This window comes from Rathayibacter sp. PhB151 (assembly GCF_004366415.1).
GTDB classification, from domain to species: domain Bacteria; phylum Actinomycetota; class Actinomycetes; order Actinomycetales; family Microbacteriaceae; genus Rathayibacter; species Rathayibacter festucae.
In genome coordinates this window covers 785563-1246935 of sequence record NZ_SOEN01000006.1, presented here as the reverse complement: position 1 = coordinate 1246935, position 461373 = coordinate 785563, and the positions used below count along the sequence as shown (strand labels likewise).

The following is a 461373-nucleotide window of genomic DNA, read 5'->3' as shown; positions in this document are numbered from 1 at the left end:
ACCCTCACCCGTCCTGCTCCGGACCGTGCCCGAAAGGCTCCCCCATGGATCTCCCCGCCGCTCTGCAGAACGGACTGGCCGCGGTCATCGCGTTCGTCCCGCTCGCGCTGCTGTTCCTGCTCATCCTCATCGTCGGCCTGATCGTCGCCAAGCTCATCGAGAAGGGCCTCTCGCGCCTGCTCACCAAGGTCGGCTTCGACCGCGCCGTCGAGCGCGGCGGCATCAAGAAGGCGCTCGCGAACTCGACGCTGGACGCCTCCGACATCGTGTCGAAGATCATCTACTACACGCTCGTGCTCTTCGTCCTGCAGTTCGCCTTCGGGGTCTTCGGCCCCAACCCGGTCAGCGACCTGCTGCAGGGCATCATCGGCTTCCTGCCGAAGATCATCGTGGCGATCATCATCGTCGTCCTCGCCGCCGCGATCGCCGCGGGCGCCAAGGGCCTGATCCAGAACACCCTGGGCGGTCTCTCCTACGGCAAGGCCCTCGGGAACATCGTCGCGGTGTTCATCCTCTTCCTCGGGGTCACCGCGGCCCTGAACCAGATCGAGGTCGCGACGACGGTCACCACGCCGATCCTGATCGCGGTCCTCGCGATCATCGCGGGCGTCATCATCGTCGGCGCCGGCGGCGGCCTGATCAAGCCGATGCAGCAGCGCTGGGAGGCGATCCTTACGAAGGCCGAGGAGGAGGCGCCGAAGATCCAGCAGGAGGCGCAGAACGCCCCCTCCGTCACCGAGCAGGCGAAGCGCGCCGCCGATCAGGCGAAGCAGGCCGCCCCGGCGACCACCGCGCGCCGCCCTCGCTAGGCGCACGACCGCACCACCCGCATCACCCGCGGCCGGCTCCGCTCGCTCCGAGCAGGGCCGGCCGCGTCCGCAGCAGATCGAGGGGACCGCATGAGCGCGACACCGACCGAGCCGACCGCGTCCGAGCCGACCGCGTCCGAGCCGGCGCCGACCGCCGAGGTGGTCCTGCACGAGGAGCGCCTCCTCGTCGGCACGCGCAGGCACGTCACCGAGCGCGTCCGGGTCAGCCGGGTCGTCGTGACCGAGCAGCGCACGATCACGGTCGAGGTCCGCCGCGAGGAGCTGCGCGTCACCCGCGAGCCGATCGCCGACGGCCCGGCGCTGCCCGACGCGATCGCGGCGGCCCCGCAGGAGCCGATCGTCGTGATCCTGCACGAGGAGCGCATCGCCCTCACCCGGACCGTCGTCCCCGTCGAGCGCGTGACGGTGCGGGTCGAGTCCGTCGCCGGCGCCCGCGACGTCACCGCGTCGCTGCGCCACGACGTCGCCGACGTCGAGTCGGCGACGGCGCGGGAGCAGGAGAGCCCCGACCTGTTCTGATGTCGGCCCCCGCCGCTACGGTCGAGCGATGACCCCGTCCCACCCCGCATCCCCGGTCCCCGCTGTCTCCGCCGAGGAGTGGGCCGAGCTCCGCGAGCGCGTCCGCCGGACCCGCTGGTCGCCGGAGTGGCCGGTCGAGGGCTGGTCGGCGGGGACCGACCAGGCCGAGCTGCGGCGGCTGGCCCGGCGCTGGGCGGAGGAGTTCGACTGGCCGGCGCAGGAGCGGCGGATGCGCGCGCTGCCGTGGGCGCAGGCCGACCTCGACGGGACGCCCGTGGCCTACCTCCGCTTCGAGGCGGAGACGTTCGAGGCGGAGACGTTCGAGGCGGAGACCTTCGAGGCGGAGACGCCCAGTCGCCTGCCGATCGTCCTGACGAACGGCTGGCCCAGCACCGCGCTCGAGCTGGTGGCGCTCGCCGAGCGGCTCGCCTCGCCGTCGCGGTTCGGCGGCGACCCGGCCGAGGCGGCCACCGTCGTCGTCCCCGCGCTGCCCGGGTTCCCCTTCTCGCCGCAGCGGCCGGGGCTGGACGAGCAGACCCACGAGCTCTGGCACCGGCTGATGACCGAGGAGCTCGGCTTCGCCCGCTACGCCGCGCACGGCGGCGACCTGGGCGCGGGGATCACCTCGCGGCTGGCCGAGAGCCACCCGGAGGCGGTGGCGGGGATCCATCTGCTCGCCGTCGCGTCGCCGCAGCACGTGGAGGACGACTCCCTCACCGCCGAGGAGCGCGAGCACGTCGAGGAGCAGCGCACCTGGTTCGCGGACGAGGGCGCCTACGAGCACCAGCAGCAGACGCGGCCGCTCACCCTCGCGCCCGCGCTGTCGGATTCGCCGGTCGGCCTGCTCGCCTGGATCCTGGAGAAGCACCGGGCCTGGAGCGACTGCGGCGGCGACGTCGCGACCCGCTTCGACGACGACTACCTGCTCACCCTCGCGTCGCTCTACTGGTTCACCGACTCGATCTCCACGTCGCTCCGGCCCTACTGGGAGTATGCGACCGGGCGGACGGCGCGGGTGGGCCGGGTCGAGGTGCCGACTGCGCTCGCCGTCTTCCCCTTCGATCTGACGCACCCGCCGCGCAGCTGGGCCGAGCGCAGCTACGACGTCGTCCGGTACACGCCGATGCCCCGCGGCGGCCACTTCGCGCCGCACGAGGAGCCGGACCTGCTCGCCGCCGACATCCGCGCGCTGCTGGCGCTGGTGCAGTAGCGAAGAGACACCCTCCCTTGCGGCCGCCCCCGCTCCGCGCGTACCGTCGACGCGTACCTCGTCGCGAGCCGCGACGTCGGGGCGGCCACCTCACCGGCCGGCCGATCGGCTCGCGGACACGGGGGCTCCCCGCAGGAAAGACGGTCTCGTGCGCACCAGCACCGGTACTGCGTCCACGACGCAGCAGCTGCCCTCGCACTGACGACCCCTGCTCCCGCCCCTGAACCGGGCGGACGCGCGCTCCCGCCTCGGCGGAGGGCGGTGGTCGTCGTGCGCCGACGCGACCACCGGGAGCACCGTGCCCTCCACTTCACCGACCCCTCCGTCCCTCGTCCTCACCGACTGCTCGTTCGCCTGGCCGGACGGCTCGATCGTCCTCGACCACGTGACCGCCGCGTTCGGCCGCGGCCGCACCGCGCTCGTCGGAGCCAACGGCGCCGGCAAGTCCACACTCGTGCGGCTCGTCGCCGGCGAGCTCGCGCCGACGGGCGGGACCGTCACCGCGACCGGCGCGGTCGACCTGCTGCCGCAGCGCCTGCCGCGCGGCGCCGACGACACCGTCGCCGATCTGCTCGGGATCCGCGGCCGGCTCGACGCGCTGCACGCGATCCTGGCCGGCGACGCCGGGGCGGACCGCTTCGAGGCGCTCGCCGACGACTGGGACGTCGAGGCCCGGGCCGTCGCCGCGCTGGGCACTGCCGGGCTCGACCTCGACGCCGCCGATCTGCTCCGCCCCGTCTCGATGCTCTCCGGCGGGCAGGCGGTCCTCGCGGCCGTGACGGGGGTGGCGCTGCGCGGCCGGCCGATCGCGGTGCTCGACGAGCCGACGAACGACCTGGACCGCCGCTCCCGGCAGCTGCTGCTCGCGCTGGTCGACGGCTGGCGCGGCACCCTCGTCGTCGTCAGTCACGACCGGGAGCTTCTCGAGCACGTCGACGAGATCGCGGAGCTGCGCGACGGCGACCTGCGCACCTCGGCGGGCACGTTCTCGGACTTCGAGGAGCGGCTGGCCGTCGAGCGCGCGGCGGTCGAGCGCGACGTCCGGGCGGCCGAGCAGGTGCTGCGCGCCGAGAAGCGGCAGCGAATCGAGGCGCAGACGACGATCGCCCGCCGCGCAAAGGCGGGCGAGAAGTCGGGGCGGTCGATGCCGAAGATCGTCGCGGACTACCGTCGAGGCCGTGCGGAGGGGACCGCCGGGCGGCTCCGCTCCGGCCACGCGGAGGCCGAGGCGCGCGCGAAGGAGCGGGTCGACGAGGCGTCCGGGCGGCGCCGCGACGACGACGCGGTGCGGCTCGACCTGCCCGACCCGGGCGTGCCCGCGACCCGGCGGCTCGCCGAGCTGACCGTCCGCGGCCGGACCACGGTGCTCCAGGGCCCGGAGCGCCTCGGTCTGATCGGCGCCAACGGCACCGGCAAGACCCTGCTGCTCGAGCGGCTCGTCGGTGCGGAGCCGGCCCGCCCGCATCCCGTGCTCGCCACGGACGCGCGGGCGCTCACCGACCGCATCGGCTACCTCGCCCAGCACCGCGAGGACATGCTCGACGACGACCGCACCGTGCTCGAGCACGTCGCCCGGGCCGCGCCGGACCTGCCGATCCCGGCCCTGCGCGACGCCCTCGCGCGGCTGCTCCTGCGCGGCGCGATCGTCGACCGGCCCGCGTCGACGCTCTCGGGCGGGGAGCGCTTCCGGGTGGCGCTCGCCGGGGTGGTCCTCGCGCGCCCGTTGCCGCAGCTGCTCGTGCTCGACGAGCCGACGAACGACCTCGACCTGGCGACGGCCGACCACCTGGTCGAGGTGCTGCGGGCCTGGCGCGGGGGACTGCTCGTCGTCAGCCACGACGACGCGTTCCTCGATCGGCTGGAGCTGGACGGGCGGGTGGTGCTGGACGGGCCGGGGACGGTGGACGCGCCGTGAGCTCAGTCGGAGGGGGTGCCGAGGTCGAGCGCCGCGACGACCCCGGCGACCCGGGCGCGCGCCGGTGCGTCGAGGCCGCGGATCGGGCGGGGCAGGCAGTCCGGGGCGGCGAGGCCGAGCTGCTCGGCGATCGCGGCGATCACCCGGTAGCTGCCGCCGTGCTCGGCGAAGAGGTCCCAGAGCGGCTGCAGCCGGGCGGCCTCGGCCTCGGCGGCGGCGCGGTCGCCGGACTGCGCGGCGCGCGCGATCGTCAGCGCGGGGCCGGGGAGCGTGCCGCCGATCACCGAGTACCAGGCGTCGCAGCCGGCGAGCAGGCCGCGGGCGGCGGACGCGTCGCCGGAGACGCCGATCGTGACGCCCGCGGGAACCTGCGCTCGGATCGCGGCCACCCGCTCGGCCGCGGCGGCCGGATCGGCGGGGACGCCGGGGATCTTGATCGAGGCGACCCGGGGCAGGCCGGCGATCGCTCCGTACAGATCGTCGGTCATCGTGACGTGCGTGGTGCCGGGATTGTCGTAGACGACGAGCGGCACGGAGAGCTGTGCGGTGACGTCCTCGTAGAGCCCGAGGACGTCGTCGTCCGTCAGCGGCTGATAGCTGACCGGAGCGAGGAGCACCGCCGCGGCGCCCGCCTCCTGCGCGTCCTCGGCGAGGGCGAGCACCTGCGAGGTCCGCAGCGCGCTGATCCCGACGACGACCGGCACCCCGCCCGCGTGCCGCACCGCGAGCGCGGCGACCCGGCGGCGCTCCTCCCGGTCGAGGTAGGCGGCGGAGCCGGTCGAGCCGAGCGCCCCGATCGAGTCGACGCCGGCCGCGGCGAGGCGCTCGACGAGCGCGGCGAAGGCCGGCTCGTCGACGGTGTCGTCGCGGAGCGGGGTGAGCGGGAAGGCGCTGAGTCCGGTGAGCACGGTGATCCGTCCGAGGGGTCGTCGCGGGAGGGGGCCCGGCCAGTGTGCGTCGAGCGGGCGGGCGCCCGCGACTCCAGAAGCGCGGGCGGCCGCTGGTCCACGGCGGCGCCCGAGCGGCGGGTAGCCGCCGGGGGCGGCGTATCGAGCGGCGAAACCGCTTCGCGTCTCGGTGGTGGGGGAAAGGACGCGGCGGTGCCGCACCCATGCTGGTCGAGTGGCCCGCAGGGCGTATCGAGACCCGCCGTCGTCAGTAGGGCGTGTCTGCAGACTCGTCCTTCTTGCGCTGGTGGATCCCGATACGCCCCGCTCCACGGGCTCTTCGATCAGCGTGACGCGACTCCAGCGCCGCACAACATCAGCTGAGACGGGGTGGCGTCCGCTGACAGAGGAGGCCCACCAGTCTCAGCTGATGTTGTGCGCCACCCACCGCAGCAAGCCGGTCGAGCAATCCCGTAGGGGCGTCTCGAGACCCACCACCGTCAGCAGGGCGGGTCTGCAAACAGAGTTCTGGCGGTGGTGGATCTCGGTACGCCCGCTGCGCGGGCTGCTCGATCAGCATGAACGGCCCGCTCGATCGGCATCGTGAGAGGCCTTGCATCGTGAGCAGGCTTCGTCTCCGCCGCCTTGCTGATCTGCGCGGACTGCCGCGCCAGCACCTCACTCTCTCCGTCGAGGCGGAATAGAATAAAATAAATAAGATTCGGAGATCGCGATGGCGGAGACAGCGCCCAGCCCGTTCACCCCGGGCTACGGGAAGAAGCCTGCCGTCTTCGGCGGTCACGGGGAAGCGCTCACGGAGCTCCGTGCCGTCTTCGAGACCTTGGACTTCGGCGAGAACCACTCCGTCCTGGTCTCGGGACTGCGCGGCGCCGGCAAGACCTCCTTCCTGACCACCCTCCAGGACGACGCTCGCGCCGCCGGGTGGCTGGTGATCAGCGAGGACGCCAGTGCCGGTCTCCTCGACCGGGTGATGGACTCCACGATCCCCGCCCTGATCAACGACATGGCCCCGGGCAGCCGCGCACGACTGACCTCGCTCGGGCTGTGGGAGTTCAGCGCCGAGATCGAGTACGTCGACCGGCACCGCAGCGTGAAGCCTCAGCTGCGGTACGACCTCGTCGCGCTGTCCTCCGCACTGGGCGGGGAGGGCGGCATCCTGATCACCATCGACGAGGTCTCCTCCGGCAAGGTCCGCCTGCGGGAGCTGAGCCGATTCGCGCTGCAGGTCTCGCACGCGCTTCAGGACGGTGCGCAGATCATGGTCGTCTTCGCCGGGGTGAAGGTCGGCCTCGACGCACTCCTCGCCGAGGAGCACACCACCTTCCTCCGGCGTTCCCGGGAGGTCGAGTTCGAGCGGCTGTCCGCGCCGGAGACCAGTCGAGTCTTCACGGAGACCGCCGGCCTCGGCGGTCGGAGGATCGACGAGGAGGCGCTCGCCGTGCTCGTCTCCCTCTCGCAGGGCTATCCGTACCTGGTGCAGCTGGCCGGCGACTACGCCTGGCGGAACCGCTCCACTGCACCCACGATCAGCCTCGCCGACGCCACCGTCGCGCAGGACAGGGCCATCAAGGCGGTCGAGAGTCGAGTCATCAGCCGCGTCTACGGCGATCTCTCCGATGTCGATCAGAAGTTCCTCGACGCGATGGCCGAGGACGACGACCGCACGAAGATCGCCGACATCGCGAAGCGCATGGACGTCTCCGACGCGTACGTCCAGGTCTACAAGAAGCGCCTCATCGACAGCGGCTACGTCCATGCCGCGGGTCGCGGCCATGTGCAGTTCTCTCTTCCCTATCTCGGCGCCTACATCCGCCGCAGACTCGCCGCTGAGGCCAGCGATGACGCCGGCGACGGCGGCTGGGACGCCTACCCGGCGCCGGATCTGCCTTCCTAGGCCGCGGACTCCGCGGAGGCGACGAGGCGGAGTCCGCCGTCACCCGCCGGCCCTGCGCCGCCGAAGCCCGGTGAACGCGGAGGCGTCGGGCGCTGTCGGTAGATTCGGTCGCGCCGGTGTCGATCGACGCGGGCAGCCCCTCACCCTCAGGAGCCCGGGATGACCGCCCCCACCGTCCTCTTCGTCTGCATCCACAACGCCGGCCGCTCGCAGATGGCCGCCGGCTACCTGCGCGAGCTCTCGGGCGGAGCCGTGCAGGTGCGCTCCGGCGGCTCCGAGCCGGGCGAGAGCATCAACCCTGTCGCGGTCGCGGCGATGGCGGAGGAGGGCATCGACATCTCGCAGGCCGTACCGCAGCTGATGACGACCGAGCAGGTGCAGGCCTCGGACGTCGTGATTACCATGGGCTGCGGCGACGTCTGCCCGGTCTTCCCCGGCAAGCGCTACGAGGACTGGGACCTCGCCGACCCCAAGGGCCGCCCCCTCGAGGAGGTCCGCCCGATCCGCGACGACATCCGCGCCCGCGTGCAGGCGCTGGTGGCGGAGCTGCTGCCCACGACGCCTGCGGAGTAGCGGCCTCGCATGCTGGTCGAGTAGGCGCCGGAGGCGGCGTATCGAGCGGCGAAGCCGCTTCGCGTCTCGGTGGTGGGGGAGAGGACGCGGCTGCGCCGCCTCATGCTGGTCGAGTAGCCCCGCAGGGGCGTATCGAGCCCTGCCACCACCAGCAGGGTGGGTCTGCTGACTCGCGTTCTGACGGTGGTGGATCTCGATACGCCGCGCTCCGCGGGCTACTCGATCAGCATGGGTGGGGTCCGCTCCGCGGCTGCGCGATCAGCGTGGATCGTCGAACGGACCCGTGAGGGGCCTCGCGCCCCGAGCGGGCCCCGATTCGAGTCCACTCGCGGGCCGACACATGCTGGTCGAGCAGGCGCCGGAGGCGGCGTATCGAGACCCGGCGTGCTGGGGACGGTGGATCTCGATACGCCCGCTGCGCGGGCTACTCGATCAGCATGGGAGGGCGGGCTACTCGATCAGCATGCGGGGCGGGGCCGGCTCCGGGCGGTGGACGCCGCGGGGGCGGTAGCCGAGGGTGTCGGAGCCGCCGAGGAGGTCGGCGAGGTACCAGAGGACGGCGAGCCACATCTCGGTGCCCTGGAGGCCGGCGTCGGCGGCGTGCAGGCGGAAGGCGAAGCCGCGGCCGGGGCGCCACTGGCCGAGGACGTCCGCGAGCAGGGTCCGCGCCAGGGGCTCGACCTCGGGGGCGCGGTAGCCGCTGCCGCGGGTGAGCCAGAGCGGGTGGACGAGGTCGAGGGCGGCGCAGGCGTCGACGCGCTCGGGCCGGAACCAGCGGTCGTCGCGGGCGTGCCGGAGGACGGTGTCGCGGACGGCGTCGGGGTAGGGGAGCGGGCGGCCGTCCTGCACGAAGGTGCCGCGGGTCGCGCGGTAGGAGCCGTTCACGAGCAGGAGCAGTCCGCGCCCGGCCGAGGCCTCGCCCCACATGCCGCTGCGAGGATCGGCGCGGGTGAGCAGCCAGCCGTAGAGCGCCTCCTCGAGGCCGACCGGGACGGGATCGCCGCGGCGGCGCGTCCAGTGCAGCGCGGTGCCGAGGGCGTCGACGTGGTGGCCGGCGTTCCACGGGTCGTCGCGCCAGCGCAGCCCGTCGAGCCGCGCGACCAGGCCCTCCGGGGTCTCCTCGGTCACGGCGGTCAGCGGCTGCGCGAACTCCGACCCGAGCAGGTCGAGCGCGTAGCCCGCACTGAGCACGCGGTACGCGGCCTCCGGATCGGTCCAGAGGTCCCTCCCCGGGACCGGCAGCCCGCGGAGCCGCGCGACGACCGCGGCGGGATCGACTCCGGGAGGCGGCGTGCCGAGCAGGAGGTCGGCGAGCTCGACCGCGTCGCCGAGCGCGCGGTCGCTCGGGGCGGCGCCCGGCCGGTCGCGGAAGGCGGGCCCGTCGTGGAGTGCAGGCCCGTCGTGGGAGGCAGGCCCGTCGTGGAGCGCAGGCCCGTCCTGAGGTACCGTCCCGTCGTCCACGAGCGCATCGCGCAGGATCCCCTCGATCTCCTCCCGGGCGCGGTCCGCCAGGCGCGCGGCGTCCGAGACCTCCGCGGCGACGGGCGGGACCCGCCAGCGCAGCCGCCGCCCGGGGTTGCCGCCGACGACCGCACCGGGTGCCACGTCCTTCGTCACGACCGCGCCGGCGGCGAGCACCGCGTGGTCGCCCACCGTCACGCCGTCGAGCACGACCACGTGCGAGCCGATCCAGACGTCGTCGCCGATGCGGATGCCGCGCGAGCTCAGCGGCTGGCGGAACACCTCGGTGCCGGGCTCCATCGAGTGGTTGAAGCCGAGGATCGACGTGTGCGCGCCGACCCGCACAGCCGAGCCGAGGACGACGCTCCCGCGCACCACCGTGTAGGGGTTGAGCGAGCAGTCGGCGCCGATCTCGACGTCGCCCGTCAGGTACGCGCCGGCGGCGAGATACGAGCGGTCGCCCAGCACGAGGCGCTCGGGGTCGACCGCGGCCGACTCCGCGACGAAGCATTCCGCGCCGATCGTCCAGCCGGGGTGCGCGGCCAGCAGCTCGCGCTGCAGGTCGAGCTGGCGGGACCGCTGCTCCGGTGAGGCCTCGGCCCAGAACGACCACGGCGAGTGCTCGTGGCGGTCGATCACCGCGCGCCGTCCGGCTGCCCGTCCGCCGGTCGCCCGGGAGCCGCCGTCGAGGCGCGGACGATCAGGCTCGGGTTGAGCTGCACGCGGTGCACGGGCCGCTCGGGGTCCTCGATCCGCTGGACGAGCAGCCGGACCGCGGCCTCGCCGACGCCGGCGCGCGGCGGGCTCACGGCGGTCAGCGCGGGGGTGAACAGCTGGGCGACCTCGTCGTCGTAGGCGATCACCGAGAGGTCGCCGGGCACGGAGATGCCGCGGTTGAGCGCGAGGTCGACGAAGGCCATCGCCTCGGGGTCGGAGTGCACGAGCAGGGCGGTCACGCCGGTCTCGAGGGCCGTCTCGAGGGCCGCGTTGACGACCTCTGAGAAGTCGGCGCTGCCGCGGTCGGGGAGCGTCTCCTCGAAGTGGTCGGCGGGGGTGAGGCCGAGCGCCTCGCAGGCCGAGAGCCAGCCCGCGGCGATCTTGCGCGAGGTGGGCGAGTTCCGCGACAGGATCAGGCCGACCTTGCGGTGCCCGAGCTCGGCGAGGTGGCGGGCGGCGAGCACGGCGCCGAGTGCGTGGTCGGTGGTGACCGACTCGGCGGGCGTGCCCTCGGGCTCGAGGACGGCGTCGCGCTCGACCAGGACCGACGGGACCCCGCAGTCGGCGAGCCAGCGGAGGACGTCGCCCGAGTGCTCGGTGTCGGTGTTGGGAGCAACGATCAGCCCGCGCACGTCGCCGGAGCGCAGCAGGCGCTCGAGCACGGGGCGCTCGTCCTGCAGCTCGTAGGAGGCACCGCGCAGGACGACGTCGTAGCCGAGGCTGCGGCCGGTCGCCTCCATCGCGTGCAGCACGCCGGGCCAGTAGTAGTTGAGCGAGGGGACCAGGACGGCGATCGAGCCGAGCTTGACCTCCTCCGGCTCCGGGGCGGGGGCCGTGTGGCCGGCCGACCCGGAGAGCACGACCGCGCCGCCGTGCACGCGGCTGAGCAGCCCCTCGCGCTCCATCTGCACCAGGTCGCGACGGAGCGTGACCGTCGCCACGCCGAGCGCCTCGGTGAGCTGGGAGATGCGGACGGCGCCGTCGACGCCGAGGGCCGCGAGGATGTGCGCCCGCCGCTCGGCGGCGAGGGGTGGGGACTGGGTCTGGTCGCTCATCGTTGCTCTCCGATCGGTGGGTCCAGGTCTATCGCGATCCGCAGCTCCCTGCGCGCGGTGGCGTCGATCTCCAGGAGCGTCAGCCGCTCGCCCCAGACGCTCGAGAGCATCGGATCGTCCAGCTCGCGGACGACGGTGCGGTGCTCGCAGGCCGGGTCCCAGGCGATCCGGAGCGGCCGAGCGCCGCCGAGCGGGCGGACCCGGGCGGCTCCGCGCTCGGTCACGACGTCTCCCGCGAGGAGCAGGCGGATCGCGGTGCCGGGCTCATCGTCCTGATCGTCCCACGGGGCGAGGTCCCAGCGGTCCTCGAGGACGACCCTTGCGGACGGGCGGTCGAGGGAGACGGTGCGGCGCCAGGAGCGCAGGCCCGTCCCGGGGTAGGCGGCCGCGAGCTCCGCGGAGAACGCGGCGGACGCGTCGCTCAGCTCGACCGAGACGTCCGCCGCGGCAGCCTCCCGCCCGGGCGGCTGCCCGCGGCCGCGGACGACGGGCAGGTTGTGCCACTCGCTCCGCATCGTCCAGATGCCGTAGCGCTCCGGGCCGAAGGTGGCGGCGGTGTAGGTGGGGCGGCCGGCGTCGACGACGACCGGCACGCCGTCGCTCGCCACCTGGAACGCGCCGACGTCGTTGTGGTTGTGGTGCTCCGCGTTGTGGCCGCCCTTGGCGACGAGCGTGAGGCCGGCCGGCGATCCCTCGACGGTGCGGGCCAGGAGGACCTGCACGGACTCGAGCCAGACCTCGCGGGGGAGTGGCGGGAGCGCCGCGGGGGCGGAGGTCCAGAGCGGGTCCGTCGCCCCGCGCAGCAGGCGGCCGAGCCCCTCCTTCTCGGCGGCGGCGGGCTCGCCGGGGGCGCGCTGCGCGGCGGCGTGCGCCATTGCGGCGGCGTCGCCGACCCGGCGGCCGGTCCGGTGCACCGCGTGCCAGGGCTGGTCGCGCGACTGCAGGGCCTGGCCGTCGGCGTGCGCGACGTACCAGTCGCCGCCGAGGTGCGAGCGGTGCGGGAAGGCGACGGTGGCGCGCAGGGCGGGCACGGCCGAGGCGTCCCAGGCGCCGCCGGTCGCGTGCGCCAGGACGTCGAGCGCCTCGAGGGCGCGGCAGGCGCCGTTCCACCAGTAGGCGTAGCCCTCGTCGATCGCGCCGTCCTCGGGGAGCACGGCGACGTAGCGGTCCAGGGCGGCGACGGCGCGGGTGACGACGGCGGCGCGCTCGTCCTCCTCGCCCGGAGCGTCGAGCAGGCGCAGGGCAGCGACCAGCACGTTGCCGGTGATCCAGGGGTTCCAGTTGTGCACGTCGCCGTCGAGGCCCAGCCAGTGCCAGTCGTCGCGGGCGAGGAACGGGGCGAGCACGCGCTCGCGGGTCTCGCGGCGGATCCTGCGGCGCAGCCCCGGATAGCGGTCGTCGAGGCGCTCGCCGAGGACGTGGTCGAGCCAGGCGAGCTGGCCGGCGACCTCGCCGGCGCCGAGGTCGAGGAAGGGGTCGGCGACGTCGGCGAGCACCGAGCCGTGCCGGCGCAGCGCGTCGTCGTGGGCCGGCCAGCACCAGGAGCTCTGCTCGCAGAGCAGCTGCACGCCGTCGGCGACTTGGTCGAGCCAGGCGTCGCCCTCAGGTGCGCCGCTCGTGCTCGCGGCCAGCAGCACCGCGCGGCTCAGGCGCCGCTGCCGCTCGAACGCGCGCTGCTCCCAGGCGTCCCGGTTCCCGTCGCGGTGCACGCGCACGGCCTGGCTGGCGAGCGGCTGCGGCCACGGCGCGAGCAGGTCGGCGGCGGCGCGCTCGGCGACCGCGGCCAGCGTCGGCGCATCGGCCGCGGCCCAGGCCTCCCGGTCGGCGGCGGTCGGCACCGGCAGCGACTGCTCGGGAGAGAGGAGCACCCCGCGCGCCGAGAGCGGACGGTCGGGCGAGAACGCGGCCGCGAGCGGGCCGCGGAAGGACTCGATCACGCCCGGCGACGATGCCGGGGCGGGGTGCTGGGGCATGCAACTGATCATAATCAATCATTTTGCTTCAACCAAATCCTTGAGGTGATCGATTTCCGTATGTATAGTCCTGTTCTGTTCAGTGCCGCTCACGTCAGCGTGGGCCGCTCACGTCAGCGTGGGAGAGAGCGCGGACATCACGATTCAAAGGAGAACCGCCGTGGACGAGGGGAACCTCCGCGCCGACTGGACGCGCGAGCACTGGCTCGCCGTCGCGGACGCGCTCCTCGCCGCGGTGGCCCCGTACGCCAGCGCCGGCCACGGCCGGATCACCCTCCCCGGCGCCGAGGGCGGCTACGGCCGCGCGGTCGACGGCCTCGAGGGCTTCGCCCGCACCTTCCTGCTCGCCGGCTTCCGCATCGCCGGAGCGCGCGGCGAGGGCGTCGACGACCTGATCGACTTCTACCGCCGCGGCGTCGAGACCGGTGTCGACCCCGACGCGGAGGACCGCTGGGTGCGGATCGACGAGCACGCGCAGGCCAAGGTCGAGGCGGCGTCGATCGCGCTGGTTCTCGACCTCACGCGGCCCTGGATCTGGGACCGCCTCGACGCGCGGACCCAGCAGCGCGTCGTCGACTACCTCGCCCCCGTCGTCGGCGACGACAGCTACCCGCAGACCAACTGGGTCTGGTTCCGCCTGGTCGTCGAGACCTTCCTCCGCTCGGTCGGCGGCCCGTGGTCCGCGCAGGACGTCGCCGCGGACCTCGCCCGGCACGACTCCTTCGTCCGCGAGGACGGCTGGCTCGCCGACGGCGCGGAGCGCGCCTTCGACCACTACGTCGGCTGGGCCCTGCACGTGTACCCGGTGCTGTGGGCGCGGATGTCCGGCGCGGCCGAGCTGGCCGCCCCGCGCGCCGCCGCCGACGTCGCCCGGCTCGACCGCTACCTCTCCGACGCCCTCGCGCTGGTCGGCGGCGACGGCTCCCCGCTGCTGCAGGGCCGCAGCCTGATCTACCGCTTCGCCGCCGCCGCGCCGTTCTGGGCCGGCGTGATCGCCGAGGTGCCCTCGCACTCCCCGGGCCGGCTCCGCCGCGCCGCGAGCGCGATCGTCGGGCACTTCGCCGAGAACGGCGCTCCGGACGAGGACGGCCTGCTCTCGATGGGCTGGCACGACCCGTGGCGCGAGCTCGCGCAGTCCTACTCCGGCCCCGGCTCGCCGTACTGGGCGGTCAAGGGCATGCTCGGCATCCTGCTCCCGGCCGAGCACCCGGTCTGGACCGCGGCCTCCGAGCCGCTCCCGGCCGCCCTGCTCCCGATCGAGCAGGGCGACGACCTCCGCGCGATCGTCTCGCCCGGCTGGATCGTCTCGGGCACGCACGCCGACGGCATCGTCCGCGTCGTCAACCACGGCACCGACAAGGCGCTGCCCGGTGCGACGACCGGCGACTCCCCGCTCTACGCCCGCCTGGGCTACTCCACCGCCACCGCGCCGCTGCTCGACGAGCGCGGCTGGGCGGAGGCGCTCGAGCAGAGCGTCGCGCTGGTCGACGCCGACGGCGACGCGACCCACCGCACCGGCATGACGCTGACCGAGGTGCGCCTGGACGCGGACGGCCGGGTCGGCGTGGCCGGCTCGAGCTGGGACGCGCACTGGATCACTCCGGAGCGCAGCAGCCACCGCCACGGCGAGGGCCTGCGCGGAGCCGTCCGCGTCGCCGGCCGGATCAGCGTGCACTCGCTGGTGCGCGGCCCGTGGGAGCTGCGCCTCGTCCGGATCGACGAGCTCGCCGAGGGCGTGCGGCCGGAGGAGATCGGCCTGCGGATCGGCGGCTGGGCAATCGCCGGCGCCGAGATCGCCGCGGCCACGAGCGCCGCGACGGCCACCGCCTCGAACGGCACCCTCACCAGCACGCTGACCTCCCTCACCCCCGGCGCCGTCCCCGAGGTCGTCGCCCGCGACGGCGCGAGCCCGCTCGGCCCCGCGGTCGGCGTGCCGACGCTCACCCTCCCGGCGGAGGTCGACGCCCTCGTCGTCGCGCTGGTCGGCCTCACCGCCGACGAAACGGCAACAGCGGAGGCCCCCGTCGCGGGCCCCGCCGCCGTGGTCGTCGCCCCCGACGGCGACGCCCTGTCCGTGACGGCGACCTGGCCCGACGGCCTCGTCACCGAGCACCGACTCCCAGATTCCGGACGCGCCGCTCGGCAGCTCCGGTACCCGAGGACCCGAGGTGGAGTCCCGGACGCAGATGCAAAGGAGCAGCACGCATGAAGAGAAGATTCGCCGCAGCCGGAGTGGCCCTGGTCGCCGCCCTGTCCCTCACCGCCTGCTCGGGCGGCGGTGGCGGTGACGCCCCCGCGGCCGACGGCCCGATCACGCTCAGCCTCTCCGGCTGGAGCCTGAGCACGACGCCGGAGTTCCAGGCGCTCGCCGACGCGTTCCACGAGAAGGACCCCGACGTCACGATCGAGGTCAAGGAGTACGACGCGACCAACTACGACACCCTGATGACCGCGGACCTCGCGGCCGGCAGCGGTCCGGACATCGTCACGCAGAAGAACGTCAAGAACGTCGTCACCTACCAGGCCGGCGGCCAGCTCCTCGACGTCTCCGACATCGAGCTGCCCGACGACCTCGGCGGCGTGGAGGCCTACCAGGTCGACGACAAGCAGTGGGCGGCGCCCTACCGCCAGGACTCCTGGGTCCTCTTCTACAACAAGGCCCTCTTCGACCAGGCCGGCGTCGCCTACCCCGACGGCTCCTGGACCTGGGACGACTACGAGGCCACCGCCGAGCAGCTGACCACCGCGCTCGCCGCGGCCGGCAGCAGCGCCGTCGGCACCTACGAGCACAGCTGGCAGTCGACGGTGCAGGGCTTCGCGAGCGCGCAGACCCCGGACATCGACATCCTCGACGCCGACTACGGCTACCTCGAGCCCTACTACGAGCGCGCCCTCGCGCTCCAGGACGCGGGCGCGCAGGCGGAGTACAACACCGTCGTCGCGAACAAGCTCACCTACCAGGCCGAGTTCGGCAAGCAGAACGCCGCGATGATGCCGATGGGCACCTGGTTCGTCGCGTCGCTGATCGCCCAGCAGGCGTCCGGCGACTCGGACACCTTCGACTGGGGCTTCGCACCGATCCCGCAGTTCGACGAGTCGACGACCGGCATGGACCAGACCCCCGTGACCTTCGGAGACCCGACCGGCTTCGGCATCAACGCCGGCATCGACTCGGGCAAGCAGGCCGCGGCGAAGGAGTTCCTCGAGTTCGCGTCGAGCGAGGAGGGCGCGGAGGTCGTCGCCTCCCTCGGCATCACCCCCGCCCTGACCAGCGACGCGGTCGCCGAGACCTACTTCGCGGTCGACAGCGCGCCGACCGACGAGGTCTCGAAGTTCGCCTGGTCCACGCACGACACCAAGCCGGAGAACCCGACCTCGGCCAAGACGGCCGCCGTCCAGAACGTGCTCCTCGACCTGCACACCGCGGTCATGTCGGGCTCGACGAGCCTCGACGACGCCGTGAAGAGCGCCGAGGACCGCGTGAAGAACGAAGTCGGCACGAACTGACTCCCCGCGGTGGCCGGTCCCGCGCGGGCCGGCCACCGCCCCCTCTTCTCCCCCCCCTCGGACCCTGGAGGTCTCATGACGACCCTCGCCGCCGCGGACGCCGGCCCGTCGACTCCGCCGACGCCGTCGCCCCTGCCGCCCCGACGACGACGCTCCGCGTACGCCGTCCGGAACATGCTGATCGGCTGGACCTTCATCCTCCCGAACTTCCTGGGCTTCGCCGCGCTCACGCTCGTGCCGGTGATCACCCTCTTCTACATGTCGATGACCGACTGGAACGTCTTCGGCCAGGCGAACTGGGTCGGCATCGCGAACTTCCAGCGCCTGATCGGCGACGCGAGCTTCCGCATCGCGCTGCTGAACACGCTCTACTACGCGGCGCTGCACATCCCGCTGACGCTCGTCGTCTCGCTCGGGCTCGCGCTGCTGCTCAACAACAAGCTCCGCGGCGTCGCGTTCTTCCGCACCGCGGCGTTCTTCCCCTACATCACCTCGATCGTCGCGATCGCCGTGGTCTGGAACCTGCTCTTCAGCCCGGAGTACGGCCCGATCAACCAGCTGCTCGGCCTGATCGGCATCTCCGACCCGCCCGGCTGGCTGACCTCGTCCGAGTGGGCGATGCCCGCGGTCGTGATCATCAGCACCTGGCGGGACATGGGCTACTACATGATCCTGTTCCTCGCCGGACTGCAGACCGTGCCGCGCGAGCTGCACGAGGCCGCCCGCGTCGACGGCGCCTCGGTCTGGCAGCGCTTCGTGAACGTGACGATCCCGTGCCTGCGGCCGACCACCTTCTTCGTGACGGTGATGCTCACCATCAACTCGTTCAAGATCTTCGACCTGATCCTCGTGATGACGCAGGGCGGTCCGGGCCAGGCGACGCTCGTGCTCTCGCAGTTCATCTACCAGAAGGGCTTCCAGGAGAACCAGTTCGGCTACGCGTCGGCGGTCTCGGTCGTGCTCTTCCTGCTCTGCATCCTCGTGACGCTCGTCCAGTTCTTCCTCAACCGAAGGAGCGAGTCCCGATGACCGGACTTCTCATCCCCGACGGCGCTCCCACCGTCGTCGGCGTGAACGAGCCGCTTTCCCCGCGCCGCAAGGAGGCCGGGCGCACCCCGGCCCGCCGGGTCGGCCGCGTCCTCGGCTACGCGGTGATGATCATCGCCGCCGCGGCGCTGCTGCTGCCGTTCTTCTGGATGATCATGAGCTCGGTGAAGACGCCGAACGACGTGTTCTCCGTGCCGGTGAAGTGGTTCCCGGAGACCTTCGTCTGGAGCAACTACGTCGAGATCTGGACCCAGTCCGGCATGCTCACCTGGATCCGCAACACACTGCTGCTCGCGGTCGTCGTCACGATCCTGCAGGTGGTCACCGGCTCGTTCGCGGCCTACGGCTTCTCGCGGATGCGCTTCCCCGGCCGCGACGTGCTGTTCCTGGTCTACATCGGCACGATCGCCGTGCCGTGGCAGTCGTACATGATCCCGCAGTTCATCCTGCTGTCGAACCTCAAGGTCTCGAACACCCTCTGGGCGATCATCCTGATCCAGGCCTTCGGCGCCTTCGGCGTGTTCCTGATGAAGCAGTTCTACGAGACCATCCCCGAGGAGCTCTCCGAGGCCGCGCGCATCGACGGCCTGAGCGAGTACGGCATCTGGGCGCGCATCATGGTGCCGCTGTCGATCCCCGCGATCGCGAGCCTCACGCTGCTCACCTTCGTCGCCACCTGGAACGACTACCTCGGACCGCTGATCTACCTGCGGAACCCGGACCTCTGGACGATCCAGCTGGGGCTGCAGAGCTTCGTCAGCACCCTCTACGACGCCAACTACGCGCTGCTGTTCGCCGGCCTCGTGATCTCGGTGGTCCCGATCGCCGTGATCTTCCTCCTCGGGCAGAAGTACTTCGTCGAGGGCATCGCGACCAGCGGACTGAAGGGCTGATCGTGCGCCGCATCCCGAACGGCCTCTACGCCTCGCTCTTCGGCGTCGCCTACCTGATCCTGGTGACGAACGTGCTGCTCCTGGTCGCCTGCCTGCCGCTCGTGCTGCTGCTGGTGACGACGGATCCGGTGCTCTCCTGGCCGCTGCTCGCGGTGGCGCTGCCGCTCTGCGCGCCGGCGCTGATGGGCGCGGCCGCGGTCTTCTCGGCGCACTCGCGCGGCGAGACGGCGGTCGTGCGGACGTTCTGGCGGGCGTGGCGCGCGAGCTGGCGCCGCCCCGTACGGCTGCTGGCCGCCGCCACCGCGGTCGTCGTCCTGGTGCTCGTCGACGTGCGGTTCCTCGCGCCGACGCAGATCGGCGTGGTCGTCATCCCGTTCCTCGCGGTCATCGCCCTGCTCGTGGTCGGCTGCGTCCCGGTGGCGCTCGTCGCCCTCGCGGAGGCGGGCACCTCGACGCTCCGGCAGGCCGTGAAGGCGGCGGTGTTCCTCGCCGCCCGCCGCTGGCACCTGTCGGTGGTCTCGCTGCTGGTGCTCGCGTTCCAGGCGTACCTCTTCACCGCCTCGCCCGCGCTCGCCCTCGGCGTCTCGGCCGCTCCCGCCCTCTACCTGGTCTGGGCGAACGCCCGGTTCACCCTCCGCCCCGCGCTCGCCGCCGACCAGCCGGTCGCGGCCTGACCTCCCACGAAGGACTCTCCCCATGACGACCACTCCACCCACCACGGGGAGGACGACCACCGAGCAGGCCGTGGCGGACGCCCTCGAGGTCGTCCGCCGGATGATCGGGGCCTTCGGCTCCACCTACCCCGACGACACGACCACGGACGGCCGCTACCCGATCCGCCCCGCGGCGCAGGGCTTCGCGGCCGGCGCCAACCGCGGCTGGACGACGAGCTTCTGGCCGGGCATGCAGTGGATCGCCTGGGAGGCGACCGGCGAGGACGTCTTCCTCGACGCCGCCCGCGGCCACCTGCAGGACTTCGCCCGCCGCGTGCGGGAGGGCGAGGACCTGGAGACCCACGACCTCGGCTTCCTCTACACGCTCTCCTGCGTCGCGCCCTTCCGGCTGCTCGGCGACGAGCTCGGCCGCACCGCGGCGCTCGAGGCCGCCGAGCACCTGATGACGCGGTTCCTGCCGACGGCCGGCATCGTGCAGGCCTGGGGCGACCTCCGCGACCCGAAGCAGCGCGGCCGCACGATCATCGACTCACTGATGAACATGCCGCTGCTGACCTGGGCCGGCGAGCAGACCGGCGACCCGCGCTACGCCGAGGCCGTCGCGCGCCACATCGAGGCGCTGCGGGTGAACATCCTCCGCCCCGACTCGTCGACTTTCCACACCTTCTACTGGGACGCCGAGACCGGCGAGCCGCTGCGCGGCGGCACCGAGCAGGGCGCGTTCGACGACTCCTGCTGGGCGCGCGGGCAGGCCTGGGGCGTCTACGGCTTCGCGATGGGCTTCCGCGTGCTCGGCGACGTCGCGCTGCTCGAGGCGTCGCGGGCCTGCGCCGATTACTTCCTCGCGCACCTGCCGCGCGACCTCGTGCCCTACTGGGACCTCGTCTACGCCGAGGGCAGCGATGCGCCCCGGGACAGCTCGGCGGCGGCGATCGCGGTCTGCGGACTGCTCGAGCTGGCCCTGGTCGAGACCGACGCCGAGTGCGCCGCGCGCTGGCGCGACGCCGCGCACCGGATCCTCGCGGCGCTGATCCGGGAGTGCGCTCCCGAGAGCCCTGAGGCCGCGGACACCGTCCTGCTGCACAGCGTCTACGACCTGCCGAAGAACGTGGGTGTCGACGAGGGCACGCTCTGGGGCGACTACTTCTACCTGGAGGCGCTGATGCGCGTCTCGCGACCGGAATGGCGGCCCTACTGGTGAGACTCGTCCGATTCGAGACCGCCGAGGGCGCCCGCACCGGAGTCGTGCTCGACGGCGACCGCGTGCTCGACCTGGGCACCGCGACCGTCACGGAGCTGCTCGCCGATCGCGCGCTGCTGACCGCGGCCCGGGCGGTGGGCACCTCGACGGTGCCGCTCGACTCCCTCCGCCTGCTGCCGCCGGTCGTGCCGGGGAAGATCCTCTGCATCGGCTACAACTACCGCGGGCACGTGCCCGCCGGCGGCGAGGACCGGCCGGTGCCGACGACCCCCGACGTGTTCGTCAAGACGCCGAACACCCTCGGCGCCCCGGGCGACCCGGTGACGCTGCCGCTGACGGCGACCGACGTCGACTACGAGGGCGAGATCGCGCTCGTCATCGGCCGCGGCGGGCGGGACATCCCGCTCGAGGAGGCGGCCTCGCACATCGCCGGCTACACCGTGATCAACGACGTCTCCGAGCGCACCTGGCAGGGCCGCTCGAGCCAGTGGACCCTCGGCAAGTGCTCCGACGGCTTCGCCCCGCTCGGCCCGTGGCTCGTGACGCCCGACGAGATCGCGGACACCGGCGACCTCCGCGTCGAGGTGATCCGCGACGGCGTCGTCACCGTCTCGCAGAGCACCGCCGACCTGGTCTTCAGCATGGCGGCGCTCGTCCACCACCTCAGCGAGGGGATGACCCTCGAGCCGGGCGACGTGATCGCCACCGGCAGCCCGCAGAAGCTGCCGGAGGCGCTCGCGGCGCACCGCCCGCTGGCCGACGGCGACGCGGTGACGATCCGCGTCGACGGGATCGGCTCCCTCACCACGACCTTCCGAAAGGGACGACCATGACACCCGCCGTGCCCACCCCCGCCGCCCCCGCCCGCGCCGCCTTCACCCCCGCCGCCTTCACGCTCGACGCCTTCCGCCTCGACGGCCGCGTCGCCGCCGTCACCGGGACCAGCCGGGGCATCGGCCGCGGCGCCGCGCTGGCGCTCGCCGGGGCCGGTGCCGACATCGCGCTGATCGACCGGGGCGACGCGAGCGAGACCGCCGAGCTGATCCGCGGGCTGGGCCGCCGGGCGCACCTGATCCGCCGCGACTTCGCGACCGCGACTCCCGAGGAGCTGCACTCCGCGATCGACGAGGTCGTCGCCGAGCTCGGCCGGATCGACGTGCTGGTCAACAACGCCGGCACGATCAAGCGCACCCCTGCGGCCGAGCACAGCGCCGCCGACTGGGACGAGGTGCTGAAGGTGAACCTCGACTCGGTCTTCCACCTCACCCAGGCGGCCGGCCGGCGGATGATCGCGCAGGGCTCGGGGCGGATCATCACCGTCGCCTCGATGCTGTCCTTCCAGGGCGGGATCACCGTGCCCGGCTACACCGCGTCGAAGCACGCGGTCGCGGGGCTGACCAAGGCGTTCGCCAACGAGTGGGCCGCCTCCGGAGTGACCGTCAACGCGATCGCTCCCGGCTACCTCGCCACCGACAACACCGCGGCGATCCGCGCCGACGAGGCCCGCGAGGCGTCGATCGTCGCGCGCATCCCGGCCGGCCGCTGGGGCACGCCCGCCGATCTGCAGGGCGCCTTCGTGTTCCTCGCCTCGGACGCCGCCGCCTACGTCACGGGGACGATCCTCCCCGTCGACGGCGGCTGGCTCGTGCGCTGACGCCGACCGGCTCCCCGAACCCACCCGACCAGAACCGACCCGACAGGAGTCTCCCCATGGAGCAGCGCTACGCCACCAACCCCTCGCAGATCCCCGGCATGACCACCGAGGACCTGCGCCGGGAGTACCTCGTTCCGGAGGTGTTCGTCGCCGGCGAGATCCGGCTGGTCTACACGCACCACGACCGCATCGTGCTCGGCGGCGCCGTCCCCGCGGGACAGCGGCTCGAGCTGACCGGCTACGAGGAGATCCGCAGCGAGACGTTCCTCGAGCACCGCGAGCTCGGGATCGTCAACGTCGGCGGCACCGGCACGGTGACCGCGGACGGCGAGACGTACACGCTGGTCTCGGGCGCGTGCCTGTACCTGGGCCGCGGGATCGAGGCGGTGGCGTTCGAGGACGCCGACGCCGGCTCGGGTGACTCCGGCGCGCAGTTCTACCTCTTCTCGGCCCCCGCGCACACGAGCTACCCCTCGGTCCTGGTCGCGCCCGGCGAGGGTACCGTCCGCGAGCTCGGCGAGCAGGCGACGAGCAACCGCCGCACCCTCAACCAGTACATCCACGAGAACGGCGTGCGCAGCTGCCAGATCGTCATGGGCGTGACGACCCTGCACGAGGGCTCGATGTGGAACACCATGCCCGCGCACACCCACGACCGCCGCACCGAGTGCTACCTCTACTTCGACCTGCCCGAGGACGCGCGCGTCATCCACCTGCTCGGGGAGCGCCAGGAGACCCGGCACCTCGTCGTCGCCGACCGCCAGGCGATCCTCTCGCCGAGCTGGTCGCTGCACTCCGGCGTCGGCACCGCCGCCTACTCCTTCGTCTGGGCGATGGCGGGCGAGAACCAGGCGTTCGACGACATGGATGCGGCGCCGGTGAAGGACCTGGCGTGACGTCCGGATCCGCTGCCGGCGGCGTGCTGCTGGCCATGGGGGAGACCATGGCCGTGCTGGTGCCCTGCGGCGGCTCGGTCGCCGACGCGGACGACTTCCTCGTCGACGCGGGCGGCGCGGAGTCGAACGTGCTCGCGCACGCGGCGGCGCTCGGCGTCCCGGTGCGCTGGCACAGCCGGCTCGGCGCCGACGCGCTCGGCGAGCGGGTGCTGCGGCAGCTCGCGGCGCGGCGGATCGACGTCTCGCGCGTCGTCCGCGACCCCGGGCATCCCACCGGCGTCTACGTGAAGGACCCCGGGCGCGGAGTCTCGTACTACCGGGCGGGCTCGGCCGCGGCGTACCTCGACACCGCCGACGCCGACGCCGCTCCGTTCGACGACGTGGCGCTGCTGCACCTGTCCGGGATCACCGCAGCGCTCTCGGAGCCGGCCGACCGCTTCCTCCGTCGCGCCGCCCTCCGCGCCCGCGAGCTCGGCATCCCGGTGAGCCTCGACGTCAACTACCGCGCCGCGCTCTGGAGCGTCGCCGATGCCGCGCCGGTGCTCGCCGAGTTGGTCCGGCTGGCCGACGTGGTCTTCGTCGGCCGCGACGAGGCGGAGACCCTGTGGGGCACCCGCACCGCCGAGGACGTCCGCGCGCTGTTCCCGGACGTCGCCGAGCTGGTCGTCAAGGACGGCCACATCGGCGCGACGGTGTTCTGCGCTGATGCCGGGTCCGACACTGCCGGCTGGGTCTTCGAGCCGTCGCACGAGGTGGAGGTGCTCGACGCGGTCGGCGCGGGCGACGCCTTCGCCGGCGGCTACCTGGCCGCCCTGCTCCAGGGCGCCGACCCCGGAGCACGCCTTCGCCGCGGCCACGACCGCGCCGCCCTCACCCTCGCCGTGGCGGGCGACTCCCTCGACGAGAGAACGGCACGACGATGACTGCGTTCACCACTGCGACGACCACCACCACGACCACCCCCACCCCCACCGCGAGCCCCTTCGACGAGGTGTTCGCGGGTGCCCCGCTGATGGCGATCCTGCGCGGGATGGGCGTGGAGCGCTCGATCGCCCTCGCGACGACCGCCTGGGACCTCGGCATCGACTCGGTCGAGGTGCCGCTGCAGACGCCGGAGGACGAGGTCGCGCTCCGCGAGGTCGCGCGCCTGGGCGCCGAGCGCGGCAAGACCGTCGGAGCGGGCACCATCGTCCGCCCGGAGCAGGTCGCGCTCGCCCGCGAGGCCGGTGCCGGCTATCTCGTCTCGCCGGGCCTCGACCAGCGCATCCTCGCCGCCGCCGGTGCCGTCGACCTCCCGCTGCTGCCCGGAGTCGCGACGCCGTCGGAGGTGCAGCTCGCCGCCTCGCTCGGCCTCACCTGGCTGAAGGCCTTCCCCGCGACCTGGCTCGGCGCCGGCTGGTTCAAGCACATCCGCGGCCCCTTCCCCGGCATCCGCTTCGTCGCGACCGGCGGCCTCGACGCCGCCAACGTCTCCGACTTCCTCGACGCCGGCGTCCGCGTCGCCGCCGTCGGCTCCGCCCTCGAGGACCCGGCCCAGCTCGACCGCCTCGGCGCCCTGCTCGCCGCCGCCCGCGCCTGAGCGCCGCCCTGCCTGACCCCTGCCCCGCCGGACCGCCGGGCTGTCGGTTCCCCTGCATGCTGATCGAGCAGCCCACGGTGCGGGCCCTCCATGCTGATCGAGTAGCCCGCCTCGCGGGCGTATCGAGATCCACCGTCTGCCGGGCCCGGGTCTCGATACGCGCTGCGCGCTACTCGACCAGCATGATGGCGGTCCGCGGCCCGCATGCGTGATGCCCGGCCAGGCCGCAAGGCGCGCACGCAGGCTGATCGAGTAGCCCGCAGCGCGGGCACAGCATGCTGATCGAGTAGCCCGCTATGCGGGCGTATCGAGATCCACCACCGTCAGAACGGTGCGGGCACGTTGTCGAACCGGGGCCCCGGCGGCCGGTCCGGTGGCCGCCCGGGCAGAGGCGGTGGCCGGTTGCTGATCCGCCGGCCGGTCGGGCTCGTCCACTCGATGGTCCCGTGGTCGTCGATCCGGTCGTAGCTCCACTGCTCTCCGTGCCGGACGTGGTGGTGGGACGTGCAGAGCATGACGAGGTTCTCGAGGGAGGTCTCGCCGCCGTTGCGCCACTCGAGGGTGTGGTCGGCCTCGGCTGTGGAGGCCGTGCGGGTGCAGCCGGGGAAGCGGCAGGTCTGATCGCGGAGTTGGAGGTGCAGGCGCATCTGCGCGGGTGGGACGCGCCAGGTGCGGCCGACGGACACGACGGCGCCGGTGTCCTGATCGGTGAGGACGCGGGTGAAGGAGGCCGCCGTGCGGATCAGCTCGCGAGCGACGTCGGCGGGGACCGGTCCGTAGCCGTCGAGGTCCGCGGGCGCGTCGTCGAGACCCGCGGCGGTGGACGCGGCGAGGGTGAGGCGCACCTCCGCGCGGACGCCGGGGACGAAGGTCGGGTCCGGCCGGTTCTCGGAATCGGGGGTCGTGCCGGCGATGTCGCCGTCGCAGAGCAGATCGACGGCGGCGTCGGCGCTGAGTTGCTGAAGGGTGCGGGGGTCGCCGTCGTCGCGGAGGGTGCGGGCGATGCGCCGCAACCGGTCGTAGGCGCCGGAGACGACCGGTGCAGGAGCGTGAAGGCAGAGCGTCGCCATCCCGTCGACGTCCGGGGTGACCCAGACGGCGCGGTCCTCCCGGGCGCGCGCGTGCCGCTCGGTGAGGGGCTGCTCGTGCAGCTCCTCGCGCCAGCGGCTGAGGGCGCGGCGCAGCTGCGTCGTCGTCATCGTGAGGGCGGCGTCGGCGGCGCGCTCGTCGAGCGCCTCTCGGGACGCCTCCGGGAGACTGCTGGCCGTCCTGCAGATGACTTCGCCCGCATCCCACAGGATCCGGCCGTCGCGCAGCAGCGCGCGGGTGAGGGGCAGGTGCTCCATCAGCATCTGCGCGGTCTCGAGGCGGCGTGAGACCTCCCGCTCGGAGACGCCGAACGTGGTCGCGAGCTCGGCTCGGATGGAGCGCTCGACGAGGTCGCGGGTCTCACTGCGGGATGTTCCGCGCGCGAACGCCTCGGGGACGCTGAGCGCCAGCCGATAGCCGCGGTTCATCCGTTCCGCCGCCCTCAGGCGCGTCGGGGAGGCGGCGCGCTCGGCGGCCGCGGCGTCGTGGAAGCAGTCGCGCACCTTCGCGAGTGCTGCCGCATCCTCATCTTCTGACATACGAGTATTGAATCAGGGACCACCGACATCGGGGCGGGGGCAGAGGCCGATCGGGGAGAGCGCAGGCGGATCGGGGGCTGGGGAGGAGGCTTGCTCCCGGATGTCGCGGCGCGGGTGGGTCTCGATACGCCGCCGGAGGCGGCTACTCGACCAGCATGAATCGACCTGCGGCTTGCGCGACCAGCAGGGAGTGCCCTGCGGGCTGCGCGACCGGCATGAGGCGGTCGGCCAGGCACCCTGGCCGCGGACTGCGCCCCCCCATGCTGATCGAGTAGCCCGCGCAGCGGGCGTATGGAGATCCACCCGGGCCGAGACCGGAGCCGGCAGACCACCGAGCGGGCGGTGGTGGGTCTCGACACGCCCTTCGGGCTACTCGACCAGCATGGGCAGCCACTGCGGGGCTACTCGACCAGCAATCTGCGGGCATCTCCCGCGAGCAGATCCGGGGTCAGCGGCGGCGGCGCAGCAGGGCGTCGAGCGAGAGGCGGCCGGCGCCGGTCAGCGCGAGCGCCACCGCGCCGGCGGCCAGCACCAGGACGAACTCGATGCCGCCGGTGGCCGCGAAGAAGCCGCCCGGCAGGTGGACGACGACGAGCGCGACGAGCGCCGTGATAGCGAGGCCGGCGGCCGCGATCCGGGTCAGCAGGCCGACGATGATCGCAGCGCCGCCGAGCAGCTCTGTGAAGGCGGCGACCGGGGCGAGGACGGCCGCGAACGGGATCCCCATCGCTCCGAAGCCCTCGGTCGTCGCCGCGAGGCCGTCGACGGCGATCTTCTGCCAGCCGTGCGCGAGGAAGACGGCGCCCAGCGCGAGGCGGAGGACGAGCAAACCAGCGGACGCCCCCGGCAGCGCGCCGCGGCGGGTCGTGGACGAGGTGGTCGGGTGGTCGAGCGTGGTGGTCATGGCGTGCCTTCCGGTCGGAGCGGATCTCGAGGGGGAGTGCCGCACGCCGTCGTGCTCGTGCTCGACCGTAGGCGCGACCGCCGCCCGCACGGGCGTCGTGGAGTGGACACTGAGAACTCGCACAGGCTCACCCCAGGCGGCACCGCCCGCACACGCCGGAGCCGGCGCCGCCCTCCTCACGAAGGCGACGCCGGCTCCCGCACCGGTCCTCAGCAGCTCGCGGCCGGGTACTCCTCGCTCTGCTCGCGCGTCACGTCCTCGCCGTCGACGGTGCCCGTCACGGTCAGGTCGACCGCGTCGGCCGGCACCGTCTTCGCCCGGGTGGTGAAGGAGTGGAACACGCTCTTCCCCGGAGCGACGGCGGTGAACGCCTTCTCGCCGTAGGCCGTCGTCATCGTGATCCCCACCGGCACGTCGGCCGTGTTGACCGCGGTGACGCCCAGCTGCACCTTGCCCGCGACGCACCGGCTCTGCACCGTCACGTCCAGGTCCGGCAGCGCCGGGGCGGCGGGGGCGACCGTCGCCACTCCGAGCCACGAGATCACCGGCTTCTCGCCGCCCGCGCCCTCGTTCGTCACCCGGTACTCCACCGTGGTCGGCGCCGCGAGGGTGAAGGTCAGCGCCCCGGTCAGCGGCGTGCTCGTGCCCGACAGCGGGATGTTGCCCTTGGCCAGCTCCACGCCCCCGGCCGAGACGGTGTGGTTCATCGTCCGGCTGAGGTTCCACCACTCGGTGAACCCGCCCGTCAGCGTGTACGTCCCGGCGGCCAGCGGCAGTCGGTAGATCAGCTGCGTCGTGTCCTGGTAGAGGCCGGTCGAGAACTTGTCGTTCACGTCCGTCCCGGTCTTCACCTTCATGCCCTCGGGCGCGAAGCCCCACTGGTCGGCGGCGGTCGAGGCCCGGTCCGACACGGCGTTGAGCAGCGACGGGACGGCCGCCTGCACCGCGCCGTACTGCGGCGAGGAGGTCGCCGCGGTGCCGGAGTCGATGTAGTAGACGAGCCCCTCGGGCACGACCTCGTAGCGCGCGGTCACCTTCGCGCCGTTCGCGAGCGTCCCGCGCAGGGTCACCGGCGCGTAGTCGGTGCGGGTCTGCGACGCGGAGTCCGCGTCCCAGGTGACGCCGGTCGAGGCACCGTCGACCGTCACGGTGGTCGGCAGCGCGGCGCTCGCGGTGAGCGCGCCCTGGTAGCCGAGGTCGCGGGTCACGCTCTTGACGTAGACGAGGGCGAGCCGTGCGTTGTAGCCGCTCGTCCCGTCGGTTCCGAAGGACACGTCCACGACGCCCGGCGCCGCGAGGGTCACCTGCTGGCGGATCGGCGTCGCCGCCCCGGTCGAGACCGCGGTGGCGCGCTTCGTCGTGCCGGGCGCGGTCACGGTCGAGACGACGTTGGTGGTCAGGCCGGCTCGCGGCGCCTGCACGGCGACGACGTCGTAGGTGCCGGCGGGCAGGGTGAGGTGCGTCACGACGGGCTTGCCGAAGTCGGCCGGCACGTACGAGGAGCTCCAGTCCGCGGGGTTGCCGGGCGCGACCGCGCCGGTCGACGTGGTCGAGTACCCCCACGTGCTCCCCGCGGAGACGCCGTCCCACTTCCGGTCGGCGGCGTCGTTGAGGACGCCCGGCTGGCTCGCCTTCACGGCTGCGAAGGCGGATCCGGCTGCCGAGCCACTCGACCCCGAGTCCACGAAGTAGCGCAGGTCGGCCGGAGTGACGAGCAGCGGCACCGAGAAGCGCTGGAAGACGCCGGTCGAGGCGACCTTCTCGCTGGTCCGGCCGGTCAGCCGCACCGTGCCGAGCTCGGCCGTCCCCGCGAGGGCCTGCGCGGCTCCCGCGTCCCAGGTCACGGCGCGCTCGGCGCCCTCGAGGGTCAGGGTCCTCGGCAGTCCGGCGGAGGCGGTCCCGGCGATCAGGCCGAGGTCGCGGACATCGGTGCTCACGCCCTCGGGCACGAGCTCCGCGGCGGTCCGGCTGAGGCGCGCCACCAGAGCGGCGGCGCCCTCCGCGTCGAGGCCGTAGCCGGCCGGGTCGGCCAGCGCGGATCGGGCGGAACCCACGACGCTCGCGAACGGGGCCCAGGAGGAGGCGCTCCACTCCGCCTCGACGAAGGACTCGGCCGTCGCCAGCGCCGCCGCGAGGGCGGCCGTGTCGACCGCCGACGAGTCCGCGTTCGCGACGACCACGCCGACCGCATCCACGTTCAGGACGCCGTCGTTCGCCGTCTCCAGCACCACCGTGTGCGCGCCGTCCGCGAGACCGCGGAGCTGGAACGCCGTGCGCTCGCTGCCCGCGGCCCAGGTCGGCGCGTTCGTCGCCACCCGGACGCCGTCCACGGTGACGTTCAGCGTCGCCGCCCCGGTGTTGCTGCCGAGGACGTCGAGTCCGGTCCCGGTGAAGGAGTAGGTCAGCGCCGCGCCCTTCCCGGTGCTCTTCGACGCCGTGCGCTGCCATTCGAACATGCCCTGGCCGTTGACGTGCGTCCACTGCTCGTCGAACTCCAGCACCGGAGTGCTGCTGTCGCTCCAGCTGGTCTGGTGCATGCCGTCGACGACGGTGGAGTAGTAGGGAGTGAAGCCGGGCACCTGCTCGACGACGAGGTCGTCGAACTGCGTGAAGGTGAAGGCCGAGCCGAGCTGCACGCGCCCCGCGGCCTGCGGCGCCGGGTCGGTGTACGCGGCGACCTGCACGCCGTTGAGGGAGGCGGTGTAGCGGTCGCCCGCCACCTGCACGGCGATCCGGTTCCACACTCCGGTGCCGGTGCGGAACGCCGTGCCGGGGGTGGCGGAGGCGGTGCCGGACGCGACGGAGGTGCCGTAGCGCAGCAGGCTCCAGGCGCCGGTCGCGTCGACCCGCAGCTCGGCCGCGGAGACGTTCTGGCCGTTGGGCGTCCCGCCCTGCTCGCGGGCGCCGAGAGTCGCGTACGGGGTGCCGCCGTTCTCGAAGAGCACGTCGACCGAGGCGCGGTAGTTCGCCCAGCGGTAGTCGCCGATCGTCGTCTTCGGGTCGCCGCCGTTCCAGGCCGAGCCGTTCATGCCCGGGCCGACCTGCTGGCGCAGCACGCGGTCGCGCGCGGCGTCGCCGGTGGCCACGGACTCGAAGGCGCCGTTGGTGTCGTTCGTGTAGCGCGGGATCGCGCCGTCGTCCTCCGGCTGGACGCCGGGGGTGCCGGCGGGCTTCGGCTTCGCGCCGCGGCTGTCGAGGAACGACTCGCCGGAGTCGCTCAGCGCGCCGGTCGCCGGGTCGTAGGAGCGGATGTCCGCGGCCTCGGCGTAGTCGAAGTCGTCCGCGTAGAGGACGGAGTCGGTGGTGACGCCGTTCTTGTCACCGCTCGCGTCGGTATCGAGCACGTCGCGGCCGCCGTCGGCGTCGGTGTACTCGGGCGCTGTCGGCAGGGTCGAGCCGTAGCCCTCGCGCGGGGTGAGGACACCGCCGGCGCTCGCCGCGTGGTCGAGCGTCGTCGCGGTCGCCGTCGACCAGGGCTTCACCGTCACCGTGTAGACGCCGTCCACGGCGGACAGCTCCGACACGGGCACGACGTAGTTCGCGTCGTAGGCCTCACCGGCGTCGGCCGCGCGGGTCTCCCAGACCTCCATCGTGCGGTCGTCGCCCAGGTCGAGGTCCTCCGCGGAGATCGCGTAGGTCTTCTCGAACGGGCTGTCGTTGACGATCACCGTGGAGAAGTCCGAGCCGTCGGGCGCGGCGAGCGTCGTGTACGACACCGCCCCCGTCGAGGCTCCGCTGGGCGGGTTGCCTCCGCCGAGCGCGCTGCCGGAGGCCTGCGGGATGCCGCGCCAGACGCCGGCGGTGTTGTCCTCGTTCTCCCAGCCGAGCTGCGCGAACTGCGTGTACTGCTCGACCGCGGCCAGGCCGCCGTCGTAGTAGAGCCAGCCCGACCAGGGGTCGCGAGCGCTGACCAGCTCCTTCGAGGAGTACTGGAAGCCGTCGTAGAACGAGCCGATCGCCGGCTGGAAGATGTTCAGGGTCCGGAGCGACTTCGCGAAGCCGGAGGTGACCCAGTTGCTCATCTCGAGCGCGCTGTTGGTGCCGCCGAACTCCGTCCCGGTGCCGCCCTGGCCGTCGGGATTGGTGTTGTTCGGGCGGTCGGCGGAGTTGGAGAAGGTCGCCTGGCCCTCGGAGTTCCAGATCTCCTTGTCGTAGGTCTGCGCGAACTTCTTGAGGTTCCCGTTCGCGTCGTCCGAGGTGGCGTAGTGGAAGCCGACGACGTCGACGGCGTCGCGGAGCGACGGGTCGGTGGTCGAGTTCAGCTGGTCGCCGAAGGAGGTCGGGGGAGTGCCGACCGTGTCCGCCGCGACCGTGCGGATCGCGCGGTAGCGCTCGCCCTCGTCCGCCGAGGCGAAGCCGTTGCTCGGGTCCTGCGCGCTCGCGCCCTCGTAGCCCTTGGTGTCGGTGCGGAGCCAGGTGGAGAACTTCTTGTAGAGCGCGGCGTTCGGGCTCGTGGTCTCGTTGGTGTCCGGGTTGATCGAGTCGACCATGATCCCGTACTCGCGCTCCGCCGCCAGGACGGTGTTCTTGAACCAGATGTACTGGTCCTCGTCGCTGGTCACCCAGGTGGGGCGGCTCCAGCGCAGGATGCTGACGTGCACGTCGCCCTCGGCGACCTTCTGCGCGTCCGCCGCCAGCTGGAAGCCGGGCTCGCGCTGCACGTTCGGGTACTCGTCGCGCGAGCGCATCGTCGCGACGTTCGGCCCGGTCGAGGTGTTGCGGTCGTTGCCCATCTCGATCTTGATGGTGGTCATGATCGGGTGCTCGCCGCCGAAGAGCGTCTCGATCAGCTCCCAGTACTTCTCGGGGTGCTGCGACTTGTAGTCGAGCAGCAGCGCGCTGGTCGAGTTCGCGGAGAGGATGCCGAAGCCCTTGAAGGTCAGCGCGTTCACGCTCTCCGCCGCCGCCGCGACGTCGGCCGCGGTGACGGTGACGGCCTGCACGTCCGACGGCGCGGCCTGGGCGGCCGGCACCTGGGCGAGCCCCGCGGCGAGCAGGGCGCCGAGCGCGGTCGCCGCGACGAGGGTCCGTCCCCTCCCCTCCTTCCTGCGGTGCGGCCTGCTGGGCGAGGGGGGCTCGGGCTGCGAGCCTCGAGCGTGCCGGGGAGAGCGGTTGAGCATGAGTGCGCCTCGTCGTCGAGTCGAATGGGATGAGCGATCCGCCAACTCCGATCATTTCAGAACATGCGGAGAGCGATCGCTGTGGTCACCGTATCCGAGCGGTTTCGCGGACGCAACGGCTCGAAGCGGCTCGCGAGCAGGGTCTTTCCTCCTGGAGCGACCACGGGATAGTCTGCTCGGCAGCGCGGAACGCTCATCCTCCATGATCGATAATGATTGAATGGGAGGGGCGGGATGCGCGATGACGAGTCGGCGACGAGGCCGGCCGGAGAACGGAGAACCCCCGCTATGACCACCCGCTCCACACGGATCCGACCCCTTCTCACCCGCGGCGCCGCCGGTCTCGCCGGTGGCCTGCTCCTGCTCGGCGTCGCCGGCACCGCCTTCGCCGACGAGCAGCAGGGCGCCGACGACGTCGACGTGAACGTGCAGATCGCGCCGCTGACCACGCCCGGCTCGCTCTCGATGACGGTCGCGAGCGACTCGACCGCGCTGACCGAGAACGGCTCGACGGGTGTGGTCCGCCAGTTCACCGGCACCCTGCCGACCGTGACGGTGACCGACACTCGCGATCCGGCCGACATCCCGGCCGGTGCCGGCTGGTACGTGCTCGGAACCGCCAGTGACTTCACCTCGTCGACCGGCGACACCATCGGCGCGGAGAACCTCGGCTGGGCGCCGAATCTGATCGACGGCGGCGATTCCGGCCTCGTCGCCGAGGGCGACGTCGTCGACACCGCCATCGACGGCGGCCCGGACGGCGTCGGCCTCGTCGACCAGGAGCTCCTCGCCATCACCAACGACTCCGCCGGAGTCGCCGAGGAGGGCTCCTGGACCGCCAACGCGGCCCTGACGCTCAAGACGCCGACCACCGTCGACGCCGGCGACTACAGCTCCACCCTCACCCTCTCCCTCTTCGAGTAGGCCCCGTCATGCTGGTCGAGTAGCCGCCTGCGGCGGCGTATCGAGACCCGGCGTCACCAGAAGGGTGGGTCTGCAGACTCATCATCTGGCGCCGGTGGATCTCGATACGCCCGCTCCGCGGCCTACTCGATCAACATGAATCGGACCCGCTCTGCGGCCTACCCGATCAGCATGCTCCGGACTCGCCGTGCGGGAGGTCCCGCGCCCGGAACATGCTGGTCGAGTAGCCGCCCCCGGCGGCGTATCGAGACCCACCCACCGGACGACGCCGGATCTCGATACGCCCACTGCGCGGCCTACTCGATCAGCATGCGGAGGACCCGCTGCGCGGGCTGCCCTGCTGTTCATGCTGGTCGAGTAGCCGCCGCAGGCGGCGTATCGAGACCCCCCCTTCAGCCCAACCGCGCGGCCAGCGTCGAGAGGTCGTCGAGCTCGAGATCGAAGCCGTCCCCCTCCGCCGGGCGCTCGGCGCCGGGCCGCGCGACGTACGCCGTGCGGAAGCCGTGCTCGCGCGCGGCGCGGAGGTCCCACGGATGCGCGGCGACGAACAGCGTCCGGTCGGGCCGGACGCCGAGCGCATCGATCGCGTACTCGTAGGCCGCGGGCGCCGGCTTGAAGGTCTGCACGGCCCCGGTCGACAGCGCGAGGTCCCAGCTGATGCCGTTGCGGTTCGCGAGCCGGGCGAGAGCGTCGAGATCGGCGTTGCTGACGCCGGCCACGATCCTGTCCCGGCGGAGCGCCGCGGTCGCCGCCGCGACGTCCGGCCAGGCCGGGTAGGAGTCCTCCAGCGCTGCCGCCTCCACCAGCGCGTCGGGCGTCACCGTCCCGCCGGAGCTCAGGATCGCGTCGCGCGCCGCGTCGACGACGAGCTGCCGATAGCGCCGCCACGGAGCGCGTCCGGCGACGACTTCGCCCATCCGCTCGTCGAGCAGCCCCGCCCAGCGCCGGTGCAGGGCCGCCGGATCGCCGAGCCCTGCCGAGGCGGAGAGGCGCTCTGCGGCGCTCGCCCACACCGAGTCCTCGTCCACGAGCGTCCCGACGACGTCGAAGACGACGGCCTCGATGCGGCTGGCGGGGAGCGTGTCGGCAGGCATGACGCCAGTCGACCAGACCCGGCCGACGGTCGGCAAGCGCCCGACCGCCGGAGGAGTGCCCGGCGTCCTCGCATCGCACCGAGCATCAGCGAACGTGGCGTTTATGTTACGCTCGGCCGATGGTGAACCAGTTCTGGCGAGACCTGCAGACCGATCTGAACGACCCCGAGTTCGCGCGTGCCTCCGCGGCGGAGTCGATCCGGGTGGCCACGCTCGACGCGGTCGTGAACCAGCTCGACGATCTCCGGGAGACCGCGCACCTGTCCAAGGCCGCGCTCGCGCGAGCGATCGGCGCCGACCCGTCGGTCGTCCGCCGGCTCTTCTCGTCCTCGTCCGCGAATCCCACGCTCGGCACCCTCGCCGAGGTCGCGGCGGCACTGGGGATGAAGGTGGCGCTCGTGCCGATGGAGGCGGAGGAGCGGCAGCGGATCACCGAGCCCCTGCTGGCCTCGACGCGATGACGTCAGATCACCGACCGCACCACGCGCACATGCTGGTCGAGTAACCGCCGCAGACGGCGTATCGAGACCCACCTTCCTGAACCCGATGCGCCCGGTCCGCGGCCTCCTCGACCAGCACGAATCCTCGAGTGGACCCGCGACGGGCGTCGAGTCCCGAACAGGACCCTGCGCGCGTCCACTCGGCGGGGCCGGCTCGCGCGAGTGGACGCGCGTCGGGCGCTGCGCCCAGGCCGGAGCCCGGTCCGGGTCCACTCGCGCGCCCGCCTCATGCTGGTCGAGTAGCCGCCGGCGGCGGCGTATCGAGACCCGGCGTGCTGGGGACGGTGGATCTCGATACGCCCGCGATGCGGGCTACTCGATCAGCATGCAGAGGTCCCGCTGCGCGGGCTACTCGATCAGCATGAAGGGGCAGCTCGATCGGCAGGGGGTCGATGGGGCCGGCGGGTGCGGTGCCCGCGAGCGTTCGGTATCGTGGCGCGCTCCGAGACCCGGGGGGCATCGTGAACCGTCCGCACGTCACCGCAGGAGCCGCCGGGGTCCTCCTGCTCGCGCTCGCCGGCTGCACGCCGCCCGCGCCGGAGGCGGTCGGCGGCGGGCTCGACCTCGCCGTGTCCGCGGTGTGCGAGGCCGGCGCGGATCCGCAGTGCGTCGCGGTCGGCGGTCAGGACGTGCTCGTCGACCCGGCGGCGTTCACCCGGGCGGGTGTCGCCTCGGTCGAGGTGTCCGGCACCGGCGACGCCCGGACCGTCGACGTGCGCTTCGACGAGGACGGCGCCGAGCTCTTCCGGGACGCGACGGCGGAGGCGGCCGGCGCCGGCCCGGACGCGCGGGTTCTGCTGCGCGCCGGCGACGTGGTCGTCTCGGCCGTGGCGGTGATGCAGGCGATCGAGGGCGACTCGATGCAGATCCTCCCGGGCGACGAGGACGCGCAGGAGCTCGCCGATCGCATCCGCGCGGGCTGACCCGAGCGGTCAGGACGCCGGCGGCTCCTCCACGCCGAGCTGCACCGCCAGCTCCATGCAGCGCACGCGGGCGGGGGAGAAGTCGTAGGGCAGGCTCCGGATGACGTCCGCCGCGCTCCGGGCACGCGCATCGGCCGCGGGGGCGGGCGTCTCGGCGTCCTCGGGCGGGTGCCGCTCGTCCCAGGCCTCGGCGAGGGCGTCGTCCTCCTCCAGCTGGCCGGAATCCGCGCAGACGCGCAGCAGCTCCGTCTCGAAGGCGTGCCGCTCGGCCGCCACCTGCGCGACCCGGGGATCGCCGACAGCGACGGTATCGTCCAGGGCCTCCTCGGCGGCGTCGACGCGGTCGGACGCGGCGCGCAGGTCGGGGTGCGCGGCGAGAGCGGCGAAGCGGCCTGCCTGGATGGCGGCGCCGAGCGGGCCGAACACCCGCTCGGTGACCAGCAGGACGTCCAGGTCGTCCTGGCGCAGCGAGCCCTCGGGTGCGCCCTCCAGGCGGCCGGACACGAGGTCGTCGAGCAGGCCCAGCCGGCTGCCGAGCGTGCGCATGCGCTGCACCGACGCCCGCTGCCGCTGCAGCTCGGCCTCCTGCGCGGCGAGGGTCTCCTCCAGCCGGGCGAGGACGGCGGCGACCTCCTCCTCGTCGTCCGCGGGCTCCGTCGCGGAGCCGGCGAAGGCGTCGCGGATGTCGTCGAGGGCGATCCCGGCGTCGGCCGTCCGGCGGATCCAGAGCAGCCGGACGATCTCCGCGTGCCCGTACCGTCGGCGCCTGTCGCCGCCCCGCTCCCGCTCGGGAAGCAGGCCGATCTGGTGGTAGTGCCGGATCGTCCGGGGCGTGATGCCGACGAACGCCGCGGCGTCGCCGATCAGGACCTCACGGGGCGGGGTCGGGAACGAGAGCATGGCTGGCCTTCCGGGTCGGGTCGGGACGTGCTTCGAGCAGACCACATGACGCTGCGGCAGGAGCAAATCGCGGTGTGTCCGGGCGCCGGTGGATCTCGATACGCCCGCGGAGCGGGCTACTCGATCAGCATGTGGGGGCCCGCAGGGCGGGCTGCTCGATCAGCATGTGGGGGCCGCAGGTCGGGCTGCTCGATCGGCAGGCAAGGGGAGACGGCGTGCAGAGCATGCTGGTCGAGTAGCCGCCGCAGGCGGCGTATCGAGACCCGCCCCTCCGGGAGGCGTGCCTCTCTCCACGCCCGCTGCGGTCAGGCGCGCGGGTGCGGGGCCGCGGTGCTCTCGCGGAGGACGAGCTCCGGGAGCTCGGAGGAGAAGGCGGCGCCCGTGCGGCCCTCCATCGCGGGCAGGAGCAGGCCGAAGCCGCGGCGGCCGAGGCCGGCGAAGTCCTGGCGGACCGTCGTCAGGGCCGGCGTCCACATCCGGGCGAGCGGGTGGTCGTCGAAGCCGACGACGCTGATGTCCTCGGGGACGCGCAGCCCGGCCTCGGTGATGCCCTTGATCACTCCCATCGCGATCTCGTCGTTGCCGCAGAAGACGGCGGTGACGGTCGGGTCCTCGACCAGTCGCGCGGCGAGCAGCCGCCCGGACTCGGGCTCCCAGGTCGCCTCGAGCGGAGTCGGGGCGGTGGCCACTCCCGCGGCCTTCAGCGCACGGCGCCAGCCGGTCGTGCGGCCGTCCTCGCGCCGCGACGGCGGGATGCGGATGTGGTGCACCGTCGCGTGCCCCAGCTCGAGCAGGTGCTCGGTCAGCGCCTGGGCCGCGCGGAGCTCGTCGAGCACCGCCTGCGGCCGCCGCCCGCGGACCCCCGAGAGCGCGACGACCGGCACGGTCTCCGGGATCGCCGCGAGCACGGCCACGCCGGGCGGATCGAACTTGAGGACGACGATCCCGTCGGGGCTCTGGTCGAGCACCGAGGAGAGCGCCCGCTCGACGTGCTCCGGGTCCGCCGACTCGACGACGGTGATGGTGACGGTCCAGCCGCCGGCGCGCGCCTCCTCCTCGATGCCGCGGATCGCCTCGGCGTAGCCGTACTGCGAGGTGTTGCCGGCGACGACGGCGATGGTGCGCGAGCGCCGGGTGACGAGGTTCCGGGCGACGGCGCTGGGCCGGTAGTTGAGCTCCGCGATGGCGGCGAGCACCCGCTCGCGCTTGTCGGGGGCGACCCGCGCGGCACCGGTCAGCACCCGCGACACGGTCGGCACCGAGACGCCGGCGAGGCGGGCGACGTCGGCGATGACCGGGGCCCTCGTCGACCTGTCGCGCGTCACGCCGTCCCGCTTCCGTCCTCGACCGTCCTGCAAGTGCCCGGCGAGCCACGACGGAGCGAGGGCGACCGGCTCGGTGCCGCGGGCTCCGGCGGTGGTCACTTCACCGCGCCGCTCGTGATGCCGGAGATGATCTTGCGCTGAGCGAAGACGAACACCAGGAGCAGGGGCAGGCTCATCAGGATGATATAGGAGAAGATCAGATGCCAGTTCTGCAGGTAGAGCCCGGCGCTGGCCACCTGGTAGAGGTTCAGCGGCAGGGTGTCGAGCCGGCCGCCGACCACGAAGAGCGCGTAGAAGACGTCGTTCCAGATGTAGAGGCAGATCAGGATCGTCGCGGTCGCGAGCACCGGCATCAGCAGCGGCAGGATGATCGTGAAGAACACCCGGATCGGCCGCGCGCCGTCGACGCGGGCCGCCTCCTCCAGCTCCGCGGGGATGGTGCGGACGAAGCCGGTGACGAAGAAGATCACGGTCGAGAGGTACATCCCCATGTACACGCCGACCATGCCGACGGCGGTGCCGGCGAGCCCGAGCTGGCGCAGCAGCAGCACCACGGTGACCACGGCGGGCGGCAGGACGATGCCGCTGATGGCGAGGGCGTAGACGACGGCCATGCCGCGGCCGGTGCGGCGGCCGAGGATCCAGGCGGCCATCGAGCCGAGCACGAGCACGCCGAGCACCGCGGGCACCATCACGAGGACGCTGCCGAGGAACGCGGGGACCATGCGGCCGTCGGTGAAGACGGTCGCGAAGTTCTCGAGCAGCTGCCACTGCGAGGGCGCGGCGAGGTTCGGGTTCAGCGCCTCGGCCTGGGTCTTGCCCGCGGTGCTGATGATCAGCCAGAACGGCACGCCGAGCAGCAGGGCGACGGCGGCGAGGGCGGCGATCGGCTGCAGCAGCGGGCGGCGGGAGCGGCGGACCCGCGACTCCGGGGCGGCGGGAGTGGACGTGACCGGTCGCTCGATGACGGTGCTCACAGGACGTCCTCTCGACGGCGCAAGGTGCGGATGACGGGGAAGGCGAGGACGGCGACGGTGACGAAGAGGATCAGGCTCATCGTGGTCGCCTGGGCGAACAGGCCCTGGCCGAAGGTGCGGAAGATGAAGATGTTGAGCAGCTCGGTCGTGCCGCCGGGGCCGCCCTCGGTGGTGGCCTGGACGATGTCGAAGCCGTTCATCGAGCCGAGCAGCGCGGTGGCGACGTTGAAGGTCAGCGCCGGCGCGATCAGCGGGAAGCGGATGTCGCGGAAGGTCTGCCACCAGGAGGAGCCGTCCAGGCGCGCGGCCTCGAGCACGTCGCCGGAGATCGTCTTGAGTCCAGCCAGGTAGATCAGCATCGAGAGGCCCATCCACTTCCAGGAGTGGATCAGCGCGACGACGACGATCGTCCAGGTGGTGTCGCCGAGCCAGGCGATCGAGACCGGCTGCCCGGAGACGAAGGAGAGGATGCCGTTCAGCGCGCCGTCCGGCTTGAGCAGCGCCTGGAAGACGTAGCCGACCGCGAGGGCGGACATGATCACCGGGATGAAGAACATCACCCGGGCGAAGCGGTTGACCCGGGTGTCCTTCTCCAGCAGCAGCGCGAGGATCAGGCCGAAGACGTTCTGGAAGACCGCGACGAGCACCGCGTAGACCAGCGTCACCCGCAGCGCCTGGATCAGCGTGCCGCTCTGGAAGAGGTCGACGAAGTTCGCGACGCCGACGAAGCCGATGGCGGCCTTGAAGCTGGACCAGTCGGTGAAGGCGTAGACGAAGTTGAACACCGTCGGCACGAAGAAGAAGACGACAAGGACCAGCAGGGCCGGCACGAGGAAGACCAGCGGGTGGTCGGAGCGGCGTCCGCTCGGCATGCCGCCGGTCTTCACGGCGCGGGCGAGGACCCGGGGTGGCGCGGCGGCTCGGGTGGTGGACACGCGGGGCACTGCCTTTCGAGAGAGGGGGTCGTGCGCGGGAGGGTCCGGGGCCCGCCGTCGTGGCCGGGCCCCGGTGTCGAGCGGCTAGAAGCCGGTGGCGCCCTGCGCCTTCGCGAGCTGCGCGAACTGGTCCTGCGTCGCCTGCGCGACCTGCTCCGGGGTCTTGGTGCCCTGGATCATGTCGGCGAGGTAGATGTACAGGTCGGGGTTCGCGATGGCCTGCGCCTGCATCGAGCCGACCGAGTCGCCGACGGAGTCGCTGACCGAGACGAGGGCGGTGGGCACGGTGTCGGGCGTGGTGACCGAGGGCTGGAGCGAGATGGTGTCCTGCGCGGTGACGAAGTCCGAGTAGCCGTCGCCGAGCCAGTAGGAGAGGAGCTGGCGCGAGGCCGCCTCCTTCTTCTCGTCTCCGGTGGCGAAGGCGACGAGCGCGTTCGACTGGTCCGGGATGAAGGTGCCGACGTTGCCCGAGGGCGAGATCGGGAAGAAGCCGATCGTGTCGTTGAGCGTCGCGGTGTCGGACAGCGACTGCAGCTGGCCGAAGAACGAGTTGACCTGGACGACCATCGCGGCGTCGCCGGCGAGGAGGGCCGCGCCCTGGTCCTCGAAGGTCGCGGTCTTGATGTCCTCGTTGAACAGGCCCTCGTCGATCAGACCCTTGTAGGTGTCGATCGTGCCCTGGATGGTCGGGTCGGTGAACTTCTCCTCGCCCGAGTTGACGCGGTCCCAGAGGCCGTCCTTCGCGGCGTCGGCGAGCTGCACCTGCACCCACCACTGGGTGGCCCAGCGGTCGGCGCCCATCTCGAAGAACGGGGTGACGCCCTTGTCCTTCAGCTGCCGGCCGAGCTCGACGAACGAGTCCCAGTCGGTCGGCGTCTCGGTGATGCCGTTCGCCTCGAAGACCTTCTTGTTGTAGTAGACGCCCTCGACCGCGGGCGTGGTCACCAGCGCGGCGTAGCGGGTGTCGTCGAGCAGGCCGGTGATGTCCTTCAGCGAGGGGTCGACGTCCTCGAGCCAGGGCGCTCCGTCGAGGCTCTGCAGGTTCGTCGAGGCGTTCAGCGCGGTGAGCTGCGAGGCGGTGGGCTGCCAGAAGGCGAGGTCGGGCTTGTCGCCGGTGGCGACCTTGGTCTGCACGCCCTGCTCGTAGGGGTCCGGGATGGTCTCGACGTCGACGCTGGCGCCGGTGAGCTCCTCGAAGCCCTCGATGACCGACTCCGGGACGGTGTTGGAGTTCTGCGCGGCCCAGATGGTGAGGTCGGTGCCGGACAGGTCGGCGTCCTGGGCGGGCCAGGAGGCGGGGGCGGCGTCGCCGCCCGCGGTGCCGCCGCCGGCCCCGGGGTCGCTGCAGCCGGCGAGGAGCAGGGCGGAGGCCGCCGTGAGGACGGCCGCGCTGAGGAGTGACTTCTTCATCGAAATACTCGAGCTTTCTGTGAGGGGAGAGGGTGTGCCGGGACGGGTGGATCCGGCAGGGGTCAGGTGGTGCGGAGGGACAGGCGGAAGGTGCGGGCGGAGGGACCGGAGCCGGTGGGCCGGACGGTGAGGCGGGCGGTGCTGGGCTCCCACTCGACGGGCCAGGCCGTCAGCGCGACCGGGAACACGACCGAGACGTCGACGTCCTGCCCGCGCAGCTCCGGGACGTACAGCACGACGTCGTCGCTGCCGCTGCGGCGCCAGACCGAGACCAGGTGCTCGTCCTCGGTCCGCAGCGCCAGGGCGACCGCGTCGTCCGTCCAGCCCGGCAGCCCGAGCGGCCAGCGCGGGAGGGACGCCGCGATCGGAGCGCGGAGCCGCTTCGCCGCGGCGACGGCCTCGTGCACCAGGGCGAGCTGCGGGTCGGACATCCGGTTGAGGTAGCCCGACAGGTAGAACCGGCCGAGGAGCCCGGTGACCAGGCAGAACGCGATCTCCTCGTCGTCCATGTCGGCCTGCGGGTACGCCCAGCTGGCGGCCTGCTCCGGGAGGAGCATCATCGGCGCGGCGGTCGCGATCGGCGGGTAGCGGCGGAAGTCCTGCTGGTCGGAGGTCGACTGCATCTGCAGGCGGGACATCACGGCCCAGTCCTGCCGCATCGCGCCCGAGGAGCAGCTCTCGATCACCAGGGTCGGGTGCCGGTCGAGCACACCGTCGAGCCAGGCGAGGTAGGCGCGGTTGTGGCCGAGCAGGCCCGCGCCGATCGAGTCGGCGTCGCGGTCGGTGCCGGGGCCGGCGTCGATGTTGTAGTCGAGCTTGAAGAAGCCGATGCCGAAGTCGGCGATCAGGCGGTCGACGGTCGCGTCGAGGTGCGCGCGCGCCGCGGGGTGGCGCAGGTCGAGGTGGAACCGCTCGTGCTCCTCGATCCGCGCGCCGGCCCGCTGCAGGAACGCGTCGTCCGGCAGCTCGCCGGCGAGGGGGCTGTCCACGCCGATGACCTCGGGCTCCAGCCACAGCCCCGGGACCAGGCCGCGGGCGCGGATCCGCTCGATCACCTCGCAGAGGCCGTCCGGGAAGCGGACGGTGGACGGCTGCCAGGCGCCGACGCTGCTCCACCAGCCGCCGGCGACCCCGCTGTCGTCGTACCAGCCGGCGTCGATGCAGAAGATCTCGGCGCCTGCGGCGGCCGCGGCGTCGATCAGCGGCAGCAGCTTCGCGGTGGTCGGGTCGCCGTCGAGGGTGTTCATGTAGTCGTTGAAGACGACGGGCATCGCCGCGTTGTCCGGGTGCGCGCGGCGCCGGGCCCGGCGGCTGAGGGTGAGCGCGTCCGCGGCGGCCGTCGTGTCGGCGCCGACGGCGACCGTGACGGGGACGGAGCGGAACTCCTCGCCCGGCTCGAGCACGCAGAGCCAGCCGTGGTCGAGGTCCGTCGGGCCGGAGAGGGCGATCGAGCCGCCGTCGATGTCCTCGCCGACCTCCCAGCGCCAGGCGCCGTTGTGCTCGATCTGCCAGAGGAGGGCGGCGTCGGGGGCGTGGAGGCCGGCGACCGGGAGCTGCTCTCCGGTGGACCAGCTGCCGGTCGAGACCGCGCCGACCGCGCCGCGCGGGTCGTGCTCGGTGATGTCCTCGCGGAGGGTGACCAGGCCGGCGTCGCGCAGCGGCGTGCTGCTCCAGCGGCCCTCGCCGAGCCAGTCGTTCCGGCCGCGCAGCAGGGACCAGCGGGCGAAGGACTCCTTGCCGGTGGTCGCCGCGGTGCCGGCGGTGGCGCCCGGGTCGCAGCTCCAGGAGGCGACGGACCGCAGCACCTGGCGCTCGGTCGCCCGGACGACGACCTCGGAGGTGACGGCGGCGACGCCGGGCACCCTCCGGAGCACGGCGGTCGCGACCAGTCCCGGCGCCTCGGCCGTGACCTCCAGCACGTCGAGGCCGTCGACGACGCTCTCGCGGTGCGAGACGTAGCGCAGTGCGGCGCCGAGCTGCGAGTGGGTCAGCCGGCTGCTCGCCGGGGCGTGACCGGCGGCGACGGTGGTGATCTCGAAGAACGGAGCGGCGTGCGTCGCCCGGAGCGCGACTCCGCGGGCCGTCAGCGCCACCAGTCGGAACGGAGCATCGGCGTCGCAGGCGAACGTCAGCTGGAGGGCCTCGGGGTCTCCCCAGGTCAGGTCGTTCGGCACAGGGGCTCCTCGTCGTCGTGGAGTGGGAAGGGCTCGCTCCCGGTGGAAGCTCGACTGATACTGATACCGATTTCAGTTGAGCGCAAGGGCGAGATGAAACCGTTATCGCCGAGGACGACGGAGATGCGATACCGATTTCAGGATTCTCTGGCTCGCAGGGTCTGAAATCGCTATCGTGCTGGCAGCGGCGCCTCGCCGTCCCCTCCCACAGGAAGAGCATTCGATGATGAAAGCCTCCAGAGCACTGGCCTGCGCCGCCGCGATCGGCGTCGCCCTCAGCGGACTCGGCCTCGTCGCGGTCGCCGCCCCCGCGAGCGCGGCGGGCAGCTCCGAGACCCTCGCCGTGGACTTCTCGCGGTCCACCGGCGATTTCCGCGGCGGTGCCACCGGCACCCTCTACGGCTTCGGCGACGAAGGAGCGCCCACGCAGGCGCTCATCGACGGAGCGCACATCACCAACACCTCGCAGAAGGCGCCGTTCGGCACCCAGCACCCGAGCGGCGACGCCCTCAAGGTCGAGGACGGCTTCTTCGCCAAGTACGGCGAGGACATGTACATCTACACGCAGGACTACTACCCCGACTGGGCCTACAACGGCGGTCAGCGCCCGGGCGACACCCGCACCTACGACCAGGCGACCGGCACGTACACGAGCACTCCGAACGGAGTGTGGGACTACCTCGAGATCGTCGAGTTCGTCACCGAGGCGGTCGCCACGAAGTCGGATCGCCCGCAGGACTACGTGCACATTCCCTTCAACGAGCCGGACGGCGGCAACTGGTACAACGACTGGGGCGCGCTGAAGGACACGTTCCTCGCCGACTGGAAGGCCTCCTACGACGTCATCCAGAAGGTCTACGCCCGCCACGGCCTGGGCACCGCGCGCGTCGGCGGACCCGGCGACGCCTCCTATCACGCCGATCGCACCGCGGACTTCCTCGACCACGCGAAGTCCACCGGCACCCTCCCGCAGGTGATGATCTGGCACGAGCTCGGCATCGACAATCTCGCCACCTTCCGCTCGCACCTGGAGGACTACCGCGCCCTCGAGGACGCCCGCGGGATCGCCGATATCCCGATCAACATCACCGAGTACGGGATGCTGCGCGACATGGGCACGCCCGGCCAGCTGATCCAGTGGCTCGCGATGTTCGAGGACGAGAAGGTCGACGCGCAGGTCGCCTACTGGAACTACGCCGGCAACCTCTCCGACAACAGCGCCCGCCCCAACGCGGCGAACGCCGGCTGGTGGATGTTCAAGTGGTACGGCGACCTCGACGGCTCGAAGACCGTCGCGGTCACGCCCCCGAAGCTGAACACCGCCGACACCCTGCAGGGCATCGGCGCGGTCGACGCGGTGAACAAGCGCGCGACCGTCCTCTACGGCGGCTCGGGCTCGCAGAACGTCGCCCTCGACCTCCACGGGCTCGACCCGGCCGTCTTCGGCTCGACCGTGGACGTCGAGGTCCGCGAGGCGACCCTCTCCGGCGCCCAGGGCGTGCACGGCACGCCGCGCGTGATCGCCGCCGTCGACGGAGCGGCCCTCGCCGCCGGCTCGCTCGACCTGGCGATCCCGAGCTACGACCGCTACGCGGCCTACCAGGTGGTCATCACTCCCGCCCAGGACCGCGCCGTCAGCACCACCGCGAGCTGGCAGACCAGCATCGAGGCCGAGAACACGGCGCTCACCGGCGCCCAGGCCTACACGCAGAACCCCACCGACGGCGGCGGCTGGAAGTTCCTCGCCTCCGGCGGGCGCGACGTCGGATCGTTCAACAACGCCTCCTCGAAGGCCGACTGGACCGTCACCGTCCCGCGCACCGGCAGCTACCGCTTCCAGGTGATCGGATCGACGCCCGGCGTCCCCGGGCGCCACGCCCTCTTCGTCGACGGCGCGAAGAACCGGCTCGTGCAGTACACCGCCGACCTCGCTCTGACGAACACGCAGAAGTGGCAGTACCGTGGCAGCGCCGAGGTGACCGTCGAGCTGACCGCCGGCGAGCACACCCTCTCGCTGCGCGCCAGCGAGAACGGCACGACCGTCCTCCCGAACGCCGACATCACGCTCGACAAATTCCTCCTCACCGACGTCACCGACGGCGAGAGGACCGTGTACCCGGCCTCGACCCTGCGCTACGCGGGAGGAGCGAAGGTCGTCTACGACGCGGCGGGTGCGCGCGGCTTCGCGAGCATCGCCGGCCAGCAGCGCGCCGACGTCTACGCGAACGCGTGGAAGACCGGCTACTACGACGTCGCGCTCGACTACCGCACGAGCGGAGCGTCGAGCATCGACGTGTCCGTCAACGGCCGCACGGTCAGCACCGTCAGCTCCGGATCGGCCGGACTCTGGTCCTCGACCACCCGACTGCACCTCGTCGAGGGCATCAACGAGATCGAGCTGCGCTCCGCCGCCGGCGTGCTGCTCAGCACCGTGACGACGACCCGCGCCGCCGACTCCGACTCCGCCGCGACGACGATCGAGGCCGAAAACGCGACGAAGACAGGTGCGGCGGCGAACGCCTCGCTCGCCGCGAGCACCGGCTCCAACGTGTCGGGCGGGCAGTACGTGGGCTTCGTCGGCAACGGCGCGGCCAACACCCTCGAGATCGCGCGGGCCGCGGGCTTCGACACCGCCGGCGCCTACGACCTCTCGGTGACCTACTCCAACGCCGAGCTCAGCGGCCGCCACGACTACAACCCGCAGGTCGTCGACCGCCGGATCGACGTGACGGAGAAGGGGGTCGCCGGCACCGTCGGCAGCGCCTACTTCCGCTACACGATCTCGTGGGACAGCTTCTGGGAGCGCACCATTCCCCTGACCCTGACCACCGGGACCGCGCCGATCGTCCTCGGGAACGCCACGGCGTACGCCCCGAACATCGACAAGGTCACCATCGCGCCCGTCGCCGTCGGCACGCCCACCACGGTGTCGCTCGCGCCGGCGCTGCCGACGACCGTCACCGCGTCGAGCCGCTGCGTCGCCGGCAAGATCGTCCTGACCGTCAGCGCCCGCAACGACGCGACGGTCCCGGCCGACCTGAAGGTCGAGACCAGCCACGGCACGAAGTCGTTCCCGAAGGTCGCGCCGGGCAAGTCCGCCAGCGCCGCCTTCACCGTCCGCGCGACGAGCATGCCGGCCGGAACGGCGACGGTGACCAGCACCGCCACGGTCGGCGGCACCCCCGCGACGACCACGACGACCGCCCCGTACCCGGCGGCGACCTGCTGAGGCCCCGCTGCGCGACCAGCAAGCGGAGGGCCGCTGCGCGGGCTGTGTCGCTGTCCATGCTGGTCGAGTAGCCGCCGCAGGCGGCGTATCGAGACCCGCCCTGCTGGCGACGGTGGATCTCGATACGCCCGCTGCGCGGGCTACTCGATCAGCATGTTCTGCGCGGGCTGCTCGATCAGCGTGAGCTGGGCGGGTAGCCCGATCTGTGCCGTTCCATGCTGGTCGAGTAGCCGCCGAAGGCGGCGTATCGAGACCCACCCTGCTGGAGACGGTGGATCTCGATACGCCCACTCCGCGGGCTACTCGATCAGCATGTGCGCGCTACGAGGTGTAACCCGCCTGGATGGTGTCGAGGACCTGGTCGGTGCTCGAGCCGTCGATCCAGTCGACCATGCCCTTGAAGAAGCTGTCGGAGCCGACGGCCTTGGGCATCAGGTCGGAGGCGTCGAAGCGGAACGTGGTGCCCGGGTCCTGCAGGATCGAGATGGAGCTGCGCAGCAGGTCGCTGCTCGCGTTCGCCGGGTCGAGGCCGGTGTTCGCCGAGATGACGCCGCCGAGCTTCACGCGGCTGTTCGCCCAGTCGGCGCTGGCCAGGTACTCCTGCACCTTCGCGGTGTCCGCGTCGTCCGCGAACGCGGCGACGAACTCGCCGCCACCGGTGACGGCCTGGTCGTCGTCCGCGGAGATCGGCGGGGTGAGGAACGCCCAGACGTCGCCGTCCTCGGCCACGGTCGCGTCCGCTCCGGTGAGGAAGCCCTCGAAGAAGGACGCCTGGTGGGTCAGCGCGCAGGAGCCGTTCGCGATGTTCTGCGCGACGTCGCCGAAGGCGGTCGAGTTGATCGAGGAGACGTCGCCGTAGCCCGCGTTCACGAGCGTCGGGTCGAGCAGGATCGAGCCGACCGAGTCGAACGCGGCCTTGATCTTCGGGTCGGTGAACGGGGTGTCGCCCGCGACCCACGAGTCGTAGACGTCCGGACCGGACTCGCGGAGCACCGCGTCCTCGATCCAGTCCGTGCCCGGCCAGCCCGACGCGGCGTCGGAGGCGAAGCCCGCGCACCAGGACGGCCCGCCCGACTTCTCGGCGATGGTCTTGCCCAGCGCCTCCATCTCGTCCCAGGTCGTCGGGACCGAGACGCCCCACTCGGCGAACTTCGCCGGCGAGTACCAGACGTAGCCCTTCACGCTCGCCATCAGCGGCGCGCCGTACTGGGTGCCGTCGACCTGGCCGTACTTCTGCCAGTCCTCCGACCAGTTCTGCTTCACGTTCGCCAGAGCGCCCTCGGGCAGCTCCTTCACCTTGCCCGAGGCGACGGTGTCGGCGAGCAGTCCCGGCTGCGGGAAGATCGCGAGGTCGGGGACGTCGCCGCCCTGCACCTTGATGCCGATCTGCTGCTCGAAGCCCTTGTCGCCGGTGTACTTGATGTCGATGCCGGACTCCTTCTCCCAGTCCGCCCAGGACTGCTCGAGCAGGGTCGCCTCGTCGCCGTTGATGGTGCCGTAGACGGTGACGGAGCCGTCGCCCGCGGCGCCGCCGGAGCTCGCGCCACCGCCGGCGTTCGGGTCGTTGGGGTCGCTGCTGCTGGAGCAGCCCGCGAGGGCGATTCCGGCGGCCGCGAGTACGGCGACCGGAAGGGTGAGACGACGGTGCAGGGATGACCGCATGGTTCCTCCTCGTTGAGTGATGGAGCGACGAGGGGGGAGTGGCCCCCCAGCTGCGTCTGCCCAGAGTACGTCGTGAGAGAGCGCTCTCTCGGTAACGATCCGGCGTCGGATCGGCGACGAGCGGCCTGGGACGTCCCCGCCCCGGTCACGTCGACATCGGAAGTCCGGCGCCGCACAGCGCATTACCACGAATCGTTGCCCAATCGACCCCCTGGCGCGTTCTGCTTCCGGTACCGTCGTCCTGCTCGGCATTCCCGGTCCACCCGCCCGGCGTCCCCCTCTTCCCCGATCCTGGCGGGGGAGCTGCAGGACCCTCGCGGACCCGGGCTCGGCCCGTCCCCGGACGCGCCCCGTCGCCGGCTCCCGCGTACCCGACGCGGGAACGACCCCCGAAAGGCGTCCCCGATGGACCCCGCCCCCGCTCCGCGCACCCCCCTGACGCCGCGCACGCCCCTGACGCCGCGGCTCCTCCCGCCGACCCGCCGGGGCCGCCTCCGCGCGTCGCTCCTCGCGATCGCCGCCGCCGCAGCCCTCGTCGTGGTCGGTCTCGTCGTGCCCACCGCGAGCGCCGACACCGCGTGCGCGCCCGGGCAGAACGCGATCGTCTGCGAGAACGCGAAGCCCGGCACCGACCCCTCGGTCTGGGACATCTCCGGAGCCGGCGACCCGTCGATCCAGGGCTACTCCACCGACATCAGCGTGAACGTCGGGCAGCGGGTCGACTTCAAGATCGACACCGACGCCGCGGCCTACTCGATCGACGTCTACCGCACCGGCTGGTACGCCGGGAAGGGCGCCCGCCTGATCACCTCGGTGACCCCGAGCGCGGCCCTCCCGCAGGTCCAGCCGGAGTGCCTCTCCGACGTCACCACCGAGCTCTACGACTGCGGCACGTGGGCCGTCTCGGCGGGCTGGGACGTGCCGAGCACCGCCGTCTCCGGCGTCTACGTCGCCCTGCTCACCCGCGCCGACACGGGTGGCCGGAGCCAGATCACCTTCGTCGTGCGCGACACCGCCAGCACCTCGGCGGTGCTCTTCCAGACCTCCGACCCCACCTGGCAGGCCTACAACACCTACGGCGGCTCGAACTTCTACAGCGGCGGCGCCAACGGCCGCGCCTACAAGCTCAGCTACAACCGCCCCGTCACCACCCGCGGCGACAACCAGGGCCGCGACTTCTACTTCGCCAACGAGTTCCCGCTGGTGCGCTTCCTCGAGCGCAACGGCTACGACGTCAGCTACTTCAGCGGCGTCGACACCGACCGCTTCGGCTCGGCGCTGAAGCAGCACCGCAGCTTCCTCTCGGTCGGCCACGACGAGTACTGGTCCGGCGCCCAGCGCGCGAACGTCACCGCCGCGCGCGACGCCGGCGTGAACCTGCAGTTCCTCTCCGGCAACGAGAACTACTGGCGTACCCGCTACGAGCCCTCGCCGACCGCGGGCGGCCAGGACTACCGCACCGTCGTCACCTACAAGGAGACCTGGGCGAACGCCAAGACCGACCCGTCGCCCGAGTCCACCGGCACCTGGCGCGACCCGCGCTTCGCGTCGGTGGCGAACGGCGGCGGCCGGCCCGAGAACTCCCTCGCGGGCACGCTCTACATGGTGAACTACTCCGATCTGCCGGTGACGGTCAGCGCCGCGGAGGGGAAGCTGCGGCTCTGGCGCAACACCTCGCTCACCGGCCTCGCCAGCGGGAGCAGCGCCGCGCTGGCCCCGCACACCATCGGCTACGAGTCCAACGAGGACGTCGACAACGGCTCGCGTCCGCCCGGCCTGATCCGCCTCTCGACGACGACCGGCGCCGTCCCCGAGTACCTGCAGGACTTCGGCACCACCGTCGCTGCGGGCACCACCCGGCACAACCTCACCCTCTACAAGGCGGCGAGCGGCGCGCTCGTCTTCTCGGCCGGCTCCGTGCAGTGGACCTGGGGCCTCGACCAGCAGCACGACGGCAACGGAGCCGCCGCGGACGTGCGGATGCAGCAGGCGCAGGTGAACCTCTTCGCCGACATGGGCGTGCAGCCCACCACGCTGATGAGCGGCCTGGTCGCCGCGACGAAGAGCACCGACACCGCGGGCCCGACCGTCGCGGTCTCGAACCCCTCCGGCGCCACCAGCAAGGCCAACGGCAGCACGGTCTCGGTCTCGGGCACCGCGTCCGACGCCGCGGGCAAGGTCGCCGGCGTCGAGGTCTCGACCGACGGCGCCACCTGGCACCCGGCGACCGGCACGACGTCCTGGTCGTACAGCTACGTGCAGCACGGCGCCGGCACCGGCTCGATCCGGGTGCGCGCCGTCGACGACAGCGCCAACATCGGAGCCGTCACCAGCCGCGCCGTCACCATCACCGGCACCGCCACCGTGTTCGGCGCCGAGGTGCCGAAGACCGCGGACTCCGGCGACGTCGATCCGGCCACCCTCGGCCTGCGCTTCACCCCCAGCGCCGACGGCTTCATCCAGGGCGTCCGCTTCTACAAGAGCGCGGCCAACACCGGCCCGCACACCGGCACCCTCTGGAGTGTCGACGGCCGGCAGCTGGCCACCGTCGCCTTCGCGAACGAGACGGCGAGCGGCTGGCAGACCGCCACGTTCGGCGCGCCCGTCGCCGTCACCGCCGGCACCACCTACGTCGTCTCGTACACGACCTCGACCGGCCACTACTCGTCCGCCGACTGGTTCTGGTCGAGCACCGGCTACGCCGCCGCCCCGCTGACGGTCGCCGGCGGCTTCGGAGCGACGCCCGCCGGGGTCTACAGCACCACCGGCGGCTTCCCGGCCGACAGCTACCGTGCGAACAACTACTTCGTCGACGCCGTCTACAGCACGGTCGACGCCACGCCGCTGAGCGTCGGCTCGCAGGCGCCGCTGGCCGGCTCCTCGAGCGTCGCGCCGTCGACGAAGGTCTCGGCCGTCTTCTCGAAGGCGGTGACGGCGAGCACGGTCGTGATGACGCTGAAGACCGCCGCCGGCGCGAGCGTCGCGGGCAGCACCGCGTACAACGCCACCACCCGCACCGCCACCTTCACGCCCACCGCCCCGCTCGCCGCGTCGACCGGGTACACCGCGACCCTCGCCGGCACCGCGACCGGCGGCGGCACCGTCACCTCGGGCGGCAGCTGGACCTTCACCACCCAGGCCCCCGACACCGTCGCGGGAGCCTGCCCCTGCCGGCTCTTCGACGACTCGACGACCCCCGGCATCGCGCAGGTCGCCGAGGGCACCCCGGTCACCCTGGGCGTGCGCTTCGCGCCGCTCGTGAACGGCACCGTCACCTCGCTCCGCTTCTACAAGGGCCCCGGCAACACCGGCACCCACGTCGGCACGCTCTCGAACGCCGACACCGGCGCCGAGATCGGCCGGGCGACCTTCACCGCCGAGAGCACGGCCGGCTGGCAGCAGGTGACATTCGCCACCCCGGTGGCCGTGACCGGCGGCACCGACTACGTCGCCGCCTACACGACGACCACCGGCAACTACTCCGCCACGATCAACGGCTTCGGCTCCGGATCCACGCGCGGCCCGCTCGTCACCGCGAGCGACTCCGGCGCCTACACCTACTCCGGCGGCTTCGCGGGGCAGCGCTCGACCACGAACTACCTGGTCGACGTCTCGTTCACGCCGTCGGCGGCGCCCACGCCGACCCCGACGCCCACGCCGGTCACCCCGTCCGGCACGCGCCTGTTCGCCGACGCGACGCCCGCGACCGCCTCCGCCGAGGACTCGTCCTCGGTCGAGGTCGGGATGTCCTTCACCGCGTCGACCGCGGGCAGCGCCACCGGCATCGCCTTCTACAAGGGCTCCCGCAACACCGGCACTCACGTCGGCTCGCTGTGGGACGCCTCCGGCACGCGGATCGCGCAGGTGACCTTCACCGGCGAGACGGCGACCGGCTGGCAGAGCGCCGCCTTCGCGACACCGGTCGAGCTCGTGCCGGGCGCGCGCTACACGGTGTCGTACCTCGCGCCGGCGGGCTACTACGCCGCCACGGGAGCCGGGCTCGCCTCGCCGGTCACCAACGGCGCGCTGACCTCGGCCTCCGGCGACAACGGCGTCTACCGCTACGGTTCCGGCGGAGTCATGCCGTCGTCGTCGTACAACTCCACGAACTACTTCGTGGACGTGTACTTCCAGGCGAAGGGGTAGGTGTCGCGGCGACGCGGAGGGCCTCGTCACGACGCCACCGTGGGAGAACGCGGGGTAAAGTAGGGGTAACGATGCTTCCGAGGAGGGTGCGATGCCCACTGCAGTGACGACAGGTCAGCACGCGAGAACCGCACGGATGGACGTGCACGAGGTCGCTGCCGTGCTCGTTCAGGGTCTGGGGCCGACGCTCATTGCGGCGATGACCGGCTCGAAGGACCGGAAACTGCCCAGCAAGTGGGCCAAGCCCGACGGTCCGCGGCCCTCAGCGGACTTCACGCGCCGGCTGCAACTCGGCCACCGCGTCTGGGTCGCCCTGTCCGAGTCGGAGTCGGAGCACGTCGCGCGCCAGTGGTTCCTCGGCGGCAACCCTGTGCTCCACGAGGACACGCCGATCACCGCCATTCGCGAGGACCGGGGCAGCGCGGTCATCGAGGCTGTCGAGTCGTTCATCCGCGGCGATCCGGACGTCTGACGACCGTGTCGACAGCGCGAACCTGCTCAGAGACCGGTCTGCGTCTGCTCCCTGACGCCGGCGAGCAGACGTTCCGCGTCGCAAAGCCGAAGTACGGCCCGCTCTCCGCGCCTCTGCGCACCGGTCGCTCCGCACGTCGGCGGTGGGGCCGCTACGACTCGTACGGCCGGACTCTGTACCTCGCCAGTGACGAGGAGACCGCATTCGCGGAGGTGCTGTCGGTGTTCAAGCGCCGACTCGGCGCGGCCGACCCTGTCGAGAAGGACGCTGCGGCCCTCGGTCTCACTCGTGAGGAGTTCCTCGAGATCGCGGCGGCGGAGTGGCAGGAGTCGTCGTGCATGGGCATCGGCGCCGTCCCGCGCCAGTGGCGGACCGAGCGCAGGATGTTCCGGGTCGAGACGGCAGGAAGCGGCACCTGGATCGATGTCGAGCATCCTGATTCGATCGCCGCGATCGAGCCTCGTGTCGAGGGGGTGCTCGCCCGCCACGGCATCCGGGCTCTGACGACCGCGGTCCTTCGCGGCGGCGACCGCATCGTGACGACGGCCATCGCCCTGAGCCTCCGCCGCATCACCGTCGACGACGGGTCCGTCCCCCGGGGGATCCACTTCGGCAGCAAGTGGGGCGGCGGCTGGTGCCGAGCCGTCTGGCTCCCCGGCGACGAGGACGAGTGGAGCACCGATCTGAGGAGCCTCAGCGGCGAGGACATCCTCGCCACCGACGAGCACCTCATCCGCGCCTCAGAGCGATTCAGGGTCAGGGTGTTCTGACTCGGGTCCTCCACGGCGACGGGCGGCGGGTTCGCGTCGCCGGTCACGAACGGCGCGCTGACCACGGCTTCCGGGGCGAACGGCGTCCCTCGGTACGACTCGGAGCGTCATGCCGTCGGGCGGAGGTAGTCGTCGAGCGCGCGGCAAACATTGACGCTGAGCTCGACGTCCTCCCCTGCAGCGCGGGCGGCGAGCCGAGCATCGAGATCCTGAGAAAGCCGCACCTGGCGCGTGACGGAGGGGCCGCCGCCGGCCCGTCCTTCGAGTCCGGGCCGTCCCCGTCCGATCGCCTCGCTGAGCGCGTCGGCGCCGATGAGGGACTCCAGCAGCTCGGTCGCGTTCTCGGCCGCTGCCGCTCCCTCGAAGACCTCGCCGTCAGCGGCGGGCTCGTACCGTCCGGCTTCGATCCGCTTCGCCCAGGCGGAGTAGGCGCGCTGCTCGTCGTCGCTCACCGGTCCGCCGATCAGCGGGTTCGTCTGTGGGGTGCTGTTCATGTCGGGTTCCTCCGTTCCTCGGTGGTCTCTCGTGCTCGCTCGAGAGTCGAGCGACGCAGGGGTACTGGGCAGTTCTGCTCTCTCAGGACGGCCCGACCACGCTCTCCACCTATGAAGACCGGACCGGGGAACCGGTGACCGACGGCGTCCCTCTCGAGGCCCTGTCCGAGCCCGAACGGCGGCCACGGCGGCTCACGGACCGCGGCATCGCTGACGCGGAGCCCGGACCGCCGTCGAAGCGCCCCGCGGACCGACGCGAAGAGCGAGCCTGCTGAGGAGCACCCCATCAGATCGCGGTCGGCTGGTCCTTCCCTTTCTGTCACCGTCTCGGTGATTGTGGAGCGGCCCCGACTGTGAAGACAATGAGCAGCTTCTCAACCGGGCGATGTGGGCTGCTACTCTTCCGCCCTCCCGAGCGATGTCGCGGTCCTTGTCACATCCTCGATTGGTCACCGGTGCTGCTCAAGTCCTCCTCCCTCGCCCGCATTGCGATGCTCCTCCTCGTGGCGCTCGTGCTCACCGCTTTGCCGGCAGCCCCAGCTGCCGCGGCGACGGCGTTCACGAGTGCACCGGTTCCCACGGTCACCGGGACCACGACCGTGGGCTCAACGCTGACCGCTGTCACGGGCACGTGGGCCCCCGCGCCGACGTTGGCGTATCAGTGGAAGCGCGGCACCACGACGATCTCGGGTGCGACCGCCGCCACCTACAAGCCCGTCACTGCGGACGTCGGCGCGACCCTCACCGTCACCGTCACCGGAACGAAGACCGGGTACACCACGACCTCGAGAACGTCGGCACGGACCGCAGCGATTAGGGCAGCAGCTGCGTTCACGGCGGCGCCGGTTCCCCGGGTCACCGGGACCGCGACCGTGGGGTCCACCTTGACGGCAAGCACGGGTACGTGGAGCCCCGTGCCGACGTTCGCGTATCAGTGGAAGCGCGGCACCACGACGATCAGCGGCGCGACCGCGTCCACCTACAAGCCCGTCACCGCGGATGTCGGCGCGACCCTGACGGTCACCGTCACGGGCAGCAAGGCCGGGTACGTCACCACGACGAAGACGTCTGTCGCGACCGCGGCGATCAAGGCTGCTCCGGCGACCGCGTTCTCGGCCGCGTCGGCGCCGACGATCACGGGCACGACGACGGTGGGGTCGACTTTGACGGCGAAACCGGGGACGTGGAATCCCGTGCCGACGTTCGCGTATCAGTGGAAGCGGGGGACGACTGTGATCAGCGGGGCGACAGCCTCCACCTATAAGCCTGTTGCCGCTGACGTCGGCGCGACCCTCACGGTCACGGTCACGGGCAGCAAGGCCGGCTATGTCGCCACCTCGAAGACGTCTGTTGCGACCGCGGCGATCAAGGCTGCTCCCGCGATCGCGTTCGCGGCCGCGCCGGTTCCTACGATCACGGGGACGGCGACGGTCGGGGCGACCCTGACCGCTGCGACGGGCACCTGGAATCCGGTCCCGACGTTCACCTACCAGTGGAAGCGCGGGACGACTGTGATCAGCGGGGCGACAGCCTCCACGTATAAGCCTGTTGCCGCTGACGTCGGCGCGACCCTCACGGTCACGGTCACGGGCAGCAAGGCCGGCTATGTCGCCACCTCGAAGACGTCTGTTGCGACCGCGGCGATCAAGGCTGCTCCCGCGACCGCCTTCACGGCAGCACCAATCCCGACGATCACGGGCACGACGACGGTCGGTTTGAAGCTGACGGCGGTGCCTGGTGCCTGGAATCCTGTGCCGGCGAGCTATGACTATCAGTGGAAGCGTGCCGGCGTGGTCATCAGCGGTGCAGTAGCGAAGACCTACTCCCTGGTCGCCGCTGACGCCGGGAAGACCGTCACCGTGACCGTGAGCGGTACGAAAACCGGCTACATCACCACCTCGAAAACGTCCGCCGCGACCGCCGCGATCAAGAGCGCAGCAGCGGTCGCTTTCACGGCCGCCCCCACTCCGACGATCACCGGCACGACGACGGTCGGGTCCACACTGACCGCAGTGCCCGGCACATGGAACCCGGTCCCGGATACCTTCGCCTACCAATGGAAGCGCGGCACAGTCGCGATACCCGGCGCAACGGGTGGGGACTACACCCTCATCACCGCGGACTCCGGCGCCACCCTCACCGTTACTGTCACCGGCACCAAGACCGGCAACACGACCACCTCGAAAACGTCCGCAGCCACCGCCGCAATCTTGTCCACGCCGACCGCGACGCCGACCGCGACGCCGACCGCGACGCCGACGCCGACCGCTACGCCAACGCCGACCGCTTCGCCGACGCCGACGCCGACATCTACGCCGACGCAGACATCCACGCCCACGCCGGTTGAGTTTGTTACGGCACCAATACCAACTGTCGCCGGCAAGCGAACGGTCGGATCGACACTGACCGTTTCTCCAAAGACATGGAATCCGACGCCGGTCTTTTCTTATCAATGGAACCGCAACGGGCAGCCGATCCCCAATGCGACTGCCGCGAGATATATGCTCACAGCGGCCGATTCTGGGCAATTTATTACTGCGTCGGTCATAGGTACCAAAGCAGGCTACGTTCCGACCACCAAGACGAGCGCCAACTTCGCAGTCTGGCGAGGAACGCCTCTACCGACTCGCATTTCGACCAATACAACGTGGAGATACGTCCCCGGAACGGTCTATGTGCTCGACAGCTCTGACGTAATCATTGAACGAAGCGCGGTTTTGACAATCGAACCCGGCGTCATCATAAAATCATTTTACTCAACCTTCTTAATTGAGGGCTCAGTGATTGCGCATGGAAGCAGTGCGCTACCAATCACGTTCACTTCCGTCGAGAATGATGGCATCGGCGGAGATACGAACAATGACGGACCTTCGTCGCAATCCGACCAAGGGTGGGGGAGTTTTGTTGTGGGTTCACCAACCATGACAACTGAACTCGTTGGCTCCGTGGACTTCAATTACGTCCATAATATCGACGCAATGGGCCACTCGGCAGATGATCCGAAACTGTTCCGTCTCACAAATTCTATTTGGTCGATGGGGACCAGGATCTATCGATCCGAGAAGCCATATGCGGCCCTCAGCCGGATTGAGCTATCTAATAACCTCATCCAACACGGCCAGCTCAATTTGGTGTCGGCCTCCATCGACCCCTCGGCGATCCCAATGAAGGTCACGAGCAATCGGTTTGACTACAGCGACGGCCGGTATGACGAATACGGGGGAGCGGCGATGACCATCTTCGATAATCAATTGCGGCCAGAGAACTTTGCATTTAACAAAGTTGAATCGACGCCTTCTAATGGCATACTTCTCGAGGGTATTCTAGTGAAAGACTGGATCGTTCCAGATGCAACTCTCGCAAAATATGGAATCGGTGACGACGGGCTGACTATTGCACCAGGAGTCACTATGACCCTCGTACAAAACAGCATCATCAAGGTAGAGGGAAATGAACTACGCATTCGCGGCAAACTGATTGCCACGGGAACGGCTGCGGCACCGGTCACATTCACCTCTTGGAGGGACCACTCGAACGCGGCGGGCGACAATTTCAATCTGGGCAGCCGCAGCACTCCTTATCCTGGCTCCTGGCAAGGACTGCATGTATACCCCAACGGCGAAGCTCGCCTAGAGAACGTCATAATAAAGTTCGCTTCGGCGGCCATTTCTGTGGACTACTCTGGCGCCGCTGAGTGGAGAGGTGGGGCAGTCGTCAACAGCACTAAGGGGGCCGTCAGTGCCGGATACCTGAACGCCACAGATATTGATTGGGGCAGTCCCTCTGGCCCCGCCCCATATGGCACCGGCGTCCCAGTAGAGGGTGACGGGTTGAACGTCATCCCGTGGGCCGGGTATGCCTCTCCTGAGCACGGAACGGCGGAACCGCCGCAAGCGTGGGACGATCGATCTGCCTGTGCGCCAGTCGTCTTCTTTGGCCTCAGGGGATCGGGCCAGGAGCCGCAGGGCGAAGCGCTTACACGGGCTTCGGAAAAGCTTCGGCAGCCGCTTGCCCAAACGTTCGATGCTGCGGCCGATAGGGCAGCAAACATTGCTCTGTTTGGCACGGAAATTCAGGGAGTCTTCGAGGAATACGAAGCGGCGCGGGGAGCAAAGATCAAGCCAATCGGAGTTGCCTATCAAGCCTTGCCGAGCCCTGAGGGTGCTAATATTGTAAATACCGACTACCTGGACAGATATTCAGGGTCCATATATGATGGTGTGAGCAAACTTCAATCTCGGATCACACAGGAAATATCCAAGTGCCCTAACGCCAAATTCATATTCTCAGGTTTCTCGCAAGGGGCGCTCTCTGTCCACCAGTTCTTCACCACCGAACCCGATTATTTAGATGGTAAAATTCTTGGTGTGGCTTTACTAGCCGATCCCGGCCGCGTTGGCGGCGCTAAAGAGGACACCTACGCCTACGCTTGGAACGAACCGGAGGTGAACCCTTCCGAGGGCATTTGGTCTGTTACTGCGCCAGAGACAGCGAAGGCCATACCGGACAAATACATTCCTTTCGTCGTTTCGATGTGTCACGTTCTCGACCGAGTTTGTTCTTGGAGATGGATGTCAAGTACCGACTGGCACTCGTATCCGCGCTCAGATCAATTTTTCCTCGCGACAAAACTGCTTGAAAAGACAGGCAAGTAAATCGCGGCATGCGTGTCTCAAGCGGCGGCGGCGCCGCGGGTGAGCCGATCACGCCGCGGGAGTCGTCGGCGCGGGCAAGTCGACCGGCTTCCGCGATGAGGCGCAGCGCCTCTCCAGTCGGCGCAGGTACCGGCACGTTCTCCAGGGTCACCGTGTCCTTCCAGTCCTCGACCAACGCAGCTCGCCCACAGGAGACGGCGGCGGGGTCGGGCGGTTCGTCCGGGTGATCCTCGATCGCTTCGTGGGTCTCGTCGTCGATGAGGTCGTCGCGGTGCGCGCGCGTTACGCGGTCGAAGGAACGGAGCCGCCTGCACGTTCAGTCCTCACCACGGCTGGCCCGGTTAGGTCGTCAGCGTTTCTCGGGTGTTGCCTTCCCACAAGAACGGACTCCGGCGCAGGCGAAGGAGCTGGCTGGGGCGTCGACATCTCTCAACTTGAGAAGATGCTGGAGCAGGCTCGCGCTGGCGTTCCTTGGGTGGCGGTGACTGGCGGCGACGACCCCTAGAAGCGTCTCGAGGAGCCCGAGGTCGGCAGCCGAGCGCCGGACGGCATCTGCTAGGACGCCCGCGACCAGGCTGCCGTCCTGGCGGTCGATGAGGAGATCGGCGACTGTGAGCTTGTCCGTCGTCGTCGGCGGCCCGGAGCGGACTATCACCTCACCGGAAGTGAAGCGGCGGCTCCGGTATCGGATGTCGAGGCGCTGCGACTGTCGGGGACAGGCGTTGCGAACCCGATCGGGTCGGGTTGCAGGTCCCCGGACCCATGAAGGAACGCCGCGGTCCTCCCCGCGACGACCGCCACCGGATCCCTCGACCCGACCCGACCCGTTCGGCTGCGGTGCGCGTCGGGTTTGTGCTGAGCCGCGCGGCGCGGAGGTCGTCGAAGTCTCCGGGCGCGCTTCCCGCGTCCCGGAACACGCCGTGGAAGAGCTGCTCCAGAAGGCCTCTCCTGGGCGACATGTGAGCTGCAGGGGACTCACGCCAGGCCGCTTGGGCGGTAGTCAGGATGCTCCCCTGTCAAGCGGACACCGGTGATAAAGATCCATCTCAGTTGCGCGGAGCAGCAGGAGTCGGCGCGCGTTCGCAGAGCGGTCACCCGGGCCGCCCGCCGCTGTCAGCCCCCGCCCCGGAGCGCGTCGCATGATGGCGGGATGTTCATCCCGACCCGAGCCGCCGGTCTCGAGGCGCTCGACGACTTCGTCGCGCGCGCCGGCTCCGCCTACACGCGCGAGCGCAATCACGACCACGGACCGTCCCGGAGCAACGTCTCCGGGCTCTCCCCGTACCTCCGCCACCGGCTCGTCACCGAGCGGGAGGTCGTCGCCGCGGTCCTCGCCCGCCACACGCTGACCGCCGCGGAGAAGTTCGTCCAGGAGGTGCTCTGGCGCACCTACTGGAAGGGCTGGCTCGAGCAGAACCCCGAGGTGTGGCGCCGCTACCGCCGCGAGGTGCGCGACTTCGAGGGGCACCTCCCGACCGGCTACGCCGACGCGATCGAGGGCCGGAGCGGCATCGACGCGATGGACGCCTGGGTGCAGGAGCTCGTCGAGACCGGGTACCTCCACAATCACACGCGCATGTGGTTCGCGAGCATCTGGGTCTTCACGCTCGGCCTGCCCTGGCAGCTCGGCGCCGACTTCTTCTACCGGCACCTGCTCGACGGCGACGCCGCCTCCAACACCCTGTCCTGGCGCTGGGTGGCCGGCCTGCAGACCCCGGGCAAGACGTACCTCGCGACCGCGTCCAACATCGCCAAGTACACCGAGGGGCGCTTCTCGCCGCAGGGCCTCGCCGGCTCGGCGCCCGCGCTCAGCGAGGAGCATTTCCCGCCCCGCACGCCGATCGAGCCGGACGACGTCGTCGGCACCCTCGGCACCCGCCCCGGCCTCCTGCTGCACGAGGAGGACCTCGACGCGGCGAGCCTCCTCGCCGAGCAGCCCGGGCTGGCGGAGCGGCTGATCGCGACCGCGGTCTTCGCCGACCCGGGGGAGCGCTCACCGTTCGCGGTCTCCGAGGCGGTGCAGGACTTCACGGCCGCGGCGATCGCGGACGCCGCGGAGCACACGCCGGACAAGGGCGGTCGGCCGGCGCGGGTGCTGGCCGATGCTCTCCCTGCGACGGTGGTCGAGTGGGCGGCGTCCGAGCGGCTCGACACCGTGGTGGTCCCGTACGCGCCGGTCGGTCCCGTGCAGGAGCGGCTGGACGCGCTCCGCTCGGCCCTCGCCCAGGAGGGCATCGCGCTCGTCACCGTGCGCCGCCGCTGGGACGGCACCGCCTGGCCCTCGGCCTCCCGCGGATTCTTCGCCTTCAAGAAGCGAATCCCGACGCTGGTCCGCGGGCTGGACGAGCCGGAGGACGCGGTCCGGCTGTTCTGAGCGGCGGGGGAGGCGCCCGGGTGCCGACCCTGCTGCGCTCACCATGCCTCGAATCTAGGCCATCGGTCCGCGGGCGGATCGGCCGCCGCAGCGTCCGGTGAGCATCGCGAGCGCAGGCGTCGCAGGGCGGGCTCCGTCAGTTCGGAAGGGCCGTCTCGATCGCCCCGAGTTCGGTCGCCGAGAGGGGCGGTGCGTCGAGGGCCGCCACGTTCTGCTCCAGCTGCTGCACGCTCGAGGCGCCGATGATCGCCGAGGTGACAGCGGAGGAGCGCAGCACCCAGTTCAGGGCGAGCTGGGCGATGCTCTGGCCGCGCCCGTCCGCGATCTCCTTCAGGCCTTGGATCAGCCGCTGGTAGTCGCCCTCGAGGGCTCCGGGCTTGAGGAACTGCCCGACCGCGGCGCGAGAGTCCGGCGGGATCTCGCCGGAGAGGTAGCGGTCGGTGAGCAGGCCCTGCTCCAGCGGGGAGAAGACGATGGCGCCGATGCCCTCCCGCTCGACGAGGTCGAGCAGGCCCGACTCCTCGGGCCGGCGGTCGAGCATCGAGTAGCGGGGCTGGTGGATCAGCAGCGGCACCCCGTGCGCGGCGAGCGCGTCGCGGGCGGCGATCGTCTGCTCGGGCGAGTAGTTCGAGACACCCGCGTAGAGGGCCTTGCCCTGCTGGATCGCACTCGCCAGCGCGCCCATCGTCTCCTCGATCGGGGTCTCCGGGTCGGGGCGGTGCGAGTAGAAGACGTCGACGTACTCGACGCCGAGCCGGCCGAGGCTCTGGTCGAGCGAGGACAGCAGGTACTTGCGCGAGCCGTGATCGCCGTAGGGGCCGGGCCACATGTCGTAGCCGGCCTTCGTGGAGAGGACCAGCTCGTCGCGGTACGGGCGCAGGTCCTCCGCGAGGATCCGGCCGAACGCCGTCTCGGCGGAGCCGTAGGGCGGGCCGTAGTTGTTGGCGAGGTCGAAGTGGGTGATCCCGAGGTCGAAGGCGCGGCGGACGATCGCGCGCTGGGTCTCGATCGGCTTCGTCTCGCCGAAGTTGTGCCACAGGCCCAGTGAGAGGGCGGGCAGCTTCAGGCCGCTGCGGCCGGAGCGGTGGTAGGTCATCCGGTCGTAGCGGGTGTCGGCGGGGTGGTGGGTCATGGCGTGTCTCCAGAGAGCGGTGATGTGGTCGGCGTCGTGTCTTCAGGGCGGAACCGTCGGGGACGGTGGGTCTCGATACGCCCCTGCGGGGCTACTCGACCAGCATGTGGGGCCTGCGGGGCTGCTCGGCCGGCAGGAAGGGCCGGCGGGCGGCGTGGGCGGAGGCGGCGAGTGCGTGCGGTCCGCCCGCGACCTTCGTGACGACACGCGCTCCGGGATCCACGCCGAGGAAGTTCTGCAGGGTGTCGGGATCGAGCAGGCTCGGGACGGTGTCGTCGGTGCGGACGGGGGCGTGGCTGTCGCTGAACGCGGGGCCGAGCGTCGTCGCCGTGTCGCTCACTCCCGAGACGCCGAGCATCGCCAGGCTGCCGGCGTCTCGCGCCGCCCGCGCGTGCTCGAGCGGACCGTCGAGACGGTGGGTCTCGAGGTAGGAGCGGCCCCAGTTGATCGCGGTGCCGAAGCCGTGGCGGGCGGCGAGCTCGAGCTCGGTCGGCAGGTCGAGGAAGCCCTTCGCCGGGTCCGGTCCCTCGAAGGAGTCGCAGTGCTCGATCACGAACTGCACGCCGTGCGCGTCCCAGCCGGCGATCTCGGCGAGACTCCGCGAGAACGCCGCGCGAGCGGCGTCCGCCGTCGCACGCGTCATCCGCGGCGCCGAGTGGAGCAGCACCGCGTCGACGACCGCGCGACGCTCGCTCTCGTTCACCGATACTGCGGCAGCGACGGCCCGTCGCACCAGCGCGACCGCCGCGCCCCGGGGCTCCTCGACCGGATCCGCCAGCCCGACCCCGCGCTCGAGCACCGCCGGCAGCAGGGTGAGCACGTGCGTCCCCCCGCGGCGCAGCAGCCGCAGCAGCTCCGCCTCGTCGGGCACGAAGGCGCTGCCGAACGGGATCTCGAACCCCGAGCACCCGGTGACGAGCGCGATCCGCTCGTGGAAGGCGTCGAAGGCGACGGCGTCGCGTCGCGCGTGCTCCGGCAGCGACGGGTACGCCCCGACGAGCATCTAGCGGGCGCCGTCGACCCGCGCCGCCCCGGGGAGGCGGAGGTCGCGGATGTAGGCGGCGAGCTCCAGCAGCGGTGCGCCCTCGTGCGCGCCGATGCCCTCGGGCTTCCAGCGGCTGATCGGCTCGATCGCCAGACGCGAGCTGTGCCGGAGGTAGTACTTCGCCGAGGTGGGATAGCGCGAGTTGATCGTGTGCTCGGCGACCGTCAGCAGGCGCTGCACGGCGACGGCCGTCTCGGCGGGCTCGTCGTCGTAGTGCTCGCAGAGCCAGGCCACGTGCTCCGGGTAGATGTTCGCGGCGTAGCCGCTGAGGCCCGCGGCACCCGCGCGGAGCGAGTCGGTGAGGGAGGAGATCTGCGCGTTGTAGAGCTTCAGGCGGGTGCCCGCGATCGCGGCGAGTCGCTCCTGCATGGTCTCGAGCGAGTGCGAGGTGTCCTTGTAGAAGACGAAGCGGCCGGTCCCGGCCATCCAGGCGACGTTCTCGGTCGAGGGCAGGCGCTTGAACGGCACCGGGCACTCGTAGATCCCGAAGTCGACCCCCGGCACGGTGTCGAGGATGTGCTGCACCGTCGCGCGCCACTCCTCCTCGGTGGTGGTGAGCCCGCCGACCAGCGAGGAGATCAGCACGACCGCGTCGACCCCGGTCGCGGCCATCGCGGCGGCGGACGCGGCCTGCTCCTCCGGGGTGCCCGAGGAGACCGAGGAGGCGACCACCGGGACGCGGCCGGCGGAGCGGGCGACGACCCGCGTCGCGAGGGCGAGGCGCTCCTCCTCGGTGAGGTCGTACATCTCGCTGGAGAGCGCGACGGTGAAGATGCCGGCGGCGCCGTTGTCGATCAGCCAGTCCGTGAGGGCGTCGACCTGCTCGAAGTCGAGCGAGCGGTCCTCGCGGAACGGGGTGAGCATGACGGGCCAGCCGCCGTCGGGGAGGGTGCTGCCGGTCGCCGTCGGGGCGGTGGCGGTCTCGGTGGTGGTCATGTCGATCCTTCGGTGTGAGAGAGGTGGTCGGCGCGGAGAAGCGGTCGGCGAGGTCGGCGGAACCGGGCGGTCAGCCCTTGAGCGATCCGCTGACGAGGTCGAGGCGCCAGTAGCGCTGCAGGAAGAGGAAGAGCGCGATCAGCGGGATGGTCGAGACGAGGCAGCCCATGATCACGACGTTGTAGGTGTTGGGCTGGTCGTTGCCCTGGTTCATCAGCGAGTAGAAGCCGACCGTCAGCGGGAACATGTCGGTGCGCGAGAGCATGATGAAGGGGAGCAGGAAGTTGTTCCAGATGCCGACGAAGTGCAGCAGGAACACGGTGATCAGCCCCGGCACCATCGGGTAGACGGCGATCCGCGAGAAGATCCGCCACTCGCTCGCCCCGTCGATCCGCCCGGCCTCGAGCATCTCGGTGGGCACCACCGCGGTGGCGTAGATGCGGCAGAGGTAGATGCTGAACGGGCTGATCATGCAGGGCAGCAGCACCGACCAGTAGGTGCCGGCGATCCCGACGGAGGAGAGCAGCAGGTACTGCGGGATCGCGAGGATGACCCCGGGGATGAGCACTCCGATCAGCAGGAAGTTGAAGACGAGCTTCTTCCCGCGGAAGGAGTACTTCGCGAGGCCGTAGCCGGCGAGAGCGGAGACCGCGGTGCCGAGCAGCCCGCCGCCGCCGGCGAAGATCAGGCTGTTCAGGCACCAGGACCAGAACGCGCCGTTGCCGACCCCGAGCAGCAGGCCGAAGTTCTCCTGGAACCCGCCGGTGAAGCTCGGCCAGAGCGAGAACGTGGTGAACAGCTCGCCCGAGCGCTTGGTCGCGGCCGTGAAGAGCCAGAAGACGGGCAGGAGGCAGTAGACGGCCCCGACGAGCAGGACCGCGGTGGGCCAGAACGCGGCCCGCGGCCGGGTGACCGTGGGGCCCCGGCGGCGGGAGCGGACCGACTGCGCGGCCCGGCGCGGATCCTCGAGGACGGGCGGGAGCTTCGTGAGGGTGTCGGTCATGATCAGTCTTCTCCGAAGGCGCGCGACTGCAGGAACCGCAGCAGGCCGAGCGAGGCGATGAGGGTGAGGAGGGTGACCACGACCGAGGTCGCCGAAGCGGAGAACAGGTCGTTGGTCACGAAGGCGTCGCGGTAGATCAGCATCATCGGCACCCAGTCCGAGCCGATCACCGTGGTGAGCGTCACGAGCGTGTTCGGCTCCGAGAAGACCTGCAGTGCGCCGATGACGGAGAAGAGCCCGGTCATGATCACTCCCGGCACGATCAGCGGCAGCTTGATGCGCAGCGCGAGCTGGCGCTCGGAGCAGCCGTCGATGCGGGCGGCGTCGTAGATCTCGGACGGCAGACCGCGCAGCGAGGTGTAGAGGATCACCATGTTGAAGCCGACCGAGCCCCAGATCGCGATGTTCGCGACCGAGAGGAACACCGAGTCCGGTCCGAGGAAGACCGGAGCGGGCAGCCCCAGAGCGGTCGCCGCGTCGACGAAGGGGCTGACGCCCGGGAGGTAGAGGAACCCCCACATCAGCGCGGCGATCACGCCCGGGACCGAGTAGGGCACGAAGATCGCGATCCGCGAGAACCGGCCGAAGCGGGTGGACAGGTTGTCGAGCAGGAGCGCGAACACCAGCGCGAGGATCATCGTCACCGGGACCGAGAGCAGCGCATAGGTCAGCATCCGGCCGAAGCCGGCCCAGAGCGCGGGATCCGCGAGGGTGCGCGCGTAGTTGTCGAAGCCGACGAACGTCTCCTTCTTCACGCCCAGCCCGCTGCCGCTGACGGTGTTGCCGCGGAAGCTGAGCCAGACCGTGTAGAGCAGCGGGAGGGCGAGGAGAGCGACGGCGAGCAGGACCGCGGGGGCGACGAAGAACCAGGGTGCCGCGCGCGGGGCGAGGGTCGAGGGGCGCCCGGTCCGGGGCGCGGCGGTGGTCGTCACGGGAGCCTCACTGCCCGGCGACGTCGTAGCCGGACTTCTCGAGGTCCGCGACGGTCGCCTCCTGCACGCTCGCGAGGGCCTCCGCGAAGCTGCCCTTCTCGTTGACGGCGGCGCTGAAGGCGTTGTTGAAGGCGTCGTAGGCGACCGAGACGTTCGGCCCCCAGGTCACCGAGGCCGTCATCTGGTCGATCTCGTCGGCGGTGGCGTAGAAGTCGGTCTGCTCGGGCAGCAGCGCCGGGGCCTGCTGCAGCTCGGGCAGCTCGCGGCCGGAGAGCGCGGCGGGCCAGATGCTGGCGTACTCGATGTACGCCTCGAGGGCCTCGGTCGAGGTGTTCAGCCAGAGCGCGAACTCGCGCGCCTGCTCCGGGTGGTCGGAGCCGGTGGTCACGATCGTGCCGCTGCCGCCCAGGACTCCCGAGCTCGGGTCGGACGGGGTCCACTGCGGGATCGGCACCGCGGCCCACTTGCCGATCGTGTCGGGCGCGTTGTTCTGCAGCAGCGGGGGAGTCCAGACCGCGCCGAGCCAGCTGGCCAGCGTGCCGTCGGCGAGCGCGGCCTGCCACTCCGGAGTGAAGGTCTTGAAGGTCGCGAGGCTGCCGTCGTCGACCAGGCCCTGCCAGTAGTCGGCGACCTTCTGCGAGGCGGGGTCGTCGATCGCGACCGTCCAGGTGCCGTCCTCCTGGCTCCACCACTCGGCGCCGGCCTGCTGGCTGAGCCCGGCGAACAGCTGCGCGTCGTTCGCGGGGAAGGTCGCGAGGTACTTCGTTGGGTCCGCGGCGTGCAGGGCCCGGGCGGCGTCGGCGTACTCGTCCCAGGTGGTCGGGACGGCCAGGCCGTTGGCCTCGAAGATGTCGGTGCGGTAGTAGAGGAACATCGGCGCGGTGCCCTGCGGGACGGCGTAGTTCACGTCGTCGAACGTCGTCAGCTCCCAGGCGGGGCCGGCCGTCTCCGCCTCCCGGTCGCCCATGATCGAGGTGACGTCGGAGGCGATCTCGCTCGTGATCAGGTTCGGCAGGTTCTCGTAGGTGGTGTTCGAGAGGTCCGGCAGGGTGCCGGCCTGCTTCGCCGCGCTGAGCTTCGCGACGATCTCCGCGCCGCCGGTCGAGGTGTTGACCTCCACCTGGATGTCGGGGTTCGCCTGGTTCCAGACGTCGACGATCTTCTCGATGTTGGGGGCCCACGACCAGTACTCGAGGGTGACGGGGCCGTCGGCGTCGCCTGTCGCGGCCGGGCTGGTCGCGCCGGTGCAGCCCGCCAGGAGGGCGGCGGCGGCGAGGGCGGTCACGGCCGCGAGCGGCCTGCGGAACTTCGTCGTTCTCATCGGTGTCTTCATCCCTGCGTGAATCCTCTGCTGCTCTGCAGAAGGCGCGTCGCGTCGTGGATCCGGGTTTCGTTACCGGTAACGAACTGTGCAACAGGATCACCGTAGAGCGCCGTCCGCGACTCCGCAAGGATTAATCGTTACCGGTCACGATTCGGGGATCGAAGGGTCAGCGGTCGAGGTTCCGCGGGCTCGCGGATCCCTCAGGCGGGAGGGGCGGTCGACGCGCGCACGACGAGCTCCGGCGCCGGGTAGTCGACGGCGCCCGCCCGGTCGGACTCCTCGACCAGGGCGATCAGCGCCAGCGCGGAGGCGCGGCCCATCGCCGTGAAGTCCTGGCGGACGGTCGTCAGCGGCGGGTGGAAGAACTCCGCCTCGGCGATGTCGTCGAAGCCGACGACGCTGACGTCCTCGGGGATCCGCCGGCCGTTGTCGTGCAGCCAGAGCAGCAGCCCGAGCGCCATCCGGTCGTTCGCCGCGACGACCGCCGTGACGCCGGCCTCCGCGAAGAGCTGCGGAGCGGCCGCGTAGCCGGAGCGGGAGGACCAGTCGCCGTGCACGAGCGGACGGGTGGGCAGCGCCGCCTCGGCCATGCACTGCTGGTAGGTGCGCGCGCGGTCCTGCGCGGAGATCCAGCGCTCGGGGCCGGCGAGGTGCGCGATGCGCTGGTGGCCGAGCTCCAGCAGGTGCGAGACGGCGAGCCGCGTGCCGACCACCGACGAGCCGTCCGTCCGCTCGCCGCCGCGGTCGATGTGGATCGGGATCGGCAGGTCGAGCGTGCGCAGCGCCGCATCGACCTCGTCGGTGGGTGCCGTGGCGAGGATGCCCTCCAGGTCCCGGCTGCCGAGCGCGTCCAGAGCGTCGGCGAGCTCGACGTCGTCCGAGGTGTCGAGGCTGATGATGTCCAGCGAGTAGCCTGCCCGGCGGGCGGCGTCGCTCGCCCCCTGCATCGTCTTGCCCGGACCGGTCCCGGACAGCTCGTGCACCAGTGCCCCGAGCCGGTGCGTGCGCCGGGTGGCGAGCGAGCGGGCGGTGGCGTTGGTCCGGTAGTTCAGCGTCCGCAGCGCCTCCTCGACCCGGACCCGGTTCGCCGGACGGATGCCGCCGGTCCCCGTCAGGAACCGCGACACCGTCTGATGCGAGACCCCCGCCGCCCGGGCGACGTCGTAGATGGTCGCCGCGCGCTGCTGCCTGTCGGCCATGCTCGTCCCCCCGCCACCTGATCCCGTGTTAGCGGTAACGATAGGGCAGTGGCCGCCCGGAGGCGGGGAGGAGGACGGGCTGGGCCGAGCCGAGAGCCGCTGAAGCAGGGCTCCTGGTGCGTCCGTCGCGGTCCCTGCTGAAAGCGAGTGTGCAGACCAGCCCCGCAGACGACGGTGGGCCTTGCTCGAGACGCCCGCACACTTGCTGGTCGAGTAGCGCCGGAGGCACGTATCGAGACCCACCCACCCCAGCGACGTCGGTCGGGGTCAGGACCCGCTGAGCGCCTCCTCCTCCGCCGCCACGTCCTTCTGCACCGCGAACTGCGTCCGGTGCAGCTCCTCGTAGCGGCCGGCCGCGGCCAGCAGCTCCTCGTGCGTGCCGCGCTCGACGATCGTGCCGTCCTCGATCACGAGGATGAGGTCGGCGCTGCGGATGGTGGAGAGGCGGTGGGCGATCACCATCGCGGTCCGGCCCTCGAGGGCCTCGCTGAGCGCCGCCTGCACCGCGGCCTCCGAGGTGGAGTCGAGCGCGGCCGTCGCCTCGTCGAGGATGACGACGCGCGGCTGCGCGAGCAGCAGCCGCGCGATGGTCAGCCGCTGGCGCTCGCCGCCGGAGAGGCGGTAGCCGCGCTCGCCGACCAGTGTGTCCAGCTGGTCGGGCAGCGAGCGGATGAGCGGCTCGAGCCGCGCGCGGCGGAGGGCGTCCCACACCTCGTCGTCGGTCGCCTCCGGCCGGGCGAGGCGCAGGTTGGACAGGATCGTCTCGTGGAAGAGGTGGCCGTCCTGGGTCACCATTCCCAGGGTGTGCCGCATCGAGGCGAAGGTGACGTCGCGGACGTCGGTGCCGGCCAGGCGCACGGCGCCGCTGTCGACGTCGTAGAGGCGCGAGAGCAGCTGCGCGATCGTCGACTTGCCGGCGCCGGACGTGCCGACGAGCGCGACGGTCTGCCCCGGCTCGATCCGGAAGGACAGGCCGTGCAGCACCTCCTCGCCGCCGCGGGTGTCGAGGACGGCGACCTCCTCCAGGGAGGCGAGCGACACCTTGTCCGCGGACGGATAGGCGAAGCGGACGTCGTCGAACTCGACGGACACCGGGCCCTCGGGGACGGTGCCCGCGTCGGGCTTCTCCTGGATGAGCGGCTGGAGGTCGAGCACCTCGAAGACCCGCTCGAAGCTGACGACCGCGCTCATGATCTCGACGCGCGCGTTCGCGAGGCTGGTCAGCGGCGCGTAGAGGCGGGTGAGCAGGAGAGCCAGGGTGACGACCGCGCCGGTGTCGAGCTGCCCGCCGAGGGCGAGGACGCCGCCGAGCCCGTAGACGAGCGCGAGGGCGAGCGCGGAGACGAGGGTCAGCGCGGTGACGAAGACGAGCTGCAGCATCGCCGTCCGGACCCCGATGTCGCGGACGCGGGCGGCCCGGACACGGAACTCCTCGGCCTCCTCATCGGGCCGGCCGAACAGCTTCACCAGGGTGGCGCCGGGCGCCGAGAAGCGCTCGGTCATCTGCGTGCTCATCGCGGAGTTGTGGTCGGCGGCCTCGCGGCGGAGTGCGGCGAGACGGCTGCCCATCCGGCGCGCGGGGATGAGGAAGATCGGCAGCATGATCACCGCGAGGACGGTGACCAGCCAGGACGTGCTGAGCATGACGATCAGGGTGAGGACCAGCGCCACGACGTTCGTGACCACGCCGGAGAGCGTGCCGCTGAAGGCCTGCTGCGCGCCGATCACGTCGTTGTTGAGCCGGCTGACGAGGGCGCCCGTGCGGGTGCGAGTGAAGAACGCGATCGGCATCTTCTGCACGTGGTTGAAGACGGCGGTGCGGAGGTCGAGGATGACGCCCTCGCCGATCCGCGCCGAGTACCAGCGCGTGACGAGCGAGACGCCGGCGTCGGCCACGGCCACGAGGGCGATGACCACGGCGAGCTGCACGATCGTGCCGACGGCGCCCCGGGCGACGATGGTGTCGACCACCCGCCCGGCGAGCACCGGCGTCGCGACGGCGAGGAACGCCCCGACGACGCTGAGGCCGATGAAGAGGAGGAGGCGGGCGCGGTAGGGGACCGCGAAGGTCATGATGCGGCGCACGGACTCGCGGGAGATGCCGTGCTTGCCGCTCTGGGCGGAGGAGATCCGGTAGAGGGAGCTCCAGGCGACGCCTTCCATGCTCATGTGGTGGTCCTTTGGTGGGGGCGGGGTGTGAGGGCGGGGTGCTCGAGCTCTAGCTGTCCGGTCGGCTGTCGCTGGTGTGCCGCGGATGGCGACACAGGCAGCGAGGCAGGCGGAAGTGATGCTGGCGACAGGGAGATCGGGCAACACGCTGTTGCCCAATTGCCGTGGGGCCACATCACCGTGCTGCTCGAAAAGCTCACCGATCGGGACAACCGTGAATGGTACGCCGCACACGCGGTCACCAACGGCTGTACGAGAAGCACCCTTGAGAACCACATCAAGACGCACGAGCACCAGTGCTTCGGTGCAGCCTCCACGAACCTCGATCATCTTCTCGAGCCGACAGCCTCAGATCTCGCCCAGCAGATGACGAAAGACCCGTACATCTTCGACTTCCTCGCCGTCGAGCCCGGCTATGCGGAACGGGAGATCGAGCAGGCACTCGTCGATCGCATCGTCGACACCTTCGGAGAACACGGCCGCGGCTTCAGCTTCGTCGGCCGGCAAGTGCCGTTCGACGTCGACGGCGACGAGTTTTTCGTCGACCTCCTCTTCTTCCACATCGAGCAGCTGCGCTACGTCGTCGTGGAGCTGAAAATGGGCAAGTTCAAGCCTGAATATGTCGGCCAACTCGGCTTCTACGTAGAAGTCGTGGAGAACCATCTTCGCCGTGCGGCGCACGCTCCCACTGTCGGCCTGCTGCTCTGCACCGACAAGAACGATCGCGTCGTGCGGTACGCGCTCGCGAGCAGTACGCATCCCATCGCGATCGCCAGCTACGACCTCCTCTCTCCCGAGGACCAGGCGGCGCTGCCGTCCGAGGCCGACCTGGACCGCGCCATCAGCCAGCGCTGAAGAAGTTTTCGATCGGCAGGCTTGAGCCCTGGGCGAGCAGCGAAGGTGAAAGCGACAACCGTGCGGCTGTAGCCCGCCAAGCGGTAAGACCGCTTTGTGCTGAAGCCTCCCGGTGCCCCATTCCAGGGCGAGCACCGCTTCGCGGTGTCCTCCGGAATAAGCGGCGGCAACGCGCTCGCGCACGCCCTCCTCGGGATCGCGCTGCCCTCCAGCTACCACGCCGACGCTCTCGGCGCGCTGGTTGAGGCGAACCTCGCGAAGGCCCGGCTGGTCGCGCTGGCCGTCGTCCTCGCAGGACAGGGGGCGAACACGAGCAAGGAGTCGTGGCGCCGCGGCGACGAGCGCGCCGCCGCTCACTTCTGCCAGCTCGCGACCTGGGGATACGCACTCTCCCCGGTCAAGCAGGTCGTCACCGGCGACACCACCGCAGCCGACGCCGCAGACCTCAGCTAGCCCGCTCCGCGGGGACCGGCAGCTGCCGGTCCCCGCACCCTCCACTTCGACTAGGTAGAAAGGCCCACCATGAGCACCACCACGACTCCCGCCGTCGACGTCGACGTGTGGGGACACAACCCGGCGCTGCGCGACGCGCAAGCCGCCGTCGACGCCACCGCCTCCGCGACCAGGCCGCGACTGCCGCGGCCGCACGCGCGCTGATCGTCGCCGCGGCCGCGCACGGCTGGCCCACCGCGCACGCCCTCGTGTTCAAGTTGGAGACGACCGGCCCCATCGCCCGAGTCTGGGGACTCTGGCTAGTCCGCGACGCCGACCGGACCGTGCTCCGAGCGTGGGACGACGACCCCGACCCGATGACGGACGAGTCCGAGGAAGAGGTGGTCGCCCTCGACCTCATCAGCAACCGCCGCGCGACCCAGGACTACACCGACTTCGGAAAGCCCATCGGCTCCACCGTGTTCATACTCCAGACGCTCGCGCTCTGAGCGCGTGCGCGGGGCCGACCCAAACCGGGCCGGCCCGCACGAGGGGGAGAACCCCCTCGACCCCCCCCCGATCACGCGCGCGGAACGGCCACACGCGCTCGAGCGGTGATCAACGGCGGGGACGCCTCTTGTACGTCTTCCCTGCGCGAATGTTCCGGTTCTCGATCACACCCACGACCGCCAACCCCACTGCGACGGCGAGGATCAGCGCCCAGCCGAAGACGTTGAACCCACTCGCCGGTGAATGCCGCATAGGTCTGCTCGCCGGCGATCGCGAAGAACATCACCCGACGCCCCGAACCACACGATGGCGTTCGCGAACAACGCGGTTCGCGCCAGAGGAGTGCGGGGAGCGGTCATACCGTCAGCGTCCCACGACTGACGGAGGGCTGTCTCCCCTCCCTCTAAGCTCCGGGCATGGTCTCGCCACTCGTCCACAAGATCGTCAACAAGCGCGAGCGCGACATCCACCTCATGCAACGCACCCTCTTCACCGACGCCGACGAACGGATCACCTCGCAGCCCGGGCTCACCGACGCCCAGCTGCACGAGCTCGCTCACGCTCGCGCACGGCAACTCCCACGCCTCAAGGGACGATCCCTGACCAACCGGCGCGCCGAGGTATCCGTCCTCATGGACCGCGGACCCGCCGCGGAACTCGAACCCGATTTCGGTGCCGACCCGACGCTTTCACTGGTCAGCGTGTCCGTGAAGGGCCTCAATCTCCTCGTCGGCAACTCGGAGATCCTCGAACCCGACGAGTAGACCGCCTGGGCGCAAGCCGTCCTGGGGGAGCAGTGGGCGACGCGCCTCTACGCAGTCGGCGCGCTGTCGGGCAGCAACGACAGGCGACTCTCCACGTTCTACTTCTACGTCTTCACCGACCGAGACGGCCACGCCGTCGACAAGCCGGAACGGCGGAGCCTTCCGCTCGAACAGGTCGCCACGCAGAGCTGTCGTCGACCGGGCGCGCATCCATCTAGTGGGCGAGCTCGTGACCCTCCTGAATGGGAACGACGATACGGTCGCGCGGCGAGACCTCGTAATCGTCGACGGCTGGCCACCTTCGAATCGCCTCTGGTGCGGCGGGTGAGTCTTCGACCGTGCGGAGGAGGCGGAGGATCGCCAGGCCGACGGCAATTTCGGGTATCTTCCAACAGAAGCAATTGCTGAAACCAGAGGGGCAGTCGTCCAGTGCACATTTCAAAACTGAGTTTGGTCAACTACCGAAATTTTGCCGCTACGACCCTGGAATTCAACGCCGGGGTAAATACCGTAATTGGTGAAAATGGCGCTGGTAAGAGCAACCTCTTCCGGGCAGTACGTCTGCTACTAGACGCCAATATGCTCGCCTCCGCTTACCGTCTCAACGAGGAGGATTTCCATCGCCCCCTCGGCGAGTGGCGGGGGCACTGGATCATCATCGGCTTGGAATTCGAGCAGGTCAGTGAGGATGAGTCGATCCAGGCCTTGTTCTTGCACGGCGTTGGCGTCGCGCACCACGCCTCTGTCGAAAGCGCAACTTACAATCTGATTTTCCGACCTCGTCATGACATTAGGGTCGCACTGTCGCAGTTACCTGCAGGCGACACGGCAGGTTTGACGGCTGTACGCAAAACAATGACAGTCGCAGACTATGAAGTAATCTTCACGGGTCGCAGTACGGGCGACTTCACCGACCCGCAGTTCTACAGAGCAGTAGTTGGTGACTTCGACAAGGTCATTTTTCCTACAAAGCTAGATCATGCGGAGATCGGGACCACGCTACCGAAGCAACTGTCCGTCGCGAAGGAAATTTCCTTTTCCTTCGTCCCCGCTCTTCGCGACGTGGTTCGAGATTTTCAGGAAAACCGCCCGAATCCCCTGCGCAATCTGCTGAGAGCCAAAAGCGGTGAAATTGACTTGGTCGCCTTTCAGGAAATTGTCGACAAGGTCGTGGACCTCAATCAATCTATTGAGGAATGGCCCGACGTCGGCGAGGTGACTGCCGATATCCGACAGACGATTCGCGAGACTGTCGGTAATGCCTACTCGCCCTCATCTTTGAGAATCCGATCGGATCTGCCTTCTGATGCCGATCGACTTTTTCAATCCTTAAAGTTGTTTGTCGGAGAGGATGGCGAGGTCTACGAGGGGGGCATAGATCAGCTGAGCTTGGGTGGCGCGAATCTTATCTTTCTGACTCTGAAGCTGCTCGAATTTCAATACTCGCAAACGAGACAGCCGATCGCAAATTTCCTTCTCATTGAGGAGCCCGAAGCTCACATTCATACCCACATCCAAAAGACCCTATTTGAACGCCTGAACTACGACGCGACGCAAATCATATACTCCACGCACTCCACTCAAATCTCCGAAGTGAGCCATGTTCAGAACATGAACATTCTCGGTCGCCACTTAGGCGTTGTAGAGGCCTTCCAGCCCGCGAAGGGACTGGACGCCAAGCTAGTGCGGAATATTCAGAGGTATCTCGACGCCGTTCGGAGCAACCTACTTTTTGCCCGCAGTGTCGTATTGGTTGAAGGAGACGCCGAGGAGATTCTTATTCCGGCGATGGTCAAGAAGCTCTTGGGGGTTGGGCTTGACGAACTGGGAATAAGCTTGGTCAACATTCGAAGCACGGGTTTCGAGAATGTTGCGTCGCTGTTTCACGACAATCGGATTCGGAAACGTTGCGCAATCATCACGGACCTAGACGCCGCAATCGAGGCGCCTCAAGCGGGGGATCAAGACGCTACCAGAGTCGCCAGGCACGAGCACATGGCTCGGTCCGCCAAGAGCGGCGCCGAACGGAAGACACGGCTGGAGACCTTTACAAACGGAAATCAGTGGCTTGGCGTCTTCTTTGCGCCGCACACTTTCGAGGTCGAGCTTGTAGCAAGTGGAAATCGCGACGTCGTCGTGGGCCTCGTCGATGACATCTGGTCGAAGCAGACGAATCGAGACCTCGCGGAGGCGGGGCTTCGCTCTGAGGCGCTGGCATACTTTGGGAAAGTCGTTTTGCACATGGCTGAGCGTGAGGGAAAGGGGTGGTTTGCGGTGCGTGTGGCTTCGGAGATTACGCCTCATATCGTACTTCCTAATTACATTCTCGAAGCGATTCGATTCGTTCATCCCGAACTCTCAAATGAAAATTGGTGCAATATTCTTGCGTATCGCCTTCGCATTATGGTCGGTGAACGCCTATGCACGGAGGCTGACCGCGAACAGTTCGCTCGCACGCTGGAGGAGTTCCGCGCAGGCGACAAGTCCCTGAAAGAGCTTGCAGCGCAGGCGGCGGTTCAATTTCCTGACGATGAGATCAATCAATTTCTTGAAATGTACGTCGCGTGACGGACTGGTCACAGGAGGTCCTGAACTCCGAACAACTTGCGGCAATCGAAGAACCCGGAAGCGTCGTGCTCGTTGCTTGTCCCGGGAGCGGGAAGACGAGAACCTTGACCTACAAGGTGGCCGAGGAGCTTGCCAAGCTTGAATCTGAGCGTCAGTTCGTCGTCGCCATCACGTACACCCATCGTGCCGCGGAGGAGATTGAGGAACGCGTCGCTCAACTCGGGGTTGACACGCAGCAGCTCTGGATTGGCACAATACACGCCTTCTGCCTTGAATGGATCATCCGGCCGTATGCGATCTATCATCCGAGACTGCGAGATGGCTATCATGTTATTAATTCACATGAAGCCGAGCAAATCATCGCAGATCTATGTTCTAGTTCCTTGCCCCGAATCACCCACTTCGACTGCGGCTATCACTTCACGACGTCCGAACGGGTTCTTCAGGAACCGAAGGCCTGGAAACATGCAGCCATCAACGCTGTTCTTGATCGCTACGTTGTCGAGCTTGAAAATCGGCAGGAGGTGGATTTTGAGCACATCCTTCTGTACGCGTCGGACCTGATCCAGTCTCGACCAGAAATCAGTAAGCTTCTCTCTCGTATTTTCACGTTCGTCGCAGTCGATGAGTACCAAGACACCCGCGAGATCCAATACGCGATAGTTGGATCGATTTTGCGCGCCGGTGCCGGTGCTGTGCGAGCACTGTTTGTCGGTGACCCAAACCAAGCAATTTTTGGCTCGCTTGGTGGATACGCAATTGACCCGATCAAGTATTCGACGCAGACCGGACTCACTTTCCGAACGATGGAACTGTCGAGGAACTATAGATCGTCTGCACGTATAATCGACTATTTTGGTCATTTCAAGGTAGCTGGCAGTCCCATCGAAGCGGCGTCGTCGGCGGCCGACTATCCCAGTGAAATTACGTTCGATGATTCACTGAAGCGGAGTGATCTCGAGGACGAAATCGTGCGACTCATTCGCCACAGTGTCGATGACCTTGGCGTCCCCACCTATGAGATCTGCGTCATCGCTCCCTGGTGGGCGCATCTTGCTGCTCTTACACGGTCGCTCGTGGCAGCACTTCCCGAATACAATTTTGACGGGCCCGGTCTAACGCCGTTTTCTCGAGATCACGATAACTTCTGGTACAAGCTAGCCCGCATCGGGCTGACGCAGGCGTCACCGACAATGTTCGTATCGAGGCTTCGATGGGCTCGGGAAATCCTCAACGATTTGAATGCAGTAGCGCTCTCGACAGGAGATCTCGACGCGCGCTCGTTGCTCCGGCTGTCTAATGGCATCCATCTAGACGAGACCGACGGCCTAGACTACTTGCGCACCTATTTCGACCGAGTCTTTGCGTTTCTTCGGATCGACTTCTCTTTGGTGCCAGCTCTCGCGGGTCAGCACATTGCATTCTTTCGCGAATCGCGGGCCCGTATCGAGCGGCTCAAAAGGGATGGTACCCCGTTCGCGACGGACATTGAAGTATTTAGAAAAGTTTTCCGCCCAAGGTCAGGGATTACCGTCTCTACCATTCACGGCATCAAGGGCGCGGAGTTTGACACCGTGATCGCCTTCGCTCTTATGGATGGAATGGTCCCGCACTTTAATGACGCTGATCAACTCGACGGGGCAAAACGACTTCTGTACGTGATTGGATCCAGGGCTCGGAAGAACCTTCACCTAATTGCTGAACGTGGACGTAGGCGCGGTGGAAATTGGGGTGACTACACCACCTCAGTTCCCCTCAAGAATCTCGCGTATGAGTACGACAACGGATAAGCCCCAGGCGACGTGAGTAGTCGAGCGACCGTCTGAACGCGGCAATTGTTAACTTGCGGGGTTGCTACCTCTACAAGAAGTACTGAATAGGTGTATAGGTAAGGCTGACGTTTTTCTCAAATTCCTAGGAAGCTGGGCGGCTTGGTGGTTGGCGCACGCGACTTTAGGCGCTGCGTGACGGCGCGAAGCCGTCAGCCTCACAACTATCGCGCGGTGCCCCGGGACGCCGATCGTCCAGCGATCCGTTGTGAGACGGCTATTGTCTGTTAGCTGCTTCATAAAGCATTAGCTTTCTGAGACAGCCCATCGAGAGCCGTTGCAAGGGCAGCGCAGCCGGAACGATGAAGGTCCCATTGTCTCGACATCTTGTCTCGTAGTATTTCGTCTCAGGCGGGTGCTCGGAGGGACTTTCCGAGTCGGACTTGGCTCGTGAGGCTTCTCGGCTATACGCGTGTGAGTAGGTCGAGTCAGGAGGCGCAGTGGCAGGTCGATGCGTTCGTCGCGGCCGGCGTGCAGAAGCGGGACGTGTTCGCGGACCTGACGTCCGGCAGCAAGACTGCGGTCGAGCGTCCCGGGATGAAGAGGCTCCTCGAGTACGTCGAGGACGGGGACACTGTTGTCGTCTGGCGAGTCGACCGTCTCGGCCGGTCATTGATTGACGCGCTCAACACGGTGAACCTGTTATGGGAGCGTGGGGTGCAGGTGTGGTCGATCCCAGATGGGATTGATTCGTCGACGTCGACGGGCCGGCTGATGCTGAACATGCTCGCTACGCTCGCGGAGTGCGAGCGAGAGCTCATCGTCGAGCGAGTCAATGCCGGCATTGCCGCCGCACGTGCAAGCGGAACGCGCTTCGGTAGCCCTCTGTCAGGTCCGGCGGTAATTGCGGACAAGCTCGCGAACGCCGCGGACGCGCGAGCGCGTGGTCGCACTCCTGAGGATGCTGCTCGTCTCGTCGGGTGGAGTCGTGCGTCGCTCTATCGTCACCAGGCGGACGCCCCTCGCCGTGCAGCCGCGGGAGGGCAGGCAGCGTCCCGGTAGGGGATCGAATAGCTGCCACCCTCCGCGCAGACTGGGCGAATGACGTCGGTAGAACTACTCAATGCGCGCCCGCGCGACGACGCGCAGATGGAGGCGCTGTTCAGCTTGGGGTGGCCGGCGTTCACCCCCTCTTCCTTCTTCTTGCGTTGCGCTCTGGTAAGGAACGGCTCGCCGGCACCCCTCACTCGTTCCACTTCGCCACACCATCCTTAATCACTCGATGGTCATGACTGTCACCCTGCTCGACGCGCACTGGCGACGTTCAACGAACCGAGGAACTCTGCGAACTTGTCCTCCGAAGGAGCGCGGAAGCCGACGAAACCCCTCCTGCCGTACGGGGCGAGCACGATCACACCGCTCTTGACGCGGATCTCGACTGCACGACGAATGAAGAACCGCTCCGACAGTGCGATGATCCCCACCGCTTCCACGTCCCGCCATTCAAGCAATGGCAACCGACGGACTTCAGGGCCGACGATGCTCAGAGTGTCGCTTTCCACAAGCGCCAGGGGATAGCTGCCGAGTGAGAAGTTCCTGTCCTTGCTCCTGACGCAGCCGAGCAGGGCCGGATGGTGAACGACGATGAAGGCTGACGTTGCGTTCTGAGCCTCGGCCTGCGCACGTCGATCCTCAGCGCGCCGAGCGGCTGACCGCGTCGCCGCAGCACCGGCTGCACCGCCCAGCGCTACCAGCCCGAGAATCCAGCTGGTGATGACGAGACCGTTCTCACGGGACGCGCCCAGTGCCGCCTGAAGGGCGACGAAGCCCACCGCGAGCACGAGCAAAAGCAGCCGCACGCGGAAGAGGGGAGGGGGCGGCCCCTGAGGAGACGGTGTCACGATGACCGACGAGCCTCTCTGCGCCGCTGTCTCGCTGTTCGCCCGTCCAGCAAGGGCTCGCCGGCCTTCCGAAGCACGATGCCGGTTCTGTCGTCGACCATGGGCAGGTGCTGCCGGCCGATGCGGAGAGCGGTGTAACCAGCTCGTTCCTCATCCTCGGCACTCGGCGGCAGACCGAAGGATGCGATCAACGTCCATGCGCCCATCAAGAGGAGACCTGCGAGGGGGTACATGACGATCACCCGCTCGGTACCGGAGAAGGCGAGGAGCGCGATGAACATGCACCCGAGGAAGAATGCGATGCCGATCATCGCGAATATCGTGTGACGAAGACGGCTTTGGGAGGACCATCCTCGAAGCAGGTCGACCTTCTCCGGACTTTCGCTCTCGGGCATCTGCACGTCCTGGTGAATCGAGTGCACGACTGCCGGTCGTGCCTAACTGGTCGAAAGACTGGGCCTTCTGCCTCGGACTGTCGTAACAGCGTCCGTCATGACTGCGGACAATCGAGCGGTACGCGGCGCCGGAAGAGGACCGTCTCTGAAGGGGTGTGTAACGGCAGAGGCAGGTGCCGATGATCCGGAGGAGTGGACTGCGCTTGCCCTCCGAGAGTGCTCGATCCGAGCGAGGTAGGCGACGGCGGCGCGGCAAGTGGCGCGCCACACGCCATCGGCTGTCGCCGTGGGTCTTCCCCGAGCCCCCCGGGGAGCGCAGGCGTTCAGATCGAGTCGATCCCCCGGAGGAGCGGGGTCTCGTCGTCAGCCCTGGACGACCGACGGCGACCAGGCGTGCTCGAGGAAGAGCTCCGGGTCGCCCGAGCCGTCGGCCGGGATCGACCAGACGTCGGTGTCGCCGGCCGCGCCCTCACGCGGCATCCCGTAGAGGAGGGTGTCGTCATTCAGCCACACCACCTGATCATCCACACTCCGCTCCTCCGGCATCACCGTCTCCACCCCCGACGCGAGATCCAGCACCGCGATCCGCCAGTCCGGCACCCCGTCCCCGACGTCCTTCTTGTACGCCACCCGCGACTCGTCCGGCGAGAGCGAGGGGCACTCGGCAGTGTCGTGGATCGCCGTCATCGTCCGCGCCGACATGCTCCCGCGCACCAGCCACGTCCGCGACCCCGACGCCGCGGTCGCGTAGAAGGTGTCTCCGTCGTCCGCGAAGGTGACCCCCCACAGGTTCCGGTCCGCAGCCGTCAGTGGCGCCCCCGCGACGCTCAGCGCGAAGGACTCCAGATCCCCCGGATCCGGCACCGCCGGGTCGAGCGAGCGGATGACGGTCTGTGTCGAGAACGTGGTCGGCGCATACGAGTGCCCGGTGACGAACGCTGTGGTGCTGAGCATCCCGTCGCCGATGCGGGCGCGGCTGGGGATGCCGGGCAGCGGCCACGTCTGCAGGGTCTCGCCGTCGGCGCCGGTCAGGACGGCCTCGAAGGTGGTCAGCACGCCGCGGTCGGTGCGCAGGCAGAGCTCCATCGACGCGGTCGCGGCGACGCGGTCGCAAGCGCGGTCGGTGAGGGTGCGCGCGGCTCCCGGGTCGGCCAGCGGGACGGAGGCGACCAGCCCGTAGCCCTGGCCGCTCGCGGTGTTGCGGAAGACGATCCGGTCGCCGTCCGCGGGGGCGCCGGTCGAGACGGCCACGGCGGAGTCGGCGGAGGCGCGCGCCTGGTACCGCGCCCAGGCGCCGGCCCCATACACAGCGGCGCCGCCGAGGAGGGCGACGGCGGCCACCACCGCGATGATCCAGCGCGCGCGGTCCGAAAGACGGCGGGACGAGTCCGTCATCCCTTCTTCTCCGCGAAGCGCTCGCGCAGCAGCAGCGCCGCGAGGGGGAGCGCCGCCGCGAGGCCGACGGCGACGGCGATCATCGCGCCCTCCCGGCCGAGCCACAGCCACAGCGCTCCGAAGCCGACCGACGCGAACAGCCGCGCGACCGCGACGACCGTCTGGGCCGCGGCGATCCCGCTCGCCCGGATCTCGGCGGGAACGCTAGCCCCGGCGACGGCCGCGAGCACGCCGTCGGTCGCGGCGTAGAACGCGCCGAGCAGCAGCAGGCAGGCGATGGTCACCGCGAGCCCGGAGGCGGGCGACGCGGCGAGCACGTAGACGGCGAGCAGGAGCACGTGGCCGGCGGCGAACATCCGCCTGCGGCCCCAGCGGTCGGCGAGACGGCCGAACGGGATCGCGAGGGCGAGGTAGGCGGCGTTCGTCCCGACGTACAGCAGCGGGAACCACTGCGCCGCGAAGCCGCTGCGGTTCTGCAGCACCAGGTACACGAAGCCGTCGCCGACCGTGAGCAGCCCGAGCAGGCCGGCGGCGAGCAGGAGGCGGCGCGGACGCCGGTCCCAGAGGCGGCGCCACGGCAGCTTCGTTCGCGCCGCGCCGCCGGCGATGCGCGTCCGCACGTCCGGCACGAACAGCAGCAGCACCACCACGCCGAGCGTCGCGAACGCGGCCGACAGCACGAAGACCGTGGAGTAGCCGTCCGGCACGAGCAGCAGCACGACGAAGGCCAGGAGCGGCCCGATCGTCGCGCCGACGGTGTCGAGCATCCGGTGCACGCCGAACGAGCGGGCGAGCGACGCGGGCTCGGACGAGGCGGAGATCATCGCGTCGCGGGGCGCCGTGCGGATGCCCTTGCCGAGGCGGTCGACGGTGACGACCGCGGTCAGCGCGGCCGGGCCGCTTCCGGCCAGCAGGCCCAGGCGCGCGAGCATCGACAGGCCGTAGCCGGCGAGGGCGACGAGCTTGGGGCGGTCGGTGCGGTCGGCGGTCCAGCCGGCGCCGATCCGGACGAACGCGCTGACGCCCTGGTAGAGGCCGTCGAGGAAGCCGTACGCGAGCGTCGACATCCCCAGCGCGGCGGTGATGTAGAAGGGGAGGATCGCGGCGGTCGACTCTGAGGAGATGTCGGTGAAGAGGCTGACGATGCCGAGGGCGATGACGGCGGGGGCGACGCGCGACGGGCCGGTGCTGCGCGCGGGCTGCTCCGCGGCGCCCTCGGGTCGGTCGGACAGGGAGATGTACACGTCTAGCCGCCGCTCGGGTGCAGGACGGCGATCAGCGAGTAGCTCATCCGCGGGGTGCCGGTCGGCGTGACGGAGAGGCTCACGCTGTCCTCGCCCGCGGTGAAGACCATCGCGGCGCCGTCGGCGGGCGCGTCGACGGCGGCGGAGGTGAAGCCCTGCGCGGCCAGCGAGCGGCGGTAGCTCTCGACGATCTGCTCGGCGTCGAGGGCGACGGTCGCGGTGAGGCCCGAGCGCAGCGCGTCGCCGGCGGGCTCGACCGAGCTCGACGCGACGATCGAGTCGGGCAGCGGGGCGACGACGGCGGAGGGGTAGCCGGCGACCAGCGCGCGGGTGGCGCTCGCGGCGGCGGGCAGGGGGAGGGAGACGAGGGCGGCGCGCGGGGTGGAGTCGGGCAGGCCGGTGTCGACGGGGGCGGGGCCGGAGACCTCGAGCGGGGCGGAGGGGTCGGCGACGGCGGCGGGGTTCGACGGGTCCTGCGGGGTCACGGTGGCGGCGGAGGACGCGCCGGGGGTGGCGGAGACGCCGGGGGAGGAGGTGGTGCCGGAGGAGGAGTTGGTGCCGGAGGAGGGTGCGCCGGGGGAGGCGGTGCCCGCGGAGCCGGTCGCGCCCGCGCTGATCCGGCTGCCGTCGCCGGGGCCGCCGGCTGTCGCGTCGAGCACGAAAGCCCCCGCGACCAGCACTAGGGCGACCGCTCCGGCCCCTACCAGCAGGCGTCGTCGAGCGTCCAAGGGGTCTCCGGATCCGGGCGCACCGACGATCGTGGCCGGCCAGGATCCGTCCATCCGCGTTCGGGTCGCGTCTCGCGAACATTAGCCCTCGCGGGGCCGGACTGCACCTGTCGATACGGTGGGCGGATGAGATCGGGGCGGGCGGCGATCGCGGGCGTCGTGCTGCTCGGGCTGCTGACCGGCTGCGCGCCGGGGCCGACGGCGGGCGTCGACGAGCAGATCCTCGCCGCGGAGGAGCTCGGCGACGGCGCGGTGGGTGCCGCGGAGTCGCTGCATCCGGTGGTGATCGGCGCGGACCTCCGGGTGTCGGTGCGCGGCGGCAAGCCCTCGGTGAGCCGCGAGGACGAGCGCTGGGTGGAGCTGTTCCTGCGCCTGGTGCCGCAGGGGGCGGGGCCCGAGGCGAGCCGGGAGATCCAGGAGGCGATCGGCGGCGAGCTGCTCGCCGACGGCTGGGTGCCGGACGAGCTGACGCAGGACGCCGCGGAGACCGGCGAGGGCGCCGAGCTGTGGTTCACCCGGCCGGGCGCCGAGGGCACGGCGACCTGGGACGGCGACTCCCCGGGCGACTGGCACGTCTCCGTCTGGGACCGACTCGAGTACGTGCAGATCGACGTCCAGAGCCCGTTCGCCCTGACGACGGACACCCAGTACGCCACCACCGACGCCGTCGAGGCCCGCCACCCGGAGTGGCGGAGCCCGGACGGCGTGCTGCCGTGACCAGGTGCTGACCGAGTGGCCGTCCCATGCTGATCGAGTAGCCCGCTCCGCGGGCGTATCGCGATCCACCGTTCTCCCGCGGTCCGGCCGTCAGGTCAGGCGCTCCGTCAGGTGCACGGCGACGTCGTCGCCGAGGTCCTTGCCGAGCTTCTTGCGGAGCTTGGCGCTGATCGAGAGCATGTGGCCGCCGGCGCCGGTGGGCATCAGGCCGGCGGTGAGCGGCTCGCCATCGACGGTCGCGACGACCTTCACGGCCTTGCCGGTGCCGAACAGCGCGACGGAGTCCGGCACCTCCACGCACGACCAGAGGTCGCCCTTCACGGTGACGCCGATCGGCGCGGTGAAGGCGACGTCGATCGGGCCGACGGCGTTCATGCCGGGACCGCAGCTGCTCGGCTCGGGAGTTCGGCTGCGCAGGTCTCGTCGTGGTCGGGCATCGTCGTCCTCCGGGTGTCGTCGGTGCGGCAACCCAACCACAGGAGGCGTCAGCTCGTCAGCCGTCCGATCCGCTCCGCCCGCGGGCTACTCGATCAAACGGGAGGGAAGCCCGACGACCCGGCTGGCCGCGAGCCGCGAAGTCCCCTTCTCCGCTGGTCGAGCAGTCCCCTTCCTTGCTGGTCGAGTAGCCCCGAAGGGGCGTATCGAGACCCAGCCCACCAGTGCAGTGCCTCCTCCACAGCCCAGGTTCAGCCCCCAATCGTCTCGCTGCCCTCCACGAGCCGGCCCCAGTGTCGGTGGTCCCTGATTCAATACTCGTATGACGAAGTTCGGATCGACGGAAGAGGCACTGGCGCACCTGCGCAGGCTCAGCGCCCGCGCCGCCGCGAACGCCCGCGCCGCGGCCCAGCGCCGTCTCACCGAGGCCGACGACCTCTACGACTTCCACCGCACGGCCCTCGCCCACCAAGAGATCTTCGCCCGCGGCACGACCCCGAGCGAGACCCGCGACCTCGTCGAGCGCTCCATCCGCGCCGAACTCGCCGTCGCGGAAGGCCTGCCCGAGCAGGTGATCGCGCGGCGTCTCGAGAACGCGCAGCTGCTGATCGAGCACCTTCCGCTGACCCGGGCGCTGCTCGCGCAGGCGCGACTGCACTGGGAGGAAGGCGAGGCGATCTGCGCGACCGCCGGAAGCCTCCCCGAAGCCTCCCGCGCCGCTCTCGACGAGCGTGCCGCCGAAGCGGCGCCGTCGATGACGCTCACACAGCTGCGCCGCGCTCTCCGCCGCTGGCGGGAGGAGCTGCACGAGGACCCTCTCGCTCAGCGGCACGCCCGCGCCCGCGAGGACCGCGCCGCCTGGGTCACCCCCGACATCGACGGAATGGCCACGCTCTGCATCTACGGCCCCGCACCCGCCGTGGTGGGCGCGCACGAACGGCTGCGCCGCATCGCCCGCACGCTCCGCGACGAGGGCGACCCCCGCACCCTGCAGCAGCTCAGCGCCGACGCCGCGATCGACTTGCTCTGCGACGGCGACATCGCCGGGACCACGCCGAACGCCGAGCACCGGCCGGATCCGACCTTCGTCCCCGGCGTCCGCGCCGAAGTGCGGCTCACCCTCGCCGCCTCCACCGCGGTCGGCCTCGACGAGGCACCCGCGGACCTCGACGGCTACGGACCCGTCCCCGCACCGATCGCCCGTGAGCTCCTCCGCACCGCGGCCTCCTTCACCCGGGTCCTCACCGACTCCGACACCGGCGCTGTCGTCTCGGTCGGACGCACCCAGCGCCTCCCGCCGCAGCGGATGCGCCTTCACCTGCAGCTGCGCGATCAGACCTGCCGCTTCCCCGGCTGCACCCGCCCCGCCTCGACGGCCGAGGCCGACCACTCGCTCGAGTGGCGCAACGGCGGCGAGACCTCGCTCGAGAACCTCGTCATGCTCTGCACCTCGCATCACCACGTCCGACACGGCGAGCAGTGGAGCTACGACCGGGTCGACGACCGCGGGACGCTCGTGTGGACGAGCCCGACCGGCCGGCGGATCAGCAACCGACCGCCGCCCTTGCCTGGGAGGCCGCCCGACCCGCCACCGAGGCCGCGCTTCGACACTGTTCCCGCACCGTTCTGACGGTGGTGGATCTCGACACGCCCGCGATACGGGCTGCGCGGTCAGCGTGGAGTGCCCGCTCCGCGGGCTGCGCGGTCAGCGTGGAGTGCTCGCTCCGCGGGCTGCGCGGTCAGCATGGAGCGCCGATCCTCTCCCGCGCGCCTGTTCATGCTGGTCGAGTAGCGCGCAGCGCGTATCGAGACCCGGCGTGAGCAGCCGCGCCTCCACCGAGGTGCTGGCGACGTGGATCTCGATACGCCCGCGAGGCGGGCTCCTCGATCAGCATGCAGTGACCGCTCCGCGGGCTACTCGGTCTGCATGATGTGCCCGCTCCGCGGGCTGCGCGATCAGGCACCGGCCGTCTACTGCTCATGACCGCCCTCTCCGTCGGGCTGCTCGCCCTGCGCGCCGGCCGACCGCTTCCGGCGGGACGACCGCGGACTCCTCCGGCTCACGCGCCTCGTCCTCCCGGCGGCTCAGCCAGCCGGGTCCGTCCCGGCGCAGCCGCTCGACGTCCGGGCTCGGCAGGCCGGATGCGCGCCGCCGCCGCCGGACGAGACCGATCTGCTTGACGACGCCCACGACGACTCCGGTGCCGAAGAACGGCAGCCCGATCCCCGCCACCAGCCACAGCGGAGCGTGCCGGCGGCCCCCGCCGACGACCGCGGCCGGGTCCCAGCCCACGTCCGCGGCGAGCACGACGATCATCGCCACGAACACGCCGCTGAGCACGGCCAGCGTCCACGGCCGGGCGAGGAGCAGCGCCTGCGCGCGCTCCGACACCCTCGGCTTCGCCATTCCGCGAGCCTAGGTGCCGGGCTGCCGCGCCGGCGATGCCGTCGGGTGGTACCTCTGGACACGATCTCGGCCGTGCGGGAAGCTGGGGGTGATCGTGAGACCCGGCCCCCGTCTCGTCCGACTCTCGGGCGATCGCGCGCACGCGCCGCTCGAGAGGTGGAATCCGCCCTCCGGTCTCATGACCCGCCACAGACCGGTTGCGTCGCCTGGATTCCGCGGGGCAGGGTCGGGCCCGGCCTCGCCCCCTCCCCCGGGCGCCGCCTACGACCTCGGACTCGCGCGCCACGCGCCTGGGGGGAGCGGGTCGAGGTGGAGGCTCGAGGTGCCGGCCCGGTCGGCGCTCGTCCGCTCGAACTCGACGGTCCGCGCCGGGTCGATCCCGGCCGGCGTGTCGATGACGTAGCTCGCGAGGACGAGGCTCTCTCTGCAGCCGATCCCCTCCGGATCCGACTGCAGCCTCGTCTCGACGCGCAAGCGGTCCGGAGCGAGTACCTCCAGCAGGACCGGCTCGTTCAGGCACTGCCCGCTCCCTCCGGTGGTGATCACGAACGAGCGGCCGTCGTCCCGCCACTGGATCGGCAGCGCCGTCGTCGGATCCTCGATGGGGCCCCAGTAGCCGTGGCGGTAGGTCGCGCCGTCCGGTGAGAACGTCGGGTCGACGGCGGGTGCGGAGGCGGCCGGGGTCGCCGCGGACCACACCTCGGCGTAGTCCGCGAGCACCCACAGCCCGACGCCGAGCGCGACGATCGACGCCACGATGCGCAGAGCCTTCCTCTTTCCGCGATGAGAAGGGGGACGTCGCATCGGGTGACGAGGAGGAGTCATCGGGCTCGGACCCGTCGCCAGAACTCGGCCTCCCAGGCGGCGGGGTCCTGGTCGTAGTCGTCCGCGTACGCCCGGTACCGGTCGTACGCACGGCGTGCGCGTGCTTCGTTCCACTCCCGGATCGCGACGTCGTTGAGGAGCTGCCCGCCGAAGTGCACGATCTCGTCGCGGTATCCGCCCATCGCGTCCAGCATCCAGTCGCTGTGGTCGGCGGCCGGCGCTCGGGTGCGCAGGTAGTCGGCCCATCGTGCGTCGAGCTGGGCTCGATGCGGATCCACCGGGCGGTCGGGGGAGGGGTTCTGCTCCATGACCGGAACCCTACGACTCGTCCCGGAGTCGCCCCGAAGGCTGACGCATTCGGATGAGACGAAAGCGGTGCGGCGGACGTTACCGAGTGAGAGTGTTCAGAGGGGGGACTGATGACGGCATCGACTCGGGACGACGAGGTGCTCGCGCGCGTGGAGGAGCGCCTCGACGCGCGGATCACCAGGGCGACGAAGGTCGCCCGGTACCGGCGCACCCTCGGTGTGCTCGCGGGAATCGGGGTGGTCGCCGCGGGTGTCGGGGCCGGGATCAGCACCTTCGAGGCCGCCACGCCGGGCTCGGTCCGCGACGGGACGGCCTGCTACCGGACGGCTGATCTGAATCAGCGGGACCTCGCCCTGGTCTTCGTCGTCGAGGGGCTGCCCGAGGACATCCCGGAGCGCGTCTCCGCCGTGACCTCGATGTGCGGGACGGACGAGTCGGTGAGCGCCGTCTGCGTCCGCCCCGACGGTCTCGCCGCCGTGTTCCCGACGGCGCGCGACGAGCCCGACGCCGAGTGGTGCGCCCGTCTGGGCCTCGACGCTCTCGAGTCGCGATGACCGGCGAGAGCGCCGCCGCGGACGACGTCGCCCTGCTGAGCGAGTTGGCGGGAGGCTCCCGTGACGCGTTCGGCGTGCTCTACCGCCGTCACGCGCTGGCCGTCTACCGCTACGCCGTCGCGCGCCTGCGAAGCGAGGAGGACGCGGAGGACGTGCTGCAGAGCGTCTTCTTCGCGCTCTGGCGGAAGCGCGCGAGCACGCACTTCGTCGGCACCTCGGCCCTGCCGTGGCTGCTCGTCGCCACGCGGCTGGAGTGCAACAACGTCCTGCGCGCCGCGATCCGCCAGGTCGCCCGCGAGCAGCCCGACGCCTACGTCGGCACCGCGTTCTCCGCCGAGCGCCTCGTCGAGGCCCGTCTCGTGCTCGAGGACGTCACCCGGGCCGTCTCGCGGCTGCCCGAGATCGACCAGCAGATCTTCCGGCTCTGCCTGGTCGAGGACCTCTCCTACGCCGACGCGGCCGCGCAGCTCGACGTGCAGGTCGGCTCGGTCCGCAACCGGCTGTCACGGCTGCGCCGGCTGCTCGGCAGCCGCGTCGAGGTCGGCTGACTCCCCGGTGCGCTCAGTGGGTCAGCTCTTCGAGCCGGTCAGCGCGAGCGTGCCGCCGAGGCCGATCATCATCACGCCGCCGGTGCCGGTGAGGGTCGACATCCGCTTCGGGGACGACGCGAACCACGAGCGCGCGGTGCCCGCGGCCAGGGCCCAGACGCTGTCGCAGATCAGCGCGAGGGCCTGGAAGGTGAAGCCGAGCAGCAGCAGCTGCGCCCAGACGGGGCCGGCGGCCGGATCCACGAACTGGGGGAGGACGGCGACGAAGAAGGCGACCGTCTTCGGGTTCGTGAGTTCGACGACGAAGCCCTGGCGGAGGAGGGTCCACGACGACGCCGGGGCGGTGGCGGCCGTGCCGGCGTGCGCGTGGCGGTGGCGGATCGCCTGCACGCCGAGCCACACCAGGTACACGGCTCCTGCGAGCTTGAGGACGGTGAAGGCGACGACCGAGGCTGCGACGACGGCGCCCACCCCGAAGGCCACGGCGAGGATGGCCGGCATGATCCCGAGCGCGTTCCCGAGCAGACTCAGCACCCCTGCCCGGCGGCCGTAGGCGATCGACCGGCTGATCGTGAAGAGGACGCTCGGCCCGGGGATCACGATCAGGGCCACCGACGCGAGCGCGAACGCCAGGAAGTGCTCGGGGGAGATCATGCCGGAACAGTAGCGCCGCGCCGTCCCGAACGGGGATCGGCCGCGTCAGTCCTCGCCGAGGTCGTCGCCCGGCTCGACGTCCGCCAGCCGGAAGGGGCCCTCGTGGAGCGGGCCGCGGCTCCACATCGCGACCGTGGCCCAGCCGAGGTCGGCGTGGGCGACGCTCCCCTCGGGGATGCTGCGGGTGAACAGGGCGTAGTCGACGCCGTCGAGGGGGAGCGCGGTGACGTCCCAGGCGTCCCGGTCGCGGGCCAGAGCCTGGGCTCGTTCCTCCGTCGCCCTCATTGCGGCGCGCGCCTCGTGCGTCGGCAGGCCGATGGGCAGCACGTCCAGGAGCAGTGAGCCGACGGCCAGGCTCGCGGTCGCGACCGAGTCCGTCACTGTCCCGTGGACGGAGCCCCGAGGTCCCAGCCGGGTGCCGGTGCGCCGCATCGTGCGGATCGTGACGCGGTGCTCCGGCGTTCCCCGGTCGACGGCGATCAGCACCTCGTCGAGCGGACCGTCGTCGGTGCGGCCCAGGCCCGTGACCGTCCACGGCTCCGAGGTCGGCGGAAGGAGAGTCAGCATCCTGCCATCCAACTCGGCGGCCGTCGTCCTGCCAAGGCCGTGGCGCGCATCGAGGACCCGTCGCGGAGAGTGCAGGTCCGCAGGTCCCCTGTGGGGGCGTACTCCGGCTCGTGAATTGCGCTCGGGCTCGCTGGAAATGCGCGGATCGACGTGCCGGAGGGCGGATCGCGTGCCCGAGGTGGTGGCGGGTGTGCTCCGGCTCGTGAATTGCGCTCGGGCTCGCTGGAAATGCGCGGATCGACGTGCCGGAGGGTGGATCGCGTGCCCGAGGTGGTGGCGGGTGTGCTTCGGCTCGTGGAGTGCGCTCGGGCTCGTGGGATTCGGTCGGATCGACGTGCCGGAGGGTGGATCGCGTGCCCGAGGTGGTGGCGGTTGTGCTTCGGCTCGTGGAGTGCGCTCGGGCTCGTGGGATTCGGTCGGATCGACGTGCCGGAGGGCGGATCGCGTGCCCGAGGTAGTGGGCGGGTGCGCTCCGGCTCGTGTAATGCGCTCGGGCTCGCTCAAAACGCCTGGAACGACGAGCCGGAGGGGATTCCACGAGCCGGAGGTGCGCCGCCGGGAGCGCCGTCGCGTCAGCCCCGCTCGACCAGCGCCCGCAGTGCGTCGCGGACGAAGCGGGCGCCGGCCACTCCGCCGTAGTGCGCGGCGAAGCGCTCGTCGGCGACGTACATCTCGCCGAGGCCGAGCAGGTACTCGTCGCTCGGCGCGCCGGACGCGTCGCGGGGCGTGCCCGGCACGTCGGCGAGCCATGCGCGCTGCCGCTCGGCGAGCGCGAGCGCCTCCTCGCCGGCCGGGTCCGCGCCGCTCGCCGCCGCGGCGGTCCAGGCGCCGGCGAGGTCCGCCTGCCGCCGGAGCCACTGCTCCCGCTCCTCCGCGGTCATCGAGCGCCACCAGCGGTCGCCGTCGGCGTAGGCCGGCGCGCCCCAGCGGCGCTCCACCTCCTCGCGGTGCTCCGCGTGGTCGAACCCGTCGAACATCTCCTCGGCCATCGGCCCGTTCCCTTCTCTCATCGCCGCGACGGTCCCGGCGACCGCGCGGATGCGGCGGTCGAGCCGCCGCCGCTCCTCCCGCAGCACGTCGAGGTGCCGCTCGAGGGCGACCGCCGGCTCGGTGTCGCGGCGCAGGATCCGCCCGATCTCGGACAGCCCGACACCGAGGTCGCGCAGCAGCAGGATCCGCTGCAGCGTCACCAGCGCGGCCGCGTCGTAGTAGCGGTACCCGTTCGCGCCCAGCCTGCTCGGCGGCAGCAGCCCTTCGGCGCCGTAGTGCCGCAGCGTCCGGCTGGTCGTGCCGGCCAGCCGCGCCAAATCCTGCGCGGACCACTCCTGCTCCGGCCCTTCGTGCTCCACCGCGTCCTCCGTTCCCGCCTCCCGGGCGGATCCCGGTGCGATGGAAGCGACGCTACGGGTTGACGTCGCGTCAGAGTCAAGCGCGTCCCGGATCGATCGCAGCGCCCTCCGACCAGGACCCTCAGGCGCGGGGGCGGGCGTCGGCGGGCAGCGCCCGGTACTCCTGCCAGGCGGCGAGGAGCCCGGCGCGGTCGCGGTCCGGGTGCTCGGCGTGCCACGCGCGGGTGAAGCGGTCGAGCTCGAACTGCGGATCGATCGGCCGCGGCTCGCTCGCTCGCGAGGCGTGCCAGAAGGCGACGGCGTCGGCGAGTGTTCCCGCCGGCCGCGAGATGCCGGCGCATCGCGGCGTCGAAGCGGAACGACGGTCCGACCTGCTCGAGGAACCAGGCGCGGAGGTGCTGGAGGCGAGAGGCCCGCGGCCTACGGTGGAGGCGTGACCGTCCGCCGTCCCCTCAGCCCACTGTTCTGGGCCCTCGCGCAGATCGGGTCGCGGGTCCGCGTCGGAGCGCCCCGCGGTCTCCCGGAGCCGAGCACCCGGCTGCCCGCCCCGACCGGCCTGCGGATCCCGACCCGCCACGGCGTCGTCCGCGCGGTGGTGCAGCGTCCCGCCGGCGACGACCCGGACGCTCCGGTCGTGCTGCAGCTGCACGGCGGCGGCTTCGTCAACCGCTACCCCGAGCAGGACCTGCACATCGCGCGGGCGCTGGCCGATCGGCTCGGTGCCGTCGTGGTGCTGCCGGACTACGACACCGGGCCGCGCGTGCAGTATCCGGTCGCCGAGGAGGAGGCCTGCGACATCGCCCGCTGGCTCCAGGCGGAGACCGGCGCCGGATGGTCCGGGGACCGGCTCCTGCTCGGCGGCGTCAGCGCCGGGGCGAAGCTCGCGATCAACATCTGCCAGCAGCTGCACGCCGCGTCGCTGCCGGGTCCGCTGGCCGTCGCGCTCGTCGTCCCGGTGACGGACGTGATCCGGACGGACCGGACGTCGGGCGTCCGTCGTCCGGCGATCAGCCCGTTCGTGCAGCGCTTCGTCGGCTGGGCGTACTTCCCGGACGTCCCGCGCCAGCGGGAGCCTCTCGCGTCGCCGTCCCGGGACCTCGCGCTGCCTGCGGCGATGCCGCCGACGCTCGTGCTGACCGGAGGGGACGACACGCTCGCCCCCGAGGGCGCCGAGCTCGCCGCGCGGCTCCGGAGCGGGGGCGTGCGCACGGAGCACCACGTCTTCGTCGGCTCGGACCACGATCTCCTCGCCGGGCGCGATCGGGCCGTGGTCATCGAGGCGCTCGACCGGATCACCGGCTTCTTCGCCGCGGAGCTGAGGCGTCCTGGTCCCGACGGCATCACCGCCGGGTGAGGCCGCTGCGTTCTCCCTCGCCCCGGTGACCCCCGGCTCGATCGCGGGCGACGCCACCCCGACACTCACCCCGCGATCGAGGGCCACCTCGACTCCCCGGTCGCTGCCCGATCTCCCCGTCCGGTGGAGGGGGGTCCGCCCGCTGTTCACCCAGCGGCTCTACTCTCCCGACCGTGGCGATGACGAGAACCGTGCCCGTCCGGTCCCAGCGGCGGCGGTCGATCCTGCTGGCCGTGCTCGCGGTGGCGGTCGGTGTCCTGCTGATGAGCCATGCGGCGGTGCAGGGGATCGGCGCGGCGAACTTCTGGGCGCCCTGCTGGTCCGAGGGGTTCGAGAGCGCGGCGTGCGACTTCCTGCAGTACGAGGCGCCGTCGCCGGCGTGGCACCTGCCGTACTGGGTGTGGTTCGTGGAGGTGCTGCTCGCGCTCGTCGTGATCGTCGCCGCCGTCGCAGCGGGGCGACGCCTCGGCACCGCCGGCCTCGCGCTCGTCGCGGTGCTGGCGTCGAGTGCGCTGATCGACTCCGCCTTCACCCCGATGATCAACGGCGGCCACACCTCGGCGGACGACCCGCCGGGCTTCGGGCTGATCGGCGCCGCCTTCCTCGCCGTCGCGGGAGCGCTGATGCTCCGCGTCGCGACCCCGTACCGCCGACCGCTCCGCTGACGCGGCGGAAAGGCGAAGGCCTGTCCGCTGTCAGGGCTCGCGTGCGTCAGCGGCGGCGAGGGCCTGCCGAAGGACCCTCAACGCCTTCGGTCCCACTCCATGGAGGGTCGCGACGTGGTCGAGGCCCACTTGCCGCAGGTCGCCCAGGTCGCGCACGCCCGCTTCCTCGAGCGCTCGTGCGGCCGGGCCGCCGATGGCGGGCAGCCGCGGGGAGGGTTCCATGACGTCGACTCTACGAATCGAACGGCCGTTCCGTAGGCGTCATCGGGCTGGGGTCGGGCGCATGGAGCGACGGTCCAATCCTCTCCTGCGACTCGCCGTTCGGCTGGCGGCCGAGCTCGTCCGCGTCCTGAGCGCGGTGCGGGCCGGAGCCCGCGGGATCCTGGGTGAGGCGCTGGCCGGCGTCCGCCTCAACGGCTCGTTCGCCGTCGGCTGAGGGGACGAGGCGAGCGACGTCGACTTCCTCGTCGTCGCCGCTCGATGGCTGACGTCGGATGAGGAGAACCGGATCAGGCGACTCCACGCCGCGCTCCCCGACCGCGCCGTGCGGTGGGCGTCCCGTTTCGAGCGCAGCTGGGCCGGCGTCCAGGCGCTGCGCGACCCCGTCTGCGCACACGAGCCGTGGTTGTACGACATCGACGGCCGCGACATGGAGCACTCCCGTCGCGACGACACGTGGAACGGCCGCTGGACGCTGTGCGAAACCGGCATGGCCCTGGCCGGCAGGAGTGCCGCTGCGTTCGTTCCGCCGGCGGCTCGCGGCCTGATCCGGACCGAGGCGGTCGAGCGGGCCGCCGCGAAGGCCACCTGGATCCGAGCGGACCCGGCAGCGCTTTTCGACGGTTGGGCCCAGCCCTACGTCGTCCTCACGCTCTGCCGGCTCCTCTGGTCGGCGACCACCGGCACCTTTACCGGCAAGAGCGACGCCGCCGCGTGAGCGTTGCGCGGACCGGCGCTGGAGCGGTTCTGCCGTTCCCGGGGGATGGCCGAATGCTTCGCGGCTCGTCCCGGCCCACTCCCGGGAACTGTCGGGGATGTGCGCATCGGAAAAAGCGCCGGCATTTCTCGTATCGACGATTTGGCAGGAGCGTGGTCAGAGGCGGACGGCCGCCTCGCTCTCCCACTTGATGCTCTCGAGTGCGGGGTACATGTGGCGGTGACTGATGGTGAGTTCGTCGAGCAGCTTCCTCCGTAGCTCTCCCTTCCATTCCGCAGGAATACGGATCGTCCACGCGTACGCCGGCCAGGTCGGGCGGTCCGGAAGGGTTCTGTTCCCCTTTGCGACGGAGTCGCCGTCGTGCTCTGCCGGAGCATCAGGCGCTGCCGAGGAAGTGGTTTCCCGCTCTGTCATCTTTCGAGCTCTGATCTTGTACCTCTTGGGGAAGCCGATGTTCAGCATGCTGACCGCTTGGATCTCCTCGACGTTCAAGCGCGTCTTCCCTATCCATAATCCGTTCTCCCCGTAATCGCGTCGCAGCCCGCCCACCAGGAACACGCCGTTCTGAGCGAACATCCGAGGGTCGAGCGCGCCACCCTCGATGACGTTCACGGCTCGAGTCCAGCTGCTGTCACCGTTTTTCTCGCCGCGAGGGAACCGAGCCCACGGCAATTCGGTCTCGTTCACGTCGAGCGAAGCCGATCCTCCCTCGACGACATGAACGACGAAGAGCCTCCCATCGGTCCGATCACGGTCCTCCGTGGCGAAGAAGAGCGCCTCCATGGGAGTGCGTGAGACATCGAGGAGTCGGGTGGGGGCGTGGTGGTGCTGCAGGAGCTGTTGCAGTTGCAGCTGGTCCAGGCCCCTGCCGATCCCCATCGCCGTGACGCGGTCGCGGATACGGGTTTCGGCCTCGATCAGTGACGACTCCGAAAGGCTCGCCGTCACATCTGCTCTGAGTGCTCGGTGCAGCGACGTGGAGAGGCCGTACGCCTCGTCCGACTGCCCTCGGAACAGCAGAGTGCTGGCGGTGAGTTTGCGCAGTTTTGTGTCCTCTCCCACTTCGGAGTTCTGCTCCTGGACGAGAAGTGTCCACAGGTCATCGAGCGACTGGATCCGAAGGCGCTTGTTCAATTCGCGCTCCGTGAAGAATGCCGATGTACTGAATCCCGATCGTGTCATGTGAACCCCTGTTCCTCTGCCCTGCAGAGTGATTGCATGGCAAGCGTTATCCTTGCATTCCGTGCGCATCGCCCGAAGTCGACGAGGTAGTTCTACCTCTTTCCCGACCGGCGGTCCGTCGCCACGCGAATCGGCATCGTCCCGCGCGCTCGCACAGCGCAATGAATCAGGAGGGGACGCCATGACGCATCAACTGTCCTTCCTGCTCGCCGCCTACTTCGGGACGGCCGTCCTCGCACGCCGACGCTGCACTCGCGGACCTGACGTGCGACAGCTGTCGGGGCCGTGCCCACGGAAGCCGGTCGACTCGGCAGTCGGCGCCCTGAGAATCCGAGCCCACGGAACGCGAGGGTCGCTTCGTACAGTGGAGGCATGAGTGTGATGAAGGAGACGGGCACCGCACGACGGACCGGACGCGGGTGGACACGGGCGTCGCTCGTGCTGGGCGTTCTCGCCGTCGTGTCGTACGCGATCGGATACCTGGCGGTGGCTCACCTGTGGCGGGGCGATCCCCTGGTGATCGGGATCGCGACGACGCTGCAGTACGTCCTCCCGCTGGCCGGCGTCGTCGTCGGTCACGTGGCGCGACGACGCGAGGGCCCTCGCCGCGAGTCGACGGTGGGGCTGGTGCTGTCCTACCTCCTGCTGGCCGTCGCGGTGGTGCCGGTCGTCATCGGGTCGTTCGGGCTGCTGGCGCGCTGAGGCGAGCCTGCGCACTTCGGTCGACGTCGGGTCTGCGGCGTCCGACCTCCCCGGGCGCCCGCAGCCGACGCGCGGCCCTGCGTGCTGGTCGAGGAGCCGCGCAGCGGCGTCTCGAGTTCCACGCCGGTCGAGTACCCGCGCAGCGGCGCTACGCCGTGCGGATGCGCTCTTCGCGCGAGGAGTCGTCAGCCCGTCTGAGGGCGTTTCCGGAGGGTTCGTGAAGGCTGAACTGCAGTGACTGTCCGGGTCCCTCATGGCGGCCGTCCATGGATCCTGTGAAGAGGATGCTTCGCGCCATCGCGGGTGCCGGGCATCCCGCGGCTGCGGCTCGGTGCCTCCACTGACCGGGTCGCCACTGGTACCAGCAGGCCGGGCATCACCCTTCTAGGGAAGCGGGCGGGTCAGCGCTCGCGCAGCGTCGACGACGGCCGAGTGCGTCACGTCGAGTTCCTGCACCTCGCGCAGTTCGACCGGTGCAGCGTCCCCGGGCGCCTGCCAGAGCATGAGGTTGGTCCACGTCGGACGATGGAACGACCACCAGCTCACGCCGTCCCACTTCCGGGAGCCGTCGGCCTCGCGTTCGGCGAACACCTCCGCCGCTTTCCCGCGGGTGTGCGCGCCGTTGCGGATCACCACCTGACTCGGACGCATCCCCAGCTGCTGCAGCCGGGAGGCGTCGTCGAAGTCGCTCAGAGACACGTCGTCCGGCGCGGAGAACACTGCCAGCGCACGGCGGAGTCCTGTGGCGAGGTGGTCGAACATCGCACCCGTCCACACCGGGTAGCCGCCGAATGTCTCTCCGATCGCGCCCTCGGGCGAGCGCGCAAGGTACCAGGCGCCGTAGAGGCGATCGTTGTCCCACCGGCCCGCTCCCTGCGGTCGATGGAGGTAGGTCGGGTGTCCCGGGCTTCCCGGGCCGGCGGCGGCGTCGTACAGGAAGACCCGGTAGAGCAGCATCAGGCGAAGACGCCGGACGCCTCGGCGTCGAGCGCCTCGATCACCCGCTGAGAACCCTCGAGTCGCAGCACGTCGATCGGACGAGCGCCGTCGAGGAAGGCGTTCTGGCCCGTCAGCCACGGGGCGACCATGCTCGGGGCCCACAGCAGCTTCACCCGCGCGATGACGTAGTCGAGCTCGACGATGGCTCGTGCGTTGACAGGGTTCGGCCGCTCGAGGCCCTTGATCCACTGCGACGGCTGCGACTTGTTCACCTCGAGCATCTTCGCCAGGACGGTCTGGCCGCCGACGGCATCGGCGATCGTCGCTGCGCGCGCTCCGAGCTCGAACGCCCCCGCCCCACCGACCGTCCGCCCTGCCTGCGTGACGGCGAGAGCCTTCCCTGCGGCGGCAGTGCGCGAGTCCGCGGTGCTCCTCCGGGAGCGGACGGCCTTGCTCGACGACGTGACCATGCTCCGATTCTACGCCCAACTCTGCAGTTGGGCGGCGGGTCGTCCGTGCCTGTCGCGCCCTGCGCGGTCGCGCTCCGGCGGGAGGGCCGGCGCCTCGCTCCGCCGGCGAGGGGAGTCGTGCGGGAGCGGCTGTCGTCGCCGAAGGGCCGGTGCAGCCCTTCGGATACGATCGACCACCGTGCCTCGCCGTTCTCCCGCCGCCCTCAGCGCGAGCATCCGCGCGGCGGGGGAGCGGCTGTTCCGGGAGCGCGGCTACTCGCGGGTCACCGTCCGCGAGATCGCCGCGGAGGCGCAGGTGGATCCCGCCGTCGTCGTCCGCCGGTTCGGGTCGAAGGAGGCGCTGTTCCTCGACGTGATGCAGGTGAGCATCCAGGACCGCCCGGAGCTGGACGTGCCGCTGCGGGACTTCGGGCGCAGCTTCGTCGCCTCCCTGCTCGCGGACGAGCGCGACACGCAGGCCGTCTTCCTCGCGCTGGTGCGCGGGGGGAGCGAGCCCGCGATCGGCGCCCGGCTGCACGCCGTGCACGAGGAGGCGTTCGTGGCTCCGCTGCGGGCCCGCATGACGGGGCCGGACGCGGACCTGCGCGCACGGCTGGCCGCGGCGCTCGTCGGCGGACTGCTGCACTCGATGTGGGTGGTCGGCGACGAGGTGCTCCTCGCCACCGACCACGAGCAGATCGTCGAGCGCTACGGCGACGCGCTGCAGGGCCTGCTCACTCCCGCGGACCGGTCCGGCCCGCCGGCGTCCGCCTGACTACTGCACGGACCAGCCGCCGTCGCTGGGCAGGATCGCCCCGTTGATGTTCACGCCGTCGTCGCTGAGCAGGAAGGTGATCGACGCCGCCAGCTGCTCCGCCGACGCGACGGAGGGGATCGCGCTCTGGAACGGGGCGAGCCGGGCGCTGCCGGCCTCGGAGACGTTCGGCGGGAAGGGGATGCCGGTGGCGACGCCGCCGGGCGCGACGGCGTTCACACGGATCCCGCTGCCCGCGTACATGAACGCGGCGCTCCTAGTGAGACCGACGACGCCGTGCTTGGAGACCGTGTAGGCGTTGCCGGACGCGTTGCCGCGCAGGCCCGCCTCGGAGGCGACGTTGACGATCGATCCGGCTGCGGCCGCGAGCATCGCGGGGAGCACGGCTCGGGAGAGCTTGAAGCCGCCGGTGAGGTTGATGGCGATCACCCGGTCCCACACCGCGTCCGACGTCTCGTGGGCGGGGGAGAAGTCGTCGTTGATCCCCGCGATGTTGGCGAGGCCGTCGATCCGCTCGCCGGCCGCCGCGACGATCGCGTCGATGTCGTCCTGCTTCGTGATGTCGCCGGCGACGGGCACGATCTCGGCGTCCGGCAGCGAGGCCGCGAACTCCTGGAGCCGCTCGGCCGAGATGTCCACGGCGACGACCCGGCCGCCCTCGCGAGCGATGCGGGAGGCGGTGGCGCGGCCGATCCCGGACGCCGCGCCGGTGACGATCACGGTCCTCCCGGCGAAGCGCCCGGGGGTGACGCTCTCGCGCCAGCCCGTGCTCTCTACGGCCTCGGGCACGACGCCGCCGTTCGCCCGCAGCACCAGATCGTCGACGACGCTCTGCGGGAGCTGCCCCTGACTCAGCGCGACCAGCTGCTGCAGCGGCAGCGAGCGCACCGGCGCCAGCTTCGCCTCGTCGAAGCCGCCGGCGGCGCCGCCGAGCACGTCGCGGATGAGCGCGGAGCCTTCGGGGTGGTTCAGCCATTCCCCGATCGAGCTCTGGGCGGTGAGTGGGGCGGTCGTGGACATGCGTCCTCCTTCAGGGTGGTCGAGCAGTGAAGTCAACTTAGTTGACTTCACGCGTCCCGTGCCACGTCTCCGAGGAGACGGAGAAAGGCGAGTGCGCTCCAGTCGGGCGTCATGTCGGGTGCTCGCCCGACGGGCTGCGCGCCACAGCTAGGCGCTGATCCCCCAGAAAGCCGCTAAAGGTACTAATCTGGAGGCGAAATTAGTAGGTTTAGCGGATTTCTGGAGCTTGATGAGATCGTTCGAGGACCTCGACACCTTCATCGGCTCGGTGCCCTTCGACGTCGTCACCTCGCTGCGGGTGGTCGATACCGGCCGGGGAAGCGAGGCGCTGTTCCGCGACAAGCTTCCCGCGCTGCTCACGTCGCTCGCCGCGAGAGCCAGAGTCGCCAGCATCGAAGCGTCTTCCGCCATCGAAGGCGTCGTCGTAGCGGATAAGGCTCGAGCTGCCGCCATCCTCTCCGGAGACGTCCACGGTCTGCGGGATCGCAGCGAGCAAGAGCTCGCCGGCTACCGCGAAGCGCTCGACTACCTGTACCAGGAGTCGTGGCGCCCGCTGAACATCGGCCTGCTGCTGCACCTGCACCGCCTGCTTTTCCGTTACACCGACGTACCCGGCGGCGGATTCAAGTCCTCCGCGAACCTCGTCGTCGATCGCCACCCCGACGGCAGCACGACGACACGTTTCACGCCTGTCGCTCCGTCCGAGACGCCGTACTACCTCGACGAGCTCATCGCCCGCTACAGCGGGGCGATCGCTGCTGATCGGCACCACCCCGTCCTGGTGATCGGCCTGTTCGTCCTCGACCTGCTCACCATCCACCCCTTCCTCGACGGCAACGGCCGCATCAGCAGGGCCGTCACGAACGCCCTGCTGCAGGACGTCGGCTACGACGTCACTCGATACGTCTCGTTCGAGGACCGGATCGCACGGACCGCCGACGCCTACTACGCCGGTCTCCTGTCCTCGACCCACGACTGGCACGCGGGTCGGCACGACCCCTGGCCGTGGCTGCGCTACTTCGTCGCCGTCCTGAACGACTCCTACGACCGGTTCGACGAGATCACTGCCGCGAACCGGTCCACGGGAAGCAAGCAGGACCGCGTCCGCGACTACGTGACGAATCACGCCGCTTCCACGTTCCGAATCGCCGACATCCGCACCGCCCTCCCCGGCGTCAGTGATCAGACCATCCGCCTCACCCTCGACCAGCTCCGCGTCGCCGGCGTCGTGAGGTCCGACGGGGCCGGACGCACCGCCACCTGGACCCGACTCCACGGTGCCGCGACCTGATCGGAGGAGCATGACCGCGCCGGGCCCCGCCGTGGGCCCGCATCTGGTTCCATGGACGTGCGCGTGCGTCCGTCCGGTCGCGCTGCTCCTCCCGTGAAAGGTCGTCGGATCCGTGGTCTCCCAGGTCGTGCTCGTGGACGATCTCACCGGTGCGCCCATCGCCGCCGGGCGCGGCGGGACGGTGTCCTTCTCCGTCGGGGACGACGCGTACGAGATCGACCTGTCGGCGGCGAACATCGGGCACCTGCACCGGGCGCTCGCGCCGTTCGTGGACGCGGCCCGGCCGCTGTCCGAGGCGCCGGCCCGCTCCCGGGTGACCTCGATCGCCGCGAGCGCCGGGCGCAAGAGCCCCGAGATGCTCGCCGCGATCCGGCACTGGGCGCGGCGGCACGGCTACGAGGTCCCGCGCTCCGGCCGGGTGCCCGCGGACGTGCAGGCCGCGTACGACGCGGCGCACTGATCCGGACGACCCCGGTCGCCTTCGCGGCCGCGAGGGGCCGTCTGGTGCTGATCGAGTAGCCCGCACCGCGGGCGTATGAAGATCCGCCCGCGGGAGGACGGGGCCCTCAGCGCTCGCGGCCGTCGATCTCCTGATCGCCGAGGTGGGCGCTGTAGAACTCGGACTGCTGCCGCATGAGCTCCCGCATCGACACTCCGGGGCCGACGCCGTAGACGGTCCCGACGAAGTCGAGCCCGCGCTGGATCGCCCAGATCTCGTCGTGGCGCTCCGGCGGGAGGATCGTCGCCGGCGTGCCCACCGCGACCCAGCCGATCGGCACGACGGAGCCGGGCTCGAGGACGGTGTTCACCTGCACGACCGCGTTGATCCGGACCTCGGCGCCGGCGCCGATGCGGCTGCCGGGGAAGAGGGAGGCGCCCGTGGCGATGAACGCCTCGTCCTCGACGGTGCTGCCGTTCACGTGCGCGTGCGGGCCGATCATGACGGCCGCCCCGATGCTCACCGGGTGGCCCGCCCGGGCGCGGATCAGAGCGTTCTCCATCACGATCGTGTCCTCGCCGACGACGATCTCGCCGTCCTCCGCCGAGAGCACCGCTCCGTGGAGCACGCGAGCGCCCGGCCCGAGGCGGACGGCGCCGACGATCACGGCGGACGACGCGACCGACGCGGTCGGATGGATCACGGGCTCGCGGTCCCGATGGCTGGTGAGCATGCGCTCGCTCCTCGTCTCGCCGAGCGCCAACCGCTCGGCCCGCTCACGACGGTATCCCCGCCCGGGCGCCTTCCGGTCCTCGGCGGACGGTGCCGCGGGGCGCTCGTCGCGCGCACCCCCGTGTCAGGTGTACGGTCGTCGCATCTGAGGTAAAAGGCAGGCCGCGCCGGTCTGCAGGCGCACGCGGCATCGAGAGATCCGCCACTTCTTCCCTGTGAAGGAGTGCGCCCATGGTGCTCGACACCCCCCGATCCGCCCCGCGGGACGCGGCTCCCCGCCGCCTGCGCGACGCCTGGATCGCCCTCGCCGGCCTCTCGGCCGTCTTCCTCTTCGAGATGCTCGACAACTCGGTCCTGAACGTCGCCCTGCCGACGCTCGGCCGCGAGCTGCACGCGTCGACGGCCGGCCTGCAGTGGGTGACCGGTGCCTACTCGGTCGCGTTCGGCGGGCTCATGCTCCTCTTCGGCGCGGTCGCCGACCGCTTCGGTCGCCGCAGGGTGATGCTCGCCGGCCTGGTGCTGCTCGCCGCCGCGAGCCTGGCGACCGCGGCCGTGACGACGACGGAGCAGCTCATCGCCGTCCGGGCCGTGATGGGGATCGCGGCGGCGATGACCACCCCCGGGTCGATGGCGCTCGCCTTCCGCCTGTTCGGGACCGACGACCTCCGGGTCCGGGCGCTGACCGTCGTCTCGACCGCCGGGCTCGTCGGCCTCGCGGTCGGCCCCACCGCCGGTGGTCTCGTGCTGGCGGTCGCGCCGTGGCAGGTGCTCCTGCTGGCGAACGTGCCGATCGCGGTGCTCGCGCTGATCGGCATCCGCCTGGGCGTGCCCGACGATGCCCCGGACGACCTGCACCGCGACCCGATCGACGTCGTCGGCGCGCTGCTCGGCACGGTGACGATCGCGGCCGCCCTCGTCGCGCCGACGCTGTTCGTCGGCACCGGATCCACGGGCACCGACGGCGCCGGGACCGGGACCGGACCGTGGGCGCCGTGGGCAGTCGTGGCGACGGCGGTCCTCGCGGGAGCCGGCTTCGTGCTCCGCCAGCGCACCGCCCGGCACCCGCTGCTGGACCTGCGCCTCGTGGTGCTGCCGCTCGTCTCCAGCGGACTGGCGTTCAAGGCCGCGACCGGTCTCGCCGTCGGCGGGCTCTCCTACCTGGTCACAATCCAGCTGCAGCTCGCCTGGGGCTGGAGCCCGGCCGCCGCGGCGCTCGGCCTGCTCCCGCAGGTCGTGGTCCTCCTCGCCGGCGGTCGCTTCGTCGGCCCCTTCGTCACGCGCGTCGGCCTCGAGCGCGCCGCCGCGATGAGCGCGGGCGCCGTGGTCGCCGGGCTCGCGGTGTTCGGGCTGCTCGGCCGCCTCGGCTACGGCTGGGTGCTGGTCGCCCTCGTGCTCGTCGCGGCGGGGATGCGCGTGGTCGGCGTCGTCGCCGGGACGAACGTGCTCCGCGGGCTCCCGGCCGAGCGCACGTCCGTCGGCGCGGCCCTCGTGGACACGGCGAGCGAGCTCGCGACCGCGGTCGGCATCGCCGCCGGCGGCACGATCCTCAGCGCGCTCGTCGCCGGCAGCATCACGAGCGCCCGGGCGACGGCGGCCGGGGCCGAGCAGCTCTCCGGCGCGGTCGGCGTCGCCGGGCTCGTCCTGGCCGGCCTCGCCGCCGCGCTCGTCGCGCTCGGTGTCCTCCGGGCGCGCACCTCGCCGTCGGAGCGGTGACGTCGATGCCGAGCACGACGCCGACCGGCACTCCCCGTGGAGCGCCGGCCGGCGTCGGTGCCGTTCCTGACCGGTCGGGTCAGCGCTGGACGAGCGGGATCGCGATGTCGGTGACGTCCGCGCCGATCGTGCCGAGGCGGGTGGCCGTGCCGTTGAGCACGCCCACCTCGTAGAGCGAGCCGTTCACCGCGGCCAGGCCGATCGAGCCGATCGAGCCGCCGTTGCGCAGGACGGAGTAGATGTCGAAGCCGGTGACACCCGCGGCGTCGACGCCGAGCTTCCCGGTCGGCGCCAGCGTGCCGGCGTTGGCGGGGGACTGGATCGCGATCTGGTCGAGCGCCGTGTCGAGGACGAAGAGGGTCGTCGCCGTGTTCGGGTCGAGATCGTTGTTCGTGTACGCGGCCCCGTTGACGCCAGTGGCGACGGCGGGCGCGGCGTAGCTGAGCGCGCCGTCGGCCACGGTCGCGGCACCCGGGGTGGCGAACGGCTGGCGGAGGTTCTGGCCGGTGTCGCTGATCACGCGGAGGGCGTTGGCGGCCGGGTTGAAGTCGACGCCGAAGGCGGTGCCGCTCAGCGCGACGGTGAGGCGGGTGACCGGGGTGGCCACGCCGGTGGTCGCGTCGATGGAGTAGACGCCGGCGCTCGCCGCGGTGTTGCCGACGCCGTAGAGCTTGCCGTCCTGGACGCGGTAGTCGATGCCGACGAGCGCGGTGTCGCCACCGGTCAGACCGGTGACGGCGACGGTGCCGGAGACCGTGCCGGGCTTGAGGGGGTTGAACTGCACGAGCGTCGTGCCCTCGTCGGCGAGACCGACGACGCGCAGCTGGGCGGCCACCGAGCGGGCGGCGCTGACCAGGGCGCTGCTGGCATCGCTGGTCGCGGCGGCGGGAGCGACAGCGCTCGCGCCGGCCAGCACGGGGGCGACGGCCATCACGCTCGCGACGGCGACAGCGGTGATGCCGACTTTCAAGGTCCTGCTCATCATGAACTCCTCGAGACTTCCGGTCGCCGCAGATCGGCGACTCGAAGAGGGGTACTGCGCGGAGCGCGTGAGCGTTCATCCGCGCCGCGAGATTCTTCGCGGAACGGTGTGCGGGAGGTCGGGTCGCGGGCCGGAGGGCGCGCTCGGGCTCGCGGAACGGGCCCGGGCTCGCTGGCTTCGCGCGGAACGGCCTGCCGGAGGTCGAATCACGTGCCGGAGGTGGCGGCAGGCGCGCTCGGGCTCGCGGAACGGGCCCGGGCTCGCTGGCTTCGCGCGGAACGGCGTGCCGGAGGTCGAATCGCGTGCCGGAGGTGGCGGCAGACGTGCTTGGGCTCGTGGAACGGGCCTGGGCTCGCTTGATTCGCGTGGGATGGCGAGCCGGGGTTCGGATCGCGTGCCGGAGGTGGCGGCAGGCGCGCTCGGGCTCCCGGAACGGGCCCGGGCTCGCTGGATTCGCGTGGGATGGCGAGCCAGAGGTCGAATTGCGTGCCGGAGGTGGTGGCGGGCGTGCTTCGGGTCGCGGGACAGGCCTGGGCTCGCCGGAATCGCTCGGGTGAATGCATGCTGATCGAGTAGGCCGCGGAGCGGGCGTATCGAGATCCACCAGCGCCGGAAGTCGAGTCTGCAGACCGCCCTGTTGATCACGGCGGGTCTCGATGCGCCCCTGCGGGGCTACTCGACCAGCATGACGCGGAGCCGCCGGCGTGCGGCGGGCTCTGCGATCGTCAGTCGGACGGCGCGTCGGCCTTGTAGACCTTCCGGAAGGCGTCCTTGCGGGCGATCCTGCCGCCGCGGAACTCGTAGATGTCGCAGCCGCGGGTGACCTGGGGCTCGCCGTCGGGGCCGGTCCCGGTGAAGGACCAGGTGGCCGCGCCGCGCGTGCCGGCGATGAGGGGCTCCCCCTCCTCGTGCCGCTCCTGGCCGGTGTCGAAGGCGAGCATCAGCGCGAAGCCCTCGCGGACCTGCTCCTTCCCGGTCCAGGTCCGGCCGGGCTCGGGACCGACGGACGCGCCGTAGACGCAGTCGTCGGTGACGTGGTTCATCAGCTCCTCGAGGTCGTGGCGGGACCAGGCGTCGCTGAACGCCGCCAGCACCTCGGGCGTCATCTCGCTCGTGGGGTGATCGGTCGACAGGGAATCGCTCATCGGTGAACTCCGGTCCTTCGAGTCGTGGACCGTCGTCGGTCGCTCTGCGACAGTGGCAGGGTCCGGGGCGAGGAGGCAACGTCCTCTAGCGGTCATGTCCGGAATCGGACGATCGGCGGTCGGCGAGGGGCGGTCGTCCTCCGGCGGGCCGGTGACGCGGAGACCGCGGCGCGATCACTGCAGGACGAGTCCGACCAGCGGGGGCAGGACCAGCGTCGCCAGGCCCACGAGGACGCCGTGCGCCCCGACGCCCAGGGCGATCGCGGCGAGGATCCGCGGGCGTCCCTGCTGGACCACGCCGGCGACGCCGAGCCCGGTGGTGGCGGCGGCGAGGAGCAGCTGAACGAGGGCGATGCCCGTGAACAGCGCGCCGATGCTCGTCGCGTCGATGCCGTTGCCGTAGGCGAGCACCGGTATCGCGGTGGTGACCCCGGCGAGCAGGATCTGCGTCAGCGTCTGGAGGACCGCGAGCAGGAAGCCGATCAGCCCGACCGTGTTGCGAGGACGACCCGGCGCGTCAGTGCGTGTCATCGTCGAAGCGTAGGGCGGAGCGGGCCCACGGGTCGATCCCCGAGGGCGAGGGCTGGTGCTCCCGGCCGCAGTCCCCCGATGCGGCCGAGAGCACCTCGGCACCGACGTCCGTGTCGGTCCGCCCCGCGGCGTCGCCGGAGCCCCCACTCCTCGACCGCCCCTCCACAGTAGGTTTCCGGCGCGTTATTCGCCATCTGTCGTTTTGCGTCAGCGGGCCACTACCGCTCCTCCCTTCGTGCCCGCACACTGGGAGGAGGCTCGCGGAGAGCCGGCACGGTGAAGCGGCCTCCGGCGGGGCCGTGCTGCGAAGGAGCGTCCGATGATCGTGCGAGGTCCGCGATGAAGCCCGGTCGTGCGTGCGCTCTCGGCGGGGTGGCCGTCCTCCTCGCCGTCGGGATCGCGGGCTGCACGGCGCCAAGTCTGGACGGCGCTGCTCCGGAGGGCACCGCTCCGGACGGCACCGCTGCCGGCGGCACCGCGTCCGCCGGCCCCGTTCCGAGCGGCACCGCGAGCGCGACGACCACGCCCTCGGCGGTCGCCGAGGAGTGCGCGCTCGCCGCCACGTCCACCTTCGAGGTGCAGGACACGGTGACGGTGATCGTGGAGCTGACCGACGCGGGCACCGGCACCTGCGTGCTGCAGGGCACTCCGGAGGTGACCTTCCTCGACGACGCCGGCTCCCCGGTGGACACCGTGGTCCAGGCGAGTTCCGGCGAGCAGTTCTCGGGGGAGCCGGTCACGGTCGAGCCGGGCGGGCACGCCTACCTCACGTTCCTCACCGACACCACCGGCTCGTGCCCGCCGACGGCCGCGACCGTCATGGTGCTCGCGGTCCCCGGCGCTCCGGGCACCACGCAGGTCGATCTCGGCTCGACGTCCTTCTGCCCGACCGCGGTCGACCTCCCGCCGCTGTCCTACCCCGTGACGCTGCAGCCCACGACGCTGGCCTGACCGCCGCCCGCGGCCGGCGTCAGACCGCGGCGAGGACCGCGCGGGCCGTCACCGCGTCGGTGACCAGCGCGTTGATCAGGGAGCCGCGGACCGCGCCGAGGATGCTCGGGGCCTTGTCGACGCCGACGGCGACGCCGACCGCGTGGGGGAGGGCGGCGAGGTCGGCGCGGGAGACGCGGACCATGCGCTCGCTGCCGGGGAACTCGACGGCCGAGCCGTCGGCGCGGAAGAAGTTGAGGCAGACGTCGCCGGCGGCCTCGTCGAAGAGGTGCCGGTCGCTGGGGAGGCCGGAGGAGAGCTCGTGGCGGGTGGCGGTCGGGGCGCCGATGCCGAGGAGGGCGCCCTTGGCGCTGCTCCAGAGGTCCATCACCTGGAGGAACGCGGGGTCGGCCTCGAGGCCGGAGCGCATCGCCGGGCTGGGCAGGGCCTGCGCGAAGAGGAAGCTGGAGCGGGCGCCGGTCGCGGCGGCGGCCATCCGGGTGATCTCGTTGGTCTGGAACCAGGACTGCGGCTCGGCCTGGCCGCCGACGGCGGGGACGATCGTCACTCCGGGCAGCGGCGGCAGCATCCCCGAGCTGGCCAGGTCGTGCACGGTGCGGCCGAGCGACATCAGCAGGGCGTCGCCGACGCCGAGCTGCATGTCGGCGAGGGCGGCGGCGACCGGGACGGCGAGGTCGCGGCCGAGGGTGGCCGCGTGCGTCACGGGGGCGAGGTGCACGGCGTTCAGGCCGAGTGCCTCGCGGAGGGCGTCGGCGAGGCCGGTGTTCTCGTCGACGAAGGGGTCGATCACGCTGATCTGGACGAGGCCCAGGCGCCGGGCCTCGGCGATGAGGCGGCTGACCGTCGGCCGCGAGACGTCGAGCCGCGCGGCGATCTCGACCTGCGTCGCGTCCTCGAGGTAGTACATCCGCGCCGCCTGGTAGACGACGTCGAGGGGGAACCTGACGGTGTCGGAGCGCCGGGGGGCGCTGGGCGGCGGAGTCACGTGCGTCATTGTGCCCTCTTCCTCGGCGTCGTGCAGGTCCCCTCCCCCTCCGCGAGATGCCACTTGTGAGCGCGACACGCCGTGGAAGGCGTACGCAAGTGGCATCTCGCGGAGAGGGGAGAGACGGGCGGGTTACTCGGAGAGGGTGAAGGGCGCCGTCATCTTGTCGACGTTGTCCTTCGTGATGAGGATGCAGTCGAAGGCCTGCTTCTCCTCCGAGGCGCCGGTCTCGCCTGTGCGAATGAAGGAGTCGGCCTGCTGGACGGCCTCCTTCGCGAAGGTCGCGACGGGCTGGAGCACGGTGTACTGCAGCTCGCCGGCCTTGATGGCGTCGACCGCGTCGGGCGAGCCGTCGAAGCCGCCGACCTTGACCTGCTCGAGCTTGCCGGCCTCCTTCAGCGCCGCGATCGCGCCGAGCGCCATCTCGTCGTTGCCGGAGATGACGCCGGTGACGTCCGGGTTGGCCTGCAGGATCGACTGCATCTTGTCGTGGCCCTCGGTCCGGTTCCAGTTGCCGACCTGGTTCGCGACCTCGACGAGGCCGGGGTACTGCGAGATCACGGTCGCGTAGCCGTTGGAGCGGGTCTGCGCGTTGTTGTCGGAGGGGGATCCGAACAGCTCCGCATAGTTCGCGGTGTCGCCGACGTCGGCCACCCACTGCTGCGCGCCGAGGGCCGCGCCCTGGGCGTTGTTGGAGACGAGCTGCGCCTTCGCGAGGCCGGTCTCGTTGATCTCGGCGTTGACCAGGATCACGGGGATGCCCGCCGCGTCGGCCTTCTTCACGGCGCCGACCGAGCCGGAGGCGTTGGCCGGGTCGAGGATGATCGCGACCGACTTGTTGGTGATCGCGGTGTCGATCAGGGTGCTCTCGGTGTTGGTGTCGCCCTTCGAGGCGCCCACGTTGGCCGTGTAGCCGAGCGCCTCGGCCTCGGCCGACGCGACGTCGCCCTCGGTCTGCCAGTAGGGGTTGGCCGGGTCGTTGACGATGATCGAGATGAGGCCGCCCTCGGAGGCGCCGGGGGTGCCGGCGGCCTCTCCCGCGGTCCCCGCGTCGGAGGAGCATCCGGACAGGACGAGGGTGAGCCCCGCGCCCGCGGCGAGCACCGTTGCCAGCTTGCGGTTCATTGGTCTGTTCCTTTCACTGTGGTCCGATCGGCGGTGGCCGACCGAGGTCTTCTCTCGGGAGGCCGGCCTAGGCGGCCTGAGCACCCGATGTCTGGGGGACGGGCGCCGGAGCGCCCGCGTCGGAGGTGGGCCGCGGGCCGGAGCCGCCGCCGCCCTTGCGCGGCTTGCCGCGGTACTGCACCGCGTTCAGCAGGACCGCGAAGACGATCACCGCGCCGGTGAAGACGGTCTGCCAGTACGACGAGACGCCGATGATGACGAGGCCGTCGGAGAGGAAGCCGATGACGAACGCGCCGAGCAGCGTGCCGCGGACGGTGCCGACTCCGCCGGTGAGGGCCGCGCCGCCGATGACGACGGCGGCGATCGCGGTGAGCTCGTAGGAGCTGCCGGCGGTGGGGCTGGCGCTGGTGAGCTCGGAGGAGAGGATCAGCCCGGCGATCGAGGCGAACAGGCCCGAGAGCACGTAGACGCGGACCTTGACCCGCTTCACCGGCACGCCGGAGAGCTCCGAGGCGCGCTCGTTGCCGCCCGAGGCGTAGAGCCAGCGGCCGAACACCGTGCGGTTGAGCAGGAGGCTGACCACGATCGCGACGACGATCATGATCACGACGCCGATCGGCAGGCCGAGCAGCCGGTTGAAGCCGAGCCAGTCGAAGCCGGTGTTGCCGAGCTCGGGCTGCCCCGCGAGGTCGTTGTAGGTGAGGCCGTTGGTCATCAGCAGCCCGACGCCGCGGACGACGTAGAGCATGCCGAGGGTCGCGACGAACGGGGCGACCTTGAACCGCGCGACCAGGATCCCGTTGATCAGGCCGATCAGCGCGCCGGCCGCGCAGGAGAGCACGACCACGACCCAGAGCGCGGGGTAGAGGGTGCTCCCGCCGATCGGCACGCCCTGCATCAGGAAGCCGGCGATCACTCCCGAGAAGCCCAGCGTCGAGCCGACCGAGAGGTCGATGCCGCCGTTGAGGATGACCAGCAGCATGCCGATCGCGAGGATCGCGTAGACCGCCACGTGCGAGGACATCGTGAGGATGTTGCCGACGGTGAAGTAGTTGGGCGAGAGGATCGAGAACACGACGATGATCGCGATCAGCGCGAAGAACGCGCGCCCCTGCAGCAGCAGGCGGCCGAGGTCGAAACCGTCCTTGAAGAGCGCGGGGCGTCGCTGCCCGGTCGCGGTGGAGGTCATTGAGGGCTTCCGTTCCGTAGTGGTCACGAGATCACGGCCTCACCGGAGGCGGCCATGATGTCTTCTTTGGAGACGTCCGAGCCGAACTCGGCCGCGATCCGGCCTCGGCTCAGCACGATGATGCGGTGGGCGATGCTGAGGCACTCGCCGACCTCGGAGGTCGTGTAGACGACGGCCAGGCCGTCGCGGGCGCGCTCGGAGAGCAGTCGGAAGACCTCGGCCTTGGCGCCGATGTCGATGCCGCGGCTGGGCTCGTCGAGCAGGATCACGTCCGGCCGCGTGGCCAGCATCTTGCCGATGACGACCTTCTGCTGGTTGCCGCCGGAGAGCGAGCCGATCATCGCCTCGCCGCCCGCCGTCTTCACGTGCACGGTGCGGATCGAGTCGGTGACGAGGTCGACCTCGCGGCGGGGGGAGAGGAACAGCCCCTTCACGAAGGAGCCGATGCTCGCGAGCGAGAGGTTCCGGCCGACGGTCATGGTCTGCACCAGGCCGTCGCGCTGGCGGTCCTCGGGGACGAGGCCGAGGCCCGCGCCGATCCGCTCGGCGATCGACATCCCAGCCAGGTCGCGGCCGCTCTTCGAGATCGTGCCGGCGGTGACGGCGGTGCGGCCGGCGATCGCCTCGAGCAGCTCGGTGCGGCCGGCGCCCATCAGCCCGTAGAGGCAGACGATCTCGCCCTCGCGGACGTCGAGGTCGATGCGGTCGACCACGTCGCGGCCGGGGATCGACGGATCCGCGACGCTCACGCCGCGCACCGAGAGGGCGACGTCGCCGAACGGGTAGCCGGTGGGCGGCGAGCCGAGGTCGAAGCCCTCGCCGACCATGGCGCGGACGACCCAGGCGAGGTCGATGTCGGCGGCGACGGCGGTCGCGGTGACCGAGCCGTCGCGGAGGACGACGGCGTGGTCGGTGATCTCCAGCGCCTCCTCCAGGTGGTGCGAGATGTAGACGATGGAGACGCCGCGGGCGGTGAGGTCGTGGATGACGGTGAAGAGCACCTCGACCTCGGCGGCGCTGAGCGCGCTGGTCGGCTCGTCCATGATCAGGATCCGCGCGTCGACGGAGAGCGCGCGGGCGATCTCGATCAGCTGCTGCTGGCCGAGTCGCAGATCGGCGACGAGGGTCAGCGGGTCGATGTCCTCGCCGAGCTCCTCCAGCACCGCGCGGGCCTGGCGCGTTTCCTCGGCGTAGTCGACGCCGGACGGGCCGGTGATCTCGCGGCCGAGGAAGATGTTGTCGCGCACCGAGAGGTTCGGGGCGAGGCTCAGCTCCTGGTGGATGATCGAGACGCCGTGCTCGCGGGCGTCGACGGTGTCCTCGAAGGCGACCGCGGTGCCGTTCAGCACGATCTCGCCCGAGGTGGGCTGCTCGACGCCGGACAGGATCTTCATCAGCGTCGACTTGCCGGCGCCGTTCTCGCCGAAGAGCGTGGTGACCTGGCCGCGGTGCACCGAGAAGCCGACGCCCTTGAGCGCGCGGGTGGCGCCGTAGGTCTTGACCACGTCGACGGCCTCGAGGACGACCTCGCCGATGCCGGCGACCGGGGCCGCGGCGGTGCTCACTGGACCACCAGCTCGGACGGCGTGACGAGCCAGCCGGCCGGGTTGATCAGCTGGAACGCGCCGGTGACCTGGATCGTCTTCCCCTCGAGCGCGGTGGTGTCGACCGCGCCGAGCACGGTGGTCTTCAGCTGCTCGTTGAGGGCGCTCGCCGCGTCCTGGTAGTCGATCTGGTTGGTGAACTGGCCGAACTCGACGGTGCCGGTGGCGTCGCGGAGGTCGGTGCTGTTGATCGCGGGGCCGGTCTGCACGCGGATCAGGACGTCGCCGGGGACGCCCTCGACGGTCACGGGGTAGATGCCGTTCTGGCCGGCCCCGACGGTGCCGGTGAAGGTGGTGGCGAACTCGGGGCCGGTGCCGCCGGGGACGCCGTACTCGGTCGCGGCGCCCGCGCTGTCGGCGGCGATCGCGGTGGCGAGGGTGGCGGCGTCGACCGCGCGGTCGGCGATGCCCTCCTGGATGACGGGGAAGTTCTCGGCGGCCCAGGACTCGGCCGAGAACTCGGCGGGTCCGGCGCCCAGGTCGGAGTCGGCGCCGACGACCTTGGTGCTGAACGCCATCGCGGCGAGGACGACCACGACGACCGCGGCGAGGATCAGGCGCTTCCGGGAGGCGCCGATCGGGGGCCTGCTCGTGGTGGGAGGGAGTGCACGCGTCATCGCGGTGTCCGTTCGCTGGTCGGGAGTGCTGGTCGTGGTGGTGCTCGTGACGGCGTCCCCCGGGGGCGGCTCCGTCGCTGCGGGAGGTGGGCGAACCCGCCTCCGGAGAAGAAATTATGTTCAACACAGAATTTCCGCAAGGGCCGCGACGGAATTGGCGGCAGATCGGCCACGTCCCGCGGAGAACAGAAATTCTGTTCTTGACAAGTGTTCTGGACGGGGTAGGTTCGGGAAGGCCGCGACGAAGCGGTCCCGCGAACCCCTCGGAGGCTTCCCATGACCATCACCACTCCTTCCCCGCAGACGGCCCCGCAGTCGCGGCACTCCGACGGCTCCGACGTGCCCGAGTCCATGCGCGCCGTCGTCGTGCACGGCCCGGAGGACTACCGCCTCGAGACCGTGCCCGTGCCGGTCCCCGCGGCCGGCGAGCTGCTGCTGCGCGTCGACGCGGTCGGCGTCTGCGCGAGCGACCTGAAGTGCTACCACGGCGCCGCCAAGTTCTGGGGCGACGAGAACCGCCCCGCCTGGGCCGAGCGCGACCGCATCGCGGGCCACGAGTTCGTCGGCACCGTCGTGGCCGGCGACGACGCGGCGCTCGCCAAGCGCGGCGTCGCGCTCGGCGACCGCATCGCCTGCGAGCAGATCGTCCCGTGCTGGGAGTGCCGCTACTGCCTGATGGGCGCCTACTGGATGTGCGGACCGCACGACATGTTCGGCTTCAAGGGCTTCGACGGCGCGATGGCCGAGTACGTGCTGGTCCCGACCCGCGCGCTCACCCACCCCGTCAGCCGCGATCTCGCTCCGCAGGTCGCCGCGTTCAGCGAGCCGCTGTCCTGCGCCATGCACGCGGTCGAGCGCGGCAGCATCCAGTTCGACGACGTCGTCGTCATCGCGGGCGCCGGCCCGATCGGCCTCGGCGCGATCGCGGGCACCCGCCAGAAGAACCCGAAGATGGTCATCGCGCTCGACATGAGCGACGAGAAGCTCGCGCTCGCCACCAAGGCCGGCGCCGACCTCGTCATCAACATCACGAAGCAGGACGCGGTCGCCGTCGTCAAGGAGCTCACCGGCGGCTACGGCGCCGACGTCTACATCGAGGCCACCGGTCACCCGTCCGCGGTCTCGCAGGGCCTCAACATCCTGCGCAAGCTCGGCACCTACGTCGAGTACTCCGTCTTCGGCTCGAACGCCTCGGTCGACTGGTCGATCATCAGCGACGACAAGGAGCTCAACGTCCTCGGCGCCCACCTCGGCCCGAACTGCTGGCCGGCCGCGATCAAGCTGCTCGAGAGCGGCGTCCTGCCGATGGACGAGATCTGCACGCACCAGTTCCCGCTCGAGCAGTTCCAGGAGGCGCTCGACCTCGTCGCCGACAGCCAGGGCGGCTCGGTCAAGGTCTCGATCGTGCCGTCGCTGACCGAGGCGGTCGTCGCGGCCGACGCCCGGAGCTGACGGCATGACGACGATCTACGACGACCCCGACGAGTTCGCCGAGGACCAGCTCGCCGGCTTCCTCTCCCTCTACGCGGACCGTCTGCGCGGCGTGCCCGGCGGAGTGGTCGCGCACCGCACCGCCGGCGCGCAGCCGCAGGTGGCGGTCGTCATCGGCGGCGGCTCCGGGCACTACCCGGCGTTCAGCGGCACGGTGGGCCCGGGCCTCGCGACCGGGGCGGTGGTGGGCAACATCTTCACCTCGCCCTCGGCCGCGCAGGCCTACTCGGTGGCGAAGGCGGCCGATCAGGGCCGCGGAGTGGTGTTCAGCTTCGGCAACTACGCCGGCGACACGATGAACTTCGGCATCGCGGCCGAGCGGCTGCGCAAGGAGGGGATCGACACCCGGATCGTCGTCGTCACGGACGACATCGCCTCGGCGGAGGAGATCGGGAAGCGCCGCGGGATCGCGGGCGACTTCCCGGTGTTCAAGGCGATGGGAGCGGCGGCGGCCGAGGGCCTGTCCCTCGACGAGGTCGAGCGGATCGGGAACGCGAGCAACGCGGCGACCCGCACGCTCGGCGTCGCGTTCTCGGGCTGCACGATGCCCGGCGCCGCCGAGCCGCTGTTCAGCGTGCCGGAGGGGCACCTGGGCCTCGGCCTCGGGATCCACGGCGAGCCCGGCATCCAGGACATCGAGCTGCTGCGCGCGGCGGAGCTGGCGGATCTGCTCGTCGACCGGCTGCTGGCGGACGTTCCCGAGGGTGCGGGGGTGGAGGGCGGCACGACGCGCGTCGCGCCGATCCTGAACGGGCTCGGCACCACGAAGTACGAGGAGCTCTTCCTGCTCTGGCGCCACGTCGCGCGCCGGCTGGAGGAGGCCGGGTTGCAGACGGTCGAGCCGGAGGTCGGCGAGCTGGTCACCAGCCTCGACATGGGCGGCGTCTCGCTGACGCTGCAGTGGCTCGACGACGAGCTCGAGCGCTACTGGCGCGCCGACGCCTACACGCCGGCCTACCGCCGGGTCGCGGCGCCGGTCGCGGCGCTGCTCGCTCCCTCGGGCGAGGACGCCTCGGTGGGGGAGGAGGAGTCCGCTCCTTCCGCCACCGATGCGGCGGTCGCGCTGGGCGGGACGGTCCGCGCGGCGCTCGCCCGGATGCACGAGCTGCTGCGGCGCGAGGAGGAGACCCTCGGGCGGATCGACGCGGTGGCGGGCGACGGCGATCACGGCCGCGGAATGCTCAAGGGCATCGGCGCGGCGACCCGGCGTCTCGACCGGATCGAGGAGCGCGCGGGCGGCGCCTGGCTGCTGTCCCGCGCCGGGCAGTCCTGGGCGGAGCAGGCCGGCGGCACCTCCGGGGTGCTCTGGGGTGCGGCGCTCGAGGCGCTCGGCGCCTCGCTGACCGACGGGCGCGAGGAGTACTCGGCGGCGGACGTCGTGGCCGGGGTCGACGCCTTCGCGGAGTCGATCGTGGATCTCGGGCGCGCGAGCGAGGGCGACAAGACGATGCTCGACGCGCTGCTGCCGTTCGCCCGCGTGCTGCGCGAGCGGGTGGCGGGCGGCTCGTCGCTGGTCGAGGCATGGCGGGAGGCGGCGGGCGTCGCCGTCGAGCGCGCCGCGGCGACCGCGGACCTGCGGCCGAAGGTCGGCCGCGCACGACCCCTGGCCGAGAAGAGCCTGGGCACACCGGATGCGGGCGCGACCTCGATGGGGATGATCCTGACCGCGGTCGGCGACGTTCTCGCGGAGCGCGCCGGTGCGGAAGCCACCACGGAAGCCACTGCAGAAGGAGGAGCGGAATGACCACCACCTATCGGGTCGTCGTCGGATCGGACGACGCGGGCTACGACTACAAGGAGGCGCTGAAGGCCGACCTGATGAAGGACGACCGCGTCTCGCTGGTGACCGACGTCGGCGTCGACGCGGAGAGCCACACCGACTATCCCGACATCGCGGTCACGGCCGCGCGGATGATCGCCGACGGGTCCGCGGACCGCGCGATCCTGGTCTGCGGCACGGGCCTGGGTGTCGCGATCGCGGCGAACAAGGTGCCGGGCGTGCGCGCGGTGACGGCGCACGACTCCTACTCGGTGGAGCGGTCGGTGCTGTCGAACAACGCGCAGGTGCTCTGCATGGGCCAGCGCGTGGTCGGGCTGGAGGTGGCGCGGCGGATGGCGCGGGAGTGGCTCGGCTACGAGTTCGACCCGTCGAGCGCGTCGGCGGGCAAGGTCGCGGCGATCTGCGGGTACGACGGGAGCGCGCCGAAGGGCGTGGACGCTCAGGCGTAGGGGTCGGCCCCGCGGCTCCGCTGCGCCAGGCGGTGCACGGTGGCGCGGGTCTCGGGGTAGAGCCGGCGGAAGTCCGCGTAGAGCCCGTCGTAGAGCGCGGCGACGGCCGGATCGGGCACGAGGGTCGTCGCCGCGGGGTTCCACTCCTCGATGTCGACCTCGGCGACCAGGCCCGCCGCGAGCACGGCCGAGCCGTAGGCCGCGCCGACCGAGACCGTGGGGATCACCTGCTCCAGGCCGCAGACGTCGCTGACGATCTGCGGCCAGAGCTCGGCGGCGACCCCGCCGCCCGCGCCGACGAGCGCCTCGACGCGCACGCCGTGCTCGCGGAGCACCTCGAGGTGGTGCCGGACGGCGAAGGCCGTGGCCTCGAGGACCGCGCGGTAGAGGTCGCCGCGGGTGGAGCCGACGCCGAGCCCGGCGATCACGCCGCGCGCGTCGGAGTCGGCGAACGGCGAGCGCTCGCCCGCGAAGTAGGGCAGCACGAGCAGCCCGCCGGCGCCCGCTCCGGACCGCGCGGCCTCGTCGAGCAGCTCGGCCCAGGAGGCGCCGGTCAGCCGGCGGAGCCAGTCGGTCACGGCGCCCGAGGTGGCCATGCCGCCGGCCGCGGTCGGCTCGCCCGGGGCGGCGCCGACCGTCGTCCACATCCCGCCGAGCGGGGTCGGGGCGGCCATCGGCGCGACCAGGAACATGGTCGTGCCGTACTGGAGGAACACCCGGCCCGGTCGCCGGCGCCCGGCGCTGAGGCTCTCGGCCCAGGCGTCGATGGTGCCGAAGACGACCGGCACGCCGGCCGGCAGCCCGGTCGCGGCGGCGGCCTCGGGCGTGATGCGGCCGGCGGTCTCGCCCGGCCAGCCGAGGCGGGGGAGCGGCAGGCCGGGGGCGAGCAGGGCGGCCCACTCGTCGATCCACTCCTCGCGGGCGACGTCGTAGAGCGGCGTGCACTGGCTGGCCGAGTGGTGGTCGAGCACGTACTCGCCGGTGAGCAGCTCGACGATCCGCGAGGAGGGCATGGTGAAGCGGACCGCGCGGCGCCAGAGCTCCGGCTCGTGGCGGGCGACCCAGGCGAGCTTCACGCCCGCGGCCTGCGCCGAGAGCCCGGAGCCGGTGCGGGCGCGCATCGCCTCCTCGCCGCCGAGCAGCGCGGTCACCTCGTCGAGCATGCCGACGCTGCGGGTGTCGACGCCGTAGAGGATCGCGGGGCGGAGCTCGTCGCCGGCCGCGTCGGTCAGGAGCACGCACGGGCCCATGCCGCTGACGCCGACCGAGACGACGACCCCGAGCGGCGCGGCGGCGGTCAGCTCGGCGACGAGGCTGCGGAACTCGGCCCACCAGACGCCGGAGTCCATCTCGACCCAGCCCTGCCGCGGCCGGTCGACGACGTGCGCGCGGGCCGCCTCGGCGACGACCCGCCCGTCGAGGCCGACCAGGATCGCCTTCGTGCTGGACGTGCCGACGTCGACTCCGAGAACCACGTCCACGACTCGTCCTCCTGCTGGGCTGCACCGACCACCGACGCCCTCGAGCTTAGGGCGGCCGCCTGCGGCCCCCGGCGGGGACCTGGAGTGCGCCGCCGAGGCGTCCTCGAACCGTCGAGGCGTCCCGCTGCTCCTGGACGTCTCGACCGTTCGAGGACGTCTCGGCCGGGGGGCGTCAGCGGGGGCGGCACTCCAGGCTGAGCCAGAGCTCGAAGCAGGCGCTGCGGGAGAGGGCGGTGGCGCCGATGGAGGCGCGGCCCATGCGGCCGGCGTCGGGGCCGAAGACGTCGAGGAGGAGGTCGCTCGCGGCGTTCGAGACCTCGTTGAGGCGCTCGAAGCCGGGCGGGCAGAGCACGAAGCACAGTCCTCGGGAGAGGGCGACGACCTCGTCGAGCGAGCCGAGGGCCGCGCGGATCATGCCGAGTGCGTTGACGGCGGTGTAGCGGGCCGCCTCCCGCGCCTGGTCGAGGGTGATGTCGACGCCGACCGCGCCGGGGTGCAGCAGGGCGCCGTCGCGGGACTCCGGGGTGATGCCGCTGAGCTCGAGCAGGTCGCCGGTGCGGTGGAACGCCCGCAGGGTGCTGCCGCCGTAGCGGCCGCCGTAGGGCGGGTCGAGGTAGTCGGGGATGGCGAGGCCGAGCTCGCGGGCGCGCTGCTCGGCGGAGTGCTCAACGGCGGAGGGGCTCATGCCGCCAGCGTATCCGGCGGTAGCCAGAATGGATACAACCTGCGTACGATGGGATCCATTAAGGGGTCGGCGGTACGGCGACCGCGAGAAGGGACCTGCAGATGACGATCGGCCTCACCGGTGGCGCCCCCGCCCGGACGTCCATCGATGTGGCCGCCGAGCGCGCTCGCACCGCCGGAACGGCCGGCCGGCACTACTTCAACGCGGCCGGCGCGGGCCTGATGAGCGACTCCGTCCTCGAGACCGTCATCGCGCACCTCCGCCTCGAGCAGCGGATCGGCGGCTACGAGGCCGCGAACCACGTCGCCGACCGGGTCGACGCCGCCTACGGTGCCGCCGCCGCGCTGCTCGGCGCGGACACCGACGAGATCGCCTTCTTCGACAGCGCGACCAGCGGCCTCCGCGCGGTCTTCGACGCCCTCCGCCTCGGCCCCGGCGACACCGTGCTCGCCCCGCGCTCGAGCTACGTCAGCCAGGCGCTGCGGCTGCTCGCGCTCGAGCGCTACGACGGCGTCCGCCTGACGCTCCTCCCCAACGACTCCAGCGGCGGCCTCGACATCGAGGCGCTGGAGAGCGCCCTCGCCACCGCGAGCGGTCGCACCGTGATCAGCGCCGTGCACGTCCCCACCTCCTCCGGACTCGTCGAGCCGGTCGCGGCGATCGGCGCGCTGGCCCGCCGCTACGGCGCGATCACGGTGCTCGACGCGACCCAGTCGGTCGGCCAGCTCGACATCGACGTCCGCGCGATCGGCTGCGACGCCCTCGTCACCACCGGGCGCAAGTTCCTCCGCGGGCCGCGCGGGACCGGGCTGGTCTTCCTCCGCCGCGGCCTGCTCGACGGCATCGGGGCCTGGGCGCCCGACGTGCGAGGCTCGCAGTGGACGAGCGAGCAGGAGTGGACGATGGACGGCACGGCGAGAGCCCTCGAGACCTGGGAGTCGTCGGTGGCCCTCCGCCTCGGACTCGGCGAGGCGCTGCGCGAGGCGCACGAGCGCGGCACGGCGGCGACCGAGGCGCACCTGGTGGCGCTCGGCGCCCGGCTGCGCACCGAGCTGTCCGCGATCGGCGGCGTCACCGTGGCGGATCCGCCCGTGTCGCCCTCCGGCATCGTCACCTTCACCGTCGACGGCGTCCCCGGCAAGACCGTCTCGGCGCGGCTGCGCGAGGCGGCCGTCGACTCGCTCGCGGTGCCCGCCTCGCACGCGCAGTGGGACCTCGGCGCGCGCGGCCTCGCGAGCGTCGTCCGGGTGTCGCCGCACGTGTACACCGACGAGTCGGACGTCGAGGCGCTGCTGACGGCGGTCGCGGGGGTGACCTCATGACGGTCTTCGAGGACACCGTGCACGACGCGATAGTCGTCGGCCTCGGGATCCACGGCTCCGCGACCGCCTTCGAGCTCGCCGTGCGCGGGCGCAGTGTGGTGGGGATCGAGCAGTTCGGCCCCGGTCACGTCCGCGGCTCGTCGCACGGCGCGACCCGGATGATCCGTCGCGCCTACCCGAGCCCGGTCTGGAACGACCTGGTCGACCGCGCCTTCCGCGGCTGGGACCGCTGGGCGGCCGCGGCCGGGGCGCCGTTCGTGCACCCGGCCGGCGGCCTCTACGCGCACCGCGGCGAGGCGGCGCTGCAGGGCGGGCGCAGCCGGCCGGTGCCCGTGCCCGACACGTCCTTCGCTCCGCCCGCCGACTACGGCGTCGTCCACGACCCCGACGCCGGCGTCGTCGAGGCCGCCCGCGCGCTGGCCTTCGCGCAGTCCGCCGCGACCGCCGCCGGCGCCGAGCTGCGCTTCGACGAGGAGGTGCTCGACTGGAGCGTCGGCACCGGCGACAGCGCCGGGATCGTCACCGTCCGCACCTCCGCCGGCGAGCTGCGCGCGCGTCGGCTCGTCGTCTCCGGCGGCGCCTGGGTGGCACGGCTGCTGCCCGAGACCGCCGGCTTCTTCGAGGTGCAGCGGATCCTCACCCTCACCGTCCCGGCCGGCCAGAGCGTCGCGCAGCCGCCGGCGCTCGGCTGCTTCTCCGCCGATCTGCCGGACGGGCTCGTCTTCGGCCTGCCCGAGGCGGCCGGCTCCGGCGCCAAGATCGGCGTCGACGCGGGCCCCGTCTGGGACCCGGCCGTGCCCGTCGCCCCGCCGACCGCGGCGGAGATCGCGCACCTCGAGGGCCTGCTCCGTCGCTTCGTCCCCGGGATCGAGACCGCCGGCGGCGAGGCCGTCGCCTGCCTCTACACGATGACCCCCGACAAGCGCTTCGTCGTCGGCGCGCTGCCCGGCCGGCCCGAGGTGCTGGTCGCCGCGGCCTGCTCCGGCCACGGCTTCAAGTTCGGCCCCGCGATCGGCGAGGCGCTGGCCGACCTCGTCGACGGCGTCGACCGCCCCGACCTCGACTTCCTCAGCCCGGACCGGACGGTGACCGCGTGACCCTCTCCCCGCCTCCCGCCCGCGTCGCCGTCGCGGCGCCGCACCCCGCCGCACTCGACGCCGCGGCCCGCGCGATCGCCGACGGCGGCGACGCGATCGACGCCGCTCTCGCCGCCGCGACCGCGCTCACCGTCGTCTACCCGCACCAGTGCGGCCTCGGCGGCGACCTGATCGCGCTGGTTCGCCGCCCCGGCGAGGACGTCGTCGCGGTGATTTCCGCCGGAGCGGCGCCCGCCGGCATCGACGTCGCGGCGCTCTGCCGCGAGGAGCGGATGCCGCGGCAGGGCCCGCAGACCGTCACCATCCCCGGAGCCGTCGCCGGCTGGCAGGTGATCGCCGGCCTCGGCGGGCGGCTCGGCCTCGACACCCCGCTCCGCCGAGCCGCGACGCTCGCCGCCGACGGCTTCCCGATCTCCGCCGGCCTCGGCCGCGCGATCGCCCTGCGCCGCGACGAGCTGCTCGCCGACGAGGGCATGCGCGGCGTCTTCGGCGACGGCGACGGCGGGCTCCTCGGCGAGGGCGACCTGCTGGTGCAGCCCGCGCTCGCCGCCTCGCTCGCCGAGCTGGTCGACGACCCCGGAACGTTCTACCGCGGCCGGATCGCCGACTCCCTCGCCGCGCGCCTGGCCGCCCTCGGCGGTGCGCACACCCCCGCCGACTTCGCGGCGCACGAGGCCGAGCTGGTCGAGCCGGCCGCCTCCCGCGAGGGCGGCGTGCGCTGGTGGGTGGCTCCGCCGCCGAGCCAGGGCGTGGTGCTGCTCGGCGTCCTGCCCGAGGCGCTCTCCGGCGACACGGCGCAGCTCGTCGAGGCCGTCCGCGACGCGGCGCTCGTGCGGCAGTCCGCGCTCGGCGACCCGCGCGGCGGAGCGATCGACGTCGCCGCGATGCTCGACCCCCGCTCCCTCTCGCGCGGCTCGCTGCCGCGGGCCGGGCGCGCGCTCGGCGACACGGTCGCGGTCACCGCGGCGGACACCGACGGGACCGTCGTCACGCTGATCCAGAGCGTCTACCAGCTGTTCGGCTCCGGGATCCTCGACCCCGGCACCGGCATCGTCCTGCACAACCGCGGCTCCGCCTTCAGCACCGACCCCGCCCACCCCGGCCGGGTCGGCCCGGGCCTGCGCCCGCCGCACACCCTGCTGCCGGTGATCGCCGAGAGCGGGGACCTGCTGCTCGGCCTCGGCTGCCAGGGCGGCAGCGCCCAGCCGTGGATCCTCGCCCAGCTCGTGCGCGAGCTGCTCGATCCCGCCGCGGATCCGGGAGCCGTGCTCGAGCGGCCGCGCTTCGTCGTCGGGGCGCGGGACCTCGGGCACGAGGAGCTGACGCTCGTGGCGGAGCCGGGGGTTCCCGCTGCGGTCGCTGCTGCGGAGGCACTGGGGCTGCCGGTCGCCGAAGCCTCCGGGCCGATCGACGAGGCCGGGCACGTGCAGCTCGTGCGGCTGCACCGCGATGGGCGGCTCGACGCGGCCAGCGATCCGCGGGCCGACGGCCGCGCGCTCGTCGCGGGGGCGGGCTGACCGCTCTCGACCGTCGCGGCCGGGAACCGCGCCCGCCTCGTCGGACCGGCCCCGTCGCTCCGCTCCTCTTCTCCTCCCGTTGAACTCCCCCTCCTTCTGCACCTCTGACGCCCCGATCCAAAGGACCGCCATGAGCTCCACCAGCACCAGCACCAGCGCCACCACCAGCACTGCACACTCCCTCGACCCGCTCGCCGCCGCCGAGATCGCGTCCTTCGTCGCCGCCGTCCGCGCGAGCGACCGCATCGGCGCCCGCCCGCGCTTCTGGGGCATCAGCCTCGACGAGGAGAAGGCCCGCGGCGTCGCGCCCGGCGGCGCGCGCCCCGTGCGCCTGGTCGTGCTCGACCCGGACGCCCGCGCCGCCTGGGAGGTGCGCGGCTGGACCGCCGGCCCCGACAGCCCCGCGATCGTCGAGGTCTGGACCGACGTCGACCACCGCCGCCCCGGCGTCTCCAGCGACGAGGCGCGCCTGATCGCCCAGGCGGCCCGCAACTCCCCGCTGCTGAAGGAGGCGCTCGCCCTCCGCGGCATCACCGACACCTCGCTGGTCTGGGTCGACCCGGAGTCGATCACCGGCTTCGTGCCCCACGACCTCGCCGACCGCCGCCTCAGCTGGGGCACGGTCTGGTACCGCGAGTTCCCCGAGGACAACGGCTACGCCCGCCCGGTCGCCGGCCTCGTGCCGATCCTCGACCTGGACACCCTCGAGGTGATCCGGATCGAGGACCACGGCGTGATCCCGATGGCGAGCGAGACCGGCGTCTACACCGCCGGCACCTGGGGCCCCGACCGCGAGGTGTCGAAGCTCGACATCGTCCAGGCCGACGGCCCCGGCTTCGCGATCGAGGGGCACCGCGTCCAGTGGCAGAACTGGTCGTTCCGGGTCGGCTTCAGCCACCGCGAGGGCCTCGTGCTGCACGAGCTGACCTACCGCGACGGCGACGTCGAGCGCCCGGTGCTGGCGCGCGCCGCCGTCAACGAGATGTACGTGCCGTACCTCGACAGCGACCCGACCGCCTACCGCAAGAACTTCTTCGACTGGGGCGAGTACGGCGCCGGCCCGCTCACCGCGAGCCTCGAGCTCGGCTGCGACTGCCTCGGCGAGATCCGCTACTTCGACGTCGACTACCTCGACGGCCACGGCGAGCCGCAGACCATCGTCAACGGCATCTGCCTGCACGAGGAGGACGACTCGATCCTCTGGAAGCACGTCAACACCCGCACCGGCAGCGCCGAGGTGCGCCGCAGCCGCCGCCTGGTGATCTCGAGCTTCGCGACCGTCGCGAACTACGACTACGGCTTCTACTGGTCGCTGTACCAGGACGGCTCGGTCGAGCTCGAGGTGAAGCTGACCGGGCTGATGTCGGTCAGCGGCATCGCCGACGGCGAGTCGCCGCGCTCGGGGCGGATGGTCGCGCCGAACGTGCAGGCGCCGATCCACCAGCACTACTTCGCCGTCCGCCTCGACACCGCGATCGACGGCCCGCTCAACCGCCTGGTCGAGGTGCACGCCGAGGCCGACCCCGACGAGACGACCAACCCCTACGGCAACGCCTGCCTCGCCGTCGAGACGCCGCTGGCCTCGGAGTCGGTGGCCGCCCGCCGCGCCGACCCGTCGCGCGCGCTGCACTGGCGGATCGAGAGCGAGTCGGCGCAGAACCGCTACGGCGAGGCGACCGCCTACCGCCTCTCGCTGCAGAACACCGCGCAGCTGTACGCCCGCCCGGGCAGCGTCGTCGAGCGGAAGGCGCCCTTCGTCGGGCAGCACCTCTGGGCGAGCGCCTTCGACCCGGAGCAGCGCTTCATCGCCGGCGAGTACCCCAACCAGGGCGAGCTCGGCGACGACGGCGTGCACGTCTGGCAGCAGGCCGACCGCTCGCTCGAGAACGAGCGCCTCGTGCTCTGGCCGGTGCTCGGCGTGCACCACTTCCCGCGCCCGGAGCAGTGGCCGATCATGCCCGTCGACCGGATCAGCCTGCGGCTGGAGCCGGACGGGTTCTTCGACCGCAACCCGTCGCTGGACGTGCCGGCGTCGGAGTCGGCGCACTGCGCGCCGGGGGCCGGGGGATCCGGGTCTGCGGGCGACGCGCACGCGTGCCACACGGACGCCGCCTCCGACGCCCACGGCGGGCACGAGCACGCGGAGCAGCAGCACGGGCACGAGGGCGGCCGCTGATGGCGGGCCTCGCTGAGAACCTGGCCGACAGCTCGGCCGTCGCGCTCGCCGCGGCCGTCGCCTCCCGCGAGGTCTCGGCCGTCGAGGTGATGCGCGCCCACCTGGAGCGGATCGAGGAGCGGAACCCCGCGATCCGCGCCGTCGTCTCGCAGCAGCCCGACTCGGTCTCGCTCGCCGCCGCGGAGGCCGCCGACCGGCGCACCGCCGAGGCGCTCGCGGCCGGCGAGGCGCTGCCCCCGCTGCACGGCCTGCCGACCGCGGTGAAGGACCTCATGGACGTCGCCGGCTTCCCGACGACGAACGGCTCCGCCGCTTTCGCCGACGCCGCGCCCGCCGCGCACGACAGCGTCCTGGCGACGCTGCTCCGCGAGTCCGGCGCCCTGATCATCGGCAAGACCAACACCCCCGAGATGGGCCAGGGGGTGCTCACCTTCAACCCGGTGTTCGGCACCACCGTGAACCCGTGGGACCTCTCGCGGCACGCCGGCGGGTCGAGCGGAGGTGCGGCCGCCGCCCTCGCCGCGCGGATGCTGCCGATCGCCGACGGCTCCGACAGCGGCGGCAGCCTGCGCTACCCGGCCGCGTTCTGCAACGTCGTCGGCGTGCGGCCGAGCCCCGGCCGCGTGGCCAGCGGGCGCACCGGCAACGCCTGGACCCCGCACGGCGTGACCGGCCCGATGGCCCGCGACTCCGCCGACGCCGCTCTCTTCCTCGACGCGCTCTCGGTCGAGAAGAGCGTCTGGCCGCTGTCGTCGCTGCCCGTGCACGCGGCGCGCCCGGTCGCGGTCGACGGCCTGCGGATCGCCTGGAGCGAGGACGCCGGCGGGCTGCCGATCGACCCCGACGTGCGAGCCGTGCACGCCGCCTTCGCCGCGCAGCTGTCCGGGCTCGGCGCCGTGCTCGACGCCGACGAGCCCGACTTCGCGGGCGCCGACGAGGCCTGGGAGACCATCGAGACCTTCGAGTTCTTCCTCGGCGGCCGGCACGCCGTCGACGCGGGCGCCACCGGCTTCCGCCCCGACTACGTCCGCAACGTCGAGCAGGGCCGCGCGACGACCGCGACGCAGCTCGCCGACGCCTACGAGCGCCGCACCCGCCTCTTCCGCGACACCGCCCGCGTCCTCGAGACGCACGACGTGCTGATCCTGCCCGCGACCCCGGTCGTCGCCCCGCCCGCGGAGCTCGAGTGGGTGCCCTCCGTCGACGGCCACGCCTTCGACCGCTACTTCACCTGGCAGATGCTCGCCAACCGCCTGACGCTCACGGCCCACCCCGTCGTCGTCACCTCCGCCGGCTTCACCCCCGAGGGCCTGCCCGTCGGCGTCCAGGTCGTCGGCCGCCACGGCCGCGAGGCCCAGCTGCTGGCGGTGACCCGCGCCCTCGAGGAGGCCACCGGCTGGATCGCCCGCGCCCCCTCCACTCTCCAGAAGTTGCGGTAGTCGCGCGCCACTACCGCGACTTCCGGAGAGTCGCGGGGGCCGGTCGGCGGCTCGCCGCGGCCGGCGAGGGGATCGGCGCGCACAACATCAGCCAGAACGCACCGGCCTCCCCTGACAGCGGAGGCCCTCCTCTCTCAGCTGATGTTGTGCGGGCCACGATCGTCGACCGAGCGACTGCGGCCGCCGCGTGGGACGAGACGGCGTCCGCGGAGGTCACGTCTCAGAGGTCGACGGCGACCCCCGCGAGCTCCTCGACCTGGCGCCAGAGGCGGTCGGCCGCGTCCGCCGGGGGAGCGGCGGTCCGGGCCGGTGGTGCGACGAGGACGGGCGCGCCCCGCAGGCGACCCCGCGGGGAGACGTACTCGCCGCCCTGCAGCTGCGGATCGGTGAGCGCCCGGACGGCCGACCAGGCGGCGGTGTCCTTGCCCTGCGCCCACGGCGTGTACGGATTGCGCTGGTGAGGCGTCGTCGCGTCGCGGATCCCCGCCCGCTCCGGAGTCTTCGCGTCGACGCCCACTCCGGGCCGCGTGACGATCGACGCGACCGGGACGCCCGCCGCGCGCAGCCGGCGGTCGAGCTCGAAGGCCCAGACCTCGGTCGCCGTCTTGGCCTTCGTGTAGGCGCTGATGCCCACCCGCGGGACCCGGCGCAGGTGGTCCGCGCGCATCGGGAACTGCTGCACGAACCCCGTCGAGGTGTGCACGATCCGGCTCCGTCCGCCGTGCTCGACCGCGGTGGCCGCCAGCGCGGGCAGCAGTCGGGCGACCAGCCGCGCACTGGCGGCGACGTGCGTGCCGAGCAGGAGCGGCAGCCCGTCCTCGGTGACAGCGCGCGGGTCCATGCTCATCGCGCCGCCGTTGAGCAGGATCCCGTCGAGGCGGGGCAGCGCGGCGAGTTCCGCGGAGGCCCGGTCCACGGAGGCGGAGGAGCCGAGCTCGAGGACGACCGTCCGGACCCGGGCGCCCGGGACCACGTCGCGCAGGGTGTCCGACGCACGCCGGAGCTTGCCCTCCGAGCGCGACGCGAGGACGACGTCCGCGCCGGCGCCGGCGAGCTGCTCGGCGGCGAAGTAGCCGATCCCGGCCGTCGCGCCGGTCACGACGACGGTGCGCCCGGTCTGGTCGGGAAGTCGGTCGGTGTCCCAGCTCGGGTGCTCGCTCGTCATGCGGTCCTCGTCTCTCGAAGCGGATGATCTATCCGCATCGGACGCTAGCACGAAACGGATGACTCATCCGCTTGCGTAGGATGGGGCGCATGGCAGTCCTCCGATCCGACGCCGCGCGGAGCCGCGCGCGCATCCTCGAGGTCGCGCGCACCCACGACCGCAGCACGCTCCGGCTGAACGAGGTCGCCCGCGAGGCCGGGGTCGGCGTCGCCACCGTCTACCGGCACTTCCCGACCGTCCACGCCCTCGTCGAGGCCCTCTCCGCCGACACCCTCGACGCGATGCTCGCCGTCTCGCGCCGTGCCGCCGCCCTGCCCGACCCCGGCGCCGCCCTCGCCGTCTACCTTCGCGAGGCGCTCGACCTCCAGCTGTCCGACGGCGGTCTTCAGGCGGTGCTGCTCTCGCCGGAGGACGAGGCCGAGTCCGTCCGCGCGGCCAAGCGCGAGATCTTCGAGTCCTTCGCGACCGTGCTCGCGGCGGCGCGCACCGCGGGCGCCGTCCGCCCCGACCTCACGATCGATCACCTCGAGCACCTCGTCTGCGGCATCGAGCACGCCGTCCGCCTCGGCTCTCCCGGCGACCGGGCGGTGCTGCTCGACGTGCTGCTCGACGGCCTGCGGCCGCGTCGCCTCCCGTCGGCGATCCTCGGTCGACCTCGCTAGGATCCGAGCATCACGACTGGTCGTCATCCCCGATGAGGGGAGGCGGCCAGTTCTCTCTGACATGGCGGCCCGGCGGCGAAGCGACGCGATCGAGATCGCGCGGGTCTTCGCGCTCAGGCGATCGGCCGGCGCGCGGCGACGTCCGCCGCCTGCGCGACTCCGGACCGCCACGGCACCCCGTGCCCCGGCAGCAGCACGTCCGCCCCGGTCGCCGCCAGCACCTCGAGCGACGCGAGCGAGACCGCCGTGTCCGCGGTCGCCGCCCGGGCCACGAGATGCGGACCTGTCCGGGCCGAGTACGGGTCGAGCGTCACCAGGGCGTCGCCGCCGATCACCGCCCCGCGCTCGGGCAGGTGCAGCGAGACGTGCCCGTCGGTGTGCCCGGGGGTCGCCAGCACGACGGGCGAGCCGGGCACGTCGAGCGCGGCGCCCGGCTCCAGCGGCGTCGTGCCGGTGAGCGGAGGGACTCGCAGCGCCCCCGCCCGCGCCATCGCGCCCAGCACCGGAACGGCCGACGGGTGGCGCAGCGGGTACAGCAGCGGCGTGCGCTGCCGGCGGTAGGAGTAGGGATGCGCGGCGAGCCGGGCGTCGGCGGTGTGCAGCCACACCGGCACGCCGCGCTCGCGCAGCCGCCGCGCGAAGCCGAGGTGGTCGAAGTGCGCGTGCGTGAGCACCAGCGCATCGATGTCGCCGAGCCCGCGGCCGAGGACGTTCAGCGTCCGGAGGAGGTGCGGCCAGGTCCCGGGCAGTCCCGCGTCGACGACGGTCAGCCGCCCGCCCTCCTCCAGGAGGAACACGTTGGTGAACGCGTGCTCGATCCGGTGCACCCCCTCGACCTCGTGCCGGTGGAGGCTCGGGCCCCCGCGCCGCCGCCCGCCCGTGTACCCGCTCATGCCGCCTCCTGCTCGTCCCCGCCCGGGCGCTCACCCGGGTCCGACGACGGTAGGACGCCCCGCCCCGCGAGCATCAGGGCGTTGACAGCCCCTGCCGATGGAGTAGCCCGCGCGGCGGGCGCATCGAGATCACCGGCGCCGGGAGGACCCGGGACCCCGCGCGCACGACGCGCCAGGGGCGGCGTCGTCCTGGCCATCGGCTCGACAGTGGTCGGCGTGCGATCTATGATCGACCGTGCAGACCCCCCCGCACACGTGGATAAGGGGGTCTCGCTGTTTAAGTCCGCCTCCCGCGGCACCTGCTACACCTCGCACGGCGCCCTCGACGGATCACGCTCGCTCAGGTGATCGCTGTACCAGCTCCACGCGAACCGGTTGCGGGGGTGCCGCTCGATGTGGGCGTACGCGGACCAGGCGACGAGGTCCGCCATCTGAACGAGCTGGGACGCGCGGGAGTCCAGATGGATCGCATCCTCGATGACTCGGCGTTCCGAGAGCTTCAGGTTCCGATGGGTCGACCGATAGCTCGGGTCACTGCCGTTCCCGTCCATCACGATGATGCCGAGGGACTGCTCGGCGGCGAGCTCTCGTTCCACCCGGGTGACGAGCGCCGCGTAGGTGTCCTGCCGCGTGCGGGCGATGTCCTGCGCCCGGCCTCTCCGCCAGACGGCTCCCACCCGGAGTCCTTCGATCGATCGGAGGGTCTGCAGGCACTCGACGGCGACCTCGCGGCCGAAGTCCTTCCAGTACTCCGCGCCCGAGTGGACGTGCCTCTCCGGGATCCGCTTCGAGATGCGGCCCCGCCCGTTGACGTACTCGGTTGTGTGCAGCTCCTGCACGAGGGGGATCCCGAACGCCCGCCACAGCCGCTTGCGCAGGTCGAGCCAGGTGCGGAGGACTCCGGCCCAGTGGTCGGGAGCGAACTCGATCCAGCCGTAGACGACGAGCCCCGAGGCGGGATGGCCCGAGTCGTCCACGTACATCATCCGATCGAGACGCCCAGGCATCACGCAACCCTAGGCAGCCCCATCGCTTCGGCGGCCCCGAGGCGGGAGCGTCGGCGCCGGATGTCGGGAGGGGGACGGAGCGGGCTGACGCGATCCGTGGCGCGGGATGTGGTCGACTCGGAGGAGGCACGATCCCGCGCGCGCTGCGCGGATCGCCGGAAGGGGGAGCCGTGACGGAGTCGACGCGCACCGGGGGTGCGCCCGGGACCGCCCTGCTGCTGCGGGGGGACGGGCGGTACGCCGATCCGTGGCATCCGTTCGAGGAGACGGCGGCGGCGCTCGCCGGGCTGCTCGCGGCGCGCGGGTGCGAGGTGGCGGTGCGGGGCGACGTCGACCGGGCGCTCGCCGAGCTCGGGGCCGGGCGGGTGCAGCTGCCGGGGCTGCTCGTCGTCGACGTCGGGCAGCCGCGGGACGGCGGGGCGAGTCCGCGGCCCGAGGGCGCGGCGGCGCTCGCGCTGCTCGACCGGGCGGCGGTGCCGGTGCTCGGGGTGCACGTCAGCGCGACGAGCTTCGGCGACTCGCCGGAGTGGGCGGCGCTCCTTGGCGGGCGCTGGGTGCGGGGGAGGACGATGCATCCGGAGTACGGACGCGCGAGCGTCGCGATCGAGGCCGGCCATCCGATCAGCGACGGACTGGACGACTTCGAGGTGGACGACGAGCGGTACTCCTGGCTCGAGGTCGCGCCGGCCGCGCGGATCCTGGCGACGCACGAGCACGACGGCGAGCGGCACCCGATCGCCTGGGCGCTCACGCGCGAGGGCGGCGGCCGGACCGTGTACGACGCACTCGGGCACGACGCGGCGTCCTACTCCTCGGCGGGGTACCTGCGGCTGCTCGGGCGGGCGCTCGACTGGCTCGGGGTGTGAGCCCCGGAACCCGCCGGCCGGCCCGCCCGCATCAGCGCCCGCCCGCCTCCTCGTCCGCGAGGCGCTGCAGGAAGCGCTCGGACGCCGCCGACATCTCGGCCGGCACCTCGAGCGCGGTGAGGTACTCGACGACGGACGCCATCTCGTGGCTGCGCCGGACGGCGTGCTTGCGGCTCCCGGTCTCGTAGCGGTCGATCTTCGCCTCGACGTCGCCCGAGAGCTGGGCGGCGATCTGCTCGCGCACCCACGGCTCGCAGCCGGCGGCGCGGCCCGCCGTGACGGCCTCGACGACGACCGCGGCGAGGCTCTTCATCAGCACGCTCCGGAGCAGCTTGCGCGAGGTGGCGACGCCGGCCGGGCCGTCGATCCGCTCGACCTCCGCCCCGAGCGCGGAGAGCCAGGCCGCCACGTCGCCCGCCGCGGCGCCGCTGACGATCGTCTCGGTCCGCGCGCCCTTGGCCGGCACCGGGCCGAGGATCGCGACGTCGGCGAAGCGGGCGCCCGCGGCGTCGATCATCCGCTCGACCGCCTCCATCGTCGCCGGGGAGGCGGTGGTGAAGTCGGCGGAGACGGCGCCCGGCCCGCTCGTCACCGCCCTGACCGCCCCGACGATCGAGGCCGCAGAGGATCACGGGGCGCGCTCGCGCGGCGGTGCCCGAGCGACTGTCAACCCACGTTCCTCCGCTGCCGCTCCGGGCGTAGCGTGCGCGCATGATCGATCGCATTGCAGAGATCTGGGGCACCCGCACGCCGTACGCGCAGGGGGAGAGGTGGCCGGTGCGCGTGGACTCGGTGCTCGCCGAAGGGGTGGCCGAGGAGGACGTCGACCGCTGGGTGCAGTCGGCGTGCGTGCTCTGCAGCAACGGCTGCGGCACCGACATCGCGGTCAAGGACGGGCGGATGGTCGGCGTGCGCGGCCGCTCCGTCGACATCGTGAATCATGGGCGGCTCGGACCGAAGGGCCTCTTCGGCAGCTGGCAGGGCGTCGCGAACGGCGACCGGCTGACCCGGCCGCTGATCCGCGAGGGGGACCGCCTGGTCGAGACGGACTGGGACACCGCGATGTCGCGGATCGTCGAGCGCAGCCGGGCGCTGCTGGCGGAGAAGGGGCCGCTCTCGCACGGCTTCTACACGAGCGGGCAGCTGTTCCTCGAGGAGTACTACGCGCTGGGGATCATCGGGAAGGCCGGGATCGGCACCCCGCACATGGACGGCAACACGCGGCTCTGCACCGCGACGGCGGCGGCGGCGATGAAGGAGAGCTTCGGCTCGGACGGGCAGCCCGGCAGCTACGCCGACATCGACGAGTGCGACGCGATGCTGCTCTTCGGGCACAACATGGCCGAGACGCAGACGGTGCTCTGGATGCGGGTGCTGGACCGGCTCGCCGGCCCGAACCCGCCCCTCGTGGTCTGCGTGGACCCGCGGGAGACCGAGGTCGCCCGGCACGCGACGGTGCATCTGGCCGTGCAGCCGGGCACGAATCTGGCGCTGATGAACGGACTGGTGCGCGAGCTGATCGTCACCGGAGGGGTCGACGAGGAGTACGTGGCGGCGCACACGGTGGGCTTCGACGAGCTGCGCGCGGCGGTGGAGCCGTGGACGCCCGAGGAGGTCGCGCGCGTCTGCGAGGTGGACGCGGACGACGTGCGCCGGGCCGCGGCGATCTTCCGCGAGTCGCCGCGCGTCCTGTCGACGGTGCTGCAGGGCTTCTACCAGTCGAGCCAGGCGACCGCGGCGGCGTGCCAGGTCAACAACCTGCACCTGCTGACCGGGAAGATCGGCCGGCCGGGTTCCGGGATCCTGCAGATGAACGGGCAGCCGACCGCGCAGAACACCCGCGAGTCCGGGGCGGACGGCGACCTGCCGGGCTTCCGGAACTGGGAGAACCCGGAGCACATCCGCGAGCTGGCGGAGCTGTGGGGCGTGCATCCCGACCGGATCCCGCACTGGTCGCCGCCGACGCACGCGATGCAGATCTTCCGCTACGTCGAGCAGGGGTCGATCCCGTTCCTCTGGGTCCAGGCGACGAATCCGCTCGTCTCGATGCCGCAGGCGGGGCGGATCCGCGAGGTCCTCACGACACCCGGGCTGTTCCTGGTGGTGCAGGACCTGTACCTCACCGAGACCGCCCGGCTCGCCGACGTGGTGCTGCCCGCCGCGGGGTGGGGCGAGAAGCAGGGCTGCTTCACCAACGTCAACCGCACGGTCCACCTCTCCGACAAGGCCGTCGAACCGCCGGGGGAGGCGCGCAGCGACCTCGACATCCTGCTCGACTACTCACGGCGGATGGACTTCCGGCGCGACGACGGATCGCCGCTGCTGGACTGGAGCGGACCGGAGGACGGCTTCCGCGCCTGGCAGGAGTGCACGCGCGGCCGTCTCTGCGACTACACTGGGATCAGCTATGAGCGGCTGCGCGGCGGCAGCGGGATCCCGTGGCCGTGCAACGACGAGCACCCGGACGGCACCGTCCGGCTCTACGGCGACGGGGTCTTCCCGACCGCGGTCGATCGCGCCGAGACCTTCGGTCACGACCTGCTGACCGGCGCCTCGACCACCCCCGAGGCCTACCGCGCGAGGCGGCTGGACGGTCGGGCGATCCTGAAGGCGGCGCCCTACCGGCCGGCGCACGAGCTGCCGAGCGAGGAGTATCCGCTGCGGCTGACGACCGGGCGCACGGCGTACCAGTTCCACACCCGCACGAAGACGGCCCGGGCGCCGCAGCTGAATCGGGCGGCGCCGTCGGCGTGGGTCGAGCTGTCGCGCGCGGACGCCCGGCGGGCGGGCGTCGCCGAGGGGGACGTGGTGCGCGTGGTCTCTGCGCGCGGCGAGATCGTCGTGCCCGCGCGGGTCGGCGACGTGCGCGAGGGCTGCGTCTTCGCTCCCTTCCACTACGGCTACTGGCAGGAGGAGCGGAGCGGACCCGGCGAGACGCCGACCGCCGCGAACGAGCTCACCCGGACGGAGTGGGACCCGGTCTCGAAGCAGCCGCTCTTCAAGGTCGCGGCCGTGCGCATCGAGAAGGTCGCCGACGGCCGGGGGCCGGCGCCCGCGCCGACCACGACCGCGTCCCGGCCGGCCGACCCCGAGGGCGTCCCGCCGACCCGCGGCGGCGAGGCCCGGGAGCTGATCCGACCGACCGCTCCGCCCGAGCTGGCGACGGCGGAGGAGCGCTCGTGAACGTCGACCTCTACCTCGGCCTCCTCCACTCCGGCGAGCGGGTCCTCGCGCAGTCGTTCCACCTGGTCGCGGAGCACCACGGCGATGAGCCCGACGTGCACGGGATCTGCCTCACACTCGCCGAGCAGTGCGACGATCACGCGCACCGCCTCGCTCCGATGCTCGACCGGTACGGCGAGCGACCGGACGACGAGCCCGCGCGGTTCCACGCCGACGCGCTGACCGAGGGGCGCACCGGACCGGTGGGGCTGCTCCGCGACCTGCAGGATCTGCACCTGCTCGCGTCGCTCGTCGACGTCACCGGGACCGTGCTCCGTCAGGCCGCGCTCGCCCTCCGCGACGAGGAGCTGCTCGCCCTGCTCGAGGACCACCGCGCCGAGACCGCGATCCAGGAGGCGTGGCTGCTGACCCGGATCAAGCAGGCGGCACCGCAGGCGCTGCTGGTCGCGACGTGAGCGGCCCGCGCCCGATCGCGCGCCTGCGCCGACGCCGGACCGGGGCCGCGGTGTACGCGGCCGTGCTGTGCCTGGTCGTGCTGGCGCTCAGCGCTGCGATCGGCCTCGCGCTTCGGCAGCCGTGGCTCTTCCCGAGTCTCGGGCCGACGATCATGCTCTTCTTCGAGTCCCCGGAGCAGCCCGCATCGCGACCCGTGAACGCCCTGGTCGGGCACGGTGTCGGCCTGCTGGCCGGCGTCGCCTGCTTCCATCTGCTGGGGCCCGGCGGGGGAGCGTCCGTCCCGGAGGCGGGGATCACGGTGCCGTACCTGCTCGCCGGCGCGGTGTCGGTCGCGGTGACCACTCTCGTCCTGTCGCTGCTGCAGCTCCCGCATCCGCCCGCCGGCGCGACGACGCTGATCGTCAGCCTCGGGATCCTCACCCAGCCCGCGCAGCTGGCCGCGATGGCCTGCGCCGTGGTCGCGGTCACCGCTGCGGGGTGGGGCCTGAACGCGGTGCTGCTGGGGCGGGACGGGGTCGATCCGCCGGGATCGCGGACTACCGCAGCACGGCTGTGACGGGATTGCTCGTCGTCGTGTTGCCGGCGCAATGGGTCGCCCGGGCGGTGAGCAGGAAGGTGCGGCGCAGGCGGGAGCTCTCGGCCAGCGACCCGCTACCGCTTGTTCCCGACCCTCGGCTCGGAACAGCTCGCGCATCCGCGACCGCACCGATGCCCTGACCGGCAGCCGTCCGGTCGAGCCGGGAGATGACGCGGCCGGCCCCGGCTGTGAGGTCCGGTCAGTGGAACGGGCAGCGTGCGGGTGCGTCGGCGGATCGCACGTCGCCTCCTGAGGTCGGCATGGTCGGCAGTCGACGTCGGTTCACGCTCAGCCCGCTGCCCAGGATCCGAAGCCGTGGGTCGCTGAGCGCGGCGATCGCCGTCGCGAGGCCGGCGATGGCCGGCTTCTCCCCGGGGCAGCGATGGCCGGTGGCGACGTCCGCTCCGCCGTGCGGGATGAAGACGGAGACGGACTCGTAGTCGTCGATGCCGACGAAGCGCTCGGGATCGAAGACGTCGGCGCGGGGCCAGGACTGCTCGTCCGTGTCGGTGCCCAGGATGTCCAGGAGCACTCGTCCTCCGGCGGGCAGTCGGGCGCCGTCGAGTTCGACGTCCGTGATCGCCCAGCCGGGCAGCATCGGCACGAAGGGCGCCGTTCGCCGGATCTCCTGCGCGAACGCGGTCGCGAGCCGGCCCGCCCTCGGCGCGCCGGACTCCTCCGCCTCGGCGGCGATCCTCTGCCGCCACTCGGGCCGGTCGTGGAGCTCCTTCGCGGCGAAGGCGACGAAGCGGGCGACGGCGATCATCGGCCGGATGCTGTTCTGCAGCTCGATGCCCGCGAGGCGGTCCGGCAGCAGCTCCCCCGACAGATCGCGATGCCAGGCCCACTCGTGCAGCGCGGTGCCGGGCGGGGCGGACAGAGCGCCGCCTCTCACCGCTTCGATGAGCCGCTCCGCGTGCCGGTCGGACCACAGCCGGTTCGCGGCGGCGAGGAGGTACTCGGGCGAGTAGGGCGCACCGAACCCGTCGACGATCTGCGCGAGACGTGCGGCCCACCGGGTCTTCGCGCGCCGAGTCCCGGGAAGACCGGCCCAGCTCATGCTCGCCCGGCCGAACGTGCCGACCGCCGCGTCGTAGGCGCTCCGGGTTCCGCCCGCCAGCCACGCCTCCTGCTCGATCCGCCACTCCCGTTCGAGCAGGGGGATCAGCCGCTGGACCTGCGCGTCCTCGTAGGCGACGTCGACGAAGGCGGCCTTGCGGTGCCGGTGCTCGTCGCCGTCGAGGCTGTGCACCGAGCCGTTCCCGAACAGGGTCTGCTGCACGATCGCAGGCATTGCGCCGTGTCGAGCGATGCGGGCGTCGTCGTAGAACAGGTCGACGGCCTCGGCGCCGCGGACCAGGAGCGCGTCGCGTCCCAGCAGACGAAGGGGCACCGCTCGAGCGTCGGTGCGGGCGCGACGCCAGATCCGGGCACCGAAGCCGTAGCCGCGCGTCAGCAGGGACAGGGAGTCGTCGCGGAGGACGGTCGTCTGAGACGTCATGCACCCAGGGTCACCGCCGGGCCGTCTCTCGTCCAAGGGGGTGCCGCTCGCGCCGGAATCGTGCTCGCATGTCCTCGGAGCCGCACTGCGTCCGGGTGACAGTCCGTCCGGCACACGCGGCCGGCAGCTGGAGGGCGCAGGGCGCGTGTGCCGCTCCAGCGCGGTGAGGCGTTCCACGGGACGCCCGGCAGGAGGAGGGGCGCGGATGACGTTCGCGGATCGCAGCAGGAAGGGTGCGGGCTCTCCTCCGGCTCCCTAGCCGGCCTGGCCGCACCAGGTCCCGGTACCGAGATTCCGAGGACCACGTCGGCGCGATCAACGCCTCCAGCACCGCCTCTTACGCGAGCAGCAGACCGACGAGCACTGCACCCGGCCCGTCGCGAAGGCCGTGCCTCCGCCTGGAATGCAGTGGTCGACGGACGTCGACGTGCAACAGGACGCGACTCGGTCCTTCCGTTCGCGTCGAGGGTGCCGACGCTCAGCCCGGCTGATGCACGTGGATGTCGCTGCTCGACGTCACGCCGTTGAACTCGAGATACAGCTGCCCCTCGACGACCGACACGGTCAGCGTGTTGCGGCGCTCGAGTACCGCGACCGCGGCATCCAGGAACCCGTGGTCGAAGCTCTGCACGGTGATCTGCTCGAGCTGGTGGACGCGCTTGCCGGACCACGCCGCGATCACCTTCTCCGGGTTGCGATGCGTGTAGACCGTCGTGCGGTCGGCCAGCCTGCTCCCGAAGTGCAGTCGCTCGGCATCCGGCGCGCCCACCTCGATCCACGTGGTCAACCTGCCGGTGAGATCACGGACCAGCACCGCCGGCTCGGTCGCCGTCGACGAGATCCCCTCGCTGAAGGTGATCCCCTCCACGTATTCGAGGCAGTACGCGAGCACGCGCGTCATCATGAACGCGTCGGTCTCGGAAGGGTGCCGAGCGGCCCGCAGCGTGATGTCCTCGTAGACGCCGCGGTCCACATCGGCCAGCTGTATCGCGAAGTTGTACATCACTGCGCCGGCTGCCATGTGTGCGAGCCTATGTCCTCTCGCTCATCGAGCAGCGCGAAGCTTCTCCGGCGCCGTTGGGGCATCGTGTTCGCGCGCCTCCTCGCAGGAACGGCCCGGCAGGAGGCGTTCACTCCGTCGAGAGCGTCTCACTCGCTGACTCGCAGCAGGGGAGGTCTTTCGTTGCTCGATGCGCGACGGCTGTACGCACGCTCCCGTTCTCGAGGGACCGCCGAGTCGAGCCGGATACTCATGGGATGACATCACCACTCGTCTCGGCCGTCGCTCACTCCGGCCTCACCGTGACCGATCTCGACGACTCGGTGGAACTGTGGTGCTCGGGTCTCGGCTTCACACTCGACCGCACCTTCACGCTCGATGCCGACACCACGGTCGCGACCACGGGCGTCGACGGAACGACGACCCGGGGAGCGGTGGTGACGCTCGGAGACCACCGGGTCGAGCTGCTGCAGTACGACCCCCCTCGGTCGGCTCGAGCAGCCGGCTCACCCGCGGACATCGGCACGGTGCACATCGCCCTGACGGTCTCGGACCTCGACCGGGTGCTGGGCCTGTGTGCCAAGCACGGTTGGCGGCCGGTCGGTCCGCCCCACCGGATGACCAGCGGCGCCCGAGCGGGTACGCGCATCGTCTATCTCGAGGGTGCGCTCGGCGGCTTCGTCGAACTGATCGCGCCACCGCGACTTCCCTAGCGCGGGCCGGGCAGTCAGGCGATGGCGGCGATCCGGAGATCGCGGCGCGCAGCGCAGCAGCCGCCGCCCCCACGTCGGGCGCCCCGTAGATCGCGCCGCCCGCGACGGCGACCACGGCGCCCGCGCGCTGCACCGACTCGATGGTGGCGGTGCTGACGCCGCCTGCGACCGAGAACGGGACGCAGGAGGCCTCGCCGTCGCGGAGGAGCGTCTCGAAGGTGAAGCCCTCCTCGGCTTGCTCGTCGAGGCCGCGTGCATCTCGACGAACTCGGCGCCGAGGGCGACGACCTCGCGGGCGCGGGCGGCCTTGTCGGGGACGCCGATCAGGTCGACGACGACGCCCTTGCCGTGCTTCTTACCAGCGGCGATCGCGTCGGCCATGGTGCTGTCGTCGGCGACGATCTGGTGAGGAATGATCAATAGTCCCACAGGCTGTGGGACTATTCGTCGACGACCCCGCTGGCGTCGATGGCGGCGATGATGCGCTGCTCGTCGGGAAGAGCGAGGCGCTCGGCGTCGGGTAGCGCGTCGTAGGTGTAGGTCGCGACGGCGATGGGTGAGGCCGCCTGGCTGAGGGCGTACCTGACGATGTGCTCGTCCTTGTCGCCGCAGATCAGGATGCCGATGGTCGGAGCGTGGCTCGGGCGTCGGAGTCGTTCGTCGACGAGGGCGATGTAGAACCCGAGCTGGCCGGTGAACGCCGGCTCGAAGTCGCCCTTCTTGAGCTCGACGACGACGTACCGGAGTTGCTCGGTGTGGAAGAAGAGCAGGTCGAGGGAGAAGTCCCGGCCGCTGACCTCGAAGTGCACCTGGCGGCCGGCGAAGGTGAACCCGGTTCCGAGCTCCTGCAACGTCTCTGCGATGCGGTCGAGGAGGGCGTTCTCCATGGTGCGCTCGGCAGCGTCCGCGCTGAGGTTCAGGAAGTCGAAGACGTAGGGGTCCTTGGCGATCTCCCGCGCGAGGGCCGAGTCGGCGGGCGCGAGCCTGTCGACGTAGTTCGACGGTGCCCGACCGGCCCGCTCCAGGGTCTGGTTCTTCACATGGGTGAGCAGCATCGACCGTGTCCACGAGTTCTCGGCCGCCGCGGCGGCGTACGCCGCGCGCACCTCGGGGATGGAGAGCTTGTCGAGCAGCAGGCGGACGTGGCCCCAGGGCAGATGTCCCACAGCCTGTGGGACTTTCTCCCGATCGGGCCAGGCGGCGGCGAGGGCGCGCATGTAGAAGAGGTTGCTGCGAGACAGACCCGTCATCGCCGGGAACTCCCGGCGCAGGTCTTCCGCGAGCCGGTCGAGGACCCGGGTGCCCCACGGCTCCTTGGCCTGCTGATCGAGGATCGCGCGGCCGAGCTCCCAGTACAGACTGATGAGCTGCGCGTTCACGGTGCGCTGAGCGCGCAGCTGCGCATCCTGAACGCGCGACGTCAGCGAACGCAGGAACGGCTCGTAGCCGGTCGGCAGCTCGATGTCGCGTTCAGTCATCCCGTCATTGTCCCGGATCGGCGACTCGACGCCGGCCGCCTGAAGGGTGGCGGGCTGGAATCGGAGGGTGGCAGGAGGAAGGGCGGCGCTGCGCAGATGCGCGGCGCCGCCCCGGGGGATCAGGCGATGTCGGTGATCAGGCGATGGCAGCGCGCAGCGCGGCAGCCGCCGCACCCACGTCGGGCGCGCCGTAGATCGCGCCGCCCGCGACGGCGACCACGGCGCCGGCGCGCTGCACGGACTCGATGGTGGCGGTGCTCACGCCGCCCGCGACCGAGAACGGGACGCCCGAGGCCTCGCCGTCGCGCAGGAGCGTCTCGAAGGTGAAGCCCTCCTCGGCCTGCTCGTCGAGGCCGGCGTGCATCTCCACGAACTCGGCGCCGAGGGCGACGACCTCGCGGGCGCGGGCGGCCTTGTCGGGGACGCCGATGAGGTCGACGACCACGCCCTTGCCGTGCTTCTTGCCGGCGGCGATCGCGCCGGCGATGGTGCTGTCGCCGGCGACGCCGAGGACGGTCACGAGGTCGGCGCCCGCCTTGAAGGCCATGTCGGCCTCGAGCTCGCCGGCGTCCATCGTCTTGAGGTCGGCGAAGACCGTCTTGTCGGGGTGCGCCTCCTTGACGGCGGTGATGGCCGAGAGGCCGGCGCTCTTGATCAGCGGGGTGCCGAGCTCGAGGATGTCGACGTGCGGGGCGGCCGCGGCAGCGAGCTCGAGGGCGGCGTCGGTGCTGAGGGTGTCCATGGCGAACTGGAGCTTCACGGGGTGCTTCTTCCTGTCGAGGTGGGGATGGTGAGGAGTGTGGGGCCGGTCGTCATTCGAGGTTCGCGTGGCGCGGCCAGAGCTCGTCGGCGCTCGCGCCGCCGCGCTTCCAGAGCGCGTGGAACAGGGCGTCGCCGGTGAGCACGACGACCTGCTCGAAGAGCCCGCCGGAGTACTGCGCCGAGGCGGCGCCCGAGCGGTCGAGCTTGTCGGCGGCCGGCACGATCACGACGGCGGAGGCCAGCTCGGCCAGCGGGGATCCGGCGGCGGTGGTGATCGCCGTGACCCGCGCGCCGGCGTCGACGGCGGACTGCGCGGCGCGGACGATGCCGCCGGTGGTGCCGGAGCCGCTCGCGGTGAGCAGCACGTCGCCCTCGCGGATCGCGGGGGTGGTGACGTCGCCGACCACGTGCACGACGAGACCGAGGTGCATCAGCCGCATGGCGGTCATCCGCAGGGCGAGGCCGGAGCGGCCGGCGCCGTGCACGAAGACGCGCTCGGCGCCCGCGAGCAGCTCGGCGACGGGCTCGAGGCGGTCGGTCGTGAGTGCGGCGGTCGCCGTCGACACCTCGGCGACGATCGCGGCGAGGGCCCGGGCGGGGTCGGTGGTGACGTCGGTGGAGGCAGGCATGCAGCAAGCCTGCGCGCGGGGGACGCCGGCTCCCACCACCCGTTGGAACGGTTCCGCCTACCCGATCGGGTGGGTGGCGCCGTGCGCGGGTAGGCCGGGTAGGTTCGAGGGATGGAGCCCGCCGAGACCGCCGCCGAGACACCCGCCTCCCGCGCCCTGCTGCAGCAGCACGCGCGCACCGTCGCCGAGCAGGCCGACCGGCACGCGGTGGCGCTGGAGTCGGTTCTCGCCGCCCTGCGCGCCGAGCGCCTGGACGATCGGGCGGCCCGCACCGTCGCGATCGACATCGCCGCGAACGCGCTGGTCGAGCTGCGCACCGCCTCCGACGAGCAGCGCAGTGCGATGCTCGAGCCCGTCGTCGGCGCCTTCGCCCGGCTGCGGCGCGATCTGCGCCCGCTCGTGCGGTTCGGCGATCTCGACGTGCAGTTCGTCGAGCCGCCGGCGACCGGACGCGCGCTGCCCGGCGAAGTCGCGCACGCGGCGCGTGCGATCGTGCGGAGCGCCGTGCTGGCGTTCGTGGAGTCGGAGCAGACGCGGCGGGTGCGGATCCAGTGGGACTGCGACGGGCTGAACCTGCTGGTCGAGATCCGCGACGACGGCCGCGGCGAGCTGACCACCCGCGACGAGGCGCTGCGGCCGATCGCGGAGCGCGTGCGCGGCCTCGACGGCGAGCTCTCGATCGCGTCGACCGCGGGCTGGGGCTCGACCCTGTCGATCCGCCTGCCGCTCGATCCGCCGGCTCAGCCCGACGGGCTGGACCTCGCCGATCTCAGTGCCCGCGAGCGCGAGGTGCTGAACCTGATCACGCTCGGCGCCTCGAACCAGCGGATCGCGGACGACCTCGGCATCAGCGGCAACACCGCGAAGTTCCACGTGTCGAACCTGCTGCGCAAGGCCGGCGCCCGCAACCGGGCCGAGCTGGCAGCCCTGGCCCGGTGACGCGCGCCGGCCGCGCAGGATCGTCGGCGGGTCAGCCGATCAGCTCGGCGACGGTGTAGCCGAAGACCGCGCCGTCGGCGTCCTCCGCCTCGACGCCCGCGTAGACGAAGCCGAACGGGTTGTCGCCGCCGACGATCGCGTTGTAGACGCCGCGGACCTCGAAGCGGCCCGTCGCCGGGTCGACCGCGACGTAGCGGCCGGCGTCGCGGCGGAGGTCGACGCGACCCTCGCTCACCTCGGAGAAGTTGAGGAAGACCTTGGTCGGCAGCGGTCCGCGGGAGATGGTGACGACGCCGGTCAGGACTGGGAAGTCGACCCGGTCGCCGGCGCGGGTACCGCGGTACTGGACCGGCGTGAAGGCGATGGTGCCGGTGATCGGGCCCTTGTCGGCCTCGGGGGCGGTCGAGGCGGCGGCGGCCGGCGTGGCGATCGCGACGGCGATCACGGGGACGGACCAGGCGGCGCCGGAGAGGACGTTGCGGCGGGGGAGAGCGGGCGAGGTGGGCAGGGTGGAGCGCAGGCGGGTGTCGTTCATCAGGGTGTCCTTGGGGGTGAGGAGCGCGGGCCCAGGCGCTCCGGAAGGAGGCGGGCCGGCGGCGGGCGTGAGAGCGGCGGGGCAGCGCCGCACGCGAGGTGCGCCGCTCGGGATGCCCGTGCCGCTCGGTTCTTCGTCACGACGGCAGTTTCGGGTTGCCTGTCGCGACAACCGACTGTCTCACACCCTGCATGCGTATGCATAGACCTTCTCCGGCAATCGTCGGGTTTCGACGGGCCGGCGGCTCGGGGCGTCTGCATGCTGGTCGAGTAGCCCGCGCAGCGGGCGTATCGAGCGGAGGGGGCGCCTTCGGCGCCAGCGCAGGGCGGGGAAGAGGCCGACGTCCGTGCGGTGGTGGGTCTCGATACGCCCCTGCGGGGCTACTCGACCAGCATGTGTGCGGGTGTCTCTTCCAAGTAGATCCACCACCGCCGGAAGGCGAGTCTGCAGTCCCGCCCCGCTGGCGACGTCGGGTCTCGATACGCCCCTGCGGGGCTACTCGACCAGCATGTCTGCGGACGTCTCTTCCAAGTAGATCCGCCACCGCCCGAAGGCGAGTCTGCAGTCCCGCCCTGCTGACGACGTCGGGTCTCGATACGCCCCTGCGGGGCTACTCGACCAGCATGCCGGTCCGCGCCGAGGCGTCCCGGAGTGGTCGAGGCGTCCCGGTGCTGCTGGACGCCTCGACCGCAACGGGACGCCTCAGCGGATCCGCGCAGGTCTCGATCCGGGGGTCAGCGCCTCGCCGGTGCTTCCCTCCGCCCGCGCGCGCCTGCTACGGTGCCTGAACCGGTTAAGTAAACCGGTTCAGACCCGGACTCGACGACGAGCAGGAGGCGCGGCCATGGCGGCACGACCGACGATCCTCGACGTCGCCCGCGCGGCCGGCGTCAGCAAGGCGCTCGTCTCCTTCGCGCTGAACGACCGGCCGGGCGTCTCGCCGGAATCGCGCGAGCGGATCCTCCGCGTCGCCGGCGAGCTCGGCTACCGTCCCAGCCTCACCGCCCGCTCGCTGTCGACCAGCGTCTCCTTCGCGGTCGGCCTCGTGGTCGCCCGCGACCCCGAGGTCATCGCGGCCGACCCGTTCTTCCCCGCCTTCATCTCCGGCGTCGAGCGGGTGCTCGCCGAGCACGGCCGGGTGCTGGTGCTCAGCGTCGTCGACCCGGGCGCCTCCGAGGAGGCGGTCTACCGCACGCTCGCCGCCGACCGCCGCGTCGACGGCGTCTTCCTCAGCGACCTGCGCGAGGCCGACGCCCGCCCGGCGCTGCTCGCCGAGCTCGGCCTGCCCGCGGTCACCCTCGGCCGCCTCGACGGCTCCACCTCGCCCGCGGTGGTGATGGACGACACCGCCGGCATCACCGGCGCCGTGCAGCACCTCGCCGCTCTCGGCCACCGCCGCATCGCGCACGTCGCCGGCTCCGGCCACCTGCTGCACTCCCTCCGCCGCCGCGAGGCGTTCGAGCGCGCTTGCGCCGACGCCGGCCTCGAGCCGGGCCCCGTCGTCGTCACCGACTTCAGCGCCGGCCAGGGCGCGAGCGCCACCGAGACCCTGCTCGACTCCGCCGTCCCGCCCACCGCGATCGTCTTCGCCAACGACCCGATGGCCATCGCCGGCCTCGGCGTCGCGCACACCCGCGGGCTGCGCCTGCCGGACGACCTCTCGATCACCGGCTTCGACGACTCCGAGATCGCCGCGCACGTCTACCCCTCGCTCACCTCGGCCCGCACGCGCCCCGCGCGCTGGGGCGAGGCGGCCGCGCGGACCCTCCTCGACCTGATCGAGAACGGCACCGCCCCCGACGTCGACCTCGAGCCCGCAGGACTCGTGGTCCGCCGCTCGACCGCCGCACCGCGGTCCCGAATCCCGATCCCGACCCCCTGAACCCGATCCACTGACGCGCCTGCGCACCGCCGCGCACGCGCAGAACAAGGAGAACACCATGGCCTCGATGAAGAGACGCTGGCTGACCGGAGTGGGCATCGCCTCGCTCGCGACCCTCGGACTGACCGCCTGCAGCGGCGGCGGGGGAGGCGCCTCCACCGATCTGACCGCGACCGGCCCGATCACCATCTGGTACTCGAACAACGAGCAGGAGGTGCAGTGGGGCAAGTCGATGGTCGACGCCTGGAACGCCGACCACCCCGACGAGCAGATCACCGGCCAGGAGATCCCGGCCGGCAAGAGCAGCGAGGAGGTCATCGGCGCCGCGATCACCGCCGGCAACGCGCCCTGCCTCGTCTTCAACACGGCGCCCAGCGCGGTCGGCCAGTTCGAGCGCCAGGGCGGACTCGTGAACCTGTCCGAGTTCGAGGACGGCGTCGACTACATCGAGACCCGCAGCGGCGACCTCGCCGAGCAGTACCAGAACGCCGACGGCGAGTACTTCCAGATGCCGTGGAAGAGCAACCCGGTCGTCATCTTCTACAACAAGGACGTCTTCACCGCCGCCGGCCTCGACCCGGAGAACCCCTCGCTCGCCACCTACGACGAGTTCACCGCTACCGCGAAGACCCTCGTCGAGTCCGGAGCCGCGCCCGCCGCGATCCAGCCCGCGCCGACCAGCGAGTTCTTCCAGACCCAGTTCGACTTCATGCCGCTCTACGCCGCGGCGACCGGAGGCACGGGGCTGGTCGAGGACGGCAAGGCCACCTTCGCCGACGACGCCGGCTACCAGGTCGCCGACTTCTGGAAGAGCCTCTACGACCAGGGCCTCGCCGGCCGCGAGCAGTACCAGGGCGACGCGTTCGCCGACGGCCAGGCCGCGATGTCGATCGTCGGCCCGTGGGCGGTCTCGGTCTACAAGGACCTCAACTGGGGCTCCGTCTCCGTGCCCACCCCCGACGGCACGCCCGCCGAGGACACCTGGACCTTCAGCGACGCGAAGAACGTCGGCCTCTACTCCGCCTGCGAGAACAAGGGCACCGCCTGGGACGTGCTGAAGTTCGCCACCAGCGAGGAGCAGGACCGCTCGCTGCTGGAGACCACCGGCCAGATGCCGCTGCGCACCGACCTGCAGACCACCTACGCCGACTACTTCGAGGCCAACCCCGCCTACCAGCGCTTCGGCGACCAGGCGAGCCGCACCATCGAGGTGCCCTCGGGCCCGAACACCGTGCAGATGCTGCAGGCGATCCGCGACGCCTGGGGCAAGACCGTGATCTTCGGCGACGGCGACGTGCGGTCGGCGCTCGACGGGGCGGCGGAGACCGTCACCGGGCTCGCCGGCCAGCAGTGAGACGCCGGACGGCAGTGAGATGACGACTCTCGCCCCGAAGGCTCCGGCGTCGCAGGGCGCCGGAGCCCCGCGGCCCCAGGACAAGCGGAGCCTGCTCCGCCGCGTCCTCGGTCCGCAGCCGTTCGGGCTGCTGCTCGGCAGCCCGTACCTGCTGTTCGTGCTCGCGGTCTTCGCGTTCCCGGTCGGCTACTCCGTCTACATCGCCTTCCACGACTTCTTCTTCGCGGCCCCCGGCGTGCAGGTCGAGCGCCCGTTCGTCGGCTTCGACAACTTCGTCACCGCGTTCTCGAGCCCGCAGGTCATCCGCTCCTTCGGCAACATCGGGATCTTCCTGGTGATCAACGTGCCGCTGACGGTGGTGCTCTCGCTGCTGCTCGCCTCGGCGCTGGACAAGGTCGTGCACCTGCGCACGTTCCTCCGGGTCAGCTTCTACGTGCCCTACGTCACGGCGAGCGTCGCGGTCGTCGGCGTCTGGCTGTTCCTCTTCAACGGGAACGGCCTGGTCAACAGCCTGCTCGGGCCGCTCGCGCCGGACCCGTCCTGGCTGATCAACGACAAGCTGGCGATGCCGATCATCGCGCTCTACGTCACCTGGAAGCAGCTCGGCTTCTACATCCTGCTGTACCTGGCGGCGCTGCAGAACGTGCCGAAGGAGCTCTACGAGTCGGCGTCGACCGACGGTGCGGGCCGCATCCGGCAGTTCTGGTCGGTGACCGTGCCGAGCGTGCGGCCGGCGACCCTGCTGGTGCTGCTCGTCTCCACCGTGACCGGCGCGAACCTCTTCACCGAGCCCTACCTGCTCACCGGCGGCGGCGGGCCCAACGGCGCCTCCGCCTCACCCGTGCTGCTGATGTACCAGCTGGGCATCCAGCAGGGGCAGCCCGACGTGGCCTCGGCCATCGGCGTCGTGCTGGTGCTGCTCGTGCTCGTCATCGCCTACCTGCAGAACCGCTTCGCCGGGGAGAGGAACTCATGAGCACGCTCGCCAGTGCCGGAGGCGCGACCTCCGCGGTCCCCGCCGCCGCCGCCCCGCCGACCCGGCGGAAGCGCCCGGCCTCGAGCCGATCGGCCGTGATCCTCCGCGGCGTCGTGCTCGCGCTCGGCGCGATCGTCTTCCTGTTCCCCTTCTACTACATGGTGATCGGCTCGCTGCAGACCGACCCCGACCCCACCCTGGCCGGGGCGATCCCCGAGGCGGGCAACCTCACCCTCGACAACTACGTGAACGTCAATGAGCGGATCAACCTGCTCACCGGGCTGATCAACTCGGGGATCTTCACCGGCGGCGTCCTGCTGTGCACGATCGTCTTCGGGGTGCTGGCGGGCTACGCGCTCGCGATGCTCGAGTGGCGCGGCCGGAACGCCGTGTTCGCGCTCGCGCTGCTGGTGCAGGTCATCCCGTTCCAGCTGCTGCAGATCCCGCTCTACGTACTGATCGCCCGCGACTACGGACTCGCGGACAGCCACCTGGGCATGATCCTGCCGTTCGCGATCAACTCGACGGCGGTGATCATCTTCCGGCAGTACTTCCTGCAGCTGCCCAAGGAGCTGTTCGAGGCCGCGCGGATCGACGGGGCCGGCGAGATCAAGCTGCTGTGGAACATCGCGCTGCCGCTCGTGCGCCCCGCGCTGGTGACGGCCGTGCTGCTCACCTTCATCGGCCCGTGGAACGAGTTCCTCTGGCCGTTCCTGATCACGAAGGACGCGTCACTGCAGCCGCTCGCCGTGTCCCTCGCCAACTACATCTCCAACGTCGCGTCGTCGACCGACAACCCGTTCGGCGCGATCCTCGCGGGCGCCGTCGTGCTGGCCGCCCCCGTCGTCGTGCTCTTCATCGTGTTCCAGCGCTACTTCGTCTCGACGGATCTCGGATCCGGAGTGAAAGGATGACCATGACTCCCACCCCCGGTACCACTGCCTCTGCCGGCACCCGCACCGCCGTCCCCTACCGCCTCGAGCGCGTCGGCGTCGTGATGGAGCCGCTCCCCGGCGACGACCTCGAGGCCGAGGGGGTGCTCAACCCCGGCAGCGGACGCGGACCCGACGGCGAGCTCTACCTCCTGCCCCGGATGGTCGCCGCCGGCAACGTCTCGCGGATCGGCCTGGCCCGCGTGCTCGTCGAGGACGGCGTACCCGTCGGCGTCGAGCGCCAGGGCGTCGTGCTGGCGCCCGACCGCGGCTTCGAGCGCGGGGCGACGCACTCCGGCGTCGAGGATCCGCGGGTCACCTTCATCGAGGCGCTCGGCCTGCACGTGATGACCTACGTCGCCTACGGGCCGCTCGGGCCGCGGACGGCGCTCGCCGTCTCGGAGGACCTGCGCGAGTGGCGGCGCCTCGGCCCGGTGACCTTCGCCTACGACGACGACCTCGACATCGATCTCGGGCTCTTCCACAACAAGGACACGGTGTTCTTCCCCGAGATCGTGGCGGCGCCGGACGGCACGCGCTGCTTCGCGGTGCTGCACCGGCCGATGTGGGACCTCGGCGAGACCCGGCCGGGGGAGGGCGTGCGGCTGCCCGCCGGCGTCGACGACCCGCGGCAGAGCATCTGGATCAGCTACGTGCCGGTCGACGAGGTCGACCGCGACCTGGCGAACCTGACTCGCTGGACCCGGCACCGCTTCGTCGCGGGCCCCGAGTTCGCCTACGAGGAGCTGAAGATCGGCGGCGGCCCCGTGCCGCTGCGGGTGCCCGAGGGCTGGCTGCTGCTGCACCACGGCGTCACCGGCACCATCGACAGCGCCTTCTCGCAGCAGCAGCACGTCAACTACGCGGCCGGCGCCATCCTCCTCGACGCCGACGACCCCTCGAAGGTGATCGCCCGCACCTCCGAGCCCCTGCTCGAGGCCGAGACGGAGGAGGAGCGCAGCGGCATCGTCCCCAACGTCGTCTTCCCCACCGCCATCGAGGTGATCGACGGCCGGCACTTCGTCTTCTACGGCATGGCCGACTCCAAGATCGGCGCGGCGCGCCTGCTCCGCACGGACGAGTAACGCCCTTCGAGCCCGCGCTGCGGGCGCCCTCGCATGCTGATCGAGTAGCCCGCTCCGCGGGCGTATCGAGATCCACCGTTCTGAGCACGTGTGGTCTCGATACGCCCCTTCGGGGCTACTCGACCAGCATGAGGCGGCGCCGCCGATCCAGCCCGCCCTCCGTTCCATGCGGATCGAGTAGCCCGCCCCGCGGGCGCCTTTCCATGCTGATCGAGTAGCCCGCTTGCGGGCGTATCGAGATCCCCCACCCCCAGCCACCACCCCCCCTCAAGGAGAGAGTTCAATGACGAACTTCAGACCCCGCGCCGCCGCCGTCCTGGCCGCGACCGCCCTCGCCGCCGGAGGCCTCGCCGTCGGCGCGGCCCCCGCCCAGGCCGCCGAGCCGCTGACCAACACCGCGCACCTCGACTTCCTGCTCGACACCGCGACTCCGGAGCCCCAGCCCGGCCACAGCACCTACCGCCTCGCCGAGGAGCCCGACCTCGTGCTCCCGTGGACCTACGCCGACGCCCGCGACGGCGGCACCTTCGAGCGCGTCGGCGGCGGCCCCCTCGACCCGGCGACCGGCGACTGGGCGCAGGGCGCCTACAACACCGACGACGTCTCGCGCGCCGCCGTCGTCTACCTCCGGCACTGGCAGCAGACCGGCTCGACGGCGAGCCGCGACAAGGCCTACGAGACCCTCCGCTCGCTCGCCTACTTCCAGACCACCGACGGCGACGACGCCGGCAACGTCGTGCTCTGGATGCAGCCCGACGGCGACCTGAACCCCAGCGCCGAGCCCGTGGAGCTGCCCGACCCGAGCGACTCCGAGGACAGCTACTGGCTCGCCCGCACCCTCTGGGCGCTCGGCGAGGGCTACGCCGCGTTCCAGGACGAGGACCCCGACTTCGCCGCCTTCCTGCAGGAGCGCCTCCGCCTCGGCGTCTCCGCCGTCGACCGCGAGGTGCTCACCCGCTACGGCGAGTACGCGGTCGCCGACGGCGTCGACGTGCCCGCCTGGCTGATCGTCGACGGCGCCGACGCCACCGCGGAGGCCCTGCTCGGCCTCTCCGCCTACGTCGAGGCCGCACCCGACGACGCCGCTGTGCGCGCCAGCACCGCGAAGCTCGCCGAGGGCGTCGCCGCCTACGCCCGCACCACCACGGAGGCGGACACCACCTCCTGGCCGTACGGCGCGATCCTGCCCTGGACGAAGTCCCGCTCGCTCTGGCACTCCTGGTCGTCGCAGATGGCGGGCGGCCTGGCCGCCTCGTCCGTCGCGCTCGGCGACGCGTCGCTCCTCGAGCCCGCCGTCGTCGACGCCGCGCGCTTCGCCCCCGAGCTGCTGACCGCCGGCGGCCCCGACAACGGCTGGAACCCGACGCCGACCGACCGCGTGCAGATCGCCTACGGCGCCGACTCGCGGCTGCAGAACTCGCTCGCCCTCGCCGACGCGACCGGTTCGAGCGCCTACCTCGACCTGGCGGGCGTGCAGGGCGCCTGGTTCTTCGGCCTCAACCTCAGCGGCGCCCCCGTCTACGACCCGGCGACCGGAGTCACCTACGACGGCGTCCAGGCCGACGGCAGCGTCAACCGCAACAGCGGCGCCGAGAGCACCATCCACGGCCTGCTGTCGATGCTCGCACTCGACGCGCACCCGTCGGTCGCCGCCCGCGCGACGGCGGTCACCACGCAGGCGAGCCGCGACGGCCTTCGCCTCGTCGAGGCCGAGTCGGCCCGCGGCGGCACGGTCGTCACGCCCGAGTCGGCGTGGACCGGCGAGTCCGGCTGGAGCGGCTCCTACCTGTCGCTCACGAACTGGCGCCGTGCGGCGACGATCCCCGTCGGCTCCGCGACCCAGGACCGCCTGGTCGAGGCCGTGATCTTCGCCGCCGAGCGGGGCACCGAGAAGACCCCGATCAGCCTCTGGAACTCGGGCCGCCGCCCGCTCGACGTGCTCACCAGCACCGTCGGCGCGCAGGGCGTCACCGAGGCGTCCGGCATCCTGCTGCCGCAGAAGCTGCGGCGGACGCTCCCCGCGAGCTCGACCACCGTCGAGGTCCGCGCCCTAGCCGGCGAGACGAAGCTCGACGCCCTCCTGGTCCGCCCCGTCGTCTCGCGCCTGGTGCTCGTCGGCGACACCGGCCGCACCGAGCTGGTCCGCAACTCGACCGCGACGCCCCAGCCGACGACCGTCGACGGCACCGGCACCCTCCGCGTCTACGCGCAGGACGGCACCCTGGTGAGCGAGTCGCCCGCCGCGGGCGCGACCCCGGTCACCCTCCCCGCCCAGGGCTTCGCGATGCTCGTCGGCTGACGCCGCATGCTGATCGAGCGACCCGCCCCTCATGCGGGCCGCAGCAGCATGCTGATCGAGTAGCCCGCTTGCGGGCGTATCGAGATCCACCGTTGTGAGCACGTAAGGTCTCGATACGCCCCTCCGGGGCTACTCGACCAGCAAGCTTCCGGCGACCGCCCCGCCGACATGCTGATCGAGTAGCCCGCTCGCGGGCGTATCGAGATCCCGCGCGATCTGTGCGACACAACATCAGCTGAGACGCGCACTCATCGCCCATCGCGGTCGAGCGGCCCCCTCAGCTCATGTTCTGCACGGCCGTAGCGCTCCAGTCCGGAGCCCGCCTCCGTCCTGCTGCTCGCCCCGCCCACCGGGCGGCCCCCATTCCTCAGAAGTTGCGGTAGTCGCGCTCGACTACCGCGACTTCTGCGTTGTCGACGAGGCGACCGGCCGGACGCGCGCGTCAGCGGCTGCGGTGCAGCGTCTTCGACACGAGGCCGGCGATCGCCGCGCCGAGCACCGGCGCCAGCAGGAACACCCACACCTGGCCGAGCGCATCGGGGCCGGCGAAGACGGCGGCCGCGATGGAGCGGGCCGGGTTCACCGAGGTGTTGCTGATCGGGATGCTGATCAGGTGCACGAGGGTCAGCGTGAGGCCGATCGCGATCGGGGCGACGGACTTGTACTCGCTCTTCGCGGTGACGGAGAGGATCACGCCGACGAAGACGGCCGTCAGCACGACCTCGGCGAGGATGACCGCGCCGAGCCCGAAGCCGCCGGGGGAGTGCGCGCCGAAGCCGTTGGAGGCGAAGCCCGAGTCGCGCGCGGCGTCGAAGTAGCCGGCCGGCCCGTCGGCCGCGATCAGCGCGACGACTCCGGCACCCGCGATGCCGCCGACGAGCTGGGCGACGATGTAGCCGGGGATGTGCCGCCACTCCGTCCGCCCCGCGAGGGCGAAGCCGATCGAGACGGCCGGGTTGAAGTGGCCGCCCGAGATATGTCCGACGGCGTAGATCCCGGCGACCAGCGTGAGCCCGAAGGCGAGCGCGACGCCGAGGAAGCCGACGCCGAGCGCGTTGGTGCTGTCGGGGAAGGCGGAGGCGAAGATCGCCGTGCCGACGCCGCCCGCGACGAGCAGGAAGGTGCCGAATGCCTCGGAGGCGTAGCGCGCCGCGGCGGAGTACTGCTCGGCGTGCTCCTTCCGCTGCTCACTCGTGGTGCGGCTGGCGGGCTTCGATGACGGCATGGGGGTTCCTCCGCGGGTCGTGGACGGCCCCGCGGCGCGCGAGGGCAACGGCCACTCCAGCACCCGCGGGCGCCGGGGGAGGCGCGCGCCCAGTCGGCTCCCGGCCGCGCGGCCCCGGAGGCGCCCTGCGCGGCCACCCGCCCCTCGCTCAGCGGCCAGCCGCCTCGGTTAGTCGTGCAAGCCCCCCGAGGCGCCCCAGCATGCTGGTCGAGTAGCCCCGGAGGGGCGTATCGAGACCCACCCTTCTGCAGCACGGTGGATCTCGATACGTCCGCTGCGCGGACTACTCGATCAGCATGTGCGCCGCAAGCAGACGACCGCGGCACCCCTCCGTCACGCCGCGAGGTGGAACGTGCTCGCGAAGCGCCCGAGCAGCGCGTCCCGCCCGCGGAGCACCGTGACCGCGCCGGTCGCGATGGCACGCTCCGGCGCGAGCTCGCCCGACAGCAGCAGCCGGATGTCCGCGCCGGTCGAGAACGCCAGGTCCACCGGGGCCTCGCCGCCCGGCACCTCGCCGCGCGACACGTCCAGCACCGCCCCGTCGACGCGGATCAGCAGCCCGGCCGGTCCGACCTGCGCCGCGTACACCGTCGCCGGCAGCTCGGCCGCGACCTGCGGGCGGAACGCGGTGCGCAGATCCACCGTCATCGAGTCCGGAGTGATCACCTGCTCCTCGCGCGGATCGCCCAGCGCCTTGAACCCCCAGGCGCCGAGCGCGAGCACGATCGGCTCGAGTTCGCGGCCGTAGGGCGTCAGCTCGTAGACGATGATGCGCGAGCGCGGCGCCCGCCCGATGATCCCGGCCGCCTGCAGCTCCTTGAGCCGGCCGGCCAGCACGTTGCTCGGGATGCGCGCGAGCCCCTGCGCGAGCTCGCTGTACCGGCGCGGCCCGACCAGGAGATCCCGGACGATCAGCAGCGCCCAGCGCTCGCCGACCAGCTCGACCGCGCGGGTGAGCGCCGAGTACTGCCCGTAGTCGCGTGCGGCCATCGCCCTCAGGCCTGCTCGCCGGTGAACGCCTCCGGGCCCTGCGCCGCGGCGACCGGGTCCATCCAGCCGAACTCGAGCAGGTTGCCGTCGGGGTCGGCGACCTGACGCTGGTACATGAAGCCGTAGTCGGAGGCGGGCCGTGACTCGGATCCGCCCGCGGCGAGCCCCGCGGTCACGGTGGCGTCGACGGCCTCGCGGGTGTCGAGGAAGATCGCGGTCGAGACGGAGGGGTTCACGGCCGGGTCGCCGATCGGCAGATCGCTGAAGGTCTGGAAGTACTCGCGCACCAGGATCATGAAGTAGTTGTGGTCCTCCTCCACCACGACGCAGGCCGCGTTGTGGTCGGAGAACGCCGGATTGATCGAGAAGCCGAGCGCGACGTAGAACGCCTTCGCGCGCTCCAGGTCGGTGACGGGCAGGTTGACGAACATCGAGGGCATGGCGGTCTCTCCTTCTCGGCGGAGCCGCGGACTGCGGCGTCTGCGCTCATGCTTGTGAAAAACAAGTGCCGCGTCAAGAGGCGGACCGGAGACGCCGCGATCGACGCGGCCGCCTCCGGCTCGTGAGGCGACCTCCGGCGCGCTGTCTCGTCCGGTCTCGTGCCGAAGGTGATGAGGCGAGCCGGAGTCGCCGCGGGCCACCGCCGGCTCGCGCGATCGTCTCCGGCTCGTCGTTTAGGAGGGTTTTCGCGTGCCGAGGGTGGTTCCGCGTGCCCGAGTTGCGGCGGAGTCGCCTTCGGCTCGCGCGATCAGCTCCGGCTCGTCGTTTCGGCAGGTTTCCATGAGCCGAGGGTGATTCCGCGTGCCCGAGTTGCGGCGGAGTCGCCTTCGGCTCGCGCGATCGTCTCCGGCTCGTCGTTTCCGCGGGTTTCCGCGTGCCGAGGGTGATTCCGCGTGCCCGAGTTGCGGCGGAGTCACCGCCGGCTCGCGCGACAGTCTCCGGCTCGTCGTTTCCGCGGGTTTCCACGTGCCGAGGGTGGTTCCGCGTGCCCGAGGTGCGGCGGAGTCGCCTTCGGCTCGCGCGATCGTCTCCGGCTCGTCGTTTCGGCAGGTTTCCACGAGCCGAGGGTGATTCCGCGTGCCCGAGGTGCGGCGGAGTCGCCTTCGGCTCGCGCGATCGTCTCCGGCTCGTCGTTTCGGCAGGTTTCCACGTGCCGAGGGTGGTTCCACGAGCCCGAGGTGCTGCGGAGTCGCCGCCGGCTCGCGCGATCAGCTCCGGCTCGTCGTTTCGGCAGGTTTTCACGAGCCGAGGGTGATTCCGCGTGCCCGAGCAGTCCGGGGCTAGCTCCGGCTCGTGAGATCACGTCCGGCTCGCGGTTCCGCCGCATCTCCGCGTGCCGAGGGTCGCTCCACGTGCCGGGTCCGTGCGGAGTCGCCCGAGGTCCCCGGCGGATCTCGAGCTCGCACATCTCCGGCTCGCGGAATCCGCTCCGGCACGTCGTTTCGTCCGGTTTCCACCTGCCCGAGGCCGTTCAGCGTGCCGGACGTCGCCCGGCGTCACCTCCGGCTCGCGGAATCTGCTCCGGCTCGCGATTCCGCCTCGTTTCCACGAGCCGAGGGTGGTTCCGCGTGCCGGAGTTCGCCTGGTGCGGCCTCCGGCTCGCGGAAGCACCTCCGGCTCGCGAGCCCGGCCCGACTCTGCGTGCCGAGGCCGATTCCGCGAGCCGAACCTCCTCCAGGACACGCCGCGACCGCAAAAGAGAGCGCTCTCACAAAAGTCTTGACCTCCCCGCGACCCGCTCCGTATGCTCGCCTCACACCTCGTGAGAGCGCTCTCACACACGGCAGCACAGCACCGTGGGAGCGCCCCCAGGGGTGCCCTGACACCCATCACGAAGGAGTGACCGTGCTCGAATCACGACGCGCCAGGATCGCCACGGCGATCGCCGGCGCCGCCACCCTGGCCCTGCTCGTCTCCGGCTGCTCGTCCGGATCCGGCGCGGCCGAGGACGGCGACATCGAACTGACCGTGACCACGTTCGGCGCCATGGGGTTCGACGACCTCTATGCCGAGTACGAGGCCGCCCACCCGGGCGTCACGATCGTCCCGAACAACATCGACACCGGCGGCAACGCCCGGACCGACGCGTTCACCAAGCTCGCCGCGGGCTCCGGCCTCGCCGACGTCGTCGCCATCGAGGAGGGCTGGCTCGGCTCGATCATGGAGGTCTCCGACCAGTTCGTCGACCTCCGCGACCACGGCATCGAGGACCGCAAGGCCGACTGGGTCGACTGGAAGTACGAGCAGGCCGTCGACCCCGACGGCCGCGTCATCGGCTACGGCACCGACATCGGCCCCGAGGGCCTCTGCTACAGCACCGCCGCCTTCGAGGCCGCGGGCCTGCCCACCGATCGCGCCGCCGTCGCGGAGCTGCTCGGCGGCGCGGACGCGACCTGGGAGGACTACCTCGCGGCCGGGAAGCAGTACCACGACGCGACCGGCAAGGCCTGGTACGACCAGTCCGGCTTCGTCTGGAACGCGATGGTCAACCAGCTCCCCGAGGGCTACTACACCGCCGACGGCGAGCTGAACATCGACGGCAACGCCGAGCTCCAGGAGCGCTGGGGCTGGATCACCGACGGCGCCGCCTCCGGACTCTCGGCCGCGCAGAAGGCCTGGGACTGGAACAAGGGCAAGTCGTTCAACGACGGCACCTTCGCGACCTTCGTCTGCCCGGGCTGGATGCTCGGCCAGGTGAAGGCGCAGGTCGAGGCCGGCGGCGGCGATCCCGAGGCCACCGGCTGGGACTTCGCCGACGTCTTCCCCGGCGGCGCGGCCAACTGGGGCGGCTCGTTCCTCTCCGTCCCGACGCAGTCGAAGCACCCCGCCGAGGCCGCCGAGCTCGCCTCGTGGCTGAGCGAGCCGGAGCAGCAGATCGCCGCGTTCGACGCGACCGGCCCGTTCCCGAGCACCGTCTCCGCCCAGGAGCAGCTCGCCTCCGCCGCCGCGCCCGACCCGGCGCTGAACGGCTCGCCGACCGGCGCGATCCTCGCCGAGCGCGCCCAGGGCGTCGTCGCCCAGTACAAGGGTCCGGACGACTCGCTGATCCAGGAGAACGTCTTCGGCCCGGTGCTGCAGAAGGTCGACCGCGGCGAGCTCGACGGCGACAAGGGCTGGGACGAGGCGCTCTCGCTCCTCGACGAGCTGGTCGACTGACCCGCTCCCCTCAGACAGGGCCCCCGTCCGGTAGCAGGCCGGGCGGGGGCCCTCCCTCCCCTCCGATGAACGAGTCCCACGACGAGAGCGACCCATGACGAGCACCCTGACCCCGCCGACCGCATCGGCCGCGCCGCCTCCCGGCCGCCGCCCCGCGCCCCGCCTGCCGCTGACGGCCAAGCAGCGGATGAGCCGCTTCGACGTCAAGGCGTCGCCGTACCTCTACATCTCGCCGTTCTTCCTGCTCTTCGCGATCACGGGAGCCTTCCCCCTCGTCTACACGCTGGTGGTCTCGCTCTACGACTGGCAGCTGCTGCAGGGCCAGGGCGACTTCGTCGGCCTCGGCAACTTCGCCGCGGTGCTCGGCGACCGCTTCTTCTGGAACTCGATCGGCAACACGCTGAGCATCTTCCTGCTCTCCACGATCCCGCAGCTCGCCGTGGCCCTGGTGCTCGCGGCGGTGCTCGACCAGTCGCTGCGCGCCCGCACCTTCTGGCGGATGAGCGTGCTGCTGCCCTACGTCGTCTCGCCCGTCGCCGTGGCGCTGATCTTCTCGAGCATCTTCGGCGACCAGGAGGGCCTGGCGAACAACCTGCTCGGCCTGGTCGGCATCGCCCCGATCGACTGGACCAACGACCGCCTCGCCAGCCACATCGCGATCGCCTCGATGGTCAACTGGCGCTGGACCGGCTACAACGCGCTCATCCTCCTCGCCGCGATGCAGGCCGTGCCGCGCGACCTGCACGAGTCGGCCGCGCTCGACGGAGCGGGCTCGTTCCGCCGCTTCACCTCGATCACCATCCCGAGCATCCGGCCGACCCTGATCTTCGTGATCATCACGGCCACCATCGGCGGGCTGCAGATCTTCGCCGAGCCGCGCCTGTTCGACGTCTCGAACGCCGGCGGCATCGGCGGCTCGGACCGCCAGTTCCAGACGACCGTCCTCTACCTCTGGGAGATGGCGTTCTTCCGCCAGAACTTCGGCGAGGCGGCGGCGGTCGCCTGGCTGCTCTTCCTGCTGATCGTGCTGATCGGACTGGTGAACTTCGCGATCTCGCGACGGATCGCGTCCGTCGAGAACCGCGTGAGAACGCGCACGCGCCGACCGGCGCAGAAGGTGAGCGACCGATGACCGCCACGATCCCCACCGTTCCCGCCGCCGTGCCCGCCGTGGCCGAGCGTCGTGCCCGGCGCCCGCGCTCCTCCGGCGCCGGTCGCGTCGACCGCCCCGGCTTCCTCACCTACGGACTGCTCAGCGCCTTCATCCTCGGCTCGACCTACCCGCTCTGGTGGTCCTTCGTGGTGGCCAGCGGGAGCAACGCGACCCGCGGCGAGACGCTGCCGCTGATCCCGGGCGGCAACTTCCTCGCGAATGCGGCGCAGGTGTTCACGGCGATCCCGTTCTGGACGGCGCTGCTGAACAGCGTGGTCGTCTCGGGGATCATCACGCTGTCGGTCGTCTCGTTCTCGACCCTGGCCGGCTACGCCTTCGCGAAGCTGCGCTTCCGCGGGCGGGACGGCCTGATGATCACCGTGATCGCGACGATGGCGATCCCGACCCAGCTGGGCATCATCCCGCTGTTCATCCTGATGCGTCAGCTCGGCTGGACCGGCACCCTCGGCGCCGTCATCGTCCCGACGCTGGTCACCGCGTTCGGCGTGTTCTTCATGCGGCAGTACCTGGTGGACGTGATCCCGGACGAGCTGATCGAGGCGGCGCGGGTCGACGGAGCGAACCAGTTCCGGACCTTCCTGACCGTCGCGGTGCCGGCCGCGCGGCCCGCGATGGCGATCCTCGCGCTGTTCACGTTCATGATGGCGTGGACCGACTTCCTCTGGCCGCTGATCGTGCTGAGCCCGACCAACCCGACGCTGCAGACCGCCCTGTCGCAGCTGCAGTCCGGCTACTACGTCGACTACTCGATCGTGCTGGCCGGCGCCGTGCTCTCGATCATCCCGCTGCTCGTGCTGTTCGTGCTGGCCGGCAAGCAGCTGATCGCCGGCATCATGGGCGGCGCGGTCAAGGGCTGACCCAGGGGGCAGCCGAAGCCCGGCTGGACCTCCGGCTCGCGAGAACGGGTCCGGCACGCGGAACCAGCCGGTTCCCGCGTGCCGAGCCTGTTTCTGCGTGCCGGAGGTGGCTGGGACGGAGGTTCGGCTCGCGGTTCCGTCTCTGGCTCGTCGATTCGGCCGGTTCCCGCGTGCCGGAGCTGTTTCCGCGTGCCGGAGGTGGCCGGCACAGCCTTCCATGCTGGTCGAGTAGCCCCGGAGGGGCGTATCGAGACCCACCGTCCTCAGCAGGACGGGTCTGCAGACTCGTCTCCTGACGCCGCCCGGCCGGCATGGCCGGTGAGCGAGCGCCCCCGCAGGGGCGTCTCGAACGCCACCCGCCCGCTCGGCTACTCTCGGGCCCGGGGGTCCACCGCTCGAGAGGCACGCATGAGTCACGACACCGCACCGGCCGCACCGACGCTCGAGGCCGTCGCCGCGCTCGCCGGAGTGTCCCGGGCGACGGTCAGCCGGGTCGTCAACGACTCGCCGAAGGTGAAGGCCGAGGCGCAGGCCGCCGTCCGCCTCGCGATCGAGAAGCTCGGCTACGTGCCCAACCGCGCGGCCCGCTCGCTCGCCAGCCGGCGGACCCAGGTCCTCGCCCTGCTCGTGCCCGAGTCGATAGGCAAGGTGTTCGGCGATCCGTTCCTCGCCGCCGTCGTCCAGGGCGCGGCCACCCGCCTCGCCGCGACCGACTACATGCTCAACATCGTGATCGCCTCCGAGGCGACGCCCGACAAGACCCGCCGCTACCTGCTCGGCGGCAACGTCGACGGCGCGCTCGTCGTGTCGCACCACAGCGGCGACCACTCCTACGCCCGGATCGGCGCGAGCGTGCCCCTCGTCTTCGGCGGCCGACCGCTCAGCCTCGACGACCACGACAGCCACTTCGTCGACGTCGACAACGTCGGAGCGGCGCGGCAGGTCACCGAGCACCTGCTGGGCCTCGGGCGGCGCGCCCCGGCGATGATCGCGAGCCGCCAGGACATGCCCGGTGCGATCGACCGCCTGGCGGGCTGGCGGGCGACCGTCGAGGCGGCGGGCCTGGACGCCTCGCTCGTCGAGATCGGCGACTACTCGCCGCGGGACGGCGCCGAGGCGATGCGGCGGCTGCTCGACTCCGGCCGCCCGATCGACGCGGTCTTCGCCTCCAACGACCAGATGGCCTCCGGTGCCCTGGCGGTCCTGCGCGAGCGCGGCCTGAGCGTGCCGGGCGACGTGGCGCTCGCCGGGTTCGACGGCGACTACTCCTCGGAGGCGGCCGAGCCGCCGATCACGACCGTGCGCCAGCCGGCCGCCGGCCTCGGCGACGCGATGGCCGAGGTCCTGGTGCGGCTGCTGGCCGGCGACGACGTCCCGCGGGCGACGCTGCTGCCGACGGAGCTGCTGATCCGCGCCTCGACGGTGCCGCGGAGCTGACTCCGCCGCACAACATCAGCTGAGAGCCGTGTTCATCGCCGATGGGCGATGACGGCGACTCCTGGCTGACGTTGTGCGCGGGCCGACGCGCCTCAGCCCGTGAACACCGTCGAGGAGCGGCGCTCGTACCAGTGCGCGAGGTGCTCGCCGGCGCGGAGGACGTGCTCGCGCATGATCGCGGCGGCGCGCTCGCGGTCGCCGGCGACGAAGGCCTCGACGATCTGCTCGTGCTCGCGGAAGTTCTCCTCGCGGTGGCGCGAGTTCTCGCGGAGGACCAGGCCCGAGACGTTGCGGGGGAAGGCGTCGTTGATCTCGATCAGCATCCGGCTGAGGCGGGTGTTGCCCGAGGCCTGGTAGATCAGCCCGTGGAACTGGTCGTTGGCGCTGCCGTCGCGCTCGGCGGCGGTGCCGGCGGCGACGGCGAGCGAGCGCTCGTACATGGCCGTGTTGACGGAGCGGAGCTCGGCGATCGTCGCATCGTCCAGGCGGTCGACCGCGCGGCGGGCGGCCAGCGACTCCAGCTCGGCGCGCACCTCGTAGGCCTCGCGCACCTCCCACGGCACCGGCACGCGGACGACGGCGCCGCGGTTGGGGACGACCTCGATCAGCCCGCCGGTCTGCAGCTGGCGCAGCGCCTCGCGGACCGGGGTGCGGCTGATGCCGAACTGCGTCGCGAGCTCGGCCTGGCGCAGCGGGGCGCCGATCGGGATCTCGCCGGACATGATCTTCGCCCGGATGCGGGCGGCCAGATCGTCCACGAGTGCGTTGTCGCCCTGGGTCGTCACGATGATCCCCTCCGATCAGCGGCCAGGTCGGCCGGGATCCAATCATGGCAGGCATTGGATCCCACGCGAGGGTCGGTGTCGTCGAACGGCGAGCCCACTCCCGCGTCCGGCTTGACCCATGGATCCGCGCAGCCCTAGATTGGATCCAATGTTGCCCCCCGTGGTGACCGATCGAGGTCAGGAGGCCGGCGTGGACGTGCTGCTGGTCGTGATGCTCGCGGGCGCCGCCAGCTCCCTCGCGCTCGGTCTCGCCGGCTGGCGGGGAGTGGGCCGCGGCTGGCTCGTCGCCGAGGCGGCCATGCTCGCCGCGATGCTCGACGTGCACCTGCCCGCCCTGCACCTCCTGCCCGCGCCGCTCTGGTCCGCGCTGCTCGCGGGCTGCGCGCTCGTCGCCGCCCTCATCGACCGGGTGCGCCGCGGCCGAGGCGTCCGGCGGCACGGTGCCGACGCACTGCACGCCGTCGGGATGCTGCTCGCCGCCGTCCTCGTGCTCCTCGCTGACGCCGCCCCCACCGCGGGTGCCGGTCCGCTCGCGAGCGCCGGGCACGCGCACGGCGGCGGACTCGCCCTGCCGCTCGGCGCGGCGGTCGCCGTCTACGCGGCGTGCACCCTCCGCGTCGCCCTCGCCGGCCGCCGCGGCCGCCTCGACACCACCCGGAGGCTCGCCTCCCTCGCCGCGCTCGTCGCCATGGGCGCGATGGCCGCGGTCGGCTGAGCAGCCCGCACCGCCCCCGAACGACACCCCACCCGCACCACACTGGAAGAAGGAGACGCCGCATGATCATCGACGCGTACAACACCACGCAGGACCGCCGAGGCCGCAGCGACTACCTCAGCGGGGTCCGCCCCGGCGAGCAGCCCCCGGCCTACACCCCGTTCGACCCGAAGCGCATCCTCGACCGGATGGACGCCGCCGGCGTCGACCGCGCGATGGTCTGCTCCCTCGCGCAGGGCATCGAGAACGACTTCCTGATCGACCTCGTGAAGGCGCACCCCGACCGCCTCTTCGGCTTCGGCCAGGTCATGCCGCAGTGGGAGAACGCGACCGACGAGATCCGCCGCTTCGCCGACGCCGGCCTGGTCGGACTCAAGCTGCACCCCAGCCTGCACGGCTACCACGTCGCCGATCACGGGCTGCTCGACCCGCTGTTCGCGGTCTGCGACGAGCTCGGCCTGCCCGTGCTGATCAACGCCCTCGACGACGCGTTCTGCGCACCGTTCGCCATCGAGGAGATCGCCAAGGGCTTCCCCGGCGTGCCGACGATCATCGCCCACATGGGCGCGGTCTGGAACGTGCCCGAGGCGATCATCGTCGCCGAGCGCAACCCGCACGTCTACCTCGAGACCTCGGCGACGCTGATGTCCGACGTCAAGCGCGCCTACGCCCGGCTCGGCGCCGAGAAGATCCTGCTCGGCTCGGAGTGGCCGGGCAGCGACTTCGACCTCGAGCGGATGAAGATCGCCAAGGCGATCCCGGACGAGGCCGACCGCGCGCTGGTCGAGGGCGGCAACATGGCGCGGATCCTGGGCTGGTCGTGACCGAGGGGGCGCCTTCGAGGCCTTCGGCGCCTTCGGTGCCGGATCGCCCGGTGCTCGATCGGCCGGTGCTCGACGGGCCTCCCGCCGGGATGTCCGCGCCGGACCGCGAGCTGCTCGGGACCGCCTCGGCGATCCTCGACGCCCGCTACCGGACCGGCGTCCACGAGGTCGCGGCCGCCCTGCGGCTCGCGGACGGGCGGATCGTGACCGGCCTGCACGTCGAGGCGAGCGCCGGCCGGGCCTCCGTCTGCGCCGAGTCCGCCGCCCTGAGTGCCGCGGTCGTCGCCGGCTCCCCGGTCGTCTCGATCGTCGGAGTGCTGCAGCGCCCGGGCGGCTCGCGCCACCTCATCGAGCCGTGCGGCGTCTGCGCCGAGCTCCTCGGCGACCACGCGCCCGACGCGACCGTCTGGGTCGCCGTCGCCGACGCCTTCGCCCCGGTCCCTGTCGCCACCCTGCTTCCGCACCGCCGCCGCCGGGCGGCCCGCCCGGCCTGACGGCCCCCCCACTCCGCAGAAGTTGTCGTACTCCCGCACCCGCTACGACAACTTCTGCGCAGTGGATCCGCCGGGCCCTGCGCTGCCACCGCCGCTCTCCAGAAGTTGTCGTACTGGACGCGCGAGTACGACAACTTCTGCGCACCGGAGGACCCGACTCTCCTCCACAAGCCGAGCAGCCCGAGGTTTTACCCCAGGGAAACACGGCCGACCCCCGCCCGAACGATCGGCTGGCCAGACTTGCCGGGCGGACGACGGGCCCCGGCCCTCGCACCGCCGGGGTCGTGGGGGCACCTCACCCGACCCGCGCACCACCCGGAAGGATCCACCCGCATGCTCGCCGTCTCCGGCACTCCCGTCCTCCTCGTCGTCGACCTCCAGGGCGGGGCCGCCTCGGGCCTGCCGACCCCCGGCATCCCCGTGATGAGCGGCCGGGCGGAGCGCGCGCCCCGGGTGCGCGACTTGATCGCGCACTGCCGCAGCGCCGGCGTGCCGGTCGTCTTCGTCCAGGAGGTGCACAAGCGCGACCTGATCGACATCGGCCGCGAGCTGGACGGCGCCGAGGGGCCGCACTGCCTCGAGGGCGACCCGGGCACCGAGCTGGCGTCCTGGCTCGAGCCGCGACCGGAGGAGTTCGTGATCCGCAAGCGCCGCTACTCCGCCTTCTTCGGCACCGAGCTCGAGATCGTGCTCAAGGCCTACCGCGCGGGCACGCTGCTGCTGGTCGGCGGCCTCACCGACGTCTGCATCCACTACACGGCGGCGGACGCGCACCAGCACGACTACGCCGTCCGGGTGCTCACCGACTGCGTCGCCGGCTCGAGCGAGCGCGCGCACGCGGCCACCCTCGAGGCGATCGAGTACCTCCAGCGCGACGCCCTCGTCACCGCCGCCGACGTGCACGACTGGCTCGACCGCCGGGAGACGATCGATGCCTGAGCCACTGACCAAGACCGCGCCTCGCCTCCTCGTCGCCCGCGTCCGCACCACGGACCCCGAGAACCCGCTCGCCGAGGCGCTCCTGATCGACGGCGACCGGATCGCCACGGTCGGCACCCTCGCAGACGTCCGCGCCGCAGCCCCCGCCGGCACCCCCGAGGAGCGCCTCGACGGCACCCTCCTCCCCGGCTTCATCGACGCGCACTCGCACGCCCAGCGCGCGGGCCTGAAGGCCCTGCAGCTGCTCGACGCGGGCGCCGGAGCGGACGCCTTCTCGGCCGCGATGCTCGCCGACGCGGACGCCGATCCGGACGCCCCGGACTGGCTCGGCGACACCCCGCCCACCCCCGAGGACCGCCGCGCGGCCCTCCTCCGCATCCAGCCGCTGCTGCACGAGCTGGGCTTCACCGGAGTGATCGACCCCGCCGTCACGCTCGACGAGCTCGCCGCCTACCGCGCGGCGCACGCCCGCGGCGAGCTGTCGCTGCGCGTCGTCGCGATGCCGTACCCCGAGCTCGGCACGGAGGCGGTCCCGGGCGTCGACGAGGCGCTCGCCCTGCTCGACACCGTCGGCGGCAGCACCGGCGACGGCGACGAGCTGCTCCGCCTCGGCCCGATCAAGGTCTACTACGACGGCGAGGGGATGAAGGGCCAGGCCCTCCTCGAGCAGCCCTGGCCCGGCGGAAGCCACGGCGTGCAGCGGATCAGCACGGAGGAGTTCAGAAGGCTCGCCGCCGAGTGCGTCGCCCGCGGCTGGGGCCTGGGCGTGCACGCGGTCGGCAGCCGCGCGGTCGCCGAGGTGCTCGACGCCCTCGAGGCGGCCGGCCCGCCCGAGCGGATCGCCGCCCTGCGCTGCCAGCTGATCCACGCCTACCTCGAGCCCTCCGCCGAGAGCCGCGAGCGCGCGGCCCGGCTCGGCATCGTCGCCTCGCTGCAGCCCTCGATCGCCTGGAGCAACGCGGCCGGGCTGACGGCCCGGCTCGGCGCGCGGGCCGACCCGGTGAACCCGATGCGCGACTGGCGGGAGTCCGGCGTCGTGACCGCGCTCGGTTCCGACGCCCCCTACTTCCCGTTCGATCCGCGCCAGGTGGTCGCGACCGCGGTGAGCCGCCGGATGCGCCGCCTGCCCGAGCCGCTCGGTCCGGAGCAGGCGCTGACGGTGCTCGAGGCCGTCGAGGGCTACACCCGGGGAGCGGCGCACGCGGCCTTCGCGGAGGACCGCCGCGGGATGCTCCGCCCCGGCTTCCTCGCCGACCTGGTGCTGCTCTCGGTCGACCCGGGGGAGTGCTCGGCGGAGGAGTTCGCCGGGGCGCGCGTGCTGCGGACGGTGGTCGGCGGGCGGACGGTGCACGAGGCGGCCGCGGGGATCGCCCAGCAGATGTAATCCCGCCGAAACACAATGGGATCCGCATTGCCTTAGATTGGATCCAAGTTGAGCGGCCCCCCGAGCAACTCCGCCCCGCCCCCGATGCACCACCCGTACCCCTTGGAGGACAGCACCATGGTCAGGAAGAGCTTGCTCGCCGGCGTCGCACTGGCGGCCGTCGCGAGCCTCGCGCTCACCGCCTGCGGGACCACCAGCGCCCCGCAGAGCGCCACCGGCACCGCCGGCACCACCGACACCATCAACGCGGAGCTCTGGTACGCGCCGTCCACCTTCGACCCCGCGAAGGCCTCCGCCGACGCCGACGTGACCGTCGCGCGCCTCGGCTTCGACACCCTGCTCCGCCAGGGCGAGACCGAGGGCTACATCGGCGGCCTCGCCACCGAGTGGAACGCCGTCTCGGCCTCCGAGTACACGTTCACCCTCCGCGACGACGCCACCTGCGCCGACGGCACCGCGATCACGCCGACCGTCGTCGCCGATTCCTTCACGTACCTCACCGGCCTCGACGACTCGGGCGCGCTGACCTGGAAGAACCAGGCCTTCGGCTCCGGCGACGCGACCTTCACCCCCGACGACGCGGCCGGCACGCTGACGATCTCGCTCAGCCAGCCCTACTCGCAGCTGCTCGGCGGCGTCACCCGCCCCGGCACCGGCATCATCTGCCCCGCCGGCCTCGCCGACACCGAGGGCCTCGCCGCGGGCACCGTCGACGGCGCCTGGTCCGGCCCGTACATGCTGTCGGACCTCTCGGCCGGCGTCAGCGCCGCCTACACGCTGCGCGACGACTACGACGCCTGGCCCGACTGGCAGGACGTCGAGGGCGAGCCCGCGAAGACGATCAACCTCACCGTGCAGTCCGACTCCAACACGAGCGCCAACCTGCTCGAGTCCGGCGGCGTCGACCTGGCCCGCTTCTACGACTCGAACGCGCTGCGCTTCGAGGACGACCCGGCCTACACGACCGTCACCTTCGCCAGCTCGGCCTACAACCTCGTCTTCAACGAGGCCCCCGGCTCCGGCTCGATCTTCGAGGGCAAGGAGGACCTCCGCGCCGCGGTCGCCCAGGCGATCGACACCCAGGGCTTCAACTCCGCCGGCCTCGACGGCCTCGGCGTGCCGCAGTACACCGTCAACGCGGCGAGCTACCGATGCGCGCTGGACGACGAGTCGCTGGTGCAGAAGTACGACCCCGCCGCCGCGACGCCCGAGCTCACCGGTCAGTCGATCCGCCTGCTGATGATGTCGAACTGGGACCCGGCCGCCGACTACCTGGCCGAGTCGCTCCGCGCCGCGGGCGCCACCGTCACCGTCTCGGCGCTCGACCCGGCCGACTGGTCGAAGGCCATGCGCACCGAGCCCGCCACCTGGGACGTCGCGATCGCCGCGGAGAACGCCGGCCCCGGCCTGATCCACACCACGATCGCCCGCTACCTCGGCCCGACCTACGCCGACGGCGGCACGAACGTCTCCTCCAGCGACAACCCCGAGGGCGTCGCCTACTACGAGGCCGCGATGGCCGCCTCGGACACCGAGACGCAGTGCGAGAACCTGCTCGCCGCCCAGAAGACGATCCTCGAGCGCGTCGACATGACGCCGCTGATCACCGACACGCACCGCTACGTGGCCCGCTCCGGCTTCGCCACCTCGGTGTTCTCGGGCTACTGGGACATCTCGGCCATGCGGATCCTGTCCTGATCCGATGACGCCCTGATCCACTGAGCAGCCCACCCGAGCCGGACGACACGAGGAGACGACGCGATGAGCACCACGACCGCCACCACCCTTGCGTCCTCCGGCGCGGCGGGCCCCGGCCCGGGCGCCGTCCGCGCCGGCACCCTCGGCGGGGCCTGGCGGAGGTTCCTCCTCCGCCGGGCCCTCGGCCTGCTCGTCAACCTCGCGCTGCTCGTCCTGGTCACCTTCCTGATCGTGCAGCTCATCCCCGGCGACCCGGCCATCGCCATCGCGGGGGAGGCGGCCTCGCTCGACCAGGTCGAGCTGGTCCGCACCCAGCTCGGCCTCGACCAGCCGCTGCCCGCGCAGCTCTGGACCTACCTCCTCGGCGTCCTGCAGGGCGACTTCGGCGCCTCCTACCGCTACTCCATCCCCGCGATGGACCTCGTGATGACGGCCGTGCCGTACACGCTGACCATCACGATCTCCGCGGTGCTGCTCCTGCTCGTGCTCGGCATCGCGCTGGGCATGGCGGTCGGAGTCGCGACCCGCGGCGACCGCCGCCGCTGGCTCGACGCGGTGTTCAGCACCGTCACCGGGCTGATCTCCTCGGTGCCCACCTACGTGCTGGCGACCGGCTTCGTCGTCGTCTTCGCGGTGCTGCTGAAGGTGCTGCCGCCCGCGTACTCGCCGGCCTACGACTTCGGCACCGCCGCGATCCTGCCGATCGCCTCGCTCACCGTCGGCGGCACCTGCTCCGTCGCGAGGATCGTCCGCCGCGAGACCGCCGTGATCCTCGAGCAGGACTACATGCGCACCGCCCGCGGCTGGCGGCTGCCCGCGCTCACCCTCTACGCCAAGCACATGTTGCCCAACCTGCTGACCACGGCGCTGACGCTCTCGGGCATCATCCTCACCGCCCTGCTCGGCTCGGCGCTGATCACCGAGGCGGTCTTCGCCTGGCCCGGCCTCGGCGGCGTGATCGTCCAGGCGATCGCGATCGACAAGGACTACCCGGTGATCCGGGCGGCCGTCTTCGTGATCGGGCTCATCTCCCTCGTGATCACCCTCGTGATCGACGTCATCCTGGGTCTGATCGACCCGCGCACCCTCGGAGAGCAGCGTGGCTGAGTCCCTCCCCGCCGTCCGCGGCCTGAAGCCCGCCGGCGCGCGCACCTTCGCCTGGAATGCCGGGCTCGTGATCGGGCTCGGCCTGCTCGGCGTGATCGCGCTCACCGCCCTGATCGCCCCGATCGCTCTCGAGGGCCAGGCCACCGGCCTCGGCGGCAGCCCCAGCCTCGGCTCGACCGCCGAGCACCCGCTCGGCACCGACACCCTCGGCCGCGACATGCTCGCCCGCACCCTGGTCGCCACCCGCTCGACCGTGCTGATGGCGCTCGCCGCGACCGTGCTCTCGGCGATCGTCGGCATCGCGGTCGGTATCGGCGTCTGGCTCGCCCCGCGCCGGGTCCGCGAGCTCGGGCTGCGCGCGATCGAGCTGGCCGTCAGCTACCCGACGATGCTCGTCGCGATCATCGTCGCCGCGATCCTCGGCCAGGGCGTCGTCCAGGTGGTGGTCGCCATCGCGGTCGCCAACATCGCCGGCTTCGCGCGGCTGACCGCCAACCTCGCCTCCAAGATCGCGGCGAGCGAGTACGTCACGACCGCCCGGCTGACCGGCGTGCCGACGCACCTCGTCGCGCTGCGGCACGTGCTGCCGAACATGGCCGAGCCGACGCTGATCCTCGTCGCCGGCGCCTTCTCCGGCGCGCTGGTCGAGATCTCCGGCCTCTCCTTCATCGGCCTCGGCGCGCAGACGCCGGCCTTCGACTGGGGCACGCTCCTCAACGACGGACTGAGCCGGATCTCGGTGAACCCGGTCGTCATCCTCGGCCCGGCGCTCGCGCTCACGGTCGCCTCCTTCGCGGCGCTGCTGGTCGGCGACGGGCTGGCGGCGGCGGCGAACCCGCGCTCGAACACGACGCGGGCCCGGATGACGCGGGCCGCCGGCTCCTCGACCGCCGCGCCCGCCCCGGCCGACGCCGTGCTCGTCGCCGACGGCATCACCGTCCGCCACGGCGCGACCGGCCGCGAGCTCGTCTCCGACCTCTCCTTCACCATTCGGCGGGGCGAGGTGCTCGGCATCGTCGGCGAGTCCGGCTCGGGCAAGTCGCTGACCGCCTCGGTCGTCGCGAAGCTGCTGGGCGAGGGTCTCGAGGCCTCCGCGCGCCGGCTCGAGCTCGGCGGCACCGACCTGCTCGGCCCCGTCCCGGACCGGGTGCTCGCCGCGAAGATCGGGCTGATCTACCAGGACCCGGGCACCGCGCTGAACCCCGCCATGGTCCTCGGCACCCAGCTCTCCGACGTGCTGCGGATCCGCCTGCGCCACTCCCGCCGCGACGCGCTCGACCTGCTCCTGCGCGGCTTCCGCTCGGTGATGCTCTCCGATCCGGAGGGGCGGCTCCGGCAGTACCCGCACCAGCTCTCCGGCGGCATGAAGCAGCGCGCGATGATCGCCTCGGCGATGAGCGCGAAGCCCGACCTGCTGATCGCCGACGAGCCGACCACTGCGCTCGACGTGACGGTGCAGCGCGAGGTGCTCTCGGTGCTCAAGCGCATGAACGAGGACTCCGGCACCGCCGTGCTCTTCATCTCGCACGACCTCGGCGTCGTCCGGGCGCTCTGCGACCGCGTCCTCGTGATGAAGGACGGCCGCATCGTCGAGCGGATCGAGGACATCGCCCACCTCTCGGAGGAGACCGTGACGCATCCGTACACGCGGCAGCTGCTCGCCGCGACGCCGGTCGTGACCGTGCCGACGCCGCCGGAGGTGCGCTCGTGAGCGCCGCCGCCGCTTCGCCAGCCGCCGCGTCCTCCGCGATGGTCGACGTCCGCGGTCTCGACGTCGTCTTCGGCCACGCGAAGGTCCTGCACGGCGTCGACCTGCGGGTCGAGCGCGGCCGCACCGTCGGCGTGGTCGGCGAGTCCGGCTCCGGCAAGTCGACCCTCGCCAAGGTGCTCGTCGGCTCGGTCCGTGCGGCGGCCGGCACGGCGAACGTGGACGGCGTCGAGATCGTGGCCGCGAACCGTTCGGCGATGCACACCTACCGCCGGCGCACGCAGATGATCCCGCAGGACCCCTACTCGTCGCTGTCGCCGCGGCGCACGATCGCGCAGACCCTGGCCGAGGCGATCGACCCGGTCCGCGCCCGTGTCGGCCGGAACGAGGAGCTGATCGTCGCCTGGCTCGAGCGCGTCGGCCTCAGCGCCGACATGCGGCACCGGTTCCCGCACGAGTTCTCCGGCGGCCAGCGCCAGCGCGTCGCGATCGCCCGCGGGCTGATCATCGACCCGACCTTCGTGATCGCCGACGAGATCACCTCCGCCCTCGACGTCTCGGTGCAGGGGCAGATCCTCGACCTGCTGGCCGGGATCAAGGAGTCGCTCGGCCTGACGATGATGTTCATCTCGCACAACCTCGCCGTCGTCCAGCGGGTCAGCGACGAGGTCGTGGTGCTCTACCGCGGCGAGGTCGTCGAGGCCGGCCCGGTCGAGCGGATCTACGCCGACCCCCAGCACTGGTACACCCGCCGCCTGCTCGACGCCGACCCGGGCTCGCCCGGCTTCAGCCTCACCGGAGCGGCGTCGATCCCCGCGAAGGAGAGCGCATGACGGCCCGGCTGCCCCTCACCCCCGTCGCCGAGGGAGTGCTCCGGCTCGTCGGCGCGACGCTCGTCGACGGCACGGGTGCAGCTCCGCTCGAGGACTCCGAGGTCGAAGTCCGCGACGGCGTGATCGCCTACGCGGGGCCACGCCGTGCGGATCCCGGGCTCGAGGGCCGCGCGGTCGACGTCTCCGGCGCGTTCCTGCTGCCGGGCTTCGTCGACGTCCACGTGCACCTCGCGATGGTGCCCGTCGCCCCGGAGGCGGCGCGCGAGCGCTTCCCGGAGGAGGACGTCCTCGAGATCGCCGGGCTGCTCCGCCGCACGCTCGACGCCGGCGTCACCACCGCCCGCGACCTCGACGGGCTCTCGCCGGGCTACCGCGAGGCCGTCGCCCGCGGCGCCGTCGACGGCCCGCGACTGCACCTCGCGATCGCCATGCTCTCGCCGACCGGCGGCCACGCCGATCCGCACCACCGCAACGGCAGCCTGCCGGCCTGGGCCGTGCGCCCGGGCATGCCCGCGCCCGGACTCGTCGACACCGACGAGGACGTGGTCCGGATGGTCAGGACGCTCGTCCGCACCGGCGCCGACGTGATCAAGGTCGCCACCTCGGGCGGGCTCGGCTCACCGAACGACGACGCCCGCGATGTGGGGATCACGCAGAAGCAGGTCGCCCTGATCGCGGAGCTGCTCGCCGAGCGCGGCGGCCGGCCGGTCACCGCGCACGCCCTCTCCGACGACGCCGCGCGGGCCGCCGTGCTGGGCGGCGCGACGAGCATCGAGCACGGCTACGACCTCTCCGACGAGACCATCGCGCTGATGCGCGAGCGCGGGACGACGCTCGTGCCGACCCTGAGCATCCTGGTCCGCGCGTTCGATCCCGCGACGACGACCGCCGAGCGGCTGCGACAGCGCGAGCTCCTGCGCGAGCGCGGTCTCGACTCGGTGCGCCGGGCCGTCGCGGCGGGGATCCCGCTCGCCCTCGGCACGGACGCCGGCGTGCACCCGCACGGCCGCAACCTCGCCGAGCTGGCGCAGCTGGTCGCCGTCGGGCTCACGCCGCTGGAGGCGCTGAGCGCCGGCACCCTCGGCGGCGCCCGCCTGCTGGGGCTCGACGCGCAGCTCGGCTCGGTCGAGCCGGGCAAGCTCGCCGACCTGGTGCTGACCGACGCGGACCCTCTGACGGACATCGCGGCGCTCGGTGATCCGTCGGCGGTGCGCGCGGTCCTGCAGTCGGGCCGCGTGGTCAAGGACCTCGACGGGCACCTCTGAAGCGCGAGCCCGCTTCCCGTCGCCGGCGAGCGAAGTGGCGATCCGTCCTCGACCGGTCGTTCCACGACATGAGCACGAGCGGATCCGCGCTAGTCGCCGTTCTGGTTGCCGTTTCAGTATCCTTGAGGGATGACGCTCCGACCCGGATACACGAATGCGCCGCTCGAGCTCGTGGTCTTCGAACTCGCGCACCCACCGAGCCCGTTGCGTCAGGACGAGGTCTACGCCGTCAAGTCGGTCCTGGGCGACCTCGCACCGATCGCTCGGCTGGAGGTCGAAGGGGGTCCCCTTCTCATGTCCCGTGGTCGGCATCTGAACATCTCGTTCGGGCCGGAGGCGCTGACGATCAGCACGACGTCGTACGAGGGCTGGCCCGGCTTCCGGACCACGATCGAAGCTGCGATCCGCGCGCGTCACGGGATCAGCCCCATCGATGCCTCCGAGCGCGTCGGTCTTCGGTACATCAACGAGATCCGCGTCCCGCAGCCTCCCGACGGTGACGGCGATGTGGACTGGTCGGAGTGGCTCGTGCCGAGCGTGACCGCTCCGGCGTTCGATCTGGACGGCGACAGCCTTCATCTCCAGGTCCACCGAGGTCTTGCAGCGTTCTCGCTCGACGAGGAGGGAGATGTCGTCGCAGTGCGGTATTCGGCCGCGCGGGAGGAGGCGATCGAATCGACACCCACCCTCGTCCGTCGCAGTCCCAGCCCGGGCGGCCCGTTCTTCCTCCTCGATACGGATGCGTCGTGGACGAGGGCTGACAGTGCTCGGCTCGAGACCTTCGATGTCGAGAGCACCCTCGCGACGTGCGATCGACTTCATGCGCCGATCGGCACGATCTTCGAGAAACTCATCACGGATCGCTTGAGGAAGGAAGTGCTGCTCTGATGGCGGAGGGAGCACGTTCGGACCGTCTCACCGGCGGACGGCTGTACGAGACGGCGACGCAGCGCTCGAGTGGCGAGACGGCTCGCGCCATGGTCGGTCGGACGGATGTCCTGCGCCGCGAGTCCTGGACGCTGACCAAGCGCGTCCACGTCCTGCACCGCCAGGCGAGCGACGCGGAGTTGGACGCTCTGACGAACAAGCGTGCGGCCGAGAGCCCTGTCGAGGTGCTCGAGTACCTGAGCGAGCAGGGGATCGCCTGGCGCGACATCGCGAGTGTGGTCGGCGTCAGTGTCGCTGCCGTGAAGAAGTGGCGTCAGGGCGAGACCATGACGGGTGAGAACCGGCTCCGTCTTGCGGGTTTCGCGGCTGTTCTGGACAAACTGCACGACCGGATGATCTCGGACCCGGCCTCCTGGCTCGAGATTCCGATCGTGCGCGACGTCTTCGTGACCGGCCTCGATCTCCTCATCGCCGACAGGAGAGATCTCCTGATTCAGCACGCGGTCGACTACGAATCCGTCCCGAAGGAGGCCGTCTTGGACGCCTTCGACCCCGAATGGAGGACGACACGCGTCGACGACTCGTTCGAGACGGTCGTCGGAGCAGACGGGAAGCTCTCGATCGCACCGAAGTCCTCGTTCTAGTGCTCCAGCTTCAGACACCGGCATCGCTGCTCGACCTCTACGCGGCACGCGGCGAAGAGGTGGAGACCCACCGTCCGCTCTTCACCGGAGACGTGTTCGATTCAGCGGACGAGCTGGTGCAGGTCGTCCAGCACCCGTGCGCGCTCAGACGTGGGCCGGAGCTCTTGCCGCGTCTGCTCGTCGTCCCTGTCCGCCCCTGTTCGAGGCCGCGGTCCGACTGGGCGAACGCGGACTACAAGACCATGCCGTTGCCGGCGCTGCTCGGCCCGGCGGGGCACCATGAGGGACTCTTCGCCGAGCCGTCGGTGATCGAGTCGTCCGTGCTCGTCGCGCTCCCTCGGGTGGCCACGCTCGCGCCGACGGGCGTCGATCTCCTTCTGCAGCGATTCGTCCACCATTCCTCGAGGGTGATCGTGCCGATCGACCGGCTCGACGAGGTGACGAGCGGCCCGTTCGAAGAAGCGGACCTGCACGCGGAGTGGGTCGAGGGTCGACGGACCGGGCCTGAGGAGGCTGCGCTCGAGTTCGACACCTGGATCAGGGAGGAGGAAGGGGGAGATACTCGGCAGTCACGGTTGGACGTTCCTGCATTCCGATCGACCATCCGTCGCGCTCTCCGTGCAGAGCTGAAGAAGCGGAACGCTCAGAACTCCTCGTAGTTGTAGGGCTCCGGGTCCGGCTCGATCACGGGGCGGGCGACGGTGCGCCTGTTGTTCTTGATGCGGGAGCGGATGTCCTCGACGGCCGACGCGACGGCCTCGTTCGTCGCAGCCTCGTCGTCGACGGCGACCTCCACGGGCACGGCGACGAGCTCGCTGCTCGCGTCGAGGGTCATCTTCGCCTCGACGAGCACTCCCTCGTCGGTGAACGCCGGGACGGTGACCGCCTCCGAGTGCTCCTGCCGGTCGATCGCGGTCACGAGGTCGAGGAGGGCCTCGGTGACGGCGTCGGTGGTGACGATGCTCTTGGAGGCGTAGGTCAACTGCTGCATGTCTCCAGTCTGAACGGGGCGGATCCGGATCTCTCGGGGTTGCGGCGGGGGCGGGCGGGCGTCTACCGGGCGGCGGGCTCTCGTGCTCCGTTCACCTCGGAGGCCTTGCGGCGGGCGTGGCGCGCGCCGCAGTCTGGAGGCATGCGAGACGTGCTGAGGAGATCCAGCGGCGGCGAGATCGCCGGCGCCGCCCTGATCGTGCTGGCCTCGATCGTGCTCCTGATCGGCGCGTTCGCCGCCGGCGCGGGCAGCGTCTACGGGATGCTCGGCGTGATCGTCGCGTTCGCGGCCGGCGTCACCGGCCTCGGCGTGCACATCGCCGGCCGCGAGGCCCGGCTCCGCCGCGACGGGCACTGACGCCCTCATGCTGATCGAGTGCCCTCGGAGAGGGCGTATCGAGATCCGCCCACCGCTGGCACGTGGGTCTCGATACGCGCTGCGCGCTACTCGACCAGCATGCAGGGAGCGCCTTCTCCTGCTGATCGAGTAGCCCTCGGAGCGGGCGTATCGAGATCCGCCTGCCGGCGGGTCAGCGGTCGACGAGGGTGATCTCGAAGGAGTAGAGGTCGGGGCGGTAGCAGTGCTGGCCGTACTCGACGGCGCGGCCCGAGTTGTCGAAGGCGGTGCGGGTCATCGTCAGGACCGCGGCGCCCTTGCGGAGGTCGAGGAGCTGGGCCTCGCGCGGGGTCGTGGCGCGGGCGCCGATCCGCTGCTTGGCGACGCGCATCGCCACTCCGCGGGCCCGGAGCAGCTGGTAGAGGCCGTGCGTCTCGAGGGCGCCGAGGTCGAGGTCGACGAAGTCGGCCGGCAGCGTGTTGTCGAGCACGGCGAGCGGGACCCCGTCCGCGGACCGCAGGCGAACGAGGTGCAGGACGGGCGAGCCGACCTCGACGCCGAGCGCCTCGGCGGTCTTCTCGTCGGCCGTGCCGACCGTGGAGGAGAGGGTGCTCGTCGTCGGGCTCTGCCCGGAGCGCTGGAGGTCCTCGAAGAGGCTGGTGAGCTCGACGTTGCGGGTGACCCTGCCGTGCACGACCTGCGTGCCGATGCCGCGGCGGCGCACGAGGAGTCCCTTGTCGACGAGGTCCTGGATGGCGCGGCGGATGGTCGGCCGCGACATGCCGAGACGGTTGCCCAGCGACACCTCGTTCTCGAGCCGGGAGCCGGCCGGGAGCGTCTCGTCGAGGATGGCGCGCTCGAGACGGGTCGCGATCTGGTGGTAGAGCGGGATGGGCCCGGAGCGGTCGAGGTCCATGAAGAGGTCCATCGGCAGGGCGTGCTCCTCCTGCAGCGCCATGTCGTCCCCCTCCGCCCGCCGGCTCACCGCCGGCTGTCCTCGACACCTGTCGGCGTCACTACATTATGCAGCGCACATCAGCAGCTCAGCAGTCCGTCCCATTGTGCTATTGTAACGACATTACAGACCGCCCTCTCGAGGAGTAGTACACCGTCGTATGGTCCAGATGATCCGCCGCGCCCTCGTGCTCGCCGCCCCTGCGCTCGCCGCCCCCGCGCTCGTCGTCCCCGGAGCGTCCCGATGAAGGCCGCGGTCGCCGGCGCCCCCGTCAGCTTCGGCGTCTTCGAGCTCACCCCCGAGGGCGCCGACGTGGTCTCGCCCGACGACCTCGTCGACGTGCTCGCCGAGGCGGGCTACACCGGCGTCGACCTGGGACCGGCCGGCTACCTCGGCCGCGGACGAGAGCTGCGCCAGCGCCTCGAGCGCTCGGGACTCGACATCGCCGGCGGCTGGATCCAGCTGCCCTTCTCGGACGACGACGCCTTCGCGGCGTCGCTCCCCGAGCTCGACGCCGCGCTCCGCCTCTTCGCCGAGGCGTCCGAGCACGGCCCCGCGCGGCTCCCCCTGCCGACTCTCGCCGACGACGGCTCCGCGGCGCGGCGCTCCTCGCCCGGTCGCGGCGCCGGTGCCGACCCGCTCGACGACGCACGCTGGTCGCGGCTGGTCGCCAACGTCGAGCGCGCCACCGCCGCCGTCCGCGCGGCCGGCTTCGAGCCCACCTTCCACCACCACGCGGGCACGTACATCGAGTCGCCGGAGGAGATCGACCGGTTCCTCGGCGCCGTCGACATCGGGCTCACCCTCGACACCGGCCACCTCCTGATCGGCGGCGGCGACCCGGTCGCGGCCGTCGAGCGCTGGGGCTCCCGGATCAACCACCTGCACCTCAAGGACGTCGACGTCGCCGAGCTGCGCCGGGTCCTCGCGGCCGGCGGCGGGATGCGCGAGGTCTGGTCCTCCGGAGCGTTCGTCGCCTTCGGCCGCGGCGACATCGACCTCGACGCCGTGATGACCGCGATCGACGCCCAGGGCTACGACGGCTGGGTCGTCGTCGAGCAGGACGTCCTCAACGCCCCCGACGCCGACATCACGGCCTTCCGCGACGAGCGCCGCGACGACCAGGCCGTCAACCGCGAGGCCCTGCGCGCCTGGGCCTGACCCGCGCCACCCACTCCCGCCACCCGAACCCCGACCACCCCGACCGCCCCCGAGCAGCAAGGACATCGCCGTGACCGACACCCCTCTCCGCTTCGGACTCATCGGCACCGGCCGCATCGGCCAGGTGCACGCGGCGAACATCGCCGCCGACCCCGAGGCGACGCTCGCCTGGGTCTGCGATCCGTTCGTCGACGGCGCGAACGCCGTCGCGGCCCGCTACGGCGGAACCGTGACGACCGACGCCGCCGAGATGTTCGCCTCGGGCGGGATCGACGCGGTGCTGATCGCCTCGCCGACCGCGACCCACGTCGACCTGCTCGAGGCCGCGATCTCGGCCGGGATCCCCGCGCTCTGCGAGAAGCCGATCGACCTCGACATCGCGCGCGTCGACGCCCTGCTGCCCCGCGTCACGTCGTCGGGAGTCGCGATCGCCCTCGGCTTCAACCGCCGCTTCGACCCGGCCTTCGCCGAGGCGCGCGCCCGCGTCGCCGCCGGCGAGATCGGCGCGCTGGAGCAGCTCTCGATCATCAGCCGTGACCCCGCCGCCCCGCCCGCGGCCTACATCGGCGTCTCCGGCGGCATCTTCCGCGACATGACGATCCACGACTTCGACATGGCGCGCTTCTTCCTCCCCGACATCGTCGAGGTCACCGCGACCGGCACGACGACCTTCGACCCCGGCGCGCGCGAGCACGGCGACTTCGACACCGCCGTCGTCACGCTCCGCTCCGCCTCCGGCGCGCTCGTCTCGATCACCAACTCGCGGCACAGCTCGGTCGGCTACGACCAGCGCATCGAGGCCTTCGGCGCGGACGGCTCCATCGAGGTCGCGAACGCCCTCACCAGCCTGGTCAGCGTCTCGAACGGCACCAGCGTGCAGGCCAAGCCGCCGTACCAGGACTTCTTCCTCGAGCGGTACTCCGTGGCCTACCGGGCCGAGCTGAGCGAGTTCATCAAGCTCGCCCGCGGTCAGGAGTCGACGAGCCCCACCTTCGCCGACGGCCGCGCCGCCCTGGTCCTCGCCGACGCCGCCGCCCGCTCCGCGGTCGAGCGCGTCTCGGTGAGCGTCGAGCTGTAGGGCGCCGGCCGTGACCGTCCGTCTCGCCGCCTCCGCGGAGATGCTCTTCCCGGAGCTCGAGTTCGTCGACCGCGTCCGCCGCCTGCACGAGCGCGGCTTCGAGGTCGAGATCTGGGACTGGTCCACCAAGGACCTGCCCGCGCTCGCGGCGACCGGAGCGACGTTCTCGTCGATGACCGGCTACCTGACCGGCGACCTGATCACCCCCGACGGCATCGCCGAGACGCTCCGGACGGCCGAGCTCTCGCTGGCGGCCGCCGAGATCATCGACAGCCCGCGGCTGAACCTGCACGGCACCGGCCTCGCGCCGGGCGGCCTGCCCGTCCGGCCCGGCACCCAGGTGACGCCCGCGGATCGCGAGCGCGCCGAGGACACCCTCCGCCGGCTGGCCGCGCTCGGCGAGGAGCGCGGCCGGGTCTTCACCCTCGAGAACCTCAACACCGCCGTCGACCACCCGGGCACGCCGTTCGCCCGCGCCGAGGACACCCTCGCGCTGGTCAGCGCGGTCGACCGCCCGGGTCTGCGGCTGAACCTCGACCTGTACCACGCGCAGATCGGCGAGGGGAACCTGCTCGAGCTCGTGCGCCGCTGCCTGACCTGGATCGGCGAGATCCAGGTCGCCGACGTGCCCGGCCGCTGCGAGCCGGGGACCGGCGAGATCCGCTACCCGGCCGTCGCCCGGGAGCTGCGAGCCCTCGGCTACGACGGGGTCGTCGGGCTCGAGGCGTGGCCGTCGACCGACTCCGAGTCGGCGCTCGACGCCTTCGAGGCGGCCTTCGCTCTCTGAAGGCCGCCCCGCGGCGGGCGTCGGGCGGCTCAGGCGTCGTAGGTGACGTCTCCGCTGACCGTCCCGACGCTCTCCCACGCCCGCGAGCGGTCGCTGCGGAGCGCGGCCTCGACGATCTCGGCGGCCGACCAGGCGTCCGCGGCCGACGGCGCGAGCTGGCGACCCTCGAGCACCGAGGTGAGGAAGAGCGACGCCTCGATCGTCTTGAGGTCGTCGAAGCCCATGCTCGTCCCGGCGCCGGGCTGGAAGCGCGAGAAGTCGCCGAAGCCCGGCTGCGCCATGATCGTGCGGTAGCCGCTGGGGTCGTCGGCGAGCTGCAGCTCGTTCAGCCGCTGGAAGTCCCAGCGCAGCGAGCCCTTCGTGCCGTACACCTCGAGGGTGTACTCGGCGCGCGGCCCGACCGCGACCCGGCTCGCCTCCAGCACCGCGACCGCGCCGGACTCGAAGCGGCCGAGGACCGCCGCGTAGTCCTCGTTCTCGACCGCGCCGCGCTCGCCGCCCTCGGAGCCCTTGCTGAAGTGGCCCGCCGCGGCGGAGCCGGGCAGCGGGCGCTCGCGCACGAAGGTCTCGGTGAGCGCGGAGACCGAGTCGATCCGCCCCACCAGGTACTGCGCCAGGTCGGCGCCGTGCGAGAGCAGATCGCCGAGCACGCCCGAGCCGGCCCGCGCCTGCAGGAAGCGCCAGGTGAGCGCGCCGAGCGGATCCGCGGAGTAGTCGGCGAGCAGGCGCACGCTCACGTTCGTGACGCGGCCGATCGCTCCCTCGCGGATCAGGGCGCGGGCCTGCGCGAGCGCCGGCGCGTGCCGGTAGTTGAAGCCGACCGAGGTGACGACGCCGGCGTCGGCGGCCGCGCGGGCGATCTCGGACGACTCGGCGGCCGAGCGGCCCATCGGCTTCTCGATCCAGAACGGCTTGCCGGCGGCCGCGGCGGCGAGGGCGACCTCGCGGTGCAGGAAGTTCGGCGCGCAGATCGAGACGATGTCGACCTCGGGGTCCGCCAGCACTTCGCGGTAGTCGGCCGTCGTCCGGCGGTAGCCCAGGACGTCCTCCGCCAGCGAGCGCGTGCCAGGATCGGTGTCGGCCGCCGACACGAGGTCCACGGCGACGCCGAGGTCCGGGTAGTGCTCCGGGACCGCGCGGTACGCCCGCGTGTGCAGGCGCCCCATCCAGCCGACCGACACCAGACCCACTCCGAAACGGTGCACCATTGCGCGCTCCTCCCTGCTCTTGACAGCAGCTCGGCACCCGATGCCTCTCACCGGTGAGCCGTTCCGAGCGTAGCGCAATGACAATATGTATTGACATTCGCAACCAGCGATTTCATACTCGACCCGACAACGACGTTCCGGACCGTCAGAGACGACGCCGTCCGCAGAGAAGGAGCTCTCCATGAAGAAGCGATTCCTCGCCGGCCTCGGCCTCGCAGCCTCGGCCGCCCTGCTGCTCAGCGGGTGCACGGGCACCGGGCAGGAGCCCGCCGCGACCACCGGCGGCGGCGGTGGCGCGGGCGGTGGCGGCGACTACACCTACGCGGTCGTCACCCACTCCGGCCCCGGCGACGCCTTCTGGGACCGCGTGAAGTCCGGCGCCGAGGCGGCCGGCGGCGACTACGGCGCGACCATCACCTACAACGCGGACCCCGACCCGGCGAAGCAGTCGCAGCTGATCGACAACGCGGTCGCCCAGCAGGTCGACGGCATCGTCGTCTCGATGGCGAACCCCGACGGCGTCAAGGACAGCGTCGAGAAGGCCGTCGCGGCCGGCATCCCGGTCGTCACCATCAACTCCGGCATCGAGCGCTCCGCCGAGTTCGGCGCCCTCACCCACATCGGTCAGAGCGAGACGGTCGCCGGCGAGGCGGTCGGCACCAAGCTCGCCGAGGCCGGCGCCACCAACGCGCTCTGCGTCATCCAGGAGGCGGGCAACGTCGGTCTCGAGGAGCGCTGCAAGGCGGCCGCGTCGACCTTCGGCGGCAGCATGAGCAACCTGCAGGTGGACGGCACGAACGACGCCGACGTCAAGGCGACCATCAAGTCCAAGCTGCAGGCCGACCCGTCCATCGACGGCGTGCTCACCCTCGGCGGCCAGTACGCGATCGACGCCGTCGGCGCCGTGTCGGAGTCGGGCAGCTCGGCCCAGGTCGGCACCTTCGACCTCTCCGAGGACGTCGTCACCGCGGTCGAGGACGGCTCGATCGTCTTCGCCGTCGACCAGCAGCCCTACGTTCAGGGCTTCCTCGGCGTCACGGCGCTCCAGCTCTACACGACCAACGGCAACGTCATCGGCGGCGGCCAGCCGGTCTACTCCGGACCCGCCTTCGTCACCAAGGAGAACGCGGCCGCGGTCGCCGAGTTCGCCGCGAACGGCACCCGCTAGCGGCCCCGGCCCGTCCCCGACAGGAGTCAGCAGTGACGACGACAGACATCGTGACGATCGCGACGAGGCCCCGCCTCGAGCGCCGTCCACTCCGCAAGATCCTGGCCCGGCCCGAGACCGGCGCGTTCGTCGCCGCCCTCGCCGTGCTCGTGTTCTTCTCCCTCTACACCCCGCAGTTCCTGAGCTTCGCCGGCGCCGGGGTCTGGCTGGAGTCGGCCTCGACCTTCGGGATCATGGCCGTCGCCGTGGCGCTGCTGATGATCGGCGGCGAGTTCGACCTCTCCGCCGGCGTGATGACGGGCTTCTCCGCCCTCATCGTCGGGATCCTGACCACCCACTACGGACTCAGCATCTGGGTGGCGGTCTTCGTCTCGCTGATCGTCTGCCTCGGCGTCGGCGCCCTCAACGGCATCCTGGTGATGAAGACCGGGCTGCCGAGCTTCATCGTGACGCTCGGCACCTTCTTCGCCCTCGCCGGCATCGACCTGGCGGTGACGAAGATCATCACCGGCCAGGTCGCGATCCAGGGCATGACCAAGGTCCCGGGCTACGACGGCATCCAGCCGCTGTTCGGCTCGTCGGCCGGCATCGGCGGCGGCACCTTCTACGTGTCGGTGCTCTGGTGGTTCGTGGTGGCGGCCGTCGCGACCTGGATCCTGCTGCGCACCCGCGCCGGCAACTGGATCTTCGCCGTCGGCGGGGCGCAGACCGCGTCGCGCCAGGTCGGCGTCCCGGTGCTGAAGACCAAGATCGGCCTCTTCATGGGGACCGCCGGCGCCGCCTGGCTCGTCGGCATGATCTCGCTCTTCCGCACCTCGACGGTGCAGGCGAACACCGGCGTCGGCCAGGAGTTCATCTACATCATCTGCGCCGTCGTCGGCGGCTGCCTGATGACCGGCGGCTACGGCTCGGCGATCGGCGCCGCCCTCGGCGCGCTGATCTACGGGATGGTCTTCCAGGGCATCACCTTCGCCCAGTGGGACACCAACTGGCTGCGCACCGTCCTCGGCGGCATGCTGCTCGCCGCGGTGCTCCTCAACAACTTCGTCCGGACACGAGCAGGAGGCGGACGATGAGCGCCGACACGACGAGCGGCCCCTCGACCGGACAGCCGGCCGCGCCCCGCACCCCGGTGGGCACGACGATCGTCGAGGTCCGCGACATCGGCAAGAGCTACGGCGCCGTCAATGCGCTCGCCGGAGTCTCGACCACGGTCAACGCCGGCCAGGTCACCTGCGTCCTCGGCGACAACGGCGCCGGCAAGTCGACGTTCATCAAGATGCTCGCCGGTGCGCACACGCCCTCCGAGGGCGAGCTGCTCCTCGATGGGACGCCGGTCACCTTCTCGTCGCCGCGCGCCGCGCTGCAGGCGGGGATCGCGACCGTCTACCAGGACCTCGCGGTCGTGCCGCTGATGCCGGTCTGGCGCAACTTCTTCCTCGGCTCCGAGATCACCAAGGGGCGCGGACCGCTGCGCCGCCTCGACGTGAAGCGGATGAAGGAGGTCACGCAGAGCGAGCTGGCGAGCATGGGCATCGACCTGCGCGACGTCGACCAGCCGATCGGCACGCTCTCCGGAGGCGAGCGCCAGTGCGTCGCGATCGCCCGCGCGGTCTACTTCGGTGCCCGCGTGCTGATCCTGGACGAGCCGACCGCGGCGCTGGGCGTCAAGCAGTCGGGCGTGGTGCTCAAGTACATCGCCCGCTCCCGCGACGCCGGGCTCGGCGTGGTCTTCATCACCCACAACCCGCACCACGCCTACCCGGTGGGCGACCGCTTCCTCCTCCTGAACCGCGGCACCAGCCTCGGCAACTTCGAGAAGAGCGAGATCACCCTCGGCGAGCTGACCAGCTTGATGGCCGGCGGCGCCGAGCTCGCCTCCCTCGCCCACGAGCTCGAGCGCTCGATGCCGGACTCCGCGGTCACCGCGGAGCTCGCGCACGAGGCCGCGGCGAGGCCGGAGTGACGGCGGGGCCCTAGGTGAGGCTTCCAGGTCAGGCGATCGATGCCCCGGGCAGGACGAACCGCACGCTCTCGGCCCGGAGCATCGTGAACGGGTCGATGCACGGAACCCCCATCGCGGCGCAGGCGTCCGGGATCTTGATCCTCCGGGTCGCCTGCGGCGCCGACTTCTCGTGAGTGACGACCGTGTGCCCGTGCGCGTGGGCGTACGCCACGAGCTGGAAGTCCCCGACACTGAGGAACTGGCTGACCGCGGCAGCGGTGAAGTCCGACGTGCTCGCCCAGGTCGAGACCAGCGCGAGGCTCGGGAGCGTGGCCTGGTCCATCCGGAGGAACATCGGAGCGCGTCCGCTCGCCCAAGTCGACAGGTCGTCAGCCGCGGCTCTCAACTCGTCCGCGATCCTGTCGATGCTGCAGAGGACGCCCGCGGAGTGCCCCTGATCCAGCCACTCCCAGAACGCGGGGACGAAGTCGAAACCGTAGTGCGCGTTCTTCGACGTGATGAAGATGTTGGCGTCCAGCAGATACATCACGCGACTCCCAGCTCGCGCGCGAGGCGGGCGAACGTCTCCGCCTTCTTCGTCGCCAGGAGGCTGTAGGCGTCACGGTGCAGTGTTCGACCCTCCTGCGTGTCGACGATGACGGCGCGAGCGAAGAGACGGCTCACCTTGAGCGGGTGGCTCAGGTAGAAGTCCCCGCCGCTTCCCCCTCGTCGTCTCTCGAGGAACGCCCGCACTCGCGCCAGCTCCTCCAGGTGGCGCGCTCGGTACTCGTCCCACTCCAGGAACGCGGCGTCGAAGATCCGACGGAGGACCACGAGGGTGCTGACCCGGTAGATCCGCGCGAGACGTTCGAGTTCCGCGACGTCGGCCTCCCCGCGGTACTCCGCGCGCACGGCGTCCAGCGGAACGAGGACCTCCGCGGCGACCCGATTGCACCAGACCTCGACCTCGGCGGTCCGGTCGTCGTCCACCGACGCGTCGTCGACGCCGCCCAGTCCCAGCCACAGGTGTGCCACCTCGTGGACGAGGGTGAAGATCTGCGCGGCCTTCGTGTCCGCGCCGTTCACGAAGACGAGCGGTGCGAACTCGTCGCTCAGCGCGAAGCCGCGGAACTCGCTGCTGTCGAGCCTGCGGTGGGTGTTTCCGCCGACGACGCCGTTCACCATCACGAGGACACCCAGCTCCTCGATCGTGTCGATGAGCCGGCGGAGAGCGGACTCCCCGCTCGCGAAGAGGTGGCGCTCCGTCGTCTCGAATCGGAGGGCGGTCCGGATCGCGGCAGCCGTCTCCGTGACGGGGGCTCGGACATCGACGCTGCCGATGAAGGGCAGGCGCGGGTGGCCGTTCAGGATGCAGTGGTTCCTGAACCAGTCCTGGCGCCGCTGGCAGAGGTAGATCGTCTCCAGGAGGTCGGCGCTGGGGGCGGCGATGTGCGCATTCCCGAGGGTCCGGTAATCCGGGATCGGCAGGCTCTCGACCGGTGCCTCATCGAGGAAGAAGTAGCCGACCGGCGCCCGGGTCGCGGTCGCGAACCGCTCGAGCTGCGGGAAGGTCGGGTTCTTCTCGCCCGCTTCCCAGGAGTGCAGGTCGGGGAAGCGGCGGTGGAGGTCTCCTGCATCGACTCCGGACCGCTCGACGGCCCAGGCGAGCAGCTGACGCTTCACCGGCACGCGGACGCTCATCGGCTCTCTCCCGGGTTCTCTCGTCATCGGTGTGCGGCGGAGTGGCGGCTCGTGCTCCCGGACGGAGCGAAGCCGGCGCGCTCCATGGTCGCAGGTGCCACCGTCCGCGGGCCCGACCTGTCCTGTTTTGCATGTTCGCTTGTTAGGACATTCCGTGTAGAGTCGGACCAGCATTCCTCCTCGATCCACGTCTCCGCCGAAGCGACGGGCGACAGAGAGTTGTACAGAGTCGTATGAGTCCCTCCACCACGCCCTACGACGTCCTGACCATCGGCCGGGTCGGGGTCGACATCTACCCGCTGCAGGACGGCCTCGGGCTCGAGGACGTCGAGACCTTCGGCAAGTACCTCGGCGGGAGCGCCGCCAACGTCGCGATCGCGGCCGCCCGGCACGGGCACTCCGCCGCGCTGATCTCGCGGGCCGGCGACGACCCGTTCGGCCGCTACGTGAAGCGCGAGCTGGTCCGGCTCGGCGTCTCGGACGAGTTCGTCGGCACCGAGCCGGACCTGGCCACGCCGGTCACGTTCTGCGAGATCTTCCCGCCGGACGACTTCCCGCTGTACTTCTACCGCAAGCCCAAGGCCCCCGACCTGGCGATCACCGCGCAGTCGCTCGACCTCGACGCGATCGTCCGGGCGAAGGTCTACTGGTCGACCGTCACCGGGCTGACGGAGGAGCCCAGCCGGTCCGCGCACTTCGTCGCCTGGCAGGCGCGCGACCGCCGGCCGTTCACCGTGCTCGACCTGGACTACCGGCCGATGTTCTGGCGCTCGCCGGAGCGGGCCTCGCAGGAGGTCGCGAAGGCGCTGGAGTGGGTCACCGTCGCGGTCGGCAACCGGGAGGAGTGCGAGGTCGCCGTCGGTGAGACCGACCCGTCGCGCGCGGCCGACGCGCTCCTCGACCGGGGCGTCGAGCTCGCGATCGTCAAGCAGGGGCCCCGCGGCGTGCTCGCGAAGACCCGTTCCGAGACGGTCGAGGTCGCGCCCTTCCCGGTCCAGGTCGTCAACGGCCTCGGCGCCGGGGACAGCTTCGGCGGCGCGCTCATCCACGGCCTCGTCGAGGGCTGGGACCTCGAGCGCATCCTCCGCTTCGCGAACGTCGCCGGCGCGATCGTCGCCTCGCGGCGCGAGTGCTCGACGGCGATGCCCACCACGGCCGAGGTCGAGGCCTTCCTGAAGGAGCGCACCGATGTCACGCTCTGATCGCGACTTCGCGGAGCTGCGCCGGCTCCGCGCCGAGGACCCGACCGCCGTCGCGCGGGCGCTCGCCGGGCGCCGCCGCCGTCCGCTGCTCGGCGGGAACGGCCGGCTGCTGCTCGTGGCCGCCGACCACCCCGCCCGCGGCGCGCTCGGCGTGCGCGGCGAGGCGATGGCGATGGCGGATCGCTACGACCTGCTCGACCGCCTCGCGACCGCGCTCTCGCGGCCGGGAGTGGACGGAGTGCTCGGCACGCCGGACATCATCGACGACCTCGCCCTGCTCGGGCTGCTCGACGACAAGGTCGTGGTCGGATCGATGAACCGCGGTGGCCTGCGCGGCGCCTCCTTCGAGATGGACGACCGCTTCACCGGCTACGACATCGACGGGATCGTCCGCGACGGCCTCGACTTCGCGAAGACGCTGCTGCGGATCAACCTCGCCGACGCCGGCTCGGTCGCGACGCTCGAGGCCAACGCGGCGGCCGTGACCGCGGCCGCGGCGGCCCATGTGCCGATCATGCTCGAGCCCTTCCTGAGCGAGTGGGTCGACGGCGCCGTCGTCAACGACCTCTCCGCCGACGCCGTGATCACCTCGATCGCGATCGCCTCCGGGCTCGGCTCGTCCTCGGCCTACACCTGGATGAAGCTGCCCGTCGTCGACGAGATGGAGCGGGTGATGGCCGCCACCACCCTCCCGACGCTGCTGCTCGGCGGCGACCCGACGGGGAGCCCCGACGAGACCTACGCGGCATGGGGCGCGGCTCTCGCGCTGCCCGGAGTCCGCGGCCTCGTCGTCGGGCGCACCCTCCTCTACCCGGCCGACGGCGACGTCGCGGCAGCGGTCGACACCGCCGCCGCGCTCGTGCACGGCTGACCGCACCCCTGACCGACAAGCCCCTCTCCCACGAACCCCCTCTCCCACGAACCCCCTCTCCCACGAACCCCCTCTCCCACGAACAGAGACAGGAATCATGTCCGAGACCATCGGAACCACCCCGCTGCACCAGCTCGCCGTCGTCCCGCACTGGATCGACGGGCGCGAGTCGCCCTCGGCCTCGGGCCGCACCGCGCCGGTCTTCGACCCCGCGCTGGGCGTCGCGACCAAGGAGGTGGCGCTGGCCGACGAGGCCGAGATCGCCGCGGCGATCGCCTCCGCGAAGGCCGCGTTCCCGGCCTGGCGCGACCTGTCGCTGGCGAAGCGGCAGCAGATCCTCTTCTCCTTCCGCGAGCTGCTGGAGGCGAAGAAGGGCGAGCTGGCCGAGATCATCACCTCGGAGCACGGCAAGGTCGTCTCCGACGCGCTCGGCGAGATCACCCGCGGCCAGGAGGTCGTGGAGTTCGCGACGGGGCTCGCGCACCACCTCAAGGGCGAGTACTCGGAGCAGGTCTCGACCGGCGTCGACGTGTACTCGACGAAGCAGCCGCTCGGCGTGGTCGGGATCATCTCCCCGTTCAACTTCCCGGCGATGGTGCCGATGTGGTTCTTCCCGATCGCGATCGCGGCCGGCAACACCGTCATCCTCAAGCCCAGCGAGAAGGACCCGACCGCGGCGATCTGGCTCGCGAAGCTGTGGAAGGAGGCCGGCCTGCCCGACGGCGTCTTCACCGTGCTCAACGGCGACAAGCAGGCCGTCGACGGGCTGCTGACCTCGCCCGACGTCCGCTCGATCTCCTTCGTCGGCTCCACGCCGATCGCGCAGTACGTCTACGAGACCGGGACGAAGCACGGCAAGCGCGTGCAGGCCCTCGGCGGGGCGAAGAACCACATGCTGGTGCTGCCGGACGCGGACCTCGACCTGGTCGCCGACTCGGCGATCAACGCGGGCTTCGGCTCGGCGGGGGAGCGCTGCATGGCGATCTCGGTCGTCGTCGCGGTCGAGCCCGTGGCGGACGAGCTGATCGGGAAGATCCAGGAGCGCGCGTCGCAGCTGCGCATCGGCGACGGCCGCCGTGGCTGCGACATGGGACCCCTGGTCACCGAGGTCCACCGCGACAAGGTCGCCTCCTACATCGCGATCGCCGAGCAGGACGGCGCCGAGGTCGTCATCGACGGCCGCGGCATCGAGGTCGACGGCGACCCGAACGGCTTCTGGCTCGGCCCGACACTGCTCGACAAGGTCCCCACCACCTCCCGCGCCTACACCGAGGAGATCTTCGGCCCCGTGCTGTCCATCGTCCGCGTGGCCACCTACGAGGAGGGCGTCGAGCTCATCAACAACGGTGCGTTCGGCAACGGCACCGCGATCTTCACCAACGACGGCGGGGCGGCCCGCCGCTTCCAGAACGAGGTCCAGGTCGGCATGATCGGCATCAACGTGCCGATCCCGGTGCCGGTGGCGACGTTCTCGTTCGGCGGCTGGAAGTCGTCGCTGTTCGGCGATACCAAGGCCCACGGCGCGGAGGGCGTGCGGTTCTTCACGCAGCAGAAGGCGATCACCTCGCGCTGGCTGGACCCCTCGCACGGCGGCATCAACCTGGGTTTCCCCCAGAACTGAGCCGTTGTGCCTCGCTCCTCCTTCGTCGTCGTTCGGCCGCGGTCGGCTTCGCGAAGGGGGAGCGTCCCGCAGAGCGTCCTGCGTCCGCGCACGTCGAATCGCTGGCACGCGATTCACCGGTTGCGCTCCACCCTTGTGCAGACGCATCGGGCTCACATGCTGGTCGAGTAGCCGCGCAGCGGCGCATCGAGACCCGCCCCGCCAGTACCCCCGCACAGAGACACGACGGAAGGCCCGAGATGACCACGCACAACGAGTGGCTGTTCCCGCGGGGTGCGCTCGCCCGCGACAGCTGGGAGTCCGTCGTCGACGCCGGCCTGCCCGGCTGGCGGCACACGGGCCTCCGCGTCGCGGACCTGGGCCCCGGCGACGAGCTCGCGCTCCCCGCGGCGGGCGTCGAGCGCCTCGTCGTCCCGCTCTCCGGCTCCTTCACCGTCCGGCACGAGGCCGGCGGCCCCGCCGAGACCACCGTCCTGGCGGGCCGGGCCTCGGTCTTCGACGGCCCCAGCGACGTGCTCTACCTCTCGACGCTCTCCTCCGCGACGGTGTCGGGGGAGGGTCGCGTCGCGATCGCGGAGGCGCCCGCCGCGACCGCGCACCCGAGCCGCTACGTCCCGCGCGCCGAGGTCCCCGTCGAGCTGCGCGGCGCCGGCCGCTCCAGCCGGCAGGTGCACAACTTCGGCACCCCGAGCGCACTCGAGGCCGACCGCTTCATCGTCTGCGAGGTGATCACTCCGGCCGAGAACTGGTCGAGCTACCCCGCGCACAAGCACGACGAGGACGTCCCCGGGCACGAGTCGCGGCTCGAGGAGATCTACTACTTCGAGACCGCCGTCAGCCGCGGCGTCGAGGCGCCCGCGGGCGCCGAGCCGTTCGGGATGTTCAGCACCTCGACCTCGCCCGCCGGCGAGATCGCGATCGACGCGACCGTGCGCACCGGCGACATCGCCCTCGTCCCGTTCGGCTACCACGGCCCCGCCGTCGCGGCGCCGGGCTACGACCTCTACTACCTCAACGTGATGGCCGGCCCGGGCGAGGAGCGCGCCTGGCTGATCAGCGACCACCCGGCGCACGGCTGGATCCGCAGCACCTGGGACGACCAGGCCATCGACCCCCGACTCCCGTACACGCCCGACAGCACACCCAGCACCACCGGAGGACAGCACTGATGGCCGACAAGACCCAGCGGATGACCGTGAGCCAGGCGCTCGTCGAGTTCCTCGCCCGGCAGTGGACCGTGGACGGCGACCACCGCGAGCGCACGATCCCGGGGATGTTCGGCATCTTCGGGCACGGCAACGTCGCCGGGATCGGCCAGGCGCTCGCGCAGTCGAACGCCCTCGACCCGACCCTGATGCCGTACCACCAGGCCCGCAACGAGCAGGCGATGGTGCACCAGGCCGTCGGCTACGCCCGCATGCACCGCCGGCTCGGCACCTACGCCAGCGCCGCCTCCGTCGGCCCGGGCGCCGCCAACATGCTCACCGGTGCCGCCCTCGCGACCGCGAACCGGCTCCCGGCGCTGCTGCTGCCCAGCGACACCTTCGCGACCCGCGTCGCGGACCCCGTCCTGCAGCAGCTCGAGCTGCCGCACGACATCGGCATCACCGTGAACGACGCCTTCCGGCCGCTCTCGCGCTTCTTCGACCGCGTGCAGCGGCCCGAGCAGCTCTACTCGATCGCCCTCGCCGCGCTGCGCGTGCTGACCGACCCGGCCGAGACCGGCGCGGTCACCATCGCCCTGCCCGAGGACGTCCAGGCCGAGGTGCTCGACGTCCCCGTCGCCTTCCTCGAGGAGCGCGAGTGGCACCTGCGCCGTCCGGTCCCGGAGCGCGGACCGCTCGAGCGCGCGGTCGCGGCGATCGCCGCCGCCCGGAACCCGATCGTCGTCGCCGGCGGCGGCGTGATCTACTCCGGCGCCGAGGAGGCGCTGCGCGCGTTCGCCGAGGCCACCGGCGTCCCCGTCGCCACCACCCAGGCCGGCGGCGGCGCCCTCGCCTGGGACCACCCGCAGTACCTCGGCGGGATCGGCGCCACCGGCTCCACCGCCGCGAACCGCCTCGCGGCCGACGCCGACGTCGTCATCGGCATCGGCACGCGCTACAGCGACTTCACCACCGCGAGCCGCACCGTCTTCCAGAACGACGGCGTCGTGTTCGTGAACGTCAACGTCGCCGCGTTCGACGCCTACAAGCACGGCAGCCGGCTGCCGATCATCGCCGACGCCCGCGAGACGCTGGAGGCGCTGCGCGAGCAGCTGAGCCGGTTCCACGTCTCCGAGGAGTACGCCGAGCGCCTCCGCCGCGAGAAGGCGGAGTGGGACGCCGCGGTCGACGCCGCGTTCGCCCCCTCCGGGCTCGCGCTGCCCGGCCAGGCCGAGATCATCGGCGCGGTGCAGTCCGCGACCGACCCCGAGGACGTGATCGTGCAGGCGGCCGGCTCGCTGCCCGGCGACCTGCACAAGCTGTGGCGGGTGCGCGACAGCCTCGGCTACCACGTCGAGTACGCCTTCTCCTGCATGGGTTACGAGATCGCCGGCGGCCTCGGCGTCAAGCGCGGGGCGGAGGCGTCGGGGTCGGACCGCGACGTCGTCGTGATGGTCGGCGACGGCTCCTACCTGATGCTGCACACCGAGCTGGTGACCGCGGTGGCCGAGGGACTGAAGATCATCGTGGTGCTGATCCAGAACCACGGCTACGCCTCGATCGGGCACCTCTCCGAGACCGTCGGCTCCGATCGCTTCGGCACGCAGTACCGCGGGCTCGACGAGAGCGTCATCCCCGTCGACCTCGCCGCGAACGCGCGCAGCTACGGCGTCGACGTGATCGAGGTCGCGCCGAGCGGGTCCTCGATCGACGACCTGCGCGCCGCGATGGCCGCCGCGAAGGCGTCCGACCGCACGACCCTCATCCACATCAACAGCGACCCGCTGCTCTACGCGCCGAGCGGCGAGGGCTGGTGGGACGTGCCCGTCGCCGAGGTGTCCGAGCTGCCGAGCACGCGGCGGGCGTTCGAGGAGTACACGCGGCAGCGGGCGGCGCAGAAGCCGTTGCTGGGCTGAGCGCCGGCGGGAAAGCGCTGCACTAATGTCAGGACATTTGCACAGAATCCGCCTAGAATGAGCACCACCGCCACCGGCGCCGATGCGCCCCATCCCCTGGAGAAGACCATGAGCGCCACCGTGACCGCCGACGCAGCGACCGCCCCGTACGAGCCGCTGCGGGCCGGCGCCGCGACGGCGACCAGCCTCTGGAACGACTCCGCGGACCTCGAGGAGCTCGGCCGGTCGATCGCGTTCGGCGCGGTCGGCGCGACCTGCAACCCGGTGATCGCGCTCACCACGATCGAGAAGCACCTCGACGTGTGGGGCCCGCGGATCGCGGCGCTCGCCGAACAGCACCCCACCGCGGGCGAGAGCGAGCTCGGCTGGCTGGCCATCGAGCAGATGTCGATCGAGGCGGCCGAGCTGCTGCTGCCCGCGTTCCGCGCGAGCGGCGGACGGGACGGGCGCCTCTCGGTGCAGACCGACCCGCGGCTGCACCGCGACGCCGACGCGCTCGTCGCGCAGGCCGTGCACTTCTCGGAGCTGGCCGAGAACATCATCGTGAAGATCCCCGCGACCGCGATCGGCATCCGCGCGATCGAGGAGGCGACCTACCGCGGCGTCAGCATCAACGCGACCGTGTCGTTCACGGTCGCGCAGGCCGTGGCCGTCGCCGAGGCGATCGAGCGCGGCTTCGACCGCCGCGAGGCCGAGGGGCTGCCGGACCACGAGTTCGGCTCCGTCGTCACCATCATGGGCGGGCGCCTCGACGACTGGATCAAGGCGTCGGTGGCGGCCGACCGCCGCCTCGTGCAGCCCGGACACCTGGACTGGGCGGGTGTCGCGGCGCTCAAGGAGGCGTACCGGATCTTCCGGAAGCGCGGCTACCGCTCGCGCATCCTCTCCGCCGCGTTCCGCAACCACCTGCAGTGGTCGGAGCTGGTGGGCGGCGACCTCGTCGTCTCGCCGCCGTTCGAGTGGCAGCTGCTGATCCACGAGAACCGCATCGAGGTCGACCCGGCGCAGATCGACGTCCCGGTCCCCGCCGAGATCCTGTCCGCGCTGCTCGAGCTCCCCGAGTTCCGCCGCGCCTACTTCGAGGACGGCATGACCGTCGACGAGTTCGGCTCGTTCGGCGCCACCCGCCGCACCCTCCGCCAATTCCTCGACGCCGACGCCCGTCTCGACGCCCTCGTCCGCGAGATCCTCCTCCCGACGATCTAGCCCGAGCGTGCCGATGCGCGCCTTCATGCTGATCGAGTAGCCCGCGGAGCGGGCGTATCGAGATCCACCACCGTCTGCACCTGAGTCTGCAGACCCGCCCTGCTGGTGACGGCGGGTCTCGATACGCCCCTGGCGGGGCTACTCGACCACCATGAAAGGCCGTCCGTCAGCGCGCCAGGTACGCGCGCCAGCCGCCGAAGGCGGTGATGTCGTCCGCGCCGGCGAGGGCGATCGGCTCGACGAGGAAGCCGCTGACGAGCGAGCCGTCGGCGAGCGACACCGAGCCGATGGCCATCGGCTGGGGGAGCGCCGCGACGAAGGAGCCGAACGCGGCCTCCGTCAGCCGGTACACCTCGACCTCGAGCGCCGCGCCGCCCTCGGCGACCCGCACGACGCCGGGCTTCGGCGGCACGGTCGACAGCGCGTAGAGCCGGTAGTCGGCGCTCGTGGTCGTCGCCTCGACGAACTCCGCGTCGCGATCCGCGAGCTGGTGGTGCAGCGGCTGGTCGCGCAGGTGCGCGCCGGCGACGGCGAGGAGGGCGGTGGTCGCGGTAGCGGTGCTCATGAGCGGCTCCAGACGAGATCGGCGAGCTGGTGGTCGGAGAAGGCGGGGCCGATCAGCTGCACGCCGAACGGCAGTCCGTCGACGACCCCCGCGGGGTAGGCGACGGCCGCCAGATCGAGCAGGTTCGCGAAGTTGGTGAAGCGCCCGAGCCGCGAGTTGACGCCGATCGGGTCGGCGGCGACGGCCGCGAGCGTCGGGTGCTCGGTCGTCGTCGGCAGCAGCAGCGCGTCGATCCGCTCGAACACGGCGTCCGAGGCGACCCGCGCGCGGTCGAGCCGCTCCTGGTCCTGGAAGAGCTTCCAGGCCGGCAGCTCCCGCGACCGCGAGACGATGCCGCCGACCACCGGATCCACCTCGTCCGGGTGCGCGTCGACGAACGCGCCGACCGCCGCGTAGCGCTCGGCCACGAAGGCGCCGTCGTAGAGCATCCGCGCGGTTTCGAGGAACACCTCGATGTCGAGCTCGACCAGCGTCGCGCCCGCCTCGGCCCAGCGGGCGACCTCGGCGTCGAACGCCTCGGCCCAGCCGTCAGCCAGCTCGCCGAGCTGCCCGGGCCGCGGGACGCCGATCCGCGCCGTCGAGGCGAACGGCTCGGCGACTCCGCTGCGGCTGAGCGGATCGCGCGAGTCCGGCCCGGCCATGACGTCGAGCGCGCGCCGGGCGATCGCCGGATCCGCCGCCATCACCGTCACCACGTCCAGGCTCCGGCAGGCCGGCACCACGCCGGCGGCGCTGACCCAGCCCTTGGTCGGCTTCAGCCCGACCAGCCCGTGGAACGCGGCCGGCACCCGGCCGGAGCCCGCGGTGTCCGTCCCGAGCGCGAAGTCGGCGCCGCCGAGCGCCACCGCGACCGCGGAGCCGGAGGACGAGCCGCCCGAGATCCGCGACGGGTCCACCGCGTGCCGCACCGCGCCGTACGGCGAGCGGGTGCCGACGAGGCCCGTCGCGAACTGGTCGAGGTTGGCCGAGCCGAGCACCACGGCCCCGGCCGCCCGCAGCCGCGCCACGACGGTCGCGTCCTCGGCTGGCGCGTACGCGAACGCCGGGCAGGCCGCTGTCGTCTCCAGCCCGGCGACGTCGATGTTGCCCTTCACCGCGAACAGCAGCCCGGCGAGCGGGAGCGCCGGATCGACGGCGGCCAGCTCGGCCGCCACCTCGGCCTCGGGCCGCAGGGCGACGAACGCCTCGGGCCGGGCGGCGAGCCGCCGGTAGCGCTCGGCGACGTGCGCCGCGGGGTCCTGAAGCGCGGGGTCGTCCATCATGCTGCGTCCTCTTCCTCGGCCTGCTCGGCCCTCGTCTCCAGCACCACGAGCACCGTGCCCGCGGCCACGTGCGCCCCGACCTCGGCGACCACGGCGACCACGCGCCCGGCCGCCGGGGCCGTCACGGGCGCCTCCATCTTCATCGCCTCGAGGGCGACCAGCGTCTGCCCGGCCGCGACCGTCTCGCCGACGGCCACGTCGATGCGGAACACCGTCGCCACGAACGGCGCCTCGACGCCCTCGCAGCCGTCCGGGATCTCCACGGCCGAGGACGCGGGCGGCGCGGGCACCGCCTCCACGCGGTCGAACTCGCCGGACGCCTCCCAGGCGGCGCGCTCGGCGCCGAACGCCCCGGCCTGCACCGCGCGGAAGTCCGCGATCGACTCCGCGTTCTCCGCGAGGAACTCCTGGTACTCGGCGAGCCCGAACTCGCCCTCCTCGATCCGCAGCGGCAGCCGCCCCGCGGCCATCTCGGAGCGCAGCTCGAGCAGCTCGTCCGGCTCCACCGGATACCAGCGGATGCGGTCGAAGAAGCGCAGCAGCCACGGCACGCCGGTCTCGAACGCTCCGGCCTGGTGGTGCGTCGACCAGATCGGCACCGTGCGGCCGACGAACTGGTAGCCGCCCGGCCCCTCCATCCCGTAGATGCAGAGGTAGGCGCCGCCGATGCCGACGGCGTTCTGCGGGGTCCAGGTGCGCGCCGGGTTGTACTTGGTGGTCACCAGCCGGTGCCGCGGGTCGAGCGGAGTCGCGACCGGCGCGCCGAGGTAGACGTCGCCGAGCCCGAGCACCAGGTACTCCGCCTCGAACACCGTGCGGTAGACCTCGTCGACGCTGTCCAGGCCGTTGATCCGGCGGATGAACTCGATGTTCCACGGGCACCAGGGCGCGTCGTCGCGGACGCCCGCCATGTAGCGGCGGATCGCCTCGCGCGTCGACGGGTCGTCCCAGGCCAGCGGCAGGTGCACGGTGCGGCTCGGCACGCGCAAGTCGGCGGTCGCGGGCAGCAGCGCCTCGGCCGCGAGCACCGCCTCGGCGACCGCGTCGGTCGAGGTGGTCCGCGGGTCGAAGTGCACCTGCAGCGAGCGGATGCCCGGGGTCAGCTCGATCACGCCCGGCAGCGCCGCCTTCTCCAGTGTCTCGGCGATCGCGTGCACGCGCATCCGCGAGGCGAGGTCCAGAGTCATCTCGCCGATCTCGACGAGCAGGTTCGCGTCGCCGCTGCGGCGCAGCACCAGCGACGGATCGCCGTCGTGCGCGGGCCGGCGGTGCAGCACGCCCTGGTCGTCGACCGCCGTGCGGCCGGCCGCGGGCTCGTCGAGCGGAGCGTCGAGCAGCCCGGTCGCCTGCGCCGCGGTGACCGGCACGAAGCGCACGGTGTCGCCGGGGCGGAGCTGCCCGAGCCGCCAGAGGTGGCCGGTCGCGACGCTCGCCGGGCAGGTGAAGCCGCCGAGACTCGGGCCGTCGGGTCCGAGCAGGATCGGCAGGTCGCCGGTGTAGTCGACGGCGCCGACCGCGTACGGGGTGTCGTGGATGTTGGAGGGGTGCAGCCCGGCCTCGCCGCCGTCCTCGCGCGCCCAGTGCGGCTTCGGGCCGAGCAGGCGGACGCCGGTGCGCGCCGAGTTGAAGTGCACCTCCCAGTCGGTGGCGTAGAAGACCGCCATGTCGTCCTCGGTGAAGAACTCCGGAGCGGCGTGCGGTCCCTCGAGCGCGGCGAGCGTCCAGGCGTGCGGGAACGCGGGGCGCTCCGCCGCCGGTACGACCGCCACGGTGTTCGGGACGCTCGGCGTCCGCAGCCCGAGCACGTCGCCCGGGGCGAGCGCGCGCCCCGCGTGCCCGCCGATCGCGCCGAGGTCGAAGGTGCTGGCCGAGCCGAGCACGAGGGGGATGTCGAACCCACCCTCGACCAGCAGGTACAGCCGCATGCCGCTCTCGGCCGTGCCGATCGCGAGCACGCCGCCGGCCGGCACCGCGACCGGCTCCCACGGCGCGATCGGCGCGCCGTCGAGCGTCGCCGGCGCGGGTGCCCCGGTCAGCACCACGCGGGTGGCGGTGTGGAAGCGGAGGGTCGGCCCGCTCATCGTGATCTCGAGTCCCGGCGCGTCCTCGGGGTTGCCGAGCGCGGTGTTGCCGAGGCGGAACGACAGCGGATCCATCGGCCCCGACGGCGGCACGCCGACCGGCCAGTAGCCCAGGCGCCCGGTCGCGTCCTGCACGGTGGTCAGCATCCCGCCCTTCAGCACCTCGACCCGCGGGCTCGCGTCGCGCAGGTCGTCGAGGGTCGCGGTGGAGTGCCCGGCCGCGAGCACCGAGGGCTCGGCGGCGATGGCCCGCAGCAGTCCGACGTTGGTCGCGATGCCGTCGACGTGGGTGGCGGCGAGCGCCCGTCCGAGCGCGGCCCAGGCCTCCTCGCGGGTCGCGCCGCTCACGATGACCTTCGCGAGCAGCGGGTCGTAGGAGGTGGACACCTCGCTTCCGGGGCGGATCCAGCCGTCGACGCGGACGTCGTCGGGGAACTGCAGCCCGGTGATGGTGCCCGAGCTCGGCGCGTTGCCGAGGTCCGGGTTCTCCGCGTAGACCCGCGCCTCGACGGCCGCGCCGCTCGGCTCCGGGACCGAGTCGAGGAAGCCGGTCTCGCCCTGCGCGAGCCGCAGCATCCACTCGACCAGGTCGATGCCGTAGCGCGACTCCGTCACCGGGTGCTCGACCTGGAGGCGGGTGTTCACCTCGAGGAACGCCGCCTCCTGCCGGACCGGGTCGTAGATGTACTCGACCGTGCCCGCGCTGCGGTAGCCGGCCTCGGCGCAGAGCCGGCGCGACGCCTCCGCGATGCGCTCGCGCACGGCGTCCGGCAGATCCGGGGCGGGGCTCTCCTCGACCACCTTCTGGTTGCGGCGCTGGAGCGAGCAGTCGCGGTCGCCGAGCGAGACGACGCGGCCGGCGCCGTCGCCGAAGACCTGCACCTCGACGTGCCGGGCGCGCTCGACCAGCCGCTCGAGGAACACGCCGGCGGAGGAGAAGCCGGCCTCGGCCAGGCGCCGCACCTCGCGCCAGGCGGCGCGCAGCTCGGCCTCGTCGCGGCAGGCGCGCATGCCGATGCCGCCGCCGCCCGCCGTCGCCTTGAGCATCACCGGGTAGCCGATCCGGGCGGCCTCGCGGGCCGCGTGGTCGGCGTCGTCGAGCAGCCCGGTGCCGGCCAGCAGCGGCACGCCCGCGCGCTCGGCGGCGTCGCGCGCGGTGTGCTTGGCGCCGAACACCTCCAGCTGCTCGGGAGTGGGGCCGACGAAGACGATGCCGGCCGCCGCGCAGGCGCGCGCGAACTCGGCGTTCTCGCTGAGGAAGCCGTAGCCCGGGTGGATCGCGCCGGCGCCGGTCTGCGCGGCGGCCGCGAGGATCCGATCGATCCGCAGGTAGCTGTCGGCCGCGGGCGCCGGGCCGAGCCGCACCGCCTCGTCGGCGAGCGCGACGTGCGCGGCGCCGAGATCGGCGTCGGAGTAAACCGCGACCGTGCGCAGGCCCATCGCCTTCGCGGTGCGGAGGATGCGGACCGCGATCTCGCCGCGGTTGGCGACGAGGAGGGTGTCGAAGGTCATGCGGTGCCCGTTCCCGCGTTCTCGCCGCTGTGCACGATCATCTCGGCGCGAGACGGGTCGAAGCCGTTGCACGGGTTGTTGATCTGCGGGCAGTTCGAGACGACGACGAGGGTGTCCCGCTCGGCCCGCAGCACGACGCTGAGGCCGGGGGAGGAGATGCCGTCGACGATCCCGAGCGCGCCGTCCGGGTCCACCGGCACGTTCATGAACCAGTTCACGTTCGAGACCTGGTCGCGCTTGCCCATCCCGTGCCGGGAGAGCTCGGCGACGAAGTTCTCCGCACAGGCGTGCTGCGCCGTGGTGTGGAAGCCGTAGCGGAGCGCGTTGCTCTCCTTCGAGCAGGCGCCGCCGAGGGTGTCGTGGCGCTCGACGTCGGTCGCCACGACGGTGAGCAGCGGGCGGTGCTCGGCGTCGCGGAGCACCGAGCCGGTGACCAGGTACACCGTCTCCTGCGCCTGCAGGGTCGCGGCGGCGGAGTAGGCGGTGCGGTCCTCCGCGTCGTAGGCGAGGAAGTCGACGGCCTGGTTGCCGTCGACGTCGACGATGGTCAGGTGCTCGCCGCGCTTCAGGAGGCGCGACCAGGGGGCGCGGGCGGCGACGGTCTCGCGGTGGGTCTCGGTGCCGTAGCTGCTCGTGCTCGTGCTCGTGTCGGTGCTCATGCGATGCCCCTCGCGCTCAGGTACTCGTCGGTCTGCAGGAAGGCGCGGCGGCCCTCCGGAGTGGCGGCGCGCTCGTCGGCGCTCGCCGGCTCGCCCGCCCAGGCGTGCACGTCGACCGCGCCGACCGTGAACTCCGGCCGCGGGTCGAGCGGATGCGCGGTGTTCGCCAGCAGGACGATCGCCGGCATCTCCAGCCGCAGCGTCACCGAGCGGCCGGGCCCGGCGCCGCCGAGCCACTCCGGACTGCCGTCCTCGCGGATCCGCACCCCCTGGAAGTACGAGACGCTCGGCGGCAGATCGCGCCGCCCCAGCCCGTGCTTGGCCGCGCCGAGCAGCAGCAGCTCGCGCCCGGCCGGCGACGGGCCCTGCGGCGAGCCGTCGCCGTAGCGCTCGACGTTCCGCGCCAGCGCGGTCGTGCCGTAGATCGTGTCGTGGCGGCCCGAGTCGTCGGCGACGACGCTCGCGAGCACGCGCCCCTGGTCGCTGAGCAGCAGCTGGCCGGCGCCGGCGTAGACCTGCCACTGCACCTTGACGGTGTCCGCGACGTTCAGCCGCTCGTGCGGCTCCAGCGCGTTGTAGACCAGGAGCGAGACGCAGGCGTCGCCGGTGACGTCGGTCAGGCGGAGGCGCGTGCCGCGGGCGAGGACGCGGTGGCCGTAGCCGCCGCCCTCGATCCGCTCGGACCAGTGCAGATCCGCCGGGGCGACGCCCTCCGGCGCGTCGGGGCGTGTGCTCGCCGCCGCCGCCTCCTGGGCGCGGGCGTGCTCGCGCGCACCCGCCGTGGTCGAGGTGCCTGATGTCGTCATACTGCGCCTGCTCCGTCTGCTGGTCCGGTCGCTGCCGGGGTTTCTATCGCTCGACAGGAAGTCAACCGCGCCCCCGTGTCGCCGCTGTGACCCCGACGTTGCGATCGTGTTTCGGCGCCCGCTCGCGCCCGCCCGCACCGCCGCCCGCGCCCGCCCCACGCCGTCGCCACCCGCCCACTCCTCAAAAGTTGCGGTAGTCGCGCCCCACTACCGCAACTTTTGGAGAATCGGCGCGGGTCGGGAGCGCTGCTACGGTCGAGCGCATGTCGAGCGCACCCCCCGGACGGCCGCGCGCCTCCGGGGCGTCGCTCACCGGGCTGGGCACGCGAGCCGACATCCTCGCGGCGAGCGCGGCGCTCTTCTGCACGGAGGGGTTCGGCGGCACCAGCACGCACGCCATCGCCGCGGCGGCCGGCATCCGCCAGGCGTCGCTCTACCACCACTTCGGCGGCAAGCACGCGGTGCTCCTCGAGCTGCTGCTCGGCACGGTGCAGCCCTCGCTCGACGCCGCCGCGGTGCTCCTCACCCGCGACGAGCCGCCGGCCGCGCGCCTCTGGGCGCTCTGCGTCTCCGACGCCCGCCTGCTCGCGGCCGGCGAGCACAACGTCGGCGCGCTCTACCTGCTGCCCGAGCTCGGCGACGAGCGCTTCGCCGTGTTCCGCGAGCGCCGCTCCGAGCTGGAGACGGCGTACCGCACCCTCGTCGCGGCCTGCGGCGCCGCCGACCCCGCGACCGGAGCCTCCCTCGTGCTCGCCCTCGTCGAGAACGTCATCCTCCAGCGCCGCCGGCAGCCCGCCGAGCCCGGCCCCTCCGCGGAGGCGGTCGCCCTCGCCGCCCTCCGCGTCCTCGACCTCCCGCGCCCCGCCGTCGCCGAAGCGCTCGCCGCGGGCCCGGCCCTGCTCGCCCACCTGCGCTGACGCCCCGCCCGCCGCACGCCCCGAGCCCCCGCCCATCCTCCAGAAGTTGCGGTACTCGGCGTCGACTACCGCAACTTTCGAGGTGTGGCCGAGGTCGACGCGCGCCGGAGTTAACAGGATCGACCCACGCCCGAAAAGAACCGCGACCGAGCGCGCGGCAGGATCCGTGTCTATCAACCGATAGAAACACCCCGCCGCACCACCCAGCAGCTCGGAGCACGCATGATCATCCTCGGAGTGGGGATCACCGTCGTGGTGATCCTCGCCGTCGGCATCGCGGTCGCCCGCAAGATCGACGGCGACAGCGCCAACTACCTCGTCGCCGGGCGCCGCCTCGGCATCCCGCTCGTCGCCGTCAGCCTCACGGCCGCCGCGGTCGACTCGAACGCCACCGTCGGCAACACCGACCTCACCTCGCAGTTCGGCTTCTGGGCGGGTGCCTCGCTCGCGATCGGCCTGGCGATCTGCCTCCTGATCACGGGTCTCTTCCTCGCCAAGCCGATGAACGCGATGAAGCTCTTCACCCTCGCCGACTTCTTCCGGATGCGCTACGACCGCACCACCGAGGTCGTCGCCTCGGTGATCATGGTCTTCTCCTTCACGATCCTGCTGGCCGGCAACCTGGTCGCCTGCGGCTTCCTCCTCGAGCGCTTCGCCGGCATCCCGTACGCCTGGGGCGTCGTCCTCTCGGTCGCGCTGGTGCTCAGCTACACGATCGCCGGCGGCCTCTTCTCCGACGCGTACACCGCAGCCATCCAGACCGTGATCACGGTCGTCGCGGCGGTCTCGCTGCTGGTCTGGGTCGCGCTCGCCTACGGCATCGTCATCCCCGAGGGCATGGGGCCGTTCGACTTCGAGCAGCTCACCGACCCGGCGATGGGCGCCCCCGTCAACTGGGCCACCCTCGTCGCCCTCGGCATCGGCGACCTCGTCGCGATCGACTTCATGCAGCGGATCTTCGGCGCCAAGTCGCCCGAGGTCGCCCGCCGCGCCTGCTACGCCGCCGCCGTCGGCACCGCGGCGATCGGCTCGATCTTCGCGATCGTCGCCCTCAGCGCGACCGCCGTCCTGGGCCTCTCGGCCGCCGACGGCCCGGTGCTGTTCACGCTGCTCGACGACTACGCGCCGCCGGTCATCGCGATCCTGGTGCTCTCCGGAGTCGTCGCCGCGTCGTTCTCGACCGCGTCCGGCGCCATTCTCGCCACCTCGGCGATCGTCGTCCGCAACGTGCTCTCGGTCCGCCGCCACTCCGGCAGCGGACCGGACCCGCTGCTGCGCTGGACCCGCGTCGCCATGGTGCCGATCGTGATCCTCGGCTCGTTCCTCGCGATCCGGGTCAGCCAGACCGGCATCCTGCTGACGCTCGCGTTCGACATCATGCTCGCCTGCCTCGCCGCGCCGTTCCTGCTCGGCGTCTTCTGGAAGCGCCCCGGAGTCGTCGCCGCGCTCACCGCCGCGGGCGTCGGCCTGGTCGTCCGCCTGGTCTTCCTGGCGCTCACCCCGACGCTCTACGGCGTGCCGAACGACATCCTCTACGTCCCGAACGACCTGATCGGCGCCGGCTTCGACGGCTACGCCACCCTCGTCGCCGCCGCGATCGGCTTCGGCACCTTCATCGTGGTCGGCCTCCTGGCCCCGCGCACCCCGCGCGAGCTCGCCGGCGAGCGCTCGGTCCGCACCGAGCTCGACCGCGAGCAGCAGGGAGCCCTGGAGCCCGCAGGAGTCTGACCCCCGCCGCGAGTCCGCCTCCCGCCGCGAGTCTGGGTTCTGCCGCGAGTCTGCCTCCCTCCGCGAGATGCCACTTGTGAGCGCTTTCCACGGCGTGTCGCGCTCATAAGTGGCATCTCGCGGGGAGGGGGTCACGGGAGGGGGAGCAGGACCGTCGGGGCGGGGGCGGCCTCGCGGCCCTCGAAGGCGACGGGCTGGCAGACCATCAGGTAGTCGCCGGGCTCGACCTGCGCGAGGTCCGCGTTCTCGAGGATCACGACGCCGGCGCCGCAGAGGATCACGTGCGTCGGCCACTCCTCGGTGTGCGCGGGCGCCTCCATCGTCATGTAGTCCAGGCCCGCGAAGAGCACGCCGTGCTCGACCAGCCAGCGCGCACCGCTCGGCGCCAGCCCGACCCAGGTCTTCGACTTCACCGCGCGGGTCAGCGCGTCGGTCGAGTTGCGCGTGCGGAACAGCACGCGCACGGCCCCCTCGGCACCGGCCGCGACGAGGTCCTCGTCCGTGATCTCCTCCGCGACGTGCCGCAGATCGAGCACCCGCACCGGTCCGACCACGCTCTCCAGCGCGATCTCGTCGACGGTCGCGCCGCCCGGCACGAAGTGCGACGGCGCGTCGACGTGCGTGCCGGTGTGCGCGCCGATCAGCCAGCGCGAGACGTCGGAGGGGTACCCGTCGACGATCTGCTCGACCATCTCGTAGGTCGGCCGACGGCCCCAGTGGAGCATCTCGGTGGTGATCGGGATGTTGATCGGGATGGCGCCGGTCATGCGAGCCCTCGTCTCGTGCGGAAGGATGGTCGTGGATTCATTCACAACTATATTGGATCCAATCCGAAGAGCTGCAGGAGGTTCCCGTGATCGCCGACGACTGGCCGACCGGCCTTCCGCTCGGCCGCCCCCGCCGCCTCGTCCCGCTCGTACTCGGCCACGAGCCGATCGCGGAGTCGATCTCGCTCCGCGGCGGCGACCCGGCGCGCTTCCTGCTCGAGCCGGTCACCGGCGCCGCGATCGACCTCGGCGACTCCTGGATCCTGATCGACGGCGGATTCCACCTCGACCGCGTCCGCGACCCCGCCCAGCGCGCCGCGCACTACGACTACGAGAGCTACACCGCCGTCGTCCCGCCGGGCGACGCGCTCGCCGAGCAGGTCGCGGCGGCCGGCCTGCGCTGGGAGGACCTCGCCCTCGTCGCCCTCTCGCACCTGCACCTCGACCACACCGGCGGGCTGCGCCTCGCTCCGGCCGGCACCCCGGTCGCCCTGCAGCGGCGCGAGTGGGAGTGGCTCGGCGAGGGCCTCGGCCGCCGCGAGACCGTCGTCCCGGCCGACCTTCTCGACGCCGACGTCCGGGTGGTGCTCCTCGACGGCGAGACCGAGCTGGCCCCCGGCGTCACCGCGCTCGACACCCGCGGGCACACCCCCGGCCACCAGTCGTTCCGGATCGACCTCGCCGACCGCTCGATCGTGCTCGCCTGCGACGCGGCGGACCTCCGCCGCAACCTCGACGAGCGCACCGCCTGCGGATGGACGGCGCGTTCTGGCGACGCCGAGGCGGCCCAGCGCTCGATCGAGCGCCTCGCCGACCTCGCGGCGGAGCCCGGCGTCGAGGTCTGGCCCGGTCACGACCCCGGCTGGCCCGCCTGGCGGCGCTGATCCTCGCGTCTCCCGCGCATCCGGTGCACAAAGAAGGCTGGATGCTCCGAATCCGGCGGTTTCGCTCCGATTCGGGGCGTTCAGCCTTGCTTGTGTACGCCCGCGACCCCGGTCAGCCCGCCCGGCGGGGTTTCCTCGAGGTTCGCTGAGACGCCCTTGCGATGACGCTCCCGCCGTTGTAAATACTTGTGTGTCACCGGCGAAAAGCCCGGTGGCGAGGCATTTCAGAACACGTGAGGAGACCATCATGCTTCTGCAGCAGGACCCGTTCCGCGACCTCGACCGCTTCAGCCGGCAGGTCTTCGGCACGGCCGCCCGACCGACCGTGATGCCCCTGGACGCCTGGCGCGAGGGCGACGACTTCGTCGTCGAGCTCGACCTGCCCGGCGTCCGGCCCGAGCGGATCGACATCGATGTCGAGAGGAACGTGCTGACCGTGCGCGCCGAGCGCACCGGCCACCTCCCCGAGGGCGCCGACCCCGTCGCCGCCGAGCGGCAGTGGGGCGTCTTCAGCCGCCAGCTCGTCCTCGGCGACTCCCTCGACACCGAGAGCGTGCACGCCGACTACACGGCGGGCGTGCTGACGCTGCGCATCCCGATCGCCGCGAAGGCGAAGCCGCGCCGGATCAGCCTCGCGTCGAGCGACGTGGGAGCGACCGACGTGACGGTGACCGACGAGGGGTCGGCCGACGCGGTGGCGAGCCCCGACCCCGGCGCGCAGCGCACGATCGACGCCTGATCCGCGTCACTCCGCGGCGCGGCCCGAGTCCTCGATCAGGCGGACCTTCACGTTCACGGCGAGCGGGCCCGTCACCGACGGCTCGGCGTCGAGCAGGCGCCGCAGCTCCTCGCCGACCGCGCGCAGGGTCTCGGGCGCGGGCAGCGCCGCGGTCGCCGCGATGTGCGCGCTCACCGTGGTGAAGCCGTCCGAGCGGTCGATGTCGACCAGCACGTCCGGCTGCCGCAGGGCGAGCTTCACGGCCAGCGCATCGGCGGCCGCCTCGAGGATCGGCTGGGCCGGATAGACGCCGGTGACCCCCTCGGAGTCGCGGATCGCCGCGGTGAGGCGCTGCGAGAGCGCGGTGTCGTCGTTGGCGGGGTCGTCGCGGGCCGTGTCGTCCCGGGCGCTGTCGTCGAGAGCGCTGTCGTCGGTCCCGGTGCTGTCGGTCCCGGTGCTGTCGGTCGCAGTGCTGTCGGTCACGGCTGGTCCTCCCTGCTCGGGTACACGTCGTCCACGGTCACGTCGATCGCACCGACGACGAGCTCGGTGTGCCGCTCGAGGGCGTAGCGGATCCGCTCGCGCAGGCGGTCCGCGACCGTCGCGACGGGGATCCCGAACTCGAGCGCGAAGGTGACGTCGACCCGGATCACCGCGCCCGGGGTCCCGACGTCGCCGTCGAGGGTGCAGCGGCCCATGATGACGCCGCCCATGGTGTCGCCCGCGCGCCGGATCATCCCGCGCACGGCCGCCTCGGTGAGGGCGAGCCGCAGCGTCGGGTCGGGGTGGCGGATCGGCACGTCGCGCCCGGAGCGCACCTCGGACCGGATCGCGTCGAGCAGCCCGGCGATCCAGACCTCGTCGCGGTCCGGCTCCTCGTCGGCGCGGCGGCGCAGCGCGCTCGCCGACAGCTCGTTCAGGCGGGTGAGGTTCGCGAGCGCCAGGCGGCAGGCCGCGGAGCCCTCGATGGAGGGATCGACCGGGGTGCGCCCGCGGTCGAGGTACTCGCCGAGCTCCTCCAGCGTGTGGCCGTCGAGGTCGTCGTCGGGCGCGGCGTTCTCGGGCACGGCGTCGACCGGCACGGCGTTGTCGTCCGGCTCGGCGGTGGGCATGTCGTCGGTGGTCATCGCCATGCCTCCAGTTCGTGGAGCAGGAAGCGGCGGGCTCGGGCGAGCAGGCCGCGGACCGTCGAGACGGGGAGTTCGAGAGCGTCGGCGATCTCCTGGTAGCTGTAGCCGGCGGTCTCGCGGAGCAGCCAACAGCGTCGCTGATCGGGAGGCAATCGGTCCAGTGCCTCCCAGACGGCGTCCAGCTGGAGCCGCGCCTCGACGATCCGCTCGGGCGAGCTCTCGGCGGGCGCCGGCGGGTCCCAGTCGTCGATGTCGTCGTGGCGGCGCCGGACGCGGATCCGGTCGATCGCCTTGTGCGAGACGATCCGCATCAGCCAGTTGCGGATGTGCGCGGGGCTGTCGAGGTCGCCGAGGCGGCGCCAGCCGGTGAGGAACGCCTCCTGCACCACGTCGTCCGACTCCGCCTCGGAGCCGAGCAGCTTCGCGGCGTACACCCGCATCAGCGCGCCGTGGCGCCGGGCCAGCTGCTCGAACGCGGCGATGTCGCCGTCGACGGCCCGGGCGGCCAGCGTCGCATCCGAGGCGCGCAGCAGCGGGTCGTCGGGCGCCTTCGGGTCGGCGGCCTGCGCGTCGGAGGCACGCGGATCGTCGTCATGCGGATCGTCGTCGCGCGGGTCGTCGGGCTGCGCCGTCTCCACGATCGCCACCTCCCGCCGGTCCGCCGTCGATCCGCGCCTGCGCGCGCTCTCGGCGGTCTCTGCTCCGAATGCCTACCAGCCTCCACCGTCCCGGCCGAATCCGCTGGCCGGATTGCGAGCACGCCCCGGATCCGTGACGTTTCCGGCCGTCGACCCGTCTGTATCTGTAGAGAGCCGAGGCCCACCCCCGTCCGCCCCTGATCTCCCAGACCCCGAGAGAAGCCCGACCATGCACGCCTCCCCTGCACCGATGGAGCACACCCCCGTTCCCGCCCAGGCCTCGCGCACCCCGGCCCGCGACACCCAGGCCCGCGACACCCAGGCCCCCCGCACCCCGGCCCGCCCCACCCGGGCGCCGAGCGGCTCCACCTTCACGATGGGCAGCCCGTTCGCCCCGGTCAGCGACGCCTCCGCCGGTGCCGAGCGCCGCTTCGAGGCCGCCGGAGCCGACCCCGCCGAAGCGTCGGCCGTCTACGCCGAGGCCTACGGCGGCGGCTCGTTCCGCGTGGAGCCGGGCTCGCGCGGCTTCTCCTTCCGCTACGCCTACCGCGGGAGCGAGCGCGTCACCCTCCGCACCTCCGACTGCGCCGGCGCGCTGACCGGCGAGATCGCGCACCTGCGCGAGTACGTCGTCGGCTGGTTCCGCGCCGGCGGCGGCCAGCTCAACCTGCGGCCCTTCACCCGCACCGGCGCCGCGTCGGCACCGTTCCTGCTGCCCGCCGAGCGCCAGTTCGGCCTGGCCTACCAGCCGCACCGGCAGAACCTCGTGCACTTCGCGCCCGGCTTCCTCGAGGACGTGGCGACCGAGTCGCACTCCGGCCCCCGCCAGCCCGTCTCCTTCGACCACGAGGCCGACGCCGACCCCGGCGTCCTCGCCCGCTGGCGGACCGCCGTGACCGACGCGACGGCCGCGCTCGCCAGCGCCGCGATCGCGCCGCTGGTGCGCTTCACCGCCGAGCTCAACCTGGCCCGCGCGCTGCTGCTGCTCTTCCCGTGGCGCGCCTGGGACGTCCCCGCCGTGCTGCGCCGCCCCTCCGCCTCGCGCACCCGCGTCGCCCTGGACTTCCTGCAGCACCACGCGCACGAGCCGATCACCCCGGCCGACGCCGCCCGCGCCGCCGGCCTGCACACCCGCACCCTGCAGCAGGCCACCCAGCGCCACCTCGGCGTCTCGCCGTCGGTCTACCTCCGCGACGTCCGCCTCGACCGCGCCCACCACGACCTCGTCGAGGGCGACCCCTGCTCGACGACCGTCGCCGCCGTGGCCCGCGACTGGGGCTTCGGCAACCTCGGCCGCTTCGCGAGCGCCTACCAGACCCGCTTCCAGGAGCTGCCGAGCCACACGCTGCGCCACTGAGCGCGCGGCCGCCGCGCCGCGGACATCACTACCCGCCGATCATCGCGAGCGACGGCGCGCGGCCCTTCTCGATGTGGGTGAAGGCGATCGACTCGGCGAGGCGGTCGTTGCCCGCGCGGATCGCGTCGAGCAGGCCGTGGTGCTCGTCGGACTGCTGGCGCTGGTCGCGGGCGCTGGTCAGGTAGAACAGCCAGGTCATCCGGCCGGTCACGGCGCGCATCAGCGAGGAGAGGAGCGCGCTGCCGGCCACCTCGACGATCGCCTCGTGCACGACGGTCGAGGTCTCGGCGACCTCCAGCCAGTCCTCGCTGTCGAGGGCGCGGTGCTCGGCGTCGATCGCGTCGAGCAGCGGAGCGAGGGAGGCGCCGCGGGCGACGGCCTGCGCGGCGAGGCGCGCAGCGAGCGTCTCGAGGCTCAGCCGGACGTCGAAGAGCTCGACCACGTCCTCGACGCTCCACTGCGCGACGCGGGTGGAGCGACGGGGCAGCATCCGCACGAAGCCCTCGTTGGCCAGCTGCGGCACGGCCTCGCGCACCGGCAGCCGAGAGACGTGCAGCTCGGCGGCCAGTGAGGCCTCGACGAGCCGCGACCCCTGCGGGTGCTGGCCGAGGATGATCTGCCGGCGCAGCGTCCGGTAGGTCTGGCTGGCGAGCGACTCCTCGGTGCTGGCGAGTGTCATGACGGTCCTCCTCGCGACGCCGGTGCGACCATTCAACACGCTCGGCCGACCCGGTGCGCTCGCCGTCCGGAGGCGCTCAGCCGCCGGGCCAGCTGCGCTCCTTCGGCAGCGGCCGGGCGTAGCTGTCGATCCGGCTGGTGCCGAGCCGCTGGCGGACGAGGGTCTCGACGAGCGCCGCCGCCGCGGCGACCCCGTCGACGACCGGCACGGGCAGCCGCGCGCCGACGTGCTCCTCGAGTCCCGCCATGCCCGCGCAGCCGAGGCAGATCACCTCGGCGCCGCGGGCGATCGCGCGCTCGCCGGCGGCGACGAAGGCGTCGAGGGTGGCCTGCGGATCCTCCTCCAGCTCGAGCACGCCGAGCCCGGTGTCCTCGATCGCGGCGCAGTGCGCGATCAGGCCCGCGGTGGTGAGGCTGTCCTCGATCTGGCCGACCGCGCGGCGGACCGTGGTGACCACCCCGTAGCGGCGGCCGAGCAGCATCGCGAGGTGCGCGGACGCCTCCGTGATGTCGACGACGGGGACGTCGAGCAGCTCGCGCGCGCCCTCGCGGCCGTGCTCGCCGAAGCCGGCCATCACGACGCCGTCGATGCCGGCCGGCAGCCGCTCCAGGGTGTGCAGGACGGCGGCGGCGCTGAGGAAGCTGTCGTACCAGCCCTCGGCCGAGGCGACGCCCCAGCTCGGCGTGATCGCGACGATCTCGGTGCCCGGCCCGACGGCGAGCCGGGCGCGGGCGGCGGCCGTCTCGGTCATCGACTCGGTCGTGTTGCAGTTGACGACGGCGATGCGCATCAGCGGCCCGCCGCCGCGGGGACGCCGGACAGCCGGACAGCGCTGCCCGCGTCCCGCAGCCGCGCCAGGTCGATCAGCGCGGCGGCGACGGCGAGGTCCTGCGCGGCGAGGCCGACGGAGTCGAAGACGGTGATCTCGTCGTCGCGCGTGCGGCCGGGAGCGGTGCCGGCCACGACGTCGCCGAGCTCGAGCAGCCCGGCCGCGGCGTCGAGGGCGCCCTCCGCGATCGCGAGGACGAGGTCGCCGGACTTCGCCCGCGCGGTGGCCGCGCTGTCGACGACGAGCGTGCCGATCGCCATCGCCGCCGAGTCGAGCTCGCGATGCTCCGGCCGCGGACGGGCGCCCACGGCGTTCACGTGCTGGCCGGCGTGCAGCCAGGCCCCGCGCACGATCGGCTCGACCGACGGCGTCAGCGTGCAGAGCACGTCGGATCTCTCGGCGACGGCCCGCGGATCCGCGGCGCGGGTCACGGGGCGCCCCACCGCCTCCTCGAACCGGTCGAGCGTCGCGTCCGACCGCGACCAGACCACGATCTCATCCAGGTCGCGCACCGCCTGCAGCGCGCGGACGTGCGCAACGGCGAGGTTGCCGGCGCCGATCAGCCCGAGCACCCGGCTGTCCGCCCGGGCGAGGTGCCGGGTGGCGACCGCGGAGGCGGCGGCGGTGCGAGCCCGGGTGATCAGCGCTCCGTCCAGGACGGCCACGCACTCCCCGGTGAGCAGGGAGGTGACCAGGATCGTCGAGCGCTGCGTCGGCAGCCCGCGCGCCGCGTTGCCGGGCAGGTCGGCCATCAGCTTCACGGCGGCCAGGCCCAGGGCGTCGGAGCGGACCGCCATCGGCAGGATCAGCCCGTCGTCCTCGCCCGCGAGGGCCGTCGGCGCACCCTGGTGCAGCGCCCCGGAGCCGAGGTCGGCGAACACCTGCTCGACCGCGCCGAGCACGTCGACGTCGGGGAGCAGTCCGGCGATCTGCTCGGAGGCGAGGACGAGCGTCATCAGCGCGCGCCGACCGTCGTGCGGCCGGTCAGCTCGGCCAGGGAGGGGGCGCGGGTGACGAGCCCGGCCTCCGCGAGGATCCGCATCCAGCGGTCGGAGGCGGCCTCGTCGATCACGGTCGTGTCCCAGACCCCGCCGGCGGCCATCTCGTCGGCGGCCTCGTGCAGCAGCACCGGGTCGCGGTCGGGCCAGCGCGCGGCGAGCACCGCGTCGATCTCGGCGCCGGCCTGGCCCGCCGTGATCCTCTGCATCGCCGTCTCGATCGCGTCGACGAAGCGCTCGGTGCGGTCGGCGAGCTCCTCGACCCGCTCGGTGCGGGTGTAGTAGACGCTGTTGGGCATCACGCCCGCGTCGAGGTGGCGGAAGACGATCTGGCCGCCGCCGGCCGCGACGAGCTCCTTCGCCGAGAGCAGGTCGAGCACGATCGCGTCGCCGAGGCCGTCGCGGTAGAGCTCGAGCATCATCGCCGTGGACAGGTCGCGCGCCCAGCGGGTGGCGGAGACGTCGAGCCCGGCCTCGCGGATCAGGCCCGCGGTGAACTCGAACGGCGCGCTGCCGCCGGCGCCCGGGGCGAGGACGACCTTGCCGGCCAGCCAGTCGAGGCCGACCGGTCCGGAGCCGTCGCGGGCCACGATCGTCATCGGGAAGCGGTGGTTGAGCTGGCCGACGACGGTCAGCTCCCGGCTCGTCCCGGCGTACATCCCGGGGACCCAGAGCCCGCCGAGGGCGAGGTCGGCGGCGCCGGAGTCGAGGTCGTCGAGGACGCCGGTCCAGGGGTCGCAGGCGGTGGCGGTGACGGCGAGGCCGCGCTCGGCGAACAGGCCGCCGACGTCGGCGACGTACTCGGGGAGGTAGTTGAGTCCGTTGGCGGTGGCCGAGACGGTGAGGGTGTCCATGGTGCTCCTTGAGGTGCTGTCCGGTGGTGGGTCGTGCCCCCGGCGCCGGAGCGCCGGGGGCACGGGTGGGTCAGTGGGCGCCGGCGGCGATCGCGTTCTCGTTGACGTCCTCGAGCGAGCGTCCCCGGGTCTCCGGGGCGAAGCGGGAGGCGACGACGAGCACCGCGTACATCACGGCGGCGAGGCCGAAGACGCCGGCGAAGGCGAACGAGCCGTAGAGCGCGACGGCGAGGAACGGCATGACCGCTCCGGCGATGTTGCCGATGCCGTTGACGATCGAGGCTCCGGAGGCGCGGATCGCGGTCGGGAAGATCTCGGCGGTCCAGGTGGCGAGGGTCGTGTTGGTGACCATCGTGAAGAACTGGAAGAGAGCGCCGAGCACGAGGATCGCCCCGGTGCCGTTGCCGAAGCCGGCGAAGGCGAGCGCGGTGAGGCAGCCGAGGACTCCGGCGGCGCCGACGGCGGTGCGGCGGCCGACGCGACCGGCGATCAGGGCCGCGGTCGTCGCTCCGAGGAGCGAGCCGATGTTCATGATCATCGTGTAGAGCAGGCTCTCCGAGACGGAGTAGCCGCGCTCGACCAGCAGGGTCGGCATCAGGAAGTTCAGCGTGACCTGCGAGCCGAAGGCCATCCAGGACGCGATGCCGAGGGCGGCGGTGCGGCGGATCACCGGGCGGCTGAACACCGCGGCGGGCGAGGCCGACATCTTCACGGGCGGCAGGTCGTCCGGCGACAGCTCGACGGGCGGGCGGGCGGTGGTGGGGGTGAGCGAGTTCGAGGCGAGGATCGCGAGCGAGCGGTTCGCCTCCTCCGTGCGGCCCTGAGAGAGCAGCCAGCGCGGCGTCTCCGGCAGCTTGCGGCGGTAGAAGACGACCAGCAGCGCGGGGACGGCGAGGATCACGAACGACCAGCGCCACACCGAGTCGGGGCCGCCGAGCGGGGTCTCCAGCGGGCCGAGCAGCAGCAGGAACAGGCCGTAGGAGAGGAAGTTGCCCAGGCCCCCGGCGCCGACGTTGACGGCGCCGATCGCGGTGCCGCGGAAGCGGGTGGAGACCATCTCGGAGAGCATGACCAGGCCGATCATGAACTCACCGCCGATGCCGATGCCGACGATCAGGCGGCTGACGAGCAGCATCTCGTAGTTCATCGCGACGGCGCTGAGCAGTCCGCCGAGCGTGTAGATCAGCAGGTTCAGGCTGAGCGAGAAGCGGCGGCCGTAGCGGTCGGCGAGGTAGCCGGCCAGCAGGCGGCCGATCAGTCCGCCGATGACCGTGGCGGTGTTGATCGTCGTGAGCTGGATGTCGCCGATCTGCAGCGTCTCCTTGATGTGGCTGCCCATGGCACCCACCGAGTTCTGCTCGAGCGTGTTGAAGAACTCCCCGGCGAGGATCAGCAGGAAGATCCAGAACTGCGCGCGGGTGAAGCCGATGGAGTCGAGGACGGAGGCGACCGTGTGTCCGGAGGCGGGCGGAGCGGTGGTGCGGGATACAGCTGACATGTGTAGCTCCCAGCAGGGCGAGGGGTGAGGCGGCTCCAGAGTGATGGTCACCGCGAGGACTCCTCTTTTGTATCCCAAACCCCGTTTCGGGCAGGTTTCCACGATGCTACAACCTGCGCACGCAGGCGCCGAATCGGGCGAGAGGGCGCTTTCGGTGCGGTGATTCCGCTTCTGCTGTATACAAAACGGGTCTGAACGCAGTGCGGAGCCCGCCCCGAGACCGCGCGGAGTCCGCCCGGAGCCCGCCCGGACGCTCGCACGGACGCCCGCTTCGCCGACAGCTGCCGTGCATCTCCCGGGCCTGTGGACGGCGCTGGCCGCAGAGCGCGTCGTCGCTCGACGTTTCCTGCGCACTGGCTGATCCGGCGGGACGATCCCGGAGCCGCGCACGTCTGATTCATGTGCGACGGATCGTCGTCACCGCGACCGAGTCGCGCATCACCTTCTATCAGGGAGAGCATCATGACCAACGTCACCCCCAGCACCCTCGCCACCACCTCGGCCAAGCACGGCACCGAGACCTCGACCGGCAAGAACACGATCGCCGACGGCGTCGTCGAGAAGGTCGCCGGCATCGCCGCCCGTCAGGTCGCCGGCGTCCACGACCTCGGTGGCGGAGCCGCCCGCGCCATCGGCGCCATCCGCAACGCGATCAACGCGCAGGACCGCGGCCAGGGCATCTCCGTCGAGGTCGGCGAGAAGCAGGTCGCCGCCGACATCACCGTCGTCGCCGAGTACCCCGTCGCGCTGCAGAAGCTCGCCGACAGCATCCGCTCCGCCGTCTCCGAGGCCATCTCCTCGGTCGTCGGCATGGAGGTCACCGAGGTCAACGTGACCATCGCCGACGTCTACATCCCCTCGGACGACAAGGACGAGGACACCGAGAGCCGCGTCAAGTGACTCCGTCCCACCTCGGCCTGATCCTGGGCGCCGTCCTCGCCGTCACCGGCCTGGTCTTCGGCTTCTGGGCACTCCTCTGGGTCGCCCTCGCCATGGCCATCGGCTACGGCGTCGGCCGCGTCGTCGAGGGCAAGCTCGACCTGAGCTCGCTCGCCGACACCCTCCGCGGGCGGCGGTCCTCGTGACCGCGGCGGTGATGGCCGACCAGGCCCGCCACGGCCGCACGACGATCACCTCGCGCGCCGTGCGCAGGGTCGTGTCGGCCGTCACCGCGGAGGCGCTCGACGTCGACGCGTCGGACGTCTCGGTCGAGCTGGACGACGACGGGGGGAAGCTGCACGTCACCGCGCAGGCCCCCCTGCGCATCCGTCCGCTCGGCGAGGAGGACCGCCGCTCCGGCACCGTCCTCAGCCGTCTCAGCACGGCCCAGTCCACCATCCGCACCCGCTGCCTCGAGCTGACCGGGTCCACCATCGGGCGCGTCGACCTCCGGATCACCGGGGCCGACCTGCGCGAGCGAAGGAGAGTCTCGTGACGACCCCCGCAGCATCAGGGACCCGCTCCACGGGCGCGCTGTACCCCAGGCTCGTCCGGCGCGAGATCACCTCGTCCCGCTCCACCTCGGCGATCGTCCTCGCGGTCCTGCTCATCCTCGTCTTCGCGTGGATCGGCACGGAGGCGGTGCTCGCCGCCCTCGGGCAGCCCGCGCTGCTCGTCGCCCCGCAGGACGGCGCGGCCGCGGTGCTCGGCGCCGCGAGCGCTCCCGTCCCGCTGATCGTGGCCGGCGGAGTGGTCGCCGCGCTGATCGGGCTCGTCCTGATCGTCGTGTCCTTCTCCCCGGGCCGTCGCGGCCGCCGCCGCGCCGCCGCCGACCGCACCGCGGCCGTCATCGACGACCGCGTGATCGCGCAGAGCCTCGCCCGCACCGCCGCCTACGCCGGCGACGTCGACCCCGACCAGGTGTCGGTGTCGATCGGCGGACGCACGGCCGGTGTCACCGTCGGCCGCACCTCCGGGCGCAGCCTCGACGTCGGCACCATTCGCGAGGCGGTCGACGCCGAGCTCGCCGGCTACGACATCAGCCCGAAGCTCACGGCCCGCGTGCGCCTGTCCGAGAAGGGGACGGTCCGATGACCACCACCAACCGGTTCCTCAACCGCCTCCTCCTGTTCGTCGTGGGCCTCGTGCTCCTGCTCGCCGGCGGTGCCGTCGCTGCAGGGGCGTTGTTCCCCGACGTCCAGCAGACGGTCTCCACCGGCGCGGAGGACGCGACGCAGCCCACCAGCGACGCCCTCTCCGGCGGGCAGCCGTGGATCCTCTGGGTCTCGGCCGTGGTCGCCCTCGTGCTGATCCTGCTGCTGGTGCGCTTCATCGTGCGCCAGGGCCGGGGACGCACGTCGACCCTGCTGCGCGTGGGCTCCGGCTCCGGCGCGGGCACGCCGACCGGCGGCTCCGTCACCATCGACGCGAAGGTCGCCGAGCACGTCCTCGAGGAGGCGCTGTCGCACGATCCCTCGATCGTCGCGCTCGACGTCACCGCCTTCGAGGTCAAGCACCGCACCGTCCTCCGCGTCACCGCGCACACCCGCCGCGGCGTCTCGCCGATGCGGACCCGCCGCGCGATCGACGACGCGGTGAAGAGCTGGGACGCCGTGCTGGGCGAGGAGACCCCCGTGGTCATCCAGATCGTCAGCGGAATCCGCACCAGGATGAGCAGCAGCGCCCGCGTGCAGTAGCGGCGTCCGCGCCGCCCCGTGCCGCGCACCCGCCGCACCGGACGATCCGGCCCTCCCGCTCGGGAGGGCCGGAAGACCACTGAGGAGTACCCCATGACCGACACCGTCGGAACGAACGACCTCCGCGCCATCGACGGCGCGCACCCGGAGGACGAGTCGATCGAGCGACTGCTCGCGACCGCCGCCGCGGAGACCACCGCCGGTGTCACCGGCGTCCACCACCTCGGCGGCACCGCCGCCCGCACCCTCGACCGCGCGACCCGCGCCGTCCTGGGCACCAGCACGAGCCCCGGCGTGAGCATCGCCCGCGTCGACGGCGCGCTCGTCCTCGACCTCGACCTGGTGTCGGAGTACCCGCGCCCCGTCCAGGAGGTCATCGACGCCGTCCGCGAGCAGGTCGGCAAGGCCGCTGCGCAGCTGACCCGCGAGCGCGTCGTCGTCAACGTCAACGTGACCGACGTGCACGGCCCCTTCGACCCGATCGAGGTGCCGGACTCCGAGCGTGAGGACGGCCCCTCGCTGGTCGAGAAGGCCGGCGACGCGATGGACTCGGCCCGCGAGAAGGGCGGCGCCGCGCTCGACTCCGCCCGCGAGAAGGGCGCGGCAGCGCTCGACATCGCCCGCGAGCGGACCGCCGACGCGCTCGACGACGCCTCGGACCGCCTCGACGAGGCCGCCGACCGCGCCGCCGCGTCGGACGCCACCGCGGACTCGCTGTCCGACGAGGTCGCGACGCGGCCGGCCCGCGTGGAGCGCTCCGCCGACGTCGACGCGGACTCCGACTCCGACTCCGATGCCGTCGAGACCGTCGTCGTCACCGCCGACGCTCCCGCCGCCGAGTTCGTCGTCCGCGTCGAGGTCGAGCCGGTGGACGCCGACACCTCTGCCGACGACGCCGATGTGACCGACGCCGAGCGCCGCGGGTCGGAGTAGGCCGTGCGCACCCGCTCCTACGGCTCGCGCCGGAAGCCGCGCGCGGCCTGGGCCGCCCTCGCGACCGGCGTCGTCGTCAGCTTCCTGATCGTCGTCGGCGTGCTGCTGCCCGTGCTCGGCCTGATCGGCGCGGCCGACGCGACGACCGCGGGCGTCCTCGACGTCCCGGTCGGCGCGATCATCCTCTCGATCGTGATCAGCTACCTGATCGCCCTGGCGTTCCTCGCGCTGGCGTTCGTCTCCCGCAACGCCGCCCTCGCCTGGGTCGCCGCGGTCGCCGCCGTGATCGCCACCCTCGTCGGCTCCGTCTGGCCGCTGCTCGCCACCGCCTTCGCGAGCGTCGACCAGGCCGGCGACGTCATCCCCTTCATCCAGGACCTGATCGCCCGCGTCACCGGCTGAGCCCGGCGCCGCATCCCGCCGGTCGAGCAGGCGGAGCCGCTTCGCGCCTCGGCGATGGGGAGTGGACCCTCCTGGTCGATCAGCCCCACAGGGGCATGTCGAGTCTCATGCTGGTCGAGTAGCCCCGAAGGGGCGTATCGAGACCCGCCGTCATCCGCACGGCAGTCTGCGGACTCGTCTTCCGACGCGAGCGGCTCTCCACGTGCCCGCTGCGCATGCTGTGCGATCAGCAGAGAAGCCGCTCGAACGGCGTGGAGCGCTCGATCGCTGCAGAACATCAGCTGAGAAGGGGTGGCCTCCGCTGTCAGGGGAGGCCCCCTGCTCTCAGCTGATGTTGTGCGCACCCCTGCCGGTCGAGGAGCCAGCAGGGGTGTCTCGAGACCCGCCGTCACCAGCAGGGCGGATCTGCAGACGCTCGGTGGTCGACCCGGGACTCGACCACCTGCTGGCATCACAACATCAGCTGACAGCCACCCTCATCGCCCATCGCAGACGAGAACTCGCCTCGGCCGATGTTCTGCTCCGTCGATCCGGGTCCACCTGCCGACCGCACCCCGCCGACGCCGCGATACAAGGAAAATCGGCCCGAGCCGTGAGGCGAGCGGGCCGATCGTGATGGTTCGAGGCTAGCCGTAGTCCGCCCGGTGGCAGGTTCTGGCGTCGTCGGCCGTAGCGTGGTGGGATGACCGCCAGCACCGACCCCGACGACCTCCGTGCCCAGTACCTGCGCGTCTACGACGAGCAGCTCCGCACCGACGCCGAGACGCCGAGCGCCGTGGCGGTGACGCTCGTCGGCCCGCTCCGGCTGGTGACCTTCGCCGGCGGGCGCGGCTTCGTCACCTACCGCGACCTCGGCGGGGCGGACGAGGCGGCGATCGACGCCCTCGTCGCCGCGGCCCGCGCGCACTTCGACGCCGACCCGGAGATCCGGAAGGTCGAGTGGAAGACCCGCGGCCACGACCGCGCACCCGGCCTGCACGAGGCGCTGCTGCGGCACGGCTTCGCCGCCGAGGAGACCGAGTCGATCATGATCGGCCCGCTCGAGGCGCTGACCCGCGACGCCCCGGTGCCCGACGGCGCGACCCTGCGCCGCGTCGTCGACGAGCCGGACGTCCGCGCGTTCAGCGCGATGATCGACGCCGCGTTCGGTGAGGACGTCGACACGGACATCGCCGACGCGCTGGTCGCACGGCTGGCTCGCGGCGACGGCATGGAGCTGTGGGTCGCCGAGGTCGACGGCCGCATGGTCGGCGGCGGCCGGCTCGAGCCGGTCGCGGACTCCGACGTCGTCGGCGTCTGGGGCGGCGCCGTGCTCGAGGAGTACCGCGGCCGCGGCATCTACCGCGCGCTGACGGCCGCGCGCGCCGCCTCCGCTCTCGAGTCGGGCCGCACCCTCGTGCACAGCGACTCGACCGAGTACTCCCGCCCCATCCTCGAGCGCTCTGGCCTCGTCAAAGTCTCGACGACGACCCCATACCTCTGGCGCCGCCCGTGAGAGGCACATGCTGATCGAGTAGCCCTCGGAGAGGGCGTATCGAGATCCACCGTCCTCAAGACGTGGGGTCTCGATACGCCCCTCCGGGGCTACTCGACCAGCATGGACGCGCGATCCGCGCGGCATTTCTTGCTGATGAAGCAGTGGGCCCGTTTCATGCTGATCGAGTAGCCCGCGCAGCGGGCGTATCGAGATCCACCGTCCTGCAGGGGCCGGGTCTCGATACGCCCCTGCGGGGCTACTCGACCGGCATGCGCTGCGCTCAGCTCGGCGAGCTGATCTCCAGCGCGATGTTGTCGGGGTCGCGGAACTCCAGGATGCTCTGGCCGCCGGCGTCCTTGATCGGCTCGTGCGCGATGCCGAGCTCGTCGAGCGCGGCGGCGGCGGCCTTCAGGGCGTCGAGGTCGGCGACGGCGAAGCTCAGGTGGTCGAGGCCGATGCGGTCCTCGTCGAAGCGGTCGCCCGCGTCGGCGACCGGGCGCAGGCCGAGCAGCCCGCCCGGGAACTGGTAGATCACTCCGCCGAAGAGGAACGCGAGCTGCTCCTTCTGCTCCTCGGGGGCGTCCGCGGGCGGCGCCTCGAAGGCGACGTCGAAGCCGAAGACGGAGTCGTAGAAGGCGCGCGACACGGCGATGTCGCGGACGGTCAGGCGGATGTGGGCGTAGTCGACAGCGGGGATCGGCACGGTGGTTCCTCTCGGGAGCGGAAGGGCAGGAGTCGCCCTCCCCTCATCATTCGGAGCGGGCGCCGCACCCGGAGAGGGCTGGCGCCGCGCTCCGGGATCGGGTAGCGCCGCTCACTCCAGCTCGGCGGGCCGCGCCGGCTCGGCCAGCAGCGCCCGCGCCGCCATGCCGATCACCGCGCTGTACGTCGGGTAGGCGAACCGCACGTTCGCGAGGGTCGCGACGTCGACGCCGGCCGCCATCGCGGTCGTCACGGACTGCACGACCTCGATCGCGTTCTCGCCGACCGCGTGCGCGCCGAGCAGCAGCTCGCGGCGGCGGTCGGCGATCAGCGTCAGGAATCCGCTCTCGCGGTCGTCGATCACGGCGCGGTCGACGCTCGAGAACGGCACGGACGCGACGATGCACTGCGGGTCGCGCTCGCGGGCCTGCTCCTGCGTGAAGCCGACACCCGCGTAGTCCGGGTCCGTGAAGCCGCCGGCCGGCAGCAGGAACTGCGGGGTGCGCCGGTTGGCGCCGAGCACCGCGTTCTCGGCCGCCGCCTCCGCCTCGAACTGCGCCGCCTGCACGAGCATGTCGCGCCCGTTCGCGTCGCCGACCGCGAAGACGTGCGGCACGACCGTGCGGAAGTACTGATCGGCCGGGATCGCCGAGCGGACGACCTCGATGCCGGCGTTCTCGAGCCCCAGGTCCTCGACGTCGGCGGGCCAGCCGGTCGCCATGATCACGGCGTCGACGCCCTCGGTGCGCGCGGAGCCGTCCTCGCGCCAGGTGATGTCGATCGAGCCGTCCTCCGCGCGCTCGAGGCGCTCGACCGTCTCGATGCCCAGGTGCACGCGGACGCCCTGGCGCTCGAAGGCGCCGGCGACGTGCTCCGAGATGCTCGCGTCCGAGGTGGTGAGGATCCGCGGTGCGACGTCGAGCAGCGTCACCTCGGAGCCGAAGGCGTTGAACACCGTGACCAGCTGCGCGCCGGTGTTGCCGCCGCCGATGACCGCGACGCGGCGGGGGAGGGCCGGCAGTGCCAGCACGTCCTCGGGGACGGTCGCGAGCTCGGCGCCCGGGATCGGAAGGCGGCGCGAGTGGCCGCCGACGCAGATCAGGATCGAGCGGGCGCGGATCCGCCGGCCGCTGTCCAGGACGAGGGTGCTCTCGTCGACGAAGCGCGCGCGGCCCTCGTGGATCAGCTCGACGCCCGCCTCCTCGAAGCGCTGCGCCTCGCGCTTGATCGAGCGGACCTTGTCGACCCGCGCGTGCACGTGGCGGACGGTCGCCGCCCAGTCGACGACGGGCGTGCCGACGTCGACACCGTAGTCGCCGGCGGTGCGGGCCTCGCGGACGATGCGCGCGGTCTTCGCGAGCACGCGCGTGGGCACGCAGCCGGTGTTGACGCAGGTGCCGCCGACGCGGCCGGCCTCGAGCACGACCACCTTCGCGCCGAGCTCGGCTGCGCGGAGGGCGGCGGCGGTGCCGGCCGGGCCCGCGCCGATCACGGCGACGTCGTACTCCTGCGGCGCGGTGGTGCCGGAGTCGGTGGCGGCGGTGGCGTTCTGGGTGCTGGCGGGCACGGCGGGGCCTCTCGGGTCGGTGCTCGGCGGAGCGGGCGGTGTCCCCGCATCCTGGCGCCCGCGCCCTCGGTTTCTCTGAGCGCCCGCGCAGGCTCGACAGCCGCGTTCAGCGCTCGGTGCTCGCGCCGTCAGGACCGCCGGGCGCGGAGGAGCAGCTCCCGGTGAGCGATTGCAGCGGCTGATGCGCCGCTCACGCCTCCGGGCCCGGCGTGGCGACGAGTTGGAAGCCGCCCTCGACGGAGCCGTCGGGGCGGAGGGTGACGCGCGTGTAGACCGGGGTGTCGTCGCCGGTCGCCGTGCCGACGACGTCGAGCGCGTCGCCGGCGAAGAAGGCCTCGAGGCCGGTGCAGCCCGCCGAGAGCGAGCCGTCGGGGCGCTCGAGGGCGAGGCAGATCCGGGTGGCGTCGGGCGCCGTGAGCAGCAGCCGGTCGTCCTGGGCGGTCTCGAAGGTCGGGCTGTAGACCTCGGCTCCGCCGGAGATCAGCGAGAGGCCCGGGGGGACATCGGTTGTCGCCGCCCAGCCCTCGACGAGCGCGGCGAAGCGGTCGGCGGCGTCCGGAGTCGGCGTGGGGGAGGCGGTGGTCGAGACCGGATCGGGCGTCGCCGCGCCGATGACGGAGGCGGTGGCCGCGCCGACCACGAGCCCGCCGACGAGCAGCCCGGCGCCGAGGAGGACGAGGCGCGAGCGGGCGGGGGGTGCGGCGGGCGAGGGTTCGCCGGCCGTCCGCGCGGGTCCGGCGCCTCGCGGGCCGGGCTGCGCCTCCGGGGCGGCGGCGGCGGCCACGAGTCGGCGCTGCGCCTCGGCCCGCTGCGCCTCGATCCGCTGCGCTTCGGCCCGCAGTGCTTCGTCGCGGTCGTCCCCGGTCGGGCGGGCGTAGAGCGCGCGCTCGAGATCCTGGCGCTCGTCGTCCTCGTCCTGCACGCCGTCAGTATGCCGGAGCGTCGCCCGGCCGGCGGGTCGATCGGCGCCTCAGGGCCCCATCGTCCCAGTGCCGGGCGTCCCGTCCACCCGCAGGTACTGCAGTCGCACGACTCCGCGCGGCGAGGTGACGGCCGGCCCGTCGAGCCGCAGGTTCGTGGGCACGGAACCGCCGCCGAAGACCGGCTTGCCGGAGCCGAGCAGGATCGGGTGCAGCCACAGGGTGAGCCGGTCGAAGAGCTGCTCCGCGAGCAGCGTCTGCACCAGGTCGAGGCTGCCGATCACGTGCACGGCGGAGTGGCGCTCGCGCACCTCGCGGACGGCGGCCGGCAGGTCGGCGCCGAGCTGCACCGAGCCGGACCAGGGGAGTGGCGGCGTGCCGCGGGAGGCGACGTACTTCGGGATCCGGTTGAACAGCTCCGCGATCGGCCCCTGCTGCTGCGGCCAGTAGCCCGCGAAGATCTCGTAGGTGCGCCGTCCGAGCAGCAGGGCGTCCATGCCGGCCATCCCGTCCAGGACCTGCTCGCCGACCGTCTCGTCGACCAGCGGCGCCTGCCAGCCGCCGAACGCGAAGCCGCCGCCCGGGTCCTCCTCCGGTCCGCCGGGCGCCTGCGCGACCCCGTCGACGGTGCTGAACAGATCGATGTCGAGGGTTCCCACGGTGCGCTCCTCTGCGTCGGCGGCTGCGGCTGCGGCTGCGGCTGCGGCCCACGGTCCCACTCGAGCGGGGGCGGGGCAAGAGGCCGCCGCGTCATCGTGGCCTCGGCCGCATCACGTGTCCGGGGACACCGGTGCAACGGCACGCAGTCCCCCGTTAGGGTGACAATCCGTCGATCCGCGCCCGGATCCCCGGCAGATCCGCGCCGGGCCGGCGATCGCGCCCTGTACTCCTGCTCAAGCCCGGGGCTACGGTTCGACTCCACTCACCTCGGGTGTCACGAGCCCACGCTGTCGTGGGCGGATCGCTGCGCAACGATGCCGCACGGAACTCCTTCCCACGTCCGACGAGACCGGGCCCGTTGGAAGGTGGGGATCGCGGCGTCGACCGGGATCCTGCTCCTGTCCGCGGGGCTCCTCTCCGCGACCGCCGCCCAGGCGGCCACGGCGCCGACGCTCGGGAGGGCGGGGAACTTCTCGGTCCTCGGCGGATCGACCGTCACCAACACCGGCGACACGCTCCTGCCGCTCGACCTCGGCGTGAGCCCCGGCACCGCGATCACCGGCTTCCCGCCCGGCGAGGTCCTCGGCGCGACGCACGCCGCGGACGCCGACGCGATCGGCGCGCAGTCCGACCTGGTCAAGGCCTACGACCAGCTGACCTCGCAGGCCACCACCGAGTCCGTCGCCGGCGACCTCGTCGGCCGCACCTTCACTCCCGGCGTCTACACCGCCTCCGGCCCGATCGGAGTCACGGGCACCGTGACCCTCGACGCCGAGGGCGCGAACGGCGCCGTCTTCGTCTTCAAGGCCGCCTCGACCCTCATCACGGGCTCCGGGAGCCGGATCGAGCTGATCAACGGCGCGCAGGCCTGCAACGTCTTCTGGCAGGTCGGCAGCTCCGCGACCCTCGGCACCTCCTCCGACTTCGCGGGCTCGATCCTCGCGCTGACCTCGATCACCGTGACCAACGCCGTCACCGTCGACGGCCGCGCCCTCGCCCGCAACGGCGCCGTGACCCTCGACGACGACACCTTCGTCTCGTCCTCCTGCACCCCGGCGACCACCGCCCCGCCGACGATCGCGCCGACCACGGCGCCGCCGACGACGCCGCCGACGACGCCGCCTACGACTCCGCCGACCACGCCGCCGACGACGCCGTCGACGACGCCTCCGACGACCCCGCCGACTACGCCGCCGACGACGCCTCCGACGACGCCTCCGACGACGCCGCCGACGACGCCGCCCACGACGCCTCCGACGACTCCGCCGACCACGCCTCCGACGACGCCGCCGACCACGCCGCCCACGACGCCGCCGACCACCCCTCCGACGACCCCGCCGACGACCCCTCCGACGACGCCGCCGACGACCCCGCCGACGATCCCGCCGACGACCCCTCCGACGACGCCTCCGACGACGCCTCCGACGACGCCGCCGACGATCCCGCCGACGACCCCTCCGACGACTCCGCCGACGACGCCGCCGACTACCCCGCCGACGATCCCGCCGACGACCCCGCCGACCACGCCGCCCACGACCCCGCCGACGACGCCGCCGACCACGCCTCCGACGATCCCGCCGACGACGCCGCCGACCACGCCGCCCACGACCCCGCCGACGACGCCACCCACGACCCCGCCGACGACCCCGCCGACGACGCCGCCGACAACGCCGCCCACGACGCCTCCGACGACCCCTCCGACGACCCCTCCGACGACGCCTCCGACGACGCCTCCGACGACGCCTCCGACGACGCCTCCGACGACCCCGCCGACGACCCCGCCGACGACGCCGCCCGTCGTGACGCCCACGCCGACCCCGACGCCGACCCCGACGCCGACGCCGACGGTCCAGCCCACGCCCCGGGCCTCCACCCCGCCGGTGATCCCGGCGAAGTCCGGGACGCCGCCGACCAGCGGACTCGCCTCGACCGGAGTCGAGACCGGTGCGGGTCTGTCGCTCGCGTTCCTCGCCCTGGGTGGCGGCGCACTGCTGCTGCTCCAGCAGCGACGAGCACGACGCCGCAACCGCAGCTGATCGCCTCGACGCGGCGCTGTCGCTGAGAGGGGGAGCCGAGCCTCCCCCTCCCGGCCGGCGGGTGCCGTGGTGACAGCACCGCGGCACCCGCACAACAAAGGCTGAGAGCGCCGGATCCCTGACTAGCAGGGGGTCCGGCGCTCTCAGCCTTCTCTGCGCCGTGCGGCGCACGCCCGGTTCAGCCGGACGGGTTCTCAACCGGGTCGCCCTCGGGGTCGGTCGCCGTCTCGGGGTCGACCTCGTCGGGCTCGACCGGCTGGGTGTCGGGGGTGCTCGTGTCCGTCATGGGATCCTCCTCGTTGCTCGTTCCGCGGTCGGTCCTGCTCCCGCGGGTGTTCGGATCGTGCGTCGGCCACGCTACGGTCCGCCCGGCCCGCCGTGACCCCCGTTGACGCGAGCGGGGAGAGCGTGAGCGGGGCCGTTCCGCGCGTGTCCCGCGCAGGGTCCGCGAGCGCGCGTGGCAGTCCGCCGCCTCCTCCGCAAGGCCTGGCTGCACTTCGGCGCGATTCGTAGGGTGAGGGCTCCCGAGTCGAGGAGCAGGCGCGCCAGATGATCCGAACCACCGTCACCATCGAGGGCAAGACCTACGGACTCTCCCAGGGGACGGACGTCGACGATCTCAAGGAGTCCGCGACCCGCGCGACCCAGGCCGGCGGCGGGCTCATCGACTTCGTCGTGGTCGGCAACCGCCAGGTCAGCGTGCTGATCTCCTCCGGCGTGCCGGTCATCTTCGAAGAGGTGCAGGTCCCCGATGACGACCGCGACACCGGCGACCTGCAGGAGCCGTGGGACGACATCGACTACCTCGACTGACCCGGACCTCCGCCCGGACGCCTCCCGAGGGAGCGCCGCCCCCGCGGTCTCAGACGCCTGAGGGGCGCCGCCGGCTGGACCCGGCGTCCCTCGGGCTCCTTCTCTCCTGCACCCGCCGCTGCGATCCGCGTGTCAGAGGGCGGTGGACTCGGCGTCCTCCGCGCCGGCGTCGGCCAGCTCGCCCGCGACGAGGATCGCCGCAGCGCTGCCGAGGGCCGAGCGCACCTGCTCGGCGCTGATCTCGAGGAGGTCGGCGATCACCGCGACGTCGTGCCCGCCGGTGTGGCGCAGCAGCCAGCACTGGCGCTCGAGGGCGGGCAGGCCGTGCAGGCGGCGGTGGAACGCGGAGCGGAGCAGGTCGTCCTCGCGGAGCCCGACCGGAGCGGACGCCGGAACGAGCGCGGCGCGGCGGCCGACGCTGTGACGGCCGATCTCCGTCCGTGCGATCTCGAGGGCCGACTGCTCGTCGACGACCCGCGGTGATCCCGAGCGGAGGGTGACCGCGGCCTGGTGCAGGGCGGCGGTGGCCATCGACTCCGAGAGCGTGAGCCGGTAGGCGTAGGCGTAGAGACCGGCGGTGCGGTTCAGCGCGGGGGACTGCGCCTTCTCCGCTCTCGCGGGCTGGGCGTTCGCGGGCAGGGCGTTCGCGGGCAGGGCGTTCGCGCTCACGGGTCTCTCCTCGTCTCTGCGCGGCCGGGGCGGGCTCGCGTCGAAGCCGATGCTAGAGGTGTCGAGAACGATCGTTCTACCCTTGACTTTCTCAGGCGATTATCGATACATACGCATCTTCGCTCTCCGTCACTCGCGCGCGGAGAGGATGCAGAACTCGTTCCCCTCCGGATCCGCGAGCACCACCCACGACTGCTCGCCCTGGCCGACGTCGATCCGGGTGGCGCCCAGCGCGATCAGCCGGTCGACCTCCGCCGCCTGATCGTCGGGCACGAAGTCGAGGTGCAGGCGGTTCTTCACGGTCTTCCGCTCCGGCACGTCGAGGAAGAGGAGACTCGGGCCGCGGCCGGACGCGGGCAGCAACTCGATCCCCTCGTCGTCCTCATCGACGATGTCCCAGCCGAGCGCCTCCTGCCACCAGTGCCCGAGGGCGCGGAAGTCGGTGCAGTCGACGATGATCTCTTCGAAGCTCAGGCTCATGCCGCCGACGCTAATCGGCGTCCGCGGTGTCGCGGAAGGGGTCGCGGAGATCGGTGGAGAGAGCCCCGGACTCGGCGCCTGGGGAGGAGCCCGTGCCGAAGCGGCACGACGGCTGGCTCCGGAGCGCGCGGTCCGGCATCCTCGAGCGGAGCCGGACGCACGCGCCGCGCTCGCCGGAGGGAACGACATGAGCAGCGAGCACGAGCACGACACCGAGCACGACACCGAGCCCGGGACCGCCCGCGAGCACTGGGAGGCGCGCTACTCCGACTCCGACCGCGTCTGGTCGGGCCGGCCGAACGCGACTCTCGTCGATCTCGTCGGCGACCTGACTCCCGGCCGCGCCCTCGACCTGGGCTGCGGCGAGGGCGGCGACGTCCTCTGGCTGGCGGCGCAGGGCTGGACCGTCACCGGCCTCGACCTCTCCGAGACCGCGCTCGAGCGCGCCCGGGCCGAGGCGCTCGCCCGGGGTCTCGTGATCGACGTCCGCCAGGCGGATCTCGGCGCCGGCTGGCCGGTCGAGGGCGTCTTCGACCTGGTCGCGTCGAGCTTCCTGCACTCGATGGTGGAGCTGCCGCGGATCCCCATCCTGCGCCGCGCCGCCGAGCTCGTGGCGCCCGGCGGAGTCCTCGCGATCGTCTCGCACGCCGCCGCGCCGCCCTGGTCCGCGCACGCGCACCGGCACGAGGGCGGACCCGTCCTCGCCCCGCCCGAGGAGGAGCTCGCCGCCCTCGCCCTCGATCCGGCCGAGTGGACGCCCCGGCTCGTCGAGACCCGCGAGCGGACGGCCACTGGCCCGGACGGCGCGGACACGGTCCTCCTGGACGGGGTCCTCCTCCTCGAGCGCGCGGCGCCTGCACGCTGAGGCGCCCGCGCCGCCGCCGTCGCCCCTCCACAGGAGCTCTTTCGCGGAGTTGTCTTCGGGCTGATCGACATCGCCCCGCGGCTGTCGGCGGTCCCTGATTCGATACTCGTATGGATGAGATCAGCGACGCGAGCAGCGCGGAGGAACCGACCGGGCCGGTCGCAGCGGTCGGTGCGGTGCTCGGTGTCGCCGCCGATCTCGGTGTCACGTCGGCGCGGTTCCTGCTCACGCGGGCCGAGGCCGTGCACCTGGCGTACCGCACGGCGCTCACCGCTCCCGAGGAGTTCGCGCGGGGCGGCGGCCTGCCCCGGAGCGAGGCGAGCAGCCTCGTCGAGCGGTCGATCCGGGCGCAGTTCGCGGTCGCGCTGCGCCTGTCGGAGCGGGCGGCGTCGAAGGTGATCGATCACGCGATCCTGCTGGTCGAGGAGCTGCCGTGCACCCGCGCCGCGGTGGCGGAGGGACGGCTCCTCTGGGAGTCGAGCGAGGTGATTTGCGCGACCGCCGCGACCCTGCCCGCCGCCTCTCGCGCCGCCTTCGACGAGCGCGCCGCGGGCGTCGCGCCGGACGTGACGCCGACGCAGCTGAGGCGGATCGTCGCACGGCTCCGCGACGAGCTGCACGAGGAGCCGTTCGCTCAGCGCCACGCCCGCGCCCGCCAGGACCGCGCCGTGTGGATCTCGCCCGAAATCGACGGGATGGCCACCCTCTGCGCGCTCCTCCCCGCACCGGACGCGATGGGGATCGGGGATCGTCTCGACCGCATCGCCCGGTCCCTCCGGGAGGGCGGCGACGAGCGCACCCTGGCGCAGCTGAAGGCCGACGCCCTCACCGATCTGCTCAGCGACGGCGACATCGCCGGTACCACTCCCGCGAGCGACGGGCCTCAGCTGTCCGCGTCGTACGTGCCCGGGATTCACGCGGAGGTGCGGCTCACGCTCGCCGCGTCGACCGCCGCCGGTCTCGACGACGCACCCGCGGACCTCGACGGCTACGGCCTCATCCCGGCCGACCTCGCCCGCGCGCTGGTCGAGACCGGCGCCTCCTTCACCCGCGTCCTCACAGATCCGGACACCCGCGCGGTCGTCTCCGTCGGCCGCACCTACCGGGTCCCGCCCCCGCAGATGCGCCTGCATCTGCAGCTCCGAGACCAGACCTGCCGCTTCCCCGGCTGCACCCGCTCCGCATCGAGGTCGGAGGCGGACCACACGATCGAGTGGCGCAACGGCGGCGAGACGTCCCTCGAGAACCTCGTCTCGCTGTGCGTGAGCCACCACCACGTCCGTCACGGTGACCGGTGGACCTACGTCCCCCGCCCCGACGGCGGCATCGTCTGGACCACCCCGACCGGCCGCACCGTCACGATCCGCCCGCCCGCCCTGGCCGGGGCGCCGCCGGGCCCCCGCTTCGAGGACGTCCCGCCCCCGTTCTGACGGACGTGGGTCTCGATACGCGCTGCGCGCTACTCGACCAGCATGGTCCGCCGCGCGGACGCCGGGCTGGAGCGATCCCTGCTGATCGAGTAGCCCTCGGAGAGGGCGTATCGAGATCCACCGTTCTGCAGAGGGCGGGTCTCGATACGCGCTTCGCGCTACTCGACCAGCATGGAACGAGCGCGCCCGCCCATGCTCTCCAGCGCGTTCGCGCCTTCCCTGAATGGTCGGCGCCGCGGGGGCGATTCATGCTGATCGAGTAGCCCTCGCAGAGGGCGTATCGAGATCCACCCGGCAGACCGCGCGCAGCCGTCCTGACTACCGTGTTCCCCGTATCCCGCACCCACCCAGGAGGCACCGTTGCCGCTCGATCCCTACCTCGCCGCCCGCCTGCCGCTGCTCGACGGGGTCGCCTACCCGCTCGACGCGGCGCAGGCGGCAAAGGTCGCCGAGTTCGAGGAGGACCCCGGCCCGTGGACGCTCCCCGAGGGCGTCACCGTCTCCGACGCCGCGATCGACGGCCCGCACGGCCCGATCCCGCTCCGGGTCTACGCGTCCGCAGAGCCCGCTGCCTCCGCCCTGCTCTGGGTGCACGGCGGCGGCTTCCAGGCCGGCGACCTCGAGATGCGCGAGTCGCACGTCGTCTCCGCCGAGCTCGCCGCCCGCGCCGGAGCTCGCGTCGTGTCGGTCGGCTACCGCCTCGCGAGCGCCGAGGTCCGCTTCCCCGTCCCGCTCGACGATGTGCAGGCCGCCTGGCGCCACCTCCGCGCGGAGACCCCCGACGCGCTGCCCGTCGCGATCGGCGGCGCCAGCGCCGGCGCCGCCCTGGCCCTCGCCGCGACGCTCCGCGAGCGCGACGCCGGCGCCCGCCTCCCGGACCACGTGCTGCTCGCCTACCCGTTCGCGCACTTCCCGAACCCGGCACTCGACGGCTCCGTGATCCGCGAGCTGATGCCGCTCCCGCCGCTGCTGCGCTTCCCGACCGCCGGGATCGAGGACATGGTCCGCACCTACGTCGGGCGCCTCTCCGACCTGCCCCCGCACGCGCTCCCCGGCGCCGCGCCGCTGCACGGACTGCCGCCGGCCTCGGTCCTCGTCAACGAGTTCGACGAGCTGCGCGGCTCGGCCGAGCTCCTGCTCCGGCAGCTCACGGAGGCGGGCGTCGCCGCGACCGGCTACCTCGCGCAGGGCATGCCGCACGGCCACCTCAACCGCACGCCCGCGCTGCCCGAGGTCGACCGCTCGCTGGCCTTCTTCGCCGCTCAGCTGCGCGCGCTGACGCAGGACAGGCGGTGAGGTCCCCGAACCCGCCCTCGGCGCCCCGGCCAGCACGTGGTGATGAGGTGTCCTGTCTGCGCGGTCACCGGTCGTCGGTGCTGGGCTGTGAGTGATGGCCGGAGCCGTACGCTGCCCACCGCGTGACAGTGGGCCGGATTGACCGCCGGCCCGACGGTGTGTGCTCGCTCCGGTGCGCCTACCGACTCACCGCCCGACCGCGCCCCGCAGGGCGCTGCGTCTCACTCCTGCAGCAGATCGACCTCCCAGTTGGTGCGCTGGATCGCCGCGTCCAGGTCGCGCAGCTCGCGGGCGAGCACGTCGGCCCGGGCGCGCAGCTCGCGCACCGGCAGCGCCGGCAGCCGCCGCAGCTCGCTGCGCAGCTGCCGGTAGCCGCGATCGCCCGCCGCCGCGTCGGCCGCGCGCACGACGATGCTGTGCTGCGACCGGAGCGACTCGCGCCGGGCGAGCGCCGCGGTCAGCCGCACGCCGTCGGGCGTGGTCGCCGCCGTGTTCGTCAGATTGACCGCCGTGACCAGGCGCTCCAGCGCGTCCAGCGCGCGCAGGCACTCGGCCAGCAGCTCCGACGGGTCCTCCGTCGGCTCCTCGCCCTCCTGGTAGGAGGCGTTCGCGACGATCCGCGACTGGAGGGCCTCGATCCGCTTCTGCAGATCGGCCCGCTCGAGGAGTGCTTCGGCAAGCTTCATGCCCCCAGGCAACCACACGCGCGGCGTCCTCGCTGCCCGTCTAGGCTGCCGATCGTGCCGCTGCAGAATCACCCGGGAGACGTCGAGTTCCCCGTGCGCTCCCGCCTGCGCTACGCGCGTGCCGCGGACGCGCACCGGCGCGCTCCCGGCGGCGGGATCGGCCGCCGCGCCCTGCTGGTCACGGCCGTCGCCGCTCCGCTCGGGATCGTCGGCTTCGTGCTCGGTCTCGCGAGCGCGGACGGCAGCACCGGACTGCCGATCTTCACCTTCGGCATCGGCCTCGTCCTCGGGCTGGCCCTCGCGTCGATCACCTTCCAGATCCGCGACGCCGGAGCGCCCCGCCGGCAGCAGCTCGCCTACCGCGCCGAGGCGCGGACGCCCGCGCCGACCCTGCGCCAGCAGCAGCTGCTCGCCCTCGACGCCGTCAGCGACTTCTCCTTCGGCGGCTGGAACTCCTCGCTCGCCTTCCAGCCCACCTGGGCCGAGCTGCCCGCCGAGCTGCGCGCCCGCTACGCCGACGGCGCCAAGGGCTCGCCCTGGCCGGAGCTGCCGATGCCCGCGCTCACCGAGCAGCGCGGCGCGCTCGACCGCGACTTCCGCATCGCCTCGGCCGAGGACGTCGAGCTGTTCGTCGCCGACGTCCTCGCCCGCGGTCCGCTGTCGACGCGCTTCGCCGAGGTCTCCGCCTCGGAGGACGCCGAGCGGATGCGCTCCCGGATCGCCGCCCTCACCGGCGAGAGCGAGTTCCACCTCCTCGAGCGCGCGCAGCCGGTCGGCGGCCGCCCGCCCGTGCTGCTGCTCGCCGGCGACGCCGAGCGCACGATCGGAGCGATCCGCTACGCCTACGTCGCCGGCTACCTGACCGCCGACCGGGCCTGGGAGCTGCTGGAGAGCATCGGCTCCCGCGTCTTCGCGCAGTACAGCGGCTGGGACGGCTACTGGCGCGACGCCGCCGTCGCGATCGCGTTCCGCACCGACTCGCTGAGCGCTGTGCAGCAGTACCACCGGCTGCGCGGCGAGCTGCTGGCCTCGGACTGGCCGGCGGCGAGCACGCCGTACCCGGAGAGCGCATCGTGACCGAGTCGCCGCCGGACCCCCACGTGCCCGACGACCGCGACCCCGCCCAGCAGGCGCTCGAGGCGATCCAGCGGATCAGCAGCGGAGGCGATCCCGCCGCCGCGGCCTTCGCGCTGTCCAACGCGTGGACCGACCGGCAGGTCGACCGGCTCAAGGCCTTCTGGCGGCGGTCGCGCCGGGACACCAGCGGCTCCTGACATCGGAGGCTCATAGGCGACGCAAAGGCTCCCGCCTGCCGCGCCGGTCACTCTGGGGTTCCCCGAGCCCCCGAGTGACAAGGATCCCCCGATGTCCCGCATCCCCGAGCCCGACCGCACCCCCGACGGCCTCCGCTATGAGGGCCGCGCCCTCGTCCGCCCCGACGACGAGGTCGTCGACCAGGGCCTCTCCTTCGACGTCGGCACCCTGCTGAGCCGCCGTGTGCTCGACCGGCGCCGCGTGCTCGGCCTCATCGGAGTCGGCGCCGCCACCACCGCGCTGGCCGCGTGCTCGGCCGTCGCGGGCAGCGCCTCCGGAACCGCGACGAGCAGCGCGAGCAGCAGCGCCGCCGCGACCACCGGCGAGATCCCCGACGAGACCGCCGGTCCCTACCCCGGCGACGGCTCGAACGGCCCCGACGTGCTGAGCGACTCCGGCATCGTCCGCAGCGACATCCGCTCGAGCATCGACGGCGGCGCCACCGCGGCCGGCGTGCCGCTCGCCTTCACCCTGACGATCCTCGACACCGCGAACGGCGGCGTCCCGTTCGAGAACGCCGCCGTCTACGTCTGGCACTGCGACGCGTCCGGCGGCTACTCGATGTACTCCGACGGCATCACCGAGGAGACCTACCTCCGCGGCGTGCAGATCGCCGACGCGAACGGCGAGGTCGGCTACACCTCGATCTTCCCGGCCTGCTACTCCGGCCGCTGGCCGCACATCCACTTCGAGGTCTACCCCGACGTCGACTCGATCAGCGACTCCGGCAACGCGATCGCGACCTCGCAGCTGGCCGTCCCCGAGGACGCCTGCACCGCGGTCTACGCGCTCAGCGGCTACGAGGGCTCGAGCGAGAACCTCGCCCAGGTGAGCCTCGACGACGACAACGTCTTCGGTGACGACGGCGGCGAGCTGCAGCTGCCGACCGCGACCGGCGACGCCACCTCCGGCTACCGCTTCGCCCTCACGGTCCGCGTCGACACGACGACGGAGCCGACCGGCGGGTCGGTGCCCTCGGGCGGCGGCGGCGCGGGCGGGGGACGTCCGCCCTCGGCCTGACCGCGCTCGGCGTGCCAGGCTTGCCGCATGGCTGTCGAGGTGGGTGCGGATCTCGAGGTGTCCGCGCGCCTGACGATCCCCGCGTCCGAGCTGCAGTGGCGGTTCTCCCGCTCCTCCGGCCCGGGCGGGCAGCACGTCAACACGTCCGACAGCCGCGTGCAGCTCACCTGGAGCGTCGCGGAGTCCGCCGCGCTCACGGACGAGCAGCGGGAGCGCCTCCTCCAGCGGCTCGCCCAGCGCCTTGTCTCCGGAGCGATCACCGTCACGGTCTCGCAGGAGCGCTCGCAGCTGCGCAACCGCGAGGTCGCCCTCACGACCCTCCGCGACCTCGTCGCCGCGGCCCTCGCCCCGCCCGCCGCCGCGCGCCGGCCGACCCGCCCCACCCGCGGCTCCGGCCGCCGCCACCTCGCGAGCAAGCAGCAGCGCTCCGCCACCAAGCAGCAGCGCCGCCGCCCGACGGAGGACTGAGGACGCAGGACCGGCGCTAGAGCCGGTCGCTCCGCCACTCCGCCGCGAGCTCCTCGCCGCGGGCGAAGGCCTGCTCCTCGCGCTCGCGCAGCTCGACGCGGCGGATCTTGCCCGAGATGGTCTTGGGCAGCTCGTGGAACTCGATCCGGCGCACCCGCTCGAAGGAGGAGAGCAGCTCGTCGGTGTGCCGGAAGATCGCCGCGGCGGTCTCGGCGGTCGGCTCCCAGCCGTCCGCCAGCGCGACGTAGGCCTTGACCACGCTGTGCCGGGTCGGGTCGGGCGCCGGGACGACCGCGGACTCGGCGACGGCCGGGTGCTGCAGCAGCACGCTCTCGACCTCGAAGGGCGAGATCTTGAAGTCGGACGACTTGAAGATGTCGTCGGTGCGGCCGAGGAAGGTGATGGTGCCGTCGACGGCGCGGACGGCGACGTCGCCGGTGTGGAAGTAGCCGTCGGCCCGCGCGCGCGAGGTGCGCTCGTCGTCGCCGTGGTAGCCGGACATCAGGTTGACCGGCTCGGTGGACAGGTCGAGGCAGATCTCGCCGGTGGAGGAGGACTCGCCGGTGACCGGGTCGATCAGCGCGATCGCGACGCCCGGCAGCGGCCGGCCCATCGCCCCGGAGACGACCTCGGCGCCGGGCGGGTTGGCGATGATCGCCGTGGTCTCGGTCTGGCCGTAGCCGTCGCGGATGGTGAGGCCCCAATCGCGCTCGACGGTCGCGATCACCTCGGGGTTCAGCGGCTCGCCGGCCGAGAGGATCTCGCTGAGAGCGCGCGGGCGGGCACCGAGATCGGACTGGATCAGCATCCGCCAGACCGTCGGCGGCGCGCAGAAGGTGGTGACGCCCGCGCGGTCCAGCTGCTCGCGCAGCGCGACCGGCGAGAACCGCGAGTAGTTGTAGACGAAAACGGTCGCCTCGGCGTTCCACGGCGCGAAGAAGCAGCTCCAGGCGTGCTTGCCCCAGCCGGGCGAGCTGATCGCCGAGTGCACGTCGCCCGGCTGCACGCCGAGCCAGTACATCGTGCTGAGGTGCCCGACCGGGTAGGACTCGTGGGTGTGCACGACCATCTTCGGCTTCGAGGTGGTCCCCGAGGTGAAGTAGATCAGGCAGGCGTCGGTGCTGTCGACGACGACGCTCGGCGCGATGCCGGGGGCCTCGATCGAGTCGGCGTAGTCGAGCCAGCCCTCGGGCACTCCCGCCGCGCCGCCCACCGCGATCAGTCCGACGTCCTCCGTGAGGCCCTCGAACTTCGCGGTCTCGGTCGCGTCCGCGATCACATGCGCGACCTCGCCGCGCTCGAGGCGATCGGCGAGGTCCGCGGGGGAGAGGAGCGTCGTGGTGGGCAGGATGACCGCGCCGAGCTTCATGATCGCGAGCATCGACTCCCACAGCTCGAGCCGGTTGCCGAGCATGAGCATCACGTGGTCGCCCTGCTCGACGCCGACGGAGTGCAGCCAGGCGGCGACCTCGTCGGAGCGCCAGCGCATCTCGTCGAAGGAGACCTTCGTCTCCGAGCCGTCCTCCTCGACGATCCAGAGGGCGGTCCTCTCGTTGCCGATCGCGATCTCGTCGAACCAGTCGACGGCCCAGTTGAAGTGCGGGCCGACGTCCGGCCAGCGGAAGGCGTCCGTGGCGGCCGCCGCATCGGTGCGGTGCTCGAGCAGGGTGTCGCGCGCGGCGCGGAGGCGCCCGGTGGGGTTCATCCGACCATCCTCTCGCGCCGCGACAGCTTCGAGGAGAGGGCTCAGTACTTGATCGACTGCCCGCCGTCGATCGGCAGAACGACCGCGTTGATGTAGGAGGCGTCGTCCGAGAGCAGGAAGGCGACGACCGAGGCGATCTCGGCGGCCTCGCCGTAGCGCTTGGTCGGGTTCACCTGGATGAACTCCTCGGCGGCCTTGCGCGGGTTCTCGGCGTCGAGCTGCTTCATGGAGTTCTCGACCATCGGCGTCCAGATGGCGCCCGGGGCGATCGCGTTGATGCGGATGCCGTACTGCCCGTACTCGATGCCGGAGTTGCGGGTGAGGCCGACGACGCCGTGCTTCGCGGCCGCGTAGCCGGACTGGTTGCCGATGCCGGTGATGCCGCCGACGCTCGCGGTGTTGACGACCATGCCCGAGCCCTGCTCGCGCATCACCTTGAGCACCTTCTCGAGGCCGAGGAACACGCCGCGGAGGTTGATCGCGACGACCTTGTCGAACTCGTCGGCGGTGAAGTCCTCGGTGAGGTTCTGGCGGCCCTCGATGCCGGCGTTGTTGAAGAAGCCGTCGATGCGGCCGAAGCGCGCGAGGGTCTGCGCGACGTAGTCGTCGACGTCGGACGCCTTCGACACGTCCGCGATCACGGTGAGCGACTCGGTGCCCTCGGGGAGCGCCTCGACGGTCGCGGCGAGGCCCTGCTCGGAGACGTCGACGAGGGCGAGCTTCGCGCCCTCCGCGGCGAGGCGGACGGCGGTGGCGCGGCCGAGGCCGGAGCCGCCGCCGGTGATGAGGACGACGCGATCGGTGAAGCGGGTGCTGCTGATATCCATAGGTGGACTATATACCTAGTGGTACTCGGGAATCTGGGCGCGGCCTCCGTGGATCCGCTGCACGGAACCGCCGCGTCCGGTGCTCCGCGTCCCTGGCAACCGCCGCAGAGACCGTCCCGCTCGGCGGCCGCCTCGGGTAGACCGGAGGGACCGACACGACCGCCGACACGAGCAGGGGGAGCCGTGAAGAGCAGGAGAAGAACGATGACCAAGGGGGCCGCGCTGGCCCTCACCGGGCTGACGCTGGCCGCCTGCACCGCCCCGGCGGAGAGCGGAGCGGAGGCGACGCCGACCGTCTCGGAAGCGCCCGCGGCCTCCGCCTCCGCCTCCGCCTCGCCGGGCGACCGCCCGATCGGGCCCGTCCGGCTGCCCGAGGGGGCGACCGCCGCCGTCGAGTGGGTCGACGAGACCGGCGCCGTCGAGCCGCAGACCGTGCGCCTCACCGGCGAGCCGCTGTACGTGACCGTCTCGGTCGCCTGCGACACCGCCGACGCCGAGGTGACCGTCGAGGTCGAGGGCCTGATGACCACCGGCTCGTCCTGCGTCTACGACCCGGGCACCACCCGGACGACGAGCAACGGCGGCGGCAACACCGGCTCGATGGAGATCGCCGTCGACCAGGACGCGCGCATCACCGTGACGACCGACCCCGCCGACGCCCACTGGTCCGGCGCGGTCTCGACCGGCCCGCGCACCGTGCCGCTGGGCTGATCCAGAGGCTCCGGCTCGGCTCTAGCCCAGGGGCACGCCCAGCGCGGCCATGAACGGCACGGCGTCGACCGCCTCGCCGTCGACGCGGGTCTCGAAGTGCAGGTGGCAGCCGGTGGAGGCGCCGGTCGAGCCGCGGGTCGCGATGACCTCGCCCGCGACGACGGTGTCCCCGACGTCGACGAGCAGGTCGGTGTTGTGCGCGTAGCCGGTCTCGATGCCGTCGCCGTTGTCGAGCAGGATCCAGTTGCCGTAGCTGCCGGAGTAGGCCGCCTCCTCGACGGTGCCGCTCGCGGCCGCGAGGACCGGGGTCCCGCAGGCGCCGGCGAGGTCGGTGCCCTTGTGGAAGAGGTTCACGCCGGCGACCGGCTGGTCCGGGCGGGGGCCGTAGCTGCTGCTGATGTGGCCGGCGATCGGGAGCACCCAGGTGCCGGAGACCCCGGCGGCCGCGGCGGTCGACTCGCCCGCGCCGGCGGTGATCGCGTCGAGGGAGGCGGTGGGCACGAGGACCTCGGGCTTGGCCTCGGCGGCGAAGGCGTCGCGGGTGACGCTCTGCTGCACGACGCCCGCGGCGACGAAGCTCTGCGGGCGGGCCGCGGCGACGGCGTTCGCGGTGTCGGTCGCGACGGCGGACTCCGGGGTGTCGCCGACGGCGAAGGCGGGCATCGTCGAGGTGACGGCCAGGCCGACCACGAAGGTCATCGCGGCGAAGGCGGACACGCGGCGCGTCGAGGGGCGGCGGGCGGCGGTGCTCCGGGCCGTGCTGCGCGCGGCGGCGGTGCGGGCGGCGGCGGTACGGGCGACGCCGCGCGCGGCGACCTGCTCGGCCTCGCGCTGCTCGCGCAGCTGCCGGCGGGTCGGGAGGGCCTGTGCGGTCGCGGCGGAGACGGGGGCCGGGGCGTGGTCGGAGTGGTGCATGCAGTCGTGGTTTCCGGGTCGTTCGCCGCGGGGGAACGGGGGCGCGGCAGGGCGGGTCGGGGCGGCGGAGCGCTCAGCAGCGCTCAGCAGGTGGTGCTCAGGGGGTGTCAGCCGGGGCTCAGGGGACCGCGCGGCGACCCTCCAGAGTACCTGCGCAGCTCCGGAACGCCACTGGGAGAATGCCGAGTGGTGCACGGTATCGATGCCGCAGGCTCAGGCGAGCGCCTCCGCGCAGTGGCGGAGCAGGGCGTGCAGCTCGCGGATCCGCGCCCCGTCGAGCCCCGTCAGCATGCGCTCCTCGACCGCCCGGACGGCCGCGCTCGCCTCGCCGAGGAGCTCCTCGCCGGAGGTCGTGAGCCGGATCGGCAGCGCCCGGCCGCTCGGCGCCGTCTCGGCCCGGATCAGGTGACCGTCGCGCTCGAGCGACTGCAGCAGCACGTGCATCGACTGCCGGGTCACGAACGCGCCCCGCGCCAGCTCGGAGCTGGACAGCCCCGGCCGGTGCGCCAGCAGCTCCAGGCAGGAGTAGGCGGTGACCGTGATCCCGAGCGGCCGCAGCGCCGCGTCCATCGCGACGCGCAGGGCGCTCGACGCCTCCTTCAGCACGTAGCCGACGGAGGTGTCCAACTCGATCCGTGCCGTGCTCTCGCCCTGTTGACTCATGTCAGTAGTCTGACATACGCTCCATGTAAGGAAACTGACACCCACCCCGACGAAAGGCGCTCCCATGGCGATCACCGGCCCCGACTTCCTCTCCCTCCAGGTCCGCGACCTCGAGCGCTCCGCCGAGTTCTACGAGACCCGCCTCGGCCTCTCCCGCCGCCCCGGCCCGCCGCACGCCGTCGTCTTCGACACCGCGCCGATCCCCTTCGCGATTCGCACTGTGCTCATTCCCTTCGCGTCCCGCGACAACCTCCCCGGCACCGAGCTCCCCGCCGAGCCGGGCCGCGGCGTCGCACTCTGGCTGCACGCCACCGAGGTGGCCGCCCTGCACGACGACCTCGCCGCCGCCGGCGTCCCGATCACGTCGGCCCCCGCCGAGGGCCCCTTCGGCCTCACCTTCACCTTCGCCGACCCGGACGGCTACCTGATCACCCTTCACGACCGCGCCTGACGCGCGGTGCCGTCCGGGTGCGCCGGGCGGCTAGGCGTCCGCGCCCGCCGGCTGCCAGAGCTGCAGGCGGTTGCCCTCGGGGTCGTGCAGGTCGGCGAAGCGGCCGTTCGGGTAGGTCTCGGGGTGGATCTCGACGGTGATGCCCGCGGCGCGGAGCTGGGCGACGAGCGCGTCGAGCGAGTGGACGCGGAGGTTCAGGGTCCAGCCGGCGGGGCCGAGCGGCTCGGAGCCGGCCGGCATCGGGGCGAGGACGGTGGTGCCGGCGTCCTGACGCCACGAGGGGGCGCCGTACTCGGTCGGCACCTCGTCGATGCCGAGGTGCTCGGCGTACCAGCGCGCCAGCGCCTCCGGGTCGCGCGCGGCGAAGAAGAAGCCGCCGATGCCCGTGACCCTCTCGCGCGACACGATCAGTACCGGCCGCTCGTGAAGACCAGCAGGGCGATCAGGCCCGCGACGGTCGCGGCGACGCCGGAGCCCAGGCGCCACCACATCCAGCGGTCGCGCTTGGGGCCGCGCATCGGGCGGCGCAGGGCGTTCCGGCCGTGGTAGCCGCCGGGGTTCGGAGTGAAGACCATGACTCCAGCCTGCCTCACGAGGCGCGCCGGGTCACGGCCTCACGCGCTCCACTCGCTGTCGTCCCGCCAGGGCGCGAGATCGACCTCGTTGCCCTCCGGGTCCGCGAGGGTCCACCACTCCGGCGCGTTCGAGTCGTCGACGACGCGGCCGCCCGCGGCGAGGGCCGCGGCGAGGCGGGCGTCGACGACGTCGCGCGGCAGGTAGAGGTCGAGGTGGATCGTGTTGCGCTCCGGGCGCGGGCCCTCTATCCGCTGGATCCAGAGGTTCGGGCCGAGGGCGCGCGGGTCGGCGAGGTCGGCGTCCTCGACGGGGGAGTAGCCGAGCACGGCCCGCCAGAAGGCGCGGACGGCGGCGACGTCGACGGCGTCGATGGCGATCTGCAGGCTCTGCACCGCGGCCGGCTCGGCGGCGAGGCCGAGTTCGCGGGCGGCGGCGGAGATCTCGCGAGCGAGGGCCAGGTCGCGCTCGCTGATGTCGCCGACGTCGTGGCTGATCAGGCGCACGCCGACGCCGCCGTAGCGCAGATCGACGTCGGGGTGGTGGCCGGCTTCCTCGGCGAGGGCGGCGATCGCGGTGACCAGGGCGGCTCCCGCGGCGAAGGAGCCGGCCCCGAGACCGCCCGTGCGGAAGTAGGCGCGGGCGCCGTCGCCGACGACCCGCCAGTCGGCGGTGCCGGGGGCGGCGCGGAAGTCGCGCGGGGAGATCGCATCGGTCATGCGGCAGTTGTACTCCCCGGCCGGCCGTTCTGCCCAGGCCCCGTGCGGTGCCCGCTCGCTACGGTGGACCCACGACCGATCGGGTCGACGAGTGTGAGGAGCCGGCATGGCGCAGAAGAAGAAGTCCGATTCGAAGAAGTCGTCGCAGAAGACCGACGACAAGGCCGCGCAGAAGCGCGCGAAGAAGGCCCTGGCGAAGGCGGAGAAGTCGGTCCGCGCGGCCCACGACGCCGTGCGCGACTCCAGCAAGAAGCTGCGCAAGAAGGCCCGCAAGCTCGCCGAGCAGACCGACAAGCTGAAGCGCCGGCAGGAGAAGGCGGCGAAGAAGGCCGCCCAGGCCGAGAAGCGCAGCGCGCCCTCCGCGCCCAAGCACGTGGTCGAGCGCGAGCACGTCGCCGTCGGCGCGGCCGACCCGTCGGTCACGCCCGACTTCACGCCGCCGCTGCCGAGCGGGGCGCACGACGAGCAGGACGCGGAGCCGGAGCAGGCGCAGGAGCAGCCCGAGGAGCCCGAGGCAGAGCCCGCTCCCGACGCCGACCCCGAGCACGTGCCGGACCTCACGCCGCCGCTGCCGCACTCCTCGAGCTGAGCGAGCCCCGCGGGGCGCCCCTACCCTGAGAAACTGCACAGGGTAGTCCGGCGCGCCGCTCGGAGAGGTGAACAGCCGGTGAACGCCCCGGCGAACCCTTCCGAGCGGCCCGCGCGGGCGGGAGGATCTCCTCCGTGGATCCCTTCATCCTTCTCGCGCTCGTCATCGTCACCGCTCTGGCGTTCGATTTCACCAACGGCTTCCACGACACGGCGAACGCGATGGCCACGTCCATCGCGACCGGCGCGTTGAAGCCGAAGGTGGCCGTCACGCTCTCCGCCGTCCTCAATCTGGTCGGCGCGTTCCTCAGCATCGAGGTGGCGCTGACCGTCACCAACGCGGTCGTCAAGATCCAGGACTCCTCCGGCGCGCCCGACCCGGCGCTGCTCGAGGGCGGCGGCTCGGCGCTCCTGCTGATCGTGCTCGCCGGCCTCATCGGCGGCATCGTCTGGAACCTGCTCACCTGGCTGCTCGGTCTGCCCTCCAGCTCGTCGCACGCCCTCTTCGGCGGTCTGATCGGCTCGGCGCTCGCCGGCCTCGGCCTGAACGGCGTCAACTGGGCCGGCGACGGCTCGAAGCTCGACGGCGTCGTCGGCAAGGTGATCCTGCCCGCGCTGATGTCGCCGGTGCTCGCCGGTGCGGTCGCCGCGATCGGCACCTGGCTCGTCTTCCGCGTGATCGGCAACCTCGCCGACCGCCGCATCCACCGCGGCTTCCGGATCGGCCAGATCGGCAGCGCCTCGCTCGTCTCGCTCGCGCACGGCACCAACGACGCGCAGAAGACCATGGGCGTCATCACCCTCGCGCTGATCGCCGCGGGCGGCTGGAGCGACACCGAGTCCGTCCCGTTCTGGGTCAAGCTCAGCTGCGCGCTCGCCATCTCGCTCGGCACCTACATCGGCGGCTGGCGCATCATCCGCACCGTCGGCAAGGGCCTCGTCGAGATCGACACCCCGCAGGGCATGGCCGCCGAGAGCGCCTCCGCCGCGGTCATCCTCGCCTCCAGCCACCTCGGCTTCGCCCTCTCGACCACGCACGTCGCGACCGGCTCGATCCTCGGCTCCGGCGTCGGCCGCCCCGGCGCGCAGGTCCGCTGGCGCGTGGCGCTGCGGATGGTGATCGCCTGGGTGATCACGCTTCCCGCCGCCGCCCTGATGGGCGCCGTGATGTGGTGGATCGGTCACCTGGTCGGCGGAGCCGCCGGCGGCATCCTGATGACCGCCGTCCTCGTCGCCGTCGCGATCGTCATCTACGTCCGCTCGCGCCGCGACAGCATCGGCGCGCACAACGTCAACGACGAGTGGTCGGACGCGGGCACCGCGGCCGAGCAGCCCGCCGGCGCCCTGCGCTGACCCCTCTCCACTCCAGCGACTGAAAGGACCGACTCGTGCTCTCCCTCTTCTTCGGTGCCGCCGGCCAGGTGGCGCTCATCGCCGTGCTCCTCGGAGCGGGCCTGCCCGTGCTCTTCGCCGTCGGCGTCCGCTCGTTCGCCCTCGCCGGCGGTGACGGATCCACCGGAGCAGCGGCCTCGACCGCGCAGGCTCCCGGCCTCCCCGCGCCGCTGCTGCGCGCACTCGGCGTGCTCTGCTTCGTGATCGTGGTCGCCGCCGTGGCGGTGGGCCTCAGCATCATCATCGCGACCGGCCTCGGCCAGGCCGTGAGCTTCGAGCACGTCTTCCCGACGTTCGTCCCCAAGGGCTGAGCATGGCGGCGACCGGCCCGGCGGCGCCCGACGCGGCGGCTCCCGCTCAGGCGGACGGCGTCGTCGCGCGGGTGGTCAGCTGGCTCCGTGCGGGCTACCCGACCGGGGTCCCCGAGACCGACTACCTGCCGTTGCTGGGCATCCTCCAGCGCAGCCTCACCCGGGACGAGCTGGAGCAGGTCGTCCGCGAGCTGCTCTCCGACGCCGTCCGCGCCGATGCGGCCGGCGAGGAGCTCTCGGCGGCCCGGATGCGCGCGCGCATCGAGGAGACGCTCCTCGGACCCGCGCTGCCCGAGGACCTCGTCCGGGTGTCGGCGCGGCTCGCGAGCGCGGGCTGGCCGCTCGCCCGCCCGGAGGAGCTCGCCGAGCCGGAGCGCCCGGCCTCGGAGCGCGCCGGACTCGTCACGCGCGTCGTCCGCTGGCTGCGCGCGGGCTACCCCGCGGGGCTGCCCGAGCAGGACTTCGTGCCGCTGATCGCGCTGCTGCGCCGCCGGCTCTCCGACGAGGAGGTCGCCGAGGTCGCGACGCGCCTGGCCGCCGAGGGCGGGCTGCCGGCCAGCCGCGTCGACGTCGGCACGGCGATCGCCGCGGTCACCTCGGAGCTGCCGTCGGACGCCGACATCGAGCGGGTCCGGCTCTCGCTGGCCGAGCACGACCGGCCGGAGGAGTTCGCGAGCTGAGCGGGTCGGTGCGGTCGGCTCAGGCCAGCAGCACGCGCTCCGGGTAGGGGTCGTGGCTGAAGCACAGCGTGATCCCCGCGGCCTCGAGGCGCTCCAGCTCGAGCGACGTGCGGTGGTGCGCCTCCGCGTCGTGGCCGATCAGCCGGGGGAGGAAGCGCAGCCGGTCCGACCAGATCAGGAACTCGCGGCCCCAGGCCGCGTCGCCGGCCAGCAGCACGCGGCCCTCGATCAGCGCGCCGAGGTGGCCGCTCGCGTGCCCGGGCAGCGGGGTGATCACGAAGCGGCCGTCGCCGAAGAGGTCGTAGCCGGCGACGCCGCTGGGAGTGGTCGCCACCGGCTGGTCGTCGACGAGCGTCGCCGTGTCCGCCCGGGTCGGGATCAGCGCCGCGAAGACGCCGTCGGTGATCCGGCTCCGCTCGATCGTCTCGAGCTGGCCGCGCGAGAGCACGAGCGTCGCGTCCGGGAACCAGCGCAGGCCCCCGACGTGGTCGGGGTGCAGGTGCGAGAGCACGACCGTGTCGATGTCGGACGGCGCGAGGTCGACGGCCGCGAGCCGCCGGTCGATCGTCTCGTCGGCGCCGACGCGCGCCGGGAGGATCCGCCGGTAGAGCGCGCCGACGGCCCCCGTGCCGCGCAGGGTCGGCGGGTAGCCGGTGTCGAAGAGCACGCGCCGGCCGCTCGGGTGCGTGTAGAGGAAGACGGCAGAAGGGAAGGTGCGCCGCGCGGGGCTCCCGCCGCGGAAGACGCGGGACAGCGGGAAGCTCGTCTCGCCGCAGGCGAAGACCTGGAGGGCCGGCCCGTGCTCACTCATGGGTCCTCCGGTAGTGCTCGCCGACCCTCCGCAGGCCCTCCGCGAGCGGCACCCGCGGCGCGTAGCCGAGCTCGGCGCGCGCCCGCGAGATGTCGAGGGTCTGCGCGTAGGCGAGGGTGGCGACCGTGTAGCGGGTGAACGGCGGCTCCGCGCCGCCGGGGAGCGCGGAGTACACGCGCTCGAGGACGACCGCGAGCGCGCTGAGTACCCGCAGATCCACCGTCAGGTAGCGCGGCTCCTCGCCCATCGCGGCGAAGAAGCGGTCCAGCAGGTCGCCGAGCGGAGCCGGCTCGCCGTTGGTGATGTTGTAGACGCCGCCGGCCGCGACCGGGGCGTCGGCGGCGAGGCGGAGTGCGAGGGCCGCGTTCTCGACGCAGGTGATGTCGACCGGGTTCCGGCCGCCGTCGAAGAGCGGGACGCCGCGGCGACGGCTCGCGGCGACGAAGCGGGGGATGAGGCTCGGGTCGCCGACGCCGATCAGTCCGCGCGGGCGCAGGATCACCAGCTCCGGGATCCGGCCGGCGGCGTGCGCCTCCTGCAGCAGCCGCTCGGCGGCGATCTTGCTGCGGATGTAGAGGCTCATCCGGCTGCGGGTGTCGACGTCCTCCTCGCGGATGCCGAGCCGGTGGCGCCGGGCCGAGTAGATGCTCGGCGAGGAGACGAAGACGATCCGGCGGATCCCGCAGCGCTCGGCGAGGTCGATCATCGCCGCGGTGCCCGCGACGTTCGCCGCGTGGAACTCGCGCCAGCGGCCCCAGGGGCTGGAGAGGGCGGCGGCGTGCACGAGCACGTCGGCGCGGACGTCGCGCGTCGCGAGCTCGGCGAGGTCGGCCGCGATCGTCTCGGCGCCCGTCGCGCGCAGGCGGGCGAGCGCGTCGGCGTTCCGGCCGGTCGCGATCACCTCGTCGCCCGCGGCCAGGAACTCGGCGACAGTGTGGCCGCCGAGGAAGCCGGTGGCCCCGGTGACCAGGACCCGGCGGGGCCCGGGCTGCTCAGCGGACTCCCGCGCGTCAGCGGACATCGACGACCTCCGCGACGCCCGCGCGGCCCCAGCGCTTGCGGCCCCAGTACCAGAGCAGGATCCCGAGGTAGCCGAGCGCCTTGCCCTTCCGGATCGACATCCGCACGACCGCCTTCCGGTCGAGCCGCGCCTGCGAGCGCGGGATCACCCGGCAGACCTTCAGGTGCAGCTCCAGGTCCTCGTCGGTGTCGTCGATGCTCGAGCGCGGGAAGCCGCCGACCTCGAGGTAGAGCGCGGCGTCGATCGCCAGATTCGAGCCGGCCGCCATGAACATCCGGTAGCGCTGGCCGGGCCGCCGGTAGAAGATCCCGGGGGCGTGCTCCATCAGGCGGATCATCGCGGTGCCGATCACGCCGTCGTACCAGCGGTAGACCGGCTCGTCGGTGCGGGGCGAGAGCCGGCCGCCGACGAAGCGCGCGCCGTCGGCGACGTCCGCCTTCAGCCGCGCCACCCAGTCCGGGGCGGGCAGGCAGTCCGCGTCGGTGCGCGCGACGGTCGCGGCGCCCCGCGCGATCGCGTAGCGGAAACCCGTGTCCGAGGCGGCTCCGGTGCCCTTCTGCGGCTCGTCGATCACGAGGACCGGGCGGTCGGGCCGCCGGGCCCGGAACGCGTCGATCACCGCGCGGGAGCGGTCGGTGCTGCCGTTGTCGACGAGCAGCAGGGTGAAGCCGGGGTCGGTCTGGTCGGCGAGGGCGTCGAGGGCGCCGCCGAGCAGCTTCTCCTCGTCGTAGAAGGGCACGACCACCCAGAACGCGCCACTCGTCGACTCGGTCACGCCGGACCCCCCTTCCGTCCCGCCGGAGCCTAGCGCGAGCGGGCACGGACTCATCGGCGCTATACAGGACCGTGGCCGACGCGCTCCCGCTCCTCCTGCCCGTCCGTGTCCTCGGCACCGGCGAGGCCCTGCCGTCGCGCGTCGTGCCGACCGCCGAGGTCGCCGCGCTCTGCGGCATCGACGCGGAGGAGGCGGCGCGCCGCTCCGGAGTGCTGACCCGGCACTGGCTCGCCGACGACGAGGACCCGCTCGAGCTCGGCCTGCTCGCCGCCCGGCGGGCGCTGGACGCGGCGGGGATGGACGCGCGCGACGTCGACGTCGTGCTGAACGCCTCCGGGACCCAGCTGCAGGCGATCCCCGACGGCGGGGCGCTGATCGCCGCAGGCCTCGGCCTCGAGGACGTCTCCGCCTACAGTCTGAACGCGACCTGCCTCTCGTTCCTCTTCGCGCTGCAGGAGGCGGGCTTCCTGCTCGCGACCGGCCGGGCCGAGCGGGTGCTCGTCGTCTCGACCGAGGGCGGCAGCCGCGGCATCGACGTCCGCCAGCCCGAGAGCGCGCTGCTCTTCGGCGATGCGGCGGCCGCCGTGGTCCTCGGGCGGGCCGAGCGCCCGGGCCAGGGCATCGTGACCTCGCGCTTCGAGACCCGCCCGAGCGGCGTCCGGCACGCCGAGATCCGCGGCTTCGGCTCGCGCATCCGGATCGAGGACGCGCCGGGCCGGCTCGACGACTTCCGCTTCGACATGCACGGCGGCGCGCTGCTCGTGGACGCGCTCCGGCACTTCCCGGCCTTCCTCGAGCGGGTGCGGCCGGGCCTCGGCACCGGCCTGCCGGGCATCGACCGCGTCGTGCCGCACCAGACCAGCAAGGCCGGCCTCGACGGCATGGCCCGGCTCTGGGGCCGCGAGCGGATGGTGATCACCCTTCCCGAGGTCGGCAACACCATCGGCGCGGCGATCCCGCTCGCGCTGCACCGCGCCCGCGTGCAGGAGGGCGAGTCGGTGCTGCTGGTCGGCACCGGCGCGGGCACGCACTACGGCGCGGTGATCCTGCAGGCCTGAGGCCCGCCGGATCGAGCGCTCACCACGCCTGCCTGCTCACCACGTGCTGACGGTCGTGCGGGTGATCACCCACTCGTCGCCGACCGGCACCAGCCGGCTGGTGAGCTGCAGGCGCCAGGTGGCGTGCAGCGAGCCGATCGTCGCCTCGGTCAGGGTGCGCGAGACGAGCACCGGGTGCGCGGCCGTGCCGGAGACCGCGCTCTCGACGTGGTCGATGGCGTGGTACTCCTTCAGGCCCTCGGCGATGTCGTCCATCCAGTCGAGCTTCGACTGCACGAGCCCGGTCGGGTGCTCGATCACGAAGCGGGTGTCGAGCAGCGCGTCGAGCACGGGGAGGTCGACGAACACCAGCGCGTCGAAGAGCTCGTCGTGCGCTTCGCGGGGCTCGGCCCGGCCCTCGACCGGTGTCAGGTCGTCCGGCGTCAGCTCGTCCGGCGTCACGGTGTCCTCCGCATCGACGGCGGCGCGGTCGTCGCGCGGCGCACCAGCTGGGTCGGCAGCTGCACGTGCAGCGAGGCGGGGGTGCCGCCCGCCATCAGCGTGATCAGCATCTCGGCGGCCGTCGCGCCGAGCGTCTGCATCGGCTGCCGGATCGTGGTCAGCGGCGGATCGAAGCGGGCCGCCTCGGGCACGTCGTCGAAGCCGACCACCGACAGGTCGCGCGGCACGTCGAGCCCGAGGTGCGCGGCCGTCTCGATGATCGCCAGGGCCGAGACGTCGTTCGCGGCGAAGACCGCGGTCGGCCGGTCGGCCAGCGAGAGCATCGTCGAGGCCGGCAGCCGCGCCGTGTCGTGGTGGTAGCTGCCCACCCGGAGCAGCCGCTCGTCGAACGCGATCCCCGCCTCCGAGAGCCCGGCGCGGTAGCCGGCCTCGCGCAGCCGAGCGGAGCGGAGGTCGACGCGACCGGCGACGAAGCCGATGCGCCGGTGGCCGAGGGCGACGAGGTGCCGCACGGCCTGGAGGGCGCCGCCGAAGCTGTCGGACTCGACGGTCGGCACGTCGGCGCGGCCCGTGTGCGGGTCGACGGCGACCAGCGGGATGTCGGACGGCGTGCTCACCACCGAGGGGGTCACCACGATCGCGCCGTCGATCAGGGTGCCGCTGAGCCGGCTGAGCGAGCGCCGCTCCCAGCCCTCCTGCTCGCCCTCGTGCGAGCCGCTGTAGGCGAGCAGGTCGAAGCGCGACCGGCGCAGCACCGAGCCGACGCCCTTGAGGATCTCCGCGCTGAACGGCTCGAAGCCGGCGACCAGCACGCCGATCACCCCGGTGCGCCGCGAGCGCATGCTGCTGGCGACCAGGCTCGACTCGTAGCCGAGCTCGCGCACGATCTCGAGCACGCGGTTCGCCGTCGCGGGCGCGATGCCGTAGCGGCCGTTCATCGCCTTCGACACGGTCGCGACCGAGACGCCGGCGGCGGCGGCGACGTCGTGGATGGTCGGGCGGAGGGACATGCGGTCGACCCTAGACCCCGGAAGCGCGCCGATGAGAGCGCGATCCGGATCCTCGACCCGGCGCTTCGAAAATGGTTTCGAAAACGTTTGCCGATCGCTGAGGCCGCTCTGAGACTGATCGGGCCCGTCCTGGACGGGCGCACCCCGGCGCCGCTCTCCCTGGCGGCGCCTCTCAGCGAAGAGAACGGTTCGAACGATGAAGTTCACGAGAACAGCATTCAGGAAGACGGCGGTGGCCACCGTGGCCCTGCTCGGCGCGGCGGCGGCCCTCAGCGGCTGCTCCGCCCAGGACGCGGGATCCTCCGACGGCACCGTCGCGATGACCCTGTGGCAGAACTCCACCACCGGCCCCGGCCAGGAGTTCTGGGAGAAGACGATCACCGACTTCGAGGCCGCCAACCCGGGCGTCACCATCGAGTCGCAGGCCATCCAGAACGAGGACCTGGACGGCAAGCTGCAGACCGCGCTCAACTCGGGCGACGCCCCGGACATCTTCCTCCAGCGCGGCGGCGGCAAGCTCGCCGCGATGGTCGCCGGCGGCCTGGTCAAGGACCTCACCGGCGGCATCTCCGACCAGGCGCGCAGCGAGATCCCCGAGGGCTCGTTCCTGGCGAACACGCTCGACGACAAGGTCTGGGCGATGCCCGTCGCCGTGCTCCCCGGCGGCCTCTTCTACAGCCAGGACCTCTTCACCGAGGCCGGCATCACCGAGACGCCGAAGACCCTCGACGAGCTCGACTCCGCGGTCACCGCGCTCAAGAGCGCCGGAGCGCAGCCGATCGCGCTCGGCGCGAAGGACGCCTGGCCCGCCGCGCACTGGTTCTACTTCTTCGCCCTGCGCGAGTGCAGCGCGGACACCATGGCCGAGGCGGCCGACTCCAAGGACTTCTCGGACGACTGCTGGCTGAAGGCGGGCGAGGACCTGCAGTCCTTCGCCGGCACCGAGCCGTTCAACGAGGGCTTCCTCACCACCGCCGCCCAGCAGGGCGCCGGATCCTCGGCCGGACTCCTGGCCAACCACCAGGCCGGCATGGAGCTGATGGGCGCCTGGAACCCGGGCGTCATCGCCTCGCTCACTCCCGACGAGAAGCCCCTGCCCGACCTCGGCTGGTTCCCCTTCCCCGAGGTGGACGGCGGCGCCGGCGCGCCCGGCTCGATCATGGGCGGCGTCGACGGCTACTCCTGCTCCACCGCGGCGCCCGACGAGTGCGTCGACTTCCTGAACTACCTCGCCACCTCCGACGTGCAGAAGGAGTACTACGCCGCCTTCAACGCGCCGCCGGTGAACACCGTCGCGCAGGAGGCCGTCACCGAGCCGTACCTGAAGGACATCCTCGCCGCGTACAACTCGGCGCCGTACGTCTCGCAGTGGCTCGACACCGTCTACGGCCAGAACGTCGGCAACGCGCTGAACGTCGCCGTCGTCGACCTGCTCGCCGGCAAGAGCGACCCGGAGCAGCTCGTCGAGGCTGTCAACGCGGCCGCGGCCAAGGCCTGACCGTGACGACCACAGCGCTCCGCGAGGATGCGCGCCAGGAGGTCCCGGTGGTGCGACGCCGCCGCCGGGGCCTCGGCTGGTCCGGCCGCCTCGAGGTCGCGATCCTCGTCGGCCCGGCGCTGATCGTCTTCCTCGCCTTCGTGATCTTCCCGGTCGTGATGGCGGCCTACTACGGCTTCTTCAGCTGGCAGGGCTACGGCGTCCCCACCGACTTCGTCGGCTTCAAGAACTACCTGACGATCCTGCAGGACCCGACCTTCCACGAGGCGCTCAGCCACAACGGCACGATCGTGGTGCTCTCGCTCGTCCTGCAGGGGCCGGCCGCGATCCTGATCGCGCTGCTGCTCAACCGCAAGCTGCGCGGGCAGTCGATCATCCGCGTGCTGATCTTCGTGCCCTACGTGATCTCCGAGGTCGTCGTCGGCACCGGCTGGAGCCTCATGCTCCAGACCAGCGGCGCCGTCAACGGCTTCCTGGAGAAGGTCGGGCTCGGCGCACTGAAGCAGGACTGGCTCTCGGACCCCTCGATCGCCCTCTGGACCCTGATGCTGATCATCACGTGGAAGTACATCGGCTTCGCCGTGATCCTCTTCCTCGCCGGCCTCCAGGGCATCCCGGAGGAGCTGTCCGAGGCCGCGTCGATCGACGGCGCGTCCTACTGGCAGGTGCAGCGGCGGATCACCCTGCCGCTGCTCGCGCCGACGCTGCGGATCTGGGCGTTCCTGTCGATCATCGGCGCGCTGCAGCTGTTCGACCTCGTCTACATCATCTGGGGGCAGTACGTGTCCTCCACCGCCGGCACCTCGACCATGGCGACGTACCTCGTCACCAACGGCCGGAACGCCGGCAACTACGGCTACGGCAACGCGGTCGCCGTGGTCCTGTTCCTCGTCTCGCTGATCGTCGCGCTGCTCTACCAGCGCTTCGTGCTGCGGCGGGACACCGAAGGCGCCCTCACGGGAGACACCAGAAAGGCGGGAGACAAGCGATGAGCACCCTGACCGCCGTGCCCCCGGGCACCAAGCCGCCGACCGCGACCACTCCGCTCGCGCCGAGGCCGCCCAAGCCCCGCCGCCGCCCGCTGGGGCGCGGCACGATCATCGCCTACGTCGTCGCGATCGTCGTGATCGCGCTGATGCTCGCGCCGGTCGCGTACATCATCATCGGCGGATTCCGCACGAACGCGCAGATCACCACCGACCCCTCGGGCTTCCCCGCGCCGTGGAACGTGCAGAACTACCTCGACGTGATCACCGGCGGCATCTTCTGGCGCGAGGTCGGCAACTCCGCCATCGCGGCCGGAGCGACCACGCTCGGCGTCGTCGTGCTGGGGCTGATGGCGAGCTACGTGCTCGCCCGCTACAGCTTCAGCGGACGCGGCGTGTTCTACGCGCTCTTCGCGGCCGGACTGATGTTCCCGATGACCGTCGCGATCACCCCGCTCTACCTGGTGATCAAGAGCCTCGGCCTGATGAACTCGCTCGCCGGCGTCGTGCTCCCGCAGATCGCGTTCGGCCTGCCGACGACGATCATCATCCTGGTGCCGTTCCTGCGGGCGATCCCCGACGAGATCCAGGAGGCGGCCTTCATCGACGGCTGCAGCCGGATCGGGTTCTTCTGGCGGATGGTCGTCCGCCTGGCGATGCCGGGCGTGATCACGACGGGCATCCTCGCCTTCATCGCGAGCTGGAACAGCTACCTGCTGCCGCTGTTCATCCTCAGCGACGAGTCGAGCTTCACCCTGCCCCTGGGCGTGCAGGCCTTCTCGTCGCAGTACTCCGTCGACACGGCGAAGGTGCTCGCCTTCGTGTCGCTGTCGATGATCCCGGCGCTGATCTTCTTCAGCGTCTTCGAGCGCCGCATCGTCGGCGGACTCACCGGAGCGGTGAAGGGATGACCCCCATGAACGAGAGCCCGACCACCGAGACTCCCGCCCCGTCCGCGCGCGTCGCCGACCTGATCGGCCGGATGACGCTGGAGGAGAAGCTGACCCAGCTGGTCGGCTACTGGGTCGACCAGGGCGGCGAGGTCGTCGCGCCGCTGGCCGGCGAGATGGCCACCTCCACCGGCTACGCCGACGCGACCCGCGAGGGCATCGGCCAGCTCACCCGCGTCTACGGCACCCGCCCGGTCGACCCGGTCGAGCGCGCGCAGTGGCTGTGGGCCGAGCAGCGCCGGCTGGTCGAGGAGACCCGGCTGGGCATCCCGGCGATCGTGCACGAGGAGTGCCTGACCGGGCTGGCGGCGTGGAAGGCGGCGACCTTCCCGACTCCGCTGGCCTGGGGCGCCTCGTTCGACCCGGAGCTGGTCGAGGAGATGGCCGCGGCCATCGGCGGCTCGATGCGCGAGCTCGGCATCCACCAGGGCCTCGCCCCGGTGCTCGACGTGATCCGCGACCCGCGCTGGGGCCGGGTGGACGAGTGCATCGCCGAGGACCCGTACGTGGTCGGCACGATCGGCACCGCCTACGTGCGCGGGCTGCAGTCGGCGGGCGTCGATGCGACGCTCAAGCACTTCATCGGCTACTCCGCCTCGCGCGGCGGCCGCAACCACGCGCCGGTGCACGCCGGACCGCGCGAGATCGCGGACGTGCTGCTGCCGCCGTTCGAGATGGCGATCCGCGACGGCGGCGCCCGCTCGGTGATGAACTCCTACGCGGAGATCGACGGCGACCCGGTCGGCGCGACGCCGGCCTACCTCACCGGCGTGCTCCGCGAGCGCTGGGGGTTCGACGGCGTGGTGGTGGCGGACTACTTCGCGGTCGCCTTCCTGCACCTGATGCACGCCGTCGCCGCCGACCTCGGCGAGGCCGCGCAGCTGGCGCTCGAGGCCGGCATCGACGTCGAGCTGCCGACCGGCGACGCCTTCCTCGCGCCGCTCGCCGAGCGGATCCGCTCCGGCGGCGCCGACGAGGCGATCGTCGACCGCGCGCTGCTGCGGGTGCTCGCGCAGAAGGAGCGGCTCGGCCTGCTCGACGCCCGCTTCGACGACGCGCCCGAGTCGATCGACCTCGACTCGCCCGCGCACCGCGACCTCGCCCGCCGCCTGGCCGAGGAGTCGCTCGTGCTGCTGACGAACGACGGGCGACTTCCGCTCGCCCAGCCGCGCCGGATCGCCCTCATCGGCCCGAACGCCGACAGCGCGCCCGCCCTGATGGGCTGCTACTCCTTCGCCAACCACGTGCTGGCGCACCACGAGGGCGTGCCGCTCGGCTTCGAGATCCGCACGGTGCGGGAGGCGCTCGCCGCCGAGTTCTCGGGGAGCGAGCTGCTCCTCGCCGAGGGCTGCTCGGTGGAGGGCGACGACTCCTTCGCTGACACCGCCGGGATCGCGGAGGCCGTCGAGGCCGCCCGCGGCGCGGAGATCGCCGTGGTCGTCGTCGGCGACCGGGCCGGGCTCTTCGGCCGCGGCACCGTCGGCGAGGGCAACGACGTCGAGAGCCTCGAGCTCCCCGGCCGTCAGCGCGAGCTGGTCGAGGCGGTCGTGGCCACCGGCACGCCGGTCGCCCTGGTGCTGCTCACCGGCCGCCCCTACGCGATCGACTGGGCGATCCGCGGCGCCTCGGCCCCCGCGGCGGTGCTGCAGGCGTTCTTCCCCGGGGAGGAGGGGGCCGGCGCGATCGCGGGCGTCCTCTCGGGCCGCGTCTCGCCGTCCGGCCGGCTGCCGGTCTCGCTGCCGCGCTCGGCCGGGGCGCAGCCGTTCTCCTACCTGCACCCGATCCTCGGCGGGCCCTCCGACGTGACCAGCGCCGACAGCACGCCCGTGCTGCCGTTCGGGCACGGGCTGACCTACACGGCGTTCAGCCGGTCGCAGCTGGCGCTGGAGTCGTCGGGTCCCGGAGCCGCGGAGGCACCGACCGACGGCGCCTTCACCGCGACCGTGCGGGTGCGCAACACCGGGGAGCGCGACGGCGTCGACGTCGTGCAGCTCTACGCGCGCGACGTGGTCGCCTCGGTGACCCGCCCGGTCGCGCAGCTGCTCGGCTACGCGCGGGTCGCGCTCGCCGCGGGGGAGGAGGCGCTGGTGCGCTTCGACGTCCCCTCCGCGCGGCTCGCCTTCACCGACCGGCGCGGCGTCCGCTCGGTCGAGCCGGGGCTCGTCGAGCTCTGGGTCGGGCCGGACTGCGCCACGAGGGAGGCGACCGCCGAGGTCGTGCTGACCGGCGAGGTGTCGCCCGTCGGCGCCGAGACCCGGCGCACCGTGCTGACCGAGGTCGTGCGCGAGGACGCTCGGGTGGCGGTGCTCTGAGGCCCGGGCCAGGCTGGGGGGCATGAGCAGCATCGATCCGAGCAGCGCCGATCAGAGCAGCGCCCATCAGAAGCAGACCCTCCTCCGCTACCTGCAGGAGGGCCGCGACGCCCTCCTGCAGAAGCTCGACGGCCTGGGCGAGTACGACCTCCGCCGGCCGCTGGTGCCCACCGGCACCAACCTGCTCGGCCTGGTGAAGCACGTCTCGGGGACGGAGGCCGGCTACCTCGGCGCCGTCTTCGGCCGGCCGTTCCCCGAGCCGATGCCCTGGATGGAGGACGAGTCCGAGCCGAACTCCGACGTGTGGGCGACGGCGGACGAGTCCCGCGAGCAGGTGGTGGAGCAGTACCGCCGGGTCTGGGCGCACTCCGACGCGACGGTCGCCGCGCTGGACCTCACCGCTCCGGGCGTCGTGCCGTGGTGGACGAACCGGGACGTGACGCTGCACCGGATCCTCGTGCACCTCACCGCCGAGACCCACCGGCACGCGGGGCACGCCGACATCGTGCGCGAGCTGATCGACGGCCGCGTCGGGCTGCGCACGCCGGGCGACAACCTGCCGCCGGTCCCCGCCGAGTGGTGGCCGGAGCACGTCGCCCGCCTGGAGGCGGTGGCGCGCGCGGCGGAGCAGTAGCGCTCCCGGCGGGGCTCCCGGGCGCCACCTCCCCCGTAGGGGTGGCATCCGGACTGAGAGGGCTCGCAGGGACTCGGCTGGCCATCAGGTGTCGGTTAGCGTGAGCGCGTGTCCCCGGAAGGGGGACGCGCCGCGCCGACGTCTGGAGACGACATGACCACCGCCCCCTCCCGCCGCACCACCGCATCCCGCACCACAGCGTCCCGCACCCTAGGCCGCCGCACCCTCACGACCGCCGCCGCCTGGAGCGTCCCGATCGTCGCGGTCGCCGCCGCCGCCCCGCTCGCCGCGGCCTCGACCACGCCGCCGCCCGCGCCGTCGGTCCGCTCGGTCGAGTACACCTCCTTCACCGCCGAGAGCTTCCGCGAGGAGCAGATCAACGTGAACCGCCCGCTCGCCATCGCGATCACCGGGCAGCTCACCGCCGGCGAGCTGATCACCCTGACCGTCGCGCCGCGGATGACCCGCTCCGGCTCCGGCGACTCGCGCGCGACTCCGCTGCGCATCACCGCCGCCGACGGCCCCAACTTCTCGGTCGTCTCCTCGAGCGTCGGCTCCGACGGGTCGCAGACGCTCCTGCTGCGCACCAACCGCGACCTCGCCGACGGCTCGTACCGCAAGACCATCGCCTGGGTCCCGGTCGACGGCCGCACTCAGGAGCAGACCGCCGACCTGCTGCTGACATGGCCGCTCGGCACCTACACGGCGCCGATCACGGTGATCGTCGCGGGCGTGGCCGGCAGCGAGCAGGCCTACACGCTCAACCGCACGCCCGTCGGCGGCGCGGAGGAGTAGGGGAGGGGAGCTCTCGGACCCTCCGTCAAGGGGGTGGGAGCTCTCAGCGCCGCGTTCTAGCGTCGGATTTCGGCGCGGTCGTGCGCGCGAGAGGGGAAGACGATGCAGAAGCTGTACTACGCGAGCGGATTCGTGCTGCTGGGGGATGCGGTGTGCACCGCGGTCGTCGAGTACGCCCAGGCCCTGGCGAACGTCGGGAAGTCCGACCTCGTCGTCGTGCCCGGGCTGTCCGACGAGGGGCTGCGCGGCGAGACGCGCCTGCTGCTCGGGCCCGCGAGCCAGCTCTTCACCAGCCCGGCGCTGGACCGCGGGATCGACCTCGACGACGACGAGGCGGTCGATTCCATGCGCGACAAGACGCGGCGGCTGCTGCCGGCCCGGCCCACCACGGAGGCCCGCGCGAGCGAGGACCACGACAGCGGCGGGGACTTCTTCTAGGCGCCGGTCATCCGGGCGCGCGTCACTTCTCGAGCGTCGTGCTCGGCCGCTCGCCGAAGCGGTGAGCGTACGACGCCGAGAAGCGGCCGAGGTGCGCGAAGCCCCAGCGGTGCGCCACCTCGGTCACGCTGACCTCGCCCGAGGCCTTGGCGCGCAGCTCCTTGCGCACGGCGTCGAGCCGGATGCGGCGCAGGTAGTCGACGGCGGTGAAGCCGAACTCGCGGCGGAACTCCGACTGGAGGGTGCGCAGGCCCACGCCGCAGGCCTCGGCGATCGTCTCGGTGCGGATCGGCTCGTGCGCGTGGGCGTACATGAACTCGATCGCGGTGCGCAGGCGCCCGCTGCGCGGCACGGCGAGGTCGGTCGGCGCCGCGAGCGACTCGTGCGGGAACGTCTCGAGCAGCGCGACGGCGACGGCGCGGTCGGCCTCCTGGCGCAGGAGCGCGGAGCTGTCGACGTCGTAGATCACCCGGGCGACCGCGGCGACCGTGGCCGACCAGCGGCGCAGCGCCTCGCCCTCGGGGCGCGCGGTGGTGTCGAACAGCAGCGGTCCGCCCGCCGTGCCCTCCACCTCCTGGGCGACGCCCTCGAGGTAGCCGCCGTCGAAGTGGATGAGGTTCTGCCGGTAGTCGTGGAACTCGAAGGCGTTCGGGCGGCCGGTGACGAAGATCGCGGGGCGGCCGTAGATCTGGCGCATCGGCGCCTGGTCGAGGTCGGTGACGCCCTCGCCCGCGGTGAGCCAGGAGACGACGTACTCGCCGTCGGTCTGGATGCGGCCCTCGATCGAGCCGGCGAACTGGCTGCCGCGGAGCGTGACGTCGCTGTCGCCGACCGAGGTGTAGCGGTAGGAGAAGTCCTCGCCCGGCTCCACCGAGAAGCGATGCCCGTTGTACACCGACTCGAGCAGCGCGCGTGCCTGCTCGAAGTCCCGCCCGCCGATGTCGGAGCGGATGACCTCGCCGTTCGAGTCGTCCATCGCCTCCAGCGTCGCATGCGTCCGCATCGAGGTCGAGAGCGGCGGCGCAGGAGTTCGCTGGGCGGATACGGCCTAGGCGGCGGCGCGGCGCTTCCGCGGCCCGAAGGCCTGCGTCATGGCGACCACCGTGGCGCCGCGGAACTGCGAGAGCAGCACGACCGAGTGCCGGGCCCCGGATTCGACGGCGAGCGAGAACGTGCCGCCCGTCGAGGTGTCCCACCAGGAGCGGATGTCGAGCGCCCGCAGCCGAACGGTCGGCTGCGTGCCGCCCAGGACCAGCAGTCCCTCGGTGACGCAGAGCGAGCCGGTGACGCCGTCGAGCGTCGTCGAGCAGGCGAAGTCCGCGTCGCGGTGCGCCGGACCGGCGAGCCGGAGGAAGTCGGGGGCCCAGTGCTCTGTGCTGTGCGTCATCGTCTCCCCGCCCCCCGGCTGCATGACGGGATCAGGCCGCGGCGGTGGCGACGGCGGAGTCCGGCTGCTGCGCCGGCTCGGGGACGATGCGCAGCCCGCGGCCGCTGTTGGCCTCCTCCATCAGCGCGCGCACCCAGGCGGCGTTGATGGCGGGGACGCGGCTGCCGTGGAAGGAGAACTGCAGCGGGATGGTCGGGTGCAGCCAGAGCGTCTGGCGGCCGGTGCCGTGTGCGCTCGAGGCGTCCAGCTGGAAGGCGAAGGCCTCGTTGCGGCGGAACTTGTTGATCATCACGATCTGCAGGTGCGCGAGTGCGCGGTCGTCGATCTCGTGGGAGGTGGCCGGAGTGCCGTAGAGGAGAGCGCCCATGTGCGGAGCCGCCGTTCTGTGTGGGAGTCGCGGTGTCGGCCGCGACGGGACGTGGGGGAACCGGCGGAGCGCCGGGACGTCGTGCGAGTCGGAGGAGGCCGACCCACCGCCGGGCTCGAAGGGCCCTGGCGGCGACTCCCTCTGCCGGGTGCCGGGCGGAGGGGGGAGTCGAGCGAGTGGTCGCAGGAACGACCGTTCTCCGAAGATACGGGGAGCGGCCCTGGAACGGGGGCCGCTATCCGCTTTGCGAAGCAGCGCCCGGGTGCCGCGGGCGGACTCCCAGGAATCCGTCGCGCGGAGCTCTCGTTCTCTCAGCACGACTTCTCTCGCGAGCGGCACGAACAGGAGTTTTCTCGAGAGAACCACTCATTCTCCGAGTACGGTGAAAACCATGGGAACGCGAGAGAAGTCACTGCTGGCGCTCCTCCTGAGCGTGCTGCCCGTTGAGGCGTCACCGCGGGTGGAGACGGGCAGGGTCGTCGTCGGCCGGCCGACGCGGTGGTCGCTGGTGCCGGTCTGGATCGGCGAGGGACTGCCGGCCGACGTGCGCCGGGCGCGCGAGCGCGACCTGCCGGGAGGGCGCAACGACGTGCCGGTCCTCCTCGCCCGCGCGATGTCGACCGGCGCACGCGCGCTCCTCGAGGAGCGGGGCTGGTCGTGGGCCGACGAATCGGGGAATGCCGTGGTCCGTATCGAGCCCGATCTCCTCATCGTGCGTCTGCCGCCGACGCGTCGCAGGCCTCCGCGCATCTCGGCGTGGAGCGCCGCCACGATGGCCACGGCGGAGGCCGCGCTCGCCGCTCTCGTCCGTCGTCGGGGAGGCGCCGGCGACCCCACCGCACGGGCTGCCGACCTGGTCGTCGCGACGGGCTTCTCCTATCAGCAGACCTCCAGTGCACTCACCGCTCTCGACGCGGAGGGCTACACCGCGAAGGTGGGGCCCGAGCGCGGGAGGACGGCCGGGCGGGAGTTCCGCGACCCCGGCAGGCTCCTCAGCGACTGGGCGGGGCACTCCGTTCGAGTGGCCCGGGACTCTGCGGGTAGGGCCGGAAGGCCCCACGATCGCTCTTCGTCGGTTCGTTCCGGGACAGTGCACGTTCGTTCCGGAGCACTGCAGCGATCCGGAAATTCAGATCACTCTCTGTGATCCGTTTTTTCGGATCGTGCATCGTGATTCGAATGTCCGGATCGGCCGGGCTCTCCGCTCACGCGGCGACTCGACCGGACGGCCGCGGTCGACGACGCCGCCCGAGGAGCCTTCCCGTGCCGGACGTCGAGGAGGGTGCGCTGACGGGTGCCGGACATGCGTCCGTTCTACCGGCGACCACCGACAGTGATCGGGATCGGCAGTGCAGACTCGCCGACGGCGCGGGTGACCTCGGGAGTAGAGTCCCGCGCATGGACGCCGCCGTCTCCTCCGCCATCGGCGCCGCCGCCGTCACCGAGCTGCCGCCCGACTTCGTGCTCGCCCTCGGGGTCGTCGGCGAGGCGCTCGCCGCGATGGCCGCGGGCGATGCGGAGCCGTACCGCCGCTGCTGGGCCGACACCGCGGACTCGACGCTCTACGGCGCGTTCGGCACGATCGAGCGGGGCCGTGCGGCGATCGACGAGACGCTCGGCTGGGTCGCCGGTCGATTCGCCGGCGGCGGGCTCACGCCGCACTACGACCTGATCCACGTCGCCGGCGACCTGGCCTACACGGTCGGCCGCGAGATCGGCGCGACGCGGATCGACGGACGCGAGACGGCTCCGCTGGTCATCCGGGTCACCCACGTCTACCGCCGCATCGACGGGCAGGGCTGGCGGATCGTGCACCGGCACGGCGACCACCCGCCGCACCTGGAGCGCTGAGGTCAGCGCGGGCGGCGGGCCGGGTTCCCGCCGTCGCCGATGTAGCGCGAGGAGCCGTAGCCCACGACCAGGTAGCCGATGATCGCGAGCAGCCAGAGCAGCACGATGCTGAACAGCGCGCCCTTGCCGAACGCACGGCCGACCCCGAGGGCGATGAAGATCGCCCAGATCACGTTGACGAACGGGATGAGGAAGAGCAGCACCGTCGCGCCGTGATGGCCGGCGATCTTGGTCAGCAGGTAGGTGTTGTAGATGGGGATGAGCGCACCCCACCCCGGGCGGCCCGCCTTGGTGAAGACGGGCCAGAGTGCGACGACGGCGATGACGTAGCCGATCAGGCCGCCGAAGAAGCTGCCGACCGAGGTCGCGGCGTTGAGGCCGCTGGGGACGTCGTTCTGGCTGATCAGGGACGTCTGGGCGAGGGTGATGACGGCGTCGAGCACAGCGGGGTCCTGTCGGAGGGGTGGATGTCCGCTCACCGTAGCCGCGCGGGGGCGTGGTGAGGGGATCCCGTTCGCGGGACGTCGCGGAGGATGGAGGCATGGAGCCGACCGCCGACCGCTACCGCCGCGCCGCCGCCGAGCTGGCGCAGACCTCCGAGCTGCAGGTCGAGTGGGCGCTCGCCGTCGCCGGCGACGAGGCGCTGCTGGCGCTGATCGACGAGCTGCCGCCCGCCCACCGGCAGCCGTCGCTGCTGTTCTCGGTGGCGCGGCTGCTCGGGGCGCCCTCGGTGGACGGCCCGGGCTTCGCGGAGTGGCTGCTGCGGGAGTGGCCGCGGGTCGCGCCGGTGGCGGCGGAGCGCCTCACCCAGACGAACGAGGCGCTGCGCTGCGCCCCGCTGGTCGCGGCGCTGGAGCGGATCACGGAGCCGGGAGAGCCGGTCGCGCTGATCGAGATCGGCGCCTCGGCCGGGCTGTGCCTGGCGCCGGAGCGGTACTCGTACGTGTTCACCGGGGCGGAGGGGCCGACTCGGCTGGGGCGGGGCGAGCCGGTGCTCGAGTGCGCGGTGACCGGGGGAGCGGTGCCCTCGCGGCTCCCCGTCGTGGCGTGGCGGCGCGGGCTGGACCTGCGTCCGCTCGACGTCGGCTCCGCCGAGGACCGCGCCTGGCTGGAGGCGCTGCTGCCGCCGGACCGGCCGGAGCGCACCGAGCGGCTCCGGGCCGCCGTGGCGACGCTGGGGGAGGACCCGCCGGAGATCATCGCGGGTGACGCGGCGGAGGCGCTGCCGGAGGTGCTCGCCGCGGTGCCGCGCGGGCTGCGGGCGGTCGTGGTGTCGCTCGGGACGCTGGTGTACCTGCCGTGGGCCGCACGGGAGCGGGTGCTGGCGGCGGTCGCCGAGTCGGGCGCGAGCCTGGTGACGCTCGAGGCGGAGGCGCTGCTGCCGCCGCTCCGGGAGCGGGCCGCCGCCCTGACGGCGTCCGAGCGCACGCCGTTCCTGCTCGCGGCGGACGACGCACCGCTCGCCTTCGCGGCGCCGCATGGCGGCCGTCTCTCCTGGCTGAGCTGAGGCGGCGGGTCTCGATACGCGCTGCGCGCTGCTCGACCGGCACGGGATGCGCACAACATCAGCTGAGAGCAGGGTCCCTCGCCTGACAGCGGAGGCCACCCCTTCTCAGCTGATGTTCTGCAGCGCCCGAGGGCTCCAGACCGATCCAGCGGCCCCTCTGCTGATCGAGCAGCCCGCGCAGCGGGCGTATCGAGATCCAACGGCGTCGAGACGGAGGCTGCCGACCACCGTGCTGACGACGGTGGGTCTCCTAGGAAAGATCACCTCATAGGTATGGAAAAACCATGCTGATCGAGTAGCCCGCGCAGCGGGCGTATCGAGATCCATCACCGTCTGCACCTGAGTCTGCAGACCCGCCCTGCTGGTGACGGCGGGTCTCGATACGCCCCTGGCGGGGCTACTCGACCAGCATGACGCGGCGCAGCCGCGTCCCTTTCCCTCACCACCGAGACGCGAAGCGGCTTCGCCGCTCGATACGCCCCTGCGGGGCTACTCGACCAGCATGGGCGGCCCCTGGGGGCTGCTGGACCGGCATGGGCGGCCCCGGGGGGGGCTGCTGGACCGGCATGGGCCGCCCGTGCGGGGCTACTCGACCGGCATGGGCCGCCCCTGGGGGGCTGCTCGACCGGCGTCCCGCTAGAGGGCGTCGACGAAGAGCTGGGTGGCCTGGGGGACGTAGGAGGTGTTGGTCGACGGGTCCCAGCCGACGAGGGCGACGACGTCGCCGCCGACGCGGGTGGTGATGCCGACGAGGGTGAAGGGGGCGCCGCCGACGTCGCCGGTGACGGTCCAGCCGACGGCCTCGTCGGTGCCGGTGATCGTCGGCTCGGTCTGCTCGACGGTGGTCTGCACCGGGGTGCCCTGCAGGGCGAACAGCTCGGAGCCGTCGGAGCAGCGCTCGAGCGCGTCCTCGGCGGAGGCGACGAGGGCGGAGGCGGTGTCGGCGTCCCCGGTGCTCGCGACGACCGAGGTCATCGAGCGGTCGGCGCTCGTGCCGTAGGCGAGACCGGCGTCGGTGAGCGTGTCGTCCGCGTCCCAGCCGACGCCGAAGGGCGCGAGGCAGGAGGCGTCCGTCGCGGTGAGCCCCGGGTAGACCGAGCCGAGCATCTCCTCGGTGCTGGTGAACTCCGCGGGCACGAACTGGATGTCGTCGAAGATCGTCGCCAACTCGGCGTCGGTGTGCTGCGGCAGCGCCTCGGCGGTCGGCTCGGGCTCCGCGGCGGCGGTGCAGCCGGTCAGCGCGAGCAGCAGGGCGCCCGCGAGGGCGATTCCGGCTCGGGCGACTCCGGCTCGGGCGGCGGTGGTGTGCGTCATGGTGGTTCCCCCTCTGCTCCGCCGTGCGTCCGGGCGGAGGCGGCCCGAGGCTAGCAGAGGCCTCGGACACCGCCCCGCCGCTAGATCTCCGTGTGCCCCAGGTCCGCGTGCGCGAGCAGCCGGATCTCCGGCTCCGCGATCGACTCGAACTCCAGCACGACCACCTCGTTGCGACCCACTCGGGTGACCGGCGACGGCACGATCAGCGTGCGCTGCGGCCCGCGCCGCCAGTATCGGCCGAGCAGGAAGCCGTTCACCCAGACCAGGCCCTTGCCCCAGTGCAGCGTGTCGAGGTGCAGGTCGGCCTGCGCGTCGAGCTCGAAGGAGCCGGAGGCGAGCCCCGGTCCGGCCGCGAACGACCCGCTCCCGGGCACCCGGCCGCACTCGGGCAGGCACTCCAGCGCGAGCGGCCGGGCGACCCAGCCGCCCAGCTCCGCGCCGTCGAGCCGCACGCCGCCGATCAGCCCCTTGTGCTCGCCGATCCGCTCGCCGTAGTTCACCCGGCCCTGGTCCTCGACCAGGACCGCCAGCTCGCCGGTGCCGCGGGGGAGGGTGATCGCCCGCTCGTGGTCGTCGCGCGCGAGCACGCCGACCGGGACGCCGTCGAGTAGCACCCAGGCGCGGTCGCGCACCTCCTCGCCGACGACGAGCCGGGCGGGAGCGTCGCCCGCCGCCAGCGTGGTCGTGAACAGCGCGAACCCGCCGGCCAGCCCGAGGTCGTCGAAGCTCGCCATCGTCTCCAGGCGCGTCGCCGGCCCGAAGACCGCGTCGAGTCCGAGCAGCGCGGGGCCCGGCGCAAGCGGCGCGGTGAGCACCGGCGCCGGCGGGGAGACCGCGGGCACCTCCTCCGGCACCGGCGCGTAGCGCGCGATGACCTCCCGGAAGGCCCAGTACTTCGCCGTCGGGTCGCCGCTCTCGTTCAGCGGGGCGTCGTAGTCGTAGCTCGTGGTGATCGCGGCGTAGCGGCCCTTGTCGTTCGCGCCGCTGGTCAGGCCGAAGTTGGTGCCGCCGTGGAACATGTAGATGTTGACCGAGCCGCCGACCGCGAGCAGCGCGTCGAGCTCGCCCGCCGACGCCGCCGCGTCCGTGGTGTGGTGCTGGGTGCCCCAGTCGTCGAACCAGCCGCACCAGAACTCCATGCACATCAGCGGGCCGGTGGGCTGGAACTCGCGCAGCGTCGCGAGGCGCTCGGCCGTCCGCGAGCCGAACGAGCCGGTCAGGTGCAGGCCGGGCAGGCTGCCGTCGGCGAGCATCTGCGGGGTCGGCTGGTCGATCGTGGTGAGCGGCACCGTGATGCCGCTGTCGCGGGTGACCCGGACCAGCTCGGCGAGGTACTCCTTGTCGGAGCCGTACGCGCCGTACTCGTTCTCGATCTGCACGAGCACGACGGGGCCGCCGCTGTCGATCTGGCGCGGCGCCACGATCGCGGAGATCCGGCGGAGGTAGTCGCTCACCGCTGCGAGGTAGTGCGGCTCGGAGCGGCGCACGCCCACCTCGGGGTCGCGGAGCAGCCAGGCGGGCAGGCCGCCGTTGTCCCACTCCGCGCAGATGTAGGGGCCGGGGCGCACGATCGCGTGCAGGCCCTCGGCGGCGATCAGGTCGAGGAAGCGGCCGAGGTCGAGCCCGGCGTCCTCGCGCCAGGCGCCGCGCTGCGGCTCGTGCGCGTTCCAGGCGACGTAGGTCTCGATGGTGTTCAGGCCCATCAGGCGGGCCTTGCGGATCCGGTCGGCCCAGAGGTCCGGGTGGATCCGGAAGTAGTGCAGCGCTCCCGACAGGATTCGGTGCGGCCTGCCGTCGAGCTCGAAGTCGGTCGCGCCGATGGCGAAGCGGCTCGCGGGCGCGGGGCTCGCGGGCTCGGGGCTCGACGGCGCGGGGCTCGCGGGAGCGGTGGTCATGCGGGATCCCCCTCAGGATCGAAGCGCCCGGCCTGTGCGGATCGAGGCGGGCGGGGCGGTGAGACGGGTCGAGGCCGGCCGGAGCGATCCGGCCGGCCTCGAACGCCGTGGGTGCTACTCGGAGACCTTGAAGCCCTGAGCGTTGCCGTACTCGACGAGCTTGCTCTGCCAGGCGGCGATGCCGTCGTCGAGGCTCGACTTGTTGGCGTACGCCTGGCCGACGGTGTCGCCGAAGACGCTGTTCGCGTAGACCTGGAAGGGCAGGTACGACCAGCCGGGACGGACGTCCGTCGAGGCCTGGGTCAGCACCTCGTTGATCTTCTGACCGCCGAAGTACTCGGACTCGGCGCCGGTGAAGTCCGGGCTGCTGAGGTCGGCCGAGGTCGACGGGAATCCGCCGCTCTCGAGGAAGACGTCGACCGAGGCCTCGTCGCTGTTCAGCCAGCGCAGGAACGCAGCGGCCAGCGCCGGGTTCTCGCTCTGCTTGGTGACGGACTGGCCGCCGCCGCCGTTCTCGGCGCTGACGGCGGTGCCGTCGTAGGTCGGGATGGGCGCGACGGCCCAGTCACCGGAGGCGTCGGGGACGCTGGACTCGAGCACGCCGGGCATCCAGGCGCCGGTGATCAGCGAGGCGATCGAGCCGTCGCCGAGGCCCTTGTACCACTCGTCGCCCCACGCGGGGGTGTCGGAGAGGAGGCCGCCCTCGACGAGCTGGTTCCAGACGCCGGTCCACTTCTCGGTGCCCTCGTCCTTGAGGTTCACGGTGACGTTCGTGCCGTCGGTCGTGAAGGGCTCGCCGCCCGCCTGCCAGATCATGCTGGTCGCGAAGCCGGCGTCGCCGGTGTCGGCGGTGATGAACTTCGACGGGTCGGCCGCCTGGAGCGACTTCGCCGCGGCGATGTACTCGTCCCAGGTGGTCGGCACGGCGATGCCGTACTGGTCGAAGACCTTCTTGTTGTAGAACATGGCCATGGGGCCCGAGTCCTGCGGGAGGCCGACGAGCTTGCCGTCGATGTTGACGCTGCCCCAGGTGGACGCCGAGAACTTGTCCTCGAGGTCGCTCATCCCGTACTGGGAGAGGTCGAGCAGCGAGTCCGACAGCGCGAACTGCGGCATGGCGTAGTACTCGATCTGGACGACGTCGGGGGCGCCCGAGCCGGCCTTGATCGCGTTCTCGAGCTTGGTGTACTCGTCCTTGTTCGTGCCGGCGTTGACCAGCTCGACGTCGACCTTCGGGTACGCCTTCTCGAACGCGGCGACCTGGGCCTCGGCGCTGGGGGTCCAGCTCCAGTAGGTGATCTTGCCGCCGGTCTCGAGCGCGGCGTCGAGGTCGGCCGCGGTGCCGGAGGCGGTCGTGCCGCCGCCGGTGGTGCCGCCGGACGAGCAGGCGGCGAGCGAGCCCGCGGCGAGTGCTGCGGCCGCGACGACCGTCAGGGTCCGCCGGAGGGCGGAGTGGGCGATCTTCATGGTGATTCCCTTCACTTCTTCGTGCTGTGGGGTGGTGCGGGTGGAGTGGTGCGGGGCAGGACGCTCCGACCGGGGAGTGGGTACGTGGGGAGGGCCTAGCCCTTGACGCTGCCGGCGCTCAGGCCGGACTGCCAGAAGCGCTGGAGGCCGAGGAACGCGACGACGATCGGGATGATCGTCAGCAGCGAGCCGGTGATCACCAGGTTGTAGATCGGCTGCGCGCTGACGCCGGTGGCCTGCGCGTTCCACTGGTTGAGGCCGACGGTGAGCGGGTACCACTGCGGGTCGCTCAGCATGATCAGCGGGAGGAAGTAGTTGTTCCAGGTCGCGACGACCGAGAACAGCAGCACGGTGACGATGCCGGGGGCGAGCAGGCGGATCGAGATGGTGAAGAAGGTGCGGAACTCGCCCGCGCCGTCCATCCGCGCCGCCTCGAGCAGCTCCGTCGGCACCGACTCGACCGCGTAGACCCAGACCAGGTAGAGGCCGAAGGGGCTGATCAGCGAGGGGATGATGATCGCCCACGGGGTGTTGGTGAGGCCGAGCTGGCTGAACATCAGGAAGGTCGGGACGGCGAGCGCGGTGCCGGGGACGGCGATCGCGCCGAGGACGACCGCGAAGACCGCCTTGCGCCCGGCGAAGCGGAACTTCGCGAGGCCGTAGCCGGCGAGCGTGGCGAGCAGGGTCGCTCCGCCCGCGCCGACCACCACGTAGAGCAGCGTGTTGCCGAGCCAGCGGAGGAAGATGCCGTCGCGGTAGGTGAGCGTCTCGGCGATGTTCTGGAAGAGGACGAAGTCGCCGTCGAACCAGAGGCCGAAGCTCGAGAACAGGCCGGCCTGCGTCTTGGTCGCGTTGATCACGAGCCAGGCGAGCGGCACGAGGCTGTAGAGGATGAACGCCGACATCAGCAGCGTGAAGGCGATCGACTTCTTCGGGGCGACCGAGGAGCCGCGGCGGGCGGGGCGCTTGGCCGGGGCGGGCTTGGTGCCGGCGGGACGGGGTGCGGTTGCGATGGCCATCAGTTCTCCTTGCGCGCGCCGCGGAGCTGCACGACGTAGGCGATCACCGCGGTGATCACGCCCATGACGATGGCGACCGTGGCCGACGCGTTGTACTGCTGACCCGCGAAGGACAGGTTGTAGGCGTACATGTTCGGCGTGAAGTAGGTGGTGATGATGTTCGGCGCGAGCGTCCGGAGGATGTTCGGCTCGTTGAACAGCTGGAAGCTGCCGATGATCGAGAAGATCGAGGCGATGACGATCGCGCCGCGCAGGGCGGGCAGCTTGATCGAGCGGATGACGCGCAGCGGGCCGGCGCCGTCGATCTCGGCGGCCTCGTAGAGCTCGCCGGGGATGGTCTTCAGCGCGGAGTAGAAGATCAGCATGTTGTAGCCGACGAACTCCCACGTGACGATGTTGCCGATCGAGACCAGGATCCAGTCGCGCGAGAACGGCGCGATCAGGTCGGAGCCGAGCAGGTCGTTGACGTTGGCGGTGAGGCCGAAGTTGTCGCCGTAGATGAAGCCCCACATCAGGACCGCGACGACCGCGGGGACCGCGTAGGGGAGGAAGACGACGATGCGGAAGAAGCCGGTGCCGTGCAGCCGGCCGCTGTCGATCGCGAGGGCCGCGACGAGCGCGAGCACGAGCATCACCGGGACCTGGACGACCAGGAACAGCAGGACGCGGCCGAAGCCCTCCCAGAAGTTCGGGTCGCGGAAGATCGCCAGGTAGTTCTCGAAGCCCACGAAGGCGTTGCCGCCGATGAGCTGCTCGCGGAACAGGCTGAGGTAGATCGAGTAGATGACCGGCGCGATGAAGACGAGCAGGAACACCACGAGGAAGGGGGCCACGAAGGCCAGGCCCTTCCACTCGCTCTTCGCGCGACTGCGCGGAACGGCGAGGGGTGCGGCCGGAGGGGTGACCTCGCGCAGCGGGACAGGGGGAGACGTCGTCGTCATCGAGGAGATTCCGTTCGGGGTCGGTTCCGACATGTTCACGTCAACATGGCAGGACGCCACCGTAGCATGGCGACGTCAACACGCGCACGATCCGTTAGGTTTCGATGGGGAAACGATGTTCCGCCACCGGCGCGGGACTCGTGGAGGGACGGCATGGCCATCGAGACGAACGCGGCGACCGCCGTCCCACGCCGACGGAGCGTGTCGATGGCCGACGTCGCGCGACGCGCGAACGTGTCCGGGCAGACCGTCTCGCGGGTGTCCAACGGCAAGCAGAACGTCGACACCGAGACGCGCGAGCGCGTGCTCGAGGCGATGCGCGCCCTCGGCTACCGGCCCAACAGCGCCGCGCGGGCCCTGCGCACCGGCCGCTTCCACAGCATCGGCGTGATCATGTTCACGCTGTCCTCCTTCGGGAACATGCGCACCCTGGACGCCATCGCGGTCGCCGCGGCCGACGCGGGGTACTCGATCACCCTCATCCCCGTGCCGCACCCGACGCAGGGCGAGGTGTCGGTCGCCTTCCACCGCCTGAGCGAGGAGGCGGTCGACGGCGTCATCATCGTCATGGAGGCGCACCTGCTCGACGAGGCCGACATCGTGCTGCCGCCGGATCTGCCCGTCGTGGTCGTCGACTCGGCCGGCGGCGACCGCTACCCGGTCGTCGACACCGATCAGGTCTCGGGTGCGCGCCAGGCCGTCGAGCACCTGCTCGGGCTCGGCCACCGCACCGTCCACCACATCGCCGGTCCGGAGCGCTCCTACTCGGCCGAGCGGCGCCGAGAGGCGTGGGAGTCGACGCTGCGCGCGCAGGGCGCCCCCGTGCCCGAGGCGCTCGTCGGCGACTGGTCGAGCGCGTCGGGGTACCGGATCGGCCGGGAGCTGGCCGCGGATCCGGCCGTGACGGCGGTCTTCGCCGCGAACGACCAGATGGCGCTCGGCGTGCTGCGCGCCCTGCACGACGCGGGCAAGGCGGTGCCGGGGGAGGTCAGCGTCGTCGGCTTCGACGACATGGAGGAGTCGGCGAGCTTCTGGCCGCCGCTGACCACCGTGCACCAGTCGTTCGGCGACACCGGGCGCCGCTCGGTCGACATCCTGCTGCGCGAGCTGGAGTCGGGCGAGCGCTCGGGCGTGACGCTGACGCCGACGGAGCTCGTCGTGCGCGAGAGCACGGGGCCGGCGCCGCGCTGAGGTGCCCGGGCCGCCCCGAGGTGTCGACTGCGGGCGATACTGTGAGGCTTCTCACCCGTCCTCGCTAAGGAGCCCCCATGTCGGTCGGCCTGCTCGCCGTCGTCGATGACATCCTCACCGCCGCCCTGAAGGCGAGCGCGAAGACGGCCGGTGTCGTCATCGACGACGCGGCCGTCACTCCGCAGTACGTCCAGGGGCTGACTCCGGCGCGCGAGCTGCCCGTGGTCGGGCGGATCGCGCTCGGCAGCCTCGTCAACAAGTTCGTGATCATCATCCCGATCGCGCTGCTGCTCTCCTCGTTCGCGCCCTGGGTGCTGCCCTACCTGCTGATCGTCGGCGGCGCCTTCCTCTGCTTCGAGGGTGCGGAGAAGGTGCTCGAGTGGTTCGGCGTGCACCACGCGGCGGGCGAGACGGAGGCGCGCGACGAGAAGAAGCTCGTGTTCGGCGCCGTCCGCACCGACCTCATCCTCAGCACCGAGATCATGCTGATCGCCCTCGACGGGCTCGACACCGACCTCGGCTTCGGCGGGACGCTCGGGGCGCTCGCCGTGGTCGGCCTCGGCATGACGCTGCTCGTCTACGGCGCAGTCGCCCTGCTGGTGAAGATCGACGACGTCGGGCTGCGGCTGATGAAGAACGCGGCGCGTGGCGTCCGGCGCTTCGGCGTGCGTATCGTCGCCTCGATGCCGGCCGTCTTCCGCACCATCAGCATCATCGGCACGCTCGCGATGCTCTGGGTCGGCGGGCACCTCGTCACCGCCAACCTGGCCGAGACCTTCTGGCACGGCCCGTACGACCTCGTGCACGTCGTCACCCATGCGGTCGAGGGCGCCGGCCCGGTCGTCGTCTGGATCGCCGACACCTTCGTCTCGATGATCTTCGGCCTCGTGCTCGGCCTGATCGTCGTCGCCGCCGTCACGGGCGTCCGCCGTGTCCTGAAGCGCGGCGAGCCGGCCGAGGCGCACTGACGGGTCGGGTCTCGATACGCCGCTCCGCGGCTACTCGACCAACATGGATTCGGCCGTTCATGGTGATCGAGTAGCCCCGCAGGGGCGCATCGAGATCCCGCCCCCTCAGACCTCCAGGTGCGAGTACTCCGGCAGCTCGATCGCCTCCGCAGGCGGCGTGAAGAACCGCCCCATCGTCCGCCCGATCACCGGCGTCGCCGCGACCTTCACCGCGAGCCCGAACGCCGCCACTCCGAGCCGCGAGACCGGGTTCGCGACCCGCGGCACGCCCGGCGGCAGCGCCTGCGCCTGCTTGACGTAGGGCCGCATGATCCGCTCGTACCCCGCGAAGCCGTCGCGCGGATCCACGTGCGCCGCGAGCTCGCCGGCGAGCACGTACGCGCCCGCGAGCGACAGGCTCGTCCCCATCCCGCTCACCGGGGAGGCGCAGTACGCGGCGTCGCCGACCAGCGCGACCCGCCCGCTCGACCAGCGCGGGGCGTGCACCTGGCCGATCTGCTCGTAGTAGAGGTCGTCGGCCTCGTCGAGCCCGCGGAGGACGCGCTGCGCCTCCCAGCCGGCGTCGCCGAAGACCGCGCGGAGGTGGGCGCGCTGCTCGTCGAGCGAGCGTCGCTCGGTGCTCGCGCGGTCGAGGCGGCGGTCGATCACCTGGGAGAGCGCGACGCGGAGGGTGCCGTGCGGGTCCGGACGGAGGGTGATGCTGCGCCCGCCGGCTGCGCTGTACCAGCGCCACCAGTCGTCGTCGGCGGCGGTGCGGGGGATCGTGGCGTAGGAGGTCTCGAGGCCGAGCGAGCGGATCTCCGGCTCGTCGCCGAAGACGAGGCGGCGGGTGCTCGAGCCGATGCCGTCGGCGGCGACGACGAGGTCGAAGCGCTCGTCGGGGGCGTGCTCGAAGGAGACGGTGACGCCGGTGCCGTCGTCGGCGAGTCCGGTGATGCGGTCGCCGTAGCGGTACTCGGTGTGCTCGGCGGTGCGGTCGACGAGGAGCCGCGCGAGGTCGCCGCGGAGGATCTCCAGCTCGGCGGTCGCGCCGCCGCTGTCGGAGGTGCCGGCCGGGAACTCGGCGAGGGTGCGCCCGCCGCGGCCGACGAAGCGGGTGCCGACCTCGCCGGTCGTCGCGGCGCGGATGTCGTCCTCGAGGCCCATCCGGCGGGCGACCTCGCGGCCGGCGCCGCGGACGTCGACGTTCTGCCCGCCGAGCCGCAGGGCGGGCGCGCGCTCGACGATCGTCGTCTCGATGCCGTAGCGGTGCAGCCAGAACGCGAGGGCGGGTCCGGCGATGCTGGCGCCGGAGATCAGGACACGGGTCACGGTTGCCGCTTTCGTTGATAATCAATGAGATTGGCAATCTACACCAGTACCCTGGGGGCATGACGACCGACGCTCCCGATCTCGGCATCCGCACCCGCGTGCGGCAGGTGACGGAGCGGCAGCGGCTCTTCGAGCAGTCGCTGACCCGCGCGCTCGCGGTCGACGCCGTCGGGCTCGACGCGATGACGCACCTGATGTCCGCCGGGCCGCTGACGCCGACCGAGCTCGCGGGGCGCCTCGGCGTCTCGACCGCGGCGACCACCCTCGTGCTGAACCGCCTCGAGGCGGCCGGCCACGTCCGCCGCGAGCGGCATCCGACGGACGGGCGCAAGCTGATCGTGACCGCGTCGGAGGAGTCGGCGCGGCGCGCGCAGGAGCGGGTCGCCCCGCTGATCGCGGGCGTCGAGGCGGTCGTCGCCGACCTCGACGAGGCCGAGCGCGCGACGGTGCAGGCCTTCCTCGACCGCCTGCTCGCGGTGTACGACGCGGCGACGGACTGACGCGGCGCGCCCCGCTGATCGAGCAAGGCCCGGAGCGGGCGCATCGAGTTTCCGTGTGCACGGTGGTGTTCGTTTACCGTTTGAGGGCTACTGGAATGGTGGGCAGTGAGTCGAACGCATACGCGGGCTGGGGCGGTCTGCTAGTTCACTCTCCGCCGCCTAAGGCATCACTCTTTCTTTGATTCCTAAGGTCACGTCTGGTTGCGCGCTTCCCAGGCAGTCAATCTCTGCCACTCGACGACTCCTGCAAGAAATGTGCGTGCAAGCCAGTAGACATGTTTTTCAGAGACCGTGTCTGGGAACCACTCTTGAATCTGGTCTGAGACAAGATCATCCGCACCGTGTCCCAATTTTTCGTTTCGAAGCTTTGAAAGTTGCTGAAATCGCGGGAGCCACCAGTCAGGAAACTTCATGACGATTGCTGAATTCTCGACTCGGAGGTTGGTGTAATTTGCCTCGAGTCGCTTCAGGTCGATATCAGCCCGAGTCACGCATTTCCGATGCTCTCGTGCGCTGAGGTCAGCCGCCAGCTGATCTTTCAAAGTAGAAAGGATTTCTTTCTGCTTTTGGTCAAAATCGCTTGGGTGCTCGTATGGTATCAGGCGCGCAATGCACTCAATCGATTGATAGTAAGCAAGAAGCGCTGCTGACAGGTAGGCCGGCTCCGTCCCGTGATCCGTCAAGTCTATTGCTCTTCGGAGAAGATTAGCGCTTCGTGAGAGGGGATCGGATTGCTCTATCACGTCGTGCACGGCCAGCAATTCTGACGCTCGCGCGCTTGAGAGGGTGCTCGATTCCCACCCCTCCACATAAGCGGATCGTGACCAATCGGAAAGGGAGCTTCCAGACTCGAGGTTTACCGCTCCAACGACGCAAAAGCGATAAGCGGGTCCCATGCTGTAGAGCGAAAGGGCGGTGGCTGCCAATGGGATGGTTGCAGATCGCATGATTCCCATGGCGTCAATGGCGGTCGGCGCCTCAATATCGGCCCACGCCCAGCAAGGCGACGTGACTTGTAAGAATGAGCCTGAGGCTACGTAATGGACCGCGTCCTCAGGTTTTGTCGCCTTGAGGTCAGCTGGCGGGCCGGGCGGCTTCTGCATTCCTAAAGCGCGACCAAGAAATAAGCCGCCAAATCTCAATGTATCCTCAGGTAGTACTGGGCCGGCTACCTTCGCCCATACCCGCCAGCTCTGGCCATCTCTCGGTGTGGAACTACCCGGGACTTCCGGGGTGATTCCAACTGCTCGGACGCGATATTCCGGCATGTTGCATCCCCTCGCTGATTGTTGCCCTCGCTGCGGTGACCAGGTCGCACTTTCGATTACCCCATGTGTTGTCCCATTCGCCTTAGTTGAGGCAGTCCCGAAGATTCATTCCGGCGGATCGGGGTAGAGGACGCCTTCCTGGTGTCTCCACATTATCCACCAGCATGCTTCTATGCGACCGCATATTTCTCGAATCGAGACTGACCGCATGGCGGTGGAGCTTGAAAGCGCCCGAGACGACGTGACCGCCCCGCCTGGACGGCGGGACGGTCACGAGGCGCGGGTCGGCCGTGAGCGCGGGTCAGCCGCAGGTGCGGGCTCCGTACGCCGCCGGGATCACCGTGGTGACGGGGGCGCCGTCGACGGTGGCGGTCGCGGTGACGGTGGCCTGGCCGGCGGGCACCGAGGCGGCGCGCGTCGAGAAGGCGGCGGAGGCGTTCTTGCCGGGGAGGATGCCGGTGAACTCCTTCGAGCCGTAGGCGGAGGCGACGGTCATCGAGACGGGGACGGTCGCGTTGTTCTGCGCCGTGACCGTCAGGGTGACCTTGCCGGCGATGCAGCGGGTCGTGGCCGTCACCGCGACGGCGAGGGCGGCGGGCGCCTTCAGCGTCACGGTCACGGTCGTCGTCTGCGAGACCGTGCCGTCGGCCGACGTGATCGCGATCGTGCCGACTCCGCCGTTCGCGGTGGTCGGCTGCGTGACCCGCACGCGGGCCGCCGAGTCGGTGGCCACCGCGGTGAGCACCGGCATCGTCGTGCCGTCGACGGTCACGGCGTAGGAGCCGCGGGCCGGCTCGAAGCCGGCGACGCCGACTCCGTTCACGCGCAGGGCGCCGAGGGTGGCGACCGCGGCGGGTGAGGCCACCGACTCGTACAGCTTCGTCTCGGAGACGATGAGGTGCGTGTTGGCGTAGGCGTTCATCACGATGCGGAAGGCCTTGGCCGTGACCGGCGCGAAGGTCGCGTTCAGCGTCGGCGCGGTGCCGTCGGCGGGCGCGGCCAGGGCGACCGCGGACTCGTAGCCGGGGATCGCGGTCCACGTGCTGCTCGAGGCGCCCTGGTACTGCAGCTGGTAGCTCTGCGCCCAGCTGGTGCCGCCGTCGCGCTGGAACTGCACCGACGCCTGCTGCACCTGGCGGGTGGCGGGGAAGGTGTAGGTCAGGCTGCTCTGCGCGGCCTTGGTGCCGCTCGTCCAGTTGGACCAGCCCTTGTCGCCGTCGACGCCGTTGCGGGTGCGCTCCGGTCCGAAGCCCGACTCGGACGAGCTCGCGGTCGCGATGATGCCCGTATCGGGGTTGAAGTTGCGGAGCGTGCCGGCGGTGACCAGCACCGTCAGCGTGGCGGGGAGGGTCTGGCCGTCGGCCGTCGCGGTGCCGGAGATCGTCATCGATCCGGGCGCCGCGAGCGAGGCGGTGGTCAGCGGCGTCCAGTCCCAGGTGACCGGCACCGCGAAGGTGCTGGTCGAGGCGCCGACGCGGGCCGGCACGGTGGTGGGGGCCGCGGCCTGCACCGCGGCGACGGAGGCTCCGGCGGCGACGGTGAGCGACGCCGGGTCGGTGGCGGTGAGGCCGCCGACGTCGACGAGCGCGGTGACGGGGATCGACTGGCCGAACAGGTCGGTCGCGGTGCCGGTCACCTCGACGCGGCCGGCGGCGGCGTAGGCCGAGTCGGCCGGGCGCTGCCAGGTGACGGCGACCGGTGCGCCGGTGCCCCAGGCGTACTGCGGGGCGATCGAGGCGGGCAGGGTCGGCGCGACGCCGACGGTGGTGCGGACGGCGACCGTCTGCGCGGCGGACGGGGCGAGGTCGCGCAGCGTCCAGGACTGGTTCGCTCCGCCGTTCGAGCCGTAGACGCCGACCGTGGTGTTCTCGGTGCTGGACTGGCCGTTGACGTCGAGCGAGAGTCCGATCGACTCGTTGACCAGTGTGTAGGCGGTGCCGTCGGTGGTGCTGACGATCCAGCGGGTGGCGGCGTCGGCCTTGGCGGCGTCGACCGAGAGCGTGCGCAGGTCGGTGCCGGCGCTCGTGGCGCCGAGCACGCGGCCGTCGCTGCTCTGCAGCACGACGCGGCGGGTGGCCTCGCGCTCGCCGGGGGCGAGCTCGCGGACGGTCCAGCTCTGCTTGGCGGCGGCGGTGGAGTCGGTGGCGAGGGTGGTGATCGTGGTCGCGGCGCCGGTGGGGTTGCCGGTCAGCGCCTTGCCGCTCTGCGTGCCGACCAGCTGGTAGCGGTGGCCGTCGCGCAGGGCCGGGGCGGAGTCGGCGACGCCGGAGACGCCGTCGATCGAGAAGGAGGTGACCGACTTGGCGGGCACCGTGACGGTCGCGGTGCGCGACTCCCGGTCGATGGCGACCGCGGGCTTGGCGACGAGCGCGTTGCCGGTGGGCGCGGCGGCCGAGGCGGCCTGGGTCGTGACGTAGGGGGTGACCGTCGCGCCGGCGGCGATGCTGCCGAAGCGGGAGAGGTCGAGCACGACGGTCTTCGCCGTCGCGCCGGTGTTGGTGTGCACCACGGTCGCGCCGCTGCCGTCGCCGCGGACGGCGGCGGTGGAGGAGGTGTCGTTCGTGGGCATCAGGTGGTCGCCCTCGTGGACGAACTTGGTGAAGTTGCGGATCGTGTTGAACTTCGAGTTCGTCTCGACGCCGCAGACCGGGGCCTTGGTGGAGTCGCCGCCGGCGTCCGCGACGCGGCGCGCCGACTTCCAGACCTCGGCGCCGCCCTCCTGGTAGGGCTTGCAGTCGAGGTCGATGAAGATCGAGCCCCAGTTGAGGTTCTCGCCCTTCGGGCTCATGTTGTAGAGGTCCTCGACCGGCTGCCAGAGCACCCAGGCCTTCGGCTCGAGCTCGCGCAGGTCGTCGTTGATGCGGCCGGCGATGCCGAGGCCGTTCTCGATGTTGACCGGGTCGTAGCCGGCGACCCAGTTGCCCTCGATCTCGCTCATCCAGAGGTCCTTGTCGGCCTGCTTGGCGAGGTCGCGGACCGCGAGGCGGTCGGAGGTGCCGTAGGTGTGCACGTTCATCCGGTCGACCTCGGCGCGGACGGCGGCGGAGTAGGCGGCCCAGTTCGTCTTGAAGATGCTGGGGTTGGTCTCGTCCATCGCGGCGATGCCGGCGTCGCTCGACGAGGCCGCGAGGGCGGCCGCGACGTCCGGGATCAGGTCGGCCTGGCGGGTCGGGCCCATGTGCATGCCCTCCTGCCGTCCGCCGGTCGGGACGCCGTTGGTGAGCTGTGTGCCCCAGTAATTGGTGTTCGGCTCGTTGAAGGGATCGAGGGTGTCGAACTCGATGCCGTACTCGTCCTCCATGTGCGCGGTGACGGTCGCGAGGTACTGGGCGAACTTCGCCTCCGCGGCGGGCTTCAGCTGCTCGCTGGTGGCGTTGAAGCCGCCGGAGACGTAGCCGCTCTCGGTCATGAAGTAGGGGGCGGAGTTGGCGAACGCCTCCCAGTGCGAGATCTGCTTCTCCTCGGCGAGCTTCTCGACCCACCAGCGCTGCGTCTCGTCGCTCGTCCAGTCGTAGGAGGAGGCGTCGCCCGCGTTCCACTTCGCGAGGAGCGCGTCGCGGTCGGCGTAGTTCGTGCTCGTGCCGCCGTAGGTCGCGGCGTCGCCGGCCGGGTTCTGCTTCCACCAGCCCTCGACCGCGCCGCCGGGGCGGAGGTAGTCCTTCACGTCGGAGGCGTTGCCGCCGCCGATGTTGTAGCGGGCGATGTTGAGGTCGAGGCCGTCGTCGCCGAAGACCTTCTGGTAGAGCTCCTCGCGGAGGGCCTCGGGGTAGTTCCCGGTGGCGTTCGCGAACCAGACGAGGCTGGTGCCCCAGCCCTCGAACGACTCGCCCGCCGCGGCGGGGTTGGGGGTGATGCGGAAGGCGTCGGCGGCCTGCGCGGGGGCGGCGGCCGCGGGGAGCGCGAGCAGCGCTCCGGCGGCGAGGGCGGCGCTCGTGGCGAGCGCGGCGATCCGGCCCGCCTTCCGGCGAGTGCGTCTGGCAGTGGACATCGACATCGATGCGTCTCTCTTTCAACTCTGAAAGGGGAGCTGTTCACGTGAACACGCCCGTGGCCTCCGACTGTACATGTTGACGTCAACAGGCGGAAGGGTCGCGGGCGTGCTCGCGACTCCGCAGAAGTTGTCGTAGTGGGGCGCCGAGTACGACAACTTTTGAGGAGTGGTGGCGGGGCGGAGGGGCGGCGCTCAGATCGCGTGCGGGCGCTCCGGGAACGCCTCGGGCTCGCACTGGATGGTGGCGTGGTCGATGCCGTGGTCCTCGCGCAGGACGGCGAGCACGCCGGCGAGGGCCTCGCGGTAGTCGGCGTCGGGGGCGACGACGATGTGGCCGGTGGCGCTCTCCATGCCGGAGGTGATGGTCCAGACGTGCAGGTCGTGCAGCGCGAGCACGCCGGGGACGGCGCGGACGTCGCGCTCGACCGCGGCGAGGTCGACGTGCGCGGGCGCCGACTCCATCAGGATCCCGAGGGCCTGGCGGGTCAGCGACCAGGTGCGCGGCAGGATCAGCAGGCCGATCAGCACGCCGACGATCGGGTCGGCCCAGGCCCAGCCGGCGGTCAGCAGCACGATCGCGGCGACGATCACGCCGATCGAGCCGAGGGCGTCGCCGAGCACCTCGAGCGACGCCCCGCGCAGGGTGATGCTCTCCTTCGCGCCGGCCGAGAGCAGGCGCAGGCTGACCAGGTTGACGGCCAGGCCGATGACGGCGGTGATCAGGAGCGGTGCGCCGGGCACCGCGGGCGGCTCGGCGAAGCGGCGGACCGCCTCCACGATCACGAAGCCGGCGACGCCGAAGAGCAGGACGCCGTTGGCGAGCGCGGCGAGCACCTCGAGCCGGTAGGAGCCGTAGGTGCGGGCCTTCGCGGCGGGGCGGGCGGCGAGCGAGATCGCGGCGATCGACATCCCGAGCGCGATCACGTCGGTGCCCATGTGCGCGGCGTCGGAGATCAGCGCGAGCGAGCCGGTGGTGAGGCCGACGACGAACTCGACGACCGCGAAGGCGGCGGTGAGCGCGAAGGCGATGACGAGGGGGCGCCGGTGGCGGGCGGCGGCGGAGCCGGCGTGCCCGTGGTCGTGTCCCATGCGACTCCCTGTGCCCCACTCGCCGTGCTCCGCTCGCCGCGACGACCGCGGACGTATTGTCGTATGCACACTCTTGCACATATCGGCTCGGATGCGAAGGGTGCCCCCGCCGATCCGCCTGAGACACTGGAGAGGTGTCGTCCTCCCGCTCGCTCCGCACCCTGCGCGGTGTCGTGGCGGCGACGGTGGCGACCCTCACGGCCCTGTTCTCGCACGTCGCGGGCGGCGGCGAGGTGCCGGGCCTGCTCGGACTCGCGGTGCCGCTCGTGCTCTCGGTGCCGGTCTGCGTCGCGCTCGCCGGCCGCGGGCTCTCGCTCGCGCGCCTGGCCGCCTCGGTCGGAGTGAGCCAGCTGCTCTTCCACGCGCTCTTCGAGATCGGCGCCGCGGCCGGGCCGGCCGGTGCGGCGCACGCCCACGGCGGCCCGATCGACGTCAGCGCCGCGACGGCCCACGCGGGCGGGCACGACTCCTCGATGGGGATCGCGCACCTGCTCGCGGCGGTCGTCACGATCGCGGTCCTGCACCGGGGCGAGGCGCTGCTGATCGCGGTCGCCGCGACGACGGTCCACGCGGCGGCGCGACTCGTGCGGGTTCCGGCCGTCCCGGTCCTCCCGGCGGCGACCGGGCGCCGCTCGTCGTCCGCGCCGCGCGCGATCCTCCCGGTCGTGGCGGACGTGCTCGCCGACGCCGCGCCCCGCCGCGGCCCGCCCGCCGCCCCCGCCTCCTGATCCTCGACGCGCGCTGCGCGTCCTCATCGACCCCTGCCCGCGGGCGGGGTCTGTGCGCGATGCCCCGTCCCTCCGGACCGGCCGCGCGAAGGGAGCCACTGCTGTGGCGCACGCACCGTCCTCCACACCCCTCGGCCACGACGACCACGGCCCCGGCGGCCCCGGCGGTCCCGGCGGTCAAGGCCCCGACGACGACCTCCTCCCGCCCGGGCGGCCGGCCGCCGCTCCGCTCCGCGCGGCGGAGGCGACTCTGCTGCTCGCCGTCCCCGCGGCGGTCGCGGTCGCGCTCGCCGGGCTCACCTTCACCGGCGCGTTCTCGACCGAGACGCGCCTGATCGACCCCGGCGAGCTGGTCACCCGCGGGCTGCCGATCGCGCGGGTCGTGCACGACACCGCCGCGTCGCTGACGATCGGCCTGCTCACGGCCGCGACCTTCCTCCTGCCCGGCCAGCGGATCGCGCCCGGGATCGTCTCGTACTCGCAGAACCGGGCGCTGCGCTGGGCGACCTGGTCGGCCGCCGTCTGGGTGGCGTCGGCGCTCGCCGTGCTCGTCTTCACGGCGGCGAACGCGATCGGGCAGCCGCTGGACGCGCCGGGCTTCCGGACCCAGCTCGTCTTCTACGCCACGCAGCTCGAGCTGGGGCAGACCCTCGTGGCGTCCACGGCGTGCGCGACGGCGGTGCTGCTGCTCACCCTCTTCTCCCGGCGGCTCGGCTGGGTGGCGGCGGCGACCGCGATCGCCGTGCTGGCGCTCCTGCCGCTCTCGCTCTCCGGGCATGCGGCCGGCGCGGACGAGCACGCGAACGCGGTGAACAGCCTCGCGGTGCACCTGATCGGAGTGACGGCCTGGGCGGGCGGGCTCGCCGCGGTGATCCTGCTGCGGCGGACCGTCGGCGGCGAGATCGGCACGGTCGTCGCGCGCTACTCCGTGCTGGCCGGCTGGGCGTTCGGGGCGGTCGCCTTCTCCGGGCTGGTCAACGCGTCGCTCCGGATCGAGGGGCTCGAGGACCTCGGCACGCCCTACGGGCAGCTGCTGATCGTGAAGGCCGTCGCGCTGCTCGCGCTCGGCGGCGCAGGGGCCTGGCACCGGCTGCGGCTGATCCCGCGGCTGCGCGCGGACCCGGCCGACCGCCGTGCGTTCGTCGCGGTCGCCGTCGGCGAGGTGCTGGTGATGGCGCTGACCATCGGCGTCTCGGTGGCGCTCTCGAACAGCGCGCCGCCGGTCTCCCAGGACCCGGTCAGCGGTGACGCCAGGCGCAGCCTGCTCGGCTTCCGCTACCCGCCCGAGGTGACGCCCGAGCGGATGCTCGACCAGTGGCACCTCGACGCCGTGTGGCTCGGGATCGCCGTCGTCGGCGCCGCCCTCTACGTGCACGCGGTGCTGAAGCTCCGGCGCCGCGGCGACGCCTGGCCGCTCGGCCGCACGCTCGCCTGGGTGGCCGGCTGCGCCGCCCTCGCCTACACGACCAGCGGCGGGCCGGGGGTGTACGGGCAGGTGCACTTCAGCACGCACATGATCCAGCACATGCTGCTGATGATGGTCGTGCCGCCGCTGCTGGTGCTCGGCGGGCCGGTGCTGCTCGCGCTGCGGGTGCTGCCGGTGCGCCGCGACGGCGGTCGGGGGCTGCGCGAGTGGATCCTCGCGGTCGTGCACTCGCGCTACCTCGCCGTGCTGTCGAAGGCGCCGGTCGCCGCGGTGCTCTTCGCGGGCAGCCTCGTCGCGTTCTACTACACCGGCTGGTTCGAGTGGGCGATGTTCAGCCACCAGGGCCACGTGCTGATGACCCTGCACTTCCTCGCGACCGGCTACCTCTTCTTCTGGGTCCTGATCGGCGTCGACCCGGGGCCGGATCGCCCGGGGCACGTGCTGCGGCTGCTGGTGATGCTCGCGACGCTGGCCTTCCACGCCTTCTTCGGCCTGGCGATCATGTCGCAGACCACCGTCCTCGCCGCGCCCTGGTGGACGGCGCTCGGGTACACCGACACGGACGCGCTGCTCGCGGATCAGGGCGTCGGCGGCGGGATCGCCTGGTCGGCGGGCGAGATCCCGATGGTGCTGATCGCGCTGGTCGTGGTGTCGCAGTGGGTGCGCTCGGAGGAGCGGACGGCCAAGCGCTACGACCGCCGGGCCGACCGGGACGGCGAGGCCGAGCTCGCGGCGTACAACGCGCGGCTGGACCGGCTCGACCGCCGGGGGTCCTGAGCGGCGGGGCGACCGGCCCGCCGGCGCGCGTCAGTGGCGCGAGGCGGAGTCCGCGTCCCAGAGGGCCTCGAGCGGATCGTCGGCGTCCTCGCCGGCGAGGAGCTCGGCGTGCCGGCGCTCGGCCTCCTCGGCGGAGATCTCGCCGAGGTCGATCGAGGCGCGCAGGGCCGCGGCCCGGCCGCCCTCGCGAGTGAGGAACGGGTCGGCGGGGGTGGCGTGCCGGACGCCGTCGCGGGCGTCGAACGCGGAGGCGGTGATGCCCGTCACCGCGGGGGAGGAGGCGAGCAGGGCCATCGCGACCCGGTCGGCCGCCTGCCAGGCCGAGGCCGACGAGCCGCGCTCGGCGATGATCGGGCCGTCGGGGGTGCCGATGGTGAGCCGCTCGATGTCCGGCAGGAGGCGGAGGATGCGCGCCGCGGCGTCGAGCGCCTCGGCGGGCACGGAGTCGACGGGTCCGGAGAACAGCGGGGTCCAGTCCTCGATCGGGAGACGGTGCCTCCAGGTGTCCATCCGGGCTCCATCCGTGATCGTTCACGGCGGCGTCGGGCCGTGCAACTCCCAGAAGGGTAGGACGGCGCTCCCGCGCGGGTCGACCCCCGAATCGGGTGAGTGCGTTTTCGGGATCAGACCGCTACCGGCGCCCCCGCGATCGGCGGCGAGGCCGTCCCTCCGGGCGACCTGTCGAGCTGTGCGGGCGCTGTGCCGCGCGGAGCGCGGGTGGGTGCCTGCGGCGTGATGCCTGGTCGATCCACGTGCCCCGGGGTGACCCCGGAGAGGACGGAGCAGCGCGTGCCCCGTCCGCCTCGCCCGGAGGGGCGGTGCCGCCCAGCCTAGGCTGGAGCGCACGAGGCGGGGGGTCGTCGTGCACGGACGGGACGCGGTGGTCGAGGCGCTCGCGCACGCGTTCCTCGGCGCGGAGTGGACCCCGGCCGGGCTGCGCGCCGCGGCCGCCGACTCCCTCGGCGCCCGCCGCCGCTGGATCGGCCCGCTGGTCACCGCCGTGCTCGTCGCCTTCCCGCATCCGCCGATCGACGCGCCGCGCGAGCTCGCGCAGGTGGTCGCGGGGCTGCTCCCGGAGCGCGCGCAGCCGGTGGTCGCGCATCTCGCGCCGGTTCCCGCTCGGGCCGTGCCCTCCTCCTCGCCGGTGGCGGCGATCGACGGCCGGGACGACCTCGCGCGGCTGCTCGGGCTCGCGCCGGCGCAGCTGGACGGGTTCGCCGACCTCGGGCAGTGGAACCGCCGGACGCCGCACGGTGCTCCGCACCCCGGCGCTCTCCAGAACTACGACCACGTCTGGCGCTCGCGGCCGGGCCGGGCATCGCGGCTGCTCGAGGTGCCGCGCACGCGGCTGCGGGCGGTGCAGCGGAGCGTCCTCGACGAGATCGTCGGCCTGGCTCCCGTGCACCCGGCCGCGCACGGCTTCGTCCCGGGACGCAGCGCGATCACCGGCGCGGCCGTGCACGCGGGCTCGGCGATGCTGATCACCCTCGATCTGCAGCGCTTCTTCGCGCAGGTCACCGCGGCGCGGGTCTTCCGGCTGCTGCGCGGCGAGGGGCTGCCCGAGGCTGTCGCCTTCGCGCTGACCGGGCTGTGCACCCACGCGGTGCCGGTCGCCGCGATCCACCGGATGCCCGCGGGCGGCGAGCCGGAGGAGCGGGCCGCGCTCCGCCGCTCCCTCGCCCTCGCGCACCTGCCGCAGGGCGCGCCGACCTCGCCCGCGCTGGCGAACCTGGCGCTGCGCCGCCTCGATGCCCGGCTGACCGGCTACGCCGAGGCGGCCGGCGCCCGCTACACCCGCTACGCCGACGACCTCGCCTTCAGCGGCGACACGCGCTTCGCCCGGCGGGCGGAGGCCTTCGCCCGCGGAGCCGCGCGGATCGTGGAGGACGCGGGCTACGCCGTGAACCCGCGGAAGACGCGGCTGCGGCCCGCCTCGACGCGGCAGAGCGTGACCGGGATCGTGGTCAATGCGCACCCGGCCGTCCGACGGGCCGACGTCGACCGGCTGCACGCGATCCTGCACAACTGTGCCGTGCACGGGCCGGCCGGGCAGAACCGGGCGGGGGTGCCCGACCTCCGGGCGCACCTCCTCGGCCGGATCGCCTGGGTGAGCGCGGTGCATCCCGGCCGCGGAGCGAAGCTGAGGGCGGTCTTCGAGCGGATCCCGTGGCCGGAGCCCTCGGGGGCCTCCCCGTCCCTCGATCCCGCGGGGCCGCGCCCGTAGGATTCAGCGGTGCCCGTCACCCTCCCCGCTCCGCGAACGATCGACCCCGCCTCCGTCCCCGCCCTGCGCTGGGGAGTGATCGGCACGGGCATCGCCGACGCCTTCGTCGCGGCGATCCACTCCCGCTCGGTGCAGCGCGCCGTCGCCGTCACCGCGCGGGACGCCGAGAAGACCCGGGCCTTCGCGGACAAGCACGGCATCGCGACGGTGCACGCGACGGTCGAGGAGCTGGTCGCCGACTCCGGGATCGACGCCGTCTACATCGCGACCCCGCACCCGCTGCACCGCGCGCAGGCGCTCGCCGCGATCGCGGCCGGCAAGCACGTGCTGATCGAGAAGCCGATCGCGATGTCCGCGGACGAGGCGCGCGAGATCACCGACGCGGGCCGCGCCGCCGGCCTGCTGGTGATGGAGGCGATGTGGGCGCGCTACCTGCCCCAGGCCGATGTCATCCGCCAGGTCGTCGAGAGCGGGGTGCTCGGCGAGCTCCGCCTGGTCACCGCCGACTTCGGCTTCTCCGTCCCCGTCGATCCGACCGGGCGGCTCTGGGCGAAGGAGCTCGGCGGCGGCGCGCTGCTGGACGCCGGGGTGTACCCGATCTCGTTCGCGTCCTCGGTGCTCGGCGCGCCCGTCTCGGTCGTCGCCTCCGGGACCGTCGACCCGGGCACGGGCGTCGACGCGAGCGCCGATCTGCTGCTCACCACCGCCTCCGGCGCCCGCGCGCTGCTGTCGACCTCGCTCCAGACGTCGCTGCCGGTCGAGGCGATGGTCCTCGGCTCGGAGGGGCGGCTCGCGGTGCACAGCCCGTTCTTCGGCCCGAGCGGCGTGACGCTGACGCTCGGCAGCATGAGCTCGGGGCAGGACTCGGAGGTCTGGAGCGACGAGGGGCCGTGGCCCTACGGCGCGCTGTCCTTCCAGGCGACGGCGTTCGCCTCCTACGTCGCCGCGGGGCTCGTGGAGTCGCCGGTGCACCCGCACCACGAGGTCGTCTCGGTGCTGGCGACGATCGACGAGGCCCGGCGCCAGGTCGCGGCGCAGGCGCAGGCGCAGGCTCAGGCGGCCCCGTCCACCCCGGCCGCGTCTCCCGCTCCGGCCGTCTGATGCGCATCCTCACCTGCCTGCACACGATGGAGGTCGGCGGCAGCCAGATCAACGGGATCGAGCTCGCGGGGCGGATGGCCGCGCTCGGCCACGAGGCGGTGGTCTACGGGCCGGACGGCGATCTGCGCCCGCTGGTCGCCGAGCTCGGGCTGGACTGGGAGGAGGCGCCCGAGAAGGGGCCCCGCCTGTCCGTCCGGAGCATGGCGCGGCTGCGGCGGATCGTCCGCGAGCGGCGGATCGACCTGATCCACGCCTACGAGTGGGCGCCGACGATGGACGCCGCCTTCGGCCCGCACCTGATCGACGGCGTGCCCGTGGTGACCACGGTGCTCTCGCCGGAGGTGCCCGACTTCGTGCCGGCCGCGTTCCCGATGATCGTCGGCGTCGTCGAGCTGCTCGAGGAGGAGTCGCGGCGCCGGCCGATGCTGCACCTGATCGAGCCGCCGGTCGACACCGAGCTGAACGCACCGGTCGCGGACGCGGTGCGGACGGCGGAGCTGCGGGCGCGCTTCGACGTGCAGGACGGCGAGATCGCGGTCGTCACGGTGGCGCGGCTGGTCGTCGACCTCAAGCGCGAGGGGATCCTCGCGGCGATCGAGGCGGTCGGGCGGCTCGACGCCGAGCGGGGTTCCGAGGGGCCGCGGTTCCGGCTGATCGTCGTCGGCGACGGTCCGGTCCGCGGCGAGCTGCAGGCCGCGGCGGACCGGGTGAACGCGGGGCGCTCGCGCGAGCTGGTGACGCTGACCGGGCAGATGCTCGATCCGCGCGACGCCTACGCGGTCGCCGACATCGTGCTCGGCATGGGCAGCAGTGCGCTGCGGGGGATGGCGTTCGCGAAGCCGCTGGTCGTGCAGGGCGAGAAGGCCTTCTGGCGGCTGCTGACGCCGGAGTCGCTGCCGTTCTTCCTCGACGGCGGCTGGTACTCGCTCGGCGACGGCGTCGACGGGCCGGGGCGCCTCTCCGGGATCCTCGCGCCGCTCGCGGCCGACGCGGAGCTGCGGGAGCGGCTCGGCGCGCTCGGGCGCGAGGTGGTCGTCGAGCGCTTCAGCCTCGCGGCGGCGGCGCGCACCCAGGCGGCGATCTACGCGGAGGCGGTGGCCGCGCGGAGCACGCTGCCGCGGCGGCTGCGCGCGCTGTCGCACCCGGCGGTGCGGTACGCGGCGTACCGGCTGCACCCGCTCAAGCGGCGTCTCCTGGGGCTGCTCGGGCGCTGAGTGCGGCGCTCCCCGACAGCTGTTGCCCACGCCAGCGGATCCGTCAAGGGTCTCCTCCTGGCCGCTGAGCGCGTCCTACAGTCCTGTCATCCGGCCGCATCCGGAGACTCCGTCGTCCCGCGACGGCTGCGGGCGCGGCCCCGACGACGGGGAGGACCAGATGTCCAGAGACGATGTGATGCCGGGCCGGTTCGCCCGCTTCGTGAAGTGGGTGCACCGTGCCGACGGCTGGGAGCCGCAGTACCTGCGCGGCCGCGTGCTGGCGAAGACCGACGGCGCCTGGATCGTCGCGGTCGACGGCCAGGAGACCCGCGTGATGAAGAAGGAGTGGAGCGTGTACCGCTGAGAATGCCCGACCGCCGGACGCCGGAGATCCGCGAGACCGGCCCCGGCGCGTTCGTCCTCGAGTTGCGCCGCACCCGCCGCCGGCCGGCCGAGGAGCTCGGCCTGCTGCTGCGCGACCGCGGCCGCTGGATCGCGATCGGCCCGGAGGGCGTGCTCGCCTCCGCGGAGAGCTTCGACGAGGCGCTCGCGACCCTGCAGCCCCCCTGCTGATCGAGCAGGTCGCGGAGAGGGCGCATCGAGATCCGGCGGCGCCGAGAGGTGGGGTCTGCCGGCTTGCCTACCGGGACACGGTGGGTCTCGATACGCCCCTGTCGGGGCTATTCGACCGGCAGGGGGCGTGCAGGCGGTGGTGGGCGTCGCAGAACATCAGCTGAGGCGGGTGGGCCTCCTCTGTCAGCGGAGGGCACCCCTTCTCAGCTGATGTTGTGCGGAGCTCGCGTCCCTCCATGCTGATCGAGTAGCCCGCGGAGCGGGCGTATCGAGATCCGGCGGCGCCTGGAGTGGGGTCGCCGGGCCCGCCGTGCTGGGGAGGGTGGGTCTCGATACGCCCCTGTCGGGGCTACTCGACCAGCATGGGCGGCGGCGGCGGCGCCTCCGAGGAGACCCGGCGCCGGCCGGGGCGGCGGCGTCAGCGGTGCTTGCCGGGGGCCTGGATGCCGAGGACGGCGAGGGTCAGGGTGCCGGAGGTGCTCTGCGCGGCGGACGGGGACGACTCCGGGAGCCGGAGGGTGAGGCGGAGGTGATCCGTTGCTCCGATGGCGAAGGCGGGGGAGGTGGGCAGGTCGATGCGGGCCGTGGCGGGGCGGTCGGCCGCGACGGTGGTCGTGGTGCCGGGGCAGGTGGCGGCGTCGGACGACCAGGCCACCGAGCAGCGCTCGAGGGCGAGCTGCAGGCCGTCGGAGGCGCTCGCCCCGACGGTCGTCGCGGCGGACTCGAGCTGCAGGGCGCCCATCGAGACGGTGCCGGCGTTGGTGAGGTCGACGAGGCGCCGGGCCGTGCCGCCGGGCAGCAGATCGGCGACGGGGACCTGCACGGTGGTGACTCCCGTGGCGTCGAACTCCGCGACGACGGTGCCCGCGCCGACCTGGGCGCCGGCGGTCGCGCGGTCGAGGAAGAGCGCGGAGGCCGAGGCACCGGCGCCGAGCACCAGCGCGATCGCCGCGGCGAGGGCGAGCGGTGCGCGGAAGCGGCGGCGGGCCGGTGCCGCGCGCCGACGGCCGTGCGCGCGGGCCGCGGGCGCGCCGGTCATGACGGTGCCGCTCACGACCGCGCCTCCGCCGGTCGGCGCCAGATGACGACGAGCACGGCGCCGACGACGAGCGCGCCGCCGACCGCGAAGAACGCGAAGCGCGCCTGGGGCTGCGCGAGCGCGATGCTCGGCCAGCCCAGCAGCGGCACGACCGACTCCTCGCGCCAGATCCGCTGATCCGCGATGGTGACGATCCACGGGTCCGCCTGCGGATTGTTGTCGCCCTTGGTGGTCAGCGCGAGGAGCCCCGGCGACCAGCCGCGCAGCTCGGCGGCCTCGGCCTCGGAGTAGACGAGCGTGACGCGGTGGATCACCCGGCGCTCGGGCACGTCGGGGTCGGTGAAGACGATCACGTCGCCGGCGCGGACCGCGGCCTGGTCGACGGGGAGGGTGACGGCGAGCGAGCCGACGGGCATGTCCGGCGCCATCGAGTTCGAGAGCACGGGCACGAGGCGCACGACGCCGAGGGCGGACGCGACGAAGACGGCGACGCCCGCGATCGCGACGAGCGCGACGGCCAGGCCGAGGAGGCGGCGGAGGACCGTGACGACCGGTCTGCTCCCGCCTTCGCCGCTCACGCGTGCACTGCAGACGTCCGCGCTGCTCACGACCGCGCCTCCTTCCGGCGGCGGCCGGTGGTGGCGAGCAGCAGCCCGGCGCCGAGGGCGAGCAGGCCGCCGAGCAGCGCGGCACCGACGTCGCGGCCGGTGACGGCGAGGCCGTTCCCCGGTCCGCCGTTCCCGAGGGCGCCGTTCCCGGCAGCACCCTCGCCGACCGCGCCGTCACCGGATCCGCCGTTCCCTGAAGGGCCGCCCCCGGGAGCGCCGGAGTCGTCGATCGCCCCGGTCTCGCGGACGAGCACGCGCAGGGCGGCCGACGTGCTCTCGAGCGCGTTGCCGGAGCCGGCCGGGAAGCTCACTCGGACCCGTACGCCGACGGTCTCGCCGCGGTCGAGCGCCCGGGACCCGTCGAGCCGGCCGAGCGACGCGGCCGGTCCGGTGCCCATCGGCTCGACGCCCTCGGGGCAGCGGTAGCGCTCGACGGAGCGGCCGTCGGCGACCAGGACGTCGTCGATCGTGAAGGCGGCGGGGCAGAGGTCGACGACCAGCTGGAGCCCGGCGCGCGGGTCCGTGGCGAGCGCGTCGCCGCCGTCGACCGCGAAGGCGATCGAGACCTGGTGCGCCGACGCACCGACGTTGGTGACCTCGGCGGCCCACTCGGTGGTGTCGCCGGGGGCGAGGCCGGTGAGGGCGGCGGGAGCCGTCAGCTCGCGCACGTCGAGCAGGGCGGCGGGCGGAGCGACCGACGCCGCGGACACCGCGGGCGCGAGGAGGACCGCCGTGAGGACGGCGCCGATCGCGCGCAGGGCTGGCATGGGGCTCCGAGGGGAAGAAGAGGGGAGGGAGGAGGGGAGGAGGGGGAGGGGGTGCTCCCGCCCCGGCCGCGCGTGCGGGCGGGCACGGCGCCGGGGCGGGAGCGGTCGGCTACTTCTGGATGCCGGCGCGCTGGATGGCGGCGGCGGTGAAGGTGATCTGCGCGGCGGCGTTCTCGTAGTCGTTGTCGGCCGCGGTGGGCAGCACGAGCTCGATCAGCGTGTTCAGCGAGACGTCGCCGGCGTCCGACGGGAAGGTGCCGGTCGCCGTGGGGGTGAGGCCGAAGTTCGCCGGCGTGAAGTTCGCGGCGTTGGCGACTCCGCCGATGGTCGACAGCTTGCCGCTGCCGGTCGTCGTCGTGGTCCCGGCGCAGGTGTACGGGCCGTTCACCGCGGGGGCGGTCGCGGCGGTCGTCCACGGCACCGTGCAGGTCAGCAGGCGGTAGTTGAGCCCGTCCGTGCCGGTGACGAGCGACTCGCCGGGGCCGGCGAGCAGCGGGTCGTCGGTGCCGGCGGTCTCCGAGGTGACGTCCTGGTAGAAGCGCACGGTGGAGACGAGGTCGCCGTCGTTGGTCGCGTTCGGGAGCACGAGGGTCAGCTGGCGCTGGATCGTGTCGCCGGGGGCGATGTCGGTGACGGTGAACGCTCCGGTGACGTTGATGTCGGTCTGGCCGGCGTCGACGTTGCCGACCGCGGTGCCGGAGTCGGTGAAGACGGCGAAGGCGCCGGCGCCGGCGAGGGCGCCCGCGGCGAGGAGGACACCGCCGGTGAGGGCGATCCTCTTCCAGGGGGCGCGCTTGCGGGAGTCGTTCTCGGTGGAGGCTGTGGCGGTCATGACGGTTCCTTTCAGATGGGTGCCCGGTGCGGGCCTGGTCTCCCTCACGCGGGCGTGTGCAGGACGGGTGGGAGGGTTCGTGGGGCGAGGCGGCCGCGGCATCAGCAGCCCCTCGCGGTGGTGACGGCCGGCTGCGCGACGGCGGTCGAGGGGGCCGACGCGACGCCGAGCCAGCGCTGCAGGTCGGGTCGGACCCGCCACTGGTAGCTGCGGCCCTCGCCGAGTCGGTCATCGGTGAAGGAGGTGGCGCTCGCCGCGGGCGTCGCGACGACGGTCCAGGCGCCGGGCGTCGCTCCGGCCAGGCGGCGCTCGAGGGTCCAGCCGGTGGCGCCGGGCGCGGCGGACCAGCTCACGAGCGTGCTCGGGCGGTTCGCGGTGCAGCTCGCGACGGGGGTGGCGACGACGGAGGAGCGGGTCCAGGCGCCGAGGCCGATCGCTCCGCTGGTCGTGTCGGTGTCGGTGAAGCCGCGGGGGACCAGCGGGGCGGGGTCGACGAAGACCGTGATCGTGCTGCTCGCGGTGAGTGCGCCGTCGCTCGCGGTGTAGGAGATCGGCACGGTGCCGGTGAAAGCCGCCGCCGGCGTGTAGCTGCAGGTCGCGCCCGTGCAGGAGAAGGTGCCGCTGCTCGCGGTGCCGACGGCGCTCAGGGTCAGCGTCGTGCCCGCGTCCTCGTCGGTGTCGTTGGCGAGCGGCGAGACCGTGACGGCGGGGCCGCCGGCGGTCGCGACGGCGCGGTCCGGGCGGGCGATCGGCGCGTGGTTGAGGGCGGTCACGGTGATCGTGACGCGGACGTTCCAGGTGCCGTAGGTGCCCGAGAGCGCGTAGTCGAAGACGTCGGTGCCGACGAACGCGGCGATCGGGCGGTAGGTGCACTGCCCGCGGGTGGCGCCGCTGTCGACGCAGGTGACCGAGCCGAAGACCGGGGTCGCGGGGGCGGGGGTGGCGGCACCTCCGACGACCTTGGGGGTCGCCGAGAGCTGGGCCCGGGAGAAGGTGGCGCCGGTCGCCGCGGCGCCGTCGTTGGCGAGGACGTCGACGACGACCGAGCCGCCCTGGACGACGGTCGCCGCGTCGGGCAGCGGGTCGGGGATCACCGAGATCGTGACGGAGGCGGTGCGGGTGATCGCGGAGCCGGTCGGCGGTGTCGCGGTGGCGGTCGCGGTGTTCGAGATCGTGCCGGCCGTGACGTCCGCCGCGGTGGTCGTGTAGGTGGCGGTGGCGCTGACGACCTGGCCGGGGGTGAGCCGGCCGGCGGTGCCGGGCCAGGTGAAGGTGAGCGCGGAGAGGCCGGACTTGGGGTCGGTGATCCCGACGCTCGTCAGGGTCGTGTTGCCGGTGTTGGTGGCGCGGAAGGTGTACGTGACGACGGTGCCGGCGGTGCTGATGAAGGCGGGGTTCGCGGTCTTGGTGAAGGCCAGGTCGGCGGCCCGGGTGAGCGTGATCGTCCGGGTGGCGGTGGTGGTGACGGCGGCGCCGGTGGGCGGGGTGCCCGTCGCGGTGGCCGTGTTGACGACCGAGCCGGCGTCGACGTCGGCCTGGGTGAGCGGGTAGCTGGCGGTCGCGGTGACCTGCTGGCCGATGCCGAGCTGGCCCGCTGTGCCGGGCCAGGCTCCGTAGACCACGGTGACCTTGGGGTCGGCGATCGCGACGGACGTCAGCGGCACGTTGCCGGTGTTCACGAGGGTGAAGGTGTAAGGGATCGTCGAGCCGACCGCGGCGGGGCCGGTGAAGGTGCCGTTCTTGGTGAGCGTCAGGGCCGGCGCGTAGCGGATGGGCGTGGTGGTGCTCGAGCTCGCCGTGACGGTCGTGGGGCTGGCCGCGAGGGTGCGGCCGGTGACCGTCGCCGTGTTCGGGATCGCGGTGCCGCTGTTGATGTCGGCCTGGGTCACGGTGTACGCGGCGGAGGTGAAGACGGCCTGCGCGCCGGGGGCGAGGGCGGCGCTCGCCGGGGTGATCGACGCGACCTTCGGGTCGGTGACGGCGACGTTCTGCAGCGAGACGTTGCCGGTGTTGGTGGCGCGGAAGGTGTAGACGATCTGCTCGCCGGCGTCGGCCTGCTGGTTGCCGTTGGTGTCGGTGAGGGCGCCGGATTTCACGAGGGTGATCGCGGGGGCGGGGGCGGTGATGGGGGCGGTGACGGTCGAGCTGTTGCTCGTGAGCGTGGTCGTGCCGCTGAGCGCCGTGGCGGTCGCGGTGTTCACGAAGGTGGTGGCGAGAGCCTCCGCCGCGGTCACCCGATGGGTCGCTGTGCAGGTGACGGACGCGAGTGGCGCCAGCGTCGTGGCGGGGCAGGACATCCCGGTCGCGCCGGGATCGGCCACCGCGACGTTCGAGACGGACGCGAGCGACGAGGTGTTGGTGACGACGAACTGGTACGGGATCGTCGAGCCCTCGCCGTAGCTCGCCGGCTGCGCGGCGGTGCGGTCGATCTGCTTGATCAGGCTGAGAGCGCCGAGATCGTTGATCGTCGAGACCTTCACGTTGCGGATGAGGTGCGTGTCGCTCGACCCGCCCGTCGACGCGGTGAAGCCGAGCTTGAAGGTGGCGGGAGCGTCCGTCGTCATCGTGAACGACAGGAGCGGGGTGAGGCTCGCAGCGTCCATGCCGGCCGAGTTGCCCCAGTAGACGGTGACCAGGGGCCGCACGGCCGGTGAGACGGTGATGCGGACGGTACGGCCGTACGCAGTCGTCGGATTCTGCGCGTCGGCGAGGACGAGCGTCGTGCGCACGGGACCGAGCAGAGGCGCCGGCGCATTGGCGATGTAGCAGTAGTTCGCCCGGTCCTGCCCCGGGCCGCGAGCGACGATGCGATTCGCCTGCTGCCCGGGCGGCGCAGGACTCGCGGGGCAGCCGGTGCCGAGTCCGCCGACCTGGGCCGCCGTGTTCGAGAAGTTGCCGAAGGCATCGAGCCCGATGCCGAGGTAGCCGCCGTTGACGCCGTTCGCGGCGGTGGCACCGGACGTGTTCTGCCCGTAGCCGAGCGCTCCGCCGGCGGCACCCGCCGCGGTCAGGGTCTTCGAGCCGTCGGTGAGGAAGAAGCCGATCCCGTCCGCACCGGTGCCGAGGCCGACCGTCCCGTACTGGTACTGGTCGAACTGCACGTCGAGCCCGCCGGTCGCCGGGATGGGCCGGTTGAAGACCGCACCGCCCTTCAGATTGGTGCGGTTGTCAGTGAGCTGAAGGAAGCCCAGGGAGGAGGTCGCCAGCGGGGCGCCCGTGCGGTTCGCGCAGACGCCGAGGTTGGACGAGCCCGAGGGGGGTGCGGATGCCGCCTTGGTGAGACAGGCCTGGTCGAGGGCCTGCCAGGCGGGATCGGGGACGCTCGTGGTGCCGAAGGACTCCTGCACGAGGACGGTCCCCGCCTCAGCGCGCGGCGCGGGCAGCACGACGAGCACAGCCGAGACCAGGACGAGGATCAGCATCAGCGCGAGCGAGCGGTGCGGGGCGTGCGGGGTCGGGCGACGGTGGCGGGCGAGCGCGCGCGCTTCCGTCATGATCCGATCCCTCCGGGCTGCTCCGGCGGGCGGTCCGGGTGGAGCAGGCATCAAGATACGTTTCGGGTCGACGCGCCTTGACCCCCGGACTGGGCACGCGCAGGCCCAATCCAGTGACGTGCTCTCAGGCTGCGTGCAGGGTGCGCTCAGCGGCGAGTGGTCACCGATGGCGGCAGGCGGAGGCGGCGGCGCGAGGGCGGGGCGACGGGCGCGCTGCGGGCGGGCGCGGGTGGTGGCGGCGGACCGCGGAATCAGCGTGTCGTCGCGGTCAGCGCGGGGGAGCGGCGGGGGACGGGCCGCGACAGCGGGCGGCGGGCGAGGCGGTGGCGCTCCGGTGCGGAGCGGCGGGCGCAAGCCCCGGCGCTGGCGGGGATGCGCAGACGACTGGCGCGGCAACGCGGTCGGCCCGGGCGGGGCGCGCGCCGCGCGTCCGTCATCCTGCGCCGATGCGGGGTCTCGATACGCGCTGCGCGCTACTCGACCAGCATGTCCGCGGGTGTCTCTTCCAGGTAGATCCGCGCCGTCATGCTGATCGAGTAGCCCGCGCAGCGGGCGTATCGAGATCCGCCCCCTGCAACCGCCGTGCGCCTACCCGCGCCGCCGGATCCGCCACGGCAGCGCCAGCCAGATGCCGACGATGAGCACCGCCGTGACCGACGCCATCGTGATCGCCAGCGGCCGCGTCGTGACGACGTCGAAGATCAGCAGCACCGTCCCCACGAGCACCAGCGCCACCGCCATCAGCGTCAGCCGCAGTAGGACGTCGGCCGCGCGCACCAGCGTCCGCTTCGCCCGGCGGCGGAACAGCTCGCGGTGCAGGCTGACCGGCGCGAGCCCGAGCAGGGTCGCGAGCACCGAGCCGCTGATCAGCACCAGGTAGACGTCGGTCTGGAAGAGGTCGAGGTCCTCGAAGCGCTGCTGGAAGGCGATCGCCAGCAGGAACCCGGTCAGGATCTGCGTCCCGGTCTGGATGACCCGCAGCTCCTGCAGGATCTCGCTCCAGTTGCGGTCGAGCCGCTCGTTCTCGGTCTCGTCGCGGCCGTCGCCGGGCAGGTTGTCGCGCGGGTCGGCGGCGGGGTCCGGCTGCGGATCCGAGCGCGGGTCGGCGGGGGTGGGCGGCACCGTCCCATTGTGCCCGGCGACGTCCGTTCATCCCGCGTTCGCCCGAGCGCGGCCTCCCGCACTGGCGGGACGGGCGCCGGCGAGGCACCCTGGTCGCATGACGAGGCGGTGGTGGCTCTCCCTGGCGGCGGTGGCCGCGGCCGGTCTCGCGGTCGGCGGGGCGACCCTGTTCAGCTGGACGATCAGCGAGACGCCGTTCGACCGCCCCGACCCGGGCTTCGACCGTCTGACCGCGCAGCTCGCGAGCGTCCCCGGAGTCGAGGTGCGGAAGTCCGCCCGCTGGGTCGAGGCGCCGGTCTTCCTCGACCCGACGTCCCGCCTCGTCCTCGACGTCGACGAGGCGAGCCTCCCCGCCGTGCTCGAGACCGCCTGCTCCACCGAGTACGCCGACCACGTCGCCTGGACGTTCCGCGTGCTGACCGACGGCGGCAACGCGGTCTCCGTGCACGGCCCGTGGGAGGGCCCCGGAGGCGCGAGCCGCTGCCCCGAGCTCGACGTCGATCCCGCCGGCCTGCTCGGCCCCCTCGACGACGTCGTCAGCGGACTGGATCTGCAGGCCGCCGTCTGGGACGGCGCCGACGGCCGGACGGGCCGGTTCTCCCTCCTGGCGATCGAGGACCCCGATGCCCCCGGCGCCCTCCTGCCGCTCGTCGCGCACGCCGAGGACCTCCGCGCCGCGGCGGGGGTCGCCGGTGACCGCCCGGTCGAGATCAGCGGCTCCCGGATCAGCGCGCTGATCCAGTCCGGGGAGCAGGAGCGCTACGCCGCCCTGCTCGCCGAGCTGCTGGAGCGGCACGGCGTGACGGGCTTCTTCGACAGCAGCGACGGCACGCAGACGGACGGCGTCGACAAGGTCCAGGTCACCGCCCCCGAGAGCGAGCACGCCGCCGTCGAGGAGGCGCTGCGCGAGTCGGGGCTGTCCATCGCGGACCTGCCGGTGCGGTTCCTGCCCGAGTCCTGAGCGCGGGTCCCTCCGCGTGCCCCGCTACAGGTGCAGGAGGCTCCAGTCGATGATGACGGCGAGCGCGGTGAACAGCGCTGCGACCGCCCCGACCGCCTTGCCGGCCCGGTCGAGGTCGCTGCGAGGGCCGGGCCGCATGTCGGCGACGACGCGCAGCAGCGCCCCGAGCAGCGCGATCACGGTGACGGCCAGTATCCAGACCTTCAGCGACACGTGCGAGTCGACGTCGAGCAGGGTGAGGGTCACCACCGGCACGAGCACGGCGAGGACCGACACGACGACCAGCAGGACGCCGCGCCGCGTGAGATCGGTGGGGCCGTAGGAGCCCTGGCTCAGCCAGGCGCGGAGCGGGCGGCGGGCCGCGGGGTCGGCGGCCTCGGCGCTCTCGGTCTTCGAGGTCTCTGTCGCGGCGGAGGCCTGGGGTGCGCTCGTGCTCACGGGCGGGCTCCTGAAGTGGATGCGGGAGTGGCGCTGCCGCGGACGCAGAGGGGATCGGTCGAGTCTGACGCCGCCCGGCCGCCGGCGGAAGAGCCGCTTGCGGACGTGTCCGGAAGCGGACAGGCCCAGCGGCACCGCCGACTCGCCCGAGAAGGCTCGTTCTCGGGGGTGGGAACGAGCCTTCTTGGGCGACTCAGCGGCGGGAAGGCGCTAGGCGGGCGGCGCGGGCGCGTCCAGCGCCAGCGTGCGGCCGCGGCGGAGCCGCGCGCGCAGGGCGTCGGCGCCGGGCTGCGGCGCCCGCCCCGTCAGGTGGACGAGGTCGTCGAACGGTCCGTCGATCGACTCCGCGACGAGGTACGCGGCGAGGTGGACGTAGGAGGACGCCCCGGCGATCCGCTCGTTGGACGCGTCCTCGAAGAAGGTCACCGGCCCCTGCTGCGCGAGGGCGCGGACTTGGACGGCGGCGGCCTCCCGCTCGGCTCCGGTGAGCAGCGCGACCTCGGCGACGACCGCCGTGCGGTGCGCCCGCGGCGGTGGCGCGACCGCCTCGTCGAGCACGGTCCGGTAGACGGCGATCGTCGCCTCGGCGATGCCGTCCCAGGTGGTGGGGATCGTGCCGGACAGCGCCCGCAGCTCGGAGCGCAGCGCCTCGTCCTCGAGACCGCGGCGGATGGCCGCGGCGATCGAGGCGTCGTCGTGGGGATCGAACCTGGCGGCGTCGATCGGCACGAGGTCGATCAGGGAGGAGTTGTCGGACACGACGGCCGGCGCGCCGCTGACGAGCGCCTCGGCGACGGGCAGCCCGTAGCCCTCGTAGAAGGAGGGGAACACGAACAGCTCCGTGCTCCGGTACAGCGCCGCGAGGGTCTCGGATTCCACGTACCCGGTGAGGAGCACGTCGTCCGCGATGCCCAGCCCGGCCGCCATCGTCTCGTAGTGGTGCCGGGTCGGTGCATTGAGGCGGCAGACGACGCAGAGCTGGTGCGCCCGCCGGGTGTCGCTCGGCAGCAGCGCGTAGGCGCGCAGGAGTCCCGAGATGTTCTTCCGCAGGTCGCTGCCGCCGGTGTACATCAGGAAGCCCGCGCGGAGCCCCTCGACGTCGGCCGCCGCGCGCTCCCACGCGGCCTCGGCGGGGACGTCGGAGGCGAAGTGCTCCTCGACGGCGATCCCCGTCACGACGACGCGGTCGGGGTCCAGCCCGAGGCGCTCGATCGCCTCGTCCGCCGCCGCCTGCGAGATGCACAGCACGCGATCCGCCTGGCGCACCAGCTCCACGTGCGCCAGGTAGCGCGCCCGGGCCGACGGCAGGCGGAGGTACTCGTCGTCGAACACGAACGGGATGATGTCGAAGAGCGACACGACGTACGGGACGCGTCGCGGGTTCAGGATCCGGAACGGGTCGTGAGAGGTGTCGAAGGGCGAAGGGATGTGCCAGAGCCGCGCGTCCGGCAGCTCGCCGGGCTCCGTCGTCACGACGCGACCGGACTCCTGCAGCCCGGCCGGCAGCGGGGGAGTGCCCGCGCCGGGGGCGAGCACGAACGCCTCGACGACTCCCGGCTCGAGCGCCTCGATCGCGGCGAAGAGGCCCCGGGTGTAGACCGCGATCCCGCGCTCGGAGTGCAGCGGATCCTGCGTCGGGGTCAGGTCGACGAAGACGCCGCTGCTCACCGGCCCGCCCCGTCGTCCGTCGCCGCGGACGAGACGGCGCGCCCGAGGAGGGCGATGGAGTCGATGAGGGCCCGGTGGACCTCGGTGCTCTCGCGCGCGGTCGACGTGATCAGGTCCTCGAGGTGCCGTGCGCTCCCCTCGGTCGCCTCGGTGATCTCGGACAGCCGAGCGCTCCGACGGTCGTCGCCGGCCTCGATCTCGGCGATCCGGCCCTGCAGCGCCTCGACGGCGGTGGTCACCTCGGCGAGCTGACGCGTCACCTGGGCGAGCTGGTCGAGGACCAGCCGGGAGCGGGCCTCCTCCGCCTCGTCCCGGGACGCGCGCTCCTCCTCGGCCCGCTGCGAGCTCGGCCGGCTCGCGACGTCGTAGAGGCGGCCGAGGCCGCGTCCGACGAGACGGCGGCCGCGGCCCAGGCCCCTGCCCAGGGGCGACCCGGGGTCCGGGCGTCCCGCGGTCATCGTCCGCTCCGGTCGTGGGGTCGCGGGGACCGGTCGGTCGCGCGGCCGTCCCGATGCGGGAGGCGGTGCTCCCGGTCCGGAGAGCAGCGGTTCTGGTTCGGAGAGGAGGACATCGTCGGGGTCACGGTTCTCGCAGTCTGGTCGGGCTGGTGGTGCACGCCGACGAGCGGCGCCCGGTCTGCGCTCACGTGGGACGACGGAGCGCCCACTTTTCGCGCCGGAACATCCTCACACGGTCCGGGTGCGAGAAGCTGGGCGGTCCGTCATCGACGTCGGCGTCAGCGGGACACGATCCGCGCCGCGCAGGCCCGGATCAGCGCCCGCAGGCCCCGATCAGCCCCTGCTGGCCCAGATCGCCCGGCCGTCCCGCGAGTAGAGCACGAGGTTGCCGTCGTTCTGCATGACCATCCTCGCGCCGGGGTTCCCGCCGGTGTTCGTCGCCCACCGGGAGGAGCCGGACGTGGTGTAGACGACGGCGTTGCCGTCCGACTGCATCTCGAGGCGGTTGCCCGCCCCCGTGGTGCCGGTCGCCCAGCGGGGGGTGCCGCGGGTGACGACCACGAGGTTGCCGTCGGTCTGCATGACCGCCTCGCTGGTCCCGTCGTTCGAGCGCAGCTTCTGGCCGGCGGTCAGGCGGCTGCCGGCGGCCAGCGTGTCGCCGCTCGCGGGCTTCGGGGCGGAGTCGCTCGCCCACAGGGCGCGGCCCGAGGTGGAGTAGACGACGAGGTTGCCGTCGTTCTGCATGACCAGGCGCGCACCCGGCTGTCCCGCGGTCTCGGAGGCCCAGACCGCCCGGCCGGAGGCCGTGTAGACGACGGCGTTGCCGTCCGTCTGCATGACGAGGCGGTCGCCGTCGGGCTGCGTGCCCGCCGCCCAGCGCACGCCGGTGCGCGAGTAGACCGCCAGGTTGCCGTCGCCCTGCATCGCCGCCCGGGAGGCTCCGTCGGCGGAGGTCAGCTGCTGGCCCCTGCGCAGTTCGCCGCCGGCGGTGAGGACGTCGCGGCTGGTGCTGCTCCCGCCCTGGTACTGCACGGAGGAGCAGCCGAGGTCCTTCGAGCCCGGACCGCGGGAGTCGCCCGTGCCGACCCAGCGGTTCCAGTCGACGGAGGCGGCGCTCGCGCAGACCGTGTAGGTGCCGGTCGCCGAGGCGGGGGCCGTGGCCGTGTAGCCGTGGCGGCGGCCGGCCGCCGGGTAGTCCCGGGAGGAGATGTCGCCGCGGTCGCCGTCGGCGGTCACGGTGCGCACGGTGCGCGACCCGTTGGGAGCGGTGATCGTGACGGTGACGCGGAGCGCGGCCTGCTGCGTGGTCGGGTCGACGGTCCAGCCGTTGGCGGTGAGGGTGTTGTTGGAGATCTGCGGTCCGTCGACCTGGCCGACCGGCGCGATGCCCGCGTTGGCGAGGGTGCCCGCGGGGTTCCACTCGCTGAAGAGGAACCAGAAGTTGATGTTGCCGTAGGTCGCGCAGGAGGCGTCGCCCTGCCCGGTCAGCGCGTAGCGGTTGGGCTGGTACGGCGTGTAGTAGTAGAGGTCCGAGGTGGCCTGGTTGCGCACGGTGACGGGCGAGGAGCCGCAGCGGGACTCGGGGTAGTAGGCGATGGACGGCGTCCGGCCGGGCGCGTACGTCGTGAAGTTCGAGCCGGATCCGGGCGGGTTCGCGTAGCGCTTGAACTGGCGCGCCGCGCTGTACACCTGGGTGAAGAAGCCGGCCGAGCCCGGGTCGCAGGCGGCGGTGTCGGGGCAGTTGAACCCGGTCGCCTTGTTGTAGTCGTTCGCGGTCGGCGTCGTCGTGGTGACGAGGCTGCGCTCCTTCTGCACCAGCACGACGAGCACCAGCGGATTGATGCCGCAGGCCGCGCCGACGCGGGTGAAGATCGACGCCGCGCTCTCGTTCGCCGCTCCGGCGTAGGCGCTGCACATCGCGTCCGCGGGCTTGGAGCTCGTGCGCTGCGAGAAGTTCTTCAGGCAGGGGACGTCCACACCGGTCGTGCAGCTGCTCCCCTTGTCGTTCAGCAGGTTCTGCACCTGCTGGGTCGTCATCGCGTCGCTGTCGAAGAAGTTCGCGTCACTCACGATGAAGTCGGCGCGGAAGCTCTTCGTCTGGCTCTCGCTGTAGACCTGGGTCGACTGCGGCGGCAGCCCCTGGTCGGCACGGTCGAGCGACGGATCGAGTGCCCCCGTCTCGACCGACTGCGTCGACTGCGTCGAGGTCGTGGCGTCGTCCGCGGCGGTGGCCGCGGTGACGGGGACGAGGGCCCCTCCGACCCCGACGGCGGCGGCGAGCAGCGCGGTGAGCAGGCGGGACGAGCGTCGATGATTCCCCATGGTGGTGCAGCCTACAAGCGGCCTGCGCCCCCGGCAGGGCCGCCCGACGCCCCCCGTCCGGCGGGCACGCGCCCCCTCACCCCTGTCCTGTCGCGAAGTGCCGCACGACCGAGCGGGTCCGCCCGTTACCCGGAGCGGCGGCGCGGTGTCCGGCCTGCCGCTGTCCGCGCAGCTGATCGGCGCGCACGGCGACGACCTCGCGACCCTCGGCGCGGCCCGGCTGCTGGCGGCCGAGGGCCTGGTGCCGCCGACGCTGCGGGCGCCCGAGACGGCCTGACACGCGGTTTCTGCAGCGCCGGAGAAAAAGAAGACCCGGCCCCAGAGGGGCCGGGTGGTATTCGAAAAGTGTAGCCAGGCCGCCCGCAACGCACAGCGCGAGCTCCACGGCTGGCGCCGATCGTCCCTTCGCGAGAACCGGCACATCCGCTCCGGGAGGCGCCGCGCTTCACCCGCGCCGCTTCACCATCCGCCAATTCACGAGCTCCACGCCCGCGCGCACCGGGTGCTGCTCGGCGACCGCGACGAAGCCGTGGTGCTCGAAGAAGGGGCGCGCGGTGATGCTCACGTCGGCCGACAGCTCCGGTGCAGCCGGCGCCTGCGACTCCGCCTCGGCGAGCAGGCGGGTCGCGACGCCGCGGCGGAGGAAGCGCGGGGCGACGAACATCATGTCGATGTACCCGGTGGCGCTGACGTCCGAGAAGCCGGCGAGCTCGCCGTCGATGATCGCGACGAAGGCGTTCCGCGCCAGCATGGCGGCATGCCAGGTCGGCACGTCGCGCTCGCCTGCCCAGGCGCGGATCTGCTCGGGGGAGTAGTCGGCGGCGGCCGTCTCGGTGACGGCGGCGAGGAAGACGGCCAGGGTACCGGCGGCGTCGGACTCGGCGTAGGGGCGGATCGCGATCGGAGGCACCTCGACACCCTCCGCGCGAGATGCCACTTATGAGCTCGACACGCCGACGAACGCCGTCATAAGTGGCATCTCGCGGAGGGGGGTCAGCGTCCCAGCACCCGCGCGTACACGCGGAGGTAGTCGTCGACCATCCGCTCGACGGCGAAGCGGCGGACGGCCGTCTCGCGGACCCGTGCGCGGTCGAGCCGGCGGGCCCGCGGCACCGCGGCGACCGCCTCCGCCGCCGAGTCGACGACGAAGCCGCTCACGCCCTCGTCGACGATCTCGGGCATGGATCCGCGCCGGTAGGCGATCACGGGGGTGCCGCAGGCCATCGCCTCGACCACCGAGAGGCCGAACGGCTCGTCGAAGCCGATCGGGTGCAGCAGCGCGACCGCCGAGCCGAGCAGGGCCGCGCGCTCGGCCGGCCCGACGGAGCCGGCGTAGACCACCCGGTCGCCGTCGACGTGCGGCTCGACCTCCTCGCGCCAGTAGCGCTCGTCCTGCACGATGCCCGCGATCACGAGGCGCAGGCCCGCAGCGGCGGCGATGCGCACCGCCTCCGCCGTGCCCTTGTCGGGGTGGATGCGGCCGAGGACCACCAGGTCGTCGGAGCCGGGCTGCGCCGAGAACGGCAGCTCCGACAGGTCGATCCCGTGGTGCACCGTGGCGACGTAGTCGAGCTCGGGCGAGCGGTCGCTCTCCGAGATCGACACCAGGTTCGCGGTCAGCGGGTGCCGCAGCGCCTCGCGGTACGCGGGCAGGATGCCCGGGCCGGAGAAGCCGTGCACCGTCGTCACCAGCGGCACCGGCCACTGCGCGGCGAGCGCCAGCGGCAGCCAGTCCAGGTGGTTGTGGACGAGATCGAACTCGCGCGAGCGGGCGAGCGCGTGCGCGATGTGCAGCGACTCCTGGACCCGCCCGTCGGCGCCGGACTCGGCGTAGCCCTCCGGCACGACGCTCGAGAGCCGGCCCGCGGTCTCGGAGTCGCCGGTCGCGAACAGCGTCACGTCCACCCCGCGGCGCACCAGGCCCTCGGTGAGCAGGCTCGCCACCCGCTCCCACGGCCCGTAGTGCCGCGGCGGGGTGCGCCAGGCGACGGGCGCGAGCATCCCGACGCGCAGTCCGCTCGGCACGGGTGTCACGCCGCGGCCGACTGCGCGAGCTCCGAGCGGCGGACGACGAGCGAGGTGTGCAGGGCGGCGATGGTCGACTCCGCGCCCCGGTTCTCGTTGCGGCCGGTCGGCCTCAGGCCGTCGTAGCCGGCGCCGGTGACCGGGTCGATCATCACGGTCCCGGAGTCGTTGACGCCCCGGAACCAGGCCCAGCACGCGGCCAGGCCGTCGCGCCAGAGCGGGTCCTCCTCGATCGTCAGCGCGCGGGCGCAGGCGGCCGCGAGCGCCGCGACCTCGATCGGCTGCTGGTCGAAGAGCGCGCCCGTCTCGCCGGGGCCGCGGCCGGCGACTCCGCAGACCGACAGGCCGTTCTCGCCGGTCTCGAGCGCGAGCAGGAACGCCAGCTGGTGGAAGCCGCGCGCGAGCAGGACGGGGTCGCCGAGAGCCGCGCCGGCCGCGAGCAGCGCCTCCGGGACGCAGCCGTTCGCGTAGCGCAGCCGCGGCTCGGGCCAGGGCCAGTCGGCCTCGGCAGCGTGGTGCAGCAGCGCCGAGCCGTCCGCGACGAGCTGCGCGGCGGCGGCGTTCTCGGGATGCGCCGCGAGCACCTCGACGGCGCCGAGCACGGCCGAGGTCATCGCGCGCAGGTGCGGCGAGCGCCGGGCGGCGAGGCGCAGGAACAGCCGCAGCCCGCGGTGCCGGCTGAGCGGCAGCTCCGCCCGCGCCGCGACGACGCCCGCGGCCCAGACGGCGCGGCCCCACCAGTCGCCGAGCGACGGCTCCTCCGGGGAGTCGCCCTCGGCCGAGACGCGGTTGCGCACCGTGCCGTCCGCGGCACTCGCGCGCTCGAGGAAGCGCAGGTACTGCTCGGTCAGCCGCCGCGTCACCTCGGACTGCTCCGGCTCCTGCGCCACCACGATCAGCGCGCGCGCCACGTCGTCGACGCAGTAGCCGTGCTCGCGCCGCGGCACGTCGAGCAGCGCGTGCTCGAAGAGCCCGCCCGCATCGGTGAGCGCGTCGAGGTGGGAGTAGGGGAGCGCGGTCGAGAGGACCGGCGCCGTGCCGTCCGCTCGGGTGGTCACGCCGCGCGCTCCACCCGGAGGCGCTCGACCAGGTCCAGGTAGCGGCCGGCCGCGGCGGGCCAGGACAGCGCCTCCGAGGACAGTGCCGACGAGGGCAGCGCGGTGGCGTCGGACGCGGCCCCCGCGGCCCCGGCGAGCACCTCCCGCAGCGCGTCGGCCATCGCCGCCGGGTCCTCGTGCGCGACGGTGCGGCCGCGCGGCGCGGTCAGCAGCTCGAGCGCGTGCGGGAACGCGGTCGCGACGACCGAGCGCCCCGCGGCGAGCGCCTCCACCAGCACGCCGGAGGTGACCTGGTTGCGGGAGTCGTAGGGGAGCAGCACCGCGTCGGCCTCCGCGACCGCGGCGGCGAGCTGGGCCGGGTCGAGGTAGCGGCCGTCGAGGACGACCCGGTCGCCGAGATCGAGCTCGGCGACGAGCGCCGCGAGCGACTCGCGGTACGCCTCCCCGTGCGAGGCGACGACCTTCGGGTGCGTCTGCCCGTAGACCGTGTAGCGGGCGTCCACGCCGGCGTCGCGCAGGAGCGCCGTGGCGCGGATCCCCCACTCGATGCCCTTGCCTGGGCCGATCAGGCCCCAGGTGATGACCTGCGGGCTGGCGCCGGAGCCGGCGTGCGGCGCGGTGCGCTCGGCGCCGCCCGTCCAGACCGGCACGCCGTGGGCGATGACGCCGACCTTGCGGGTGTCGACGGAGTAGCGGCGCTCGAGGATCTCGGCGGCGACGGCCGTCATCACCACGACCGCGTCGGCGAGGTCGGCGACCCGCTCCAGCACCGAGCGCTGGGAGTCGCTGGGCGTCTCGAGGACGGTGTGCAGGACGACGATCGCTGGGACCGTGAGCCGCTCCATCAGCGCGAGGACCTCGTCGCCGTCCGGGCCGCCGTAGATGCCGTACTCGTGCTGGACCACGGCGACGTCGCTGCGGCTGAGCTCCGCCGCGGCGTGCGCGATGCTCGCCGGGTCGCCCGCGACGAGCTCGGCGACGACACTGCAGCCGACGGCCGAGCCGGGGACGGCGAGCTCGTCCATCACCCGGACGGTGCGGATCGTCGCGCCGTGCTCCGCGGCCAGCGCGTCGCCGAGCGACTGGGCGAAGGTGGCGAGGCCGCAGCGGGTCGGCGGGAAGGTCGAGAGCATCCCGACGACGGCGCCGCCGCCGTGCGCGAAGGGGAGGTGCTGCGTGGGGGTGAGGGGGTGCGCCATGTTGACTCCAGCCGCGGTCGTGCGGCCTCGGGGAGTGGCCGCGAACGGGCGAGGCGACTGCCGGCCGGCACCCCTCGCGGGATCATCGCAGCGTGCGGATCCGGTCCATCGCCGGCGGACCGGTCCTGAGTGACGTCACCCTAGAGGGGGTGGATGAACATCCGGGGTCGACGTCGTTCTCCGGCCATCGAGATGCCACCTGTGCACGCCTTCCACGGCGTGTCGCGTGCACAAGTGGCATCTCGCGGCGGGGGTCAGACCCGCGCGGGCGTCAGGGCGGTGGCCACCAGGGCGGCGCAGAGGAGGGCGATCGCCGTCAGAACCGCGGCGACGCCCAGGGGCGCGGCCAGGAGGGGGGTCGCCAGCACCGCGAGAGCAGCGGGCAGGACGAGGGCGGCGCGGAGCGGGCGGCCCTCGTCGAGCGGCAGGTGCACGGCCCACAGCATCACCAGGAAGGCGGTCACCGGCACGGCGACCGCGGCGCCGATCACGGTGTCGCTCGCCTCCAGGTGCCCGGCCGTCGCCGCGACCGCCGACTCGAGGCCGGCGCCCAGGCCGCCGAGCGCCGCGAAGATCACGAAGTGCGCGTACCCCCAGCGGAAGGAGAGGTCGCGCCGCCGCTCGAGCAGCTCGCCCGAGGGGTGCAGGAACGACAGCCACCACAGCGCGAAGACGATCACCAGCGCGCAGGCCGCGACGACCACGAGCGAGAGGCTCACCCCCGACTCCGTCACCGCCTGCTGCACGCCGTTGACGGCCGCGAGCACGCCCTCGCCGAGCAGGATGATCGTGAACAGCCCGTAGCGCTCGGCGATGTGGTGCGGATGCCAGCTCGACTCGCCCGCCCGCAGCGCCCACAGCGGCACCGCCAGCTCGAGCGCCGCCAGCACCACGAAGCTCACCACTCCGTACTGCTCCGGCAGCAGGAGCCGCAGCAGCCAGCCGACCTGCACGAGCGAGAATCCGCCCGCGCTGCGCAGCGCCGAGATCCGCTGGCTCGGCGTCGACACCGCGACCCGCAGCCACTGGCTCACCAGCGCGAACCGCATGATCGCGTAGCCGACGGTGATCGCCGTGAAGTCGCCCTCCTCGAACGCCGTCGGCACGCCCGCCGCGAGCACGAGCACCCCGCCCATCTGCGCGAGCGTGAGCAGGCGGTAGGGCACGTCGTCGGTGTCGTAGCCGGAGGCGAACCAGGTGAAGTTCATCCAGGCCCACCAGATCGCGAAGAACACCATGGCGAAGGGGAGGACCGTCTCGCCGAGGTGCCCCTCCTCCGTCGCGTGCGCGAGCTGCGCGGCGATCTGCGCGATCGCGACGACGAAGGTCAGGTCCACGAGCAGCTCGAGCGGGGACGACACCCGGTGCGGCTCGTCGACGGCGCGCGGGTGCATCCGGACGCGGAGGAGGGTCATGCGCTCATCCTGCACCCGCGTGCCCCGCCGCCGCGCTGCCGTACTCTGCTGCCATGCATCGAGGGGCGGTCGTGCGGTGGGGGCGCGTCTACTTCGCCGTGCAGGCGCTCGGCGGGGCGGCCTGGTGGCTGGCGGTCGCTCTCGTCCCGGCGGTGCGGCTGGCGACGCTCGGCCCGCTCGATCCGGTGCCGGTCGCCGTGCTCGATCTGCCGCTCTTCGTCGGCGCCTCCGCCCTGGCGTCGCTCGGACTCCGCTGGGCGGCGTGGACTGCGACCGTCTGGACCCTGCTCGTCACCGTCGCGCTCGCCGTCGTCGCGACGGTCACCGGCGAGGCCGGCTGGGGCGTCCTCCTGATGCTCGCCGCGTCCGGCGGCTCGGTCGCGGCGCTCTGCCTGCTGACGCTCGGGCGCATCCCGACGCGCTGGCTCGCCTCCGGGCCGTTCGCCTTCCGGCTCGCCGCCCGCGGCCGGACGCCGCTCGCGCACCTCGCGGCGACGCTCGGCCAGATCGCGGTGTTCTGGGGCGGCGCGCTCGTCGTGATCCCGCTGATCATCGCGGCGCTGGAGTCGCGCTGGGGGCTCGCCTTCGCGTTCCCGGAGCCGCTGCACGCGGTCGGGCTCGCGTTGCTCGTGCTCGCGAGCGCGCTCGGGCTGTGGTCGGGAGCGACGATGTCGCTGCTCGGCGACGGCACCCCGCTGCCCGTCGCGATGACGAACCGCCTCGTGATCGCCGGCCCCTACCGCTGGGTGCGCAACCCGATGGCGGTCGCGGGGATCGGCGAGGGCGTCGCCGTGGGGCTGCTGCTGTCCTCCTGGCTGGTCGTGGTCTACGCGCTGCTGGGCGCGCTGGTCTGGAACTCCGCGGTGCGCCCGCTCGAGGAGGCGGACCTCGAGGCGCGATTCGGCGCCGAGTTCCGCCGCTACCGCGACGCCGTGCGGTGCTGGCTGCCGGGTCGTCCGGTGCCCGGCGCGCGGTGACTGCCGCCCGCCTACGATGGTCCGGATGACGATCGACAGGGCGACCGCCACCTCCGAGCGCGGAACGACTCCGCCCGGAAGCGACTGCTCCGTCCTCGCCCGCCGCGCTGTCCTCCTCCGCCGGATCGGCCTCGGCCTCGCGCTCGTCGCGGCCGCCGCGCTCCTCCGCGTCCTCTCGCCCGACGCCGCCGGCGACGTCCTCTCCGACGCCGTCCGCGACTTCCTGACCCTCGCGATCAGCGTCGTCATCGAGTCGCTGCCGTTCGTCTTCCTCGGCATCGTGCTCTCGATCGCCGTGCAGCTCTGGGTGCCGGAGGCGGTGCTGCTGCGGATCCTGCCCAAGCGCGCCCTGCCGCGCCGCCTGGTGATCTCGCTGCTCGGCGTGCTGCTGCCGGTCTGCGAGTGCGGCAACGTGCCGCTCGCTCGCGGGCTGATCGTGAAGGGCCTGTCCGTCTCGGAGTCGATGACGTTCCTGCTCGCGGCGCCGATCGTGAACCCGATCACGATCATCACGACCTACCAGGCCTTCGGCTGGGCCGACGGGATCCTGGTCTGGCGCATCGTCGGCGGGTTCGTGATCGCGAACCTGGTCGGCTGGATCTTCAGCCGGCACACCGACCCGATGGCGCTGCTGACCCCCCGGTTCCGCGCGGCCTGCGAGGCGGGCGAGCGGCCCTCCCGCACCGTCCGCGCCAAGGCCCGCAGAAGTGTGCTGCTCTTCGCGGAGGAGACCGGCGCGATGCTGCCGGCGCTGTTCGTCGGCGCCGCGATCGCCGGCTTGATCCAGGTCGGCGTCTCGCGCGACGTGCTGACCACCCTCGGCGGCGACCCGCTCTGGTCGGTGCTCGCGCTGATGGTCCTCGCGTTCGTGATCTCGATCTGCTCCAACGTCGACGCGTTCTTCGTGCTCTCCTTCGGCTCGACCTTCCTGCCCGGCGGCATCATCGCCTTCCTCGTCTTCGGCCCGATGATCGACATCAAGATGCTCGCGCTGCTGCGCACCACCTTCTCCGCGCGCACGCTCGTGCGGATCACCGCGCTGGTCGGCCTCGCCGCCGCGGTCCTCGGCCTGGCGGTGAACTATGCGCTCTGAGCGCCTGCTGGCCCGCTGGAAGGGCGTCGTCCTCAGCCTGATCGGCGTCGTCTCGACGCTCTGGCTCGCGGCGACCGGCCGGCTCGGCCTCTACATCCACCCGCGCTACTTCGAGTTCTCGGTGATCCTCGCGGCGGTCGCGGCGGTGCTGCTGATCTGCGCGTTCGCGATCGTGCCGGGGGCGGAGGAGGACGACGGGCACGCGGAGGACCACCTCCACGAGCACGCCCCGCGCCGCCGCTGGCGGGCCGGCCTCGCCGCACTCGGCAGCCTCGCGGTGATCGCCTGCGCCGCCGTCGCGCTGCTCGTCGTGCCCCCTGCCGCGCTGACCGCCTCGACCGCGACCCAGCGCGAGGTCAACACCAGCGCCGTCGACGCCTCCGTCACCGCGCAGGCGCCCACCGGCGACACCGCGTCCTTCACCGTGCGCGACTGGGCGACGCTGCTGCGCCAGGGCGCGAGCGAGCAGTTCCTGGCCGGCCGCACCGCGACGGTCAGCGGCTTCGTCACCCCCGACGCGAGCGACCCCGAGAACGTCTTCTACGTCGCCCGCTTCATCGTCACCTGCTGCGCCGTCGACGCGCAGCCGGTCGGCGTGCCGATCCACCAGCCCGGCTGGGCCGACACCTACGCCGAGGGCGAGTGGCTGGAGGTGACCGGCGGCTTCGGCGCGAACCCGAGCGTCACCAGCGCCGAGGCGGTCGTCCTCGAGCCCGACGTCGTGATGCCGATCGACGAGCCGGCGATGCCGTATGTCTACTGAGCGCCGGGGCGGGGAGCGCGCGTTCTCGCGCGTCTTCTGGAGCGCCACCGCCGTCCTCGTCCTCGCCGTCGGCGGCCTCACCGCCGCCACGATCGCCAAGGGCCCGCGCGTCGCCTCGCTCGAGGTGAGCACCTCGGGCGTCGTCGAGCGCGACGGCGGCCGCGCCCGCGTGCACCTCGACCAGGCGATCGAGCCCGACGCCCTCGACCGCGTCCGCGTCACTCCGGAGACCCCGCACACCGCCGAGCTCGAGGGCGGCGTGCTCACCGTCACCTTCGACGACACCCTCCGCTACGCCACCGAGTACGAGATCGCGATCGACGACGCGCAGGGCACCGCGACCGGCGCCGAGTCCGACCTCGCCGCCGCCTTCACCACCAAGGATCCCGACCTCTACACGCTCGACCGCACCGCGGACGATCCCGCCCAGCCCGACGCGATCCGGGTGCGCCCGCTCTCCGGCGGCGACACCCGCGTCCTCTACACGGCGGACCGGATCCAGGACTACGCCGTCGTCGGCCCGGTGCTCGTCGTCGTGACGCTCGAGCCCGACGACACGACCCTGATCCGCACGCTCACCCTCGACACCGGCTCCGAGGGCGTGATCCCGCTGCCCGGCCCCGGCGTCGTCCGCGAGCTGCACGCCTCGCCCGAGAAGGGCGTGCTCGGCTGGACCTTCACCGGCTCCGCCCCCACCGGCCCGCTCGACCGCGCGCTCTACGCCTACGACCTCACCGACCAGAAGGCGGAGGCCGTGCCGATCACCGGCATCGACGGCGGCCCGCTGCGCGCGACCGACTGGATGTTCGTCCCCGGCACCACCTCCGTCGTCACCCACTCGCTCGACGACACCGTGCTGCTCGTCGACCTGCTGACCCCCGGCACCATCAGCCCGCTCGGCCAGCACGCCGAGCTGCGCGGCTTCGTCCCCGGAGCGAACCGGCTGGTCGTCGCCGACCCCGACTCCGGCTCCGTGATCGACCTCGCCGACGGCTCCGTCGAGACGCTCGCCCTGCCGCCCGCCGACGTCGGCCCGACCACCTCGCCCGTGCAGCTGCTGCTCCTCGACTCCGACAGCTACCTCGAGCTCGAGGCCGACTACTCGCCTGAGACCGGCACCGCCCAGTACTCCGTGGTCCGCGTCGACGCGAGCGGCACCACCGAGATCTTCCGCACCTCGCCGACCGGCCGCATCCGCGGCGTCTGCCTCTCGCCCAACGGCCAGTTCGCCGCCGTCGAGGCCGTCTCCGCCGAGGGCGTCCCCGACGACTACCCCGACGTCCCCGGCTTCAGCGCCACCTCGACCGTCCTCGTCGACCTCGGCACCGGCGACACCTCCCGCAGCGTCAACGGCGTCTCCCGCGACTGGTGCGCGTAGCCGCCCCCTGCTGGCCGAGCAGCCCCGCGGCGCTGTGGGCGAAAGAATGCGGCGGCAATTCCTCCCATGCTGGTCGAGTAGCCCCGAAGGGGCGTATCGAGACCCACCCTCGTCAGCAGGCCGGCCCTGCAGACTCAGGTCCTGACGCGGGTGGATCTCGATACGCCCACTCCGCGGGCTACTCGATCAGCATGAGCACCGCGCGTCGACCGCCTGCCTGCCGGTCGAGCAGCCGCGCGACGCGGCCCCCCATGCTGGTCGAGTAGCCCCGAAGGGGCGTATCGAGACCCACCCACCCTGAGGACGCGGCGGCGGACGACATGCTGGTCGAGTAGCCGCGCCGGGGCGTATCGAGATCGACCCATCCGGAGGACGCGGCGGCGGACAACATGCTGGTCGAGTAGCCCCGAAGGGGCGTATCGAGACCCGCCCTCGTCAGCGGGGTGGTTCTGCAGACCCCTGTTCTGACGCCGGTGGATCTCGATGCACCCGCTCCGCAGCCCGGCACGCCGAATCCGCCCGTACTGACGTGCCGAAGCCGCTTTCACGTGCCGGACTTCGGTGCCGCCGACTTCCGGCTCGTAGATCCACCCCCGGCACGCCGAAATCCGGGATTCTGACGTGCCGAAGCCGCTTTGACGTGCCGGACTTCGGTGCCGCCGACTTCCGGCTTGTAGATCCACCCCCGGCACGCCGAAATCCGGGATTCTGACGTGCCGAAGCCGCTTTGACGTGCCGGACTTCGGTGCCGCCGACCTCCGGCTCGCGGATCCGTCTCCGGCACGCCGAATCCGCCCGCTCCGGCGTGCCGGAGCTGGTCTCACGTGCCGAGCGTCGGCGCCGTGGACCTTCGGCTCGCGAATTCGTCCCCGGCTCGCCGCATCCGACGATTCCGGCGTGCCCGAGCCCGTTTCACGTGCCGGACTTCGGTGCCGCAGACCTTCGGCTCGCGGATCCACCTCCGGCACGTCGAATCCGCCCGCTCCGGCGTGCCGGAGCCGGTTTCACGTGCCCGACTTCAAGGCCGCCGCGTCGAGCCACGCCGGCAGCCGTGCGTCCTTCCAGCGCAGCGCCGGCCGCTCGACCAGCCACCACGACGCCACCGCGAGCAGGAGCGTCACCGCCACGACGAGCGCCAGGTTCGCCGCCGTCGGCAGCCGCCCCAGCACCTCGAGCACGAGCTGCTGCACCGGATAGCTCCACAGGTACAGCCCGTAGGAGAAGTCGCCGAACCGCGCCGCCCGCCGCAGCACCGGCAGCGACCCGGTGCCCACGACGATCACGAGCACCGGCAGCGCGACCCACAGCGCCACCTGCTGCAGCGGAGTCCCGGCCGCGAGGAGCAGCACCGCGAGCGCCACGACGCCGGCCGGCCAGCGCAGCCATCGAGCCGGCACCAGCAGCCGCACCGCCGCGGCCGCCGCGAAGAACGCGCACAGCTCCGCGGAGGACCCGAGCGCTCCACCCAGCCCCGTCACCAACCCGAGCCCGACGAGCGCCACCACCGCCACCACCCCGCGAGCCCGCCCCGGCACCCACCGCAGCGCCAGCACCCCGAGGTAGCAGCAGAACTCCACCCCGAGCGTCCACAGCGAGCCGTTCACCGCCGGCCGCGCGTGCACCGCCGAGTCGAAGACACCCGGCAGCTCGTACTGCGCCAGCAGCGGCACGTTGAGCGCGTACGCCCAGGTCTGCGGCGAGGAGAAGTACGCCCCGGCCGGCAGCGACGACACCAGCGGCCCGAGCACGAGCATGCTCACCGCGACCACGACGATCAGCGCCGGGAAGATCCGCAGCACCCGGTGCCAGAGGAACCTCCCCGCGCTCGGCGCCCGCTCCATGCTCCCCGCGATCAGGAACCCGCTGACGCAGAAGAACACCGAGACCCCGAGCGAGTGCACGGGCAGCCCGAGCAGTCGCGGCGCCGGCTCGCCGAGCAGCACGGCGCCGTGCCCGACGACGACCATCAGCGCGGCGACCAGCCGCAGGGCGTCGAAGTCGTTGCCGCGCGCAGTCACGCCCTTACCGTAGAGGGCGCGAGCGACACCGCGAGCGTCAGTCGAAGCGCATCCCCTCCGGCCGCGGCGGCAGCACGAACAGGATCAGCAGGAACACCGCGCCCGCGATCGGGATGAACAGCGCGAAGATCCACATCCCGCTGCGGTTCACGTCGTGCAGCCGCCGCCAGATCAGCGCGAGCGAGGGCACCAGCGTGCCGAGCGCGATCGCCCCGGCCAGCACGGCCACCCACGGCGTCGCGAAGTCCAGCTCGCCCGAGCGGAACGGCGTGAACGACAGCTGCAGCCCCGGCTCCGAGCCGTCGATCAGCTGAAGCGCGAGGTTCAGCAGGGTCCCGGCGAGGATGATCCACCAGTACTCCGCGCGGCTCGCCCTGCCGCGGAAGCGTGCGTACTGCGAGAAGAAGCGCCGGATCGCGGCGAGCGGAGGAGCACCGTAGTACGGCTGCCCGGGGACGGGGATCGTGCTCTGACTCATGCGCTTCACGCTATCCCGCACTCGTCGGGCAGGTCGTCGTCCGCGGGGAGGAGGCGCCTCGCCCTAGCGGACCGCCGCGGCCTGCTCGCGCCGCACCGCCGCCGACGAGCGCGCCTCCACGACCAGGCTCACCACGAGCCCGACCGCGATCATCACGATCGCCACCCACGGCAGCAGGTCGAGGCCGCTCAGGTCGATGGTCAGTCCGCCGACGATCGCGCCGCCGCCGATGCCGATGTTGAACGCGGTCGTCTGCAGCGCCGCGGCGAGGCTGCGCAGCTGGAACGAGGAGGTGCGCAGCATCCGCGTCTGCAGCATCGCCGGGATGCCGCCGAACGCGATGTTCCAGACGATCGCCGCGACGACGATCGCGACCGTGGCCTGCGAGCCGGCGGCCAGCCCGAGCGCGACGAGCGCGAGCACCACGGCGATCGCCGCGACCACGAAGCCGGAGCGCGGGAAGCGGTCGGTCGCGAAGCCGGCGAGCACGAGGCCCACCGCGCCCGCGCCGCCGAACGCGAAGAGGAGGAGCGGCACGCTGTCAGGCGAGAACGACGCGTTCTCGAGCCACGGCGTGACGTAGGTCGAGAGCGTGTTCTGGCCGATCAGCACCAGCAGGATGACGACGCAGACGCCGACGATGCGCGGCAGGCTGCGGTCCTTGCGGGCGGGCAACCGGATCTCGCCCGTGCGCAGCGGGATGCTGTGGTCCACCGCGGGCAGGAACTTCACCACGAGCAGCGCCAGCAGCAGCACGATCGCGCCGAGGATCGCGAACGTCGGACGCCAGCCGAACGCGTGGCCGAGCGCGGTGCCCACCGGCACGCCGAGGACGAAGGCCGCCGAGCCGCCGCCGGCCGTGATCGCGGTCGCCCGGCCGAGGTGCTCCGGAGCGACGAGGTGCGCCGAGTAGGCGGCGACGATCGCCCAGAACAGTCCGTGCGCGAGCCCGCCGAGGATGCGCGCGCCGACCAGCAGCGCGAAGGTCGGCGCGAGCGCGGCCAGCACGTTCGCCACCGCGATCGTGCACAGCGCGACGAGGAGCAGGCTCTTCCGCGAGAACCGCTGCGTCACCAGCGTCAGCGGCGTCGTCGCGATGACGACGGTCGCCGCGAAGATCGTCACCAGCTGACCGGTCAGCGGGATGCTCACGCCGAGGTCCCGCGACATGTCCGGGATGAGGCCGGTCGGCAGGAACTCGCTGGTCACCGAGACGAAGACGGCGCCGGCGAGCGTGAGCAGGCCGATCCAGGGGAAGGCGGCGGGGCTCGCGGTCGTGCGGGGGCTGGTGGTCTTGCTGGTGCGCGGAGGGGTGTTCACGGTGTCCTGAGGGAGGTGGGGCGGGCGGCGACCATCAAGCCTCGCACGCCCGTGCCTCCCTCAGGTGTCCGGGGGATTACTTCACGACGGTGCTGTTCTTCACGGCCCGCTACTTCACGACCGTCTTGGCCGCGCTCGTCTTGCTCAGCGTCGTGTAGCCCACCTTCGTGCCGGTGACCGTCACCGTGATCGCCTTGCCCGCGTCCGCCGACACCGTCTTGTAGGTCGCGGACGTCGCGCCCGAGATCGCCGTGCCGCCGCGCTTCCACTGGTAGCTCAGCGTGACGGGCGCCGGCGACCAGGTGCCCGGCACCGCGGTGAGGGTCTGGCCGACCTTCGCGGTTCCGGTGATCGTCGGGGTCGCGCCGGTGAGGACGCCCCCGGTGACGAGTGCGGTGGTGGCGCTGGTCTTGGTGGCGGGGGAGTAGCCGGTCTTCGTGGAGGTGACGGAGACGGTGATCGTGGCGCCGGCGTCCGAGGCCTTGAGCACGTACGTCTTCGCGGTGGCCCCGGAGATGTAGGAGCCGCCGTTCTTCTTCCACTGGTACGTCAGCGTCGTCCCGGCGTCCCACGTGCCGGGGTTGGCGGTGAGGGTCGAGCCGACCTTCGTCGTCCCGGTGATCGTCGGGGTGGGCATCAGCGTCTGCAGCGCCGCCTTCGCGGTGACCGCGGCGCTGGTCTTCGTGACCGCGGTGTAGCCGGACTTGGTGCCGGTGACGGCGACGGTGATCGCCGCTCCCGCGTCGGCCGCGACGAGCGTGTACGTGCTCGCGGTCGCGCCGCTGATCGCGGTGCCGTTGCGCTGCCACTGGTAGGCGAGCGTGACGGGCGAGGGCGTCCACGTGCCCGGAACGGCGGTCAGCTTCTGCCCGACGGTCGCGGTGCCGGTGATGGTCGGCGTGGCTCCCGTGATGACCGCGCCGTTGGTGACGGCCGCGGTCGTCGCGCTGGTCTTGGTCGCGGGGGAGTAGCCGGTCTTGGTGCCGGTGACGCTCACGGTCAGCGTCGCGCCGGCATCACTCGCCTTGAGGACGTAGGTCTTCGCGGTCGCGCCGGAGATGTAGACGCCGTTGTTCTTCTTCCACTGGTAGCTCAACGTGACGCCGGAGTCCCAGGTACCGGGGTTCGCGGTGAGCGTCGACCCGACAGTCGTGCTGCCGGTGATCGTCGGCGTCGGCATGAGCGTCTGCAGTGGCAGCCCGACCTGGGTGGCCGAGCTGGTGCGGGTCGCGGTCGTGTACCCGTACTTCGTGCCGGTGACGCTGACGGTCAGCGCGGTGCCGGAGTCGGCGGAGGTGACGACGTAGCTGCTGCCCGTGGCGCCGGCGATCGCGGTCCCGTTGCGCTTCCACTGGTACGCCAGCTCGACGGGCGCGGGACCCCAATTGCCCGGGTTCGCGGTGAGCGTCCCGCCGATCGCGGCGGACCCGGTCACGGTCGGCACCGAGTTCGTGAGCGAGCCGGAGGTGACGGTGACGGCGGCACTGGTGCGCGCGGCCGTCGCGTAGCCGGCCTTGGTGCCGGTGACCTGGACGGTGATCGACTCGTTGAAGTCCGAATCAGCCACCACGTACTGCGGACCGGTGGCGCCGTTGATGGGGTAGCCGTCGTTCAGCCACTGGTAGCTCAGGGCCACGGGCTGCGGTCCCCACGTGCCCGGCACAGCGGTCAGCGTGTCTCCGACTGTTGCCGAGCCGGTGATGGAGGGCGTCGGCGCGGTCAATGTGGCGACATTACTGAGCTTGAGGACGAAGTCGCCGCGGTTGAAACCGAAGTTCGAGACCTGGATGAAGTACGTCTTACCGGCGACGGTGGTGAAGTCGGTGTTCGCCCGGTCATAGGAGTAGTTCTCACCGGCTTCCGTCGACTGGTCCGGGCACTCGAGCAGAGTTCCGGGAGTGACGCCGTCAGAGTCGTAGACCCCTACATTCGCGGGGAAGTAGCTCTCGCCGAGATCTGCGTGCACGGTGCCGGAGCTGGTGGCGCGGTACTTGTACCAGACCGACCCCATGAAGGCGTTGAAGTCGCAGCCGCTGTATGGCCGGTACCAGTTGCGGTCGATTTTGGAAGTCGAGCCGTTGATCGTGGCAGGAAGCGCCGAGACGACAGATGCGGAGGAGTACGTGGTGTTGGGGATCGCAGCACTTGCGGAGAGGAAGAACTCCGCGGTGCCGGCCGGTTCGGTCGAGGTCGAGTAGTAGTCGGCGCTGACCTGGAAGTAGTAGGTCTTCCCCGCTTCTGCCTGCACGAAGTTCTCCGCCCGGAAGCCCGATTCCGTGCAGCTGATCCTGGTGCTGTCCGTGATCGGACCATCGACGAAGGCGCTGACGGTCGATGTCGACTCAGGCACCGTGCCGCCGAAGGTGAGGGTCTGCCGCTTGGTCGAGACGTACTTGAACCAGACCGACCCGCGGCCCTCAGAGAAGTACTCGGTGTTGTCGGGGTCGGTCGTCCGGCACGACGCCGTCTCCCCGTCAGAGAGCGTTGCCCCGTCGTACTGCGCGCTGTAGGTCGAATACGGCAGGCTCGTGACGACGGTCGCGTTCTCGCGGAGGTCGTTCGCCGGCGGCGTCGCGGCGACCAGCGCTCGCGGCTCCACTGCCTGTGGTGCGGCCTGCCGGGCGGCCGGTTCCTTCGTGTGCCACTCACCGGAGGTCTCGGAGACCGGCGCAGCCGAGGGGGCGGCTTCCGCCGCCACGGCCGCAGGAGCGACCAGGAGCCCGAAGCCGACCGCGAGGGCGGTGGCGAGGGCGAGGGCCCGCGCGCGGGCGGGACGGTGTTCGGGCATGACGACTCCAGGGCGAGCGGCGAGCGGGTGGCAGTGCGGTGCCTGCGGGACCCGAGCGCGGCAGAACCACGTTCGTCGAGAAGGCTCCTCAGTGTGATGAGATTCACAGGGAGCGGGTACCACCCGTTCGGGGCGGCCTGGAGAGAACTACTCAGCCGGGCGCACGGCTCGGCCGAGAGCCGGCCGCTACTGCAGCGGGTACGCGCGCCCGTTCACCAGCAGGGTGTCGCCGGCGGCGCTGTCCGGCCCCAGGTGGTCCTCGAGCGACGCGGCGGCCGTGTCGGCGGCGGCGCCCTGGGCGGCCACTCCGGTCGAGAGCAGCAGGCCGCAGGCCAGCGCGGTGATCACGGTGGTGCGGTTGCTCGGCATGCGGTTCATCGGCGTCGTCCTTGGCGTCGTGGGGGTCGCCGCCCCGGGGTGTAGGAGCGGTTTCAGAACGCTCCGAGCCTACGGCTCCGATCCGATGCGCCGCCTGGCACCTTTCTGGGGTTCCCCTGTGCGCCTTGTGGTTCGGCAGAGCGGAGGCCCCAGTCACGGACGCGCGGAGATCGCGTCCGACGCTCGGCTCGTGCTGAGGATCTGGTCTCGGAGGTCGGGCGAGAGCGAGCGGGCGACGAAGACGAGCGAGCGGCGGATGTTCTCGGGACGGCGGTCGAACACGGACTCGTTGTGAGCGAGACGGTTCCTGACATCTCGTAGGTCGGTGAGGGCGGCATGGATCTTCACGCGATCGGTGCCGGGCCGGTACGCCCGATTCAGTGCCGGCACCCACAGCGTCTTCTCGTGGAGCCCGTCCGAGAGGTAGGTCCAGAAGCCGAACATCAGTTCCGCGATGACCTTGCCGCGGGGCGTCCGCCCGCCGGCCGTGTACCTCGCGTACCTGCGGGCGGTCTTGATCGCGGCGCGCGGGGTCGCGTTCTTGTCCTGAGGCACACCGTGAGAGTCGAGAGAACGATGAACGGGCAGCAGTTGCTCGAACGACGCCTGTTCGATCCAGTCGCCGCCGCGAATTCCAGGGTGGGCGAGCAGTGCCCGGTCGTACGCGTTCCGCAGACCGACCTCGAGGTGACCGAGGTCGTGGAGCAACTCCGCCGACAGGCGTGCGTTCCACTCGTAGAAGGCGAGAGCGCGAGCGTGGTCGCCCCCTGCGGCTCGAACGTATTTAGCCAAGCGCTCGACGGTGAGCCAGTCGACGATTCATGATTCAGCACTGCTCGGCATGCTCCGCCCTCCCGGCGTACAATCGACCCATCGAGAGCCTTTGATGACCGATGCCGCTCAGGCGGCATGTCCCTCTGGCCACGACACGGGAACCCCGGTATCAGGCTACTGACCCGGGGTTTTCCTCTGCCCGCCCTGGCGCCCCGCGCTGCCGCGCGCACGCCCGCCGTAGGCTGGCCGGATGACGTCCCGGGTGCGCCTCCTGCTGGCCTCGTCGCATCCCGGGCCGACCGTCACCGTCACCGTGCTGGCGACCGTGCTCGCCGCGGCGTCCGGGCACGCACCGGGGATCGTCGTCCTCGTGGCGCTCGCCGTGCTCGCCGGGCAGCTCTCGATCGGGCTGGCGAACGACTGGATCGACGCCGACCGCGACCGCGCCGTCGGCCGCACCGACAAGCCCGTCGCGCTCGGCCGGATCAGCGTCGGCGAGGTCCGCGCCGCCGCACTCGGCACCGCCGCGGTCGCCGTCGTGCTCTCGCTCCTGCTCGGGCCGGTCGCCGCCGTCGCGCACCTCGTCCTCGTCGCCGCGGGCTGGGCCTACGACGCCGGGCTCAAGCGCACCGCGTTCTCCGTCGTCCCGTTCCTCGTCGCCTTCGGGCTGCTCCCCGTCGTCTCCGTCGCGGCGGGCGGCGGCCAGCTGCCGGCCTGGTGGGCGGTCGCCACGGGCGCGGTCTTCGGCGTCGCCATCCACTGCACCAACGTGCTCCCCGACCTCGTCGACGACGAGGCGACCGGCGTCCGCGGCTTCCCGCACCGCCTCGGGCTGCGGCTCTCCGGCGTCGTCGCGTTCGGCTCGCTGATGCTCGGCGCGGTCCTCGTGCTGCTCGGCCAGGTCGTCGGCGACGACCCGGTCGGCGGCGCCGGAGTCGTCCTCGCCGTCGTCGCGACCGTCGCGGTCCTCGTCCTCGCGGCCGCCGGCATCCGCCTCGTGCTCACCGGCCCGCCGACCCGCACGCTGTTCCGCCTGGTGATCGCCTCGTCGCTCGTCCTCGTCGTCGAACTCGGCCTGGCGGGCGCTCGACTCGTCGCCTGACCAGCCCCGGCAGCCCGAACAGCAGCCCCACCAGCAGCCTTACGACCACCGCATCGAGTACACCCGCGCGAGCAGGTCCGAGGTCGGCAGCGCCAGCAGCGTCCGCAGCAGTCCCTCGCGGCCGAGCAGCCCCGCGCCGCCGGTCGGCCGCCCCGCCGCCATGTTCAGCTCGGCCTGCCGCGCCGCGCGCCGGGCCACCCGCATCCGCCGCCGGGCGAACGCGGGGAACGGCCCCGCCGCACCGCTGCGCACGGCGTCCGCGAGCAGCGGCGCGAGCTCGGCCGCGTCCAGCCAGCCCAGATTCATCCCCTGCCCGCCGATCGGGCTGATCTCGTGCGCCGCGTCCCCGATCAGCACCACCCGGCCCACGCCGATCCGCTCGGCCGCGCGCCGCCGCACCTGGAAGCCGCTGAGCATCGTGCAGGTCGCCGGGTCGGGCTCCGCGCCGGTCCGCGCCCGCACCACGGTGCTGAGCGCCAGGGCGGACGCCGGATCGGGCGCCGCATCCGGCCGCCAGGCGGGCGCCACCAGATCGTCACCCGCGAGCGCCACGTAGCGCCGCCGACCGCCCGGCAGCGGGAACGACTCGATCACGCCGTCCGGCCCGACGTCGACGAGCGCCGACGACGCCCGCGCGGCCGGCTCTGGATCGGCGAAGTCGCCCATCACGTAGGAGTCGGGGTAGTCGCGGCCCGTGCTGCGGATCCCGAGCAGCTCGCGCACCGCGCTGCGCGCCCCGTCCGCGCCGACGACGAAGGCGGCGCGCACCGTCACCGGAGCGCCGTGCTCGTCCGTCCCGGTCGCGTCGACGTGGTCGCGCCCGCGAGCGAGCCCGGTCAGCGTGACACCCGAGCGCAGCGCATCCGGCGCCACCTCGCGAAGCCGCTCGCGCAGGATCGACTCGGTGCGGTGCTGATCGAGCGTGACCACGTACGGATGCGTGCGCGAGGCCCGCGCGAACGACAGCGCTCCGAGCACCCGGCGCCGGCTCACCGCGACGCCCTCGGCGACCCGGACGCCCTCGGCGAGGATCCGCTCGGTCGCACCGACCCCGGCCATCGCGTCGAGCGAGGGCGGATGGATGCCGATCGCCCGCGAGCCGGCGGGCACCGCGGTCCGCCGCTCCCAGACCTGCACGTCGACCCCGCGCCGGGCGAGCAGCGCGCCCAGCAGCACGCCGACCGGTCCGCCGCCGACGACCAGCACGTCGGTCCGCTGCAGGCTCATCCCCCCATGCAAGCAGACGCGCGGGAGCGACAGGCCGGAGCAGAACGTCACCGCCCCGAAACAGCCCCGGCATCTGCGCTCCCTAGCCTGGCCACGGTCTCCGCGGTCGGCGCGGAGCACGACGCCGCTGAACGGGGCACACATGAGTGGGAACACGGTCCGCCGCGACGCGATCAAGGACGTCGAAGCCTACGTACCGCCCGCGGTCGTCTTCGACCAGACCGAGGCGCCGGGCGAGATCTTCGGCTCGAACGTCTTCAGCACGATCGTGATGCGGCAGCGCCTGCCGAAGTCGGTCTTCAAGTCGGTCATGGCGACCATCGAGCACGGCGCCGTGCTCGACCCGCTGGTCGCCGACGCCGTCGCCTCGGCGATGAAGGACTGGGCGCTCGAGAAGGGCGCGACCCACTACGCGCACGTCTTCTACCCGCTCACCGGGCTCACCGCCGAGAAGCACGACAGCTTCTTCGAGCCGGTCGGCGACGGCTCCGCTCTGGCCGAGTTCGCCGGCAAGACCCTGGTCCAGGGCGAGCCCGACGCGTCGAGCTTCCCCAACGGCGGGCTCCGCAACACCTTCGAGGCCCGCGGCTACACCGGCTGGGACGTCACCAGCCCGGCCTATGTGCTCGAGAACCCGAACGGCAACACCCTCTGCATCCCGACCGTCTTCGTCTCGATGACCGGCGAGGCCCTCGACCACAAGACGCCGCTGCTGCGCTCGCAGCAGGCGATGGGCGAGCACGCCGTCCGCATCCTGAAGCTCTTCGGCCACGTCGCGCCCAAGCCCGTCGTCTCGTTCTGCGGACCGGAGCAGGAGTACTTCCTGATCGACCGGCACTTCTTCCTCGCCCGCCCCGACCTGCTGAACGCCGGCCGCACCCTCTTCGGCACCAAGCCGCCCAAGGGCCAGGAGTTCGACGACCACTACTTCGGCGCCATCCCGGAGCGCGTGCTCGGCTTCATGATGGACACCGAGCGCGAGCTGTTCAAGCTCGGCATCCCCGCGAAGACCCGGCACAACGAGGTCGCGCCGGGCCAGTTCGAGATCGCCCCGATGTTCGAGCGCGGCAACATCGCCGCCGACCACCAGCAGCTCCTGATGACCACGTTCAAGTCGGTCGCGAAGAAGCACGGGATGGAGTGCCTCTTCCACGAGAAGCCCTTCCTCGGGGTCAACGGCTCGGGCAAGCACGTCAACTTCTCGCTCGGCAACAGCGAGCTCGGCTCGCTCCTCGTCCCCGGCGACACCCCGCACGAGAACGCGCAGTTCCTGGTGTTCTGCGCCGCGGTCATCCGCGCGGTGCACCGCTACGGCGGCCTGCTGCGCGCCTCCGTCGCCTCCGCCTCGAACGACCACCGCCTCGGTGCCAACGAGGCCCCGCCCGCGATCATCTCGATCTTCCTCGGCGACCAGCTCGCCGACGTCTTCGAGCAGCTCGCGAAGGGCCCGGCGACCTCGTCGAAGGGGCGCGGCGCGATGCAGATCGGCGTCGACACCCTGCCGATCCTCCCGACCGACCCGGGCGACCGCAACCGCACCAGCCCGTTCGCCTTCACCGGCAACCGCTTCGAGTTCCGCGCGCCGGGCTCGATGCAGTCGGTCGCCGGCCCGATGGTGACGATCGCCACGATCATGGCGGAGTCGCTCGACTTCGCCGCGACCGAGCTCGAGACCGCGGTCGCCGCCGGCACCGACTTCGACACCGCGGTGCAGGACCTCCTGACCGCGATCATCACCGAGCACGGCGCGGTCGTCTTCAACGGCGACGGCTACGCGGACGCCTGGCCGATCGAGGCCGAGAAGCGCGGGCTCGCCAACCTGCGCACGACGCTCGACGCCCTGCCCGAGCTCATCACCGACTCCGCCCTCGAGCTCTTCGAGAAGTACCGGGTCTTCAACCACCGCGAGATGCACAGCCGCTACGAGATCGGCCTCGAGCAGTACGCACTGTCGGTCGGTGTCGAGGCGCGGTTGACGCTCGAGATGGGCACGACCTCGATCCTGCCGGCCGCCGTGCGGCACCAGACCGAGGTCGCGCTGAACGTCGGCGCGCTGAAGGCCGCCGGAGTGGAGCCGGATCTCGCGCCGCTGCACGAGGTCAGCGCGCCGATCGCCGACCTGCGCACGGCGCTCGCCGCCCTGAAGGACGCGCTCGCGGTCGAGCCGGGCCACACGGCCCTCGCCGAGGCGGAGCACGCCCGCGCCGCGCTGATCCCGGCGATGGCGGCGGTCCGCGAGGCGGCCGACACCATCGAGGGGCTCATCGCCGACGACCTCTGGCCGCTGCCGACCTACCAGGAGATGCTCTTCATCCTGTGAGCGAGTCGCCTCGCCCTGGTCGCCGCCTCAGCGCGCGCGGAGCAGGGCGAGGAACTCGTCGGCCATCGCCAGCTGGTCCTGCAGCTTCGCGCGGCGGAGCGACGCCTCCTCCTCGAAGGCGGCCAGCTGTGCGCGGATCGCGGCGGTCTCCTCCGGGGTCTGCGCCTGCTCGAGGCTGTGGACGACGCGCAGCAGCTCGGTCATCGCGTCGAGCGTGTAGCCGAGCGGCTTCATCCGGCGGATGAGGAGCAGGCGGTCGAAGTCGCGCTCGGTGTAGAGGCGGAACCCGCCCTCGGTGCGCCCGCTCGGCCGGAGCAGCCCGACCTCGTCGTAGTGCCGGATCGTCCGCAGCGACAGCGACGACCGGTCGGCGAGCTCGCCGATGCGCATGGTCGCCTCGACCTCCTCGGCCGTCAGCTCGGTCGCGTGCTCGGTGCTGCGCTCGTCCGCCATCTCGACTCCGTTCCGTCAACCCTCACGTTACGGTAGGTTGGTCCGTCGTGTCCGTCCCCACCAGCCCCACCAGCCTGCCCGGGCCCCGCCCCGCCGCCGCGAACCGCGCGATCACCGTCCTCGACGCCCTCCGCTCGCCGCGCCAGCTCTCTCGCGAGGTGCTCGCCGGCATGGTGACGACCCTCGCGCTGGTGCCCGAGGTCATCTCCTTCTCGGTCGTCGCGGGAGTGGACCCGATGGTGAGCCTCGTCGCCTCGATCGTCCTCGCGCTGACCATGTCGATCCTCGGCGGGCGCCCCGGCGTCATCACCGCGGCCGCCGGCTCCGTCGCGCTGGTCATCGCGCCGCTCGTCTCGGAGCACGGCGTCGAGTACGTGCTGCCGACCGTGATCCTCGCCGCGGTCATCCAGATCGTCTTCGGCTTCGCCGGCCTCGCGCGGCTGATGCGGTTCATCCCGCGCTCCGTGATGATCGGCTTCGTCAACGCGCTCGGGATCCTGATCTTCCTGGCGCAGGTGCCCCATGTCATAGGTGTGCCCTGGATCGCCTACGCGCTCTTCGCCGCGACCCTGCTGATCATCTTCGTGCTGCCCCGCTTCACCACCGCGGTGCCGGCTCCGCTCGTCGCGATCGTCGTCGTGACGGCCGTCGTCATCCTGGCGAACCTGGCCGTCCCGGACGTCGCCGACGAGGGACCGCTGACCGGGCAGCTGCCCGGCATCACGCCGTTCCTGGTGCCGCTGGACCTCGCGACGCTGCAGCTGATCCTGCCGACGGCGCTCAGCGTCGCCTTCGTCGGCCTGATGGAGACGCTGCTCACCGCCAAGCTCGTCGACGAGATGACCGGCACCCCCTCGCACAAGGGCCGCGAGTCCTGGGCGCTCGGCGTCTCGAACCTGCTCGCCGGCTTCTACGGCGGCATCGCCGGCTGCGCGATGATCGGCCAGACCGTGCTCAACGTGAAGACCGGCGGGGCGCGCACCCGGATCTCGACGATCGTCGCCGGCGTCTTCCTGCTCGCCCTGGTCACCGGGCTCAGCTCCGCGATGGGCCGCATTCCGATGGTGGCGCTCGCCGCGGTGATGATGATCGTCGCGATCAGCACCGTCGACTGGCACAGCCTCCGCCCCTCGACCCTGCGCCGGATGCCCGTGCCCGAGACGCTCGTGATGGTCGTCACCGTCGTGGTCGTCGTCGCGACCGACAACCTCGCGCTGGGTGTCCTGGTCGGCGTGATCCTGGCGATGATCCTCTTCGCCCGCCGTGTCGCCCACGTCATCGCGGTCGAGCGCGCCCTCGCCGACGACGGCGAGTCGGTCCGCTACACCGTGACCGGCCCGCTCTTCTTCGGCAGCAGCAACGACCTCGTCGACCGCTTCGCCTACTCCGACGACCCGTCCGCCGTCGTCATCGACCTCGGCCGCGCCCAGATCTGGGACGCCTCCACCGTCGCCGCCCTCGACTCCATCGAGACGAAGTACCGCGACCACGGCGCCACCGTCACCATCGAGGGCCTCGACGAGCGCAGCACCGGCTTCCACCGCCGCCTGACGGGCCGCCTCGGCAGCTGACCCGGGAAGGAGGTCGGGCTGAAGGGCCTGTGGCGCACATCGATGCCACTTTGCGCACGATCTGCGAGAGCGAGTCCTAAGCTCCGTCCCCATGACGGGGAAGCCGACGGCGCGCATCTACGTCGACGGCTTCAACCTGTACCGACGAGCACTGGACGAGAAGCCGCATCTCAAGTGGCTCGATCTGCGGGCGGCGGCGCAGGCGATCATGCCCGACCACGAGGTGACGTTCGTCAGGTACTTCACGGCGAACGTGCGCCCGGGGATGTCGACGGACGTGCGGGCCCCCGTGCGGCAGCAGACCTATCTCCGGGCGCTCGGGACGGACCCGCTGGTGTCGATCCACTATGGGACGTTCCGGAACGACAACCGATGGATGGACGCCGTCCCGCTCGTGATCGATCCGGCGACCGGGCGGTACGTGCAGGTCAAGGTCCGCAAAGTGGAGGAGAAGGGCTCGGACGTTCACCTCGCTGCGCGGATGGTCGCGGACTCCCACCTCTCCCTGGCCGACATCTACGTCCTGCTCTCGAACGACTCCGATCAGGTGCCGCCGCTGCAGATCCTGCGGGAGTCAGGACACGATTTCGGCATCATCTTCCCGATGCCCTCGGCCCGGAGCTCGAAGGAGCTGGTCAAGACCGCCCCGGCCTTCGTCGGTCACGTCACGGACGCGGTGCTGGCGGAGTCGCAGTTCCCGTCGGAGCTCGTCGACAGCAGGGGAAGGGTCTTCCGCCGTCCCATCGCCTGGGCGCAGCGCCCCCTGAGGGGAAATTCCGAAGGCCCCGCCGAAGCGGGGCCTTCTAACCGGTAACCGAGGTATCCGGGGGTGTGCCACCATGCTAGCCCTGGCCGACGCCGGAGCGTCGTGTGCACGCTCGGGTGGCGCATCTTCCACCGTCGCCTGATGAGACGCCTCGGCAGCTGAGCGGGTGCACCCGAGGCCCCACATGCTGGTCGAGTGACCCGCGCAGCGGACCCTGAATGCTGATCGAGTAGCTTGCGCAGCGGGCGTATCGAGATCCACCCGTCTCAGCACGGCAGGTCTCGATACGCCGCTGCGCGCTTACTCCATCAGCACGGTCCGGGTTGCGCGCGGGAGACCGAGTGGAGGAGCCTCGGAGGCCTCCGGAGTACGCTCGCGCGCATCCCTTCCGACGCTCAGCAAGGAGCACGACCATGACCGACGACGCTCAGGGCTTCACCCTCACCCGGCTGTTCGACGCGACGCCCCAGGAGATCTGGAGCGCGTGGACCGACCCCGACGAGATCGCCCAGTGGTGGCACCCGCGCGGGCTGACCACTCCGCGCGAGTCGGTCGAGGTCGACCTGAAGGTCGGCGGCCGCTACGCCTACACGATGGTTTCGACCGCGAGCGAGGAGACCTACCCGACCGGCGGTGTCTACCGCGAGATCACGGCCCCCGAGAAGCTCGTCTTCACCTGGGGCGAGCCCGGCGACGCGGATGCGCCCGTCGTGACCGTGTCGATCCGCTCGGCCGGCGAGCTGACCCGGCTCACCTTCGAGCTGGCCGGCGTCGACGGCGAGCAGGGCGACGACTCGTTCTACGACGGCTGGGACCAGGCGATCGACGCGCTGGCCGACCACCTCGATCCGGCCGCGACCGTCGCGGGCTGAGCCCTCCTCCGCGACGCTCGGGGCCGTCAACCCCCTGTGGCCGACGGCGCCGCGCGGGGTTGTCTGGTGGGCCCGGCCTCTCCGAGAGACGGGGAGAGACGGAGGCGCCCTTGACCGCGCAGACCACCAGGACCACCGGCGACCGCATCGCCGCGATCGAGACCTACGCCGACGACGCCGGCTGGCACAACCGCATCGCGGGCGCCGCGGTCCCGCTCACCCGGCACGACTCCCGCGAGGAGGCGGAGCGCCTCGGCGCCGAGATGGCACGGCAGCGCGGCGGCGGCCACCGGGTCCTCGCCTAGCGTCACTTCCCCGCGCCGGCCGCGCTGCCCAGGGCCTGCCCAGGGCGCGGTGACAGGCTGACGGGAGCCGATGACGGCGAACCGGACGAGGGAGCAGTACCCGGCAGCACGACAAGACTGACTCGAAGGAGTGAGTCGTCGTGTCCTGGATCGTCCTGATCGTCTCCGGTGTCCTCGAGGCCGTGTGGGCCACCGCCCTCGGCAAGTCGGAGGGGTTCACCCGCCTCTGGCCGTCCGTGATCTTCGGAGTCGGCGTCGTCGCCAGTCTGTCCGGGCTCGCCTACGCGATGCGCGACCTGCCCACCGGCACGGCCTACGCCGTCTGGGTCGGGATCGGCGCCTCGCTGACCGTGCTCTACGGCATGTTCTTCGGCGGTGAGGGCTTCTCGCTCGTCCGCACGCTGCTGGTCCTCGGGATCGTCGGCTGCGTGATCGGGCTGAAGCTGCTGCACTGATCCGGTGCTGTCCGAGGCGACGTTCCGCGCCAGCGCATTGCAGGAGAACGATCGTTCCCCTAGGCTCTGAACCCCAGGGAGAGCGCCGGTACGGCAGGTGCTCCCCGTCCCGAAGGAGGAACCATGCCCACTCGTTCTGCACGCACCGCCTGGAACGGCTCGCTCGAGACCGGCGAGGGCCAGGTCGAGCTCTCGAGCTCGAAGCTCGGCACCTACGACGTCTCGTTCCCCAAGCGCGCGGCCGACGACGCCAACGGCTCGACCAGCCCCGAGGAGCTCCTCGGTGCCGCGCACTCCGCCTGCTACGCCATGCAGTTCTCGGCCGTCCTCGGCCAGGCCGGCGGCACCGTCGAGGCGCTCGACGTCCGCGCCGACGTCTCGCTCGGCCCGGACTCGGCCGGCGGCTTCAAGCTGACCAAGATCGCCCTCGTCGTCAGCGGCGAGGTCTCCGGCATCGACGAGGCCGCGTTCCTCAAGGCCGCCGAGGACGCGAAGAACACCTGCCCCGTCAGCAAGGCGCTCACCGGAGTCGAGATCACCCTCGACGCCACCTTCGAGGGCTGACGCTCCTCGCCCACGCACAGAAGCACCCCGTCGCGCACTGCGGCGGGGTGCTTCTGCGCGTGCGGTGGGAGGTCTCGATACGCCCGCTGCGCCTCATGCTGGTCGAGTAGCCCCGCAGGGGCGTATCGAGACCCCGCGTCAGGCGTCCGCGCGGTAGCGGAAGCCCGCGCCGAGGTGCTCCTCCGGCAGGCGGTCGCCGCGGCCGTGCAGCTTCTGGCGGAGGGTGCCCTCGACGTACTCGTCGGGGTAGGCGCCGCGGCGGCGCAGCTCCGGCACGATGAACTCGACGACGTCCTCGAAGGTGCCCGGCGTGATCGCGTAGGCCAGGTTGAAGCCGTCGACGTCGGTGTCCTCGACCCACTCCTGCAGGTGGTCGGCCACCTCGGAGGGCGAGCCGACGATGAACGGGCCGAGGCCGCCGATCGCGCCGAGCTTGGCGATGTCGCGGACCTTCCACTCGCTGCCGTCCTCGTTCGCCTCCTGGAAGTTGGCGACGGTCGACTGGATCGCGTTGCTCTTCACGTTGCCGATCGGCTCGTCGAGGTCGTACTGCGAGAGGTCGATTCCCATCCAGCCCGACATGAAGACCAGCGCGCCCTCCTCGCTCGCGTAGGAGAGGTAGTCGCGGTGCTTCGCGTGCGCCTTCTCGCTGGTCTCGTCGGTGATGATCGTCAGCAGCGTGTAGATCTTCGCGGAGTGGCGGTCGCGGCCGGCCGCCTCGAGCGCGTCGCGGATCCGCGAGACGGTGGCCTTGAGGCCGGCCTTGGTCGAGGACGCGACGAAGATCGCCTCCGCGTTGCCCGCCGCGAAGCGGATCCCGCGCGGCGAGGCGCCCGCCTGGTAGATGACGGGGGTGCGCTGCAGCGACGGCTCCGAGAGGTGGATGCCGGGGACCGTGAAGTTCTTGCCGCGGTGGCCGATCTCGTGCACCTTCGCCGGGTCGGTGAACACGCCGGACTCGCGGTCGCGGATCACGGCGTCGTCCTCCCAGGATCCCTCCCACAGCTTGTAGAGGACCTCGAGGTACTCGTCGGCGACGTCGTAGCGGTCGTCGTGCTCGAGCTGGTCCTCGTGGCCCATGTTGCGCGCGGCGCTGGGGAGGTAGCCGGTGACGACGTTCCAGCCGACGCGGCCCTTGGTCAGGTGGTCGAGCGTCGACATGCGGCGCGCGAACGGGTACGGGTGCTCGTAGGCGGTGCCGGCCGTGATGCCGAAGCCGAGGTGCTCGGTCGCCGCGGCCATCGCCGAGACGAGCAGGATCGGGTCGTTCACCGGGACCTGCGCGCCGTGCCGGATCGCGGCCTCGTTCGAGCCGCCGTAGACGTCGTACGTGCCGAGGACGTCGGCGATGAAGATGCCGTCGAAGGTGCCCCGCTCGAGCAGCTTCGCCAGATCGGTCCAGTAGGAGAGGTCCTTGTAGCGCCAGGACTGGTCCTGAGGGTGGCGCCACATGCCCGAGGACTGGTGGGCGACGCAGTTCATGTCGAAGGCGTTGAAGCGGATCTGGCGAGTCATCCCTCGATCGTGCCCAGTGCGGCCGGGAATCGGCACCGCTGTCGTCGCACGACGTCACAAAGCGATGGCCGTCGGACTGCCCGCGCAACCCGAAACAGCGCGGCCTTTGATTCGGGTTGTAGGGTTAACCCGAATTAGCGCACCCGCTGATTCGGGTTGTCGAGGGGAGCCCGATGACGTCCGAGTGGCCGGCGCACGAGCACGAGACGCGGCCCTGGCGACAGACCGTCCGGGCCGGCACGCGCGCGGACCGGATGCTCAGCGAGGTCGTGGTCGCCCTGCCGCCGCTGATCGCGAAGTCCTCTTGGGAGCCGCCGCCCGCCTCCCGGCCGGCGCTCGACGACGCGCGGCACGCGGTCATCGCCCTGGACGCCGAGTACGGGAACCGGCTCGGCGTGCTCGGTCGGCTCCTGCTCCGGACCGAGGCGGTCTCCTCCTCCAAGATCGAAGACGAAGAGGCGAGTCTCGAGGACTTCGCCCGCGCCACCGTCGGCATCCGAGCGAACTCCAGTGCGACGTCGATGGTCGCCGCTGCGGAGGCGATGACGGGCATGGTCGACGCCGCCGGCCGGACCGGCCTGATCGATGAGGCCGCGATCCTCACGGCGCACCGGGTCCTGATGGCCGACGACCCGGTGGACGCCCGCTACGCCGGGGCCTACCGGCCCATGCAGAACTGGATCGGCGGCAGCGACCACTCCCCGCGCGGTGCGGTGCACGTTCCGCCGCCGCCCGGGGCGGTCCCGGCCCTGATGGCCGACCTGATCCGGTTCTCGAATCGGAGCGACCTCGACCCGATCGTGCAGGCCGCGATCGCGCACGCGCAGTTCGAGTCGATCCACCCCTTCACCGACGGCAACGGGCGCATCGGCCGCGCGCTGATCACCGCGATCCTCCGCCGGCGCGGGCTGACGCGGACCACTGTCGTCCCCGTGGCGTCGGCGCTGGTCGCGGATCGCGAGCGCTACTTCGAGCTGGTGAACGACTACCGGGACGGCGCGCTCGCGCCCTTCGTCGACGAGCTCGCGCGGGCCTGCGCGGTCGCGGCTCCCGAATCGGCCCGGACGGCCGCCGTCCTCGAGGCGCTCCCGGCGGCGTGGTGGGCCGCCGTCCGGCCGCGCGCGGGGAGTGCGGCGGCGCTCCTCCTCGACGGGCTGCTCGACCACCCGATCGTCACGACCGCCCGCGCGATCGAGCTGACCGGACGGGCGCCCTCGAGCGTCGGTGCGGCGATCGGGCAGCTCGTCGCCGTCGGTGTGCTGACTCCGCTGACCGACCGCAAGCGGGACCAGGCCTGGGTGGCCGTCGACGTCCTCGACGAGCTGGCCGACCTGGAGGACCGCATCGGCACGGCGATGCTCGACGCGCAGACGGGATGAGCCGGTCGAACTGCTCGCCCTCTACGCCAGCTCGCGGGCCAGGAAGCGCACGTGCTCGCGGATCTGGAACACCTCGCCGCCCTCGTGGCCGTTGAACGGGTAGACGCGGATCTCGCGCGGGCCGGCGTAGCGGTTGTAGGAGGCGTAGACGGTGGAGGGCGGGCAGATCTCGTCGAGCAGGGCGACGGAGAACATCGCCGGGACCTCCGCGTGCGGGGCGAACGAGGTGCCGTCGAAGTAGGACAGGGTGTCGAAGACGAACGACTCCGAGCCGCGGTGAGTGCGCAGGTAGCGCACGACCTCGCCGTAGGGCATGGTCTCCACGATCCGGACGGCGTGGCCGATGTGGCTGAGGAACGGGACGTCGATGATCGCGGCGCGCGCCGACTCCGACTCCCCGAGCAGGCCCAGGACGCCGGCGACGGCGAGGCAGATGCCGCCGCCCTGGCTGCCGCCCGAGATCGCGACGCGAGCCGGGTCGACGGCGGGGTGCGCCCGCAGCACGTCGAGCGCGCGGACCGCGTCGGTGAAGACGCGGCGGTAGAAGTGGTCCGTGGGCGATTCGATGCCCTGGGTCATGAAGCCGCTGACGTGCGGGCCGCTGCCGACCGGGTCGGGGGTGTCGCCGCCGCGGTGGCCGGAGCCCTGGCCGCGGGTGTCCATCACCAGGTGCGCGTAGCCGGCGGCGCTCATCGCGGTCCACTCGTCGACCAGGCCGCGGCCGCCGCCGTAGCCGATGTAGGTGACCAGCGCGGGGAGCGGGCCCTCGACGCCGCGGGGGAGGATCAGCCAGCCGCGGATCGGGTGGCCGCCGAAGCCGGAGAAGGTGACGTCGAAGGTCTCCAGGAGCGGGAAGCCGGCGTCGACGGGCTCGAAGACGGGCTCGGTCGCGAGGCCGCGGGCCTCGGCGATGGTCTCGCGCCAGAAGTCCGCGAAGCCCTCGGGCTCCGGCAGGTCGGGCTGGTACTGCTCGAGGAGCTCGAGCGGAAGGTCGAACTGCGGCATCGCGGTCTCCGGGGTCGTTCGTCAGCGGACGCTCGAACCTATCGCGGCGACGCGCGTCCACGGTGCCTGGACGCGGCGTGGGAGTGCGCCCCACGATGGAATTCCTCCCCTCCGCGGGCGTTCCCTTCCCCATGACCACTTACGGAATCATCGGAGCAGGCAACATCGGCAGCCAGGTCGCGCGCGCGGTCCTCGCCCAGGGCGACGAGGTCGTGATCGCCAACTCGCGCGGTCCCGAGACCCTCGCCGACCTCATCGCGGAGCTCGGCCCGAAGGCGCGCGCCGCCACGGCGCAGGAGGCGGCCGAGGCCGCGGAGATCGCGGTCGTGACCGTGCCGCTGAAGAACCTCGAGCAGGTGCCGGTCGAGCCGCTCGCCGGCAAGATCGTGCTCGACACGAACAACTACTACTTCGAGCGCGACGGCCGCATCGAGGCGCTCGACAAGGGCGAGACGACGGTCAGCGAGATGCTGCAGAAGCACCTCCCGGAGTCGAAGGTCGTCAAGGCGTTCAACCACATCATGGCCGCGGACATCACGACCGACGGCACCCCGGCCGGCACCGAGGACCGCCGCGCCCTCGCCACGTCGAGCGACTACCCGGAGGCTGTGCACTTCGTCACCGACCTCTACGACCGCCTCGGCTTCGACACCGTCGCGATCACGCCGCTGAGCGAGTCCTGGCGCGTCGAGCGCGACCGCCCCGCCTACGTGGTGCGGCAGAACCGCGAGGAGCTCGAGGCCAATCTCGCGAAGGCGCCGCGCACGGTCTGACCGGTCGGCCCCGGCCCCCGGTCCCACGGGAGGGGGGCAGCGCCTGCGACACTGGAGCGAGACCCACCGCGCACCAGTGAGCCCGCCGGCTCCGAGAGGAGAGGTCCGCGCATGCCCCCCGAGATCCCCGACGTCCCCGCCGTCGATCGGCTGACCCGCCGCGGCCTCACCCGCCGCGGCGTCGTGCTCGGCGGCCTCGCCGTCCTGCCGCTGCTGAGTGCCTGCACCTTCGACTCCGCGTCCCCCTCGGACTCCGAGCCGCAGGAGGCGCCGCGCACGCAGGCCGCCGCACCCGCCGGTCCGGTGGCGCTCGCCGTCGACGCCGTGAGTGCGAGCGCTCTGCTGTTCACTGCGGCGCCGCTCGTCGTCGTGGCGGAGGACGTGCCCTCCTCGGTGCTGCTCGCGGCGCAGGTGAGCATCGCCTGGGGCGTGCCGCTGCTGGTGGAGAGTGCCGCGTCGACGGCGACCGCGACGGATTCGCCCGCGCCGTCCGGTTCCCCGGTCGACGCCGAGCTCGCACGCCTCGGCACCAGCCGAATCCTCGCCGTGGGCGCCGTCGCGGAGCACGCAGGTGTCGACACCGTGACCGCCGCCGCCGAGGCCGCCGCGATCGAGGAGGCGACCGGAGTCGCGGTCGGCGCGCTCGACGCCGCCTCCCTCGTCGCCCTCGCACCCGGTGCCCCCGCGGAGCCGCCCTTCGGCGCGCTGCCGGCGCGGGCCGAACCACTCGCCGGGGTGACCGCCCTCGCCCAGGCCGCCGACGTCGCGGCCGTCGCGAACGCGCGCGCGGTCGGCGTGCCGGTGAGCCTCGTCGACGACGGCGTCACCGACCTCCTCGCCTCGGGGCCGGCCGTCACCGCGATCGCCGACGCGGGCGCCTCCTGCACTCTGCTGCTCGGACCGGTGCTCGCCGCGCAGTCGCTGCCGGAGTGGTCGGTACGCGCCGCCGCGAGCGGCTGGCAGCTGCCCGGCGGCGGGCAGCGCCTCTTCGGCGGGCACCTCTACGTCGCGATCTACGGCACGCCCGGCGCTCCCGTCCTCGGCGTGCTGGGCGAGCAGGGCCTCGATGCCACGATCGCGCGGGCGGAGGCGGTGGCCGAGCCGTACCGCTCGCTCACCGATCTTCAGGTGGTGCCGAGCCTCGAGATCATCACCACGGTCGCGGCGGGCAGCGCCGGCGGCGACGGCGACTACTCCAACGAGCTCGACCCCGCGGGCATCCGCCCCTACATCGACGCGGCCGCCGCGGCGGGCATGTACGTCGTGCTGGACCTGCAGCCGGGCCGCTCCGACTTCCTCACTCAGGCGCAGGCCTACGAGGAGCTGCTGCGCCTGCCGAACGTCGGCCTCGCCCTCGATCCGGAGTGGCGGCTCGCCCCCGACGAGGTGCCGCTCGCGCAGATCGGCCGCGTCCAGGCCGCCGAGGTCGACAGCGTCTCGAGCTGGCTCGCGGACCTCGTGCAGCGCGAGGGCCTGCCGCCGAAGATGTTCGTGCTGCACCAGTTCCGGCTGTCGATGCTGCAGGACCGCGACAGCATCCGCCGCGACCGCCCCGAGCTCGAGTTCCTGATCCACGTCGACGGCCAGGGCGGCCAGCCCGACAAGCAGGCCACCTGGAACGCCCTGCACGAGGGCGCCCCCGAGGGCATCGCCTGGGGCTGGAAGAACTTCTACGACGAGGACCTCCCGATGCTGACCCCCGCCCAGACGATGGCCCAGGTCGCCCCCCTCCCCGACCTGATCACCTACCAGTAGCCCCCCTCCGCGAGATGCCACTTGTGCACGCGACACGCCGCGAAAAGCGTGCACAAGTGGCATCTCGCGATCGATGCCCGCGAGATGCGCGCCGTCGAGGGAGACCTCGTCGATGTCGCCGGTCGTCCTGGTGAGCAGGCGGGTCACGGTTCGAGCAGGTCACGCTCCAAGGTGTCCCCGGAGTGTGCGCTCGCGACCGCCGAGAGGAGTCGGCGGGCGTTCTCGGGGGAGTGGAGCAGATACGCGGTCTCGACCCGCGACTCGTCCTCCTCCGGCGCCCTGACCGCGGTCGGCACGACATTCCTCTGATCCATACGAAGATGGTCCCACGACTGTCGAGTGCGAGGGAGAACAACTCCGCGAGATGCCACTTGTGCACGCGACACGCCGTGGAAAGCGTGCACAAGTGGCATCTCGCGGAGGGGGGCGGACGGGGCCGGCGTCAGGAGGGCTGGTGGGCGGCCTCGCGGCGGCCCTCCTCCTTGGCCTGCTCGACGAGGGCGGCGACGCGGCGGCGGGAGCGGGTGCGGCCGGCGAGGAGCGCGGCGAGGATCAGCGCGAGGCCGAGGAGGACGGCGAGCTGGGGCAGCGGGACGGCGGCGGTGGTGGTCGACTCGGTGAGCGGGGCGATGTCGACGGGGTCGAGGCCCTCGGGGGTGACGACGGTCGGCGCGACGGTGAGGTCGGTGCCGACGGCGAAGAGGGGCCAGACGTCGTCGAGCTGGAGGGTGACGGCGCGGCGGTCGCCGGGGAGCAGCTCCTGCTGGGCGGCGTCGGCGGCGACGAGCGGGGCGGAGGCGCCCTGGGCGGTCGCGCTGCCGTCGAGGAGGAGGCGGACGTTGCCGGTGTTGACGATGTCGGCGGTGACGGTGAGCGCGCCGGGCTGGAAGGGGTTCCAGGAGAGGCGGTAGTCGCCGGTGAGGTTCTCGACGGAGACGGCGGGGGCGACGTCGCCGGTGACGCGGGTCATCACGCGGAAGCCGATGCGGCTCTCGACGCCGACGGAGGAGCCGCCGACGTCGGTGCCGACGGAGACGAGGGAGGCGGCGAGGCCGGCGGCGTGATCGCCGGGCTCGGCGTCGTCGGGGACGGTGACGGTGAAGGGGACGATGCCGGTGCCGCCGGGCTCGACGGTGACGGTCTCGGGGGCGGTGATCCAGGTGCCGGCGTCGACGGACTCCTGGTCGGAGGGGAGCATGTTGAAGCGGCCCTTGTCGGTGAAGTAGCCGTCGGCCGCGTCGATGCGGAAGGTGACGGTCTGGTCGCTGAGGTTGCGGACCGCGGCCTGCTGGTCGGCGGTGGCGCCGGGGTCGAGGTCGAGCTCGACCCAGGAGCGCTTGTCGACGGCGCCGTCGGTCGCGGGGCTGACGGCCCAGGTGATCTGGTCGGTCGCGGCGGCGGCGAGGGCCGGGGGAGCGGCGGAGAGCGCGAGCGCGCCGACGAGGACGGCGAGGAGGGCGCGGAGCACGGAGGTCATGGGGAGTCCAGGTTCTCACGGGGTGGGTCTCGATACGCCGCCTGCGACGGCTACTCGACCAGCATGCGAGGAGCCGGCGGGGGCGCCGCATGCTGATCGAGTAGGCCGCGGAGCGGGCGTATCGAGATCCACCTGTCCAGCAGGGTGGGTCTCGATACGCCGCCTGCGGCGGCTACTCGACCAGCATGAAGCGCGCAGCCGGCGGCGGCTACTCGACCGGCAGGCTCACTCGAAGAGCGAGAGGGTGAGCGTCGAGCTGTAGTCCCCGGCGTCGACGGTGGTGGGGGTCTTGAGGGTCAGGGCCGCGTTGGCGGTCCAGGAGCCCTCCTCGGCGACTCCGGCGGAGTCGTTGGTGATGGCGAGGAGCTCCTGGTCGACGAGGCCGACGCCGTCCGGGCCGCCGTCGATGGCGGTGTCGACGACGTCGCCCTCGGCGACCAGGCCGGAGTCGCCGCCGTCGATCAGGTTCGGCGCCCAACCGAGGTTCTCGGCGCCGATGGTGTCGCCGGTCGACGAGGTGAAGTCGCTCGCGGTGCCGAGCACGTACCAGCCGGCGCCGGCGGGGATGTCGGCGGCGTCGCGGGTGTCCGTGACGGTGACCGTGGGCAGGGTGCCGGTGAACTGGCGGACGACGCTGTTCGAGCCGTTCTCGGTCAGGGCGGTGGAGTCGCTCGCGACGGTCATCGAGAGGGCGCCGCCGCCGGTGAGCGGGGCGATCTGCACGTTGACGTCGACGTCGTCGGCGCCCTGCTGCTCGTCGGCGAAGGCGGTGCCGGCGACGCCGAGCAGGAGCAGGCCTCCGGCGATGCCGGCGGTTCCGCGGAGGAGGAAGGAGCGGGTGTTCATAGCGGGTGTTCTCCGTTCTCGAGACGGCGTCGTCGCCGTCCGGTTCAGTGGTGTGGGGTCAGTGGTGTCGGGTGGTCAGTGAGGTCGGTGGGGGACGCGAGCGCGTCAGCCGCAGCTCGCCGCCGCGTACGGCGCGGTGGCCGTGGCGGTGGCGGGCTTGCCCGCGACGAACGCGGTGGCCGTGGCGGTCGCGGAGCCGGCGGGCAGCGCGGCGGTGCGGGTCGTGAAGGAGTGGGTGACCGACTTGCCCGCGGCCACCTCCTCGAACGTCTTCGAGCCCGCGGTCGACGTGACGACCATCTTCACCGGGAAGGCGTTCGGGTTCGTCGCGACGACCGAGAGGACGACCTTGCCCTGCACGCATCGGGTCGAGGCGGTGGCGGTCGCCGTGATGGCGGGGGCCGCGGTCGGCACCGTCTGCGGGCTGACGCTGGTGAGGGTCGGGACGACCTTCTGCATCAGGCCGGTCGCCGGGTCGAAGGTCACCTTGTCGATGGTGGTCTCGCGGTGCTGGCCGTCTCCGCCGGGGATGGCGAAGCGGTGGTAGGCGATGTACCAGTCGTCGGTGCCGGGGACGTTGATGATCGAGCTGTGGCCGGTGGCGAGGATGCCCTGCGAGGGGTCCTTCTCCAGGATCACGCCGCGGTAGGTCCACGGTCCGTCGATGCTCGTCGAGGTCGCGTAGCCGACCTTGTAGTTCTCCGAGCCGGTGTCGTCGATCGAGTCGGTCAGATGGTAGAGCCCGTTGCGGTAGTTCATGAACGCGCCCTCGCGGAAGTCCGTGAGGCCCGAGATCGTCTTGATGGTGCCCGCCTTGATCGAGAGCATGTCGTCCGAGAGCTCGGCGTACACGGGTGCGCCGTTGCCCCAGAAGAGGTAGCTCTTGCCGGTGGCCGGGTCGGTGAACGCGGCCGGGTCGATGGCCTGGCCGGACTTCACGGACTCGCCGTTGGTGATCATCGGGGACTGCTGCGCGGTGAACGGGCCCATCGGGTTCGAGGCGACCGCGACTCCGATCGTCTTGCGGTCGAGCGCCGCGTTCTGGCCGGAGAAGTAGAAGTAGTACTTCCCGCCCTTCTCGATGATCGTCGGCGCCCAGGCGTTGCCGGTCGCCCACGGGACGTTCCCGTTCGCGCCGTCCAGGGTCAGGATCGGCTGCGCGGAGCGGGTCCAGTCGACGAGGTTCTTCGAGGACCAGGCGTAGAAGGTCTTGCCGCCCCAGCCGGGGAAGCCGTCCGAGGTCGCGTAGAGGTAGTAGGTGTCGCCGAAGACCGCGATGTTCGGGTCGGCGTAGAGGCCCGGGAGGACGGGGCTCTTCATCTCGACGGCCTTGAGCGTCCAGGTGGTGGTCGCTCCGCCGCCGGCCGGGGTCAGCACGACGGTCTGCGGGGTGCGCAGGTCGCGGACGGTGCCGGAGGCGGGGCTCGCGGTGACGCCCGCGGCGGTGGAGTAGGTGGGGGTCAGCTTCGAGCGGTCCGTGCCGGGCTTCACCGGGAGGGTGACGGTGCGGGTCGCCTGGTCGACGATCGGAGCGGTCTTCAGCACGTCGCCGGTGAGCGTCACGTCGGCCAGCACGGTGGTGTTGCCGGAGGAGGCGAGCACCTCGGCCGAGCTCAGCGCCCGGTTGTAGAGGGCGAACTCGCGGACCTGGCCGCGGAAGCGGTTGTCGGCGTCGTAGTTCGAGCGGCCGATGTAGTTGGCCGTGGTCGTGCCGCCGCCGATGTCCTTCGGGTCGGCCGTGACGGTGCCGCCGCCGACGCGGACGCCGTCGAGGTAGAGCGTCGCGGTGGTGCCGGAGAGCGTGTAGGTCAGCTGCGCCCACTGCCCGCGGGGGACGGCCGAGCCGGAGGAGACGGTCTGCTCGGTGGTGTAGTTCCCGGTGGTGAGGCTGGTGCGGTAGTTGTTGCCGGAGGTGAAGAGGTAGCCGTCACCCGCTCCGTTGGTGGTGTTGCCGAGGCCGTAGAGGAAGTAGGCGCCGCTCTGCGCGGGGTCGATCCAGACCTCGGTCTGCACGGTGACGTCGGTGACGCCGGCGAGCAGGTCGTCCGGCAGCTTGATGTAGTCGTCGGTGCCGTCGAGCTTGACCGAGCCGGTCTGCCAGGCGCCGCCCGAGACGATCGTGCCGTTCAGGCCGTTGCCCGAGCTGTCGGTGACGGTCGTGCCGGAGCCGCCGTCGAAGGTGTAGCGGAGGATCTCGCCCTTCGCGTTCACCGGCTTCGGGGTCGGGCCGGTGCTCGTGGCGCCGTAGGCCGCAGTGATGCGGGCCTCCTCGGCGCTGGAGAGCCGCAGCACCGAGCCGTGGCGGAAGGGCTTCGAGAAGGAGTAGGTGTTCGCTCCGGTCGTGCCCACCGGCAGCGCCGTGAACCGCATGTCCGCGAGGGTGTCGGTGACGTAGGCGGAGTAGCCGAACGAGTCGCCCATCACGACCCAGCGGCCGTCGGGCAGCTGGTAGACGGTGAGGCCCTCGAGGTGATCGGAGAGGCCGCGGGAGGTCTCCTCGCCGCGGGCGATCACGCGGGTCCACGGGCCGGCGAGGCTCGAGGCCTTGTCGACGACGGTGCGCCAGTCGGAGGTGGAGAAGCGGTAGTAGACGCCGTTCTCGACGGCGATGGTGGTGTCGATGATGTTCGGGCCGTCGGCGTTGTTGGTCGACGAGTTCTCGTCGAGCCAGACCTTCGGGGTGGAGAAGGTCTGGAAGTCGCGGGTGGTGGAGACGTAGACGCGCAGCGCCCAGTCGTCGGTGTTCACCTGCGTCTTGTCGCGGCCGGACCAGTAGACGTAGTACTGACCGGTCGCCTCGTCCCAGATCGCCTCGGGCGCCCAGACGTTGCCCGCGTTCGGCGCGCCGGCGAAGACGAGGTTCTGCTGGCCCCAGTTCACGAGGTCGGTGGAGCGCCAGACGACGAGCTTCTGGCTGGCGTTCACCTGGTCCCAGGAGCCGCCGCCGGCGGTGCCCTCGGCGTGCAGGTCGGTGCCGAGGATCCAGTACTCGTCACCCGTGGGGGAGCGCACGAGGTGCGGGTCGCGGACGCCGAGGGTGCCGCCGAGGTTGGCGAGCACGGCCTTGTCGTTGTTGAGCTTCGACCAGTGCAGGCCGTCGGTGCTGGAGCCGAAGTAGATCTTCTCGTAGTCGGTCGACGCGAAGTGGGTCCAGAGGTAGCCGGCGTCGTACTCGGTGTCGAGGTTCGCGGGCGCGGCGGTCACGGTGACCGGGAGCTGCCGGGTGGCCGTGGTGCCGGCGATCGTCGCGGTGAGGGTGACCGCGGTGGACGCGGCCTGGCGCTTCACGACGCCGGTAGTGCTGACGACGGCGGTGTTCGAGGAGGCCCAGGTGACGTCGTAGGCGCCGGCCTTCGCGGGCAGCGTGACGTTGCCGCGGACGTCGCCGGCGTTGACGATGCTCAGCGCGTCGAGCGCCTTCTGCGCGTCGGCGTTCGCGTCCTGCGCGGGCACGGTGGCGGTGAAGGTGCGCGTCTGCGTCGCGGAGCCGCGGGTGACGGTCGCGGTGAGCACGGCCTGGGCGGTGCCCGTGGCGGGCCGGGTGACGACTCCGCTCGAGGAGACGACGGCGGCGTTGCTCGAGGACCAGGCGATCGCCGAGCCGTTGGGCCCGGTGGTCGGCAGGGTGAGGTTCGCGGTGACGGCGGAGAGGTCGCCGAGGGTCAGCGCGGCGGCGTCGCGGGTGGTGCGCGTGGTGTCGCTCGCCTGGAGGGTCGCGACGTCGGCGGCGCTGAGCGCGCTGCTGTAGATGCGGAAGTCGCGCACCGAGCCGGCGAGGAACTTGTCGCCGGTGTAGACCGAGCGGCCGATCGCGTTCGCGGTGGTGCTGCCGCCGCCGATCGCGCCGGGGGTGATGGTCACGCCGGTCTGCTGCGCGACCTGGGCGCCGTCGAGGTAGAGCCGCGCGGTGTCGGAGGCGTCGTCGAGCGTGTAGGTGAGCGTCTTCCAGACCCCGCGGGCGAGGTCGGCTCCCGAGTTCACGGTCTGCTCGGTGGTCCAGTTGCCGGTGGCGATGGAGGTCTTGTAGCTGTTGCCCGTCGTGTACAGGTAGCCGTTGCCCGCGTTGTTCGTCGTGTTGCCGAGGCCCCAGATGAAGTACGGCGTGCCCTGGCTCGGCTTCACCAGCACCTCGGTGCTCACGGTGATCGAGCTGAGGCCGGCGAGCACGTTGTCGGGCAGCTTCACGAAGTCGTCGACGCCGTCGAGCGTCACGCCCGCGGCGCCCGAGGCGACCGCGCCGCCGGAGAGGACACCGTCGCGGCCCTTGCCGGAGCTGTCGACGGCGGTCGTGCCGCTGGTCGCGTCGAGCGCGTAGCGGAGGACGAGATCATCGGCCGGAGCGGCTGCGGCGGACTGCGCCGTCAGCAGCGGGACGGTGAGCGCGAGAGCCGTCACGAGGACGACCGGTCGCAGGAAGGGCTTCATCGCACTAACTCCTTGTTCGGCACCATTGCTGAAGGGAAAGGGTCCGGCACGCACCGGAGATGTTCACGGTAACACGATGTTGACGTCAACGCGACGGGTATCCGCAGGGGATTTCCGCGCCTCGGATCGGCCGCGCCGAGACGTCGAGAACGGTCGCCCCGAGAGTTCCGAGGCGACCGTTCGTGACGGATCGAGTGGCGCTGCGCCCGGACGTCAGGTCCGGTTGCGGGCCATCACCGCGCGCTGCAGGAGCACGAAGACGAGGAGGATGCCGCCGGTGATGATGGTGGTCGCCTCGGGCGGGATGCCGCCGTCGCGGGTGATCAGGACGTTCATCAGGCCGAGGACCAGGGCGCCGATCACGGAGCCGAGGACGAAGCCGACGCCGCCGGTGAGCAGCGTGCCGCCGATGACGGTCGCCGCGATGGCGTCGAGCTCCCAGCCGGTGCCGGTGATGTTCTGCGCGCTGCCGAGGCGGGCGGTGTAGACCACGCCGGCGAGGCCCGCGAGCGTGCCGCTGATCACGTAGATGAACAGCTTGGTCCGGACGACGGGCAGGCCCATCAATGCGGCCGACGGCTCCGAGCCGCCCATCGCGTAGACCGTCCGGCCGAGGCGGGTGCGGTGCAGCACGAAGAACGCGGCGGCGACGACGAGCACGGCGATGATCACGCCGGGGCTGATCACGAAGTCGTTGACCTTCGGTCCGTCGATCAGCTTGATCGGCGTCGCGAGCGACAGCACGGCCGAGTCCTCGGGGAGGCGCTCCGGGACCGTGCTCAGCATCGAGGCGAGACCGCGGGCCAGGAACATCATCGCGAGGGTCGCGATGAACGGCTGGACGTTGAAGTACTGGATCAGCACGCCCGAGATCAGGCCGAACGCGGAGCCGATCAGCACCATCAGGAGCATCACGAGCCAGGGGTTCCAGCCGCTGTTGATGAGCAGCACGCCGCTCACGCTGCTGAAGGCGATCACTGCGCCGACCGAGAGGTCGATGCCGCCGGTGAGGATCACGAAGGTGAGGCCCACGGCGAGGATGATCAGGTGCGCGTTGTTGATCAGCAGGTTCGAGATCGTGCTCGCCTGAAGGATGCGCCCGTAGGCGACCTCGCCGTAGACGATCATGCCCAGGAAGATGACCAGGGCGGCGAGGGTCGGCAGCTTGTCGAGGTGCTGGCTCAGCCACGAGGTGGCGGAGGAGCGGTTCGACTTCGCCGGCGGGGCGGGTCGGGTCAGCACGGCGCTCATGCGGGGATCGCCTCTTTCTGCGGGACGCTGCGGCGCGCCTCGCGACGGTTCTTGAAGGCGGAGCGGACCCGCTCCGACTGCAGCAGGCACAGGGCGACGATGACGATCGCCTTGAAGGCGGGTGTCGCCGAGGACGAGACGCCGAGGAAGACGACCGTCTTGTCGAGGGTGGCGATCAGGATCGCTCCGACGGCCGCTCCGGTGATGTTGAACTTGCCGCCCGCGAGGGAGGTGCCGCCGACCACGACCGCGAGGATCGCGTCGAGCTCGAGCTGGTAGCCGGTGCGCGAGACGTCGACCGTCATCACGCTCGCGGTGGCGAAGACGCCCGCGACGCCGGCGAGCACGCCGGAGCCGATGTAGGCGGTCATCAGCAGGCCGCGGCGGTTGATGCCGGCGAGGCGGGCCGCCTTCGGGTCCATGCCGATGGCCTCGATCATCAGGCCGAGCGCGCTGCGGCGCACCAGGACCCCGACGACCACGACGATCGCGATGGCGAGCAGGAAGACGACGGGGAGTCCGAAGACGTAGCCGTTGGCGAGCCAGCGGAACGGCTCGTTCGTCGCGGCGGTGTTCTGGCCGCCCGTGATGACCTTCGCCAGGCCGCGGCCGGCGAGCATCACGACGAGCGTGCTGATGAAGGGCTGGAGCCCCACCACCGAGACCAGGATGCCGTTCACGGCGCCCAGCACTCCGGCGACCAGCAGCGCGAGCGCGAAGGCGGCCGCGGCGGCGCCGAGCGAGTCCGGCGCGCCCTGGGCGTTGAGGAACTCCATCGAGACGGCGCCGGCGACGACCATGATCGAGCCGACCGAGAGGTCGATGCCGCCGGTCGCGACCACCAGGCACATGCCGACCGCGATCATCAGGATCGGGGCGGCGGCGCGGGCGATGTCGATCACGTTGCCGACGAGGTAGCCCGTGGTCGGGCTGACGGTGACGCCGAGGTAGCTCGGGTCCTTGACGACGTTGACGAGCAGCAGCAGCACGATGGCCACCGCTCCCCAGAAGTACTGACGGCGGATCAGGCTCGCGAGGAGCGAGCCCCGGTCCGGTCGCGTGTCGCTGCTCATGATGCGGCCTCCTGCGTGGCGCCTTCGAGAACGACGACGTCCTCGTCGACGACTCCCTCTGCGGCGATGGTAGTGACGATCGACTCCGCAGTGACAGCGGGTCCGTTGAGGATCTCCGCGATCACGCGGTGGTCCTTGAGGACGATGATGCGGTCGCTGAGGCGGACGACCTCGTCGAGCTCGGACGAGATGAAGACCACGGCGACGCCCTCGCCGGCCAGGGCGACGACCTTCTCCTGGATCTCGGCCTTCGCTCCGACGTCGATGCCGCGGGTCGGCTCGTCGAGGATGAGGATCTCCGGGGCGGTGGCCAGCCAGCGCCCGAGGAGCACCTTCTGCTGGTTGCCGCCGGAGAGCTTGCTGATCGGGCGGTCCGGGTCGGCGGGGCGCACGTTGAGCTCGACGAGGTACTTCGCGACGATCTCGTCCTTCTCCTTCTTGGAGAGGGGGCGGGCCCAGCCGCGCTTCGCCTGGACGGCGAGGATGAGGTTCTCCCGGACCGAGAGGTCGCGGATGATGCCCTCGTCGCGGCGGTTCTCGCTCGAGAACGCGATCTTGTGCGCGAGGCCGGCGGTCGGCGTCGGGACGTCGATCTTCTTGCCGTGCAGCGTGATCTCGCCGGTGTCGGGCTTGTCCACGCCGTAGATCAGGCGGGCGAGCTCGGTGCGGCCGGAGCCGAGGAGGCCGGCGAAGCCGACGACCTCGCCGCGGTGCAGGGTGAGGTCGGTGGACTCGATGGAGCCCTTCTTGGCCAGGCCCTTCGCGGTGTAGAGCGGGGCCTCGCGGTAGAGGTGGTCGCTGTCCGCGCGCTCGGAGTCGAGGGAGCGCAGGGCGGCGATGTCCTTGCCGATCATCTTGGAGATCAGCGAGGTGCGGTCCAGCTCGTGCGTGAGGTACTCGCCCACGTAGGTGCCGTTGCGCAGCACCGTGAGGCGGTCGCTGATCGCGTAGACCTGGTCGAGGAAGTGCGAGACGAAGAGGATCGCGACACCCTCCGCGCGGAGGCGGCGGATGACGACGAAGAGGTTCTCGACCTCGTTCGCGTCCAGGCTCGAGGTCGGCTCGTCGAGGATGAGCACGCGCGAGTCGCTCACCGTGGAGCGGCTGATCGCGACCAGCTGCTGCATCGCGATGGAGAGCGAGGAGAGCGGGCGGCGCGGGTCGAGGTGGCCGAGGCCGAGGCGCTCGAGGGCGCGCTTCGCGGCCTCGTGGGTCGCCCGCCAGTTGATGCCGAAGGGACCGCGCACCTCGTAGCCCAGCATGACGTTCTCGCCGATGCTGAGGTTGGTGCAGAGGTTGACCTCCTGGTAGACGGTCGAGATGCCGGCCGCCTGCGCGTCGGCGGTGCCGGCGAGGCGCCGGGGCGTCCCTCCGACGACGATCTCGCCGCTGTCGATCTTGTAGACGCCGGTCAGCGCCTTGATGAGGGTGGACTTGCCGGCGCCGTTCTCGCCCATGAGGGTGTGGACCTCGCCCGGGAACAGGCGGAAGTCGACACCGTCGAGGGCTTTGACGCCGGGGAAGCTGATCGAGATGTTCTTCATCTCGACGATCGGAGGCGAATCCGCCATGTCGCGTCGTTCCGTTCTCGAGTGGCGCTGCTCTGCGCCGGAGGTGGGAGCGACCGGGACCCGCGGTGGGGTCCCGGTCGCTCCCGGTGGGGGTGTGGTGCTTAGAACTTGCGGTCGGGCAGGGCGGTCGCCGCGGCCTCGGGCGAGTCGAAGGTCTCGCTCGGGACGACGATCGAGGACTCGACCTTCTCGCCGGCGAGGGTCTTCTCGACGGCGTCGAGGGCGGTCTCGCCGAAGAGCGGGTTGTACTCGGCGACGAAGCTGAGCTCACCGTCGGCGAGGGCCTGCAGGGCGTTCTTGGTGCCGTCGATCGTGGCGATCTTGACGTCGACGCCCGGGGTGAGGCCGGCCTCCTGGACGGCCTGGACCGCGCCGAGACCCATCTCGTCGTTCTGCGCGAAGACCATCTGGACGTCGTTGTTGTTCGACTTCAGGACGGTCTCGAAGACGCTCTTGGCCTCCTCGGTGGACCAGTTGGCGGTCTGCGCGCCGACCTTGGTGAAGGCGGAGTCGGCGCCGATGACCTCGTCCCAGCCCTCGTTGCGCTCGTTGACGACCGAGACACCGGCGGGGCCCTCGAGGGTGAAGTACTTGGCGCCGTCCGGGAAGGCGGTCTTCGCCCAGTCGGCGACCGAGGTGCTGACCGCGATGTTGTCCGGCGCGATGCGGGTGACGTAGAGGTCGGTGTTGTCCGGCTCGATGCCGCGGTCGATCAGGATGACCGGGATCTCGGCCTCCTGAGCGCGCTCGAGCGAGTCCTCCCAGCCGGAGCCCTCCGTGGCCGACAGCAGGATGATGTCGACGCCCTCGTCCACGAAGGACGTGAAGGAGTCGATCTGCGACTTCTGGTCGCCGTTGGTGGCGGGGGCGTACTTGAGGTCGTAGCCCGCGTCAGCGGTGAACGTCTCCTCGATGTTGGTCTCGTTCGCCTGACGCCACGCGCCCTCGGGGCCGACGGCCACGAAGCCGATGGTGGTGACGTCGTCGCCACCGCCGCCTGCGGCCGTGTCCGAGCCGCCGGAGCAGCCGGCGAGGCCGAGCGCGAGTGCGCCGACTGCTGCGAATCCGAGGAACTGGCCGAAACGCCTCGTGTTGTACATGGATCTCCTCCTTGAGATCACGGACGCGCGGGAGCGTCCGTGGGTGCGGGCCCAGGGGCCCGGATGTGATGAGTGCAGTGCGGGCCTGGCGCCCGAGGTGCAGTGAGTGCAGGATGTGCGGTGGACGCCCGTCGTGCAGTGACACGTCCGGGTGCGTCCTGGGCAAAATGTTACCGTGAACAATTCTTGTGACGCAACAGCGTTCCGGCCTCTTCGGTAACGATCGTGCATTAACGCCGGAGACCCGCCGCCTCTGGAGAGGCGACGGGTCTCGAGGTGGGCGGGTCGTGCTACTCGCCGTGCTGCAGGCGTCGGCGCAGCAGCAGCGCCCCGCCGCCGAGCAGGAGCGCGAGCGCTCCGAGCGGCAGCAGCGACAGGTCGGTGCCGGTGGCGGCGAGCTCGCCGTCGGGTCCGGCCACCGGCGCGGGCGCGTGCGGCGCGGGCCGGCCGGGCGCGGGCTCGCCCGGCGCCGGGACCACGGGCGGCGCGGTCTCGGTCGGCATCGGCACGGGCGTACCGGTGGGCTCAGGCGTGGGCGTGGGCTCCGGCGTCGGCTGGGGCGCGCCCTCCTGCGCGAGCACCGGCACCGTCGACCAGTCGATGTCGCTCGCCAGGCCGTACGAGGTGTACGACGGCTGGTTGTACGCGGTCTGCTGGCGCGCCACTTCGACCCGGTACTGCGGGTCGTGCATCAGCGTCGTCAGCTTGCGGTCGGTGACCTCGGTGCTCGAGTAGATCCGGATCGCGCTCGAGTCCGCGGTCGGCAGCAGGAGCTCCTCGCGCCAGTCGCCGAGCACGTCCGCCACCAGCGACGGGTTGCCCTTCGTGCCGTTGTTCGTCACGGTGCCGTCGGCCGAGAGCAGCACCGTGCCGTCGCCGGTGACGATCGTCGGAGTGACGGGCGTCGCGTCCTGCATCGTCGTGCTGGCCACGATCTGCGTGGTCATGTCCGCGGCCCAGCGGATGCTCTGGTTGGTGCCGGGCTGCTCGGCGGGATCCGCGCCGTCGATCGGCTCGCCGCTCGCCGAGAGCGTCCCGATCGCCCAGACCTCCTGGCCGGGGATCGCCGGGTCGATGTCGCCGATCATCCCGCGGCCGGTGTCCTTGCCGGAGTAGGCGCCGAAGAGCACCTCGCCGGTCGCGGCGTCGCGCAGCGCGTAGCCGTAGGGCGCGCCGACGCCGCCCTCGTGCACGGAGAAGATCTCGAGCCCGGGGTTCGCCGGGTCGATGTCGGTGACGTGCATCGCGTCGCCGTGGCCGAGCTTGGCCTCGGTGCCGGGCGCGCTGCTGCCCTCGGGCAGGGTGTCGTAGGAGCTGTAGAGCAGGCTGCCGTCGTCGTCGAGGGTGGCGGAGCCGTAGACGATCTCCTGCCGGCCGTCGCCGTCGACGTCCGCGGCGCTCAGCGAGTGGAAGCCCTGGGTGGTGAGCGTCGCCCACTCCGGGCTGGTGCCCTCGCGGCCGTGCGGGGTGTCGTTGAAGGGGTTGGTCAGCGGGACGTGGCCGCTGTCGGCGACCCAGCGCTGCGAGAGCGAGGTGCCGTCCCAGTCGTAGGCGACGACGACCGCGCGGGTGTAGTAGCCGCGGGCGAAGACGGCGGACTGCGTCTCGCCGTCGAAGGAGGCGACGCCCGCGAGGAAGCGGTCGTTGCGGTTGCCCGGCTCGATCCGGGAGTAGGCGTAGTCGCCCCAGAGCAGGCCGTCGTCGCCGCGGGCCGGCTCGTAGGCGACGGTCTGCAGCTCCTCGCCGGACTCGCCGTCGAAGACCGTGAGGTACTCGGGGCCGCTCAGGATGAAGCCCTCGAAGGTGGTGAGGTCGTTGCGGTCGCTTCGGCTCGGCGCGTAGACGTCGATGAAGTAGTCGGCGAGCTCGGTCGCTCCGGCGCGGTCGAGCGGGTAGGCGTGCGTCGGCGCGATGCCGAACGCCTCCTCGAGCGTGGCGGGCCACTGACCGGAGGTGACCTCCTCGCGCGTGCCCCAGCCCTCGAAGACCTCGATGAGGTGCTCGCGGTAGCCGGCGGCGGAGAGGCGGTAGTCGTCCTGCGGGGTGACGCCCGCGGCGACGTCCTCGGGGAGGAGTGTGATCGACTCCGCGCGGGCGGGGTCGCCGCCGGGCAGGATCGTCGTGCCCGGGGCCGTCTTGGTCATGATCTCGGAGCGGCCGTCGCCGTCGAAGTCCGAGACCAGGAACTGCGTGTAGTGCGCGCCGGAGCGGATGTTCACGCCCAGGTCGATGCGGTGCAGCAGCGTGCCGTCGGCCTCGTAGGTGTCGAGGTAGGTGCTGCCGGTGTAGCCCTTCTGTGAGACGTCCTTCGCGTTCGAGGGGTACCACTTCACGACGTACTCGTAGTCGCCGTCGCCGTCCATGTCGCCGACGCTCATGTCGTTGGCGCTGTAGGTGTACGCCTCGCCGGCCGGGGTGACGCCGTCGGCCGGCTTCTGCAGCGGCAGCGTCTCGAAGGCGTCCGCCGAGGCGACGGCCGGCGCGCTGGGCTCGCCGGGGGCGCCGTCGACGAGCGGGACCACGCGGTACTCGTCGCCGGGCGCGCCCGCCGGGTCGTGCAGGTTGGTGCTGTCGGTGACGACGCCGATCCGCTCCACCCCGCGGTAGACGGCGAAGTCGGCGCCGACCATCCCGCTGTCGGAGGAGCCGGTCACCTCCGTCGCGAGCAGCCGCCAGCTGACGAAGACGCCGCCGTCGGGCGACGCGAGCGCCACGACCCCGCGGTCGAGGTCCTCCAGCTGCGCGGTGAGGACGGGGTTGGCGGGTGGCGCTGTGGTCACCGCGGACGCAGGCGCGGCCCCGGTCAGCGCGAGCCCCGCGGCGAGCGCGAGGCCGAGGCCGGAGCGGAGCGCCCCGGCGGCGGTGGTCGGACGGAACGGACGTGAATTCGGCATTGAATCCCTCGGCATCGATGGTCCGGGATGCAGGAATGCGCTTTCCCCGGTCCCGCGCCACCCTACGTGAGACGTTTCACAGGGGTCAACCGTGTCCACCGGCTTCCGTCATCGCGGGTGCGGATGCTTCAGACCGTCCTCCCATTCGGGATGGCCGGCGATGAAGTCGAAGAGCTTCGTGCTGAAACCGCTTCCTCCGCGGACGCCGTCGACGAGATCGGCGAGAACGACGAACCATCCCCAAGGGGTGCCGAGATAGATGCTCGGGTCGGCCTCCGTTCGCAGCCGGTTCAGAACGAAGGGCTTCACGGCGACGACTCTGTTCCAGATCCGACCGTGGTGCGCGCAGACGTTCCGCAGGACGCTGAGCGAATGGTGACCCAAGCGCGCGCGGACAGCGATTTCCAGATCGGACAGGCCGTCCATGACGATGCTGCGGACGGCGGCGTCGAAGCGATAGAGATCGCGGATCCTGTCGAGGGTGACACCGGGCTCGAAGCGATTGTCGCCGTCGTGAGGGGCGACCTGGAAGTAGCGCCAGTAGCCCGAAGCCCGATAGTACGAGTGGTCGTAAAGGAATCGGGCGAGGACCGAGTCGGAGACTGCACCGTCGAAGCCGCGCCCGCGGAGGAGCTCGATCTGTTGAGCGATGCTGAGTGACGGTTTTGACATCGTGCGGATGGCCCCGGGGAAAAGAAAAGGCCCCCCGGTATTGAGGATGCTCGCGCACTAGCCCTGGGGGGATCTGTTGCCCCGAGCGTAGCAGCGGACATTGTCCGCGCCTGCGGCTCGTGCCGGTCATGGCGCGGGATGCAGGTCACCAGGCGTCGTCGGTGGCGTCGTCGTCCGTGGTGTCGGCGGCGATCATCTCGACGATGGTGTCGACGGTGAGCCAGGGGCCGTTGCTGACCTCGCCGATCTTCTCGCGGTCCTTGAAGACGACGATGCGGTCGCTGAGGCGCACCACCTCCTCCAGCTCGGAGGAGATGTAGACGATGGAGACGCCCTCCTTGGCGAGCTGGGAGATGTGCGCCTGGATCTCGACCTTCGAGGCGACGTCGATGCCGCGGGCCGGCTCGTCGAGCACCAGCAGGCGCGGCCGGGTGGCGAGCCAGCGCGCCAGGACGACCTTCTGCTGATTGCCGCCGGAGAGGTACTTCACCGGGATGTCCGGGTCGGCCGGCGTGATGTTCAGCGCCTCGACGTAGGTGGCGACGAGTGCGTCGGTCTCGGCCGCCGAAAGCGGGTGCGCCCAGCCGCGCAGGGCCTGCAGTCCGAGCACGAGGTTCTCGCGCAGCGACAGGTCGCCGATGATCCCGTCCTCGCGGCGGTTCTCGCTGGAGTGCGCGATGCGGTTCCGCAGCCCCGACACCGGGTCGACGATGTCCGCGTGCTCGCCGTCGATCAGCACCTCGCCGCTGTCCGGCCGCTCCACGCCGCTGAGCAGCGACGCCAGCTCGGTGCGTCCGGAGCCGCGCAGGCCCGCGAAGCCGACGATCTCGCCGCGGTGCAGCTCGATGTCGGTGGGGGAGACGGCGCCCCGGCGGCCGATGCCGACCGCGCGGTAGATCGCGGGGCCGGTGGGCTGGCGGCGGTGCTCGCGGCGGTCGGAGCCGATCTGCCGGAGCGCGTCGATGTCCTTGCCGATCATCTTCGCGATCAGCTCGGCCCGGTCCATCCGCCCGGCCGGGTACTCGCCCTCGGTGCAGCCGTCGCGGAGCACGGTGATGCGGTCGCTGAGGGTGAGCACCTGCTCGAGGAAGTGCGAGACGAACACGATCGCGACGCCCTGGCCGCGCAGCCGCCGCAGCACCGTGAAGAGCCGGGCGACGTCGCCGAGGTCCAGGCTCGAGGTCGGCTCGTCGAGGATCAGCACGCGCGGCCGGTCGACCATCGCGCGGCCGATCGCGACCAGCTGGCGGATCGCGGGCGAGAGCGAGCGCAGCGGAAGGCGGGGGTCGAGGTCCTCGAGCCCCAGCTCGGCCAGCATCTCGGCCGCCCGCGCATGGGTGCGCGACCAGGAGATCCCGAGGCGCCCGCGGATCTCGTGCCCGATCATCACGTTCTCGCCGATGCTGAGGTTGTCGGTCAGCCGCTCGTCCTGGAAGACCGCGGTGATGCCGGCGGCCTTCGCGTCGGCCGGGCCGCTGAAGCGCCGGGTGACGCCGTCGACGACGATCTCGCCGGCGTCGGGCTGGTGGATCCCGGTGAGCGTCTTGATCAGCGTGGACTTGCCCGCGCCGTTCTCGCCCATCAGGCCGTGGATCTCGCCCGGCACGAGGCGCAGCCGCGCCCCGGCCAGTGCGGGCCCGGAGGAGAAGGAGACGTGGATCCCGGTCATCTCGACCACCGGGTCCGGGCGTGCGGGACCGGGGCGTGCGGGAGTCGTCGTCGACTGAACTGACACGTGCCGTCCTCGGTTCGTGTGCGGGGCGGCGCCGGGGGAGCGTCGCGCCTGGGGTGCCGCCGATGATACGCGAGCGCCGGTCGCGAGCGTCAGCTGCGCGGCGGCGCCGTCGACTCGCGCACCACGAGCTCGGTGGGGATGCGGGTGCGCTGCGGGATCTCCTGGCCGCGGATCCGCGCGTGGATCACCTCGGCGACGGTGGTGCCGAGCTTGTCGAAGTCCTGCCGCACCGTGGTCAGCGGCGGCAGGAAGTGCCGGGCGGTCGGCAGATCGTCGAAGCCGACGATGCTGACGTCCTGCGGCACGCGGATGCCGCGCTCGACGAGACCGTGGATGACGCCGAGCGCCATCTCGTCGTTCGCGACGACCATCGCGGTGAACTCCGGGACCGACTGCAGGCTGCGGGCGAACTCGTAGCCGGAGTCGGGGGTCCAGTCGCCGATGACGATCGGGCGCTCGCGCATCCCCCAGGCCTTCGCGCGACTGTGGAAGGCGCGCTCGCGGGCGCGGGCGTCGAGCCAGTCGAGCGGGCCGGACATGTGCAGCACGTCGCGGTGGCCGAGCGAGGCGAGGTGGTCGACGGCCTGGCTCATCCCGGCCTGCTGGTCGACCGAGACGGTGAGGAAGCTCGGGTCCTTGTCGGACTTGACGACGAGGGTCGGCACGCCGATCTCGACGGTGCGCAGCGTCGCGACGGAGGAGGAACGCGGCGCGATCACGCAGAGCGCGTCGATCCCGAGACCGGAGAGGTGCCGGATCGCGTCGACCGGGCTCATGTCCTGGTCGTCGCGCAGCGCGACGGAGGTGACGGAGTAGCCCTTCTCGCGCGCGGCCCGCTCGATGGCGCGGAGGGTGCTCGAGGGGCCGAACTCGGCGCCGCTCTCGATCATCACGCCGATGCGGTCGGTGCGCTGGGTGACGAGGGAGCGCGCCGCGATGTTGGGGCGGTAGTCGAGCTCGGAGACGGCCTCGAGGACCTTCTGCCGGGTCGACTCCTTGATGTTCGGGTGCCCGCTGAGCACGCGGGAGACCGTCATGTGCGAGACCCCGGCGACCGCGGCGACATGCCGCAGGTTGGGCCGTTCGGCCATGGCGCGGACCTCCTCCGCTCCCCTGGGGGGAGAGCCGGGCACCCTCGGTGCGGCGGGATGACGAGGGCTCGACATCGCGGGTCCGTTCAGCATAGTCAGCCGTCGCTGTGCGGCACGGCGCGCGGGAGGCGAATCGGCGGCGAACCCGCTCAGCAGGAGGGGTTTGACCTTGCGCAACTACCGCTGTTACCGTGAACAAATTCTCGCCCCGGCTCTCGGATCCGCTCTCCCGCGGCCCGACGGGGCGCCCGCATCATGATCGACGACGGAGTCATCCATGCACCTGACCGCGCCCGCACCGGGCCTGCGCCGCCGGCTGATCGCCGGTCTCCTGATCCTGCTGGCGGCGATCGTGGCGCTGCCGCTGGCCGCCGCGAGCCCCGCGGCCGCGATCGGCGAGTCGACCTTCACGAACCCGCTCGAGCCGGACACGGCCGACCCGACGATCGAGTTCCACGACGGGAACTACTACCTGGTCGCCACCACCTGGGACAACCGCGTCGTGATGCGCAAGGCGCCGACGCTCGCGGCGCTCGGGACCGCGACTCCGGTGACCGTCTACTCCGACACGAACCCGGGCCGGAACGCGAACATGTGGGCGCCCGAGCTGCAGCGGCTCGAGGGCCCGAACGGCTGGCGCTGGTACCTGATGTACACGATGGGCACCGCCGGGAACTTCGACGGCCAGCACCTCCAGGTGATCGAGAGCGCGGGCGACGACCCGATGGGCCCGTACAGCTACAAGGGCCGGCCGGTCCCGGTCGACTCCTGGAACATCGACGGCGCCTACCTGCAGCTGAACGGCGAGCTCTTCATGACCTGGTCGGCGTTCCAGCCGGGCAACGGGCTGCAGAGCAACTACATCGCCCGGATGTCGGACCCGTGGACCGCGGTCGGCCCGCTGAACGTGCTGTCCGAGCCGGTCGAGCCGTGGGAGACCATCGGCATGCCGGTCAACGAGGGCCCGGTGCCGCTGCAGAAGGACGGCCGCACCTGGATCGTCTACTCGGCGAGCTTCTGCGGTACCGAGGACTACCAGCTCGGCACGCTCGAGTACGACGGGACCGGCGACCCCGTACTCGCCTCCTCCTGGACCAAGAGCGACGGACCGGTCTTCTCGAAGGCGAACGGCGAGTACGGCACCGGCCACAACGACTTCTTCGACTCGCCCGACGGCACCGAGACCTGGAACCTGTACCACGCGAACCCCGGCCCGAACAACGGCTGCAGCCGCCAGCGCTCGGCCCGCGCGCACCTCGTGGACTGGACCGCCGAGGGCGAGCCCGACTTCGGCACACCGCTCGGCACCGCGGCCCGGATCCCCGTGCCCAGCGGTGAGAACGCGCCGATCACGGCCCGTGTCGAGGGTGCGGCCTGGCAGCTCGTCAGCCGCAGCACCGGCCTCTGCGCCACCGTCTCCTCGGCCCAGAGCGGCGACGGCGCCGGCGTCGTGCAGGGCTCCTGCGCCACGCCCCGCGCGAGCTGGACGCTCGACAGCACCGGCGACGGGTTCCTCCGCGTCGTGAACGCGAGCAGCGGGAAGTCGCTCGGGCCGGTCGGCTGCTCGACCGCCTCGGGTGCGTCGCTCCAGCAGTCCGCGTGGCTGACCACCTCCTGCCAGCAGTGGACGGTGGCTCCGGGATCCGGCGGCTACTCGACGCTGACGAACCGCACGAGCGGCAAGGTGCTCGACGCGGTCTCCGGAGCGATCCGCCAGTCGACGCCGAGTGCCGCCGCCTCGCAGGAGTGGGCGCTGCGCCCGGTCGGCGCGGTCGCCGTCACCTCGCTCGTCACCGGCAAGGCCTTCGACCTGCCGAACTGCTCCACCGCCGACGGCGCGGTGCTGCAGCAGCAGGAGTGGCTCGGCTCGCCGTGCCAGCGCGTCACCTTCACCGCCGCCGCGGACGGCGCCGTGGAGATGCACCCCGTCTCGGCCGCGGCCAAGTGCCTCGCGGTCACTGGCGGCTCCACCGCCGACGGCGCGACCGTCACGCAGGGCGCGTGCGGCGTGACCGGCAGCAGCTGGCGGCTCCGCCCGGGCAACGACGGCACCGTCGAGCTGCGCGCCGCGCACAGCGGCAAGGCGCTCGACCTGTCGAACTGCTCGGACCAGAACGGCACCCGGATCGGCCAGTGGAGCGTGCTGAACAACGACTGCCAGCGCTTCCGTGTCTCGCTCGGTGCGCCCGCGGCGCCGGTCGCGCTGCAGCTCGCCGCCGCCTCGTCGGTGCGCTGCGTCGCGGGCAAGCCGGTGCTCACCACGACCGTGAAGAACACGGACGACCTGCCCGCCGACATCACCGTCACGACCGCCTCCGGCACCAAGACCTTCCCGGCCGTCGCCGGCGGGAAGAACGCCACGGCGAGCTTCACGGTGCGCCAACCGACGCTGGCCGCCGGCTCGGCCTCGGTGACCGGCGCCGGAGTCGACGACACGGGCCGCGCAGCCACGCAGTCGGCCGCCTACCCCGCGATCACCTGCTGACGCCGGGTCTCGACAAGCCACCCCCCGTGCAAAGGAGCACCATGCCCACCCCCACCCGCCGCGCGCCCCTCCGCGCGGCCCTCGCCGCCCTCGGCCTCGGGGCGGTGCTCGCCGCCGGCCTCGTCGCCCCCACCGCGACGGCCGCCGACGCCGCGGCCCCCACCGCCGGCCTCCTCGCCGACTACCGCTTCAGCCAGACGACCGGCGCGACGGTCCCCAACTCCGCCGGCGGCGCCGTGGGAGCCGCGCGCGTCGTCAACGGGACGGACGCGCTCTGGACCGGCACGTCACTCCGTCTCACCGGCGGTGCGAAGACCAGCGCGGCCCCCTGGGTCGAGCTGCCCGACGACCTGCTCACGGGCAAGAGCTCCGGGACGGTCACGATCGAGACGCGCGCCGACGCCTCGATGCTGTCGACCTTCCACTTCCTCTGGAACATCGGCAGCGACAGCACCTCGCAGTACTGGTTCGCCTCCGTGCGCGACAAGGTGCGCACCGCGATCACGACCACCGGCGGTGGCGGCGAGAACAACGCCCGCAGCGCGTCCGGCATCGCGGCCGACCGCTGGTACAGCCTCAGCTCCGTGATCGACGGCGCCGCCGGCACGATCTCGTTCTACGTCGACGGCACCCGCGTCGCCTCCGCGCCCACCGCGCTGCGGCCGGCCTCGGTGGCGGACCAGTCGCTGAACGCCATCGGCCGCGCGCCCTACCCCGACCCCTTCTACAAGGGTGAGGTGTCGACGTTCCGCGTCTACGACCGCGCCCTCACCGGCGAGGAGGTCGCGACGGTGTCGAGTGTCGACGCGAAGCTGCACGCCTCGTCGTTCGCGCCGCTGACCGCGGCCGTGCTCGACGGCGTCACCCCGCTGACCATCGACGACTCGACCACGAACCTGCCCGACTACGGTGGCACCGTGACCTGGGCCTCGAGCGACCCGACCCTGCGCGTCTCGGCCGACGGCCGCACGCTCGCCGCCGACCGCCCCGCCGCGGGCCAGGCCGCCCGCACGTCGTCGCTCACCGCGACCGCGTCGATCCGCGGCGTCGCTCAGTCCCGCGCCGTCGCCGTCGCCGTCGAGCCGCAGGTCGGCGTGGACACCCCCTACGGCTATCTGATGGTGCACTTCGTCGAGGACGCGCAGGGCTACGCCGAGAAGATCTACCTCGACGTCTCCCGCGGCGACGACCCGGAGAAGTGGGACCCGCTGAACGGCGGGAAGCCGATCCTCGCGTCCGACCTCGGCACGACCGGCGTCCGCGACCCGTACCTCACCTACAACCCCGAGACGAAGAAGTACTTCATCATCGCCACCGACCTCCGCGTCTTCGGCGGCGACCAGGGCTCGGGCTCGTGCACCACCTGGTGCTACTGGACCACGCAGGGCAGCACGAAGATGAACGTCTGGGAGTCGAGCGACCTCGTCTCCTGGAGCGACCTGCGCCAGTTCGACGTCGCGCTCGACGCGGCCGGCACGAAGCGGCTCGAGGCCGGAATGATGTGGGCGCCCGAAGCGACCTGGGTCCCCGACTACAACGGGGCCGGCAAGGGCGCGTTCGTCGTCTACTGGTCCTCGACCGTCTACCCGAACGCCGCGCACACGCCCGGCACCGGCGCCTCGCGGGTGCTCTGGGGTGCGACCACCGACTTCACCCAGGCCACGTACTCCTACGGCGGCACCTTCATCGACACCGGCGCCGACGTCATCGACACCACGATGATCCAGGACGGCGGCACGACCTACCGGATCTCGAAGGACAACGGCACCGGCCGCGGCATCTACATGGAGTCGACGACCGCGAAGCAGTGGTGGCTCCCGTCCACCGCGTGGACCCAGCTGCAGGACCGCATCGGCGCCGTCTGGGCCGGCGGCAACGCCGGGGGAGTGGAGGGACCGGCCGTCTTCAAGGACCACGACACCGATCGCTGGTACCTCTACGTCGATGTCATCCCCTCGACCGGCTACCGGCCGATGGTGACCACCGATCTCGACGCCGGCTGGACCCAGCTGAACGACCCCGGCTTCTCGCTGGCGCCGTCGACCAAGCACGGCGGCATCGTGTCGCTCACCGCCGGTCAGTACGCCGAGGTCCGCGCGGCCGACGCCGCGACCGCCGTGCGCTCCGACCTGGGTGAGGTGGGCTCCGTCGCCGCGCTGCCCGCCCGGGCCGACGTCGTCCTCGCCTACAACCGCGGCACCGCCTCGCAGCCGGTGACCTGGGACACGTCCTCCGTCGGCACCGCTCCCGGCCGCTACCCGGTCACCGGAGTCGTGCGCACCATCGGCGCGAACGACAACCAGTGGGTCGGAGCGGGCGGATCGACCGCGTACAACGCGCCGAACCGCGTGCTCTCGAGCTCGACGGCCGTGCGGGTGACCGCGACGGTGGTCGTGGCGGCGTCCACGGCGACGCTCACCGCGTCGACCCGCTGCGTGGCCGGCAAGGTCGTCGTGACCGGAGTCGTGAAGAACACCGGCACCTCGCCGCTCACCGTCGTGATCCGCTCGGCCTGGGGCACCTCGCCCACGCTGACCGCGGCCCCCGGCGCGAGCGCGACGCACGCCTTCACGACCCGCGCCCCCTCCGTCCCCGCGGGCACGCTGACCGCGACGGCCGGCGGCGCCACCCTGCAGGCCCCGTACGCGGCCCGCACCTGCGGCTGACGCGGCCACGCTGGTCGAGCACCGCGCAGCGCTCACCGAACATGCTGGTCGAGTAGCGCGCAGCACGGCCCATGCTGGTCGGGTAGCGCGGAGCGCGTATCGAGACCCACCCTCCGGACGGTGGTGGATCTCGATACGCCCTCTGCGAGGGCTACTCGATCAGCAGGGGGCGGCCCGGGCGCAGAGCATGCGTGAGCGTGCCGGCGCAGCCTGAAGCGCTGCAAGCGCATGCCCATCCACATGTGCGGGCATGCGCAATCCATGCTGGTCGAGTAGCGCGGAGCGCGTATCGAGACCCACCCTCCGGACGGTGGTGGATCTCGATACGCCCTCTGCGAGGGCTACTCGATCAGCAGGGGCGGCGCGGGTGCAGACCCGCGTTCGTCAGAACGGGGGCGGTGCGTCCCTGAAGCGCGGACCCGGTGGGGCGCCGGCGAGCGCGGGTGGGCGGATCGTGATGCGGCGGCCGGTGGGGGTGGTCCAGACGATGCTGCCATCCGGGCGGGGGACGTAGGTCCAACGGTCGCCGTGGCGGACGTGGTGGTGGGATGTGCAGAGGCAGACGAGGTTCTCCAGGGACGTCTCGCCGCCGTTGCGCCACTCGATGGTGTGGTCCGCCTCTGCTCGGGAGGCGGTGCGGGTGCAGCCGGGGAAGCGGCAGGTCTGGTCCCGGAGCTGGAGGTGCAGGCGCATCTGCGGCGGCGGGACCCGGTAGGTGCGGCCGACCGAGACGACCGCGCGGGTGTCCGGATCGGTGAGCACTCGGGTGAACGACGCGCCGGTCGCGACCAGTTCGCGGGCGAGATCGGCGGGGATGAGGCCGTAGCCGTCGAGGTCCGCGGGCGCGTCGTCGAGACCGACGGCGGTAGATGCGGCGAGCGTGAGGCGCACCTCGGCGCGGATCCCGGGCACGAACGACGGAGACAGCTGCGGGCCGTCTCCTGCGGGGGTGGTCCCGGCGATGTCGCCGTCGCGCAGGAGATCCGTGAGTACGTCCGCCTTCAGCTGGCTCAGGGTGCGCTCGTCGCCACCGTCGCGGAGACTGCGGGCGATGCGGTCGACGCGATCGGCGATGCCCATCACATCGGGCGCGGGGAGCAGCGCACAGAGCGTCGCCATCCCGTCGACCTCGGGGGAAACCCAGACGGCGCGGTCCTGCCGGGCGCGGACATGCCGCTGGGCGAGGGGCTCCTCGTGCAGCTCGTCGCGCAGGCGAGCGACGATCCGCCTCAGCTGCGTGGGCGTCACGTCCGGTGCGACCTCCGAGGCGCGCTCGTCGAACCGGGCGCGGGAGGCGGGAGTCAGGGTGGCGGCGGTGGCGCAGACGATCTCGCTCGAGTCCCAGAGCAGCCGGCCCTCGGCCAGCAGGGCGCGGGTGCGGGGGAGGTCCTCGACGAGCAGCCGGGCGTGCTCGAGGACCGTCTCGGTGGCCCGCTCGGACAGGCGGAGCTTGACCGCGAACTCGGCGCGGATGGACCGCTCGACGAGGGAGCGCGCCTCGCTGCGGGAGAGCGAGCTCCCGCGGGCGAACGCGTCGGGGACGGTGACCGCCGCGCGGTAGGCGAGGTGCAGGGTCTGCGCGCGGGTGAGGAGCAGCTGAGCGGAGGTGCGTCCGATCTCCGCGGCGATGTCGGTCAGCGCGTCGACGGCGGCGAGCGCGCTCGACGGTCCTGCCGCTCCCGGGTCGCTGTGGTCATCCATACGCGTATTCAAGCAGGGACCACCGACACCCGAGCGGCCGTCGAGCGGCACCCTCGGACAACTCCGCGAGATCGGATCTGTGGAGGAGAGCGCTGCTCCCGCCGCTACTCCCGCCGCCACTCCTCGAGGAACTCGGCGGTGGTCTTCGTCTCGAGCTCCAGCTCGATCTGCCCGAGCAGGACGTAGGGGTCGCCGATGTCGGCGGGCGTGCGGATGACCTCGGCGCCGGTGTCGAGGCGGGTGACGACGAGGTCGTGCGTCGTCATCACGCCGCCGCCGAGCAGGGCGTCGATCGTCATCCGGAGCCAGGTCAGCGTCCGGGGCCGCAGCTCGGCCCGCAGGTACTCGGCCGCGACCTCGCGCTCGCCGTCGTCGTCCCGCCCGTCGTCCTCGTTCACGCCGTCACTGTAGCGAGCACGCCGACCGGGTCACTGTCAGTGCCGCACCTGGAACCAGCGGATCAGCTCGCGCAGCGCCGGCAGGGTCGCGCTCGCGTCGACGTCGGTGTCGATGTCCTCGAAGGTGCTGCGGTAGCCCGGCAGCTCGGTCGTCATCGAGTCGGTGATCGCCTCGTACGCCATCGTCCAGGAGGGGAACAGCCGCTGCGCCGGCGCCTCCTCGAGCAGCACGCGCAGCCCGGCGTGCCGGGGGTCGTCGGCGATGATCGCCATCCGCTCGCGCAGCGTCGCGTCCGGCCCCTCGAGCAGCTGCAGGAACCGGCCGTCGCGGAACAGCAGGATGCCGGTCAGGCCGAGGCGCTCGTTGTTCGCGCGGCACTGCTCGAGCAGCGCGGGCAGGTCCGCCTCCTCGAGACCGGCGGCGGTGTGGCTCGCGTAGACGATGGAGCGGAGGTCGTCGTCCTGGGAGGGGCGAGCAGCGGAGTCGGACATGACGCCATCCCATCAGGGGCGCGGCGGGACGGCAGCCCCCTGCCCGGATCCGCGCGGCCCTGCTATGCGTCGCGCCAGGAGGCCTCACAGCAGGTCCGTGCCGCCCGTCCGCCGCAGCGTCCGGCGGGCGAGGGCCCAGCCGAGCAGCCCCAGCCCGAACCACGCGGCGCCGAGCACCACGACGGCGCCGGTCTGCACCGCGAGCGCGCCGGTCCACCCCTCGCCGAGCAGGGTCCTCAGGGCGTCGGAGGCGTACCCCAGCGGCAGCATACGGGCGACGGCCTCGACGACCGGCGGCAGCTCGTCGACCGGTGCCACGACACCGCCGAGGACGGTCAGGACCGCCGTGAACGGTCCGACCCACGCCAGCCCGTCGCGCGAGCGGAGGCCGAGCACCCCGACCGCGAACCCGCAGCCACTGCCGGCCAGCGCCGCGCATCCAGCGAGCGCGATCGTGCCCGCGGCGACCTGCCACGGGACGCCCTGCCCGAACAGCAGGAGCGCCCAGACAAGCGAGACGAGACCCGCCGCGAAGCCGACGCCCGCCCCCGCGAGTGCGACCCCGCTCCAGAGCAGGACCGCCGGCCGGGCGCTGAGGAGGACGCTCCCGAGCACCGCGTCGTGCCGCATCCGGGTGAGCGACACGGTGACGCTGTCGACCGCGGTCAGAGTGGCGAGGAGGAGACTCGCACCCGCGCCGACCACGATCGACGGCGCCGAGACAGCGGCGAAGTACAGCACCTGCAGAACCGGCCCGACGACGACAGCGACCAGGAGCGTCCGCCGCGTCCGCGTGGCGTCGAACGACCGCATCGCGACCACGATCGACGCCGCCACGAGCCCACTCACGACAGCGCCAGCGTCCCGGCGAGCCGCGCCCGCCGCAGGGCCGTCCGCAGAATCAGGCGGGCGAGCAGCAAGGAGACCATAGACGTGATCAGCCCCTGCGCGCTCCAGAGCGCTATGACGTCGCTGGACGTGTCGCCCGAGACTCCGGCGTGCAGGACCTGCACCGCACCGGTCAGCGGATCGACGACCCCGAGCAGCTGCAGCGGCCCCGGCAGCTGCGCGCGGTCGATGACGGCGCCGGAGAGGAGGAGGACGGGAGCGACGAGGACCGGCTCGTAGACCGTCGCGTGCGGGGTCAGCACGAACAGCCCGGACAGCACGAGCGCCGTCGTCCCGCACGCGGCGACGAGCAGGACCAGACCGAGGGCGACGAGCGCGGGGGAGTGCGGCGCGAACTCGCTGCCGAGAACCCAGGAGCCCACGATCGCGGCCGGGATCGACAGCAGCCCGACGCCGGCGCAGGCGAGCGAGATCGGCGCGAGCGCACCGCCCAGCGGCCGAGGGGTCAGCGCGATCTGCTCCAGCGTCCCCTGCGACCGCTGGTAGCCGAGGATCCCGACCGCCGCCGCGGTCACCGTCCACACCCCGACGACGGCTCCATCGACTCCTAGCGCCAGCCCGCCCCGACCCGCCTGGACGCGCAGGACGACGAAGACGACCGGTGCGATCAGAGCGGCCTGGACGAAGTAGGCGTTGCGGAGCAGCAGCCGCAGATGGAAGGCGCTCTCGCGCAGCACCCCGCCCAGCTCTGCGTTCACTCCCGCCCTCCGCGGCACCGGTCGACGAGGGCGAGGTAGCCCTCCTCGAGGGTCGCCGGCCGGGTGGTCCAGGTCCCGGTCGGCAGGTCGGCGACGACGGCGGCCAGCGCGCGGAGGTCGGGCTGCGAGGAGTCCCAGCCGACGACCACGACGGGCCGACCGGCGATGCTGTCGGAGCGGACCGAGCGGACGCCGTCGAGCGCGACGATCCGCTCGGCGAGCTCCGCGGTGAGCGCCGGAGCGGCGAGGGTCGTCACCTCGCCGAGCCCGCCCGCCGCGGCGATGTCCCGCGGTCGCCCCGCCGCGCGGATCCGGCCGTCGAGGAGCACGAGGCTCCGGTCCGACAGCTCCTCCGCCTCGTGCAGGTGGTGGGTGGTCAGGAGGACGCCCCGCCCGTCGCGGCGCAGCTCGCGGATCAGCACGCGGAGCGCGAGCGCCGCCTCCGGATCCAGCCCGACGGTCGGTTCGTCGAGCAGGAGCAGCGGCGGCTCCGCCAGGAGCCCGCGGGCGAGGTGCAGCCGCTGACGCATGCCGCGGGAGAACTCCTCGACGCGGTCGTCACGCCGCGCGCTGAGGTCGACCGCCGCGAGCACCTCGAGGATGCGGCTGTCCCTCCGCCGTCGCGGCACGTCTGCGAGAGACGCGAAGTAACGGAGGTTCTCGAGCGCGGTCGCGCGCAGGAAGAAGCCGCGCTCGCCGCCGAGGACGAGGGCGAGCCGCCGCCGCGCCTCGTCCGGCCTCGCGACGGCGTCGATCCCGGCGACCCGGATCGCGCCGCTCGTCGGCGTCAGCAGGGTCGCGATCATCCGCGCGAGCGTGGTCTTGCCGGCGCCGTTGGGCCCGAGCAGCGCGACGACCTCGCCCGCCTCGACCCGGAGGCTCACGTCGCGGACGGCCCAGGATGCCTCCGGCCCGGTGCCGAATCGGCGCGACACGGCCTCGACGTCGAGCAGTGCCGCATCCGGATCCGCCGCCGTGGTCACCCTCATCGTCCGCCTTCCGCCGCGGACCAGGGTTCCTCGTCCTCGTGCCGGGAGCACTATTCGTGGCGCTCGCTGCCGGACCTGGCAGAGGCGGTGGTCGCTCCGCCCCGCCGCCCCTTCGAGCTCCTTCAGCCCGCGCACCGAAACCTCACCGAAAGGTAATTGTTCACGGTAACATCGCGCTCAGTACTGATCTCAACGACGAGAGGCCCCACGAATGACGACGAGACGACGGATCCCGATTGCGACCGCGGCGGTGATGGCGCTGACGGCGGGACTGCTCGCGGTCGGCCCGACCGCGCAGGCCGCACCGGCCACCTCCCTCGACAGCGCGAAGGTGCTCGAGCTGCCCTTCGACGGCAGCATCAGCGACACCAGCGGCCGCGGCAACACGGTCGAGATGCAGAAGGGCACCGCCGCGTACGGCACCGGTCTCGCCGGCCAGGCCTTCGAGTTCACCGGCGGCAACGCGGTGTCGCTCGGCACCGACGCCCGCCTCCAGCCCGCCGACCTCACGGTCTCGTTCTGGTACAAGCCGACCGCTGCGATGACCGGCGAGCAGGTCTTCACCTGGAACAAGACCGCCTACAACTCCGACGGCTGGTACCTCACCTCCGAGAGCGACGCGACGCCGCTCGCGCTCTCGATCGGCCCCTCGACCGGACAGCCCTACAAGGTCGCGATCGACACCGCCCGCGCCGGCTTCTTCCCGACGAACGAGTGGACCCACGTCGTCGCCAGCTACGACAAGGCGACCAAGCAGGTCGCGTTCTACCGCAACGGCGTGAAGCAGCCCACCGTCACCAAGTCCGAGGCGACCGGAGCGGCCACCGGCGTGCTCGGCTCCGAGGGCACCTCGACCAAGACCCTCGGCTTCAACGGACCGCAGTACAACGGCGCGCACCTGCGCGGGCTCCTCGACGACTACGTCCTCTACGGCAAGGTCGCCACGACCACCGACGTCGTCGCCCTGACGAAGGCGCACAACGCGTCGTTCGACCCGGCCGCCGTCGCGAAGGCCGACCTCGACGCCGTCACCCTGCCCGCGAGCACGAGCACCGGCTTCTCCGTGCCGACCCGCGGCGCGAAGGGCTCCGACCTCAGCTGGACCTCCTCCGACGAGTCCGCGATCGCGATCTCCGGCGGCACCGCCACGGTCACGCCGCCCACCGGCGCCCCGAAGACGGTCACCCTCACCGGCTCCTCGACCTACGGCGGCAGCACGGCCGTCACCCGCACCTTCGCGATCCAGGTGCAGCCGAAGGGCGTGAAGAGCTCGAGCTACCTGCAGGAGGCCGGCCTCTCGGACGTCACCGTCCAGGACCCGTACCTCGACAACGGCGAGCAGCAGACCGTCGAGTACCTGCTCAGCCTCGACCCCGAGATGTTCCTGCACTCCTTCTACACGCAGGCCGGTCTCACCCCGACCACGGCCGGCGGCTACGGCGGCTGGGAGCGCGAGAGCGGCACCCGGTTCCAGGGCCACTTCTTCGGCCACTACATCTCCGGCCTGTCCCAGGCCTACGCGAGCGAGCAGGACGCGACCACGAAGGCCGCGCTGCTCGCGAAGCTGACCGCCTCCGTCGACGGCCTGAAGAAGGTCCAGGACGCGTACGCCCTCAAGGACCCGGCCAACGCCGGCTACGTCTCGCCGTTCCCGGTGAGCTACCTGCCCTCCGGCGCCGACGGGCTGCTCGTGCCGTTCTACAACCTGCACAAGGTGCTCGCGGGACTGCTCGACGCGCACCAGTACGCGCCGAGCGCCGTGTCCGCGGAGGCGCTCGTCGTCGCCGACGGCTTCGGCTCCTGGATCACGAACTGGGCCGGACGCCAGGCGAACCCGGGTCAGCTGCTCAACACGGAGTACGGCGGGATGAACGAGGCGCTCTACCGCCTCTACGAGACCACGCAGAAGCCGGCGCACAAGCGCGCGGCCGAGTACTTCGACGAGACCGCGCTCTTCCGGAAGCTCGCGAACAACGAGGACGTCCTCAACGGACTGCACGCGAACACGACGATCCCCAAGCTGATCGGCGCGCTCAAGCGCTACACCCTCTTCACCGACGACCCCGCGCTGTACGCGACGCTGACCGCCACCGAGAAGGCGGACCTCGACATGTACCGCCGGGCCGCCGAGAACTTCTGGCGGATGGTGGACGAGAGCCACAGCTACGCGAACGGCGGCAACAGCCAGTCCGAGCACTTCCACGGCGCGGACACGCTCTACCAGTACGCGACCAACGGACAGACGACCGGCTACGGCGAGAACTCGACCTCCGAGGGCTGCAACATCTACAACATGCTCAAGCTCACCCGGGCGCTGTTCCAGGTGACGAAGGACGTGAAGTACGCCGACTTCTACGAGAACGCGTTCATCAACGGCGTGCTCTCGGTGCAGAACCCGGAGACGGGCATGGTCACCTACTTCCAGCCGCAGACCGCGGGCTACGCCAAGGTCTTCGGCGAGGAGCACGACGAGTTCTGGTGCGACCACGGCACCGGCGTCGAGAGCTTCACCAAGCTCGGCGACTCGATCTACTTCGAGGGGCCGAAGACGGTCTACGTGAACCAGTTCCGCTCGTCGGTGCTGAGCTCGGGCGGCAGCAATCTCAAGGTGACGCAGACGGCCGACATCCCGAACACCGACACCGCGCGCTTCACGATCGCGGCGCTCGGAGCGGGAGCGGTCGCCGACGGCACCACGCTGCGCCTGCGCATCCCGGCCTGGGTCGACGGAGCGCCGACGCTCACCGTGAACGGCGCCGTCCGCGACGTCGCCGCGCTGACCGAGGGCGGCTACGCGGTCGTCCCGGTGGCGGCGGGCGACACCCTCACCTGGAAGCTGCCGGCCGCGGTCGCCGCAGTGGCGAACACCGAGAACGCGAACTGGACGGCCTTCACCTACGGGCCCGTGCTCCTCGCGACCGAGCTGAACCGGAACAACGTCGACGCCTCCTACCCCGCGGGCGTGCTCGTGCAGATGAGCGTCGCCGACAAGACGGTGAACTCGAACGTGGTCGTCGCGAACGCGGCCGCGTGGAAGTCCTCGGTGAAGCAGAACCTGCTCCGCCTGCCCAACGGCGCGAACGGCAACGGGACGACGACGATGCGCTTCGGCATGACGAACGTCGACGCCGCCTCCGAGGCCCGGATCTTCCAGCCGTACTACAGCCTCTACAACGCGCGCTACGCGACCTACATGACGCTCATCGCCCCCGACTCCGCGGAGGCCCAGGCGCTGATCCTCAAGGAGAAGCAGCAGCTGCGGGTGGAGGAGACGACGATCGACTCGCTCACCTCGTTCGACAACAACAACAGCGAGGCCGACAAGAACTACAAGTACAACCGCTCGGCGGTCGGCACCTGGCGCGGCGAGGGCTACCGCGACGGCGAGCGGTCGGCGGACGCGTACTTCCAGTACGACATGATCGTCGACCCGGCGCTGCCGAAGAACTACCTCGGCGTCCGCTACTACGGCGGCGACGCGGGGCGCACCTTCGACGTCTACCTCAACGACGTGAAGCTCAAGACCGAGGTGGTCTCGGGCGCCGCGGGCGCGCTGAACTGGTACGTGCAGTACGACGAGATCCCGCGCTCGGTGCTCGACGGGATCGCGGCGAAGGACAGCTACAAGCGCAACCAGTCCGGCGCGTACGTCCTCGACGCCCAGGGGAACAAGGTGCCGAAGGTGACCGTGCGCTTCCAGGGCACCGGTACCGCGAGCAACGTCGGCGGCGTCTTCGGCGTCTACACGACGGAGTCGACCGGGTTCGCGACGGACGCCGAGCTGGCGAAGCTGACCTCGTCCGTGGGCACGTTCTCGCCGGCGCTCGCCGCCGGGGTGCGCGACCTGACGCTGACGGTGCCGGTCTCGACGACGAGCGTCGCGCTCGACCTCGACCCGGCCGTGGCCAGCGGACTGGTGAAGGTCGACGGCGTGCTGATCGACGACACCGTCGCCCGGACCGTCACCCTCGCGGCCTCGGGGACCACGAACGTCGTGATCACCTCCTCCGCGCAGGATCACACGACGCTCGCGACCTACCGGCTCGCGATCGTCCGGGCCGCTCCCGCCGCCGCGATCGACCTGACGGTCTCGGCCACGACGCGCTGCGTCGCCGGCAAGGTCGTCCTGACGACGACGGCCCGCAACGACTCGAAGGCCGCGGCGTCGATCTCCATCGCGACGCCGTACGCCACGAAGTCCTACCCGGGCATCGCGGCGGGCAAGAGCGCGACGCAGGCCGACACCACCCGCGCCGCCTCGATCCCGGCCGGCACCGCGACCGTCACCGCGACGGCCACGATCGACGGCAAAGCGGTGACGACGACGAAGGCGGCCCCCTACTCCGCCCGCGCCTGCGGCTGACCCCGCCCACCGACAGCGGCCGCCCGGGGACCCTCCCGGGCGGCCGCTCCGTTTCCCCTTTCCGCGAGATGCCACTTGTGCGCACTTTCTGCGGCGTGTCGCGCTCGTAAGTGGCATCTCGCGGAGGGGATCAGGGGGTGGGGGCGCCGGGCGTTATCCATTCGTTACACATCTCGACCAAACCGGCACCACACTGCGAACGGGCAGGTCAAGGGCGGAGCATGACTCCCATGGAACAGACAGGGAAGAACCCGCGCGTGCCGAGGCTCCGGTTCATCGCGCTCGCGGCCGTGGCCGGCATCGTGGTCGCGGGCGTGCTGCTCGCGATCGCCGAGCTCGTCGCGCTCGTGGTCGCGAAGAACGCCAGCCCGGTGCTCGCCCTCGGCGCGTTCGTGGTCGACATCGTGCCGCGCCCGCTCAAGGAGTTCGCGATCGAGACGTTCGGAGCGAACGACAAGATCTTCCTGCTGGCGAGCATCGGCGTCGCCGTGCTGGTCGCCGCCGCCCTCGCCGGCGTGCTGCAGCTGATCCGCCCGCCGCTCGGCCAGATCCTGCTCGTGATCGCCGGCGGCCTCTCGATCGCCGCGATCGTCACCCGCACCGGCGCGACCCCGCTCTCCGCAGTGCCCACCCTGGTCGGCCTCGTCGTCGCGATGATCGTGATGCACCTGACCGTCTCGCGCCTCCGCCGCTGGCGCGCCGCGTCCGCCGCCGAGAAGACCGGCGCGGCCCCCGCCGCCCGCCCGGTCGGCATCGAGCGCCGCGGCTTCTTCCGCGTGACCCTGATCGCCGCTGTCGGCGCCGCCGTGATCGGCGCCGGGTCGCGCGCCATCAACGCCGCCACCTCGTCCCTCGCCAGCGTGCGCGACGCCCTCCGCCTGCCCAGCCCGCGCAGCACCGTCTCGGTGCCCGCCGGCGCCGATCTCGGGATCGACGGGCTCACTCCGCTCTACACGCCCAACGCCGACTTCTACCGCGTCGACACCGCGCTGACCGTGCCCTCGATCGACCCCTCCACCTGGTCGCTGAAGATCTCCGGGATGGTCGACCAGGAGGTCACGCTGTCGCTGCAGGACATCTTCGACATGGGCCTGGACGAGTACGGCATCACGATGACCTGCGTCTCGTACCAGGTCGGCGGCGACCTCGTCGGCAACGCCAAGTGGCTCGGCGTCCCGCTCCGCGACGTGCTGAAGAAGGCCGGCGTGCAGAGCGGCGCCGACATGCTGCTCTCCACCAGCGTCGACGGCTACACCGCCAGCACCCCGCTCTCGGCGGTCACCGACGAGAACCTCGACGCGATCCTCGCCGTCGGGATGAACGGCGAGGCGCTGCCCTTCGAGCACGGCTTCCCGGTTCGGATGGTCGTCCCCGGCCTCTACGGCTACGTCTCCGCCACCAAGTGGCTGACCGAGCTGAAGGTCACCACCTTCGCCGCCGACGAGGCCTACTGGACCCCGCGCGGCTACGACGCCGAGGCTCCGATCAAGATGTCCTCGCGGATCGACACCCCGCGGATCGACGCCGCGATCCCCGCCGGCGCGACCAAGATCGCCGGCGTCGCCTGGGCGCAGACCACCGGCATCGCCAAGGTCGAGGTCAGCATCGACGACGGCGACTGGCAGGAGGCCACCCTCTCGACCCCGGTCAACCTCGACACCTGGGTGCAGTGGTACGTCGACTGGGAGGCCGCGAGCGGCGCCCACTACGTCGCCGTCCGCGCGACCGACGCCAACGGCATGCTCCAGATCGAGGACCGCGCGGGCGTCGCCCCCAACGGCTCCTCCGGCTGGCAGCGCACCCTCGTCCGCGTCAGCTGACGCCGTCCGGCGACCCACGCGCCTGCGGGAGACGGATCTCGATACGCGCTCTGCGAGCGCTACTCGATCAGCATGAATCGCCGCATGGTGGTCGAGGAGCCGCGGAGCGGCGTATCGAGACCCGCCGGCTCAGGGGCGGAAGCCGGCCGCGTGGTGCTCGGGGGCGAGGTGCGGGCCGGTGCCGAGCATGCGCTCGCGGAAGGTGGCGCCGGTGGGCTCGGGGTCGAGGCGGCCGCGGCGCCGCAGCTCGGGCTGGACGAGCTCGATGAAGTCGCGCATCGAGGCGAGGCCGAAGACGGCCTCGAGCATGATGCCGTCGAGGTCGGTCTCGTCCATCATCCGCTCGAGCTCGTCGGCGACCTCGACCGGGTCGCCGGTGATCGCGAAGCCGCGGGTGCCCTTGCCCTTCAGCTCGTCGAGGATCTCGCGCACCGTCGGCGCAGCGCCGTCCGGGCGGGTGAGGAAGCGCTCGATGTTGCTGGTGCCCATCTGCCCGGCCTGGTCGTCGAGCACCAGCTGCTCGGCGAGCGTGCGGTCGAGGTCGTAGGCCAGCAGATCGACGCCCGTGTTGCCGGCGTAGTAGTGCGCGGCCAGCTCGTCCGTCTGCAGCGCGTCGAACTCGGCGCGCAGCTGCGCCGCCTCCGCCGAGGTCGGTGCGACGACGATCGTCACGCCGACCATGACCTTCACCGACTGCGGGTCGCGGCCGTTCTCCGCGGCCCGGCGGCGGATGTCGACGATGTCGGCCGCGACCTTGCCGTAGGTCGAGCCCTGCACGAACACGCACTCGGCGTTCTTCGCGGCGAAGGCGCGGCCCACCGGCGAGGTCCCGGCCTGGAAGAGCAGGGGCGAGCGCTGCGGCGACGGCGGCAGCGTGTGGTAGCCGTGCGAGCGGTAGAACTCGCCCTCGTAGGCGACCGGGCGGATCCTCTCCGGGTCGGCGAAGACGTTGCGCTCGTGGTCCAGCACGATGACGTCGTCGTCGTTGCCGCCCTCCCAGAAGGAGAAGGCGACGTCGACGTACTCCTGCGCGGCGCGGTAGCGCTCGTCGTGCGGGACCATCGCGGACTGCCCGAGCATCGCGGCCATCGTGTTCTGCGAGGCGCCGGTGACGATGTTCCAGCCGATCCGTCCGCGGGTGACGTGGTCGAGGGTGGAGAACTTGCGCACCGCGTGCAGCGGGTGGTCGGCGCCGGTGGTGCTGGTGACCACGAAGTTCAGGCGCTCGGTGCCGACCGCCAGCGCGGGGATGAGGTACGCGCCGTCGAGCGCGAAGGTCATGCCGGCCTCGACGAGGACGTCCGAGAGCTCGCCGCGGCGGGAGGAGTAGCCGAAGGAGCCGCCCGCGAAGAAGAGGAAGTCGAAGCCGGCGTCGTCGAGGAGGCGCGCCATCCGCTGCCAGTAGTCGATGTCGCGGAAGTCGCCGTCGCGACTGCGCGGGTGCGACCAGCTGATGGTGCCGCCGACGTGCGGGGTGCCCGCTTCGAAGACCCCGAGGACGATCCGCTTCTGCATGCTCTCCCGCGTTCCGGCCGGCGTCCGCCGGCACTGCTCAGGGAACCCTAGCGAGCGCGCGTTTCGGGGCTGTTGCGGGGGAGTGCGTGGGGTGGGTGGGTCTCGATGCGCCCGCTGAGCGGGCTACTCGACCAGCATGGGGTGCCCGCTGCGCGGGCTGCTCGGCCGGCATGAGGCGCGGGTCGCCGCTGAAGCCGCGCACAACATCAGCTGAGACGGGGGTCCCTCGGCTGACGGGGGAGGCCCTGTGCTCTCAGCTGATGTTGTGCGCGGCGGGGTCTCGAGACGCCCGCTGCGTGGGCTACTCGACCGGCAGGGGGGCGCGCCAGCATGCTGGTCGAGTAGCCGCGCAGCGGCGTATCGAGACCCGGCGTCAGCCGCCGACGCCCGTCAGGCCGAAGCGGAACTCGAGGCGGCCGTCGAGCGGCCGGACCTCGTACTCGGGGTGCGGGCGGGCGCCCCAGGAGTCGTCGCCCGCGACGCCGCGGCGGCGCAGCGCCGGACGCAGGACGGTGCGCTGCACCGGCGGCAGCTCGTTCGGGTGCTGCGCGTTCTCGATCTCGTACGGGGTCCACGGCAGGGCCGAGAACTCCATCCCGCCGGCGCAGTCGAGCCGCAGCCCGAAGCCCCCGTCGTCGGTCACCTCGGCCCAGCGCACTCCGGTGCGGCTGCCCGACTCCTGCGGCTTGAGGTACGGGGTCAGCTCCCGCGCGACGTCGCTCTCCCAGACGTCCAGGCGCGCCCCGAGCCGGCGGTCGGAGTAGCACTCGTCCGGTCCGTCGCCGTACCAGCGCAGCCGGTGCGCGTCGGCGCCGGTGGTCAGCTGCATCCCGAACTCGGGCAGATCGGGCAGCCCGTCGGGCACCGTCATCGCGACGGTCACCTCGATCCGCCCGTCGCCCGTCACGCGGTAGTCGACGTCGCAGACCGCGCGCGGCGTGGTCGGCAGCTCGTAGCGGAAGCCGACCGTCACCGCGTACTCGTCGATGGAGACCCGCGCCGTCCGCAGTGCCTCGCCCGCGGCCCGCGCGTAGCGGCTCGCCAGCAGCCACTGCCCGTCCTCGAAGGGACCGCCCCAGCCGCGCTCGTTCGAGGTCGGCGCGTGCCAGAAGGACGGCGTCGGGATCGAGGTGAGCAGCTCCCGGCCGCCCTCGGGCCCGCCGCCCCAGCGGTACGACATCAGCCCGCCGTGCAGCCGGGAGAACAGGACGCTGAAGTGCTCGCCCACGACGCCCACGTTGTGGGTGCCGTCGATGAGCTCGGGCCGCGGCGCGTGCTCCGGTCGCGAGAACCCCGCGACCTCGAAGACGTGCTGCCCGCGCGCGACGACGTGTCCCGCCGGCGCCCACCGCGTGTCCTCGCGCAGCCGCAGCTCGACGTCGAGCGTGTACTCGCCCGGCAGCTCGGGCAGCGGCACCGGCTGCGGGTACGTCGACGCCCCACCCGCGGCGACATCGGTCGCGAGCTCCCGCTCCGCCAGCACGCGTCCCTCCCGCCGCAGCACGACGACCGCCGCGTACGCGGAGGAGGAGGTGGACAGCAGCCGGTTCCCGATCACGATCTCCGCCGCCGAGACGTCGACGCGGAACGGCTGGTAGAGGTGCGCCACCTCCTGCAGCTTCGGCGTCGGCGTGCGGTCGGCGAAGAGGATGCCGTTGCCGCTGAAGTCGCCGTCGTGCGGCGACTCCCCGCTGTCGCCGCCGTAGCCGAGGAACGGCACGCCGTGCCGGTCGGTCATCGCGACGGCCTGGTCCGCGAAGTCCCAGATGAAGCCGCCCTGGAAGAGCGGCTCCCGCTCGGCCAGATCGAGGTAGCGGTCGACCGCGCCGAAGGAGTTGCCCATCGCGTGCGCGTACTCGCAGAGCAGGAACGGCTTGTCGCGGTGCTCCGCGAGGTACTCCTCGATCTCCGCCGCCGGCGTGTACATCTGGCTGACCACGTCGGTCGTCTCCGGGTAGCGCGAGTCCCAGTGCACCCCCTCGTAGTGCACCGGACGGTCGTCGACCGCGCGGAACCAGTCGGCGAGATCGCGGAGGACGGTGCCGCCGAACGACTCGTTGCCGAGCGACCACATCACCACGCTCGGGTGGTTCTTGTCGCGCTCGAGCAGGCTCCGCGCCCGGTCGTGCAGCGCGGGCGCCCACCGGCCGTCGTCGCCGGGCACCGACTCGGCGAGCGGCGCGTCGAGGTAGCGGACGCGGTCCCACAGCCCGTGCGTCTCGAGGTTCATCTCGTCGATCACGAGGAAGCCGTACTCGTCGGCGAGGTCGTAGAAGTAGGAGTTGTTCGGGTAGTGGCTGGTGCGGATCGCGTTGACGCCCACCCGCTTGAGGATCCGGAGGTCCTCCTCCGTCTGCGCCCGGTCGACGACCCGCCCCTGCAGGCCGAACTCGTGCCGGTTGACCCCGCGGAAGACGACCCGCCGCCCGTTGAGGCTGAGCACGCCGTCCTCGATCGCGAAGCGGCGGAGCCCCACGGTCTGCGGGACCACCTCGGTCACGGCGCCGTCCGCGTCCCGCACGCGCACCGTCAGGCGGTGCAGGTGCGGGTCCTCGGGGCTCCACAGCCGCGGCTCCGCGAGCCGGAGACGGTGCACGCCGTCCGGATCGAGCCGCAGCGGGCCGACGCCGTCGAGCTCGACCGTCGCCGAGCCCGCCCCGTCGAGCCGCAGCTCGACCGCGATGCCGGCACCGTCGTCGTCGACCGTCGTCCGCACGCGGAGGTCCTCGACGTGCGCGCGCGGGCGGCGCAGCAGCACGACGTCGCGGAAGATCCCGGAGAACCGGAAGAAGTCCTGGTCCTCGAGCCAGGAGCCGGCGCTCCACTTGACGACCTGCGCGGCGAGCAGGTTCTCGCCGGGCAGCAGCGCCTCGGTGAGGTCGAACTCGCCGGGCGAGAAGCTGTCGGCCGAGAAGCCGAGGTAGACGCCGTTCAGCCAGAGCGCGATCGTGCTCTCGGCGCCGCGGACGTCGAGCGCCATCCGCTCGCCGGGCGCGAGCGGCGCGTCCAGCTCGAAGGTCGTCCGGTAGGAGGCCGTCGGGTTGAACCGCTCGGGGGCCTGCCCGGGCAGGATGCTCTCGCGCCCGTCCCAGGGGTACTGCGTGTTCACGTACTGCGGGCGGTCGTGGCCGTGCAGCTGGATGTGCGCGGGCACGGGGATGAGGTCCCAGTCGCCCGCGTCGAAGTCCGGCCGTTCGAAGCCGGCCGGTGCGTCGGCCGGCCGGGGCGCGCAGTGGATCCGCCACAGCCCGTTCAGCGACTGCTCGAACGAGCTGACGCCCGTCGCGGCCTCGTCCTCGGAGCGGAACCAGCGGTGGTCGGAGTGCGCGGGCCGCCGGTTCTCGGCGAAGAAGCCGGGGTCGGACAGCCGGGCGAGGTCGAACCCGGCGGCGGGCGCCGTCTCGCCCGGGAGCTCCGCGAGGCTCACTTGATCGCCCCGGTGATGCCCTCGGCGAAGGAGCGCTGCAGGACCATGAAGACGATGACGGTGGGCACCGAGGCGAGGAAGACGGCCAGCATCAGCACGCCGTAGTCGACCACGTAGCCCGCGCTGAGGTTCGAGATCAGCATCGGCATGGTCTGGAAGTCGTTGTTGACCAGGATGACCTTGGGCCAGAGAAAGTTGTTCCAGGCGGTCATGAAGGTGATGACCGCGGCCGCGGCGTAGGTCGAGCGCATCGACGGCAGGTAGATCCGGGCGAAGATCCCGAGCTCGCTGACCCCGTCGATCCGCGCGGCCTCGATGATCTCATAGGGGAACGAGCGCGAGGCCTGCCGGAACAGCAGGATCAGGAACGGGGTGGAGATCGCCGGGATGATGACCGCGCCGAGGGAGTTGATCATCCCGACCTCGGCGAAGACCTGGAAGAGCGGGATCATCGTCGCCGCGAACGGGATCATGATCGCGATCAGCAGGACCGCCATCAGAAGGTCCTTGGCCCGCGAGTGGAAGACCTCGAAGCCGTAGCCGGCGATCGAGCAGACGATCAGCGCGAGCACCGTGGTGCCCACCGCGACGGTCGCCGAGTTCCACATCGCCGAGCCGACGTCCTGCAGATCGAGCAGTCCGGCGAAGTTGTCGAAGAGCGCCAGGCCCGGGATCATCCGCGAGTCGAGGACGTCCTGGCTGGTGTTCGTCGCCGAGACGGCCATGAAGTAGAGCGGGAAGATCGAGAAGAGCGCGAAGACCGAGAGGAAGAGGTACTTCGGCAGGCCGCGCAGCCGCGAGGAGAGCGGCGCGCTGCGGACGGGGACGGACTCGCTCGGAGTGACCGACTCGACGTCCTCGATCGCGGGCAGGGTGCTGACGCGCTCAATCACGCTTGTCACCGACTTTCAGCTGAACGAACGCGAGGACCGCGACGAGGATGAGGATCACGTAGGAGAGGGCGGAGGCGTAGCCGAAGTTCGGGTTCTTCAGGAACGAGACCTCGTAGAGGTAGTGCGACATCGACATGGTCGTGTAGGCCGGGCCGCCTCTGGTCAGCGCCCACGACTCGTCGAAGAGCTGCAGCGTCCCGTTGGTCGACATGATCGCGGTGAGCAGGATGATCGGCTTCAGCTGCGGGATCGTGACGTGCCAGAAGGTCTGCAGCGCGTTCGCGCCGTCCATCCGCGCGGCCTCGATGCTCGAGTAGTCGACGTTCTGCAGCGCCGCCAGGTAGAAGACCATGTTGTAGCCGGTCCAGCGCCAGAGCAGTCCGAGGATGATGACGAAGCGCCCGGTGTCCGGATTGCCGAGCCAGTTGATCGGCGAGTCCATCAGGCCGATTCCCATCAGCACGTCGTTGACGAAGCCGTCGTTGGCGAAGATCGTGCGGAAGACGAGCGAGTAGGCGACGAGGGAGACGGCGCACGGCAGGAAGATCGCGGTGCGCCAGAAGGTCTTGAACTTCAGGTTCCTGGTGTTGAGCAGATTGGCCAGCACCAGCGCCATGATCAGCATCACCGGCACCTGGATGATCAGGTAGATGAAGGTGTTCTGCAGCGTCAGCCGGAAGATCTCGTCCTGCAGCAGGCGCTCGTAGTTCAGCCAGAACGGCTGCGCGTAGCTGAGGTTCGCCCCGCGGCCGGTCTGCAGCGAGAGCAGGAAGGCCTGGACCATCGGCAGGAAGCTCACCAGGAAGATGAGCACCGCCGCCGGCAGGAGGAAGGCCCAGCCGGTGAGGCTGCGGCGGCGCTCCCCGGTCATGCGGATCGGGCGGCTGCGGAGATCGCGCTGCGGCCGGGGTGGGACGCGCAGGCGCGGGCGCGGAGGGGCGGAGGTCGACACGGGCGGGCTCGCATTCTCGGAGGGAGAGGGACGGGGAGGGACGGGCCGGGGAGGAGGAGTCCTCCCCGGCCCGGGGTGCGAGCCGGCTCGCGGTGACGTCGGGTCTCGGCGACGCCGGCTCGCGGCGAGCCCTAGCTCATGGCGAACTCGACGTTCTTCTGCGCCTCCTCCAGCGCCGAGGCGGGGTCCGCACCGCCGATGATCTGCGTGATCGCGGCGCTCACGGCGTCGCGGCCCTCGTAGTAGTAGGCGCCGGTGTTGTTGCTCGGCACCTCGGCGCCGAACTCGGCGACCTCGGCGAAGATCGGCTGGCCGGCGAAGAACTCGTTCGGCTGCTCGTAGGCGGTCGAGGAGCCGGCGGGCAGCCAGTTCGCGACGGCGCCGGACTTCGGCAGGATCGTGTCGTAGAGCTCGGTCGAGCCGGCGAAGGTCGAGGCGAGGAAGTCGGCCGCGAGGTCGACGTCGGCGTTCGCGCTGATCGCCCAGGACGATCCGCCGCTGGCCGTGTAGTTGGTCGCGCCGGAGATGCCGTCGAGCGAGGGGACGTTCGTGATCGCCCAGTCACCGGCCTGGTCCTCGGCGGTCTGGATGGAGCCGACGATCCAGATGCCCTGGATGGTGCCGCCGACGGAGCCGTTCACGAAGGTGCCGAGGTACTCGTCCCACGAGTTGACCTCGACGAAGACGCCCGAGTCGACGAGCTGCTTGTAGACGTCGATCGCGGCGAGGAGCGCGTCGTTGTCGGTGATGGTGGGGTTGCCCTCGTCGTCGAAGAGGCTGGCTCCGGCGCTCTGCAGCATCATCATGATCATGTCCGAGGAGCCGGCCTGGCCCGAGAGCAGCGGTGATCCGGTCTTCGCCAGGACGTCCTTGCCCTTGGTGAGGAACTCCTCCCAGGTGATGTCGGTGAAGTCGTCGATCGTGTAGCCGGCCGCCTCGAGGACGTCGGTGCGCAGCGCGGTGACGGCGGTGCCCGAGTCGAACGGCACGCCGTAGTGCACGTCGTCGAGGGTCGAGTAGGCGGCGACGGCCTCGGGGAACTCCGCGAAGTCGACGGCGTCGGCGGGCAGCTCGCTGAAGATCTCGGGGTAGTTGACGAGGTTCTTCTGGAACGCGTTGTTCTGCATCAGGAAGACGTCGGGCAGCTCCTCGTACTGCTGCGACTGGGCCAGGGTGGTCAGCTTGGGCTGCAGGTCGTCCCAGGGGGTCTCGATGATGTCCAGCTTGAAGTCCGGGTGGTCCTTCTGGTAGATCTTCTCGGCCTCCTCGAGGGCCGCGATGTTGAACACCGGGTCCCAGGCCCAGACGCTGAGCGTCTCGTCGCCGTCGCCTCCGCCGGCGGCGTTCCCGCCACCGCCGCCGCCGGCCGCGCAGGCGCTCAGCGCGAGGACGAGGGGCAGGGAGACGGCCACGACGGTCGTGAACTTCTTGGAGCTTCTTCGCACGGATTCGTTCCTTCTGTGTGGGTGGGGTGCTGCTGCGGATGCAGTGGTGCTGCGGAGTGCAGTGGTGCTGCGGGAGAGAAGACAGTGGTGCTGCGGGAGGGAAAGAGGAGGGCGCTCGGGCTCAGCCGAGCGGCTGCCAGGGCCCGTACGGGTCGCCCGGGGCCTGGTTGCGGGTCCACCACTTCGCGCGGTAGCGCTGGCCCTGGTGGACGACGACGTCGCCGGTGTCGAAGATGCGCGAGGCGGTCCAGACCGCGGTGCCGTCGGGTGCGGTCGCGAGCTGCTGCCACGGGCCGTTCGGGTCGCCGGGGGTCTGGTTGCTGGTCCACCACGACGCCCGCCAGAGCGAGCCCTGGAAGAGGACCGTGTCGCCCTGCTGATAGACGGAGGTCGCCGACCAGGAGGCCGCGGCCTGGCGGCGGAGGGCCAGCGCGTCGACCGTCAGTCCGGCGCCGCCGGGGCCGCTCGCCAGGATCGAGACCGTCGCGGTGCCGGCCGGCAGCGAGAACTCCGCCGAGCGCACGTCGGCCCAGCCGCTCGTGGTGGGGATCTCGGTGCGGTGCTCGACGCCGTCCGCGCCGGTGACCACGATCCGCGCGGAGTCGAGTCCGCCCGGCCGGTCCGCGCGGAGGGACAGGGTGTAGACGCCTGCGGGGACCTCGTCCTGCTGCTGCACGCCGCCCGAGAAGGCCTGCGCCGCGCCGAGCCGGAGCGCGAAGCGCGAGCCGTCGGCGCCGGGCGAGGGGTTCGAGACGAAGCCGGTGGTCGTCGAGGCGGGGTCGGTGGTCTGCGTCCAGCCGGTGACCGTGGTCACCGCGATCCGGTCGGCGGCGAAGTCGGGGTTGAGGATCCAGTTGTTGCCGGCGCCGACCTGCCACTCGCCGGAGCGAGCGTTGATGTCCCACTCGCTGAGAGACTCGAAGCGGACGTCCGCGCCGGTCCCGCTGAGCGGCAGCCACTGGTTGTAGCCGAGGCCGTTCCAGGCGAAGTCGGCCCAGCGGTCGCCGGCGTAGATCACGGTGTCCTGCTCGGTGCCCTGCACCGTCAGGAAGAAGCCGCTCTGGGTGACGTGGCTGTAGTCCTTCTCGGTGCCGGGGAGGACGTACATGCTCGAGTACGGCCCCTGGATCCGGCCCTCGAGCGAGCGCACGAGGTAGGTCTGCGAGGTGTTCCAGCCGTGCAGGTCCGAGCTCGCGACGTAGTACTGGCCGTCGAGCTTGAACATCGCGTTGCCCTCGCGGCCGGCGCCGCGGTAGACCTCGACGGCCGTCTCGACCGAGAGCGAGTCGGTGTCGCTGATCCGGCCCACGTAGGTCCGGCTGCGGCCGTCGCGGTAGGAGAAGACGAGGTAGTCCGCGCCGTCGTCGTCGGTGAAGACGGTCTGGTCGCCGGTGCCCTGCTCCCAGCCGGGCTTGCTCGGGTTCCGGTAGACGCCGGGGATGTGGGTCTGCAGGTTCGCGTACTCGAAGTCGGCGACGGGCGAGTCCCCGCTGAGGAAGAGGACTCCGGCGTTCGTGACGCGGGCCGGGTCGGGGCTCTCGAACTGGGTGAGCAGGACGTACTTCCCGGTCTGCTCGTTGTAGGCGACGCCCAGTCGGCCGATCCAGACCGCGTCGGCGAGCGTGTCCATGTCCGAGAAGTAGGTGCCCGTGACGTCCTTCGAGGCGGGGATGTGCAGCGCGGTGTCCCTCGTGGCGACGTCGTTCTCGAAGGTCCAGTTCACGAGGTCCTCGGAGGAGTACGCGGTGACCGCGACGAAGTCGCCCTCGCCGGCCCGGGTGTAGGTGCGGGTCGGGGAGTCGTAGTAGAGCTGCGAGCCGGTGTACTCCACGCCGTACCAGTAGTAGCGGTCGCCGAAGCGGAAGATCCCGCCGCCCTGGGAGAAGATCGGGTCTCCCGCGGTGTCGAGCCAGAACCGGTTGTTCTCGATCGTCTCGAGGGTGCCGTCGGCGAGCGGGACGAGGGCGGCGGCGGTGGTCTGCAGCCCGTTCTTCGCGGCGACGACGGCCGCGGCGCTCGCAGCGGCGTCGTCGAGGACCTCGCCCGCGGTGACCGTCGCCGCGGCGAAGGGCGCCCAGGACGCGGCGGTGTAGGCGGAGGGGACTCGGGTGCGGTACTCGTCGAGGCGCTCGCGCAGCCCGGAGATCCGGACGAGGCCGGTCTCGGCCGCCTCGAGGGCGCCGCGGGCGGCGAGCAGGGCGGCGTCGGTCGAGGCGGCGTCGTCGCGGGCGGCGGTCGCGGTCGCGACGGCGGCCGAGAAGGAGGCCCAGGACGCCGCGGTGAAGTCCGGAGCGGCGAGGGCGCTCAGCCGGTCGAGCGCGGCGGCGAGGCGGGCGCGCTCGTCGACGAGCACGGTGCTGGTGAACTCGGCGGACGCGTGGTTGATGAAGCCGACCGTGACGACGCGGAGGACGTGGTCGCCGGGGGCGAGGCCGGTGAAGGACGCGATCGGGACCGTCGTGGTCGATCGGGCGCCGCGGTAGTCGGCCGAGCCGATCTTCACGCCGTCGACGAAGACGTCGGCGGTGCCGTTGGTGGTGGCCTTCCGGCCCGAGAGGGCGACCGTCTCGCCGGTGAAGGCGATCTCGAAGGCCGCGCCGCCGGTCGCCCAGGTGTGCGTGCTGTTCTTCGACCAGGCGCCCTCGTAGAAGGTGGCGTTCGGCGTGCCGCGCACGGTCGTGGTCTCGGTGAAGGCGACCGTCGTCGTCCGGATCTCGGCGGCCTCGGCGGTCTGCCCGGCGAGGGGCGACTGGCCGGCGAGCACGAGCAGCCCGGCGAGCAGAGCAGCGATCAGGGCGGGGAGCCGCCTCGTCGTCGTACGCGTCATGTCGTGCCTCCGTCGTCGCAGGTCCACCGTGGTACAGCGCTGTACCACGAACGCGAATCTAGCCTGGAGGATCCTGTGAGGGCAAGGAGACTTTTCTCTGATCAGCGTGTCGTGCCGCGGGCGACGACCTGCGACCGGGCGAAGAGCGTGGTCGCGGGAGCCTCCACCCGGTCGATCCGCGCGACCAGCCGCTCGAGCGCCGTGCGGGCGATCCACTCGATCCGCGAGTCCATCGAGGTGAGCGGCGGGGAGAGGAACGCCGACTCCTCGATGTCGTCGAAGCCGATCACCTGCACCTCGTCCGGGATGCGCAGTCCGCCCTCGCGCAGGGCCGAGATCGCGCCGGTCGCGAGGACGTCGTTGAAGCAGACCAGGCCGTCGAACGGCACCCCCGCCTCGACGAGCGCGCGGGCGACCCGGAAGCCGGAGCCGATCGTCCAGTCGTAGCCCGTGACGCCCACCAGGCGCGGATCGAGCGCGCGGCCCGCGGCGGCGAGTTCCTCGACGACCCCGCGCAGCCGCTGCTCGGCGTTCCCTTCGCGGGCCGCGCCGATGCGGTCGGCGTCGAAGGGCGAGTGCGCGCCGACGACGGCCAGCGCGGTGCTGCCGCGCGCGAGGAGGTGCGCCGTGGCCGCGCGGGCGTCGGCGACGTCGTCGGTCGTCACCCGGTCCACCAGCTCGTAGGTGTCGCGGGTCCCCAGGCAGACCAGGGGGTACTCGACGGCGAGCGCCGAGCGGTCGAGGGTCTCGTGCTCGGACAGCGAGAGCAGCAGCCCGTCGGTGAGCTGCGAGTTGAAGCGCTGCAGCAGCCGGCGCGAGCCGTCCCCGCCGTCGTCGGGGTAGGTCGTGACGGAGACCGCGAGGTCCATGTCGCGGGCGGTCTCGATGACCGCCTCCGCCAGCTCGGCGAGGTAGGCGGCCTTCAGGGTCGGCACGGCGAGCGTCACCGCGTCGGTCCGTCCGCGGGTCAGATTGCGGGCCGCGACGTTCACCGTGTAGCCGAGCTCCGCGACCGCGGCCCGCACGCGCTCCCGCGTGCCGTCCGCCATCCGGCCCGTGCCGTTGACCGCGTTCGACGCCGTCTTCAGCGAGACCCCGGCGCGCTCGGCGACCGACTCGAGCGTCGCCTTCCGGCGCGGTGGGGCCATGTCGTCGCGCCTTCCGTCGTCCCGGGCGGTCCGCCTGCGCCCTCCCCATGGATACACCACGGCTCGGATCCCGTCCTGCGCGAGGGCCGAGGTCAACCCTCCCCGGCGCACGGAGCGCGCTGGAGGAGAGCGGCGGATACTGGAGGGGCACCCGATAGCAGACAGATGTCGGACTGCGCGGAGCGCGGCCCGGCGAAGGAGGAATCGTGAAGGCACTGCGCTACACCACCGTCGGACAGGCCCCCGAGGTCGTCGAGATCGAGAAGCCCGTGCCCGGGCCGGGCGAGATCCTGCTGAAGGTGACCGCCGCCGGCGTCTGCCACTCCGACGACTACGTGATGAGCCTCCCCGAGGAGGACTACCTCGCCCAGCACTACCCGCTGCCGCTGACCCTCGGCCACGAGGGCGCCGGCGTGATCGAGGAGTTCGGCCCCGGCGTCGAGACCGGCCTGCAGATCGGCGAGGCCGTCGCCGTCTACGGACCGTGGGGCTGCGGCCACTGCCTCAACTGCTCGCGCGGCGCGGAGAACTACTGCACCAACGCCGAGGCGGAGGGCATCCGCCCGCCCGGCCTGGGCAACCAGGGCTCGATGGCGGAGTACATGATCGTCGACGACGTCCGCCACCTGATCCCGATCGGCGACCTCGACCCGGTGAAGAACGTCTCGCTCACCGACGCCGGCCTCACGCCGTACCACGCGATCAAGCGCAGCCTCCCGAAGCTCGGCGCGGGCACCTACGCCGTCGTCATCGGCTCGGGCGGACTCGGCCACGTCGGCATCCAGATCCTCAAGGCGCTCTCCGGCGCGACGGTGATCGTGCTCGACGTCAGCGAGGAGAAGCTCGAGCTGGCGAAGCACGTCGGAGCGGACGTCACGCTGATCAGCGACGCCTCCGCAGCCGAGAAGATCCGCGAGATCACCGGCGGGCTGGGCGCGGACGCCGTGTTCGACTTCGTCGGCGCCGGCCCCACCATCGCGACGGCCACCGCGGTCGCGGCCGTCGAGTCGGACGTCACCATCGTCGGCATCGGCGGCGGCCAGGCGACCGTCGGCTTCGGCACGATCGCCTACGACGCGGCCCTGCGGATCCCCTACTGGGGCTCCCGCAGCGAGCTGATCGAGGTCTTCGAGCTCGCCAAGGCGGGCCGCATCGACGTCGAGATCCAGCAGTACGCCCTCGCCGACGCGCCCCAGGCCTACGCCGACCTGCACGACGGCACCGTCCGCGGCCGCGCGGTCATCGTCCCGTAGGTCCGCCTCGCGGAGCGGTGGATCTCGATACGCCCGCTGAGCGGCCTACTCGACCAGCATGGAGGGGCCGCCCCTGCGAGGCCCGCGGTCAGCACCAACCATGCCGGTCGAGTAGCCCGCAGGGCGTATCGAGACCCGCCCACCCGTCTAGCCTTCGAGGATGCGCTCCCGGCTCCTGCACGCCCGCGAATCGTTCTGGTTCCTGCCCACCCTGTTCGGCGTCCTCGCGATCGCCCTGGCGTTCGGGCTGATCGAGCTCGACCGGCTGCTCATCCGCGCGGGCATCCAGGACCTCCCCCTCGTCGAGGACCTCTCCGCCACCGGCGGCCGGGCGATCCTCTCCGCGATCGGCGGCACGATGCTCGGGGTCGCCGCGACTTCGTTCTCGATCACGATCTCCGTCCTCGCCACCACCTCCTCCGCCTACGGGCCCCGGCTGGTCCGCAACTTCATGGCCGACCGCGGCAACCAGGTCGTCCTCGCGGTGCTGACCTCGACGTTCCTCTACTCGCTGATCGTGCTCCGCTCGGTGCACACCGAGGAGGATGCCACCCTCGCCTTCGTGCCCGTCGTCGCGGTCGGCTTCGCCGTGGTGCTGGCCGTCGGCGACGTCGCGGTGCTGGTCTACTTCATCCACCACATCGCGCTGTCGGTGCAGGTGACCACGCTGCAGAAGCGCGTGCTCGGCGAGCTCGAGGACGTCATCGCGGAGCTGTCGGGCGACGAGGACGAGCCGGACCGGCGCGAGGAGCCGTTCCCCGCCGGCGGTGTCGTGCTGACGGCACCCCGCTCCGGCTACGTCGAGCAGCTCGAGTTCGAGCGCCTCGTCGCGCTCGGCGCCCGCCACGACGCGGTGCTGCGGATGCTCGCCTCACCCGGCGACCACGTCCTGGCCGGCGACCCCGTGCTCGAGCTCGTCGGCGGGAGCGACCTCGAGGAGGCGGCGCTCGCCGCGGTGGTGATCGCCGACGCGCGCACCCCGCACCAGGACCTCCGCTACGCCGTGCAGCAGGTCGTCGAGATCGGCGTCCGCGGCCTGGCGACCGGCACCAACGACCCGTACACCGCGGTCAGCGCGCTCGACGCCCTGACCGGCGCGCTCGTCGAGCTCTGCCGGGGCGACGGCCCGCGCACCCGCTTCCGCGACGCCGACGGCGTCGCCCGGCTGTGGTGCACCTGGCCGACCGCCGCGGACCTCCTGGCCGAGGTCTACCTCGCCCTGCGCGCCTACGCGCTGGACCAGCCGCTCGTCGTCCGCGCCGGCGTCCGCCTGGCGCAGCGCCTCGAGCCCGTCGCCCGCGGCACCGCGCGCACCGAGCTGCACCGCCAGCTGGAGGCCTTCGCCGGCGCCTACGACGCCGCCGACCGCGACGCGCTCGAGGCCCCGGTGGTGCGCCGCGACCTGGCCGAGTTAGGCGTGCGCCTGTCCGCCGTGGAGTCCGCGCGCAGCTGAGGTCCAGCTGCGCCGCACGATCCGTGCCGTTCTGCCGCGTCGGTGTCAGAGGTTGGGCGCGAGCGCGGCCGGGGTGCGACCCTGTCCGGGCTCGACCCCCGAACCCCGCTCGCCACCCCTGAGGAGCACCCGTGTCCCGTCCTCGCCCCCGGCCTCTCCGCTCCCGCCGTCGCCACCGCGGCCCCGCGGCCGCCGCCTCCGTCCTGATGACCGTCGCGCTGCTCGGCGCGGCGGCGACCACCGCTCAGGCCGCTGATCCCGTCCCGTCATCCTCGGTGCCGACCCAGGCGGCCGAGCGCCCCGCCGTCGAGACGAGTGTGACCGGAGCGTTCGTCGTCGAGCCGGGCCGGCCGATCGTGGTCGGCACCCCGGTCACGTTCACCTACCGCTGGACGAACACCGGCGATGTCCCGTTGAAGGGCCTCCGGGAGGAGCTCGCCGTCGGTGCGACGTACGAATGGATCGAGAATCGCACTGTCGAACCGGAGGACCTCGTCCTCGGGGTCGTCCGGACGGCCGGCGACGAGGGCAACCTGAGGACCCCCGCGGGCGCGACCGTCCCGTACTCCATCGCCGAGTACTTCCTCCGGATCCCCGGCGCCGGTCCACAGCCGTCCGTCGCGGTCGAGCACCCCGGGATCACGATCACCGTCACCGGACGCTTCGACCTGAGGCCGGGGGAGACGGTCTCGGTCGAGACCCCGTTGCACATCTTCCGCCACGTCGTGAACACGGGTGATGTCCCACTCGTCATCGAGGGGATGCTGCTCCAGCCCGGCCACTCGGTCGACCTCCCCCTGATCGCGGACGCCAGTCCGGAGCAGTTGAAGCAGGGCTTCGTGCAGGTCGAGGGGAGCCTCGGGCGGGTGCCCACGCCGACCGGTTTCTACACCACTCCGTCCTACTCCGTCCGGATCCCGATTCCGGGTGCGACGCCGACGGTGGACCCCGGGCCTCCTGCTCCCGCGCCGACCGCCGCCCCGTCGCCGACGACCGTCCCCACGCCGACGTCCGCTCCGTCGGCGGGACCCGTGGTCGAGCATCCCGGGATGACGATCACCGTCACCGGCAAGTTCCTCATCAAGCCGGGCGAGACGGTGCAGGTCGGCGTTCCGGTGCAGTACACGCTGCATGTCGCGAACACCGGCGACGTCCCGCTCACCCTGGCCGGCACCCGGATCGAGCCGGGGCGGTCGACGGACGTCGTCCAGAACAGGACGGTCACGCAGCAGGATCTCGACAGGGGATACGCGGAGACCGCGGGGAGCTTCGGCCGGATCCCCACTCCCACCGGCTCGTACGCGAGTCCCGACTACTCCTATCGTCTGCCGATCCCCGCCGTGACGCCGACCCCTGCGCCGACTCCGACTGCCACGCCCACGTCCACGCCGACGCCGACGCCCACGCCGACACCGACCCCCGCGGTCGAGCACCCCACGGTGCCCGGGCTCGCCGGCCGCGTCGCCGGCTCGCCGGCCCTCGCTCCGGGGGAGAAGCCGAGGATCGGCACGAGAGTGACGTGGACCGTGACGGTCACCAACACCGGCGACGTCGAGCTGCAGGACGTGCGGCTGCGCGGCGGGAAGGAGCGGGTCTTCCTCGCGCCGGGCGAGACCCGGACCCTCACCCGGTCCACGACGCTGTCCGCGCACGATCTCGAGACGAGGCGCGTCTCGAGCATCACCCAAATGTCGGGCCGTACTCCGGAGGGAGCGCTCGTCCACCTGGAGGTCCGGGGAGCCCGCCTGATCCGCCTCCCGTAGACGGGCACGCAGCGGACTCACGAGGCCGGCAGCACACCGGTCGAGCCGCACCCCGTGCTGGTCGAGTGCCGCGCAGCGTCGTCTCGAGCGGCGAAGTCGCTTCGCGTCTCGGTGGTGAGGGAAAGGACGCGCGGCGCCCCTTTCATGCTGGTCGAGTAGCCCCGCAGGGGCGTATCGAGACCCACCACCGTCAGCAGGGCGGTTCTGCAGACTCGCGTTCCGACGGTGGTGGATCTCGATACGCCCGCTCCGCGGGCTACTCGATCAGCATGGTTCTCCCATCCGTATGAAGTGATCTTTTACGAGGAGACCGCGCGTCAGCGCAGCGGCGCCGTCGACGAGCGCAGCACCAGGCGGGCGGTGACCGCGGTCCGCTCCTGGCGCTCGCCGGTGCGGATGCGCGCGGCCAGCATCTGCAGGGCCTTCTCGCCCAGCAGCTGGTGGTCGAGGTGCATCGTCGTCAGCGGCGGCGAGTAGTACGCGGAGTCCGGCATGTCGTCGACGCCGACGATCGAGTAGTCGCCGGGCGCCGTCCGGCCGCGCTCCGCCATCGCGCGGAGGAAGCCGAGCGCGATCTGGTCGTTGGCGGCCGAGACCGCGGTGAAGGACTGCGGATCGACGGCCCGGCCCTGCGCGGCTCCCGACTCGGCGTCCCACTCCGCACAGCGCAGCACCTCGAGCGGGGCGACCCCCGCCTCCGTCAGCGCCGCCAGGTAGCCGCGCTCGCGGTCGACGGCCTCGTTGCGGTCGCCCGGGCCCGCGAGGTGCAGGATCCGCCGGTGCCCGAGCTCGAGCAGGTGCCGGGTGCCGAGGTAGCCGGCGCCGTAGGAGTCGGCGTAGGTCGAGTCGCCCGCGGGGCCGCCGCGCTCGGAGCGCGTCACGACCGGCACCGAGGCGGCGATGTACTCGACCAGCTCGTCGAGTCCGCCGTAGGGCGTGCCGACGATGATCCCGTCGACCTGGAAGGAGAGCAGCTTGTCGACCGCGTGCCGCATCTCCTCGCGGGCGCCGGGGGCGTCCGGCCCGACCTCGAGCAGGGCCGTGATCAGCGAGAGCCCTTCGGCGCGCGCCGCCCGGCTCACTCCGGTCAGCAGCTCGGAGTGCCCGTAGTTCAGCGGCCCCATCGCGAGGAAGCCGACGGTGTCGGTGCGCTGGACCCGGAGGTTCCGGGCGACGCGGTTGTGCCGGTAGCCGAGCTCGGCGATGGCCGCCTCGATCCGCACCCGCGTCGCCGGAGCGACGTAGCCACCGGTGAAGAAGCGGGAGACGGTCTGCGCCGAGACCTCCGCATGCCGCCCGACGTCGGCCATGCTCGGCCGTGCGCGGGGCGGGAACGTGCTCGACATCGAGGCTCCCTCCCTGGCGGCGACCCGCTCACTCTACTGAGCCGGTTCCGAGCCGATCGCCGTTACCCGATCGTGACCCATCAACCGGTTGCGCGCATTGTCGCCCGAATGTGTTATCGATAACGTATCCCTCATCCACCGCCGCTGGAGCTCCAGTCCCGGCCCCGATCGGCGGATCCGACGTCGATGTCGCGCTGCTGCGATGTCGAGCAGCGAAAGGACGCGAAGATGCGTGCTCTGACCCGTTCCAGTGCTCTGACCCGATCCCGTGCTCTGACCCGATCCCGTGCTCTGACCCGATCCGTCGCCCTCGCCACGGGCGCCCTCCTCCTCGCAGGCCTGGCCGGCTGCTCCGCGAGCGGCGGCGACTCCGGCGGGAAGACCGAGATCACCTGGTTCAAGCTCACCGAGTCGGCCGACTCCGCGAACGCGACGATCAACCAGATCGTCAGCGACTTCGAGGAGGCGAACCCCGACATCACCGTCAAGGTCGAGCAGCGGGCGGTGGACGCGCACAAGGACGCGCTGCGCACCACGCTCGGCACGAGCGGCGCCCCCGACCTCTTCTTCTCCTGGGCGGGCCCCGGTCTCGGCGGCGAGTTCATCGACGCCGGCGCGAGCCTGGACCTGAAGGAGTACTACGACGAGTACGGCTGGGCCGACCGCTTCTCCGACACCACGATGTCCACCGTCACCCAGTACGGCGGCTACGACGGCGTGCCGTACACCCAGCGCACCGAGGCGGTCTTCTACAACAAGGACCTCTTCGAGCAGGCCGGCATCGACGCCGCGCCCACCAGCTACGACGAGCTGGTCGAGGACGCCGGGAAGCTGAAGGACGCGGGCATCACCCCGTTCGAGTTCGGCGGCACCGTCAACTGGCACGTGATGCGCCTGCTCGACAGCCTGCTCGAGACCGAGTGCGGCGCCGACGGCTATCAGGCCCTCGTCACCGGCGAGGCGAGCTGGGCCGACGAGTCCTGCGTCACCGACACCTTCACCGAGTTCGCCACCTGGACGAAGGACTACGTCAACGACGGCTTCATCTCGATCAACAACGACGAGTCGAGCTCGCTCTTCTTCGCCGGCAAGGCGGCCATGGCGATCGAGGGCGACTGGTTCAACCAGCAGATCCGCGACGCCGGCATGTCCGAGGACTCGGTCGGCATCTTCGCCTTCCCCACGGGCACCGACCGCATCTACGGCTTCAACGAGAACAACTACATCTCCGCGAACTCGGAGCACGCCGACGAGGCCGCGAAGTTCCTCGACTACCTGACCTCGGCCGAGGCGCAGGCCACGTTCATCGCCACCTTCGGCAGCCGCTCGGTCAACGTCGACGTCACCCCCGAGGACCAGAGCGCCTTCGACGCCCTCTGGAACCCGATCACCGAGGCGGCCACGGGCGTCTACATGAACAACGACCAGAACCTCTCGCAGTCGCAGACCACGGAGTACTGGCGCATCCAGAACCTGGTCGCGACCGGCGACCTCGACCCGGCCGACGCCGGCGCCGAGTTCCAGAAGTTCATCGACCAGCAGTGACGCCCGGGGCGGAGGGGGCCGCGCGTCCCCTCCGCCCGAGCGCCGCCGTGCCCGAGCACCCCGTGTCCGAGACGTCCGAGAGGTCCGCCATGACGACATCCACCCCCGCCCGCCCCCGGCAGTCCGCGCCGGAGCAGCCGCGGAGGAAGCATCCGCGCCGCCGCGCCCTCGCCCGCTTCGGCGGCACCGGCTTCGTCGCGGCCCTGCCGTTCCTCGCGCCGGCGCTCGCCGCCTACCTCGTCTTCGTGGTCGGCCCCTCGCTCGAGTCGGTGCGGCTCAGCTTCTTCGAGTGGTCCGGCTTCCAGGGCGCCCCGCAGGTCTTCGTCGGACTGCAGAACTACGTCCGCATCTTCACCCAGGACCCGGTGTTCTGGACCGCGTTCTCGAACACCCTGATCTGGGTGGTGCTGTCGCTCTTCATCCCGGTCGGCCTCGGGCTGGTGATGGCGCTGGCGCTGAACCGCCCGCTGTTCGGCCGCAACGCCTTCCGCTCGCTCTTCTACATCCCGGGCGTGCTCGCGCCGATCGCCATCGCGAACATGTGGCGCTGGATGTACAACCCGAACTACGGCGTGGGCGTGAACCTCGCCCAGCTGTTCGACCTGCCGTGGCTGGCCGAGGTGCAGTGGCTCGGGGACAAGAACCTCGCGCTCTACTCGATCTTCGCGGCCTTCGTCTGGCAGATCGCGGGCACGAACATGGTGCTCTTCCTCGCCGGCCTGCAGAGCGTCTCGCCCGATCACGTCGAGGCGGCCCGGCTCGACGGCGCGAACGCCTGGCAGGTGTTCCGCAACGTGACGATCCCGGCGCTGCGGCCGACCACGGTCATCGTCGTGGTCCTCACGATCATCAACTCGATCAAGGTGTTCGACCTGATCGTCGGCATGACCGGCGGCGGCCCGGCGCAGCAGACGCAGGTGCTCGCGCTGTGGTCGTTCCAGCAGTCCTTCAACAACCACGAGTACGGCCAGGGCAACGCGATCGCCACCGTCCTGCTCGTGATCACCCTCGTCATCGTCGTCCCGTACATGGTGTGGACGGCTCGTCAGGAGAAGAACTCATGAGCGTCACGAGCATCCCGACCAGCGCGCCCGGCCTCGTCGCGCCGGCCAAGCGCACGCGCCGCCCGGTCGGCGGCCGCGACTACATCCGGATCGGCCTCTGGATCGCGCTGGTCTTCGCGGTCCTGATCTGGGCCGTCCCGCTGATCTTCATGGTCTTCACCTCGCTGAAGAGCGAGGCCGACATCTTCAGCACCCCGGCCTTCGTGCCGCCGTGGTCGCCCGACTTCGGCAACTACGTCGAGGCGCTCGACCGCGGCAACCTGCTCACCGCGGGCGGCAACAGCCTGATCATCGCGCTCTTCAAGGTGCCGATCGGCCTGTTCGTCTCGGCGGCCGCGGCCTTCGCCCTGGCGCGGATGCGGTTCCGCCGGCAGCGCCTGCTGATGGGCGTGATCGCGCTCGGCGCGATGGTCCCGATCCAGGTCGCGATCGCCCCGCTCTTCCAGGTGATCAACGGGCTGGGGCTGCTGAGCAGCAATTTCGGGATCATCCTGCCGTACATCGCGTTCGGCCTGCCCTACCAGACCTTCATCCTCTACGGCTTCTTCCGGCAGATCCCGGAGGAGATCGACGAGAGCGCGCGGATCGACGGCGCCGGCAACTGGCGGCTGTTCCTGACGATCATCCTCCCGCTGGCCCGCCCGGCGCTCGCCGCGCTGTTCATCCTCGACTTCGTCTCCACCTGGAACGAGTACTCCATCGCCCTCGCGCTGCTGCAGAGCCAGGACTCGTGGACGATCCCGCTCGCGCTGCAGGGCTTCCAGTCGCAGTTCACCAGCTCGTACGGGCCGTTGAACGCCTTCACCATCATGTCCGTCTTCCCCGTGCTGATCGTCTACCTGATGTTCCAGCGCTACTTCGTCGAGGGCGCCTTCGCCGGCGCCGTGAAGGGCTGACCGTGCCGCACACCACCGACACCGCCGAGCGGTTCTCGCGCGAGACGCGCCTGTTCGAGGTCCTCCGCGACCCGCGCGGGCACGCGATCGTCGAGCGCCGCCTCCCCGGGCTGGTGCACTCCTCGATCCTGCACACCCTGCACGGGTATCCGATCGGCCTCGTCGTCGACACGGAAGAGTCGCTCGACGAGACCGAGCGCGAGGCGCTGCTCGCCGAGGTCGCCGCAATACCGACCGAGGAGCCCGCCCCGGTCCGCGAGCAGGAGCGGTACGTCGAGCCCTCCGGCGACTACGAGGGCGCGGACGTCCCGCTGGCCTCGGCCGTCGTGTCCGCGCCGGCCGACGCCTCCGTCTTCGGGCGGTTCGAGATCGAGCTGCGCGGGCCCGCGCACGGCAATCCGTACGTCGACGTCGCGCTGTCGGCGATCGTCGACGGACCCGACGGCTCGGTGCGCGTGCCCGGCTTCTACGACGGCGACGGCGTGTACCGGCTGCGCTGGATGCCGGAGGCACCCGGCGAGTACGCCTGGACCACCTCGAGCAGCGCCCGCTCGCTCGACGGCGTCACCGGCTCCGTCTCGGTGACCGCGGCGGTGGCGGGGCAGCACGGCCCGGTGCGGGTGGCCGACATCTTCCACTTCGCGCACGCCGACGGCACCCGGCACCGCCCGCTGGGCACCACCTCCTACGCCTGGACGCACCAGGGCGACGCGCTGGAGGAGCGGACGCTCGCCGCGCTCGCCACCGCCCCCTTCACCAAGATGCGGATGTGCGTCTTCCCGAAGTCGTACCTCTTCAACGAGAACGAGCCGGTGCTCTATCCGTTCGAGGGCTCGCCCGAGGCGGGATTCGACTGGCAGCGCTTCGATCCGGAGTTCTGGGCGCACCTCGAGCGGCGGATCGAGCAGCTCGGCGAGCTGGGCATCGAGGCGGACCTCATCCTCTTCCACGCCTACGACCGCTGGGGCTTCTCGACGATGGACGCCGTCGCCGACGACCGCTACGTGCGCTACGCCGTGGCGCGGCTCGCCTCGTTCGCGAACGTCTGGTGGTCGCTCGCGAACGAGTACGACCTGCTGTTCGAGAAGACGGAGGAGGACTGGGAGCGCTTCGCCCGGATCGTGGGGGAGGACGACCCGTCGCGGCACCTGCTCTCGATCCACAACTGCCGCGAGTTCTACGACCACTCCCGCCCGTGGATCACGCACGCCAGCATCCAGCGGCAGGACGTCTACAAGACGGCCGAGATGACGACCGAGTGGCGCCGCTGGGGCAAGCCGGTCGTGATCGACGAGTGCGCCTACGAGGGCGACATCGACCAGGGCTGGGGCAACATCACCGGCGAGGAGCTGGTGCGGCGGTTCTGGGAGGGCGCGCTGCGCGGCGGCTACGTCGGCCACGGCGAGACCTACGTGCACCCGGACGACGTGCTCTGGTGGTCGAAGGGCGGCGAGCTGCGGGGGACGAGCCCGGCGCGGATCGCGTTCCTGGAGTCGGTGCTGGCAGGGGGGCCCGCTCGCGGCCTCGAGCCGATCCCGCTCGACTGGGACGTGCCGCGCGCCGGCGTCGAGGGCGAGTACTACCTCTACTACTTCGGCTTCGACCGGCCGACCTACCGCCGCTTCCTGCTCGAGCCCGACGTCTCGTACACGGTCGATGTCCTCGACACCTGGGCGATGACGATCGAGCGCCTGCCCGGCACCTACTCGGGCCGCTTCCGCATCGACCTGCCGGGCCGCGAGTACATCGCCGTGCGCCTGCAGCGCGCCCCTGCCTGCTGATCGAACCATGTTGATCGAGTAGCCCGCGAAGCGGGCGTATCGAGATCCACCGTGCTCACGACGGTGGGTCTCGATACGCCCCTGCGGGCTACTCGACCAGCATGGTGCGCGGACCTGCCGTACTCCTGCCGGCCCTTCCCCTGCTGATCGAGCAGCCCGCGGAGGCCCCACGGAGCAGGCGCCGCAGGCGGCCCATCAGCACGCTCGCCGCACGATCTCCGCCGATCCGACCGGTGCGCGTCAGAAAGGAGACACCCGGCCGCTCCCTCTGCAACGCTGTCGGCGCTCCGCCCCGAGCCCGAACCGCGTCCCTCTAGGAGCATCCATGTCCTCTCGTCCCCGCGTCGCGCGCACCGGCGGCCGTTCCTCCACGACCGGCCTCGCGGCCGCCGGCCTCGCTCTGATCCTCGGCACGGCCGGCACCGCCTCGACCGCCGCCCACGCCGCGGAACCCGCCATCCCCGCGCCGCCGGCGGTCGTGTCCACCCCGGCGGCCGAGCATCCCGAGCTGACCGTCACGGTCCGCGCCGAGCTCGTCCTGGAGCCGGACCGGCCGGTGACCGTCGGCACGCCGATCCGGATCACCTCCGTCCTCGCGAACACCGGGGATGTCCCGCTCACGGTCTCGCTCGCCGAGTTCGGCCGGCAGGACGCCCGGATCAAGCCCGAGGGCGAGTACCGGCTCGTCGACGAGCATCGGACGGTCACCGCGGACGACCTCGAGGCGGGCTGGATCCGCGATTCCGGCGAGTTCACGGCGACCACTCCCTCCGGCGCGACGCTCACCTCGCCGCCGGTCGACTGCAAGCTCCTGCTGCGCGCCCCGGCCGACGAGCGCCACGAGCTGTAGCGGACCGGCGCGGGAGGGGCTCCGCGGGCGGTCACTTTATCGAGGAGTCGAATCAATTCGACTAGGCTCGACGGCATGACCGAGAACACAGGTACGACCGAGACCCCGGGGGAGCTGCGCGTCGGCGTCGTCGGCCTCGGCTTCGCCGGCACCACCCACCTCGACGCCTTCCAGGCCCTCCCCGGTGCGCGGGTCGTCGCGCTCGCCGGCCAGGAGGAGGAGCGCCTGCGCGAGCTCGGCGCCACCCGCGGCGTCCCCGACCTCTACGCCGACTGGGAGGAGCTCGTCGCCCGCGACGACCTCGACGTCGTCTCGATCGGCGTGCCCAACCACCTGCACCACCCGATCGCCGTCGCCGCGCTCGCCCTCGGCAAGCACGTCTTCTGCGAGAAGCCGCTGGCCACCACCGCCGAGCTCGCCGCCGAGATGGTCGACGCGGCCCGCGCGAACGACCGCGTCCTCGAGATCGCCTACAACCACCGCCGCCGCGCCGACGTCGCCTACCTCCGCACCTACCTCGACGACGCCCCGCTCGGCGAGATCTACCACGCCCGCGCGAGCTGGCAGCGGCGCACCGGCATCCCGGGCATCGGCTCCTGGTTCACCAGCAAGGAGCTCGCCGGCGGCGGACCGCTGATCGACCTCGGCTCGCACGTCCTCGACATCGCGCTGCACCTGCTCGGCGAGCCGCGGGTCACCAGCGTCTCCGCCGTCGCGTACGGCGAGATCGGCCGCTCCGGCCGCGGCGGGCGCCCGCACGGCGTCGCCGCCACCGGCACGCACGCCTTCGAGGTCGAGGACTTCTCCAGCGCGCTTCTCCGCCTCGACAACGGCCGCAGCCTGCAGCTCGACGCCTCCTGGGCCAGCTACTCGAAGGTGCACGAGGACATCGAGGTCGAGCTGCTCGGCTCGGCCGGCGGCGCCCGCCTGCACGTCGCCGACTACGCGACGGAGGGGACGCTCACGTTCTACTCCGAGGTCGCCGGCGCCCCCACGGTCTCGCGCCCCGACGTGCCGGTGCCCGCCGGTCACCACCGCTCGGTGATCGCGGAGTTCCTGGCCGCCATCGCGTCGGGTGCCGACGCGCCCGCGGGCGGCCCGCGCTACGCCGGCCACTACGGCGACTACGCGCTGCACCGCAGCCGGGTGGTCGACGCGATCTACCGCTCCGCCGCCGAGAAGAAGGAGGTGGCGGTCGCATGAGCGCTCCCCTCGAGGTCCTGGTCTGGAACGAGTTCCGCCATGAGACGCGCGGCGACGAGACCGTGATGCGGCACTACCCCGACGGCATCCACCGGGTGATCGCCGACGGGCTGGTCGAGTCGCTCGGCGACGCCGTCTCGGTGCGCACCGCGACGCTCCCCGAGCCCGAGCACGGGCTGACCGAGGAGGCGCTGGCGAAGACCGACGTGCTGCTCTGGTGGGCGCACATCGCGCACCCGGAGGTGTCGGACGAGGTCGTGCAGCGGGTGCTGCGGCACGTGCAGGAGGGGATGGGCATCCTGATCCTGCACTCCGGGCACTACTCGAAGATCTTCCAGGCGCTGATGGGCACCACCTGCTCGCTGAAGTGGCGGAACGACCACGACCGCGAGCTGGTCTGGACCATCGCGCCGACGCATCCGATCGCGGAGGGCGTGCCGAGCCCGATCGTCATCCCCGAGCAGGAGATGTACGGCGAGTACTTCGACATCCCGGTGCCCGAGGAGACGGTCTTCCTCTCGACCTTCTCGGGCGGCGAGGTCTTCCGCTCCGGGGTGACCTACACCCGGGGTCTGGGCAAGGTGTTCTACTTCTCGCCCGGCGACCAGGACTACCCCGTCTACCACCACCCCGACATCAAGCGGGTGCTCGCCAACGCCGTGCAGTGGGCGCGCCCCAAGCGCGAGCGCACCCCGCTGACGGCCGACCACCACCCGCGAGGCTGGTTCGAGTCCTGACCCCTCCCGCGAGATGCCACTTGTGCACGCCTTTCCCGGCGTGTCGCGTGCACAAGTGGCATCTCGCGGAGGAGATCACGCCCGGCGGGCGTGCCAGGCGCGCAGGGCCGCGACGCCGAGGGCGGCGACGACCAGGGCCGTCGCGGGCGTGCGGAGCGAGACGGCCGGGAGCATCAGCGCGCTGGTGAAGACGGCCTGCGCGTAGTCGAGCATCTCGAGCGGATGGCGGGCCAGCACCCGCGAGCCGGCGGCGGCCGAGACGGCGGTGACCAGCACCGGTCCGACCCAGAGCACGGCGAGGCTCACGATCCACGCGATCACCCGGCCGGCGGAGAGCACCCCGCACCAGGCGAGGGCGAGACCGGCCAGGATCCCCGGCAGCCACTGCACCGCGTTCAGCAGCGCGAGTCCGGCGGCCGAGCCGTCGCGGCTGAGCGGCGCCACCACTCCGGTCAGCCAGCCGCCGGCGGCCACCGCAGCGAACGCGATCGCGACGGCCGCCCCCGCCCGCGGCGCCCGGGCGATCACGAGCAGGAGCAGCGCTCCGACCGCGATCGCGGCGACGGTGCCGCCGACGATCGCCGCGAGGTAGAGGTCGGAGTCGCGGTCCTCCCGCAGCCCGGCGGACACGGTCAGCGCCGACTGCACCAGCGCGACGACCTGCACGCCGACCGCTCCGAGAGCCGCGCCGAGCGGGCCGATGCCGCGGCGCCGGCCGACCCGGGCCGCGAGTCCCGCGAGGGCCGACCCGACCACGATCACCGAGACGATCAGCGTCAGGAAGTACTGGCTGAACGGCAGGAGCGCGAGCGGCATCTCCTCCGGGAGCACGTCGGTCGCCCAGAGGTTCTGCAGCGGCAGCCGCAGCCCGGTGAGCAGCCAGGGCAGGAGCCCGAGCACGCCGGCCGCGACGCCGACCCCGAGACTCGGGAGCAGGCGCGGGCGAGGGTGGACGGGCGCTGCGGAGGAGGTCACCCGACCATCCTCGCGCGAGTGCTGTCCCGCGGGGGCCCGCTCGTGCGACTGTGAGGAGTCCCGCTCCTCCCCGCATCCGCGCCCCACACGAGAGGAGGGCCGCCGTGGCCCTCAACCAGACCGTCCGCTCCTCCGCGGCCGAGCTCGACCGCCTCGACCCGCTCGCCGGCTACCGCTCCCGCTTCGTCGGCGCGGACGACCCGGCGCTGCCCGCCTACGTCGACGGCAACTCGCTCGGCCGCCCGCTGAAGGTCCTGACCGAGCGCTATGCCGCGTTCGTCGAGCAGGAGTGGGGTACCCGCCTCATCCGCGGCTGGGACGACAGCTGGTTCCAGCTCCCGCTGACGCTCGGCGACCGCCTCGGCGCATCGGTGCTCGGTGCCGCTCCCGGCCAGGTCGTCGTCGGCGACTCGACCACGGTCTCGCTCTACAAGCTGATCCGCACCGCGCTGACCGCGAGGCCCGGCCGCTCCGAGATCGTCATCGATCGCGGCAACTTCCCGACCGACCGCTTCGTGGTCGAGGGGATCGCCGCCGAGACCGGCGCGACGATCCGCTGGATCGAGACCGAGTCGGGCTCCGGAGCGACCCCCGACGACGTCCGCGCGGTCGTCGGCGCCGACACGGCCGTGGTCGTGCTGAGCCAGGTCGCCTACCGCTCCGGCTACGCCGCCGACGTCCCGGCGATCACCGGCATCGTGCACGAGCACGGCGCGCTGGTGCTCTGGGACGTCTGCCACTCCGTCGGCGTGCTGCCGATCGAGCTCGACGCCTGGGGCGTGGACCTCGCGACGGGCTGCACCTACAAGTACCTCAACGGCGGCCCGGGCGCCCCCGCCTTCCTCTACGTCCGCCGCGAGCTGATCGCCGGCGCTCGGCAGCCGATCCAGGGCTGGATGGGCGTCAAGGACTCGTTCCGGATGGGCGAGAACTACGACCCTGCCGACGGCATTCGCCGCTTCCTCAGCGGGACGCCGCCGATCGTCGGGATGCTCGCCATGCAGGCGATGCTCGACCTGATCGAGGAGGCGGGCCTGCCCGCGATCCACGCCAAGTCGATCGCGCTGACCGCCTTCGCCGTCGAGCTGTTCGACGAGCACCTCGCCCCGCTCGGCGTCGAGCTGTCGACCACCCGCGAGCCCGCGCGCCGTGGCGGCCACATCACCGTCGACCACCCGGACTTCGCCGCGATGGTCCCTGTGCTCTGGGAGCGCGGGATCATCCCGGACTTCCGCACGCCCAGCGGCATCCGCCTCGGCCTCTCGCCGCTCTCCACCTCCTTCGCGGAGGTCGAGACCGTGGTGCTGGCGGTGCGCGACCTGCTCGTCGAGGGGGCGCGCGAGTCCCGAGAGGTCCACGGCGGCGCGTGAGCGGGGTCCTCGACCTCGCCGCGCGCGAGGCCGATCAGGTGCTCCGCTACGGCGAGGCGCCGGAGCAGATCGCGGAGCTCTACCGCGGCTCGGGGCGGGGCCTCGTGCTCTTCGTGCACGGAGGCTTCTGGCGGGCGCGCTGGGACCGGAGCCACGCGCGTCCCCTGGCCGCCGCGCTCGCCGATGCCGGCTGGTCGGTGCTGCTACTCGAGTACCGGCGCGTCGGCGACGCGGGCGGCGGATGGCCGGGAACCTTCGACGACGTCCTCGCGGCCATCGAGGTGCTCCCGCCGCTGGTCCCCGTCGCGGAGCGGTCGTGCACCGTGCTGGTCGGCCACTCGGCCGGCGGCCATCTGGCGCTCTGGTCGCAGGCCGCGCATCCCTCACCGCACGTCGACGCCGTCGTCTCGCTGGCCGGAGTGACCGACCTGCGTGCCGCCGCGGACGAACGACTGGGTGACGGCGCCGTGGCGGAGCTGCTCGGCCCGGACGGCCCGCTCGACGACCTCGACCCGGCGCGGCTCCCCGCCCCGCCGATGCCGACCGTCCTGCTGCACGGCGCCCTCGACGACGAGGTCCCGATCGCGTACAGCCGCCGCTACTGCGTCGCGCACCCCTCCGCGCGCCTCGTCGAGCTCCCGGACGCCGACCACTACGCCCCGATCGACCCGCGCACCCCGGCGTTCGCGACCCTCCTGGCCGTCCTCTCGTCCGCGCGCGTGCACAAGTAAGGCTGAATCCCCCGAATCGATCTGTTCTCCCGCCGATCGGGCTTCCCGGCCTTCGTTGTGCACCCGACCGCGGGTCGAGGCTCGGCCGTCGAGTCGACCTCATGCTGGTCGAGTAGCCCCGCAGGGGCGTATCGAGACCCGCCCAGCTTCAGCAGGGCGGCCTGCAGACTCGTCCTGCTGGGCGGGTGGATCTCGATACGCCCGCTTCGCGGGCTACTCGATCAGCATGAAGACCGCGAAGGTGGATGGCGCGGCCGCTGCGCGTCGTCATGCTGGTCGAGTAGCCGCGCAGGGGCGTATCGAAACCCGCCGTCCTCTTCGGGGTGGTCTGCAGACTCGTCCTGCTGGCGGTGGTGGATCTCGATACGCCCGCTCCGCGGGCTGCTCGATCAGCAGGGGCGGCTCCGCGCTGAGGCGGTGAGCGATCCGCGAGGCGGCGGGTTCCGCCGCTACAGGGCGGGCGGGTAGAGGAAGAGGGGGACCTGCGCCGTGGGGAAGGTGCGGGTGACGTAGCTGTGGCGGCCGCCGTAGTTGTACTCCTCGAGGAGGACGGTGCCGTCTGTGTTGACCTGCTGCACGTAGGAGACGTGGTTGTAGGTCCACCAGGCGACGCAGCCGACGATCGGGACGGCGCTGGTCGCCCAGCCCATCGCGGCCCAGTTGTCCGGCCACTCCCAGGCGCTGCCGCCCATCGGGGTGATGTTGCCCCAGGTGTACTTCCACGGCGCGGCGGTCGCGCCGGCGTCGCGGTTGAGGCGCCAGGCCACGAAGTCGACGCACTCGCGGTAGTAGTAGCCGAGCGGGGAGAGCCCGCCGCCGTTGTCGTCGATGGTCTCGTAGGGCCACGGGTAGTCGTCGCCGACGGCGCGGGTCTGCACGGTGCTGAAGCCGCCGCCGTTCGCGTTCTGCAGCACGGCCGCCTGGCGGCTGGCCTCGTCGAGCTGGGCCTGCGTCGGCGCGGCGAACGCGTCGCGGACGGCGGTCTGCCCGGCCGCCTCCGACGAGACGGTGAGGTTCTGCAGGCCGGCGCGGTTCGTGGCGGTGCCGGCCGCGGTGGCCGCGGTGCTGCGGGCGCCGTACGCAGGGAGCGCGGCGGTGGCGAAGAGGCCGCCGACGATCGAGAAGGTGGCGAAGCCGAGGGTGCGCCGGCTGAGCCCGCTGGAGCGGGCGGGCTGCGGGGCGGCGGGCGTGCGCGGGGCGGCCGGAGTGCGCAGGGCGGCCGGAGTGCGCCGGGCGGCCGTGGCGCGAGGAGTTGCGACGGGCTCCCCAGCGACGGCCGCGGCAGCGACCGGCACAGCGGCACCGGCCGCCCGTGCCGCGGCGGCGGCCTCAGCGGCGCGGACCTCGCGGCGGGTGCGGTGCACCGGCGTGGAGGGAGAGGTGTCGTGACACTCCTGCGGATCGGGAATGCCACTGGTCGACACGCGTGCGCTCTCCTCGGGTGGGCGGACTGGGGTGGTGCAGGGGGGGCCTGCGGGGTGGTGCGGGGCGCCGGCAGGGCCCGGCGACTCGTCACTCTAGCCCGCCACCGCGCGGTAACGGAATGATCACGACGGAACTCGTCGCGCAGCGTCTCCTCCCGCTCCGGCCCCGGTGGGAGGATGGAACGACCAGGGAAGGAGCCGTCCATGACCGAATCCACTCCCTCCGGACCCGTGCTCGTCGGCGTCGTCGACGGGCAGCGTCCCGAGGTCGTCCGCACCGCCGCGCAGCTCGCCTCCGGGCTCGGCGCGCCGCTGCTGCTGCTCACCGTGGTCGCCGATCCGTACCTCGTCGGCGAGTACGTCGACCCGATGACCGGCGGCATCCCGGTCGGCCTCGTGCCCCGCTCCGGCGGCACCGGCGCCGGCCCCACCGAGCCGCCCGGACTCCGCGAGGAGATCGGCGCGGCCCTCGCCGGGACGGACGTCGACTGGACGCTGCGCACCGTCCAGGGCGAGCCGGCGCTGGTCCTCACCGACGTCGCCGAGGAGGTAGACGCCCGGATGATCGTGGTCGGCACCCGCGATGCCGGAGTGCTCGCGAGCATCGCCGAGTTCCTCAGCGGCAGCGTCGCGGTGCACCTCGCGCACCGCCAGCGGCGCCCCGTGCTCGTCGTGCCCCGCGCCGACGAGGGCACCCGCCGCCGCGTCCCGTGGGACACGGGGGAGTGACGCCGCCGCAGGCTCCCGGGCCGCCCGCTGAGGGACCGCGCTCGCCCTTCCGCCGCTCGGCGCCGTCGCGGTGGCGACGATCACGGTCGACCTCATCGGTGCCCTCCTGCTCGGGCTGCTGCTCGCCGGCCTCGCCGGCCGCGGATGCTGCTCGAGCGGCGCTGGGTCGCCGGTCTCGCCTCCGGCCTCAGGTGGGCGGCGGCGCTCGCCGCGGCGGCCGGCGGACCGGCTCCGACGGCGGCTCTGCTCGCGCGCTGAGACCGGATGTCTCATCGACCGGCCTGAGAGGTGCTCCGACGATGGAGCCGAGCCCCCCTTTTGCGGGGTTCAACCGCCCCTGAGCACGATCTTCGCCGATCGCGTGCCCGGCGCCGGGACAAGATATGCGGTGTGACGTTCGGGGGCGGTCTGCGGGAGCTGCGGCTCGCCGTCGTCGACGACCAGCCGCTCTACCGCCAGATGCTCGCCTCGCTGCTGCGCGCGGTGCCGGGCGTCCGGAGCGTCGTCGAGGCCTCCTCCGCCGCGGAGGCGCGCGAGAGGCTGCGGCCCGCCGAGCTCGACGTCGCGATCATCGACATCGAGCTGGGCGACGGCGACGGCATCGAGCTCGGCCGCGAACTGCGCGCCGGCGACCCCGAGCTCGCCGTCGTGCTGCTCTCGGCGGTCGACTCGATGCACCGCTTCCTCCGCCTCGGCCGCGACGAGGTGCGCGGCTGGAGCTACCTCTCGAAGAGCTCGTCGCTCTCGTCGCCCGCGCTGATGACCGCGATCCGGGCGACCCTCGACGGCCGGACCGTGCTCGACCCCGCCCTGGTCGCCGCGCGCACCGCCCGCCGGAGCTCGCCCGTCGACGCGCTCAGCCGCCGGCAGTACGAGGTGCTCGGCGCGCTCGCCTCGGGCCTCACCAACGCCGCGATCGCGGAGCGGCTCGGCATCGCGGTGCGCTCGGTCGACAACCACGTGAACGCCCTCTACGGAGCGCTGAGCCTGCGCTCCGACGGCTCGCGCAACCCCCGCGTGGAGGCGACCCTGCTGTTCCTGGAGCACACCCGGTGACCCTCCCCGACGACTCCCGGCCGCGCCGCGCGGACGACGCCGAGGACAACCGGATCCTGCGCGGGACCGTCGCGATCCTCGGCGGGGTGCTGGCCGTCCTCGCGGCGCTGCAGGCGGTCTTCGCGCTGGGCATGCTGTCGCAGACCGTCCGGGGAGTCGAGAGCGGGCCGGTCGTCGACGTCGTCGTTCGCGTGGTCGTCAACACCGCGTCGATCGGCCTCGCGGTCGTGCTCGTCGCGCTGCTGCGTCCCGAGCGCCGCGCGCGCACCGGGCGGCTGCTGGTCTCGGCGGGGATCGCGGCGGCCGTCGCCGTCGTCCGAGTCGGGCTGCAGCTCATCGTCGGGGTCTACCTGCCGACCGCGCTCGACGCCCTCGTGGTCGAGCTCGTGGTGGGCGCAGTGGTCGTCGGCCTGATCGTCTCGTTCGGGTTCCTGCTCGTCGATGCGACCCGGCGGGTACGCGAGAAGGAGCGGGAGCGCGCCCGCGTGCTCCTGCAGGCCGTCGACGCGGTGCAGGCGCTCCAGCAGGAGGAGCTGCGCGTGCGCCGCGAGGTCGCGCAGGGCCTGCACGGCCGGCTGCAGAACACGCTCGTGGTGCTGGCCGCGGAGCTGCGCGGGCTGGCCGCGACTCCTCCCTCCGCCGCGACCGCCGAGCGCCTGAGCGGGATCGCGAGCCGGCTCGACGAGCTGCGGGAGCAGGAGGTCCGCGCGGTCAGCGGGGCGCTCTACCCGGTCGACATCGAGCACGGGCTGGTCGCCGCCGCCCGTGATCTGCTCTCGCGCCTGCCGCCGGAGATCGCCGTCGACCTGGACGTCCACGACGACTACCCGGGTCTCGAGGAGCGCGGTGTCCCGATCGAGCAGCGGGTGCTGCTGGTGCGGCTGATCGAGGAGGCGCTGACCAACGCGCTCAAGCACGGCGGCGCGCGGGCCGTGCGGCTGCACCTGGACGTGGCGCGCGGGGAGCGGGAGCACGCCGTGGTGATCGGTCTCGACGACGACGGCGGCGGGCTCGCGGCCCCACCGGTGCTCTCCGGGCTCGAGCGCCTCTCGCGCCAGTTCGCGGTCTACGGAGGCTCCATCGAGCTGGTCCCGTCGGCCGCGCTCGGCGGCGCGCGGCTCGCCGGCCGGCTGCCGCTGCGGCTGTCCTGAGAGGGCGAGACGGAGGCGGTGCGGTCGGCCTCCCCCTCGACCTGCGCCGAGGGCGTCGCGGGAGAACGTGACCGCCCGCTCCACGGCCTCGAACATCGGCCGAGAGCCGTGCTCATCGCTCCTCGGCGATGACGACCGCTCTCAGCTGATGTTCTGCGCTCGATACGCTGAGTGAGACCGCGGTCGATCGCGCCGGTGCCCGCCGCGCCGCTCGCCCGCCGCTCGAAGGGACTCCCGTGACGACGCCCGCACCGACCTCGCCCCGCCCGGACCGCGCCGATCGCCTGCGCGTCGTGGCCGCCACGCCGATCAGCGAGGATTTGATCGCACGGGTGATGGAGCTGGAGCCGCGGATCGACTTCGTCGCGGATCAGAGTCTGCTGCCGCCGATGCGGCACCCGGGGGACCACCCCGGCGACCCGTCGTTCGAGCGGACTGCGGAGCAGCAGGCGGCGTTCGAGGAGCTGGTCGACTCGGCCGAGGTGCTCTACGGGATCCCGGGCGAGGACCCGTCGGAGCTGGCTCGCACGGTCGCCGCGAACCCGGCGCTGCGCTGGGTGCAGACGATGCCCGCGGGCGGCGGCGCGCAGGTGAAGAAGGCCGGCCTGAGCGAGGAGCAGCTCGCGCGGGTCGCGTTCTCCACCTCCGCGGGCGTGCACTCCGATCCGCTGGCCGAGTTCTCCCTCTTCGGGCTGCTCGCCGGCGCGAAAACGCTGCCGAAGCTGCAGTCGCTGCAGGGCAGGCGCGAGTGGGGGTCGCGCTGGACGATGGCGCTGCTCTCGGAGCAGACGATCCTGATCGTCGGGCTGGGCACGATCGGCCGGGCGACCGCGCAGAAGCTGTCGGCGCTGGGCGCCCGGGTGATCGGCACCAGCCGGCACGCCGACTCCGTGGAGCACGTGGACGAGATCGTTCAGCCGTCGGCGATCGCCGAGGTCGCGGGGCGGATCGACGGCGTCGTCGTCACCCTTCCCGGCACGGAGCAGACCGAGAAGCTCGTCGGCGCCGGCTTCTTCGCCGCGCTGCGCCCGGGAGCGACGCTGGTCAGCGTCGGCCGCGGCACCGTGATCGACGAGGAGGCGCTGCTCGCCGCGCTCGAGGACGGCCGGGTCGGCTTCGCCGCCCTCGACGTCGTCGCGGAGGAGCCGCTCGCCCAGGACAGCCCGCTCTGGAGCCACCCGAGCGTGCTGCTCAGCCCGCACACCGCCGCGCTGAACGCGGCCGAGGACCGCCTGATCGCCGAGCTCTTCGCCCGCAACGCCACCCGCTACCTCGACGGCGAGGAGCTGATCAACCGGGTCGACACCGTCGAGTTCTACTGACGCGAGGGCCCGCGCGGCTCCTCGAGACCCCTCCACAGCCGCCGATCCGGCGCGAATGCCCGTTCAGAGGCCGGATCTGCGCTCGCGCGCGCCTCCGACGGCCTACCGTTGCACTATGGCGTCCACCGATACACCCGAACCCGCCCCCCAGGCCGACGGCGCGACCGCGCCCGTCGCCGACAGTACCGCCCCGGCCGCGCCGGCAGACGAGACCGCCCCCTCGCTGGTCTTCTCGGACCTGGGTCTCAGCGACCCCGTCCTCAAGGCCCTCAAGGAGGTCGGCTACGAGACGCCCTCCGCGATCCAGGCGGCGACGATCCCCTCCCTCCTGTCCGGCCGCGACGTCCTCGGCGTCGCGCAGACCGGCACCGGCAAGACCGCGGCGTTCGCGCTGCCGATCCTCTCCCGCCTCGACGTCTCGCAGAAGACCCCGCAGGCGCTCGTCCTCGCGCCGACCCGCGAGCTCGCGCTCCAGGTCTGCGAGGCGTTCGAGCGCTACGCGTCCGGCCTGCGGGGCGTGCACGTGCTCCCCGTCTACGGCGGCCAGGGCTACGGCACCCAGCTCTCCGCGCTGCGTCGAGGCGTCCACGTCGTCGTCGGCACCCCCGGCCGCATCATGGACCACCTCGAGAAGGGCACCCTCGACCTCACGCACCTGAAGTACCTGGTGCTCGACGAGGCCGACGAGATGCTCAAGATGGGCTTCGCCGAGGACGTCGAGACGATCCTCGCCGACACCCCGGTCGAGAAGCAGATCGCGCTGTTCTCGGCGACCATGCCGTCGCAGATCCGCCGCATCTCGCAGAAGTACCTGAAGGACCCGGAGGAGATCACGGTCAAGGCGAAGACCACGACCTCCGCGAACACCACCCAGCGCTACCTGATGGTGTCCTACCCGCAGAAGGTCGATGCGCTGACCCGCATCCTCGAGGTCGAGAACTTCGAGGGCATGATCGTCTTCGTCCGCACCAAGAGCGAGACCGAGACGCTCGCCGAGAAGCTTCGCGCCCGCGGCTACACGGCCGCCGCGATCAGCGGAGACGTCGCGCAGGCCCAGCGCGAGCGCACCGTCGAGCAGCTGAAGTCGGGCAAGCTCGACATCCTCGTCGCGACCGACGTCGCGGCCCGCGGTCTCGACGTCGACCGGATCAGCCACGTCGTCAACTACGACATCCCGATCGACACCGAGTCCTACGTGCACCGCATCGGCCGCACGGGCCGGGCCGGCCGCAGCGGCGCCGCGATCAGCTTCGTGACCCCGCGCGAGCGCCGCCTCCTCTCCGCCATCGAGAAGGCGACCCGCCAGCCGCTGACCGAGATGCGCCTGCCGAGCGTCGAGGACGTCAACGTCACCCGCCTCTCCCGCTTCGACGACGCCATCACCACGGCGCTCGCCGACCGCGAGCGGCTCGACCGGTTCCGCGACATCATCGGCCACTACGTCGAGCACCACGACGTCGTCGAGTCGGACGTCGCCGCCGCGCTGGCGATCGTCGCCCAGGGCGACGAGCCGCTGCTGCTCTCGCCGGACGACCCCCGCTTCCGCCGCGAGGACAGCCGGGGCGACCGCCCCGAGCGCTCCGACCGGTCCTCGTACGACAACGACCGTGAGCGTCCCGAGCGCCGTCAGCGCTCGTCGAACAGCAATCTCGCGTCCTACCGGATCGAGGTGGGCCGCCGTCAGCGCGTCGAGCCCCGCCAGATCGTCGGCGCGCTCGCGAACGAGGGCGGCCTCAACCGCGGCGACTTCGGGCACATCGACATCCGCCCGGACTTCTCGATCGTGGAGCTGCCGGCCGACCTGCCCCAGGACGTGCTCGACCGCCTCGCCGGCACCCGCATCAGCGGCCAGCTGATCGAGCTCAAGCCCGACCGCCGCCCCAGCCGCGCCGGCGCCGACCGCGGCGCCCGCCCCTCGGGCCCGTCCCGATCCTCGGAGCGTCCGGAGCGCAAGCCCCGCTACTGAGCCCAGCCCCCTCTCCTCCGCGAGATGCCACTTGTGCACGCCTTTCACGGCGTGTCGCGTACACAAGTGGCATCTCGCGGAGGTGGTTAACGCGCGTCAGAGGATGTCGGCGTCGGCCAGGGCCTCGGGGCGGAGCAGCTTCCGCGCGCCGAGGATCTCGACGCCGATGAGGTGACCGGCGGCGTCGAAGTCGAGGATGATCTCTCCGAACCCGTGCGGGTCGGCGATGTCGCACACCTGCTCGACGGACTCCCCGGCTTGGGGTTCGCGCCCGACGGGCAGGTAGGCGGCGTTCGCTTGCGGGTCGTATCGGATCCTCATGACACCCACCGTGCTGACTCCTCCCGCGAGATGCCACTTGGGTACGCGTTTCGCGGCGTGTCGTGTACGCAAGTGGCATCTCGCGACGGGAGGCGCGGGGGTCAGCGGCGGAGGACTCGGCGGGCGAGGACGTTGCCGAGCAGCTGGACGAGCTGGACGATGACGATGATGACGAGCACGGCCGCCCAGGTGACGACGGGCTCGAACTGGCGGTAGCCGTACTGGATCGCGAAGGTGCCGAGGCCGCCGGCGCCGATGTAGCCGGCGACGGCCGACATGTCGATGATGGCGACGAAGACGAAGGTGTAGCCGAGGATCAGTGGTCCGAGCGCCTCGGGCAGCAGGACCGTGCGGACGATCCGGAAGCGGCTCGCGCCGACCGAGCGGGCGGCCTCGATCACGCCGGGCTGCACGGTCAGCAGGTTCTGCTCGACGATCCGTCCGATGCCGAAGGCCGCGGCGAGCGAGAGGGTGAAGACGATCGCGTCGGTGCCGATGCCGGAGCCGACCACCAGGCGCGCGAGCGGCTGGGCTGCGGCGATGAAGATGATGAACGGGATCGGCCGGAAGACGTTGACGATCACGTTGAGCAGGCCGAAGACGAAGCGGTTGGCGTAGAGCGCACCGCCGCGGGTGACGGCGAGGCCGAGCCCGATCAGCAGGCCGCCGATCCCGCCGAAGAGCAGGCTGAGGGCCACGATGGAGAGGGTCTCGCCGGTCGCCTCGGCGAGCTGGGGCAGCAGGGGGATGAGCTCGTTCATCGGGGCACCTCCGTGAGGGCGACGCGGGCGCCGAGGCGGGCCAGCAGGGGGTCGATCACGGCGTCGGCGGCGTCGAGGGCGACGGTGAGGTGGCCGAAGGCGCGGCCGCGGACGTCGGTGATGCCGCCGTAGACGAGCTCGAGCGGCACGCCGGCCTGCGCGATCTCGGCGAAGACCTCGCCCTGCGAGGCGGAGCTGTGGGAGAAGGACAGCGTGACGAGACGGCCGGGGTGGCGCGCGCGCAGCACCGCCGCCTCCTCCCGCGAGGGCACCGTGCGCACGACCGTGGAGACGAAGCGGCGGGTGACCGCCTCCCGCGGGGCCGAGAAGACGTCGAAGACGGGGCCGCGCTCGACGATGCGCCCCGCCTCCATCACGGCGACCTTCGTGGCCAGCTGCTGGACGACGTCCATCTCATGCGTGATGACGACGATGGTGACGCCGAGCTCCTCGTTGATCCGGCGCAGGAGCGCGAGCACCTCGCCGGTGGTGTCCGGGTCGAGGGCGCTGGTGGCCTCGTCGGCGAGCAGGATGCGGGGCGAGGCGGCGAGGGCGCGGGCGATGCCGACCCGCTGCTTCTGGCCGCCGGAGAGCTGCTCCGGGTGGCTGCGGGCCTTGTCCGAGAGGCCGACGAAGCGGAGCATCTCGTCGACGCGGGCTCGCAGCTCGGCACGCGGCGTGCCGGCGACCTGCAGCGGATAGGCGACGTTCTGCTCGACGGTCTTGGAGCCGAAGAGGTTGAACTGCTGGAAGATCATGCCGATCCCGAGCCGCAGCCGGCGCAGCTCCCGCTCGGGCAGGCCGACGATCTCGCGGCCGTCGATCTCGATGCTGCCGCCGGTGGCGGGCTCGAGAGCGTTGATCAGGCGCGCGAGCGTGCTCTTGCCGGCTCCGGAGTAGCCGATCACGCCGTAGACGTCGCCGGCCTCGATGTCGAGGCTGACGCCGTCCACGGCGGTCAGGGCGGACGCGCCGCGCGCGAGCGGCGGGTAGACCTTGCTCACGTCGGCGAGGCGGATGAGCGGCACGGCGCTTCCTTCACTGCTGGGGTCGGGCACTGCGGGGGTCGGGCACTGCGGGGGTCGGGCACTGCCGGGGTCGGGCACTGCCGGGACGGGCGCTGCCCCGCCGCGGGGTCGCGGCAGGGGGAGGGGCGGGTCAGCCTTGGGCGGCGGCGTCGGCCTCGACGGTCGCGAGGGTCGACTGCAGCTCGGCGGCGGGGGTCGTCGCGAAGACGGCCGTGCCGCCCGACTGCTCGGAGACGCCGTCGAGCACGTCCTGCGAGCTCTGGTAGACGTCGACGAGCTTCAGGTAGGTCTCGTTCTCGGCGTCGTCCGCGCGGGCGGCGAACACGTTGACGTAGGGCACCGCGGTCGGGTCGCTCGGGTCGTCCTGCGCGAGGGCGTCGGTGGCCTCGAGGCCCGCGCCCGCGAGGTAGTCGTTGTTGACGACCGCGGCGGCGACGTCCGGGAGCGAGGTCGGCACGAGCGCCGCGTCGAGCGCGGTGACGGTGACCTTCGAGGCGTCGGTGTCGATGTCGTCGAGCCCGGAGAAGGCGGTGCCGCCGTCCGTCAGCTCGATCAGGCCGGCCGACTGGAGGACGAGGAGCGCGCGGGCCTGGTTGGTCACGTCGTTCGGGACGGCGACGCTCTCGCCCTCGGGGATGTCCTCGACGCTGTCGTACTGGGTCGAGTAGAGGCCGAGCGGGTAGATCGCGGTCGCGCCGATCGGCACGAGGTCGGCGTCGGCCGAGGTGTTGTACTGCGCCAGGTAGACGAGGTGCTGGAACTGGTTGAGGTCGATCTCGCCCTCGGTCAGCGCGGGGTTCAGCTGGTTGTAGTCGGTGAAGTCGACGATCTCGACGTCGATGCCGGCGTCCTCGGCGGCCTGCTCGTAGGTCGCCCAGTAGGGGTCGCCCGCGCCGACCACGCCGATGCGGACGGTGTCGTCGCTCGCTCCGGCGGCGGACGAGCAGCCGGCGAGGAGGAGGGCGGAGGCGGCGATCGCGGTGGTCGCGAGGAGAGTGCGGCGCAGGGACATGCGGTGGATCCTTCCGTGGTGAGGATCCGGGCGGCGTCCACGGGCGGTGCTGGTCACCGCCGGCGCTGCGACCGGCCTCCGGTCGCTCGACGCCGCGACTGCGCGGATCCCGGAGACCACCGTACGCAGGGCGCCACCGGGCACGCGAAACACGCCCGTAACACGGCGACTTCCGCGGGGGAGGGAGAACGGAGGAGGAGGGTCAGCCCGCGAGGGCCTGGTCGCCCGACTCCGCCGCGAGGGCCTCGTGCTTGGCGAGGCGGGCGGCGATCGCGTCGCGCTCGGCCCGGAGGGAGGCGATGGTCGGCTGGTCCAGACGCGGGTCGGCCAGGTCGGCGAACGGGCTCGAGGTGCCGGTGCGGGCCGAGACGAGCGCCGAGTAGGCCTTCGTCGCGGCGCGGAGCTCGGACGCGGCCCGCGCGACCTTGCTCGGCTTCGCCGACTTGTCGCCGACGAGGGCGGCGTGCTTGTCGAGGGCTGCTACCAGGGCGCGATGCGCCGCGTCAATCTTCTTGCTCATCCAGGAAGTATGGCGCAGGATCGCCTCGCGAGGCGAAGCCCCCGAAGCGCCCCCGCCGACCCCCTCCGCGAGATGCCACTTATGCGCGGATTCTGCGGCGTGTCGTGCTCACAAGTGGCATCTCGCGGAGCGCGACCGGGGCACCCGGCGCGCGTGTCACGGGGTCGGGGTCAGGGTCCAGGCGCCGTCGGTGCGGATCGCGACGACGCCGGGGAGGTCGGCGTCGACGACCCGGGCGAAGGCGGTGGTGTCGCCGAAGGTCTGCCGGGTGCCGGCGGTGCCGAGGACGCGGCCGGAGAGCGAGTCCTCGCTGCTCGCCGGGCCGTAGGCGACGTCGAGGCTGTCGACGTCGTCGGAGAACGCGAGCACCGCGGATCCGCTGCCCGACTGCTCGCCGGAGACCTCGGGCAGGTCGTTCCAGCTCTGCAGCGTGAGCGTCCAGTGGCCGGCGGTCCGCACGAGGAGCGACTGGTCGACGGGGTCGGTCGCGACGGTCTCGAGGAGCCACGACGACTGCGTCCCCGCCGCGGCCTCGCCCACCGGAGTGCTGCGCCCGGGCGCCGACACGGTGACGCTCCCGGAGCAGGCCGAGCAGTCGAGCGCGACGACCACCGCGAAGTCGCCCTGCCGCTGATAGGAGACGTCGACGGTCCCCGCGGCGGAGACGCTCGCCGAGGTCCCGTCCGCCACGCCACCGGCACCGACCGCCGCCGGCCCGGACTCCGCCTCGACGCAGCCGCCCAGCAGCAGCGCGACGACCGCGACGGCCGCCGCGGAACTCCCTCGTCGGCGCATCGCCCCAGCCTGGCACTGCGTGCTGCCGGTCGGCGTCAGACCGGGCCGGTGCCGCGCTGCACGGGGGTGGACTCGGAGCGGTTGGCGGCGCTCGTCGAGACGGCGGCGAGGACGCGCTGGACCTCGAGGGCGTCGGCGAAGGTCGGGGTGGCGGGGGTGCCGGCGGCGATCGCCTCGACGAGGTCGACGACCTGGTGGCTGAAGAGGTGCTCGTAGCCGATGCCGTGGCCGGCGGGCCACCAGGCCGACATGTACGGGTGCGAGGGCTCGGTGACCTGGACGGTGCGGAAGCCCTGGGCGTCCTCGGGGTCGCGCGCGTCGTAGTACTCGAGCTCGTTCATCCGCTCGAAGTCGAAGGCGATGCTGCCGGTCTCGCCGTTGATCTCGATCCGGTTGGCGTTCTTCCGGCCGGTGGCGACGCGGGTCGCCTCGAAGACGCCGAGGGCGCCGCCCTCGAAGGAGGCGGTGAAGGCGGCGGCGTCGTCCACCGTGACCGGGCCGCGCTCGGCGCCCTCCTCCGCGCGGCCGCCGAGGCCCGACTGCGTCGCGAGCACGGGGCGCTCGGTGGTGAAGGTGCGCAGGACCGCCGAGACGGAGGCGATCGGGGTGCCGGTCAGCCACTGCGCGCTGTCGATGATGTGCGCGCCGATGTCGCCGAGCGCGCCCGAGCCGGCCTTTGCGGCGTCGAGGCGCCAGGTCAGCGGGGCCTCGGAATCGCTCAGCCAGTCCTGCAGGTACTGGGCGCGGACGTGCCGGATCGGGCCGAGCCGGCCCTCGTCGATGAAGCGCTTGGCCAGGGCGAGCGCGGGGGTGCGGCGGTAGCTGAAGCCGCACATCGCGACGCGGCCCGAGGCGGTGGCCGCGGCGACCATCCGCTCGGCCTCCTCGACGGAGTTGGCCAGCGGCTTCTCGCAGAGCACGTGCTTGCCGGCCTCGAGGGCGGCGATCGCGATCTCGGCGTGGGTGTCGCCGGGGGTGCAGATGTCGACGAGGTCGATGTCGTCGCGCGCGATCACCGCGCGCCAGTCGGTCGAGGACTCGCTCCAGCCCAGGGTCTCGGCGCGCTCGGCGGTCCGCTGCGGGTCGGTGCCCACCAGCACGGCCAGCTCGGGGCGCAGCGGCAGCGGGAAGAAGCGGGGGGCGGTGCGCCAGGCGTGCGAGTGGGTGCGGCCCATGAAGGCGGTCCCCACCATCGCGACGCGCAGTGCTCGGTCGTTCGACATCGTCGTCCTTTCGTCGGCGGGTCGACCCTCCCATGCCCGCGCTCGGCTCCGCCAGCTCTTTCTGCTGAGCGGGAGGGCGGCGACGGAGGGCTCCTGAGGCCGAAGGTCACGATCCGGTTGCGGCCCGGACGCTATTCATAGGGTGAGAGAGCGCTCCATGACGAGACTCCGTGTCCAGACGCGCCGTGCACTGAGCCGTCAGATGTCGCATAAACCCGCGGATCGCAGGGCTGGCGCGGGTGACGGAAGCGTTTCGACGCGCTGGGCGACCGCCGGGATCTCCTTCGAAAGGGCTCAGAACTTTTGGTTGACCCGCGACTTAAGTCGCTGTAGCTTCGTCCGCATGGTCAACGCAGACCCCGGCGACACCGCCGCCCAGCCTCTTTCCCGCACCCAGGACACCGCGTCAGAACTGCTTCTGCAGATGCGCGGAATCGTCAAAGTCTTCCCCGGAGCACGAGCCCTCGACGGCGTCGATCTCGACGTCCGCCCGGGCGAGGTGCACTGCCTCCTCGGCCAGAACGGGGCCGGCAAGTCCACGCTCATCAAGACGCTCGCCGGCGCCCACCAGCCCACCGAGGGCGAGATCCTCGTGGACGGGAAGGTCGTCACCATCCCGTCGCCGACGGCCGCCCTCGCGCTCGGCATCGCCACGATGTACCAGGAGCTGGACGTCGTCGACGGCCTCTCCGTCGCCGAGAACATCTACCTCGGCCACGAGCTCTCCCGCGGCGGCTTCACCGCCCGCTCCAAGGCCGCGAGGATCACCCGCGAGCTGATGGAGCGCCTCGGCCACCCCGAGATCGCCCCGCACCGCGAGGTCGGCAGCCTCTCCGCCGCCGGCAAGCAGATCGTGCAGATGGCGCGGGCCCTCTCGCACGACGCGCGGGTCATCATCATGGACGAGCCCTCCGCGGTGCTCGACTCCGAGGAGGTGGAGAACCTCTTCCACGTGGTCCGCCAGCTCACCGCCGACGGCGTCGCCATCGTCTACATCTCGCACCGGCTCGAGGAGATCCGCGCCATCGGCGATCGGATCACCGTCATCAAGGACGGCGCGACGGTCGCGAAGAACCTCGCCGTCGCCGACACCCCGACCTCGAAGCTGATCACGCTGATGACCGGCCGCGCCGTGGAATACGTCTTCCCGGACCGCACCGAGCTCCCGACCGAGGCCGAGACGCTGCTGAAAGTGGAGAACCTGGGGCTGCGCGGCTCGTTCGCCGACGTCTCGCTCGAGATCCGCGCCGGCGAGGTCGTCGGCCTCGCGGGGCTCGTCGGCTCCGGCCGCTCCGAGATCCTGGAGACCATCTACGGGGCCCGCCGCGCCAGCACCGGCACCGTCAGCGTCGCGGGCAAGCGGCTGCGGGCCGGCTCGGTCACCTCCGCGGTCGACGCCGGCATCGGCCTCTGCCCGGAGGAGCGCAAGAGCCAGGGCCTGCTCCTGGACGAGCCGGTCTACCGCAACATCACCCTCTCGACCTTCGACCGCTTCGCCAAGCGCGGCTTCCTCGACGAGCGCTCCGAGCGCGCGGCGGCGGCCGAGCAGGCGGTGGCGCTCGACCTCCGCCCGCACGGCGTCGATCGCGACGCCCGCACGCTCTCCGGCGGCAACCAGCAGAAGGCGCTCCTCGCCCGCTGGCTGGTGCGCGGCTGCCGCGTGCTGCTGCTCGACGAGCCGACCCGCGGGGTCGACGTCGGAGCGCGGGCCGAGATCTACACCCTGATCCGGGACCTCGCGACCAACGGCGCCGCCGTGCTCGTGGTCTCCAGCGAGATCGGCGAGGTCCTCGGGCTCTCGGACCGAGTGCTCGTGATCTCCGACGGCGCCGTGGTCCACGAGGGCCCCGCCGATTCGATCGACGAGCACCGCGTGCTCGATCTCGTCATGGAAGGAAGTGCAGCGTGAGCGGACAGCTCGACACCGCGTCACCGTCGATCGGCGGTCCGCAGGAGGACGCCGGCCGTCACGCCTCGGCCGCGACCGGAGGGCCGAGCGGCGGGAGCCCGTCGAAGGACGCCCGCTCCGGTCTCGCCGGGATGATGGGCGGCTCGCTCGGCCGCAACATCGGCCTGGTGCTCGCGCTGGTCATCCTCTGCATCGTCGGGTTCGCCACCGCGGGGGAGCGGTTCGCCAGCGTCGACAACGTGCTGACGATCCTCCGCCTGGCCGCCGTGATCGGCGTGCTCAGCATCGGCATGACCTTCGTCATCACCTCGGGCGGCATCGACCTCTCGGTCGGCTCGGTGATGGGGCTCGCGACGGTCTGGGCGAGCACCGTGTCGACGCAGTACTACGCGGCGAACACCTCCTGGCTGGTCATCGTGCTGACCGCGGTGCTGGTCGGCCTGGTCTGCGGGCTGATCAACGGGGCGCTGATCGCCTACGGCCGCGTGGTCGCCTTCATGGCGACGCTGGCGATGCTCGTCGCGGCCCGCGGCTTCGCGGAGCTGATCTCCAACCGGCAGACGCAGATCGTCACCGTCGACCCGTTCCTCGACTTCTTCCGCGCCGACGTGCTCGGCATCCCGGTCCTCGTGCTGATCTTCGCGCTCGTCGCGGTCGCCGGCTGGATCCTGCTCAACCGCACCACCTTCGGCCGCCGCACCGTCGCGGTCGGCGGCAACCCGGAGGCGGCCCGCCTCGCCGGCATCAAGGTCCGCCGGCACACCATGTACGTCTACGGCCTCGCCGGCCTGACCGCGGGCATCGCCGCGGTGATGATGCTCGCCCGCACCACCGCCGGCTCGTCGACCAACGGCACGCTCTACGAGCTCGACGCCATCGCGGCGGTCGTGGTCGGCGGCACCCTGCTCGCCGGCGGCCGCGGCACGATCGTCGGCACCGTGTTCGGCGTCCTGATCTTCACGACCCTCACCAACGTCTTCACGCAGAACAACATGTCGACCTCGGCCCAGGCCGTGGCGAAGGGCGCGATCATCGTCGCCGCCGTCCTGCTGCAGCAGCGCTTCGCCGCCCGCGGCAAGTCCTGACCCGACGGGCCGCCGGCCCCACCTCTTCTCGGGGCGCTCGCCCCGCTTCCCAGCACCGACAGCATCCACCTCGACCACTCCGGTCACCCTCCGCAGGCACCGCTGTGCCCTGCGGCCCCTCATGGATCCATCGAAGGAGATCACTTCCATGTCCGTTCGCCACCCCTCCGGCTCCCGCCTCGGCCGCACCACCCGACTGGGCCGCACCGCCCGCCTGGGCACCGCCGGCTTCGCCTTCGGCGCCGTCGCGCTGATGCTCACCGGCTGCATCTCCAACGCCCCCGTCGAGACCGGGAACGCCTCCGGCGGCGGCACCGCCGCCGCGGTCGCCGCCTCGGACAACGACGCCTCGGGCGACAACGTGGTGATCGGCTTCACCGCTCCCGCCGCCGACCACGGCTGGATGGGCGCCGTCAGCCGCGCGGCCATCGCCGAGGCCGAGAAGTACGACGACGTGGAGCTGCGCACCGCGGAGGGCACCAACGACGTCAACCTGCAGATCAGCCAGGTCGAGACCTTCATCAACGACGGCGTCGACGCGATCGTGCTGCTGCCGATCGACGGCGCGGCGCTGACCGAGGTCGCGACCGAGGCGATGGAGGCCGGCATCACCGTCATCAACGTCGACCGCGAGTTCTCCAGCCCGTTCGCCGCCCGCTCGACGGTGCTCGGCGACAACTACGGCATGGGCGTCAGCGCCGGCACCTACCTCTGCGAGCAGCTCGGCGACAACCCGGACGCGGTCGTCGCCGAGATCGCCGGCATCGACTCGCTGCCGCTGACCCAGGACCGCAGCCAGGGCTTCGCCGATGCGCTCTCGGGCTGCGGGCTCGACGTGGACAACCGCGTCGCCGCCGACTTCACCGTCCAGGGCGGCGAGCAGGCCGCGGCCAACCTCCTCCAGGCGGCGCCGCAGATCGACGCGATCTGGAACCACGACGACGACCAGGGCGTCGGCGTCCTCGCCGCGATCGACACCGCGGGCCGCGACGAGTTCATCCTCGTCGGTGGCGCCGGCTCGGCGAACGTGATGCGCTCGATCGAGGCCGACGACTCCGTGGTCAAGGCCACGGTCGTCTACCCCTCGACCCAGGCCGCGGACGGCATCAAGCTCGCCCGCCTCATCGAGCAGAACAAGTCGATGAGCGACACCACTTCGCTCGGCGTCCCGCGCCAGATCCAGCTCTTCGCGCCGGTCGTCACCAAGGACAACGTCGCCGAGTACCTGCCCTCGGCCTTCGAGTCCTGATCCGCTGACCCGGCCGGACCACTGATCCGACCGGCCCACTGACCCGCCGGCGCGGGGGAGACCCCGCGCCGGCCCGGACCAGCCGGAACCGCCCCTCTATTAAGAGGAGCGACCGGCGCCACGACAGCATCCCGCGAGAGGAGGCGACGACGAAGACATCGGCCCACGGGCCGACCAGGGGAGACCGGATCCGCACGTCGTGCGGACAGAGACGGATCCGGCCTCTGCGATGAACACCTCGTTGAAGGAATCACATCACGCATGAATGGTAAGCGATCCACGAAGAGAAGCATCAGGTCTCTCTTCGCCCTCGGCATCGCCGGGATGGTGACGGTCTCCGGACTCACCGCTCTCGGCCTGCCCGCCTCGGCCCACGACGGAGTGGACCACGGCTCGGAGCCGGGCGCGGAGTCCGCGCTCGACTGGAGCAACTACGAGAAGGTGCTGCTGACGAAGAACGTCGGCGAACCGATCGACCTCGCCGTCCTCCCGGACAAGTCGGTCCTCCACACGGCACGGAACGGCGAGATCCGCCACACCGATCCGAAGACCGGCACCACGCGCGTCGTGGCCACGATCCCCGTCTACCAGAACTCGGAGGACGGACTCCAGGGCGTCGGCGTCGACCCCGACTTCGCCGAGAACCAGTGGGTCTACCTGGTCTACGCGCCCCAGAGCGGCACGCCGACCGGTGCGGCCCCGAACATGCTCCCCGCGGGTGAGGACGAGAGCTACTGGGACCAGTGGAAGGGCGTCAACCGCCTCTCCCGGTTCAAGTGGACCGGCTCGGGACTCGACCTGGCGAGCGAGCAGAAGATCATCGAGGTCGAGGCGCAGCGCGGGCAGTGCTGCCACGTGGGCGCCGACTTCGACTGGGACGCCGACGGCAACCTGTACCTCTCGACCGGCGACAACACGCCGGCGAGCGCTCCGGGTGCCGCGGGCTTCGCGCCGAACAACGACGCGCCCGGCATGAACCCCGGTTTCGACTCGCGTCGCGGTGCGGGCAACACGAACGACCTGCGCGGCAAGATCCTCCGGATCACGGTCCAGGAGGACGGCTCGTACACGATCCCCGAGGGCAACCTCTTCCCGGTGGGCACCGAGAAGACCCGCCCCGAGATCTTCGTGATGGGCGTGCGCAACCCGTTCAAGATCGACGTCGACGCGGAGACGAACACCCTCTCCTGGGGCGACTACGGTCCCGACGCGACGAAGGCCGCCGCGGCCGACGGCGTGCGCGGCCCGATGGGTCTCGTCGAGTGGAACGCGACCGGTCTCGACCAGCCGCAGAACTCGGGCTGGCCCTACGTGCACGGCCCGAACCTGCCGTACAACGAGTGGAACTTCGAGACGGCGACGCCCCGCGGCTTCTTCGACCCGCAGAACCTGAAGAACAACTCGCGCTGGAACACCGGCCTCGTGGACATCCCGGCGGCCACGCCGGCGACCGTCTACTACGGCGACAACCCCGGCGACCAGCCGTTCGACGAGCTCGTGAACTTCGGCACCGGCACCGGCCAGGGCCCGATGGGCGGACCGGTCTACCACTTCGACGAGGAGAACACCTCGACGTCGAAGTTCCCGGCCTACTGGAACGAGAAGACCTTCTTCGGCGAGTTCTCGCAGGACTACATCGCGGCGTTCACGCTCGATGACGACCGCGCGGTCACGCACATCGAGGACTTCCTGCCCAACACGGCGCTGAGCTCGCGCAACCAGCCGATCCACGACAACCCCATGGACATGGAGTTCGGCCCCGACGGGTCGATGTACGTGCTCGAGTACGGCGACGGCTTCTTCCGCGCCAACCCCGACGCCGGCCTGTACCGGATCGACTACGCCGAGGGCAACAAGGCCCCCCAGGCGCGCTTCACCGCGACGCCGCTGTCCGCCTCCGAGACGCCGCTCGAGGTGACGTTCGACGCCAAGGGATCCTCCGACCCCGAGGGCGACGCGCTCACCTACGACTGGGACTTCGACGGCAACGGCACCTTCGACGCCACGGGCGTCACCGCGAAGAACACCTACACCGAGCTCGGCCAGTTCACGGCCCGCCTGCGCGTCACCGACGCCAAGGGCAAGTTCAGCCTCACCTCCCGGGTGATCTCGGTGGGCAACCAGGCGCCGCAGATCGAGATCACGACGCCCGGCAACGGCTCGTTCTTCGAGTGGGGCGACGCGATCCCCTACCGGGTGACCGGCCGTGACGCGGAGGACGGCGACCAGATCGTCGGCAGCCGCGTGGGCTGGACCTACGGTCTCGGCCACGACGAGCACGCCCACCCCGAGGTCACCGGCACCGGTGCCACGGGAGCGTTCCCGACGTCGAAGGACTCGCCCGAGCACGGCCCCGGCGCGCTGCTCTACGGCACCGTCGTCGTGACCTACACGGACGCCGGCTACAACGGACTGCCCCCGGCCGCGGCCGAGGCGACGCTGCGGCTGAACCCGAAGACGCAGGAGGCGGAGCACGCCGCCCGCGAGGGCGTCCTGCCCTACGCGGACACCACCGCCAGCGGCGGCAACGCGGTCAGCGGACTCGGTGCGGGATCCTTCCTGCGCTGGGATCCGGTGAACCTCGCGAACCTGACCGGCGTCGTGGTCCGCGCCACCGGTGAGGGCACCGTCGACCTCCGCTGGAACGCCGCCGACGCGGCGCCCTTCGGAACGGCGACCATCCCCGCCGGCGCCGGCTGGCAGGACGTCCTCGTGCCGTTCTCCGGCCAGCCCACCGGCACCGGCTCGCTCTACGTGACCTCGCCCTCCGGCCTGTCGCTCGACTCCCTCACCTTCCAGGGTGCGGGTGCCGGCGACAAGACGGCGCCGACCGTCAGCGCGACGCTCGACCCCGCAGCGCCCACCGGCGTCGGCGGCGTCTACAACCGCGCGGTGAACCTGAACCTGGCAGCGACCGACAACGGCGCGCTCGCCAGCGTGCAGTACTCGGTCGACAACGGGACGACGTGGACCACGGTCCGCGCCGCGAACGGCGCCTACTCGGTGCCCTTCACCACCAACGGCGTCCGCACCGTGCAGTACCGCGCCACCGACACCGGCGGCAACGTCTCCGCGGTCGGCACGGTCTCGTTCACGATCGACCTCGCCGCGGGGAACGCGCCGACCGTCGACTCGACCACGACCGTGGCGCTCGGCGCCCCGCGCGTGACCTTCGGCGCTCCCGGATCGGCGACGGTCACCGTCTCCGGCCAGGGCGGCACCCCCGGCGGCGAGGTCGTCCTCTACGAGGGCGACACCGAGATCGGCCGCAGCGCCCTCGAGGGCGGGAAGGCGACCATCGCCCTGCCGCAGACGCTCGGGGCCGGGACGCACACCTTCCGCGCGGCCTACGGAGCGGACGGCACCTTCAAGGCGTCGGCCGGCACCGCCCGCCTGATCGTGTCGAAGGCCGACTCCGTGCTCACCGCGACCGTCTCGCCGAACCCGGTCAAGCCGGGCGCCAGCGCGCAGGTCTCGGTCGAGGCCACGACGTCGACCGGCGTCGCCGGGACCGGCCAGGTCACCGTGATGGTGAAGAGGAACCTCTCCACCGTCGCGATGCTCACCGGCACCCTCGACGAGAACGGGAAGGTCGTCGTGACCCTGCCGAAGCTCGCGGCGGGCAGCTACAAGCTGACCGTCACCCACACCGCCACGGCGAACACCAACGCCGCGTCCAGCCTGCTGAACCTCACCGTCCAGCAGTAGCCGCGGCGGGACCGGCCGGCTCGCGCCGAGAGCCCGGGCCGGCCGGTCCCCCCCTGATCCATCTGCATGTTCCGTTTCGAAGGAGAGACAATGCACCACCACCACGGATCCATCACGGCGAAGCCGATGAGCCGACGCGCGCTGATGACGGCGCTCGCCGCCTCCACGGTCGCCGTCGGAGTCGGGGCCGGCGCGCTGGCGCCCGGCGCCCTCGCCGCTCCCGCCCCCTCGTCCGGCGCCAACCGGCTCGTCCCGATCAACCGGATCGGGATCCAGCTCTACAGCGTCCGCGACAAGGTCTCGTCGATCGGCTTCCGGGCCGTCTTCGAGGAGCTGGGCCGCATCGGCTACAGCGAGATCGAGTTCGCCGGCTACACCCAGGGCAACGTCGGCGCGATCACCCCCCAGGAGATCCGCCAGCTGCTCGACGACAACGGCCTGCGGGCCGTCGGCTCGCACGTCGGCACCAACCTGCTCCGCTCGGAGCTGGGGAAGCAGATCGAGATCGCGCAGATCCTCGGCACCCCGCACCTCGGCACCGGCAACGCGCCGACCAACGTCAACACCGTCGCTGGCTACCGCGCCGCTGCCGACGAGTGGAACGCCTGGGGCCAGCAGGTCTCGGCCGCGGGCATGAAGCTCTACCAGCACAACCACGCGGGCGAGTTCGCCTTCGGCTCGGACGACCCGAACACGCGCCTCTACGACGTGTTCTACGACAACACCGACCCCAAGCACGTCTACCTCGAGATGGACGTCTACTGGGCCTACGTGGGCAAGAAGCTCTACCCGGGCTTCGAGCCGCTCGACTACATCAAGCGCAATCCGCGCCGCTACCCGATCCTGCACCTCAAGGACGGCAAGACGAACAACGCGAATACCAACGGCTACGACATCGTCGAGTTCGGCGCGGGCAACCTGCCGTACCAGGCGTTCCTGTCGGAGCTGCGCGACCGAGGCCAGCGCTACGGAGTCTGGGAGCAGGACACCGCGCCCACCCAGGCCGTCGCGCCCAACCCGGTGAACTCGCTCGGCAACGCCGCGCGCAGCTACGACGCCATCGAGGCTCTCCGTGGCTGAGTCCTCGCGCCGCGCCGGCGCCTCCCTTCCCCGCACCACCACGCGCACCGGCGCACCGAGGAGAACCCCCATGAAGTGGAAGACGACCACGGCGGTCCTCGCGGCCGCCTCCCTCGCGATGGTCGCCGCGCCGTCCGCCTTCGCGGCGACGACGGACTGCACGACCGAGCTCGGCAATACGACGATCGCGGGCGACCTGACCGTCGCCGCCGGCGAGACCTGCGTGCTGGGCAACGTCGTCGTGCAGGGCTCGATCACCGTCGGCGACGACGCCTGGCTCGACGCCACCTCGGCGACGATCGAGGGCGACGTCATCGGCACGGACGCGTACGGCATCTCGATCGACGGCACCAGCGTCGGCGGCGACGTCGTGTCGTTCTCCGAGGGCTCGCGCGCCGGCTTCCTCTACCTCCGTGACCTCACCGTCGCGGGCATGGTCGAGGCGGGCGGCATCGACGTGGAGTTCAGCGACGTCTCGGTCGACGGCTCGGTCAGCACCGATGCGGCGAACTACGTCGACGTGGCGCGCACCAGCGTCGGCGGCGACGCGACCTTCGCCGGCAGCGACTTCGGCGTGAGCGTCGGCGGCGCGATCGTCGGCGGCTCGCTGACGGTCAGCGGTTCCTCGCGCGGCGTGCTCCTCGGCGCGAACGAGGACGGCTCGGCGGCCGCGCTCGGCAACACCGTCGGCGGGAACCTCGTGCTCTCGGGCAACTCCGGCAACGTCCAGCTCGCGGGCTCGACGGTCGGCGGGCGGATCACGCTCGCGGAGAACGCTCCGGCGGTCAACTTCGGCGCGGGCAACACCGCCGCCGGAGTGGACGGCGACTTCACCGGCACGGCCGCCGGCGCTGCGGCGCAGGGCGACCAGGCCGTCGCGGTCATCGTGCCGGACGCGCGCGAGGGCGAGCTGACCTGGAGCCTCGAGGGCACCAGCAACCTGGTGAACCTCGGTGTCGCCGAGGAGCAGGGCGACCACTTCGCCGCCTCGGGCGAGCTCGTGCCGGTCCGCGTGACCGACTCGCGCCTGTCCGGACCGGAGTGGTCGGTGACCGCTCAGATCAGCGACTTCCGCGCCGGCGACCAGACGGTCTCGGGCAAGTACCTCGGCTGGACCCCGAAGGTCCTCGAGAACGAGGGCGGTGCCGTCGCCGGCGCCCCCGTCGTCTCCGGGTTCGTCTCGGGCGAGGGCCTCGCCACCGCCCGCGTCCTCGGCTCCGCCGCGGCCGGGCACCCGACCGGATCCTCGGTCCTCGGCGCCGACCTCGACCTGCAGCTCCCGCTGTCGGTCGGAACCGGCACCTACACGGCCACGCTGACGCTCACCGCGCTCGGCTAGCCACCCCCTCGGCCGGCCGCCGGAGCCCCGGCGGTCGGCCCCCCTCCTTCCCCCTCCGCGAGATGCCACTTGTGCACGCCTGACACGGCGTGTCGCGTGCACAAGTGGCATCTCGCGGGGGGACCCACCCGCCTCGAAAGGCTGGACGATGATGTTCCGCTCCACACTCCGTTCGCTCGGTGTCCTGCTCGTCGTCGGGCTCGGGGCCGCTGTGCTGCCGGCGCAGGCCCTCGCGGAGACGGCGAGCTCGGCGGTGACCTGGGGGGTGCGGCCCGCCGACACCGAGCAGGGCAGCGACCGGCCGAACTACGCCTACGCGCTCGAGCCGGGCGGGCAGCTGAGCGACGCGCTGATCGTCTCCAACTACGACGACGAGGAGCAGACCTTCCGCGTCTACGGCTCCGACGGCTTCATCACCGAGGCGGGTCAGCTCGATCTGCTGCCGGCCGCCGAGCCGTCCACCCAGCTGGGCAGCTGGATCTCCTTCGAGGCCCCGGACGTCGTCGTCCCTGCGGGCGAGAGCGTGCAGATCCCGTTCCAGCTCGAGGTGCCGGCCGACGCCGTGCCGGGCGACTACGCCGCGGGGGTCGTCTCCTCGATCCTCGTCCAGGGCGAGACCGGGGTCTCGGTCGACCGCCGCCTCGGCTCGCGGATGTACCTCCGCGTCGGCGGCGACCTCGCCCCGCGCCTCTCGGTCGACGGCCTCGCCGTCTCGTACCAGGGCGAGTGGAACCCGTTCGCTCCCGGGACGACCACCATCGACTACACCGTCACCAACGCGGGCAACACCCGCCTCGCCCCGGGCGCCGAGCTCGCGGTCTCCGGTCTCCTCGGCCTCGGCAGCGTCGCCGCGACCGATCCGGAGCCGCTGCCCGAGCTGCTCCCGGGCAGCTCCACCAGCCGGAGCGTCACCGTCGCCGGGGTCTGGCCGCTGTTCGTCGCGACCGCCCGGATCGCGCTGACCGGCACCGTCGTCACCGCCGACTTCGCGGGGCAGGCCGCCGACCCGGCCGCCGTGCCCGAGGTCGCCGCCGTCTCCTCCGAGGCCTCGACCGCGGCCGTGCCGTGGAGCGCGCTGGTGCTGCTGGCGCTGCTGATCGGGCTGATCGTGCTGGCGGTCGTGCGCCGCCGCCGCCGCGCCGCGGGCGAGCAGCGGCGGATCGACGCCGCCGTCGCCGCCGCGGTGGCCAGCGCCTCGACGACTCCGCGAGATGCCACTTATGACGAGGAATCGCGGCGTGTCGAGCTCACAAGTGGCATCTCGCGGGAGACGACCGACCCGTCCGCGACAGACCCTTCCGCGTCCGACCCTTCAGCGACCGGCCGGGCGGGGGTGCGCTCCTGACCTCCGTCGTCGCCGGGGCGCCAGTGCTCGGCGGGGGCTCAGTGCTCGGCGAGGGCTCAGCGCTCGGCGAGGCTCTGCTCGCGGAGCTGCTCGAGGAAGGCGTCGACGTTGCTCGGGCCGAGGAGGTGCTGCCGCAGCATCAGGGCCGCACCGCGGACGCCGCCGCTGCCGCCGAGCTCGGCGGTCACCACGTGCAGGCGCTGGGTCGCCAGCGGGAGGGAGCGCCGGTCGACGACCTCGCGCACCCCGGCCAGGATCTCCGGGGCGGCGAGCGCGACGCTGCCGCCGAGCACGATCACCGACGGGTTCAGCAGGCTCACGCAGGTGGCGAGGACCTCGCCGATCTGCAGGCCCGCGAGGCGCGCCGCCTCGATCGCCTCCGGGTCGCGGTCGCGCAGGAGCGCCAGCAGATCGCGGACCGAGTGCACGTCGCGGCCCGCCTCGGCCAGCGCGCGCACCAGGGCCCCGCCGCTCGCGAGCGCCTCGAGGTCGCCGTCGTGGCCGTCCGCCGCCTCCGGAGCGGTGCGCGGCACCTGGACGTGACCGAGATCGCCGGCCGCGCCGAGCGCACCGCGCTGCAGGACGCCGCCGGAGACGATGCCCGAGCCGATGCCGGTGCTGATCTTCACGAAGATCAGGTCCTGCGCGTGCGGGAAGCGCGAGGCGCGCTCGCCGAGGGCCAGCAGGTTCACGTCGTTGTCGACGAGCACGGTGGTGTCGACGCGGCGGCGGATGTAGCCCGGGATGTCGAAGCCGTCCCAGCCGGGCATGATCGGCGGGCGCACCGGGCGGCCGCTCGCGTGCTCGACCGGGCCGGGCACGCCGAGGCCGAAGCCGGCCAGCGCCTCGGGCGCCAGGTGCGCATCGGCGAGGATCTCGTCGCAGACGTCGAGCGTGTGGTCGAGCACCCGGATCGGGCCCTGCGCGATGTCGAGCTCCTCGCGCCGCTCGACCACGATGCGGCCGTCGAAGTCGGTCAGCGCGATCGTCGAGTGCGTCGCGCCGAGGTCGATGGTCAGGAACGCGCGGACCGACGGATCGAACACCAGCCGCGCCGACGGGCGGCCGCCGGTCGACGGCGCACGGTCGAGGTGCGTGATCAGTCCGAGCTCGAAGAACAGGTCGAGCCGCGTCATCACCGCCGTTCGGGCGAGTCCCGTCTCCTCGACCAGCTCCGCGCGGGTACGCGGACGGCCGTCGGCGAAGAGCCGCAGCAGGTCGCCGGTCTGCGAGCCGGCCCGCACGCCCACGCTCAGCACCCGCCCGCTCGGATGTCGACGGTGCAGATGCCGCAGGCGACTGCTCGGGAGGACGGGTCGCGGCTCGGCACACCTGAGGAAAGCAGTCGCCGCGAGGTGACGCAATCTCGACGCGCAGGGAGACCCCGAATGACGTCCCCCCGAACGACGCATCCACGAACGACCCCCACCGACAGGAGAGAACGATGACCTCGTCCGACACCACCCGCACCACCAGCGCCGACCGCGCCCCGCAGCAGGAGCGCATCGGCCTCTGGCTGATCGGAGCCCGGGGCAGCGTCGCCACCACGGCCGCCGTCGGCCTGCACGCCATCGCCTCGGGCGCGGCGCCCAGCAACGGCTGCGCCACGGCGACGCCCGCCTTCGAGGACGTCCCGCTCGCCGGCTTCGACGCGATCGTGATCGGCGGGCACGACGTCTCGTCGACCCCGCTGCTCGAGAAGGCGATGGGCCTGGCGGCCGGCGGGATGTTCCCGACCTCGGTCGTCGCCGAGGTCGCCGACCGGCTCGACGCGACCGACCGCGAGATCCGCCGCTCCTTCGGCGTCGAGGGCGGCTCGCAGCAGGACGAGATCGACCGTCAGGCGGCCGACATCGTCGAGTTCCGCGAGCGGCACGCGCTCGCCCGGGTCGTCGTGATCGACGTCGCCTCCACCGAGGTGCTGCCGCAGGACCGCCCCGAGTTCCACGACCTCGCCGCCCTGCGCGCCGCGCTCGCCCGGCCCGGTGAGACCGTGCTGCCGCCGAGCTCGATCAGCGCGCTCGCCGCGGTGACCGCCGGCTCGCCCTACGTCTGCTTCACCCCCTCCACGGCGCTCGCGCTGCCCGCGCTGGAGGAGTGGGCCGCGGAGGCGGGCATCCCGATCGCGGGACAGGACGGCAAGACCGGCGAGACCCTGCTCCGCAGCGTGCTCGCGCCGATGTTCACGGCGCGCGGGATGCGCGTGCTGTCCTGGGCGGGCGCGAACCTGCTCGGCGGCGGCGACGGGCAGACCCTCGCCGACCCGGAGGCGGTGCGCTCGAAGCTGGTCTCGAAGAACCGCGGGCTCCGCAGCCTGCTCGGCGACGAGGTCGTCACTCCGCTGCACATCGACAACGTGCCGGACCTCGGCGACGTGAAGACCGCGTGGGACCACGTGCACGCGGAGGGGTTCCTCGGCTCGCGGATCACGGTGCAGACCATCTGGTCGGCCTACGACTCCGCGCTCGCCGCACCGCTGATCCTGGACCTGGCGCGACTGATGTCGCTCGCCGACGCGGCCGGGATCTCCGGCCCGGTCGCCGAAATGGGCTTCTTCTTCAAGGACCCGTGGGGGAGCGACGTGCACGGCTTCGCGGAGCAGACCGCCGAGCTGGTCGCCTGGTCGGCGCGCACCGGGGCGGCCGTCGTCCAGCGCTCGCTCGTGGCGGGCGGCGCTATCCGCCATGGCTGAGCTGCGCGACTGGCTCGAGCTCGTGCGCGCCAAGGCGGCGCTCTCGGTGCTCGGCGACACGGTGGCCGGAGCGGCGTGGGCCGGCCGGGCGCCCGGAGTGCGCACGGTCGCGCTGCCGCTCGCGTCCGCGCTCCTCTACTCCGCGGGCATGGCGCTGAACGACTACGCCGACGCGGAGCTCGACGCGGTGGAGCGGCCGGAGCGGCCGATCCCCTCGGGGCGGATCCGGCGCGGTGCCGCACTCGGGCTGGCGGCCGGGCTGACCGGGGCGGGGATCGCGGTCGCGGCGCTCGTCGACGGGCGGCGCTCGCTCCTCCTGAGCGTGCCGCTCGCCGCGAGCATCTGGTCGTACGACCTGCTGGCCAAGCCGACTCCGTTCGGGCCCGTCGTGATGGCGGCCTGCCGTGGGCTCGACGTGCTGCTCGGGGCGGGAGCGGGCGGTGCGCGCGCAGCGGCTCCCGCTTCCGCCGCCGTCGCGGCGCACACGCTCGGAGTGACCGTGCTCTCGCGCGGCGAGGTGCACGGCACCCGCCCGGCCATCGCGGGAGCGGCGGCCACCGGCACGGCCGCGCTCGCGCTCGCACTGGGCGTCGGGGCGGTCCGCACGAAGGGCGGCCCGGCGATCGGGGCGGTCGTCGGAGTCGCGATCGCCCGCTGGATCGCGCTCGTGCTGGTCCCGCAGCTGCGGGCCGTGCGGACGCCCGACGCGGCCTCGGCCCGGACGGCCACCCGCTCGGGCATCGCGGGGATGGTCCCGCTGCAGGCGGCGCTCGCCGGGCTGCGGCGGCCGGAGCTCGGCGCGGCCCTGCTGGGGCTCGACGCGCTCGGGGCCGTCGTGCTGCGGCGCCCGAGGGTCTCGGCGGACATCACATGAGCGGGCAGGAGAGCGACCAGGCCGGCCCCGTCCTGGGCGCCGGTCCCGTCCTGGGCTATGGCACCAACGGCTTCGCCGACCACACCCTCGACGACGCCCTGACCGTGCTGCACGCCGCCGGCTACCGCGCGGTGGCGCTGACCCTCGGGACCCCGCACCTCGACCCGTTCGCCGACGACGTCCGCGAGCGCACCCTCGCCCTGCGCAGGCGGCTCGACGAGCTGGGCTTCCGCGTGGTGATCGAGACCGGGGCGCGCTACCTCCTCGACCCGTTCGCCAAGCACCGCCCGACCCTGGTCGACGAGGAGGCCGGACCGCGGCTGGCCTTCCTGCACCGCGCGATCGAGATCGCCGCGCTGCTCGGCGCGGACGCGGTCTCGCTCTGGTCGGGCGTGCTGCCCGAGGGGATGGAGCGCGCCCGCGGCTGGCGGCTCCTGGTCGAGCGGATGCGCGGCGTCGTCGCCGAGGCCGAGCGCTACGGCGTGCGGCTGGGCTTCGAGCCGGAGCCCGGCATGCTCGTCGAGACCGTCGCGGACGCGCTGCTGCTGCGGCGCGAGCTCGGCGACCCGGAGGCGTTCGGTCTCACCGTCGACCTCGGCCACTGCGTGGTCGTCGAGCCGGACGGCGTCGTCGGCGCCCTCCGCAGCGCGGCCGGCCTGCTGGTGAACGTGCAGGTCGACGACATGCTGCCCGAGCGGCACGAGCACCTCGAGCTCGGCACCGGCGTGCTCGACCTCGCGGCCGCCTTCGCGACGCTGGCGGAGATCGGCTACCGCGGGATCGCCGCGGTGGAGCTGCCGCGGCACTCGCACGACGCGCCGCGCCTCGCGGTCGCGAGTCTCGCGGCGATGCGGGCCGCGATCCGGGCCCGGGGGACAGGGGCGGAGTCGCCGCAGCATCCCTGGACCGCCGGCGCCTGCGCCGTCCTGCGCGAGCAGCCGCGGCGCATCGAGCGATACTTCCCGGCCGCCGGTCGGGAGGCCGGCCGCGCCCCGCTCCGCCCGGACACGGATCCGCAGGGCCTCGTGCACGGCACGGAGGACGACGCGGCGCGCTCGGCGCTGATCGCGGCCGCCGCCTCCGCGCTCGACGACGACGACCTCGCCGCGCTGCTCCTCCGCCTCTACCGCGGCGGCGACGACGCCGAGCGCCGCGGCGTGCTGGTCGGGCTGCACGCGCTCACCGCCGCCGGCCGTGCGGGGGAGCCGCTCGCCGCGGCCGGTCGCGAGCTGATCGCGGACGCCCTGCGCGCCAACGACACCCGGCTGGTCGCCGCGGCGATGGGCCGCTTCGCCGAGGAGCACCTCGACGCGCACGCCTGGCGGCACGGCGTGCTGAAGCTCGTCTTCTGCGGCGTCCCGCTCGCGGCCGTCTCCGGTCTCGAGCGGCGCAGCGACCCCGAGCTCGCCGCGATGGCCGGCCGCTTCGCCGACGAGCGCCGCGCCGCCGGCCGCACGGTGCCGGACGACCTGGCGGTGCTCCTGCCGAGCTGAGGGACCCCGGCGCGTCCCCCGACACGACCGCCGGCCCCGCACACCCCACGACCCCTCACGAGAAAGGCGCGACGATGCGCATCTTCGACCCGCACATCCACATGACCTCCCGCACCACCGACGACTACCAGGCGATGCACGACGCGGGGGTCCGCGCCGTGGTCGAGCCGTCGTTCTGGCTCGGCCAGCCGCGCACCAGCGTCGGCTCCTTCACCGACTACTTCGACGCTCTGATCGGCTGGGAGCGCTTCCGCGCCGCGCAGTACGGCATCCGCCACCACTGCACGATCGGCCTCAACCCCAAGGAGGCGAACGATCCGCGCTGCCGCGAGGTGCTGCCCGAGCTCGACCGCTACGTCGCCAAGGACGGCGTGGTCGCGGTCGGCGAGACCGGCTACGACTCGCTGACCGCGGAGGAGGACGCGGTCTTCCGCCACCAGCTGGAGCTGGCGAAGGACCACGGCCTGCCCGTGCTCGTGCACACTCCGCACCGTGACAAGGCGGCGGGCACGCAGCAGACGCTCGACGTCGTCGCCGAGTCCGGGATCGACGCCGGCCTCGTCGTCGTCGACCACCTCAACGAGACGACCGTCGACCTCGTCCTCGGCTCCGGCTGCTGGCTCGGCTTCTCGATCTACCCGGACACCAAGATGGACGAGACCCGCCTGGTGACGCTCGTCGAGCGGATCGGCCTGGACCGCGTGCTGGTCAACTCCGCCGCCGACTGGGGCCGCTCCGATCCGCTGACCACCGCGAAGACCGGGCACCTGCTGCTCGTCGCCGGCTTCAGCGCCGCCGAGGTCGACCGGCTGCTCTGGCAGAACCCGATCGACTTCTACGGGCAGAGCGGACGGCTGAACCTCGACCCGATCCCGGGCTTCGACGCGATCGACGCGAGGGGGCGCAGCTTCGAGGGCAACTCGATCCTCCGGGGCGCGCCGCGCATGGCGGAGGTCGTCTGATGCACCTCTCCTACTGCACCAACGTCCACCCGGCCGAGGACCTCGAGGGCGTCGTGCGCCAGCTCGACGTCTACGCCGGGCCGGCCCGCGTCGCCGCGGGGCTCGACACCGTCGGCGTGGGGCTGTGGATCCCGCGCGACCTCGCCGCCCGGCTGGTCGCCAGCCGCGAGGACCGCGCCGTGCTGCGCGCCGCGCTCGAGCGCAACGGCCTCGAGGTGCGGACGCTGAACGCGTTCCCCTACGCCGCCTTCCACGCCGAGGTGGTGAAGCTCGACGTCTACCGGCCCGATTGGACGACGCCCGAGCGCCTCGCCTACACGATCGACTGCGCGCGGATCCTCGCGGATCTGCTGCCCGCGGGCGCCGACGGCAGCATCTCGACGCTGCCGCTGGGCTGGCGCGAGGGCTGGGGCGCGGATCAGGACGCGGCCGCGGTCCGGCAGCTCGCGCGGCTGGTCGACGAGCTGCGCGAGCTGCGGCGCTCGACCGGGCACGCGATCCGCCTGGCGATCGAGCCCGAGCCCGGCTGCATCCTGGACACGGTCGAGGACGTCGTCGCCTGGCTGCACCCGCGCATCGGCCTGGTCGACCCGGCCTACGTGGGCGTCTGCCTCGACACCTGCCACCTCGCGGTGTCGTTCGCGGACCCCGCTGCGGCGGTCCGGCGGATCCGGGACGCGGGCCTGCGCGTGGTGAAGGTGCAGGCCTCGGCCGCGCTGCACGTCGCCGACCCGGCGGACCCGGCCGCGCGCGCCGCCGTCGGCGCCTTCGTGGAGAAGCGCTACCTGCACCAGACCCGCGAGAACGGCGCGGGCGGAGTGCTCCGCGTCGACGACCTGCCGGAGGCGCTCGACACGCTGCCCGGCGAGGGGCCCTGGCGCGTGCACTTCCACGTGCCGCTGCACCACCGGCCGGCCGCGCCGCTGTCGGCGACCACCGCGGTGCTGGCGGAGGCGGTCTCCGCGGTCGACGCCGCCTGGCCGTACGACGAGATCCACCTCGACGTGGAGACCTACACCTGGGCGGTGCTCGCGGACGCGCCGAGCGACCTCTCGGTCGGCATCGGCGCCGAGCTGGCCTGGGCGGCGGAGCACCTGCTGACCGCCCCGGCCCGCGCCGCGGTGCTGGCGGCGGGTGCCGAGCCTGTACCGGTCGTCGCCGTCCCGGTCGCCGCCCTCGTCGCGGAGGAGGTCGCGCTGTGAGGCCCGTCCTGCTGCTCGACGTGGTCGGCCTGACCGCGACGGCGCTCGCCGACATGCCGCGGCTGTCCCGGCTCGCCCGGGCCGGCGGGCAGCTGCCGCTGGACACGATCCTCCCGGCCGTCACCTGCAGCGTGCAGTCGTCGATGCTCACCGGCACGATGCCCGCGCAGCACGGGATCGTCGGCAACGGCTGGTACTTCCGCGACCTCGGCGAGGTGCACCTCTGGCGGCAGCACAACCGCCTGGTCGCGGGGGAGAAGGTCTGGGAGACGGCCCGCCGGCTGGCCGACGGCGACCCCTACCGCGCCGCGAACATCGGCTGGTGGTACGCGATGGGAGCGACCACCGACGTCACCGTGACCCCGCGGCCGATCTACCACGCCGACGGGCGCAAGTCGCCGGACGCCTACGTCCGCCCGCCGGCGCTGCACGACGAGCTGGTCGGGACGCTGGGCGCCTTCCCGCTGTTCCAGTACTGGGGGCCGACCGCGTCGCTGCGCTCCACGCAGTGGATGGTGGACGCGACCCGGCACGTGCTCGCCGGCGACGGCTCCGGACCGCCGCAGCTGACCACGGCGTATCTGCCGCACCTCGACTACGACCTGCAGCGCTTCGGGCCGGACTCGCCCGAGGCGCGGCGGGCGGCGTCCGAGCTGGACGTGGTGCTCGCGCCGCTGCTCGACGACGCGGAGGCGCTCGGCGCGTCGGTCGTCGTGGTGGCGGAGTACGGGATCGCGGCGGCGGACACCCCCGTGGACGTCAACCGGGCGCTGCGGCGCGAGGGCCTGCTCGAGGTGTACGTGCAGGACGGCCGCGAGCAGCTGGACCCGTGGACCTCGCGCGCCTTCGCGGTCGCGGACCACCAGATCGCGCACGTCTACGTGCCGGACGCCGCCGATCTGCCGCGGGTGCGCTCGCTGCTCGAGGCGCTGGACGGGGTGGACGAGGTGCTCGACCGGGAGGCGCAGGCGCGGTACAGCCTCGACCACGAGCGCTCCGGCGAGCTCGTCGTGGTGGCGAGGCCGGGCGCGTGGTTCACCTACTACTACTGGCTCGACGACGATCGCGCGCCGGACTTCGCGCGCGGCGTCGACATCCACCGCAAGCCCGGCTACGACCCGGCGGAGCTGTTCTTCGACCCCGCCGACAAGCTCGTGAAGGCGAAGGCGGCCGGCAACCTCGCGAAGAAGGCCCTGGGCCTGCGCTACGCGATGAACCTCGTGCCGCTGGACGCGTCGCTGGTGCGCGGGACGCACGGCCGCCTCCCGGTGTCGGCGGCGGACACCCCGCTGGTGCTGACCTCGGACGCCGACCTGCTGCCGGCCGGCGCCGCATCGCTGCCGGTGACGGCGGTGCGCGACCTGGTGCTGGCGGCGCACGGCCCGGCACTGGCGCGCGCGGCGGCGTCGCCGCGGGCCTGACGCGGGGCCGGGCTCGGGGCGGCTCCGAGGGGACGCGCAAAGGGCCTTCTCAGAACCGGGTGGGCCGCTGGCCCGCGACGGTGTCGGCGCGCGCGGCGACGATGTCGGGCAGCCGGGAGTGGCTCCGGATCCAGGCGGCGAGGTCGTCGTCGATGCACTGCGCCAGCTCGCACAGGTATCGGTGGTCGACCATCAGGTCCCGAGCATGTACCGGCTCGTGGTGTGCGGCTCGATTGCGGAGCAGTCGCAGCCGCTCCAGGCGCGCGTGCAGGTCGCCTCGGCGGCCGGTGAAGAAGGGGAACGCGCGCGCGAGTGCGGGCTCCCAGAGCGCGCGGTGGTAGCGGTTCACCAGGAGCCCCTCCCAGAACGACGCTCTCAGCTCAGCGACAACATGGCCGGCCGACCACTGTCCCGCGCCGCGACGCCGGTCGAGGAATCGGATCGCGTCGTGGACCTGATCGCCTTCGTTCGCCCGGAGCGGCGCGACGTCCCACCACGACTCCCGTCCCCAGTGCGCCATAAGTGCTCGGTGCATCGCATTGCGCACACCGACGTCGAGGGCGGAGCTCGCTCCGAGGATCGCGGCGCTCGCCTCGATGTTCCAACTGTAGAGCCGGAGCGCGGCGGCCAGGTCGCCGGTGGAGGCGAGGTACGGGCCCAGGCGATCGCTCCCGATGACCGTTGGAAGGTTCGGCAGAGTCGCCGGGTCGACGGGCGTCATCCGGCGTCCGGGGCCGGAGTGGATCTCCGGATCCTGGTACCGTTCTTCACGTATGCCCCGGACGGGACGCGAGAGCGTCGGCGCGCCGGGGCGATCAACGTTAACGGGGTGCGGACGCTGTGCGATCGATGACCGAGGAACATCCGTCGATCCTCGAGGGCTGGGTTCCCCGCCTCAAGAAGATGGCGCTCCGGCGGTCTTCCGGCGGGCGGCAGTCAATCTGCTGGGGCGGGATCGGCGCCGTCGAGGTCCGCGAGGTCGAGGACGAAGCGGTAGCGGACGTCGTTCGCCGCGAGACGCTCCAGTGCGGCGCCCACCTGCGCGGAGGGCAGCACCTCGACGTCCGCCGTGATGCCGTGCTCGCCGCAGAAGGCGAGCAGCTCGCGGGTGCTGCGGGTGCCGCCGCTGCCGCCGGAGGTGAGGCTCTTGCGGCCGATCAGCAGGTCGGTGACGTCCACGGTGACCGGCGCGAGCATCCCGAGGACGCTCAGCGTGCCGTCGAGGGCGAGGACGTGCAGGTACGGCGCGAGGTCGTGCGGGGCCGAGACGGTGTCGAGGACGAGATCGAGGCGTCCGCGCTGCGCCGCCATCGCCTCCTCGTCCTGTGAGACGACGACCCGGGTGGCGCCGAGCGCGAGGGCGTCGGCGGTCTTCGCGGCGGAGGTCGTGAAGACCGTCACCTCGGCGCCGAGCGCCCGGGCGAGCTTCACGGCGAGGTGGCCGAGGCCGCCCAGCCCGACCACGCCGACCCGTGAGCCGGGGCCGACGGAGTGCGCGCGCAGCGGCTCCCAGACGGTGACCCCCGCGCAGAGCAGGGGAGCGACGGCCGCCGTGTCGAGGCCGGCCGGCAGCGGGTAGGCGAAGCGGTCGCGGACCACGTACTCGCGCGAGAACGCGCCGAGCGTGGTGCTGCCGTCGTGCCGGTCGGTGCCGCCGTAGGTCAGGGTCGGGAACTCTCGGCAGAAGTTCTCCTGCTCGGCCGTGCACATGTCGCACGCGCCGCAGGAGTCGACGATGTTGCCGACCGCGACGCGGTCGCCCGGGGAGAACGCCGTGACGGCCGCGCCGACGCCGAGCACTGCGCCGACGAACTCGTGACCCGGGACGAGCGGGCCGGGGTCGGCGGCGGGGTCGGCGGAGTGCGCGGAGTGTGCGGCGCGGGTCCGGAGGGCGTGCAGATCGCTGTGGCAGACGCCGCAGTAGTCGACGCGGACGGCGAGGTCGTCGGGGCGGAGGGCGCGCCGCTCGATGACGGCGGGCGCGAGGCCGCCCCCGGCGGTGGCCGCGTAAGCGGTGGTGCTGGTCATCCCGCGCTCATCTCTACTAACCGGTTTGTTTTGTTTGACGCTAGCACTCGTGGGCGCCGGAGAACAGACCGGTCGGTAGTCTCGAGGGATGGGAGCGACACCGGCCACCGGCAAGGGTGAGGCGACGCGTGCGCGGATCATGGCGGCGGCCACCGCCGAGTTCGCCCGCTACGGCATCGCCGGCGCGCGGGTGGACCGGATCGCGGCCGACGCCCGCAGCAACAAGGCGCAGCTGTACTCCTACTTCACCAGCAAGGAGCTGCTCTTCGACGCGGTCTTCGAGGCGTCGCTCGACCGGATCGTCGACGTCGTGCCGATCGACCCGTCAAACCTCGGCGACTGGGCCGTCCGCCTCTACGACGAGTACCTGCGCCGCCCCGATCTGATTCGGCTCGCCACCTGGGCGCGCCTCGAGCGCCGCCCGGCCGGCCACCTCGTCGCCGACGACGAGGCGCGCGTGCGCGAGGAGGGCAAGCTCGAGGCGATCCGCGCCGCTCAGGCCGACGGCACGGTGGGCGTCGCGGCCGACCCGTTCGACGTGATGGCGCTGGTCATCGCGATGTCGATGGCCTGGTCGCCGGTGAGCAACGTCTACGCCGCCACGGCGGAGGAGGCCGCGTCGGAGCACGAGCGCCGGCGGACGCTGCTGCGCCAGGCGGTCGGCCGCGCGTTCCCGCCCGCCTGAGCGGGGGCGTCAGGCCGCGGCGACGCGCGCGGTGCCGGTGCGACGGGCGGCGGTGACACGGAGCAGGAGCGTCGCCACGAGCACGACGGCCGCAGCGATCAGCGCGGCGGTGCCGGCGGGGATCGACACGAGCTCGCCGGAGAAGCGGCCGACCGCGACCCAGGCCAGACCCCAGCAGAGCGACAGCATCGGAGCGATCCGGCCACGACCGGTGACGGCGATCAGCACGCCGATCAGTGCGGCGACGATCAGGACGACGATCGCCCAGGGTGCGGCGCCGGGCCCGTCGGCGCTGCCGATGCCCGCGCCGACGAGGCCGGCCGTGACGTTGGCGACCGTCGCGACGCAGACCCAGCCGAGGTAGAGGCCGAAGGTGCCGTCGGTGAGGACCGCGTCGACGACGCCGCCGGTGCGCGTGGTGCGCAGGAGCACGAAGATCCGCGCGAGCACGGCGAGGAGCAGCGCGATCACCACGACGCTGAGCGCGAGCAGTCCGGCCTGCACGACCAGGATCCACGCCGCGTTCAGCAGCAGGCTCGCGGCGGCCCAGTAGCCGAGCCGGCGGTGGCGGGTGCGCGTGGTCTGCGACGGCAGGAACTGCCAGATCGCGTAGCCGATGAGGCCGGCGTAGATGACGCTCCAGATCGCGAAGGCGGGTCCGTCGGGCGCGACCGGCGTCGAGGACGCGGACAGCGCACCGCCGGCGGCGTCCTGGATCTGCGTGCCGCCTGCTGCTCCCGAGCCGATGAAGGACCCGACGACGGCGAGCACGGCGCTGACGGCGACGGTCGACTGCCGGATCCGGTCCGCGCGGGTGGGGGATGTCGTGGCGGTCATGGCACTCCTCGATTAGTCAGCTGGCTGAGTAATGAGCGTAGCGTGCCGGGCGGTTCCGGCGCACGCGGCTTCCGGGCGCCGTCCGAGCCGCTCGGGGAGCGGGGCGTCGAGTTCCACCGTCCGGCGGGCCGGGTCTCGATACGCGCTGCGCGCTACTCGACCAGCATGTGCGGGCGCGTGCTGACGCGCGCTGCACGGGCTGCACGGGCTGCACGGGCCGCACGGGCTGCACGCGCTGCACGCGCTGCATGCGCTGCGCGCGTCAGCATGCGCTGCACGGGCTGCACGCTGATGCTCCGTGTAAGCGCTGCATGCTGATCGAGTAGCCCGCGGAGCGGGCGTATCGAGATCCCCCACCGTCAGAACGGTGCTGGCACAGTGTCGAAGCGCGGCCCCGGCGGCGGGTCGGGCGGCCGGCCGGGGAGTGCCGGTGGCCGGTTGCTGATCCGCCGGCCTGTCGGGCTCGTCCAGACGATCGCCTCGTCGTCGTGTCTGACGTAGGTCCACTGGTCCCCGTGCCGGATGTGGTGGTGGGACGTGCAGAGCGAGACGAGGTTCTCCAGGGAGGTCTCGCCGCCGTTGCGCCATTCGAGGGTGTGGTCGGCCTCGCTGGTGGCGGCGGGGCGGGTGCAGCCGGCGAAGCGGCAGGTCTGGTCCCGCAGCTGCAGGTGCAGGCGCATCTGCGGTGGCGGGACGCGGTGGGTGCGGCCGACGGAGACGACGGCGCCGGTCTCCGGATCGGTCAGGACCCGGGTGAAGGAGGCGGCCGTGCGGATCAGCTCGCGGGCGATCTCGGCGGGGACCGGGCCGTAGCCGTCGAGGTCCGCGGGAGCGTCGTCGAGGCCGACGGCGGTGGAGGCGGCGAGGGTCAGTCGGACCTCCGCGCGGATGCCGGGGATGAACGTCGGGTCGGGTCGGTGCTCTTCGTTCGGTGTCGTGCCGGCGATGTCGCCGTCGCAGAGCAGATCGACGGCCGCATCCGCGCTCAACTGCTGCAGGGTGCGTGGGTCGCCGTCGTCGCGGAGGGTGCGGGCGATGCGCCGCAGCCGGTCGTAGGCGCCCGTCACCGCCGGCGCGGGAGCGTGGACGCAGAGGGTCGCCATCCCGTCGACGTCCGGCGTGACCCAGACCGCGCGGTCCTCCCGGGCGCGAGCGTGGCGCTCGGCGAGGGGCTGCTCGTGCAGCTCCTCGCGCCAGCGGGGCAGGGCGCGGCGCAGCTGTGTGGTCGTCATCGTGAGGGCGGCGTCTGCGGCGAGCTCGTCGAGTGCCGCGCGGGAGTTCTCCGGGAGGCCGCTCGCGGTCTTGCAGATCGCTTCGCCGACCTCCCAGAGGATCCGGCCGTCGCGGAGCAGCGCACGGGTGAGCGGCAGGTGCTCCACCAGCATCTGCGCGGTCTCGAGGCGTCGGCAGACGTCCCGCTCGGACACGCCGAGCGTTACCGCGAGCTCGGCGCGGATGGAGCGCTCGACGAGGTCGCGGGTCTCGCTGCGGGACGTGCCGCGCGCGAAGGATTCCGGGACGGTGAGCGCGACGCGGCAGCCGCGGTGCATGCGTTCCGCCGCTCTCAAGCGCGTCGGGGACGCGGCGCGCTCAGCGGCGGCGGCGTCGGTGAAGCAGTCGCGCACCTCCGCGAGTGCTGCCGCATTCTCATCTTCTGACATACGTGTATCGAAGCAGGAGCCACCGACACCGGGGTCGGAACCAGGGGCTGATCGGGGACAACATCGTCGGAACCCGAGTGTGGAGGAGACTCGCTCCCGGATGTCTCGGCGATGGTGGGTCTCGATACGCCGCCGGAGGCGGCTACTCGACCACCATGACGAGCCGACTGCTCGACCGGCACCTTGTCGCCGGGGCGGCTGCTCGACCAGCTTGGAGGGGCCGCTGCTCGGCCGGAATGACGCGCCGAGCCTCTAGCGTTGGCGTGTGCCCCTCCGTCCGCCGTGCCCCCGACCGTGAGCGCGCTCGTCGCGCGGCTCGAGCGGCGGCAGGTCGCCGTGTACCTCGGCGCGATCGCCGCCGGCGCCGTGCTCGGGCTGCTGCTGCCCGCCGCGCGGCACTTGGAGGGCGCGATCGAGCCGGTGCTCGGGCTGCTGCTGTTCGCGACGTTCCTCGGCGTCCCGTTCGCGGCGCTCGGCCGCGCACTGCGGGACGTCCGCTTCCTCGCCGCGGTCGGCGTCCTGAACTTCGTGGTCGTCCCGGTCGTCGCGTTCGGGCTGTCCCGCTTCGTCGCCGAGAGCCCGGCGCTGCTCTTCGGGGTGCTGCTGGTGCTGCTGACGCCCTGCATCGACTACGTGATCGTCTTCGCCGGCCTCGCGGGCGGCGCGTCCGACCGGCTGCTCGCCGCGGCACCGCTGCTGATGCTCGCGCAGCTCCTGCTCCTCCCTCTCTATCTCCTGCTGTTCCTCGGGCCGGAGGGCGTCGCCGTGGTCGAGGTGGCCCCGTTCGCGCGGGCACTCCTGCTGCTGATCGTGCTGCCGCTCACCGCCGCCGCGCTCGTGCAGGCGCTCGGCCGTCGGCATCGCGCGGGACAGGTGGTCGAATCGACGATGCTCGGCCTGATGGTGCCGCTGATGGCGGCGACCCTCCTCGTCGTCGTCGCCTCGCAGATCGGCGCCGTCGGTGCCGCCGCCGGGAGGCTGCTCGTCCTCGTCCCCCTCTACGCCGCGTTCCTCGCGGTGATGGTCGCGGTCGGTCTCGGCGTCGCCCGGCTCGTCCGCCTCGACGTCCCCTCGTCCCGCGCGCTGGTGTTCAGCGGCGCCACCCGCAACTCCCTCGTGGTGCTGCCGCTCGCACTCGCGCTCCCCGCGCCGCTGGCACTCGCACCCGTGGTCGTCGTGACGCAGACCCTGGTCGAGCTGATCGGCATGGTCGTGCTCGTGCGGCTGGTCCCGCGCCTCGTCCCTCACCCCTCCACCCGCGACGCGCCCACCCCCGAGTAGGGCCCGGCGCCCGGATCCGCTTCCCCGGCGGTGCCGCCCCGATCTACGCTCGGCCCTGACCCCCGCCGAGAGGACCCCGCCGTGCCCGACCTGACCGCTCCCCCCGCGTCGCTCGCGCGCCGCACCCTCGTCGGAGCGGCCTGGGCCGCTCCCGTGATCGCGCTCGCCGTCGCCGCACCGTCCGCCGCGGCGAGCGGCACGCTCCCTCCGCTCGGCGCTCGCGCCGAAGGTCCCGCGGAGGACGTCGCGTCGGCCTCGACGGCGTATCGCGTCTACGCGACCAACACCGGCTCCGCCCCGCTCGAGGGCGGATCCGTGATCGTCGTCCTCCAGGATCCGGGAAGCGGCTACTCGTTCGCCGGCTTCAACGGACAGCAGTGGAGCTACGCCGACGGCTTCCCGGAGGGACGCATCGCCCTCCGCTACGACCCCGCGCTCGCGGCGGGCGAGGAGTCCGGCATCCTGCTGCTGCTGATCGCCAGCGACGATCGCACGCAGAGTCCAGTCCCCGTGGCGGACCTGGTCATCACCGCGCCGGGTTTCGACGTCGCGGTGCTGTCGCTGACGGTCCCGTACTGATCCGCCGCCGCACCTCCGACGTGTGAACGCCCCGGGGCGACGATTGCCATCGATTGCACAAGATGAGGATTTTCTCATTCGGGGCAATCTTCATCAATCTTCGGCGATCGACCCGCTTGCCGTCAGTCGCCCGTGCAGTCAGTTGCCCGTGCAGAACACCCGGTCGGACCTGACCGACGCCGTGCTCTTCGCTCCGGTGCCGACGGAGCCCTCGGGGAGGGTCACCGTCGCGTTCAGGGTGAAGGCGCTGGTGATCGAGAGGGTGGTGCGCAGGCCCAGGGTGGAGCCCGCGGGCAGCGGACCGGTGAGGGTGACGAAGCGGGTGGTGCTGCTCGGGGAAGTGATCGTCGCGATGCTCGGGGTGGCCGTGAACACGCCGATGTTCGCGACGCCGCTGCCGACGATGGTGATCGTGGTCCCGACCGGCAGGTCGGCGGAGCCTGCGGTGAGCGTGAAGCCGGGGCCGAGGATCCCGGGACTGCCGCAGGTGCCGTTCAGGACGAAGGCTCCCACGTCGAGGCCGGACGCGGCGGCCGCGGGGGTGCCGACGGCGACGGCCACGACGGGCACGGTCCAGGCGGCGGCGGTGGTGACCGCCCGGCGGGAGACGCCACGGGGGGCGGGGCGGCTGGCGGGGGTGCGGACGTCGTTCATGGCGGCCTCTCGTGCGGCGGGGGAGGGGCTCCCGGGGGAAGAGGGCCCACGAGGGATCCTGGCAGGCGGCACGCCCCGCCGCGCAGTGCCGGCGCGCCCCCCGAGTGGGGCGGCGACGACTCCGGCCCGGACTAGCGCGGCTCGGTCGTCGCGGACTCCGCGCCGAGGAGGACGCGGAACATCCGGTCCAGCGGCTCGCGGAGATCCTCGTCGGCGGCGGAGGCGATCGGCTCCACGGCGGCGGAGGTGCGCATCACGGTGACGCCCATCATCGTGGCGATGGCGAGCTGGGCTCGGACCAGTACCGGGGCGGTCCGCGGGTCGTCCGAGCGCCAGCCCGCCGCGACGGCGAGCCGGCGGGTGAACTCCTCGAGGGTCTCCCGGCGGATCCGGTCCGCGGTCGCGTCGCCCGAGGAGCGCAGCAGGAGGAGGAGCTGCAGCGGGTCGTCGTTGTTCGGCGCGCGGAGGACGTGGCCGATCAGCCGCTGGACGATCGCGTCGAGATCCGCGGGGCCGTCAGGGGTCTCGGACTCCAGCTCGTCCGAGGTGCGGCGCATGCACGCCTCGAAGAGGCCGTCCTTGGAGACGAAGTAGCGGTTGATCAGGGCCACGTTCACTCCGGCGTCGGCGGCGATGTGCCGCACCGTGGTCGCGCGGTAGCCGTCGGTCGCGAACCGGCGCCGCGCGGCCCGGATCAGCGCGCGCTTCGTCGCCTCCGCGTCCCGGCCCGGGCGGACGAGCTCGTCGTCGGCGTCGCAGCCGGAGATCGTTGCGCCGATGTCCTCGCTGTCAGTGCTCATGTCCCACTCCCGTCGACCAACCTAGCCGAGGACAAGTAAACACGTGTTGACAGGCGTGCCGCGCTGGTTACACTCGACAAGTCAGCATCTGTTTACAAGCCGCTCACCAGCCTAGGAGACGCATGTCCACCACCAGCCAGCCCGCCGCGACGGGCTCGGTGCCGACCGGAGTTCCGCCCGAGAGCGCTGCGCCGCAGCGGAAGCCGCGCGGCACCGCGATCGTGCTCTACCTCTCGCTCGGCGGTCTCTCGTTCGCCGTCCTGCAGTCGCTGGTCGCCCCCGCCCTGGGCACGATCGGGCAGGACCTCGGCGTGGCCACGAGCGACGCGAGCTGGGTGCTGACGGCCTACCTGCTCTCCGCCTCGGTGCTCACGCCGATCCTCGGTCGCCTCGGCGACATGGTCGGCAAGCGCAAGGTGCTGATCGTGGTGCTGTCGCTGCTGCTGGTCGGCACGGTCGTCGCCGCGATCGCGCCGAACCTCGGCGTCCTCATCGTCGGACGCGTCCTGCAGGGCGCGGCCGGCGCGGTGATGCCGCTGTCGATCGGCATCGTCCGCGACGAGCTGCCCCGGGAGCGCGTCAGCGTCACCATCGGGCTGCTGTCCGCCATCTTCGGCATCGGCGCCGGAGTTGGCATCGTGGCCGCGGGCCCGATCGTCGAGGCGCTCTCCTGGCACTGGCTGTTCTGGCTGCCCGCCGTGCTGGTCGCCGTCGCCCTCCTCGGAGCGGTCTTCGGGATGCCGGAATCGCCCGTGCGCACGCCGGGCAAGCTCGACCTCGTCGGCACGACGATCCTCTCGATCGGCCTCGTCGCGCTCCTCCTCGCCATCAGCGAGGGCCAGAACTGGGGCTGGGACGACGCGAAGACGATCGGCCTGCTCGTGCTCGGCGCGGTCGCCCTCGTCGCCTTCGTGCTGGTCGAGCTGCGCGTCTCCGAGCCGCTGATCGACGTCCGCCTCTTCCGGCACCGCGGGGTGTGGACCGCGCACATCGTCGCGCTCGCCTTCGGCTTCGCGATGTTCGGAACCTTCATCCTCGTGCCGACCCTGCTCCAGCTGCCCACGGTGCTGGGCTACGGCTTCGGCAAGTCGGTCAGCGAAGCGGGCCTGTTCCTGCTGCCGACGGTCGTCGCCATGGTCGTCTCCGGCGTCGTCGCGGGGGCGATGATCCGCCGCGTCGGGCCGAAGATCCCGATGATCACCGGAGGCGTCGCCGTCGCGATCGCGTTCGTCCTCCCCGCGCTCGGCCACGGCGAGGAGTGGCAGATCCTCGTGTCCGGCGTGCTCACCGGCATCGGCATCGGCATGGCCCTCGCGGCCACCTCCAACGCGATCGTCGAGAGCGTCCCCGCCGCCCAGACCGGCGAGGCCATCAGCGCGAACACCGTCCTGCGCACCATCGGCAGCAGCATCGGCACCGCGGTCATCGCCGCGCTGATCTCCTCCAGCGTCACTCCGCAGGGCGCCCCGACGGACGAGGCGTTCACCGTCGGCTTCTGGGCCTCGGCCGGAGTCGGAGCGCTCGCGATCGTCGCCGCGCTGCTCGCGCCGTCCCTGCGCGCGCGACGCCGCGAGGCCGCGGCCGCCGGTGTGGACGACATCGAGGAGCTCGGAACCGCTTCCTGATCGGACCGCGGCCGCTCGGCGCGTCCGCCGGTGCTCGCTCGGGACGCCGGCGGCTGTCGCTGCCGTCCGGGATCTGCGAGGCTGCCCGGATGGCATCGGAGCAGATCGGCCCGCCGGTCTTCGCGGACCCGCGCCGGCTGGGTGCGGTCGTCGGCCTGGCCGGCGCGGTCGTCTTCGCGTTCTCGTACTCGCCCGCCGAGCCGGTCGCGCTCGTCGCCCGCGTCCTCGTCGCCGCTACCGTCGCCGCCGCGCTCTGGTTCCTCTTCGTCCGGCCGCGCCCGCTCGGGTCCTTCGCGCCGCCGAAGCCCGCCCGGCTCGCCGTCTACGGCGCCTGCGTCGTCGCTGAGTTCGCGCTCATCGCCGTCGGCAGCCGCGCCCTCGAGGCGGCGGGTCGCGGCGAGCTGCGCCCGGCGCTCATCGCGCTCGTGGTCGGGCTGCACTTCCTCCCGTTCGCGTGGGCGTTCTCCGAGCGGATGTTCGCGCTGCTCGGCGGCGCGCTGGTCGTGCTCGGCGGGATCGGGCTGCTCGTCGGCAGCGGCGACGCGGCCGTGCTGGCGGCGGTCGCGTCCGGAGTCGCGATGGCGCTGCTCCTACTCGTGTACGCCCTCGGCGCGTTCGCTCCGCGGAGCCGGGCGCCGCGGGGCCGGGCGCCGCGGAGCTGAGCCCACCCGTTCCCCGCTGTCTGAGATCCTTCTCATAGACTCGACCGCAGTGCCCGGATGAACGTCTCGCTCCTCCGCTCCGTACCCCCTGTGACGGGCCGCCCGGCCGGTCGGGACAGGAGGCGCCGATGGCACTCGCGGCGCTGACGATGCCGACGACGATCGGGCTGCAGACGACCGGGCCGACGACGACGAGGCGACGAGGGGACCGCACCGCGATGACGCAGCCCGACCCGCGCCCGGCGCCCGTGCCCGCCGCCGGACCCGCCGCCCCGCCGCTCGATCCTCCGCCGCTCGATCGCACGCGCGGCGACTCCTCGCCCCTCGATCTCACCGCGGCGTTCGACGAGCACGGGTCCGCCCTGCTCGGCTTCGCCGTCAACGCGCTTCGCGACCGCGGGCTCGCCGAGGACTGCGTGCAGGAGACGTTCCTGCGCGCCTGGCGCTCGCGCGAGCGTTACTCGGCGGAGCGCGCGAGTCCGCGCACCTGGCTCTTCGCGATCGCCCGCAACGTGATCGTCGACGCGCACCGCTCCCTGCAGCGGCTGCCGCGGATCGTGCCGGCCGAGGTGCTCGACGACGTCCCCGGCGACGACGTCGATCCCCTCGTGTCGCTGATGATGGTCGAGGCGCTGGCTCGGCTCTCGCCCGAGCACCGGCAGGTCGTCGTCGCGATCCACCTCCGCGGCGAGAGCTACGCCGAGGTCTCCGCGGCGACCGGAGTCGCGGTCGCGACGCTCCGGACCCGCACGTTCTACGCTCTCAAGGCGCTCCGCACGCATCTCGCGGCGCCCGACCCGACTCCGGAGGACCGATCGTGACCAGCAGTGGCGGACCCGGCGACGGCGGACCCGGCAGCGGTGGACCCGGCAGTGGCGGACCCGGCAGCGGCGGCCCGGACGAGGGCGGCCGTCGCGAGGAGCTGATCGCCGCGGCCCTCGCCGGCGAGCTGTCGGCCGGTGAGGCCGTCGAGCTCGACCGCCTGCGGGCCGAGGACCCGAGCGTGGACGAGGAGCTGGCCTCCTTCGGCGCCGTGCTCTCCGGGCTGGGCGGGGTCGGTCGCTGGGAGGAGCCGGAGCCCTCGGCGGACCTGCGCGCGCGGGTCGCGGCGCTCGCCGGCCCGGCGCCGGTGGCCCTCCCGGATGCCCGCGATGCGGAGGAGCGGGGTGCGCCGAAGCGTCCCGCGCGCGGTCGCCGGATCGCGCTCGGCGTGACCGCCGCGGCTGCCTGCGTCGCGCTCGGCGCCGTCGGCGGTCTCGCCCTGCAATCGCTCGGCGACCGACCGCCAGAGGGCGGACCGGGCACGCTCGGCGCCGTCGAGCCGATCGCGTTCGCCGAGGACCCGGCCCTCGACATCGACGCCGAGCTCGTCGCGCACACCTGGGGCACCGAGACGATCCTGCGCGGCAGCGGCTTCGCCGTCGGCGAGAGCTACGAGGTCGTCCTCGTCACGGCGACGGGCGTGCGGCTGCCCTCCGGCTCCTTCCTCGGCAGCACCGCCGAGCTCGACTGCGCGATGAACGCGGCCGTGCTGCGCGCCTCCGTCGCCTCGATCGAGATCACCGACGAGAGCGGCGGCGCCGTCGCGGTCGCCGAGCTGCCGGTCGTCGAGAGCTGACGAGCCCGCTCGAGTGCCCTGGCGCTGATGGGACTCGATCGGGCGGAGCGTTGCGACTCCCCGGTCAGTCGATGGAAGAGTTGACGCATCCAGAAGACGACGCCTCGAGCGCGCCGACTGTGCAGAGCGAGTGGAGACGACATGGTCGATGGGACAGAGCCGATCACGGACCCGTACGAGCCCTTCCCGAGCTTCCCGGAGTGGGAGGGACGCCGCGCCGACGTCCACCTGGTGAACGACTTCGGCGAGATGCTGACGGCCGATCGTGCGGAGAGCTCACCTGAGCTCTGGAGCCGGATGCTCGACATCACCAACAAGTGGGCGGCGGTGGACACCGGCGCGATCGAGAACCTGTACGAGGTGGATCGCGGATTCACGTACACCGTCGCCGCGACGACCGTCGCGTGGGCGCGGATCCCGCAGGAGATGGGCGAGGCGGTCGCGCGGGTCATCGCGGACCAGCTCGCCGGCTACGAGCACGTCCTCGATGCCGCCACGGCGAACGTCCCGATCAGCGAGTACTGGATCCGAGGGCTGCACGAGGTGCTCTGCCGTTCGCAGGACACCTACCGGGTCCTCACCTCGGTCGGCTGGCAGGAGCGCCCGCTCCAGACCGGCGCGTACAAGAAGGATCCGAACAACCCGCTGAACCTCGCGTCGAACCACATTCACAGCTACGCCTCGCCGGCGGACGTCGTCCCGGAGATGGAGCGATTCGTCGCAGAGTTGCGATCGGCGGAGTTCCTCGAGGCGCCGGCCGTGATCCAAGCGGCCTATGCGCACTACGCCTTCGTCTGCATCCATCCCTTTCCGGACGGGAACGGGCGGGTGTCGCGCGCTCTCGCCTCCGTCTTCCTCTACCGGGCGTACGGGGTACCGATCGTGATCTTCGCCGACCAGAAGGCGCGCTACCTCGATGCTCTCGAGGCGGCGGACGCGAAGCGCGGAGAGCAGTTCACGGTCTTCTTCCGCGACTGCGTGATCGACACGATCAACCTGATCCGAGCCGAGCTGGAGACGGCGCGCACGCCCGAGCTCGCGGATCAGCTCTCCGCCTTCGAGGTCCTCCTCACGGGCCGCGGCGGGCTGGAGCACGAGGTCCTCGACGAGGTGGCGGACCGGCTCACAGGGCTGGTGTCCGACGAGGTGCAGTCCGCCCGGAATTCGACTCCCCTGCGGTCGTCACTCACGCTCTCAGCGGTCAATAAGAGGGCCTCGAGACGTCTGCATGAGGGCTATCGACGGAGCCGACCTGAACACACTCCGTCTCTGCGCCTCGAGAGCGCCCGGCCTGCGATTGCGCAGGCGGAGCGCGGCTTCTCCGTTCAGATCGCACGCCCTGACACCGATGGCGCCGACTTCATCGTCGTCGACGAGCAGGGTGGCCTTCTGATGCACGTGTTCCTCCGCGAGGTCTACCCGGTGATCGCGGAAGGGTTGAGGATCCGGGTGCGGGCGATGGTTGAGGCCGCGCTCAGAAGACTGCTGGCGGAGGTCGCGACCGCAGCGGAGCAGGCACTCCGGGACGCGGGATACGGCCGCTGAGAGAGGTGGGAGTGACGCGGCTCGGGATGACGCCGGTGGCTCAGCGCCGCGGCACCGGCACGAGCCGGGTCAGCCGGCCGATCAGCCACTCCAGCGGCCCGATGCCGACGAAGCGCCACCACAGCACCGCGACCGCCCACACTCCCAGCACCAGGAGGAGGGCCGCGCCGGGAGTGTCGGCGACGTAGCCGAGGCCCTGGGTCGCGAAGGCGGCGACGACCGCCACCTGCAGCACGTACACCGAGAGCGCGAGCGAGCCGACGGCGCGGAACGGCGTGAGCACCGCCGCGATCACCGTGCTCGCCGGCCGCCGCCGGACCGTCGCGAGCAGCACCACGACGACGTAGGCGGCGAGCACCAGGCCGAGATCGTGCAGCGTGTCCGGGTGGCTGCCCGAGACGGATTGGAGGCCGATCAGCCGCTCGAGCGCCGGCCGCACCGGGTACGCCAGCACCGCGACGACGGCGAGCACCGCGAGCAGGCGGTCGCGCCGGAAGCCGTGCCGCAGCAGCAGCGCGCCGAGCAGGAGGAACGGGAGCAGGTTCGTCAGCCGGTAGTGCGGATCGACGAAGCTCCACTGCAGCAGGTATCCGACGGGCGTCCGCGCGTAGAGGACCGCCGGGTCCACCGACGCCGCGACCAGCGTGTTCAGCGGAGCACCCGCGACGAGCACGACGGCGGCGACGATCGCGACGAGGCGGCTGCGCAGGAGCAGGATCGGCGTCCCGAGCGCGAGCGTGAGCCCGAGGTGCGGCAGCACGATCGCGATCCAGCTGCCCCAGCCGCCCAGCCAGACGCCGAGCGCGACGAGCACGGCCCCGCGGATCAGGTTCTGCACGACGACCCGCCCGCCGGAGGCGCCGGGCCGCGCGAGGACCAGAGCCGCCGACATCCCCATCACCAGGGCGAACAGCGGCGACGCGAGGTCGTTGATGTTCCCCGCCGCGAAGCCGGCCGCTCCGTCGCGCAGACTCGGCAGGAGCGGCATCGCGTGCGCGATCAGCATCGCCACGATTGCGACCCCGCGCAGGACGTCGGGCACGAGGACCCGGTCCGGCTGCAGCCGGGGCGCGAGGGTCGCGGCGCGCGGAACGGTCGTGGTCGCATCCATGGGGGAGAGGCTACGGCGTGGCCGCCCGCGCCCGCGCGCCGTCGCGCGCCGGGGCGCCCCCACCTCGCGCCACACGACGCTCGCGGTGCGTCCCTGGCTCCGCCCGCGGCACCTCGGGCTCGTGAAACGCGGTCCGGCTCGTCGAATTCGGCGGGTTCCGCGTGCCGAGGATGTTCTCGCGTGCCGGAGATGCCCGGCGGGCGCCGACTTCCGCGTCGGTCGCACCTCGGGCTCGCGAAACGAGGTCCGGCTCGTCGGATTCGGCGGTTTCCGCGTGCCGGAGGCGTTCTCGCGTGCCGGAGCCGTCTGTCGGCCGAGCGCGCCGCTCCCCTCACGCCTCCGGCACGCGAATCGCGGCTCGGCTCGTCGGATCCGACGGTTCTCGCGTGCCGGAGACGGTTCCGCGTGCCGGAGGTGCCCCGGCCGGCCGGCACTGCGGCCGGGTCATGAGGTTCCTGCGAGCCCGAGCCGAGCGAGCGCGCCGGGCGGGCGCGGGCGGCATGCTGGAGGGATGACCGACGCCACCACGCCCGCCGCGCCGTCCGAGCGCCGCGCCCGCCCGTCCCGCCCGCAGCTCGTGCTGACCGTGCTGCGCACCGAGCGGCTCACCGAGCACTTCGTGCGCGTGCACCTCGGTGGCGAGGGCTTCGACGCCTTCGTCGAGGCCGCGGATCCCGACCGGCTCGCCGCCACCGACCGCTACGTCAAGCTGCTGCTCGCCCCGCCCGGTGTCGTGCTCGAGCCGCCGCACGACCTCGACGCCCTGCGCGCCCGCCTCGACCCCGAGGAGCTCCCGGTGCGCCGGACCTACACGATCCGCTCCGTCGACCTCGAGGCGCGCAGCCTCGCGATCGACTTCGTCCTGCACGGCGACGAGGGAGTGGCCGGACCCTGGGCCGCCTCCGCTCGCCCCGGCGACCGCCTCGAGATGTCGGCCCCGGGCGGCGCCTGGGCGCCGCGCGCCGACGCCGTGAACCTCCTGCTCGGCGACGAGTCGGCGCTGCCGGCGATCGCGGCGGCCCTGGAGGCGATGCCCGCCGAGGCCCGCGGCACCGCGCTCATCGAGGTGCACGGCGCCGAGGACGAGCTGCCGCTGACCGTCCCCGCGGGCGTCGAGGTGCGCTGGCTGCACCGCGGCGACGAGGAGGCGGGGCAGGCGCTGACCGCCGCCGTCGCGGAGCTGACCCGCCCGGACGGCGCCGTCGAGGTCTTCGCCCACGGTGAGCGGACGGCGATGAAGCGGCTCCGCGCGATCCTCCAGGACGACTGGGGCGTCGAGCGCGCGGCGCTCTCGCTCTCGGCCTACTGGGCACTCGGCCGCGCCGAGGACCGCTTCCAGGCCGAGAAGCGCGAGCCGGTGGGCGCGATCTTCGCCGACTGACGGCGACTCCGACTGACGGCGGCTCCGGCTGACGGCGACTCCGTCACCCGCGGACGTCGAAGGGCCCCTGCACTGCGCAGGGGCCCTTCGACGTTCACGCGGTGCTCACTCCGGGCGTCAGACCCGCTTCAGGAGGATCGGAGCGCTCGTCGTGGCGTTGCCCGCCGCGTCGACGGCCTTCGCCGTCACCGAGTAGGTGCCCTTGGGGAACACCGCGGTGTTGACCGTGAGGTACCAGTTGCCGTCCGACGCCTTCACGGCGTCGCCCAGCTTGGTGGTGCCGACCCAGTACGTGACTCCGGTCACGGCGGTGTCGTCCGCGGCGGTCGCCATCAGGCTGACGACTCCGGTGACCGACGAGCCGGAGCCCGGCGAGACGATCGCGACGGTCGGCGCCGTGCGGTCGACCGGCGCGGGAGTCGCGGTCGGAGTCGGGGTCGCGGTCGGAGTCGCGGTCGGCGTCGGTGTGGCGGTCGGCGTCGGGGTCGCGGTCGGGGTGGCGGTGGCCGTCGGCGTGGCCGTCGGAGTCGCGGTCGGCGTCGCCGTCGGCGTGGCCGTCGGGGTCGCGGTCGCGGTCGGCGTGGCCGTCGGCGTCGCGGTCGGCGTCGGAGCGGTCACTCCGCCGAACTGGTCGGCGCCGGCGGTGCGGGAGCCCATGACCTGGCCGTCGATGTCGGTGCGGGCCGACGTGGTCGATCCCCAGCCGGCGATCTGGGTCCCGGTCGCGGACAGCACGTGCAGGTCGCCGGTGGCCACCGAGGCGAGCGCCGGAGCGCCCTGGACGTTGCCCTGCTGGTTGAGCAGCGACGGCGTCTTGCAGAGCTTCGTGTTCCAGTTCTCGACGATGGTGTTCGTCATCGGGCTGGTGCAGGAGGAGAGGTAGCTGACGATGTTGCGGTCGAAGACCGTGTTCTTCGCCCCGCCGACCCGCAGTGCGCCCGACTCGAAGGTGTTGTTGCGGATGTAGATGCCGTCGGCCGAGGCCTCGCGGAAGTCCGCGGACGAGCCGCCGCGGCAGTCGCTGGTGATCACGATGCAGCCGGAGACGAAGTTCGACTCCACGGTGATGTCCGTCATGCCGTCGCCGCCGCCGGGGGAGAAGATGATGCCCGCGTTGTAGCAGTTCATCAGCGTGTTGCCGCGGAGGGTGACGTCGTTGCTCTCGAAGACCTGGATGCAGTCGGCGTGCAGGCCGTTGTCGATGTTCTGGTCGAAGTTCCGGACCAGGTTGTTCTCGATCAGCCCGTTGTCCGTGCCGCCGACCTGGATGCCGTCCATCGACGAGCCGTTCTCGAAGAGCGAGTCGCGGACGACGACGTTCGCGCTGCGCACGAAGATGCCGGCGCCGTCGATGTGCATCCGGTTCACCGTGATGCCCGAGCCGTAGGTGTAGAAGGTGCTCTTGGAGAAGATGTCGTTCCACACGGTGTTGGGCGTGTAGACCTTCGTCGAGCCGAGCACGGGCGAGGCGCCCGGGGCCGGCTGGACGACGACGGGAGCGGCGACGGTCGCCTTCCCGCCCTTGAGGGTGGTCGTCGGGTAGGTGCCGGCGGTGAGCAGCACGGTGTCGCCGGCGGCGGCGTTCTGGACGGCGGTGGTCAGGGCGCAGGGAGCGGCTGCGGAGCAGGCCGTTCCCGTGCCGTTGGGCGAGGCGTAGCGGTTCGCCGCCGCGAAGCTGGGCGCGGCCGCGAAGAACGCGGCGATCACGACCAGCAGGGCGGCGAGAGTCGCGCTGAGCGTTCGAGTCATGGGCGTGGTGTCCAATCGGGGAAGGTGTGAGCGGGGACTCGGGGCTGGGAGAGGAGAAGGGAGAAGACGAGGGGAGGCCGCACCGGGCCTCGGCGGTGCGCGCCGGGCGAACGGGGGACGACTCCGTACACTGGGCGCGGCGGGAGCGTCCCCGGCGGCCGAGCACCACCGATGCACGTGCCGCCCAGCTCGCGCCCTGACGGACGGATGCGGCGACGGGCCGCCTCCGCCATCGATGAGCACGGCTCCGCGACGGGGCCGGGAACGGGATCGCTGTGAGCGGAGTAGGTTCGCGAGTCCGGACGGTGCTGGGCGGGCTGCGCAAGCGCACCGCCCCGCTGCTGAAGAGCCCGGCGGTGCTCTCGCTCGGCGCGCGCGGCGTCTTCCTCGACGCTCCGCGCCTGCGCAGCGCCCGCCGCTCCGGCGGGGCCCGCGGGGCCAGTGGTGCTCAGGGTCGCGCGATCCTGATCGCGCCCCCCGGCGCCGGCAACATCGGCGACGCCGCGCTGGTCGGCGCGTTCCTGGAGAACGTGGCCGGGCCGATCACCGTGATCACCCGCTACAAGGGCGACTTCCGCATCCCGGCCGAGCAGGCCGACCGCGTCGAGATCGTCTCGCTGGGCACCCTGCTCTACGGCGGACTGCCGAGCTTCGTCCGCGACCTGCGCCGCTTCCGGGCCATGCTGCCCGGCGCCGCGTCGGTCTCGATCGTCGGCGCCGACATCATGGACGGCGCCTACAACTTCCGCGCCTCGACCAGCCGTGCGCTCGTCGCCCGCAGCGCCGCGTCGGCCGGCGTGGACACCCGCGTCCTCGGCTTCAGCTGGAACGGCAAGGCGCACCCCGGTGCCCTCGCGCAGCTCCGCGACGCGGACCGTGCCGGCACGACCCTCTTCCTCCGCGATCCGCTCTCGGTCGAGCGCGCCCGCCGCGACGGCCTGGACGCGAAGGCCTCGGCGGACATCGTCTTCTCGGCGCGCTCCGTCGACCAGGGCCGCGCGAGCACCGAGCTCGCCGCGCTGGACACGACCGGCGGCATCGCGATCGTCAACGTCTCCGGTCTGATCGACACCGACCAGACCGGCGCCTACGTGGAGATCATCGGCGGCCTGCGCGCCCGCGGCCTCGCGGTCGTGCTGCTCCCGCACGTCATCAAGCACGGACCGGACGACCTCGCGGCCTGCCGGAAGGTCTACGCGGCCCTGCCGGACACGACCGGCGTCGCCTTCGTCGAGGACGTCCTCACCCCGGCGGAGGTGCGCGGCTTCACCGAGCGCGCGACCGTCACCGTCACCGGCCGGATGCACCTGGCGATCATGTCCCTGATGAAGGGCGTCCCCGCGATCACGCTCGCCACCCAGGGCAAGGTCGAGGGCCTGATGGCGATGTTCGAGCTGCCGTACCTCTGCGTCGAGCCGGGTGCCGGACTCGCGGGCCGCGTGGGCGACGCCCTCGAGCGCGTCCTCTCCGACCGCGACAGCGTCTCGGCCGCCATCCTCGCGAAGCTGCCCGCCGTGCAGGAGCTCAGCGCCGCGAACTTCGCCGGCCTGCCGCGCGCCTGAGCGGCGCGGGCGGGCTGTCGCGGGGGTCGTCGGCACGGGCGTCCTTCCGGGCGTCGAGGGCGGAGGAGCGGCTCGCGCCCTGACCGCGGCACTGCGGTGGGGGAGTCGCTCGAGAGGTCGGCCGGAGGAGTCCGGCGCGTCTGCTGTGACCCTAGGCGGGGCGTTCGAACGCCTGTTCGCAATGAACCTTCCTCCGGACGGGGGTTCCCGTTCAGGGGGCGCACTCCGGCTCGACGCGCCGCCGGTCCGTCCGATCCCGCCCCGGACGGGTGACGCGGGCCTCGGGTGCTGCCCCGAGCGCGAAGACGCGTTCGGCTCGCGGAACCGCGTCGGGCTCGCGGGACTGTCCGGATCCGGCGTGCCGAGGCGGGTTCTGCGTGCCGGAGGTGACTGCGGGCGGCAGCGCGGGCGAGTCCGGCTCGCGACATCGCGTCCGGCTCGTCGAAACGGGCGGATCCGGCGTGCCGAGGCGGGTTCTGCGTGCCGGAGGTGACCGCGGGCGGTGGCGCGGGCCGTCCGGCACGCGACATCGCGTCCGGCTCGCGGAACCGCGCACGTTCTGCGTGCCGGAGGTGGTTCCACGAGCCGAGGATGCGTGCTGTCGGACCCGGCGCCGTCAGACCAGGCGCCTCCCGCTGAAGCGGTCGATCGGGGCGTCGCGGCGCATCGCCCGCTCGTACATCCGGTGGAACGGCTCGGTCAGCACGCCGTTGGAGCGGTCGAGGGCGTCCTGCCGGGCGACGATGTCGCCGAGCTGCGCCGCCAGGTCGGCCCGCAGCGCCGCCTCGTCCACGGTCGTCGACTCGCCGCCCGCGACGACGACCCGCCCGGCGACGATCACGGTGTCGATCGACGAGCCGTTCTCGGAGTAGACCAGCTGGTTCTCCAGGCGCTGGCGCGGGGTGAACGCGAGCGTCTCGAGGTCGAAGAGCACGAGGTCGGCCTGCTTGCCCACCTCGATGCTGCCGGTGACGTCGCCGAGGACGGCGCTGCGCGCGCCGCCGATCGTGCCCGCGGTCAGCACCTCCGCCACCGTCGGCCAGGACGACAGGTCCGGATCGGTCACCTTGTGCAGCAGCGCCGCGGCCTTGATCACGTCGAGCATCCGCGGGGAGTCGCTGCTCGAGCAGCCGTCGGTGCCGAGCCCGAGGTTCACCCCCGCGTCGTGCAGCGCCCGCCACGGCGCGATGCCCGAGCCGAGCTTGAGGTTCGAGATCGGGTTGTGCGAGACGGAGGTGCCCGCCGCCGCGATCGACGCCATGTCGGAGTCGGTCAGCCAGATCCCGTGCGCGAAGGTCGTGTTCGCGGAGAGGGCGCCGATCCCGGCCATGTACTCGACCAGCGTCGAGCCGTGGAACTCCTCCCCGGTCACCAGCTGCGTCTTGGTCTCGAGGACGTGGATGTGGCACTCCGCATCGTGCTCCAGCGCCAGCTCCGTCGCCCCGACGAGCAGGTCGGCGCCCACGCGCTGCGGGGCCGAGGGCGCGACCATGTAGCGCAGTCGTCCGCCGCCCCGCCCGTGCTGGGTGGCGAAGGCGGTGCGACTGAAGTCGAGGTAGCCCTCGGTGGTCGGCCGGGCCGCCCCGCGGACCGAGTCGAGCAGCTCGGCCGGCAGGTACTCCTCGAGGAACGGCATGGTCTCGAAGAACGGCTTGCTGATCACGTGGCCGGAGATGTTCGCCCGGATCCCGATCTCGTCGTAGGCGTCGAACACCGCCGCCAGCTGTGCCGCATCCTGGTCCGGGTTCTCCAGCACGTCGTCGACGAGCGTCGTGACGCCCGCCTTCAGCGACTCGAGCGCGAACAGCGACGAGCGCAGCCGGATCAGGTCCGGAGCGACGCGGCTGTCGCCGAGGATCGGATACGACAGCAGCATCCACAGCTCGAGCGGCAGGTTGTCGTAGCGCCCCTTGTAGAGGTACTCCCACGAGTGGGTGTGCGCGTTGACGAAGCCCGGCGTCACGAGGCGGTCGCGCCCGTCGAGGATCTCGTCGCCCGGCTCGGGCTCGAGCCCCGGGCCGATCGCCGTGATCACGTCGTCGACGATCCGGATGCTCGCCGTGATCGGGACGGCGCCCGAGACGGAGTCCATGGTGATGACGGCGGCGTCGGTGATGAGGAGGGGCATGGCGGTTCCGTTCGTGATGCGGTGGTGCGGGAACAGGGTGGAGCGGGAGCAGGGTGGGGCAGGAACGGGGGAGCGGGGGAGTGGGAGGAGAGGAGCGGGCGGAGTGACGCGGCCGGCTACCCGAGGACGGGCTCGGACTCGCGCGCGGCCGGCTCCAGGGCCTCGCGCTTCCGCACCCAGGACGCGGCGTCGCCGCGGCCGAGCAGCAGGTAGGCGAGCCCCGCCGAGACGCCGCCCGCCAGCCAGGAGACGTCGACGCCGCCGAGCGCGGTCGCGGCCGGTCCCTGCAGCGCGGGCACGGAGCCGTTCATGAACAGCCAGGTCAGCGTCGCGCCGATCGCGAAGGAGAGCAGCGCGCGCCAGCGGACGTCCGGCAGCAGTGGCGAGCCGACCGGCGCGAAGAGGTGCCCGAACGAGCGCACCCGCGGCTCGAACACCGTGTAGTGCACCAGCACGATCGCGCCCCACGGAGCGACCCAGCCGACCAGGCCGACCAGCCAGGCGTCCAGCGTCGTCGCCAGATCGTCCTGGAAGACGAAGAACACGGACGCGGCGAAGGCGAGCACGCCGACGATCAGGCTGAGCGCGCGGCGGCCGAGGCGGATGTCGAGCGCCTGGGTGGCCATCCCGAAGGAGTAGATGTTGAGCACGTTGGTCGCGATCGGCCCGTGCACCACGAGCAGCAGCACCGGGATCGCGAGGGCGCCGAAGTTCTCCACGATCAGCTGGCCGGGGTCGACCGAGCCGTTCTTCGTGGCGAGCGTCGCGCCGAGCACGCCGAGCCAGACGACGGGGACGAACTGCCCGAGCACGCTGGCGAAGTAGAGCTTCCGGCGCGAGGCGCGGGGGCTGACGAAGCGGGAGTAGTCGCCCGCGTAGGCGAGCCAGGTCAGGCCCCAGCCGATGCCGATCGCGGTCATCACGATCGACATCGCCGCGATCCGGTCGCCGCCGGTGAGGGCGCCCTCGGCCGGGCCGGCGTAGGACCAGTCGATGTCGAGGAAGAACCAGGCGACGATCGACATCACTGCCAGCACCAGCAGGGTCGGCGGCACGGTCCAGCGCTCGAAGGCGGCGATGGCCCGGTAGCCGAGGAACGAGATCGCGACCTGGATCGCCATGATCACCGCGGCGACCGCGACCTTCCAGCCGATGTTCGCCGCCTCCGGGTCGACGAGGCCGACGGAGCCGAGCAGCGCGATCACCAGATCGAGCACGATCCAGGTGTTGATCGCGCACCAGCCGATGACCACCACGGCCTGGATCACGGCGGGTGCGTAGTTGCCGCGCCGCCCGAAGACGGCCCGGCCGACGAGCATCCCGGTCGCGCCGGTGCGCTGGCCGAGCAGCACGAAGAAGCCGAAGACGGCCATGCCGACGACGTTGCCGAGCACGAGGACGGTGATCGTGTCCCAGAGGCCGAGGCCCATGTTCACGCCCAGCGCGCCGAGGACCCAGTTGATCGGGGCGATGTTGGCGCCCGCCCAGATCCAGAACTGGCCGTCGAGTCGCGCGTTGCGACGGCTCTCGGGGAGCGGGGTCAGCGCGTCCTCGGTGTCGGTCGTGCCGTGCAGGGTGTCGGAGCTCATGGGTGGATCCTCTCGAAGCGTGAGGTGGAGCGGGGAGTCGGAGCGGGGAACGGTGGACGGCGCCGCGGCAGCGCGGGCTGTGGAGGAGCGCGGCGGGTCGGGCTCCACCCTCCCGGCAGGCGGTTTCGGCGGCCGCCTCGCCGTGTAAATTCGCCGTGACGCGAGAGGACGTTCTGCATGGTGATCCCGCTGTCCGAGGCGCTCCTCGACCCGCTGCTCGCGGCCGCCGGACCGGTCGTGGTCGCCGGCGGGGAGGCCGCCGCGCGGGTGCCGATCCGCTGGGCGCACGCGAGCGAGCAGCTCGACGTCGCGCCGCTCCTCCTGGGCGGCGAGCTGCTGCTGATGGAGGGGGTGAACCTCTCCTCGAACCAGGATCCCGAGGAGTGCCGCCGCTACGTGGAGTCCCTGGTCACAGCGGGGATCGGTGCCCTCGCCGTCGAGCTGTCCGAGCGGCTGCCGAGCGTCCCGGCTCCGCTCGTCGCCGCGGCCGACGATCTCGGGCTCGCCGTGCTCGCGCTGCCCCGGCGGGTGCCGTTCGTGCAGGTCTGCGAGAGCGTCAACACCCGGCTCACCGAGCAGAAGTTCCGGAGCCTGCGGGTGGCGGACAGAGTGTCCGGACTTCTCGGCGAGGCGGCGGCCGCGGACGCCGGGATCGACGAGCTGCTGAAGGTCGTCGCGAGCGCAACGGGCGCCAGTGCCGCGCTCGTCTCGCCGGCGGGCGAGGAGATCGTGCGCGCCCATCCCGGCCGCGGCGTCGACACCGCGCGCACCGCGGGCGCCGCGTCCGGGGTGCTGCGGGCCGGCGACTCCCTCCTGGGCACGCTCTACCTCCGCGCCCACGACGAGGCCGACCTGCACGGCGTGGCCGTGGCGCTCGACCGTGCGCCGGACGTGCTGGCGATCGCCCTGCTCCGGCGGCGGCCGCCGACCGCGCGCGAGCGGCTCACCGCCCAGCTCTTCGCGGTCGCGACGGCGCCGGCGGCGCGCCCCGACCCGAGCGCCGAGCTGCAGATCGACGCGCTCCTCGGCCGGCTCGGGATCGGCGGGCGGGAGTGCTTCCTCGGTGTCTGGGCGGACGTCGGCGACGACGAGCGCACCCTCCGTGCGGTCCGCGCCGCGCTCGACCGCTCGGTGCGGGGGTCAGCGGACGCGGCGAGCGTGGTCTGCGTCGCGGGCGGCGAGCTGCTCGCGCTGCTGGCCTTCGCGGACGCCGCCGCGCGGGAGCGGGCGAGGGCGCTGCTGCTCGGCGAGTGGCCGCCCGCTGCCGGGGCGGCCGCGCTGGTCTGCGTCGGCAGCGGCGCCGACGCGGTGGCGCGGGTGCCGCGCGAGCTCGCGGAGGTGCGCGGCGCGCGGGAGTGGACCCGCGCCGAGAGCGGCGTCGTCGACGCGCGGCTGCACCGGCTCGAGCGCTTCGCCAGCACGCTCCGCGACGACGCCGAGGCGGATGCTCTGGTGGAGGAGGTGCTCGGCCCGCTGCGCCGCGGCCGCCCGGAGCTGCTCGCGACCCTCGAGTCGTTCGCGTCGCACTGGGGGAGCAAGACCGCCACCGCCGCAGCCCTCGGCATCGGCCGGCAGACCCTCTACGACCGCCTCGCCCGCATCGAGTCCCTGATCGGCCCGCTCGACGCCTCTCCGGCCCGCACCCGCGTGCTGCTGACGGCCGTCTCCCTGCACCGCGCCCGCGCGGCCCTGCCCCCGGCCGCCCCGCGCTCGACCCGCCCGTTCCCGCCCCCGCCGGACCGCTGACGCGCCGCGGACGCCCGTCGCGGCGCCTTCTGAGACGCTGGACTGGAGGAGAGGGGGGAAGATGCGCACCAGCTCCGTGGATCCCCGTGATGTGGACGCCGAAGTGACCACGCCGGTGTACCGCGTCTACTTCGCCGAGACGGAGACGATGGTCGACGAGATCCGGATCACCGGCGCGCGGGACGTCCTCGAGGTCGTCGACTGGGCGGAGAGCGACGCCCGCGGAGTCCCGTTCACGGTCTACTGCGAGCACCCCAGCCCCTTCAACCCGGGCAGGGTGACTCTGCAGCTCCTCCTGTCGCGCTGAGCGAGGTCCTGTCGACCGAGGTCTCAGCGCGGCGGCAGCGCGGCGCCCGCGACGGCAGAGCTGCCGAGGTCGCTCTGAGGGAGGGGCTCGCCGGAGGTGAGGGCGTCGGTCCAGGTCTCGGTGTCGGCGACGGCCGCGAAGTTCGAGTTCAGCAGGGCGAGCAGCGTGGTGTGCACGGTCTCGGCGTCGACGGAGCCCGCCGCGTTCGAGATCGCGATGGCGCCGGTGGCGTCGGAGAGCACCTCGGCCTTCACGCCGTGCGTCTCGGCCTCGGCCGCCGAGGCGAGGATGCAGTTGTTGGTCATGTAGCCGACCAGGGTGATCGTGTCGACGTCGCGCTCGCGCAGCCAGGCGAGCAGGTCGGTGCCGGCGAAGACGGTGCCGAACCGCTTGGTGATCGACTTCCACTCATCACTGCGGCGGCCTTCGATCTCGGGGTGCAGCGCGAAGCCGGGGGTGCCCGGTGCGAAGACGGGTGCTCCCTCGCCGCTGCTGTGCTGGACGGCGGCGATCGGCAGACCGGCGGCCGTGGCGGCGTCGAGCGCGGCGGTGATGGCGGGCAGCGAGGTCGCGTGCGGCGGGTAGCGGATCTCGAGCGGCCCGGCGAAGTACTCCAGCTGGACGTCGACGAGGATCAGGGCGCGGCGAGGTGCGGTCATGGTGTCTCTCCTGGATCGGGGTGGTGCTCACCAGCCTGCCGTCTTCGGGGAGTCGAGGGGCTCGCGGATCGGCGGAAGCGGCGGTCAGGTCGTCGCGAGGGCGATCCCGAGCAGGAGGAGCGAACCACCCGAGGCGAGCACGCGCGCGGTGTTGGCGCGGACCCAGGCGCGCTCGAAGCCGCGCCGGGCGTCGGAGAGCGGACCGCCGGCGGCGCGGTCCAAGCGCAGGTTGAGCGGGATGCTGCGCCCGAAGGTGATGACGTACTGGAGGAGGGCGAGGGCGAGGGCCCCCGCGATCGCGCTGGTCGTCACGGCACCGGCGCTGCCGACGAGCGCGGTGACCAGCGCGGCGGCGGAGGAGAGACCGCTGCCGGCGAACGACAGGGCGAACAGCGGGTTCTGCACGGCGGCGTTGATCGCGGTCATCGCGCTGACGAAGGCGCGGTCGTCGGTCCGGCTCAGGCCCGGCATCACCGCGCAGGCGAAGGCGTAGAAGAAGCCCGCCGCCAGGCCGTTGGTGACGAGCGCGGCGAGCAGGAGCGGCACGAGGAGAGCGTCGGGCACGGCTGCCTCTCGGAGGGGATGGGCGGGTGGACGGTGCGCGACCAGCATGCGAGGGCCGTCGGAGGTGGCTGCTCGACCAGCGGAGGGGCGGGCGACCTCATGCTGATCGAGTAGCCCGCGGAGCGCGGCGTATCGAGATCCACCAGCGTCTGCACCTGAGTCTGCAGACCCGCCCTGCTGGTGACGGCGGGTCTCGATACGCCCCTGGCGGGGCTACTCGACCAGCATGCACGCCCTGTGGGCTGCTCGACCAGCATGCTCGCGCGCCGGTGGCATCGCTGCCGGCGCCGCCGTCACTCCGTCTCGGTGCGGGTCTCCGTCTCGTCGGAGGAGGTGATCTCGGTGTCGGTCTCGTCGGCGCGGTCGCGGAGCGCGTCGGCCATGGCGCCCGCGCCCTCGTCGCCGTGGTCGTGGTCGACCTGCTCGATCAGACCGTTCAGCTTGTCGTCGTTGCTCGCGTCCTCGGCGCCGTCCATGACGGGGCCGTTCTGGGTGTCGCTCATGACTGCCTCTCCGCGCGGACGGAGGTCGACCGCGCGCCTCCGACGCTACGGACCGCGCCGCCGGAGCGCCCGCCCTTGACGCCGCGACCGCCCCGTGGAACGGCCTCCATCCCCTTCAGCGAGCTCCGGCTCGTGGAAAGCGGTCCGGCTCGTGGAATCGGACGATTCCGGCGAGCCCGGTCCGATTCTGCGAGCCGGAAGTGCGGCGGGAATGCGAACGGCCCGGCTCCCCCCGAGGAGGGAGCCGGGCCGGTCAGGCGGAGCGGGTCAGTTCTTGATCACCAGGGTGATCGAGGCGCTGGAGCCCACGTTGCCCGCGGCGTCCGTGGCCCGGGCGACCACGGCGTAGGTCGCGTTCGGCCAGTTCTTGCTGTTCGCGGTGAGCGACCAGCTGCCGTCGGCCTGCTTGACGCCGTCACCGAGCTTGGTCGAGCCGGACCAGAAGGCGAGGCTCGTGACCGCGACGTTGTCGCTCGCGTTGGCGACGAGGGTCACGGTGCCGGTCACGGTCGTCTGGCTGGCAGGCGAGACGATCTTCGCCTGCGGCTTCACCGTGTCGGCGCCGGAGGTCGGCGTGGGGGTCGGCGTCGCGGTCGCGGTGGGCGTCGCGGTCGGCTTCGGCGTCGCGGTCGCCGTGGGCGTCGCGGTCGGGGTCGGCGTGGCGGTCGGCGTCGCGGTCGCGGTGGGCGTCGCGGTCGGCGTGGGCGTCGCGGTCGGCGTCGGGGTGACGACCGTGCCCACCGGGATCGTGCTCACGCCGTAGCCGTAGTAGCGGCCGGAGACGGGGCGCGTCGGGTCGCCGGCGAAGGTGCGGCCGCGGTCGACGGTGGCCGACTTGGCCTGGGCGATCACCTGGGCGATGACCTGTGCGGGGCTCTTGCCCACGCAGGATCCGCCGGCCGCGAGGCAGTCGAGGACGACACCGGAGGCGGCGGCCGTCGACATGCTGGTGCCGGTCTGGATGTACGCGTAGGTGTTGCCCTTCTTGGTCGTGTAGGGGCAGGTGCCGGGCGCGGCGATGGTGTGACCGGCGTCCGCGGGCGAGGCGAAGTTGCTGTTCAGCGTGTAGTTGTCGTCCTTGGTGGTCACGTTCGAGCACGGGACGGCCGCGAGCGAGCCCGGCTTGCCGTCGTAGTTCGCGAAGTTCGTGACGGCGAGGACCTCGTCGTAGGCGGCGGGGATGTAGGCCGACAGGTCGGCGGCGGAGTTGCCCGCGGCCGAGACCACGGTCACGCCCTTCGCGACGAGGTCGCAGACCGCCTGGTGGATGGTGTCGCCGTTGGTCCGGCCGCAGTTGTTGTCGTCGACGCCGTTGGTGGCGAGCGACATGTTGACGACCTTGATGTTGTAGGTCGCTGCGTTCTGCGAGACCCAGTCGAGCGCGCACATCAGGGTCGAGATGCTGCCCTTGTTGTTCGCGTCGAGCGCGCGGACCGAGTAGACCGGCGCGCCGGGGGCGATGCCGACGGTGCCGGAGCCGTTGTCGAGCGCGGTCATGTAGCCGGAGACGCCGGTGCCGTGGCCGTTGGCGTCCTCGGCGGTGCCGGAGCCGAAGCAGTTGACCTGCTTGGCCAGGTTGTAGTCGGGGTGCGCGCTCACGCCGGAGTCGATGACCGCGACGGCGGGTCCGGTCCAGTTGGTGACGCCGTCGCCGGCGGTGACCGGGGCCTTGTCGGCCTCCGCGGTCAGGACGTGCGAGGGCATGGTCTGCGCCTGGCCCTCGACCACCTGGTCGGCGGGCGAGAGGCCGAGGACGCGGCTGTCGGCGGCGAGGATCGCGTGCTGACGGGCGGTCAGGGTCGCGGTGAAGCCGGAGACGCCTCCGCCGTAGGACGCGTCGAGCGAGAGGCCGAGGGCGCTCGCGAGCGTCGTCGAGACGGCCTTCGAGTCGACGGTGACGACGTAGCGGCCGGCGCCGGTCTGCGCCGACTCGGCGGCCTGCGCGGGGAGCGCGGAGGAACCGACGAGACCGGCGGTGACGACGGCGGCGGCGGCGGTGGCCGCGAGGAAGCGGCGCAGTCGGCCGGCGGGGCGGCGCGACGAGGTGGAGCGAGGGATCACGAAGGTCCTGTGTTTCTGTGCGGCGGGCGGGGCGGAGTGACCGTGCGGGCTCGGCGGGCAGGAGTGACCGACGACCGTCGGACGCGGGGGAGCATCCGGCGGAGGAGTGCAAAGGGGATCAGGAGCCAAAGCTAGCCGCCCTGGGTTTCCGGCGCACTACTCTTCGAGATTTTTCAGCGGGCGGATTCTGCGGGTGGGGGTGCCGACGACGGTGGATCTCGATACGCCGCGCTCCGCGGGCTACTCGATCAGCATGAACGAGGCCGCTGCGCGAGCCACGCAGTCAGCATGAACGAGGCCGCTGCGCGAGCCACGCAGTCAGCATGAGCGGGGCCGTTGCGCGAGCCACTCGATCAGCATGAGCGCAGCATGCTGGTCGAGTAGCCCCGGAGGGGCGTATCGAGACCCGCCCCGCCCCCGCTCAGCGGGGGCGGGGAGCGCGCAGCACGCGGCGGTAGACGTCGATGGTCGCGCGCGCGATCGCGTCCCACTCCAGCGCGGACAGGTCCGCGGAGGCGTCGGCGGCCACCGCGCGCTCGTCGAGCCAGGCCAGCGCGCCGTCGAGGGCGGCGGTGTCGAAGGCGCCGTCGTAGAGCCGGACCCAGTCCGGGCCGACCAGCGCGGCCAGCTCGTGCATCGCGCCGAGGTCGGGCACCAGCACCGGGCGATCGGCCGAGACCGCGAGGATCGCCGAGCCGGAGTTCTGGATCGCCGAGTAGGGCAGCACGACCAGGTCGCTCGCCCGCAGCCAGAGCGCCATCCGCTCGTCGCTGAGGAAGGACAGCTCGAGCCGGATGCGCGCATCGCCGCCCGCCGCCTCCTCGATGACGCCGCGCAGCGGTCCGCGGGCCGGGTTGCCGGCGACCGCGAGCAGCGTGCCGTCGTCCTCGCGCTCGCGGAAGCGCTCGATCAGGGTCGGCACGTTCTTGTACGGCCGGATCTGACCGACCGACACGACCAGCCGCGCGTCCGGGTCCAGACCGAGCTCGGCGCGCGCCTCGGCTCGACTCGCGGAGAAGTCGTAGTCGTGGCGGTAGTGCCCGTGCGGGGTGACGAAGGCGGGCACCGCCGCCAGCTCGGGGTAGGAGCGCCGCATCGCGGTCACGCCCTCCTCCGAGAGGCAGACGATCGCGTCGAGGTTCTCGGTCAGCAGCCGCCGGTACCAGTTGCGCAGGAACGGGGTGCCGCGCTCCTCGTGCGAGGTGACGTTGTGCGCGGTCCAGATCAGCCGGGTGCCGCGCAGGCGCGCGACGCGCAGGAAGGCGAAGAAGAAGACCAGCCGCGCGACGATCCGGTAGCGCCGGACGCCGCTGAGGAAGGTCAGGTCCGGCCAGTGCAGGTGCACGACGTCGACCTTCGCGACGAGCAGGCGCAGCCAGGAGAGGTCGCGCACCAGCACGCCCTCGGCGGTCATCGCCGTGTAGAGCCGCGCGTTGTAGGGGTTCGCGTAGCGGGTGCGGAAGGCCGGCTCGGCCTCGATCCGCAGCCGGCGGCTCCGGGCGTCCTCACCGGAGAGCAGTCCGCGCACGCGGGTGCGCAGGCGGCCGCGCAGGGTGCGGGTCCCGCCCGCGATCATCGGGCGACCTCCGCCGCGCCGGTGCCGGGCACCCGGCCGAACAGCGTGCGCTCGGCCTC

At 72.3% G+C, this 461373-nt stretch carries 409 protein-coding genes, 1 pseudogene and 1 riboswitch (1 of these 411 only partly in view); of the genes and pseudogenes, 212 read left to right on the top strand and 198 right to left on the bottom strand.

The window, feature by feature from the left end; translation table 11 throughout:
- Positions 1-44 precede the first annotated feature (44 nt).
- The 4 genes from EDF35_RS06425 (at position 45) to EDF35_RS06410 (ending at position 4474) form a co-directional block, all read left to right on the top strand.
- A complete protein-coding gene (locus EDF35_RS06425) occupies positions 45-809 on the top strand; it encodes a hypothetical protein (protein WP_123447332.1) in 765 nt (254 codons plus the stop codon).
- 90 nt (positions 810-899) lie between these two features.
- Complete coding sequence (locus EDF35_RS06420) at positions 900-1349, top strand: DUF2382 domain-containing protein (protein WP_133961214.1); 450 nt, start codon at positions 900-902, stop codon at positions 1347-1349.
- 28 nt (positions 1350-1377) lie between these two features.
- Positions 1378-2559, top strand: coding sequence for an epoxide hydrolase family protein (locus EDF35_RS06415; RefSeq protein WP_133961212.1), 1182 nt, complete (start codon positions 1378-1380; stop codon positions 2557-2559).
- Positions 2560-2857: 298 nt separating this feature from the next.
- Positions 2858-4474: an ATP-binding cassette domain-containing protein gene (locus tag EDF35_RS06410; protein ID WP_133961210.1), complete on the top strand. Its 1617-nt coding sequence runs from the start codon at positions 2858-2860 to the stop codon at positions 4472-4474.
- 2 nt (positions 4475-4476) lie between these two features.
- On the opposite strand, the gene EDF35_RS06405 is transcribed toward EDF35_RS06410, so the two are convergent.
- The gene (locus EDF35_RS06405; RefSeq protein WP_133961208.1) at positions 4477-5382 is read right to left on the bottom strand and encodes a dihydrodipicolinate synthase family protein; all 906 of its coding nucleotides are present in this window, start codon (positions 5380-5382) and stop codon (positions 4477-4479) included.
- Positions 5383-6094: 712 nt separating this feature from the next.
- On the opposite strand from EDF35_RS06405, the gene EDF35_RS06400 reads away from it, so the two are divergent.
- Both EDF35_RS06400 and EDF35_RS06395 read left to right on the top strand, forming a co-directional pair.
- Positions 6095-7276 (top strand): ATP-binding protein, encoded by a 1182-nt coding sequence (locus EDF35_RS06400; RefSeq protein WP_123736093.1) that lies wholly within the window; start codon positions 6095-6097, stop codon positions 7274-7276.
- Between the two features lie 159 nt (positions 7277-7435).
- A complete protein-coding gene (locus EDF35_RS06395) occupies positions 7436-7849 on the top strand; it encodes an arsenate reductase ArsC (protein ID WP_123706188.1) in 414 nt (137 codons plus the stop codon).
- 450 nt (positions 7850-8299) lie between these two features.
- On the opposite strand, the gene EDF35_RS21385 is transcribed toward EDF35_RS06395, so the two are convergent.
- From EDF35_RS21385 to EDF35_RS06380, 3 genes are read right to left on the bottom strand one after another with little or no spacing between them, the layout of a single operon-like run.
- Entirely contained in the window at positions 8300-9949 is a 1650-nt protein-coding gene (locus EDF35_RS21385; protein WP_133961206.1) for an acyltransferase, read from the bottom strand.
- Complete coding sequence (locus EDF35_RS06385; RefSeq protein WP_123447339.1) at positions 9946-11082, bottom strand: substrate-binding domain-containing protein; 1137 nt, start codon at positions 11080-11082, stop codon at positions 9946-9948. Before EDF35_RS06385 ends, EDF35_RS21385 begins: the two co-directional genes overlap by 4 nt.
- Positions 11079-13055 (bottom strand): heparinase II/III family protein, encoded by a 1977-nt coding sequence (locus EDF35_RS06380; RefSeq protein ID WP_133961204.1) that lies wholly within the window; start codon positions 13053-13055, stop codon positions 11079-11081. Before EDF35_RS06380 ends, EDF35_RS06385 begins: the two co-directional genes overlap by 4 nt.
- A 160-nt stretch (positions 13056-13215) precedes the next feature.
- Between EDF35_RS06380 and EDF35_RS06375 the strand changes: the two genes are divergently transcribed.
- The 11 genes from EDF35_RS06375 (at position 13216) to EDF35_RS06325 (ending at position 24506) form a co-directional block, all read left to right on the top strand.
- Positions 13216-15264 (top strand): DUF2264 domain-containing protein, encoded by a 2049-nt coding sequence (locus EDF35_RS06375; RefSeq protein WP_133961202.1) that lies wholly within the window; start codon positions 13216-13218, stop codon positions 15262-15264.
- Positions 15261-16562: an extracellular solute-binding protein gene (locus tag EDF35_RS06370; protein WP_123731508.1), complete on the top strand. Its 1302-nt coding sequence runs from the start codon at positions 15261-15263 to the stop codon at positions 16560-16562. The genes EDF35_RS06375 and EDF35_RS06370 overlap by 4 nt, the downstream gene beginning before the upstream one ends.
- A gap of 75 nt (positions 16563-16637) precedes the next feature.
- Positions 16638-17591, top strand: a complete 954-nt coding sequence (locus EDF35_RS06365; protein ID WP_133961200.1) for a sugar ABC transporter permease — start codon at positions 16638-16640, stop codon at positions 17589-17591.
- Complete coding sequence (locus tag EDF35_RS06360) at positions 17588-18502, top strand: carbohydrate ABC transporter permease (protein ID WP_133961198.1); 915 nt, start codon at positions 17588-17590, stop codon at positions 18500-18502. The genes EDF35_RS06365 and EDF35_RS06360 overlap by 4 nt, the downstream gene beginning before the upstream one ends.
- A 2-nt stretch (positions 18503-18504) precedes the next feature.
- The gene (locus EDF35_RS06355) at positions 18505-19176 is read left to right on the top strand and encodes a ferredoxin-NADPH reductase (protein WP_133961196.1); all 672 of its coding nucleotides are present in this window, start codon (positions 18505-18507) and stop codon (positions 19174-19176) included.
- Positions 19177-19198: 22 nt separating this feature from the next.
- Positions 19199-20377, top strand: coding sequence for a glycoside hydrolase family 88 protein (locus EDF35_RS06350; protein WP_133961194.1), 1179 nt, complete (start codon positions 19199-19201; stop codon positions 20375-20377).
- Positions 20374-21210, top strand: coding sequence for a fumarylacetoacetate hydrolase family protein (locus tag EDF35_RS06345; RefSeq protein WP_208323024.1), 837 nt, complete (start codon positions 20374-20376; stop codon positions 21208-21210). Before EDF35_RS06350 ends, EDF35_RS06345 begins: the two co-directional genes overlap by 4 nt.
- Positions 21207-22031: a 2-dehydro-3-deoxy-D-gluconate 5-dehydrogenase KduD gene (kduD, locus tag EDF35_RS06340; protein WP_133961190.1), complete on the top strand. Its 825-nt coding sequence runs from the start codon at positions 21207-21209 to the stop codon at positions 22029-22031. Before EDF35_RS06345 ends, kduD begins: the two co-directional genes overlap by 4 nt.
- Positions 22032-22087: 56 nt before the next feature.
- The gene (kduI, locus tag EDF35_RS06335; RefSeq protein ID WP_133961188.1) at positions 22088-22927 is read left to right on the top strand and encodes a 5-dehydro-4-deoxy-D-glucuronate isomerase; all 840 of its coding nucleotides are present in this window, start codon (positions 22088-22090) and stop codon (positions 22925-22927) included.
- The gene (locus EDF35_RS06330) at positions 22924-23850 is read left to right on the top strand and encodes a sugar kinase (RefSeq protein WP_243839862.1); all 927 of its coding nucleotides are present in this window, start codon (positions 22924-22926) and stop codon (positions 23848-23850) included. Before kduI ends, EDF35_RS06330 begins: the two co-directional genes overlap by 4 nt.
- On the top strand, positions 23847-24506 hold the full coding sequence (locus tag EDF35_RS06325; protein WP_133961186.1) for a bifunctional 4-hydroxy-2-oxoglutarate aldolase/2-dehydro-3-deoxy-phosphogluconate aldolase: 660 nt from the start codon (positions 23847-23849) through the stop codon (positions 24504-24506). Before EDF35_RS06330 ends, EDF35_RS06325 begins: the two co-directional genes overlap by 4 nt.
- A gap of 323 nt (positions 24507-24829) precedes the next feature.
- Here EDF35_RS06325 and EDF35_RS06320 read toward each other — a convergent pair whose 3' ends face one another.
- The 3 genes from EDF35_RS06320 to EDF35_RS06310 form a co-directional block, all read right to left on the bottom strand.
- Positions 24830-26134, bottom strand: coding sequence for an HNH endonuclease signature motif containing protein (locus EDF35_RS06320; protein ID WP_133961184.1), 1305 nt, complete (start codon positions 26132-26134; stop codon positions 24830-24832).
- A 448-nt stretch (positions 26135-26582) separates the two neighbouring features.
- Positions 26583-27038: a DoxX family protein gene (locus tag EDF35_RS06315; RefSeq protein ID WP_133961182.1), complete on the bottom strand. Its 456-nt coding sequence runs from the start codon at positions 27036-27038 to the stop codon at positions 26583-26585.
- A gap of 209 nt (positions 27039-27247) precedes the next feature.
- Positions 27248-32158, bottom strand: a complete 4911-nt coding sequence (locus tag EDF35_RS06310; protein WP_133961180.1) for a hypothetical protein — start codon at positions 32156-32158, stop codon at positions 27248-27250.
- A 288-nt stretch (positions 32159-32446) separates the two neighbouring features.
- On the opposite strand from EDF35_RS06310, the gene EDF35_RS20700 reads away from it, so the two are divergent.
- On the top strand, positions 32447-33082 hold the full coding sequence (locus EDF35_RS20700) for a hypothetical protein (protein ID WP_166674026.1): 636 nt from the start codon (positions 32447-32449) through the stop codon (positions 33080-33082).
- Between the two features lie 392 nt (positions 33083-33474).
- Here the strand turns inward: EDF35_RS20700 and EDF35_RS06300 are convergent, their stop codons facing one another.
- A complete protein-coding gene (locus tag EDF35_RS06300; protein ID WP_133961178.1) occupies positions 33475-34176 on the bottom strand; it encodes a haloacid dehalogenase type II in 702 nt (233 codons plus the stop codon).
- Positions 34177-34295: 119 nt separating this feature from the next.
- On the opposite strand from EDF35_RS06300, the gene EDF35_RS06295 reads away from it, so the two are divergent.
- Positions 34296-34637, top strand: coding sequence for a helix-turn-helix transcriptional regulator (locus tag EDF35_RS06295; protein WP_133961176.1), 342 nt, complete (start codon positions 34296-34298; stop codon positions 34635-34637).
- 500 nt (positions 34638-35137) lie between these two features.
- The gene (locus tag EDF35_RS06290; protein WP_133961174.1) at positions 35138-35599 is read left to right on the top strand and encodes a hypothetical protein; all 462 of its coding nucleotides are present in this window, start codon (positions 35138-35140) and stop codon (positions 35597-35599) included.
- A gap of 9 nt (positions 35600-35608) precedes the next feature.
- Here EDF35_RS06290 and EDF35_RS06285 read toward each other — a convergent pair whose 3' ends face one another.
- The 6 genes from EDF35_RS06285 to EDF35_RS06260 form a co-directional block, all read right to left on the bottom strand.
- The gene (locus tag EDF35_RS06285) at positions 35609-36499 is read right to left on the bottom strand and encodes a MerR family transcriptional regulator (protein WP_133961172.1); all 891 of its coding nucleotides are present in this window, start codon (positions 36497-36499) and stop codon (positions 35609-35611) included.
- A 305-nt stretch (positions 36500-36804) separates the two neighbouring features.
- Entirely contained in the window at positions 36805-37824 is a 1020-nt protein-coding gene (locus EDF35_RS06280) for a LacI family DNA-binding transcriptional regulator (RefSeq protein ID WP_133961170.1), read from the bottom strand.
- 95 nt (positions 37825-37919) lie between these two features.
- Complete coding sequence (locus EDF35_RS06275) at positions 37920-38801, bottom strand: carbohydrate ABC transporter permease (RefSeq protein WP_243839861.1); 882 nt, start codon at positions 38799-38801, stop codon at positions 37920-37922.
- On the bottom strand, positions 38798-39736 hold the full coding sequence (locus EDF35_RS06270; protein WP_243839860.1) for a sugar ABC transporter permease: 939 nt from the start codon (positions 39734-39736) through the stop codon (positions 38798-38800). The genes EDF35_RS06275 and EDF35_RS06270 overlap by 4 nt, the downstream gene beginning before the upstream one ends.
- Positions 39737-39820: 84 nt before the next feature.
- Positions 39821-41146: an ABC transporter substrate-binding protein gene (locus EDF35_RS06265; protein ID WP_127887978.1), complete on the bottom strand. Its 1326-nt coding sequence runs from the start codon at positions 41144-41146 to the stop codon at positions 39821-39823.
- 62 nt (positions 41147-41208) lie between these two features.
- Positions 41209-43320: a glycoside hydrolase family 36 protein gene (locus EDF35_RS06260; RefSeq protein ID WP_133961168.1), complete on the bottom strand. Its 2112-nt coding sequence runs from the start codon at positions 43318-43320 to the stop codon at positions 41209-41211.
- A gap of 226 nt (positions 43321-43546) precedes the next feature.
- On the opposite strand from EDF35_RS06260, the gene EDF35_RS06255 reads away from it, so the two are divergent.
- The gene (locus EDF35_RS06255; RefSeq protein WP_208323023.1) at positions 43547-46549 is read left to right on the top strand and encodes a CBM35 domain-containing protein; all 3003 of its coding nucleotides are present in this window, start codon (positions 43547-43549) and stop codon (positions 46547-46549) included.
- Positions 46550-46870: 321 nt separating this feature from the next.
- Here the strand turns inward: EDF35_RS06255 and EDF35_RS06250 are convergent, their stop codons facing one another.
- A complete protein-coding gene (locus tag EDF35_RS06250) occupies positions 46871-48211 on the bottom strand; it encodes an extracellular solute-binding protein (protein WP_133961166.1) in 1341 nt (446 codons plus the stop codon).
- 405 nt (positions 48212-48616) lie between these two features.
- On the opposite strand from EDF35_RS06250, the gene EDF35_RS06245 reads away from it, so the two are divergent.
- The 3 genes from EDF35_RS06245 (at position 48617) to EDF35_RS06235 (ending at position 53599) form a co-directional block, all read left to right on the top strand.
- Positions 48617-52357 (top strand): DUF4082 domain-containing protein, encoded by a 3741-nt coding sequence (locus tag EDF35_RS06245; protein WP_133961164.1) that lies wholly within the window; start codon positions 48617-48619, stop codon positions 52355-52357.
- A gap of 91 nt (positions 52358-52448) precedes the next feature.
- On the top strand, positions 52449-52829 hold the full coding sequence (locus EDF35_RS06240; protein ID WP_133961162.1) for a hypothetical protein: 381 nt from the start codon (positions 52449-52451) through the stop codon (positions 52827-52829).
- A gap of 5 nt (positions 52830-52834) precedes the next feature.
- Positions 52835-53599 carry an RES domain-containing protein gene (locus EDF35_RS06235; RefSeq protein ID WP_166674025.1) on the top strand — a complete coding sequence of 255 codons (765 nt, stop codon included), beginning with the start codon at positions 52835-52837 and terminating at the stop codon, positions 53597-53599.
- A gap of 107 nt (positions 53600-53706) precedes the next feature.
- On the opposite strand, the gene EDF35_RS06230 is transcribed toward EDF35_RS06235, so the two are convergent.
- Positions 53707-54093: a hypothetical protein gene (locus tag EDF35_RS06230; RefSeq protein ID WP_133961158.1), complete on the bottom strand. Its 387-nt coding sequence runs from the start codon at positions 54091-54093 to the stop codon at positions 53707-53709.
- A gap of 503 nt (positions 54094-54596) precedes the next feature.
- Here EDF35_RS06230 and EDF35_RS21035 point away from each other — a divergent pair.
- Entirely contained in the window at positions 54597-58748 is a 4152-nt protein-coding gene (locus tag EDF35_RS21035) for a cutinase family protein (RefSeq protein ID WP_208323022.1), read from the top strand.
- 349 nt (positions 58749-59097) lie between these two features.
- Here EDF35_RS21035 and EDF35_RS06215 read toward each other — a convergent pair whose 3' ends face one another.
- Positions 59098-59403 (bottom strand): hypothetical protein, encoded by a 306-nt coding sequence (locus tag EDF35_RS06215; RefSeq protein WP_133961152.1) that lies wholly within the window; start codon positions 59401-59403, stop codon positions 59098-59100.
- 495 nt (positions 59404-59898) lie between these two features.
- Here EDF35_RS06215 and EDF35_RS06210 point away from each other — a divergent pair, with 495 nt between their 5' ends.
- Entirely contained in the window at positions 59899-61122 is a 1224-nt protein-coding gene (locus EDF35_RS06210; protein WP_133961150.1) for an FAD-binding domain-containing protein, read from the top strand.
- 136 nt (positions 61123-61258) lie between these two features.
- Here the strand turns inward: EDF35_RS06210 and EDF35_RS06205 are convergent, their stop codons facing one another.
- The 8 genes from EDF35_RS06205 to EDF35_RS06170 form a co-directional block, all read right to left on the bottom strand.
- Entirely contained in the window at positions 61259-62254 is a 996-nt protein-coding gene (locus EDF35_RS06205; protein ID WP_133961148.1) for an aldo/keto reductase, read from the bottom strand.
- Between the two features lie 91 nt (positions 62255-62345).
- Complete coding sequence (locus tag EDF35_RS06200; RefSeq protein WP_133961146.1) at positions 62346-63257, bottom strand: DUF4862 family protein; 912 nt, start codon at positions 63255-63257, stop codon at positions 62346-62348.
- Positions 63258-64235 (bottom strand): dihydrodipicolinate synthase family protein, encoded by a 978-nt coding sequence (locus tag EDF35_RS06195; protein WP_133961144.1) that lies wholly within the window; start codon positions 64233-64235, stop codon positions 63258-63260.
- Positions 64236-64305: 70 nt separating this feature from the next.
- The gene (locus tag EDF35_RS06190; RefSeq protein ID WP_123731533.1) at positions 64306-65238 is read right to left on the bottom strand and encodes a carbohydrate ABC transporter permease; all 933 of its coding nucleotides are present in this window, start codon (positions 65236-65238) and stop codon (positions 64306-64308) included.
- A gap of 2 nt (positions 65239-65240) precedes the next feature.
- Entirely contained in the window at positions 65241-66170 is a 930-nt protein-coding gene (locus tag EDF35_RS06185) for a sugar ABC transporter permease (protein ID WP_133961142.1), read from the bottom strand.
- 7 nt (positions 66171-66177) lie between these two features.
- A complete protein-coding gene (locus EDF35_RS06180; RefSeq protein ID WP_166649696.1) occupies positions 66178-67491 on the bottom strand; it encodes an extracellular solute-binding protein in 1314 nt (437 codons plus the stop codon).
- A gap of 203 nt (positions 67492-67694) precedes the next feature.
- Entirely contained in the window at positions 67695-68693 is a 999-nt protein-coding gene (locus EDF35_RS06175) for a LacI family DNA-binding transcriptional regulator (protein WP_132435563.1), read from the bottom strand.
- Between the two features lie 267 nt (positions 68694-68960).
- The gene (locus EDF35_RS06170) at positions 68961-70862 is read right to left on the bottom strand and encodes an ABC transporter ATP-binding protein (protein WP_133961140.1); all 1902 of its coding nucleotides are present in this window, start codon (positions 70860-70862) and stop codon (positions 68961-68963) included.
- Here EDF35_RS06170 and EDF35_RS06165 point away from each other — a divergent pair.
- The 8 genes from EDF35_RS06165 to EDF35_RS06135 all read left to right on the top strand — a co-directional run bounded on the left by EDF35_RS06165 (position 70797) and on the right by EDF35_RS06135 (position 78822).
- A complete protein-coding gene (locus EDF35_RS06165) occupies positions 70797-71717 on the top strand; it encodes a PDDEXK nuclease domain-containing protein (RefSeq protein WP_347876892.1) in 921 nt (306 codons plus the stop codon). The genes EDF35_RS06170 and EDF35_RS06165 overlap by 66 nt on opposite strands.
- A 96-nt stretch (positions 71718-71813) precedes the next feature.
- The gene (locus EDF35_RS06160) at positions 71814-72170 is read left to right on the top strand and encodes a hypothetical protein (protein WP_133961138.1); all 357 of its coding nucleotides are present in this window, start codon (positions 71814-71816) and stop codon (positions 72168-72170) included.
- A gap of 69 nt (positions 72171-72239) precedes the next feature.
- A complete protein-coding gene (locus EDF35_RS21380) occupies positions 72240-72374 on the top strand; it encodes a hypothetical protein (protein WP_279587515.1) in 135 nt (44 codons plus the stop codon).
- A 44-nt stretch (positions 72375-72418) separates the two neighbouring features.
- Positions 72419-72658 (top strand): hypothetical protein, encoded by a 240-nt coding sequence (locus EDF35_RS06155; protein ID WP_133961136.1) that lies wholly within the window; start codon positions 72419-72421, stop codon positions 72656-72658.
- Between the two features lie 417 nt (positions 72659-73075).
- Complete coding sequence (locus EDF35_RS06150) at positions 73076-73423, top strand: hypothetical protein (protein WP_133961134.1); 348 nt, start codon at positions 73076-73078, stop codon at positions 73421-73423.
- 429 nt (positions 73424-73852) lie between these two features.
- On the top strand, positions 73853-75991 hold the full coding sequence (locus tag EDF35_RS06145; RefSeq protein ID WP_133961132.1) for an AAA family ATPase: 2139 nt from the start codon (positions 73853-73855) through the stop codon (positions 75989-75991).
- Positions 75988-77781, top strand: coding sequence for an ATP-dependent helicase (locus EDF35_RS06140; protein ID WP_133961130.1), 1794 nt, complete (start codon positions 75988-75990; stop codon positions 77779-77781). The genes EDF35_RS06145 and EDF35_RS06140 overlap by 4 nt, the downstream gene beginning before the upstream one ends.
- Positions 77782-78210: 429 nt before the next feature.
- Entirely contained in the window at positions 78211-78822 is a 612-nt protein-coding gene (locus tag EDF35_RS06135; RefSeq protein ID WP_133961128.1) for a recombinase family protein, read from the top strand.
- Positions 78823-79055: 233 nt separating this feature from the next.
- Here the strand turns inward: EDF35_RS06135 and EDF35_RS06130 are convergent, their stop codons facing one another.
- The 5 genes from EDF35_RS06130 to EDF35_RS20695 all read right to left on the bottom strand — a co-directional run bounded on the left by EDF35_RS06130 (position 79056) and on the right by EDF35_RS20695 (position 83423).
- Positions 79056-79619, bottom strand: a complete 564-nt coding sequence (locus EDF35_RS06130; RefSeq protein ID WP_133961126.1) for a hypothetical protein — start codon at positions 79617-79619, stop codon at positions 79056-79058.
- 38 nt (positions 79620-79657) lie between these two features.
- Positions 79658-80056 (bottom strand): hypothetical protein, encoded by a 399-nt coding sequence (locus tag EDF35_RS06125; protein ID WP_133961124.1) that lies wholly within the window; start codon positions 80054-80056, stop codon positions 79658-79660.
- 363 nt (positions 80057-80419) lie between these two features.
- Positions 80420-81451: a hypothetical protein gene (locus EDF35_RS06120; RefSeq protein ID WP_243839858.1), complete on the bottom strand. Its 1032-nt coding sequence runs from the start codon at positions 81449-81451 to the stop codon at positions 80420-80422.
- Positions 81448-82689: an MFS transporter gene (locus EDF35_RS06115; protein ID WP_243839889.1), complete on the bottom strand. Its 1242-nt coding sequence runs from the start codon at positions 82687-82689 to the stop codon at positions 81448-81450. Before EDF35_RS06115 ends, EDF35_RS06120 begins: the two co-directional genes overlap by 4 nt.
- Before the next feature lie 8 nt (positions 82690-82697).
- Positions 82698-83423 (bottom strand): hypothetical protein, encoded by a 726-nt coding sequence (locus EDF35_RS20695; RefSeq protein ID WP_166674023.1) that lies wholly within the window; start codon positions 83421-83423, stop codon positions 82698-82700.
- Between the two features lie 126 nt (positions 83424-83549).
- Here EDF35_RS20695 and EDF35_RS06105 point away from each other — a divergent pair, with 126 nt between their 5' ends.
- Positions 83550-84140, top strand: a complete 591-nt coding sequence (locus tag EDF35_RS06105) for a hypothetical protein (RefSeq protein WP_133961120.1) — start codon at positions 83550-83552, stop codon at positions 84138-84140.
- Between the two features lie 90 nt (positions 84141-84230).
- Here EDF35_RS06105 and EDF35_RS06100 read toward each other — a convergent pair whose 3' ends face one another.
- Positions 84231-84515 carry a DUF1905 domain-containing protein gene (locus EDF35_RS06100; RefSeq protein ID WP_133961118.1) on the bottom strand — a complete coding sequence of 95 codons (285 nt, stop codon included), beginning with the start codon at positions 84513-84515 and terminating at the stop codon, positions 84231-84233.
- Between the two features lie 382 nt (positions 84516-84897).
- Here EDF35_RS06100 and EDF35_RS06095 point away from each other — a divergent pair, with 382 nt between their 5' ends.
- Positions 84898-86205 carry an HNH endonuclease signature motif containing protein gene (locus EDF35_RS06095; protein ID WP_133961116.1) on the top strand — a complete coding sequence of 436 codons (1308 nt, stop codon included), beginning with the start codon at positions 84898-84900 and terminating at the stop codon, positions 86203-86205.
- 348 nt (positions 86206-86553) lie between these two features.
- On the opposite strand, the gene EDF35_RS06090 is transcribed toward EDF35_RS06095, so the two are convergent.
- The 3 genes from EDF35_RS06090 to EDF35_RS06080 all read right to left on the bottom strand — a co-directional run bounded on the left by EDF35_RS06090 (position 86554) and on the right by EDF35_RS06080 (position 88115).
- Positions 86554-86982 (bottom strand): hypothetical protein, encoded by a 429-nt coding sequence (locus EDF35_RS06090; RefSeq protein WP_133961114.1) that lies wholly within the window; start codon positions 86980-86982, stop codon positions 86554-86556.
- Between the two features lie 261 nt (positions 86983-87243).
- Positions 87244-87738 (bottom strand): hypothetical protein, encoded by a 495-nt coding sequence (locus EDF35_RS06085; RefSeq protein WP_133961112.1) that lies wholly within the window; start codon positions 87736-87738, stop codon positions 87244-87246.
- Positions 87739-87803: 65 nt separating this feature from the next.
- Entirely contained in the window at positions 87804-88115 is a 312-nt protein-coding gene (locus tag EDF35_RS06080) for a hypothetical protein (RefSeq protein WP_133961110.1), read from the bottom strand.
- Positions 88116-88226: 111 nt separating this feature from the next.
- Here EDF35_RS06080 and EDF35_RS06075 point away from each other — a divergent pair, with 111 nt between their 5' ends.
- Together EDF35_RS06075 and EDF35_RS06070 are read left to right on the top strand one after the other, a co-directional pair.
- On the top strand, positions 88227-88670 hold the full coding sequence (locus EDF35_RS06075; RefSeq protein WP_133961108.1) for a hypothetical protein: 444 nt from the start codon (positions 88227-88229) through the stop codon (positions 88668-88670).
- Positions 88667-89218: an RNA polymerase sigma factor gene (locus EDF35_RS06070; protein WP_133961106.1), complete on the top strand. Its 552-nt coding sequence runs from the start codon at positions 88667-88669 to the stop codon at positions 89216-89218. Before EDF35_RS06075 ends, EDF35_RS06070 begins: the two co-directional genes overlap by 4 nt.
- Before the next feature lie 21 nt (positions 89219-89239).
- Here the strand turns inward: EDF35_RS06070 and EDF35_RS06065 are convergent, their stop codons facing one another.
- The 3 genes from EDF35_RS06065 to EDF35_RS06055 all read right to left on the bottom strand — a co-directional run bounded on the left by EDF35_RS06065 (position 89240) and on the right by EDF35_RS06055 (position 91788).
- Complete coding sequence (locus EDF35_RS06065; protein WP_133961104.1) at positions 89240-89872, bottom strand: LysE family translocator; 633 nt, start codon at positions 89870-89872, stop codon at positions 89240-89242.
- A gap of 45 nt (positions 89873-89917) precedes the next feature.
- Positions 89918-90439 (bottom strand): hypothetical protein, encoded by a 522-nt coding sequence (locus EDF35_RS06060; protein ID WP_133961102.1) that lies wholly within the window; start codon positions 90437-90439, stop codon positions 89918-89920.
- 572 nt (positions 90440-91011) lie between these two features.
- On the bottom strand, positions 91012-91788 hold the full coding sequence (locus EDF35_RS06055) for a MerR family transcriptional regulator (RefSeq protein ID WP_133961100.1): 777 nt from the start codon (positions 91786-91788) through the stop codon (positions 91012-91014).
- A 433-nt stretch (positions 91789-92221) separates the two neighbouring features.
- Between EDF35_RS06055 and EDF35_RS06050 the strand changes: the two genes are divergently transcribed.
- Both EDF35_RS06050 and EDF35_RS06045 read left to right on the top strand, forming a co-directional pair.
- Entirely contained in the window at positions 92222-93142 is a 921-nt protein-coding gene (locus tag EDF35_RS06050) for an alpha/beta hydrolase (RefSeq protein WP_166674022.1), read from the top strand.
- Positions 93143-93315: 173 nt separating this feature from the next.
- Entirely contained in the window at positions 93316-93807 is a 492-nt protein-coding gene (locus EDF35_RS06045; protein WP_133961096.1) for a hypothetical protein, read from the top strand.
- A 30-nt stretch (positions 93808-93837) separates the two neighbouring features.
- Here EDF35_RS06045 and EDF35_RS06040 read toward each other — a convergent pair whose 3' ends face one another.
- Complete coding sequence (locus tag EDF35_RS06040) at positions 93838-94029, bottom strand: DNA-binding protein (RefSeq protein ID WP_133961094.1); 192 nt, start codon at positions 94027-94029, stop codon at positions 93838-93840.
- 61 nt (positions 94030-94090) lie between these two features.
- Between EDF35_RS06040 and EDF35_RS20690 the strand changes: the two genes are divergently transcribed.
- Together EDF35_RS20690 and EDF35_RS06035 are read left to right on the top strand one after the other, a co-directional pair.
- Entirely contained in the window at positions 94091-94243 is a 153-nt protein-coding gene (locus EDF35_RS20690) for a hypothetical protein (protein ID WP_166674021.1), read from the top strand.
- A gap of 189 nt (positions 94244-94432) precedes the next feature.
- Complete coding sequence (locus tag EDF35_RS06035) at positions 94433-94744, top strand: hypothetical protein (RefSeq protein ID WP_133961092.1); 312 nt, start codon at positions 94433-94435, stop codon at positions 94742-94744.
- Between the two features lie 156 nt (positions 94745-94900).
- Here the strand turns inward: EDF35_RS06035 and EDF35_RS06030 are convergent, their stop codons facing one another.
- Positions 94901-95926 (bottom strand): FRG domain-containing protein, encoded by a 1026-nt coding sequence (locus EDF35_RS06030; RefSeq protein ID WP_166674020.1) that lies wholly within the window; start codon positions 95924-95926, stop codon positions 94901-94903.
- 372 nt (positions 95927-96298) lie between these two features.
- On the opposite strand from EDF35_RS06030, the gene EDF35_RS06025 reads away from it, so the two are divergent.
- Positions 96299-96628: a hypothetical protein gene (locus EDF35_RS06025; protein WP_127888023.1), complete on the top strand. Its 330-nt coding sequence runs from the start codon at positions 96299-96301 to the stop codon at positions 96626-96628.
- Between the two features lie 384 nt (positions 96629-97012).
- On the opposite strand, the gene EDF35_RS06020 is transcribed toward EDF35_RS06025, so the two are convergent.
- Both EDF35_RS06020 and EDF35_RS06015 read right to left on the bottom strand, forming a co-directional pair.
- Entirely contained in the window at positions 97013-97390 is a 378-nt protein-coding gene (locus EDF35_RS06020) for a hypothetical protein (protein WP_208323020.1), read from the bottom strand.
- Positions 97391-97584: 194 nt separating this feature from the next.
- Positions 97585-98037 carry an antitoxin Xre/MbcA/ParS toxin-binding domain-containing protein gene (locus tag EDF35_RS06015; RefSeq protein WP_133961087.1) on the bottom strand — a complete coding sequence of 151 codons (453 nt, stop codon included), beginning with the start codon at positions 98035-98037 and terminating at the stop codon, positions 97585-97587.
- Positions 98038-98215: 178 nt separating this feature from the next.
- Here EDF35_RS06015 and EDF35_RS06010 point away from each other — a divergent pair, with 178 nt between their 5' ends.
- The gene (locus tag EDF35_RS06010) at positions 98216-98791 is read left to right on the top strand and encodes a TetR/AcrR family transcriptional regulator (protein WP_123736028.1); all 576 of its coding nucleotides are present in this window, start codon (positions 98216-98218) and stop codon (positions 98789-98791) included.
- Here EDF35_RS06010 and EDF35_RS06005 read toward each other — a convergent pair whose 3' ends face one another.
- Positions 98792-99811, bottom strand: coding sequence for an SDR family NAD(P)-dependent oxidoreductase (locus EDF35_RS06005; RefSeq protein ID WP_133961085.1), 1020 nt, complete (start codon positions 99809-99811; stop codon positions 98792-98794).
- Positions 99812-100040: 229 nt separating this feature from the next.
- Between EDF35_RS06005 and EDF35_RS06000 the strand changes: the two genes are divergently transcribed.
- Positions 100041-101102, top strand: coding sequence for a Fic family protein (locus EDF35_RS06000; RefSeq protein ID WP_133961083.1), 1062 nt, complete (start codon positions 100041-100043; stop codon positions 101100-101102).
- Between the two features lie 112 nt (positions 101103-101214).
- Entirely contained in the window at positions 101215-101562 is a 348-nt protein-coding gene (locus EDF35_RS05995) for an Lsr2 family protein (RefSeq protein ID WP_123447396.1), read from the top strand.
- Between the two features lie 106 nt (positions 101563-101668).
- Here the strand turns inward: EDF35_RS05995 and EDF35_RS05990 are convergent, their stop codons facing one another.
- A complete protein-coding gene (locus EDF35_RS05990; RefSeq protein WP_133961081.1) occupies positions 101669-102274 on the bottom strand; it encodes a gamma carbonic anhydrase family protein in 606 nt (201 codons plus the stop codon).
- Between the two features lie 230 nt (positions 102275-102504).
- Here EDF35_RS05990 and EDF35_RS05985 point away from each other — a divergent pair, with 230 nt between their 5' ends.
- On the top strand, positions 102505-103986 hold the full coding sequence (locus tag EDF35_RS05985; RefSeq protein ID WP_133961079.1) for an MFS transporter: 1482 nt from the start codon (positions 102505-102507) through the stop codon (positions 103984-103986).
- A 79-nt stretch (positions 103987-104065) separates the two neighbouring features.
- Here the strand turns inward: EDF35_RS05985 and EDF35_RS05980 are convergent, their stop codons facing one another.
- The 3 genes from EDF35_RS05980 to EDF35_RS05970 form a co-directional block, all read right to left on the bottom strand.
- The gene (locus EDF35_RS05980; RefSeq protein WP_208323019.1) at positions 104066-104968 is read right to left on the bottom strand and encodes a DUF4394 domain-containing protein; all 903 of its coding nucleotides are present in this window, start codon (positions 104966-104968) and stop codon (positions 104066-104068) included.
- 725 nt (positions 104969-105693) lie between these two features.
- Complete coding sequence (locus EDF35_RS05975; RefSeq protein ID WP_166674019.1) at positions 105694-106113, bottom strand: nuclear transport factor 2 family protein; 420 nt, start codon at positions 106111-106113, stop codon at positions 105694-105696.
- A 174-nt stretch (positions 106114-106287) separates the two neighbouring features.
- Positions 106288-106644 (bottom strand): hypothetical protein, encoded by a 357-nt coding sequence (locus EDF35_RS05970; RefSeq protein ID WP_133961075.1) that lies wholly within the window; start codon positions 106642-106644, stop codon positions 106288-106290.
- A 339-nt stretch (positions 106645-106983) separates the two neighbouring features.
- Here EDF35_RS05970 and EDF35_RS05965 point away from each other — a divergent pair, with 339 nt between their 5' ends.
- Positions 106984-107595 (top strand): DUF4232 domain-containing protein, encoded by a 612-nt coding sequence (locus tag EDF35_RS05965; protein ID WP_133961073.1) that lies wholly within the window; start codon positions 106984-106986, stop codon positions 107593-107595.
- A 19-nt stretch (positions 107596-107614) separates the two neighbouring features.
- Here the strand turns inward: EDF35_RS05965 and EDF35_RS05960 are convergent, their stop codons facing one another.
- From EDF35_RS05960 to EDF35_RS05940, 5 genes are all read right to left on the bottom strand, one after another.
- Positions 107615-108589, bottom strand: a complete 975-nt coding sequence (locus EDF35_RS05960) for a sugar-binding domain-containing protein (RefSeq protein WP_123447403.1) — start codon at positions 108587-108589, stop codon at positions 107615-107617.
- 123 nt (positions 108590-108712) lie between these two features.
- Positions 108713-109705 (bottom strand): D-ribose ABC transporter substrate-binding protein, encoded by a 993-nt coding sequence (locus EDF35_RS05955; protein ID WP_123447404.1) that lies wholly within the window; start codon positions 109703-109705, stop codon positions 108713-108715.
- A gap of 67 nt (positions 109706-109772) precedes the next feature.
- Positions 109773-110894 (bottom strand): ABC transporter permease, encoded by a 1122-nt coding sequence (locus EDF35_RS05950; RefSeq protein ID WP_133961071.1) that lies wholly within the window; start codon positions 110892-110894, stop codon positions 109773-109775.
- Positions 110895-110917: 23 nt separating this feature from the next.
- Positions 110918-112459 (bottom strand): sugar ABC transporter ATP-binding protein, encoded by a 1542-nt coding sequence (locus tag EDF35_RS05945; RefSeq protein WP_133961069.1) that lies wholly within the window; start codon positions 112457-112459, stop codon positions 110918-110920.
- On the bottom strand, positions 112456-113115 hold the full coding sequence (locus EDF35_RS05940) for a DUF2291 family protein (protein ID WP_133961067.1): 660 nt from the start codon (positions 113113-113115) through the stop codon (positions 112456-112458). The genes EDF35_RS05945 and EDF35_RS05940 overlap by 4 nt, the downstream gene beginning before the upstream one ends.
- A gap of 276 nt (positions 113116-113391) precedes the next feature.
- On the opposite strand from EDF35_RS05940, the gene EDF35_RS05935 reads away from it, so the two are divergent.
- The 3 genes from EDF35_RS05935 to EDF35_RS05925 are packed head-to-tail and all read left to right on the top strand — an operon-like array spanning position 113392 to position 116835.
- Positions 113392-114567, top strand: a complete 1176-nt coding sequence (locus tag EDF35_RS05935; RefSeq protein ID WP_123447408.1) for a zinc-binding dehydrogenase — start codon at positions 113392-113394, stop codon at positions 114565-114567.
- A 4-nt stretch (positions 114568-114571) separates the two neighbouring features.
- Positions 114572-116350 carry a dihydroxyacetone kinase family protein gene (locus tag EDF35_RS05930; protein ID WP_133961065.1) on the top strand — a complete coding sequence of 593 codons (1779 nt, stop codon included), beginning with the start codon at positions 114572-114574 and terminating at the stop codon, positions 116348-116350.
- Positions 116347-116835: a ribose-5-phosphate isomerase gene (locus EDF35_RS05925; protein WP_133961063.1), complete on the top strand. Its 489-nt coding sequence runs from the start codon at positions 116347-116349 to the stop codon at positions 116833-116835. Before EDF35_RS05930 ends, EDF35_RS05925 begins: the two co-directional genes overlap by 4 nt.
- Here the strand turns inward: EDF35_RS05925 and EDF35_RS05920 are convergent.
- Both EDF35_RS05920 and EDF35_RS05915 read right to left on the bottom strand, forming a co-directional pair.
- The gene (locus EDF35_RS05920) at positions 116826-118316 is read right to left on the bottom strand and encodes an FGGY family carbohydrate kinase (RefSeq protein ID WP_133961061.1); all 1491 of its coding nucleotides are present in this window, start codon (positions 118314-118316) and stop codon (positions 116826-116828) included. The genes EDF35_RS05925 and EDF35_RS05920 overlap by 10 nt on opposite strands.
- 172 nt (positions 118317-118488) lie before the next feature.
- Positions 118489-119001 carry a RidA family protein gene (locus EDF35_RS05915; RefSeq protein ID WP_123731590.1) on the bottom strand — a complete coding sequence of 171 codons (513 nt, stop codon included), beginning with the start codon at positions 118999-119001 and terminating at the stop codon, positions 118489-118491.
- Positions 119002-119102: 101 nt separating this feature from the next.
- Between EDF35_RS05915 and EDF35_RS21030 the strand changes: the two genes are divergently transcribed.
- The 5 genes from EDF35_RS21030 (at position 119103) to EDF35_RS05895 (ending at position 126552) form a co-directional block, all read left to right on the top strand.
- Positions 119103-120323 (top strand): aminotransferase class V-fold PLP-dependent enzyme, encoded by a 1221-nt coding sequence (locus EDF35_RS21030; protein WP_208323018.1) that lies wholly within the window; start codon positions 119103-119105, stop codon positions 120321-120323.
- Positions 120320-121420 (top strand): FAD-dependent oxidoreductase, encoded by a 1101-nt coding sequence (locus tag EDF35_RS21025; RefSeq protein ID WP_208323017.1) that lies wholly within the window; start codon positions 120320-120322, stop codon positions 121418-121420. Before EDF35_RS21030 ends, EDF35_RS21025 begins: the two co-directional genes overlap by 4 nt.
- Complete coding sequence (locus EDF35_RS05905; RefSeq protein ID WP_133961059.1) at positions 121417-122937, top strand: gamma-glutamyltransferase; 1521 nt, start codon at positions 121417-121419, stop codon at positions 122935-122937. The genes EDF35_RS21025 and EDF35_RS05905 overlap by 4 nt, the downstream gene beginning before the upstream one ends.
- Positions 122938-123067: 130 nt before the next feature.
- Complete coding sequence (locus EDF35_RS05900) at positions 123068-125113, top strand: primary-amine oxidase (RefSeq protein WP_133961057.1); 2046 nt, start codon at positions 123068-123070, stop codon at positions 125111-125113.
- Positions 125113-126552 (top strand): amidase family protein, encoded by a 1440-nt coding sequence (locus EDF35_RS05895; protein WP_133961055.1) that lies wholly within the window; start codon positions 125113-125115, stop codon positions 126550-126552. The genes EDF35_RS05900 and EDF35_RS05895 overlap by 1 nt, the downstream gene beginning before the upstream one ends.
- Positions 126553-126772: 220 nt before the next feature.
- Here EDF35_RS05895 and EDF35_RS05890 read toward each other — a convergent pair whose 3' ends face one another.
- Positions 126773-127717, bottom strand: coding sequence for an SDR family NAD(P)-dependent oxidoreductase (locus EDF35_RS05890; RefSeq protein WP_133961053.1), 945 nt, complete (start codon positions 127715-127717; stop codon positions 126773-126775).
- 89 nt (positions 127718-127806) lie between these two features.
- Between EDF35_RS05890 and EDF35_RS05885 the strand changes: the two genes are divergently transcribed.
- Positions 127807-128379 (top strand): TetR family transcriptional regulator, encoded by a 573-nt coding sequence (locus EDF35_RS05885; protein WP_123705908.1) that lies wholly within the window; start codon positions 127807-127809, stop codon positions 128377-128379.
- Positions 128380-128492: 113 nt separating this feature from the next.
- Here the strand turns inward: EDF35_RS05885 and EDF35_RS05880 are convergent, their stop codons facing one another.
- Positions 128493-129272 carry an MBL fold metallo-hydrolase gene (locus EDF35_RS05880; RefSeq protein ID WP_133961051.1) on the bottom strand — a complete coding sequence of 260 codons (780 nt, stop codon included), beginning with the start codon at positions 129270-129272 and terminating at the stop codon, positions 128493-128495.
- Positions 129273-129574: 302 nt separating this feature from the next.
- Positions 129575-130279: a DUF3800 domain-containing protein gene (locus EDF35_RS05875; protein WP_133961049.1), complete on the bottom strand. Its 705-nt coding sequence runs from the start codon at positions 130277-130279 to the stop codon at positions 129575-129577.
- 170 nt (positions 130280-130449) lie between these two features.
- Between EDF35_RS05875 and EDF35_RS05870 the strand changes: the two genes are divergently transcribed.
- A complete protein-coding gene (locus tag EDF35_RS05870; protein WP_166674018.1) occupies positions 130450-131145 on the top strand; it encodes a ThuA domain-containing protein in 696 nt (231 codons plus the stop codon).
- Positions 131146-131176: 31 nt separating this feature from the next.
- Here EDF35_RS05870 and EDF35_RS05865 read toward each other — a convergent pair whose 3' ends face one another.
- Entirely contained in the window at positions 131177-131737 is a 561-nt protein-coding gene (locus EDF35_RS05865; RefSeq protein ID WP_208323016.1) for a DUF1932 domain-containing protein, read from the bottom strand.
- A gap of 119 nt (positions 131738-131856) precedes the next feature.
- Here EDF35_RS05865 and EDF35_RS05860 point away from each other — a divergent pair, with 119 nt between their 5' ends.
- The 3 genes from EDF35_RS05860 to EDF35_RS05850 are packed head-to-tail and all read left to right on the top strand — an operon-like array spanning position 131857 to position 135340.
- A complete protein-coding gene (locus tag EDF35_RS05860; RefSeq protein ID WP_133961045.1) occupies positions 131857-134328 on the top strand; it encodes a nitrate reductase in 2472 nt (823 codons plus the stop codon).
- The gene (locus EDF35_RS05855) at positions 134325-134783 is read left to right on the top strand and encodes a hypothetical protein (RefSeq protein WP_133961043.1); all 459 of its coding nucleotides are present in this window, start codon (positions 134325-134327) and stop codon (positions 134781-134783) included. The genes EDF35_RS05860 and EDF35_RS05855 overlap by 4 nt, the downstream gene beginning before the upstream one ends.
- Entirely contained in the window at positions 134780-135340 is a 561-nt protein-coding gene (locus tag EDF35_RS05850) for an HPP family protein (protein WP_133961041.1), read from the top strand. Before EDF35_RS05855 ends, EDF35_RS05850 begins: the two co-directional genes overlap by 4 nt.
- A 220-nt stretch (positions 135341-135560) precedes the next feature.
- Here the strand turns inward: EDF35_RS05850 and EDF35_RS05845 are convergent, their stop codons facing one another.
- Positions 135561-136862 (bottom strand): cytochrome P450, encoded by a 1302-nt coding sequence (locus EDF35_RS05845; protein ID WP_133961039.1) that lies wholly within the window; start codon positions 136860-136862, stop codon positions 135561-135563.
- A 478-nt stretch (positions 136863-137340) separates the two neighbouring features.
- Entirely contained in the window at positions 137341-137883 is a 543-nt protein-coding gene (locus tag EDF35_RS05840) for a YaeQ family protein (protein WP_123705900.1), read from the bottom strand.
- A 236-nt stretch (positions 137884-138119) separates the two neighbouring features.
- Here EDF35_RS05840 and EDF35_RS05835 point away from each other — a divergent pair, with 236 nt between their 5' ends.
- Positions 138120-138575, top strand: a complete 456-nt coding sequence (locus EDF35_RS05835; RefSeq protein ID WP_123731604.1) for a VOC family protein — start codon at positions 138120-138122, stop codon at positions 138573-138575.
- A gap of 37 nt (positions 138576-138612) precedes the next feature.
- Here EDF35_RS05835 and EDF35_RS21160 read toward each other — a convergent pair.
- From EDF35_RS21160 to hxlB, 4 genes and pseudogenes are all read right to left on the bottom strand, one after another.
- Positions 138613-138974: pseudogene (locus EDF35_RS21160) on the bottom strand (orotidine 5'-phosphate decarboxylase / HUMPS family protein); the annotation flags it as partial.
- 41 nt (positions 138975-139015) lie between these two features.
- The gene (locus EDF35_RS05825; RefSeq protein WP_133961038.1) at positions 139016-140053 is read right to left on the bottom strand and encodes a PDDEXK nuclease domain-containing protein; all 1038 of its coding nucleotides are present in this window, start codon (positions 140051-140053) and stop codon (positions 139016-139018) included.
- A 136-nt stretch (positions 140054-140189) separates the two neighbouring features.
- Positions 140190-140813, bottom strand: a complete 624-nt coding sequence (gene hxlA / locus EDF35_RS05820) for a 3-hexulose-6-phosphate synthase (protein WP_123705899.1) — start codon at positions 140811-140813, stop codon at positions 140190-140192.
- A 52-nt stretch (positions 140814-140865) separates the two neighbouring features.
- Positions 140866-141444 (bottom strand): 6-phospho-3-hexuloisomerase, encoded by a 579-nt coding sequence (hxlB, locus tag EDF35_RS05815; protein ID WP_133961036.1) that lies wholly within the window; start codon positions 141442-141444, stop codon positions 140866-140868.
- 111 nt (positions 141445-141555) lie between these two features.
- On the opposite strand from hxlB, the gene EDF35_RS05810 reads away from it, so the two are divergent.
- Positions 141556-142383, top strand: coding sequence for a LuxR C-terminal-related transcriptional regulator (locus tag EDF35_RS05810; protein WP_133961034.1), 828 nt, complete (start codon positions 141556-141558; stop codon positions 142381-142383).
- A gap of 31 nt (positions 142384-142414) precedes the next feature.
- Here EDF35_RS05810 and EDF35_RS05805 read toward each other — a convergent pair whose 3' ends face one another.
- Complete coding sequence (locus EDF35_RS05805) at positions 142415-142918, bottom strand: hypothetical protein (protein ID WP_133961032.1); 504 nt, start codon at positions 142916-142918, stop codon at positions 142415-142417.
- A gap of 844 nt (positions 142919-143762) precedes the next feature.
- Here EDF35_RS05805 and EDF35_RS05800 point away from each other — a divergent pair.
- The 6 genes from EDF35_RS05800 (at position 143763) to EDF35_RS05775 (ending at position 151446) form a co-directional block, all read left to right on the top strand.
- Entirely contained in the window at positions 143763-144800 is a 1038-nt protein-coding gene (locus EDF35_RS05800; protein WP_133961030.1) for a LacI family DNA-binding transcriptional regulator, read from the top strand.
- Between the two features lie 58 nt (positions 144801-144858).
- Positions 144859-146154, top strand: coding sequence for an extracellular solute-binding protein (locus EDF35_RS05795; protein WP_243839857.1), 1296 nt, complete (start codon positions 144859-144861; stop codon positions 146152-146154).
- Between the two features lie 19 nt (positions 146155-146173).
- Positions 146174-147130 (top strand): sugar ABC transporter permease, encoded by a 957-nt coding sequence (locus EDF35_RS05790; protein WP_123447429.1) that lies wholly within the window; start codon positions 146174-146176, stop codon positions 147128-147130.
- On the top strand, positions 147127-148044 hold the full coding sequence (locus EDF35_RS05785; protein ID WP_123447430.1) for a carbohydrate ABC transporter permease: 918 nt from the start codon (positions 147127-147129) through the stop codon (positions 148042-148044). Before EDF35_RS05790 ends, EDF35_RS05785 begins: the two co-directional genes overlap by 4 nt.
- Positions 148045-148046: 2 nt before the next feature.
- Entirely contained in the window at positions 148047-149147 is a 1101-nt protein-coding gene (locus EDF35_RS05780) for a glycosidase (RefSeq protein ID WP_133961029.1), read from the top strand.
- 283 nt (positions 149148-149430) lie between these two features.
- On the top strand, positions 149431-151446 hold the full coding sequence (locus tag EDF35_RS05775) for a hypothetical protein (protein WP_133961028.1): 2016 nt from the start codon (positions 149431-149433) through the stop codon (positions 151444-151446).
- A 442-nt stretch (positions 151447-151888) separates the two neighbouring features.
- On the opposite strand, the gene aqpZ is transcribed toward EDF35_RS05775, so the two are convergent.
- The 3 genes from aqpZ to EDF35_RS05760 form a co-directional block, all read right to left on the bottom strand.
- Positions 151889-152671: an aquaporin Z gene (aqpZ, locus tag EDF35_RS05770; RefSeq protein WP_133961027.1), complete on the bottom strand. Its 783-nt coding sequence runs from the start codon at positions 152669-152671 to the stop codon at positions 151889-151891.
- A gap of 333 nt (positions 152672-153004) precedes the next feature.
- Positions 153005-153661: a winged helix-turn-helix transcriptional regulator gene (locus EDF35_RS05765; protein WP_133961026.1), complete on the bottom strand. Its 657-nt coding sequence runs from the start codon at positions 153659-153661 to the stop codon at positions 153005-153007.
- A 5-nt stretch (positions 153662-153666) separates the two neighbouring features.
- Positions 153667-154101 (bottom strand): VOC family protein, encoded by a 435-nt coding sequence (locus EDF35_RS05760; RefSeq protein ID WP_123705888.1) that lies wholly within the window; start codon positions 154099-154101, stop codon positions 153667-153669.
- A 1405-nt stretch (positions 154102-155506) separates the two neighbouring features.
- Here EDF35_RS05760 and EDF35_RS05755 point away from each other — a divergent pair.
- From EDF35_RS05755 to EDF35_RS05740, 4 genes are all read left to right on the top strand, one after another.
- Positions 155507-156817: an extracellular solute-binding protein gene (locus EDF35_RS05755; protein ID WP_133961025.1), complete on the top strand. Its 1311-nt coding sequence runs from the start codon at positions 155507-155509 to the stop codon at positions 156815-156817.
- Positions 156818-156911: 94 nt separating this feature from the next.
- Positions 156912-157949, top strand: a complete 1038-nt coding sequence (locus EDF35_RS05750) for a sugar ABC transporter permease (RefSeq protein WP_123731616.1) — start codon at positions 156912-156914, stop codon at positions 157947-157949.
- The gene (locus EDF35_RS05745; RefSeq protein WP_123731617.1) at positions 157946-158848 is read left to right on the top strand and encodes a carbohydrate ABC transporter permease; all 903 of its coding nucleotides are present in this window, start codon (positions 157946-157948) and stop codon (positions 158846-158848) included. The genes EDF35_RS05750 and EDF35_RS05745 overlap by 4 nt, the downstream gene beginning before the upstream one ends.
- Before the next feature lie 408 nt (positions 158849-159256).
- Positions 159257-160285, top strand: coding sequence for a LacI family DNA-binding transcriptional regulator (locus EDF35_RS05740; protein WP_123705885.1), 1029 nt, complete (start codon positions 159257-159259; stop codon positions 160283-160285).
- Between the two features lie 92 nt (positions 160286-160377).
- Here EDF35_RS05740 and EDF35_RS05735 read toward each other — a convergent pair whose 3' ends face one another.
- The gene (locus EDF35_RS05735) at positions 160378-161070 is read right to left on the bottom strand and encodes a GntR family transcriptional regulator (protein ID WP_207901612.1); all 693 of its coding nucleotides are present in this window, start codon (positions 161068-161070) and stop codon (positions 160378-160380) included.
- 160 nt (positions 161071-161230) lie between these two features.
- On the opposite strand from EDF35_RS05735, the gene EDF35_RS05730 reads away from it, so the two are divergent.
- From EDF35_RS05730 to EDF35_RS05670, 13 genes are all read left to right on the top strand, one after another.
- On the top strand, positions 161231-161785 hold the full coding sequence (locus EDF35_RS05730) for a hypothetical protein (RefSeq protein ID WP_133961024.1): 555 nt from the start codon (positions 161231-161233) through the stop codon (positions 161783-161785).
- A 62-nt stretch (positions 161786-161847) separates the two neighbouring features.
- A complete protein-coding gene (locus EDF35_RS05725; protein WP_123447441.1) occupies positions 161848-162609 on the top strand; it encodes an amidohydrolase family protein in 762 nt (253 codons plus the stop codon).
- 50 nt (positions 162610-162659) lie between these two features.
- Positions 162660-163103: a hypothetical protein gene (locus EDF35_RS05720; protein ID WP_208323014.1), complete on the top strand. Its 444-nt coding sequence runs from the start codon at positions 162660-162662 to the stop codon at positions 163101-163103.
- A gap of 333 nt (positions 163104-163436) precedes the next feature.
- Positions 163437-164042 (top strand): isochorismatase family cysteine hydrolase, encoded by a 606-nt coding sequence (locus EDF35_RS05715; protein WP_133961023.1) that lies wholly within the window; start codon positions 163437-163439, stop codon positions 164040-164042.
- The gene (locus tag EDF35_RS05710; RefSeq protein ID WP_133961022.1) at positions 164035-165426 is read left to right on the top strand and encodes an amidohydrolase family protein; all 1392 of its coding nucleotides are present in this window, start codon (positions 164035-164037) and stop codon (positions 165424-165426) included. Before EDF35_RS05715 ends, EDF35_RS05710 begins: the two co-directional genes overlap by 8 nt.
- Before the next feature lie 117 nt (positions 165427-165543).
- Complete coding sequence (locus EDF35_RS05705) at positions 165544-167124, top strand: ABC transporter substrate-binding protein (RefSeq protein WP_166674017.1); 1581 nt, start codon at positions 165544-165546, stop codon at positions 167122-167124.
- Between the two features lie 63 nt (positions 167125-167187).
- Complete coding sequence (locus tag EDF35_RS05700; RefSeq protein WP_133961020.1) at positions 167188-168231, top strand: ABC transporter permease; 1044 nt, start codon at positions 167188-167190, stop codon at positions 168229-168231.
- Positions 168224-169942, top strand: a complete 1719-nt coding sequence (locus EDF35_RS05695; RefSeq protein WP_243839856.1) for a dipeptide/oligopeptide/nickel ABC transporter permease/ATP-binding protein — start codon at positions 168224-168226, stop codon at positions 169940-169942. The genes EDF35_RS05700 and EDF35_RS05695 overlap by 8 nt, the downstream gene beginning before the upstream one ends.
- Positions 169939-170772 carry an ABC transporter ATP-binding protein gene (locus EDF35_RS05690; RefSeq protein ID WP_243839855.1) on the top strand — a complete coding sequence of 278 codons (834 nt, stop codon included), beginning with the start codon at positions 169939-169941 and terminating at the stop codon, positions 170770-170772. The genes EDF35_RS05695 and EDF35_RS05690 overlap by 4 nt, the downstream gene beginning before the upstream one ends.
- On the top strand, positions 170769-172037 hold the full coding sequence (locus tag EDF35_RS05685; protein ID WP_133961019.1) for an amidohydrolase family protein: 1269 nt from the start codon (positions 170769-170771) through the stop codon (positions 172035-172037). Before EDF35_RS05690 ends, EDF35_RS05685 begins: the two co-directional genes overlap by 4 nt.
- A 129-nt stretch (positions 172038-172166) precedes the next feature.
- The gene (locus EDF35_RS05680) at positions 172167-172925 is read left to right on the top strand and encodes a TIGR04255 family protein (RefSeq protein WP_133961018.1); all 759 of its coding nucleotides are present in this window, start codon (positions 172167-172169) and stop codon (positions 172923-172925) included.
- Positions 172926-173014: 89 nt separating this feature from the next.
- Positions 173015-173569 (top strand): transcriptional regulator, encoded by a 555-nt coding sequence (locus EDF35_RS05675; RefSeq protein WP_166674016.1) that lies wholly within the window; start codon positions 173015-173017, stop codon positions 173567-173569.
- A complete protein-coding gene (locus EDF35_RS05670) occupies positions 173482-174228 on the top strand; it encodes a hypothetical protein (RefSeq protein ID WP_148059945.1) in 747 nt (248 codons plus the stop codon). The genes EDF35_RS05675 and EDF35_RS05670 overlap by 88 nt, the downstream gene beginning before the upstream one ends.
- On the opposite strand, the gene EDF35_RS05665 is transcribed toward EDF35_RS05670, so the two are convergent.
- On the bottom strand, positions 174213-174560 hold the full coding sequence (locus EDF35_RS05665; RefSeq protein WP_133961016.1) for a hypothetical protein: 348 nt from the start codon (positions 174558-174560) through the stop codon (positions 174213-174215). The genes EDF35_RS05670 and EDF35_RS05665 overlap by 16 nt on opposite strands.
- 141 nt (positions 174561-174701) lie before the next feature.
- Here EDF35_RS05665 and EDF35_RS05660 point away from each other — a divergent pair, with 141 nt between their 5' ends.
- On the top strand, positions 174702-174917 hold the full coding sequence (locus EDF35_RS05660; RefSeq protein ID WP_133961015.1) for a hypothetical protein: 216 nt from the start codon (positions 174702-174704) through the stop codon (positions 174915-174917).
- A 172-nt stretch (positions 174918-175089) separates the two neighbouring features.
- On the opposite strand, the gene EDF35_RS05655 is transcribed toward EDF35_RS05660, so the two are convergent.
- Entirely contained in the window at positions 175090-175854 is a 765-nt protein-coding gene (locus EDF35_RS05655) for a GntR family transcriptional regulator (protein ID WP_123705876.1), read from the bottom strand.
- 240 nt (positions 175855-176094) lie between these two features.
- Between EDF35_RS05655 and EDF35_RS05650 the strand changes: the two genes are divergently transcribed.
- From EDF35_RS05650 to EDF35_RS05640, 3 genes are all read left to right on the top strand, one after another.
- Positions 176095-177012, top strand: coding sequence for a sugar phosphate isomerase/epimerase (locus EDF35_RS05650; RefSeq protein WP_133961014.1), 918 nt, complete (start codon positions 176095-176097; stop codon positions 177010-177012).
- A 70-nt stretch (positions 177013-177082) separates the two neighbouring features.
- Complete coding sequence (iolG, locus tag EDF35_RS05645; RefSeq protein ID WP_133961013.1) at positions 177083-178090, top strand: inositol 2-dehydrogenase; 1008 nt, start codon at positions 177083-177085, stop codon at positions 178088-178090.
- A gap of 40 nt (positions 178091-178130) precedes the next feature.
- Positions 178131-178877 (top strand): TIM barrel protein, encoded by a 747-nt coding sequence (locus EDF35_RS05640; RefSeq protein ID WP_123705961.1) that lies wholly within the window; start codon positions 178131-178133, stop codon positions 178875-178877.
- A gap of 29 nt (positions 178878-178906) precedes the next feature.
- Here EDF35_RS05640 and EDF35_RS05635 read toward each other — a convergent pair whose 3' ends face one another.
- Positions 178907-180085 carry a Gfo/Idh/MocA family oxidoreductase gene (locus tag EDF35_RS05635; protein ID WP_123734524.1) on the bottom strand — a complete coding sequence of 393 codons (1179 nt, stop codon included), beginning with the start codon at positions 180083-180085 and terminating at the stop codon, positions 178907-178909.
- A gap of 181 nt (positions 180086-180266) precedes the next feature.
- Between EDF35_RS05635 and EDF35_RS05630 the strand changes: the two genes are divergently transcribed.
- Genes EDF35_RS05630 through EDF35_RS05620 form a run of 3 tightly spaced genes read left to right on the top strand, consistent with a single transcriptional unit; the run spans position 180267 to position 183219 of the window.
- Complete coding sequence (locus EDF35_RS05630; RefSeq protein WP_123731634.1) at positions 180267-181253, top strand: sugar ABC transporter substrate-binding protein; 987 nt, start codon at positions 180267-180269, stop codon at positions 181251-181253.
- A 32-nt stretch (positions 181254-181285) separates the two neighbouring features.
- Entirely contained in the window at positions 181286-182329 is a 1044-nt protein-coding gene (locus EDF35_RS05625) for an ABC transporter permease (RefSeq protein WP_123705871.1), read from the top strand.
- The gene (locus tag EDF35_RS05620) at positions 182326-183219 is read left to right on the top strand and encodes an ATP-binding cassette domain-containing protein (RefSeq protein ID WP_133961012.1); all 894 of its coding nucleotides are present in this window, start codon (positions 182326-182328) and stop codon (positions 183217-183219) included. The genes EDF35_RS05625 and EDF35_RS05620 overlap by 4 nt, the downstream gene beginning before the upstream one ends.
- Positions 183220-183247: 28 nt before the next feature.
- Here EDF35_RS05620 and EDF35_RS05615 read toward each other — a convergent pair whose 3' ends face one another.
- Together EDF35_RS05615 and EDF35_RS05610 are read right to left on the bottom strand one after the other, a co-directional pair.
- Complete coding sequence (locus EDF35_RS05615; protein ID WP_123731636.1) at positions 183248-183745, bottom strand: DUF4411 family protein; 498 nt, start codon at positions 183743-183745, stop codon at positions 183248-183250.
- Positions 183745-184899 (bottom strand): ImmA/IrrE family metallo-endopeptidase, encoded by a 1155-nt coding sequence (locus EDF35_RS05610; protein ID WP_133961011.1) that lies wholly within the window; start codon positions 184897-184899, stop codon positions 183745-183747. The genes EDF35_RS05615 and EDF35_RS05610 overlap by 1 nt, the downstream gene beginning before the upstream one ends.
- Before the next feature lie 233 nt (positions 184900-185132).
- Here EDF35_RS05610 and iolC point away from each other — a divergent pair, with 233 nt between their 5' ends.
- The 6 genes from iolC (at position 185133) to EDF35_RS05580 (ending at position 192860) form a co-directional block, all read left to right on the top strand.
- Positions 185133-186101 carry a 5-dehydro-2-deoxygluconokinase gene (iolC, locus tag EDF35_RS05605; RefSeq protein WP_123705867.1) on the top strand — a complete coding sequence of 323 codons (969 nt, stop codon included), beginning with the start codon at positions 185133-185135 and terminating at the stop codon, positions 186099-186101.
- Positions 186088-186972, top strand: a complete 885-nt coding sequence (locus EDF35_RS05600) for a deoxyribose-phosphate aldolase (protein ID WP_123734528.1) — start codon at positions 186088-186090, stop codon at positions 186970-186972. The genes iolC and EDF35_RS05600 overlap by 14 nt, the downstream gene beginning before the upstream one ends.
- A 97-nt stretch (positions 186973-187069) precedes the next feature.
- A complete protein-coding gene (locus EDF35_RS05595) occupies positions 187070-188593 on the top strand; it encodes a CoA-acylating methylmalonate-semialdehyde dehydrogenase (protein WP_133961010.1) in 1524 nt (507 codons plus the stop codon).
- A gap of 239 nt (positions 188594-188832) precedes the next feature.
- A complete protein-coding gene (gene iolB / locus EDF35_RS05590; RefSeq protein ID WP_133961009.1) occupies positions 188833-189762 on the top strand; it encodes a 5-deoxy-glucuronate isomerase in 930 nt (309 codons plus the stop codon).
- A complete protein-coding gene (gene iolD / locus EDF35_RS05585) occupies positions 189762-191654 on the top strand; it encodes a 3D-(3,5/4)-trihydroxycyclohexane-1,2-dione acylhydrolase (decyclizing) (protein WP_133961008.1) in 1893 nt (630 codons plus the stop codon). The genes iolB and iolD overlap by 1 nt, the downstream gene beginning before the upstream one ends.
- A 57-nt stretch (positions 191655-191711) precedes the next feature.
- Positions 191712-192860 (top strand): transaldolase family protein, encoded by a 1149-nt coding sequence (locus EDF35_RS05580; protein ID WP_243839854.1) that lies wholly within the window; start codon positions 191712-191714, stop codon positions 192858-192860.
- Between the two features lie 166 nt (positions 192861-193026).
- On the opposite strand, the gene EDF35_RS21015 is transcribed toward EDF35_RS05580, so the two are convergent.
- From EDF35_RS21015 to EDF35_RS05560, 5 genes are read right to left on the bottom strand one after another with little or no spacing between them, the layout of a single operon-like run.
- A complete protein-coding gene (locus tag EDF35_RS21015; protein WP_208323013.1) occupies positions 193027-193425 on the bottom strand; it encodes a hypothetical protein in 399 nt (132 codons plus the stop codon).
- Positions 193422-194687, bottom strand: a complete 1266-nt coding sequence (atzF, locus tag EDF35_RS05575; RefSeq protein ID WP_208323012.1) for an allophanate hydrolase — start codon at positions 194685-194687, stop codon at positions 193422-193424. Before atzF ends, EDF35_RS21015 begins: the two co-directional genes overlap by 4 nt.
- Positions 194684-198280 carry an urea carboxylase gene (gene uca, locus EDF35_RS05570; protein WP_133961007.1) on the bottom strand — a complete coding sequence of 1199 codons (3597 nt, stop codon included), beginning with the start codon at positions 198278-198280 and terminating at the stop codon, positions 194684-194686. The genes atzF and uca overlap by 4 nt, the downstream gene beginning before the upstream one ends.
- Complete coding sequence (locus tag EDF35_RS05565; protein ID WP_133961006.1) at positions 198277-198939, bottom strand: urea amidolyase associated protein UAAP2; 663 nt, start codon at positions 198937-198939, stop codon at positions 198277-198279. Before EDF35_RS05565 ends, uca begins: the two co-directional genes overlap by 4 nt.
- Positions 198936-199745, bottom strand: coding sequence for an urea amidolyase associated protein UAAP1 (locus EDF35_RS05560; RefSeq protein ID WP_133961005.1), 810 nt, complete (start codon positions 199743-199745; stop codon positions 198936-198938). The genes EDF35_RS05565 and EDF35_RS05560 overlap by 4 nt, the downstream gene beginning before the upstream one ends.
- Positions 199746-200008: 263 nt before the next feature.
- Here EDF35_RS05560 and EDF35_RS05555 point away from each other — a divergent pair, with 263 nt between their 5' ends.
- Positions 200009-200662, top strand: coding sequence for a TetR/AcrR family transcriptional regulator (locus tag EDF35_RS05555; RefSeq protein WP_133961004.1), 654 nt, complete (start codon positions 200009-200011; stop codon positions 200660-200662).
- Between the two features lie 222 nt (positions 200663-200884).
- Positions 200885-202390 (top strand): sodium:solute symporter family protein, encoded by a 1506-nt coding sequence (locus tag EDF35_RS05550; RefSeq protein ID WP_133961003.1) that lies wholly within the window; start codon positions 200885-200887, stop codon positions 202388-202390.
- A 131-nt stretch (positions 202391-202521) separates the two neighbouring features.
- On the opposite strand, the gene EDF35_RS05545 is transcribed toward EDF35_RS05550, so the two are convergent.
- Positions 202522-203157, bottom strand: a complete 636-nt coding sequence (locus tag EDF35_RS05545; protein ID WP_123705857.1) for a cyclase family protein — start codon at positions 203155-203157, stop codon at positions 202522-202524.
- A gap of 86 nt (positions 203158-203243) precedes the next feature.
- On the opposite strand from EDF35_RS05545, the gene EDF35_RS05540 reads away from it, so the two are divergent.
- Positions 203244-204041, top strand: coding sequence for an N-acyl homoserine lactonase family protein (locus EDF35_RS05540; RefSeq protein ID WP_166674015.1), 798 nt, complete (start codon positions 203244-203246; stop codon positions 204039-204041).
- A 247-nt stretch (positions 204042-204288) separates the two neighbouring features.
- Positions 204289-204780 carry an Hsp20/alpha crystallin family protein gene (locus EDF35_RS05535; protein WP_123731648.1) on the top strand — a complete coding sequence of 164 codons (492 nt, stop codon included), beginning with the start codon at positions 204289-204291 and terminating at the stop codon, positions 204778-204780.
- A 6-nt stretch (positions 204781-204786) separates the two neighbouring features.
- On the opposite strand, the gene EDF35_RS05530 is transcribed toward EDF35_RS05535, so the two are convergent.
- Genes EDF35_RS05530 through EDF35_RS05520 form a run of 3 tightly spaced genes read right to left on the bottom strand, consistent with a single transcriptional unit; the run spans position 204787 to position 206527 of the window.
- Complete coding sequence (locus EDF35_RS05530) at positions 204787-205242, bottom strand: hypothetical protein (RefSeq protein ID WP_123705854.1); 456 nt, start codon at positions 205240-205242, stop codon at positions 204787-204789.
- A complete protein-coding gene (locus EDF35_RS05525; RefSeq protein WP_133961001.1) occupies positions 205239-205886 on the bottom strand; it encodes an Asp23/Gls24 family envelope stress response protein in 648 nt (215 codons plus the stop codon). The genes EDF35_RS05530 and EDF35_RS05525 overlap by 4 nt, the downstream gene beginning before the upstream one ends.
- On the bottom strand, positions 205883-206527 hold the full coding sequence (locus EDF35_RS05520) for an RNA polymerase sigma factor (RefSeq protein WP_347876891.1): 645 nt from the start codon (positions 206525-206527) through the stop codon (positions 205883-205885). Before EDF35_RS05520 ends, EDF35_RS05525 begins: the two co-directional genes overlap by 4 nt.
- Positions 206528-206777: 250 nt before the next feature.
- On the opposite strand from EDF35_RS05520, the gene EDF35_RS05515 reads away from it, so the two are divergent.
- Positions 206778-207884, top strand: coding sequence for a helix-turn-helix domain-containing protein (locus tag EDF35_RS05515; RefSeq protein ID WP_133961000.1), 1107 nt, complete (start codon positions 206778-206780; stop codon positions 207882-207884).
- 28 nt (positions 207885-207912) lie between these two features.
- Here EDF35_RS05515 and EDF35_RS05510 read toward each other — a convergent pair whose 3' ends face one another.
- From EDF35_RS05510 to EDF35_RS05490, 5 genes are all read right to left on the bottom strand, one after another.
- Positions 207913-208563 (bottom strand): GntR family transcriptional regulator, encoded by a 651-nt coding sequence (locus EDF35_RS05510; protein WP_133960999.1) that lies wholly within the window; start codon positions 208561-208563, stop codon positions 207913-207915.
- 76 nt (positions 208564-208639) lie between these two features.
- A complete protein-coding gene (locus tag EDF35_RS05505; protein WP_104226500.1) occupies positions 208640-209353 on the bottom strand; it encodes an aspartate/glutamate racemase family protein in 714 nt (237 codons plus the stop codon).
- Positions 209353-210348 carry an ornithine cyclodeaminase family protein gene (locus tag EDF35_RS05500; RefSeq protein ID WP_133960998.1) on the bottom strand — a complete coding sequence of 332 codons (996 nt, stop codon included), beginning with the start codon at positions 210346-210348 and terminating at the stop codon, positions 209353-209355. The genes EDF35_RS05505 and EDF35_RS05500 overlap by 1 nt, the downstream gene beginning before the upstream one ends.
- Positions 210348-211244 (bottom strand): ABC transporter substrate-binding protein, encoded by an 897-nt coding sequence (locus tag EDF35_RS05495; RefSeq protein WP_133960997.1) that lies wholly within the window; start codon positions 211242-211244, stop codon positions 210348-210350. Before EDF35_RS05495 ends, EDF35_RS05500 begins: the two co-directional genes overlap by 1 nt.
- Before the next feature lie 70 nt (positions 211245-211314).
- Positions 211315-212742: an MFS transporter gene (locus tag EDF35_RS05490; RefSeq protein WP_243839853.1), complete on the bottom strand. Its 1428-nt coding sequence runs from the start codon at positions 212740-212742 to the stop codon at positions 211315-211317.
- 462 nt (positions 212743-213204) lie between these two features.
- Here EDF35_RS05490 and EDF35_RS05485 point away from each other — a divergent pair, with 462 nt between their 5' ends.
- The 8 genes from EDF35_RS05485 to EDF35_RS05450 all read left to right on the top strand — a co-directional run bounded on the left by EDF35_RS05485 (position 213205) and on the right by EDF35_RS05450 (position 218208).
- Positions 213205-213642: an Asp23/Gls24 family envelope stress response protein gene (locus EDF35_RS05485; protein ID WP_123705848.1), complete on the top strand. Its 438-nt coding sequence runs from the start codon at positions 213205-213207 to the stop codon at positions 213640-213642.
- Complete coding sequence (locus EDF35_RS05480; protein ID WP_123734545.1) at positions 213639-213827, top strand: DUF2273 domain-containing protein; 189 nt, start codon at positions 213639-213641, stop codon at positions 213825-213827. Before EDF35_RS05485 ends, EDF35_RS05480 begins: the two co-directional genes overlap by 4 nt.
- A complete protein-coding gene (locus EDF35_RS05475) occupies positions 213824-214177 on the top strand; it encodes a hypothetical protein (RefSeq protein ID WP_243839852.1) in 354 nt (117 codons plus the stop codon). Before EDF35_RS05480 ends, EDF35_RS05475 begins: the two co-directional genes overlap by 4 nt.
- Positions 214174-214776: a DUF6286 domain-containing protein gene (locus EDF35_RS05470; RefSeq protein ID WP_123705847.1), complete on the top strand. Its 603-nt coding sequence runs from the start codon at positions 214174-214176 to the stop codon at positions 214774-214776. Before EDF35_RS05475 ends, EDF35_RS05470 begins: the two co-directional genes overlap by 4 nt.
- Positions 214773-215378, top strand: a complete 606-nt coding sequence (locus EDF35_RS05465; RefSeq protein ID WP_133960996.1) for a hypothetical protein — start codon at positions 214773-214775, stop codon at positions 215376-215378. Before EDF35_RS05470 ends, EDF35_RS05465 begins: the two co-directional genes overlap by 4 nt.
- 93 nt (positions 215379-215471) lie before the next feature.
- Complete coding sequence (locus tag EDF35_RS05460; RefSeq protein ID WP_133960995.1) at positions 215472-216311, top strand: Asp23/Gls24 family envelope stress response protein; 840 nt, start codon at positions 215472-215474, stop codon at positions 216309-216311.
- Between the two features lie 3 nt (positions 216312-216314).
- Complete coding sequence (locus tag EDF35_RS05455) at positions 216315-216713, top strand: hypothetical protein (protein WP_133960994.1); 399 nt, start codon at positions 216315-216317, stop codon at positions 216711-216713.
- Positions 216714-217395: 682 nt separating this feature from the next.
- Positions 217396-218208 carry a GNAT family N-acetyltransferase gene (locus EDF35_RS05450; RefSeq protein ID WP_133960993.1) on the top strand — a complete coding sequence of 271 codons (813 nt, stop codon included), beginning with the start codon at positions 217396-217398 and terminating at the stop codon, positions 218206-218208.
- Positions 218209-218470: 262 nt separating this feature from the next.
- On the opposite strand, the gene EDF35_RS05445 is transcribed toward EDF35_RS05450, so the two are convergent.
- The 4 genes from EDF35_RS05445 to EDF35_RS05430 form a co-directional block, all read right to left on the bottom strand.
- Entirely contained in the window at positions 218471-218893 is a 423-nt protein-coding gene (locus tag EDF35_RS05445; RefSeq protein WP_123447474.1) for a VOC family protein, read from the bottom strand.
- Positions 218894-219004: 111 nt separating this feature from the next.
- Positions 219005-220459, bottom strand: coding sequence for an NAD(P)/FAD-dependent oxidoreductase (locus tag EDF35_RS05440; RefSeq protein WP_133960992.1), 1455 nt, complete (start codon positions 220457-220459; stop codon positions 219005-219007).
- A 190-nt stretch (positions 220460-220649) separates the two neighbouring features.
- Entirely contained in the window at positions 220650-221381 is a 732-nt protein-coding gene (locus EDF35_RS05435) for a hypothetical protein (protein ID WP_133960991.1), read from the bottom strand.
- A gap of 48 nt (positions 221382-221429) precedes the next feature.
- A complete protein-coding gene (locus tag EDF35_RS05430) occupies positions 221430-222038 on the bottom strand; it encodes a dihydrofolate reductase family protein (RefSeq protein WP_133960990.1) in 609 nt (202 codons plus the stop codon).
- A 366-nt stretch (positions 222039-222404) separates the two neighbouring features.
- Here EDF35_RS05430 and EDF35_RS21155 point away from each other — a divergent pair, with 366 nt between their 5' ends.
- Together EDF35_RS21155 and EDF35_RS05420 are read left to right on the top strand one after the other, a co-directional pair.
- Positions 222405-224075, top strand: coding sequence for an ice-binding family protein (locus EDF35_RS21155; RefSeq protein WP_243839851.1), 1671 nt, complete (start codon positions 222405-222407; stop codon positions 224073-224075).
- Between the two features lie 549 nt (positions 224076-224624).
- Entirely contained in the window at positions 224625-224888 is a 264-nt protein-coding gene (locus EDF35_RS05420) for a hypothetical protein (RefSeq protein ID WP_123447479.1), read from the top strand.
- A gap of 132 nt (positions 224889-225020) precedes the next feature.
- Here EDF35_RS05420 and EDF35_RS05415 read toward each other — a convergent pair whose 3' ends face one another.
- Both EDF35_RS05415 and EDF35_RS05410 read right to left on the bottom strand, forming a co-directional pair.
- On the bottom strand, positions 225021-225557 hold the full coding sequence (locus EDF35_RS05415; protein ID WP_133960988.1) for a sigma-70 family RNA polymerase sigma factor: 537 nt from the start codon (positions 225555-225557) through the stop codon (positions 225021-225023).
- A 129-nt stretch (positions 225558-225686) separates the two neighbouring features.
- Positions 225687-226037 carry a VOC family protein gene (locus EDF35_RS05410; RefSeq protein ID WP_123447481.1) on the bottom strand — a complete coding sequence of 117 codons (351 nt, stop codon included), beginning with the start codon at positions 226035-226037 and terminating at the stop codon, positions 225687-225689.
- A gap of 187 nt (positions 226038-226224) precedes the next feature.
- Between EDF35_RS05410 and EDF35_RS05405 the strand changes: the two genes are divergently transcribed.
- From EDF35_RS05405 to EDF35_RS05395, 3 genes are all read left to right on the top strand, one after another.
- Complete coding sequence (locus EDF35_RS05405; RefSeq protein ID WP_133960987.1) at positions 226225-226902, top strand: class I SAM-dependent methyltransferase; 678 nt, start codon at positions 226225-226227, stop codon at positions 226900-226902.
- A gap of 110 nt (positions 226903-227012) precedes the next feature.
- Positions 227013-228332 carry an HNH endonuclease signature motif containing protein gene (locus EDF35_RS05400; RefSeq protein ID WP_133960986.1) on the top strand — a complete coding sequence of 440 codons (1320 nt, stop codon included), beginning with the start codon at positions 227013-227015 and terminating at the stop codon, positions 228330-228332.
- 360 nt (positions 228333-228692) lie between these two features.
- Entirely contained in the window at positions 228693-229628 is a 936-nt protein-coding gene (locus tag EDF35_RS05395; protein ID WP_133960985.1) for an alpha/beta hydrolase, read from the top strand.
- A gap of 221 nt (positions 229629-229849) precedes the next feature.
- On the opposite strand, the gene EDF35_RS05390 is transcribed toward EDF35_RS05395, so the two are convergent.
- Complete coding sequence (locus tag EDF35_RS05390; RefSeq protein WP_133960984.1) at positions 229850-230314, bottom strand: DIP1984 family protein; 465 nt, start codon at positions 230312-230314, stop codon at positions 229850-229852.
- Between the two features lie 54 nt (positions 230315-230368).
- Between EDF35_RS05390 and EDF35_RS05385 the strand changes: the two genes are divergently transcribed.
- From EDF35_RS05385 to arfB, 4 genes are all read left to right on the top strand, one after another.
- Complete coding sequence (locus tag EDF35_RS05385) at positions 230369-231391, top strand: DUF1266 domain-containing protein (protein ID WP_133960983.1); 1023 nt, start codon at positions 230369-230371, stop codon at positions 231389-231391.
- Positions 231388-231588, top strand: a complete 201-nt coding sequence (locus EDF35_RS05380) for a hypothetical protein (protein WP_133960982.1) — start codon at positions 231388-231390, stop codon at positions 231586-231588. The genes EDF35_RS05385 and EDF35_RS05380 overlap by 4 nt, the downstream gene beginning before the upstream one ends.
- A gap of 91 nt (positions 231589-231679) precedes the next feature.
- Positions 231680-232648 (top strand): intradiol ring-cleavage dioxygenase, encoded by a 969-nt coding sequence (locus EDF35_RS05375; RefSeq protein WP_133960981.1) that lies wholly within the window; start codon positions 231680-231682, stop codon positions 232646-232648.
- Between the two features lie 27 nt (positions 232649-232675).
- On the top strand, positions 232676-233116 hold the full coding sequence (gene arfB / locus EDF35_RS05370; RefSeq protein ID WP_133960980.1) for an alternative ribosome rescue aminoacyl-tRNA hydrolase ArfB: 441 nt from the start codon (positions 232676-232678) through the stop codon (positions 233114-233116).
- Positions 233117-233132: 16 nt separating this feature from the next.
- Here the strand turns inward: arfB and EDF35_RS05365 are convergent, their stop codons facing one another.
- Together EDF35_RS05365 and EDF35_RS05360 are read right to left on the bottom strand one after the other, a co-directional pair.
- A complete protein-coding gene (locus EDF35_RS05365; protein ID WP_123731672.1) occupies positions 233133-234821 on the bottom strand; it encodes an AMP-binding protein in 1689 nt (562 codons plus the stop codon).
- Positions 234822-234862: 41 nt separating this feature from the next.
- On the bottom strand, positions 234863-235648 hold the full coding sequence (locus EDF35_RS05360; protein ID WP_123447493.1) for a glucose 1-dehydrogenase: 786 nt from the start codon (positions 235646-235648) through the stop codon (positions 234863-234865).
- A 204-nt stretch (positions 235649-235852) separates the two neighbouring features.
- Between EDF35_RS05360 and EDF35_RS05355 the strand changes: the two genes are divergently transcribed.
- Positions 235853-236359 (top strand): hypothetical protein, encoded by a 507-nt coding sequence (locus tag EDF35_RS05355; RefSeq protein ID WP_133960979.1) that lies wholly within the window; start codon positions 235853-235855, stop codon positions 236357-236359.
- Between the two features lie 21 nt (positions 236360-236380).
- Here EDF35_RS05355 and EDF35_RS05350 read toward each other — a convergent pair whose 3' ends face one another.
- Positions 236381-237274, bottom strand: a complete 894-nt coding sequence (locus EDF35_RS05350) for a M23 family metallopeptidase (RefSeq protein WP_133960978.1) — start codon at positions 237272-237274, stop codon at positions 236381-236383.
- A 213-nt stretch (positions 237275-237487) separates the two neighbouring features.
- Positions 237488-237937 (bottom strand): MarR family transcriptional regulator, encoded by a 450-nt coding sequence (locus EDF35_RS05345; RefSeq protein WP_133960977.1) that lies wholly within the window; start codon positions 237935-237937, stop codon positions 237488-237490.
- Between the two features lie 64 nt (positions 237938-238001).
- Here EDF35_RS05345 and EDF35_RS05340 point away from each other — a divergent pair, with 64 nt between their 5' ends.
- A complete protein-coding gene (locus EDF35_RS05340) occupies positions 238002-238388 on the top strand; it encodes a VOC family protein (protein ID WP_123705822.1) in 387 nt (128 codons plus the stop codon).
- Positions 238389-238418: 30 nt separating this feature from the next.
- On the opposite strand, the gene EDF35_RS05335 is transcribed toward EDF35_RS05340, so the two are convergent.
- Genes EDF35_RS05335 through EDF35_RS05330 form a run of 3 tightly spaced genes read right to left on the bottom strand, consistent with a single transcriptional unit; the run spans position 238419 to position 239680 of the window.
- The gene (locus EDF35_RS05335; protein WP_123705821.1) at positions 238419-238793 is read right to left on the bottom strand and encodes a VOC family protein; all 375 of its coding nucleotides are present in this window, start codon (positions 238791-238793) and stop codon (positions 238419-238421) included.
- Positions 238794-238795: 2 nt separating this feature from the next.
- Complete coding sequence (locus tag EDF35_RS20685; protein ID WP_165908993.1) at positions 238796-238963, bottom strand: hypothetical protein; 168 nt, start codon at positions 238961-238963, stop codon at positions 238796-238798.
- Positions 238964-239002: 39 nt separating this feature from the next.
- A complete protein-coding gene (locus EDF35_RS05330; protein WP_123705820.1) occupies positions 239003-239680 on the bottom strand; it encodes a VOC family protein in 678 nt (225 codons plus the stop codon).
- 106 nt (positions 239681-239786) lie between these two features.
- Here EDF35_RS05330 and EDF35_RS20680 point away from each other — a divergent pair, with 106 nt between their 5' ends.
- The 4 genes from EDF35_RS20680 to EDF35_RS05310 all read left to right on the top strand — a co-directional run bounded on the left by EDF35_RS20680 (position 239787) and on the right by EDF35_RS05310 (position 242651).
- Complete coding sequence (locus EDF35_RS20680; RefSeq protein WP_166674014.1) at positions 239787-240269, top strand: hypothetical protein; 483 nt, start codon at positions 239787-239789, stop codon at positions 240267-240269.
- Between the two features lie 134 nt (positions 240270-240403).
- A complete protein-coding gene (locus EDF35_RS05320; RefSeq protein WP_133960976.1) occupies positions 240404-241621 on the top strand; it encodes an inorganic phosphate transporter in 1218 nt (405 codons plus the stop codon).
- 35 nt (positions 241622-241656) lie between these two features.
- Positions 241657-241971, top strand: a complete 315-nt coding sequence (locus tag EDF35_RS05315) for a hypothetical protein (RefSeq protein ID WP_123731679.1) — start codon at positions 241657-241659, stop codon at positions 241969-241971.
- Positions 241972-241973: 2 nt separating this feature from the next.
- Positions 241974-242651: a DUF3349 domain-containing protein gene (locus tag EDF35_RS05310; protein WP_123705816.1), complete on the top strand. Its 678-nt coding sequence runs from the start codon at positions 241974-241976 to the stop codon at positions 242649-242651.
- A 19-nt stretch (positions 242652-242670) separates the two neighbouring features.
- Here the strand turns inward: EDF35_RS05310 and EDF35_RS05305 are convergent, their stop codons facing one another.
- Genes EDF35_RS05305 through EDF35_RS05295 form a run of 3 tightly spaced genes read right to left on the bottom strand, consistent with a single transcriptional unit; the run spans position 242671 to position 245258 of the window.
- Positions 242671-243462, bottom strand: coding sequence for an MBL fold metallo-hydrolase (locus EDF35_RS05305; protein ID WP_133960975.1), 792 nt, complete (start codon positions 243460-243462; stop codon positions 242671-242673).
- Entirely contained in the window at positions 243455-244483 is a 1029-nt protein-coding gene (locus tag EDF35_RS05300) for an NAD(P)-dependent oxidoreductase (RefSeq protein WP_133960974.1), read from the bottom strand. Before EDF35_RS05300 ends, EDF35_RS05305 begins: the two co-directional genes overlap by 8 nt.
- Complete coding sequence (locus tag EDF35_RS05295; protein ID WP_166674013.1) at positions 244473-245258, bottom strand: glycosyltransferase family 2 protein; 786 nt, start codon at positions 245256-245258, stop codon at positions 244473-244475. The genes EDF35_RS05300 and EDF35_RS05295 overlap by 11 nt, the downstream gene beginning before the upstream one ends.
- Before the next feature lie 71 nt (positions 245259-245329).
- Between EDF35_RS05295 and EDF35_RS05290 the strand changes: the two genes are divergently transcribed.
- The gene (locus tag EDF35_RS05290) at positions 245330-246316 is read left to right on the top strand and encodes a ketoacyl-ACP synthase III (RefSeq protein ID WP_133960972.1); all 987 of its coding nucleotides are present in this window, start codon (positions 245330-245332) and stop codon (positions 246314-246316) included.
- A 36-nt stretch (positions 246317-246352) separates the two neighbouring features.
- Here the strand turns inward: EDF35_RS05290 and EDF35_RS05285 are convergent, their stop codons facing one another.
- Together EDF35_RS05285 and EDF35_RS05280 are read right to left on the bottom strand one after the other, a co-directional pair.
- Positions 246353-246757, bottom strand: coding sequence for a nuclear transport factor 2 family protein (locus tag EDF35_RS05285; protein WP_133960971.1), 405 nt, complete (start codon positions 246755-246757; stop codon positions 246353-246355).
- A complete protein-coding gene (locus EDF35_RS05280) occupies positions 246754-247767 on the bottom strand; it encodes a LacI family DNA-binding transcriptional regulator (protein ID WP_123705810.1) in 1014 nt (337 codons plus the stop codon). Before EDF35_RS05280 ends, EDF35_RS05285 begins: the two co-directional genes overlap by 4 nt.
- A 196-nt stretch (positions 247768-247963) precedes the next feature.
- Here EDF35_RS05280 and EDF35_RS05275 point away from each other — a divergent pair, with 196 nt between their 5' ends.
- The 7 genes from EDF35_RS05275 (at position 247964) to EDF35_RS05245 (ending at position 255380) form a co-directional block, all read left to right on the top strand.
- On the top strand, positions 247964-249265 hold the full coding sequence (locus tag EDF35_RS05275; protein WP_133960970.1) for an extracellular solute-binding protein: 1302 nt from the start codon (positions 247964-247966) through the stop codon (positions 249263-249265).
- A gap of 2 nt (positions 249266-249267) precedes the next feature.
- Complete coding sequence (locus EDF35_RS05270) at positions 249268-250257, top strand: sugar ABC transporter permease (RefSeq protein WP_243839850.1); 990 nt, start codon at positions 249268-249270, stop codon at positions 250255-250257.
- Positions 250254-251162, top strand: a complete 909-nt coding sequence (locus tag EDF35_RS05265) for a carbohydrate ABC transporter permease (protein WP_133960969.1) — start codon at positions 250254-250256, stop codon at positions 251160-251162. Before EDF35_RS05270 ends, EDF35_RS05265 begins: the two co-directional genes overlap by 4 nt.
- 5 nt (positions 251163-251167) lie before the next feature.
- Positions 251168-253513, top strand: a complete 2346-nt coding sequence (locus EDF35_RS05260; RefSeq protein WP_133960968.1) for a glycoside hydrolase family 3 N-terminal domain-containing protein — start codon at positions 251168-251170, stop codon at positions 253511-253513.
- A 22-nt stretch (positions 253514-253535) separates the two neighbouring features.
- Positions 253536-254147 (top strand): DinB family protein, encoded by a 612-nt coding sequence (locus tag EDF35_RS05255; RefSeq protein ID WP_133960967.1) that lies wholly within the window; start codon positions 253536-253538, stop codon positions 254145-254147.
- Positions 254148-254300: 153 nt separating this feature from the next.
- Positions 254301-254942: a hypothetical protein gene (locus EDF35_RS05250; RefSeq protein ID WP_133960966.1), complete on the top strand. Its 642-nt coding sequence runs from the start codon at positions 254301-254303 to the stop codon at positions 254940-254942.
- Between the two features lie 102 nt (positions 254943-255044).
- The gene (locus EDF35_RS05245) at positions 255045-255380 is read left to right on the top strand and encodes a hypothetical protein (protein ID WP_133960965.1); all 336 of its coding nucleotides are present in this window, start codon (positions 255045-255047) and stop codon (positions 255378-255380) included.
- Positions 255381-255402: 22 nt separating this feature from the next.
- Here EDF35_RS05245 and EDF35_RS05240 read toward each other — a convergent pair whose 3' ends face one another.
- The 3 genes from EDF35_RS05240 to EDF35_RS05230 all read right to left on the bottom strand — a co-directional run bounded on the left by EDF35_RS05240 (position 255403) and on the right by EDF35_RS05230 (position 257134).
- Positions 255403-256356, bottom strand: coding sequence for an AraC family transcriptional regulator (locus tag EDF35_RS05240; RefSeq protein ID WP_166649706.1), 954 nt, complete (start codon positions 256354-256356; stop codon positions 255403-255405).
- 72 nt (positions 256357-256428) lie between these two features.
- Positions 256429-256767, bottom strand: a complete 339-nt coding sequence (locus EDF35_RS05235; protein ID WP_133960963.1) for a hypothetical protein — start codon at positions 256765-256767, stop codon at positions 256429-256431.
- 31 nt (positions 256768-256798) lie between these two features.
- A complete protein-coding gene (locus EDF35_RS05230; protein ID WP_123447516.1) occupies positions 256799-257134 on the bottom strand; it encodes an ATP-dependent DNA ligase in 336 nt (111 codons plus the stop codon).
- 391 nt (positions 257135-257525) lie between these two features.
- On the opposite strand from EDF35_RS05230, the gene EDF35_RS05225 reads away from it, so the two are divergent.
- Both EDF35_RS05225 and EDF35_RS05220 read left to right on the top strand, forming a co-directional pair.
- Positions 257526-258281, top strand: a complete 756-nt coding sequence (locus EDF35_RS05225) for a hypothetical protein (RefSeq protein WP_133960962.1) — start codon at positions 257526-257528, stop codon at positions 258279-258281.
- A 251-nt stretch (positions 258282-258532) separates the two neighbouring features.
- Positions 258533-258985 (top strand): DUF4440 domain-containing protein, encoded by a 453-nt coding sequence (locus tag EDF35_RS05220; RefSeq protein WP_166674012.1) that lies wholly within the window; start codon positions 258533-258535, stop codon positions 258983-258985.
- A 2-nt stretch (positions 258986-258987) separates the two neighbouring features.
- Here the strand turns inward: EDF35_RS05220 and EDF35_RS05215 are convergent, their stop codons facing one another.
- Positions 258988-259428 (bottom strand): DUF5684 domain-containing protein, encoded by a 441-nt coding sequence (locus EDF35_RS05215; protein ID WP_208323011.1) that lies wholly within the window; start codon positions 259426-259428, stop codon positions 258988-258990.
- A gap of 98 nt (positions 259429-259526) precedes the next feature.
- On the opposite strand from EDF35_RS05215, the gene EDF35_RS05210 reads away from it, so the two are divergent.
- The gene (locus EDF35_RS05210; protein ID WP_133960960.1) at positions 259527-260492 is read left to right on the top strand and encodes a DUF2332 domain-containing protein; all 966 of its coding nucleotides are present in this window, start codon (positions 259527-259529) and stop codon (positions 260490-260492) included.
- Positions 260493-261128: 636 nt separating this feature from the next.
- Here EDF35_RS05210 and EDF35_RS21005 read toward each other — a convergent pair.
- From EDF35_RS21005 to EDF35_RS05185, 5 genes are all read right to left on the bottom strand, one after another.
- Positions 261129-261806: a hypothetical protein gene (locus tag EDF35_RS21005; RefSeq protein ID WP_208323010.1), complete on the bottom strand. Its 678-nt coding sequence runs from the start codon at positions 261804-261806 to the stop codon at positions 261129-261131.
- 80 nt (positions 261807-261886) lie between these two features.
- Positions 261887-263701, bottom strand: a complete 1815-nt coding sequence (locus EDF35_RS05200; protein ID WP_133960959.1) for a beta-galactosidase family protein — start codon at positions 263699-263701, stop codon at positions 261887-261889.
- Positions 263702-263815: 114 nt separating this feature from the next.
- A complete protein-coding gene (locus EDF35_RS05195; RefSeq protein ID WP_133960958.1) occupies positions 263816-265168 on the bottom strand; it encodes a sugar ABC transporter substrate-binding protein in 1353 nt (450 codons plus the stop codon).
- 95 nt (positions 265169-265263) lie between these two features.
- The gene (locus EDF35_RS05190; RefSeq protein WP_159423737.1) at positions 265264-266073 is read right to left on the bottom strand and encodes a carbohydrate ABC transporter permease; all 810 of its coding nucleotides are present in this window, start codon (positions 266071-266073) and stop codon (positions 265264-265266) included.
- 113 nt (positions 266074-266186) lie between these two features.
- Positions 266187-267167, bottom strand: coding sequence for a sugar ABC transporter permease (locus EDF35_RS05185; RefSeq protein ID WP_243585897.1), 981 nt, complete (start codon positions 267165-267167; stop codon positions 266187-266189).
- Between the two features lie 114 nt (positions 267168-267281).
- On the opposite strand from EDF35_RS05185, the gene EDF35_RS05180 reads away from it, so the two are divergent.
- The gene (locus EDF35_RS05180; RefSeq protein WP_123731700.1) at positions 267282-268319 is read left to right on the top strand and encodes a LacI family DNA-binding transcriptional regulator; all 1038 of its coding nucleotides are present in this window, start codon (positions 267282-267284) and stop codon (positions 268317-268319) included.
- A gap of 77 nt (positions 268320-268396) precedes the next feature.
- The gene (locus tag EDF35_RS05175; RefSeq protein WP_123731701.1) at positions 268397-269287 is read left to right on the top strand and encodes a DUF808 domain-containing protein; all 891 of its coding nucleotides are present in this window, start codon (positions 268397-268399) and stop codon (positions 269285-269287) included.
- A 105-nt stretch (positions 269288-269392) separates the two neighbouring features.
- On the opposite strand, the gene EDF35_RS05170 is transcribed toward EDF35_RS05175, so the two are convergent.
- On the bottom strand, positions 269393-270598 hold the full coding sequence (locus EDF35_RS05170; RefSeq protein WP_133960957.1) for an FAD-dependent monooxygenase: 1206 nt from the start codon (positions 270596-270598) through the stop codon (positions 269393-269395).
- Between the two features lie 59 nt (positions 270599-270657).
- On the opposite strand from EDF35_RS05170, the gene EDF35_RS05165 reads away from it, so the two are divergent.
- Entirely contained in the window at positions 270658-271098 is a 441-nt protein-coding gene (locus EDF35_RS05165; RefSeq protein ID WP_133960956.1) for a MarR family transcriptional regulator, read from the top strand.
- A gap of 191 nt (positions 271099-271289) precedes the next feature.
- Here EDF35_RS05165 and EDF35_RS05160 read toward each other — a convergent pair whose 3' ends face one another.
- The 3 genes from EDF35_RS05160 to EDF35_RS05150 form a co-directional block, all read right to left on the bottom strand.
- On the bottom strand, positions 271290-272201 hold the full coding sequence (locus EDF35_RS05160) for a hypothetical protein (RefSeq protein ID WP_133960955.1): 912 nt from the start codon (positions 272199-272201) through the stop codon (positions 271290-271292).
- 466 nt (positions 272202-272667) lie between these two features.
- Positions 272668-276354, bottom strand: a complete 3687-nt coding sequence (locus tag EDF35_RS05155; RefSeq protein WP_133960954.1) for a glycoside hydrolase — start codon at positions 276352-276354, stop codon at positions 272668-272670.
- A 195-nt stretch (positions 276355-276549) separates the two neighbouring features.
- Positions 276550-277446 (bottom strand): cation diffusion facilitator family transporter, encoded by an 897-nt coding sequence (locus EDF35_RS05150; RefSeq protein WP_133960953.1) that lies wholly within the window; start codon positions 277444-277446, stop codon positions 276550-276552.
- 134 nt (positions 277447-277580) lie between these two features.
- Between EDF35_RS05150 and EDF35_RS05145 the strand changes: the two genes are divergently transcribed.
- Both EDF35_RS05145 and EDF35_RS05140 read left to right on the top strand, forming a co-directional pair.
- Entirely contained in the window at positions 277581-278174 is a 594-nt protein-coding gene (locus EDF35_RS05145) for a hypothetical protein (RefSeq protein WP_133960952.1), read from the top strand.
- Between the two features lie 103 nt (positions 278175-278277).
- On the top strand, positions 278278-280377 hold the full coding sequence (locus EDF35_RS05140) for a cytochrome c oxidase assembly protein (protein ID WP_133960951.1): 2100 nt from the start codon (positions 278278-278280) through the stop codon (positions 280375-280377).
- 30 nt (positions 280378-280407) lie between these two features.
- Here the strand turns inward: EDF35_RS05140 and EDF35_RS05135 are convergent, their stop codons facing one another.
- The gene (locus tag EDF35_RS05135) at positions 280408-280887 is read right to left on the bottom strand and encodes a hypothetical protein (RefSeq protein WP_123444444.1); all 480 of its coding nucleotides are present in this window, start codon (positions 280885-280887) and stop codon (positions 280408-280410) included.
- A gap of 352 nt (positions 280888-281239) precedes the next feature.
- Between EDF35_RS05135 and EDF35_RS05130 the strand changes: the two genes are divergently transcribed.
- From EDF35_RS05130 to EDF35_RS05110, 5 genes are all read left to right on the top strand, one after another.
- On the top strand, positions 281240-282601 hold the full coding sequence (locus EDF35_RS05130) for a reverse transcriptase family protein (RefSeq protein WP_133960950.1): 1362 nt from the start codon (positions 281240-281242) through the stop codon (positions 282599-282601).
- Between the two features lie 9 nt (positions 282602-282610).
- Positions 282611-283702, top strand: a complete 1092-nt coding sequence (locus EDF35_RS05125) for a Gfo/Idh/MocA family oxidoreductase (RefSeq protein WP_133960949.1) — start codon at positions 282611-282613, stop codon at positions 283700-283702.
- On the top strand, positions 283702-284916 hold the full coding sequence (locus EDF35_RS05120) for a glycosyltransferase (RefSeq protein ID WP_133960948.1): 1215 nt from the start codon (positions 283702-283704) through the stop codon (positions 284914-284916). The genes EDF35_RS05125 and EDF35_RS05120 overlap by 1 nt, the downstream gene beginning before the upstream one ends.
- Positions 284917-285076: 160 nt before the next feature.
- The gene (locus EDF35_RS05115; RefSeq protein WP_123734602.1) at positions 285077-285262 is read left to right on the top strand and encodes a hypothetical protein; all 186 of its coding nucleotides are present in this window, start codon (positions 285077-285079) and stop codon (positions 285260-285262) included.
- Between the two features lie 2 nt (positions 285263-285264).
- Positions 285265-285471, top strand: a complete 207-nt coding sequence (locus EDF35_RS05110; RefSeq protein WP_133960947.1) for a hypothetical protein — start codon at positions 285265-285267, stop codon at positions 285469-285471.
- A 418-nt stretch (positions 285472-285889) separates the two neighbouring features.
- Here EDF35_RS05110 and EDF35_RS21375 read toward each other — a convergent pair whose 3' ends face one another.
- The 6 genes from EDF35_RS21375 to EDF35_RS05080 form a co-directional block, all read right to left on the bottom strand.
- Complete coding sequence (locus EDF35_RS21375; protein WP_133960946.1) at positions 285890-286525, bottom strand: peptidase; 636 nt, start codon at positions 286523-286525, stop codon at positions 285890-285892.
- Positions 286522-287088 (bottom strand): signal peptidase I, encoded by a 567-nt coding sequence (locus EDF35_RS05100; protein ID WP_166674011.1) that lies wholly within the window; start codon positions 287086-287088, stop codon positions 286522-286524. Before EDF35_RS05100 ends, EDF35_RS21375 begins: the two co-directional genes overlap by 4 nt.
- 26 nt (positions 287089-287114) lie before the next feature.
- Positions 287115-287885, bottom strand: a complete 771-nt coding sequence (locus EDF35_RS05095; RefSeq protein WP_133960944.1) for a sortase — start codon at positions 287883-287885, stop codon at positions 287115-287117.
- Positions 287886-287994: 109 nt separating this feature from the next.
- Positions 287995-288717: a TasA family protein gene (locus EDF35_RS05090; protein ID WP_123444452.1), complete on the bottom strand. Its 723-nt coding sequence runs from the start codon at positions 288715-288717 to the stop codon at positions 287995-287997.
- Between the two features lie 101 nt (positions 288718-288818).
- Positions 288819-292211 (bottom strand): Ig-like domain-containing protein, encoded by a 3393-nt coding sequence (locus EDF35_RS05085; protein ID WP_133960943.1) that lies wholly within the window; start codon positions 292209-292211, stop codon positions 288819-288821.
- Between the two features lie 588 nt (positions 292212-292799).
- Positions 292800-293333: a DUF6328 family protein gene (locus EDF35_RS05080; RefSeq protein WP_243839849.1), complete on the bottom strand. Its 534-nt coding sequence runs from the start codon at positions 293331-293333 to the stop codon at positions 292800-292802.
- A 97-nt stretch (positions 293334-293430) separates the two neighbouring features.
- Between EDF35_RS05080 and EDF35_RS05075 the strand changes: the two genes are divergently transcribed.
- A complete protein-coding gene (locus EDF35_RS05075) occupies positions 293431-294294 on the top strand; it encodes a hypothetical protein (RefSeq protein WP_133960942.1) in 864 nt (287 codons plus the stop codon).
- Positions 294295-294318: 24 nt separating this feature from the next.
- Here EDF35_RS05075 and EDF35_RS05070 read toward each other — a convergent pair whose 3' ends face one another.
- From EDF35_RS05070 to EDF35_RS05055, 4 genes are all read right to left on the bottom strand, one after another.
- Complete coding sequence (locus EDF35_RS05070) at positions 294319-294732, bottom strand: hypothetical protein (RefSeq protein WP_133960941.1); 414 nt, start codon at positions 294730-294732, stop codon at positions 294319-294321.
- A 210-nt stretch (positions 294733-294942) separates the two neighbouring features.
- On the bottom strand, positions 294943-296400 hold the full coding sequence (locus EDF35_RS05065) for a glycosyltransferase family 1 protein (RefSeq protein WP_133960940.1): 1458 nt from the start codon (positions 296398-296400) through the stop codon (positions 294943-294945).
- Complete coding sequence (locus EDF35_RS05060; RefSeq protein WP_123705775.1) at positions 296397-296858, bottom strand: hypothetical protein; 462 nt, start codon at positions 296856-296858, stop codon at positions 296397-296399. The genes EDF35_RS05065 and EDF35_RS05060 overlap by 4 nt, the downstream gene beginning before the upstream one ends.
- A 333-nt stretch (positions 296859-297191) precedes the next feature.
- On the bottom strand, positions 297192-299180 hold the full coding sequence (locus EDF35_RS05055) for a hypothetical protein (protein WP_166674010.1): 1989 nt from the start codon (positions 299178-299180) through the stop codon (positions 297192-297194).
- A 145-nt stretch (positions 299181-299325) separates the two neighbouring features.
- On the opposite strand from EDF35_RS05055, the gene EDF35_RS21370 reads away from it, so the two are divergent.
- The gene (locus tag EDF35_RS21370; protein WP_279587514.1) at positions 299326-299457 is read left to right on the top strand and encodes a hypothetical protein; all 132 of its coding nucleotides are present in this window, start codon (positions 299326-299328) and stop codon (positions 299455-299457) included.
- Positions 299458-299625: 168 nt separating this feature from the next.
- Here EDF35_RS21370 and EDF35_RS05045 read toward each other — a convergent pair whose 3' ends face one another.
- The 5 genes from EDF35_RS05045 to EDF35_RS05025 form a co-directional block, all read right to left on the bottom strand.
- Positions 299626-300090: a GNAT family N-acetyltransferase gene (locus EDF35_RS05045; RefSeq protein ID WP_133960938.1), complete on the bottom strand. Its 465-nt coding sequence runs from the start codon at positions 300088-300090 to the stop codon at positions 299626-299628.
- An 83-nt stretch (positions 300091-300173) separates the two neighbouring features.
- A complete protein-coding gene (locus EDF35_RS05040) occupies positions 300174-301214 on the bottom strand; it encodes a glycosyltransferase family 4 protein (protein ID WP_243839848.1) in 1041 nt (346 codons plus the stop codon).
- Positions 301211-302263 carry a glycosyltransferase gene (locus EDF35_RS05035; RefSeq protein ID WP_133960937.1) on the bottom strand — a complete coding sequence of 351 codons (1053 nt, stop codon included), beginning with the start codon at positions 302261-302263 and terminating at the stop codon, positions 301211-301213. Before EDF35_RS05035 ends, EDF35_RS05040 begins: the two co-directional genes overlap by 4 nt.
- Positions 302260-303462, bottom strand: a complete 1203-nt coding sequence (locus EDF35_RS05030) for a glycosyltransferase (RefSeq protein WP_133960936.1) — start codon at positions 303460-303462, stop codon at positions 302260-302262. Before EDF35_RS05030 ends, EDF35_RS05035 begins: the two co-directional genes overlap by 4 nt.
- Before the next feature lie 254 nt (positions 303463-303716).
- Positions 303717-304877 (bottom strand): low temperature requirement protein A, encoded by a 1161-nt coding sequence (locus tag EDF35_RS05025; protein WP_208323009.1) that lies wholly within the window; start codon positions 304875-304877, stop codon positions 303717-303719.
- 53 nt (positions 304878-304930) lie between these two features.
- On the opposite strand from EDF35_RS05025, the gene EDF35_RS05020 reads away from it, so the two are divergent.
- The 4 genes from EDF35_RS05020 to EDF35_RS05005 are packed head-to-tail and all read left to right on the top strand — an operon-like array spanning position 304931 to position 309088.
- Positions 304931-305854: an isoprenylcysteine carboxylmethyltransferase family protein gene (locus EDF35_RS05020; RefSeq protein ID WP_133960935.1), complete on the top strand. Its 924-nt coding sequence runs from the start codon at positions 304931-304933 to the stop codon at positions 305852-305854.
- 25 nt (positions 305855-305879) lie between these two features.
- Positions 305880-306947, top strand: coding sequence for a permease (locus EDF35_RS05015; RefSeq protein ID WP_133960934.1), 1068 nt, complete (start codon positions 305880-305882; stop codon positions 306945-306947).
- Positions 306937-307710 (top strand): TIGR03943 family protein, encoded by a 774-nt coding sequence (locus EDF35_RS05010; RefSeq protein WP_133960933.1) that lies wholly within the window; start codon positions 306937-306939, stop codon positions 307708-307710. Before EDF35_RS05015 ends, EDF35_RS05010 begins: the two co-directional genes overlap by 11 nt.
- A complete protein-coding gene (locus EDF35_RS05005; protein ID WP_133960932.1) occupies positions 307700-309088 on the top strand; it encodes a hypothetical protein in 1389 nt (462 codons plus the stop codon). The genes EDF35_RS05010 and EDF35_RS05005 overlap by 11 nt, the downstream gene beginning before the upstream one ends.
- A gap of 178 nt (positions 309089-309266) precedes the next feature.
- Here the strand turns inward: EDF35_RS05005 and EDF35_RS05000 are convergent, their stop codons facing one another.
- From EDF35_RS05000 to EDF35_RS21145, 7 genes are all read right to left on the bottom strand, one after another.
- Positions 309267-309479, bottom strand: a complete 213-nt coding sequence (locus EDF35_RS05000; RefSeq protein WP_123731730.1) for a hypothetical protein — start codon at positions 309477-309479, stop codon at positions 309267-309269.
- 613 nt (positions 309480-310092) lie between these two features.
- A complete protein-coding gene (locus EDF35_RS04995) occupies positions 310093-311106 on the bottom strand; it encodes an acyltransferase (RefSeq protein ID WP_133960931.1) in 1014 nt (337 codons plus the stop codon).
- 37 nt (positions 311107-311143) lie between these two features.
- Positions 311144-311584 carry a DUF805 domain-containing protein gene (locus tag EDF35_RS04990; RefSeq protein ID WP_132435236.1) on the bottom strand — a complete coding sequence of 147 codons (441 nt, stop codon included), beginning with the start codon at positions 311582-311584 and terminating at the stop codon, positions 311144-311146.
- A 63-nt stretch (positions 311585-311647) separates the two neighbouring features.
- On the bottom strand, positions 311648-312904 hold the full coding sequence (locus EDF35_RS04985; protein ID WP_133960930.1) for an MFS transporter: 1257 nt from the start codon (positions 312902-312904) through the stop codon (positions 311648-311650).
- Positions 312905-313013: 109 nt separating this feature from the next.
- Positions 313014-315692, bottom strand: coding sequence for a hypothetical protein (locus EDF35_RS20675; RefSeq protein ID WP_166674009.1), 2679 nt, complete (start codon positions 315690-315692; stop codon positions 313014-313016).
- 186 nt (positions 315693-315878) lie between these two features.
- Positions 315879-316070, bottom strand: a complete 192-nt coding sequence (locus EDF35_RS04975; protein WP_123444478.1) for a hypothetical protein — start codon at positions 316068-316070, stop codon at positions 315879-315881.
- Positions 316071-316223: 153 nt separating this feature from the next.
- Positions 316224-316625, bottom strand: a complete 402-nt coding sequence (locus EDF35_RS21145) for a hypothetical protein (RefSeq protein ID WP_221181068.1) — start codon at positions 316623-316625, stop codon at positions 316224-316226.
- A gap of 21 nt (positions 316626-316646) precedes the next feature.
- Between EDF35_RS21145 and EDF35_RS21140 the strand changes: the two genes are divergently transcribed.
- On the top strand, positions 316647-316895 hold the full coding sequence (locus tag EDF35_RS21140; RefSeq protein ID WP_243839847.1) for a hypothetical protein: 249 nt from the start codon (positions 316647-316649) through the stop codon (positions 316893-316895).
- A 199-nt stretch (positions 316896-317094) separates the two neighbouring features.
- The gene (locus EDF35_RS04965) at positions 317095-317946 is read left to right on the top strand and encodes a UbiA family prenyltransferase (RefSeq protein WP_133960928.1); all 852 of its coding nucleotides are present in this window, start codon (positions 317095-317097) and stop codon (positions 317944-317946) included.
- Between the two features lie 39 nt (positions 317947-317985).
- Here the strand turns inward: EDF35_RS04965 and EDF35_RS04960 are convergent, their stop codons facing one another.
- Positions 317986-319173: an NAD(P)/FAD-dependent oxidoreductase gene (locus tag EDF35_RS04960; protein WP_243839846.1), complete on the bottom strand. Its 1188-nt coding sequence runs from the start codon at positions 319171-319173 to the stop codon at positions 317986-317988.
- 142 nt (positions 319174-319315) lie between these two features.
- Between EDF35_RS04960 and EDF35_RS04955 the strand changes: the two genes are divergently transcribed.
- On the top strand, positions 319316-321493 hold the full coding sequence (locus tag EDF35_RS04955; protein ID WP_133960927.1) for a glutamine synthetase III: 2178 nt from the start codon (positions 319316-319318) through the stop codon (positions 321491-321493).
- 27 nt (positions 321494-321520) lie between these two features.
- On the opposite strand, the gene EDF35_RS04950 is transcribed toward EDF35_RS04955, so the two are convergent.
- Positions 321521-321946 (bottom strand): MerR family transcriptional regulator, encoded by a 426-nt coding sequence (locus EDF35_RS04950; RefSeq protein ID WP_133960926.1) that lies wholly within the window; start codon positions 321944-321946, stop codon positions 321521-321523.
- A 74-nt stretch (positions 321947-322020) separates the two neighbouring features.
- Between EDF35_RS04950 and EDF35_RS04945 the strand changes: the two genes are divergently transcribed.
- From EDF35_RS04945 to EDF35_RS04920, 6 genes are all read left to right on the top strand, one after another.
- Entirely contained in the window at positions 322021-323517 is a 1497-nt protein-coding gene (locus EDF35_RS04945; RefSeq protein WP_166674039.1) for a SulP family inorganic anion transporter, read from the top strand.
- Between the two features lie 91 nt (positions 323518-323608).
- The gene (locus tag EDF35_RS04940) at positions 323609-324331 is read left to right on the top strand and encodes an NYN domain-containing protein (RefSeq protein ID WP_123731738.1); all 723 of its coding nucleotides are present in this window, start codon (positions 323609-323611) and stop codon (positions 324329-324331) included.
- A gap of 365 nt (positions 324332-324696) precedes the next feature.
- Positions 324697-325155: an SRPBCC domain-containing protein gene (locus tag EDF35_RS04935; protein WP_133960925.1), complete on the top strand. Its 459-nt coding sequence runs from the start codon at positions 324697-324699 to the stop codon at positions 325153-325155.
- A gap of 110 nt (positions 325156-325265) precedes the next feature.
- Entirely contained in the window at positions 325266-325460 is a 195-nt protein-coding gene (locus EDF35_RS04930; protein WP_123731740.1) for a DUF2188 domain-containing protein, read from the top strand.
- Positions 325461-325521: 61 nt separating this feature from the next.
- A riboswitch (guanidine-III (ykkC-III) riboswitch) is annotated at positions 325522-325587 on the top strand.
- 13 nt (positions 325588-325600) lie between these two features.
- Positions 325601-325915 carry a multidrug efflux SMR transporter gene (locus EDF35_RS04925; protein WP_123444485.1) on the top strand — a complete coding sequence of 105 codons (315 nt, stop codon included), beginning with the start codon at positions 325601-325603 and terminating at the stop codon, positions 325913-325915.
- A 123-nt stretch (positions 325916-326038) separates the two neighbouring features.
- Positions 326039-326479, top strand: a complete 441-nt coding sequence (locus EDF35_RS04920) for an OsmC family peroxiredoxin (protein ID WP_123444486.1) — start codon at positions 326039-326041, stop codon at positions 326477-326479.
- Between the two features lie 138 nt (positions 326480-326617).
- Here EDF35_RS04920 and EDF35_RS04915 read toward each other — a convergent pair whose 3' ends face one another.
- Positions 326618-327994, bottom strand: a complete 1377-nt coding sequence (locus EDF35_RS04915) for an LLM class flavin-dependent oxidoreductase (RefSeq protein ID WP_123705756.1) — start codon at positions 327992-327994, stop codon at positions 326618-326620.
- Positions 327995-328167: 173 nt separating this feature from the next.
- On the opposite strand from EDF35_RS04915, the gene EDF35_RS04910 reads away from it, so the two are divergent.
- On the top strand, positions 328168-329373 hold the full coding sequence (locus EDF35_RS04910; RefSeq protein WP_133960924.1) for a Fic family protein: 1206 nt from the start codon (positions 328168-328170) through the stop codon (positions 329371-329373).
- 21 nt (positions 329374-329394) lie between these two features.
- Here the strand turns inward: EDF35_RS04910 and EDF35_RS04905 are convergent, their stop codons facing one another.
- Positions 329395-330378: an acetylxylan esterase gene (locus tag EDF35_RS04905; RefSeq protein WP_133960923.1), complete on the bottom strand. Its 984-nt coding sequence runs from the start codon at positions 330376-330378 to the stop codon at positions 329395-329397.
- Positions 330379-330509: 131 nt separating this feature from the next.
- Here EDF35_RS04905 and EDF35_RS04900 point away from each other — a divergent pair, with 131 nt between their 5' ends.
- Positions 330510-331151 (top strand): NAD(P)-binding domain-containing protein, encoded by a 642-nt coding sequence (locus EDF35_RS04900; protein WP_133960922.1) that lies wholly within the window; start codon positions 330510-330512, stop codon positions 331149-331151.
- Positions 331152-331262: 111 nt separating this feature from the next.
- The gene (locus EDF35_RS20670; RefSeq protein WP_166674007.1) at positions 331263-332906 is read left to right on the top strand and encodes a hypothetical protein; all 1644 of its coding nucleotides are present in this window, start codon (positions 331263-331265) and stop codon (positions 332904-332906) included.
- Positions 332907-333049: 143 nt separating this feature from the next.
- Here the strand turns inward: EDF35_RS20670 and EDF35_RS20665 are convergent, their stop codons facing one another.
- The 12 genes from EDF35_RS20665 to EDF35_RS04840 all read right to left on the bottom strand — a co-directional run bounded on the left by EDF35_RS20665 (position 333050) and on the right by EDF35_RS04840 (position 351041).
- Complete coding sequence (locus tag EDF35_RS20665; protein ID WP_166674006.1) at positions 333050-333220, bottom strand: hypothetical protein; 171 nt, start codon at positions 333218-333220, stop codon at positions 333050-333052.
- A 128-nt stretch (positions 333221-333348) separates the two neighbouring features.
- On the bottom strand, positions 333349-334383 hold the full coding sequence (locus tag EDF35_RS04890) for a DUF916 domain-containing protein (RefSeq protein ID WP_133960921.1): 1035 nt from the start codon (positions 334381-334383) through the stop codon (positions 333349-333351).
- A gap of 225 nt (positions 334384-334608) precedes the next feature.
- Positions 334609-335229 carry a hypothetical protein gene (locus EDF35_RS04885; protein WP_133960920.1) on the bottom strand — a complete coding sequence of 207 codons (621 nt, stop codon included), beginning with the start codon at positions 335227-335229 and terminating at the stop codon, positions 334609-334611.
- A 105-nt stretch (positions 335230-335334) separates the two neighbouring features.
- Complete coding sequence (locus tag EDF35_RS04880) at positions 335335-339654, bottom strand: family 43 glycosylhydrolase (protein WP_133960919.1); 4320 nt, start codon at positions 339652-339654, stop codon at positions 335335-335337.
- 213 nt (positions 339655-339867) lie between these two features.
- Positions 339868-340905, bottom strand: coding sequence for a sugar ABC transporter permease (locus EDF35_RS04875; RefSeq protein ID WP_133960918.1), 1038 nt, complete (start codon positions 340903-340905; stop codon positions 339868-339870).
- Positions 340902-341978 carry an ABC transporter permease gene (locus EDF35_RS04870; protein WP_123705748.1) on the bottom strand — a complete coding sequence of 359 codons (1077 nt, stop codon included), beginning with the start codon at positions 341976-341978 and terminating at the stop codon, positions 340902-340904. Before EDF35_RS04870 ends, EDF35_RS04875 begins: the two co-directional genes overlap by 4 nt.
- Complete coding sequence (locus EDF35_RS04865; protein WP_133960917.1) at positions 341975-343549, bottom strand: sugar ABC transporter ATP-binding protein; 1575 nt, start codon at positions 343547-343549, stop codon at positions 341975-341977. Before EDF35_RS04865 ends, EDF35_RS04870 begins: the two co-directional genes overlap by 4 nt.
- A 101-nt stretch (positions 343550-343650) precedes the next feature.
- Entirely contained in the window at positions 343651-344649 is a 999-nt protein-coding gene (locus EDF35_RS04860; protein WP_123731749.1) for an ABC transporter substrate-binding protein, read from the bottom strand.
- Between the two features lie 290 nt (positions 344650-344939).
- The gene (locus tag EDF35_RS04855; RefSeq protein ID WP_208323008.1) at positions 344940-347543 is read right to left on the bottom strand and encodes a rhamnogalacturonan lyase; all 2604 of its coding nucleotides are present in this window, start codon (positions 347541-347543) and stop codon (positions 344940-344942) included.
- A 108-nt stretch (positions 347544-347651) separates the two neighbouring features.
- Complete coding sequence (locus tag EDF35_RS04850; RefSeq protein WP_133960916.1) at positions 347652-348215, bottom strand: Abi family protein; 564 nt, start codon at positions 348213-348215, stop codon at positions 347652-347654.
- Positions 348216-348360: 145 nt separating this feature from the next.
- Positions 348361-349950: a sugar ABC transporter ATP-binding protein gene (locus EDF35_RS04845; RefSeq protein ID WP_347876890.1), complete on the bottom strand. Its 1590-nt coding sequence runs from the start codon at positions 349948-349950 to the stop codon at positions 348361-348363.
- Between the two features lie 89 nt (positions 349951-350039).
- On the bottom strand, positions 350040-351041 hold the full coding sequence (locus tag EDF35_RS04840) for a LacI family DNA-binding transcriptional regulator (RefSeq protein ID WP_166674005.1): 1002 nt from the start codon (positions 351039-351041) through the stop codon (positions 350040-350042).
- A gap of 277 nt (positions 351042-351318) precedes the next feature.
- Here EDF35_RS04840 and EDF35_RS04835 point away from each other — a divergent pair, with 277 nt between their 5' ends.
- Both EDF35_RS04835 and EDF35_RS04830 read left to right on the top strand, forming a co-directional pair.
- On the top strand, positions 351319-353526 hold the full coding sequence (locus EDF35_RS04835) for an RICIN domain-containing protein (protein WP_133960915.1): 2208 nt from the start codon (positions 351319-351321) through the stop codon (positions 353524-353526).
- Between the two features lie 41 nt (positions 353527-353567).
- Positions 353568-356192 carry a LamG-like jellyroll fold domain-containing protein gene (locus EDF35_RS04830; protein ID WP_133960914.1) on the top strand — a complete coding sequence of 875 codons (2625 nt, stop codon included), beginning with the start codon at positions 353568-353570 and terminating at the stop codon, positions 356190-356192.
- Positions 356193-356576: 384 nt separating this feature from the next.
- Here EDF35_RS04830 and EDF35_RS04825 read toward each other — a convergent pair whose 3' ends face one another.
- From EDF35_RS04825 to EDF35_RS04800, 6 genes are all read right to left on the bottom strand, one after another.
- Positions 356577-357893: an HNH endonuclease signature motif containing protein gene (locus tag EDF35_RS04825; RefSeq protein WP_133960913.1), complete on the bottom strand. Its 1317-nt coding sequence runs from the start codon at positions 357891-357893 to the stop codon at positions 356577-356579.
- A gap of 104 nt (positions 357894-357997) precedes the next feature.
- Positions 357998-358291 (bottom strand): hypothetical protein, encoded by a 294-nt coding sequence (locus tag EDF35_RS04820; protein ID WP_133960912.1) that lies wholly within the window; start codon positions 358289-358291, stop codon positions 357998-358000.
- Between the two features lie 36 nt (positions 358292-358327).
- Positions 358328-358783: a BLUF domain-containing protein gene (locus tag EDF35_RS04815; protein ID WP_123705740.1), complete on the bottom strand. Its 456-nt coding sequence runs from the start codon at positions 358781-358783 to the stop codon at positions 358328-358330.
- Positions 358784-358867: 84 nt separating this feature from the next.
- Positions 358868-359632, bottom strand: a complete 765-nt coding sequence (locus EDF35_RS04810) for an ABC transporter permease (RefSeq protein WP_133960911.1) — start codon at positions 359630-359632, stop codon at positions 358868-358870.
- A complete protein-coding gene (locus EDF35_RS04805; RefSeq protein ID WP_133960910.1) occupies positions 359629-360390 on the bottom strand; it encodes an ABC transporter permease in 762 nt (253 codons plus the stop codon). The genes EDF35_RS04810 and EDF35_RS04805 overlap by 4 nt, the downstream gene beginning before the upstream one ends.
- A complete protein-coding gene (locus EDF35_RS04800) occupies positions 360387-361379 on the bottom strand; it encodes an ABC transporter ATP-binding protein (protein ID WP_133960909.1) in 993 nt (330 codons plus the stop codon). Before EDF35_RS04800 ends, EDF35_RS04805 begins: the two co-directional genes overlap by 4 nt.
- Before the next feature lie 211 nt (positions 361380-361590).
- Between EDF35_RS04800 and EDF35_RS04795 the strand changes: the two genes are divergently transcribed.
- Both EDF35_RS04795 and EDF35_RS04790 read left to right on the top strand, forming a co-directional pair.
- On the top strand, positions 361591-365742 hold the full coding sequence (locus tag EDF35_RS04795) for a beta-L-arabinofuranosidase domain-containing protein (RefSeq protein ID WP_133960908.1): 4152 nt from the start codon (positions 361591-361593) through the stop codon (positions 365740-365742).
- A gap of 230 nt (positions 365743-365972) precedes the next feature.
- Positions 365973-367562 (top strand): molybdopterin-dependent oxidoreductase, encoded by a 1590-nt coding sequence (locus EDF35_RS04790; RefSeq protein WP_133960907.1) that lies wholly within the window; start codon positions 365973-365975, stop codon positions 367560-367562.
- A 129-nt stretch (positions 367563-367691) separates the two neighbouring features.
- Here EDF35_RS04790 and EDF35_RS04785 read toward each other — a convergent pair whose 3' ends face one another.
- The 7 genes from EDF35_RS04785 to EDF35_RS04755 form a co-directional block, all read right to left on the bottom strand.
- Positions 367692-369077 carry an NtaA/DmoA family FMN-dependent monooxygenase gene (locus tag EDF35_RS04785; protein ID WP_133960906.1) on the bottom strand — a complete coding sequence of 462 codons (1386 nt, stop codon included), beginning with the start codon at positions 369075-369077 and terminating at the stop codon, positions 367692-367694.
- Between the two features lie 373 nt (positions 369078-369450).
- Positions 369451-372504, bottom strand: a complete 3054-nt coding sequence (locus EDF35_RS04780; protein WP_133960905.1) for a glycoside hydrolase family 2 TIM barrel-domain containing protein — start codon at positions 372502-372504, stop codon at positions 369451-369453.
- Entirely contained in the window at positions 372501-373397 is an 897-nt protein-coding gene (locus tag EDF35_RS04775; protein WP_243581115.1) for a carbohydrate ABC transporter permease, read from the bottom strand. Before EDF35_RS04775 ends, EDF35_RS04780 begins: the two co-directional genes overlap by 4 nt.
- Positions 373390-374268 (bottom strand): sugar ABC transporter permease, encoded by an 879-nt coding sequence (locus EDF35_RS04770; RefSeq protein ID WP_133960904.1) that lies wholly within the window; start codon positions 374266-374268, stop codon positions 373390-373392. Before EDF35_RS04770 ends, EDF35_RS04775 begins: the two co-directional genes overlap by 8 nt.
- A 212-nt stretch (positions 374269-374480) precedes the next feature.
- Positions 374481-375794, bottom strand: coding sequence for an extracellular solute-binding protein (locus EDF35_RS04765; protein WP_123705734.1), 1314 nt, complete (start codon positions 375792-375794; stop codon positions 374481-374483).
- 121 nt (positions 375795-375915) lie between these two features.
- Positions 375916-378621, bottom strand: coding sequence for a carbohydrate-binding protein (locus EDF35_RS04760; protein WP_133960903.1), 2706 nt, complete (start codon positions 378619-378621; stop codon positions 375916-375918).
- Between the two features lie 101 nt (positions 378622-378722).
- Positions 378723-379769, bottom strand: a complete 1047-nt coding sequence (locus EDF35_RS04755) for a LacI family DNA-binding transcriptional regulator (RefSeq protein ID WP_123734665.1) — start codon at positions 379767-379769, stop codon at positions 378723-378725.
- Between the two features lie 206 nt (positions 379770-379975).
- Here EDF35_RS04755 and EDF35_RS04750 point away from each other — a divergent pair, with 206 nt between their 5' ends.
- From EDF35_RS04750 to EDF35_RS20660, 3 genes are all read left to right on the top strand, one after another.
- Entirely contained in the window at positions 379976-381022 is a 1047-nt protein-coding gene (locus EDF35_RS04750; RefSeq protein ID WP_133960902.1) for an NAD(P)-dependent alcohol dehydrogenase, read from the top strand.
- Positions 381023-381182: 160 nt separating this feature from the next.
- Positions 381183-382475, top strand: a complete 1293-nt coding sequence (locus EDF35_RS04745) for a DUF2254 domain-containing protein (RefSeq protein ID WP_123705730.1) — start codon at positions 381183-381185, stop codon at positions 382473-382475.
- A gap of 131 nt (positions 382476-382606) precedes the next feature.
- Positions 382607-384238, top strand: coding sequence for a hypothetical protein (locus EDF35_RS20660; RefSeq protein ID WP_148059210.1), 1632 nt, complete (start codon positions 382607-382609; stop codon positions 384236-384238).
- 317 nt (positions 384239-384555) lie between these two features.
- On the opposite strand, the gene EDF35_RS04725 is transcribed toward EDF35_RS20660, so the two are convergent.
- Positions 384556-385584: a LacI family DNA-binding transcriptional regulator gene (locus EDF35_RS04725; RefSeq protein WP_123731771.1), complete on the bottom strand. Its 1029-nt coding sequence runs from the start codon at positions 385582-385584 to the stop codon at positions 384556-384558.
- A gap of 228 nt (positions 385585-385812) precedes the next feature.
- Here EDF35_RS04725 and EDF35_RS04720 point away from each other — a divergent pair, with 228 nt between their 5' ends.
- The 7 genes from EDF35_RS04720 (at position 385813) to EDF35_RS04690 (ending at position 393660) form a co-directional block, all read left to right on the top strand.
- Positions 385813-387129: an extracellular solute-binding protein gene (locus EDF35_RS04720; RefSeq protein ID WP_133960899.1), complete on the top strand. Its 1317-nt coding sequence runs from the start codon at positions 385813-385815 to the stop codon at positions 387127-387129.
- Between the two features lie 89 nt (positions 387130-387218).
- Positions 387219-388193 carry a sugar ABC transporter permease gene (locus tag EDF35_RS04715; protein ID WP_123705725.1) on the top strand — a complete coding sequence of 325 codons (975 nt, stop codon included), beginning with the start codon at positions 387219-387221 and terminating at the stop codon, positions 388191-388193.
- Positions 388190-389089: a carbohydrate ABC transporter permease gene (locus EDF35_RS04710; RefSeq protein WP_123705724.1), complete on the top strand. Its 900-nt coding sequence runs from the start codon at positions 388190-388192 to the stop codon at positions 389087-389089. Before EDF35_RS04715 ends, EDF35_RS04710 begins: the two co-directional genes overlap by 4 nt.
- A 2-nt stretch (positions 389090-389091) precedes the next feature.
- A complete protein-coding gene (locus tag EDF35_RS04705; protein ID WP_243839845.1) occupies positions 389092-390870 on the top strand; it encodes a DUF5605 domain-containing protein in 1779 nt (592 codons plus the stop codon).
- A 325-nt stretch (positions 390871-391195) separates the two neighbouring features.
- Positions 391196-391720, top strand: a complete 525-nt coding sequence (locus tag EDF35_RS04700; protein ID WP_133960898.1) for a hypothetical protein — start codon at positions 391196-391198, stop codon at positions 391718-391720.
- 75 nt (positions 391721-391795) lie between these two features.
- A complete protein-coding gene (locus tag EDF35_RS04695) occupies positions 391796-392923 on the top strand; it encodes a Gfo/Idh/MocA family oxidoreductase (protein ID WP_133960897.1) in 1128 nt (375 codons plus the stop codon).
- Positions 392920-393660 (top strand): ThuA domain-containing protein, encoded by a 741-nt coding sequence (locus EDF35_RS04690; protein ID WP_133960896.1) that lies wholly within the window; start codon positions 392920-392922, stop codon positions 393658-393660. Before EDF35_RS04695 ends, EDF35_RS04690 begins: the two co-directional genes overlap by 4 nt.
- A 75-nt stretch (positions 393661-393735) precedes the next feature.
- Here the strand turns inward: EDF35_RS04690 and EDF35_RS04685 are convergent, their stop codons facing one another.
- Positions 393736-394635 (bottom strand): hypothetical protein, encoded by a 900-nt coding sequence (locus EDF35_RS04685; RefSeq protein ID WP_133960895.1) that lies wholly within the window; start codon positions 394633-394635, stop codon positions 393736-393738.
- 104 nt (positions 394636-394739) lie between these two features.
- Between EDF35_RS04685 and EDF35_RS04680 the strand changes: the two genes are divergently transcribed.
- Together EDF35_RS04680 and EDF35_RS04675 are read left to right on the top strand one after the other, a co-directional pair.
- Positions 394740-396005: an aminotransferase class V-fold PLP-dependent enzyme gene (locus tag EDF35_RS04680; RefSeq protein ID WP_133960894.1), complete on the top strand. Its 1266-nt coding sequence runs from the start codon at positions 394740-394742 to the stop codon at positions 396003-396005.
- Complete coding sequence (locus EDF35_RS04675; RefSeq protein WP_133960893.1) at positions 396002-396736, top strand: alpha/beta fold hydrolase; 735 nt, start codon at positions 396002-396004, stop codon at positions 396734-396736. The genes EDF35_RS04680 and EDF35_RS04675 overlap by 4 nt, the downstream gene beginning before the upstream one ends.
- A gap of 449 nt (positions 396737-397185) precedes the next feature.
- Here EDF35_RS04675 and EDF35_RS04670 read toward each other — a convergent pair whose 3' ends face one another.
- Positions 397186-398100, bottom strand: coding sequence for a CHAP domain-containing protein (locus EDF35_RS04670; protein ID WP_133960892.1), 915 nt, complete (start codon positions 398098-398100; stop codon positions 397186-397188).
- 264 nt (positions 398101-398364) lie between these two features.
- Here EDF35_RS04670 and EDF35_RS04665 point away from each other — a divergent pair, with 264 nt between their 5' ends.
- From EDF35_RS04665 to EDF35_RS04645, 5 genes are all read left to right on the top strand, one after another.
- Positions 398365-398889, top strand: coding sequence for a universal stress protein (locus EDF35_RS04665; protein WP_159423666.1), 525 nt, complete (start codon positions 398365-398367; stop codon positions 398887-398889).
- 390 nt (positions 398890-399279) lie between these two features.
- Positions 399280-399945, top strand: coding sequence for a response regulator transcription factor (locus EDF35_RS04660; protein WP_243839844.1), 666 nt, complete (start codon positions 399280-399282; stop codon positions 399943-399945).
- Positions 399942-401096 carry a hypothetical protein gene (locus EDF35_RS04655; RefSeq protein WP_133960891.1) on the top strand — a complete coding sequence of 385 codons (1155 nt, stop codon included), beginning with the start codon at positions 399942-399944 and terminating at the stop codon, positions 401094-401096. Before EDF35_RS04660 ends, EDF35_RS04655 begins: the two co-directional genes overlap by 4 nt.
- A gap of 236 nt (positions 401097-401332) precedes the next feature.
- A complete protein-coding gene (locus EDF35_RS04650) occupies positions 401333-402418 on the top strand; it encodes a D-2-hydroxyacid dehydrogenase (protein ID WP_243839843.1) in 1086 nt (361 codons plus the stop codon).
- A gap of 115 nt (positions 402419-402533) precedes the next feature.
- The gene (locus EDF35_RS04645; RefSeq protein ID WP_133960890.1) at positions 402534-404384 is read left to right on the top strand and encodes a DEAD/DEAH box helicase; all 1851 of its coding nucleotides are present in this window, start codon (positions 402534-402536) and stop codon (positions 404382-404384) included.
- Positions 404385-404480: 96 nt separating this feature from the next.
- Here EDF35_RS04645 and EDF35_RS04640 read toward each other — a convergent pair whose 3' ends face one another.
- From EDF35_RS04640 to EDF35_RS04610, 7 genes are all read right to left on the bottom strand, one after another.
- Positions 404481-404705, bottom strand: a complete 225-nt coding sequence (locus EDF35_RS04640; RefSeq protein WP_133960889.1) for a DUF2283 domain-containing protein — start codon at positions 404703-404705, stop codon at positions 404481-404483.
- Between the two features lie 101 nt (positions 404706-404806).
- Positions 404807-405466, bottom strand: a complete 660-nt coding sequence (locus tag EDF35_RS04635; RefSeq protein WP_133960888.1) for a methionine ABC transporter permease — start codon at positions 405464-405466, stop codon at positions 404807-404809.
- Positions 405463-406494 (bottom strand): methionine ABC transporter ATP-binding protein, encoded by a 1032-nt coding sequence (locus tag EDF35_RS04630; protein WP_133960887.1) that lies wholly within the window; start codon positions 406492-406494, stop codon positions 405463-405465. Before EDF35_RS04630 ends, EDF35_RS04635 begins: the two co-directional genes overlap by 4 nt.
- Before the next feature lie 130 nt (positions 406495-406624).
- A complete protein-coding gene (locus EDF35_RS04625) occupies positions 406625-407506 on the bottom strand; it encodes a MetQ/NlpA family ABC transporter substrate-binding protein (protein WP_133960886.1) in 882 nt (293 codons plus the stop codon).
- Between the two features lie 202 nt (positions 407507-407708).
- Entirely contained in the window at positions 407709-408026 is a 318-nt protein-coding gene (locus EDF35_RS04620; RefSeq protein WP_133960885.1) for a hypothetical protein, read from the bottom strand.
- A 156-nt stretch (positions 408027-408182) separates the two neighbouring features.
- The gene (locus tag EDF35_RS04615) at positions 408183-408821 is read right to left on the bottom strand and encodes a hypothetical protein (RefSeq protein WP_133960884.1); all 639 of its coding nucleotides are present in this window, start codon (positions 408819-408821) and stop codon (positions 408183-408185) included.
- 35 nt (positions 408822-408856) lie between these two features.
- Complete coding sequence (locus EDF35_RS04610) at positions 408857-410044, bottom strand: Gfo/Idh/MocA family oxidoreductase (RefSeq protein WP_133960883.1); 1188 nt, start codon at positions 410042-410044, stop codon at positions 408857-408859.
- 424 nt (positions 410045-410468) lie between these two features.
- On the opposite strand from EDF35_RS04610, the gene EDF35_RS04605 reads away from it, so the two are divergent.
- From EDF35_RS04605 to EDF35_RS04575, 7 genes are all read left to right on the top strand, one after another.
- Positions 410469-411953, top strand: a complete 1485-nt coding sequence (locus tag EDF35_RS04605) for a sugar ABC transporter ATP-binding protein (RefSeq protein WP_133961511.1) — start codon at positions 410469-410471, stop codon at positions 411951-411953.
- A gap of 131 nt (positions 411954-412084) precedes the next feature.
- A complete protein-coding gene (locus EDF35_RS04600) occupies positions 412085-413038 on the top strand; it encodes an ABC transporter permease (RefSeq protein WP_123445318.1) in 954 nt (317 codons plus the stop codon).
- A 253-nt stretch (positions 413039-413291) separates the two neighbouring features.
- On the top strand, positions 413292-414287 hold the full coding sequence (locus EDF35_RS04595; protein WP_123445319.1) for a substrate-binding domain-containing protein: 996 nt from the start codon (positions 413292-413294) through the stop codon (positions 414285-414287).
- A 261-nt stretch (positions 414288-414548) separates the two neighbouring features.
- On the top strand, positions 414549-417995 hold the full coding sequence (locus EDF35_RS04590) for a PQQ-dependent sugar dehydrogenase (protein WP_133960882.1): 3447 nt from the start codon (positions 414549-414551) through the stop codon (positions 417993-417995).
- Positions 417996-418085: 90 nt separating this feature from the next.
- The gene (locus EDF35_RS04585) at positions 418086-419075 is read left to right on the top strand and encodes a sugar phosphate isomerase/epimerase (RefSeq protein ID WP_243839842.1); all 990 of its coding nucleotides are present in this window, start codon (positions 418086-418088) and stop codon (positions 419073-419075) included.
- A gap of 70 nt (positions 419076-419145) precedes the next feature.
- Positions 419146-420414, top strand: coding sequence for a hypothetical protein (locus EDF35_RS04580; RefSeq protein ID WP_133960881.1), 1269 nt, complete (start codon positions 419146-419148; stop codon positions 420412-420414).
- A gap of 151 nt (positions 420415-420565) precedes the next feature.
- Positions 420566-421759 carry a hypothetical protein gene (locus EDF35_RS04575; protein WP_133960880.1) on the top strand — a complete coding sequence of 398 codons (1194 nt, stop codon included), beginning with the start codon at positions 420566-420568 and terminating at the stop codon, positions 421757-421759.
- Between the two features lie 56 nt (positions 421760-421815).
- On the opposite strand, the gene EDF35_RS04570 is transcribed toward EDF35_RS04575, so the two are convergent.
- Positions 421816-423018 (bottom strand): ROK family protein, encoded by a 1203-nt coding sequence (locus EDF35_RS04570; RefSeq protein WP_243839841.1) that lies wholly within the window; start codon positions 423016-423018, stop codon positions 421816-421818.
- A gap of 185 nt (positions 423019-423203) precedes the next feature.
- Between EDF35_RS04570 and EDF35_RS04565 the strand changes: the two genes are divergently transcribed.
- From EDF35_RS04565 to EDF35_RS04540, 6 genes are all read left to right on the top strand, one after another.
- Positions 423204-424451 (top strand): inositol-3-phosphate synthase, encoded by a 1248-nt coding sequence (locus EDF35_RS04565; protein ID WP_133960878.1) that lies wholly within the window; start codon positions 423204-423206, stop codon positions 424449-424451.
- Positions 424444-425325, top strand: a complete 882-nt coding sequence (locus EDF35_RS04560; RefSeq protein WP_208323007.1) for an SCO3242 family prenyltransferase — start codon at positions 424444-424446, stop codon at positions 425323-425325. Before EDF35_RS04565 ends, EDF35_RS04560 begins: the two co-directional genes overlap by 8 nt.
- Positions 425322-426818: an EboA domain-containing protein gene (locus EDF35_RS21135; RefSeq protein ID WP_133960877.1), complete on the top strand. Its 1497-nt coding sequence runs from the start codon at positions 425322-425324 to the stop codon at positions 426816-426818. Before EDF35_RS04560 ends, EDF35_RS21135 begins: the two co-directional genes overlap by 4 nt.
- A gap of 74 nt (positions 426819-426892) precedes the next feature.
- The gene (locus tag EDF35_RS04550) at positions 426893-427780 is read left to right on the top strand and encodes a TatD family hydrolase (protein WP_133960876.1); all 888 of its coding nucleotides are present in this window, start codon (positions 426893-426895) and stop codon (positions 427778-427780) included.
- Complete coding sequence (gene eboE, locus EDF35_RS04545; RefSeq protein WP_133960875.1) at positions 427780-428982, top strand: metabolite traffic protein EboE; 1203 nt, start codon at positions 427780-427782, stop codon at positions 428980-428982. Before EDF35_RS04550 ends, eboE begins: the two co-directional genes overlap by 1 nt.
- Positions 428979-430403, top strand: a complete 1425-nt coding sequence (locus tag EDF35_RS04540; RefSeq protein ID WP_133960874.1) for a nucleotide pyrophosphatase/phosphodiesterase family protein — start codon at positions 428979-428981, stop codon at positions 430401-430403. The genes eboE and EDF35_RS04540 overlap by 4 nt, the downstream gene beginning before the upstream one ends.
- A gap of 49 nt (positions 430404-430452) precedes the next feature.
- On the opposite strand, the gene EDF35_RS04535 is transcribed toward EDF35_RS04540, so the two are convergent.
- Together EDF35_RS04535 and EDF35_RS04530 are read right to left on the bottom strand one after the other, a co-directional pair.
- Positions 430453-431124, bottom strand: a complete 672-nt coding sequence (locus EDF35_RS04535; protein WP_123705696.1) for a hypothetical protein — start codon at positions 431122-431124, stop codon at positions 430453-430455.
- A 215-nt stretch (positions 431125-431339) separates the two neighbouring features.
- Complete coding sequence (locus EDF35_RS04530; protein ID WP_133960873.1) at positions 431340-432431, bottom strand: NAD(P)-dependent alcohol dehydrogenase; 1092 nt, start codon at positions 432429-432431, stop codon at positions 431340-431342.
- An 88-nt stretch (positions 432432-432519) separates the two neighbouring features.
- Here EDF35_RS04530 and EDF35_RS04525 point away from each other — a divergent pair, with 88 nt between their 5' ends.
- Entirely contained in the window at positions 432520-433116 is a 597-nt protein-coding gene (locus EDF35_RS04525; RefSeq protein WP_133960872.1) for a TetR family transcriptional regulator, read from the top strand.
- 9 nt (positions 433117-433125) lie between these two features.
- Here the strand turns inward: EDF35_RS04525 and EDF35_RS04520 are convergent, their stop codons facing one another.
- A complete protein-coding gene (locus EDF35_RS04520; RefSeq protein WP_133960871.1) occupies positions 433126-433953 on the bottom strand; it encodes a tryptophan-rich sensory protein in 828 nt (275 codons plus the stop codon).
- A 359-nt stretch (positions 433954-434312) separates the two neighbouring features.
- Positions 434313-435614: an HNH endonuclease signature motif containing protein gene (locus EDF35_RS04515; protein ID WP_133960870.1), complete on the bottom strand. Its 1302-nt coding sequence runs from the start codon at positions 435612-435614 to the stop codon at positions 434313-434315.
- A gap of 294 nt (positions 435615-435908) precedes the next feature.
- Between EDF35_RS04515 and EDF35_RS04510 the strand changes: the two genes are divergently transcribed.
- Both EDF35_RS04510 and EDF35_RS04505 read left to right on the top strand, forming a co-directional pair.
- Positions 435909-436895, top strand: a complete 987-nt coding sequence (locus EDF35_RS04510; RefSeq protein WP_133961505.1) for a bile acid:sodium symporter — start codon at positions 435909-435911, stop codon at positions 436893-436895.
- A gap of 81 nt (positions 436896-436976) precedes the next feature.
- Complete coding sequence (locus tag EDF35_RS04505) at positions 436977-437474, top strand: hypothetical protein (protein ID WP_133960869.1); 498 nt, start codon at positions 436977-436979, stop codon at positions 437472-437474.
- Between the two features lie 138 nt (positions 437475-437612).
- On the opposite strand, the gene EDF35_RS04500 is transcribed toward EDF35_RS04505, so the two are convergent.
- Together EDF35_RS04500 and EDF35_RS04495 are read right to left on the bottom strand one after the other, a co-directional pair.
- Entirely contained in the window at positions 437613-438128 is a 516-nt protein-coding gene (locus tag EDF35_RS04500; protein ID WP_133960868.1) for a hypothetical protein, read from the bottom strand.
- Between the two features lie 131 nt (positions 438129-438259).
- Positions 438260-438928: a TetR/AcrR family transcriptional regulator gene (locus EDF35_RS04495; RefSeq protein ID WP_133960867.1), complete on the bottom strand. Its 669-nt coding sequence runs from the start codon at positions 438926-438928 to the stop codon at positions 438260-438262.
- Positions 438929-439050: 122 nt separating this feature from the next.
- Between EDF35_RS04495 and EDF35_RS04490 the strand changes: the two genes are divergently transcribed.
- The 5 genes from EDF35_RS04490 (at position 439051) to EDF35_RS04470 (ending at position 444378) form a co-directional block, all read left to right on the top strand.
- Entirely contained in the window at positions 439051-440553 is a 1503-nt protein-coding gene (locus tag EDF35_RS04490) for an MFS transporter (protein WP_123705688.1), read from the top strand.
- A gap of 89 nt (positions 440554-440642) precedes the next feature.
- Positions 440643-441215, top strand: a complete 573-nt coding sequence (locus EDF35_RS20655; RefSeq protein WP_166674004.1) for a hypothetical protein — start codon at positions 440643-440645, stop codon at positions 441213-441215.
- 128 nt (positions 441216-441343) lie between these two features.
- Positions 441344-442036, top strand: coding sequence for a sigma-70 family RNA polymerase sigma factor (locus EDF35_RS04480; protein ID WP_243839840.1), 693 nt, complete (start codon positions 441344-441346; stop codon positions 442034-442036).
- The gene (locus EDF35_RS04475; RefSeq protein WP_133960865.1) at positions 442033-442833 is read left to right on the top strand and encodes a hypothetical protein; all 801 of its coding nucleotides are present in this window, start codon (positions 442033-442035) and stop codon (positions 442831-442833) included. The genes EDF35_RS04480 and EDF35_RS04475 overlap by 4 nt, the downstream gene beginning before the upstream one ends.
- Positions 442834-442974: 141 nt before the next feature.
- The gene (locus tag EDF35_RS04470; RefSeq protein ID WP_133960864.1) at positions 442975-444378 is read left to right on the top strand and encodes a Fic family protein; all 1404 of its coding nucleotides are present in this window, start codon (positions 442975-442977) and stop codon (positions 444376-444378) included.
- A 40-nt stretch (positions 444379-444418) separates the two neighbouring features.
- Here EDF35_RS04470 and EDF35_RS04465 read toward each other — a convergent pair whose 3' ends face one another.
- Positions 444419-445489, bottom strand: coding sequence for a DUF418 domain-containing protein (locus EDF35_RS04465; RefSeq protein ID WP_133960863.1), 1071 nt, complete (start codon positions 445487-445489; stop codon positions 444419-444421).
- A 511-nt stretch (positions 445490-446000) separates the two neighbouring features.
- Between EDF35_RS04465 and EDF35_RS04460 the strand changes: the two genes are divergently transcribed.
- Positions 446001-446870: a siderophore-interacting protein gene (locus EDF35_RS04460; protein ID WP_133960862.1), complete on the top strand. Its 870-nt coding sequence runs from the start codon at positions 446001-446003 to the stop codon at positions 446868-446870.
- A 117-nt stretch (positions 446871-446987) separates the two neighbouring features.
- Here EDF35_RS04460 and EDF35_RS04455 read toward each other — a convergent pair whose 3' ends face one another.
- Entirely contained in the window at positions 446988-448619 is a 1632-nt protein-coding gene (locus tag EDF35_RS04455) for an Ig-like domain-containing protein (RefSeq protein WP_133960861.1), read from the bottom strand.
- Positions 448620-448894: 275 nt separating this feature from the next.
- Here EDF35_RS04455 and EDF35_RS04450 point away from each other — a divergent pair, with 275 nt between their 5' ends.
- Positions 448895-450181, top strand: coding sequence for a polysaccharide pyruvyl transferase family protein (locus tag EDF35_RS04450; RefSeq protein ID WP_166674003.1), 1287 nt, complete (start codon positions 448895-448897; stop codon positions 450179-450181).
- A gap of 616 nt (positions 450182-450797) precedes the next feature.
- Here EDF35_RS04450 and EDF35_RS04445 read toward each other — a convergent pair.
- Both EDF35_RS04445 and EDF35_RS04440 read right to left on the bottom strand, forming a co-directional pair.
- A complete protein-coding gene (locus EDF35_RS04445; RefSeq protein ID WP_133960859.1) occupies positions 450798-452309 on the bottom strand; it encodes an amidohydrolase in 1512 nt (503 codons plus the stop codon).
- Positions 452310-452425: 116 nt separating this feature from the next.
- Entirely contained in the window at positions 452426-453898 is a 1473-nt protein-coding gene (locus EDF35_RS04440) for a cytosine permease (RefSeq protein WP_133960858.1), read from the bottom strand.
- 177 nt (positions 453899-454075) lie between these two features.
- Here EDF35_RS04440 and EDF35_RS04435 point away from each other — a divergent pair, with 177 nt between their 5' ends.
- Positions 454076-455644: a PucR family transcriptional regulator gene (locus EDF35_RS04435; protein WP_133960857.1), complete on the top strand. Its 1569-nt coding sequence runs from the start codon at positions 454076-454078 to the stop codon at positions 455642-455644.
- A 61-nt stretch (positions 455645-455705) separates the two neighbouring features.
- Positions 455706-455951 (top strand): hypothetical protein, encoded by a 246-nt coding sequence (locus EDF35_RS04430; protein ID WP_132435113.1) that lies wholly within the window; start codon positions 455706-455708, stop codon positions 455949-455951.
- Positions 455952-455974: 23 nt separating this feature from the next.
- Here the strand turns inward: EDF35_RS04430 and EDF35_RS04425 are convergent, their stop codons facing one another.
- From EDF35_RS04425 to EDF35_RS04400, 6 genes are all read right to left on the bottom strand, one after another.
- Positions 455975-456610 carry an isochorismatase family protein gene (locus EDF35_RS04425; protein WP_133960856.1) on the bottom strand — a complete coding sequence of 212 codons (636 nt, stop codon included), beginning with the start codon at positions 456608-456610 and terminating at the stop codon, positions 455975-455977.
- Between the two features lie 84 nt (positions 456611-456694).
- Positions 456695-457174 (bottom strand): DUF1772 domain-containing protein, encoded by a 480-nt coding sequence (locus EDF35_RS04420; protein WP_208323006.1) that lies wholly within the window; start codon positions 457172-457174, stop codon positions 456695-456697.
- A gap of 293 nt (positions 457175-457467) precedes the next feature.
- A complete protein-coding gene (locus EDF35_RS04415; protein ID WP_123705674.1) occupies positions 457468-457677 on the bottom strand; it encodes a hypothetical protein in 210 nt (69 codons plus the stop codon).
- 267 nt (positions 457678-457944) lie between these two features.
- Positions 457945-459738: an Ig-like domain-containing protein gene (locus EDF35_RS20650; RefSeq protein WP_166674002.1), complete on the bottom strand. Its 1794-nt coding sequence runs from the start codon at positions 459736-459738 to the stop codon at positions 457945-457947.
- Between the two features lie 421 nt (positions 459739-460159).
- Positions 460160-461314 (bottom strand): glycosyltransferase, encoded by a 1155-nt coding sequence (locus EDF35_RS04405; protein WP_133960854.1) that lies wholly within the window; start codon positions 461312-461314, stop codon positions 460160-460162.
- Positions 461311-461373, bottom strand: the end of a protein-coding gene (locus EDF35_RS04400; RefSeq protein ID WP_165908977.1) for a glycosyltransferase family 2 protein. The gene runs 930 nt beyond the window's last position; 63 of the gene's 993 nt are visible here — the last part of the coding sequence; its start codon lies off the right edge, out of view — the gene reads right to left on this strand; the stop codon is at positions 461311-461313. Before EDF35_RS04400 ends, EDF35_RS04405 begins: the two co-directional genes overlap by 4 nt.

Coding starts and splice junctions, on each gene's coding strand:
- EDF35_RS05835 (WP_123731604.1), top strand. CDS start 138,120: ATGACATCACCACTCGTCTCGGCCGTCGCTCACTCCGGCCTCACCGTG.
- EDF35_RS05135 (WP_123444444.1), bottom strand. CDS start 280,887: ATGGACACCTGGAGGCACCGTCTCCCGATCGAGGACTGGACCCCGCTG.
- EDF35_RS04760 (WP_133960903.1), bottom strand. CDS start 378,621: ATGACGCGTACGACGACGAGGCGGCTCCCCGCCCTGATCGCTGCTCTG.
- EDF35_RS04610 (WP_133960883.1), bottom strand. CDS start 410,044: ATGTCGAACGACCGAGCACTGCGCGTCGCGATGGTGGGGACCGCCTTC.
- EDF35_RS05155 (WP_133960954.1), bottom strand. CDS start 276,354: ATGTCCACTGCCAGACGCACTCGCCGGAAGGCGGGCCGGATCGCCGCG.
- EDF35_RS05620 (WP_133961012.1), top strand. CDS start 182,326: ATGAGCGCCGACACGACGAGCGGCCCCTCGACCGGACAGCCGGCCGCG.
- EDF35_RS05745 (WP_123731617.1), top strand. CDS start 157,946: ATGACCGCCACGATCCCCACCGTTCCCGCCGCCGTGCCCGCCGTGGCC.
- EDF35_RS06285 (WP_133961172.1), bottom strand. CDS start 36,499: ATGCTCTCGTTCCCGACCCCGCCCCGTGAGGTCCTGATCGGCGACGCC.
- EDF35_RS06040 (WP_133961094.1), bottom strand. CDS start 94,029: ATGGAACCCTCCCCGCGGCTGCCCGCCATCGGCGGCCCGGCCGCACGA.
- EDF35_RS20680 (WP_166674014.1), top strand. CDS start 239,787: ATGGCGCAGAAGAAGAAGTCCGATTCGAAGAAGTCGTCGCAGAAGACC.
- uca (WP_133961007.1), bottom strand. CDS start 198,280: ATGACCTTCGACACCCTCCTCGTCGCCAACCGCGGCGAGATCGCGGTC.
- EDF35_RS05015 (WP_133960934.1), top strand. CDS start 305,880: ATGACGATCGACAGGGCGACCGCCACCTCCGAGCGCGGAACGACTCCG.
- EDF35_RS05510 (WP_133960999.1), bottom strand. CDS start 208,563: ATGACACTCGCCAGCACCGAGGAGTCGCTCGCCAGCCAGACCTACCGG.
- EDF35_RS04575 (WP_133960880.1), top strand. CDS start 420,566: ATGTTCCGCTCCACACTCCGTTCGCTCGGTGTCCTGCTCGTCGTCGGG.
- EDF35_RS05500 (WP_133960998.1), bottom strand. CDS start 210,348: ATGACGCTCGTCCTCGCCTCCGAGCAGATCGCCGGACTGCTCCCCGAC.
- EDF35_RS04520 (WP_133960871.1), bottom strand. CDS start 433,953: ATGACCGCCACGACATCCCCCACCCGCGCGGACCGGATCCGGCAGTCG.
- EDF35_RS05900 (WP_133961057.1), top strand. CDS start 123,068: ATGAGCTCCACCAGCACCAGCACCAGCGCCACCACCAGCACTGCACAC.
- EDF35_RS04830 (WP_133960914.1), top strand. CDS start 353,568: ATGCCCACCCCCACCCGCCGCGCGCCCCTCCGCGCGGCCCTCGCCGCC.
- EDF35_RS06310 (WP_133961180.1), bottom strand. CDS start 32,158: ATGCTCAACCGCTCTCCCCGGCACGCTCGAGGCTCGCAGCCCGAGCCC.
- EDF35_RS05750 (WP_123731616.1), top strand. CDS start 156,912: ATGACGAGCACCCTGACCCCGCCGACCGCATCGGCCGCGCCGCCTCCC.
- EDF35_RS06395 (WP_123706188.1), top strand. CDS start 7,436: ATGACCGCCCCCACCGTCCTCTTCGTCTGCATCCACAACGCCGGCCGC.
- EDF35_RS21135 (WP_133960877.1), top strand. CDS start 425,322: ATGAGCGGGCAGGAGAGCGACCAGGCCGGCCCCGTCCTGGGCGCCGGT.
- EDF35_RS05345 (WP_133960977.1), bottom strand. CDS start 237,937: ATGAGTCAACAGGGCGAGAGCACGGCACGGATCGAGTTGGACACCTCC.
- EDF35_RS05705 (WP_166674017.1), top strand. CDS start 165,544: ATGGTCAGGAAGAGCTTGCTCGCCGGCGTCGCACTGGCGGCCGTCGCG.
- EDF35_RS20700 (WP_166674026.1), top strand. CDS start 32,447: ATGACCACCCGCTCCACACGGATCCGACCCCTTCTCACCCGCGGCGCC.
- EDF35_RS05060 (WP_123705775.1), bottom strand. CDS start 296,858: ATGACCGCGGGACGCCCGGACCCCGGGTCGCCCCTGGGCAGGGGCCTG.
- EDF35_RS04915 (WP_123705756.1), bottom strand. CDS start 327,994: ATGACTCGCCAGATCCGCTTCAACGCCTTCGACATGAACTGCGTCGCC.
- EDF35_RS05465 (WP_133960996.1), top strand. CDS start 214,773: ATGACCACCACCAACCGGTTCCTCAACCGCCTCCTCCTGTTCGTCGTG.
- iolD (WP_133961008.1), top strand. CDS start 189,762: ATGGCCGACAAGACCCAGCGGATGACCGTGAGCCAGGCGCTCGTCGAG.
- EDF35_RS04990 (WP_132435236.1), bottom strand. CDS start 311,584: ATGAGTCAGAGCACGATCCCCGTCCCCGGGCAGCCGTACTACGGTGCT.
- iolB (WP_133961009.1), top strand. CDS start 188,833: ATGACCACGCACAACGAGTGGCTGTTCCCGCGGGGTGCGCTCGCCCGC.
- EDF35_RS06195 (WP_133961144.1), bottom strand. CDS start 64,235: ATGACCACCACCGAGACCGCCACCGCCCCGACGGCGACCGGCAGCACC.
- EDF35_RS05740 (WP_123705885.1), top strand. CDS start 159,257: ATGAGTCACGACACCGCACCGGCCGCACCGACGCTCGAGGCCGTCGCC.
- EDF35_RS05245 (WP_133960965.1), top strand. CDS start 255,045: ATGCAGAAGCTGTACTACGCGAGCGGATTCGTGCTGCTGGGGGATGCG.
- EDF35_RS04770 (WP_133960904.1), bottom strand. CDS start 374,268: ATGACCGGGGAGCGCCGCCGCAGCCTCACCGGCTGGGCCTTCCTCCTG.
- EDF35_RS04725 (WP_123731771.1), bottom strand. CDS start 385,584: ATGTCGAGCACGTTCCCGCCCCGCGCACGGCCGAGCATGGCCGACGTC.
- EDF35_RS05875 (WP_133961049.1), bottom strand. CDS start 130,279: ATGCCTGGGCGTCTCGATCGGATGATGTACGTGGACGACTCGGGCCAT.
- EDF35_RS05165 (WP_133960956.1), top strand. CDS start 270,658: ATGACGACCGACGCTCCCGATCTCGGCATCCGCACCCGCGTGCGGCAG.
- EDF35_RS05275 (WP_133960970.1), top strand. CDS start 247,964: ATGAAGTTCACGAGAACAGCATTCAGGAAGACGGCGGTGGCCACCGTG.
- EDF35_RS04880 (WP_133960919.1), bottom strand. CDS start 339,654: ATGAAGCCCTTCCTGCGACCGGTCGTCCTCGTGACGGCTCTCGCGCTC.
- EDF35_RS05005 (WP_133960932.1), top strand. CDS start 307,700: ATGTCTACTGAGCGCCGGGGCGGGGAGCGCGCGTTCTCGCGCGTCTTC.
- EDF35_RS04785 (WP_133960906.1), bottom strand. CDS start 369,077: ATGCAGAAGCGGATCGTCCTCGGGGTCTTCGAAGCGGGCACCCCGCAC.
- EDF35_RS05670 (WP_148059945.1), top strand. CDS start 173,482: ATGGAGGACGACACGCGTCGACGACTCGTTCGAGACGGTCGTCGGAGC.
- EDF35_RS04755 (WP_123734665.1), bottom strand. CDS start 379,769: ATGGCCCCACCGCGCCGGAAGGCGACGCTCGAGTCGGTCGCCGAGCGC.
- EDF35_RS04815 (WP_123705740.1), bottom strand. CDS start 358,783: ATGTCCGACTCCGCTGCTCGCCCCTCCCAGGACGACGACCTCCGCTCC.
- EDF35_RS05075 (WP_133960942.1), top strand. CDS start 293,431: ATGACGAGGCGGTGGTGGCTCTCCCTGGCGGCGGTGGCCGCGGCCGGT.
- EDF35_RS05010 (WP_133960933.1), top strand. CDS start 306,937: ATGCGCTCTGAGCGCCTGCTGGCCCGCTGGAAGGGCGTCGTCCTCAGC.
- EDF35_RS05935 (WP_123447408.1), top strand. CDS start 113,392: ATGACCATCACCACTCCTTCCCCGCAGACGGCCCCGCAGTCGCGGCAC.
- EDF35_RS06070 (WP_133961106.1), top strand. CDS start 88,667: ATGACCGGCGAGAGCGCCGCCGCGGACGACGTCGCCCTGCTGAGCGAG.
- EDF35_RS04620 (WP_133960885.1), bottom strand. CDS start 408,026: ATGAGCAAGAAGATTGACGCGGCGCATCGCGCCCTGGTAGCAGCCCTC.
- EDF35_RS04935 (WP_133960925.1), top strand. CDS start 324,697: ATGACCGACGACGCTCAGGGCTTCACCCTCACCCGGCTGTTCGACGCG.
- EDF35_RS05535 (WP_123731648.1), top strand. CDS start 204,289: ATGCTTCTGCAGCAGGACCCGTTCCGCGACCTCGACCGCTTCAGCCGG.
- EDF35_RS05655 (WP_123705876.1), bottom strand. CDS start 175,854: ATGGCGCTGCAGGAGGAGCACGCCCTGCCGATGGACCTCTTCATGGAC.
- EDF35_RS05925 (WP_133961063.1), top strand. CDS start 116,347: ATGACCACCACCTATCGGGTCGTCGTCGGATCGGACGACGCGGGCTAC.
- EDF35_RS04550 (WP_133960876.1), top strand. CDS start 426,893: ATGCGCATCTTCGACCCGCACATCCACATGACCTCCCGCACCACCGAC.
- EDF35_RS06380 (WP_133961204.1), bottom strand. CDS start 13,055: ATGCCCCAGCACCCCGCCCCGGCATCGTCGCCGGGCGTGATCGAGTCC.
- EDF35_RS05580 (WP_243839854.1), top strand. CDS start 191,712: ATGAGCACCACCGCCACCGGCGCCGATGCGCCCCATCCCCTGGAGAAG.
- EDF35_RS21015 (WP_208323013.1), bottom strand. CDS start 193,425: ATGAGCACCGCTACCGCGACCACCGCCCTCCTCGCCGTCGCCGGCGCG.
- EDF35_RS04850 (WP_133960916.1), bottom strand. CDS start 348,215: ATGTCAAAACCGTCACTCAGCATCGCTCAACAGATCGAGCTCCTCCGC.
- EDF35_RS05200 (WP_133960959.1), bottom strand. CDS start 263,701: ATGACCACCGCTCCCGCGAGCCCCGCGCCGTCGAGCCCCGAGCCCGCG.
- EDF35_RS06015 (WP_133961087.1), bottom strand. CDS start 98,037: ATGGTCACGTCGTCGAGCAAGGCCGTCCGCTCCCGGAGGAGCACCGCG.
- EDF35_RS05280 (WP_123705810.1), bottom strand. CDS start 247,767: ATGTCCCTCCGCCCGACCATCCACGACGTCGCCGCCGCCGCCGGCGTC.
- EDF35_RS05230 (WP_123447516.1), bottom strand. CDS start 257,134: ATGGGCGCTCTCCTCTACGGCACTCCGGCCACCTCCCACGAGATCGAC.
- EDF35_RS06230 (WP_133961158.1), bottom strand. CDS start 54,093: ATGAACAGCACCCCACAGACGAACCCGCTGATCGGCGGACCGGTGAGC.
- EDF35_RS06205 (WP_133961148.1), bottom strand. CDS start 62,254: ATGACCCACCACCCCGCCGACACCCGCTACGACCGGATGACCTACCAC.
- EDF35_RS21025 (WP_208323017.1), top strand. CDS start 120,320: ATGACGGTCTTCGAGGACACCGTGCACGACGCGATAGTCGTCGGCCTC.
- kduD (WP_133961190.1), top strand. CDS start 21,207: ATGACACCCGCCGTGCCCACCCCCGCCGCCCCCGCCCGCGCCGCCTTC.
- aqpZ (WP_133961027.1), bottom strand. CDS start 152,671: ATGCCGTCATCGAAGCCCGCCAGCCGCACCACGAGTGAGCAGCGGAAG.
- EDF35_RS21030 (WP_208323018.1), top strand. CDS start 119,103: ATGACGATCGGCCTCACCGGTGGCGCCCCCGCCCGGACGTCCATCGAT.
- EDF35_RS05640 (WP_123705961.1), top strand. CDS start 178,131: ATGCTCTTCCCGGAGCTCGAGTTCGTCGACCGCGTCCGCCGCCTGCAC.
- EDF35_RS06190 (WP_123731533.1), bottom strand. CDS start 65,238: ATGACCGACACCCTCACGAAGCTCCCGCCCGTCCTCGAGGATCCGCGC.
- EDF35_RS06265 (WP_127887978.1), bottom strand. CDS start 41,146: ATGAAGAAGTCACTCCTCAGCGCGGCCGTCCTCACGGCGGCCTCCGCC.
- EDF35_RS05895 (WP_133961055.1), top strand. CDS start 125,113: ATGGCGGGCCTCGCTGAGAACCTGGCCGACAGCTCGGCCGTCGCGCTC.
- EDF35_RS05250 (WP_133960966.1), top strand. CDS start 254,301: ATGACCACCGCCCCCTCCCGCCGCACCACCGCATCCCGCACCACAGCG.
- EDF35_RS06425 (WP_123447332.1), top strand. CDS start 45: ATGGATCTCCCCGCCGCTCTGCAGAACGGACTGGCCGCGGTCATCGCG.
- EDF35_RS05940 (WP_133961067.1), bottom strand. CDS start 113,115: ATGACGCGTGCACTCCCTCCCACCACGAGCAGGCCCCCGATCGGCGCC.
- EDF35_RS04480 (WP_243839840.1), top strand. CDS start 441,344: ATGGCACTCGCGGCGCTGACGATGCCGACGACGATCGGGCTGCAGACG.
- EDF35_RS05845 (WP_133961039.1), bottom strand. CDS start 136,862: ATGACGTCTCAGACGACCGTCCTCCGCGACGACTCCCTGTCCCTGCTG.
- EDF35_RS04460 (WP_133960862.1), top strand. CDS start 446,001: ATGACCGACGCCACCACGCCCGCCGCGCCGTCCGAGCGCCGCGCCCGC.
- EDF35_RS04710 (WP_123705724.1), top strand. CDS start 388,190: ATGAGCGTCACGAGCATCCCGACCAGCGCGCCCGGCCTCGTCGCGCCG.
- EDF35_RS04975 (WP_123444478.1), bottom strand. CDS start 316,070: ATGAACCGCATGCCGAGCAACCGCACCACCGTGATCACCGCGCTGGCC.
- EDF35_RS05860 (WP_133961045.1), top strand. CDS start 131,857: ATGATCGATCGCATTGCAGAGATCTGGGGCACCCGCACGCCGTACGCG.
- EDF35_RS05210 (WP_133960960.1), top strand. CDS start 259,527: ATGGAGCCGACCGCCGACCGCTACCGCCGCGCCGCCGCCGAGCTGGCG.
- EDF35_RS05055 (WP_166674010.1), bottom strand. CDS start 299,180: ATGGGGAATCATCGACGCTCGTCCCGCCTGCTCACCGCGCTGCTCGCC.
- EDF35_RS04940 (WP_123731738.1), top strand. CDS start 323,609: ATGACGGGGAAGCCGACGGCGCGCATCTACGTCGACGGCTTCAACCTG.
- EDF35_RS06100 (WP_133961118.1), bottom strand. CDS start 84,515: ATGAACGCCGTCGGCCCGATCGACGTCGCCTTCACCGCGCCGATCGGC.
- EDF35_RS05710 (WP_133961022.1), top strand. CDS start 164,035: ATGCCTGAGCCACTGACCAAGACCGCGCCTCGCCTCCTCGTCGCCCGC.
- EDF35_RS04435 (WP_133960857.1), top strand. CDS start 454,076: ATGGTGATCCCGCTGTCCGAGGCGCTCCTCGACCCGCTGCTCGCGGCC.
- EDF35_RS06295 (WP_133961176.1), top strand. CDS start 34,296: ATGGTGAACCAGTTCTGGCGAGACCTGCAGACCGATCTGAACGACCCC.
- EDF35_RS04890 (WP_133960921.1), bottom strand. CDS start 334,383: ATGACCTCCGTGCTCCGCGCCCTCCTCGCCGTCCTCGTCGGCGCGCTC.
- EDF35_RS05725 (WP_123447441.1), top strand. CDS start 161,848: ATGATCATCGACGCGTACAACACCACGCAGGACCGCCGAGGCCGCAGC.
- EDF35_RS04470 (WP_133960864.1), top strand. CDS start 442,975: ATGGTCGATGGGACAGAGCCGATCACGGACCCGTACGAGCCCTTCCCG.
- EDF35_RS21380 (WP_279587515.1), top strand. CDS start 72,240: ATGAGCACCACCACGACTCCCGCCGTCGACGTCGACGTGTGGGGACAC.
- EDF35_RS04900 (WP_133960922.1), top strand. CDS start 330,510: ATGACCACTTACGGAATCATCGGAGCAGGCAACATCGGCAGCCAGGTC.
- EDF35_RS04565 (WP_133960878.1), top strand. CDS start 423,204: ATGACCTCGTCCGACACCACCCGCACCACCAGCGCCGACCGCGCCCCG.
- EDF35_RS05825 (WP_133961038.1), bottom strand. CDS start 140,053: ATGACTGAACGCGACATCGAGCTGCCGACCGGCTACGAGCCGTTCCTG.
- EDF35_RS06150 (WP_133961134.1), top strand. CDS start 73,076: ATGGTCTCGCCACTCGTCCACAAGATCGTCAACAAGCGCGAGCGCGAC.
- EDF35_RS20670 (WP_166674007.1), top strand. CDS start 331,263: ATGCCCCCCGAGATCCCCGACGTCCCCGCCGTCGATCGGCTGACCCGC.
- EDF35_RS06360 (WP_133961198.1), top strand. CDS start 17,588: ATGACCGGACTTCTCATCCCCGACGGCGCTCCCACCGTCGTCGGCGTG.
- EDF35_RS06060 (WP_133961102.1), bottom strand. CDS start 90,439: ATGCTGACTCTCCTTCCGCCGACCTCGGAGCCGTGGACGGTCACGGGC.
- EDF35_RS05175 (WP_123731701.1), top strand. CDS start 268,397: ATGTCGGTCGGCCTGCTCGCCGTCGTCGATGACATCCTCACCGCCGCC.
- EDF35_RS04560 (WP_208323007.1), top strand. CDS start 424,444: ATGGCTGAGCTGCGCGACTGGCTCGAGCTCGTGCGCGCCAAGGCGGCG.
- EDF35_RS04430 (WP_132435113.1), top strand. CDS start 455,706: ATGCGCACCAGCTCCGTGGATCCCCGTGATGTGGACGCCGAAGTGACC.
- EDF35_RS05180 (WP_123731700.1), top strand. CDS start 267,282: ATGGCCATCGAGACGAACGCGGCGACCGCCGTCCCACGCCGACGGAGC.
- EDF35_RS05310 (WP_123705816.1), top strand. CDS start 241,974: ATGGCGGCGACCGGCCCGGCGGCGCCCGACGCGGCGGCTCCCGCTCAG.
- EDF35_RS05660 (WP_133961015.1), top strand. CDS start 174,702: ATGCGAGACGTGCTGAGGAGATCCAGCGGCGGCGAGATCGCCGGCGCC.
- EDF35_RS05260 (WP_133960968.1), top strand. CDS start 251,168: ATGAACGAGAGCCCGACCACCGAGACTCCCGCCCCGTCCGCGCGCGTC.
- EDF35_RS04870 (WP_123705748.1), bottom strand. CDS start 341,978: ATGAGCAGCGACACGCGACCGGACCGGGGCTCGCTCCTCGCGAGCCTG.
- EDF35_RS06095 (WP_133961116.1), top strand. CDS start 84,898: ATGACGAAGTTCGGATCGACGGAAGAGGCACTGGCGCACCTGCGCAGG.
- EDF35_RS04625 (WP_133960886.1), bottom strand. CDS start 407,506: ATGTCCCTGCGCCGCACTCTCCTCGCGACCACCGCGATCGCCGCCTCC.
- EDF35_RS05085 (WP_133960943.1), bottom strand. CDS start 292,211: ATGACGGAAGCGCGCGCGCTCGCCCGCCACCGTCGCCCGACCCCGCAC.
- EDF35_RS05390 (WP_133960984.1), bottom strand. CDS start 230,314: ATGAAGCTTGCCGAAGCACTCCTCGAGCGGGCCGATCTGCAGAAGCGG.
- EDF35_RS04635 (WP_133960888.1), bottom strand. CDS start 405,466: ATGAACGAGCTCATCCCCCTGCTGCCCCAGCTCGCCGAGGCGACCGGC.
- EDF35_RS04865 (WP_133960917.1), bottom strand. CDS start 343,549: ATGGCGGATTCGCCTCCGATCGTCGAGATGAAGAACATCTCGATCAGC.
- EDF35_RS05360 (WP_123447493.1), bottom strand. CDS start 235,648: ATGGATATCAGCAGCACCCGCTTCACCGATCGCGTCGTCCTCATCACC.
- EDF35_RS04905 (WP_133960923.1), bottom strand. CDS start 330,378: ATGCCGCAGTTCGACCTTCCGCTCGAGCTCCTCGAGCAGTACCAGCCC.
- EDF35_RS06325 (WP_133961186.1), top strand. CDS start 23,847: ATGACTGCGTTCACCACTGCGACGACCACCACCACGACCACCCCCACC.
- EDF35_RS05195 (WP_133960958.1), bottom strand. CDS start 265,168: ATGAAGATCGCCCACTCCGCCCTCCGGCGGACCCTGACGGTCGTCGCG.
- EDF35_RS05495 (WP_133960997.1), bottom strand. CDS start 211,244: ATGGACACCCTCACCGTCTCGGCCACCGCCAACGGACTCAACTACCTC.
- EDF35_RS05120 (WP_133960948.1), top strand. CDS start 283,702: ATGCGCATCCTCACCTGCCTGCACACGATGGAGGTCGGCGGCAGCCAG.
- EDF35_RS05550 (WP_133961003.1), top strand. CDS start 200,885: ATGATCATCCTCGGAGTGGGGATCACCGTCGTGGTGATCCTCGCCGTC.
- EDF35_RS06350 (WP_133961194.1), top strand. CDS start 19,199: ATGACGACCACTCCACCCACCACGGGGAGGACGACCACCGAGCAGGCC.
- EDF35_RS05375 (WP_133960981.1), top strand. CDS start 231,680: ATGTCCCGCATCCCCGAGCCCGACCGCACCCCCGACGGCCTCCGCTAT.
- EDF35_RS05330 (WP_123705820.1), bottom strand. CDS start 239,680: ATGACCGATGCGATCTCCCCGCGCGACTTCCGCGCCGCCCCCGGCACC.
- EDF35_RS04440 (WP_133960858.1), bottom strand. CDS start 453,898: ATGAGCTCCGACACCCTGCACGGCACGACCGACACCGAGGACGCGCTG.
- EDF35_RS04405 (WP_133960854.1), bottom strand. CDS start 461,314: ATGATCGCGGGCGGGACCCGCACCCTGCGCGGCCGCCTGCGCACCCGC.
- kduI (WP_133961188.1), top strand. CDS start 22,088: ATGGAGCAGCGCTACGCCACCAACCCCTCGCAGATCCCCGGCATGACC.
- EDF35_RS06365 (WP_133961200.1), top strand. CDS start 16,638: ATGACGACCCTCGCCGCCGCGGACGCCGGCCCGTCGACTCCGCCGACG.
- EDF35_RS04445 (WP_133960859.1), bottom strand. CDS start 452,309: ATGCCCCTCCTCATCACCGACGCCGCCGTCATCACCATGGACTCCGTC.
- EDF35_RS06005 (WP_133961085.1), bottom strand. CDS start 99,811: ATGTCCACGACCGCCCCACTCACCGCCCAGAGCTCGATCGGGGAATGG.
- EDF35_RS05795 (WP_243839857.1), top strand. CDS start 144,859: ATGGCCTCGATGAAGAGACGCTGGCTGACCGGAGTGGGCATCGCCTCG.
- EDF35_RS05785 (WP_123447430.1), top strand. CDS start 147,127: ATGAGCACGCTCGCCAGTGCCGGAGGCGCGACCTCCGCGGTCCCCGCC.
- EDF35_RS06315 (WP_133961182.1), bottom strand. CDS start 27,038: ATGACCACCACGCTCGACCACCCGACCACCTCGTCCACGACCCGCCGC.
- EDF35_RS05545 (WP_123705857.1), bottom strand. CDS start 203,157: ATGACCGGCGCCATCCCGATCAACATCCCGATCACCACCGAGATGCTC.
- EDF35_RS05915 (WP_123731590.1), bottom strand. CDS start 119,001: ATGAGCCCCTCCGCCGTTGAGCACTCCGCCGAGCAGCGCGCCCGCGAG.
- EDF35_RS06120 (WP_243839858.1), bottom strand. CDS start 81,451: ATGACGGACTCGTCCCGCCGTCTTTCGGACCGCGCGCGCTGGATCATC.
- iolC (WP_123705867.1), top strand. CDS start 185,133: ATGAGTCCCTCCACCACGCCCTACGACGTCCTGACCATCGGCCGGGTC.
- EDF35_RS06090 (WP_133961114.1), bottom strand. CDS start 86,982: ATGGCGAAGCCGAGGGTGTCGGAGCGCGCGCAGGCGCTGCTCCTCGCC.
- EDF35_RS05840 (WP_123705900.1), bottom strand. CDS start 137,883: ATGGCAGCCGGCGCAGTGATGTACAACTTCGCGATACAGCTGGCCGAT.
- EDF35_RS05630 (WP_123731634.1), top strand. CDS start 180,267: ATGAAGAAGCGATTCCTCGCCGGCCTCGGCCTCGCAGCCTCGGCCGCC.
- EDF35_RS20685 (WP_165908993.1), bottom strand. CDS start 238,963: ATGGTCTTCACTCCGAACCCCGGCGGCTACCACGGCCGGAACGCCCTG.
- atzF (WP_208323012.1), bottom strand. CDS start 194,687: ATGATGGACGACCCCGCGCTTCAGGACCCCGCGGCGCACGTCGCCGAG.
- EDF35_RS04535 (WP_123705696.1), bottom strand. CDS start 431,124: ATGACGCCCGTCGACCCGGCGACTCTGCCGAACCTTCCAACGGTCATC.
- EDF35_RS05450 (WP_133960993.1), top strand. CDS start 217,396: ATGACCGCCAGCACCGACCCCGACGACCTCCGTGCCCAGTACCTGCGC.
- EDF35_RS04960 (WP_243839846.1), bottom strand. CDS start 319,173: ATGAGCCTGCAGCGGACCGACGTGCTGGTCGTCGGCGGCGGACCGGTC.
- EDF35_RS05300 (WP_133960974.1), bottom strand. CDS start 244,483: ATGTCCGCTGACGCGCGGGAGTCCGCTGAGCAGCCCGGGCCCCGCCGG.
- EDF35_RS05555 (WP_133961004.1), top strand. CDS start 200,009: ATGTCGAGCGCACCCCCCGGACGGCCGCGCGCCTCCGGGGCGTCGCTC.
- EDF35_RS05610 (WP_133961011.1), bottom strand. CDS start 184,899: ATGAGCGTCCGCGTGCCGGTGAAGCGTCAGCTGCTCGCCTGGGCCGTC.
- EDF35_RS05680 (WP_133961018.1), top strand. CDS start 172,167: ATGACGCTCCGACCCGGATACACGAATGCGCCGCTCGAGCTCGTGGTC.
- EDF35_RS04500 (WP_133960868.1), bottom strand. CDS start 438,128: ATGAACGACGTCCGCACCCCCGCCAGCCGCCCCGCCCCCCGTGGCGTC.
- EDF35_RS04695 (WP_133960897.1), top strand. CDS start 391,796: ATGACCGAGAACACAGGTACGACCGAGACCCCGGGGGAGCTGCGCGTC.
- EDF35_RS06180 (WP_166649696.1), bottom strand. CDS start 67,491: ATGAGAACGACGAAGTTCCGCAGGCCGCTCGCGGCCGTGACCGCCCTC.
- eboE (WP_133960875.1), top strand. CDS start 427,780: ATGCACCTCTCCTACTGCACCAACGTCCACCCGGCCGAGGACCTCGAG.
- EDF35_RS05560 (WP_133961005.1), bottom strand. CDS start 199,745: ATGACGACATCAGGCACCTCGACCACGGCGGGTGCGCGCGAGCACGCC.
- EDF35_RS05635 (WP_123734524.1), bottom strand. CDS start 180,085: ATGGTGCACCGTTTCGGAGTGGGTCTGGTGTCGGTCGGCTGGATGGGG.
- EDF35_RS06200 (WP_133961146.1), bottom strand. CDS start 63,257: ATGCTCGTCGGGGCGTACCCGTCGCTGCCGGAGCACGCGCGACGCGAC.
- EDF35_RS06020 (WP_208323020.1), bottom strand. CDS start 97,390: ATGTTCGACCACCTCGCCACAGGACTCCGCCGTGCGCTGGCAGTGTTC.
- EDF35_RS05355 (WP_133960979.1), top strand. CDS start 235,853: ATGACCAAGGGGGCCGCGCTGGCCCTCACCGGGCTGACGCTGGCCGCC.
- EDF35_RS05160 (WP_133960955.1), bottom strand. CDS start 272,201: ATGCAGAAGCCGCCCGGCCCGCCAGCTGACCTCAAGGCGACAAAACCT.
- EDF35_RS06065 (WP_133961104.1), bottom strand. CDS start 89,872: ATGATCTCCCCCGAGCACTTCCTGGCGTTCGCGCTCGCGTCGGTGGCC.
- EDF35_RS05775 (WP_133961028.1), top strand. CDS start 149,431: ATGACGAACTTCAGACCCCGCGCCGCCGCCGTCCTGGCCGCGACCGCC.
- EDF35_RS05685 (WP_133961019.1), top strand. CDS start 170,769: ATGACGGCCCGGCTGCCCCTCACCCCCGTCGCCGAGGGAGTGCTCCGG.
- EDF35_RS04530 (WP_133960873.1), bottom strand. CDS start 432,431: ATGACCAGCACCACCGCTTACGCGGCCACCGCCGGGGGCGGCCTCGCG.
- EDF35_RS05760 (WP_123705888.1), bottom strand. CDS start 154,101: ATGCCCTCGATGTTCGTCAACCTGCCCGTCACCGACCTGGAGCGCGCG.
- EDF35_RS05000 (WP_123731730.1), bottom strand. CDS start 309,479: ATGTTGTCCGCCGCCGCGTCCTCCGGATGGGTCGATCTCGATACGCCC.
- EDF35_RS06170 (WP_133961140.1), bottom strand. CDS start 70,862: ATGAGCATGGAAGGCGTCGCCTGGAGCTCCCTCTACCGGATCTCCTCC.
- EDF35_RS04875 (WP_133960918.1), bottom strand. CDS start 340,905: ATGAGCGCCGTGCTGACCCGACCCGCCCCGCCGGCGAAGTCGAACCGC.
- EDF35_RS04590 (WP_133960882.1), top strand. CDS start 414,549: ATGAATGGTAAGCGATCCACGAAGAGAAGCATCAGGTCTCTCTTCGCC.
- EDF35_RS06400 (WP_123736093.1), top strand. CDS start 6,095: ATGGCGGAGACAGCGCCCAGCCCGTTCACCCCGGGCTACGGGAAGAAG.
- EDF35_RS06370 (WP_123731508.1), top strand. CDS start 15,261: ATGAAGAGAAGATTCGCCGCAGCCGGAGTGGCCCTGGTCGCCGCCCTG.
- EDF35_RS05780 (WP_133961029.1), top strand. CDS start 148,047: ATGACTCCCACCCCCGGTACCACTGCCTCTGCCGGCACCCGCACCGCC.
- hxlB (WP_133961036.1), bottom strand. CDS start 141,444: ATGCCTGCCTCCACCGACGTCACCACCGACCCCGCCCGGGCCCTCGCC.
- EDF35_RS20675 (WP_166674009.1), bottom strand. CDS start 315,692: ATGCCCGAACACCGTCCCGCCCGCGCGCGGGCCCTCGCCCTCGCCACC.
- EDF35_RS06420 (WP_133961214.1), top strand. CDS start 900: ATGAGCGCGACACCGACCGAGCCGACCGCGTCCGAGCCGACCGCGTCC.
- EDF35_RS04700 (WP_133960898.1), top strand. CDS start 391,196: ATGTCCTCTCGTCCCCGCGTCGCGCGCACCGGCGGCCGTTCCTCCACG.
- EDF35_RS05490 (WP_243839853.1), bottom strand. CDS start 212,742: ATGTCAGCTGTATCCCGCACCACCGCTCCGCCCGCCTCCGGACACACG.
- EDF35_RS06245 (WP_133961164.1), top strand. CDS start 48,617: ATGGACCCCGCCCCCGCTCCGCGCACCCCCCTGACGCCGCGCACGCCC.
- EDF35_RS06175 (WP_132435563.1), bottom strand. CDS start 68,693: ATGGCCGACAGGCAGCAGCGCGCGGCGACCATCTACGACGTCGCCCGG.
- EDF35_RS06320 (WP_133961184.1), bottom strand. CDS start 26,134: ATGTCAGAAGATGAGGATGCGGCAGCACTCGCGAAGGTGCGCGACTGC.
- EDF35_RS05505 (WP_104226500.1), bottom strand. CDS start 209,353: ATGCGCATCGCCGTCGTCAACTGCAACACGACCGAGTCGATGACCGAG.
- EDF35_RS04645 (WP_133960890.1), top strand. CDS start 402,534: ATGGCGTCCACCGATACACCCGAACCCGCCCCCCAGGCCGACGGCGCG.
- EDF35_RS06240 (WP_133961162.1), top strand. CDS start 52,449: ATGCCCACTGCAGTGACGACAGGTCAGCACGCGAGAACCGCACGGATG.
- EDF35_RS05220 (WP_166674012.1), top strand. CDS start 258,533: ATGGACGCCGCCGTCTCCTCCGCCATCGGCGCCGCCGCCGTCACCGAG.
- EDF35_RS05365 (WP_123731672.1), bottom strand. CDS start 234,821: ATGAACCCCACCGGGCGCCTCCGCGCCGCGCGCGACACCCTGCTCGAG.
- EDF35_RS05350 (WP_133960978.1), bottom strand. CDS start 237,274: ATGCACCACTCCGACCACGCCCCGGCCCCCGTCTCCGCCGCGACCGCA.
- EDF35_RS05515 (WP_133961000.1), top strand. CDS start 206,778: ATGGAGCACACCCCCGTTCCCGCCCAGGCCTCGCGCACCCCGGCCCGC.
- EDF35_RS20665 (WP_166674006.1), bottom strand. CDS start 333,220: ATGGATCAGAGGAATGTCGTGCCGACCGCGGTCAGGGCGCCGGAGGAG.
- EDF35_RS04885 (WP_133960920.1), bottom strand. CDS start 335,229: ATGAACACCCGCTCCTTCCTCCTCCGCGGAACCGCCGGCATCGCCGGA.
- EDF35_RS05980 (WP_208323019.1), bottom strand. CDS start 104,968: ATGAGCAGGACCTTGAAAGTCGGCATCACCGCTGTCGCCGTCGCGAGC.
- EDF35_RS05700 (WP_133961020.1), top strand. CDS start 167,188: ATGAGCACCACGACCGCCACCACCCTTGCGTCCTCCGGCGCGGCGGGC.
- EDF35_RS06080 (WP_133961110.1), bottom strand. CDS start 88,115: ATGGAGCAGAACCCCTCCCCCGACCGCCCGGTGGATCCGCATCGAGCC.
- EDF35_RS04715 (WP_123705725.1), top strand. CDS start 387,219: ATGACGACATCCACCCCCGCCCGCCCCCGGCAGTCCGCGCCGGAGCAG.
- EDF35_RS04840 (WP_166674005.1), bottom strand. CDS start 351,041: ATGGCCGAACGGCCCAACCTGCGGCATGTCGCCGCGGTCGCCGGGGTC.
- EDF35_RS04425 (WP_133960856.1), bottom strand. CDS start 456,610: ATGACCGCACCTCGCCGCGCCCTGATCCTCGTCGACGTCCAGCTGGAG.
- EDF35_RS04600 (WP_123445318.1), top strand. CDS start 412,085: ATGATGGGCGGCTCGCTCGGCCGCAACATCGGCCTGGTGCTCGCGCTG.
- EDF35_RS06000 (WP_133961083.1), top strand. CDS start 100,041: ATGAGATCGTTCGAGGACCTCGACACCTTCATCGGCTCGGTGCCCTTC.
- EDF35_RS04955 (WP_133960927.1), top strand. CDS start 319,316: ATGAGTGGGAACACGGTCCGCCGCGACGCGATCAAGGACGTCGAAGCC.
- EDF35_RS06030 (WP_166674020.1), bottom strand. CDS start 95,926: ATGACACGATCGGGATTCAGTACATCGGCATTCTTCACGGAGCGCGAA.
- EDF35_RS05810 (WP_133961034.1), top strand. CDS start 141,556: ATGGAGCCCGCCGAGACCGCCGCCGAGACACCCGCCTCCCGCGCCCTG.
- EDF35_RS05880 (WP_133961051.1), bottom strand. CDS start 129,272: ATGAGCGGGTACACGGGCGGGCGGCGGCGCGGGGGCCCGAGCCTCCAC.
- EDF35_RS05460 (WP_133960995.1), top strand. CDS start 215,472: ATGACCGACACCGTCGGAACGAACGACCTCCGCGCCATCGACGGCGCG.
- EDF35_RS05025 (WP_208323009.1), bottom strand. CDS start 304,877: ATGACCCTCCTCCGCGTCCGGATGCACCCGCGCGCCGTCGACGAGCCG.
- EDF35_RS05595 (WP_133961010.1), top strand. CDS start 187,070: ATGTCCGAGACCATCGGAACCACCCCGCTGCACCAGCTCGCCGTCGTC.
- EDF35_RS06025 (WP_127888023.1), top strand. CDS start 96,299: ATGAGTGTGATGAAGGAGACGGGCACCGCACGACGGACCGGACGCGGG.
- EDF35_RS06075 (WP_133961108.1), top strand. CDS start 88,227: ATGACGGCATCGACTCGGGACGACGAGGTGCTCGCGCGCGTGGAGGAG.
- EDF35_RS20655 (WP_166674004.1), top strand. CDS start 440,643: ATGGCATCGGAGCAGATCGGCCCGCCGGTCTTCGCGGACCCGCGCCGG.
- EDF35_RS05615 (WP_123731636.1), bottom strand. CDS start 183,745: ATGTATCTGCTGGACGCCAACATCTTCATCACGTCGAAGAACGCGCAC.
- EDF35_RS05225 (WP_133960962.1), top strand. CDS start 257,526: ATGGGAACGCGAGAGAAGTCACTGCTGGCGCTCCTCCTGAGCGTGCTG.
- EDF35_RS05240 (WP_166649706.1), bottom strand. CDS start 256,356: ATGGACGACTCGAACGGCGAGGTCATCCGCTCCGACATCGGCGGGCGG.
- EDF35_RS04585 (WP_243839842.1), top strand. CDS start 418,086: ATGCACCACCACCACGGATCCATCACGGCGAAGCCGATGAGCCGACGC.
- EDF35_RS06105 (WP_133961120.1), top strand. CDS start 83,550: ATGAGATCGGGGCGGGCGGCGATCGCGGGCGTCGTGCTGCTCGGGCTG.
- EDF35_RS04595 (WP_123445319.1), top strand. CDS start 413,292: ATGCTCACCGGCTGCATCTCCAACGCCCCCGTCGAGACCGGGAACGCC.
- EDF35_RS06415 (WP_133961212.1), top strand. CDS start 1,378: ATGACCCCGTCCCACCCCGCATCCCCGGTCCCCGCTGTCTCCGCCGAG.
- EDF35_RS05975 (WP_166674019.1), bottom strand. CDS start 106,113: ATGAGCGATTCCCTGTCGACCGATCACCCCACGAGCGAGATGACGCCC.
- EDF35_RS05955 (WP_123447404.1), bottom strand. CDS start 109,705: ATGAACCGCAAGCTGGCAACGGTGCTCGCCGCGGGCGCGGGGCTCACC.
- EDF35_RS04690 (WP_133960896.1), top strand. CDS start 392,920: ATGAGCGCTCCCCTCGAGGTCCTGGTCTGGAACGAGTTCCGCCATGAG.
- EDF35_RS05525 (WP_133961001.1), bottom strand. CDS start 205,886: ATGACCACCGACGACATGCCCACCGCCGAGCCGGACGACAACGCCGTG.
- EDF35_RS05110 (WP_133960947.1), top strand. CDS start 285,265: ATGCCCGACCGCCGGACGCCGGAGATCCGCGAGACCGGCCCCGGCGCG.
- EDF35_RS04580 (WP_133960881.1), top strand. CDS start 419,146: ATGAAGTGGAAGACGACCACGGCGGTCCTCGCGGCCGCCTCCCTCGCG.
- EDF35_RS04825 (WP_133960913.1), bottom strand. CDS start 357,893: ATGGATGACCACAGCGACCCGGGAGCGGCAGGACCGTCGAGCGCGCTC.
- EDF35_RS05020 (WP_133960935.1), top strand. CDS start 304,931: ATGCATCGAGGGGCGGTCGTGCGGTGGGGGCGCGTCTACTTCGCCGTG.
- EDF35_RS05885 (WP_123705908.1), top strand. CDS start 127,807: ATGGCAGTCCTCCGATCCGACGCCGCGCGGAGCCGCGCGCGCATCCTC.
- EDF35_RS04465 (WP_133960863.1), bottom strand. CDS start 445,489: ATGGATGCGACCACGACCGTTCCGCGCGCCGCGACCCTCGCGCCCCGG.
- EDF35_RS05410 (WP_123447481.1), bottom strand. CDS start 226,037: ATGAGCCTGAGCTTCGAAGAGATCATCGTCGACTGCACCGACTTCCGC.
- EDF35_RS05990 (WP_133961081.1), bottom strand. CDS start 102,274: ATGCTCACCAGCCATCGGGACCGCGAGCCCGTGATCCATCCGACCGCG.
- EDF35_RS05485 (WP_123705848.1), top strand. CDS start 213,205: ATGACCAACGTCACCCCCAGCACCCTCGCCACCACCTCGGCCAAGCAC.
- EDF35_RS04615 (WP_133960884.1), bottom strand. CDS start 408,821: ATGCGCCGACGAGGGAGTTCCGCGGCGGCCGTCGCGGTCGTCGCGCTG.
- EDF35_RS04525 (WP_133960872.1), top strand. CDS start 432,520: ATGGGAGCGACACCGGCCACCGGCAAGGGTGAGGCGACGCGTGCGCGG.
- EDF35_RS05090 (WP_123444452.1), bottom strand. CDS start 288,717: ATGACCGCCACAGCCTCCACCGAGAACGACTCCCGCAAGCGCGCCCCC.
- EDF35_RS04415 (WP_123705674.1), bottom strand. CDS start 457,677: ATGAGCGACACCCAGAACGGCCCCGTCATGGACGGCGCCGAGGACGCG.
- EDF35_RS05950 (WP_133961071.1), bottom strand. CDS start 110,894: ATGACCTCCACCGCGACCGGGCAGCGACGCCCCGCGCTCTTCAAGGAC.
- EDF35_RS05405 (WP_133960987.1), top strand. CDS start 226,225: ATGAGCAGCGAGCACGAGCACGACACCGAGCACGACACCGAGCCCGGG.
- EDF35_RS05985 (WP_133961079.1), top strand. CDS start 102,505: ATGGTGCTCGACACCCCCCGATCCGCCCCGCGGGACGCGGCTCCCCGC.
- EDF35_RS05675 (WP_166674016.1), top strand. CDS start 173,015: ATGGTCGGTCGGACGGATGTCCTGCGCCGCGAGTCCTGGACGCTGACC.
- EDF35_RS05340 (WP_123705822.1), top strand. CDS start 238,002: ATGGCGATCACCGGCCCCGACTTCCTCTCCCTCCAGGTCCGCGACCTC.
- EDF35_RS05420 (WP_123447479.1), top strand. CDS start 224,625: ATGATCCGAACCACCGTCACCATCGAGGGCAAGACCTACGGACTCTCC.
- EDF35_RS06250 (WP_133961166.1), bottom strand. CDS start 48,211: ATGCGGTCATCCCTGCACCGTCGTCTCACCCTTCCGGTCGCCGTACTC.
- EDF35_RS04910 (WP_133960924.1), top strand. CDS start 328,168: ATGACGTCCGAGTGGCCGGCGCACGAGCACGAGACGCGGCCCTGGCGA.
- EDF35_RS05970 (WP_133961075.1), bottom strand. CDS start 106,644: ATGACACGCACTGACGCGCCGGGTCGTCCTCGCAACACGGTCGGGCTG.
- EDF35_RS04455 (WP_133960861.1), bottom strand. CDS start 448,619: ATGACTCGAACGCTCAGCGCGACTCTCGCCGCCCTGCTGGTCGTGATC.
- EDF35_RS05030 (WP_133960936.1), bottom strand. CDS start 303,462: ATGGCGCACCCCCTCACCCCCACGCAGCACCTCCCCTTCGCGCACGGC.
- EDF35_RS21140 (WP_243839847.1), top strand. CDS start 316,647: ATGAACGGGCAGCAGTTGCTCGAACGACGCCTGTTCGATCCAGTCGCC.
- EDF35_RS05265 (WP_133960969.1), top strand. CDS start 250,254: ATGAGCACCCTGACCGCCGTGCCCCCGGGCACCAAGCCGCCGACCGCG.
- EDF35_RS04720 (WP_133960899.1), top strand. CDS start 385,813: ATGCGTGCTCTGACCCGTTCCAGTGCTCTGACCCGATCCCGTGCTCTG.
- EDF35_RS05800 (WP_133961030.1), top strand. CDS start 143,763: ATGGCGGCACGACCGACGATCCTCGACGTCGCCCGCGCGGCCGGCGTC.
- EDF35_RS04860 (WP_123731749.1), bottom strand. CDS start 344,649: ATGTACAACACGAGGCGTTTCGGCCAGTTCCTCGGATTCGCAGCAGTC.
- EDF35_RS21005 (WP_208323010.1), bottom strand. CDS start 261,806: ATGACGCACACCACCGCCGCCCGAGCCGGAGTCGCCCGAGCCGGAATC.
- EDF35_RS04665 (WP_159423666.1), top strand. CDS start 398,365: ATGACCGAATCCACTCCCTCCGGACCCGTGCTCGTCGGCGTCGTCGAC.
- EDF35_RS04515 (WP_133960870.1), bottom strand. CDS start 435,614: ATGTCAGAAGATGAGAATGCGGCAGCACTCGCGGAGGTGCGCGACTGC.
- EDF35_RS05665 (WP_133961016.1), bottom strand. CDS start 174,560: ATGCAGCAGTTGACCTACGCCTCCAAGAGCATCGTCACCACCGACGCC.
- EDF35_RS05650 (WP_133961014.1), top strand. CDS start 176,095: ATGAAGGCCGCGGTCGCCGGCGCCCCCGTCAGCTTCGGCGTCTTCGAG.
- EDF35_RS05235 (WP_133960963.1), bottom strand. CDS start 256,767: ATGACGCACAGCACAGAGCACTGGGCCCCCGACTTCCTCCGGCTCGCC.
- EDF35_RS04965 (WP_133960928.1), top strand. CDS start 317,095: ATGACGTCCCGGGTGCGCCTCCTGCTGGCCTCGTCGCATCCCGGGCCG.
- EDF35_RS04795 (WP_133960908.1), top strand. CDS start 361,591: ATGACGACGAGACGACGGATCCCGATTGCGACCGCGGCGGTGATGGCG.
- EDF35_RS05765 (WP_133961026.1), bottom strand. CDS start 153,661: ATGGCCGCACGCGACTACGGGCAGTACTCGGCGCTCACCCGCGCGGTC.
- EDF35_RS05400 (WP_133960986.1), top strand. CDS start 227,013: ATGGATGAGATCAGCGACGCGAGCAGCGCGGAGGAACCGACCGGGCCG.
- EDF35_RS04745 (WP_123705730.1), top strand. CDS start 381,183: ATGCGCTCCCGGCTCCTGCACGCCCGCGAATCGTTCTGGTTCCTGCCC.
- EDF35_RS04605 (WP_133961511.1), top strand. CDS start 410,469: ATGCGCGGAATCGTCAAAGTCTTCCCCGGAGCACGAGCCCTCGACGGC.
- EDF35_RS05305 (WP_133960975.1), bottom strand. CDS start 243,462: ATGAGTGAGCACGGGCCGGCCCTCCAGGTCTTCGCCTGCGGCGAGACG.
- EDF35_RS05255 (WP_133960967.1), top strand. CDS start 253,536: ATGAGCAGCATCGATCCGAGCAGCGCCGATCAGAGCAGCGCCCATCAG.
- EDF35_RS05565 (WP_133961006.1), bottom strand. CDS start 198,939: ATGAGCACCGACACGAGCACGAGCACGAGCAGCTACGGCACCGAGACC.
- EDF35_RS05930 (WP_133961065.1), top strand. CDS start 114,572: ATGACGACGATCTACGACGACCCCGACGAGTTCGCCGAGGACCAGCTC.
- EDF35_RS05190 (WP_159423737.1), bottom strand. CDS start 266,073: ATGTCGGCGTTCATCCTCTACAGCCTCGTGCCGCTCGCCTGGCTCGTG.
- EDF35_RS05150 (WP_133960953.1), bottom strand. CDS start 277,446: ATGGGACACGACCACGGGCACGCCGGCTCCGCCGCCGCCCGCCACCGG.
- EDF35_RS04855 (WP_208323008.1), bottom strand. CDS start 347,543: ATGCCGAATTCACGTCCGTTCCGTCCGACCACCGCCGCCGGGGCGCTC.
- EDF35_RS04495 (WP_133960867.1), bottom strand. CDS start 438,928: ATGAGCACTGACAGCGAGGACATCGGCGCAACGATCTCCGGCTGCGAC.
- EDF35_RS04950 (WP_133960926.1), bottom strand. CDS start 321,946: ATGGCGGACGAGCGCAGCACCGAGCACGCGACCGAGCTGACGGCCGAG.
- EDF35_RS04800 (WP_133960909.1), bottom strand. CDS start 361,379: ATGAGGGTGACCACGGCGGCGGATCCGGATGCGGCACTGCTCGACGTC.
- EDF35_RS05790 (WP_123447429.1), top strand. CDS start 146,174: ATGACGACTCTCGCCCCGAAGGCTCCGGCGTCGCAGGGCGCCGGAGCC.
- EDF35_RS05600 (WP_123734528.1), top strand. CDS start 186,088: ATGTCACGCTCTGATCGCGACTTCGCGGAGCTGCGCCGGCTCCGCGCC.
- EDF35_RS05890 (WP_133961053.1), bottom strand. CDS start 127,717: ATGACGAGCGAGCACCCGAGCTGGGACACCGACCGACTTCCCGACCAG.
- EDF35_RS05115 (WP_123734602.1), top strand. CDS start 285,077: ATGTCCAGAGACGATGTGATGCCGGGCCGGTTCGCCCGCTTCGTGAAG.
- EDF35_RS05095 (WP_133960944.1), bottom strand. CDS start 287,885: ATGCCAGCCCTGCGCGCGATCGGCGCCGTCCTCACGGCGGTCCTCCTC.
- EDF35_RS06300 (WP_133961178.1), bottom strand. CDS start 34,176: ATGCCTGCCGACACGCTCCCCGCCAGCCGCATCGAGGCCGTCGTCTTC.
- EDF35_RS04835 (WP_133960915.1), top strand. CDS start 351,319: ATGCACCTGACCGCGCCCGCACCGGGCCTGCGCCGCCGGCTGATCGCC.
- EDF35_RS04490 (WP_123705688.1), top strand. CDS start 439,051: ATGTCCACCACCAGCCAGCCCGCCGCGACGGGCTCGGTGCCGACCGGA.
- EDF35_RS06125 (WP_133961124.1), bottom strand. CDS start 80,056: ATGCCCGAGAGCGAAAGTCCGGAGAAGGTCGACCTGCTTCGAGGATGG.
- EDF35_RS05965 (WP_133961073.1), top strand. CDS start 106,984: ATGAAGCCCGGTCGTGCGTGCGCTCTCGGCGGGGTGGCCGTCCTCCTC.
- EDF35_RS05715 (WP_133961023.1), top strand. CDS start 163,437: ATGCTCGCCGTCTCCGGCACTCCCGTCCTCCTCGTCGTCGACCTCCAG.
- EDF35_RS05805 (WP_133961032.1), bottom strand. CDS start 142,918: ATGAACGACACCCGCCTGCGCTCCACCCTGCCCACCTCGCCCGCTCTC.
- EDF35_RS06255 (WP_208323023.1), top strand. CDS start 43,547: ATGAAAGCCTCCAGAGCACTGGCCTGCGCCGCCGCGATCGGCGTCGCC.
- arfB (WP_133960980.1), top strand. CDS start 232,676: ATGGCTGTCGAGGTGGGTGCGGATCTCGAGGTGTCCGCGCGCCTGACG.
- EDF35_RS04920 (WP_123444486.1), top strand. CDS start 326,039: ATGCCCACTCGTTCTGCACGCACCGCCTGGAACGGCTCGCTCGAGACC.
- EDF35_RS04790 (WP_133960907.1), top strand. CDS start 365,973: ATGGAACAGACAGGGAAGAACCCGCGCGTGCCGAGGCTCCGGTTCATC.
- EDF35_RS06210 (WP_133961150.1), top strand. CDS start 59,899: ATGTTCATCCCGACCCGAGCCGCCGGTCTCGAGGCGCTCGACGACTTC.
- EDF35_RS04640 (WP_133960889.1), bottom strand. CDS start 404,705: ATGAGGATCCGATACGACCCGCAAGCGAACGCCGCCTACCTGCCCGTC.
- EDF35_RS06385 (WP_123447339.1), bottom strand. CDS start 11,082: ATGAGCGACCAGACCCAGTCCCCACCCCTCGCCGCCGAGCGGCGGGCG.
- EDF35_RS05960 (WP_123447403.1), bottom strand. CDS start 108,589: ATGACGCACGTGACTCCGCCGCCCAGCGCCCCCCGGCGCTCCGACACC.
- EDF35_RS20690 (WP_166674021.1), top strand. CDS start 94,091: ATGGAGCGACGGTCCAATCCTCTCCTGCGACTCGCCGTTCGGCTGGCG.